This window comes from Xenorhabdus thailandensis (assembly GCF_037996785.1).
In the GTDB taxonomy this organism is placed as follows: domain Bacteria; phylum Pseudomonadota; class Gammaproteobacteria; order Enterobacterales; family Enterobacteriaceae; genus Xenorhabdus; species Xenorhabdus griffiniae.
In genome coordinates this window covers 802,506-1,146,418 of record NZ_JBBMXF010000007.1, presented here as the reverse complement: position 1 = coordinate 1,146,418, position 343,913 = coordinate 802,506, and the positions used below count along the sequence as shown (strand labels likewise).

270 protein-coding genes, 7 tRNA genes, 6 rRNA genes, 1 other RNA gene, 17 pseudogenes and 2 riboswitches (1 of these 303 only partly in view) are annotated in these 343,913 nt (G+C 44.0%); of the genes and pseudogenes, 133 read left to right on the top strand and 168 right to left on the bottom strand.

The annotated features are described in order from the left end of the window. The 10 genes and pseudogenes from aceK to gmhB form a co-directional block, all read right to left on the bottom strand. A pseudogene (gene aceK / locus AAC853_RS07755) lies at nucleotides 1-1,252 on the bottom strand (bifunctional isocitrate dehydrogenase kinase/phosphatase); the annotation flags it as partial. 86 nt (nucleotides 1,253-1,338) lie between these two features. Next, nucleotides 1,339-2,646 carry an isocitrate lyase gene (aceA, locus tag AAC853_RS07750; RefSeq protein WP_340614147.1) on the bottom strand — a complete coding sequence of 436 codons (1,308 nt, stop codon included), beginning with the start codon at nucleotides 2,644-2,646 and terminating at the stop codon, nucleotides 1,339-1,341. Nucleotides 2,647-2,703: 57 nt separating this feature from the next. Next, nucleotides 2,704-4,299 carry a malate synthase A gene (gene aceB, locus AAC853_RS07745; protein WP_340614146.1) on the bottom strand — a complete coding sequence of 532 codons (1,596 nt, stop codon included), beginning with the start codon at nucleotides 4,297-4,299 and terminating at the stop codon, nucleotides 2,704-2,706. A gap of 310 nt (nucleotides 4,300-4,609) precedes the next feature. Then, entirely contained in the window at nucleotides 4,610-5,539 is a 930-nt protein-coding gene (gene metA / locus AAC853_RS07740) for a homoserine O-acetyltransferase MetA (protein WP_338884480.1), read from the bottom strand. A gap of 442 nt (nucleotides 5,540-5,981) precedes the next feature. Next, a 5S ribosomal RNA gene (gene rrf, locus AAC853_RS07735) occupies nucleotides 5,982-6,097 on the bottom strand. Between the two features lie 87 nt (nucleotides 6,098-6,184). Continuing rightward, nucleotides 6,185-9,095 (bottom strand): 23S ribosomal RNA (locus tag AAC853_RS07730). A 171-nt stretch (nucleotides 9,096-9,266) separates the two neighbouring features. Beyond that, nucleotides 9,267-9,342, bottom strand: a tRNA-Ala gene (locus AAC853_RS07725). Nucleotides 9,343-9,362: 20 nt separating this feature from the next. Beyond that, nucleotides 9,363-9,439: transfer RNA gene (locus tag AAC853_RS07720), tRNA-Ile, on the bottom strand. A 67-nt stretch (nucleotides 9,440-9,506) separates the two neighbouring features. Beyond that, nucleotides 9,507-11,049: ribosomal RNA gene (locus AAC853_RS07715) — 16S ribosomal RNA — on the bottom strand. The 16S, 23S and 5S rRNA genes sit together here with 2 tRNA genes alongside, the layout of an rRNA operon. 366 nt (nucleotides 11,050-11,415) lie before the next feature. Then, the gene (gene gmhB / locus AAC853_RS07710) at nucleotides 11,416-11,982 is read right to left on the bottom strand and encodes a D-glycero-beta-D-manno-heptose 1,7-bisphosphate 7-phosphatase (protein ID WP_273558540.1); all 567 of its coding nucleotides are present in this window, start codon (nucleotides 11,980-11,982) and stop codon (nucleotides 11,416-11,418) included. 178 nt (nucleotides 11,983-12,160) lie between these two features. Here gmhB and metN point away from each other — a divergent pair, with 178 nt between their 5' ends. The 6 genes from metN (at nucleotide 12,161) to proS (ending at nucleotide 17,833) form a co-directional block, all read left to right on the top strand. Further along, the gene (gene metN, locus AAC853_RS07705) at nucleotides 12,161-13,192 is read left to right on the top strand and encodes a methionine ABC transporter ATP-binding protein MetN (RefSeq protein WP_273558542.1); all 1,032 of its coding nucleotides are present in this window, start codon (nucleotides 12,161-12,163) and stop codon (nucleotides 13,190-13,192) included. Beyond that, complete coding sequence (locus AAC853_RS07700) at nucleotides 13,185-13,838, top strand: methionine ABC transporter permease MetI (protein ID WP_273558544.1); 654 nt, start codon at nucleotides 13,185-13,187, stop codon at nucleotides 13,836-13,838. The genes metN and AAC853_RS07700 overlap by 8 nt, the downstream gene beginning before the upstream one ends. Nucleotides 13,839-14,004: 166 nt before the next feature. Continuing rightward, nucleotides 14,005-14,820, top strand: a complete 816-nt coding sequence (locus tag AAC853_RS07695) for a MetQ/NlpA family lipoprotein (protein ID WP_273558546.1) — start codon at nucleotides 14,005-14,007, stop codon at nucleotides 14,818-14,820. Nucleotides 14,821-14,908: 88 nt separating this feature from the next. Further along, nucleotides 14,909-15,304: an Rcs stress response system protein RcsF gene (gene rcsF / locus AAC853_RS07690; RefSeq protein ID WP_340614145.1), complete on the top strand. Its 396-nt coding sequence runs from the start codon at nucleotides 14,909-14,911 to the stop codon at nucleotides 15,302-15,304. 22 nt (nucleotides 15,305-15,326) lie between these two features. Further along, complete coding sequence (tsaA, locus tag AAC853_RS07685) at nucleotides 15,327-16,034, top strand: tRNA (N6-threonylcarbamoyladenosine(37)-N6)-methyltransferase TrmO (RefSeq protein ID WP_340614144.1); 708 nt, start codon at nucleotides 15,327-15,329, stop codon at nucleotides 16,032-16,034. A 77-nt stretch (nucleotides 16,035-16,111) separates the two neighbouring features. Continuing rightward, nucleotides 16,112-17,833, top strand: coding sequence for a proline--tRNA ligase (gene proS, locus AAC853_RS07680; RefSeq protein WP_340614143.1), 1,722 nt, complete (start codon nucleotides 16,112-16,114; stop codon nucleotides 17,831-17,833). A gap of 81 nt (nucleotides 17,834-17,914) precedes the next feature. On the opposite strand, the gene nlpE is transcribed toward proS, so the two are convergent. Beyond that, nucleotides 17,915-18,598, bottom strand: coding sequence for an envelope stress response activation lipoprotein NlpE (gene nlpE / locus AAC853_RS07675; RefSeq protein WP_340614142.1), 684 nt, complete (start codon nucleotides 18,596-18,598; stop codon nucleotides 17,915-17,917). 310 nt (nucleotides 18,599-18,908) lie between these two features. Between nlpE and rof the strand changes: the two genes are divergently transcribed. Next, nucleotides 18,909-19,172 carry a Rho-binding antiterminator gene (gene rof, locus AAC853_RS07670; RefSeq protein WP_189759685.1) on the top strand — a complete coding sequence of 88 codons (264 nt, stop codon included), beginning with the start codon at nucleotides 18,909-18,911 and terminating at the stop codon, nucleotides 19,170-19,172. A 129-nt stretch (nucleotides 19,173-19,301) separates the two neighbouring features. On the opposite strand, the gene tilS is transcribed toward rof, so the two are convergent. The 19 genes and pseudogenes from tilS to rpsB all read right to left on the bottom strand — a co-directional run bounded on the left by tilS (nucleotide 19,302) and on the right by rpsB (nucleotide 41,543). Next, complete coding sequence (gene tilS / locus AAC853_RS07665; protein ID WP_340614141.1) at nucleotides 19,302-20,648, bottom strand: tRNA lysidine(34) synthetase TilS; 1,347 nt, start codon at nucleotides 20,646-20,648, stop codon at nucleotides 19,302-19,304. Nucleotides 20,649-20,679: 31 nt separating this feature from the next. Further along, entirely contained in the window at nucleotides 20,680-21,597 is a 918-nt protein-coding gene (locus AAC853_RS07660) for a DMT family transporter (RefSeq protein WP_340614140.1), read from the bottom strand. Between the two features lie 215 nt (nucleotides 21,598-21,812). Next, entirely contained in the window at nucleotides 21,813-22,772 is a 960-nt protein-coding gene (gene accA, locus AAC853_RS07655; protein WP_273558560.1) for an acetyl-CoA carboxylase carboxyl transferase subunit alpha, read from the bottom strand. A 12-nt stretch (nucleotides 22,773-22,784) separates the two neighbouring features. Continuing rightward, entirely contained in the window at nucleotides 22,785-26,267 is a 3,483-nt protein-coding gene (gene dnaE, locus AAC853_RS07650; RefSeq protein WP_338884471.1) for a DNA polymerase III subunit alpha, read from the bottom strand. 14 nt (nucleotides 26,268-26,281) lie between these two features. After that, nucleotides 26,282-26,875: a ribonuclease HII gene (rnhB, locus tag AAC853_RS07645; protein ID WP_340614180.1), complete on the bottom strand. Its 594-nt coding sequence runs from the start codon at nucleotides 26,873-26,875 to the stop codon at nucleotides 26,282-26,284. Beyond that, nucleotides 26,872-28,056, bottom strand: coding sequence for a lipid-A-disaccharide synthase (lpxB, locus tag AAC853_RS07640; RefSeq protein ID WP_340614139.1), 1,185 nt, complete (start codon nucleotides 28,054-28,056; stop codon nucleotides 26,872-26,874). Before lpxB ends, rnhB begins: the two co-directional genes overlap by 4 nt. 7 nt (nucleotides 28,057-28,063) lie before the next feature. Continuing rightward, entirely contained in the window at nucleotides 28,064-28,861 is a 798-nt protein-coding gene (lpxA, locus tag AAC853_RS07635) for an acyl-ACP--UDP-N-acetylglucosamine O-acyltransferase (protein ID WP_189759679.1), read from the bottom strand. Nucleotides 28,862-28,864: 3 nt separating this feature from the next. Further along, nucleotides 28,865-29,317, bottom strand: a complete 453-nt coding sequence (fabZ, locus tag AAC853_RS07630) for a 3-hydroxyacyl-ACP dehydratase FabZ (RefSeq protein WP_273558566.1) — start codon at nucleotides 29,315-29,317, stop codon at nucleotides 28,865-28,867. Nucleotides 29,318-29,479: 162 nt separating this feature from the next. Further along, the gene (gene lpxD / locus AAC853_RS07625) at nucleotides 29,480-30,508 is read right to left on the bottom strand and encodes a UDP-3-O-(3-hydroxymyristoyl)glucosamine N-acyltransferase (protein WP_340614138.1); all 1,029 of its coding nucleotides are present in this window, start codon (nucleotides 30,506-30,508) and stop codon (nucleotides 29,480-29,482) included. A gap of 4 nt (nucleotides 30,509-30,512) precedes the next feature. Continuing rightward, the gene (gene skp / locus AAC853_RS07620) at nucleotides 30,513-31,010 is read right to left on the bottom strand and encodes a molecular chaperone Skp (RefSeq protein WP_273558570.1); all 498 of its coding nucleotides are present in this window, start codon (nucleotides 31,008-31,010) and stop codon (nucleotides 30,513-30,515) included. Between the two features lie 73 nt (nucleotides 31,011-31,083). Then, nucleotides 31,084-33,462, bottom strand: coding sequence for an outer membrane protein assembly factor BamA (gene bamA / locus AAC853_RS07615; RefSeq protein WP_340614137.1), 2,379 nt, complete (start codon nucleotides 33,460-33,462; stop codon nucleotides 31,084-31,086). A 34-nt stretch (nucleotides 33,463-33,496) separates the two neighbouring features. Further along, nucleotides 33,497-34,849 (bottom strand): sigma E protease regulator RseP, encoded by a 1,353-nt coding sequence (gene rseP / locus AAC853_RS07610; protein ID WP_340614136.1) that lies wholly within the window; start codon nucleotides 34,847-34,849, stop codon nucleotides 33,497-33,499. Between the two features lie 9 nt (nucleotides 34,850-34,858). After that, a complete protein-coding gene (gene cdsA / locus AAC853_RS07605; RefSeq protein WP_340614135.1) occupies nucleotides 34,859-35,722 on the bottom strand; it encodes a phosphatidate cytidylyltransferase in 864 nt (287 codons plus the stop codon). 9 nt (nucleotides 35,723-35,731) lie between these two features. Then, on the bottom strand, nucleotides 35,732-36,424 hold the full coding sequence (gene uppS, locus AAC853_RS07600) for a polyprenyl diphosphate synthase (RefSeq protein ID WP_338885520.1): 693 nt from the start codon (nucleotides 36,422-36,424) through the stop codon (nucleotides 35,732-35,734). A 335-nt stretch (nucleotides 36,425-36,759) separates the two neighbouring features. Further along, nucleotides 36,760-37,955, bottom strand: a pseudogene (ispC, locus tag AAC853_RS07595) (1-deoxy-D-xylulose-5-phosphate reductoisomerase). A gap of 184 nt (nucleotides 37,956-38,139) precedes the next feature. Then, a complete protein-coding gene (gene frr / locus AAC853_RS07590; RefSeq protein WP_189759672.1) occupies nucleotides 38,140-38,697 on the bottom strand; it encodes a ribosome recycling factor in 558 nt (185 codons plus the stop codon). A gap of 171 nt (nucleotides 38,698-38,868) precedes the next feature. After that, nucleotides 38,869-39,597, bottom strand: coding sequence for a UMP kinase (pyrH, locus tag AAC853_RS07585; RefSeq protein WP_338884458.1), 729 nt, complete (start codon nucleotides 39,595-39,597; stop codon nucleotides 38,869-38,871). Nucleotides 39,598-39,753: 156 nt separating this feature from the next. Then, nucleotides 39,754-40,611, bottom strand: a complete 858-nt coding sequence (tsf, locus tag AAC853_RS07580; RefSeq protein ID WP_189759670.1) for a translation elongation factor Ts — start codon at nucleotides 40,609-40,611, stop codon at nucleotides 39,754-39,756. Nucleotides 40,612-40,818: 207 nt separating this feature from the next. Continuing rightward, nucleotides 40,819-41,543, bottom strand: a pseudogene (rpsB, locus tag AAC853_RS07575) (30S ribosomal protein S2). A 401-nt stretch (nucleotides 41,544-41,944) separates the two neighbouring features. On the opposite strand from rpsB, the gene map reads away from it, so the two are divergent. Then, nucleotides 41,945-42,739, top strand: coding sequence for a type I methionyl aminopeptidase (gene map / locus AAC853_RS07570; protein WP_340614134.1), 795 nt, complete (start codon nucleotides 41,945-41,947; stop codon nucleotides 42,737-42,739). A 74-nt stretch (nucleotides 42,740-42,813) separates the two neighbouring features. Next, nucleotides 42,814-43,095 (top strand): annotated as a pseudogene (locus AAC853_RS07565) (transposase family protein); the annotation flags it as partial. A 97-nt stretch (nucleotides 43,096-43,192) separates the two neighbouring features. Here the strand turns inward: AAC853_RS07565 and AAC853_RS07560 are convergent. From AAC853_RS07560 to AAC853_RS07525, 8 genes and pseudogenes are all read right to left on the bottom strand, one after another. Then, nucleotides 43,193-43,705: a contact-dependent growth inhibition system immunity protein gene (locus AAC853_RS07560; protein WP_340614133.1), complete on the bottom strand. Its 513-nt coding sequence runs from the start codon at nucleotides 43,703-43,705 to the stop codon at nucleotides 43,193-43,195. After that, nucleotides 43,702-44,040, bottom strand: coding sequence for an endonuclease toxin domain-containing protein (locus AAC853_RS07555; RefSeq protein WP_340614132.1), 339 nt, complete (start codon nucleotides 44,038-44,040; stop codon nucleotides 43,702-43,704). The genes AAC853_RS07560 and AAC853_RS07555 overlap by 4 nt, the downstream gene beginning before the upstream one ends. Nucleotides 44,041-44,290: 250 nt before the next feature. Beyond that, a complete protein-coding gene (locus AAC853_RS07550; RefSeq protein ID WP_340614131.1) occupies nucleotides 44,291-44,809 on the bottom strand; it encodes a contact-dependent growth inhibition system immunity protein in 519 nt (172 codons plus the stop codon). Continuing rightward, on the bottom strand, nucleotides 44,806-45,252 hold the full coding sequence (locus AAC853_RS07545; RefSeq protein WP_340614130.1) for an endonuclease toxin domain-containing protein: 447 nt from the start codon (nucleotides 45,250-45,252) through the stop codon (nucleotides 44,806-44,808). Before AAC853_RS07545 ends, AAC853_RS07550 begins: the two co-directional genes overlap by 4 nt. A gap of 323 nt (nucleotides 45,253-45,575) precedes the next feature. Beyond that, nucleotides 45,576-46,491, bottom strand: a pseudogene (locus AAC853_RS07540) (IS110 family RNA-guided transposase). A 273-nt stretch (nucleotides 46,492-46,764) separates the two neighbouring features. After that, nucleotides 46,765-47,118, bottom strand: a complete 354-nt coding sequence (locus AAC853_RS07535) for a DUF596 domain-containing protein (RefSeq protein ID WP_340614129.1) — start codon at nucleotides 47,116-47,118, stop codon at nucleotides 46,765-46,767. A gap of 9 nt (nucleotides 47,119-47,127) precedes the next feature. Then, complete coding sequence (locus AAC853_RS07530; protein ID WP_340614128.1) at nucleotides 47,128-52,251, bottom strand: DUF637 domain-containing protein; 5,124 nt, start codon at nucleotides 52,249-52,251, stop codon at nucleotides 47,128-47,130. Between the two features lie 30 nt (nucleotides 52,252-52,281). Further along, nucleotides 52,282-53,979, bottom strand: coding sequence for a ShlB/FhaC/HecB family hemolysin secretion/activation protein (locus tag AAC853_RS07525; protein WP_340614127.1), 1,698 nt, complete (start codon nucleotides 53,977-53,979; stop codon nucleotides 52,282-52,284). 493 nt (nucleotides 53,980-54,472) lie between these two features. Between AAC853_RS07525 and glnD the strand changes: the two genes are divergently transcribed. Together glnD and dapD are read left to right on the top strand one after the other, a co-directional pair. Then, nucleotides 54,473-57,127: a bifunctional uridylyltransferase/uridylyl-removing protein GlnD gene (glnD, locus tag AAC853_RS07520; protein ID WP_340614126.1), complete on the top strand. Its 2,655-nt coding sequence runs from the start codon at nucleotides 54,473-54,475 to the stop codon at nucleotides 57,125-57,127. 37 nt (nucleotides 57,128-57,164) lie between these two features. Continuing rightward, nucleotides 57,165-57,989, top strand: a complete 825-nt coding sequence (dapD, locus tag AAC853_RS07515) for a 2,3,4,5-tetrahydropyridine-2,6-dicarboxylate N-succinyltransferase (protein WP_338884444.1) — start codon at nucleotides 57,165-57,167, stop codon at nucleotides 57,987-57,989. 145 nt (nucleotides 57,990-58,134) lie between these two features. Here the strand turns inward: dapD and AAC853_RS07510 are convergent, their stop codons facing one another. Continuing rightward, a complete protein-coding gene (locus AAC853_RS07510; RefSeq protein WP_340614125.1) occupies nucleotides 58,135-58,770 on the bottom strand; it encodes a hypothetical protein in 636 nt (211 codons plus the stop codon). Nucleotides 58,771-59,131: 361 nt separating this feature from the next. Here AAC853_RS07510 and AAC853_RS07505 point away from each other — a divergent pair, with 361 nt between their 5' ends. Continuing rightward, on the top strand, nucleotides 59,132-59,518 hold the full coding sequence (locus tag AAC853_RS07505; protein ID WP_340614124.1) for a DUF3461 family protein: 387 nt from the start codon (nucleotides 59,132-59,134) through the stop codon (nucleotides 59,516-59,518). Between the two features lie 84 nt (nucleotides 59,519-59,602). Here AAC853_RS07505 and AAC853_RS07500 read toward each other — a convergent pair whose 3' ends face one another. The 4 genes from AAC853_RS07500 to syd form a co-directional block, all read right to left on the bottom strand. After that, complete coding sequence (locus AAC853_RS07500; protein WP_338884440.1) at nucleotides 59,603-60,049, bottom strand: flavodoxin; 447 nt, start codon at nucleotides 60,047-60,049, stop codon at nucleotides 59,603-59,605. Nucleotides 60,050-60,084: 35 nt separating this feature from the next. After that, nucleotides 60,085-60,837, bottom strand: a complete 753-nt coding sequence (gene truC, locus AAC853_RS07495) for a tRNA pseudouridine(65) synthase TruC (RefSeq protein ID WP_340614123.1) — start codon at nucleotides 60,835-60,837, stop codon at nucleotides 60,085-60,087. A gap of 1 nt (nucleotide 60,838) precedes the next feature. Then, a complete protein-coding gene (locus AAC853_RS07490) occupies nucleotides 60,839-61,165 on the bottom strand; it encodes a YqcC family protein (protein ID WP_340614122.1) in 327 nt (108 codons plus the stop codon). A 597-nt stretch (nucleotides 61,166-61,762) separates the two neighbouring features. Further along, nucleotides 61,763-62,314, bottom strand: a complete 552-nt coding sequence (gene syd, locus AAC853_RS07485) for a SecY-interacting protein (protein ID WP_340614121.1) — start codon at nucleotides 62,312-62,314, stop codon at nucleotides 61,763-61,765. A 339-nt stretch (nucleotides 62,315-62,653) separates the two neighbouring features. Here syd and AAC853_RS07480 point away from each other — a divergent pair, with 339 nt between their 5' ends. The 4 genes from AAC853_RS07480 to xni all read left to right on the top strand — a co-directional run bounded on the left by AAC853_RS07480 (nucleotide 62,654) and on the right by xni (nucleotide 67,691). Continuing rightward, nucleotides 62,654-64,345, top strand: coding sequence for a cholesterol oxidase substrate-binding domain-containing protein (locus AAC853_RS07480; RefSeq protein WP_340614120.1), 1,692 nt, complete (start codon nucleotides 62,654-62,656; stop codon nucleotides 64,343-64,345). Nucleotides 64,346-64,587: 242 nt separating this feature from the next. Continuing rightward, nucleotides 64,588-65,433: an NADPH-dependent 7-cyano-7-deazaguanine reductase QueF gene (queF, locus tag AAC853_RS07475; protein ID WP_340614119.1), complete on the top strand. Its 846-nt coding sequence runs from the start codon at nucleotides 64,588-64,590 to the stop codon at nucleotides 65,431-65,433. 113 nt (nucleotides 65,434-65,546) lie between these two features. Further along, a complete protein-coding gene (gene ppnN / locus AAC853_RS07470) occupies nucleotides 65,547-66,914 on the top strand; it encodes a nucleotide 5'-monophosphate nucleosidase PpnN (RefSeq protein ID WP_338884427.1) in 1,368 nt (455 codons plus the stop codon). A 21-nt stretch (nucleotides 66,915-66,935) separates the two neighbouring features. Next, entirely contained in the window at nucleotides 66,936-67,691 is a 756-nt protein-coding gene (gene xni / locus AAC853_RS07465; RefSeq protein WP_340614118.1) for a flap endonuclease Xni, read from the top strand. Between the two features lie 95 nt (nucleotides 67,692-67,786). Here the strand turns inward: xni and AAC853_RS07460 are convergent, their stop codons facing one another. The 10 genes from AAC853_RS07460 to AAC853_RS07415 form a co-directional block, all read right to left on the bottom strand. Next, nucleotides 67,787-69,115 carry a TolC family outer membrane protein gene (locus AAC853_RS07460; protein WP_340614178.1) on the bottom strand — a complete coding sequence of 443 codons (1,329 nt, stop codon included), beginning with the start codon at nucleotides 69,113-69,115 and terminating at the stop codon, nucleotides 67,787-67,789. 93 nt (nucleotides 69,116-69,208) lie between these two features. Further along, complete coding sequence (locus AAC853_RS07455; RefSeq protein ID WP_340614117.1) at nucleotides 69,209-70,546, bottom strand: HlyD family type I secretion periplasmic adaptor subunit; 1,338 nt, start codon at nucleotides 70,544-70,546, stop codon at nucleotides 69,209-69,211. A 51-nt stretch (nucleotides 70,547-70,597) separates the two neighbouring features. After that, on the bottom strand, nucleotides 70,598-72,352 hold the full coding sequence (locus AAC853_RS07450; RefSeq protein WP_340614116.1) for a type I secretion system permease/ATPase: 1,755 nt from the start codon (nucleotides 72,350-72,352) through the stop codon (nucleotides 70,598-70,600). Nucleotides 72,353-72,659: 307 nt separating this feature from the next. Continuing rightward, on the bottom strand, nucleotides 72,660-73,244 hold the full coding sequence (locus AAC853_RS07445; RefSeq protein ID WP_338803809.1) for a tetratricopeptide repeat protein: 585 nt from the start codon (nucleotides 73,242-73,244) through the stop codon (nucleotides 72,660-72,662). Continuing rightward, nucleotides 73,241-74,206 carry a hypothetical protein gene (locus AAC853_RS07440; RefSeq protein WP_340614114.1) on the bottom strand — a complete coding sequence of 322 codons (966 nt, stop codon included), beginning with the start codon at nucleotides 74,204-74,206 and terminating at the stop codon, nucleotides 73,241-73,243. The genes AAC853_RS07445 and AAC853_RS07440 overlap by 4 nt, the downstream gene beginning before the upstream one ends. 198 nt (nucleotides 74,207-74,404) lie before the next feature. Then, entirely contained in the window at nucleotides 74,405-74,713 is a 309-nt protein-coding gene (locus tag AAC853_RS07435) for a protease inhibitor Inh/omp19 family protein (protein ID WP_340614113.1), read from the bottom strand. Nucleotides 74,714-74,869: 156 nt separating this feature from the next. Next, complete coding sequence (locus tag AAC853_RS07430; RefSeq protein ID WP_340614112.1) at nucleotides 74,870-76,303, bottom strand: serralysin family metalloprotease; 1,434 nt, start codon at nucleotides 76,301-76,303, stop codon at nucleotides 74,870-74,872. 829 nt (nucleotides 76,304-77,132) lie between these two features. Next, nucleotides 77,133-78,230 carry a 23S rRNA (cytidine(2498)-2'-O)-methyltransferase RlmM gene (rlmM, locus tag AAC853_RS07425; protein WP_338884413.1) on the bottom strand — a complete coding sequence of 366 codons (1,098 nt, stop codon included), beginning with the start codon at nucleotides 78,228-78,230 and terminating at the stop codon, nucleotides 77,133-77,135. Then, nucleotides 78,223-78,618 carry a DUF423 domain-containing protein gene (locus AAC853_RS07420; RefSeq protein WP_340614111.1) on the bottom strand — a complete coding sequence of 132 codons (396 nt, stop codon included), beginning with the start codon at nucleotides 78,616-78,618 and terminating at the stop codon, nucleotides 78,223-78,225. Before AAC853_RS07420 ends, rlmM begins: the two co-directional genes overlap by 8 nt. 29 nt (nucleotides 78,619-78,647) lie before the next feature. Beyond that, complete coding sequence (locus AAC853_RS07415; protein ID WP_340614110.1) at nucleotides 78,648-79,571, bottom strand: transcriptional regulator GcvA; 924 nt, start codon at nucleotides 79,569-79,571, stop codon at nucleotides 78,648-78,650. Nucleotides 79,572-79,992: 421 nt separating this feature from the next. Between AAC853_RS07415 and csdA the strand changes: the two genes are divergently transcribed. Continuing rightward, a complete protein-coding gene (csdA, locus tag AAC853_RS07410; RefSeq protein ID WP_340614109.1) occupies nucleotides 79,993-81,201 on the top strand; it encodes a cysteine desulfurase CsdA in 1,209 nt (402 codons plus the stop codon). 313 nt (nucleotides 81,202-81,514) lie between these two features. Here the strand turns inward: csdA and AAC853_RS07405 are convergent, their stop codons facing one another. Continuing rightward, the gene (locus AAC853_RS07405; RefSeq protein ID WP_340614108.1) at nucleotides 81,515-81,961 is read right to left on the bottom strand and encodes a VapA/VapB family virulence-associated protein; all 447 of its coding nucleotides are present in this window, start codon (nucleotides 81,959-81,961) and stop codon (nucleotides 81,515-81,517) included. 844 nt (nucleotides 81,962-82,805) lie between these two features. Between AAC853_RS07405 and csdE the strand changes: the two genes are divergently transcribed. Continuing rightward, the gene (gene csdE, locus AAC853_RS07400) at nucleotides 82,806-83,264 is read left to right on the top strand and encodes a cysteine desulfurase sulfur acceptor subunit CsdE (RefSeq protein ID WP_340614107.1); all 459 of its coding nucleotides are present in this window, start codon (nucleotides 82,806-82,808) and stop codon (nucleotides 83,262-83,264) included. 6 nt (nucleotides 83,265-83,270) lie between these two features. Here the strand turns inward: csdE and tcdA are convergent, their stop codons facing one another. Together tcdA and mltA are read right to left on the bottom strand one after the other, a co-directional pair. Beyond that, the gene (gene tcdA, locus AAC853_RS07395) at nucleotides 83,271-84,083 is read right to left on the bottom strand and encodes a tRNA cyclic N6-threonylcarbamoyladenosine(37) synthase TcdA (RefSeq protein WP_340614106.1); all 813 of its coding nucleotides are present in this window, start codon (nucleotides 84,081-84,083) and stop codon (nucleotides 83,271-83,273) included. Nucleotides 84,084-84,157: 74 nt separating this feature from the next. Further along, nucleotides 84,158-85,255, bottom strand: coding sequence for a murein transglycosylase A (mltA, locus tag AAC853_RS07390; RefSeq protein WP_340614105.1), 1,098 nt, complete (start codon nucleotides 85,253-85,255; stop codon nucleotides 84,158-84,160). Nucleotides 85,256-85,773: 518 nt separating this feature from the next. Between mltA and AAC853_RS07385 the strand changes: the two genes are divergently transcribed. From AAC853_RS07385 to AAC853_RS07375, 3 genes are all read left to right on the top strand, one after another. Continuing rightward, a tRNA-Met gene (locus tag AAC853_RS07385) sits at nucleotides 85,774-85,850 on the top strand. A gap of 132 nt (nucleotides 85,851-85,982) precedes the next feature. After that, a tRNA-Met gene (locus tag AAC853_RS07380) sits at nucleotides 85,983-86,059 on the top strand. Between the two features lie 68 nt (nucleotides 86,060-86,127). Further along, a tRNA-Met gene (locus AAC853_RS07375) sits at nucleotides 86,128-86,204 on the top strand. 257 nt (nucleotides 86,205-86,461) lie between these two features. Here AAC853_RS07375 and amiC read toward each other — a convergent pair. Then, a complete protein-coding gene (gene amiC / locus AAC853_RS07370) occupies nucleotides 86,462-87,709 on the bottom strand; it encodes an N-acetylmuramoyl-L-alanine amidase AmiC (RefSeq protein ID WP_340614104.1) in 1,248 nt (415 codons plus the stop codon). Between the two features lie 239 nt (nucleotides 87,710-87,948). Between amiC and argA the strand changes: the two genes are divergently transcribed. Further along, nucleotides 87,949-89,283: an amino-acid N-acetyltransferase gene (gene argA, locus AAC853_RS07365; protein ID WP_340614103.1), complete on the top strand. Its 1,335-nt coding sequence runs from the start codon at nucleotides 87,949-87,951 to the stop codon at nucleotides 89,281-89,283. Between the two features lie 38 nt (nucleotides 89,284-89,321). On the opposite strand, the gene recD is transcribed toward argA, so the two are convergent. The 5 genes and pseudogenes from recD to AAC853_RS07340 form a co-directional block, all read right to left on the bottom strand. Then, nucleotides 89,322-91,229, bottom strand: a complete 1,908-nt coding sequence (recD, locus tag AAC853_RS07360) for an exodeoxyribonuclease V subunit alpha (RefSeq protein WP_340614177.1) — start codon at nucleotides 91,227-91,229, stop codon at nucleotides 89,322-89,324. 5 nt (nucleotides 91,230-91,234) lie between these two features. After that, nucleotides 91,235-94,885 carry an exodeoxyribonuclease V subunit beta gene (recB, locus tag AAC853_RS07355; protein WP_340614102.1) on the bottom strand — a complete coding sequence of 1,217 codons (3,651 nt, stop codon included), beginning with the start codon at nucleotides 94,883-94,885 and terminating at the stop codon, nucleotides 91,235-91,237. Beyond that, nucleotides 94,882-97,767: a pitrilysin gene (ptrA, locus tag AAC853_RS07350; protein WP_340614101.1), complete on the bottom strand. Its 2,886-nt coding sequence runs from the start codon at nucleotides 97,765-97,767 to the stop codon at nucleotides 94,882-94,884. Before ptrA ends, recB begins: the two co-directional genes overlap by 4 nt. Before the next feature lie 19 nt (nucleotides 97,768-97,786). After that, on the bottom strand, nucleotides 97,787-101,209 hold the full coding sequence (recC, locus tag AAC853_RS07345) for an exodeoxyribonuclease V subunit gamma (RefSeq protein WP_340614100.1): 3,423 nt from the start codon (nucleotides 101,207-101,209) through the stop codon (nucleotides 97,787-97,789). Nucleotides 101,210-101,345: 136 nt separating this feature from the next. Beyond that, a pseudogene (locus tag AAC853_RS07340) lies at nucleotides 101,346-101,947 on the bottom strand (IS5 family transposase); the annotation flags it as partial. 124 nt (nucleotides 101,948-102,071) lie between these two features. Here AAC853_RS07340 and AAC853_RS07335 point away from each other — a divergent pair. After that, complete coding sequence (locus AAC853_RS07335; protein ID WP_340613462.1) at nucleotides 102,072-102,833, top strand: IS5 family transposase; 762 nt, start codon at nucleotides 102,072-102,074, stop codon at nucleotides 102,831-102,833. A gap of 130 nt (nucleotides 102,834-102,963) precedes the next feature. Here AAC853_RS07335 and AAC853_RS07330 read toward each other — a convergent pair whose 3' ends face one another. Further along, entirely contained in the window at nucleotides 102,964-108,297 is a 5,334-nt protein-coding gene (locus AAC853_RS07330) for an autotransporter outer membrane beta-barrel domain-containing protein (RefSeq protein ID WP_340614099.1), read from the bottom strand. Nucleotides 108,298-108,616: 319 nt separating this feature from the next. On the opposite strand from AAC853_RS07330, the pseudogene AAC853_RS07325 reads away from it, so the two are divergent. Beyond that, nucleotides 108,617-109,494: pseudogene (locus AAC853_RS07325) on the top strand (IS630 family transposase); the annotation flags it as partial. A gap of 5 nt (nucleotides 109,495-109,499) precedes the next feature. On the opposite strand, the pseudogene AAC853_RS07320 reads toward AAC853_RS07325, so the two are convergent. Then, nucleotides 109,500-110,303: pseudogene (locus tag AAC853_RS07320) on the bottom strand (IS5 family transposase). Nucleotides 110,304-110,361: 58 nt separating this feature from the next. Here AAC853_RS07320 and AAC853_RS07315 point away from each other — a divergent pair. From AAC853_RS07315 to AAC853_RS07295, 5 genes and pseudogenes are all read left to right on the top strand, one after another. After that, nucleotides 110,362-110,520: pseudogene (locus tag AAC853_RS07315) on the top strand (IS630 family transposase); the annotation flags it as partial. Between the two features lie 269 nt (nucleotides 110,521-110,789). Next, nucleotides 110,790-112,304, top strand: a complete 1,515-nt coding sequence (locus AAC853_RS07310) for a hypothetical protein (protein ID WP_340614098.1) — start codon at nucleotides 110,790-110,792, stop codon at nucleotides 112,302-112,304. A 164-nt stretch (nucleotides 112,305-112,468) separates the two neighbouring features. Further along, nucleotides 112,469-113,158, top strand: a complete 690-nt coding sequence (locus tag AAC853_RS07305) for a hypothetical protein (RefSeq protein ID WP_340614097.1) — start codon at nucleotides 112,469-112,471, stop codon at nucleotides 113,156-113,158. Between the two features lie 2 nt (nucleotides 113,159-113,160). Further along, entirely contained in the window at nucleotides 113,161-113,583 is a 423-nt protein-coding gene (locus AAC853_RS07300; RefSeq protein WP_340614096.1) for a hypothetical protein, read from the top strand. Between the two features lie 228 nt (nucleotides 113,584-113,811). Continuing rightward, nucleotides 113,812-114,573 carry an IS5 family transposase gene (locus tag AAC853_RS07295; protein ID WP_340614095.1) on the top strand — a complete coding sequence of 254 codons (762 nt, stop codon included), beginning with the start codon at nucleotides 113,812-113,814 and terminating at the stop codon, nucleotides 114,571-114,573. 328 nt (nucleotides 114,574-114,901) lie between these two features. On the opposite strand, the gene AAC853_RS07290 is transcribed toward AAC853_RS07295, so the two are convergent. The 3 genes from AAC853_RS07290 to AAC853_RS07280 form a co-directional block, all read right to left on the bottom strand. After that, nucleotides 114,902-115,255: an alcohol dehydrogenase catalytic domain-containing protein gene (locus AAC853_RS07290; RefSeq protein WP_340614094.1), complete on the bottom strand. Its 354-nt coding sequence runs from the start codon at nucleotides 115,253-115,255 to the stop codon at nucleotides 114,902-114,904. A 381-nt stretch (nucleotides 115,256-115,636) separates the two neighbouring features. Next, nucleotides 115,637-116,812: an MFS transporter gene (locus tag AAC853_RS07285; protein ID WP_340614093.1), complete on the bottom strand. Its 1,176-nt coding sequence runs from the start codon at nucleotides 116,810-116,812 to the stop codon at nucleotides 115,637-115,639. A gap of 402 nt (nucleotides 116,813-117,214) precedes the next feature. Then, nucleotides 117,215-117,607 (bottom strand): hypothetical protein, encoded by a 393-nt coding sequence (locus AAC853_RS07280; RefSeq protein WP_340614092.1) that lies wholly within the window; start codon nucleotides 117,605-117,607, stop codon nucleotides 117,215-117,217. A gap of 209 nt (nucleotides 117,608-117,816) precedes the next feature. Here AAC853_RS07280 and AAC853_RS07275 point away from each other — a divergent pair, with 209 nt between their 5' ends. Continuing rightward, entirely contained in the window at nucleotides 117,817-118,695 is an 879-nt protein-coding gene (locus AAC853_RS07275; protein WP_340614091.1) for a LysR family transcriptional regulator, read from the top strand. 493 nt (nucleotides 118,696-119,188) lie between these two features. Here AAC853_RS07275 and AAC853_RS07270 read toward each other — a convergent pair whose 3' ends face one another. The 12 genes from AAC853_RS07270 to rppH all read right to left on the bottom strand — a co-directional run bounded on the left by AAC853_RS07270 (nucleotide 119,189) and on the right by rppH (nucleotide 129,814). After that, a complete protein-coding gene (locus AAC853_RS07270) occupies nucleotides 119,189-119,563 on the bottom strand; it encodes a prepilin-type N-terminal cleavage/methylation domain-containing protein (protein ID WP_338884382.1) in 375 nt (124 codons plus the stop codon). Then, nucleotides 119,560-120,003 (bottom strand): YgdB family protein, encoded by a 444-nt coding sequence (locus AAC853_RS07265; RefSeq protein ID WP_340614090.1) that lies wholly within the window; start codon nucleotides 120,001-120,003, stop codon nucleotides 119,560-119,562. The genes AAC853_RS07270 and AAC853_RS07265 overlap by 4 nt, the downstream gene beginning before the upstream one ends. 22 nt (nucleotides 120,004-120,025) lie before the next feature. Then, a complete protein-coding gene (locus AAC853_RS07260) occupies nucleotides 120,026-120,637 on the bottom strand; it encodes a prepilin peptidase-dependent protein (protein WP_340614089.1) in 612 nt (203 codons plus the stop codon). After that, nucleotides 120,624-121,139, bottom strand: coding sequence for a prepilin peptidase-dependent protein (locus AAC853_RS07255; protein WP_338884378.1), 516 nt, complete (start codon nucleotides 121,137-121,139; stop codon nucleotides 120,624-120,626). The genes AAC853_RS07260 and AAC853_RS07255 overlap by 14 nt, the downstream gene beginning before the upstream one ends. A gap of 409 nt (nucleotides 121,140-121,548) precedes the next feature. After that, entirely contained in the window at nucleotides 121,549-123,150 is a 1,602-nt protein-coding gene (locus tag AAC853_RS07250; RefSeq protein ID WP_340614176.1) for a TauD/TfdA family dioxygenase, read from the bottom strand. A 188-nt stretch (nucleotides 123,151-123,338) separates the two neighbouring features. Continuing rightward, nucleotides 123,339-123,980, bottom strand: a complete 642-nt coding sequence (locus tag AAC853_RS07245; protein WP_338884374.1) for a LysE family translocator — start codon at nucleotides 123,978-123,980, stop codon at nucleotides 123,339-123,341. 6 nt (nucleotides 123,981-123,986) lie between these two features. Next, nucleotides 123,987-124,859, bottom strand: a complete 873-nt coding sequence (locus tag AAC853_RS07240; protein ID WP_338884371.1) for an alanyl-tRNA editing protein — start codon at nucleotides 124,857-124,859, stop codon at nucleotides 123,987-123,989. A gap of 169 nt (nucleotides 124,860-125,028) precedes the next feature. Continuing rightward, nucleotides 125,029-125,823: a thymidylate synthase gene (gene thyA / locus AAC853_RS07235; protein ID WP_338884369.1), complete on the bottom strand. Its 795-nt coding sequence runs from the start codon at nucleotides 125,821-125,823 to the stop codon at nucleotides 125,029-125,031. After that, complete coding sequence (gene lgt / locus AAC853_RS07230) at nucleotides 125,820-126,710, bottom strand: prolipoprotein diacylglyceryl transferase (RefSeq protein ID WP_340614088.1); 891 nt, start codon at nucleotides 126,708-126,710, stop codon at nucleotides 125,820-125,822. The genes thyA and lgt overlap by 4 nt, the downstream gene beginning before the upstream one ends. Before the next feature lie 69 nt (nucleotides 126,711-126,779). After that, a complete protein-coding gene (locus AAC853_RS17810) occupies nucleotides 126,780-126,965 on the bottom strand; it encodes a type II toxin-antitoxin system TacA family antitoxin (protein WP_422824195.1) in 186 nt (61 codons plus the stop codon). A gap of 62 nt (nucleotides 126,966-127,027) precedes the next feature. Next, complete coding sequence (gene ptsP / locus AAC853_RS07220) at nucleotides 127,028-129,274, bottom strand: phosphoenolpyruvate--protein phosphotransferase (protein WP_340614087.1); 2,247 nt, start codon at nucleotides 129,272-129,274, stop codon at nucleotides 127,028-127,030. A gap of 9 nt (nucleotides 129,275-129,283) precedes the next feature. Beyond that, nucleotides 129,284-129,814, bottom strand: coding sequence for an RNA pyrophosphohydrolase (gene rppH, locus AAC853_RS07215; protein ID WP_189761004.1), 531 nt, complete (start codon nucleotides 129,812-129,814; stop codon nucleotides 129,284-129,286). A 116-nt stretch (nucleotides 129,815-129,930) separates the two neighbouring features. Next, nucleotides 129,931-130,035: riboswitch (TPP riboswitch) on the top strand. Nucleotides 130,036-130,260: 225 nt separating this feature from the next. Between rppH and thiB the strand changes: the two genes are divergently transcribed. From thiB to thiQ, 3 genes are read left to right on the top strand one after another with little or no spacing between them, the layout of a single operon-like run. After that, nucleotides 130,261-131,247, top strand: a complete 987-nt coding sequence (gene thiB, locus AAC853_RS07210; RefSeq protein ID WP_422824194.1) for a thiamine ABC transporter substrate binding subunit — start codon at nucleotides 130,261-130,263, stop codon at nucleotides 131,245-131,247. Continuing rightward, the gene (gene thiP / locus AAC853_RS07205; protein WP_340614085.1) at nucleotides 131,223-132,827 is read left to right on the top strand and encodes a thiamine/thiamine pyrophosphate ABC transporter permease ThiP; all 1,605 of its coding nucleotides are present in this window, start codon (nucleotides 131,223-131,225) and stop codon (nucleotides 132,825-132,827) included. Before thiB ends, thiP begins: the two co-directional genes overlap by 25 nt. Then, a complete protein-coding gene (gene thiQ, locus AAC853_RS07200) occupies nucleotides 132,820-133,515 on the top strand; it encodes a thiamine ABC transporter ATP-binding protein ThiQ (protein WP_340614084.1) in 696 nt (231 codons plus the stop codon). The genes thiP and thiQ overlap by 8 nt, the downstream gene beginning before the upstream one ends. Before the next feature lie 191 nt (nucleotides 133,516-133,706). On the opposite strand, the gene AAC853_RS07195 is transcribed toward thiQ, so the two are convergent. Together AAC853_RS07195 and AAC853_RS07190 are read right to left on the bottom strand one after the other, a co-directional pair. Beyond that, complete coding sequence (locus tag AAC853_RS07195; RefSeq protein WP_340614083.1) at nucleotides 133,707-134,144, bottom strand: hypothetical protein; 438 nt, start codon at nucleotides 134,142-134,144, stop codon at nucleotides 133,707-133,709. A 301-nt stretch (nucleotides 134,145-134,445) separates the two neighbouring features. After that, a complete protein-coding gene (locus AAC853_RS07190) occupies nucleotides 134,446-134,922 on the bottom strand; it encodes a hypothetical protein (RefSeq protein ID WP_340614082.1) in 477 nt (158 codons plus the stop codon). A 248-nt stretch (nucleotides 134,923-135,170) separates the two neighbouring features. On the opposite strand from AAC853_RS07190, the gene AAC853_RS07185 reads away from it, so the two are divergent. Continuing rightward, on the top strand, nucleotides 135,171-135,368 hold the full coding sequence (locus AAC853_RS07185) for a DUF7706 family protein (RefSeq protein ID WP_340614081.1): 198 nt from the start codon (nucleotides 135,171-135,173) through the stop codon (nucleotides 135,366-135,368). 46 nt (nucleotides 135,369-135,414) lie between these two features. Here the strand turns inward: AAC853_RS07185 and AAC853_RS07180 are convergent, their stop codons facing one another. From AAC853_RS07180 to AAC853_RS07165, 4 genes are all read right to left on the bottom strand, one after another. Continuing rightward, nucleotides 135,415-135,765 (bottom strand): hypothetical protein, encoded by a 351-nt coding sequence (locus AAC853_RS07180; protein WP_340614080.1) that lies wholly within the window; start codon nucleotides 135,763-135,765, stop codon nucleotides 135,415-135,417. Nucleotides 135,766-135,895: 130 nt separating this feature from the next. Next, nucleotides 135,896-136,885 (bottom strand): YfdX family protein, encoded by a 990-nt coding sequence (locus tag AAC853_RS07175; protein WP_340614175.1) that lies wholly within the window; start codon nucleotides 136,883-136,885, stop codon nucleotides 135,896-135,898. A gap of 19 nt (nucleotides 136,886-136,904) precedes the next feature. Further along, nucleotides 136,905-137,306: a POTRA domain-containing protein gene (locus AAC853_RS07170; RefSeq protein WP_340614079.1), complete on the bottom strand. Its 402-nt coding sequence runs from the start codon at nucleotides 137,304-137,306 to the stop codon at nucleotides 136,905-136,907. Between the two features lie 341 nt (nucleotides 137,307-137,647). Continuing rightward, entirely contained in the window at nucleotides 137,648-139,351 is a 1,704-nt protein-coding gene (locus AAC853_RS07165; RefSeq protein WP_340614078.1) for an ArnT family glycosyltransferase, read from the bottom strand. A gap of 259 nt (nucleotides 139,352-139,610) precedes the next feature. Between AAC853_RS07165 and AAC853_RS17805 the strand changes: the two are divergent. After that, nucleotides 139,611-139,901 (top strand): annotated as a pseudogene (locus AAC853_RS17805) (IS30 family transposase); the annotation flags it as partial. Between the two features lie 237 nt (nucleotides 139,902-140,138). Here the strand turns inward: AAC853_RS17805 and AAC853_RS07155 are convergent. The 3 genes from AAC853_RS07155 to AAC853_RS07145 form a co-directional block, all read right to left on the bottom strand. Beyond that, on the bottom strand, nucleotides 140,139-141,341 hold the full coding sequence (locus AAC853_RS07155) for an MFS transporter (protein ID WP_340614077.1): 1,203 nt from the start codon (nucleotides 141,339-141,341) through the stop codon (nucleotides 140,139-140,141). Nucleotides 141,342-141,391: 50 nt separating this feature from the next. Beyond that, nucleotides 141,392-142,273: an NAD(P)-dependent oxidoreductase gene (locus tag AAC853_RS07150; RefSeq protein WP_340614076.1), complete on the bottom strand. Its 882-nt coding sequence runs from the start codon at nucleotides 142,271-142,273 to the stop codon at nucleotides 141,392-141,394. A 144-nt stretch (nucleotides 142,274-142,417) separates the two neighbouring features. Next, nucleotides 142,418-143,002 (bottom strand): TetR/AcrR family transcriptional regulator, encoded by a 585-nt coding sequence (locus AAC853_RS07145; protein WP_340614075.1) that lies wholly within the window; start codon nucleotides 143,000-143,002, stop codon nucleotides 142,418-142,420. Between the two features lie 376 nt (nucleotides 143,003-143,378). Between AAC853_RS07145 and AAC853_RS07140 the strand changes: the two genes are divergently transcribed. The 3 genes from AAC853_RS07140 (at nucleotide 143,379) to rluA (ending at nucleotide 149,601) form a co-directional block, all read left to right on the top strand. After that, nucleotides 143,379-145,727 carry a DNA polymerase II gene (locus tag AAC853_RS07140; protein ID WP_340614074.1) on the top strand — a complete coding sequence of 783 codons (2,349 nt, stop codon included), beginning with the start codon at nucleotides 143,379-143,381 and terminating at the stop codon, nucleotides 145,725-145,727. 217 nt (nucleotides 145,728-145,944) lie between these two features. Continuing rightward, nucleotides 145,945-148,854 carry an RNA polymerase-associated protein RapA gene (rapA, locus tag AAC853_RS07135; RefSeq protein ID WP_340614073.1) on the top strand — a complete coding sequence of 970 codons (2,910 nt, stop codon included), beginning with the start codon at nucleotides 145,945-145,947 and terminating at the stop codon, nucleotides 148,852-148,854. A gap of 93 nt (nucleotides 148,855-148,947) precedes the next feature. Beyond that, the gene (rluA, locus tag AAC853_RS07130; RefSeq protein WP_340614072.1) at nucleotides 148,948-149,601 is read left to right on the top strand and encodes a bifunctional tRNA pseudouridine(32) synthase/23S rRNA pseudouridine(746) synthase RluA; all 654 of its coding nucleotides are present in this window, start codon (nucleotides 148,948-148,950) and stop codon (nucleotides 149,599-149,601) included. Nucleotides 149,602-149,607: 6 nt separating this feature from the next. Here the strand turns inward: rluA and djlA are convergent, their stop codons facing one another. Next, a complete protein-coding gene (djlA, locus tag AAC853_RS07125) occupies nucleotides 149,608-150,417 on the bottom strand; it encodes a co-chaperone DjlA (protein WP_340614071.1) in 810 nt (269 codons plus the stop codon). 182 nt (nucleotides 150,418-150,599) lie between these two features. On the opposite strand from djlA, the gene lptD reads away from it, so the two are divergent. The 6 genes from lptD to apaH all read left to right on the top strand — a co-directional run bounded on the left by lptD (nucleotide 150,600) and on the right by apaH (nucleotide 157,351). After that, on the top strand, nucleotides 150,600-152,960 hold the full coding sequence (lptD, locus tag AAC853_RS07120; protein WP_338884329.1) for an LPS assembly protein LptD: 2,361 nt from the start codon (nucleotides 150,600-150,602) through the stop codon (nucleotides 152,958-152,960). A 64-nt stretch (nucleotides 152,961-153,024) separates the two neighbouring features. Continuing rightward, nucleotides 153,025-154,326, top strand: a complete 1,302-nt coding sequence (gene surA / locus AAC853_RS07115; RefSeq protein ID WP_340614070.1) for a peptidylprolyl isomerase SurA — start codon at nucleotides 153,025-153,027, stop codon at nucleotides 154,324-154,326. Then, a complete protein-coding gene (pdxA, locus tag AAC853_RS07110) occupies nucleotides 154,316-155,308 on the top strand; it encodes a 4-hydroxythreonine-4-phosphate dehydrogenase PdxA (RefSeq protein WP_340614069.1) in 993 nt (330 codons plus the stop codon). The genes surA and pdxA overlap by 11 nt, the downstream gene beginning before the upstream one ends. After that, nucleotides 155,301-156,116, top strand: a complete 816-nt coding sequence (rsmA, locus tag AAC853_RS07105; RefSeq protein ID WP_340614068.1) for a 16S rRNA (adenine(1518)-N(6)/adenine(1519)-N(6))-dimethyltransferase RsmA — start codon at nucleotides 155,301-155,303, stop codon at nucleotides 156,114-156,116. The genes pdxA and rsmA overlap by 8 nt, the downstream gene beginning before the upstream one ends. Before the next feature lie 36 nt (nucleotides 156,117-156,152). Next, complete coding sequence (gene apaG, locus AAC853_RS07100; protein WP_340614067.1) at nucleotides 156,153-156,530, top strand: Co2+/Mg2+ efflux protein ApaG; 378 nt, start codon at nucleotides 156,153-156,155, stop codon at nucleotides 156,528-156,530. A 2-nt stretch (nucleotides 156,531-156,532) separates the two neighbouring features. Continuing rightward, nucleotides 156,533-157,351, top strand: a complete 819-nt coding sequence (apaH, locus tag AAC853_RS07095) for a bis(5'-nucleosyl)-tetraphosphatase (symmetrical) ApaH (protein ID WP_338884321.1) — start codon at nucleotides 156,533-156,535, stop codon at nucleotides 157,349-157,351. A gap of 67 nt (nucleotides 157,352-157,418) precedes the next feature. Here the strand turns inward: apaH and folA are convergent, their stop codons facing one another. From folA to nudF, 8 genes are all read right to left on the bottom strand, one after another. Beyond that, the gene (gene folA / locus AAC853_RS07090; RefSeq protein ID WP_338884320.1) at nucleotides 157,419-157,904 is read right to left on the bottom strand and encodes a type 3 dihydrofolate reductase; all 486 of its coding nucleotides are present in this window, start codon (nucleotides 157,902-157,904) and stop codon (nucleotides 157,419-157,421) included. Between the two features lie 246 nt (nucleotides 157,905-158,150). Further along, nucleotides 158,151-159,572 (bottom strand): cell division protein FtsP, encoded by a 1,422-nt coding sequence (ftsP, locus tag AAC853_RS07085; protein WP_338884319.1) that lies wholly within the window; start codon nucleotides 159,570-159,572, stop codon nucleotides 158,151-158,153. A gap of 297 nt (nucleotides 159,573-159,869) precedes the next feature. Next, on the bottom strand, nucleotides 159,870-160,607 hold the full coding sequence (locus AAC853_RS07080) for a 1-acylglycerol-3-phosphate O-acyltransferase (protein ID WP_340614066.1): 738 nt from the start codon (nucleotides 160,605-160,607) through the stop codon (nucleotides 159,870-159,872). A gap of 83 nt (nucleotides 160,608-160,690) precedes the next feature. Beyond that, nucleotides 160,691-162,946, bottom strand: a complete 2,256-nt coding sequence (parC, locus tag AAC853_RS07075) for a DNA topoisomerase IV subunit A (protein WP_340614065.1) — start codon at nucleotides 162,944-162,946, stop codon at nucleotides 160,691-160,693. Between the two features lie 52 nt (nucleotides 162,947-162,998). After that, nucleotides 162,999-164,894: a DNA topoisomerase IV subunit B gene (gene parE, locus AAC853_RS07070; RefSeq protein ID WP_338884315.1), complete on the bottom strand. Its 1,896-nt coding sequence runs from the start codon at nucleotides 164,892-164,894 to the stop codon at nucleotides 162,999-163,001. A 73-nt stretch (nucleotides 164,895-164,967) separates the two neighbouring features. Next, nucleotides 164,968-165,576, bottom strand: a complete 609-nt coding sequence (yqiA, locus tag AAC853_RS07065; protein ID WP_340614064.1) for an esterase YqiA — start codon at nucleotides 165,574-165,576, stop codon at nucleotides 164,968-164,970. Continuing rightward, nucleotides 165,576-166,418, bottom strand: a complete 843-nt coding sequence (gene cpdA / locus AAC853_RS07060; RefSeq protein WP_340614063.1) for a 3',5'-cyclic-AMP phosphodiesterase — start codon at nucleotides 166,416-166,418, stop codon at nucleotides 165,576-165,578. The genes yqiA and cpdA overlap by 1 nt, the downstream gene beginning before the upstream one ends. A 97-nt stretch (nucleotides 166,419-166,515) precedes the next feature. Further along, complete coding sequence (gene nudF / locus AAC853_RS07055; RefSeq protein ID WP_338884310.1) at nucleotides 166,516-167,157, bottom strand: ADP-ribose diphosphatase; 642 nt, start codon at nucleotides 167,155-167,157, stop codon at nucleotides 166,516-166,518. Between the two features lie 218 nt (nucleotides 167,158-167,375). Between nudF and tolC the strand changes: the two genes are divergently transcribed. The 3 genes from tolC to AAC853_RS07040 all read left to right on the top strand — a co-directional run bounded on the left by tolC (nucleotide 167,376) and on the right by AAC853_RS07040 (nucleotide 170,768). Beyond that, nucleotides 167,376-168,740 carry an outer membrane channel protein TolC gene (gene tolC / locus AAC853_RS07050; protein ID WP_340614062.1) on the top strand — a complete coding sequence of 455 codons (1,365 nt, stop codon included), beginning with the start codon at nucleotides 167,376-167,378 and terminating at the stop codon, nucleotides 168,738-168,740. A 186-nt stretch (nucleotides 168,741-168,926) separates the two neighbouring features. Continuing rightward, entirely contained in the window at nucleotides 168,927-169,601 is a 675-nt protein-coding gene (locus tag AAC853_RS07045) for a DUF1190 family protein (protein WP_340614173.1), read from the top strand. Nucleotides 169,602-169,607: 6 nt separating this feature from the next. Further along, nucleotides 169,608-170,768, top strand: coding sequence for a glutathionylspermidine synthase family protein (locus tag AAC853_RS07040; RefSeq protein WP_338884308.1), 1,161 nt, complete (start codon nucleotides 169,608-169,610; stop codon nucleotides 170,766-170,768). A gap of 5 nt (nucleotides 170,769-170,773) precedes the next feature. Here AAC853_RS07040 and ygiD read toward each other — a convergent pair whose 3' ends face one another. Together ygiD and ribB are read right to left on the bottom strand one after the other, a co-directional pair. After that, nucleotides 170,774-171,550 carry a 4,5-DOPA-extradiol-dioxygenase gene (gene ygiD, locus AAC853_RS07035; RefSeq protein ID WP_340614061.1) on the bottom strand — a complete coding sequence of 259 codons (777 nt, stop codon included), beginning with the start codon at nucleotides 171,548-171,550 and terminating at the stop codon, nucleotides 170,774-170,776. Between the two features lie 315 nt (nucleotides 171,551-171,865). Further along, entirely contained in the window at nucleotides 171,866-172,519 is a 654-nt protein-coding gene (ribB, locus tag AAC853_RS07030; protein WP_340614060.1) for a 3,4-dihydroxy-2-butanone-4-phosphate synthase, read from the bottom strand. Nucleotides 172,520-172,637: 118 nt separating this feature from the next. Next, a riboswitch (FMN riboswitch) is annotated at nucleotides 172,638-172,823 on the bottom strand. A gap of 155 nt (nucleotides 172,824-172,978) precedes the next feature. On the opposite strand from ribB, the gene ubiK reads away from it, so the two are divergent. After that, entirely contained in the window at nucleotides 172,979-173,254 is a 276-nt protein-coding gene (gene ubiK / locus AAC853_RS07025) for a ubiquinone biosynthesis accessory factor UbiK (RefSeq protein WP_338884303.1), read from the top strand. An 87-nt stretch (nucleotides 173,255-173,341) separates the two neighbouring features. Here ubiK and hldE read toward each other — a convergent pair whose 3' ends face one another. The 3 genes from hldE to AAC853_RS07010 form a co-directional block, all read right to left on the bottom strand. Next, entirely contained in the window at nucleotides 173,342-174,766 is a 1,425-nt protein-coding gene (hldE, locus tag AAC853_RS07020) for a bifunctional D-glycero-beta-D-manno-heptose-7-phosphate kinase/D-glycero-beta-D-manno-heptose 1-phosphate adenylyltransferase HldE (RefSeq protein WP_340614059.1), read from the bottom strand. Nucleotides 174,767-174,892: 126 nt separating this feature from the next. Next, nucleotides 174,893-177,745 carry a bifunctional [glutamate--ammonia ligase]-adenylyl-L-tyrosine phosphorylase/[glutamate--ammonia-ligase] adenylyltransferase gene (gene glnE, locus AAC853_RS07015; RefSeq protein ID WP_340614058.1) on the bottom strand — a complete coding sequence of 951 codons (2,853 nt, stop codon included), beginning with the start codon at nucleotides 177,743-177,745 and terminating at the stop codon, nucleotides 174,893-174,895. A 43-nt stretch (nucleotides 177,746-177,788) separates the two neighbouring features. Beyond that, nucleotides 177,789-178,760, bottom strand: a complete 972-nt coding sequence (locus AAC853_RS07010; RefSeq protein ID WP_338884298.1) for a CYTH domain-containing protein — start codon at nucleotides 178,758-178,760, stop codon at nucleotides 177,789-177,791. 282 nt (nucleotides 178,761-179,042) lie between these two features. On the opposite strand from AAC853_RS07010, the gene AAC853_RS07005 reads away from it, so the two are divergent. Beyond that, a complete protein-coding gene (locus AAC853_RS07005) occupies nucleotides 179,043-179,663 on the top strand; it encodes a TIGR04211 family SH3 domain-containing protein (RefSeq protein ID WP_340614057.1) in 621 nt (206 codons plus the stop codon). A 15-nt stretch (nucleotides 179,664-179,678) separates the two neighbouring features. Then, nucleotides 179,679-180,845 carry a multifunctional CCA addition/repair protein gene (locus AAC853_RS07000; RefSeq protein WP_340614056.1) on the top strand — a complete coding sequence of 389 codons (1,167 nt, stop codon included), beginning with the start codon at nucleotides 179,679-179,681 and terminating at the stop codon, nucleotides 180,843-180,845. 41 nt (nucleotides 180,846-180,886) lie between these two features. Here AAC853_RS07000 and folB read toward each other — a convergent pair whose 3' ends face one another. Then, on the bottom strand, nucleotides 180,887-181,240 hold the full coding sequence (gene folB, locus AAC853_RS06995; RefSeq protein ID WP_338885511.1) for a bifunctional dihydroneopterin aldolase/7,8-dihydroneopterin epimerase: 354 nt from the start codon (nucleotides 181,238-181,240) through the stop codon (nucleotides 180,887-180,889). 109 nt (nucleotides 181,241-181,349) lie between these two features. Between folB and plsY the strand changes: the two genes are divergently transcribed. The 3 genes from plsY to AAC853_RS06980 all read left to right on the top strand — a co-directional run bounded on the left by plsY (nucleotide 181,350) and on the right by AAC853_RS06980 (nucleotide 183,530). Continuing rightward, nucleotides 181,350-182,009 carry a glycerol-3-phosphate 1-O-acyltransferase PlsY gene (gene plsY / locus AAC853_RS06990; RefSeq protein WP_338884295.1) on the top strand — a complete coding sequence of 220 codons (660 nt, stop codon included), beginning with the start codon at nucleotides 181,350-181,352 and terminating at the stop codon, nucleotides 182,007-182,009. A gap of 448 nt (nucleotides 182,010-182,457) precedes the next feature. Beyond that, nucleotides 182,458-182,973 carry a hypothetical protein gene (locus AAC853_RS06985; RefSeq protein ID WP_338884293.1) on the top strand — a complete coding sequence of 172 codons (516 nt, stop codon included), beginning with the start codon at nucleotides 182,458-182,460 and terminating at the stop codon, nucleotides 182,971-182,973. 14 nt (nucleotides 182,974-182,987) lie between these two features. Beyond that, complete coding sequence (locus AAC853_RS06980; protein ID WP_340614055.1) at nucleotides 182,988-183,530, top strand: DUF5384 family protein; 543 nt, start codon at nucleotides 182,988-182,990, stop codon at nucleotides 183,528-183,530. Between the two features lie 227 nt (nucleotides 183,531-183,757). On the opposite strand, the gene tsaD is transcribed toward AAC853_RS06980, so the two are convergent. Next, nucleotides 183,758-184,795, bottom strand: coding sequence for a tRNA (adenosine(37)-N6)-threonylcarbamoyltransferase complex transferase subunit TsaD (tsaD, locus tag AAC853_RS06975; RefSeq protein WP_338884291.1), 1,038 nt, complete (start codon nucleotides 184,793-184,795; stop codon nucleotides 183,758-183,760). Between the two features lie 405 nt (nucleotides 184,796-185,200). Between tsaD and rpsU the strand changes: the two genes are divergently transcribed. The 3 genes from rpsU to rpoD all read left to right on the top strand — a co-directional run bounded on the left by rpsU (nucleotide 185,201) and on the right by rpoD (nucleotide 189,466). After that, complete coding sequence (gene rpsU, locus AAC853_RS06970; protein ID WP_001144069.1) at nucleotides 185,201-185,416, top strand: 30S ribosomal protein S21; 216 nt, start codon at nucleotides 185,201-185,203, stop codon at nucleotides 185,414-185,416. A 114-nt stretch (nucleotides 185,417-185,530) separates the two neighbouring features. Then, a complete protein-coding gene (dnaG, locus tag AAC853_RS06965) occupies nucleotides 185,531-187,279 on the top strand; it encodes a DNA primase (protein WP_340614054.1) in 1,749 nt (582 codons plus the stop codon). A gap of 336 nt (nucleotides 187,280-187,615) precedes the next feature. Then, nucleotides 187,616-189,466: an RNA polymerase sigma factor RpoD gene (gene rpoD, locus AAC853_RS06960; protein ID WP_338884289.1), complete on the top strand. Its 1,851-nt coding sequence runs from the start codon at nucleotides 187,616-187,618 to the stop codon at nucleotides 189,464-189,466. Between the two features lie 55 nt (nucleotides 189,467-189,521). On the opposite strand, the gene AAC853_RS06955 is transcribed toward rpoD, so the two are convergent. Next, a complete protein-coding gene (locus tag AAC853_RS06955; RefSeq protein WP_338884288.1) occupies nucleotides 189,522-190,301 on the bottom strand; it encodes a GNAT family N-acetyltransferase in 780 nt (259 codons plus the stop codon). A gap of 283 nt (nucleotides 190,302-190,584) precedes the next feature. On the opposite strand from AAC853_RS06955, the gene AAC853_RS06950 reads away from it, so the two are divergent. Continuing rightward, a tRNA-Ile gene (locus tag AAC853_RS06950) sits at nucleotides 190,585-190,660 on the top strand. Nucleotides 190,661-190,913: 253 nt separating this feature from the next. On the opposite strand, the pseudogene AAC853_RS06945 reads toward AAC853_RS06950, so the two are convergent. Beyond that, nucleotides 190,914-191,164, bottom strand: a pseudogene (locus AAC853_RS06945) (helix-turn-helix domain-containing protein). A gap of 1,478 nt (nucleotides 191,165-192,642) precedes the next feature. On the opposite strand from AAC853_RS06945, the gene AAC853_RS06940 reads away from it, so the two are divergent. Further along, a complete protein-coding gene (locus AAC853_RS06940) occupies nucleotides 192,643-193,812 on the top strand; it encodes an MFS transporter (protein WP_338884286.1) in 1,170 nt (389 codons plus the stop codon). A gap of 269 nt (nucleotides 193,813-194,081) precedes the next feature. Here the strand turns inward: AAC853_RS06940 and AAC853_RS06935 are convergent, their stop codons facing one another. Next, nucleotides 194,082-194,558, bottom strand: a complete 477-nt coding sequence (locus AAC853_RS06935; protein WP_340614053.1) for an MFS transporter — start codon at nucleotides 194,556-194,558, stop codon at nucleotides 194,082-194,084. 243 nt (nucleotides 194,559-194,801) lie between these two features. Between AAC853_RS06935 and AAC853_RS06930 the strand changes: the two genes are divergently transcribed. The 4 genes from AAC853_RS06930 (at nucleotide 194,802) to AAC853_RS06915 (ending at nucleotide 197,448) form a co-directional block, all read left to right on the top strand. Beyond that, entirely contained in the window at nucleotides 194,802-195,125 is a 324-nt protein-coding gene (locus tag AAC853_RS06930) for a TetR/AcrR family transcriptional regulator (protein WP_340614052.1), read from the top strand. Then, nucleotides 195,122-195,451 (top strand): hypothetical protein, encoded by a 330-nt coding sequence (locus AAC853_RS06925; protein WP_340614051.1) that lies wholly within the window; start codon nucleotides 195,122-195,124, stop codon nucleotides 195,449-195,451. Before AAC853_RS06930 ends, AAC853_RS06925 begins: the two co-directional genes overlap by 4 nt. A 246-nt stretch (nucleotides 195,452-195,697) precedes the next feature. Next, nucleotides 195,698-196,132: an acetyltransferase gene (locus tag AAC853_RS06920; protein ID WP_338884281.1), complete on the top strand. Its 435-nt coding sequence runs from the start codon at nucleotides 195,698-195,700 to the stop codon at nucleotides 196,130-196,132. A gap of 377 nt (nucleotides 196,133-196,509) precedes the next feature. After that, nucleotides 196,510-197,448, top strand: coding sequence for a VirK/YbjX family protein (locus AAC853_RS06915; RefSeq protein ID WP_340614050.1), 939 nt, complete (start codon nucleotides 196,510-196,512; stop codon nucleotides 197,446-197,448). Nucleotides 197,449-197,476: 28 nt separating this feature from the next. Here AAC853_RS06915 and AAC853_RS06910 read toward each other — a convergent pair whose 3' ends face one another. Next, entirely contained in the window at nucleotides 197,477-198,073 is a 597-nt protein-coding gene (locus AAC853_RS06910; protein WP_340614049.1) for a GNAT family N-acetyltransferase, read from the bottom strand. A 157-nt stretch (nucleotides 198,074-198,230) separates the two neighbouring features. Then, nucleotides 198,231-199,439: an RNA-guided endonuclease InsQ/TnpB family protein gene (locus AAC853_RS06905; RefSeq protein ID WP_340614048.1), complete on the bottom strand. Its 1,209-nt coding sequence runs from the start codon at nucleotides 199,437-199,439 to the stop codon at nucleotides 198,231-198,233. 22 nt (nucleotides 199,440-199,461) lie between these two features. Between AAC853_RS06905 and tnpA (AAC853_RS06900) the strand changes: the two genes are divergently transcribed. Then, nucleotides 199,462-199,878, top strand: a complete 417-nt coding sequence (tnpA, locus tag AAC853_RS06900; protein WP_338885602.1) for an IS200/IS605 family transposase — start codon at nucleotides 199,462-199,464, stop codon at nucleotides 199,876-199,878. 232 nt (nucleotides 199,879-200,110) lie between these two features. Then, a complete protein-coding gene (locus AAC853_RS06895) occupies nucleotides 200,111-202,132 on the top strand; it encodes an oxidoreductase (RefSeq protein WP_340614047.1) in 2,022 nt (673 codons plus the stop codon). A gap of 77 nt (nucleotides 202,133-202,209) precedes the next feature. Here the strand turns inward: AAC853_RS06895 and sstT are convergent, their stop codons facing one another. Then, on the bottom strand, nucleotides 202,210-203,454 hold the full coding sequence (gene sstT, locus AAC853_RS06890) for a serine/threonine transporter SstT (RefSeq protein WP_340614046.1): 1,245 nt from the start codon (nucleotides 203,452-203,454) through the stop codon (nucleotides 202,210-202,212). 636 nt (nucleotides 203,455-204,090) lie between these two features. On the opposite strand from sstT, the gene AAC853_RS06885 reads away from it, so the two are divergent. The 5 genes from AAC853_RS06885 (at nucleotide 204,091) to AAC853_RS06865 (ending at nucleotide 206,522) form a co-directional block, all read left to right on the top strand. Next, nucleotides 204,091-204,759, top strand: coding sequence for a DedA family protein (locus AAC853_RS06885; RefSeq protein WP_340614045.1), 669 nt, complete (start codon nucleotides 204,091-204,093; stop codon nucleotides 204,757-204,759). A gap of 181 nt (nucleotides 204,760-204,940) precedes the next feature. Further along, nucleotides 204,941-205,246: an ElaB/YgaM/YqjD family protein gene (locus AAC853_RS06880; protein WP_338884270.1), complete on the top strand. Its 306-nt coding sequence runs from the start codon at nucleotides 204,941-204,943 to the stop codon at nucleotides 205,244-205,246. Nucleotide 205,247: 1 nt separating this feature from the next. Further along, nucleotides 205,248-205,649, top strand: coding sequence for a phage holin family protein (locus tag AAC853_RS06875; protein WP_338884268.1), 402 nt, complete (start codon nucleotides 205,248-205,250; stop codon nucleotides 205,647-205,649). After that, a complete protein-coding gene (locus AAC853_RS06870; protein ID WP_338884266.1) occupies nucleotides 205,642-205,935 on the top strand; it encodes a YqjK-like family protein in 294 nt (97 codons plus the stop codon). Before AAC853_RS06875 ends, AAC853_RS06870 begins: the two co-directional genes overlap by 8 nt. Nucleotides 205,936-206,126: 191 nt before the next feature. Beyond that, complete coding sequence (locus tag AAC853_RS06865) at nucleotides 206,127-206,522, top strand: DoxX family protein (RefSeq protein ID WP_338884265.1); 396 nt, start codon at nucleotides 206,127-206,129, stop codon at nucleotides 206,520-206,522. A gap of 89 nt (nucleotides 206,523-206,611) precedes the next feature. On the opposite strand, the gene AAC853_RS06860 is transcribed toward AAC853_RS06865, so the two are convergent. Further along, complete coding sequence (locus AAC853_RS06860) at nucleotides 206,612-207,508, bottom strand: LysR family transcriptional regulator (RefSeq protein ID WP_338884263.1); 897 nt, start codon at nucleotides 207,506-207,508, stop codon at nucleotides 206,612-206,614. A 112-nt stretch (nucleotides 207,509-207,620) separates the two neighbouring features. Here AAC853_RS06860 and AAC853_RS06855 point away from each other — a divergent pair. Then, nucleotides 207,621-208,317, top strand: a pseudogene (locus AAC853_RS06855) (pirin family protein). Nucleotides 208,318-208,374: 57 nt separating this feature from the next. On the opposite strand, the gene rnpB reads toward AAC853_RS06855, so the two are convergent. Next, an RNA gene (gene rnpB, locus AAC853_RS06850) (RNase P RNA component class A) lies at nucleotides 208,375-208,746 on the bottom strand. Between the two features lie 42 nt (nucleotides 208,747-208,788). Next, nucleotides 208,789-209,679 (bottom strand): 16S rRNA (cytidine(1402)-2'-O)-methyltransferase, encoded by an 891-nt coding sequence (rsmI, locus tag AAC853_RS06845; RefSeq protein WP_338884261.1) that lies wholly within the window; start codon nucleotides 209,677-209,679, stop codon nucleotides 208,789-208,791. Nucleotides 209,680-209,742: 63 nt separating this feature from the next. Between rsmI and AAC853_RS06840 the strand changes: the two genes are divergently transcribed. From AAC853_RS06840 to dolP, 4 genes are read left to right on the top strand one after another with little or no spacing between them, the layout of a single operon-like run. After that, on the top strand, nucleotides 209,743-211,536 hold the full coding sequence (locus tag AAC853_RS06840) for a penicillin-binding protein activator (RefSeq protein ID WP_340614043.1): 1,794 nt from the start codon (nucleotides 209,743-209,745) through the stop codon (nucleotides 211,534-211,536). Between the two features lie 35 nt (nucleotides 211,537-211,571). After that, a complete protein-coding gene (locus AAC853_RS06835; RefSeq protein WP_340614042.1) occupies nucleotides 211,572-211,955 on the top strand; it encodes a YraN family protein in 384 nt (127 codons plus the stop codon). Nucleotides 211,956-212,002: 47 nt separating this feature from the next. Then, a complete protein-coding gene (gene diaA / locus AAC853_RS06830; protein ID WP_340614041.1) occupies nucleotides 212,003-212,593 on the top strand; it encodes a DnaA initiator-associating protein DiaA in 591 nt (196 codons plus the stop codon). 11 nt (nucleotides 212,594-212,604) lie between these two features. Then, a complete protein-coding gene (gene dolP / locus AAC853_RS06825; RefSeq protein ID WP_340614040.1) occupies nucleotides 212,605-213,180 on the top strand; it encodes a division/outer membrane stress-associated lipid-binding lipoprotein in 576 nt (191 codons plus the stop codon). A 21-nt stretch (nucleotides 213,181-213,201) separates the two neighbouring features. On the opposite strand, the pseudogene mtgA reads toward dolP, so the two are convergent. The 3 pseudogenes from mtgA to arcB all read right to left on the bottom strand — a co-directional run bounded on the left by mtgA (nucleotide 213,202) and on the right by arcB (nucleotide 217,186). Continuing rightward, nucleotides 213,202-213,740 (bottom strand): annotated as a pseudogene (gene mtgA, locus AAC853_RS06820) (monofunctional biosynthetic peptidoglycan transglycosylase). A gap of 217 nt (nucleotides 213,741-213,957) precedes the next feature. Next, nucleotides 213,958-214,610, bottom strand: a pseudogene (elbB, locus tag AAC853_RS06815) (isoprenoid biosynthesis glyoxalase ElbB). Between the two features lie 145 nt (nucleotides 214,611-214,755). Next, nucleotides 214,756-217,186: pseudogene (arcB, locus tag AAC853_RS06810) on the bottom strand (aerobic respiration two-component sensor histidine kinase ArcB). Nucleotides 217,187-217,851: 665 nt separating this feature from the next. On the opposite strand from arcB, the gene gltB reads away from it, so the two are divergent. From gltB to AAC853_RS06795, 3 genes are all read left to right on the top strand, one after another. Further along, nucleotides 217,852-222,309: a glutamate synthase large subunit gene (gltB, locus tag AAC853_RS06805; protein ID WP_340614039.1), complete on the top strand. Its 4,458-nt coding sequence runs from the start codon at nucleotides 217,852-217,854 to the stop codon at nucleotides 222,307-222,309. A 10-nt stretch (nucleotides 222,310-222,319) separates the two neighbouring features. Beyond that, nucleotides 222,320-223,738, top strand: a complete 1,419-nt coding sequence (locus tag AAC853_RS06800; protein ID WP_340614038.1) for a glutamate synthase small subunit — start codon at nucleotides 222,320-222,322, stop codon at nucleotides 223,736-223,738. Between the two features lie 313 nt (nucleotides 223,739-224,051). Beyond that, complete coding sequence (locus AAC853_RS06795; RefSeq protein ID WP_340614037.1) at nucleotides 224,052-224,558, top strand: hypothetical protein; 507 nt, start codon at nucleotides 224,052-224,054, stop codon at nucleotides 224,556-224,558. A gap of 131 nt (nucleotides 224,559-224,689) precedes the next feature. Here the strand turns inward: AAC853_RS06795 and sspB are convergent, their stop codons facing one another. The 5 genes from sspB to zapE form a co-directional block, all read right to left on the bottom strand. Then, complete coding sequence (gene sspB, locus AAC853_RS06790; RefSeq protein ID WP_338884248.1) at nucleotides 224,690-225,187, bottom strand: ClpXP protease specificity-enhancing factor; 498 nt, start codon at nucleotides 225,185-225,187, stop codon at nucleotides 224,690-224,692. A 3-nt stretch (nucleotides 225,188-225,190) separates the two neighbouring features. Then, nucleotides 225,191-225,832 carry a stringent starvation protein SspA gene (gene sspA / locus AAC853_RS06785; protein ID WP_340614036.1) on the bottom strand — a complete coding sequence of 214 codons (642 nt, stop codon included), beginning with the start codon at nucleotides 225,830-225,832 and terminating at the stop codon, nucleotides 225,191-225,193. A 427-nt stretch (nucleotides 225,833-226,259) separates the two neighbouring features. Continuing rightward, nucleotides 226,260-226,652: a 30S ribosomal protein S9 gene (rpsI, locus tag AAC853_RS06780; protein ID WP_045959780.1), complete on the bottom strand. Its 393-nt coding sequence runs from the start codon at nucleotides 226,650-226,652 to the stop codon at nucleotides 226,260-226,262. Nucleotides 226,653-226,667: 15 nt separating this feature from the next. Then, nucleotides 226,668-227,096, bottom strand: coding sequence for a 50S ribosomal protein L13 (gene rplM / locus AAC853_RS06775; protein WP_011148147.1), 429 nt, complete (start codon nucleotides 227,094-227,096; stop codon nucleotides 226,668-226,670). A 237-nt stretch (nucleotides 227,097-227,333) separates the two neighbouring features. Then, the gene (gene zapE, locus AAC853_RS06770) at nucleotides 227,334-228,461 is read right to left on the bottom strand and encodes a cell division protein ZapE (RefSeq protein ID WP_338884246.1); all 1,128 of its coding nucleotides are present in this window, start codon (nucleotides 228,459-228,461) and stop codon (nucleotides 227,334-227,336) included. A gap of 541 nt (nucleotides 228,462-229,002) precedes the next feature. On the opposite strand from zapE, the gene zapG reads away from it, so the two are divergent. The 3 genes from zapG (at nucleotide 229,003) to degS (ending at nucleotide 232,230) form a co-directional block, all read left to right on the top strand. Next, nucleotides 229,003-229,401 (top strand): Z-ring associated protein ZapG, encoded by a 399-nt coding sequence (gene zapG, locus AAC853_RS06765; RefSeq protein WP_338884245.1) that lies wholly within the window; start codon nucleotides 229,003-229,005, stop codon nucleotides 229,399-229,401. A gap of 300 nt (nucleotides 229,402-229,701) precedes the next feature. Next, nucleotides 229,702-231,078 carry a Do family serine endopeptidase gene (locus tag AAC853_RS06760; protein ID WP_340614035.1) on the top strand — a complete coding sequence of 459 codons (1,377 nt, stop codon included), beginning with the start codon at nucleotides 229,702-229,704 and terminating at the stop codon, nucleotides 231,076-231,078. Nucleotides 231,079-231,168: 90 nt separating this feature from the next. Beyond that, on the top strand, nucleotides 231,169-232,230 hold the full coding sequence (gene degS / locus AAC853_RS06755; RefSeq protein WP_340614034.1) for an outer membrane-stress sensor serine endopeptidase DegS: 1,062 nt from the start codon (nucleotides 231,169-231,171) through the stop codon (nucleotides 232,228-232,230). Between the two features lie 68 nt (nucleotides 232,231-232,298). Here the strand turns inward: degS and murA are convergent, their stop codons facing one another. From murA to mlaF, 7 genes are all read right to left on the bottom strand, one after another. Then, nucleotides 232,299-233,561 carry a UDP-N-acetylglucosamine 1-carboxyvinyltransferase gene (gene murA, locus AAC853_RS06750; protein ID WP_338884242.1) on the bottom strand — a complete coding sequence of 421 codons (1,263 nt, stop codon included), beginning with the start codon at nucleotides 233,559-233,561 and terminating at the stop codon, nucleotides 232,299-232,301. A gap of 57 nt (nucleotides 233,562-233,618) precedes the next feature. Next, on the bottom strand, nucleotides 233,619-233,873 hold the full coding sequence (ibaG, locus tag AAC853_RS06745) for a BolA family iron metabolism protein IbaG (RefSeq protein ID WP_074020576.1): 255 nt from the start codon (nucleotides 233,871-233,873) through the stop codon (nucleotides 233,619-233,621). 133 nt (nucleotides 233,874-234,006) lie between these two features. Beyond that, on the bottom strand, nucleotides 234,007-234,360 hold the full coding sequence (gene mlaB, locus AAC853_RS06740) for a lipid asymmetry maintenance protein MlaB (RefSeq protein WP_340614033.1): 354 nt from the start codon (nucleotides 234,358-234,360) through the stop codon (nucleotides 234,007-234,009). 1 nt (nucleotide 234,361) lies between these two features. Continuing rightward, nucleotides 234,362-234,991 (bottom strand): phospholipid-binding protein MlaC, encoded by a 630-nt coding sequence (mlaC, locus tag AAC853_RS06735; RefSeq protein ID WP_340614032.1) that lies wholly within the window; start codon nucleotides 234,989-234,991, stop codon nucleotides 234,362-234,364. 34 nt (nucleotides 234,992-235,025) lie between these two features. Further along, nucleotides 235,026-235,538 carry an outer membrane lipid asymmetry maintenance protein MlaD gene (gene mlaD, locus AAC853_RS06730; RefSeq protein ID WP_340614031.1) on the bottom strand — a complete coding sequence of 171 codons (513 nt, stop codon included), beginning with the start codon at nucleotides 235,536-235,538 and terminating at the stop codon, nucleotides 235,026-235,028. 4 nt (nucleotides 235,539-235,542) lie between these two features. Continuing rightward, nucleotides 235,543-236,325 (bottom strand): lipid asymmetry maintenance ABC transporter permease subunit MlaE, encoded by a 783-nt coding sequence (gene mlaE, locus AAC853_RS06725; RefSeq protein WP_340614172.1) that lies wholly within the window; start codon nucleotides 236,323-236,325, stop codon nucleotides 235,543-235,545. 10 nt (nucleotides 236,326-236,335) lie between these two features. Further along, nucleotides 236,336-237,139 (bottom strand): phospholipid ABC transporter ATP-binding protein MlaF, encoded by an 804-nt coding sequence (mlaF, locus tag AAC853_RS06720; protein WP_340614030.1) that lies wholly within the window; start codon nucleotides 237,137-237,139, stop codon nucleotides 236,336-236,338. A 231-nt stretch (nucleotides 237,140-237,370) separates the two neighbouring features. On the opposite strand from mlaF, the gene AAC853_RS06715 reads away from it, so the two are divergent. The 15 genes from AAC853_RS06715 (at nucleotide 237,371) to rnk (ending at nucleotide 250,182) form a co-directional block, all read left to right on the top strand. Further along, nucleotides 237,371-238,348, top strand: a complete 978-nt coding sequence (locus AAC853_RS06715; protein ID WP_340614029.1) for a calcium/sodium antiporter — start codon at nucleotides 237,371-237,373, stop codon at nucleotides 238,346-238,348. Between the two features lie 35 nt (nucleotides 238,349-238,383). Continuing rightward, nucleotides 238,384-239,352 carry an arabinose-5-phosphate isomerase KdsD gene (gene kdsD / locus AAC853_RS06710; protein WP_340614028.1) on the top strand — a complete coding sequence of 323 codons (969 nt, stop codon included), beginning with the start codon at nucleotides 238,384-238,386 and terminating at the stop codon, nucleotides 239,350-239,352. A gap of 68 nt (nucleotides 239,353-239,420) precedes the next feature. After that, nucleotides 239,421-239,984 (top strand): 3-deoxy-manno-octulosonate-8-phosphatase KdsC, encoded by a 564-nt coding sequence (gene kdsC / locus AAC853_RS06705; protein WP_340614027.1) that lies wholly within the window; start codon nucleotides 239,421-239,423, stop codon nucleotides 239,982-239,984. Between the two features lie 18 nt (nucleotides 239,985-240,002). Continuing rightward, nucleotides 240,003-240,596, top strand: a complete 594-nt coding sequence (gene lptC / locus AAC853_RS06700; protein WP_338884233.1) for an LPS export ABC transporter periplasmic protein LptC — start codon at nucleotides 240,003-240,005, stop codon at nucleotides 240,594-240,596. Further along, complete coding sequence (gene lptA / locus AAC853_RS06695; RefSeq protein WP_338884232.1) at nucleotides 240,577-241,125, top strand: lipopolysaccharide ABC transporter substrate-binding protein LptA; 549 nt, start codon at nucleotides 240,577-240,579, stop codon at nucleotides 241,123-241,125. Before lptC ends, lptA begins: the two co-directional genes overlap by 20 nt. 6 nt (nucleotides 241,126-241,131) lie before the next feature. After that, complete coding sequence (gene lptB / locus AAC853_RS06690) at nucleotides 241,132-241,857, top strand: LPS export ABC transporter ATP-binding protein (protein ID WP_338884231.1); 726 nt, start codon at nucleotides 241,132-241,134, stop codon at nucleotides 241,855-241,857. Nucleotides 241,858-241,926: 69 nt separating this feature from the next. Then, on the top strand, nucleotides 241,927-243,366 hold the full coding sequence (gene rpoN, locus AAC853_RS06685; protein WP_340614026.1) for an RNA polymerase factor sigma-54: 1,440 nt from the start codon (nucleotides 241,927-241,929) through the stop codon (nucleotides 243,364-243,366). A gap of 24 nt (nucleotides 243,367-243,390) precedes the next feature. Continuing rightward, entirely contained in the window at nucleotides 243,391-243,693 is a 303-nt protein-coding gene (hpf, locus tag AAC853_RS06680; RefSeq protein ID WP_338884228.1) for a ribosome hibernation promoting factor, read from the top strand. A gap of 170 nt (nucleotides 243,694-243,863) precedes the next feature. Then, nucleotides 243,864-244,331 (top strand): PTS IIA-like nitrogen regulatory protein PtsN, encoded by a 468-nt coding sequence (ptsN, locus tag AAC853_RS06675; protein WP_338884227.1) that lies wholly within the window; start codon nucleotides 243,864-243,866, stop codon nucleotides 244,329-244,331. A 40-nt stretch (nucleotides 244,332-244,371) separates the two neighbouring features. Continuing rightward, nucleotides 244,372-245,223, top strand: coding sequence for an RNase adapter RapZ (gene rapZ, locus AAC853_RS06670; RefSeq protein ID WP_189758752.1), 852 nt, complete (start codon nucleotides 244,372-244,374; stop codon nucleotides 245,221-245,223). 17 nt (nucleotides 245,224-245,240) lie between these two features. Then, nucleotides 245,241-245,513, top strand: coding sequence for a PTS phosphocarrier protein NPr (npr, locus tag AAC853_RS06665; RefSeq protein WP_047768742.1), 273 nt, complete (start codon nucleotides 245,241-245,243; stop codon nucleotides 245,511-245,513). Between the two features lie 390 nt (nucleotides 245,514-245,903). Then, entirely contained in the window at nucleotides 245,904-246,722 is an 819-nt protein-coding gene (locus AAC853_RS06660) for a hypothetical protein (protein WP_340614025.1), read from the top strand. Between the two features lie 38 nt (nucleotides 246,723-246,760). Further along, complete coding sequence (locus tag AAC853_RS06655) at nucleotides 246,761-248,086, top strand: LLM class flavin-dependent oxidoreductase (protein ID WP_340614024.1); 1,326 nt, start codon at nucleotides 246,761-246,763, stop codon at nucleotides 248,084-248,086. 247 nt (nucleotides 248,087-248,333) lie between these two features. Next, nucleotides 248,334-249,566: an alanine racemase gene (gene alr / locus AAC853_RS06650; protein WP_340614023.1), complete on the top strand. Its 1,233-nt coding sequence runs from the start codon at nucleotides 248,334-248,336 to the stop codon at nucleotides 249,564-249,566. Between the two features lie 205 nt (nucleotides 249,567-249,771). Beyond that, nucleotides 249,772-250,182 carry a nucleoside diphosphate kinase regulator gene (rnk, locus tag AAC853_RS06645; RefSeq protein ID WP_273559620.1) on the top strand — a complete coding sequence of 137 codons (411 nt, stop codon included), beginning with the start codon at nucleotides 249,772-249,774 and terminating at the stop codon, nucleotides 250,180-250,182. A 50-nt stretch (nucleotides 250,183-250,232) separates the two neighbouring features. On the opposite strand, the gene pmbA is transcribed toward rnk, so the two are convergent. Next, nucleotides 250,233-251,576, bottom strand: coding sequence for a metalloprotease PmbA (pmbA, locus tag AAC853_RS06640; RefSeq protein WP_340614022.1), 1,344 nt, complete (start codon nucleotides 251,574-251,576; stop codon nucleotides 250,233-250,235). Between the two features lie 197 nt (nucleotides 251,577-251,773). On the opposite strand from pmbA, the gene yjgA reads away from it, so the two are divergent. Together yjgA and AAC853_RS06630 are read left to right on the top strand one after the other, a co-directional pair. Then, complete coding sequence (gene yjgA / locus AAC853_RS06635) at nucleotides 251,774-252,310, top strand: ribosome biogenesis factor YjgA (RefSeq protein ID WP_340614021.1); 537 nt, start codon at nucleotides 251,774-251,776, stop codon at nucleotides 252,308-252,310. A 171-nt stretch (nucleotides 252,311-252,481) separates the two neighbouring features. Further along, nucleotides 252,482-253,441, top strand: coding sequence for a D-2-hydroxyacid dehydrogenase family protein (locus AAC853_RS06630; RefSeq protein WP_340614020.1), 960 nt, complete (start codon nucleotides 252,482-252,484; stop codon nucleotides 253,439-253,441). Between the two features lie 61 nt (nucleotides 253,442-253,502). Here the strand turns inward: AAC853_RS06630 and AAC853_RS06625 are convergent, their stop codons facing one another. The 10 genes from AAC853_RS06625 to mreB all read right to left on the bottom strand — a co-directional run bounded on the left by AAC853_RS06625 (nucleotide 253,503) and on the right by mreB (nucleotide 265,216). Continuing rightward, a complete protein-coding gene (locus AAC853_RS06625) occupies nucleotides 253,503-253,772 on the bottom strand; it encodes a barstar family protein (RefSeq protein WP_340614019.1) in 270 nt (89 codons plus the stop codon). A gap of 4 nt (nucleotides 253,773-253,776) precedes the next feature. Beyond that, the gene (locus AAC853_RS06620; protein ID WP_422824187.1) at nucleotides 253,777-254,190 is read right to left on the bottom strand and encodes a ribonuclease domain-containing protein; all 414 of its coding nucleotides are present in this window, start codon (nucleotides 254,188-254,190) and stop codon (nucleotides 253,777-253,779) included. A 39-nt stretch (nucleotides 254,191-254,229) separates the two neighbouring features. After that, nucleotides 254,230-255,675 carry a metalloprotease TldD gene (tldD, locus tag AAC853_RS06615; protein ID WP_338884220.1) on the bottom strand — a complete coding sequence of 482 codons (1,446 nt, stop codon included), beginning with the start codon at nucleotides 255,673-255,675 and terminating at the stop codon, nucleotides 254,230-254,232. Between the two features lie 18 nt (nucleotides 255,676-255,693). Continuing rightward, nucleotides 255,694-256,542, bottom strand: coding sequence for a deaminated glutathione amidase (gene nit1 / locus AAC853_RS06610; RefSeq protein WP_340614018.1), 849 nt, complete (start codon nucleotides 256,540-256,542; stop codon nucleotides 255,694-255,696). After that, the gene (gene yhdP, locus AAC853_RS06605) at nucleotides 256,539-260,351 is read right to left on the bottom strand and encodes an AsmA2 domain-containing protein YhdP (RefSeq protein WP_340614017.1); all 3,813 of its coding nucleotides are present in this window, start codon (nucleotides 260,349-260,351) and stop codon (nucleotides 256,539-256,541) included. Before yhdP ends, nit1 begins: the two co-directional genes overlap by 4 nt. A 94-nt stretch (nucleotides 260,352-260,445) precedes the next feature. Then, the gene (gene rng, locus AAC853_RS06600) at nucleotides 260,446-261,915 is read right to left on the bottom strand and encodes a ribonuclease G (RefSeq protein WP_340614016.1); all 1,470 of its coding nucleotides are present in this window, start codon (nucleotides 261,913-261,915) and stop codon (nucleotides 260,446-260,448) included. Beyond that, the gene (locus AAC853_RS06595) at nucleotides 261,912-262,499 is read right to left on the bottom strand and encodes a Maf family protein (protein ID WP_340614015.1); all 588 of its coding nucleotides are present in this window, start codon (nucleotides 262,497-262,499) and stop codon (nucleotides 261,912-261,914) included. The genes rng and AAC853_RS06595 overlap by 4 nt, the downstream gene beginning before the upstream one ends. 78 nt (nucleotides 262,500-262,577) lie before the next feature. Then, nucleotides 262,578-263,066, bottom strand: coding sequence for a rod shape-determining protein MreD (gene mreD, locus AAC853_RS06590; protein ID WP_338884215.1), 489 nt, complete (start codon nucleotides 263,064-263,066; stop codon nucleotides 262,578-262,580). Beyond that, nucleotides 263,063-264,064: a rod shape-determining protein MreC gene (gene mreC, locus AAC853_RS06585; protein WP_338884214.1), complete on the bottom strand. Its 1,002-nt coding sequence runs from the start codon at nucleotides 264,062-264,064 to the stop codon at nucleotides 263,063-263,065. Before mreC ends, mreD begins: the two co-directional genes overlap by 4 nt. A 108-nt stretch (nucleotides 264,065-264,172) precedes the next feature. Next, on the bottom strand, nucleotides 264,173-265,216 hold the full coding sequence (mreB, locus tag AAC853_RS06580; protein WP_099142737.1) for a rod shape-determining protein MreB: 1,044 nt from the start codon (nucleotides 265,214-265,216) through the stop codon (nucleotides 264,173-264,175). Nucleotides 265,217-265,677: 461 nt separating this feature from the next. On the opposite strand from mreB, the gene acuI reads away from it, so the two are divergent. The 16 genes and pseudogenes from acuI to AAC853_RS06495 all read left to right on the top strand — a co-directional run bounded on the left by acuI (nucleotide 265,678) and on the right by AAC853_RS06495 (nucleotide 279,276). Continuing rightward, nucleotides 265,678-266,652 (top strand): acrylyl-CoA reductase (NADPH), encoded by a 975-nt coding sequence (acuI, locus tag AAC853_RS06575; RefSeq protein ID WP_340614014.1) that lies wholly within the window; start codon nucleotides 265,678-265,680, stop codon nucleotides 266,650-266,652. Between the two features lie 155 nt (nucleotides 266,653-266,807). Next, nucleotides 266,808-267,260 (top strand): type II 3-dehydroquinate dehydratase, encoded by a 453-nt coding sequence (gene aroQ / locus AAC853_RS06570; RefSeq protein WP_189759126.1) that lies wholly within the window; start codon nucleotides 266,808-266,810, stop codon nucleotides 267,258-267,260. Between the two features lie 27 nt (nucleotides 267,261-267,287). After that, nucleotides 267,288-267,743, top strand: a complete 456-nt coding sequence (accB, locus tag AAC853_RS06565) for an acetyl-CoA carboxylase biotin carboxyl carrier protein (protein WP_338884212.1) — start codon at nucleotides 267,288-267,290, stop codon at nucleotides 267,741-267,743. Nucleotides 267,744-267,756: 13 nt separating this feature from the next. Next, nucleotides 267,757-269,106, top strand: a complete 1,350-nt coding sequence (gene accC, locus AAC853_RS06560; protein WP_338884211.1) for an acetyl-CoA carboxylase biotin carboxylase subunit — start codon at nucleotides 267,757-267,759, stop codon at nucleotides 269,104-269,106. 112 nt (nucleotides 269,107-269,218) lie between these two features. Next, nucleotides 269,219-269,461 carry a YhdT family protein gene (locus AAC853_RS06555; RefSeq protein ID WP_074024973.1) on the top strand — a complete coding sequence of 81 codons (243 nt, stop codon included), beginning with the start codon at nucleotides 269,219-269,221 and terminating at the stop codon, nucleotides 269,459-269,461. Next, a complete protein-coding gene (gene panF / locus AAC853_RS06550; RefSeq protein WP_340614013.1) occupies nucleotides 269,451-270,896 on the top strand; it encodes a sodium/pantothenate symporter in 1,446 nt (481 codons plus the stop codon). Before AAC853_RS06555 ends, panF begins: the two co-directional genes overlap by 11 nt. A gap of 26 nt (nucleotides 270,897-270,922) precedes the next feature. Then, nucleotides 270,923-271,803: pseudogene (gene prmA / locus AAC853_RS06540) on the top strand (50S ribosomal protein L11 methyltransferase). Between the two features lie 284 nt (nucleotides 271,804-272,087). Then, nucleotides 272,088-273,071, top strand: a complete 984-nt coding sequence (dusB, locus tag AAC853_RS06535; protein WP_189759140.1) for a tRNA dihydrouridine synthase DusB — start codon at nucleotides 272,088-272,090, stop codon at nucleotides 273,069-273,071. A gap of 7 nt (nucleotides 273,072-273,078) precedes the next feature. Further along, the gene (gene fis / locus AAC853_RS06530) at nucleotides 273,079-273,375 is read left to right on the top strand and encodes a DNA-binding transcriptional regulator Fis (RefSeq protein WP_010847912.1); all 297 of its coding nucleotides are present in this window, start codon (nucleotides 273,079-273,081) and stop codon (nucleotides 273,373-273,375) included. 351 nt (nucleotides 273,376-273,726) lie between these two features. Beyond that, nucleotides 273,727-273,888, top strand: a complete 162-nt coding sequence (locus AAC853_RS06525) for a hypothetical protein (RefSeq protein WP_340614012.1) — start codon at nucleotides 273,727-273,729, stop codon at nucleotides 273,886-273,888. A 282-nt stretch (nucleotides 273,889-274,170) separates the two neighbouring features. Next, nucleotides 274,171-275,703, top strand: a complete 1,533-nt coding sequence (locus AAC853_RS06520) for an amino acid adenylation domain-containing protein (RefSeq protein WP_340614011.1) — start codon at nucleotides 274,171-274,173, stop codon at nucleotides 275,701-275,703. Between the two features lie 4 nt (nucleotides 275,704-275,707). After that, nucleotides 275,708-275,968 carry a phosphopantetheine-binding protein gene (locus AAC853_RS06515; RefSeq protein WP_338804345.1) on the top strand — a complete coding sequence of 87 codons (261 nt, stop codon included), beginning with the start codon at nucleotides 275,708-275,710 and terminating at the stop codon, nucleotides 275,966-275,968. Between the two features lie 24 nt (nucleotides 275,969-275,992). Then, complete coding sequence (locus AAC853_RS06510; protein WP_340614010.1) at nucleotides 275,993-276,934, top strand: chlorinating enzyme; 942 nt, start codon at nucleotides 275,993-275,995, stop codon at nucleotides 276,932-276,934. A 12-nt stretch (nucleotides 276,935-276,946) separates the two neighbouring features. Next, nucleotides 276,947-277,633, top strand: coding sequence for an alanyl-tRNA editing protein (locus tag AAC853_RS06505; RefSeq protein ID WP_340614009.1), 687 nt, complete (start codon nucleotides 276,947-276,949; stop codon nucleotides 277,631-277,633). After that, the gene (locus AAC853_RS06500) at nucleotides 277,623-278,534 is read left to right on the top strand and encodes a DMT family transporter (RefSeq protein WP_340614008.1); all 912 of its coding nucleotides are present in this window, start codon (nucleotides 277,623-277,625) and stop codon (nucleotides 278,532-278,534) included. Before AAC853_RS06505 ends, AAC853_RS06500 begins: the two co-directional genes overlap by 11 nt. Beyond that, nucleotides 278,527-279,276, top strand: coding sequence for a thioesterase II family protein (locus tag AAC853_RS06495; protein ID WP_338804341.1), 750 nt, complete (start codon nucleotides 278,527-278,529; stop codon nucleotides 279,274-279,276). Before AAC853_RS06500 ends, AAC853_RS06495 begins: the two co-directional genes overlap by 8 nt. A gap of 385 nt (nucleotides 279,277-279,661) precedes the next feature. On the opposite strand, the gene AAC853_RS06490 is transcribed toward AAC853_RS06495, so the two are convergent. Together AAC853_RS06490 and AAC853_RS06485 are read right to left on the bottom strand one after the other, a co-directional pair. Continuing rightward, a complete protein-coding gene (locus tag AAC853_RS06490; RefSeq protein ID WP_340614007.1) occupies nucleotides 279,662-279,952 on the bottom strand; it encodes a carboxymuconolactone decarboxylase family protein in 291 nt (96 codons plus the stop codon). A 116-nt stretch (nucleotides 279,953-280,068) separates the two neighbouring features. Beyond that, entirely contained in the window at nucleotides 280,069-281,277 is a 1,209-nt protein-coding gene (locus AAC853_RS06485) for an RNA-guided endonuclease InsQ/TnpB family protein (RefSeq protein ID WP_340614006.1), read from the bottom strand. A gap of 22 nt (nucleotides 281,278-281,299) precedes the next feature. Here AAC853_RS06485 and tnpA (AAC853_RS06480) point away from each other — a divergent pair, with 22 nt between their 5' ends. After that, nucleotides 281,300-281,716 carry an IS200/IS605 family transposase gene (gene tnpA / locus AAC853_RS06480; RefSeq protein WP_338885501.1) on the top strand — a complete coding sequence of 139 codons (417 nt, stop codon included), beginning with the start codon at nucleotides 281,300-281,302 and terminating at the stop codon, nucleotides 281,714-281,716. Nucleotides 281,717-281,773: 57 nt separating this feature from the next. Here tnpA (AAC853_RS06480) and AAC853_RS06475 read toward each other — a convergent pair whose 3' ends face one another. Both AAC853_RS06475 and AAC853_RS17800 read right to left on the bottom strand, forming a co-directional pair. Continuing rightward, nucleotides 281,774-282,736, bottom strand: a complete 963-nt coding sequence (locus AAC853_RS06475; protein WP_422824186.1) for an MFS transporter — start codon at nucleotides 282,734-282,736, stop codon at nucleotides 281,774-281,776. Next, nucleotides 282,730-282,984, bottom strand: coding sequence for a hypothetical protein (locus tag AAC853_RS17800; RefSeq protein ID WP_422824185.1), 255 nt, complete (start codon nucleotides 282,982-282,984; stop codon nucleotides 282,730-282,732). Before AAC853_RS17800 ends, AAC853_RS06475 begins: the two co-directional genes overlap by 7 nt. Before the next feature lie 462 nt (nucleotides 282,985-283,446). Between AAC853_RS17800 and AAC853_RS06470 the strand changes: the two genes are divergently transcribed. After that, on the top strand, nucleotides 283,447-284,358 hold the full coding sequence (locus tag AAC853_RS06470) for a LysR family transcriptional regulator (RefSeq protein ID WP_338804338.1): 912 nt from the start codon (nucleotides 283,447-283,449) through the stop codon (nucleotides 284,356-284,358). 141 nt (nucleotides 284,359-284,499) lie between these two features. Here AAC853_RS06470 and AAC853_RS06465 read toward each other — a convergent pair whose 3' ends face one another. After that, nucleotides 284,500-285,117, bottom strand: coding sequence for a substrate binding domain-containing protein (locus tag AAC853_RS06465; RefSeq protein ID WP_340614169.1), 618 nt, complete (start codon nucleotides 285,115-285,117; stop codon nucleotides 284,500-284,502). A 45-nt stretch (nucleotides 285,118-285,162) separates the two neighbouring features. Here AAC853_RS06465 and AAC853_RS06460 point away from each other — a divergent pair, with 45 nt between their 5' ends. After that, nucleotides 285,163-285,408 (top strand): hypothetical protein, encoded by a 246-nt coding sequence (locus AAC853_RS06460; protein WP_340614005.1) that lies wholly within the window; start codon nucleotides 285,163-285,165, stop codon nucleotides 285,406-285,408. Next, nucleotides 285,387-285,791 carry a hypothetical protein gene (locus tag AAC853_RS06455; protein WP_338804335.1) on the top strand — a complete coding sequence of 135 codons (405 nt, stop codon included), beginning with the start codon at nucleotides 285,387-285,389 and terminating at the stop codon, nucleotides 285,789-285,791. Before AAC853_RS06460 ends, AAC853_RS06455 begins: the two co-directional genes overlap by 22 nt. A 220-nt stretch (nucleotides 285,792-286,011) precedes the next feature. Here the strand turns inward: AAC853_RS06455 and AAC853_RS06450 are convergent, their stop codons facing one another. From AAC853_RS06450 to AAC853_RS17785, 4 genes are read right to left on the bottom strand one after another with little or no spacing between them, the layout of a single operon-like run. Next, a complete protein-coding gene (locus tag AAC853_RS06450) occupies nucleotides 286,012-297,348 on the bottom strand; it encodes a non-ribosomal peptide synthetase (protein ID WP_422824184.1) in 11,337 nt (3,778 codons plus the stop codon). Nucleotides 297,349-297,377: 29 nt separating this feature from the next. Then, nucleotides 297,378-299,123: an AMP-binding protein gene (locus tag AAC853_RS17795; protein WP_422824183.1), complete on the bottom strand. Its 1,746-nt coding sequence runs from the start codon at nucleotides 299,121-299,123 to the stop codon at nucleotides 297,378-297,380. Between the two features lie 56 nt (nucleotides 299,124-299,179). Continuing rightward, the gene (locus tag AAC853_RS17790) at nucleotides 299,180-299,833 is read right to left on the bottom strand and encodes a condensation domain-containing protein (protein WP_422824193.1); all 654 of its coding nucleotides are present in this window, start codon (nucleotides 299,831-299,833) and stop codon (nucleotides 299,180-299,182) included. 56 nt (nucleotides 299,834-299,889) lie between these two features. Then, nucleotides 299,890-301,506 carry a non-ribosomal peptide synthetase gene (locus AAC853_RS17785; protein ID WP_422824182.1) on the bottom strand — a complete coding sequence of 539 codons (1,617 nt, stop codon included), beginning with the start codon at nucleotides 301,504-301,506 and terminating at the stop codon, nucleotides 299,890-299,892. Nucleotides 301,507-302,993: 1,487 nt separating this feature from the next. Here AAC853_RS17785 and AAC853_RS06445 point away from each other — a divergent pair. Beyond that, complete coding sequence (locus tag AAC853_RS06445) at nucleotides 302,994-303,488, top strand: hypothetical protein (RefSeq protein ID WP_340614004.1); 495 nt, start codon at nucleotides 302,994-302,996, stop codon at nucleotides 303,486-303,488. 883 nt (nucleotides 303,489-304,371) lie between these two features. Then, nucleotides 304,372-304,674 (top strand): helix-turn-helix domain-containing protein, encoded by a 303-nt coding sequence (locus AAC853_RS06440; protein ID WP_338884194.1) that lies wholly within the window; start codon nucleotides 304,372-304,374, stop codon nucleotides 304,672-304,674. Nucleotides 304,675-304,763: 89 nt separating this feature from the next. Here the strand turns inward: AAC853_RS06440 and AAC853_RS06435 are convergent, their stop codons facing one another. After that, nucleotides 304,764-305,228 (bottom strand): MarR family transcriptional regulator, encoded by a 465-nt coding sequence (locus AAC853_RS06435; protein WP_338884193.1) that lies wholly within the window; start codon nucleotides 305,226-305,228, stop codon nucleotides 304,764-304,766. A gap of 138 nt (nucleotides 305,229-305,366) precedes the next feature. Between AAC853_RS06435 and AAC853_RS06430 the strand changes: the two genes are divergently transcribed. Further along, nucleotides 305,367-306,581 carry an MFS transporter gene (locus AAC853_RS06430; protein WP_340614003.1) on the top strand — a complete coding sequence of 405 codons (1,215 nt, stop codon included), beginning with the start codon at nucleotides 305,367-305,369 and terminating at the stop codon, nucleotides 306,579-306,581. A gap of 15 nt (nucleotides 306,582-306,596) precedes the next feature. On the opposite strand, the gene AAC853_RS06425 is transcribed toward AAC853_RS06430, so the two are convergent. From AAC853_RS06425 to ftsY, 5 genes are all read right to left on the bottom strand, one after another. Then, a complete protein-coding gene (locus AAC853_RS06425) occupies nucleotides 306,597-307,730 on the bottom strand; it encodes a glycerate kinase (protein WP_340614168.1) in 1,134 nt (377 codons plus the stop codon). 105 nt (nucleotides 307,731-307,835) lie between these two features. After that, nucleotides 307,836-308,693 carry an RNA polymerase sigma factor RpoH gene (gene rpoH / locus AAC853_RS06420; protein WP_340614002.1) on the bottom strand — a complete coding sequence of 286 codons (858 nt, stop codon included), beginning with the start codon at nucleotides 308,691-308,693 and terminating at the stop codon, nucleotides 307,836-307,838. A 210-nt stretch (nucleotides 308,694-308,903) separates the two neighbouring features. Continuing rightward, on the bottom strand, nucleotides 308,904-309,878 hold the full coding sequence (gene ftsX, locus AAC853_RS06415; RefSeq protein ID WP_340614001.1) for a permease-like cell division protein FtsX: 975 nt from the start codon (nucleotides 309,876-309,878) through the stop codon (nucleotides 308,904-308,906). Next, nucleotides 309,871-310,536, bottom strand: coding sequence for a cell division ATP-binding protein FtsE (gene ftsE / locus AAC853_RS06410; RefSeq protein WP_338884189.1), 666 nt, complete (start codon nucleotides 310,534-310,536; stop codon nucleotides 309,871-309,873). The genes ftsX and ftsE overlap by 8 nt, the downstream gene beginning before the upstream one ends. Nucleotides 310,537-310,542: 6 nt before the next feature. Further along, nucleotides 310,543-312,189 (bottom strand): signal recognition particle-docking protein FtsY, encoded by a 1,647-nt coding sequence (gene ftsY / locus AAC853_RS06405; RefSeq protein ID WP_340614000.1) that lies wholly within the window; start codon nucleotides 312,187-312,189, stop codon nucleotides 310,543-310,545. A gap of 227 nt (nucleotides 312,190-312,416) precedes the next feature. Between ftsY and rsmD the strand changes: the two genes are divergently transcribed. The 4 genes and pseudogenes from rsmD (at nucleotide 312,417) to AAC853_RS06385 (ending at nucleotide 316,779) form a co-directional block, all read left to right on the top strand. After that, a complete protein-coding gene (rsmD, locus tag AAC853_RS06400) occupies nucleotides 312,417-312,995 on the top strand; it encodes a 16S rRNA (guanine(966)-N(2))-methyltransferase (protein WP_340613999.1) in 579 nt (192 codons plus the stop codon). A 41-nt stretch (nucleotides 312,996-313,036) separates the two neighbouring features. Further along, nucleotides 313,037-313,361: pseudogene (locus AAC853_RS06395) on the top strand (DUF1145 family protein). Nucleotides 313,362-313,528: 167 nt separating this feature from the next. Further along, nucleotides 313,529-314,155, top strand: a complete 627-nt coding sequence (locus AAC853_RS06390; RefSeq protein ID WP_338884184.1) for a lysoplasmalogenase — start codon at nucleotides 313,529-313,531, stop codon at nucleotides 314,153-314,155. 263 nt (nucleotides 314,156-314,418) lie between these two features. Beyond that, on the top strand, nucleotides 314,419-316,779 hold the full coding sequence (locus tag AAC853_RS06385) for a zinc/cadmium/mercury/lead-transporting ATPase (protein ID WP_340613998.1): 2,361 nt from the start codon (nucleotides 314,419-314,421) through the stop codon (nucleotides 316,777-316,779). Nucleotides 316,780-317,035: 256 nt separating this feature from the next. Here the strand turns inward: AAC853_RS06385 and tusA are convergent, their stop codons facing one another. Then, nucleotides 317,036-317,290, bottom strand: coding sequence for a sulfurtransferase TusA (gene tusA, locus AAC853_RS06380; protein WP_340613997.1), 255 nt, complete (start codon nucleotides 317,288-317,290; stop codon nucleotides 317,036-317,038). A gap of 168 nt (nucleotides 317,291-317,458) precedes the next feature. On the opposite strand from tusA, the gene AAC853_RS06375 reads away from it, so the two are divergent. Then, nucleotides 317,459-318,127, top strand: coding sequence for a 7-cyano-7-deazaguanine/7-aminomethyl-7-deazaguanine transporter (locus AAC853_RS06375; protein ID WP_338884181.1), 669 nt, complete (start codon nucleotides 317,459-317,461; stop codon nucleotides 318,125-318,127). A 195-nt stretch (nucleotides 318,128-318,322) separates the two neighbouring features. Next, nucleotides 318,323-319,423 carry a glycerol dehydrogenase gene (locus AAC853_RS06370; RefSeq protein WP_340613996.1) on the top strand — a complete coding sequence of 367 codons (1,101 nt, stop codon included), beginning with the start codon at nucleotides 318,323-318,325 and terminating at the stop codon, nucleotides 319,421-319,423. 70 nt (nucleotides 319,424-319,493) lie between these two features. On the opposite strand, the gene AAC853_RS06365 is transcribed toward AAC853_RS06370, so the two are convergent. The 3 genes from AAC853_RS06365 to AAC853_RS06355 all read right to left on the bottom strand — a co-directional run bounded on the left by AAC853_RS06365 (nucleotide 319,494) and on the right by AAC853_RS06355 (nucleotide 321,249). Beyond that, the gene (locus AAC853_RS06365) at nucleotides 319,494-320,588 is read right to left on the bottom strand and encodes a Fic family protein (protein WP_340613995.1); all 1,095 of its coding nucleotides are present in this window, start codon (nucleotides 320,586-320,588) and stop codon (nucleotides 319,494-319,496) included. A gap of 185 nt (nucleotides 320,589-320,773) precedes the next feature. Continuing rightward, nucleotides 320,774-320,956, bottom strand: coding sequence for an MbtH family NRPS accessory protein (locus tag AAC853_RS06360; protein ID WP_273571095.1), 183 nt, complete (start codon nucleotides 320,954-320,956; stop codon nucleotides 320,774-320,776). Next, nucleotides 320,944-321,249: a hypothetical protein gene (locus AAC853_RS06355; RefSeq protein ID WP_340613994.1), complete on the bottom strand. Its 306-nt coding sequence runs from the start codon at nucleotides 321,247-321,249 to the stop codon at nucleotides 320,944-320,946. Before AAC853_RS06355 ends, AAC853_RS06360 begins: the two co-directional genes overlap by 13 nt. 979 nt (nucleotides 321,250-322,228) lie before the next feature. On the opposite strand from AAC853_RS06355, the gene glpT reads away from it, so the two are divergent. Together glpT and glpQ are read left to right on the top strand one after the other, a co-directional pair. After that, nucleotides 322,229-323,581, top strand: coding sequence for a glycerol-3-phosphate transporter (gene glpT, locus AAC853_RS06350; protein ID WP_340613993.1), 1,353 nt, complete (start codon nucleotides 322,229-322,231; stop codon nucleotides 323,579-323,581). Between the two features lie 610 nt (nucleotides 323,582-324,191). Further along, on the top strand, nucleotides 324,192-325,268 hold the full coding sequence (gene glpQ / locus AAC853_RS06345) for a glycerophosphodiester phosphodiesterase (protein ID WP_340613992.1): 1,077 nt from the start codon (nucleotides 324,192-324,194) through the stop codon (nucleotides 325,266-325,268). 73 nt (nucleotides 325,269-325,341) lie between these two features. Here glpQ and epmA read toward each other — a convergent pair whose 3' ends face one another. Then, the gene (epmA, locus tag AAC853_RS06340) at nucleotides 325,342-326,319 is read right to left on the bottom strand and encodes an elongation factor P--(R)-beta-lysine ligase (protein WP_189759582.1); all 978 of its coding nucleotides are present in this window, start codon (nucleotides 326,317-326,319) and stop codon (nucleotides 325,342-325,344) included. Between the two features lie 704 nt (nucleotides 326,320-327,023). On the opposite strand from epmA, the gene frdA reads away from it, so the two are divergent. The 4 genes from frdA to frdD are packed head-to-tail and all read left to right on the top strand — an operon-like array spanning nucleotide 327,024 to nucleotide 330,327. Next, entirely contained in the window at nucleotides 327,024-328,820 is a 1,797-nt protein-coding gene (gene frdA, locus AAC853_RS06335) for a fumarate reductase (quinol) flavoprotein subunit (RefSeq protein ID WP_340613991.1), read from the top strand. After that, nucleotides 328,813-329,547, top strand: coding sequence for a succinate dehydrogenase/fumarate reductase iron-sulfur subunit (locus AAC853_RS06330; protein WP_338884175.1), 735 nt, complete (start codon nucleotides 328,813-328,815; stop codon nucleotides 329,545-329,547). Before frdA ends, AAC853_RS06330 begins: the two co-directional genes overlap by 8 nt. 14 nt (nucleotides 329,548-329,561) lie before the next feature. After that, complete coding sequence (frdC, locus tag AAC853_RS06325) at nucleotides 329,562-329,957, top strand: fumarate reductase subunit FrdC (RefSeq protein WP_340613990.1); 396 nt, start codon at nucleotides 329,562-329,564, stop codon at nucleotides 329,955-329,957. Nucleotides 329,958-329,970: 13 nt separating this feature from the next. Next, nucleotides 329,971-330,327, top strand: coding sequence for a fumarate reductase subunit FrdD (frdD, locus tag AAC853_RS06320; protein ID WP_340614167.1), 357 nt, complete (start codon nucleotides 329,971-329,973; stop codon nucleotides 330,325-330,327). A gap of 91 nt (nucleotides 330,328-330,418) precedes the next feature. Here frdD and AAC853_RS06315 read toward each other — a convergent pair whose 3' ends face one another. The 5 genes from AAC853_RS06315 to AAC853_RS06295 form a co-directional block, all read right to left on the bottom strand. After that, a complete protein-coding gene (locus AAC853_RS06315) occupies nucleotides 330,419-332,512 on the bottom strand; it encodes a TonB-dependent receptor domain-containing protein (RefSeq protein WP_340613989.1) in 2,094 nt (697 codons plus the stop codon). Between the two features lie 95 nt (nucleotides 332,513-332,607). Continuing rightward, the gene (locus tag AAC853_RS06310; protein WP_340613988.1) at nucleotides 332,608-334,377 is read right to left on the bottom strand and encodes an acetyl/propionyl/methylcrotonyl-CoA carboxylase subunit alpha; all 1,770 of its coding nucleotides are present in this window, start codon (nucleotides 334,375-334,377) and stop codon (nucleotides 332,608-332,610) included. Then, nucleotides 334,374-336,002, bottom strand: a complete 1,629-nt coding sequence (locus AAC853_RS06305; RefSeq protein WP_340613987.1) for a 5-oxoprolinase subunit B/C family protein — start codon at nucleotides 336,000-336,002, stop codon at nucleotides 334,374-334,376. The genes AAC853_RS06310 and AAC853_RS06305 overlap by 4 nt, the downstream gene beginning before the upstream one ends. Nucleotides 336,003-336,045: 43 nt before the next feature. Next, on the bottom strand, nucleotides 336,046-336,813 hold the full coding sequence (locus AAC853_RS06300) for a LamB/YcsF family protein (protein ID WP_340613986.1): 768 nt from the start codon (nucleotides 336,811-336,813) through the stop codon (nucleotides 336,046-336,048). A 10-nt stretch (nucleotides 336,814-336,823) separates the two neighbouring features. Continuing rightward, nucleotides 336,824-338,074 carry an NRAMP family divalent metal transporter gene (locus AAC853_RS06295; RefSeq protein WP_340613985.1) on the bottom strand — a complete coding sequence of 417 codons (1,251 nt, stop codon included), beginning with the start codon at nucleotides 338,072-338,074 and terminating at the stop codon, nucleotides 336,824-336,826. Between the two features lie 370 nt (nucleotides 338,075-338,444). Here AAC853_RS06295 and AAC853_RS06290 point away from each other — a divergent pair, with 370 nt between their 5' ends. Then, the gene (locus tag AAC853_RS06290; RefSeq protein ID WP_340613984.1) at nucleotides 338,445-339,110 is read left to right on the top strand and encodes a GntR family transcriptional regulator; all 666 of its coding nucleotides are present in this window, start codon (nucleotides 338,445-338,447) and stop codon (nucleotides 339,108-339,110) included. A gap of 56 nt (nucleotides 339,111-339,166) precedes the next feature. On the opposite strand, the gene rrf (AAC853_RS06285) is transcribed toward AAC853_RS06290, so the two are convergent. The 4 genes from rrf (AAC853_RS06285) to AAC853_RS06270 form a co-directional block, all read right to left on the bottom strand. Further along, nucleotides 339,167-339,282: ribosomal RNA gene (gene rrf / locus AAC853_RS06285) — 5S ribosomal RNA — on the bottom strand. 87 nt (nucleotides 339,283-339,369) lie between these two features. Continuing rightward, nucleotides 339,370-342,280 (bottom strand): 23S ribosomal RNA (locus AAC853_RS06280). A 212-nt stretch (nucleotides 342,281-342,492) separates the two neighbouring features. Continuing rightward, a tRNA-Glu gene (locus tag AAC853_RS06275) sits at nucleotides 342,493-342,564 on the bottom strand. 96 nt (nucleotides 342,565-342,660) lie between these two features. Further along, nucleotides 342,661-343,913, bottom strand: a 16S ribosomal RNA gene (locus tag AAC853_RS06270) (it continues 289 nt past the right edge of the window).

Here is a 343,913-nt window from a genome sequence, read left to right as displayed (position 1 = left end):
TTTACGCTCCATATAGAGATGCTTTATTAAGATTTTATCTCCAAAATCTTCTAACTTTTCGGGTATCTCTTTTTGCAATTCTACCATTAACTCAGGACTAATATGGCGTTTATCAATCACAAAGTTTTCGAATTCCTGAGTATCTGCCATTCTTCCAACACGATCATGCTCTTTTACCAGTCGATAGCACTCCTGAACACGTTCTTGAGAAACCTCTTTCTGTGGTGCAAATTTGTCTTTAATCACTTTAAATACACGATCAAATGACGGGAAAGTGAAAACTAGCATGACCATGCCCTTCACACCTGGTGCAATTGTAAACTGTTCCTGAGTGGCATTAAGGAATGTCAAGTATTCACGGTAGTATTCTGTTTTACCGTGTTTCTGACAGCCTATCGCCATGTATAGCTCTGCCGTGGATTTCGTAGGAAGAATTTCACGCAACCACTCAACTAACGCTGCGGGTAAGGGCGCGTAAACCATAAAATAGGAACGGGCAAAACCAAAAACAATGCTGGCATCATCGTAATTGGTCAGGCAGGTATCGACAAAAATTCCCCCGATTCATTGTGATGAATCGGTAACAAAAAGGGATACACAATCGCCCCCATTCTAATTTTTCCTACTAACCAGGCTGCCTTATTACGGTAAAATAGTTCATTAGCAATTTGGAATGTGGAGTGTAATAAATCACATTGGGAGAATGTATTCTGTAAATATTGCGTGATATAACCAATATCTCGATCTAAATCCTCCCATTTAAGGCGTAATGGCAAATCATTTAAAATGGTTCGCAGCATTGATGCAGATCCCCATCAGGGAAAAAATCCCGTGATAATGGGCGAGAAATATGGCGAAAACGGGAAGAAGGTTGAGAAGAAAAGATATAGAGGTTTTCTGGTTTCAAGTTACGATGTTTGAAAAATCGACAGTAAACTGAATTAAAAAAACTTTCTGCAATTTCAAAACGCGGATAATCAGGCAGTAAACAGGTATAAACCGCTTTAACTTCGGCAATGTAATCTTCATCATATTGTAACGGAGTGTGAATGCGTTTCAATTGCTCCACCACCAATCCAACATGATGATCATACAAGTTAATCCGCTTTTTCATCGCCTGTTGTACAGCCGGCCAGTCAGCCTGTTCAAAACGTTGCTGCGCCCCAGAAGTGACTTCCAGAAACCGACCATATTGCGCATCAAATCCCTGTAAAATGGTTTGTGCAATTAAATGTGCGAGATCTATTTCCATATTTAGCCACCTCTACCCGACACGTAAAGGGGTATCCCTTTATTGGAATTCCCCCACAATTTACTACCTCAATCAGGATAATGAACTTAGAATTGCTGTTCTTCAGTTGATCCGGTTAATGCAGTAACAGAAGAACCCTCTCCCTGAATAATCGTGGTCACCTTATCAAAATATCCCGTACCCACTTCCTGCTGATGTGAGGAGAATGTATAACCACGGTCAAGGGCAGCAAATTCTTGTTCCTGAACTTTTTCAACATAATGTTTCATTCCTTCACCACGTGCGTAATCGTAGGCCAAATCAAACATGTTGAACCACATGCTATGTATGCCCGCGAGTGTGATGAACTGGAATTTATATCCCATCGCAAATAACTGATCCTGGAAACTGGAGATCGTTTTATCATCCAGATGCTTTTTCCAGTTGAAAGAAGGCGAACAGTTATAAGCTAACAACTTGCCAGGATATTTAGCATGGATGGCTTCAGCAAAACAACGAGCCGCTTCAATATCCGGTGTCGAGGTTTCGCACCAGACAACATCTGCGTAAGGCGCATAAGCCAATCCACGACTGATAGCTTGTTCAATACCAGCACGGGTGCAATAGAAACCTTCACAGGTTCGTTTGCCAGTAATGAACGTTTTGTCATAAGGATCACAATCTGAAGTCAGTAAATCTGCTGCATCTGCGTCAGTGCGAGCGATTAGCAAGGTGGGTACACCAGAGACATCAGCCGCTAATCGTGCAGCGACCAACTTCTGAATAGCCTCTTGAGTCGGAACCAAGACTTTCCCACCCATGTGTCCACATTTTTTCACTGCCGCCAGTTGATCTTCAAAATGCACTGCCGCGGCACCAGCCTCGATCATCGCTTTCATCAGTTCAAATGCGTTCAATACCCCACCAAACCCCGCTTCTGCATCAGCGACAATCGGCAGGAAATAGTCAATATACTCTTGACTATCTGGCTCGATACCACTTGACCATTGGATCTGATCTGCACGACGGAAGCTATTATTAATACGTTTGATTACATTAGGAACAGAATCAACAGGATACAATGATTGATCAGGATACATGCTCGCTGCGGTGTTCGCATCTGCCGCCACTTGCCAGCCGGAAAGATAAACCGCCTCAATACCTGCTTTAGCTTGTTGAAGTGCCTGGCCGCCTGTCAGCGCCCCAAGCGCATTCACATAGCCTTTTTTTGCTTTACCATTCAACAAGTTCCATAATTTTTTCGCCCCCATTTGCGCTAAAGTATGTTCAGGATTAATCGAACCACGCAATTTGACGACGTCTTCAGCACTATATGGTCGAGTGACACCTTTCCAACGCGGTTGTTGCCACTCTTGTTCCAACTGAGCGATTTGTTGTTTCCGGGATATGGTCATGATGTTCTACTTCCTATTTTTAATTAATCGGATATTTTTGCCATTATTGTCTTTAAGCTAGTCTAATAACTGATAACCAGGTAATGTTAGGAAATCAATTAAGTTGTCCTGAGTGGTAATTCTTTCCATTAAATCAGAAGCTTCCATAAACCGTCCTTGATTAAAACGCCGCTCCCCAACTTCCTGTTTAATAACATCGAGTTCTTCTTTTAACATTTCTCTGAACAGTTCCTTTGTCACTTTTTTACCGTTAGAGAGTGATTTTTCATGGCGGATCCATTGCCAAATCGAAGTTCGGGAAATCTCTGCTGTAGCAGCATCTTCCATTAAACCGTAAATCGGTACACAGCCATTCCCCGAAATCCAGGCTTCTATGTACTGAACGGCAACTCGAATATTTGCGCGCATTCCCTCTTCTGTTCTTTCTCCCAAACAAGGCGCAAGTAATTGTTCAGCCGTAATCGCCTCATCTTCTTCACGTAAAACGGTTAATTGGTTGTGACGTTCTCCCAGCTTTGCGTCAAAAACCTCCATGACAATATCTGCAAGCCCTGGATGCGCCACCCATGTACCATCATGGCCGTTATTGGCTTCCAGTGCTTTATCCGCTCTGACTTTGTGCAAAACTTGCTGATTTTGCGCAGGATCTTTACTAGGAATAAATGCCGACATCCCGCCCATTGCAAATGCGCCACGTTTATGACAGGTTTTAATCAGCAAGCGAGAGTAAGCACTCAAGAAAGGTTGTGTCATCGTCACGGATTGACGATCCGGCAAAACGCGGTCAGCATGATTTTTCAGTGTCTTGATATAACTGAAAATATAATCCCAGCGCCCACAATTTAGGCCAACGATGTGATGACGTAAGTGATACAAAATTTCATCCATCTGGAATACGGCTGGCAAGGTTTCAATCAAAACCGTTGCCTTAATCGTACCTATTGGCAAATTGAAACGTGATTCTGTAAAACTGAAAACATCACTCCACCATTGTGCTTCATGGTAGCTCTGTATTTTAGGTAGATAAAAATAAGGACCACTGCCTTTTTGCAGTAATTTCTTATGATTCAAGTAGAAATAGAGAGCAAAATCAAACAACCCGCCAGAAATCGGTTCGTTCTTGTAGAGGATATGTTTTTCTGATAGATGTAATCCCCTAACCCGGGCAATCAATACTGCAGGATCTGCTTTCAACTCATAACGCTTACCCTGCTCATTGGTATATGAGATAGTCCCATTGACAGCATCCCTTAAGTTAATCTGTCCATTGATAACCTTATCCCATTCAGGTGCTAATGAATCCTCAAAATCGGCCATAAATACTTTTACATTGGCATTTAAGGCATTGATGACCATCTTGCGCTCTACAGGACCGGTTATTTCAACTCGACGATCTTTGAGATCATCGGGTATTCCCTGAATTTTCCAATTCCCATTTCTAATGGAAGCTGTTTCCGAAATAAAGTCAGGTAATGAACCATTATCTATCTTTTCCTGCCAACGTACACGTTCATTCAATAATTTTGTACGTCTGTCAGAAAATTCGATAATTAATTCTTCTAAAAAGCGAATAGATTCAGGTGATAACACCTGTTTCTCCGCCTCTCCAAAAGGTTTAATAAAGGTTAATTTTGTTGCTAATGCCTGCTGCATAATTTCCCCACTTCTCACATTTAAGCACTCATCTGCTTAAGAATAATCAATTAAAAAAATAAATCAAAAACAGTTTCCATTATTTTTAATAATTAAAATTAATTAAATATAATCAATAAATTAAGACAAGTTAAAGATAAAAAAAGTAAGGAAATAAATTCCGAAAAATTCCACTCAACAATGTTAAGTTTTTGTTATGCATGAAAAATCACGGTTGATGATTGAACGACAGCAACGGAAGGAAAATTAACAAAATGAGAAGTGTCTCGCTTCAGCAACCCCTCATTTTTATTTAAAATTTAAATTGGGTTTAATCTAAGGTAGGGTTCATAAAAGCAAGATCGTATGGCGTAATTTGGTAGACATAGTAATTCAACCAATTTAAAAATAGTAAATGGCCGTGACTACGCCAAGATGCAACAGGTTTATTTGCAGGATCGTTATCCGGGAAGTAATTGACCGGCAACTTTGGTTCCAAACCTGCATTACGATCACGCCAATATTCCGCAGCTAATGTCCCTACATCATATTCAGGATGCCCTGTTACAAATACTAATCTCTTATCTTTACTGGCAAATAAATAGGCTCCAGCCTCTTCTGAACGGGCTAAAATATCTAAATCCGTATGTTCACGAATAAGAGATTCAGGAAAATCAGCAAAACGCGAGTGAGGAGCAAAAAATGTTTCGTCAAATCCACGGGTTAACAATGCCAGAGGATTTAAAGTTGAATGAGAATAAACACCAGAGAGTTTAGTTTTTCGGGTATGCTTGGGAAGTTGATAAAGAACTTTTAATGCAGCTTGAACCGCCCAACAAACAAAAAGTGTCGAAGTAACATGTTCTTTTGCCCAAGTCACTATTTTTTCAACTTCACTCCAATACACCACATCTTCAAATTCAATAAGTCCTAACGGGGCGCCTGTGACAATCAATCCATCAAAATTTTGATCTTTTATTGAATCAAAATCACAATAAAAAGTATCCAGGTGTTCAGCAGGGGTATTCTTACATTGACGACTATCAATGCGCAGCAATTGAATATCGATTTGAAGCGGTGTGTTAGACAATAAGCGAATAAACTGGTTTTCTGTTTCTATCTTCTTTGGCATTAAGTTGAGCAGCAATACCTTCAATGGACGAATATTCTGAATATTGGCCCGTGTTGACGTCATAACAAAGATGTTTTCATTGCGAAGAGCATTCACCGCAGGTAATTCATCTGGTACACGAATTGGCATTGCTTAAAACCTCGACTATTTAGTTTTTACCTTTAGACTTCTAGATAGCCAAATTTACCCCAAACGGAAGGAAAATGTCGAGTTATTGTACTCAAATTGAAATTATTTCATTTTATTATATGGAAAATAGTTATCAGAATAAGGGAGAAAAGTTAAGGTGATATTAGTCATAATACGATGTAACCAATATCAACCTTTCATTAATAAAATTAAAGATAGGCAGAGTTCATAACTTGGAGGTTCAAACAATCTTTAAACGCCTGATAACTCTGTTTGCTTAGCTGCTCAGGGTAGCTTAAGACAAACGGCCCTGATGACTTCTCTGCTCATGTAAAGGAAAAGCTGTGTTATAGAGTTCATTGATGAGGTCAAAATTGATTTTTCCAAACACCCAAACGCAAAAAAGCCATCCGATGACGGATGGCTTCTCTGGCTAATTGATGTCTGGCAGTGCCCTACTCTCACATGGGGAGACCCCACACTACCATCGGCGCTACGGCGTTTCACTGCTGAGTTCGGCATGGGGTCAGGTGGGACCACCGCGCTATTGCCGCCAGACAAATCCTGTTTTCAATCCCGAACAAGCTGCTTTTCTACGCTGAAACCCGTCTCTCTTTCCACTCCCGAAAACCCCTTCGGTGTTGTCAGGTTAAGCCGCACGGTTCATTAGTACCGGTTAGCTCAACGTCTCGCAACGCTTACACACCCGGCCTATCCACGTCCTCGTCTCGAACGTCCCTTCAGTACCCTCTAGGGGTAAGGGAAGACTCATCTTAAGGCAAGTTTCCCGCTTAGATGCTTTCAGCGGTTATCTCTTCCGCACTTAGCTACCGGGCAGTGCCATTGGCATGACAACCCGAACACCAGTGGTGCGTCCACTCCGGTCCTCTCGTACTAGGAGCAGCCCCTTGCAATCTTCCAACGCCCACGGCAGATAGGGACCGAACTGTCTCACGACGTTCTAAACCCAGCTCGCGTACCACTTTAAATGGCGAACAGCCATACCCTTGGGACCTACTTCAGCCCCAGGATGTGATGAGCCGACATCGAGGTGCCAAACACCGCCGTCGATATGAACTCTTGGGCGGTATCAGCCTGTTATCCCCGGAGTACCTTTTATCCGTTGAGCGATGGCCCTTCCATGCAGAACCACCGGATCACTAAGACCTACTTTCGTACCTGCTCGAGCCGTCACTCTCGCAGTCAAGCTAGCTTATGCCTTTGCACTAACCTCACGATGTCCGACCGTGATTAGCTAACCTTCGTGCTCCTCCGTTACACTTTGGGAGGAGACCGCCCCAGTCAAACTACCCACCAGACACTGTCCGCAACCCGGATAACGGGCCGGCGTTAGAACATCAAACATTCAAGGGTGGTATTTCAAGGATGGCTCCATGCAGACTGGCGTCCACACTTCCAAGCCTCCCACCTATCCTACACATCAAGGCTCCATGTTCAGTGTCAAGCTATAGTAAAGGTTCACGGGGTCTTTCCGTCTTGCCGCGGGTACACTGCATCTTCACAGCGAGTTCAATTTCACTGAGTCTCGGGTGGAGACAGCCTGGCCATCATTACGCCATTCGTGCAGGTCGGAACTTACCCGACAAGGAATTTCGCTACCTTAGGACCGTTATAGTTACGGCCGCCGTTTACTGGGGCTTCGATCAAGAGCTTCTCGCCGAGGCGATAACCCCATCAATTAACCTTCCAGCACCGGGCAGGCGTCACACCGTATACGTCCACTTTCGTGTTTGCACAGTGCTGTGTTTTTATTAAACAGTTGCAGCCAGCTGGTATCTGCGACTGGCCTCGGCTCCGGACGCACGTTCCTTCACCTAACGCCAGCGTGCCTTCTCCCGAAGTTACGGCACCATTTTGCCTAGTTCCTTCACCCGAGTTCTCTCAAGCGCCTGAGTATTCTCTACCTGACCACCTGTGTCGGTTTGGGGTACGATGGACCCGAATCTGGAGCTTAGGGGCTTTTCCTGGAAGCGGGGCATCAGCAACTTCAGCACCGTGGTGCCTCGTCATCGTGCCTCAGTGTCATGGCCAACCGGATTTGCCAAGTTAGCCCACCTACACACTTAAACCGGGACGACCGTCGCCCGGCTTGCCTAGCCTTCTCCGTCCCCCCATCGCAATTCGGGCCCGTACAGGAATATTAACCTGTTTCCCATCGACTACGCTTTTCAGCCTCGCCTTAGGGGTCGACTCACCCTGCCCCGATTAACGTTGGACAGGAACCCTTGGTCTTCCGGCGAGCGGGTTTTTCACCCGCTTTATCGTTACTTATGTCAGCATTCGCACTTCTGATACCTCCAGCCCACCTCACAGTGGACCTTCAACGGCTTACAGAACGCTCCCCTACCCAGCAACACTTAGTGTCGCTGCCGCAGCTTCGGTGCATGGTTTAGCCCCGTTACATCTTCCGCGCAGGCCGACTCGACCAGTGAGCTATTACGCTTTCTTTAAATGATGGCTGCTTCTAAGCCAACATCCTGGCTGTCTGAGCCTTCCCACTTCGTTTCCCACTTAACCATGACTTGGGGACCTTAGCTGGCGGTCTGGGTTGTTTCCCTCTTCACGACGGACGTTAGCACCCGCCGTGTGTCTCCCGTGATAACATTCTTCGGTATTCGCAGTTTGCATCGGGTTGGTAAGTCGGGATGACCCCCTAGCCGAAACAGTGCTCTACCCCCGAAGATGAGTTCACGAGGCGCTACCTAAATAGCTTTCGGGGAGAACCAGCTATCTCCCGGTTTGATTGGCCTTTCACCCCCAGCCACAAGTCATCCGCTAATTTTTCAACATTAGTCGGTTCGGTCCTCCAGTTAGTGTTACCCAACCTTCAACCTGCCCATGGCTAGATCACCGGGTTTCGGGTCTATACCCTGCAACTTAACGCCCAGTTAAGACTCGGTTTCCCTGCGGCTCCCCTATGCGGTTAACCTTGCTACAGAATATAAGTCGCTGACCCATTATACAAAAGGTACGCAGTCACCCTGATAAATCAAGGCTCCCACTGCTTGTACGTACACGGTTTCAGGTTCTTTTTCACTCCCCTCGCCGGGGTTCTTTTCGCCTTTCCCTCACGGTACTGGTTCACTATCGGTCAGTCAGGAGTATTTAGCCTTGGAGGATGGTCCCCCCACATTCAGACAGGATAACACGTGTCCCGCCCTACTCATCGAACCCACAGCCTGTGTCTCTTCGTGTACGGGACTATCACCCTTTACTGTGCGCCTTTCCAGGCGCTTCCACTGACACACACACTGATGCTGGTTCTGGGCTCCTCCCCGTTCGCTCGCCGCTACTGGGGGAATCTCGGTTGATTTCTTTTCCTCGGGGTACTGAGATGTTTCAGTTCCCCCGGTTCGCCTCATTAACCTATGGATTCAGTTAATGATGGTGCAACGGATTGCACCGGGTTTCCCCATTCGGACATCGCCGGCTGATAGCGCTTCATATCAGCTCACCGGCGCTTTTCGCAGATTAGCACGTCCTTCATCGCCTCTGACTGCCTAGGCATCCACCGTGTACGCTTAGTCGCTTAACCTCACAACCCGAAGAAGTCTTCCGGTCGGAGTGTTGAGAGTTTCACCAATGTTATCATTCCATAACATTGACGGTTTCAAATTTTCAGCTTGTTCCAGATTGTTAAAGAGCAATGATTTCACAACACACCGCGTTTGATGCGTTCTGAAATCATTAAAGTCAAGAAGAGTCATGGTGGAGCTAAGCGGGATCGAACCGCTGACCTCCTGCGTGCAAGGCAGGCGCTCTCCCAGCTGAGCTATAGCCCCATGTCACCGGACAGAAAAATTGGTAGGCCTGAGTGGACTTGAACCACCGACCTCACCCTTATCAGGGGTGCGCTCTAACCACCTGAGCTACAAGCCTATTTCGTTTCCGTCTCTTCTTTTATCAGACAATCTGTGTGGGCACTGCACAATCACTATCGTTTGGGTAAGGAGGTGATCCAACCGCAGGTTCCCCTACGGTTACCTTGTTACGACTTCACCCCAGTCATGAATCACAAAGTGGCAAGCGCCCTCCAAAAGGTTAAGCTACCTGCTTCTTTTGCAACCCACTCCCATGGTGTGACGGGCGGTGTGTACAAGGCCCGGGAACGTATTCACCGCAGCATGCTGATCTGCGATTACTAGCGATTCCGACTTCATGGAGTCGAGTTGCAGACTCCAATCCGGACTACGACAGACTTTATGAGGTCCGCTTGCTCTCGCGAGGTCGCTTCTCTTTGTATCTGCCATTGTAGCACGTGTGTAGCCCTACTCGTAAGGGCCATGATGACTTGACGTCATCCCCACCTTCCTCCGGTTTATCACCGGCAGTCTCCCTTGAGTTCCCACCCGAAGTGCTGGCAACAAAGGATAAGGGTTGCGCTCGTTGCGGGACTTAACCCAACATTTCACAACACGAGCTGACGACAGCCATGCAGCACCTGTCTCACGGTGCCCGAAGGCACTTCCGCATCTCTGCAGAATTCCGTGGATGTCAAGAGTAGGTAAGGTTCTTCGCGTTGCATCGAATTAAACCACATGCTCCACCGCTTGTGCGGGCCCCCGTCAATTCATTTGAGTTTTAATCTTGCGACCGTACTCCCCAGGCGGTCGATTTAACGCGTTAGCTCCGGAAGCCACAGCTCAAGGCCACAACCTCCAAATCGACATCGTTTACAGCGTGGACTACCAGGGTATCTAATCCTGTTTGCTCCCCACGCTTTCGCACCTGAGCGTCAGTCTTCGTCCAGGGGGCCGCCTTCGCCACCGGTATTCCTCCACATCTCTACGCATTTCACCGCTACACGTGGAATTCTACCCCCTCTACGAGACTCTAGCCAACCAGTCTTAGATGCCATTCCCAGGTTAAGCCCGGGGATTTCACATCTAACTTAATTGGCCGCCTGCGTGCGCTTTACGCCCAGTAATTCCGATTAACGCTTGCACCCTCCGTATTACCGCGGCTGCTGGCACGGAGTTAGCCGGTGCTTCTTCTGTGGGTAACGTCAATCACAGGGTGTATTCGACCCTTGTGCCTTCCTCCCCACTGAAAGTACTTTACAACCCGAAGGCCTTCTTCATACACGCGGCATGGCTGCATCAGGCTTGCGCCCATTGTGCAATATTCCCCACTGCTGCCTCCCGTAGGAGTCTGGGCCGTGTCTCAGTCCCAGTGTGGCTGGCCATCCTCTCAGACCAGCTAGGGATCGTCGCCTAGGTGGGCCATTACCCCACCTACTCAGCTAATCCCATCTGGGTTCATCCGAAGGCGTGAGGCCCGAAGGTCCCCCACTTTGCTCCTTAGAGATTATGCGGTATTAGCCACCGTTTCCAGTGGTTATTCCCCGCCCTCGGGCAGATCCCCAGACATTACTCACCCGTCCGCCGCTCGCCGGCAGGAAAGCACGCTTCCCCCCGCTGCCGCTCGACTTGCATGTGTTAGGCCTGCCGCCAGCGTTCAATCTGAGCCATGATCAAACTCTTCAATTAAAAGTTTGATGCTCAAAGAATTTCACTGTTAGTTCATAATGAATTAACTGCTTAGTCACTCTTTAAGACTTTAATCTTTTTTGCCTTGCGGCAATTCGATAGTCTCTTGCGAGTGCCCACACAGATTGTCTGATTAACTTGTTAAAGAGCGTTGGCAACCGGAAGCGTCTTCCGGGTTGCGAGGCTGCGTATCTTACGCTTTCCCCTTACCGTGTCAAGCCTTATTTTTCGCGGCTTTTCACGTTGTCATCCCGACCGGTTTGTGTGTTTGTCGTGACAACGGAAGCGCATTATAGGGAGCCTTCTAATTTAGGCAAGTCTTTTTTGTGATTTTTTATTTAAACGTTCACAATTTAGCCCAAAAGGTCATTTTTGCCTATTTTTTATTACATTTGGTAAATCTGACAAGCTATTAACGACCAAATCCGCAGTTTGTTCTGCTTCTTCTGTTATCGGTTTTCCTGTACGAACAAGAACTCTGGTTCCAACTTTTGCTGCCTTAGCTGCCAACATATCTTCTATTTTATCCCCTACCATATAAGAAGAGGACATATCGATATGTAATGTTTTCTGCGCATCTAACAACATACCTGGTTGTGGTTTACGACAGTCGCAGTGCTTCTTATATCCTTCATCTTCTGCTTCTGGATGATGCGGACAATAATAGATGCCATCAAGATCAACACCTCTATCCGCCAATGACCAATCCATCCATTCTGTTAATTGCATAAACTGATCTTCAGTAAAAATCTTACGTGCAATACCTGACTGATTGGTCACTAAAACCAGAGCATAGCCCATTTTTTTCAATTCAAGCATGGCTTCAATAGCACCATCAATAAATTGAAAATTATCTATCTCATGTACATAACCATGATCGATGTTAATTGTGCCGTCACGATCTAAAAATACGGCGGGAATACCTTGAGTCACCTGATTACTCCAAGAATGTATCAAGTGGACAGTATCGCATGATTTATTACTGATTGAGAATGCAGCATTTAATTTATTCCTAGTTGACTTAGACGTCTAGACGCCTTAACATCCACTTTAATTCATGACTTGTTGAAATGTTCTCAAGTCATTCATCTTTACATCTAATAAGAAAAAAATGATAAGACTGACTCAGATAAATAAGATATTTCAACAAGGAACGCGCACGATAAAAGCGCTTTCAGATATCAACCTACATGTCCCGCAGGGACAAATATATGGTGTTATTGGTTCTTCCGGTGCGGGCAAAAGTACCTTAATTCGCTGTGTGAATATGCTTGAACGGCCAACTTCTGGTCAGGTATTAGTGGCAGGGCAGGATCTTACTTCCCTTTCAGAACGTGAGCTAACACATGCGCGTCGCCATATTGGCATGATTTTCCAGCACTTTAATTTGTTGTCATCCAGAACCGTATTTGGCAATGTTGCGTTACCTTTGGAACTTAATAACACACCTAAAGCCGAAATAAAGGCTAAAGTTAACGAATTGCTAGAGTTAGTTGGCCTTGCTGAAAAACATGATGCTTATCCTGCCAATTTATCAGGTGGTCAAAAGCAGCGTGTTGCTATTGCACGGGCCCTGGCAAACTCGCCCAAAGTGCTTTTGTGCGACGAAGCCACCAGCGCTCTGGATCCAGCAACAACACGTTCTATTCTGGAATTATTAAAAGACATTAACCGTCGACTGGGTTTGACCATTCTTCTTATTACCCATGAAATGGATGTCGTTAAACGTATTTGTGATCAAGTTGCTGTCATCAGTGGTGGACAATTGATCGAACAAGATGTTGTGAGCGAGATATTTTCGCATCCCAAAACGCCGGTTGCTCAGGAATTTATCAAATCTACGTTGCATTTGGATATTCCAGAAGATTACTTGCAGAAATTGCAACCGGAATACGCGCCTGATCGCAGTCCATTATTGAAGCTGGAGTTCACAGGTAAATCCGTTGATGCACCTGTAATCTCGATAGCCGTGCGCCGCTTTAATATCGACATCAGCATATTAAGTTCCCAAATTGACTACGCCGGCGGTGTGAAATTTGGGGTCATGCTGGCTGAATTAGATGGGGAAAGCGATAGCATTAAATCAACAATTGCATTTTTAGAAGAGCATCATGTGAAAGTAGAGGTTCTCGGTTATGTCTGAAGGAATGATTTTATTATTAGCTAAAGGAGTCTGGGAAACCCTCGTTATGACTTTCGTCTCTGGTTTCTTTGGCTTTGTTATTGGATTGCCAGCGGGTGTACTTCTATATGTTACCCGTCCTGGGCAGATAATTGAAAATGGTACGCTTTATCGCATACTTTCTGCATTGGTAAATATTACGCGTTCAATACCTTTTATTATTTTATTGGTATGGATGATCCCATTTACCCGTCTGATTGTGGGAACATCAATCGGTTTGCAGGCAGCCATTGTTCCGCTGACTGTGGGTGCTGCACCGTTTATTGCCCGCATGGTGGAAAATGCATTGTTAGAAATTCCGACTGGCTTAATTGAAGCAGCACGTGCAATGGGAGCAACGCCGTTTCAGATTGTCAAAAAGATTTTATTGCCGGAAGCCTTACCAAGTTTGATTAATGCCGCAACCATAACTTTAATTACATTGGTTGGTTATTCCGCAATGGGTGGCGCTGTTGGTGCCGGTGGTTTAGGCCAGATTGGCTATCAATATGGTTATATCGGCTACGATGCAACAATAATGAATACCGTATTAGCATTATTAGTTGTTTTAGTGTTCTTGATTCAGATCAGCGGTGATCGTTTAGCAAAAACCGTCAATCGTAAATAAATTGTTTTCAACAAAGTGGCAAGGCTTATACCTATACCCAACAAATTTCAAGTTGCCGCAGGCAAAGCAGCAACTTGGAAGATGAAGGGAATAAGAGCCTCAATATAGTAGTACGCAGTAACTTGATAAGACAGGTTATAAATCAGTATTCAATAGGGGTGAAAATATGTCAGTAAAATTGAAATCTATTGCAGCAATCAGTGCATTATTAGGTACATTAATTCTTGCGGGTTGCGGACAGGAACAACGTGATCCAAACCATATCAAGGTTGGCGTTATTGCAGGACCTGAACTTAAAGTTGCTGAAGTTGCTAAACAAGTGGCTAAAGATAAATATGGCCTTGATGTCGAACTGACGACATTCAATGATTACGTTCTGCCAAATGAATCATTGAGCAAGGGCGATATTGATGTGAATGTTTTCCAGCATAAGCCTTTTTTAGATCAGCAAGTGAAAGAACGTAACTATAAATTAGCAATTGTTGGTAACTCTTTCATTTTCCCAATGGCGGCATACTCTAAAAAAATTAAGTCACTGGATGAATTGCAAGAGGGTTCTCAAATTGCCATCCCTAACGATCCGACGAACCAAGGCCGCGCTCTGCTGTTATTACAAAAACAAGGTCTTATCACTCTGAAAGAAGGTGTGGGGCTGCTGCCAACTATTTTGGACATCACCAGCAATCCTAAGCACCTGGATATTGTACAGTTGGAAGGTCCACAATTGCCACGCTCACTGGACGACCAAAAGATTGTTTTCGCTATTATCAATAACACTTATGCAGGGCAAATTGGTTTAACACCAGAGCAAGATGGCATCTTTGTTGAAGATAAAGATTCACCTTACGTAAATCTCATTGTCAGTCGCGAAGACAATAAGGACGCTGAGAACGTGCAAAAATTTGTAAAAGCGTACCAATCTCCAGAAGTAGCAAAAGAAGCCAATGAAGCCTTCAAGGGTGGAGCAATAAAAGGCTGGTAACCTTTCCTATTCAGTTAATCAAGATTAAAATCATTGGGTGGATATTTTTATATCCACCCATTTTTAATTTTAATGAGGATTCAACTCGATGCGTGTGTTACCTGTCTGTTTCATGGCGCTCTTTATCGCTGGGTGTACTTCACCGTCAACCCAGTTCAATAAATCTGGTATGTCAGATCCGAAGTTGAAACATCAGTCAGTCAAAAAAAGCAAGGCACCCTCTTATGTCCGTCTTTATACCAAGCCGGATGAGCTTTTAGGTGTTACATTTAAAGAGTTAGGTATTGTAGCCGGAGAATCCTGCCGTAATACGTTGCAAGACTCTCCCGCCAGTATTGCAACCGCACGACAAAATATGCTGACAAGGGCATCTTATCTAAACGCAAATGCAGTTTTACTTCATCAATGTGCAATTTTACCGGGTCAGGGTTGTTACCAAATTGCCATCTGTGAAGGCATTGCCTTACTGACAACCAATAAATAATTGTGATTAATAAAAAGTGCTTATGGCAGATTTTCAGTTTACACAAATAGGGACCATTCATTCTCCTTACAAAGAGAAATTTGCCATTCCCCGCCAGCCGGGTTTGGTCGAAGATGGTACAGGGCAGCTAGAGTTACTTGCGCCTTACAATCAGGTTGATGCAGTACGCGGGTTGGAGCAGTTCAGTCATTTGTGGATTATTTTTGTCTTCCATCAAACCTTGGCGAGTGGCTGGAATCCATTAGTGCGCCCACCCCGTTTAGGCGGAAATGCCAAAATGGGTGTTTTTGCCACCCGTTCCACCTTCCGCCCCAACCCAATTGGCATGTCACTGGTGGAATTGAGAGATATTCAGTGCAAGAACAACCGCGTCATCCTGGAACTGGGTAGTTTGGATTTGGTGGATGGGACACCAGTTATCGACATCAAGCCTTACCTGCCTTTTGCCGAATCGCGACCAGAAGCCAAGGCGGGTTTTGCCCAGGCAGCACCAGAGGCAGATATGGCAGTGAATTTCTCACCAGAGGCAGAATACCAACTTTTATCCCACAAAGCCCATTATCCTCATTTGAAGCGCTTTATCAGCCAAGTATTAGCGCAAGATCCTCGTCCTGCCTACCGTAAAAACGCGCAGGAAGACCGCATATACGCTGTTCATCTCTTGGATTTTAACGTCCGCTGGCGCGTTTTTAATGCCATAACAGAAGTGGTTTCTATCGAACACCGCTAAAACTCCTTTTGACATCGCAAGCTCACTGGTAGACTAGCGATTTGTCTTTATTTTTCGCTATCCAATGGAAACTTACTATGCGTACTAGCCAATATCTGCTCTCTACGTTAAAAGAGACACCTGCTGATGCAGAAGTCGTCAGTCATAAACTGATGCTTCGTGCTGGAATGATCCGTAAACTCGCTTCAGGGCTGTACAACTGGATGCCGACAGGTGTCCGCACGTTGAGAAAAGTTGAAAACATTGTTCGCGAAGAGATGAACAATGCAGGAGCGGTTGAAGTTTCCATGCCAGTAGTTCAGCCAGCAGATTTGTGGCAGGAAAGTGGCCGTTGGGAACAATATGGCCCAGAATTACTGCGTTTTGTTGATCGCGGTGAACGCCCTTTCGTTTTGGGACCAACCCATGAAGAAGTTATCACTGATCTGGTTCGTAACGAAGTCACTTCCTATAAGCAGCTTCCACTGAACCTGTTCCAGATCCAGACCAAATTCCGTGATGAAGTTCGTCCACGTTTTGGTGTTATGCGTTCACGTGAATTTATCATGAAAGATGCATACTCTTTCCACACCAGCCAGGAGTCCCTGCAAGAAACTTACGATAAGATGTACGATGCCTACAGCAAGATCTTTACCCGCATCGGCTTAGATTTCCGTGCAGTTCTGGCTGATACAGGTTCAATCGGTGGCAGTGCTTCCCATGAATTCCAGGTTCTGGCAGACAGTGGTGAAGATGATATCGTTTTCTCTACCGAGTCTAACTATGCAGCTAATATTGAATTGGCTGAAGCAGTGATGCCCTCTCAAGAGCGTGCGGCTCCGTCTGAAGAAATGCGCCTGGTTGATACACCAAACGCCAAAACGATTGCTGAACTGGTAGAACAATTTAATCTGCCAATTGAAAAAACCGTTAAGACACTGCTCGTTCATGCTACAGAAGAAAGCGAGCATAAATTAGTTGCCTTGCTGGTACGCGGTGATCATGAGCTGAATGAGATCAAGGCAGAAAAACTGTCTTTGGTCGCCAGCCCACTGACTTTCGCGACTGAAGAAGAAATCCGCGCCATCGTGAAAGCTGGCCCAGGCTCTTTAGGACCAGTCAACCTGCCGATGCCTGTCATTATTGACCGCAGCGTATCTGTCATGAGTGATTTTGGTGCTGGCGCCAATATTGATGACAAACACTATTTCGGCATTAACTGGGAGCGTGATTTAGCATTACCAGAAGTGGCTGATATCCGTAATGTCGTTGAAGGTGACACCAGCCCAGACGGTAAAGGAACGCTGTTAATCAAGCGTGGTATTGAAGTTGGTCATATCTTCCAATTAGGCACCAAATACTCTGACGCTTTGAAAGCCACTGTACAAAATGAAGATGGGCACAATCAAGTTATCACTATGGGATGCTATGGGATTGGTATCACCCGTATCGTTGCAGCAGCCATTGAACAGAACCACGATGATCGTGGCATTATCTGGCCAGATGCTATTGCCCCATTCCAGGTAGCCATCCTGCCAATGAACATGCACAAATCTTACCGCGTGAAAGAAGTCGCTGAAAAATTATATGCCGACTTACGTGCCAACGGCATTGATGTCATTTTCGATGATCGTAAAGAACGCCCTGGTGTTATGTTTGCGGATATGGAACTGATCGGTGTACCACATACTCTGGTTATCGGTGATCGTAATTTAGATAACGGTGAGATTGAATATAAATACCGCCGTACTGGTGATAAGCAGATGCTGAAACTGGAAAATATCGTTGATTACCTGAAAGGCCATATTCAACCAGCTTAATTTTGTTTGTCAGCTTTAATTAAGAGAACCTGCGTATTCATTACGCAGGTTTTTCAGAAGATTATGCGTCGCTGTTATACGTTATTTCTTAGTATGGCAGGAAGAAGCCTTATCAAAACGAATTTTACCTGTTTGAACCACGGCATTATCAAACAAACCATCTTCCATTGAAGGGCGAACCGTATAATAGCCCTCTATTTCTACATAAACAGGGGTTCCACCTTCGACTCCCGTCGCGCTATAGCCACGTTCTAAATCGATATTTTCCGCCGCATCATAACGCCTTCCTGTACCACATTCCGTAAAGAGCGCGGAATCAGCAAAATAGCTGTATTCTCCGGCCAGTTTTTTCGGTTTGACTTTATCTAATTCATAATTGAAATCTGATTGAATTGGCTCGCCGTCGATATCCAACATAACCAGGTTTTCGCCTTTCATCTGATAATAAGATTTTTGGCCATCTTGCTGACTTAAGACAATCTTTTTACCATCCATCACCCAATGACCGGTTTCAAAGAATGTATTTTCCCCGTGTTTAGCTTCCAGATAGGTTCGCCCCAATATATATGTCCCATCTTTAGCAAGTTGTAAGGTGGTTTCGATACCTGCACAATCCGCACAAGGTACAACACCACTAAACACGTTTTCGGTTGGCAGAGACTTTTCCTCAGATACAGGGCTATCCTGGGTTACGGAGGTATTCTGGCATCCTGTAGCGGTGAATACACCAGCAACCAACAATGCAAGCAATATTTTTTTATTCATCATTTGATCCAATAAATTCAAAAAGATAATTACTGACTTCCAAGCAAAGCATAAACTTTACCTAATAAAATTGACATTACTCTACTGGGTTCCAAAATGCACGGAGAGAGCAATCGAATAGCATGACTTTATTTTATTGCATAATGGTAAGATACCGGTTTTATCTGCTTTTTGTTTACACGAAAGTCTCACCGACTTATTCGTAATAACGGGAAGCTTACTGTGCTATAGTCGTAAGTAGCATTTTGCATTTGATTTTGGTCAATCACGGGCGGCACGATAACCGCCACTAACATAGTGGTGAGCAAATATGTCTATAGATAACGAAGAATATCAACCAATTAACTGTGATGATTACGATAATCTTGAGCTAGCATGCCAACGCCAGCTATATTTGCATCTCCAATTGCGAGATGGTGAAACACTTGAAGGAAAAGCTAATAAGCTGATTTTAAGAAAAAAAATTGAATATCTTCTCGTCGATTCAAATGAAGGAACCCGTGAATTAAGGTTAGATTACATTATTAGTTTCAGCAATCCAGAAATTGGAACGATTGTTATCGAGCATTCTTAAATCTGATCGCGAATAACGATTAGCACCTTTTGCCAAAAGTCCTTATCTTAATAAGGACTTTTTATGTAAAAAAATCTATAAATCAATGAGTAATCCGCTACAACCCACGCTATGTCACTCACCCTGCCATTAAATATGGTGGGTAATTTTCTTCCACTGAACTGAAATTCCTTCGTCATCAGGCAAATTCTGCCCTTCTTTAGTGATAAAAACCCCCAACGCGGCTATCAGTTTTTCGTTGTAATAGAGCAAAGGTGTTCTCTCTCTGAGCCAAGGCGCAACCCCAAATTCTTGCCACAGTTTTTTACTGTGGCGGGAATGTTGTCGTCCCACAATACTAATATTCCCCTGAACACCAAAACGAATTGTCACTTGCTCATTAGCGGTTGGCTTTCTCACTGTCATGCCATTTTCTTTAGCGCAGAGCAGCATTCCCAACCCATCTGGTAACGTCAATGCCTGCTGTAAATCCCACGCAAGAATAGTTCCCGCCAGATTTTGATATTGCGGAAGTAGCCAAAGTTGCTGCCGATAACGACGAATGTCATAGGATCCTAACCTAAAACGCGGTTCTGCATCTTGCCTGGCGAGTGCCACTTCTGACCAAATGCGTTGAAGCTGCTCTCGTGCCGGCATTTTTACCCCACACTGACTGAGCCATCGCCGCAACAATGCATTTCGTTTTGCTTCAGAACTGCTTTCCAAAGGAGGAATAGATATCGCACCTTCCGCAGTAATCAATGAATCCAAAGATTCTTGCAGCAATTCATCCAGTAATTGTTCTTGCTCACCACACAAACTGGCACTACGGGAAACTGCCTGGGGGAAATGAGGCCAACGCTGATTGAGTAATGGCATGATATTCAGACGCAGGAAATTACGGTCATAACGATCATCTTGATTACTGTCATCCTCTACCCATTGTAATTTTTGTGTCTGTGCATATTCTTCCAATTCTGCACGGCTTACATTTAGCAATGGACGAATTAATGTCGTTCCTGCAAATGGCATTCTGGCAGGCATGGAAGATAATCCTGCCGGACCACTGCCCCGTTTCAATGCTAATAAGAACGTTTCTGCCTGATCATCAAGATGTTGTGCTGTAATTAAAATTTCATCCTGCTGTAACTCACGTTGGAAAGCGTGATAACGCGCATTGCGAGCCGCAGCTTCAATCCCATTCAGGCGAGTATCAAGTTGGACTTTTTCGGTTCGGAAATCCACCTGCCAATCGGCACAAACTTGGCGACAATGTTCGACCCATAAATCCGCCTTTAAGTTTAAGCCATGGTGAATATGGATTGCCCTTAACGCCATTGGTTCGCTACTCCATTGATGAGATTGGGTTCGCAAACGAACAAGCAGATGCAACAATACGCTGGAGTCCAATCCACCGCTAAATCCAACCAAAATCTTTTTATGCTGGCCAATTTGGTCTGCCAACGTCATAAGCAAAAGATCATGCATATTTGCCATTATGGAACCAAACCTTTCTTCATTTTCCTGCTCAATCCTCAATCAGATCATCCATCAATTCATTTTGTTTGGCATTTTTTCTCTTAGCACTGATGCAGAGTAATCCAGAAATGATAACCAGAGCTAACCCAATCACATAGGCAGGGACAAACGCATCACCAAAAAACAAAATAATCCATATCATCGACAAGACAGGGGATAAAAATAAAATTGAGGCAACCTTATGGGAATCAGGGCCATTCATGGCCTTAAACCAAATAATATAAGAGATTCCATTCAGTATGATGCCGTTAAGTAATGTTGGCATCAGTGAATCACCGACAGGCAAGTTAATTCGGCTAAAAGCAAACATAAATACCGCGGAAACTAAGGTAGAACAGAGGAATACCCAGAATGTACTAATATAGGGATCAATAGCATACTGCCTCGATAATACTGACATTAATGCAAAACAGAACGATCCGCTAAATACCAGCAACAATGCCTGCGGATGTTCCACCGCAATCTCGGTGATATTTCCTTTCGTGAAAGTGATCACAACAGCCATAAAGCCCATTGCAATGCCAATCATCTGCTTGATCGTCAATGTTTCTTTAAACAAGAAAAATGACAATCCAATAATCATTAACGGCCAGCTATATTGGATCACCAAGACAGCAACACCATTTTCAATGGAATAACCATAGTAAAGCAGTAAATAAAAGAAACAATCCAAAGCACCTAAGATCAATACCTTAAGCATAACGGGCAAAGGGATAAATAAAAGCGTCTTCCAACTTCTGCCCATCATGAGGGCAACGATAAATACGGCCAAAACAGACAAAATATTTGACCAGAATAAGTATTGGAAGTGATCCATCTCTTTCTGACCAAAACGTGATATAGAAGGAATAAAACTCCAGATAAACACACAAGAAAACGCATAAATAATATATTTATATTTGGCCATAGAAAAACTCAACTTATTATTTTAAAGCCCAGCCTACGAGGCGCCTATTCCATCCCAATGCCATCAGGCATGATAATATTAGATTATATATGCGTTACCTTTTAAGTTGCTCATTATAAGACAACATAACTCATTGTTTCTCCCCGCGTAGCGGGGAGAAATCACACGCATCTTGAAGTTAGATTGGTATATTAGCGAGTAAAAAACTTTAGACCTTAGCAATAACCGTACTGCATTAAGTGCTCATAACGGCGGTTAACTAATTCTTCACTGTCCAGTTCGCTCAACTCAGAAAGATCAGCTAACAATTGGGCTTTCAATGTTTCAGCGATTTCTTCATAGTTACGGTGCGCACCACCCAATGGCTCAGGAATCACCGTATCAATCAGATTCAGTTCTTTCAGACGTGGAGCCGTATTCCCCATGGCTTCCGCCGCCAATGGTGCTTTTTCAGCGCTTTTCCACAAAATGGATGCACAACCTTCAGGAGAGATGGTAGAGAAGGTGCTGTATTGCAACATGTTGATTTTATCACCAACACTAAGCGCCAATGCGCCACCAGAGCCACCTTCGCCAATCACGGTACAGATAATAGGGACAGAAAGATGAGACATTTCACGCAGGTTACGGGCAATGGCTTCTGACTGACCACGCTCTTCTGCACCGACCCCAGGATAGGCACCAGGTGTATCAATGAAAGTAATAATTGGCAATTTGAAACGCTCTGCCATCTCCATTAATCTCAACGCCTTGCGATAACCTTCCGGTGATGGCATACCAAAATTACGGCGGATCTTCTCTTTGGTTTCACGCCCTTTCTGGTGGCCTATTACCATGACAGGACGGCCGTCAATACGCGCTAATCCGCCCACAATGGCCTTGTCATCCGCATAGGCACGATCGCCCGCCAGCTCTTCAAAATCAGTAAAGATGCGCTGAATATAATCCAGTGTATAAGGGCGCAGTGGATGACGTGACAGCTGGGAAATTTGCCATGCCCCTAAATCAGCGAAAATTTTGCGAGTCAGCTCCAGACTTTTTTCCCGCAAACGCTGGATTTCTTCATCCAGATTGATATCTAGCTTTTCATCTTGACGGCTAACTGCGGTAAGCGAATCAATTTTCGCTTCCAGCTCGGCAATCGGCTGTTCAAAATCCAGAAAATTCAGACTCATAATGTTCCTATTCTAGTCAAATTCTAATTCTACCTGCTCATTACCCAGCAGAGTTCGCAGATCTGTCAAAAGGGTGTCTGTTGGCGTTACCCGCCATGTCGCCCCGAATCGTAAACGGGCGCGGGCATCCACCCGCTGGTAATAAAGATGAACCGGTATCGTACCTGAACGGTGTGGTTCCAATACCCCACGAAGACGGCTCAATAATTGTTCATCAATTTGCCTGTCCGATAACGAGATAGCAAGCCCACGTGCAAATTTTTCACGTGCCTCACTGATATCCATTAATTCACGAACGGTCATTTTAAGCCCACCGCTGAAGTCATCAAAGCTGACTTGTCCGGTGGCAATCAAAATCTTGTCTTGCTCTAATAAATGCTGATACCTTTCCAATGCATCAGAAAATAGCATGATCTCCAGACGTCCTGAACGATCATCCAATGTACTGATACCAATCCGGTTTCCCCGTTTGGTCGTCACTATTTTGGAAACTAATACCAAACCTACCACAGTTGTTACTTGGCCACGGGGTGTCGGGTTCACATCTTTTAGACGTAATCCATTGGTATATCGTTCAATCTCTTTCAAATAACCTGTAATTGGGTGTCCCGTTAAGTACAGTCCCAGCGTTTCCCGCTCACCATCCAATACCACCTGATCTGGCCATTTTGGGGTACTGGCATAGGAACGCTCAACTTGTTCTGGTTCTTCAGCCAACACGCCAAACATATCGGTTTGCCCCGTGGCTTCGGCTTTGGCATGTTGATCCGCTGCTTTCAGTGCCCCTTCCAAGGAAGACATCAATGCCGCACGATGTGGTCCCAACCGATCAAACGCACCGGACATGATCAGTTTTTCCATCACCCGACGGTTTATTTTTTTGGTATCAACACGTGCGCACAGGTCAAATAGCTCTTTGAAATGTCCTTCTTTCTGTCGGGCTTCGAGCATCGCTTCAATCGGTCCTTCACCCACACCTTTAATCGCACCAATGCCGTAAACAATTTCTCCATCATCATTGACATGGAAATGATACAAACCGCTATTAATATCAGGAGGAAGAACTTTCAACCCCATACGCCAGCACTCGTCCACCAGCCCAACGACTTTTTCGGTGTTATCCATATCTGCTGTCATCACGGCAGCCATAAATTCTGCCGGATAGTGCGCTTTCAACCACAACGTTTGGTAAGAAACCAGTGCATAAGCTGCGGAGTGAGATTTGTTAAAGCCATAACCCGCGAATTTCTCCACCAAATCGAAGATTTTCATCGCGAGCGTACCATCAACGCCCTGTTTTACCGCTCCCTCTTCAAATACCGACCGCTGTTTAGCCATCTCCTCTGGTTTTTTCTTACCCATTGCACGGCGCAACATATCTGCGCCGCCCAAGGTATAACCGGCCAAAACCTGTGCAATCTGCATCACCTGTTCCTGATACAGAATGATACCGTAAGTTGGTTCCAGTACAGGTTTTAAGGATTCGTGCTGCCATTCAACATCAGGATAGGAGAGCTCTTCCCGTCCATGTTTACGGTCGATAAAGTTATCTACCATGCCTGATTGCAACGGCCCGGGACGGAACAGTGCCACCAATGCGATCATGTCTTCAAAACAGTCAGGGCGCAGGCGTTTGATTAAGTCCTTCATTCCGCGCGATTCAAGCTGGAACACGGCCGTGGTTTCAGAGCGTTGCAGCATATCGAAACTTTTCTGATCATCCAGCGGAATAGCTGCGATATCAATCGGTTCCAACCCTTTCCTGGCACGACGAGCATTCACCATCTCAAGTGCCCAGTTGATGATGGTCAGGGTTCTCAGGCCAAGGAAGTCAAACTTAACCAGGCCTGCGTATTCCACATCGTTTTTGTCAAACTGGGTAACCGGGTTTTGCCCTTCTGGATCACAGTAAATCGGCGCAAAATCAGTAATTTTAGTTGGTGCAATAACAACACCACCGGCATGTTTACCTGCGTTACGAGTGACACCTTCCAGTTTGCGCGCCATGTCTATCAGCGCTTTAACCTCTTCATCCGCTTCGTAAATTTCAGGTAGCTGTGGCTCGGCGGCAAACGCTTTTTCCAGCGTCATCCCCGGATCAGAAGGCACCAGTTTCGAGATTCGGTCCACAAATCCATAAGGGTGTCCAAGTACACGCCCAACATCGCGGATAACCGCTTTCGCCGCCATCGTACCAAAAGTGATGATCTGCGATACCGCATCTCGTCCGTACATATCTGCGACGTGATCGATAACCTGATCGCGTTTTTCCATACAGAAATCGATGTCAAAATCTGGCATGGAAATACGTTCAGGATTGAGGAAACGTTCAAACAGCAGATCGAATTCCAGCGGATCGAGGTCGGTAATTTTCAACGCATAAGCCACAAGGGAGCCGGCACCAGAACCTCGCCCTGGCCCAACGGGAACACCGTTGTCTTTCGACCACTGGATAAATTCCATTACGATCAGGAAGTAACCTGGGAATCCCATTTGGTTGATAACGTTCAGTTCAATAGCCAAACGTTCATCATATTCTGGCCGTTTTTGCGCCCTGACTTCCGGATCGGGGTAGAGAAATTCCAGACGCTCTTCCAACCCTTGCCTGGATTTTTCAATGAGGAAATCTTCAGTGCTCATTTCTCCCGTCGGAAATTGCGGCAGGAAATACTCACCAAGACGGATCGTGACATTACAGCGTTTAGCAATTTCTACGCTATTTTGTAGCGCTTCAGGAATGTCTGAGAAAAGCTCACACATCTCCTGTTCACTGCGTAGATATTGCTGAGGGCTGTAATTTTTAGGACGTTTCGGATCAGACAGCGTATACCCATCGTGGATAGCAACCCGAATCTCGTGGGCTTCAAAGTCTTCGCTTTCAAGAAAACAAACGTCATTGGTTGCCACAACAGGAAGATTTTTTTCTGACGCTAGTGCCACAGCCGCATGAAGATAGCTTTCTTCATCCTGACGTCCGGTACGGATCAACTCAAGGTAATAGCTGTCAGGAAAATGTTCCTGATAAAAATCGAGGCATTGCTCTGCCATCGCACGATTGCCACGTAGCAGGAATTTACCCACATCTCCCATGCGCCCACCCGATAGCAGAATCAACCCTGTTTTGTATTTCACCAGCCATTCCCGCTGGATAGTCGGGCCAATCGCGCCATAACCTTTTTGGTACGCTTGAGAGATCAGCAAAGTCAGATTTTTGTAACCTTCATTATCGCGGGCAAGGATCGTCAGGTGAGCATATTCATCTCCCAACAAATCACTTTCCACATAAAAATCTGCACCAATAATTGGCTTGATGCCGGCACCGTGGGCGCTGCCATAGAATTTCACCAATCCACATAAGTTGGTAAAATCCGTGATCGCAAAAGCTGGCATTCCCAATTTGGCGATTTTTTTCACCAATGGGCCGATCTTAGCCAAACCATCAATCATTGAATAATCACTGTGAACACGTAAGTGTATAAAACGTGGTTCTGTCATAATCTGCCCAGATTTTATCTAAGACCTAGCGCTCGTTTAACAGGCGCAAAACTCTTACGATGATGCTCCGTAGCGCCCAAAGAAGCCAATTTTTCCAGATGCAGGGCGGTTGGATAACCTTTATGTTTTGCAAAACCGTAACCAGGGAACTGCTTATCCAGCGCTGCCATTTCCCTGTCACGTGTTACTTTGGCAAGAATAGAGGCGGCGCTAATTTCTGCAACCAAGCTATCGCCCTTCACGATGGCTTGAGCTGGCATGGCTAATGCCGGACAGCGATTGCCATCAATCAGAACATAATCCGGTATGAGTACCAACCCCTCAACGGCTCTTTGCATAGCCAGCATGGTGGCGTGGAGGATATTAAGCTTATCGATCTCTTCCGGCTCTGCACGGCCAAGGCTCCAACATAAGGCCTTTTCTTTTATTTCCCAATACAGTGCTTCACGGCGTTTTTCCGTCAGTTTTTTCGAATCCATCAAGCCTGCAATGGGCTTAGCCGGATCAAGAATAACCGCCGCAGTTACTACAGCACCTACTAATGGGCCACGCCCAACTTCATCAACACCGGCAATCAAATTCGCCTGTGGATAAACAAAATCCATTATCTTCTCGCTAATTCCAGAACGGCTTGCGCAGCCTGTTCATCGGCATCACAGCGAATGCTTTCATGCAAATGCAAGAAGGTTTGTTTCAACGCTTCCACATCTGCACCACCTTGCACAAGAGGTAACAATGCCTCTGACAACGCGTGTGGTTCGCATTCATCCTGTAGTAATTCTTTGACTAATTGTTTGCCTGCCAACAGATTAGGCAAGGAAACATACGGCGTCTTCACTAGACGTTGTGCCAGCCAGAATGTAAAAGGTTTCATTCTATAGCCCACCACCATTGGGCATTTGGCTAGCATACATTCCAGTGCTGCCGTACCGGATGCAAGTAAAGTCGCGTCACTGGCAATCATGGCTTCACGCGCCTTACCATCCAATAAATGGAGCAGCAAATCCGGTGCTATCTCGTTTTTAATGCGCTGAAACTGCTCACGCCGTTTGGCATTAACTAAAGGAACCAATACATGCAAATCGGGAAATTTCTCCCGCAATAATTGCGCAGTTTTTAAGAAGTCAGCACTGAGCATCTCTACTTCAGCATGACGACTGCCAGGCAATATCGCCAAACAGTGCGCAGCCAATGGAATACCCAGAATTTCTCTGGCGGCGGCTTTATCAGGTTGCAAAGGCATCGCATCTGCCATTGTGTGCCCAATAAATCGACATGGAACGTTAAATCGATCGTAGAAGGCTTTTTCAAAAGGTAAAAACGCCAATACCAAATCCGTTGACCGACCAATTTTAAACACACGTTTCTGACGCCATGCCCATACCGATGGGCTAACGTAATGGATCGTTTTAATTCCCTGCTGTTTAAGCTTGCCTTCCAAAGTAAGGTTAAAGTCAGGCGCATCAATGCCAATAAACACATCAGGCCGCAACGCGGTAAAACGTGCGGTTAAGTCTTTACGTATTTTCAGCAACCGGGGTAAACGTCCCAGAACTTCAACGATCCCCATCACGGCCAGCTCTTCCATCTCATACCAGGCTTCACAACCTTCTGCCTGCATAAGAGGGCCAGCAACACCCACAAAGTGGGCGTGCGGAATTTTTGCTTTCAATGCACGAATCAGCCCTGCCCCAAGAATATCACCGGAAGTTTCTCCGGCGACCAAACCAATTATCAGTGGGCGCTGATTATCAACAGAAGAAAAGGTAGTCAAAGGAGTATCCTTCATCTACTTATTAACGAATGATGCCACGGCTGGATTTTGCGGAATGTTCCAGAAAATCACTGAATACTTTCACATGCGGATTGTTTTCCGCCTGGAGATCAATCTCTTGTCTGGCTTCTTCCAATGTTTTTCCGCTGCGATAAAGTGTCTTATAGGCATGACGAATTGCATGCAGAGATTCTTTGTCAAACCCACGGCGTTTCAGACCTTCGATATTCAACCCGAAAGGGGTTGCATGGTTTCCCTGTGCAATGATGTAAGGAGGAATATCCTGAGCAACGCCGGAACAACCACCAACCATCACGTGGGAACCAATTTGACAGAATTGATGCACGGCCGTCATTCCACCAATAATGACGTAATCGCCCAGAATAACATGTCCGCCCAATGTCCCATTGTTCGCGATGATACAACGATCACCAATGATACAGTCATGGGCGATATGGGCGTTGATCATCAACAGATTGTCACTGCCAACTTTAGTCACGCCCCCACCCTGCACAGTGCCTCTGTGGATAGAAACACTTTCACGGATGCGGTTACGGTCACCAATTTCAACACGGGTTGGTTCACCCTGATATTTGAGATCCTGATTGACTTCACCGATAGAAGCAAACTGATAAATCTGGTTATCACGACCAATCTTAGTTATCCCATTAACCACAACATGGGATTTCAATTCAGTCCCTTCACCAATCTCAACTTGGGCACCGATATAACAAAATGGGCCAATGCGAACATTGGCACCAATAACAGCACCCTCTTCAATAATGGAAGAGGGATGGATAACAGCGGTTTGATCAATCATGGATTAAGCCTCACGACGGCGAGCACACATCATTTCAGCTTCGCAAGCCACTTCTCCATCGACTTTCGCTACGCCCCTGAAACGCGCAACACCGCGACGTTCTTTAATAAATTCTACTTCCATGACCATTTGATCACCTGGCAGAACCGGACGCTTGAAACGCGCGCCATCAATCGCTGCAAAGTAATACAATTCTCCCGGTTCCAGTGATCCCATACTTTTGAACGCTAGAATGCCGGTAGCCTGGGCCATTGCTTCAAGGATCAAGACACCAGGAAAAATCGGTTTACCAGGGAAATGTCCCTGAAAGAATGGTTCATTAAATGATACATTCTTGACTGCGCGCAGAAATTTACCTTCCTCAAAATCTAAGACACGATCTACCAACAAAAATGGGTAGCGGTGAGGCAGTAAATCTAAAATTTCTTCAATTTGCAGAGTATGATTATCACTCATCTAAATACTCTTCCTGTCATATAAGAATCATAATATTAACGACACGGCCTGCGTTAACTCCAAATTCAGAGTTATCAGGCAGGCCGCAAAAATCAAAAGCACAACCAAAAATGCTAATTAAAAACGTTTAATCAAAAATGTCTATCCAAAATGCGGGTATGATTACTCGTTTTCACCTTCCAGTTGGCGTTCAACTGACTTCAAGCGCTTATTCATCTCATTAATGTTCATGATTAAGGCGGCAGTCTTACGCCAAACTTTGTTCGGTTGTAACGGGAATCCTGACGAGTATACGCCAGGTTCTGTAATTGGACGTATCACCATGCTCATGCCCGTCACGGTCACTTTATCACAGATTTCCATGTGCCCATTGATGACACTGGCTCCACCAATCATACAGTAACGGCCAATTTTCAAACTACCCGCCATAATGACGCCACCCGCTACAGCAGTGTTGTCTCCAATCGTCACGTTGTGGGCAATCTGACATTGATTGTCTATGATAACACCATTACCGATGACAGTGTTATCCAATGCACCGCGATCAATTGTCGTGCAAGCGCCAATTTCAACGCGATCTCCAATGATCACTGTACCTAACTGCGGAATTTTAACCCAATTTCCACGATCATTAGCATAGCCAAAACCATCAGAACCGATGACAGCTCCCGACTGGATCAAACACGACTCACCAATTTCAACATTATGGTATATCGATACATTGGCCCAAAGACGGGTTCCTGCGCCAATCCGCGCATTTTTTCCAATAAAACAACCTGCACCAACGATAACATTATCACCAAGCATAACGCCGGATTCGATAACCGCATTTGCACCAACCGCCACATTTTTACCCAGTACCGCCTCAGAGGAGATAACGGCTGATGAGTGGATATCCTGTGCAGGTTTCGGTGTCGTATCCATAACTTGCGCCATGCGTGCATAGGCAAGGTAAGGATCATTAACCACCAACGCGGCAACCTTACAGTGAGGGAGGTCTGCTTCACGTAGCACAACAGCCGCAGCCTGACAGGTAACAAGTTTGTCAGTATAACGACTGTCGGATAAAAATGTAATTTGCTCGTTATTTGCTGAATACATCGGCGCAATACCGGTGATGACGATGTCGCCATCACCGTGCAATTGCGCATTCAACTGCTGAGCAAGATCAGCCAATCGAATTGAAACCATCTACTTACTTAACCTGTTTCAGTACTTCTGCAGTGATATCTTTACCAGAGGTAGAATACACCACGGTATTCGCATCCAGAACCAGATCATAACCTTCTTTGCCTGCAACCACTTTAACTGCATCTTGAATACGGTTCAGAATCTTACCGCGTTCTTCCATATTACGACGGCGGTTGTCGTTTTCAAAACTTTGCGCTTTCTGAGCAAAGTCATCACGTTTCGCCATCACTTCTTTTTCTAATTTTTCGCGTTCACTGGCCTTCATGGTTGAGCCATCACGCTGTAATTTTTGGATTTTAGTTTGCAGCTCAGATTCCATATTCTGTAATTCGGTGGCTCGGCCTTTAAATTCGTTTTCCAGCTGTTTTGCCACCGCTTCACGGGCAGGTAACTGTTGAAAAACTTCAGCAATGTTCACTAAAGCAATTTTATCTGCCGCCTGCGCACCCGCAGAAAACGCTAATGCGATCCCCAAGCCTGCTGCACACAATATTTTCTTCACTATAAACTCCTTTGACCTACGCTATTTTCTACCTATTAATAATAGGGCGATTTTTACCAAAAATAATTAATAATTACCAAACCCCGCCAATATCGAACTGGAACTGTTCTGCTCTATCACCTGCGTACTTCTTAATTGGCTGCGCATAAGAGAAGCTCAATGGCCCTAATGGTGACATCCATTGCAGAGCAATACCGGCTGAAACGCGGATATTATTTGGCTTGCTGTAGTCTGGCATCCCAGCGTAAGTCTTATCCCAGTTGGTATCCCACACCGTTCCCGCATCTACAAATAGCGACGTTCGCAGAGAGTTGGCATATTTCGCATCCAGGAACGGTGTCGGGGTAATTAGTTCGAAACTCGCAACCGCAGTCGCATTACCACCCACCGCATCGCGGGATGGGCTATTTTGTTTACCACTTTCTTTATCTAAATAAACCGCTTTCGGACCAACAGTATTCGAGCGGAAACCACGAACATTTTTGGAACCACCGGCATAGAAGTTTTCATAGAATGGCATTTCCTTGCCACCAAAACCGCCGCCATATCCCAGACGTGTACGTCCCATCAGTATCCATGAACGATCATCATCCAGAGGGTAATAACCCGATAAGTTCCAAGTGACTTTATAGAACTGGTTATCTGAGCCAGGAGTTGTCACTTTCGTATCCAGAGAGGATTTCAGGCCAGATGTTGGGAAGAAACCACGATCAAGATTGTTGTAAACCCATCCCACTGTGACGGTGAAGTCATTGGTATCAAAGTTCGCCTTGTCTTTAAGATTTGGATGCTTACCCATTTTATTCCAATAACGCCACATCGCGAGCTGTGGTCGCATATTAGACAGAGAGTTATGAATATAACCCAATCTAAACGACAGGCCGTTATTTTCATTCAATGGGAAACCGAGCGTTCCCTCAGTACCGTATGCTTTATTGGTATAATTCGAAAGATCAGCATCATCAGCGCGGAAATCGTTATAGAACACACGCCCCCCCAAACTGACACCATCGACAGTGAAGTAAGGGTTAGTCATTGATAAATCAGCCGAAGTTGAATAATCATTTTTACTGGCGTTGATGCCCACAGCGTTCCCCGTTCCCAACCAGTTGGCTTGTTGGAGGCCAACCTGGAAACCCACGCCACTTTCTGTACCAAAACTCACACCAAAGTTCATAGAACCCGTATTGCGTTCTTTGACTTTGTAAACCACGTCAACCTGATCTGGGCTACCCGGCACCCGTTCCGTTTCTACATCAACAGAATCAAAATACCCTAATCGATTTAGGCGCTCTTTACCCTGTTCAACCAAATCGCTGCCCAACCATGAGCCTTCCATTTGACGCATTTCACGGCGTAATACGGAATCTTTACTTACATCGTTACCTGAAAAATGGATTTTACGCACATAGAAGCGATTGCCAGCATCAACATTCACATTCAACTTAACCGTCTTATCAGTGTCGTTGATTTCAGGTTGTGTCATTACGCGAGGATAGGCATAACCGTGACGACCAAGCAGGTTTTTGATGGCGGTTTCCATTTTGGTCACTTCTGCACCGTTATACAACGATCCTGGTTCAATTTTAGTCAGCTCTTCGATTTGGGACTGGTAACTAGCTAAATTACCATTCAAATCAACACCTGAAATTTTGTACTGATCGCCTTCGGTGATATTGACCGTGATATAAATACCTTTCTTATCTGGCGTCAGGTTAACTTGAGTCGAATCAATATTGAAACGCGCATAGCCTCGATCAAGATAAAAACTGCGCAAGGTTTCAAGGTCACCTGCCAATTTTTGTTTCTGGTATTTCTGATCAGCTGTCATGTTCCACCAGGGAACATCATCCCTCAGTTGAAACTGGTTAAGCAGCACATCGGTTGAGAAAGCCTTATTGCCAACAATATTAATTTGTTGGATCTTGGCAGAAACCCCTTCAGAGAAAATGAGCTTCAAATCAACACGGTTGCGGGGCAGTGGCGTGACAACGGCTTTTACTGTCGCGTTGTATTTACCCACACTGTAATAGAAATCCTCCAACCCCTTCTCAATATTGGACAGCATAGTGCGGTCGAGCGCTTCACCAACACGAACACGAGAGGCCTCAAGATTTTGCTTGAGCATATCATCTTTCACCGATTTGTTGCCGGTGAAAGTAATGCTGGCGATGGTTGGCCGTTCTTTTACCTGAACAACAAGTGAATTGCCATCACGTAAGACACGAACATCTTCAAAGTTTCCAGTTGCGAACAATGAATGAATCGTGCGGCTAATATCTTCATCACTAACCGAATCACCCACTCGAACTGGCATGTTCAGTAATGCTGCACCAACGGTGACGCGTTGAAGACCCTCAAAGTGAATGTCCCGAACCACGAATCCGTCTGAACCGTATGCAGTGGCGCTGCCGAACAGCAGCGACGCTATGAGCAACTTTTTCATCGCCATCGTTGTTATGCGTTTTCCTAACCGGTCTCCCACCTTAAAAGCGGGAGAAATCATTGAAAAGTGCAAGCCCCATTAATAACACCAGTAACATAGCACCAATGCGATAACTGAAGTCTTGTACACGCTCGGAAACTGGCCCTCCCTTAATCTTTTCGATAGCAAGGAAAAGCAAGTGTCCACCATCTAGTACAGGTAATGGGAACAAATTAATGATCCCAAGATTGACGCTAATCAGCGCCAAAAACATTAAATAATACACCAAGCCAGAATCAGCCGATACTCCGGCACCTTTGGCAATAGAAATCGGGCCACTCAGGTTATTCAATTTCAAGTCACCCACAATCAATTTGCCGATCATATTGACTGTCAGCTTCATTAATTGCCAAGTCTTGTCTCCTGCCTCATAAATGGCAGAAAAAGATCCATATTGCTGATTAACCTTATATTCATCTGCCAACGGAATGATTTTCAGTTCGGCGCCAGCAAACCCCTCCTCACGGCCGTTAGATAATTTTCTGGCTTCAGGAGTCAGGGACAAAGAGATCATTCCCCCAGCTCTCGCAACGTCCAATTTTAGAGGAATATTAGGATTCTTCCTGACAAAAGATGAAAAAGTGTGCCATACATCGACATCTTGATCGTTGACTTTAACGATCCTATCCCCACTTTGTAAACCCGCTTTTTCAGCGGCTGAATCAGGATAAACTTTTTCCACTTGCGAACTCACCCGTGGTACAACAGGCATAATACCCAAAGACAGCAAAACATCCTGCTTGGACGGATCAAAGGCCCATTTACTCAAATCCAGTGTTTTTTGCACACTATCAAGCGCATTCATAGGCAAAACATCCATAGTGACCGATGTCGCCCCTACTTTACCTATCATGGCAAGACGTACTGAATTCCAATCAGGAGTTTCGATACCATTAATGGCTTTTAGTTCCATTCCAGGCAAAATATTTGCCTGTGCAGCAATCGAGTTTGGCTTAACATCCAACACTACCGGGCGTACAGATGGTACGCCAATCACAAAGACCAGCCAATAAGCGATCACCGCCAGAATGAAGTTTGCGATTGGCCCAGCGCTGACAACTGCCGCACGCTGGCCAATAGTTTTGTTATTGAATGCCATATGACGACGTTCGGCAGCAACTTCTCCTACCCGCTCGTCGAGCATTTTGACATATCCACCAAGGGGGATAAGAGCGATAACGTATTCGGTTCCCTGTTTATCTGTACGACGCCAAAGCACCTTGCCAAATCCGATGGAAAAGCGTTCAACATAGATACCGCATCGTCTGGCAACCCAAAAATGACCAAACTCATGTACTGTGATGAGAATACCCAAAGCAACAATAAATGCAGCCAGATTCCAGAGAATATCCATTACGTACCTTCAGAGAGTAAATCCAGAAGAAATCAACATAACCAGCCCAGCAAACACTGGAACTGCCGCAGTTAGACTATCAACCCTATCCATGACACCGCCATGCCCCGGAATCAATTGACTACTGTCTTTGATCCCAGATTCCCGCTTGAACATACTTTCTGTCAAATCACCAAAGACCGAGGCAATGACCACCACCGCAGAAATCAGCAACAAATGTTCTGGCATCGCGGGGACAGGGGCAAATTTACCGAACAACCACGAAATCAGTGCAGCCGTTAATAACCCACCAACCAGCCCCTCAAGCGTTTTGCCTGGGGATACTTTTGGGGCCATTTTATGTTTACCCATTGTACGGCCAAAAATATAAGCGCCTGAATCGGCAGCCCATACCAATAGCATGACGTACAGCAACCACCATGCACCATCATAGGAGTTATTTTCATAGCCCTGAGTACGCAGTACCATCATCCCACAATAAAATGGCACGATAGTCATAACCCCAAATATCAGGCGCAAGGCAACCGACGATTTCCAGATGACAGCAGAAGCCGGATAACTCACCACCAATAAAATGGCGGCCACCCACCAAAGCATACCAGCCCACAATAGGTATTCAATTTGTGGTTTTTCAATGAGGCGAGAAAAATCCGACAAAGAGTACTGCAAGGCCAATAGCCCTATAGCAAATAACACAGCTAGCGTAATACGTTTAACTTGAGTGAAGAGACCTGCAAATTGCCCCCATTCCCATGCAGCAAGTGCTGAAACAGCAATGACAACCAGCCCAAATCCTGCCGGGGGGAGAAAAAACAGCGCTATAATAACAAGTGGAATCAATATTAACGTAGTTAAAAGACGGTACTTCAGCAAGTTCTCCTCCTATGATCCCACTTCGGCATCGTCTGTTGTTCCGCCAAATCGGCGTTCTCGTTTGGCAAAGGCATTAATCGCACCTTCAAAAACAGTTTCATCAAAATCAGGCCAAAGTATATCGGTAAAATACAATTCTGCATAAGCGATCTGCCATAGCAAGAAGTTACTGATACGATGTTCGCCTCCCGTCCTAATCACCAGATCGACTTCGGGCTGCTGACTTAGATTGATGAAGTTATTAACTGTAGTTTCAGTAATCTCTTCGGGAGATAATTCATTGGCTTTAATCTTTTCAGCAATTTGTTTAAAACTCTGAATCAGATCCCAACGACCGCCATAGTTAGCAGCAATATTCAGTTGCAATCCAGTATTGCCCGCTGTTAATTCAACAGAACGGCGGATACGTTCCTGCAACCGCGAGCTAAAACGGCTGATATCGCCAATCACAGACAATTTCACATTGTGTTTATGCAAGCTCTTTACTTCATTATCGAGAGCAAAGACAAACAACTCCATCAATGAACTGACTTCCTGCTGTGGGCGATTCCAGTTTTCGCTGCTAAAAGCATATAGCGTCAGTGAATTAATATTATGTTTCACTGAAAAACTCACGGCATTTCGTACGGCTTTAATTCCCGCACGATGGCCAAAGACTCTTAATTTACCCCGTTTTTTTGCCCAGCGACCATTACCATCCATAATGATGGCGACATGTCTGGGTAACGTTGGCAATGAGTCACTATCACTGGGAGATATCACTCAAAATAATCCTTAATTAAATAACTAAGCTGACTTTTTGGTAAACTCAATCAATTACAAACATAAAAAAGCCGTGTCACGTGTCAACAATTACCACGGATACCACGGCTATTTTTGGCACAATCTGAAAAAGCCTTTGGCTCTGATATACCTACGCTCAGCTATGATTAAAACGCAAGCATAAGATCATTGAACCCATTATTATAGCAACTGTAATTTACCCGCGAACTATATCATTTGCCAAAAAGCAAACCTATACTTATTAATAAAACTTGCTATTTGGCGAAGGTGCTTATCGCTTCTCTCGCTAAGACCCTGGCTATATTATCGATTTCTAAGACCTCTTCGATACTTTGGGGTTCAGATAAATTTACTTTTTCAACGACCAACCGATTGATTGTCGCAATATCGGTGAAACGGATCCCACCTTGCAAAAAAACATCAACGGTTTCTTCATTTGCAGCATTCAACGCTGTTGTTGCCGCCTGCCCTGATGACAAGCCTCAATCGCCAGTTTCAAACAAGGATAACGTTGATAATCCAGGGATTCAAAAGTGAGCATGCTCAATTCGGTAAAATCCAATGGCTTTGCCCCAGATGGAATACGATTAGGATAAGCCATCGCATAAGCAATAGGGGTACACATGTCCTGTGTTCCTAATTGTGCGATAATGCTGCCATCCTGATAACGAACCATCGAATGAATAACCGATTGGGGGTGCAATAATACTTCCATTTCATCTGCGGATGCATTGAACAGGTAACGCGCTTCGATATACTCCAAGCCCTTGTTCATCATGGTAGCAGAATCCACCGAAATTTTACGTCCCATTGACCAGATAGGATGAGCACACGCTTCATCAGGAGTCACGGTGGGCAGATTCCCCAAAGGCGTTTTACGGAACGGCCCGCCCGATCCCGTCAGGATAATGCTGGAAATACCGTACTCTTTTAGATTTGCCTTGCCAAGATTATGCTGAACCCCTTCCGGCAGACTTTGGAAAATAGCATTATGTTCGCTATCAATTGGCAGCAATTGCGCTTTGTATTGGACAACCGCATCCATAAACAGACGGCCACTGGTAATCAAAGATTCTTTGTTAGCCAGCAGAACTTGTTTTCCCTTGCGGATAGCGGCCAAAGTCGGCAATAAACCTGCAACGCCAACAATAGCTGACATGACTTGATCGACGTCTTCCAATGCCGCTAAATCACAAATCGCGTCTTTACCAAACAGCACTTCGGTTTGGCTTCCCTGCGCCTGTAATAACTGACGCAGAGCTTTTGCTGACGGCTCATCTGCCATTGCGGCATATTGAGGGTGGAATTCCAGACATTGCTGTGCCATGATTTCAATATTTTTCCCGGCAACCAGTGCAATGACACTGAATTTATCCGGGTTATTGCGGACAACAGAAAGCGTACTTTTCCCAATCGAACCCGTTGAGCCAAGAATAGTTAACCGTTTCATTTTAATACTCTAAGTATGCTACTGATATAAAATTGCAATGGAAAATCGCAACAGAAAATTGTCATAGTTTGAGCGGTGCAGATCGCTATGTCCATCGCTTGAGAAAGAAATGTGATATGAAGTGTAATATCCAGGATAAGAACAACGCCGCAAGAGCTGCGGCGTTGTATGCGTGAAACGGCAATTAGAAATCCATCAACTCAGTTTCTTTATTTGCCAGCGCTTCATCAATTTTCTTAATGAAGCTGTCAGTCAGTTTCTGAATTTCATCTTGTGAACGACGTTCTTCATCTTCACTAATTTCTTTGTCTTTCAGCAGCGTTTTGACCTTATCGTTCGCATCACGGCGAATGTTACGAATGGAGACACGGCCCTGTTCCGCTTCTCCACGAACAACTTTAATGAGATCCTTACGACGCTCTTCTGTCAGTGGTGGCAATGGAACACGAATAATGGTTCCGGCAGAAGAGGGGTTCAGGCCCAGATCAGAAGCCATAATGGCTTTTTCAACTGCCGCGGTCATAGAGCGATCAAATACCGTGATCGCCAAAGTGCGGGCATCTTCTGCAACAACGTTTGCAATCTGACGCAGTGGAGTCGCAGCGCCATAATATTCAACGCTGATGCCATCCAACAGGCTAGGAGAAGCACGGCCAGTACGAACCTTGCTAATTTGATTTTTCAGTGCTTCGACGCTTTTTTCCATGCGGTCTTGTGCGTCTTTCTTGATTTCATTAATCACGTTACAAACCCTTGGGAGATGGTTATTTTTTAGGCCACACTGCGTAAATTATAGATAAGTGAACCGAATACGCTACGATATATGTGACCCTGTGTCATTAAATTTGGCGCATCAGGACGCTGATCATACCGTCAAATTTCACCAATGTCTCTGAGCACGAACTGTGAAAAATCAGCCGTGAGAAATCAACGTACCTTCACTTTCTCCCATCACAACACGACGAAGTGCGCCTGGTTTGTTCATATTAAAAACACGAATTGGCAGGTTATGGTCACGAGCCAGCGTAAAGGCCGCCAGATCCATCACTTTCAATTCGCGCTCCAATACTTCCTGATAAGTGAGCTGATTGTAGAGAACGGCTTCAGGATCTTTTGCAGGATCAGCAGAATAAACGCCATCAACTTTGGTTGCTTTTAACACAACATCCGCTTCGATTTCAATGCCACGCAGACATGCAGCGGAATCTGTTGTAAAGAACGGGTTGCCAGTACCCGCAGAGAAAATAACAACACGACCGTGACGCAGTAAGCTTATCGCTTCAGCCCAGCTATAATTATCACATACGCCATTCAGTGGGACGGCAGACATCAGACGAGCGTTCACATAGGCGCGGTGCAAGGCATCACGCATTGCCAGACCATTCATCACAGTCGCCAACATGCCCATGTGGTCACCGACTACACGGTTCATTCCTGCCTCTGCCAAACCGGCACCACGAAACAGGTTACCGCCTCCAATAACGACACCGACCTGAATACCCAGCTCAACCAGTTCTTTGATTTCCTGAGCCATACGGTCTAAGACACTGGCGTCGATGCCAAAACCTTCTGCGCCTTGCAGGGCTTCTCCACTGAGCTTAAGCAGGATTTTCTGATATACGGGTTTTGCATTGGTTGCCATGGTGTTCAGTCCTAAGCAGATAAGGATATTGGGGATATTCAGTTAATACATATTAAGATTTACTCAACTACTACACATCCACGCGATAAAGCCCAGATGTAAAAATTCATCATAAGATAAAACAGAACCGCCAATCGGCGGCTCCGTTCAAGAAAATTAAGACTGTTTGCTCATTGCAGCAACTTCTGCTGCGAAATCAGCTTCAACTTTCTCAATACCTTCACCAACTTCGAAGCGGATGAAGTTGATAACCTTAGCATTGTTTTCTTTCAGCAGATCGCCAACAGATTTGCTTGGGTCCATCACGAAGTTCTGGCCAGTCAGAGAGATTTCGCCGGTGAATTTGTTCATACGGCCAGAAACCATTTTCTCTGCGATTTCGCGAGGCTTACCAGACTGCATTGCGATTTCCAACTGGATCTGGTGCTCACGCTCAACAACGTCAGCAGGAACATCAGTTGGGTTCACGTATTCTGGCTTGCTTGCCGCAACGTGCATTGCGATGTGTTTGATCAGCTCTTCGTTGGCGCCTTCCGCAGCCACCAGAACACCGATACGGGAACCGTGCAGGTAAGAACCTACCGCTTCACCTTCCAGAATAGCAACGCGACGAATGTTGATGTTTTCACCAATTTTCGCAACCAGGCCAGTACGCTGTTCTTCGAACTTCGCTTTCAGTGCATCGATGTCAGCGTTTTTGTCTGCCATAACAGAAGTGATAACTTCTTTACCGAATGCCAGGAAGCCAGAGTCTTTAGCAACGAAGTCAGTTTCACAGTTCAGTTCAACGATAGCTGCGAATTTAGCATCAGCCGCAACTTCAACCAGAATAACACCTTCAGCAGCAACACGGCCTGCTTTCTTAGCCGCTTTTGCCTGACCTGATTTACGCATGTTATCGATCGCCAGTTCGATATCACCATTTGCTTCAACCAGTGCTTTTTTACATTCCATCATGCCTGCGCCAGTACGCTCACGCAGTTCTTTTACCAGAGCAGCGGTAATGTCAGCCATTTGTTTTATTCCTCGATGTGTCTCGCGGGAAGATAATTCCGCGTGGAAAGTTATCAGATAATATCCTTCGTCTTTCATTCCGCGTGGAAAGTTCTATATCAGATAATAGTTCTATATCAGATAGGTAAAGGGGGCCATAACAGGCCCCCTAACCAATATATTTCAATACCTGGTCAATAAAGGCTCAAACAAAATGAGCAGGCCTTATTATTCAGCGTCTACAAGACCTTCTTCAGCCTGAACAGCCAGATCTTGAGAACGACCTTCACGAACAGCGGTAGCAGCCGCAGTCAGGTACAGTTTAACTGCACGGATTGCGTCGTCGTTACCAGGGATGATGAAGTCAACGCCATCTGGATCAGAGTTGGTATCAACGATAGCGAATACAGGGATACCCAGGTTGTTTGCTTCTTTGATAGCAATGTGTTCGTGTTCAGCGTCGATAACAAACAGCGCATCAGGCAGGCCGCCCATGTCTTTGATACCGCCCAGGCTGTTTTCCAGTTTGCCAAGCTCACGAGAACGCATCAGCGCTTCTTTTTTAGTCAGCTTGTCAAAAGTACCGTCCTGAGACTGAACTTCCAGATCTTTCAAACGCTTGATTGACTGACGAACAGTTTTCCAGTTAGTCAGCATACCACCCAACCAGCGGTGGTTAACGAAGTATTGGTCACAGCTCAGTGCTGCTTCTTTTACTGCTTCGCTGGCAGCACGCTTGGTGCCAACAAACAGAATTTTACCTTTACGGAAGCGATTTTGTTCAGCTCTGCCAAAGCATTGTTGAACATTGGAACAGTTTTTTCCAGGTTGATGATATGAACTTTGTTACGAGCACCAAAGATGAAAGGTTTCATTTTTGGGTTCCAGTAACGAGTCTGGTGACCGAAGTGAACGCCCGCTTGCAGCATATCGCGCATGGAAACAGTTGCCATTTTAGACCTCTATAAAGTTAATTGGGGTTATGCCTCCACAGATCCCATGACACCGACTCCTTAACTGCGGGTGATTCATATCAATGAGTTAACCGCATAAGAGCACCCCGGTGTATGTGCCGATCCATGTGTGTTATTTACACATAATGAGTTTATTTAGTATCCTCGACAAATTGCATCACATCAGAAACAATTACACTGAATACCGGCGCGCTTTATACCATAAACCACCACCAGACTCCAACATTTGTTACAAATACGTTTGTTACAGCTATGTTTATTACGGCGACTAATGCGGGTCATATTGGCATCCATTCGGTGGGCTGATACCATTACCGACAATACTTTCCTTAATTAATATCAAGTAGTCGGTAATTTTCCGACTTAAATGGATCCATTTCATGGCTATTTCTATCAAAACAGAAGAAGACATTCAGAAAATGCGGGTTGCCGGACGCCTGGCTGCCGAAGTTCTGGAAATGATTGAGCCTTACGTTAAGGCTGGCGTCACTACAGGTGAACTTGATCGTATCTGCCACCAGCACATTACCGAAAAACAACAGGCCATCTCGGCTTGTCTGGGTTACCACGGCTTTCCTAAATCCGTGTGCATCTCCGTCAATGACGTGGTTTGCCACGGCATTCCAAGCGATGATAAGACACTGAAAGAAGGTGATATCGTCAATATTGACGTGACAGTCATCAAAGATGAGTTCCACGGTGATACGTCTAAAATGTTTATTGTCGGCAAGCCCACCATTCAAGGTGAGCGCCTGTGTCGTGTAACGCAGGAAAGCTTGTACCTTGCCCTGAAAATGGTTAAACCCGGCATCCGTCTGCGTACCATCGGCAAGGCAATTCAGCAGTTTGTCGAAAGTCACGATTATTCTGTTGTCCGCGAATACTGCGGTCACGGTATCGGCAGAGGCTTCCACGAAGAACCGCATGTTCTGCATTATGATGCTGATGATGGCGGCGTGGTATTGCAAAAAGGCATGGCATTCACCATTGAGCCAATGGTCAACGCGGGTGATTTTCGTATTCGCTCCATGAAAGATGGCTGGACAGTTAAAACCAAAGATCGCGGTTGGTCTGCACAGTACGAACACACTATTGTCGTTACCGATAATGGTTGTGAAATCATGACATGGCGCCAAGAAGAAGCGCATATCTCAGCAGTATTAGTGAACGCATAATTGCTCGTTAACGCCATCAATACGCTCCCTTATCTCAACCCACAGGGAGCGTTAATCTCTTTCAATAATAACTAGATCATGGCGACTGGAAAAATACGCACCGTCGTTTTTGTCGCTGGAGAGATAAAGAGATACGGGAAAAGCTGATCGAACAATGAGTTAATGACCCCGATTTCGAGTGGTTAATGATTGATGCCAGCCATATTAAAATTCATCCCGATATGGCAGGCACAAAAGGCGACAATCAGGAGATGGGATTCACCAATGCTAAGATACATTTGGCCGTGGATGCGCATGGTATGTCGGTCAGAGTTATTATTACAAGCGGTATAACAGCAGATTGTTCACAGGCTAAGATGCAGAATTGTCTTCCCCATTGAGTGATATTCTAATTTTAGATAACAGATAGAAGCTGTGGTAAATTTTTGCACTACCTTATTAAATTTATATGTCTTATGGTAAATAAACAAAACTTTTACAAAGGGTAAATGCTTCTTTTATCGCTTTACCCAATTCTTCATCAGTGACTCTATCTGAAAGAGAAATCTTACAGTCGCGAGGCAGACCTTTTCCTCCCCATGTCTCCAATTTTTCATGTGACCAAGGTGAAATAGTAAGATTACCATCTAACAATTTCACACTACATTTATTCATTTTTTTGAATAACGCCCGTTTAGTTTTATATCCCCCTTTTTTCATCGCTTCTGCAATCCAGTTTTTATAACGAATGGAAACCATATCGCGATGGAAAAAATCATTATCTTCGGGATCAACGAGGCGACTTTTTGATAATGCCTGTCGAACAAAAAAACCTAATTCTTTATCAGTGGTATCTTTGGGTAGATAAAGTGTTTCCGTTGTATTATCTGCTACCAGTAAACGATAACCAGACATTGTTTCTATATAATAAAAATCTTCATTGAAACTAATAGTTGCATTTAATCCTTGACCAATATCATCATTCATGGCGCATTTCCTCTTACAACAGTCACTTTGACATCAATATTCCTGTCCGCAGCATAGCTGATAGATTTATTTATTTCGATCCATTGAGCTGGTGTGGTTTTTTCAGGTACAGCGAGATGCATAGTTTTTTGTTTAATCATATCAGATTTAAGAACAATCTTATTTTTTATGTCTTGATCAAATCTAACCATGTCATTGATATAACCGTTTAGTTGGTTACTGATCTGCTTAGGGTTTTCTATCCTTGATTTTGTCATGGTGTTTAACGTTTTGATGCTAATAGCCTGTCCTGTTGTTTGGTTAAAATAGTCGAATGTTTCAAAGCCATAAGGCAAGGCAAACGTACACTACCCGGCCATTTTAACAACTTTTTCCCCACAAAATCCTCAAACAGATAGCCTTGTTTATAATTTCCTTCTGTCCATGACATCTGGGTTTTACTGCCGTATTTTTCAATACGAACAATATTCTTGATACTGACCAGACTTTCCGTATTTTTCAGACTTTTTAATTAAATATTCATTCACATAAATAACAAATAAAAAAGTGGTGCATTTTTGCACCACCTTATTAAATTTATATGTCTTATGGTAAATAAACAAAACTTTTACAGCGGGTAAAGGCTTTTTTGATTGCTTTGCCCAGTTCTTCATCAGTGATACTGTCTGGGAGAACGATCTCAACATCACAATTATCAGGCATGCCTTTCCCTCCCCATGTCTCTAATTTTTCATGTGCCAATGGCAAGATAGTAATTTTGCCATTTAAGAGTTTCACAAGGCATCTATTCATTTTTTTTAATAGCGCCCGCTTAGTTTTATATCCTCCCTTTTTCATCGCTTCTGCAATCCAGTTTTTATAACGTATATTGGCCATATCACGATTAAAAAAATCATCATCTTCAGGATTAACCAATCGACTTTTAGATAATGCTTGTCGAACAGTAAAACCTAAGTCTTTATCAGAGACGTCTTTAGCCAAGTAAAGAGTACCAGCCTCGTGGTCTGCCACCAACAAGCGATAACCTGACAATGTTCTCACATAATAAAAATCCTCATTAAAACTGATAACTACATTTAAACCTTGTCCGAAGTCATCAATCATGGAACATCTCCTCTTACAACAGTGACTTTGATATCAATGTTTTTATCGACAGCATAACTAATGGATTTGTTGATTTCAGCCCATTGCGTAGATGTGGTTTTTTCAGGTATGGCAAGATACATTGTTTTTTGTTTGATCATATCGTTTGTCAAAATAAATTCACCTTTACCTTTAATAGTGTTTTTGAATCTATCCATGTCATTGATATAACCGTTTAATTGGTTACTGATCTGCTTAGGGTTTTCTATCCTTGATTTTGTCATGGTGTTTAACGTTTTGATGCTAATAGCCTGTCCTGTCGATGAGTTAAAATAATCAAATGTCTCAGAACCATAAGGTAATCGGGTACTTTCTGGCCATTTTAATAACTCTTTCCCCACAGAATCTTCATATGGGTAGCCTTGTTTATAATTTCCTTCTGTCCTATTATGAATGCTAAACATGAAACGCCGATAGATACGATTAATATTCTAATTGTTTGTTCGGCTGAAAATGCGCTAATAACAAAGTGGGTAACTGTCATATATGGATGTCCCATAATATTCAACTTTTTTAGTGACTCAGTGTATTGCTAATTTCGGTTCACGGTCATATATCCGGCGTCTGGCAATCATTTAAATTTGCTGCGCCATGGTGAAGTCCGAACCTTGCCTCCTCATCAGATCAACGGATTAAAAACCCTCGACAGTCTCAGGTTTTTGCAAGGCCGGATAACCGTTTAGCTCATCAACTGTAGTCAACTCTATTGAAAATGAAACCGGTTTATTTAAGCAAAGGCTTTGCTCATCTGGAACGCATCTTTATTAACCATAATTGACCAGCATATCCTGGCACATTTATTGGCATAAGCGACACACGTCTTATTAAATCCCCGTCGGTTAACCAAAGACTGCAATCACCGAGTGCATCATGCCGTAACGCTCTGCGTTGTATAGCAGCTCTGGCGCCATGAATTAAAATCCCGCGTAGGTACCGATTACCATTTTTAGTGATTTTGCCTAATTGTGTTTTCCCACCACTGCTGGCCTGTCGAGGAACGAGTCCTAACCAAGCGGCCATTTGCCTGCCGTTATTAAATTGTTTTCCATCACCAATTCCTCTGTCTGCTGGATCAGCTTCAGCCATTCTTCATAGAGTTGTTTCAGAACCCTGCGTGCAATCATCGTTAATCCATTATCGGCATCTTCAAGTGCCTCGTACAGTGACTCTCTAAGAGCCGCAGAGCGTTGCGGAAAAATAATGCCATATTCTGCTGCCAGTCCTCTGATTTGATTAGAGAGAGCAACGCGTTTTTGAACTAATGACTGCCGGATATTATGGAGAACACAGAGGTCTTGTTGATACAGATTTTTGACCGGAACAAAATGCATACCCGGCCGATTCACAGCTTCACATATTGCCAACGCATCATTGGCATCATTTTTATGGTGTTTAACGAAAGCTTTCACATGCTGAGGGGGAATAAGGCAAACTTTAAAACCTAGATTTTCAATCGTTCGTGCCCAATAGTGGGCGGTACTACAAGCCTCCATAGCAATCAAAGTCCCGGATTCCATTTGTCTAACAGCATCCAGTAATCGACTTCGGGTCATTTTTTTATTAAATATAATGTGATTATCGTTAAGCAAACAAAGCTGAAAAACAGATTTAGCGAGATCAATACCGAGAATTTTATGATACATGATGGACGCTCCCATAAAATGAATATGCTTATTTCATTTTGGTACAATTGACGCCATACGGGACGTCCATCTCATCAGATCAAGTCGCGACTAGTACAAATAAAGTGAGATCACCAGATAATTATAATTCTTTCACACAAAAAGAAAGCTGTGGGATATTTTCATCCACACAGCTTGATTTGAAAAACTGTCACTCATTCAATTCAATATATTATGGCTGGAATTGATAATCCAGCTGATACACAGACTATTTATAATCACTCAATGAAAAAATTACGTCCAATACAGCTCACCGCTCTCTAAAATCCACACGATCCCGCCCGGACACTCCTCAAAAACGAACCATAGCCCATCATATAATTCTTCTTCCGTTTCAGGGAAAGCTACCCGAAAGCGGGTTAACTGTTCATCAATAGTTCCCGCCAGAAATTCACCATGCTTGGCGAGCTTAATCCTGCCATTCTTTAAGAGTAACTCAAGAAACTCAAGAAAATAGTCTTGTTTATCCTTATAAGAAAAATCAGTCTTGCCAAAACTCTTTGCTTCCATTGCTGCCCATACAAGGCTGGGAGAGCATCCTTCTAATCCTTCCAGAAATAACTTATACTGGCTTTCACTAAATAGCATATTTCCCCCTTACCTAAACTTTATTTCCACGTTTCTTTTAGCATCATCACTAACTTGAAATTGTTTATCGCGTATAATTTCAACTGTCCAGCGTGCCTTGGTTTTATCTGCACTGGCTGAAACTGCACGCAAGTTTATGGTGCTGCCATCAGCAAGCTTAGCAAAATAAACACCAGTTTTATTAGGAACTTGCGTAAGAGGTACACCACCTGTTAAACTTTCAGCATAAGCGCGGATATTCTGTTCAGTCAATTTCTGAGTTTCAAACACTTTAACAGTACCTGCTGCGTTGCTTCCCCCATCACCATACACTTGTTTAAATCTCTGTCCAAAGACCGTCAACTCACTTTCAGTATTGTTCCTGTCAAAAATTTTAAACACGTTTTCTTTGTGTGTTCTCTTGATTGATTCCAGGGCATCAAGAGTCGGTTTTGACAGCGCATCATTCTTAATTTCAGCCTGAACGATCTGGGAGACCGATTTCCCTTCTAATTTACCCGTCTTTGAGAAAGTTTCTCCTGATTCATTCAGGGCTTTTGCCAGTGCACGCGTGCTCTCTTTGCTTTTGCCCAGAACCAAGATGGAGCTACTTGTCAAAACACCCGTACCTATAGCAGCTTCGGGTGCTGCTGCATCAAGAGCTGCAATTGATGCCTGGTTCAGGCATAACAAAGGATTGGCCTTACAGCTTTGAAGAGCGACACGCCCCGCAGCGAGCAATCTTGCAGAGCCGGCGACTAATATATGTCCACCAATAGCAGTAGTATAGCCACCTGCTGCCGTGATTGTCACAGCAATCGCTGCATCTCGCCGGGCAGCAACACGTTCAGCGGCGGCTTTATCCCCTTTCGCTGCCGCTAGCATGTCTTTTTGGTTTTCAAGCGCCAGCCAAGACCACATATGCTCAGTCCAGTTATTACGATAAACCAGTTCTGCGGTACTCGCTGCCTGATAAGCCCCTTCTGGGGTATGACTGATTAATGCCCCCGACAATGCGCCAATAAACTTAGCTAATTGAGCCTTGGCTTCATTTCCCCTCAGTGCATCCTGAATTTTATAAAGCTGGCGTATTGGTTCATTTTTATATGCAGGTTCAAATAACCTGTTTTCCATTGTGATTGCAGCAAATTCAGCCGCCAAAGCACCGACGACAGCCCCTTTAGCATCCCCGCCTGCAATTTCCGCACTGATCCCTGAGACAACAGCATGACTGAGCGTCTTGCCCGCATGCCCTAAAATTTCCCCGTTATCACCAACCAGTTTGGCCCCTTGCGCCTGAATTTGATCCCCAATATTGCTCAAAAATGCCGTCTTCAAATTGTCCGTAAAACTGCCGCCATTGATGGCCGTCCCCAGCGTTGAACCCACGACGGAATGCGCGGCAACACGCTGGGCTACCTTAATCCAGTCGCTATTCACCAAAGGAAGCTGGGCTTTGGCAGGATCAACAACCCCGGTCTCTCCTGCGATGTTTCCCCATCCCATTGAGTGATCCAGGCCAGCCAATGTCCCCCCCATTGCCATTTTTGTTACGAGAGATTTTACGGAATCACGCTTTGCCAGAGCGGTCAGTGTCCTGGAGAGATTGCCTTGGTTTTCAACTAAGGCAACCGCTGCCTGCGAAGTCAACCCTATCATGCCACTATAAGCCGCCCCATAAACTGCACTCGCCGTAACACCTGTTGCCCCGGTCGCTCCCACCGCAGCTTCTCCCGCCCAGGCAGCCATACCAGAGCCTGCGGTTACCGCCGCAACGGCAATCGCAATCACAGCCCCCACAACCGGATTCAGGCTCTGGCTTTTCTTGTCCCAACTACTGTAAGCATCCTTAACCAAACTCCACTGAACGTCATGACGATTGCGCAGATCTTTCAGCCATTCCGTCCCCGGGGTATTGCCGAGTCTCACCAACGCGTCTTCAAGTAACTGCCCCTCTTTGGCTTTTACATCCGCACTGACACCTTGCCCTGACTCCACCGTCAATGTCCCGCCAACACGCACTGACGGTATGGACCATACCTTCTCACTACTGCCTTTATCACGGTGTGTAACAAAAAAACCTTCTGACACGGAGACAGTTCGTTCAAACGCAGTATTTGGCATCGCCCTGAAGTTTACTTTTCCTGTTTGGCTGGTAATTTTCGCGTTTTCGTTGGTGTCGATCCGGCTCGCTTCCAATGTCACATCGTCTTTTGCCATCAGGGTAATATCACCCCCCGCAATAAACTCAGCCGGTTTGCTCGTTGAGTTATGTTTTATCCGGGTTGCTTCCTTACAGCTCCTGAAGATGAAAAAACCGCCACATTTCCTTTCATTATCTTCCCATTTATATGACTCTTCCATCGCTTGCGCATAGAGAACGCCCCCTTTGGCAGCAATATCCATGGCCCCTTTAGCCATCAACGCGGTTGCCTGAAATAAAATACTGCCCTGGGCATGCATCGTTAATGTACCGCCACTCTTAAGCTGGCTAACACGTTGTGTGAAGCGTTCACTGTTGCCGTCTTCGATATGTTCCTGTACCGACTCGAAGCGGATATTTCCGCCCGTGGAGAGCGTCATATCACGACCGGATGTCAGGCTTGAGCCATAGGTTAATAAATTCCCTGCCGCAGAGAGGGTAAGATTCTGGGCTGCATTAAGGGTGCTAATGCCAGCAGCGTAGGATTTATAATCTGCAGTGTGGTCAGGCGAATATTTTTGTGCCAGGAAGACCATGTCTTGCCCCGCATTAACGGAGATATCCCCTCTGCTCGAGGTTAATGTAGCAAACCGGCCAACGATATCCCGGCTTGCACTTAGTTTCAGGTGATCGCCGGCAGTAATACGGGCGCTACCCGCCAAAATTCTGGCGCTGGCTTCATTTAAAGGCACATCTTCGGCATCATGTGCATGCATATCAATATCACGCCCTGCGCCCAATGTGATGTGTTGTCCGGCGTCGATCTCTCTTCTGAGTAACTTAATATCATTGCCCGCAAACAAATTAATACTGCCCGTCGTCCTCAATGGACCCACATTCCAATTCTGAAGTGTGGGGCTAACATCCAAGTTATGGCCGGCGCTTAATGTCAGGTCATAGGACGCATTGGGCTGAGTTGCCGTGTAGAAGTACAAATCTTTACCCGCCGACACCCGTAAATTGTTAGTGGCTGAAATGGAGGAGCCATCACCGTTGCCTATTGTAATATCGCCTTCATGCACGACATATTCAACATTGTTCCCTTTCAATACCACGTTTTTAGTGTTGAGGTATTGACCGGTAATTAATGTCAGATCGTTCTTTGCTTCCCATTTGGTGTCTTGTGCCTCAATGGCTATTCCCGCATTTAACGTAATATTATTTGCCTGATTTGACCGAAGCCCAATGACCTCGATATTGTGACCCGCTGATATCTGTAAATTGTTATCAGCCACGGTCACACCATTTTTCACCGTGATGTTTCCAGCGCGCGCAACAAGTTCAACATCGTTCTTCCCTGTCAGTGTTGAGGAGTCCATCTTGATATTATCGCCGGCAACCAATACCAGATTATTATCCGCATGCATCATTCCCTGGGAAATAGCCATGTTACGGTCAGCGATGACTGACAGTTCATTGTCCGCTTTCACTTTAAGGTAACCGGGACCTGTTATTTCACCGGCATGAAGCAGGATATTTCTCCCGATGATTGATGTCATGCCCGATAACAAATCGAACCTGTTTTTAAAATCGGCAACAATATTATGGCCCTGGAGTGAGGTGAGTTGTTTGTATTCCGTCCAGTCACGATGGTTACCCGTGAAAAAGTTGTTACCCGTTAGAATAAGATTATTACGTGCACTTAACTGACTGGTGTTTTTGTTGGTGAGATTTGAGGCATTGATATAAGCATTCGCCCCTGAAGCGAGAAGGCCACCCTCAATATTACTGAATTCTTTTGTGCGCATGACGATATCGCCATATTGGGTTTGCAGTGTCCCTTTATTGTTGCGGACCCAACTCGCTGGATTGCCCACCCAGTCTTTTTGCAGCCACAGGTTGCGATTGGCCTGAATCAGAGTGGCCTCTTCTGCCTGATTATCAAAACGATCAACAAATAAACGCATATCACCGCCTGAGATCACCTTACCCACATTGTTCAGGGTATTGGCAGCCAATGTGATATCTTTCCCGGCCTTGACCTGACTGCCTTTCGCTATTTCAATGTCTTTACTACTCACATTAATATCGGTTTTGGCGTTGACATTCCCAAGGGTGATTTTGCCATCCACCGTCAAACGGATACCATCTTGCTGAGTGGTCAAATTGGCGAGATTAACGCCAACGCCGGTTTCCGTTCCCACCAGGCTGATTTTATTCGCATACATGCCTCCCATCGCCCGTGTATCAATGGCAAGTTTGGGGACTGTTCCTGTGCCTTTAACGGGAAAATTTCCATGTTCAAAGTCAAACAGGTTAGCCCCTTGTACCAACGACAAGTTTTTGGCTTTTATTACACCGTTAAGGGTCGTCGCACGGCTGATAATATCAACATAATCTGCTGACTGTGCATCCAATCCACGCCCGCCAATAGTAATGTGTCCTTCTCTCACGCCGATGGCTGCCAGTGCCCCATTTTTATCAACCATCGGCTCCCCGGTCGTTAATGTCACCCCGGCAGTATTGATAAAACGACAACCATCACAGGTAATACCATTCCAGTTAGCAATGACAACCCGGGCTTTTTGCCCCGCCACTTCCAAAGGGCCTGCCAGCTTAGAAGGGTCGGAACCCATCACCTCATTAATAATCAGGTCTGCGCCTTTACCGTTAATCAGGTTCGGATTTGCCCGAATTCTCCCGGCCAGTTCGGTTTGTGTGTCCGTGTTCGCGTTATTTAATATCACTCCCATGCCCCCAGGCACCCCAAAATTGCCGTAATAAATATGGCTCACACCTGCCGTATTCGGTTTGGGGATATTCATAACATGAGAATACATTTGGCTGCCGGTTACCGGATCCTCGTAATAGTACTTCTCAACATCCCCTTCCTGTAGCCTGCGAGCGTCAGGATTGGTTTGCCCTATCGCGGGATGCAGTGGATACACCGCTGTCAGATAAGTAATCAGATAAATCAGGCACTTCATTTTTGATGAGTTTTGTTGAGACATCATGGGTTACCTTTTCTTATCAGGGTTAACTTAAAATTCGAGTGAAACGCTGGCATAAAACGACCACGCATCAGGCTTTAGCGTGTGCGGGTAATACAGTGGCTTACCAATCATGAGCTGGGATGACATCACCTGTTGTGTCAGCGTGACACCAAGGGCACTGCCTAATAAATGGGCCTTTGCCACGCCATAGCGAGACTGTCCAACCCGATGGCCATAATCCAATGCCCCCATAAACGTCAGTACACCAATCTGACCGACGTCAAGTTGATGGGTGACCTCCTGTCTCCAGTAGACCCCCTGGTTACCACTCAGGTATTGGGTTTTATATCCCCGTATCGAGTACAATCCCCCCAGAGACAGCCGTTCAGGGGAGGGCAAATCATCGGGAGTCAATTGCCCATAAAATGAGGTTAAATACGCGGTATTGGGGGAGAAAGGGTAATAATAACTGCTGCTTAAGTTGAATTTACGGAAAGTATTTCGGGTTGCGAGAGGAGGAGATGTGACCGCGTTTCCATACTCAAAGGCGGGTCTGAAGGTAAAATAACCGCCTCCCAATAGGGTACTGTACTGGGCGCCGATATAGGCTGTTTTTATCACCGGACTGCTTAAAAAGAGTTTTTGATCGGCAATCGCATTTTTCACCGCCTTATAGCGCCCACCGGCTTGTAAACCTAATTTTTGCTTTCCATCCCGATAAAGTGTGCGGGTGATATCAAGCTGGTGTGTCTGGTTTTCACTGTCATAGGGATAATTTTTTCCCATGATCGCCAGTTCTTGCCGCGAGGTATGGTAAAAATAGTGGTAACGTGCGGTCCAATAGCCATAAGGAACACTCATTGACAGCGCCAGACTACGGCTATGTCCCGCCGGCCTAAAATCCGTATCCTGTAGCCAGGAGAACGACCACTGTTCACCCAATCCCAAAGGGGCATCCAATACCAATCCGGCACTTGCCTGATATTCGCCTATCCCTTTTTGACCGCTGTTATCGACGCTGATCAATCCCCTGCCCGGAAAGCGACGGGCTTGCTGCCGAATATGCACTGTAGAGTACCCGGGTTGTGTACCTGGTTTGATCTCAATGGTGAAACGGGACGAAGCCAGACGATTAAGGTGCTCCAGTCCCTGTTCAATATCGCGCAAATTTAGGATCTTTCCCACTATCCCCGGAAACAGCATCTTTGCCATACGGGGCGGTTTTCCGTCAATTTCAATGGCATCAACCCGGCCTTCTATTACCGTAATGTGGAGTTTGCCATCAGAGAGACTTTGTTCAGGCAGGTAGGCTTGCGAAGTGATATAGCCCTCTGTGATATAGGCGTTAGTGACTGCTCGCACCAATTGCTTAAGCTCAGTCAGTGTCACGCAACGATGCACATAAGGTTGGGTCACTGTGTACTGTATAGATGTAGATAAGGACTCTGCGCCTTGAAATAGGATTTCGTCAATGTTGACGCACTGTGTATCAATGGTCGGCTCACTCTCCATTATTTGTTCGGGAATAACCGTTTTTTTCCGCAAATCTTCCCGTTGTTGCTGGGCATCATCCAGCAATATTTTTTGCTGTTGACGCTGACTGTCCAGTATCGCTGGCGGGGATTCTAAACGCGGTTCTTGCGCTTGATGACTAAAGGGAAGCTCATCGGCTTGTGCGATGTGTATGACAAACATCGCCCAGCCCAGTAGCCCCACTTTTATTTGGTTGAATATTTTTATTGCCATAGTTAAATTAATTAATCAGTTAATAATTATTTATAAAAGGCGACACGGTCTATTTTTATATTTATTAGCTGATTTTCAATATGGCCTAAATCACAAAGAAATATTTATGGATTATAAAACCAAAAATATATTGGAAATAAAATATTCACCACCCTTTGAACTTATTAGTTCTAAAATAAAGCCAATTCCACTACCTCATAGATTAATATAGAATTAATGAAAATTATCTTTATATGCCAATCCAACTTCAAGTTGCAGCTTGCAAATCAATGTGATTGTTTATATCTCCCCGCGTAGCGGGGAGATATAAGACGCATCTTGAAAGACGATTGGTATAGGTTATTGTGGAAGGTATTATCGACGCTTTAGCAGAAACTGATTGGAAAACACTGTCTGAGGGAATGGGGACAAAACAGGACAATAACCCCTGTTCATCCTATTATTTTCTCAGTAATCTGATCATCATGAGTTTTCTCACGATAGGTTTCTGCATATGCCGGTTGATATCTCCTTAACGCAAGCCCCCGTTCCGCCTCTTTCTCCTGTGGAGTTTTCCTACGATGACCTGCAATTCCCCGCGCTTAAACAGCATATTGATGAATTCCAGCTCTGGCTTGAGCACGCATTCAAGGCAGGGATCTCAGCGGATGCACTGATTTACACCCGCAGTGACTATATTGATCAACTTTTAAAACGATTATGGCAGGAACAGGGATTTGATCAGATCAATTCCTTTTCCTTGATTGCGGTCGGTGGTTATGGTCGCCGCGAATTACATCCTCTCTCTGACATTGATCTATTGATTTTGAGCCAATCGCCATTGACTGAAACGCAATCAACTCGCCTTGGGCAGTTAATTGCCCTGCTTTGGGATATTCGTCTTGAAGTCGGCCACAGTGTCAGGACATTCGAAGAATGCCAGCAAAAAGGGCTTTCCGACCCCACTATCGCGACTAACCTCATTGAATCCCGTTTGATTTGTGGAGATTTATCTCTCTTTCTGCGCATGCAGAGATATATTTTCAGCGATGATTTCTGGCCATCCACTCAATTTTTTGCAGCTAAAATTACTGAACAAAGAAAACGTCACCGACGCTATCACAGCACCAGTTACAATCTGGAGCCTGATATCAAAAGCAGCCCAGGTGGACTACGCGATATTCACACATTACTTTGGGTCGCTCATCGCCATTTTGGTGCCACCTCCTTAGATGAAATGGTCAATTTTGGTTTCCTGACCCAGGAAGAACGCAATGAATTGAACGAGTGTCAGAATTTTCTCTGGCGTATCCGTTTTGCGCTCCATTTGGTTGTTACCCGTTACGATAACCGGTTGCTGTTCGAACACCAATTTAGTGTCGCCCAGCTGCTCGGCTATGAAGGGGAAAGAAATCAGCCGGTCGAGCAAATGATGAAAGATTTCTATCGCATGACTCGCCGTGTCAGTGAGCTAAATAACATGCTGCTGCAACTGTTTAATGAAGCCATTTTGGCCTTGCAGCCCAATGAAAAACCACGTTTCCTGAACACTGAGTTTCAATTGCGGGGAAACCTTATCGATCTCATTGATGAAACGCTATTTAGCCGTGATCCTACTTCAATCTTGAGAATGTTTTATCACATGGCTGAACATCGTGAAATTGAGGGGATCTATTCCACCACATTGCGCCAGCTGCGTTATGCCCGTAGAAATCTGACCGCTCCGTTGTGTGAATATCCTAAAGCACGAAAAATTTTCATGGATATTCTGCGCCATCCCCATGCAGTTACAGGGGCATTACTCCCAATGCACCTTCATAGTGTCTTAGGGGCTTATATGCCTTTTTGGAGCAATATTGTCGGCCAGATGCAATTTGACCTTTTTCATGCTTATACCGTTGACGAACACACCATCCGCGTACTGCAAAAACTGGAAAGTTTTGCTGATGAAAATAACCGTGTGATCCACCCTCTGTGTGTTGAACTTTACCCACATCTTCCTCAACCAGAGCTATTACGGCTGGCCGCTTTTTTCCATGATATTGCTAAAGGACGCAATGGCGATCATTCTGAGCTTGGCGCTAAAGATGCCTTCACATTTGCGCGACAGCATGGTTTGACAAACCACGAAGCTGGATTAGTGGAATGGCTGGTTCGCGATCACCTGCTGATGTCAGTGACTGCACAACGTCGGGATATTCAAGATCCAGAAATCATTCAGCAATTTGCCAGCCAGGTTAAAAACCAAAACCGCCTTAATTACTTAGTCTGCCTGACCGTTGCTGATATTTGTGCTACCAACGCTAAACTCTGGAACAGCTGGAAACAAAGCCTGATACGTGAACTCTATTTCGCCACTGCAACGCAATTGCGCCAGGGAATTCAAAATACCCCTGATTTACGGGAACGAATCCGTCACAATCGCTTACAAGCATTAGCCCTTCTACGCCAGGAAAATATCGACGAACAGCGCTTACACAATATCTGGAGCCGTTGCCATGCAGATTATTTCCTGCGCCATACTCCCGACCAATTAGCGTGGCATGCTAGCCATTTAATCCATCACTCCCCTTTGGAACCCATGGTTTTGATCAGTACCGCCTTTTCTCACGGTGGTACAGAAATTTTTATTTGGTGCCAGGACCGGCCTTCGCTTTTTGCGGCTGTTGTTGGGGAATTGGACAAACGTAATTTAAGTGTCCATGATGCTCAAATCTTCACTAATCGTGATGAAATGGCGATGGATACATTTGTTGTTTTAGATCCTAATGGTCATCCACTGGCGTTTGATCGTCACGAACCTATCCGCCGTGCCTTATTGAAAGTCATGAACGATCCACATCCTAAAGTCCCAAAGGCACGCAATTTGCCTGCCAAGTTACGCCATTTTAATGTCCCAACCAAAGTTAACTTTTTACCGACAAAAAATGCTCGCCGTACTTATATGGAATTAGTTGCATTGGATCAGCCTGGATTACTGGCACGGGTAGGCAATATTTTCGCCGAATTGGGTGTTTCCTTACATGGCGCCCGCATTACGACTATTGGTGAACGTGTGGAAGACTTTTTTGTATTAGCGGATAAAGATCAAAACGCATTACATAAAAAAATCAGGGATGAACTATCAGAAAGGTTGACAGAGGCTCTCAACACACGAGATAAACTATAACAAGATTCTCTTAACAGAAATTAGGAACCGCATACTTATGCAGCAATTACAAACGACTATCGAAAATGCATTTGAAGATCGCGTTAATATCACCCCAACTACCGTTGATGGCACAACCCGCGATGCCATTAATCAGGTTATTCAAATGCTGGACAGTGGCAAACTGCGTGTCGCTGAAAAAATCGACGGCGAGTGGGTAACTCATCAATGGCTGAAAAAAGCGGTATTGCTTTCCTTCCGCATTAATGACAATCAGGTGATGGAAGGTGCTGAAAGTCGCTATTTCGACAAAGTGCCGATGAAATTCGCTGACTATGATCAGGCTCGTTTCGAAAAAGAAGGATTCCGTGTCGTACCTCCTGCAGCTGTCCGCCAAGGGGCTTATATTGCACGCAATACCGTACTGATGCCATCTTACGTCAACCTCGGTGCTTACGTGGATGAAGGCACAATGGTAGATACCTGGGCAACAGTCGGTTCCTGTGCACAGATCGGTAAAAATGTTCACTTATCCGGCGGAGTGGGCATTGGCGGTGTCCTGGAGCCATTACAGGCCAATCCAACCATCATTGAAGACAACTGCTTTATCGGTGCACGTTCTGAGATTGTAGAAGGCGTTATCGTAGAAGAAGGCTCCGTGATCTCAATGGGTGTTTACATCGGCCAAAGCACCAAAATCTATGATCGCGAAACCGGCGAAATCCATTATGGCCGCGTACCAGCGGGTTCTGTCGTTGTATCCGGTAATCTTCCATCAAAAGATGGCAGTTACAGCCTGTATTGTGCTGTTATTGTGAAAAAGGTTGATGCCAAAACCCGTGGCAAAGTGGGTATTAATGAACTGCTGAGAAATATTGACTAACGATATAAACTTTCTATTTCATAAATAAGTTAATAAGTTCACAGAATTACCGAGCGGCTATATATTATATAAATGTATAGCCGCTTCACTATCGATCCGGAGAAAACAATTTTTCGTCTATAGAAGATAACTTACTGAAACAATTCTATTGAATAGGTAACTCGTTTTTAGAAATGATTGCCAATCTATTTTGGTAGTGCTCAGGATCTCCCCATAACCAAATTTCTTGACTGCTAACATCATTTTGGGTCAGAATTTTGTGCAACTCACCAGAAATCATGTCATAAGAATAAACATGCATATTATATGCTAGTGCGTCATACATCCGATCCTGCCAAAAAGCCATACCGTCAGTTGTCTGGTTCATATCTGATACAATGACATCATACCGTTCAATTAAATAATCAAAGAATACCTTACCGGCTAAGTCACGTAGGACAGCTCGATGTTGAGGTGTCCTAATTCGCCACACAAGAATTTGTGTTACAGGGCGGCAATTTAATACAACATCTGGCTGTATAACTACCCTGTTATAATAAACAACTTCTTTAGAGACATCATTAATTAAGGCTAGCTCAAAATGAGACTGACTAATCCACTCCCCCAATCGGCCGTCGACACGAACCATACGATAGCCAGGAGAAAATACTAACCCTCTTATCTGATTTGTAATATCTGTTCCGCCCATTAATGAAATATAGAGGGCATGATTATCTGAGCCTTCGTTCAAATGAGCAAAGACTGCATTAATCTTTTCAGGATCCACCAATTTTTTTGGCATGTCTTCCTCTCAGCTCTACTTATCTAAATGGACAATATAGACAATATATACCAATCTAACTTCAAGATGCGTGTGATTTCATATCATGTTGTAAATTGCAACTTGAAGTTTAATGCGTATAGTTACCAAATTGATAAATATCTCTTGACATGATATTAGTTTGATTAGATCTTAAGTTCAATAAGAAAACATGTTGCTTTATTGTCCTCTTGTTGTTCTACTTTTCTACTGAAAACTAACCTGTTTCGATTAGTATTTCCTCAATCCCCATTAACCATTTGACTTTTAACGATTACGAAATGGATAATAAATCCACTATTTTTAGCCTTTCCATTTCATTTAGATGACTAGGTGGCGCGTTATGTACGATAACTTGAAAAGTTTGGGGATCACACATCCTGAAGATATTGATCGCTATAGCCTCCGTCAGGAAGCGAATAACGACATTCTGAAGATTTATTTCCGCAAGGACAAAGGCGAATTTTTCGCCAAAAGCGTTAAATTTAAGTATCCACGCCAGTTAAAGACCATCTCTGATGCCCACTCTAGCCAGGGTTATAAAGAAGTCAAAGAGATCAACACCAACCTACGTTATGTCATTGAAGAGTTGGATCAGATCTGCAAACGTGATCAAATAGAAGTGGATTTGCAACGCAAAATCCTCGACGACTTACGCCATCTCGAACATGTCGTTGCGAATAAGATTGCAGAAATTGAAGCAGATTTAGAAAAGTTGACCCGTAAATAAATTATGTCAGCTTGCTTATACACCGCTTATTTTCCCAAATTCTCGAACCCAATAAAGGTATAAGCGGTGTAGTCGTTCATTTCCTTACAACAAAGCCCCCCACTCTTCAATCCAGTTCTGAGCAAAGACTTCAGGTTCAACAACCTCAATTGCATCAATCAACAGTACCTCGCCGATTCGTTTGGCTCCCTGTTCCTGTAACAGTTCATCAAAAGTACGGCCACCACCACAGAAAGTGTCGTAACTGCTGTCACCTAACGCAATCACGCCGTAACTCAGATCGGGCTGATAGCCCAACTTATCATTTAATTCTGTATAGAGCGGCTGGATATTATCAGGCAGATCACCTTGTCCTGTTGTCGAAGTCACCACTAAGACAACGTGTTGCAAATACTCTTGCCATTGTTCTAAGGTTGCATCTTCAAAAACCACAACCTTATGCCCCTGCTGCTCAAGTATCTGCTGTGCTTCTTCTGCAACCGCTAACGCATTGCCATAAACTGTACCAACGAAAATACCAATCTTTGCCATAGATATTGATCCCTTTAATCAGTTTGATACTGCGTTCATTCATGAATAGTGAAACATTCCAGATCAGGCACAATACCCCGCCAACCAAATTGTTCAAGCAAATATTGCCATGATTGATCCCAACGCGCAGTGAGGAGAAGGTTCTCTCCTGTCACGGGATGCTTGAGTTGAAGGTGGCTGGCATGCAGCATTAACCTGCCAGTCTGATAATATTTAGCAACTCCTCGATTTTGTCGCAAATCGCCGTGCGTGGTATCCCCAATGATCGGGTGTCGAATATGTGCCATATGCCGCCGCAATTGATGCTTACGTCCCGTTTTTGGCATCAGCTCCAACAGACTGAAACGAGATGTTGGATAACGCCCTATCTCAACCGGACACTCTACTTTTGCCAACGAACGATAATAAGTAACCGCGGGTTGTGCTGCTCTATCTGTATCAGCAAATTTATCCGCAATTTTATCCAACTCTTCCATTAGGGCATAGTCGATAATATCATCACCTTCAACATAACCCCGCACAACTGCGTGATATGTTTTTTGTAGAGTATGGAATTCAAATTGTTGTGCAAGTGTCCTGGCTACTTCGCTTGAAAGCGCCATCAATAAAACACCCGATGTTGGCCGATCCAGACGATGAACAGGGAAAACATGCTGTCCAATTTGATCGCGCAATGTTTGCATCACAAAAACAGTTTCATGGCGCGCCAACCAACTCCGGTGAACCAACCATCCGGCAGGCTTATTGACTGCAACAATATGTTTATCCTGATAAATAATCTCCAGCATATCAGGTATCCTGTGTAAACAGGTTGTCCAATGCCCGTAAGAGTTCAAGTAAAGGGAAAAAACGCTCTACTTCTTCTTTATACACTTCTTCAAAATACGGGGCGATGGTAAATGCCGTCGGCAAACTGGCTTCTTGTTCTATCAAGGCGCGCATCCTTGGAATTAATACCCACTGGAGCCACTCTTCTGCTGACATGGTATCAATGGAAAAAGGTTCGATACTTTCAAAGGCTTCTGGCTTAGGCGGATAATTTTGCCATATGCCTACCGTTTTCATGGTAGCTTCAATTAATTGCAATTTATGTAGAATTTGTTTCTCGATACTCATGATGTTTCGTCTGATGCTTGTCTATTGCTCAGATGACAAAAACTGCCACCGTGTCATTGGGACATAAGAGTATCATTGATACGATTTCAGCGGAAAAATTACGACAGGAAAAATGGCGGCAATAGTTAAAAGTAAATAGTTAGGGTAATACAAATGGAGTTAAGAGGAGAGATTTTCTCTCTCCTCTTGAGTGGCTGTCATAGCAATCCTGCTACATGGGGTGCTTCCTGCTAATTTCCCTGACAAAATACATCCTTGTCAGTTATCCTTTATTCAATCATTATACTAATGGTTTTTAGCGTTCCTGCTTGTACCTAATCATCCTTGCACCATCTTCCCGATGGATTTATTCCCTGGTTATTGTTTTACAATGGTTCCTTGCGGAACAGTGAAAGGATCTACGATCCAGCCTCTTGAAACAAGCCACTGAATCAGAATCGTAAGCAATATGAAAAATTCACATTGAGATAAAATTACACATGTTATTGATATAGAATAAAAATAATTTCAATGAATAATATTCACGTCATGATTAGAAGAGATATCTCACGTAAAATGTGAGATATCTCTTACAAAAAAGCCAATCAATATCTGCAATCAATCGCACACAACAGGATTGATAACCGAAAGGAAACTTGTCAAATCTGCGGATAAAACTTTCCGCTCCTGGCTGCCAAACCGTTCAAGAATCACTTGCCCTGTCAAATTACACAAAGAAATCAATCCCATATCGGAATCAGTCGTCCCAATAAAGACGGTAGGTGAGAGCTTTAACCGCTTCTGTGTCACAAGATGACCAATCAGATTTTCCTGCAAGCGAATGAAATCATCTTCACTCCATACCTGAATCAAACTGAAATTTTGCCCGGCAAAACTGGCTGTCATATCACCCGCAAACTGCATCACATAGTAATCATGGATAGCATCCTGCAAACGGATCTCCAGTGCAGTTTCTACCTTACTAAGTTTTTCTTGGGCAGAAAACGACCGTGGAAGCCAATACACCACACCATCTCCCGTACGCTCGATACAAGGTGAAGGTATGCCATACAACTCACTGCTGGCTGGCGGAAACCCTGTTTTCTCTTGCCATAATTCAACATAACGTCGGGTAAAGTCAGAGAGTGCCTCTGTCACATTAAAGGTCATATTATTATATCATCCCTATTTTCAGGCTTATAAAAGTGATGTTACCATCTTAATGAAAAAATGTTGATATAGCCTAATTCTTTTCAAGAGTCTTAAATATATTCCAATCAATTATTGGATTCATCATAGCTTTATATTCTATAACAAATAAGATCCATCTAAAAATAAAAACCATAATATATTAAATATCAGACATATTTTCACATCCACTGATACATAATAGCCACTAGCTATTAAAATGATAATTTTCTTTAAAAAAAAATTAATAACAAGTAGGTTGACCGTTGAATTCATATTCAAACATCATCTCCTAGAAATTGAAAAATAAGGAAATAGAATATGTCATCCAAAGAACCAATTAAACAAGAAGATATTGACTTACAAAAACCAATAATTAATGAAATAGAATTTAACTTATCCAACTTTCCCAAAGAGGTAACCTGGAAAACTATTAATTTTAAGAATTGGTCTGGAGAAATTAGTGCCAATAATATGCCATGCTGCATACCAAAAACGGTTGAAGAAGTCATTTCCGTTGCCAATTGGGCATGGAAAGAAAATTATAAATTAAGGCCTATTGGGCAATCACATAATTGGTCTCCACTCATATTGGGATCAGGAAAAAGTCCCAAAGATAATATTATGTTAATGGATCTTTCTGCTCATTTCACCCATGTCAATATCGAGCATCGCTCCCAATTTTGCCTAGTGACCGCACAAACGGGCATCCTGATGGAAACGTTGATGACCCAAATGGAAGAACAGGGCCTGGGCTTTACTGCCACACCTGCTCCTGGTGATTTAACACTCGGCGCGGTTCTCGCAATAAACGGGCATGGAACTGCCATTAAAGCTGTTGACGAAATCCCACTTCCTGGACACACATTTGGTTCTCTGAGTAACACGATATTATCCCTGTCTGCTGTTGTATGGGATAAAGAAAGTCAGCAATATACGGTTAAACGTTTTGAACGCAATGAACCTGATTGTGCACCGCTACTCACGCATATTGGCTGCGCCCTAATTTTAGAAGTGCAATTTCAGGCGGGTAAAAATCAACGCCTTCGGTGTCAAAGTTTTACCGATATCCCTGCAGATGAGTTATTTTCCCTGCCAGAAAACGCGAAAGAAAAACGGACGTTTAGTTATTTTCTGGATCAAAGTGGTCGGGCTGAAATCATTTTATTTCCCTTTACCAAGAAGCCGTGGCTAAAAGTCTGGAGTGTGGCACCAACCAAACCAGCCACCAGCATCGAGGTAACAACGCCTTATAACTATCCATTTTCCGACAATATTTCATTAACTTTATCAGATATCGTGGAGGATGCGGTTACTGCATTCCCGCTTATAACGCCTTTAATGAATCAAATACAATATCAGCATGTCCATGATTCTTTGCAAAATAGGGGAAAAGATATCTGGGGTTGGAGTAAGAACCTGTTGTTATATGTCAAGCCAACCACATTGCGTGTTACAGCAAATGGTTATGCGATATTGACACAACGTACTCACATCCAGCTTGTAATGAACAAATTTTATACCCAATGGGGGGCGCTCATACAACAATATGAAGAACAACTAAAATATCCCATCAATAGTCCTCTTGAAGTGAGGGTAACGGGATTAGATGATCCTGCTGAAGTCATGGTAACAGGAGCAACGGTTCCCAGTTTATCCGCCATTCGTCCCCGTTTAGATCATCCAGAATGGGATGTGGCTGTTTGGATTGACGTTTTGACTTTTCCAAAAACCCCCGATGCTATTGAATTTTTTCGTCAACTTGAACAATGGCTATTCAACGAATTTGACGGTTCTTATGCCTCTGCTCGTGTTGAATGGAGTAAAGGCTGGGCTTATGGTTCTAAAACTGCATGGGAAGATAAAGAGATATTAACCAAAACAATCCCAACTTCATTAACTGATGGCTTGCCTGCTGATAACAACTGGGCTTCGGCAGTTTCAGCATTACAAAAGTACGATCCACATCATTTATTTAGATCACCATTATTGGATACATTGCTGTCCGATTAATTGCTTTCTGGTTAATAGCCCCCTAATAAATAGTAGATATAGCAATATATCTACTATTTAATTCAGCTTGCCTAGCCATCACGCTAATCACATCAACAATAATGTTAGTTCGATAACTCTGGGGGAAAAAAATACGAACCATTTGGATTCCTTGATACACTACAGATGATTTTAGTCATCAAGACGCTCTTTGTCGTAAAGAGCATCTCGATCATAAAATTTTTCAGCCTTAAGGAATTCTAATGTCTTTATATCAAGATAATCATGCACTTTCCCAACTCACATTGGGTAAACCAACCCCTTACCGCGATAACTACGATCCGACTTTATTACAAGCGGTTCCCCGCAGTATGAACCGGGAGCCACTTGGGCTGTTTCCTGATAATCTCCCTTTTCATGGTGCAGATATCTGGACAATGTACGAACTCTCCTGGCTCAACGCACGTGGCGTTCCTCAAGTTGCCATCGGTCACGTCAGCTTGGATGCGGCCAGTGAAAACCTTATCGAATCAAAAAGCTTTAAACTTTATCTCAACAGCTTTAACCAAACCCGTTTTGCTGATTGGGAAACGGTACAAAAAACGTTGCAACAAGATTTATCTGCTTGCGCCAATGGCAATATTGAAGTGGTTCTGCATCCCCTGCACGATTTCAGCCAACAGCCAATTGCCGAATTTGCCGGAAAATGCATCGATAATCAGGACATTGAAATTGATGATTATCAATTCAGTCGCGATTATCTTAACAACGCAGCCACTGGCCCTGTCGTTGAAGAAACCCTGGTTAGCCATTTGCTAAAATCAAATTGCCTGATCACCAACCAACCCGATTGGGGATCGGTTATGATCCGCTATCAAGGCCCAAAAATCGATCAGGAAAAGTTATTGCGCTACTTAGTTTCTTTCCGGCATCACAATGAGTTTCACGAACAATGTGTTGAGCGTATTTTCAATGACTTAATGACATTATGTGCACCTGAAAAACTCACCGTTTATGCACGCTATACCCGTCGGGGAGGGTTGGATATCAATCCGTGGCGCAGTAACGAAGCGTTTATTCCTGCAAGAGAAAGGTTAGCCCGTCAGTAATCGAAATAACTTGGATGAGTGACCGCTAGCTAAACTGTGGATAAAGTCAGTTATACCCAATAGGGTATAAATCATTACTGAGGAATCCCCACAAGGGGTAAAAGGAGTCATTCTTGATTACACATGTCAATCCATTAGGATCAATGGATTTACTCTCTCAGCTTGAAGTAGATATGCTCAAGCGTACCGCAAGCAGTGATTTATACCGCCTTTTCCGTAATTGTTCACTGGCGGTTCTTAATTCAGGTAGTCAAACAGATAACAGTAAGGAATTACTCTCAAAATATCAAAATTTTGATATCAACGTACTGCGCAGAGAACGTGGCGTAAAACTGAAACTGATTAATCCCCCCGAAGAAGCCTTTGTCGATGGTAAAATCATCCGTTCCCTACAAGCCAATCTTTTTGCAGTGCTGCGCGATATTTTGTTTGTCCATGCGCAAATTACCGATGCACAAAAAAGACATCATTTGGACATGGGAAATGGTATGCACATTACCAATACCATTTTCTCCATCCTACGCAACGCCAAGGCACTGCATATCTCAGAAGATCCTAATATGATTGTGTGTTGGGGCGGCCATTCCATTAATGAGAAAGAGTACTTGTATGGACGCAAGGTGGGCAATGAGCTTGGATTACGTGAACTGAATATCTGTACGGGTTGTGGTCCTGGTGCAATGGAAGCACCGATGAAAGGCGCCGCAGTGGGACATGCCCAACAGAATTACAAAAAAAGTCGTTTTATCGGCATCACAGAACCTTCAATTATTGCGGCAGAACCCCCTAATCCGCTGGTGAATGAACTCATTATCATGCCTGATATTGAAAAACGTCTGGAGGCCTTTGTCCGTATTGCCCATGGCATCATTATCTTCCCTGGCGGAGTGGGAACGGCAGAAGAATTGCTGTATTTGTTGTCTATCCTGATGCATCCTGAAAACAAAGATCAAGTTCTGCCGCTGGTTCTGACTGGCCCCAAAGAGAGCGCCAATTACTTCCAGGTGCTGGATGAATTTATCGTTAATACCCTGGGGGAGCAGGCTCGCCATCACTATCGCATTATTGTCGATGCCCCTTCAGAAGTCGCACGTATAATGAAAAAAGCCATGCCGAAAGTCAAAGAAAAGCGCCGCGCAACCGGAGATGCCTATAGCTTCAACTGGTCACTGAAAATCAGCTCTGATCTACAATCGCCATTCATACCAACCCATGAAAACATGGCTGACTTGAATTTATACCCAAACCAACCAGCGGAAAAACTTGCCTCAGCGCTACGGCGCGCATTTTCTGGTATTGTGGCGGGTAATGTCAAAGAAGTGGGTATCCACGCTATAGAGAAACATGGGGTATTCAAGATCCACGGCGATGCAGATATCATGCATCGCATGGATAACCTCCTGCAAGATTTTGTCGAGCAAGATCGCATGAAACTTCCCGGAGGCGCTGCTTATGAACCCTGTTATGAGATAATCAAATAAATCACGGGTACTTTTTCTCAAATGATACATCTTTTAATTGTGGACGCCTTAAACCTGATTCGACGCATCCATGCAGTGCAAGGAAGCCCTTGCGTTCCTGCCTGTGAACATGCGTTAAAGCAGTTAATCGTCCACGCATCACCTACCCACGCGGTTGCGGTATTCGATGAAGATAGCCGCAACCATAGCTGGCGTCACCATCTTTTCCCTGATTACAAAGCAGGTCGCCCTGCCATGCCGGACAACTTGCAGCAAGAATTGCCCTTAATTAAGCAGGCATTCAATGCGCTAGGGGTAACTTGCTGGCACGCAGAAGGGCATGAAGCGGATGATTTAGCCGCAACACTGGCAACCAAAGTCGCCAATAGCGGGCATAATGTCACTATCGTTTCAACGGATAAAGGCTATTGCCAGCTCCTTTCACCCAATATCCAAATTCGTGATTATTTCCAAAAACGTTGGCTGGATCTGCCTTTTGTCTTGCACGAGTTTGGCGTTGAACCTGGCCAACTTCCCGATTACTGGGGGCTTGCAGGTATCAGTAGCAGTAAAATTCCTGGCATTCAGGGAATTGGCCCCAAAACGGCCGCCACACTGCTGCAACAAGCGGGTTCGCTGGATAATCTATTCCAAAATCTGGATGCCCTGCCGGATAAATGGCGAAAAAAGTTAGCGTCTCATAAAGAAATGGCTTATCTCTGCCGCCAAATTGCTTCGTTAAGAACGGATTTGTCTCTACAGGGGAATTTGCAGCAACTGCGGCTTATCAATAGATAAAATATAACGCTTTCTACAATGTATAACGCGTGATACCCGTTTTTATTATGCAGATCTTGAGGATAAAGAAAACGGGGTATCACACTGTAATCATCTCAACCAAAATAATCAGAAATTAACTGAATATGTTCACCCTGTAATTGGCCGGATTCATCTAATAACCCAATCCACGCTTTCATATAGTCATATTTTGCCTGAGAGAGTTCACGACGGGCGGTATAAAGCTGTTGCTCGGCATTCAATATATCGACATTTACCCGCTGCCCCAACGCCACACTTTTTTGCGTCGCTTTTACTTGTAATGCAGCCGCTTCCACCGCCGTTTCATAGGCGCGTATCCGTTTTCCACCATTCACACAAGCGTTATAGTTGCGCCGCAGTGCATTCAGGGTTTCCCCCGTCTGCGCATCCATTTCGAATTTAGTCTTGCCATAATTTGCGGCTGATTGGCGCACCGCTGCCGCAGTGCCTCCGCCATTATAGAGATTCATGGACAGTCGTAAGCCAATGGAATCCGTCCGGTATTTTTGGTCGATACTGTTATCGCTACTGGATTTATTTTCACTATGGGAAGCATAGAGTTCCAGTTTCGGCAGATATCCCGCCCGGTTACGCTCAATATCATGGTACGCCACATCTACTTTCTGGCGGGCAGCAGCCAGTTGTGGATTCTGACGTAATGCCCGTTGTTCCCAATCAGCGTAGTGTTCTAAATCCAATTTAATGGTTTTAAACCGTGGGGAATTAGATAAACGCTTAACCGGTACATCTGCGGGCAACGGTACACCAACTAATAACTGCAAGCCACGAATAGCAGCATCCAGTTCATCTTGCACCGCTAATTCATCAGCCAAGACCTGACTGTAACGCGCCTGGGTTTCCGCTACATCGGTACGGGTGCCTTCACCGGAAGCAAACAATTTCTGGTTGCGTTCCAGTTGCTCCTCATAAGCCGCCCGCTGTTGCACAACCTGTGCCAATCGATCCTGCGCATAAGCTACGGCCACATAACTGTTCACTACCCTGACCGCCAATTGCTGGCTATCCGCCCGAAAGCGACTATCACTCATCAAAGCATAAGCCTGACGAGTTCGATAACGCGCCCATACCTCGAAATCGATCACAGGTTGAGTCAAAATAATCGCACCACTATAGCTGTCATACTGTCGTTCACGGCTCTCCTTGATGCTTCTTCCCCGTTGGTCTAAAGATTTCGAATCCATCCTCTGCCAATTTTTGGGCGCATTCTGGTAACTGAAAGATAACTTGGGCAACAGTTCCGCCAGCCCAAGATTTTTCTCCTCCTGTCCTGCTTCCTGCTCTTTGATCGCAGCCTGAAACGTTGGATCATGCTGCAATGCCAACGCATAAGCCTCCGTTAAGGAAAGCGCGCTGGCGAAACGGGGAAATATCAATATCGACATCAGCAACACTGACGCTGGCAAGAATTTCCTGAAAAATAGGGGGGATAAAGAAGTCCGTCTATTGGTAAAACTGTGATACATCAACATTCCCTATTACTCCTCAATCAGTGAGGTAGACGCCCTGTCCATTAATGGTTTGAACAGATAACTCAACAACGAACGCGAACCTGTTTTGACGAATACCTCAACCGGCATCCCCGGTTTGATATTCAATCCTGCCAGTTTCTCCATGCCTTCAGGACTGACTTTCAATCGCATCTGATAGTAAGGCTCTCTTGTCCGCTCATCCACCAAACGGTCAGCCGAAACCACCATCACCTTGCCCGTGACTTTCGGTGTCCGGTTCTGGTTAAACGCAGTAAACATCAAATCAACATCTTGCCCCACGGTCACTTTATCAATCAGGTTCACCATCAAACGCGCCTCAACTTCCAGCGCACGCTGAGTTGGCAAGATCTCCATTAATTTCTCACCCGCCGCCACGACGCCACCTTGGGTAAACACGGTTAACCCAACCACTGAGCCATCCACTGGCGCAATAATAGAAGTATGTGACCGATCAAATTGTGCCGTTTCCAGCTTATTTCCCAGCTCATTCGCCAGAACCTGTACATCGGCCAATTGGCTGCGCACTTCACGTTGATAATCTGCCTGACGCTGGATAATCCGCTGCTGCGTTTCCTGCCGCTGCTTTTCAAGCTGACCAACTTTTCCTGTCATTTCCGCGATACTGCCACTTAATTCACTTTGGCTACGCAGTAATTCCAGATAACGGTTGCGGGGGAAATAACCCTCTTCCGTCAGGGGACGCAAATTCGTCACCTGTTCCTTAAGCGAAACTTGCTGCTGCTGTTTACTCACCAAAGCTTCCCGTAACCCCTTGATTTGAAAATTCAGTCCCTCTTCGGCTTGCTGCATTCCCGCCAAATCACTGCGCAACATTTCACGACGTGATAAAAAAAGCTGTCTTTGCAAGGCCAGAGTCTCGTTAATGCGTGGCTCCGACGACTGATCCAATAACATCGGCGGAAAAATAATAGCGTCCTGTCCTTGCTGCTCGGCCAAAAGTCGGGCTTCTGTTGCCAATGTGGTATAAAACTGCTGCTTCAGGGAGTCAATTTGTGCATTAACCTGCACCTGACTGAGCTGAACCAAAACCTGCCCAGCTTTTACGTGTTCCCCCTCTTTCACCTGAATTTGACTGATAATGCCATTAAGCGGAGACTGTATCGTTTTGCGATTACCATCAACGACGACAGTACCAGAAGAAGCCACCCCCTTATCGAGTGGCGCAAATGCTGACCAGATAAAAAATCCCACAATACCAAGCCCAATAATCAACCAACCTATTCGCAGGTAACGATTTGCATCCAGCGGCAATAATTCCGACACCTCATTTTGGGCATCCTTTGCGTTAGTCTGATAAGACATCTTTACTCCCAGATCGAAATATCCCAAGGATTAAAATATGGCTGAATCATGTTATGAGGCACGTTCGACCGCTTTTAACTGTGACGAAGATTGAGACAGCGCCGCCATCACTTGCTGGGAAGGGCCAAACATTTTCATTTTCCCCTGTACCAACAGCAAAATTTTGGTTGTTTGGGAGAGCAATGAAGGCCGGTGAGTGATAACGACCACCGTTTTCCCCTGTTCCCGTAATTGGGCGATCGCATGGCTTAAGGCTTTTTCGCCAATATCATCCAGATTCGAGTTAGGTTCATCCAACACCACCAGCGATGGGTTGCCATACAAGGCACGAGCCAAACCTATTCGTTGTTTCTGTCCACCGGATAACCCCATGCCACCCGCACCAATGACCGTGTCATAACCCTGTTCAAGATTGAGCACCAATTCATGGACACCAGCTTTTTTCGCCGCTTCGATGACTTTTTCCGGTTCAACATCATTAAAACGCGCGATATTCTCCGCAATTGTGCCGCCAAACAGTTCAATATCCTGCGGCAGATAACCAATGGATGCCCCTAACTCATCTTTATTCCATTGGTAGATATCCGCATCATCAAGCCGTACAACGCCTTCTTGCGCTGGCCATATCCCTACCAGCAAGCGGGCTAATGTCGATTTCCCTGACGCACTGGGGCCAATCACACCCAACACTTCACCGGCATTCAAGGCTAAATTGATATCCTGCAAAACATATTGGTTATTGGATGATGATCCGTTTTGCGAAGCCTGAAGTACCCGTGTTTTATTCGGTGGCATTGCTGATACTTTTTCCATCAGTAACACACTTTTAGGCTGCGGCAACGACATACCACTTTTGCGTTCTGGTTGGGCTTTCAGCAGCTTGTCCAGCCGTTGCCAGGACAAGCGGGCAGCGCTCCAGCTCTTCCAAGCCTGTATCAACTGTTCAATCGGCGACAACGCTCTTCCCATCAAAATGGAACCGGCAATCATCATTCCGGGTGTGATACTCCCTTCAATCGCCAACCAGCCACCTAAGCCAAGGATCAACGACTGCAAGGCCATACGTACTGTTTTGGTCAACGCCGTGATAGCGGCTGAACGTTCACTGGCAATACGCTGAAAATTGAGAAAACGCTGATGCAGGCTAAACCAACGACGGCGCAATGCGGGCAACATACCGAGCGCTTCGATCACTTCGGCATTACGCAGGTTGGTACTGGCTAAGTTGGCAGATCGTAAAGAAAGATGACTGGCTTCCGCCAATGGCGCTTGAGATAACCACTGGTTCAATACCGCCAGCATGATCAATATGATCGCCCCAAGTAGCGCCAACAATCCCAAATAGGGGCTGAACAAAAAGATGACGCCAAGATAGACCGGAAACCAAGGGGCATCAAAAAAGGCAAACAGGGCATTGCCGGTCAGAAACTGGCGGATGGTCGCCAGATCATTCAGCATTTGCCCTGCATCGGTGGAACCATTTTTCAGATTGGATTCATAGGAAGCGGTATAAACCCGCTGGTTCAGGCACATATCAAACTGACTGCCGATACGGATCACTACCTGGCTGCGGATATATTCCAGCCCGCCCATCATGGCGAACATCCCCAATGTGATCAACGTCAGCATCAGCAAGGTTATTTCATTACTGGATGGCAGTACGCGATCATAGACTTGCAGCATATAAATCGTGGGAACCAACATCAGCAAATTGATGAATGCCGTAAATAGTCCAATAGTCCAGAAGACCTTGCTGCGTGCACGGATAACCTCCGTGATTTCATCCTTCGGAAAACGTAATTTCAAAATAATCCCTTAACAATCAATAGATTGAGCCTTGCAATAATATCGATCAAATGAGTATAAGTTAATTCAGTCTGATGTCTTTTCCACTTTTTTTGACTCCGCATTCTCTTGCTACTTGAGGTTACTTACCCCTCTTCTTTTCCTGTTTAAAAACACAGCAGTTATAATTAACAACAAAAACAAAAAGAATGAATTTTTAACTCGGCTATTTATTCATCATACGGCGGCTATCATTTCCTTCTTTGGCCACCGTATTTTTAGATGATTTTCATGAAATCAAATTACGCTATTTATTTCATGTCGAAATTTATTTTCCTGATTTTTTTAATTTAACGACATCATTCCAATTGTTAATAAGATACGTGCATTCATTACACCCAATTTGACTTGCTTTCTTATAATACTTCTTCGCTTTATTAAAATTTTGTTTTACGCCTGTTCCATTCAAATAATTAGTCCCAATAGCGTTGTAACCTTCAAAATAGCCACTTTCTCCAGCTTGTTCAAAAAGAGAATGGGCTTCAGCGAATTTATTTTCTTTTTCAAGAATAAATCCTAAATTAACCATAGACTCTAGCTTATACTTATCATTTCTGGAAATAGATAAATGATATCTTTCACTGGCCTCCTGATGATGACCTACAGTCTGTTGTATTACGGCAAGCATCCAATTTGCTTCGGGATCTCCAGCGTCTGCTTTATTGACCAACTCAAAATATTCATTTTCATTTTTAGGCATTGGAATAGGTAATGCTGATAAAAAATTATCTGGATAATTAAATATAGCCGATGGAATGTTATGTTTGCTCATGTTTGAACTTTGCGCCATAAAAGATAAAAACAATATGGAATAAATTAAATTCTTTTTATTTTTAAAAAATAAACCAATCATAATATAGCCTCGCTAAAAGTATCATTTACGCCTACTATGTCAATGTGAGAGGTAACTGATTCAATTGTCTTATTTTTATTCACTGCAAAATACACATCTACTATCTTAGTCACATTTCCATTATCCCAGTTCACGGTGCTTTCCAGCCCATGAATGTTACCGTTAATATCTTTGAATCCGTTTTCCTTATGCGCAAGATTGATAGAAGAAATCCCTGATTCACTTAATTTATGTAGCTCTCCGCTGTCAGTTATCGCATCACGATTAGCATCAATCCATAACTCTAATGAGTTCCACAGGCTATCATTTTGGTCAAAAATACCATCATTATTATCATCCAGATCGGCTAATGCCGCGAACCCATTATCTGCTTTGGTGCCATTTTTTAATATCGAGTTATTCCCAAACAGTTCATTTCCATTATTTATTTTCCCATCTTTATTTTTATCCCATACTAAAAATGCACTGTTTGACTCTATCCATCCTGAGCTTTCAATAATTCCGTTATTATCGTGATCAAAAAAGAGGTTACCGTTTTCTGCTATAGTAGCAATACCATCACCAGATGCATCGTATGCCATAGAGTCTCTAAATGTTAGGTTATCAACTCCTCCGACGCTTTTGTCATCACCTAAACCCCATCCGATAGATTCTCCCTGAAATTCAACCCATGCATGTCCAAAACGAGATTCGCTAACTTTACCTGCTTCATTCGTATATTTCGTCCCTGATGGAGCTATTTTTATTGTTATACCACCATGGTATGGTAATAAGTCGGCGTCAGCTTTGTTAAAATATGTGCCTGGAGACTTTCCACGCATAACGTCGTAGGCTCCAATAAATCCATATGAGTGCCCAGATGGTATTGGCGACATAGGCCCAGATGGCAAAGGTGACCAAGGCTTAGTTGTTATCGGTGACATAGGCCCAGAGGATGTAAATGGAAATGGAAAAACTGGCATAACGGTTTCCTCATTGAAAATTAAAGAGATTTCACTTCACCTTGATGAAGGTTAATGATAATAGAAATCATTTTCAATAAAATATTAATAATCACCAACCAGCCACCTAAGCCAAGGATCAACGACTGCAAGGCCATACGTATAGTTTTGATCAACGCCGTGAGAGCGGATGATCGTTCACTGGCAATATGCTAAAAATTAAAGGAATGTCATGATCAGTTTCCTGCCATCAACAAAGTAAGCAATCCACTGTTCTGACTCAGGACTGAAAAAGGCCAAGCTATTGCCATCATTATCGGTCAATGTGATGCCATCTGGAGATGGATACCATCCTGCAACAGGCTGCCCAATCAACTCAGTGACACACGCATTCCCTTTCAAAGCCCAAAGCGAACCTTCGGGTAAACGGGTATCAGTCAGTTCAATACTGCACAGCTTATTTCCATCGGAGAGTTGCCATAATCCTTTTAACTCACCCGCGGTTGGAAGCCTCAAACTACTCGCCATACATCCTCCTGCCAAAAAGAGAGAGAAAATTATCGATAAGAGCAATTTCGATCTATAAAACCGACCGCCACAAAACAAGAAGTTCACCATTTCCACCTTTCCATCATGTCCATAATACTGCCGTATCCTGTGGGGAATACGGCAATATTTTATTAATTAGACGATGAAATCTGCTTCAGTTAACGGTTGACCGACAACTTTCACCAGAAAATCATTGCCAGCCAGATCACCACCCAGGCTGATTTCCAGATTAGTGACCTCATCCACTTCGTCATAAGTGAACAACACTTCGCCCGCCTTACCTGAGAACGAATCGACAAATTTGATATCGCCAGTACCTCCGAAATTGAATTCAGACAGATCGATTTTGTCTTCACCCGAGACGAAATCGTGGATCCAGTCTGGATTGTCTTTCAGAGATTCTTTGCCATCCAGGTAAACAAAGGTATCGTTACCTTCACCGCCCCACAGATGATCACCGCCCAGGCCGCCATAAATGATGTCATTGCCGGCACCACCTTTCAGGATGTTGTCTGCGCTGTTACCGACCAGAATATCGTCGCCGCTGCCACCAATCGCATTCTCAATAACGACACCACGGGCGATAGAAACGTTGCCTTTCAGGCCGCCAACATCAGAGAAAGCACCTTCATTCAGGTTGATACGCTGATTTTGAGTAAAACCCGAAAAATCAAAAGTATCTTCACCATCCGCATCCCAGACACTGAACACCAGTTTGCTGTTCGCATCAGTTGCGGTCAGGAAGTCGCGGTCAGTATTGGAATTGAAACCATATATGGTGTCTCCCGTCCGGGTTTCCATATTCGCACCATACAGCGCCTGAATGGCAGAGATATCATTCAACAGAGGCGCCGATGAATATTCATATTTAAAATCTTGGCCTGTATATTTTTCACTGAAATAACTCATGACCGTATAGGCACGAGAATCTTCGAAATATTCGGCTTTAGTGATATAACCTGGACGCACTTTATCAGAAGCATCGTAATCGGCAGGGTGCTCCAATCCTAGTGCATGGCCAATTTCATGGGTGAAAGTCTGGCGAGCATAACCATTCACATCAATATCATTGTCTGTAAAAGTATGGCTTGTAGCGTCATACCATGTAAAAGCGGTTCTTTGTCCTTGTGGCAGAGTGGCAAACGCATAATCATCGTTGTCACTATAATCAAAGAAACCAAAAGTGATATTCGCTTTTCTAGCACTACCTACTTCGGTAAATTTAATATTGGCAACATCAGACCAGGATTGTAAAGAAAGTTTCGCTGCTTCTTTTTGTTCTTCATTAAAAGCACTGAAACTAGAAATTTCAAACAACGGCATGATAGCCGGCGTCGATTCCATAAAATGGTACGATAATTCCAAAGTGCCAGAAGAATTAACATACTTATTGGACCACTTATAGTGGCCACGCAGAAGCTGATCAGGTGCATTGTCTCCTAATGGATCATGCGCAACCCGAATAGAGGCGTCGTAATTTGGAACATAGGCTTTAAGAAATGAATTAACTTCCTGGACGGAATTGGAATCAGATAACCCCGTATAGGTATACTTTTTCTTTGAGGCCATATCAATCTCCTGTAAAAAAAGACAAATATCCTAAAAACCCGAAATTTTGATAATAACGGAGGTAAGAGTTTTAAATTCTTTCTAAGCCCCACTTAGAAATAAAACTCTAGAATAAAATAGCGTTAGTTACTGTCTGTGTAAAAATAATTAATATACTTTTTTAGAATACATATTGAACAAATTTAGTTTATGTAATTAATTATTAATTTCTCACTGAAATTTTTTTGATAATAAAAAAACAACATAATTTAGTCATAAATTATGTTGTTTTTATCTGCTGAAAATTGATATTAAGAAAGAATTATCTCTTTATCTGTTTTTTCCCTGCCTTTTTAAGCGTTGGTTGTTTTTTATTCAACCTGAAATTAATTCTATACCAATCTAATTTCAAGATGCGTTTGATGTCTCCCCGCTTCGCAGGGGAGACATCAATTTTCATATCGTGTTGTAAATTGCAACTTGAAGTTTAATGTGTATATACCAATCTCACTTCAAGATGCGTCTTATATCTCCCCCGCTTCGCGGGGGAGATATAAACCACACATTGATTTATAAGCCGCAACTTGAAAAGTAACGCGTATATATCCCTGGGTTTCACACTTGTATTTGAGATAAGGGTAACTGAAATCGTTGAATTAAATAGCGTTTCAAAACGATAGGAGTATTCCTTACCCCGCGCTCCGCGCGGGGTAAGGAACGCCAACATCTGATACTCTCAGTATTATGAAAACCTATTTAAGTGGTATGACAACAAATAAATAGGATAATAAGACGATAGATAGAATAAGTGCTGCCAATAAGGCAGCATACTTAATAATAAAGAATTGTATTAATAATCTCGATTAGTGGCATACACAGACCAAATACGACGGATGTGTACAGTGATCTCTTCACGATCGTGATACAGGTGCTTCGCCTGAATCTGCGCATTCACACCATTTTCTTTCAATTGCTGTTCTATTTTTTGCAATAGATGAGCGACTTCCTCATAACGCTTTTTCATCGGCAACTTAAGATTGAATATCGCCTCGCGGCACCAGCTTTTTACCAGCCAATCCGTCATCAATTGGGCGACTTTGGCAGGTTTTTCAACCATGTCACAAACCAGCCAGTAAATGTTTTTCACTGATGGTTCAAATTTAAAACCATCCACACGATGATGCTTTACCTGGCCTGTTTCCATTAAGCTATCAGCCATCGACCCATTATCTACCGCGTGAACTATCATACTGCGTTTGACGAGTTGGTAAGTCCATCCTCCCGGACAAGCACCGAGATCAACGGCATGAAGGCCGCTACCCAGACGCTCTTCCCATTCGTCATAAGGAATGAATATATGAAAGGCTTCTTCCAGTTTCAGCGTTGAACGGCTTGGTGCATCCGAAGGGAATTTAAGACGAGGAATACCCATATAAAAACGGGAATTATTATTGCTATAGGAATACCCGACATAGCAGCAGCCCGAAGCGATGAAAAAGACATGAATAACAGGACGACTATAATTTTCCTTTACCAACAGAAGTTTTTCCTGGCGCATCGCATTACGCAACGGAACAGTAAACTTACGGCAAAACTTCATCAACTCTTTGCCTTCATTGGTATCCGGCACCTCAACACGCAGCTCGCCCGCCCTCTCAATGACACCGCTCAACATGCCAATAATCGGGGTAATGCGATCTTCCTGCGGTAAATCTTTCAGTAATTCGCCCACAACCAACATTTGACGAGCAAAAACCAACTCACCAAACGGTATTTCACGGATCAGGCGATCCGCATCATCGGGCTGATAACACTCAAACAGCACATATCCACTGTTCTCTTTCACACGGGCAAAACCGTAAATTTCTCTTTTACCCGCCTGATCGGTAATCTCTGCCGCACACTCTTTTTCAAAACCAGGGCGGCAATATAAAGCAACTTTATTCATGGCTAAGCGCCGATTTCCTTAGACGCAAAGCGCCAATTAATACACATAACCAACCAATGAGAAAACTGAACCCACCGATTGGTGTCAAATAAACCAGAAATTTTAGCGGTAAAAAGGCCAGACAATAAAGGCTGCCACTAAACAGCACAATTCCCGCCGTAAAAAAAATCCCACTCCAACCAAACAGCGCTATAGGCTGGCGCATCAACAAAGCAGCCAGAACCATCATGGCGAGTGTATGTAATCCTTGATATTGCAGGCCGGTATGGATCCATTCCATCTGACGTGGTGTCAGGATAGGCGCTAACATATGTGCGCCCATCGCGCCCAATGCCACGTAGAAAAAACCACTGATCCCAACAAAAATAAGCATCGTTCGACTGCTCATCACAGGCTCCTGTCTCTGTTTGTCAGTTATTAGGTGTATTGGGTAATAAATCCTAACCTTTCTTGCTCAGTTGCTGCCTGGGTTAGTATCCATTTGCGGAAAGCCGCAATCTTGCCCAATTCTGCCTGATTATCGTGGCAAACCAAATAAAATGCATTCTTACTGACCAAAACATCATTAAATGGGCAGACAAGGCGCCCTGCATCAATTTCATTTTGTGCCATCACATTATTGGCTAGCGCAACACCTTGACCATGCACCGCCGCCTGGATCACCATCGCACTATGGCTGAATATTGGCCCTTGCTGGACATTAATCTGTTGCTGCATATCAAGCTGGCGAATATAGGCTTGCCAATCCCGGCGGGATGAATCATGCAACAGCGTATGCTTGGCAAGATCGGCGGGCGTTTTCAATGGGCGATCCCCCGTCAGCAGCGCAGGAGAACAGACAGGCAGCAGATATTCGGGATAAAGGCGATCGGTGCGCAACCCTGGCCAGTTGCCTCTGCCATAAAAGATCGCGACATCAACATCATCAGCCAGTTTATCTTCTTCCCGATTCACTGCCTGAATGCGAACATCAATCCCCGGAAAACTCTGATTAAAACCGGAAAGCCGAGGTACTAACCACTGAATCGCAAAACTGGGGGATAAACTAACCGTTAACGCGCCCTTGGCACTGCGTGCCTGAAGTTTGCGAGTCGCGTCATTGATAGCAGTAAAAATCTCCTTGATATCGAGATAGTAACTCTGCCCCTCTTCCGTCAACAATAACGAACGATTGCGGCGACGAAAGAGCTTTAATCCCAGGAAATCTTCCAGACTTTTCATTTGATGGCTAACAGCGGCCTGAGTCACAAATAATTCTTCTGCCGCTTTAGTAAAACTTAAATGACGAGCCGCGGCATCAAAAACGCGTAACGCATTGAGTGGAGGTAAACGTTTAGACATGTTCGTTTCTTATATGTTCTTTTCCTGTATAGGGGTGACGATACCGGTAACTCTTTTCATTCAGTTATTAGTTTTTGTAATCCGAAGCATTATAATTTGTCCATTGATGATATACCAGCAAATCCCTATAGTGTGCGCACTTCCTAAGCCGGAACGAAAAGTCTCTTTGTCGCGATACATTGAAACTTTTGGCTTTGTGGTTGTGATGTTGTGTTTGCAAGTTGTCTGGGAAACCAGGCTTTGTAGCATAAGCTACTGTTTTTTTTCACTTCCTGTACATTTACCCTGTCTGTCCATAGTGATTTTTTATTGCACCGCAGTTGCGGTGCTTTTTTTCCCTGCTTTCTCCTGTAAAATTCCCTGTCCCTTGATTAAAGAAAAACTTATTCTTTATCACACAACGATTAAATTAGCAGCGTTTATGAAAGCCTTTGACTCAGAAAAATTCCGCCAGCAGTTCCCTGCCCTGCAACAATCCACCACATTTCTGGACAGTGCCGCCACGGCATTAAAACCGGCATGTATGATTGAGGCGACCGAGCACTATTACCAAAACCACAGTGCAACAGTACACCGCAGTCAACATGCCACTGCGCAGGCCATGACTGCCCGTTATGAGCAGGCTCGTTCACTGGTGGCGGAATTGATCAATGCGCCATTGCCTGAAAATATTATCTGGACAAAAGGGACTACTGAGTCCATCAATCTGGTTGCCCAAAGTTACTTTCGCCCTCGTCTGAATGTGGGTGATGAAATCATTGTCAGCGAGCAGGAACACCATGCTAACCTGTTACCGTGGCTGATTCTGGCAGAACAAACCGGTGCCAAAATCGTTAAATGGCCGATTGGCAATCGACGCCAACCAGAAATCGATACCCTGGCAGCACTCTTGAATGAAAAAAGCCGCTTAGTTGCCATCAGCCAGATGTCTAACGTTACCGGCGCCGCAGTAGATTTGGCACAAGTTACCGCACTCGCCCATCAATATGATTGCCGTGTTTTGGTCGATGGTGCTCAGGGTATCGTTCACGCACCGGTCAATGTACAACAACTGAATATCGACTTTTATGCCTTCTCTGCACATAAACTGTATGGCCCAAATGGATTGGGGGTGTTGTATGGCAAAAATGAATGGTTGAATGCGATGTCACCGTGGCATGGCGGCGGAAAAATGCTGACTCAAGTTTCGTTCGATGGTTTCACACCGGAAGCCGTGCCTTATCGTTTTGAAGCGGGGACACCCAATGTTGCCGGTGTGGTCGGGTTTGCAACGACGCTGGAATGGTTGAAAACGCTTGATATCCAGCTCGCAGAATCCCATGCGATTGCCCTGACGGATTACACCGAACAGCAACTTAGTATGCTGGCAGGATTTAACAGTTACCGTGCAGCGGGTTCCAGCTTACTGGCGTTCAATATCGCCGGAATACACCACAATGATTTAGCAACGCTGATTGCCGAACAAAATATCTCTCTGCGTTCAGGCCAACACTGTGCCCAACCCTTGCTGGATGCCTTTGGGATCAGCGGCTGTCTGCGCGCTTCGTTCATGCCTTATAATAACCAGCAAGATGCGGATAGATTGATAAGTGCCGTAAAATTTGCGCTAGCGTTGCTGATGGATGATTGATATTGTCTTGTTATTAGTTATACCTCGTATAAAAGCCTATCAAATATATTTTGGTAGGTTTTCAGCTTAATGGCGGATCACTATCAAACTTTAAACCCTCCTTTTTTCTGATCAATATTTAATTAAATTATTTTAATCTTATAAATCTGATTAATACAAATAAATACGCCATCATTAATCTAGAAATAAAGTAAAAATCTCTACTCCTTTAAATAATCCATAATAATAGTCCTTGCTGTATAAGGTATTACACAGCAAGGACATAACATTCCACTAATCATTAGACTTAACTGAAATTATGTATGGTAAAGAATTAACTCCATGAACCTGATCCACCACCAATACCTGATATAGTGGAAATAGCGGCGCTTTGGAAGTGACCAAGCAGATGACTGTGTGAGTCAAAGAAAAGTAAACTAAGGTATGCAAATGTTGAATTAAACTCGAAACTTACCGTATCAGAATAAAGTTTACCCAAATCGTCTGTATAAATATAGCCTTCCATCCAAGCAAAACCGGCAGAAGTCAGCCCACCAGCCTTCCCACTAAAAGACTTTTTATCAATATCTGTTTCCAGGCTAAACATGATGAAAAAGATGAAACTTTGTGCATCACCTGTAGCATAATATTTCTCGCTCTTTGGAGAAGCTATTTTTTTTACGGCTTCACCGATAATATCTGGCTCCAATTTACCCTTTGCATCTCGTTTAAAATCTTCAATGATTTTAAATTTTATTTCATTGTGTTCTATTTCGTTCATAACATTATCCTCTTTTATATTCCATGAAATGGAGAAAAAATAGATAAAATATATGATTTTATTATTTAATTTAATAACTCATCACAATAGACCTGCCTATATGTTAGCGTTATTTATACGCATTAAACTTCAAGTTGCAATTTACAATACGCTATGAAACCTGATTTCTCTCCGCTTCGCGGGGAGAAATCACATGCATCTTGAAGTTAGATTGGTATATATTGGTATATGATGAAATAATACATCTATGCAGTTAGATAATATGGGAATTATTTATAATAGACCAAATAATATTTTATTATATTTACAATATTCTTATACATAATGATAATAGACAAATATTTCCATTGGGAAATATTCATAAAGATCAATGAATAATATCTATATGCATTAAACTTCAAGTTGTAATTTACAACACGCTATGAAACCTGATTTCTCCCTGCTTCGCGGGGAGAAATCACATACATCTTGAAGTTAGATTGGTATATTAAAAATGTGATTGTCCCTCATCCTGTCAAGCTACTGTCTTAAGCGATATTTTTTATGAGGTAACGGGCTGCATATACCGTACCAAATTTAATCATTTCTTATAGTAAGTCGCATTTCAAGATACAAGAACTTACGGAGGATTTCGCTAAATAGAAGAAAGCATAAGGGCAGAATATTTACAAAATTTCTTAATCCAATTTATATCAAAACTTGCATATCCATCATCGGTTAGATATATAAAACTGTATCATCAGCCTATGAAAGGCTAAATGAAGGATAAAACGCTTCATATAATATTGATGTAATTTAATTTTATTCACATTTTTTCTTTCCCAAAAGTAAAGATAAATAACCCATGACACAACTCTCAGATACCATCTTGGCTCCGCATCCATTCGGAACAGAAATTACGCAACAGCAACTTATTGAAAACTTTCAGCAATGCAAATTGTGGGAAGATCGTTACCGGCAGCTCATCGGCCTGGCTAAAAAACTGCCTCCTTTAGCGGGTGAACTAAAACAGCAAAATATCGAAAGATCCGGCTGTGAAAATCGCGTCTGGTTGGGGTATCAACAACTTGCAGACGGCCGATTGCATTTTTATGGCGATAGCGAAGGCCGTATCGTCAAAGGGTTATTGGCAATCCTGCTGACTGCCGTGGAAGGCAAAACCCCAGAGCAGGTTGTACAAATCCCTTTGGCCGAGCTATTCCAACAACTCGGCCTGGAACAACAACTCAGTGGCTCAAGACTCAATGGCGTGAAATCCCTGATAAATACCGTTCAGGAAATAGCAAGCACTTACATTCATTAGGTTCGCTTAAAGCCTATTTTCCCGTTCAGCTTTCGCCACCATCTTTTTCAATGCGTGGGATACCGCAACAAAACCAAAAGTCGCCGTAACCATCGTTGCGGCACCAAAACCAGAAGCGCAATCCATTCGCTTGGAACCCTCCGCAGTGCTTTTGGCAGCGCAAACTGTACCGTCAGATTGCGGATAAACTAACTGTTCCGTTGAAAAAACGCAGTCAATACCTAATTTACCTTTGCCGTTTTTCACTACGCGGTAATCCGACTTCAAGCGCTCCTTCAATTTCGCCGCTAATGGATCTTGCACCGTTTTTGCTAAATCCACCACCTGGATCTGGGTAGGATCAAGTTGCCCACCCGCTCCACCCGTCGTCACAAGCGGGATCTTATAGCGGCGACAATAGGCCAGTAACGCCGCTTTCGGCCGTACGCTATCAATGGCATCAATAACATAACTAAACTCTGTGGATATCAATTCAGCCACATTATCAGGGGTGACAAAATCATCAATGCAAGTCACCCGACATTCAGGATTAATCGCTCGTATCCGCTGTGCAATGACTTCCGTTTTTGGTAAGCCCACATTCTGTACCAACGTGTGCAACTGACGGTTGGTATTAGTGATGCAGACGTCATCCATATCAATCAACGTAATTGCACCAATACCGGTACGCGCCAGCGCTTCTGCCGCCCATGAACCCACACCACCGATTCCGACAACACAGACATGGGAACGGGCAAATAATGAAAGCGCTTTCTGGCCATATAACCGCGCCGTACCAGCGAAACGCTGAAGATAAGCATCAGAGAGAGAAACTTGCATTGCTAAATAAATCCTGCATAAAACCCACCTCTATTGAGGTAGGTTGTCGATTGATCGTTTAAACTGGGGAGATCTTACTGGTTTGCCGCTAAAAAACCAGATGATGCTTTCTTCAATACCCAAACACGGCCATAGTGATTATAAAAACCCGCCATTTCACCCGCTTTTTCCCCAACACCGTGATAAATATCGAAATGATTTCCTTTGATGGCACCACCAACATCCAGTGCCACCATCAGGCGCATCCGATACTGGCCGGTAAATTTGCCCTTTTCATCCAGCACAGGCACTTCCGCCAGCAAAGCTGTTCCGGGAGGGATTAATGATTTATCAGATGCTACCGACGCTTTTGCAATAAGAGGCACGGCACTGGCTCCCCTCACAAGCGTATAAGATTCAGGCTTAAAGAAAACGAATGAAGGATTCTGCTCCAGCACTTCTCTCACTTCGGCTTCACTGTGCTGTTCTCCCCATTGCCGGATAGCTTTCATCGACATTTTTTCGCTCGGTACTTCTCCACGGTCGATCAGCACCTTGCCAATACTGCGATAGGGATGTCCATTCTTTCCCCCATAGCCAAAAAAGGTCAACGGACGCCCATCGCCAAAATCGACATAGCCACTCCCCTGAACTTCCATCATAAAATTATCCATCAGGGAGTTACTGTACCCGATAATAAATTTCTTGCTCAGTACCCCCCTGTATATCTCAGCGCGACTTGGCAAGCGGGAACGTGAGTAAGCAGGCATACGATATAGTGGATATTTAAACTCGCCTTGCTGAGTATGTCGTGCTTGTAAAACAGGTGTGTAATAGCCGGTAAACTTCACGTTGCCGTATTTATCTTCACCTTCCATCTGATAAGCCAGTAAACCAAATTCATTTAAATCACGAGTATCACCACCAGACAGCATCCAGTGCTCAATTGCATTAAATAATGCACGGTTATTGTCATACAGACGAGGAGAAGATTTGCTGATATATTCAACTTGGGTAACAAAATCCTTGGCATTAACCGGAGAACCTTCGGCATTAGGGATATTAACCAACTGAAGGTTTCGGGTAATTCGCCCATCTTTATACTGCTGCGCCTGATCAGTGGGTCGAAAATGGCATCCCGATAATAACGAAATGAAAAATCCAAATAAAAGATATTTGCCCCAAATTCTCATATTACTGCCTTATCTCTAGCCATCACTTATTCAGATCACGAACGATATCAAACAGTAATAAATAATGAAATGGAGTTAACCCAAATTCTGTTTAAACCATCACGGGAAGATTGTCTTCTTATATCCCCGCCCGCATTGGGCGAGGGTTTACGGCGGATTTTGCTAAATAGAAAACTTTCAATGATGGTTTTTTCCATTAAGGTGGCAAGCAATCAAACCGTCTAAAACGGTAGGACGAGATCGCGAATAGCTTGCCTCATTGTTTTGTCCTTGGTGGTACAGAAGGTTGGAACAAGATGGGAAAATCGTTGTGGTGATATTTCCAAAGGTGTTCCAGATAGAAACCTGTTCCAGAATTCGGGTTAGTTAGATAAAACAGCTTACCGTTTTAGCCAAATCAATCGAGCAAAAACAAAACAATTAGGCTGCTTTTAAAGCAAAAAACAAACAAATTTAATAAAAATCAATAAAAAAACTTGCAACCGTGTCGTTCCAGAGTATAGTGTGCCGACATCGGACGCGGGGTGGAGCAGCTTGGTAGCTCGTCGGGCTCATAACCCGAAGGTCGTCGGTTCAAATCCGGCCCCCGCAACCAATTCGATTGCATATCATATCGGTATGATGTTGCGTCGATTTGCTCTGGTAGCAAAGACAATTTGGCAGTAAAAAATGTCATCATTTAGTATTTGCATTCGTGGTTACTCATCAAGATTTGCAGATAGACGGACGCGGGGTGGAGCAGCCTGGTAGCTCGTCGGGCTCATAACCCGAAGGTCGTCGGTTCAAATCCGGCCCCCGCAACCAACGCTATATGATGTCATTACTCAGTGTTTGCATTCATGGTTACTCATCAAGATTTGCAGACAGACGGACGCGGGGTGGAGCAGCCTGGTAGCTCGTCGGGCTCATAACCCGAAGGTCGTCGGTTCAAATCCGGCCCCCGCAACCAAATATTCCTTTTCATTTTTTCCTCCAATTTTCATCTGATCCTTATTACGGTTCGATCACCTAATATCCACTAATTTTAAAATTAATATTTAAATCCGATTTAAATACGCATTAAACTTCAAGTTGCAATTTACAACACGCTATGAAACCTGATCTATCCCCGTTTAGCAGAGATAAATCAAAAGCATCTTGAAGTTAGATTGGTATAAACATAAAGTAAATAACCATCCTTGGCATCATAGGTTTTAAGCGGATATTTCACCGCCGTGCCAATTCAGCCCCATTCTTGAAATACGCCTTAATGCCAGCAAAAATAGATTCTGCCACTTGTTGTTGGAATTTTGCTGTCTTAAGTTTACGTTCTTCTTCCAGATTACTGATAAAGGCAGTTTCTACTAAAATGGAAGGGATATCTGGCGCTTTCAATACCGCAAATCCCGCCTGATCGACGCTATTTTTATGTAGCTTGTTGATTTTTCCCATCCGCTTGAGCACTTCATTACCAAATTTTAAACTATCATTGATAGTCGCGGTTTGCACCAAATCCAACATGGTATGATCCAAATATTTATCGCCACTTTTACTGACGCCACCAATTAAGTCTGCTTCGTTCTGAGTTTGGGCGAGAAAACGCGCCGTATTGCTGGTAGCGCCCTTAGTTGACAACGCAAACACGGATGATCCCCGTGCAGAGCGGCTTGTAAAGGCGTCTGCATGAATAGAAACAAAGAGATCAGCCCGCATCTTACGGGCTTTTGCCACCCTCACCGTCAAGGGAATAAACACATCTTCATTTCGCGTCATATAAACTTTCATGCCCGGCTCACGTTTGATGAGCGCCCGTAAACGACGGGCAATTTGCAACACGACATCTTTTTCACGGGTTTTATATTTCCCAATCGCCCCAGAGTCTTCACCACCATGACCAGGATCGAGCATAATCACAATCGGTCTGTCTTTGCCGGCCTTGCCAGGTTTGCGTGTCTGTGCAGGCAAATTCTGTTCCAGGTTCCCACTGTTGTACTCTTCAAGCAGGGCCAGTAAAGGATCATTAGCCACATCAACCGCCTTTTTGGGATACAGATCGAGCACCAGACGATGTTTAAACTTTGCAATTGGTGGCAATGTGAAAATATGCGGGGAGACGGGTTGTTTGATTTCAAAGACTAAACGCACCGTTTTAGGATTAAATTGCCCTGCTCGCACTAATTTTAAGTAAGGATCACGCCGCTGAACCTGTGCCCCCATGCTGCTCAAAATGCTATTAAGTTGAATACCCTGCAAATCAATAACAATACGATTAGGGTTTGTAAGCGAAAATTGGCGATACTTAAGTGGAATATTAGACTCCAGCGTTACTCTGGTATAACTTGATGCAGGCCAAATACGCACAGCAATAACTTTTGAAGTCGCTGCATAACCTATTGGGCTGATGCTTAATAACCATACAGCGGCTGCGCCTTTCAGCAGGCGACGACGTGAAGTATTATGGTCTGAATGACTCATTATTTATTCCGCTTAAAAACAACCAAACGCAGTAATCTTTACCAAACATAATAGTTAGGCAGGAACTCTAATTAATTAGCAAACGTCTGTCATCAAAAAACGTATTTTCTGATCCTCTCATTTATTTATACCAATATAAATAATAACGTTATTTTTATCCATATTTCCGCTTGCCATTTCCCTTCAAAAAGAATAAAAATACAAAAAATACGAATAAAAATTCAATCAGAGAGGGTTTCATGAACGAACGCAGTACCGAATTGGTTGAAGTCTTACGTCACTCGGTTCCGTATATCAATGCACATCGAGGTAAAACCTTTGTCATTATGCTGGGAGGTGAAGCCATCGCCCATGAGAATTTTTCTAATATCGTCAACGATATTGGATTACTGCATAATCTGGGCATTCGTTTAATCGTTGTTTATGGCGCCCGTCCACAAATCGAACAAAACATTGCCGAACACCATTGCCAATCGGTTTACCACAAACACACCAGAGTAACCGATGCCACGACACTGGATTTGGTCAAACAGGCAGCAGGCTTATTACAGCTAGAAATCACAGCACGTCTTTCCATGGGATTAAATAATACCCCATTACAAGGCGCTAATATTAGTGTCGTCAGCGGAAACTTCGTTATCGCCCAACCGCTAGGAATCGATGACGGCGTCGATTATTGCCATAGTGGTAGGGTTCGTCGTATTGATGAGAAAGCAATTAACCAGCAACTGGATAACGGTGCTATTGTGCTGATTGGGCCAGTTGCCGTTTCCGTTACAGGAGAAAGTTTTAACCTCACTTCCGAAGAAATTGCAACCCAACTGGCGATCAAATTAAAAGCAGAAAAATTAATTGGATTTTGCTCATCTCAGGGCGCACTTGACGCTAACGGCCACACTGTATCAGAAATGTTTCTTAATGAAGGAGAAACTCACCTGCACAAATTGGAAAACACTGGTGACTATCATTCAGGCACCGTGCGTTTCTTAAGGGGAGCGATTAAGGCTTGCCGCCGTGGTGTTCGCCGCAGCCATTTGATCAGTTACCAAGAAAATGGCTCATTGGTTCAGGAACTATTTTCCCGCGAAGGTATCGGCACTCAAATTGTTATGGAACGTTCCGAACAGATACGCCGCGCCAATATTAATGATATTGGTGGCATTCTTGAGCTTATTCGCCCATTGGAGCAACAAGGTATTTTGGTACGCCGTTCACGTGAACAACTGGAAATGGAAATTGATAACTTCACCTTAATTGAACTCGATAATATCACTATCGCCTGCGCTGCCTTATATTCTTATCCCAATGAAAAAATTGGGGAAATGGCCTGTGTTGCCGTACATCCAGACTATCGAAATTCTTCCAGAGGTGAAATTCTGCTAGACGCCATTTCCAGTCAGGCGAAACAAAAAGGGTTGGAAAAACTTTTCGTACTCACAACCCGCAGTATTCACTGGTTTCAGGAGAAAGGCTTTAAGCCCGCAGAAATAGATATGTTGCCTGTGGAAAAACAAGCGCTGTATAACTATCAGCGCCGTTCCAAAATTTTGCTGCTGGATTTACAGGCTTGCTGACGTCAGACTAACCCAATGATCCTTAACCATAGCGCTTTTTATTGCGGGTTGAACCAATCTACCAACCCGCTCCGCCGCTGTGTTGCTGTAGCTACCGCTCTATCCAAAACGGACTTATTGGCATAAATCGTCAATTTTTCCCTCGCCCGCGTCAGGGCGGTATACACTAATTCCCGACTGACTATGGGTGAATGTTGGGTCGGCAACACCAAAGCCGTATGCTCAAATTCAGATCCTTGAGATTTATGCACTGTCATCACATAAGCCGTTTCATGTTGGGGCAACCGGCTTGGCTGAAATCCTTTAATCTGTCCATCAGATAGCTGGAAATAGGCTTTCAGCTCATTATCCTGATTTTTGAGCATAATGCCGATATCTCCGTTAAACAGCCCAAGCGTGCTGTCATTACGCAATATCATGATAGGACGCCCGACATAACCACGGCTCTCCACATTTTTGGGGAGGGTAATGACGCCTTTCCTGTGCAGTAGTTGTTCCACTCGTTGGTTCAGCCCTGTCACACCAAAGGGACCTTCCCTTAACGCGCACAATAATCGAAAACGATTAAACGTCGCCAAAATAGCTTCTTCCGCCATCCGTTCATTTGCCATGGCTAAATATTGAGAATAACCCGCCGCGGTTTCCGTCAACAGACGCTGATAATCTTCATCCACTGCAAGCGGGTAAAAATCAACATCGGGAAAAGATTGATCCAGCACTGCCGCGACGCCTCTGCGATCCCCTTGATTCACAGCTGATGCCAATCGCCCAATGCCGGAAGCCGAGTTGAAGCGATAACTTTTGCGCAGCAAACACAGGCTATCCCGCACGGCGGGCATATTTTTATCGGAATGTAAGGTGGAATAAGAGGTTAACTGACATCCCGTCAAGCGCGCCAATTGCTCAGTACGTTTGGCGCTATAACCTTGTTCAGCAAAACGGCAAATATCTCCCAATACCGCTCCGGCTTCAACCGATGCAAGTTGGTCTTTATCCCCCAAGAAAATCACTTTCGCCCGCGGCGGCAAAGCATCGACCAAGTGAGCCATCATCGGTAAATCCACCATTGAAGCCTCATCAACGATCAAAATATCAAGAGACAGCGGATTATCACGCCCATAACGCAGTTTTTGGCTATCAGGTTGCGCCCCCAGTAAACGATGGAGAGTTTGCGCCTGTTCTGGAACGCTATGCCACTGTTCTGGCGTCAAATCGAGTTTCTTGATCGCTTCCCTCAGTGATTCAGTTAATCTGGCCGCTGCCTTGCCGGTTGGTGCAGCCAATTGGATGCTTAATTTTTTCCCTTCATGCAACTTGATCAAGGCGGCCAGCAACTTAGCCACTGTCGTGGTTTTGCCAGTTCCTGGCCCACCAGAGATCACCGAAATACGGCTCGTTACCGCCACGGCAGCGGCAACTTTTTGCCAATCAATGTCTCCTTCAGCAGTGACACCAAAAAGCGCATCCAAAATGCGACGTAACTGGAGTTCATCAAGCGCCGTTTGATCATGGGAAGGTTGAGCAAAAGTGTCGGTCAACTCCACAGCAGCAAAAAAATCCGCAACCCGCCGTTCACTTTGCCACATACGTTGTAAATACAGGCGGTAATCACGCTCTTTTTGACAGGAAAGGATCATCGGTGCCGGCGTTTCCCCCATACTGACCGCCGGACATGCCTGCAAAACAGCCAAAATTTGCTGTTGATCGGGTTCTCCGGCCAAAGACCAAAGCGATGCAGCTAACTCCGGCTGCCTGCCTTCAAAAAAATATTTTGGCGAAATCCGCTCCAGTGGCAAACAGACATGCCCCGCACCTGATTCGGCACTTAACAAGGCCGTAATCAACAGTAGTAGTGGATTTTCAGCCTCAATCACCGCATAAGCAAACTGCACATCCAAAGGACGCAGCAGCTTCTGGCTCACCGCCTGTTGCAAGAGTGACATCATGGAATTCATCCGCTTTTTTCCTCACCGACAGCACTAAAAAGCGTATCCAGTTCGTCAATAAATTCAAAGGGAGGCAGATAGGAGTAAATACCATGCCCTGGGTTATCCTTATCAATACCCCGCAAAAACAGATAAATCACGCCACCAAAATGGCGGCGATAATCATAATGAGCTAACCGATGACGCAAATAACGGTGCAGCGCTAAGGTATAAAGCTGATACTGAAAATCGTAACGGTGCTCTATCATGGCATTTGCCATTGCTTCTTGCGTATACGACGGGCTGTTCTCACCTAACCAGTTTGATTTGTAATCCACAACGTAAAACTTGTCTTGCCAGCAAAAAACCAAATCAATAAAACCTTTTAACATGCCTTTGACTTGATGAAAGGATAACGGAGCACATTGCGCAGACAGCGGATCATAACGACGAATCAATGCATTAATCTCCTTTGAATATAATAACTTATCCACTGGCAGGTAAAACTGCATTTCACTTTGTTGGTGATGACGAGGTACATCAGCAAGTTTCATTCCCTGCTCATTCAGTTCTGCGCCCAGAATATCCTCTATCCACTGTTGCAATACCGGTGCCCAGTTTTCATCAAATCCTGATGCTGTCAGTTTTTCCACCAACCACACCTGATCCGGAGGATTGCCGAAATCCAGATCTTCTAAAATACTGTGCAGGAATGTGCCCGCAGACGCTCCACGTGGAAAAGTATGCGGAGTCATCTGTAACGACTGTTCTCCCTGCTTTTCACCACTCGCTTCAATATCCAGCTTAGGCGAAATGGATTGCACAATCACATCAACTGATTCCCCAAGTGCCCCCGCATAAGTGGAAGAGATGGCATGGGAAGCAGAATATTGTAACCCCGAATAACTTGTTACCCGCCAATCGTCCCGAACGGCACGTTGCAATTTTTTGGCTTCCAGCAACAGAGTATTTTCACTTTGTGGATACCACGGCAAGTCAGTGGTATTTCCCACTTGCCTTATCTCAATGCCGTTATCACGAAGTTCATTCAAACTATTAATCAAGAGTTCTGCATCACCTTTTTGTCCCTTTTGCAGCAAGTACCCAAGGGCAGATAAATGCAGATCAGTATCGCCTGCTTTGCCTCTATTTCCTTTAATCAACGGGGCTACCCCGACGCTACAGTGATAAACCGAACGTGTTAATGCAACGTAGAGCAAGCGTAGATCCTCAGCCAGGCGTTCTTCATCAGCCAGCTCCAACGCTTCTTTCAACGCTTCATCATCATGAGAAATATTGAGATGAGTCTCAAAGTTATGGCGATCATGATAAACCGCCTGCTTCTGCTTTCTGTAACCACAAACAAAAGGCAAGCAAACCAACGGATATTCCAAGCCCTTAGATTTATGTATGGTACAGATCTGCACCAGATGCCGATCACTCTCCAATCTCAGTTGCTGGTTTTCTGATTGCGGATTAGGCCGTGAGATCTGTTGTGCCAGCCAGCGGGCAACGGCATGTTCGCTATCTAGCTGTTGAGATTCCTCCTGCAGCAGCTCACCAATGTGCATAATATCGGTAAGCCGGCGTTCACCGTCATCACCTGCCAGCAGATTTTCGGCTATCCGGTATTTCACCATTACTGCCCGCAACATGGGTAATACGCCACGAGTACGCCATAAACGGGCATAGCCATCAAATTCATCAACCAGACGATCCCACGCCCTTTCATCGTTATTTAACTGGTCAATTTGTTGTGCACTTAAGCCAAATAGACTGCTGGCTAATGCACTTCGTAATTCGCGCGCTTTTTCCGGTGCTAATACTGCCTGTAACAACCACAGCAAATCTTTCGCTTCTGGCGTATCAAACACACTTTCTCGGTTGGAAAGATAAACCGACGGTATCTTTAGCGCGTTCAATTCATTACGGATCAATGCTGCTTCTCGGCGATCACGCACCAACACCGTAATATCCGCTGCCATCACCGGACGGCTTGTTTCTGTTGGTTGATTTTTTGCCCGATATAAAAGCGCTTTCCCTTCTTGACCAGCCTGCAACCAATCCCGTATTTGGGCAGCACATTGTCGAGCCATGGTTTGCTCATATTCCCCTTTGGAAACACCATCACCCGACTGTAACCAAAAGCGCAAAGCGGTTTGATCTTCACCATACAAGGAAAACCTCAAACCCTGATTTTTCTCTGCGGCATTAACGTCAATAAAAGGGATTTGTGCAAACAAAAATGGGCGTTCTGGGCGGGAAAACAGTGTATTGACAGCCTGCACCATTGGTGTGGAAGAACGCCAGTTCGTTTCCAGCGTGTAATGGGCCTTAACGTGAGAACGCGCACGAATGTAGGTAAAAATATCTGCCCCACGAAACGCATAAATCGCTTGTTTAGGGTCGCCAATAAACAATAAACCCGTTTCGTTTTCAGCCCGTTCATTTTCTGATTGATGGCAATATATAGCCTGAAAAATGCGATATTGTTGTGGATCGGTATCCTGAAATTCATCAATCATTGCAACGGGATAACGCTGCCGAATGGTTGCTGCAAGTTGTTCTCCTCCTGCACGTTGCAAGGCACTGTCCAGACGGGTCAGCAAATCATCAAATCCCATGTAACCACGGTTAAGTTTCTCCTGATTAACCGATTGGCGAACTTCAACAATTGCTTTGGAGAGGAGAATATCTTTCAACGTCAATGGATGCTGATATAAACCATCAATTGCCGCAAACAACGCATGTTGCGGAGCTTCCCCTTTTTTCGTTTTTTCTAACAAGCGTGACTGACAAAATTTATCCAACTCTTTGGGCAACAGGTAATCTTCGGTAGGTGATTTAGCCCACTCAGAAACACTATTCAGCCAATTAGGTAAATATTTTTTGCTGTAACTGCGCTTATCAACACCTGAATGAGTAATCAGCTCCTCTAACCCAGAAGCGGCGCTATTCCACTGCTGCTTTATCGCCTCAATCTGCTCAATGATTTTCTGATGACGGCTAAACAGCGTTTCATCACCCTCAGGGGCATTGACGATATACGGCATATCTCCATGCAAGTAGTCTGAAATATCTTTCAATAATGCTTCCGGCCCATTCCATATCCGGCTGACTTCCGCAGCGATTGGCAATGGCAGGGGATAACAGTGACGGCGCCAAAAATCAGCGCAGCCTTGTTTACGTAGCTGGTTTTCATCCTGAATTAAGGTTTGATCAAACAGAACACCAGACTCAAACGCATTGTGGACCAACATACGCTGGCAAAAGCCGTGGATGGTATAAATCGCCGCCTCATCCATCTGGCGTTCAGCAGCCAATAACCAGCTGGCCGCACTTTCCCTATCAGGAATTTCAGCCAGTAATTGCTGATAGACTGGATCGCTGGCCGCTGTTTCTTGCCGTATACAAGCCAAACGGAGCTGATGGATATTTTCACGGATACGTCCACGCAATTCATCCGTCGCCGCTTGCGTAAAGGTCACAACCAGGATCTCTTCGACATTCAGCGGACGGGAAAAGGCGGCAGAGCCGCCTAATCCGAGTAACAGCCGGAGATACAACAAACCTATCGTGTAAGTCTTTCCCGTTCCTGCTGACGCTTCGATCAGCCGCTGACCATACAGCGGCAGTGTTAACGGGTTAAGCTTATGAGAGGGTATTTCTGTGCTCACTGAGCATTCACCTTAACCGGTAATTGTTTCTGGAAATCTGACACATAGTCGTAAGTTTTCCAGCCTTTCAGTTCGGCATATTGATGAGCTGTACCTTTTTTCCCAGTAATTTGGGAAACCAGTGCCAATCCCTGACGTTTAAGCACGGCTTTTTCATAAAACGCAATCACCTGCGTTTTGGTGGCTTTTTCCATCGCTGCAATGATTTTCTCACGGGTATCAAATTTGAAATTATTGCGCCCAAAATCTGCATCAAAGCGAGCCACTTCTAAATAGAAAGTCTGTGGCGGCTCACGCATTTCTGTTAGCAGCGATTTTTTATACTGTTCAAACTCAGCATCAGACATCGCTTTCAGTTTTTTATCAGCCTGTTGATAAAAGCTCTGATAGCGTTGATGCAGGTAATCCGGTTGCTTGCTGTTACTTTGCAGCAAGAAGCCCAATCCCCACTGTTTACCTATATTTCCGTTGAAAGCAAAAACGGCATAACCAAGCTGTTCTTTCGTCCTCAATTGATCATAGAACCACGGCGACAAAATGCTACTCAGCAAATTGGAATAAACCGATCCCTGGATATGGTCATACCCCGTTGGAATAAAGATCTCTTCCAGAGCATTATCCGTGCTATTTGCCGTTCCATTGAAATTAACCGCATAATTACGATCAATCACAATGCTCTTGCCAGTCCACCATACCGTTCCCTGGTTAGCGAGCTGCTTCTGTGCTGACTGAACGATGTTAATACTCTGCTGTTCAGTGAAATTACCGAAAACCAAAGCCTGTAATGCCGAGTGTTGGATCATGCTTCGACGGTAGTTGACAATATCGTCAACCGTGATGGTATCCAACACTTTCAATTTTTCAGCCTGTTCAAAATAAGGCACACCAGAGAGGCGGGAAATAGGTTGCTGCGCCATTTGAAAAGCCTTGCCATTATTGGCGACTTCCATTTGTTCCCGATACCACGATTTCGCCTGATCCAGTTCTTCTTGAGTCGGTGTAAACGAAATATATTGATCAATTACGGAAGTTAACAACGCTGGTAAATGCTGTGTATAACCATTGACGCTGATTTTCAAACCATCAACATAACCGGTATTAACGCCCATTCCCCCAACCGATGCCTGATAACTCAGTTGATCAAGTGCAAGCCCAGACAAATAGTTTAATAAGGTATCTGAAACCTGATCTTTGATGTTTTGTAATCCATTTGGATTACGCATCTCCAGTGCAATACTGCCTTTAGGTTCATCGGCAAAATATTGGCTCGGCATATACAGCAAGCGGACATTGGGTTTTTCCAAAATCATTTTAGGATGTTCTTGGCTACCCGATGTTTTTATCAAAGGCAAATCATCAGGAATATAAGGATTCAACTCAGGCAAAGAAAATAAGTCTTCTTGTTCGAGTTTTTTCCATTCCGCCAACTGGCTTGACGTCATTTTATTGACTTGATACGGGGCCTGCACAAAGTAGGCTTCTTTATTATGTGGCTCTGTTGGGCTGATAAACCAGATACGTGCATTTTCCGGCGTTAATTCGTCCAGACGGCTCGCTATTGCTTTTGGATTAAACTCATCTGTAACATAACTCGCATCCAGCACATGGGATATAGGCAATACCAGCATGGCATCGGACAGCCATTCAATGTAGTTCATATTGCGTACAATTGACGCATACTGGAACGACAAATTCAGGACCTTAGCCATTTCATCGAAATAACTCTTGTTGATCCCCTGCTGTTTTAGCAGATTAATGTAGGAAAAGATGGCTGCGATAACTTGATCACGCTGTTCAAGCCCCTTATCCGTGAGTGAAACATAAATATTAAACGTCCCGGAATTACCATCAGTTTTGGGATGTGCCCCGGCATCGATACTTTCGATTAACCCCTGCTTTTGTAACCAATCAGACAAGGTATTTTGGCTGCGATTACCAATCAAATACCCGACATAAGCGTCAGTCTTACTGCGAAAATCGGCACTGTTGTCAGCAATGCTGAACTCCAGTCTCAACGCTTTGTAAGGTTGTGCGGGCACATAATGGATAATGATGCCTTTTTCTTTATCTGTCATTGCCGGTACAGTAATGGCAGGCACCGAAGCATGTCGGTTCGGAATACGGCCAAAGGTTTCTGCCGCAATCTGAGCCAATTTATCGATGGATTGATTGCCATACATAACTCCTTTCATCAGATTAGCGGAGTAATAGCGTTGGTAAAAATCAATCAGGGCCGTCTGTAATTTGCTGTCAGGTTTATCTTTCAGTGTTTCTAGATTTCCACCCGCAAAGCGAGCGTTAGGGTGAGCTGGATTGAGGGTTTCGGAACGAATTTGCCATAAGCGATGCCCTTCACCCGCACGAGCGATGGTCATTTCATTATCAACGGCATGGCGTTCACGATCCGCATTGACTGGCTCCAGCAAAGGTTCAGCCAGCGCATCCGCCAGGCGATCAACCGCTCCTGTTAAGGCGCCATTTTCAACTTCCAGGTAGAATGCCGTACGGTTGGCATTGGTACTGGCGTTACGGCTTCCTCCATGTTTTTGCAAGAATTCAGCAAATCCGCCGGGTTGTGGGTAACGCTTGGAACCCATCAATACCATATGCTCAAGATAGTGAGCCAGACCAAGCTGATTATCTGGGTTTTCCATATGGCCAACCGGAAGAGAGACGGCAGCCAATGATTTAATCGCTTTCTCATCAGAAACCAGCAAAACGGTCATGCCATTTTGCAATTTAATCGCTTTATATTGACGAGGGTCGCGATCACTTTTGTGGATCGTATCTGGCAATGGCTGCCAGGGCGATTGTGCATATACAGTAACCCCAAAAAATAGCAGAAAGAGCACCGTCATGATGCGGATAAGACATTTAGGCATAACCTAATATTCTCCCTAATTATTTAAATAATGATCCATTGGAATAGCGTGCCATCGGCAGTAAATAGTGCTGAGTTTCACGCTTCATTCGCTCCAAAAGTGATTGATCAACTTGCCGGAAAGCCCGTTGTACGTAGTGATCAGCGCTTTCCCCTTTCCTGTCATGTGTTCCTAACCAGTGTTCCATTAATTTATTTTCAGCGCTTTGTTGAACTTCTTCGCGAAAATCAATTTCACCCGTTTCCTTATCAAAACAGTCAACTAACCATGCCCAGCCGCTTCGGCAAAACAAAGGAAGAGGTTCAGACATACCTTGAAAATACCCCTCTATCATCTGGTTCAAATAGTGCTTCGCCTCCTCCGGTTTTAACGGTAAGAATCGATATTCTGACACCTTCTTATCTCCCTTCTCTTTTTTGCCCTTTTTACCTGTTCCATATATGCGGCTTTCACTACTTCCACCTGAAAGACAATAGGCAAGGTGTTCAATCCATAATTGGATACCATCATTGGCCGTTAAGTTCGCTGGTCGCCAACGTAAAATTCCATCAGGCTGTACCTGACTGATGCAGCCAGTCAATACCACCATGTCTAATGGCTCATATAGGTCAATAGAAGAAGAGGTCGTTCTCTCTTCACGCACCCTGGCGGCCAAAGGCTGCATGGATTCCAGTTGCTCCATCCAATAAACTTCACCAAAGGAACCATAGGGCAACCCTCCCGACGCACGGAGGTGGTAAAACAGAGATTCAGGTGTCCCCTGTTCAATCAAGATGCTTAGCAGTAGTTGGTTAAATTGGTAACGTTGCAGGTTATCCAACACAAAAGGTTCTTCTTCGGGTAACTCCATCTCTTCAATGACAAAATGCACCTTCAGTCGTCGCTGAAAGAATGCCCGGACAGGGTGTCGATAAAAGCGGATCAACTCATCTAATGCAATTTCTTTTACCCCACTGCGATCAAAAGCAATCGGCTGGCAAAAATCAGTTGCTGAAACCCCCTGTTGTGTCGCAGCTGGCAACCATTCTGCAGCATAACTTTGTAAGTGATGGTCAGGTAAGAAATTCTCTTTCGCAAAAGGTACACGGGTATGCTGTGATAGCAGATGTTTTCTGACATTTCTGGCGCTGTCATCAACATTCAACATTTCATCGCCGGCTAAGCAAAAACTCTGACAAATATAATCCAATAATTCGTTGACCAATACAGAGGGGTTGCACTCAGTATCATCGCGAATCGATTTACCAATATAGCTAATGTAGAGAAATTGTTCCGCCGAAACCAACGCTTCCAGAAAGAGATAACGGTCATCATCGCGCCGTTTCCTATCTCCTCGCTGAGTCTTTTCTGCCATCAGATCAAACCCAAGTGGCGGGATAGTACGTGGATAAACGCCATCGTTCATTCCCAACAGGCAAACCACTTTAAAAGGAATGGAGCGCATAGGCATCAGAGTGCAAAAATTGAGTGCTCCGGCGAGGAAACGCTGGCTGATCTTTTCATCATCAAAACGAAGCGCCAACTCATCACGCAACAACACCAAAGGAATACGTCCTTCGTAATGGGCATTCAGGCCATCATCAATCACTTTTTGCCATTGCTGAGTAATAAGTGCCAGAACCAGTTCAATTTCATCATCCATCTCGAAAAAAGTTTCCAGCAGTTGCGGGCATATAACCAACCAATCCGTCAATCGCTGTGCTTCACTCAAAATTTTACGCCAGAGATTCAATGCCATTAAAAACTCAGCTAATTGCCCTGCCAGTTCAGCAGCAAGCCCACTGGATTCATCATAAGGCAAAACATCGTTCCACGGCCCGGCATGGCTATCCATCGCATAACCCAATAGCATACGCGTCAGGCCAAAGTGCCAGGTATTCTGCCCTGTGGCAGGCAACGATAATGCTTCAATATTGTCATCATCCAACCCCCAGCAAATTCCCGATTCTTTTACCCAGCGTCGCAATAAACGCAATCCTTCCTCCTGAATCGCGAATTTATTAGCTAAAGCAGGAACTTCCAATAATGCCAACACCTGTTCTGCCGTAAACCGACTCTGCGGCAGATCCAACAGAGTAATGAATGCCTGCAAGACAGGATGTGCCTGACGAGCTTTACGATCAGAGATGGCAAAAGGGATATAACGATCATCAGGCGCATTGCCAAAAACAGCTTGAATATAGGGAGTATAGCTATCGATATCCGCCATCATCACAATGATGTCCCTCGGTGTCAGTGAAGGGTCATCATCCAATAAATGCAGGATTTGATCCTGCAATACTTCGACTTCCCTCTGTGGGCTATGGCATGAATGAAAAGTCAATGAACGATCAGTACCATTAAATGGGCGCTTTTTCAGGCTGTTTTTGAAGGAATTTTCGGTAGAACCAATCTGGGCATGATCTTCAAGATTAAGGATATCTTGTTGAATTTGGTGCAAGACAGAATCTGGTTTTGATTCAACAAAGGCATGAATATCGGAATCTGGCTCCAATTGTGACAACAGGTAGAGGTTATCCCTTCCCAATTTTCCCCAAGATGCCAGCAATGGATTATTCAACTCCTGTTCCCCTTCAGCATTAAACAGCGATGGCGCCTCTTCGGGATTTTTGAATCTTTCCAGCAATTGCCTGCTCTTATAATGTCTTGGCTTACGGCTATTTAATCTGGCAAGAAAAGCATAACTCTGGATATCACCCCAATAATATTGGCATGGATTCGTGAACATAAGATGAATATCAATATGTTTACCCAATGCCTTCAATACTTGCAGGTAAGCGGGAGGTAATACAGATATACCGCAGATAAAAATACGCGAGGGAAGAGCCCCTAATGGAAAGCGCCCTTCCTCCAATGTCGATATAACTCGTTGATATAAATTGGCGCGGTGCCACAAAGGTTGTTGTAACTGGCGGGTATATGCTGTCAGTTCAAACCATAGCCTTTTTTGCCATAACTGGTTACTACCCAAGCCGTCAATTAATTGACCCTCTTCCCAGCTTTCTAACCAATGTGGACGATAAACCAAATATTGGTCAAAAAGATCGGCAATTCTGCCAGCCAACTGGTGAATTTTACGTTTATCAATATCTTGATCAAGATAATGCCTGAGCGCTGAAAATTCTGGCTCTGTCAACAAACCGGGCAGTAAGGTCATCAATTTCCACTTCATAGCATCCTTACTGAAATGACTGTCTTTGGGAATATCAGGCAACACTCGGGTAAACATCTGCCAGATAAAGGTTGCAGGCAGTGGGAACTCCATGTTCGCAGCAATACCCAGTTTTTCTGCCAGCTGAATTTGCAACCACTGTGACATTCCTGGGCTTTGAACCAAAATCACTTCTTTGCCAAATGGGTCAGAAAGGGGATCTTCCCCAATCAATATCGCCATCAATTCCTTGAGAATATCGAGCTGATTCGAATGATAAACGCTAAACATCAATGCTCCACCGGAATATAAAAATCACTTAACATATTGATATTAAATAATTTATTTAATATCATTATAAAATGTATACAGGATTCTATACAAATAAAATTGCTGCTAGGGCGTGTTAACGTTTATTGTTCATCATTCACTCAACCCACATCGGTAGCCATATAATGGCAAACGCATTTTCGACAAATGTCGATAACGGTATAAAAAACTATTAATATTCTTATCTGATTTTCGGCTATTTTTTCGATAAAGGAATAACCGTTTTCTCACCTTTTTTCAACGAAACTTCTAAAATCGCCGCTATCATAACCTTTATCAGCAATCACATAATCTGATTCCGGTGAATATTTAACCAAACCTTCCACATGCACAATATCATTCGTTTAACCGCCAGATAACTCAAAATATACAAGCAAACCGTAACTGTTGGTGGCTAAATGAAGTTTAGTCGAGCATCTGCCTCGGCTCTTACCGATAGATTCATCTTCTGTAGAAATCGCGCCTGAACTGTGTTGATGAGTACGGACAATACTGCTATCACTGAATAACCACTCAGCATCCGTATTTTCAGATAATAATTTGAATAATAATTTCAAAATACCTTTTCTTTGACCATTCATTAAAACGTTTAAAGAGGATATTCCATTTTTTAAATTCATCAGGTAAATCCCACAACGGGCATCCCGTTCTCATTCAATAAAGGTTCCCTTAGAAAGTTAGGTAATGCGCTTCTTTGTGGTCAATTCATTCACTTTGTTGCTTCAATACAACTAGGGCGTGTTGACGTTTTGAAAGGGGAATTTGAACAGCATGATGATCTGGTATCATTGTCTTCGCGAAAAAACCATTACTCCAGCTCATCATGCCAAGAACAATGTTATCAAAATCTTTATGGAATACGCTAGCTGTATTGATGCAACAACATGGATGCATTTACTACAAAGAAGAACATTACCTAACTTTCGAAGGGATACTTTATCGAATGAGAACGGGATGTCCGTGGCGGGATTTACCCGAGGAATTCGGAAAATGGAATACCCTTTTTAAGCGTTTCAATGCCTGGTCAAAAAAAGGGGTTTTTGCGCTATTATTCAAATTATTATCTGAGAATACGGATACCGAGTGGTTATTCATTGATGGCAGTATTGTGCGTGCTCATCAACACAGTTCAGGAGCCGTATCACCGGAAGATGAAGCCATTGGCAAGAGTCGGGGTGGGCGTTCTACAAAAATTCATTTGGCTGTAGACAGTTACGGGCTGCCCGTGCATTTTGAGCTGTCAGGGGGCCAAACACATGACATTGTCCATGCGGAAAGTTTAGTTGCACATTCACCCACATCCGATTTTGTGATTGCGGATAAAGGTTACGAGAGTAACGTGTTCAGAAGATTCGTTGAAAAACGAGGTTCGAAAACAGTGATTCCTTATCGAAAAAACAGCCGAAAATCAGATAAGAATATTGATGATGTTTTATACCGTTATCGGCATTTGGTCGAAAATGCGTTTGCCAGAATAAAACATTTTCGAGCTATTGCGACAAGATACGATAAATTAGCCCGAAATTATGCCAGCATGTTGGCGCTGGCATTTGTCATGATATGGCTACCCATGTGGGTTGAGTAAATGATAAACGGTAAACGTCAACACGCCCTAGCTATTACTAAAAAAACAATTGTACCAAAATGAAATAAGCATTCTCACCGTGGGGTATCATCCCCACGGTTTTAACTTGACACCAATAGCACTCTCTTAATCACCACGTCATTCTTAGCCCAATTTTCGCACTCAGTTCATAGCTGTCAAAATTATTCAGGCTGGTGTTGACGGAAGTCTGACCATAGATGAAAGAATTTCCATCATTCCAATTGTAGGAACCCCCGATACCTGTCTCAGCCCAAGTGCGGTCATTCCCCCCGTGAAAGGCAACATTTGCAACATCAACCGCATCATTACGCCCCAGCAGCTCTTGGCGAAGATTGAACAGGCCGTAAAGATTAGCGGCTTTTTCAGCCTTGCCCTGATCTTCGCTCCACTTTTGGCTGTAGTCTATCGTCGCACCTATGCGCAATTTCACATTCCTACTTTGATCAAAGCGGACTTTGGCTCCAAATGTATCATAGAAGTCATTCATATTGATGGCAGAATGCACAAGCTGTACTTGCGGAGTCAGCGACCATTTTGGGGTCAAATCAAACCGTTGCCCTGCTTCCAGACCCAATGCATATCCCAGAGCAGACTTATTATTCCCCAGTTGACGACTGGCCGTCTTTGAATCCAAGTCATTTTCAAAGTAGGTAAGCTGCGTTAAGCCATCCAGATAAAACCCATTATTGCCATACCATGTACCTGTCACACCTATCGTGTAACCATTCGCACGGATTTTACCTTCACCATGCACGGAGTCCACGTTTGCATTAATATTCGAATATTGCAGGAAACCACCACCAACCACTGAGCCGTGGTCATTTTCATACAAGCGGCCGTCTATGCCGATTTGAGCACGAGCCATGTTATAGGTGATATCGCCAGCTCCAGATGTGGTGATGCGGGGTGATAATCTGCCGTAAGAAGCTGCCATCCGTCCCCATGTGCCACTGGGCAATGATGGGTTTGTGCTATCGTCTGCGCTATCCTCGTCAGCAGTGGTTCTGAAGCTATTCACACCCCGCAGTTTGTCCTCACGCCCGCCAACTCGTCCATGCAAAGACTCAGGCATATTCAGGGTCTGTAAAACTCGTCCATAAGCCTCGTAAACGCTAACGCCAGCATGATAGAGTTGTTGTGGCTTTGGTAGAGGATCTGGGTTGGGTTTTTGACTGGTCAGCGACGAGCGCAGATACCAATTTCCATCCAAATTATCAATACCATTCTTATGAAGCCGGTAAGCATAGGCACCGATCACAACGGCTTGCTCTCCCTTATAACTATAATCACCAACCAAACTGAAAATGCCATCCGACGTGCCTTTCACATCAACAACCTTGATGCCTTCAGTCGTCGGTGCCCCCGCGCCGCCGACATTTTTGATAACGAGATGAGTTGTGCCAGATGTGCTGCCGTTCACCACCAGTCTGTCAGTCTTTGAGTTATCGCCTTCCAACACGGTCGATAAATTCACTATACCGTTATTACCGCTATAGTTACCTGCGATCACCAGTGTACGCCCTACGGCTTTGTCATCTCCACCAGCCAAGACTGTGCCACTGTTATTCAAAGCGGAAATAGTCGTATTAAATCCGCCCATATCAAGCTTACCATGTTGCCCGATTGTATAAGACGAATCTGCACTGAAAGCCCTTTCCGATCCTTGGTGAAGCGTCCCTTTCTGTACTTCCGTCGTGCCTGTATAGTTGTTAATGCCGGTCAGAAGGGTTGTACCGTTACCCGCCTGCACCATTTGCCCTTGCCCTTTTAGGGAACCGGAAAATGCCATTTGATCAGCACGGTTGAAAACCAGTTTCGTACCTTCCCCACTTTCGACCAATCCGGTAAGGGTTCCGCTGCTATGTCCATCACCGATTTGCAAAATGCCATGACGAATTACTATACCACCAGAATGGATATTCGTGCCGGTAAGCACCAGCGTCCCTTTACCCTTTTGAATAAGTTTGCCCTCGCCAGTAATATTGCCGCCAAATGTCACAGCATCTGCGCGGTCAAAAGCCAGCGTCCCTTTACTGCCTGTGACCACATCACCGGAAATACTGCCTTTAGTACCACCGTCACCTATCTGGAGGACACCCTGCGTCACTTTCGTGCCGCCCGAATGAGCATTCGTGCCGGTAAGCGCCAGCGTCCCTTTACCCTTTTGAATAAGTTTGCCTTCGCCGGTGATATTGCCGCCAAATGTCACAGCATCTGCGCGGTCAAAAGCCAGCGTCCCTTTACTGCCTGTGACCACATCATCGGAAATACTGCCCTGGGTGCCGCCGTCCCCTATCTGGAGGATACCCTGCGTCACTGTCGTGCCGCCCGAATGAGCATTCGTGCCGGTAAGCACCAGCGTCCCTTTACCCTTTTGAATAAGTTTGCCCTCGCCAGTAATATTGCCGCCAAATGTCACAGCATCTGCGCGGTCAAAAGCCAGCGTCCCTTTACTGCCTGTGACCACATCACCGGAAATACTGCCTTTAGTACCACCGTCACCTATCTGGAGGACACCCTGCGTCACTTTCGTGCCGCCGGTGTACTTATTCTCACCTTTCAAAACCAACGTCCCGTCATCCGTTGTCTCAAGTGTAGCCGACCCTGTCAGGGTTGATTCAATCGTGGCAACCCTACCAGCAGTTGACTTATTACCCGTTCCAACACGAATTTTGGCGCTGCCTGTTTTATCATTCTCTAAGACCAGAGAACCGCCAGTGATTTTATAGCCATCGGCGCTAAACTGCATACCATTTACAGTGATATTGCCGCCGCTATTATCTACCTGCACAGTCCCTGCGGTCCCTGAGAAAATGGCAAACTGGTCAGTGCCTTTCCAACTGGCATTGGAATTGCCTGTTTTTGACGTCCAGTTATCATTTCCACCTATCTGCCAAATACCATCACCACCATCAATGGCATTATTGTTGTGTTTACTGATGTCACCACCATCCCAATAGTTCAGAAGCATACCACCAGTATTGATGAGATAGACTTTATGGTTTTTATTTGTACCGAGAGAGAGTGAGTTCGGTTTTCCGCCAGTGAACGTCATTCCGTTATCGGTTAAGGTGCCACCATAATGGAATATATCGTATTCACCTGCTGCTAATCCGCCAAGATCCGTGACATTAAGTGTTCCTGCCAGTGTCAAATTACCACGAACATCAAATAATACCGGCGCGGATGTATCTTCTGCCCCAAGCGAAATATTCACATTTGCGCCGCTACTGAGAATAAGATCGTTGTTAAACGTCAGAGTATCGCCTTGTTTTCCTGTAAGGTAACCGCCGCTTTCAATCGTTGTTTTACCCCCAACTATGCCTGTGCCATTAACAGTCCCTCCATTTTTAACATTGAAAGCCGAAGTTGTTGTGCCTAGCTGTCCATCAACGATAAGAGTCCCCCTTTCAACATGCGTTGATCCTGTAAAAGCCGAGGAATCCGAACTTAGCCTCGTTACGCCAGCGCCAATTTTATCGATATGACCACTTCCAGAAATAACACCCTCAAAATTGGTTGTCCCACCCAGATTGAGCGCCAAGGTGCCTTTGTTTAAAATATCGCTTTTGGTCAGGTTTCCGGTCGTTCCACCATGACCGAGTTGTAACGTTGCGCCATTGCCAATGCTAGTCTGACCCGAGTAGGTACTGTCACTGGTTATGACAGCTTTGCCGCCGGCGATCTCCAGAGTACCTGTCCCACTCATCTCACCATCCAATGTAGCTACACTGTCCTTTGCACCATGAATAATCACTGTCCCTTGATTGTTAATCCCGGCAAGAAAAAGTTTACCAATTTTAGCTCCATCACCGAATCTTAGTGATCCTGATTTCACAGTGATTGGCTTGCCGGTTTTGATATTACCGGTCAACGTCAGAGCATTAGCGCCCATTTGAGAAATAGAGCCGTTTCCATCAATATCAATGGCAAAGTCAGTAATAGGATCGGTATGAGAAAAAGCCAGTATTCCGTTCCGCCCGAGCGTAACTTTGGATGTCTTATCAATGCTTCCTGTTGTTCCACTATCGCCTAGTTGCAACGTCCCAGATTCAACGCTTGTTTCACCAATAAAAGTATTTTCTGCTGTCAAAATGGTTGTGCCAATACCGATTTTGTGAATATTGCCTATTCCGCTGATAATATGGTTATATGTTTCTTTACCAGCTTGGTTGAAATGAAGTGTTCCATCATTTGTTATATCACCAGAAATACGTCCTCCATCACCTAGATAAAATTCGCTTCCCTTTAATAAGGTGATCTTACCCACTTTCATATGATGGGTATAATTTTTCAATTTAGTTCCATTGCCATCAATAGTTACAACGGAATCTTTTGTTCCAGTCACATCGCCATCCAGAATAGCTTTGGGACCGGAAAGATAAAGTTTGTCTTTACCAAGAGCCACATTACCCGTAATTGTACCTAAATTGTGGATACCGTTAGTAATCGCGCCTGAATTGTGAATACCGTTGGTAATCGCACCAGAATTGTAAATACCATCGGAAATGGTTCCCATATTATTTATAGCAAACTTATCCCCTTTTATTTCGCCACTATCCGTATTCGAGATACTACCAATTACTCCTTTATCATCAATAAATATTCCATTTTGTTTTCCATAGACTAAAGAGGCATTAGTAATCTTTGTAATATTAGATGCAGTTTTAGATTTTGATATTTTTTCTCCAGTGACACGAATAGCATCCTGTTCAGCAATAATACCTTTGCTTTCTAAATTATTAGATAAATTCTCTATAGTTCCCCCACCGGCAACATGAATGCCATCTTCGATACCAGTCACAGTTCCATCATTATTAATCGTTTTAATCTTAGATAAATAATCAACATGAATTCCATTTACATTTCCCTTATTTCGATTAATTATTTCTGTTACATTCCCATACATGCCATCTAAGTCTCCTATTCCTTGTGCAGCATCGACATATATGGAGTAATTGCTAGTTCCATTTTTAAACTTTATTGTTCCATTATTATCTAATGTATTTAGCTGGCCCGAAATCCACAGTGCAGCATAGGCTCCATCTATAATCCCATGTTCGCTATTAACTATTTTTTCAACAGAACCAGTATGGGTTACATTAACTCCAATATATCCATATAACATACCAAAGTTATTTACCTCATTGGCAGAGATAGGTTGAGAGAAATTATCATCATTACCAATATTAACAGCATTGTATTCGTAATGATAATTACTGGATGAGTCGGAACCTACAGGCACAACAATCGATTTTCCATCTTCGATTACCACAGTTTCATGGCTTACAAGGTTACAGGAGTCTTTTTTGATGAAATCAATTTTCGTGGTTCCATTCAGGGTTCCACATGATGAATCTGCGGTTGCGTTGGTATTTATTCCTGTAAAAAGACATGCTATTTTGATAGCTAGTGACAATACCGAGTAATTGTATTTTTTCATGAGTAGAATTACCAAATAATTTTCACATATGATTTAAGGTTAGAGGCTTTTTACCAAGATGTCGATTCTGGGGTCACGTATAGGCAGGGCAAACTGGTCTAAATTGACCACTAAATAGCTTTTCAAAATGATAGGAGTACTCCTTATCCCGCGTGACACGTGGGGTAAGGAACACAGCATGCTGATACTCTCACTATTATGAAAAGGTATATAGGATCAAATAAGCTTTCAAAATAGTAGGTCACTTGAAGGGAACTCAGTCCAATTTTTGCGATCTGATTAATCGCCAAATCAAAAAAATCCCAAAATGGACTGAGTGATGCGAATCATAGCACTAATACCCCGAAATGAACGACGTCAGATGAAAAAATTTATTCATAAAACCCGGGATAAAGATTATGCCCGCCGACTCATGGCACTCTTGATGTTACATGAAGGTCAGACCGTTTCTTACATCGCCAGAACCCTTCATTGTTCACGTTCTTCCGTCCATCGCTGGATAAATTGGTTAACGTTATATAGGCTGGAAGGATTAAAAAGCTTACCGAGAGGAAGGCCTGCTCGATGGAATTTAGCCTCGATTTTTAGCTTGTTGTCGTTCTTATTATCACACTCCCCGCAGGATTTTGACGTTTGCGTTCACGCTGGAGTATTGAACTTATCACTCAGATAATCAATGAATTATTAGGGTTATCACTGTCGAAAAGTACGCTTTATCGTTACTTTTGTCAGGTGGGTATTGTCTGGCGAAGAGCGGCGCCTACTGTCAAAAAGCCTGATCCGGAGTATGACGAAAAAATGGCAAAAATCACCGAAGCCTTAGCCAACGCATCAGAGCAACATCTTGTTTTTTATGAAGATGAAGTGGATATCGATCTGAATCCTAAAATCGGGGCAGACTGGTGTCTAAAAGGACAACAAAAACGCGTGATGACACCAGGGAAAAATCAAAAGCACTCCCTTGCAGGTTGCCTTGAGGTACGAACAGGTCAAGTGACTTATGTCTGTGGTATAAAGAAAAACGCTGATCTATTTATCAAAATGTTAGATAAAATTAATCGTCAGTATCGCCAAGCCAAAAGTATCACGTTAATTTTAGATAATTATGGTATTCACAAAAGCCATAAGGTCAGGGAATGGCTAAAACAAAATCCTCAATTTAACCTGTTATTTTTACCGGTCTATTCGCCATGGCTAAGAGCCTATCCCAATAGGACTTTATTCCAGACAATGATGCTACATGCAAAATGCAGTATCGCCTCATAGTTTTCGACCTTCTTTTCCCATCGGGTCAGGATCCGGCGAAAACGATTCATCCAGCTATGAGTCCTCTCGACGACTCAACGATGGGCCTTAAAATCCGTGGCCTTACTGGCTTCCGATTCCTCTTTACGGGACTGGATATGAGGTTCATAGCAACGGCTTTTCAGATATGACTCCAGCCATTCGGCTTCGTAACCTTTGTCCAGGCAGAGGTTGAGTCTTCTCCCGGGTCTGCCCGTCTGAAGCGCATCAAGGGTATCAGCGGCCATCTTTATGTCGTGAGTATTTGCTCCTGCGACCACCAATGAGAGCGGGAGTCCGTTCGCATCGGTCAGCAGGCTGCGCTTTACGCCCTGTTTTCCCCGGTCTGCGGGGTTATGACCTGTTTTTTGAACCCGCCAGCGGGGATTTTGTCATGCAGCCATCCATCGACAACCATGATCAGTCAATGCCATCCAGTTGTTCGCAAGCCAGCAACCCGTTCTGCCAGAAGCGTTCAAAAACCCCGGCATCACGCCACTCCTGAAAGCGGCGGTGTGCTGAGCTTGACGAGCATATTCCGGTGGCATTGAGGGCATTCCACTGACAACCGATTCTGAGAACAAAGAAAATAGCGTTCATTGCAGCGCGATTATCAACCCGCTTGCGATGTGTACCCAGCGGATGCTGAGTTTTATGTTCGGGGATGAGTGGGACATTTTCTCCCAAAGTTCATCGCTGATCTGCCACTTGTTGCCCGCCATACTTTGCCCTCAGAAATTGCCATTATTTATTAACTGACAGTTCCTTTTGGGATAGGTTCTAAATAAGATTGAACGCTTGTGGCAATCCTTGCATGAAACCGTCACCCGAAATCATTGTTGCCAATATATGTGGCAGCTCATCAAAAGAGTTAAGATTTTCTTGAATACCGCTTTAGCGACCTGTTGGAAAAGAATAGGAAATATGAAACTCTCATAATTATGAAAAGTTATATATTTAAAAATAACTTTATCCTAAAAACATTCACAACAATAAAGTTATTTTTTAATAAATCACCTATTATTTTTATTATCATCATTTCTGCCATTTAAATATTGATCGTTAATTTAATTAAGTGTAATGTGTAAGTGCAAAGCTCAAAAATCCTTTTCTAAAATAGACATTAATTTCCAATTTAAAATGTTGATTATATTTATACGGTATATATTTCATCTGAAATTAATCTAACACTTTTAAAAGGTGATGTAATGGCAACACTTACAATAACTCCTGTAAATAATACAAAGGTTATCAAAGGCCAACCATTTAGTGTTACTGCAAAGATAGTTGGTGAAACTGGTATGATTCCGGGTACTACAACAGTTAAAGTGACTAAATCAACGGGAGCGACATTATTAAGTACAATGCCCGGTCTGGTTTCTCAGGGAGTTTTTTCCCAAACTTTAATATTTATGGCTGACAAAAACGCTAAAACTTGTGACATCGATTTCACTACTAATACAGCAAACCATCCAAAATCAACAGCTACTTATGACATTGATGATAATCCAGACTTTATACTAGAGACATGTATACTGAGAGGTGCATCGGTTTATTTGTACGACCCAAATCCGATTGGATTAACAGGCATTGGACCTACTAGTAACAATCCATTTATTTCGGCATCTATCAATCCAACAGTAAGAAAAAGTGGCCCAATTTCAAACTATGAAATTCCGCTTAGAGTAACAGCGCCCCTGCGAATATATAGAGAGAGTAGCCATGAAGAAATATTCCCTTACCATATAGACAAAGAAAATAGTTATTATTATTATCTGATTAAGAAAACCTCAACCGAGGCCGTGAACCTAAAAATTTATGCAACTCAAGATGTACATAAATTTGTTGAACTTGATGTAGTATTAAATGATGAAGAAGGTGTTCAACAACAAGTCATATTTGTTACGACAGAGCTAACTCAAGAGTCCGACAATCTTCTACCACCAAAGATTGAAGAATCTATGTATTCTTCTACTTTAACTAGGCCGGCGCATACAGATAATTTTACGTTCATGATACCAGCCTACAAAGGTGCCAAAAGAGGTGATTTTGTTATTGGGTTTGTGACAGATGACAAAACAAATCTCTTTAAGCAAGAACTTTTCATCGCGCAGATAACAAATAATAACGATGAATTTTATAAATTTGAAGCTCCTTATAGCGACTTGTACTCGGGAGATAATCATATAAGTTATATTGCTCTTCCCGAAACAGGCTTTCCAGCAAGATCCAACCTTCATTTCATAACTTATGATAACGGTGGTATTAATGGCCCGAGTTCTAATGATGAAAACAGAACTCTAGTTGAACCCGAGGTATACGATCAAGATGGGCAATTTATTAGTCTATATGATCCAATTAATCTCTATAGCATCGGTCAGAAAAAAGGCCTTGAAATCAGATTGCCATCTGACCCTAACGATTACGACCATACTATAGCCGCCGGTGATAAGATAACAATTACCGCCTATATTTCACGTTGCATTGATACTCTACCGGAGAAAAATCGTCCTCTGCCGATTACGGTTCTTTCGAATCATATTGTTAATAATAGTGAAATATCTAATGGCTATTTTAATTTTCAACTAACTGCTGACAAGTTAATTGGGTATGCTGTTGCAGATGATTATGATGTAGGGTTAATCACAATTGTCTATAATCGCCTTGCTCCGCCCCAAAAATCGAAACTTTACACAAGAAGTTTTGGGACTGTTTCACTTTAACCAGAATAGATTACTATAAATAAATACTATAGAAATCTAACTTCAATATATATGTGATTTTTACCCGCGAAACGGGTAAAAATCAGGTTTCATATCGTGTTGTAAATTGCAATTTTAAGTTTAATGCGTAAATTCTTTAATTTAATAGCATGGGGATTTATAATATGTCAGCAAATAATATAATAATGGATGAAGTACTCATCCCTCCAAGTTTACCTCAAAGCCGTAATAATGTTATTGATGAATCAGAACTAGATCAAAAAATACTAGTAGTTATAATCAATAGACATGAAAAATTTCGTGTTGGATATAAAATAATCGTTTATCTGACTTCAGGTATATTTTCAATGCCATATTTCATTACAGACGAAAATATCGATGATTTGACATACCAAATAACTATTCCTTTTTCTGATATTCCTCTCGGAAGTTATAATGTTTTCTACACTGTTACTGATTTATTATATATGGTGACTAAATCTGGTAGTACTCCTGTCTCAATTAATTACTCAGCTTCTCCGCAGCCTCCACAAACATCTCTTGAAGCTGTTCTAGTGATAACTGGATATGAACCAGTCGGTTATGAATATGAAATTCTAACAATTCAGGTTTACGATAAACAAAAGAATGAATTAATTAAAAATACTGATTTTCAATATAAATTAATTCAACCCGTTAATATCATTGACGTTCCTGAAATTGGTTCAAATCCTGATACTAGATATTCAATGACTACAAACGAATATGGAGAGTTTAAAATAAATCTAAAAGGTCAAAAATTTGGGCATTGCATTATACAGGTAACAATTAACAATCTTGTTGGTAACGTAAATCATACTATGGGAGAGTTTTAACTATGGCAATGCAAACACTTTTATTTCCAGCTATAGGGCATGGTGCACGTGTGTCGTTTTTCTTTCAAAGAGTATCTCAATATTATTATTTCGTACAGTTAAAAGACAGTTCTACTGGAAGGCCTTTCGCCACTTGGAATTATCCGTCTCCTGACTATGGAGTTGCTGGTTCATTTGCTTATGATGGAGCACCTGGAAATCTAATATGTACAGTAGATTGCCAACAAAGCCCCCGTCTTGATAATACATGGGCTGAAAACATAATAACACCTAATCCGGAAAGTCCAACTTATGGAACAGTCTATAATGTTGCCTTTAATGATTATAGTGGTCCAATTCAATTCTCTAACTTTTTTATTTCTCTGGTAAGCTGGCCGCTAATCCTTCCTATGGTTCCCGTCCCACCCCCTCCCATGAATATCTGATGGTGATTACCGTGGAATAATTTCCACGGTTTCATTGTATACAGACCCCCCCCCCTCGATTGAATCGGTGAATTTGTTGAGGTTGAAAACCAGCATCACGGGCTATTCTATATTCCTGTGCGCTATTAACTTCAATTAGGGCGTGTTGACGTTTCGTGGAGGGAAGTTTGAACAGCATGATGATCTGGTCTCATTGTCTTCGCGAAAAAACCATTACTCCAGCCCATCATGCCAAGAACAATGTTATCAAAATCTTTATGGAATACGCTAGCTGTATTGATGCAACAACATGGATGCATTTACTACAAAGAAGAACATTACCTAACTTTCGAAGGGATACTTTATCGAATGAGAACGGGATGTCCGTGGCGGGATTTACCCGAGGAATTCGGAAAATGGAATACCCTTTTTAAGCGTTTCAATGCCTGGTCAAAAAAAGGGGTTTTTGCGCTATTATTCAAATTGTTATCTGAGAATACGGATACCGAGTGGTTATTCATTGATGGCAGTATTGTGCGTGCTCATCAACACAGTTCAGGAGCCGTATCACCGGAAGATGAAGCCATTGGCAAGAGTCGGGGTGGGCGTTCTACAAAAATTCATTTGGCTGTAGACAGTTACGGGCTGCCCGTGCATTTTGAGCTGTCAGGGGGCCAAACACATGACATTGTCCATGCGGAAAGTTTAGTTGCACATTCACCCACATCCGATTTTGTGATTGCGGATAAAGGTTACGAGAGTAACGTGTTCAGAAGATTCGTTGAGAAACGAGGTTCGAAAACAGTGATTCCTTATCGAAAAAACAGCCGAAAACCCGATAAAAGTATTGATGAAGTTTTATACTGTTATCGGCATTTGGTCGAAAATGCGTTTGCCAGAATAAAACATTTTCGAGCTATTGCGACAAGATACGATAAATTAGCCCGAAATTATGCCAGCATGTTGGCGCTGGCATTTGTCATGATATGGCTACCCATGTGGGTTGAGTAAATGGTGAACTCAAAACGTCAACAGCCCCTAGCATTACGATCTCAAAAATATTTCGATAATTTTCCACTTCAGTAAGAGCGCTAACTTCATATTCTTCCAATAACTTCCTGTCTAATACGAAATTACGCCGCATTTCACCACGGTTAAATATATGCACTTCTGCTAATAGATGTTTCGCATACATCGAGAACATAATACCTGAACAGACTGCACCAATAATTCCTACTTTTTTCCCTCCAAATTGGGTAATTCTGCAAGTTCCATTAACTTTTTCGTAGCATGAACAAGACAAGCCATTGGTTCTGGCATCCAAATTCTGTGCAGAATGTTATATTTCGGTTACTCGGATGATGGCTTGCTCTAGCACATCCTCCAACCCGTGAACGAAAACATACTCAACGAAACCAGCAGTTCGATTAGGAGTAATATTAGGATTAAAAGTTACTGGCTCACCCTCCTGATATCCAGTACTAATGCCTGCAAAAAACATAATTCCTACAAATTCATGGCCAAAAAGAGAACCACGATCTATTAGAATATCCCGGGAACCAATAATTTCTTTAATAGCGGTACGGCAAACTCCCATATAATCAAGCCTAATCACGAGAGTATCATCACTGAGAATTTGTCGAGGAAAATTTTTTGTGATGCATTTAACTGTACCATTTGAGAGCTCAACCATTTTATAAATATACCAATCCAACTTCAAATTGTAGCTTGCAAGTCAATGTGATTGTTTATATCTCCCCGCTACGCGGGGAGATATAAGACGCATCTTGAAAGGCGATTGGTATAGATGGCAAATACGATATACTAGTTCCTTAAATTTCAATTTATTGATTCATCCAGCCTAGGCCTATATGCTAGTCTTTTAAGTATAATGAATCTTACCTATAAACAAATGGTTAAAGCATAACCGGAGAGCCATAAGAGCCTATTCATAAAAGTTATTTTATTTATTAAATGCCCACCGAAACTGCATCAATCCCATATTGTTTCGATGGTTTAATAGTCACGGGAATAACGCTTACTGGAATAGACATCAATGAGGTATTTATCTTTTTTATTCCAAAACCTGAGCCGTTTTTTGACGACTGAGATACCAAGCCATAACGGTTATAACCAAACTGATAGCAGCCAGTACTGCTCCCGCCAATGGTACAGCACGTATTCCAAATCCTAGCCCAAGCACTGTACCTCCCATCCAAGCGCCTAGACCATTTCCTAGGTTAAATGCAGACACGTTAACTGACAGTGCCAGCGTAGGAGCGGCCATTGCTAACGATTGAATCCGGGCCTGAAGCGACGGAATGATTGAAAACCCAATGGCGCCAAATATAAACAACGTAATAGCTGAGAGAATAGGTACAGGGCTTGTCATCCAGAACACAATAAGTACAATGACTAAACTACTTAATACCGTAGTGACTCCACGCAAGACATGTTTATCCGCTAAGCGACCACCTACGAAGTTGCCAATGATAGCTCCAATGCCAAAAACTACTAGAAGAGCAGAAATTGCAGAGGGACCGAAGTGACTTATATCCATTAGCAGGGGTACTACATAGGTTGAAGCTGTAAATACCGCACCTTGTGCTAGCACCGTAGTGATTACCGCAAAAACAAGCGAGGGGTTATTTAAAGCACTTAATTCCCGACGCATAGCTCCGGGTTTTGATTGTTCAGCTTGAGGCAAATTTGAAGGCATAAATGCTGCCATCAACACTACAGAAATGATTGCAATGATGACAATCACCACAAATGTTGCTCGCCATCCAAAGTTCTGCCCAATAAACGTTCCAAGTGGACTACCTAATGCATTAGCTAAATTAAAACCTAAGGCGATTTTAGCCATTGCGGAACCTTGCTTGTTAACTGGAGATAAAGTTACTGCAAGACTGAATGCTACAGCAACGAATGTTCCATGGCTGATCGATGTTAAAATTCGCGCAACCATTAGCATTTGATAATCAGAGGATAATACAGCCCAAACATTGCCTAAAATGAACGGAAGCATCAGTCCCAGAACCAGAGTCTTGCGTGGTACGCGCGTGGTCAGCAGGGTAACGAACGGTCCAATAATTGTTACACCCAGAGCATATCCAGTAACCAATAGACCTGCATCTGGTAGCGAGACGGAGAGATCTGATGCTACAATCGGCAATAGTCCAGAAATGATAATTTCTGCTGTTCCCAGACAAAAAACACCTAACATTAGTGCGAACAGAATTATGGGCATAAGGAATTCCTTAATACAGTAAGTATGTTGAGTTGAATAAATTTATACACGTGATATATCAAATGTAATATTTTCTTCTACACTCCTGTAGTGTGAACCAGCAAATGCTGAACGGAACTGCTGGTAACTTAAAATTAATTAAGTATCACGTTATTTAACGAATTAAAACGATTACTGAACACTCAACAATTACCAGCTAAAATCAGTGGATTTATTCTTCATATATAAGAATAAAAACGGGTTTAGTAGATTTCGAAATCGCCAATTGGTAAAAACAACTTTCGCAATTAATCATCATTATTGAGTATATATACTTCCTTTATTTATTCTTGGTATAATAAAAATGTATATCCTCAAATATTTTACTAAAAAATATAACTTCTGATTTTATTTAATCGTCTGTCAAATAGGTATCATTTCTAGATTAGAAATATAGTTTCTTAGCCAATATATATCGTACTGAGCACGCTCTAATATACCATCGCGATAGTCGTTCTCTAGCACTAACGCATCAAGAGCAATATTTCTCCTACTTAATTCGGCAAGAGTATCCAAAACAGCAATCTCCCCACTACTGGTTAATAAACTCACGGTAGCCGCATTGGATATGTTAGTTCTCCTCGCAGATGTACATGTACGAGCCAAAGCCGGATTATTGGAGTTAAGTATATCTTTAACTACAGATACATGATAATCAATATCTTGAGTCGCATGCATATTCCAAGTTAGAACTGTGTTTTTAGCTAAAGGTGAACGATAATAAGGTAAGCTCGATAATGAATAAGAAAAACTCATACTTTTCCCTTTTATATGTATCTAACTATTGTTTATGTAATCCGTATAACTAGTGAGATAACTGATTAAATCTATTAGTTATATCCTTAGAAGTAACACTTTTTAGCACACCAATAACTTTACAACAATTTATGATATAGAATAACCCAGTATTCATTCCAGACTATGCTGCCAGATTCGGCAGCAATCCATAATCTGAAGGGTAAGACATGATAGATTCGCTCTCTGCAATTTCTGTATTTGTCAAGGTGGCGCAGGTAAGAAGCTTTGTTTCTGCAGGACGTGCTTTGGGACTTAGTGCATCTGCAGTCGGTAAACGTGTAACTAGCCTAGAAAACAGCGTAGGAGCACGACTCTTGCAGCGAAATACTCGTAGGATTTCTCTTACATATGAAGGGGAACTCTTTTTGAGTCATGCAGTATACATACTTGAAGAAGTAGATAACATTCAAAAAAAAATACTTTCGTCCACTGAAAATCCAGTTGGAAAACTAAAAATTAGTATAGCTCCAATCCCTAATCTTTTTAGTGAAAAATTCAATGATTTTTTGAAGGAACATAGAGAAATTGAAATTGAATTTGACTTCACAGAACAATTTGTTGATTTAGTTGGGGGAAATTATGATGCCGCGTTGCGAGTTGGTAATGATCCCGATGGTAATTTACGTTCTCACTACATAGGAGATATTGATAGTATTATTGTAGCAAGCCCTAACTATTTAAAGAGTTACGGTCATCCCAAAAAAGTAGAAGATCTTTTATCTCACTCATTAATTCATTACCGATCAAAAAATACAGGAATAATTCAGCAATGGCCTTTGCAAAACATAAAATCTTTACACCTACCTAAAACGATTATATGCAATGATATTGACACACGAATAAAATTAGTTCTAAGTGGAGTTGGGATAGCATACTTACCTCACGTGTCAATTAAAAATTATATTGACTCAGGAGAACTTTGTACTGTACTTGATGAATATATTATTGATGCAAGCACACCTATTTATGTGATATGGCCTTATGCTCATCGTTATTCCCTACGCCAACGACTATTAATAGATTATCTTAAGAAATTAAAGTTATAAATATAAGAGAGTAACACGTAGTACAATACTGATGAGTTACGCTTATCTTCTCCGCTTGATCGGGTTAATGTATTAGTCTGGTCAAGTGGAGAGCTTATGAGGATAGTACATTTTTATTTTTTTCTGTTGGTATTTACTATTGGACTTTATCAAAATCAATTTCTGACCATTCAACGTTACGCAATTCACTGGGGCTAACGCCAATTATCGTTTGTCTCACTTGATTGCCAAATCTGTCAGATTCATAAATCACTAACCTTGTATAGGTAAGTTATGTAGGGAAATTTTATACAATAAATTGCAGATATTCAGAAAGACAGCAGTAGACCACAATAAAATTAAAACAATATAATTAATTTTTATTTATACCAATCTAACTTCAAGATGCATGTGATTTCTCCCCGCAAAGCGGGGAGAAATCAGGTTTCATATCGTGTTGTAAATTGCAACTTGAAGTTTAATGCATATAAATAATTTACCTTAGTAGACCATATTAGATTTCAATCTTATGCCTCCCACTTGCACAAAACCAGCGTTCCAATTTACTTAGTTTATTGTAATGTACTGTCAGCTTAATCGTTACCTGATAGCACCCCCAAGAACGAAATTCTCGCTGAACTTCCACTTTCCATCCCCGCTGTATAGCTGTCTCCTCTTCTTTCTGCAAATCAATCTGGCCTGACAAACGTTCATACTGTTCCAATTGATTATGGGCATATCGTACTGCCTTAAGCTGCCCCCAATATTGCTGAAAGTTGGTTGACAGTACTTGATGGTAACGCACTAAACCCAATAAAGAGATTGCAAATACGGCTGACGCAATCATGACTTCCGGTAAACTCATCCCCTCTTGTCGTTTGGTTTTCATAAACAAAACTCAGCTTGAGCAACAGGGCAAAAATCCAACCAACCGCTTTCAATAGGAATAAGTATATCTTGATTTAACGGTTTCACCTGTTTCATCCATTGATAAAGTTCGAGCTTTTCTCCTGATGCAAATTGAGCAACCCCTTTTAATAAAAAAAGATTGTCTGAATAGTGTTTGAGACAACTTTGCAAATGAAATTCAGTATGTTGTAGACAAACCCAAGCGCTCGTTTCTGGCTGATTGATCTGCCATGATTGCGCTTTTCCCCATATTAATGATGATTCAGCACGCCAAAAAGCCTGCAAATAATTTTGTTCATCCATCATCATAAGCATCGCACTTTCCTGTTGGTAATGGAGCGCTTTCAGCACCATCAAACTCAGCGCCAAGAGCATCATTATCGATATCAGCAGAATATTTCCCTGTTGTTTATCTGCCATCTATTTTCTTTTCCCAATATCTTTATTTTCGGATATTACGCAGCCGAATTGTGGCTCGATGTCGGTAGACAATTGATGGGGATTGCAACCAATGGGCATCAATGGACAAAGTGACAAAAATTTCCCCACTTTTTGCTTGTGATTTCTCAAGATGAAAGGTATCAATGACAATCTCTTTTGGATCAAATAACCTTTCCCAACCACTTTCCTGACAATCGTCTACTCCTCTCTCCCACTCAAGAGCGCGATTATTTAAACGATAACCAAAAAATTCAGACTCTCTATGACCTGCTTTTTCCCATTGATTATTTAAATTGAGATCAAAAGCAACAATAAGACAGGAATTGGCGGTTTCCGTATTTTTACTGTTAATTATCAATGGATCACCTTTGCACTGTTCTCTATCCCGACAATACCCTGCCCGCCGAATATCTTTCTCAATCAAATAAGCTGTTCTGTTCACCAAATAATGTAATCTATATTTACGATAGAGATCGAAAATTTGGCTGGTTAAAACCGGATACGTTTTTGTCATGGCAACAAAAATTACGCTACTGATTAGCAGAGCTACCATTATTTCTAATAAAGAAAATCCTGCTTGTGTTTTTTTGTGGCAAAAGTTAGTCAGAATCATGGGGTTTTATTCCCTCACAATTGGGAAATGAGTTAATTGTATTGCTGCATGTTCTAATTCTCCCACGTCCAGAAACGATAACCCTAATTTTACCTGCTGAGTTTTCCAGAGTGAAACTGGCAGGCATTGCTGTATTTCTGATCCCATAAAAATCAATGCGATCAGTTGTGGAAAATGATAAAAACACATCTTCATGAGGAGAATCAACGCGCTCCCCATCACCTTCATCACAATCAGCTATTTTGGTGACAGACGATATCAAACACCAAGGCTGCCCTGTCACTAACCATAAGATACGATCTTTATTTGAATAATTGGCTAAAGCTTGCTGCCTTTCCATAAAAGACAACACATTATGCACTGCTGATTGCAAATTCTGGCGGCTTTGATATTTCCCCCAATGATATAATCCCCAGGACAAACTCATCGAAATGATGAGCATTGCTATCATTAACTCCAATAAAGTAAACCCATTATGATTGTTAATGTATTTATATTCCATTATTTTCTGACGTTGATCTTCGGTTCAATCTGGTCAAGAGAAATATCGACTATTAGAAGCTAAATGAACAGTACCACTGTTTAATTCTGCGAAGAGATTTGAAGAGAAAATGGAAATTTTATTTTTTTACATTTTTATTGCGTGATGGTTCACAAAGTTAAATCAATATCTTCACCGTGAAAATAAAAAAGAGCAGAATAAAATCCACTCTTTAATTATTCTATTTTAATTAATTCAATACCTTTATTTGTTCAATACCTTTATTTGTTCAATCCAATCCCCATTTTAATTCAAAATAAATTAATGTCATGCTATTTTTTCTGGTATATTTAACCAAAATCCAAATAGTAATAAATAAAAATAATTAAAATATTATTTTACAAATAGAAATTTATTATCAGAGAAGAACTTAAATAAAAAAACGTGTATTAATAATTCTGGATTCTTCAAGTACATCAGGAATTGCCTGTTTAATATTAGTTAATACGCAGGTACGCAATAACCATCTATCACAGCCATCATAACGCGGTATAAATTCAGAACGGCCATGCACGCATCGATTATTATCAATGATAAGTAAGTCTCCTGCTTCAAGAGCAACCCAATATTTATGTTTGTTAGCAATCTTTTTGAGTTTATCGAGAACGAATTCTGCCTCAGCATTAATTCCTTGCATTAAATCTAAATCGTAGATCATATAAGGGTCATTAGGATTTCCATAAAGAATTGAAGTTGTCGGGCCATTACCTTTTACACCATTAGGACTACCATAAGAGTAATCTATTCCGGTTATAAAAAGTGGCTCAAACAATATTCGAATTTCCCTAAAAGATAAGTCACGGAGCATCATCTTGGCGCTTGCTATAAAGGTCCTGGCACTTTTTTCATGATCTTGACGTAAACAATAAAGCAGAACGTAATCACACATTAATGGATGAAAAGCAATTTCCGTATGAAAATCAAGTTCATTTTTTGAACTTTCTGATGATAATAGAAACTCTTTTTTTACATCAGGAACCAGATTTTGGAATATATTACCATTTTTTTCCTGTGAATACCCAACAGCATAACCAAGAAATTCTGAAATCATGGCTAACCACAATTCACCATAAAAATTACTTCTATCGGGATAATGCAATGCATGTAATGGAGTGGGTGGCAAAACATCATCAAAGTTTAAACCCCTTAATAATAATACACCATAATCATTACCATAATTTTTAAAATTATATAAACTTTCTATGATTTCTTGGTTAAGGAAAATTATACGTTTAAAGCTTTCAGAAAGAAATTTATCTAAGTTGTTATAAGGGCTATGTAACTCATCACCATAGAATCCTTTTCTAAATAATTCATGATTATCTATATAAATAATATGGTCACCTCTAATTTCAGATAAATTACGAGTAGCATCTGGTTCTCTATATTCAATAATACTATTCGAAAAACTTATCCTCGATTGAAAATAAAACTCTTTTTGATCGTCATCGATAATGTCAAAAATCATTTTCTTTAAAAAAATCTCATTTTCACATCTTGCAAAATAGAAAGAAGAGTAAGTATCCAACAACCCCAAGCAATAGAACTTTTTGTTATTTATCTCTTTTTTCACTCCAATGACAAAATCGTTATAACTTATAAAATCTTGCCATCCATCATAATCAATAAAATGCCTGAAATAATTACCATGCAAATGAAATTCATCCCCTTCATAAATTATTTTCATTTCTCCATCGAGTTGACTTAAATAATTATGTTTTTTATGTTTAAACTCTATGACCTTGGTAACAACACCTTTATTAAAAGTATTATTTTCAGCATGATAGTATATATCTGACAAAGAAAATATAATGGATAATCTGGGTTGATTTTCTAAATTAGATTGCGAAACATCATAAGTTGTAAGCAAGATATCAACATTACTTAAACTATTTTCTTTTGATATATAATCATGCATGTTATAGACATCAAAATTATAATATTTAAAAAAAAACCACATTAAAAAATGCATTTTTTGCAATATTATTTACACCTAATTTATTATAAAAAGAATCATCATAAACAACACAAAGTCTTCTATCTTTCATTACCTAACCTCATATATTTAAAATAATAATGGCATCAATTCATCTTACATTGATGCACCTATGACGCTATAGATAAATTCGGACAAAATAACACTCTACGGTAATAAATCAATTACATAAAAATGGCACCGACTAACATAATAAACCCAAACAACAGCAAAAAAATATTAGTTACAGACTCTATAATAACCTGGGAATTTCCTTTCAAAAATACATTCTGAATATAAGAAAGTGCATGGACAAATATTACCCACCATAAGATCCCAATGACAATATCAATCATCCCAAGTATGATAACCTGCCTAAGAGGAGGTAGTGCCGGATTAATAAATTGAGGTAGAATACTGATAAAAAATATGGCTACTTTAGGGTTAAATACATTAGCCAATAACCCGATTAAAAAAGGATTTCTTTTCTGCCGAATGATTTCTTGTGAATCAGTCATCGACTGTTGTTGTTTTTTATTGCGATAAATTTCTCTTAATCCCGAACTTCCGAGATAAACAAGATAAACGGCACCGATTATTTGTAATATATTGAATGCCGTTTTCGATGTTGCCAGAATAACTGTAGCGCCTAATGATCCTAACACAAGATGAAAAAATAGCCCCGACTGTACACCAAATGCAGTGATCATTCCTTCTCTCTTCCCCTTAAATACCCCTTTACTGATAACAGCCCAATCAGGTCCAGGGGTCAAATAAGAGAGTAATGCCAATAGAATAAATATGGATAACAATTCAAAGCTGATCATATTTTATTATCTCAATTTACAGTGTGTCGTAATCACAATATATTCATCATTTTCTTCTGGCTTTATCTCTACCTTAACATCTTGTATTTCTTCTGTGTTTTTTATATGAGTTCCACCACATGGAATAACAACCGGACGATTTTCTACCGTACTTTTCCATAAGCGAAAATCTTCAATATTTTTTGATGTATATTCAACCTGTATTTCACTCCCTGTTGAAAGCCAATTTTTTAGGATTAAATTCATTTCTTCATTGATACTCACAATATTTGCCAAAAATGATGCTTTATCAAACCCCTTTTTCTTTAACGACTTACCAAACCGATATGTATCTACGGATTTTAATTCAGAAATTGATGACTTAAATATTGCTGCTTTATCTAAATTGTAGTTACCCAGACTATCCGTATCATAATCTTTATTCCAATATTTATTAGCCACCTTATTTAAGGCTAAAGACATAAAATGAGTCATGCTATGTGCTGCACTAATTTTATATCTGGCTTCAGCATCAACCGATAATTTAACTTTTTCACCTACCATAGATTGACATTCTAGGCCGTTTAGCGACTCTAAATAGTGTGCTGGAATAAGTTTATCTTCTGAATTTAATTTATCAGGGATATCATGACCAATACAAATCTTACCGTCAATGATAACCGCGGTATAAGTCTTTACAATATTTAATGTATGGTTATTAAAGGCGATAACCCCGATATCACTCTTTTGGTCACCCCACTTATAATTTTGAGGATAAAAAGGGCTATTATTTGTAATAACGATATATCCATCATCATATTTAAATACGTCTATGACAATTGCATTCAAACTTAATTGCCCAGTCATAAAGGATGATTCAATTACTTCATTATTTAACATATCAATTTCGCCTATTGTTGATGTTATAAACAATCAATCTACTAATTGATCAAAAAATGTCAAGGTTTCTATGATATGAATTCGCAGTTCGAAATATGATTAATCGAATGAATAATTGATGTTGGTAAATAAGTTTTCCATCCCCAGACTTGAGGATGGAAAAAGAGGATTAAATGGCAACGGGGGCTTTAATACCGGGATGCGGATCGTAATCTACAATTTCAAAGTCTTCGAATTGATAATCAAACAATGAGTCTGGCTTGCGCTTAATAACTAATTTGGGTAACGCACGTGGCTCACGGCTTAATTGCAGTTTGGTCTGTTCCAAATGGTTGCTGTAAAGGTGAGTATCTCCCCCCGTCCAAACAAAATCACCGACTTCAAGATCACATTGTTGAGCCATCATATGTACCAATAAAGCATAGCTGGCGATGTTGAATGGCAACCCTAAGAACACGTCACAAGAGCGCTGGTAAAGTTGGCAGGAAAGTTTACCGTCCGCCACGTAGAACTGGAAAAAAGCATGGCATGGCGCCAACGCCATTTTATCCAACTCCCCAACGTTCCATGCAGAAACGATGATCCGACGTGAATCAGGATCACTTTTCAACTGCTCAATAACCTGGGTTAATTGATCGATTTGACGACCATCCGCAGAACCCCAGGCTCGCCATTGTTTACCATAAACAGGCCCCAAATCACCATTTTCGTCAGCCCATTCATCCCAAATAGACACACCGTTATCATGCAGGTATTTAATATTGGTGTCGCCATTCAAGAACCATAGCAACTCATGGATAATAGAACGAATATGGCAACGCTTGGTTGTTACCAACGGAAAACCGTCTTGCAAATTGAAACGCATCTGATGACCAAAGATAGACAGGGTTCCCGTCCCCGTGCGGTCGTCTTTTGCCGTGCCCTCTTCCAGTACTTTTTTCATTAAATCCAGATACTGTTTCATTTTGCCTCTTGTACCTTGTTATTACGAGTTTTATTGCCAGGGCATTTATACGCCCATATCATCAAAAGTATTCCCGCGAAAATCATGGGGACAGAAAGGATTTGCCCCATACTTATCCCTTCAAACAGCCCAAGCTGTGCATCAGGCTGGCGGAAAAATTCGACTATTATGCGAAATGCACCGTAACCAATCAGGAATAAACCTGAAACACTCCCCATCGGGCGCGGTTTACGGATAAATAAATTGAGGATGATAAATAATACGATGCCTTCCAGCACCATTTCATAAAGCTGTGATGGATGGCGGGGCAAAACACCATATTTTTCCAGAATTGGCCATAGCGAAGGGTTGGTGGTAGCTATTGCGATATCTTCACTGCGAGAACCTGGGAATAACATCGCCCATGGTGTATCAAGCGTAACACGCCCCCACAATTCTCCATTGATAAAGTTACCGATACGCCCCATTCCCAAGCCAAAGGGAACTAATGGCGCAATGAAATCGGCGACTTGCAAGAAGTGACGCTTGGTGCGGCGCGCAAACCACCACATGGCGCAGATAACGCCTATCAATCCACCGTGGAAAGACATTCCACCATCCCAAACTTTAAACAGATAAAGCGGGTTATCAAGGAACATTGGGAGATTATAAAACAGGACATAACCGAGGCGCCCACCGACGAAAACCCCGACAAACCCTGCATACAATAGGTTCTCAACTTCGGTTTTGTTCCAGCCACTGTTTGGCTTTGCCGCACGGCGATTTGCCAGCCACATGGCAAAAACAAAGCCAACCAGATACATAAAACCGTACCAGTGGAGGGATACAGGCCCGATTGAAAATATGACTGGGTCAATATTAGGAAATGCCAGATAGCTAGTGCTCATCGTTCCCCACTAAAAATATGTTGTGTGAATGAATGATCTTGTGCGAATAAATTATATGACTTGAACGGGTTAAGACAAATAATCGCAGATAATAACACAGGCAAGTGATTTGCTCCCACCATTAGACCAAAAGTGATTGTCGTGGCACTTCTTATGAACCTTGGTAGAGACTACAAACCCGGTTAAGTTGATGTGTTGCAAGGCGGCCGCACGCATCAACAACAATTTGTCGTCTGAAGAAATTCGTAAAGACATACGATCATTAGTTTCTACTGGAATCTTAGGCATAATTAAGTCCCTTTTTTTGTATAACTTCTCTAAATCCCTCCTCGAATCAAGCCCCCCAAACCTCGTGATTCCATAAATTCGGCTGACAATGCTTTTACTTCATGGCTGGTTTCAACTTGCAATGCCAACTCAATAAAACGCTCAAGTTCTTTGGCATCCAAATGGCGCAATAAATACTTAATACGCGGAATACTGTGACCACTCATGCTCAGGCTACGGTAACCTAAGCCAAGCAATATGAGTGCCCCCATTGGTAAGCCTGCCATTTCTCCGCATATGCTAATCGGGAGATTAAGACGCTGACATTCATCAAAGGCGAGTTTCAAGGCCCTAATCACCGCAGGATGCAAATTATCATATAGCGAAGCAACGTGTGTATTATTGCGATCCACCGCAAGTAAATACTGGGTTAAATCATTCGTGCCAATGGAAACAAAATCAATCCGTTGCTTTAATTGGGGCAGCAAAAAAAGGGTAGAAGGAACTTCAAGCATAATACCAATCTGAGGCATTGTGATTGTCTCAGCTAACGTCAGCTCTACTTCAATTTTCGCTCTCTCAATCAGTTTTCGGGCTTCATCAATCTCTTCAATACTGGTTACCATCGGCAAGAGTATTTTTAAATTGCCCGTCTGTGCATTGGCTTTTAGCATCGCACGAAGCTGAATCAGGAATATTTCCGGTTGATCCAGCGTGATACGAATTCCCCGCCACCCCAGACAAGGGTTTTCTTCATTGATGGGCATATAGGGAAGTTGTTTATCAGCGCCAATATCCAGTGTTCTCAATACCACTGGCTTATCAGGAAAAAGTTCCAGTATCTCTTGATAGCGATTTTTCTGCTCATCTTCTGATGGAAAACCACTATGCAACATAAAAGGAATTTCTGTGCGATACAGCCCGATGCCATCAATATTGTCTTCTATCTGCCGTTCATGTTTCAAACTCAAGCCCGCGTTGAGCTGCACCAGAACCCGTTCTCCACTTTTTAACCGCGCTTGCTTCTGCTGTTCATATTCAGCCAGCTTGCTGAGAACCTGTTCCTCCTCGATGATTTGTTGGTATTCCTGGGTAATCAGAGGCTCTGGCTCAATAAAAATTTCTCCACGATAACCATCCAGGATGAGTGTCCGATTGTGTAATAACTCAGGCTGGATATCCGCCCCCATGATCGCGGGAATTCCCATCGCACGAACCAATATTGCAGAATGAGAATGAGTCGCGCCATCTCGTACAATCACACCAACCAATTGATCTTGTGGCAACTCAGCCAACAAATTGGCACTAAGCTCATCAGCAACCAGTATAAAGCGCTCCGGCCACTGCCTGCTCTCAGTGGAAGAACCAATCAGATGAAACAGCACCCGCTGACCGAGCGCGCGCAGATCAGACGCCCTCTCGCGCATATAAAGATCTTGCAAGCGGGCAAATTGTTCAGCATATTTTTCAATCACCGTTTTAATTGCCCATTCCGCCACAAAACCGTTATCAACGGCACAAAACAGATCCCGCTTGAGTTGAGGATCATTTAATAGATGGGAATAGAGATCAAAAATAGCGGCGCTTTCTTTCTGTGAACTGGCAGTAAAGCGTTTGCTGATACGACGACATTCAGCGGTTGTTTCTTCAAGAGCCAAAGTTAGCCTGGAACGTTCAGCCTGACAATCCAGCGTCAATGCTTCAGTCACTTGTTCCAACAGAGGTTGGGAGCGATCTTGCCATCCCTGCGCCATCACAATGCCGTTAGAAATGGCAAGCGCCTTAATACGAGTTTGTCGATATCGACCGAATAACCCTTTGGTTTGCGCCTGAGCGAGAACGGCAGCAAGCTGCATCGCCAGTGTCACCATGAAAGATTCTTCACTTTCATTAAATAACCGTCGTTCATATTGCTGGACAACGAGTATTCCCTGCAATTGGCGACGATAAATAATCGGTACACCTAAAAAAGCCCGCAAACTTTCTTCTCTTACTTGGGGAATATATTTAAAACTGGGATGTTCACGGACATCAGCGAGATTAATTAATTCGGACAGACGCCCAACTTGCCCCACAACGCCTTCATCAAAGGAGAGACTAATTGCTTGCCCCCTGGGTTTTCTCAACCCTTTGGTTGCCATAAGGTAATAACATTGCCGCTGATGATCCACCAAATAAATAGAACAAACATCCGTGTTCATTGCCAGGCACGTTTCATTAACCAATAACTCAAGCGCTTCAGATAAATTAACGGCCATTGCAACCTTTTCGACAATTTCCCGTAAGCGCATGAGCATGGCAATGACCTAACTTTTTCTACGACGATGTAAATAAGGTGAATGGAATAATGAAGCTGGCTCCTGCGTTGACATTACAATAGAAGAGAATTCTTTCATCACGCGTCGATAGACATCTCGTTTAAAAGAAACAACCTGCCGGACAGGATACCAATAACTCACCCAACGCCAACCATCAAACTCTGGAGTCTTACTGCGCTGCACATTAATATCCGCTTCATTACACAATAACTGCAATAAAAACCAACGTTGCTTTTGCCCAATACAAACAGGCTTTGTATCCCAACGCACCAAACGCTTGGGTAATTTGTAACGCAACCAACTCCGGGTTGAGGCAAGAACCCGTACATCTTTGCGACTTAAACCAACTTCTTCGAACAACTCGCGATACATCGCTTGCTCTGGTGATTCCCCTGGATTGATACCCCCTTGAGGAAACTGCCAGGAATGCTGCCCATAACGGCGGGCCCATAGAACCTGCCCTTGGCGATTACAAATTACAATTCCTACATTCGGGCGGTAGCCATCATCATCGATCACCAGACTACCTCTCGATATAACAAATTTAAAAAGATAGCTAATTGTTTCACACTCATCTCAAGCGGTAAACCTCTATGATCAGACTTTGCAGACGTAGCCGAAGTCTCTACAATACCGCTATCTCAACGGGGTGCAGCTGTCGCAAAACAGTGCTGCTGAGAACAAACCCGTCGAACCTGAACCGGTTAGTACCGTCGTAGGGATTTGAGACGCTACTCATTGATATAATAGATGTCATTTTCATTTAGCACCTTCTCAGATCCTTTGCTATCTGCTAATAAAAAACATTAACTAATTGATATATATACCAATAAAACGCCCAGTTGCAGCTTACAAATCAAAGACGCATCTTGAAAGGCGATTGGTATACAACTATCAATAATTTTAATTATTGATATATGTAACTACAGGAGAGCAAAGTGTTTACGAAACTATTTTCCCGCTTTATGGCTATCAGCCTGCTGTCTGTTTCTGCCTGTGTTTTTGCTCAGACAGACCAGGCAAAAGCTACCCTGACAATTTATACTTATGATTCATTTGCCTCTGAATGGGGACCAGGACCTGCTATCAAAAAAGCCTTTGAGGCAGAATGTGACTGTGAACTGAAACTGGTTGCGCTGGAAGATGGCGTCTCCTTACTGAACCGTTTGAGAATGGAAGGCAAAAAAACACCCGCAGATATTGTATTAGGGTTAGATAACAACCTGATTCAGGCCGCTCAGCAAACCGGATTATTCACACCAAGTCACGTCGATACCTCAAAACTAAAATTACCCATTGCATGGCACAACACGACGTTTATTCCTTACGATTACGGTTATTTTGCCTTTATTTACAACAAAAATACCCTGCCTCATCCCCCCAAAAGTATGGACGAATTAATCAATAGCCACCAGAATTGGAAGATTATTTACCAAGATCCACGTACCAGCACACCAGGTTTAGGGTTACTGCTCTGGATACAGGAACTCTATGACGACAACGCCGCTCAGGAGTGGCAAAAAGTGGCCCAAAAGACACTCACCGTCACTAAAGGCTGGAGTGAAGCCTATGGCCTGTTTCTGAAAGGTGAAGGTGATATGGTGCTGAGCTATACCACATCACCTGGCTATCACATTATGTCAGAGAAAAAAGATAACTACGCCGCCGCTATCTTCAAGGAAGGACACTACTTGCAAATTGAAGTGGCTGCTCAGTTGGCCTCAAGCAAACAACCAGAACTGGCACAGAAGTTTATGAATTTCATGCTCTCTCCGGCATTTCAACAAGTCATTCCAACAACCCAATGGATGTATCCTGTCATTGATATCCCTTTACCCGACGTTTTCAAACAACTTCCTGTTCCTGAGAAATCCCTGCTATTCAACGCAGATGATGTGGCAAAACACCGTACAAAATGGATACGTACATGGCAAAGCGCAGTCAGCCGTTAATCGCGGGTTGGTTATTGCCGGGGGTCATTGCCTCCGGCCTGTTAATTATAGTTGCCCTGTCAGCATTTGGGACGCTGTGGTTCAATGCACCTGAAAGCCATTGGCAAGCATTCTTGCATGACAGTTATCTCTGGCATGTCATTCGATTCACCTTCTGGCAGGCATTTCTCTCTGCCGTTTTATCGGTAATCCCCGCTATTTTTCTGGCTCGGGCACTTTATCGTCGCTCCTTTCCCGGAAAAACACTCTTTCTGCGCTTATGCGCCATGACATTGATTCTTCCTGTTTTGGTTGCTCTATTTGGTATTCTCACTGTTTATGGTCAGACCGGCTGGCTGGCGAATATTTCCCAATGGATAGGTGTTGAATATCGTTTTAGACCATATGGACTACAAGGGATTTTGCTGGCACATATTTTCTTTAATATGCCAATGGCAACACGGTTATTGCTGCAATCTCTGGAGAGTATTGCTATTGAACAGCGCCAGCTTGCCGCCCAGCTCGGTATGAATGAATGGCAACATTTTCGTTTTATTGAGTGGCCTTATTTGCGCCGCCAAATTTTACCGACGGGTGCGCTGATTTTCATGCTGTGCTTTGCCAGCTTCGCAACGGTTCTTGCCCTCGGCGGTGGCCCAGCCGCAACGACCATTGAACTTGCCATTTATCAGGCGCTTAGTTACGACTACGATCTTGGTCATGCCGCCCTGCTTGCCTTGATACAACTTTTTTGTTGCCTCGGTTTGGTGCTCCTTAGCCAAAAATTGAAAGGCGCACTTGCTATTGGTTATGGACATCAACAACAATGGCGTAATCCACAGGATTCATGGCTACAAAGATTATCTGATGGTTTACTGATTAGCATCGCATTACTGCTGTTACTTCCCCCTTTATTAGCAGTCATCGTGGATGGCCTGAACCGTGATATTTTTGCTGTCTTAAGCCAGCCCGCTTTATGGCAAGCCCTTAAGACATCCATCATTATTGCAGTAGGTGCAGGATTGCTGTGTGTTATTTTCACCATGATGTTGCTATGGAGCAGCCGCGAATTACGCTTACGCCATTCCCCGCGTTGGGGACAGGCAATGGAAACCAGCGGGTTGTTGATCCTTGCTATGCCGGGGATCGTCCTCGCCACGGGCTTTTTTCTCTTGCTGAACACAACCATAGGTATACCTCAATCACCTTACGGATTGGTTATCTTGACCAACGCATTGATGGCGATCCCCTACGCGCTAAAAGTATTGGAAAACCCAATGCGCGATCTGGCAGAGCGTTACAATCCCCTATGCCGCTCCCTCAATATTCAGGGAATGCACCGCCTGTATTGGATCGAGCTTAAGGCATTAAAAATTCCATTGGCACAAGCATTGGCTTTCGCCTGTGTATTATCCATTGGCGATTTTGGTGTGATTGCCTTATTCGGCAATGAAGATTTCCGTACTTTGCCTTATTACCTTTCCCAACAAATTGGGGCATATCGCAGTCAGGATGGTGCCGTGACCTCATTTCTGTTGCTCCTACTGTGTTTTGTTTTATTCACTGTGATTGAACGCTTACCGAGCCGACACCATGATTAAACTTGAAAATGTCATTTATACTTATGAACACCTTGCCATGCATTTTAATGTGAGCGTCAAAGCCGGAGAACGTATTGCAATCCTCGGCCCTAGTGGGGCAGGTAAAAGCACCTTGTTAAGTTTGATGGCGGGTTTCCAGTTTCCAGCACAAGGTAATATTTGGCTGGATGGTGAAAATCATACGCATACCTCACCTTCCAAGCGGCCGGTTTCGATGCTGTTTCAGGAAAATAACCTGTTTTCCCATTTAACCATCGCACAAAATATTGCTTTGGGATTACATCCTGGCTTGCGGTTAAATGCTGAACAAAAGAAAACGCTGCAACAAATTGCTTCCCAGGTGTCATTAGAAGCGTGTTTATCACGCCTGCCCGCTCAACTTTCTGGCGGACAACGCCAGCGGGCAGCGTTGGCACGTTGTTTAGTCCGCCATCAACCGATTTTATTACTGGATGAACCCTTTTCGGCACTTGATCCAGCTTTACGCAATGAAATGCTGGAATTACTGGATCAAATATGCAGTGAACAACAAATCACTTTACTTATGGTATCCCATAATCTTGATGATGCCGCCAAAATCGCCCCACGCTCTTTGCTGATTGTGGATGGAAAAATTTATTACGATGGCGCAACGGCGAAGTTGGTGAGTGGGGAAGCTGCTGAGGCGGTGGTTTTGGGAATAGGTTGATGTTGGGGGGTGAACTACCCTCTTCGAAAAATGATGAATTCGGCTTATGGTGAAAGAAAAGATCCCAGCACAGTGGCTGGGATCTTCTTTTAGTCAGTTTTCGTATTATCCTATTGATTAATAGTATAATATTATTTATTTAATGAATGCAGAAAGATCATGATAACCTGCCCACATTATTATAATAATGACTAATCAGTTAATTCAAAATACCATTCAATGAAGGAGTTAAAATCTTTCCATTGAGGTTTGAATTTTCCTTCGTAAAAATCGAGCATTTCTTGCCCTAACCCTATTTCTAGTACCTCTCCCGTTTTTCTGTTATAGAAAAATCCATATTCACCTTCGAAACTATCTAAAGGAATATATTCTTCTGGAAAACGAAGACCTTCATGCGTAAATTTTATATCCAACTCATAATTAGAATTAATTATAAACCAGCAGATTTGGTAAATTTCACGGTGTCTACTGTGAAATGTTGGATTACCCTCAGCATGTAGGTAAAACTGAGCAAAATCAGATTCTAAATCGACATTTAACCCAATTAAAGCATTCAGATATTCTGGATGGATAGAATCATCCCACCACCCTTTATCGTTAAGATATTTTTTAACTTTATCAGATAGCATAATTTATATCCTATTTGTGTTTTTTCTCTTTAGCTCAGTTTCTACTGAAACTGGCGGAAGAGCAAAAAAGCCGTATTGCTCTTCGCCAATAAATTACCCCGTTGTTATACCGAAGGCAGAAAGTCTGGCGTTAATGTGGGAACACCATGGAAGCGACTGTTTTGGTGGCCAGGAAAATGGCTATTTCGCAGGTGGTTGAAATTAGATAACACGCGTAATTGATTGATTATTTGGTTAGTTAAAGAAGAGCAAGTCGTTAAAGGAGGATCCCAGCCTATGGACTATAAGCTGGGATATTCTATTATCTTTCTACACGGATTATTGATTCATACTTACCAAATTCTGGGAATTTATCATAATTCCCAGTTACATCAGTAAAACTTTCTCTTTCTTGAAGAGAATGTTGTCCGATCTTTTTCTCTTGAATTGTTATATTGCCACTTTCTTTAAATACATACATTGTTGCATTAGATACTGTTTCACTATCATTTAAAAATTCTTGATGAACGGCCATTGATAAAAAAAGCTTATCGTCATTTAGCAATCTAAAATTGTACAAAAGATACTCTCTCAAACAGGAATCTAAAAAACTAATACTTACCCAACCTTTATTCTTCATGACATTGATAAAGCACGATGGCGTAGTTTTAGACCCTAGAAGGGCTGTATACGATTCACCTTTAATATGTAGGTTAAAAGCGACATCTTTATTATAGAGTTCAATAGGTTCTTTATATCCTACAGACCATGATTTACAGTAAAAAATATCATCACTCATTTATATATTTTTCCATTAAGTATCACGAATTATTACATTAGAATTCTTAGCTTCATTAAGCACTACTTAAGGAACTGGATTTCTTTGAGGGGGAACTTCCAAAATGTTCTTACTTTTTAATAACTCTCCACTTAATGATCGATTGCCCTGCAACACGTATACCAGCGGCAACAGGCTCAACTGCGGGAAATTAAGCAGCAGATGCGGGCGTTGATAACCGGTTTTGTGGGTTAAGGGGAGAGCATGAGATGACGATAGTGATTGAACATTTGCAGGACATTCAGTTAACCCACATTGAAACGCTGGCCTTAGCCAAACTGGTTAAACGGCTGAATTGTAAGGAGATATGCACCTGTGACGTGAATGACGAGAAGGCGTATCAGATTAAGGATGCGATCGCTAAGCTCCAATCCGCTCTGGCTTACCGTGGGTATGCGCCACGGTAGATCTCAGAAGGCCGGAAGATCTCGAAGATCTTTCAGCCTTACTTTTTTAATTAAAAATACCTTTATTCTCAGCTTTTTCTATAAATAAGTCTTGTAAACTTCCTTGTATTTCTTCGTCTTCATAAGTTAACGTAAAATCACCATCTATATTGGGTGGAAAGTGGGAACCATCAATGGTTCCAAATATAGTTGATGATGTGTCAGATATTACTACCTTGAGGAAGTCGAAAATAGCTGTTTTGTCTTGTTCATCTAATTTTGATAATGCTTTTCTGGCTTTAGCATACACATCATCATTATTATCCATTGGAGCGGTTAAACTATTCTGATAACGGGGTAAGTTGTCATCAAATAATTCACTAAAAATAGATTCTATTATTTTCTCATCATTTTTCATATAGTTACCTTTTAAATTCATTTAAATCCAACTTCTGGATACATATTTTTATTCATATTAATAAGCTCTTTAAGCTTACTATTTGGAATTTCTGGGTAAACTCTTCTTAGCTCTTTTATATCTCTGGCAATCACACTCTTGCATTAGTAAACTCTTTACCTGTTGCTGGATTTATTCGACTTCTAGATACAATTCCTAATCCATTTTTAGAAACTGTGTGTCCAACTTTAGGAACTAGTATTGATGGTCCCGTTTTAGGATCATAATTCTTCACTAGATCTTTCATTATTGCTTTTTGACCAACATGATGGGAATCAAGTGCTAAATTTTTGCCTTTAACTGAATCCCTTAAGTTCCCATAACTGTCAATATCCCATTTCTTAGGATCTGAACATCCAGTCAGTCCTAATGGGTTATTAGAGTTTACCCGGTAGTAACCAGCACCGTCTGGTTTATTTAAGCTGTTTACTGCCTTAGTACTGCTATTCGTGCTAGAGGTCGCTCCATTTTTTTGGAGCACAGCTAGTTCATTCCTAGTTTGCTGAATCAACTTGTTAGCAGTCTCAAGATCACCGTGCTTTAATGCAGTATTAGCTGATTTTATCATCTTACCAGCAGCAGGACCGGCTCCTGGAAGAAGACCAGCAGTTGCGGCCAGGTAATCGATAGCTGTTTCTGCTTCTTTAAAACTCTTAATAACGCCAAAAACCGGAAGAAAATCTGCGCCGAAACTCAGTGTATTTGCAACCATTTTACATACATTAGGAGACTGCGCACAGAGTCTTTTCCGACTCTCTTCATGGGCTTTTATCGTACCTGGTACTTCTTTCTCCATCATTGATAAAGCATGGGCTAAGTGGTTATATACAATCGTAATTTCCCCAGAATTAGCTCCACTATTAGCACCTTTCGCATTATTTGTAGCAAACGCACCAGCAATACCACCAATGATTTTACCACCAGCTTGAATTTTAGCTGAATCACTAAATGTTTCCTGTAAAACTGTAGCGGCAAGAGAAGCTGCTAAGGCTCCAGCCGCAGCACCTTCCGCATTAATTTGATTACCGGCATTGGCAAGCAATGCTGTAGCGAAATTATCTTTAAAGCTGCCACCGTTAATTGCGGTATTTAGACTGGAACTAATAACCTTTTTCTATATAGGCATTTGATACTTTACGAACTAATTCATTAATTTTACCGGCAGTCAGGCAACGGGATAGATAAGGTTTGGATAATGCCTGTTGCGCTGATGCTGAGAGATTTTCTGCGTCTTCAAACTGAATATGGTGAACGGGGTGGCAGAGCGATCCGTCATTGTCAGATGACGGTGCTTTAAGTGGTGATAATGTCACGCTATTACGGATGTCATCACGTTGCTGTTGCGCCTGTTGTAATAAGTCTTTCTGTTGTTGGGTGATGACATCTTGATCAACAGGGCTGATCAATGATGATGCTATTGATTTTCCTGAAATGACTAATAGGGTAAGTATTAGTAACCTGAAAAAATTGGCAGAAATCCTGCCCATAGAGCAAAGTGGCATGATAATTACATGTGTAAACTAATAATAAATTTTATTATATATACAAATGTAAATTAAATTCAATATTTTTATATTTTTGTATTTAATGTCACTATTTTAAACAAAATTTATGGGAATTAACTTGAATTGAGTAAATATTTATACAGATCATGTATAGAGAAATTACATTATTATTTATACCAATCTGACTTCAAGATGCGTGTGATTTCTCCCCGCTTAGCGGGGAGAAATCAGGTTTCATTTAATGTTATAAATTGCAACTTAAAGTTTAATGCGTATATATCGTTATGAGCTTACCAATAAGCTGAAGTGGCTGCTTAAACAGCCACTAATCTAATATGCTATTGATTATTTTTTATGTCATCTGACGCCACTTTCTTATAAACAACTAAATTCTCTCTATCACTATTTGGCCTATGACCATGCCAAAATAGCGCCATTCCCTTGGGAGCCGGTTCTATCTCTTCGGATAATACAATCAACCAATCACATTTTTCAGGAGTCTCAAATTTACGCTGTTGTTGATGCAAAACATGGGCAAAGTAATAAAGCATTGGCGCTTCAGATTCTCCAATATAATACGACGCCATACAATCATGATCTTTATACACTCCCGTCAACTTCTGTTTTAGGTCAAGAAACGCCTCTTTATATCCCTTAGTGTAATCAATCCAGCCAACAAATAATGTAAATACTAATCCCCAAACCGTAGCAATACCTAAAACCCAATTTTGGGCAGAACGCAAGTCTGGTGATTTAGAGAGGAACCTATTTTTAGCTATCCATATCGCAGTGATCAAAGCAGCGGCAACAACGATAAATCCCGAAAAATGCATTTGATAACTCATTGGCAGCCATCGGCTAAATGGCATTAACCAATGTTTGTAATCAGTGGAAAGGGATAAAAAATAACAAGACCATAAAAATATAATCAGGACAGACCAAAATAAGGAGGAAAATAGAGTTAAATATTTATAGATTATTTGCGGAATTTTAATAAAAATCCCTGTAGCCAGGATCGCCATGGGTGCAATAAAAGGCAGCAAATATAATGCTCGACCAGAAGCTGATATTTGTAATAGAACAACCCCTAATACAACAAAGGCAGCACACAAGAAATAATGTTTATCCGACAAAATCTTAATTGGATTGGTTAATATAAAGAGAAAAGCCAATATTCCTGATGGCAAGGCAAACAACAGCACCGCTTCAGGGATCATGGTCAAATTCCCTCTTGCACCAAGATCTTCAACAGAAAAACCTAAAAAGCGACCAATATTGTTATCCCAAATCCAGATCTTAAATAAATCAGGATGTTCAATAAGCAACATAATCGGCCACGGCAAGATTAAAACCAGTGCAATGATGCCTGACAAAAAAGCCCTTAGCCAATATTGTTTGGTTCGGCAATGTTTAAGGAACACGGGCGCTAAAACAAGGCAAATCCATAATAATCCCGGAATAAATACTCCTTTTGATAAAAGTGTTACAGCCGTACCGATAATCAACCATAAACAGGAGTAATTTGTTTTTTCATTTTTGATTAATCCCAGTAAGCCATATAATCCGATAGTTGTTCCTGTTACTAATGAAGTATCAGTAAACATATCGTGGCTGTGGCGAACTAATCCAGGTGCACTTGCATACAAAGCAAAAGCTATCCATATTCGACTGTCAGTGAAATTTTTGACATCAAATACACGACGCGCCAACAGAATAAAAAAGGAAAAATTGATCACTGAAAAGAATAAAGAGGCGGTTCTAGCTGCATCATGCATCGGAAGCCAATGGGAGAACAAATGAATAAATGAAGTGGCTGTCCAATAATATAAGGGAGGCTTTTCCATAAAAGGTTGTCCGGCATTTATGGTTACCAACCAATTTCCCGTTTCATACATGGTATGAATAATGCCAAAACTGTAATTTTCATCTTGTTTCCAGGGTGTATGTCCATAAACGCCCGGCAACAAATACAGCAGAGTAAAAGCAATAAATAATAGTAAGGCTTTGATATCTGTTTGAGTCAATTTATTGGGATTATTCATCAATATTTACCAGATTCAATTAATGTTTCATATTATCAGTAAAAAAGAATAGATTAGATATTACCCAATCAATAATAACAACAAAAGTGACTGACATATAAAAAACAATTTATCACTCTGATAATTTAAAATAGTTAATATTTCTCTGGTGAAAATTCATTTATTATATTTGGGTTAGACGAATAAGTGCAATTTCTAAGAAAGGCAGTCAATTGCTATAGTAAACATCTTTTTCGCCAACACTATGGCCTATACTTAACTGACCGAAATAGAAAGATATCGGATTTTCAGCTTAAAAAAAGCCGGTTTTACACAATGTCTTATTTCAACATCGCTCAACCGAAATCCATCAACGATTTCAGTTAAAACATCAAAGCACCACTGTTATTGCCGTCAACGTCATGCCAGAGGTAACAAAGTGGATTAATCAGTTAATTTGGAAAAACTTAAGCCTAGAACAAATAGTCGGTTATCTCAAAAGAAAATATCTTTACATTGTTAAACTATTTACTATCTGATTTATAAGGATAAAAATCATGGTAGTGATTTATAGCAGCATCTCAGGATCGCTAAAAAGGGAACAGCTGCGAATAAAGCTCTAGTTGCTTGAATTGCTTTGGCAGGTTCCCTTAATAGCTATTTATATATCGTGATAATTGAGTTTGCATCATTTGGAAAATCACGAACTGCTTTATCAAATATCTCCCTTGAAATAACATGTATGCTACCAACGCCGTTTACATTATGTAAACTATGATAAAATGCCTCTATATCATAAGGTTGTAACTTAAATTCGCCTTCCAAGTTTAAACCCATGAAATTTAGCCTGAAAAACAACAAAAATACTCAGTATGGCTAAAACAAACATCACTATTGTAAATGATGATGTACCTAGTTGTTGAAGTAACCCTCCACCGATTAAACCCCCGCTAGCCACAGCGAGATTAAACACTGTCACCAACATCGACTGTGCAACATCTGCACCATCACCAGCGGTATCAGCAATCGCTGTCTGTAATAATGTTGGCGCACCACCAAAAGTAATTCCCCAAAAAGCAATGCCAATAAGAGTTATCCAGAGATAAGTGTTTCCTGTACCGAGTAAAATAGCAGCAAAAGAGAATCCAGCCAGACTCAACATTGTCAATAAGCGCAGTGAGCGATCTACCCAAATACCAGTTATCCAGATCCCCAAGATTGATGAAACGCCAAACAGCAGTAGCACTAAATCAGTACGCTCTCCAAAGCCAACTGATACCAGATAAGGTGAAATAAAGGTATAGAGAATATTATGTGCGAGTATCCATAAAAAAATAACCCACAATACCGAACGAATACCGGGTAACAGGAAGATTTTCTTCACTGACTGACGCTTAGTGGCTTCTTGTCCCGAAAAATTAGGGATTACTGTTTTCACCCAAACGACCACTATTAGTGCGAGTACTGACATAATCCAAAACACGCCGCGCCAATCAAATAGGTTTCCTAACCATGTCCCCAGTGGTACTCCGAGACAGAGCGCAATAGGTTGTCCCACACCTACGATTGCCAATGCCCTTCCTTCAAGATGTTTTGGCACCATGCGTCTGGCATATCCGGCAAGCACGCCCCAAATAATTCCCGCAGACATACCTGCAACTAAACGTGATGCTAATATAACCACATAATTAGTAGATAGCGCTGTGAGAGAGTTGAATACCAGTAGCCCACCCATTGCTAGCAAAAACAAAGGCCTTCTCGACCAACTACGCGTGGCAGTGACAATCGGTATCGCAGCAATTACCGAACCTAATGCATAGACGGAAACCAGTTGCCCAGCGAGAGATTCAGAGACATTAAGATCATGGCTGATTTGTGGCAATAAACCCGCCGGAATTGTTTCAGTCATAATCGTTATAAAGCCTGCTAGAGTGAAAGCTAATAGCTTAAATACAGGAATACTTTCACCCAATGTTATTGTCGGTATATGATAGCCAAGTGAATTTTTCATTATTTCTTCTCAACCAACTTTTTATCGTTATTGATATGTCCTACACAGAATCATAATGACTTGGCAAAATAAGTGGCGGCCATATCCTTACTGCCATGACCCGCTTGTTGTGCTCGTTTCCAACGCTTAAGACCAGCTTCAACGCTATCCACTTTTACTCCGGCACTTTTAGAGGCTTCGACAATTAATTCAGCATCCTTAATCGCATTATCCAAAGAAAAACTGGGATCATAATTTCCAGCCATTATCGCCGCAGATTTAAGTTGGAAATATAAACTATCCATTGGTCCATCCTTAACCACATCAATGACAAGTGATGGTTCAATTCCCAAAGACTCTGCAATAGATAAGCTTTCAGCTATCCCATGTGTTAAAGCAAAAGCCCAGCTATTTAAAGCCAGTTTGAGCCTACTGCTCATACCGCTTTGCTCTGAAACCCACACAGTTCGCTGGCCAATTGCATCAAATACAGACTGAACGATATGACGACCAAACAGCGACCCTGAAGCAATAATGATTAATTTACCCAGCTCAGCCGGACCTTTAGTACCTTGAACTGGCGCGTCAAAATACGTAAGGTCATTCTCAGCAGCAATAGCTTCAAGCTGCTCATTCGCTGCAATACCCACCGTACTAGCTTGGATCCAGATAGTTCCTTTAGATAAGCCAAGCAATGCCGAGTCCATAACTTCAGATATGGCACTTCCATCTTTAAGCATCGTCAATATGATATCAGCACCGCTCACTGCTTCTTGTACTTGCTCATGTACAGTTATTCCAAACTCTGCTAAAGCTTTTGCTTTTTCATAAGTGCGATTCCATACGCTAACGATAAAGCCTTTTTTTCGTAAATTACGGGCAATTGCTGCGCCCATAGTACCCGTACCCAATACGGTAATTTTTTTAGCGCTTGTTTGTATGGCTTGAGACATAATTTCATCCTTATGTATATGAGATATAATCCCACCTGCTTAAATCAGGTGCATTTTCAAATCGATATAAATAAAAAATAAACATCAGTTATTGACTGATCATTCCAAAATATCGCAAAAATTTTTGGCTCTACAACATGATTATTACCCTATTGCATTCATTGCAACATCAACGATATCAGTGAGTCGCTCAGAACGGTTTGTTTGAGAAGTTCCCTTGCTTACAACTCTAATTCCCTGAATTGTATTCACAATAAAACGAGCCAAAGCGACAGGTTTTTGGGTTGGATCGATTTCATTAGCAGCCTGTCCACGCAGTATCAAAGTACTCAGTGCACGTTCCATTCGATTTAAATTCATCGCCACCAGCTCAGCAATAGCACTATCATGCCGAGCCATTTCCAAAGAGGCATTTGCAACCATACACCCCAAATTTGCCGCGTCATTGAGTTCTTCTAAAACTATCTTCATGAGTAATTGCCGAATCAATGCTTTAACTGAACCTTTTTCAGTAAGTAGTTCAACATTATCTGCTGTCATTTCATAATAGTGACGTAGGGCAAATTCATAGAGTCCATGCTTACTGCCAAATGCATTGTACAAACTTCCCCGTCCTAGCCCTGTACCTTCAACTAAGTCCTGAATGCTTGTACCCGCATATCCACGAAGCCAAAAAACGTGCATTGCCGCTTTAGCTATTACATCAAGATCGAATTCTTTTGGTCTCATAAGATTTTCTTTTTGGAATGAACGTTCAAAAACGTTATCACCAGCTATATTAAGCAGTCAATATTTTTCCTGAATTTTAAAAATAATCTTCTTTATGTAGCTGAGAAGAAAGTCAGGCAATAAATATATTAATTCGGTATGTAACTCTCTATACCAATCTAACTTCAAAATGCGTGTGATTTCATATCGTGTTGTTAATTGCAACTTGAAGTTTAATGCGTATATGTTCTATTAAAGCGAATTAATAAAATAATAAATCCGCCTAACTATAGAAAATAATCCAACACAAAATACTGTATAAATAACCATAACTGATGCTATGATTGAAATGCCCCTGTAAAGCTAAATATGGTTGGTTTCTCATAAGAGAAAAATTATGCAGATAAATCACGTTGAACAAGGCTTTATCCTGACCCGTCACTGGAAAGATACACCAACGGGTATCGAATTGGTGTATTGGCTGGCGACGGAAGCAGGCGCACGCCGCATAACTATTCCTCACCAAAACGCGGTTGCCTTTGTCCCTCAACATGATCTGCCTAAAGTAAAACCTTTACTCACACAAGAGCGAAACTGTGAATTAACAGCATTGCCATTGAAAGATTTCAATCGCCAACCTGTTGCTGCGCTGTATTGCCGGCATTACCGCCAATTGCAACACTTAGAGCACCTTTTCAAGGAACAGAATATTTCTCTCTACGAAACCGATATCCGCCCACCCGACAGGTTTATGATGGAGCGCTTTATTACCGCTCCCGTTTGGTTCAACCAGAAACCCGACGGCAGTTATCAGATGAAACCCAATCCCGCTTATCGGCCTAATTTGAAATGGGTGTCACTGGATATCGAAACCAGCCAACATGGAGAGCTATACTCCATTGGCCTGGCTGGATGCGGCGAGAAAACCGTATTTATGTTAGGGCCAAAAAAGGGTCACCAACAATATCTCGATTTCAAATTAGAGTATGTTGCCAGTCGTCCAATGATGCTGGAGAAACTCAATGCATGGCTGGCACATTATGATCCTGATGCCATTATTGGCTGGAATCTGGTTCAGTTTGATTTAAAGGTGTTACAGCAACATGCTGAGCGCTATAACGTGCCATTAAAATTTGGGCGCAATCAGACTTTGCTCGAATGGCGAGAACACGGTTTCAAACCAGGGCACTTTTTCGCCTCAGCAGAAGGCCGTTTGATTATTGACGGCATTGACGCACTAAAAACCGCAACCTGGAATTTTCCTTCTTTCAGCCTTGAATATGTTGCACAAGAACTTCTGGGAGAAGGAAAAGCTATCGATAATCCTTATGATCGCATGGATGAGATCAACCGCCGCTTTCAGCAAGATAAACCTGCCCTCGCCCACTATAATTTGCAAGATTGTATTCTGGTTAATCGTATCTTTGAGAAAGCAGATTTGATGGCCTTCTTATTGGAACGTGCCACGGTAACAGGGTTAGCGGTAGATCGCAGCGGTGGATCTGTAGCGGCATTCACGCATCTTTATTTGCCCAAAATGCATCGTATTGGCTATGTAGCCCCCGTTCAGCCAACGTATTTCGATGACAACAGCCCCGGCGGTTTTGTGATGGATTCATTTCCGGGGTTATACGATTCAGTGTTGGTACTGGATTACAAGAGTCTCTATCCATCGATTATTCGCACGTTTTTGATTGATCCGGTAGGCATGGTTGAAGGTCTTGCCAATCCTGATTGTGAACACGCTGTCCCCGGCTTTCGTCAGGCATTTTTTTCCCGTACACAACATTGCCTACCGGATATCGTCACACAAATCTGGCAGGCGCGCGATAAAGCCAAACAACAACATAATGCCCCCCTTTCCCAAGCCCTGAAAATTATTATGAATGCCTTTTATGGTGTGCTCGGTGCCTCTGGCTGTCATTTTTTTGATCCTCGCCTGACTTCATCAATTACAATGCGCGGCCACAAAATCATGCACCAAACCCGTAAGCTCATCGAATCACAAGGCTATCAGGTTATTTATGGCGATACGGATTCCACGTTTGTCTGGCTAAAGCACCCCCATTCAGAGAAAGAAGCCTGCCAAATCGGGCATTCTTTGGTGCAATTTGTCAACCAATGGTGGCGAGATCATCTCAAAACCGAATTCAATCTTGAAAGTACGCTGGAGCTGGAATTTGAGACACATTATCGACGTTTTCTGATGCCAACAGTACGCGGGGCAGAGCAAGGCAGTAAAAAACGTTATGCCGGATTAAGCGGTGATAAGGTAATTTTCAAAGGGCTGGAAACGGTAAGGAGTGACTGGACGCCGCTGGCACAAATATTCCAGAAAGAATTATATACTTTGATTTTTCAGCAACAACCGCATCAACATTATATTCGTGAGTATATTGCTAAAACGCTAGCGGGTGAATTTGATGATCGTCTGGTTTATCGTAAGCGGTTACGCCGTAAGTTGTCTGATTATCAGCGCAATGTCCCGCCCCACGTTCGGGCAGCACGTTTAGCAGATGAGTATAATCAATTGCATAATCGTCCACTACAATATCAAAATGGTGGCTGGATCAATTATATCATCACTCAAGCAGGCCCTGAGCCACTAGAGAACCAAACCTCTCCCCCCGATTATGAACACTATCTCAATAAGCAATTGAAGCCGATTGCTGACGCTATCTTGCCATTTGTTCAAGATGACTTTATGCCTCTGCTAACAGGGCAAATGAGCATCTCTTTCGAATAATGGATATTTTTGCAGGTGACGGCTTGCTCGGCTTCAATTAACATATCGCCCCTCTAATGGGCCATTGTACTTTTACGATCCTTTTATCAAAAAACAGGGTTGTAAAATGCAATTGAAAACTATCCCTATCGATAATCAATAATGATCGATATCCAACAAAAGCAGCCATCCTGCAACCATAAATAATATTGTCTAACAGAAAACTGAGCCAAAATTTATGCCATTTACTCTTGGTCAACGCTGGATAAGCGATACAGAAAGCGAACTTGGATTAGGAACAGTCGTGGCGCTTGATGCGCGCATGGTAACGTTACTCTTCCCTGCCAGCGGAGAAAACCGCCTTTACGCACGCAATGATTCCCCCATCACCCGCGTTATGTTTAATGTGGACGATACCGTAACCAGTCACGAAGGCTGGAAACTCAAGATTAATGATGTCCAACAAGATAATGGCCTGCTGATCTATGTTGGTACACGTCTGGATACGGAAGAAGAAAATATCTGCTTGCGGGAAGTTTTTCTGGATAGCAAGCTAACGTTTAACAAACCACAGGATCGCTTGTTTGCAGGTCAAATTGACCGCATGGATCGCTTTGCGTTGCGTTTTCGCGCCCGTAAGCACCAAAGCGAACAGTTCCGTTTGGCAGAAAGTGGGCTGCGTGGCATCCGTGCCAGTTTGATCCCTCACCAGTTACACATCGCCAATGAAGTAGGCAAACGCCACGCACCACGTGTGTTACTGGCGGATGAAGTCGGCCTGGGGAAAACCATTGAAGCCGGGATGATTATCCACCAGCAATTAATGGCTGGACGGGCTGAACGTGTGTTAGTTATTGTGCCAGATAGCCTGCAACACCAATGGTTGGTGGAAATGCTGCGCCGTTTCAATTTGCGTTTTTCGCTGTTTGATGATGACCGCTATAGCGAAGCACTGCATGACAGCGATAATCCATTCGAAACCGAACAGTTGATTATCTGTTCCTTAGATTTTGTTCGCCGCAATAAGCAACGTTTTGAGCTTCTGCTGGAAGCAAGCTGGGATTTGATGGTGGTGGATGAAGCTCACCATCTGGCGTGGAGTGAAAAATCGCCAAGCCGCGAATATCAAGTTATCGAACAATTGGCAGAACAAATCCCGTCCGTCCTATTGTTAACGGCGACACCAGAGCAGTTGGGGCAAGAAAGTCACTTTGCCCGCCTGCGCCTGCTGGATCCAAATCGTTTCCACGATTATCAGGCTTTTATTGATGAACAACAGCAATACCGTCCTGTCGCAGATGCTGTGACGTTGCTGTTATCCGGTAACACCCTGAACAATGACCAGCAAAATGCCATTGTCGAACTGATCAGCGAACAGGATATCGAACCTCTGCTGAAAGCCGCAAACAGCAATCAGGATGGGGAGAGCGAAGATGCGCGCCGCGAACTGATCACTATGTTGATGGATCGTCACGGCACCAGCCGCCTGCTTTTCCGTAACACCCGTGGTGGTGTGAAAGGCTTCCCGCATCGTGAATTGCACGAGATCAAGTTACCATTGCCGTCCCAATACCAGACGGCAATCAAGGTTTCTGAAATCATGGGTGCCAAAAAGACAGTGGAGTCTCGCGCCAAAGATATGCTCTATCCTGAACGGATTTATCAGGAATTCGAAGGGGAAAATGCCACATGGTGGAATTTCGATCCCCGCGTAGAATGGCTGATGGGGTTCTTGATGGCAAACCGCGATGAGAAAGTGCTGGTGATCTGTGCCAAAGCAGAAACGGCACTGCAACTGGAACAAGTTTTGCGTGAACGCGAAGGCATCCGCAGTGCTGTGTTCCACGAAGGTTTGTCTTTGCTGGAGCGTGACCGTGCTGCCGCTTACTTCGCTTCTGAGGAAGAAGGCGCACAAGTGCTGCTTTGTTCTGAAATTGGCTCAGAAGGACGTAACTTCCAGTTTGCCAACCAGCTTGTCATGTTTGATTTGCCATTCAACCCTGATTTGCTGGAACAGCGTATCGGTCGTCTGGATCGTATCGGACAAAACCGTAATATCAAAATCAGTGTGCCTTATCTGGAAAATACGGCGCAATCCATTCTCCTGCGCTGGTATCACGAGGGGCTGGATGCCTTTGAGCATACTTGTCCAACAGGCCGCGCCATCTATGACAAGTATTATGAAAACCTGCTCAATTTCCTGGCTAAACCTAATGAACAAACTGGCTTCAGTGAGTTTATTACCGAATGTCGCGGGCATCATGAGAAGCTTAAACAGCAATTGGAACAAGGACGTGACCGTCTGCTGGAGATGAATTCCAACGGTGGCGAGCAAGGCCAGAAGCTGGCAGAAAAGATTGCGACGCAAGATAACGACACGGATCTGGTGAATTTTGCCCTGAATTTGTTTGATATCATTGGGATCAATCAGGAAGATCGCTGCGACAATATTATTGCCCTGCATCCATCCGATCATATGCTGGTACCTGATTTCCCTGGATTACCCAAAGATGGCTGCTCGATTACGTTTGACCGTGAAAAAGCCCTCTCCCGCGAAGATACTCAGTTCCTGAGCTGGGAACACCCAATCATTCGCAATGGCCTGGATTTAGTCCTGTCGGGAGATACGGGAAGCTGTGCCGTTTCCATCCTGAAAAACAAAGCGTTGCCCGTTGGGACGCTGCTGGTTGAGTTAATTTACGTTGTTGAAGCCCAGGCGCCGAAGCACCTGCAATTGACCCGTTTCTTGCCACCAACGCCAGTGCGCCTTTTGTTGGATCTGAAAGGCACTAATCTGGCATCTCAGGTTGAATTTGAAAGTTTCAACCGCCAGCTAAATGCGATTAACCGCCATAACGCCAGCAAGCTGGTTAATGCGGTACAGAAAGAGGTTCATGCTATCTTGCAACAATCGGAGCCTCTGATCGAAGAGCAAGCGCGTGCGTTGATTGAGAAAGCGAAGAAAGAAGCGGATGAAGCGCTGTCGGCTGAATTATCACGCTTGGAAGCGCTGAAAGCGGTTAACCCGAATATCCGTGATGATGAGCTGGAAGCGATTAACTCCGAGCATAAGCATCTGCTGCTCAATCTTGATCAGGCCAACTGGCGTCTGGATGCGATTCGTTTGGTGGTTATTTCTCACCAATAAGCAGACATCAATAACTTGTCATTCGGTAAACTCAGGGGTGTTTTCGCAAGATGCCCCTGGGAAGCCAATTTTTTCCGACCCATTGGAGCCACTATGCTGGAGTCTTATAATCCCCCGACAGATCCTTGGTTATATGTGCTGTATCAGGACGAGCACATTATGGTTGTCAACAAACCCAGTGGATTGCTCTCTGTGCCGGGTAAAGCGGAAGAGCACAAGGACAGTATCATGACGCGGATACAAGCTGAATTTCCTACCGCCGAATCAGTCCATCGATTGGATATGGCCACCAGTGGTATTATGGTCGTGGCGCTGACGAAAGCCGCCGAGCGTGAGTTGAAACGCCAGTTTCGTGAGCGTGAACCGAAAAAAATCTATATCGCGCGGGTATGGGGAAAGCTGGAGCCGGAAAAAGGCTTGGTAGATCTGCCCCTAATCTGTGATTGGCCAAATCGCCCAAAACAAAAAGTCTGTTTTGAAACGGGCAAATCCGCACAAACTGAGTATCAGGTACTGGAATATGAGGGCCAGGCAACGCGCGTCAGACTCGCGCCAATCACTGGACGCTCTCATCAGCTTCGTGTGCATATGCTGGCACTGGGTAATCCCATTCTGGGAGATAAGTTCTATGCTCATACGCAGGCAAGGGAAATGGCACCTCGCCTACAATTACATGCCCAAGAACTCTTTATTACTCATCCGGCTTATGGCACCCCCATGCATTTTGAGTGTAAAGCCGAATTTTAACGAGCGCTATTTAAAGCCCCGCTCCTTTTTAATCAAATCGTAAGCCGACTGGATGGACTGCGTCTTTTGTTTCGCCAGTTCCATCATTTCTGGTGGTAAACCTTTTGCCACCAGTTTATCGGGATGATGCTCGCTCATCAGTTTTCGATAAGCCCGCTTAATGGTGGTCGCATCATCCTGTTTATTGACACCTAATACCTTACAAGCATCTTCCAATGTCGCGCGCTGCTGTCCATGACCTTGATAGCGCCCATAATGCTGGTGCTGTCCATTGAAATGGCGGCCACCTTCCATCATGGCAAGGAATCGTTCAAATTGAATATGGGAAATGCCTAACTCTTCAGCAATGACAAACAGAACTTTTCTTTCATTGGGATGCAGTTCGCCATCCGCAAATGCTGCTTGTAGTTGAATTTCCAGAAACATGCGGATCAGGTCAGAACGACCGAAGCAAGCACGGCGTAGTTGTCGCATTGTTTCACGCAAAAGAAATTGCGGCTGTTTGCCTTCACGAAACGCCTGCTGCGCGGAAAGCCGTGCCTCACCATGCAGTTGCATTCTGTTCATCAATTGGGTGGCGAGCTGGATATCCGTTTCTGTTACCCGACCTTTTGCTTTGGTTAAATGCCCTAATACTTGAAAGGTACTGCGGAAAAACAGTGCCTGTCGGGTTGGGCCTTTCGTCGTTTTCCCCAATTTTTGCATCCTGATTTTGTCAAGGATATGACCAAGCACTAGGCCAATCACAATCCCCCAAAAACCAGCACCAGATGCAATTCCAAATATCAATCCGAATAATTTTCCCCAATACTGCATATAGTCTTCAATTCCCCAATGCCCTGAGCGCAATTTTGCATTATCATACTATCCATTAAGCTCTGTGCCTAACAACAAGATTAGCAAAGTTAAACTTTACTCTGGTGCATATCTATCAACTACGTTAGTCTCTGAGCGTTTGCTGGCATGATGCCACTGATGACGGAACCGCATAAACATCTATGAATAAATGTTATCCTACTCTGCTGGCCACAATGGTATGGGCAGCACTTTATAGTCAGCAAGCTCATGCTGACCTTGCAGCACAATGTATGTTGGGTGTACCTGTCTACGATAAGCCAATTATCACAGGCGATCCTAATGAACTGCCAGTTTACATTCAATCCGATGATACTCGCGGTGAATATCCTAATATGGTCGAGTTCATTGGTAATGTTAGTATCCAACAAGGAAACAAGACACTGACAGCCGATAAAGTCCGGCTCGAACAGACACAAGATAAAGAACCTATACGCACGGTTACCGCTGTGGGTAATGTCAGCTATGATGACCCCCAGATCATTTTGAAGGGTCCACGCGCGTGGGCAAATCTGAACAATAAAGATACCGACGTGGAACAAGGCAAGTACCAGATGGTTGGCCGTCAAGGACGTGGCAGCGCAGACAAGATGATGATGCGTGGTAAAAACCGCTATACTATCATGAATAATGGCATATTCACTTCTTGTCTGCCCGGTAATGATAGCTGGAGTGTCGTGGGTTCTGAGGTCATCCTTGATCGCGAAGAAGAAGTCGCTGAAGTCTGGAATGCCCGTTTTCGCGTTGCCAATGTGCCGGTATTTTACACTCCCTATTTACAATTACCCATTGGGGATAAACGCCGGTCTGGCTTCTTAATCCCGAATGCCAGTTTTTCCAATAAAGAAGGCATCCAATTCCTGCTACCCTATTATTGGAACATTGCACCCAACTATGATGCCACGATTACCCCACATCTCATCACGATGCGTGGTTTAAAGCTGGATAATGAATTTCGTTACTTAACCAAGGCGGGTGCAGGTACAGTTGCGCTGGATTGGATTGGCCAGGATCGTCTGTATAGAGAGGATAAAAGACTCAATATCAGGCCTGAGAGAGATAGCAACAGCCGCTGGTTGTTCTACTGGAAACACAGTGGTGTCCTGAATCAAGCTTGGCGTTTCAGTGCTGATTATACCAAAGTCAGTGATCCTAAATATTTCAATGATTTCAGCTCACAATACGGTTCCAGTACCGATGGTTATGCCACCCAGAAATTCAGTATTGGCTATGCCCAGCAAAACTGGAATGCCACACTCACAACCAAACAGTTCCAAATATTTACCCCAAGTGATAGAGGAAAATCTTACCGAACGGAGCCTCAGTTGGATCTCAACTACTATAAAAATGATTTGGGACCATTTGATTTTCGAACTTATGCCCAGGTGGCCAAATTTACCAGTGTTGGTAACCAGTGGCCAGATGGAACGCGCTGGCACCTGGAGCCTTCCATTAACTTACCACTTTCCAATGGGTGGGCGAGCATCAATAATGAATTTAAGTTGATGGCAACCCATTATCAACAGGATCTTACTGAAACAACTAAATCTAACTCTGAGATACCTGCATTGGAAAGATCGGTCAACCGTATTATGCCGGTGTTTAAATCAGATGCGAAGATGGTGTTTGAACGCACCATGTATTTTAACCAAGACTACACCCAGACGCTGGAACCGCGCGTTCAATATCTCTATGTGCCTTATAAGAATCAAAACAACATCAATAACTTTGATTCTTCTTTGCTACAATCGGACTATACCGGATTGTTCCGAGATCGCTTCTACAGTGGCTTAGACCGTGTTTCATCTGCCAATCAATTTACCACTGGTGTGACTACCCGTATTTATGATGAAAATTTAGTTGAACGTTTTAGCCTGTCCGTAGGTCAAATTTATCATTTTGAGCGTCCACGTACCGAAGATACTGAGTCTGTCTCAAGTAGTAAGAATATCATAGGAAACAAAAAAGGAACGGGGGCGACAACTTGGGCTGGAGATGTACACTGGAGAATCAATGACTCCTGGGGCATCAAAGGCGGGCTGCAATATGACAATCGTCTGGACAGCTTCACTATGGGTAATGCCGTAATGGAGTACCGTCATGATGCTGACCGCATATTACAGCTCAGCTATCGTTTTGTTGACCGCGATTATATTCAAGCCACACTCAAGGGAGGCGCACCCGCTTACCAGCAAGGAATTTCTCAGATTGGTATGGTGGCAAGCTGGCCATTGTCAGATCATTGGGCGTTCGTCGGTGCTTACTACTACGATACCAAAGAGAAACAGCCTGCAAACCAAATGGTAGGTTTGCAATACAACACCTGCTGCTGGGCAGTCAGTGTGGGTTATGAACGTAAGATCACCGACTGGCGCTTCGACAGTAGTCAATATGACAATAAATGGTCATTTAATGTTGAACTTCGTGGCTTAAGTAACAATCATAGTTTAGGTAGTCAAAAAATGTTACAGCAAGGTATTCTTCCATACCAACGTGCATTCTGATACCGATAAACGCAATGTAAACAAAATAACCCCGCCAAGGCGGGATTGATATGATGGGAAATGTATGAAGAACTGGAGATCGCTCATTTTCGGATTGATGTTTTCAGTAAACTCCGTCGCAATGGCTGCTCCACAAGAGCTGAATAAGGTAGCTGCCGTTGTTAACAATGATGTCGTACTGGAAAGTGACGTTAACAGCCTTTTACAATCCGTTAAACTCAATGCAAAACATGCAGACCAGCAATTACCGGATGAGAAAACATTGCGTCACCAAATCCTTGAGCGCCTGATTATGGATGATATTGTTCTGCAAATGGCAAACCGGATGCAAATAACCATCCCTGATCAAGCCCTGGATTCTGCGATCACGAATATTGCGGCTCAAAACCACTTGAATATCGCCCAGTTAAAACAAAATCTGGCCGCAGATGGTATAAGTTTTGATACTTATCGTAACCAAATCCGCAAGGAAATGATGATTGCGGAAGTACGTAACAATGAAGTGCGCCGCCGTATCACTATCCTGCCACAGGAAGTTGATTCACTGGCTAACCAAATCAGCAACCAAAACAGTCAGGACTCTGAGGTAAACCTCAGCCAGATCTTGATCCCTCTGCCAGAGAACCCAAACCAGGAGCAAGTAGAAAAAGCGGAAACAACGATCAAAAAAATCTTATCTGAACTCCAGAATGGCGTAGATTTCGGCAAATTAGCCCTCTCCTATTCCGGCGATACCCAAGCCCTGAAAGGGGGAAATATGGGTTGGAGCAAACTGCAAGAATTGCCATCTTTATTCGCTGCACAGCTCCAGTCTGCCCATAAAGGACAGATTATTGGCCCAATTCGTTCCGGTGTTGGTTTCCACATTCTGAAAGTGAATGATATCCGTGGTGGCCAGATGCCAATTGCCGTCACTGAAGTGAATGCCCGCCATATTCTGCTAAAAACATCACCTATTATGAATGACGAGCAAGCACGCAATGAGTTGCTGAAACTCAGAGAAGAGATCTTAAGTGGCAAAACTTCATTCGAAGAAGCAGCAAAAGCGCATTCTGAAGATCCCGGTTCAGCCATGCATGGTGGAGAATTGGGTTGGAATTTGCCAAGTGCTTACGATCCCGCTTTCCGTGATGCGTTGATGAAGCTGCAAAAGGGTGAGATCAGCCAGCCTGTCCATTCCTCTTTCGGCTGGCACTTAATCCAATTGCTGGATAGCCGTAAAGTTGACAGAACAGATGCCGCGCAGAAAGATCGCGCTTACCGTTTACTGTTCAACCGTAAATTCAATGAAGAGGCACAAAGCTGGATACAGGAGTTACGCGCCTCTGCTTATGTGAAAATTTTAGATGGCAGCAATGTACAATAATAAACCCATCGTCATTACCCCCGGTGAACCTGCCGGGGTTGGCCCTGATTTAGTCATCGCTTTGGCGCAAAAAGAGTGGCCTATCCAACTGGTTGTCTGTGCCGATCCAGAGCTGTTGCTCTCCCGAGCTAAGCAACTGAATTTACCGCTGCAACTGCAAACTTATTATCCAGAACACATTGCTTCATCACAAGCAGCCGGAACCCTAACCATCCTGCCTGTTTATCTTCACTCCCCGGCGATTGCAGGGGAGTTAAACCGGAAAAATGGTACTTACGTCACGGAAACCTTAGCAAGAGCTTGTGATGGTTGCCTAAATGGGGAGTTCTCAGCATTAGTAACAGGACCTGTACATAAAGGTGTCATTAATGATGCCGGTATACCTTTTACCGGACATACTGAGTTTTTTGCTGACCACAGCCAATGTTCAAGGGTTGTTATGATGTTGGCAACAGAAGAGCTACGGGTCGCGTTGGCAACAACGCACCTGCCGATTCTGGATGTTCCCAAAGCGATTACGTTTGATTCCCTCCGGGAAGTGATTACTATCCTTAATCATGATTTAAAAACCAAATTCGGTATCCCTCGTCCCCATATCTATGTGTGTGGCCTAAATCCTCACGCCGGTGAAGGAGGGCATATGGGGCATGAGGAAATAGACGTTATCATTCCCGCCTTAGACAGTTTAAGAGCAGAAGGGATATGGCTGGAAGGTCCATTGCCTGCGGATACCCTGTTCCAACCCAAATATTTAGATCATGCTGATGCCGTACTTTCAATGTATCACGATCAAGGGTTACCCGTGTTAAAATACCAGGGTTTTGGCAGGGCCATGAATATTACGTTGGGTCTGCCATTTATCCGAACTTCTGTCGATCATGGCACAGCACTGGAGCTGGCGGGGACAGGTCAAGCTGATGTGGGTAGTTTTATCACCGCATTGAATCTAGCAATTAAAATGATACAAAACAGTAATGAATAACAAAGTCCATCAAGGGCACCATGCCCGTAAACGTTTCGGGCAAAACTTTTTAACCGATCAGTTTATCATTGATAGCATTGTCAATGCGATGAACCCACTGATCGGCCAAGCCATCGTGGAAATCGGCCCAGGTCTAGGAGCACTGACTGAACCCGTTGGTGAACGCATGGATAAAATGACTGTCGTCGAGCTTGACCGTGATTTAGCGGCTCGTTTGCACGTCCACCCCAAACTGAAAGATAAGCTGACAATCATCCAACAAGATGCAATGACCGTTGATTTTGGTCAGATTGCCAAAGAATATGGGCAATCTCTGCGTGTATTTGGTAACTTGCCTTATAACATCTCTACGCCGTTAATGTTCCATCTTTTCAGCTATACTAATGCCATTGCTGATATGAACTTTATGCTGCAGAAAGAAGTCGTGAATCGTCTTGTCGCGGGACCCGGCACTAAAGCCTACGGACGCTTAAGTGTGATGGCACAATATTACTGTCAGGTAATCCCTATTCTTGAAGTACCACCAACGGCATTTACACCAGCGCCAAAAGTGGATTCTGCTATTGTGCGTTTGATCCCACACAAGAACATACCTTATCCTGTTCAGGACATTCGCATATTAGCCCAGATCACAACCCAGGCATTTAACCAACGGAGAAAAACGCTCCGCAATAGCCTTGGGAACATTTTTTCTGTTGAACAGTTAACCGAATTGGGCGTTGATCCAAGTACCAGGGCTGAAAACATCTCTGTCGAGCAATACTGTAAGATGGCGAACTGGTTATCATCTCAACCGAAAACTGCCTAAACAAATAAACAGACGTTGCAGCAACAGGAGGCACCTATGCTCAATGAACCAAGAATTCATATCCAAGTACAAAGTACTTACGTAGAAAGTCAATCACAGCCGGAACAACAACGTTTTGTGTTTGCTTATACCGTATCAATTCGTAATCTTGGGCATTCCCCTGTGCAACTTATCAGCCGTTACTGGCGCATTACCAACAGTGATGGTCACCTAACCGAAGTTCAGGGTGAAGGGGTTGTGGGAAAACAACCTTTGATCCCACCGGGAACAGAATATCGCTATAGCAGCGGCGCTATTTTGGAAACACCTCTGGGGACAATGGAAGGCCATTATCAAATGATTGATCATGATGGCCGCCCGTTCCGTGTCACTATTCCCGTGTTCCGACTGGCTATTCCAACACTGATAAATTAATTATGTCTACATACCTTATTGGCGATATTCACGGTTGTTATCGTGAATTTCGTTCCTTGTTAGAACAAGTCAATTTTAATCCCAGTGACGACACCTTATGGTTAACAGGCGATTTAGTCGCCCGTGGTCCTGACTCATTGGCAGTACTTCGCTACATTAAGCAACTTGGCTCCGCGGTTAAACTGGTGTTGGGCAATCACGATCTGCATCTGTTGGCGGTTTACGCTAAAATCAGCCGCAATAAACCGAAAGACTTGTTAGATGAATTACTCACAGCACCAGATGTTGATGAATTAATAAATTGGTTGAGAAAACAGCCAATGCTGCAAGTTGATGAAGGGCTGAAACTCGTCATGGCACATGCAGGGATTACCCCACAATGGGATCTGGAAACAGCTAAAATATGTGCCCGTGAAGTGGAAGCCATTCTTCGCAGTGACAGTTATCCCTTGTTTCTCAATGAAATGTATGGGGATATGCCGAATAATTGGACACCAGAGTTAAGCGGACTTGCTCGATTACGTTACAGTACCAATGCGTTGACCCGGATGCGTTATTGTTTTCCACATGGTCAATTAGATATGAGTTGCAAAGCAAAACCGGAAAATGCGCCTGCCCCGCTAAGACCTTGGTTCGAATTACCACGCCGCATTCCTGAAGACTATTCCGTCGCCTTTGGTCACTGGGCAGCCCTGGAAGGCCAGGGGACACCTGCTGGTATCTATGCCTTAGATACGGGGTGTTGTTGGGGAGGTAAATTGACCCTGCTTCGTTGGGAAGATAAGCAATATTTCAGCCAAAAGTCATTACTCAAATCATAAGTCTGATAAATAATAAACCTGCCTATGACACTGGAGTGCCCCAAGGCACTCCACACGTAAGATTAACTCAATCTCGGCGTTCCAGAATTTCAAAACAATAACCATGGGAATTGTTTTCATCTGCATCGTGATATTCGGTAAACGTTGAATTCCATTCATCAGGCTCATAATCAGGGAAATGCGTGTCACCAATCACTTCTGCATCAATGTGAGTCAGATACATACGATGAGCCAGAGGAATAAATTGTTCATAAATTTTTCCTCCTCCCATCACCATCACTTCTTTAACATCGCCAGCGGCAGCTAAAGCAGCTTCAATAGAGTTAACCCAAGTAACCCGATCATCATTTGCAGGTTGACTGCTGATCACGATATTCAGGCGCCCTGGCAAAGGACGGCCAATCGACTCATAAGTCACTCGCCCCATTACAACCGGCTTTCCAAGTGTATTGCGTTTAAACCAGGCTAAATCACCCGGCAAAGTCCATGGCATGGCATTTTCCATACCGATAACTCGATCCATAGCCATCGCAGCAATCAAGCTGATAATCATTAAATCACCTTACAGCCAAGTAGTATGAAAATTTGGGACACTATACGGAAAGGGTTACTCTCAGTCGATATGATTAACAATTTATTACAAACAAATAGTTAGTTTACCCGCTAATTGTTAAACAAGCCGCTGTTTAACAGCTTATTACTTAACAATAAGGCAAAAAAATAACAATTTTATTCAATTTTACAGAACATCTATCTAAAACAGCGCCGAAAATGAGTAAAGCCAAAGCAAAAATTTCATTTAAAAACCAGCAGGATCAACAAGTAACTGGCCGGCAACCCCACTATCTGCCATCTCTAATATCTGGCTGTAATACATGAAAGGAAAATGTTCATAAGACGGCTGCATCATATTAACCAGCAACTCTGCCCGGTTATCAATCCAAACGGTATCTTTCCAACCATAATCCTGTGGCTCTGGACGGTTACCATTCAAGCTAATGACTTTAAACCTGACCCCTTCAATATGGAAAGGCTGGGGTACTGACGTTGTGACTATCCAACGTTCCCATGCTTCTTGTTGGCTTGTGATATCGATTCGATGCGCATTCAGCAGTGAACCATTAATCCCTTGAGAATAATCTCCCAAATCAATCTGACGACTTTGAATGGAAGAGTTAATTTGTGGATTATCAACAATAAGCTGAGTCGGTAGTTGATCTGTCACCAGAGGGAGCAATCCGCTGGCTTTCAGGGTTAATACTGTGGTCGACAGCAGTTTATTTGAAGACTCAAAAAAGCCTTTTAAACGATCGATTATGCCAGCGGATTCTCCCGCAGTAACGGTAATACTCTCCACTTTCGACATATCAACCAAAACTTCACGACGCTCTCCTGGTGCAAGAGACAATAGCTGAACTGCCACGGGAGCAGGCAGCAAGCCTTGATCAGTGGCAATCATGTAGAAAGGGCGACCATCACTGAGCTGCAATTGATATCGACGGGCATTAGATGCATTCAGGAAACGCAACCTAACCCAACCTCTGGCAACTTCCACAAAAGGATTTTCGACACCATTAACCATCAGAGTATCACCAAGGAACCCTTGATTAGCCGGCGGGTTATATTGCGGTACACCAAAATTATCCAATCGCTTATCTTGCAAGATAACGGGGAAATCATCGACACCATAATGTCTAGGTAAAGGCAGTCTGCGGCTGCTTTCGTCTTCCACCAACCACATACCAGCAAGGCCAGCATAAACATGCCGCGCCATTCGATTTGGGGTATTAGCATGATACCAACAGGTTGCTGCAACTTGATCTATAGGGATAACCGGCGACCAACTTTCCCCCGGTGCCATCAAACGCGCTGAGCCTCCCATCAAGGTTCCTGGCACCAGTAATCCCCCAACTGTCATTGAAACCGGTTCAGACAGCCGATTGCTATAGATCAGTTTGACATCATCCCCTCGGTGAACCCGAATAGTTGGCCCTAAATAATGTCCGTTGATGCCCCAGACTTGAGCCTTATTATGGCCGTTAAACGACCAGGTGGCTTTTTGTATAGCTAAAAACAGGGGTTGCCCTCTGCGAGACTCCAATAAAGGAGGGAGTGGCAATTTTGTTTGTTGATTTTTGTTGGCTCGAACGACAAAAGGAAGTGCCCCTAAACACATTGCCAAACCAGAAGCCTGAATAAATTGGCGCCGACTCAGTGACATACTTTCTCCACAGAAGATCTCCACAGAAGGAATAGTCTCTCTACGATAGAAATAATTTTCACAGCAAGAATAGCAATTCCCAATGATGGCTTAATTCAAATAATGACTGGGATGAATACACTGATATTCTGGCTATCAGGATTTATTATTCTATCGATTGCGTTTAATAAAAACGTTAATTTATTAAACGCAATCATATCGCGAATAGGAAAAAATTCCTAAAATTATCTAAAACTTATAGTGATAATCCGTCCAACATGTGGAAAAACATATTTGAGAATTCCGGCTAATTGATCATCATTTAGATCTACGCTGATTAAGCATCTCGACTTCTTTATCCAATTCTTCAATTTTTGTTTTCATCAATTGTCGGCAGTATTCTGCCAATTCACGAACCTGATCTTTAGTATATTTCGTGGTATCAATCGGGGGCAACATTTCAACAATGACGGTGCCATTATCCCAACGATTTAGTTTTATTTTATCGTGTGTTGTAGAAACACAAACCGGTACAATAGGTGCACCTGCTGCAATGGCGGCATGAAAAGCACCTGTTTTAAAGGGCATCAACCCACGACCACGACTGCGCGTTCCTTCTGGAAACATCCAAACCGAAACCCGATTTTTTCTGATCTGTTCGACAACCTGTGAAATCGTGCCATGTGCTTTTGTCCGATTATCTCTGTCAATCAAAATATTACCTGTCAGCCAATAAAGCTGGCCAAAGAAGGGAATAAAAACCAGGCTTTTTTTGCCCACGGTGACTGTACGTGGCTGCACCGCATTCGACATCGTAACCATGTCGTAATTATTCTGGTGATTGCCGATATAAATGCTAGGCCCATATTCCTGTGCTCCCTCTGGAATACGTTCTAGTAGCTTAATACCAAGCACTTTATGCAATTTGCCAAATGCATGTCCAAAAGTCATAACATGACGTGGGTTGCGTGGGCTGAATAAACAGTAGATACCCCCAAAAATAAAGAGCAGTATTCCAAACAGAATAACAATAATTCCCCGAATGATTGCTAGCATAGTGGCCTCTTGTTGAAAGGCCAGTGTATTCATTACACTGGCCTAAAATTACGATTTATACCTTTCACTCTGCAATTTGCAGCTTAATTGTTTGTATTACAAACCACTTCAACGCGCTCAACACGCTGTAACCCGCGAGGCAGAGGTGCTCCCTTGCGCCCTCTCTCTGCCCTGAATTTCTGTAAATCTTCAGAACGTAGCAGTAACTTGCGTTTGCCAAAGTAAAGCGTGATGGAAGATTGTGGTGGCAATACCAGTAACCAAGCCAACATATCTTCGCCTGATGCAGCCTGTGCCGCCGGAATAGAAACAATCTTATTGCCCTTGCCCTTTGAAAGCTGTGGCAAATCAGTCACTGGAAACATCAACATACGGCCCGCTTTGGTAATCGCCAGTAACATGTCTTCCTGTTCGTTGTTAATCTCCAACGGCGGCATCACCTTGGCATTTTCAGGCAAAGTAATCATCGCCTTGCCCGCTCGATTCTTGGCAATCAGGTCATTGAAAGTACAGATAAAACCATATCCTGCATCAGATGCCATCAAGAATTTCTGTTCTTCTTTCGCCATCAAAAGATGCTCAACCGATGCCCCAGCCGGCAACGCCAGTTTGCCCGTCAACGGTTCTCCCTGCCCTCTGGCTGAAGGTAAATCCAACGGATCAACCGAATAACTGCGCCCTGTAGTATCAATAAAGACCACGGGCTGGTTACTCTTGCCACGTACCGCACTGCGGAAGCTGTCACCAGATTTGTAATTTAAGCCAGCCGGATCAATCTCGTGCCCTTTCGCACTACGTACCCAGCCCATTTCTGACATAATGACGGTAATCGGCTCAGATGGCAGGATGTCATGATCACTCATGGCCTTCGCTTCCGTGCGCTCTTTCAGTGGCGAACGACGGTCATCACCGTAGCTTTCTGCATCAGCAATAATCTCTTTTTTCAGTAACGTATTTAACTTACGCTCAGAACCCAAAATCGCCTGAAGTTTATCACGTTCTTTCGCCAGCTCATCCTGCTCGCCACGGATTTTGACTTCTTCCAGTTTCGCCAAATGACGCAATTTCAGTTCAAGAATGGCTTCTGCCTGCGTTTCGGTTAAGTCAAAACGCTGCATCAATACTGATTTCGGCTCATCTTCATTGCGAATAATGTGGATGACTTCATCAATATTAAGATATGCCGCCAGTAAACCTTCCAGGATATGCAAACGCTTAAGCACTTTTTCCAGGCGATAATTCAAGCGATTACGCACGGTTTCACGACGGAAAATCAGCCATTCACTAAGGATCTCAACCAATCCCTTAACCGCAGGACGATTATCCAAACCGATCATGTTGAGATTGATGCGATAGCTTTTTTCCAGATCGGTGGTTGCAAACAGGTGGTTCATTACCTGCTCAACATCCACGCGGTTAGTACGTGGAACAATCACTAAACGGGTTGGATTTTCATGATCAGACTCGTCACGCAGATCATCCACCATCGGCAATTTTTTCGCCCGCATTTGGCTGGCAATTTGCTCTAATATCTTTGCGCCAGATACCTGGTGAGGCAAGGCGGTGATAACTACGTTACCTTCTTCTTTCGACCAAACCGCCCGCATCCGCACCGAACCTCGGCCATTTTTGTAGATCTTGCGGATATCTTCTTTTGACGTGATGATCTCAGCTTCTGTTGGATAGTCCGGCCCTTTGACATATTCCATCGCCTCATCAAGCGATAGATCTGGTTTATCCAACATGGCAATCAGTGCATTCGCAACCTCACGCGCATTGTGTGGCGGAATGTCTGTTGCCATACCCACGGCAATGCCGGTGGTGCCATTGAGTAAGATATTAGGCAGACGTGCAGGCAAACACTTAGGCTCCTGCAATGTACCATCAAAGTTTGGCACCCAATCTACGGTTCCTTGCCCCAACTCAGACAGTAACAATTCGGCATATTTAGACAAGCGAGATTCGGTATAACGCATCGCCGCAAAGGATTTTGGATCATCCGGTGCGCCCCAGTTTCCTTGCCCATCGACTAACGGATAGCGGTATGAGAAAGGTTGTGCCATCAAAACCATAGCTTCATAACAAGCTCCATCGCCATGCGGGTGATATTTGCCGAGAACATCACCGACGGTACGGGCAGATTTCTTAAATTTGGCACTGCTGCTCAGCCCAAGTTCTGACATCGCATAGACAATACGACGCTGAACGGGCTTTAAGCCATCACCGATAAAAGGCAACGCCCTGTCCATGATGACGTACATGGAGTAATTCAAATAGGCATTTTCAGTGAACGTGTGAAGCGGCTGACGCTCCACACCATCGTGAGTTATCTCACTCATGTATTAATTTCCTCAGGATCTATATTGACTACCTTTGCGCTCAATTCATGCGCTAAACTTCGATATCGATGGAATCGCCCTTCTCTTGCAGCCAATTACGGCGATCTTCTGAACGTTTCTTTGCCAGAAGCATATCCATGACAGAGAGAGTTTCTTGGTAATTTTCATCGTCGATAGTCAATTGCACCAGACGGCGAGTGTTAGGATCTAACGTGGTTTCGCGCAACTGTATTGGATTCATTTCTCCCAATCCTTTAAAGCGCTGAACGTTCGGCTTACCCCGCTTACGGCTCAGACGATCCAAAATAGCGTTTTTTTCCCCTTCATCCAGTGCATAATACACTTCTTTGCCGAGATCAACGCGATACAGCGGTGGCATTGCCATGTAGACATGCCCACGTTTCACCAATGTCGGGAAATGACGGACAAACAGGGCGCACAGCAATGTTGCAATGTGTAATCCATCAGAATCTGCGTCCGCCAGTATGCAAATTTTACCGTAGCGTAGTTGGCTTAGATCGTCACTATCCGGATCAATACCAATCGCAACAGAAATATCATGAACTTCCTGCGAAGCCAGAACTTCATCCGAGGAGACTTCCCATGTATTCAGGATTTTTCCGCGCAGTGGCATGATCGCTTGAAACTCACGATCACGAGCTTGTTTCGCAGAGCCTCCCGCGGAATCCCCTTCCACTAAAAACAGTTCAGTAACATTGAGATCTTGCGCAGTACAGTCTGCCAATTTACCCGGCAAGGCAGGGCCATTGGTCAGCTTTTTACGTACTACTTTCTTCGCTGCCCGCATTCTACGCTGCGCACTGGCAATCGCCATTTCAGCGAGTTGCTCCGCATCTTGAATATGCTGGTTCAGCCACAAGCTGAATGCATCTTTTACCACGCCAGAAACGAAAGCCGCAGACTGGCGAGAAGAGAGACGCTCTTTGGTTTGGCCGGCAAATTGCGGATCTTGCATTTTAAGCGATAGCACATAAGCACAGCGCTCCCAAATATCATCGGCAGAGAGTTTAACCCCACGTGGCAATATATTGCGGAATTCGCAGAATTCACGCATGGCATCCAATAACCCCTGACGCAAGCCATTAACATGGGTGCCGCCTTGTACCGTTGGGATCAAGTTGACGTAGCTTTCCGTCAATAATTCTCCACCTTCCGGTAGCCAGAGCACTGCCCAATCAACTGCTTCAGTATCTCCACTTAATGTGCCGACAAAAGGGGCTTGTGGCAATGTGACCAGCCCGTTGACGGCTTCCAGCAGGTAATCTGTCAACCCATCGGCATAACACCATTTCTGTTCGGTATCGTTCAGTTTGTCTTTAAAAACGATCTCAACACCCGGACACAGTACCGCCTTGGCTTTCAGCAAATGCGTCAAACGGGTGGCAGAAAAACGGGGTGTATCGAAATAGTTTTCATCTGGCCAGAAATGGACACTTGTTCCAGTATTGCGTTTGCCACAACTGCCAATAACTTCCAATTCTTGTACTTTTTCACCATTTTCAAAGGCGATTTGGTGTACCTGACTGTTACGACGAACAGTCACCTCCACACGTTTGGAGAGGGCGTTAACTACCGAGATCCCAACCCCATGCAAGCCACCAGAAAATTGGTAATTTTTATTAGAAAATTTTCCGCCCGCATGCAAGCGGGTCAAAATCAATTCAACAGCAGAAACTTTTTCTTCAGGATGGATATCAACCGGCATACCACGGCCATCATCTATCACTTCCAGAGACTGATCGCTGTGAAGGATTACTTCAATATGCTTCGCGTGACCAGCCAGAGCTTCGTCCACACTGTTATCGATCACTTCCTGTGCCAGATGATTCGGACGGGCTGTATCAGTATACATTCCGGGACGACGACGTACTGGCTCCAGGCCACTGAGGACTTCAATGGCCTCTGCGTTGTAACTAGATTGAGTCATGTTGTAATTCTGTCGGTTGCTTCGTTATTAGAGGGCCAATCAGTATTGATATACTGTTGATAATACCAGTCGCTTACCTATTTTTGGCAATTTTTTTACTATTGCCACTGGTTAGCCCTAAGAAGTCAATGATTTGAGGGAAATAATATTCGAAACCAATAAAAGCATGATTCCCACCAGATTCAACCGTCTGTCGGCACTGCATCAGATAAGTAACAGCCTGACGGTAATCGAGCACTTCATCCCCTGTTTGCTGCAATAACCAAATGAGATCCGGCGATTCCAGCGGGTCAATGTGCATCACTTTGAGATCATGTATGTGGCTTGGTTTGAGAGTATAACGCTCTTCGGTATAAGGATTCACGTTTTCCCCAAGATAATTCTGAAGCAAGTCGAAAGGACGTACAGCAGGATTGACAACCACGGCGGGCAAACCAAAGCACTGGGAAAGCCAGATAGCCAGATAACCGCCCAGAGAAGAGCCTACCAGCCCAATATTTTCACCGGCATGTGCCATCACCAGTTCTTCCAGTAAGATAGCCGCATCTTCGGGATAGGGGGGCAATTGTGGCACCAGCATGTCAATTTTAGGGTGCTGCTGGTGTAGCCACGCTTTCAGCGTATTCGCTTTCGCTGATTGAGGGGAACTATTGAAACCATGTAAGTAGAGTAATATCGACATTAATACCCGTCCGAATCTAAATCCGGGCAAAATTCGTTACTCTTAAGTCTGTGAACCTGTGTCTGCAATTTCGCTTCTTTATTATTGCCAGTCACAGACAGTTCGAGATAACGCCACCCCGGAGCCACTGTATCAAGCATAAAATTAGTACAATGTGGCTTAAATTGCACACAGGTTGATGGGGTTGCCATAACACGAATACCGTTCCAAGTTTCATCAACTTCTTGATGGATATGCCCACACAGTATGGCTTTCACTTGGGTTTTGCCTTTCAAACATTCTGATAATTCGGGAGCATTACGCAAACTGTGTTGATCCAACCATGTGCATCCAGACGGAATCGGGTGATGGTGAAGCATAATTATCGCATGGCGATCACTGTGTTCATCCAGACATTTTTTCATCCACTCAAGCTGATAATCCGTCAATTCGCCATGAGGAACACCTTGCACCTGACTGTCCAGCATTATCAACTGCCAATGCTGTCCGATAACTATCTGCTTGGAAGGTAAAATGCCTGCTGCTGCCAACGTGTCAACCATCGCGGGTTGATAATCATGATTACCGGGTAACCAAACACAAGGTGCAGGTAAACGCGCAATGCCATCAGCAAAATGCTGGTAAGCATTGATGGTCTGATCTTGTACCAAGTCACCTGTCGCAACGATCAAATCAATATCGAGATTTTGCTGCAAGATCATATCCAATACCGCATGATAACTGCGATAGGTATTGACTCCCAGCAATGAGTCTCCCTGATTAGCAAAAAGGTGCGTGTCGGTAATTTGCAGTATTCTGGCTGTGGCGCCTTCTGCCACAGGTACTTCAAGCAGGCTTTCCAAAAGGTTTCCTTTTCCTGTCGATCATAAGGATGATTTTAACGTGTCTTTATGCAAAAGATCTGCTGGCTGGGGCACACTTCCCGTTTTCCAACATAAATTAGGAATGATTACCCAACCACTTTTTCCTAAGTTTTTCATGGTGCAATGCCAGCCACTGTATTGCAATAACTGACGCCGCATTATCGATAATGCCCTCTTCTACCCACTGATAGGCTTGCTCGCGACTCACAACCAGAACGCGAATATCTTCATGCTCACCTTCCAAACCATGAACCCCTGAGGCAGTGGTGGCATCGACTTCACCGACAAAGATATGCATGCGCTCTGTCGTACCGCCAGGACTGGAAAGATAACTTAATGCCGGCTGGCAGCGTTTAACCTCAATTCCTGCCTCTTCTACGGCTTCGCGACGGACAACCTGTTCAGCATCTTCTCCCGCTTCGATCATGCCAGCAATCACTTCCAGCAGCCACGGCGTATGACTGGTCTCAATCGCCGGAATACGGATTTGTTCAATCAAAACAATTTCATCGCGCACTGGATCATAAGGCAACAAAACGCCGGCATGACCTCGCTCAAAAACTTCACGTTTAATGGTTTCACTCCAACCACCACGAAATAGACGATGCTGGAATTGATATTCTGTCATTTTAAAAAAACCGCGATAAAGCGTTTTTTGAGAAATAACTTCGACGTCTTGTTTAGTAAAAGTATATGGCGAGGCAAGATCTTTACTCATAAAATCTCCTGATTAGTTTTTAAAATTTCCTATTATTAAAAGGTATTTTTTTATATTGATCTAAATAAATTCATTTTGATGATACAAGCAAGCAGAAAAATGAGACAATATGGCACAAACAGCCACCCTACCCTGCTGGCATTCTCTGCTAGAATCTGTGGTATTAGTTTTTATGCAGAGGCAACTTAAGCAAAATAGCTGCACAACAAGGAACGCAAATGAAAAAATTGCTCTCTCTTTTTATCGCTATGAATCTGGTAGGTTTTAGTACTTCAAGTTATGCTGCGGATTTACTCCAGATTTATCAGCAGGCAAAAGAAACAAACCCTGAATTGCTTAAGGCACAGGCCGACCGTAATTCAGTAGTTGAAAAGATTAATCAAGCTCGTAGCTCTTTATTGCCCCAATTAGGTCTGAATGCGGGTGTCAATTATGGCAAAGGTTTTCGCGATGCCAGAAATTCAGAATCTCATGGCACAAATGCGAGTCTGCAACTGACGCAAACCATCTTTGATATGGCAAAATGGAATCAGCTGAATCAAGCAGAGAAAAATGCGGGTATTGAAGACATCAAATATCAAGCAGCTCAACAGCAATTAATCCTCAACACTGCACAAACCTATTTTGACGTTCTGAATAAAATTGATACATTGACATTTACCGAAGCGCAAAAAGCTTCACTGTACCGTCAACTGGATCAAACCACTCAACGTTTTAATGTCGGTCTGGTTGCCATTACTGACGTGCAGAATGCCCGCGCTCAATATGACTCGATTCTGGCAACCGAAGTTTCTGATCGCAACAACCTGGAGAATGCGCTGGAAAAACTGCGTATGATTACAGGCAATTACTACCCACAGTTGGCTGCACTAAATATTGATCTGTTCAAAACCAACCAACCAGAATCGGGTGATAAAGTGCTCAAAGAAGCAGAAATCCGTAACCTGAATCTGTTGTCAGCCCGCTTAATGCAAGATCTAAGACGCGAACAAATCAAAGAAATGCAGACAGGCTATATGCCAACGGTTAATTTAAGCGCAGATACAAGTATTACTAACGATCATACGCGCGGAAATAAACGAATAGACGAATATAGAGGCGGTAATAGCGTTAAGCTTTCTTTGAGCTTACCGCTGTTCAGTGGCGGAGCTACCTATTCTCAAGTAGAGCAAGCGAAATATAATTTTGTCAGCGCCAGTCAGGACTTGGAAAATACGTATCGTAAAGTCACACAAGAAGTGCATTCTTCTACCAATAACATTGCTGCTGCGATCAGTAGTGTTGACGCCAACAAACAGGCGGTACTCTCTGCACAAAGTTCATTGAATTCAATGGAAGCCGGTTATCAGGTAGGAACCCGCACAATCGTCGATGTGCTGGATTCGACAACTAAACTTTATCAAGCCAAGCAGAATCTGTCTAAAGCACGTTACGACTATTTGCTTTCCCTGTTACAAAATAAACAGGCACGCGGCGTTTTGAATGAAAATGATTTGCTAGAGTTGAATAAGATGCTAGGCGCACAGATCTCAACCTCTGCCAGCAATATCATTAAAGAGATGAAAACACCATCAGTTCGCTGAATTAATGCACTATCGTTCTCAATTGAAAAACGTTATATTAAAAACGCTATACTAATAGAAAGCAGCCGGCGATTTATCGGGCTGCTTTTTAGCACATCCCTGAGAGCCGTTCCCATTGAACACAATAAAATGGGGTAAGGCTCTTAATCTTAACCAGAGACCTTCAAGATGGATGCCCCTATGACAATGAAACGGACAAAAGAGATAAACCGCGATTCTTTCCGTAAAATTTGGCAAAGCTATCGTCTGACACCTGTAGCGCTTGCTGTCAGTGCCGTTTTCATGCTTTCCGCCTGTGAACAAAATGATGAAACGGTATCACTCTATACAAATGCCGATGAGTGCTCCCAGGCGAATCCTTCTCAAAGTGAACAATGCAAGACCGCCTACAACAACGCCCTGAAAGAAGCGGAAAAAACCGCACCGAAATATGCGACTCGCGAAGAGTGTGTGGCTGAATTCGGTGAACAACAATGTACGCAAACCCCAGCTCAGGCGGGTGTCGGTCAGCAGGCTCAGGCACAAAGTAGTAGCGGCAGTTTCTGGATGCCTTTGATGGCAGGTTATATGATGGGACGCTTAATGGGCGGTAGCTCTGCACCATCACAACCGTTGTTCACATCACAATCAGCTTCCAGCCCAGCAAATGGTAAGTTTGTTGATGCGACAGGTAAAAGCTATGGCCCAGCCACCGCAGGTGGTCGCAGTATGACCGTGCCAAAAACGGCGATGGCGCCAAAACCAGCAACCACAACCACGATTACCCGTGGTGGGTTCGGTGAATCCGTGGCGAAACAATCTGCCATGCAGCGTTCATCTGCCAGCTCAAGTTCCAGTTCTTCCCGCTCTATGGGTGGTTAATCAAAGATGAAACGCATTGGTATTACCGAACGCCCGGATTGGCGCGAAAAAGCAGCAGAGTTTGGTTTTAATTTTCACACCATGTATGGTCAGCCTTACTGGAGTGAAGACGCTTATTACCAGTTCACCCTGGATCAAATTGAAGAAATTGAAGATGTAACGGCAGAACTGCACCAAATGTGTTTGCAGGTCGTGGAAAAAGTGGTCGATAGTGAAGAGTTGCTGACTAAGTTCCAGATCCCAAAACACTGTTGGGAATTTATCCGCTCTTCATGGGTCACCAGTCAACCTTCGCTCTATTCCCGCCTGGATTTAGCTTATGATGGCAAAAATCCCCCCAAGTTACTGGAAAACAACGCCGATACCCCAACGTCACTGTATGAATCGGCTTTCTTTCAGTGGATCTGGCTGGAAGACCAAATAAATGCAGGCAACCTGCCGTCAAATGCTGATCAGTTCAACAGCCTGCAAGAAAAGCTGATTGAGCGTTTTGCACAGTTACGTGAAAAACATGGGTTTGGCCTGTTGCACATGGCCTGCTGTCAGGATACTGAAGAAGATCGTGGCACCATCCAATATTTGCAGGATTGTGCTGCGGAAGCCGGTATTCCTACCGAATTCCTGTTTATTGAGGATATCGGTTTAGGGGAGAAAGGACAGTTTACTGACTTACAGGATCAAGTGATCAGTAACCTGTTTAAGCTGTACCCGTGGGAATTTATGCTGCGTGAGATGTTTTCCACCAAATTGGCTGATGCGGGCGTCCGTTGGCTGGAACCCGCATGGAAAAGCATTATTTCCAACAAAGCACTGCTGCCAATGCTGTGGAAAATGTTCCCAAATCATCCAAACTTGTTGCCTGCCTATTTTGCGGATGAACGCCCTTCCGACATGAATAGCTATGTCATTAAGCCACTGTTCTCCCGTGAAGGTGCCAATATTCGCATCATTGAAAATGGCCATGAAATCGCCAGTGCGGATGGCCCTTATGGGGAAGAAGGCATGATTATCCAACAGTTCCACGCATTGCCAAAATTTGAGGGTAACTATGCGCTGGTCGGTAGCTGGTTAGTGGATGATCAATCTGCGGGTATCTGTATCCGTGAAGATCGTGAGCTGATTACTCAAGATTTGTCACGCTTCTACCCGCATATTATTTTGGATTGATTCAATCAGCCGACCTGAATCGATAACATACTTAAAGAGCCGTCTTCAATTCCTTCAACGGGTGTTGAAATTGGCTCTTTTTTATTCCATGTCCCCATCACATACAGCAATGGCAAAAAATGTTCTGGTGTTGGGTTAGATAATTGACCATCTTCCCTATCCAGGGCATTAAACAAAGGATGAGGCTCTTCCAGGCTGGTTAAACTTTCACGCACAAACTGCTCAAAAGAGAGTGCCCAAGGAAAAGGTTCTGCCCCCAGTTTTGCGGCCGGCAGGTTATGCACAATATTTCCACTCCCCAGGATTAAGACGCCTTCATCTCGCAGTAATACTAACTTTTTACCTATTTCATAATGAAAAGAAGCTGGTTGATTACAATCCATACTCAGTTGGACAACCGGAATATCAGCATCAGGATACATTTTTGCTAATATTCCCCAAGATCCATGATCCAATCCCCATTGTCCAAAATCAGTCTCGACCTCAATCGGTTCAAGAATATCCTGTACCAATACAGCAAGTTCAGGAAAACCTTTAGCCGGATACTGTTTTTCATGCAATTCTCTGGGAAAGTGACCAAAATCGTGGATAGTTCTGGGCTGTGCCATCGTTGTCACGGCTGTACCCTTCGTGTACCAGTGCGCAGAAATCACCAAAATCGCCCTTGGCCTGGGTAATTTATTCCCCAGTTTAAACCAGGCTCGTGAGTAACAGTTATCTTCAATGGCATTCATTGGGCTGCCATGACCAATGAATAGAGCAGGCATTCTCAGGAGACTCATTTTCGCCCCTTATACAACAAATTAAACATTCGAATAATGAATTCGGATTATGATAAAAAAATTATGACAGGATTAAGACATTCCTTCCTTGAATATCGTCAATCAAAAATGATGGAGTGCCTTAGAAATATTAAAAGGCTACAGGGTGTGGACTGTAGCCTTCCAAAGTACATGCGTATGTCTCCCCATCTTTCAAGTTACCCTATTACTGCATGGCAACTCAAAACCTGTTGAGTATAACCGATATTTCCTGCCCTAATCTGCTCTCTATTCAAATTAAAAAACAAGATTAATTAGGGATTCTTTTAAAACCCGTTAGCTGACTGCCTTTGCCATTTTTAAACGGTAATCTACCAAATCTTCAATAGTGACTACCGGCATATTATGCTGTTTTGCAAATTCAATCACTTCAGGGGCTCGAGCCATTGATCCATCGTCATTTGTCAATTCGCATAGCACACCTGCTGGTTTAAACCCCGCCATTTTGACCAAATCAATGGTCGCTTCGGTGTGACCGCGACGGGTCAAAACTCCTCCTGGTTGCGCACGCAAAGGAAAAACGTGTCCAGGTTGGTTCAGATCACTGGGTTGTGCATCATCGGCAATAGCGGCCTGGATCGTAGTGATGCGATCTGCCGCAGATACCCCTGTTGTCACGCCTTGCGCAGCTTCAATTGAGACCGTGAAAGCGGTTTGATATTGGCTCGAATTGTTTTCCACCATCATGGGTAATTTTAACTGCTGACGGCGTTCTTCGGTCAAACACAAGCAAACAATTCCACTGCCGTGACGGATAGTTAACGCCATTTGCTCTACCGTCATTGTTTCGGCGGCGAAAATCATGTCGCCTTCATTCTCACGGTTTTCGTCATCCAGTACCATCACCCCCTGACCCGCACGCAAAGCAGCAAGCGCACGTTCAACACGTTCAAATGGCGTCCCATATGAGGAAAGTAGCGTCTGATTCATGGTAAAGAACCTCTTTTTGATATATGAATTACCAGAATCAGGGCAATTTTGAGGAGTTCGTGCTGCACAAAAATACGGCAACAAAAACAACAGACAAGTGCAAGCACTCGATTGATGCTGTTATTCTCTCCCATCCGGACTATCACCGTCGGCTCCAGAATCACACTGGATCTGCTGACCTCTGTTTTATCCCCATAAAACAAAGGGATAATGACAAACAGAGCGCTCGCGGGCTGCATAAAATGATCATTCGATATTTTATGTTACCGCCGGTAGGGACTTTCACCCTGCCCTGAGATAAACGATTTCACTATAACGCTAATAATCGGCAGGAGCAATCAGCAAAATCAAATATGAAACCTGGCTCTCAATCATTTATGCTTTCGTCATAGGGTATTAAAATGTTGCCAATACCGTTACGTTATAAAACACTATTACAGTATATAAAGGATGATCACCATGCTCGATCCAAAGAAAATTGAACAAATTGCTCGCCAACTCCACAATTCCATGCCAAAAGGTGTCAAAGAATTTGGCGATGATATGGAAAAAAAATTTCGTGCGGTTCTGCAATCCCAGTTAAGTAAGTTAGATCTTGTTAATCGCGAAGAATTCGATGTTCAGACACAAGTTTTGTTGCGTACCCGTGAAAAATTAGCAGCAATGGAACAACGCCTGAATGAATTGGAAGCTCGTCTCGAAGAAACAGACAAAAAAACACAGCAAGCTGAATAATGTAGTGTAAAAAGAATGTTGTGAGGAAAATTGTGTAAGGAGGATGCCGCTATGCAGCAAAAAGCATAACGGCACATGATGCAAAACTTACTGGCTCTTAATGGTCTTGATGATATTGGTTGTGGAAATACCGTCTTCGAAGTTCAATACCTTAACTTCACCACCCGCCGCCCAAACTTCTTCGCTACCCGCGATCTCTTCAGGCTTATAATCACCACCTTTGACCAAAATATCTGGCAGGATATCCGCAATTAAGCGCTGCGGTGTATCTTCCTCAAATGCCACAACCCAGTCCACAGATTCCAGCGCTGATAACACTGTCATGCGTTGTTCCAGCGGATTCACCGGGCGGGTTTCCCCTTTCAGGCGCTGAGTGGATGCATCACTATTGACGGCTACGATCAAACGATCCCCCAATTTACGGGCGTTGGATAGGTAAGAAACGTGTCCCGCATGGAGGATATCAAAACAACCATTCGTCATGACAATCCGTTCACCACGCTGACGCGCCTGTGCGACGGCTTCTTTCAGTTTGGCTTCACTCATTACGCCAAATCCAGTTTCTGCACGTCCACGCACCGCATTTTCCAGTTCAACCGGCGATACAGTGGAGGTTCCCAATTTTCCAACTACCACACCGGCCGCTGCATTAGCAAGGTAACAGGCTTCGTTTAGCGGCTTGCCCGCAGCTAATGCCGTTGCCAATACACCTATCACCGTATCTCCTGCGCCGGTAACATCAAAAACTTCTTGTGCCTGAGTTGGCAAGTGCAGGGGCGGCTGCCCAACTTGCAATAAACTCATACCTCTTTCAGAACGTGTGATCAACAGCGCTTTTAGCTCCAAATCCTGCACCAGCTTCGTGCCTTTCTGTACTAAATCATCATCATCCTGGCAGTACCCTACAACAGCCTCAAACTCTGACATATTTGGCGTCAGCAATGTGGCGCCCCGATAGCGGCTAAAATCACTGCCTTTTGGATCGATAAGCACAGGAACATTCGCTTCATTGGCGAGCTTAATCATCGCCTGAATCTGGCTTAGCGCCCCTTTAGCGTAATCCGACAGTACCAAAGCGCCAATATGTGGCAAGGATTGCTGAATTTTTTCCAGCATCGGTTGGGCATCTATATTCTGGAAACCTTCTTCAAAATCCAGACGCAATAATTGTTGATTACGCGATAAGACGCGCAGTTTTGTAATTGTTGGATGAGTTGGGACAGAAACAAAATCACAACGGACTTTCACACTGCTTAGCTTCTCACTCAATGCCCGCGCTGCATCATCAATACCCGTCAAGCCGACCAAACGTGAATTCGCCCCCAAGGAAGCAATATTCATGGCAACGTTAGCCGCACCACCAGGGCGTTCTTCTATAGTTTCGACCTTAACCACCGGAACCGGTGCTTCCGGTGAAATGCGGCTAGTTGGGCCATACCAATAGCGATCTAACATCACATCGCCAACAACCAAAACACCTGCGCGGTGAAAATCCGGGGGGGTTACTTTCATCCCATGCTCCAAATATCAAAATAAACTGTTGCGGATATTACCATAACCAGACTTAGTGCCAGCAAACTCGATCAGGAAAAACGACTATGTCAGCGGCTATCCTAATCCCTTATGCGCTAAGATTATTTATTCAATCTTGTCGTTCTCTAACCATTTTTGCCAGCTATCATGTACCAATGCTTGCTGCTGGCTGAAATGTCCAACGGAAACTTGGCTGGATAACGCCTGCAACGCTAAATGATGCAATTCATCACGCATGGTAATGTAAGCTTGCGTCAACGCCATCGCTTCTTGCTCGTCCATAATATTATGCTGCGCCATTAATTCGAAAATTCGAACATTATCAGACCAACGGGTCAACCTGGCATTTTCTGGCGCATAACGCAGAACCTGATATTGAGCAATAAATTCAATATCCGTGATCCCCCCTGGATCAGCTTTGATATCAAATTGATCTTGTCGATGGCTGCCCAAGTGCCGATGCATTTTTTCTCGCATCTCACGAACCTGTTGACGCAAAAGATCGGGATCGCGAGGAAGGCATAAGGTTTCACGGCGAATACGTTCAAAATCACGCCGCATTTTCTCATCACCGAACACCATGCGTGCACGAACCAACGCCTGATGCTCCCAGGTCCATGCTTCATTTTTTTGGTAATCATCAAAGGCTTCAAGGGTACTGACCAACATTCCCGATTCACCGGATGGCCGCAAACGGGCATCAACGTCATACAATACCCCCGATACAGTTCGGGTACTAAACAGATGAAGGATACGTTGGGCAAGACGCAAATAAAACTGGCGAGCTTCAATGGAACGGGCACCGTCTGTCATCATCCCCATTGGGCAATCCAGCAAGAACACCAGATCCAAATCAGAACCATAACCCAGCTCCCAGCCGCCTAATTTGCCATAACCAATAATGGCAAAACCCAACCCTTGCCGCTGGGATAAATGAGCAGGTGCGCCATAGCGTTTTACCATTTGGTTCCACGCTAGCTGCACAACAGCCTCAATAATGGCTTCCGCAAGATAAGTCAGGTGATCACTGACTTTCATCACAGGCAAGACGCCCGCAATATCTTCTGCTGCAATCCGCAATAGTTGTGCCTGCTTAAATTGACGTAAAGCCTCCAGCAATTGCTCTTCGTCGTCTTCAGGAAGGCGCAATAAATATTGATAAAGCTCATCACGATAAGCATCCATCGGCAACGGTTGATACAGTGATTTGGGATCGAGTAGCTCATCCAGCAACAACGGATGTCGAGCAAGCTGGCTGGCGATCATCGGAGAAGCAGCACAGAGCCGGATAACATGGATCATGACCTGTTCTGATTCCAGTATCAGCTCCAGATACGTCGTGCGGCTGACGATACTGAGCAACAGAGAAGTAATCCGAGCCAAAACGGTATCAGCATCTTCCCTGACTGCAATTTTTGCCAACAAACGTGGCATTAACTGGTCAAGCACATCCCTTCCCCGTGGGCCAATGGTGCGCTTACTGACGTCCTGACGAAAAAGCGCCATAACATCAAGCATTTTCTGGGCTTTTTCTTTATCAAGATGAGGAATCAATGCGATAAGTTCATCTGTATTCAAAACTTCCTGCCATAAACTCTTGAACGGGATATGGCCAGACTCTTCACTATGCTCTTCTACTTCATCGCCAATCAATTGTCGGAAAATACTTCGCACCGCACTCATTTTACGTTCGGTTTCTGCCATCAAGTCATCCCAATTGGCAAAATTCATGCCCCAAGAGAGACGAGCACGATCCAACTCATTATCCGGTAAGGTCTGCGTTTGTTGGTCACGTATAGATTGCAGCAAGTTTTCAAGCCGCCGCAAAAACAGGTAACTTTCCTCAAGCTGCTTTAATTGTTTCGTTGGCAATAAAGCCAAATCGTCGATAGCCTGCAATGTCGGCAACAAAGAACGAGATTGTAAGCTCGGCTCCCTTCCTCCACGGATAAGCTGAAAAACTTGGGTGATAAACTCAATTTCACGAATTCCACCCGCACCTAATTTAATATTGTCTTTTAATCCCCGACGACGGACTTCCCGTTCAATCATGCCTTTCATATTGCGCAAAGATTGAATTGCACTGAAATCGATATAACGACGGAAAACGAATGGCCGCAACATCTGGCGCAACTCCTGGCAATAAACCTGCTCATCATTGCCCAAAATACGCGCTTTCACCAAAGCATAACGCTCCCAGTCACGCCCTTGTTCCTGATAATAATCTTCCAATGCCGGAAAACTGAACACTAAAGGGCCACTGTCACCAAATGGACGTAATCTCATATCGACACGATAAACAAATCCGTCTACGGTTTTTTGATCCAGTGCCTTAATTAATTTCTGCCCCAATCGAGTAAAAAACTGGGAATTATCCATTTCCCGACGCCCACCCTGCGTTACGCCATTTTCTGGATAAGCAAAAATAAGGTCAATGTCAGAGGAAAAATTAAGCTCTCCACCCCCCAATTTTCCCATGCCCAAAATCAGCAGTGGCTGTACTACTCCATCACGATTGGCAGGTGTTCCCCAATCCTGACAACAACGCAGATAAAGCCAATCACGGGCGGCTATAATCAAGGTTTCGGCCAACATACTTAATTGCTGCAATGTCTGTTCTGTCGTACTGCTTTGCAATGCCTGCGACCATGCAATCCTGACTAAGATCCGATGGCGGAAAAGTCGTAAACACCGCATTAAACCATGTTCATCATTTACCGCCAGCAGCACTCGTTCCAACCAATGGGAATAATGTTGCCACTCTTCCGGTTGGGGAGGATTTTGGCGAATATCCTCTAGCCATGCGGGATGTGATAACACGTTTTCTGCCACAAACTCACTCAATGACAGCACCGCCTGTTCATCAGGTGAAAAGGGTGTGATTGTCTCTCCTAATGGCGGAAGATTCGTAATGATATGCTGTAATTGTCGGGCTAAAGGCGATGAAAGTGGCCGCATAACTGGTTCTTCCTTATGACCGTTTTTTAAAAAGTAAAAGGGATTATCGGGACTGAGCCAGCAGCCACTGCATTAATGCCAGCTTACATTGCAACCAAGAAGCGCTATAACACAAGGTTTCAGAAGACAAGATTTCAGCCCTCGCATTGTTCATGGATAAAGCCGCCTTTAATTCCAGCAATAAGTCCAAGATCGGTAAACGTTCAGTTTTTCTTTCAACCAGCTTTATTACCCACTGCAAAACCTGCGCTAGTCCTGTTTTACCTTCTGGTAAACCCACCAGCCATCCTTCTTCTTGCTCCTGCCATTGCGCCAAAATTTCAGGTAGAAGCACAGACCATGGCTGCTGCCATTCCAACTCGTTTGGTAATTTTGGCAATGTCTTATGGGACAAACCATGGACAAGCGCATATCCCCGGGCAGCTTTACTTTTATTGGCTAAACGCAGGCCATTCTGTGATGCCAGTTTGTTTGCCAATGACAGGATATCGATAATATTGCCGTTTTTCAGTTCCAGCTCAAACTCACAAATAGGTGATGTCTGATCGCATGAATCTTTATTGCCAGAAAAAATCGTACCTTGATCCAATACCACTTCAATTTCGCTTTCTCCATAGGTCACGAGCCATTTTTCACGGCTAAAGTCGGTACTGAATAATTCCGTCAATTGTGCCTGTAAATGGGCGAGATCGGTATTTTCAGGCCAGATAAGTGCAGGAAACAGTGTCAGGTCTAATTTAGGCTGGGATAACGGGATGTTGAATTCAGGGCGTTGGTGTAACCCACCTATTACTTTACCCGCCGTTTTGATAGTCATCTCATATTGCCCATCAAAACCCCGGATACGCAACCCCATATCCCAACGTCGCAATTGATTATCTGGCGTCTCAAAATAAATATTAGTCAAGTGTTGTGGTGCAGTGTAATCATGAGGAAACTGAAATAATTGCTGGCGAACTGCCGGTATTGCATCAGGCTTCACGGACAGTTTCAATTCTATTTCTACAGAACTCATATTTTTTATTCCTCAATGGATATTACAGAATTCGTTCTTAATCCTGTTTACACTTTCTTTCACAGAAGAGAAAAATAAACCACAATAGGGTATTATCTCAACAAACATCACTTTCTCTTCGCCAAAAAAAACTTAAAAAGCGTGTATTCGGTCAGTTGATTCGCATTCATTCTGGTTTACTGATTGCGCCCACAAACTTAACTCTTTACTATCCCTTGGGTAGTTTAAATTACGATTGTCCATACTTGATTGATCCACACACAAAGAACAGTTGAGCACAGAATGCAAAAACTACATCGATTATTGATCTTGTTATTGAGTTTCTCTCTTCCATTATCCGTACACGCTGAAGAAAAACGTTATGTTTCCGAGGAATTATCAGCTTATATTCGTAGCGGCCCCAGCATTAAAAACCGTATCATTGGCTCATTGAATGCCGGCGAAGAAGTCATATTAGTCAGCCCTAAATCAGATAATGGTTTCCTGCAAATTCAGGATCGCAAAGGGCGTACAAGCTGGATACTCGCAAATGAACTCAGCGCCATTCCAAGCCTGCGTGAGCGCCTTCCTGCAATGGAACAAGAGATCAAAACACTGACTGAGAATCTGGCCACCATTGACGATAAGTGGAATAAGCGTACCGCTGAATTGCAGAACAAAGTGGCAAACAGCGATAAGATCATCAGTGATCTAAAAAAAGAGAATGCCCAGCTCCAGAGCAAATTAACCGTGGCTGAGAAAAAGGTAGAAGTGGCCAATTTGCAGTTGGATGATAAACAAAGAGAAATCATCTTGCAGTGGTTTGCCTATGGCGGTGGGGTTGCGGGAATTGGCCTGATTTTGGGGCTTATATTGCCACACATTATTCCTCGTCGGAAAAAGAAAGATCGTTGGATGAGCTGATTTAAGGAAATAAACGTGAAAGTCTATTTGGTTGGCGGCGCCGTTCGCGATCAATTATTAGGCCTGCCTGTCACCGAACGGGACTGGGTTGTCGTTGGCAGTCACCCAGAGGAACTACTATCTCAGGGCTATCAGCAAGTTGGTAAAGATTTTCCTGTCTTCTTGCATCCCAAAACTCATGAAGAATATGCTCTGGCACGCACTGAAAGAAAATCCGGTCAGGGATATACCGGTTTTAGCTGTTATGCCGCTCCCGACGTGACGCTGGAAGAAGATCTGCTGCGCCGTGATTTAACGATTAACGCTATTGCACAAACTCGTGAAGGTGAATTGATCGATCCTTATCATGGTGCCAATGATCTCAACAATCGTATCTTGCGCCATGTCTCCCCTGCATTTGCAGAAGATCCATTGCGAGTGCTGCGTTTGGCTCGTTTTGCGGCCCGTTTTGCCCATTTAGGCTTTTCAATTGCACCTGAGACCCAAGCGCTCATTACATACATGGTCGCAAGTGGTGAATTATCCTCATTAACTCCTGAGCGCGTTTGGAGAGAAACTGAAAAGGCGCTCACTTCACAATCACCACAAATCTATTTTCAGATTTTGCGTGATTGCAGAGCATTGGCTGTACTCTTTCCTGAAATAGATAACCTGTTCGGTGTTCCTCTGCTTGAACATGATGCTGGACTTCATTCATTAAGCGTTTTGCAGATATCCACCCAATTGAGCGAAGAGACAGACATTCGTTTCGCCTCACTATGTAGCCATATCGAAATAACGTCGCTGAAACAAATGTGCGAACGACTACGTATTCCCAACTCGGCACGCGACCTAGCCACGATTGTGACGCAATATCACAATTGGGTACATACCGTAGAACAATTACCGCCAGAAACCTTGCTGAGCTTGTTTAATGCCGTGGATGCCTGGCGTAAACCACAACGTATTGAACAACTCATTACCTGTAGCGAAGCAGACAACCGTGGATACCCAGAAGCAGAAACTTCACCTTACCCACAAGCTGAGTATTTACGCAACGTGTTCGCCATTGCCAGCCAAGTCAGCGTCCAGGAAGTGATTGCCCGTGGATTTCAGGGAGCCGAGATCCGCACAGAATTGGAACGTCAGCGACACATTGCCATCGCAGACTGGAAACAACAATCGATTCCCCCATCCATTTAGCGTCCCAAACCATTCATTAATAAATTGGGACGCTTTTTCAATTAGCCCGCACTTCGCTCAATCACTACGCCGACGCTTTTTGCCTGTGCAACCGCACCGGGTTTACTGACCTTAACCTTGACCCAAGGAGAATGAAATTGGTTTAGCAAAATACCTGCCACTTCTTCTGCGGCTCGTTCGACCAGAGCAAAACGTTGGCCTGCCACGTGATTAATAATCGCCTCGCTCACCTTGGCATAATCCAGACAGTGCTCAACATTATCACTGGAGGAGGCTCGTCTGTTGTCCCATCCCATTTCGATATCGAACACTAATTTCTGTTTAATTGTTTGTTCCCAGTCATAAACACCAATAGTGGTAATCACCGTTAATTCTTCAATAAATACGATATCCATCACGACCTTTTCCCCATTTTTCGGTTCGCCAGATACCACTTCCGACGAAATGTGCGTATTATCCATTGTTAGACTGAAGAAAACGACCCTTATTCATTGGAGATATCTTATGAGTGCAATCGCGCTTAGCATGATCATCTTCGCGTACTTATGTGGCTCTATATCTAGCGCGATATTGATCTGCCGTTTGGCAAGACTTCCCGATCCCCGCCAGCATGGCTCCGGTAACCCTGGGGCAACAAATGTACTGCGCATCGGTGGTAAATGGGCTGCATTAGCAGTACTGGTTTGTGATGTCCTAAAAGGGCTAATACCGGTTTGGCTGGCATACAAACTCAACGTTTCCCCATTTTATTTAGGTATTACCGCTATTGCTGCCTGTCTGGGACATATTTATCCCATCTTCTTCCACTTCAAGGGAGGAAAAGGCGTTGCAACCGCTTTCGGTGCCATTGCTGCCATCGGTTGGGATCTAATGGGTCTGATCACAGGAACATGGCTGCTAACAGTGCTGTTAAGTGGCTATTCCTCATTAGGTGCTATCGTCAGTGCACTAATTGCACCTTTCTACGTCTGGTGGTTCAAACCTGAGTTTACTTTTCCCGTTGCCATGTTGTCATGTCTGGTACTTATGCGTCATCACGATAATATTCAACGCCTCTGGCGAGGACAAGAAAGCCGTATCTGGCAGAAATTGAAAAAGAAACAGGAAATGACCGATAAAGAAAAAACCCAAGCAACTCAAGAACAAAAGCAACACGAGGACTGACCACTATCTGTAAAACAAAAGTGTAAACCCCTTCCCCCTTTTGGGATAACTGTAGTGATTGCAAATATCAGTTTTATGTGTAATGTAAAGATTGGTGGCTAACTTCTGGGGAATAAGATTTGTATTCCGTACATATTCCCCCATACAGATAACAGACTGCTTTATCTGCTTACCCAATGGTTAGGATCAAATCCTTCATCAGCCTAATACGTCAAAATTTCACAGCAATGAATATGCATATTTTCCCATCAGAAATATCCCCCCTAACTTTCATTAGATAAAAACCTTATTTTTCAATAAATTAATTACAATAAAATATTCTCAATACTCTTTCATAATTTAATTACAGCCAAGCCAAAAACAAGTATAGCGGGTGGATATGATCTTGTTTTCTATCACAAAAGAATGCACTATTATATCCTTTTTTTTATTGTGATAGGAAATAAGAATGAAAATTAAATCATTATGCATCTCAGTAATCGCCGCTTCTTCTATTATCATTAGCGGATGTCAATCCAATGCTGATTCATTTGCAGCAGATGTTTATGACACAACTCAATTAAATGCAAAACAGGAAACAAAGACAGTGAATATCATTTCTGTGCTTCCTGCCAAAGTTGCTGTAGAAAACAAATCCAATAAACAGGCAGCTCAAACATTTGGCGCCATTCTTGGTGCAGTAGCTGGTGGTATTGCAGGTTATAACGTAGGTTCTGGTTCCAATCTGGGTACCGCAGCGGGTGCAGTAGGTGGTGGGGCTGTTGGTGCAGCCGCGGGTTCATTAGTCAAGGATAAGGTATTGGTTGAAGGTGTTTCCCTGACATATAAAGAAAAAACTAAAATTTATACCTCCACTCAAGTTGGTCGTGTATGCCAATTCACGCCTGGGCTGGCTGTCATTATTTCAACTAAACAAAATGAAACCCGCATTCAGCCTAATGCCGCTTGTCCAGATAAAAAATAATAAATAGGTGAATCATGGTTAAAGAAATTTTCATTTCCTCTTTATTAGTCACTCTCTCTATGCCTGTTTTTTCTTCTCCTCTTCAAAGCCAGCTTTCTGCTATCGCTCAAGCTGAAAGTGAAGGTAAAGCGGAAGAACAAAAACAACGCGATGCTCAACAAGCTAAATTAGAAAGAGCAGCCAAAGCAGAAAGAGAAAGAAAACAAAAAGAAGCGGCAGCCAGAGCAGAAAAAATCAGAAAAAAAGAAGCTATTCAAGCAGCTGAAAAACAGAGAATACTTGCTGAAACGGCCGCAGATAAAAAACGAGATCAAGCCTATGAAGATGAGCTACGCAAACTCGAATTGGAGATGAAAAAACTCGAATTGGAGAAACGTTCAGCTAGAGTAAAACGAGAAAACGAATTCATTGATCAAGAACTAAAAGCTCAAGCAGCAGAAACAGATGTTATCCAGTCAGAAGCTGATGTTAATCGTAATTTGTCATCAGGTGGAAAATCTCTGTTAGAAAGTGAGGGGCGGGCTCGCGAGAAACAATCCAGCGGCTGGTTCAAATAATATATGATTTCAGACTTGCTTTAATATTTTACTTTGAAAACAAGATCTCAGTCGTTTTGAACTGCACCCCAAAAGTTAGGTACTAACTGATTAAGGTGCAATTTTTATAGTACCTTGGAGGCCTTGCTCGCGCCGTAATGTGAGTCAAGCACCAACGGTTAAATTTGGAGATAAAACAGACTATCTATTTTATCACTGAGGCGAAGACATCACCTCTATGTTGGTGATTACTTGTGCAAAGCAGGAAGATCCGCTAACGGCCAACGCGCTTTCACCGTTACGCCTAATTCACCGGCTGTACCGCCTTGCAAACGGATCATACCAGCCAGCGCGATCATTGCTCCATTATCAGTACAGAACTCAGGTCGAGCGTAGAAGACTTCTCCTCCCAGCTTTTCCATCACTTGCTGCATTTTGGTACGTAATGTTCGGTTTGCGCTCACTCCGCCTGCCATCACCAGACGTTTGAAACCAGTCTGTTCCAACGCGCGTTTACACTTAATTGCCAGTGTATCCACTACTGCATCTTCAAATGCACGGGCAATATCTGCCTTGGTTTGCTCATCCTCAGCCATATTATGGCCATGAATGTTATCGCGGATGGTATTCGCTGCGAACGTTTTCAGGCCAGAGAAACTGAAATCTAATCCCGGACGATCGGTCATCGGACGTGGGAAAATAAAACGTCCCGCCTTCCCCTGCTGCGCCATACGGGAAAGCACTGGCCCGCCTGGGTAATCTAAACCAAGCAGTTTTGCTGTTTTATCAAAAGCCTCGCCAGCGGCATCATCGATGGATTCACCCAACAGTTTGTATTCACCGATACCCGTTACACTAATAAGCTGGGTATGGCCACCTGAAACCAACAAAGCAACAAAAGGAAACTCAGGGCTGTTTTCTTCCAACATCGGAGCCAGCAAATGGCCTTCCATATGATGCACGGGTATAGCCGGTACATCCCAGGCAAATGCCAGTGAACGCCCAATGGTCGCCCCAACCAGCAACGCACCAACTAATCCCGGTCCCGCAGTATAAGCTACTGCATCAATGTCTTTACTCGTCAACCCTGCTTCCTTCAAAGCCGCCTGAATCAAAGGAACCGTTTTACGAATGTGATCACGGGACGCCAGTTCAGGCACAACACCACCATAATCAGCATGTAGCTTGACCTGGCTGTATAATTGATTGGCTAGCAGACCGGTTTCTTCGTCATAAATTGCGATTCCGGTTTCATCGCAGGACGTTTCTATACCTAAAACTCGCATTGCACTATTTGTCTCGTCGTCTCGTGTCTCGTTATCTGGTCATATACATTCGCATTCCTTTCAACGCGCAACAGTGTAACACTATCTATTGTTGAATTCTCTGCCGACACACCTTCCATATCAATATTCTCACCACTGAATCCATTACATGCTGGCTATTTTTTCTGTTTAGTCTATAATCAATGCCCTACTTGAATATCCTGTGTGGTTAATGTTAATAACGTCGGTATCAGGCTGCTCTTTTTATAGACAAAAAGGCACCCTATAACCCGTGGCGTTATCGGTTTCAATTGCCTCGGCACTTTACAAGGCCGTGTTCATTGAAGTAAAATTCCGCACCATTTTAAAGACGGCTGGCACTATCACGCCAGCGACAAACCCGATTTCTATTGAGGTGAGAGGCACATGCCAGTAATTAAAGTACGTGAAAACGAGCCATTTGACGTAGCACTGCGTCGCTTCAAGCGTTCTTGCGAGAAAGCAGGCGTATTAGCAGAAGTTCGTCGTCGTGAGTTCTATGAAAAACCAACGACTGAGCGTAAACGCGCTAAAGCTTCTGCCGTTAAGCGTCATGCTAAGAAGCTAGCTCGCGAAAACGCACGCCGCACTCGTTTGTACTAATCTACGCGGTCAGTCCGCTTAGTGGTTGTATTAACAAACTACTGCAGTTAAAGGCCGTGCTTTCCCAAAGGAAGCGCGGCTTATTCTCGTTCATCAACAGGCGAAAAAGGGCTTATGGCTGGACGAATTCCACGCGCATTTATCAATGACTTGTTAGCAAGAACCGATATCATTGATTTGATCGATGTTAGGGTGCCTTTGAAAAAGAAAGGCAAAAACCATCAAGCGTGCTGTCCTTTTCATAACGAAAAAACCCCTTCATTCACTGTGAATGGTGATAAGCAGTTTTACCATTGCTTCGGTTGCGGGGCACATGGTAATGCCATTGATTTTTTAATCAACTATGACAGGTTGGAATTTGTCGAATCCATTGAAGAACTGGCAGCAATGCATGGGCTGGAAATCCCCTACGAAACAGGTTCCGGCAGTAGTCAAATCGAACGTCACCAAAGGCAAAATCTTTACCAACTGATGGAGAAGCTCAATAGCTTCTATCAGCATTCACTGGAGACTCCCAGCGCCCAATCAGCCCGACAATATTTGGCTCAACGTGGGCTCAGTGAAGAGATCATCCAGCGTTTCGCCATTGGTTTTGCGCCTGCGGGATGGAATAACACCTTAAAACGGTTTGCCCATAATGCGGAAGAGCGTAAGCAGCTAAATAATGTAGGAATGCTGGTCACGAACGACAATGGCCGAACTTATGATCGTTTCCGCGAGCGGGTGATGTTCCCCATTCGCGATCGTCGTGGTCGCGTGATTGCATTCGGCGGCCGGGTGCTGGGAGATGAACTTCCCAAGTACCTGAACTCGCCGGAAACAGAAATTTTTCATAAAGGCCGCCAGCTATATGGCCTTTATGAGGCACAGCAAAGCCACAATACCCTGACAAGGCTATTGGTAGTTGAAGGCTATATGGATGTTGTTGCGCTAGCCCAATTTGGCATTGACTATGCCGTGGCGTCTCTGGGAACATCCACGACAGCTGAACACGTTCAGTTACTTTTCAGGACAACCGATAATGTCATCTGTTGTTACGATGGTGACCGTGCAGGTCGTGATGCCGCATGGCGTACATTAGAAACCGCACTGCCTTATCTGAATGATGGTCGGCAATTACGTTTTATGTTCTTGCCTGATGGTGAAGATCCTGATTCATTGGTTCGCAAAGAAGGACGGGAAGCATTCGAGCAGAGAATGGAAAAGGCATTGACCTTATCTACATTTTTGTTTGAATCACTCTTGCCGCAGGTTGATTTAAGTAACCCAGAAGGAGCGACTAAACTCAGTTCGCTAGCCATGCCACTGATAAGTCTTATCCCAGGGGAAACTCTGCGACTTTACCTGCTTCAAGAACTTGGAAACCTGTTAGGTACGCCTGATACAACACAATTGGAACGATTTTTGGCAAAACTTGTCAAAAAAGATACCAATACTTATCAGGCGCTAAAACTGAAACCAACAACAATGCGCATACTGATCGCATTACTGGTACAGAATCCGCATTTAGCGACATTGGTTCCCCCGTTACAGGGAATGTTTCCTACTCAGATAGCAGGACTGCCATTATTCATAGAGCTTGTCGACACATGCCTTGCGCAACCCGGTTTAACCACTGGGCAACTGTTGGAGCAATATCGCGATAATAAGTATGCTAAACAGCTTGAAAAACTCGCTGCATGGAACGATATACAGATAGAAGAGATTGCTGAAAAGACTTTCAGCGATGCATTGAACCATCTTTTTGCGTCAGCACTTGATGAACGTTTTAATTTTCTAATGGCTAAAGAGAGAACTGAAGGCCTGACACCAGAAGAGCGTGAAGAAGTCCGGTTAATTACACTATCTGGTGCGAGGAAATAAGAATCTGTTTCAGCAAGGCTATATTCCTTCAAGTTTACATTAACTTGCTGGTTATACTATTTGGCTTATTTATATAAGGTTTATATCCCTAATATGATTTGCTGAAACTATCGCTTGATAAAAATATAGCTTGGTGAAACAAATTCTAAACCAAAACCTAAAATCACAGATACAGAATTCACGGCTTAAATGCCGCATTAGGTAGGGCAGGTAACCCTACAATTGCCGCAATTGAGGGCAGCGGCAATACAATGAAAACGCCCCTAAATATTATTGTTGGCATATTTGTTTCGCCGACCGACCCCAACCAATACTCTGAAGTGTGGATACCGTCTTATGGAGCAAAACCCGCAGTCACAGCTAAAGCTACTTGTCACTCGAGGTAAGGAGCAAGGCTATCTGACCTATGCTGAGGTCAATGACCATCTGCCGGAAGATATCGTCGATTCTGATCAGATAGAAGATATCATCCAAATGATCAATGACATGGGCATCCAGGTAATGGAAGAAGCACCTGATGCCGATGACCTCATGTTGGCAGAAAACACAAATGACACAGATGAAGACGCAGTGGAAGCAGCTGCGCAAGTGCTATCTAGTGTTGAGTCAGAAATCGGTCGTACCACCGATCCGGTTCGTATGTACATGCGCGAAATGGGCACGGTTGAACTCTTGACTCGCGAAGGTGAGATTGACATTGCAAAGCGCATTGAAGATGGCATCAACCAAGTGCAGTGCTCCGTTGCTGAATACCCAGAAGCAATTACTTACCTGTTAGAACAATACGACCGTGTTGAATCCGGCGAGAGTCGTCTATCCGATTTGATCACGGGTTTCGTTGATCCTAATGCAGAAGAAGATCTTGCCCCAACTGCCACTCACGTTGGCTCAGAACTTCCGCAGGAAGAACTTGACGACGAAGATGACGAAGATGATGAAGATCGTGATGATGATACTGACAGCGAAGAGGATAACAGCATTGATCCAGAAGTCGCTCGCCAGAAATTTTCAGAATTGCGTGAACAATATGAGCTGACTCGTCAGGCGATTAAGGCTTATGGTCGTAATCATCCTAATACCGCAACAGAAATATTAACTTTATCTGAAGTATTTAAACAGTTCCGCTTGGTACCAAAGCAGTTTGATCACTTGGTCAACAACATGCGTTCCATGATGGATCGCGTACGTCTTCAAGAACGTCAGATCATGAAGATGTGTGTTGAACAATGCAAAATGCCGAAGAAAATCTTCATTACGCTGTTCTCTGGCAATGAAACCACTGATACATGGTTCACCGCTGCAAAAGCAATGAATAAGCCATGGTCTGACAAGTTGCTGGAAGTTGAAGAAGAAATTATGCGTAGCCTGCAAAAGTTACGCCAGATCGAAGAAGAAACCGGCCTGACCATTGAACAGGTCAAAGACATCAACCGTCGAATGTCAATCGGTGAAGCGAAAGCCCGCCGTGCGAAAAAAGAGATGGTTGAGGCTAACTTACGTCTGGTTATTTCGATTGCGAAGAAATATACCAACCGTGGCCTGCAATTCCTCGATTTGATCCAGGAAGGTAATATCGGTTTGATGAAAGCGGTTGATAAATTTGAATACCGTCGTGGTTACAAATTCTCAACTTACGCAACATGGTGGATCCGTCAGGCTATCACACGTTCTATTGCGGATCAGGCACGTACCATCCGTATCCCAGTACATATGATTGAGACCATCAACAAACTCAATCGTATTTCCCGCCAGATGTTGCAGGAAATGGGTCGTGAGCCTTCACCGGAAGAGCTGGCAGAACGTATGATGATGCCTGAAGATAAGATCCGTAAGGTACTGAAAATTGCCAAAGAGCCAATCTCCATGGAAACCCCAGTGGGTGATGATGAAGATTCACATCTGGGCGATTTTATTGAAGATACCACTCTCGAACTGCCGCTGGATTCAGCAACGTCAGAAAGCCTGCGCGCGGCGACTCATGATGTGCTGGCAGGTTTGACTGCACGTGAAGCGAAAGTGCTGCGTATGCGCTTTGGCATCGATATGAACACTGACCATACCTTGGAAGAAGTGGGTAAACAATTTGATGTAACCCGCGAACGTATTCGTCAGATCGAAGCAAAAGCACTACGTAAACTGCGCCATCCGAGCCGTTCCGAAGTACTGCGTAGTTTCCTTGATGACTAATCAACGGATTTAGTGATAAATCTGAAAAGCGTCTGTTTCGACAGACGCTTTTTTATTATTTGCGACTAAATCCCTGATATTCAAACAATGGCTTAAACCCAATACGCCGGTACAACCCATTACCATAGCGAGAAGCATCCAAATAACATACAGTTGCACCATCTTGTTTAGCTTTATTCAGTACATAATTGATCAAGGCAAAAGCATATCCCCTTCGCTGCTTTTCCACCACCGTACTAATATCATCAAGACGGACAAAATTATTTAATCTTGATAGAGTCAAAGAGCAAACCGGCATCTCATCAATATAAAAGGTATAATGTTGCAAATTTTTTCCTGCATCCAAGGCCGCCTGATGGCATTTTTGGTATTGCCCAGAAATAGCGTCATCTGTCACAAATGCACTCTCTATCGGGATTGCCCAATCATCTAAACAGTGGTCAACACACCGAATGTCATATTCCATAACCGAGACGTTGTTCATCTGCCAATCCATCAAATCAAGCTGCATAGCTGTAGTTATGCTATCAGCATCCAACACAAATCCAGCCTGCTGAATCACTGCTAAAATTTGACTATCTGGCTCTACAGCAACAATTGTAAAAGGGACATAAGTCTTCTCTTCCAGTAACCGAATTCCCCTTTGTAAATCTCCAGCAGTCTGTTCACTAACATTGATCACCAACAAAAAATTCAATGAATCCGTTTCAACACCTGTCACATAGACTCGAATCCTTTCACTGAAATGCTGGGACATTTGGCTGATAGACGAAAAAAAGTAATCTTCTATTTGGTGATGGCCCCAAATAGCAGTCGATAGCTGATCTTTTTTCATATTTATTTACCAAAAATTTTTATAAAAAGTAAAAGCATAAGAAGGGTGGAAAAACACAAAACTGGACTAACAAGATTTTCTTGACCAGATTATGATCAGAGACCAACGAATAATCAGAAATATTTATTATAAAAGCAACCAACATCACTAAAAAAGCGTTCAGATTACTTCCAATAGGCTGAAATACGTTAAAAGATACTGATTATTGTCTATAAAATACGCATACGAATTTTGGGGGCTAGACCTAACACCAAACTGTGCCGTATAATCTCCCCAATTCGACGGCCCCTTAGCTCAGTGGTTAGAGCAGGCGACTCATAATCGCTTGGTCGCTGGTTCAAGTCCAGCAGGGGCCACCAGATTTATCAAGGGGTTGCATCAAAAGTGCGACCCCTTAGTTTTTTCTAGGATACCTTCTGGCAGTACGCGAGGTATAATCGATTAACATCGCTACGGTAATAAGCCGTTATCATATTTCTCTCTGTGATATTTATCACATCCCCTGAATATTCGACGTTTACCTTGCTCCTTTTCTAATCACCACTTGAAATGCAAAACGCCATGATTTCTAACAATGGCTAAGTTCGGATCTCAAGAACTGATGAATAACTATTACAGTGGCTTATGGCAAGCGTGGTGTTCAATTAATCTGCCATACGAATCAAAATAGCAGCTAGACCAGATTTCTGAGGGATGTATTTCGAGAAGCTCCATTCACCTTTAGAACATGGACAGCTAAGAATATTTGCCAGTGTAGATGAACTAAGTTCTGCTTCACGAGAGACAGCCGCTAAGGTTGGTCCACACTTACGTAATGCAGCAATAATATCGGCTTGATGCCAGTCATTTTTAACGTTATTCATTCCTGCTACCTCTTCCATTAATTAATATTGATGATGGCGATAACAGGCACACTGGCAGAAATTTCCTACCAGTGGATGACTCTTTCAAGGCTGAGAAACCTTGACCACCAGATAATGAAATGGTTCTCCGTCTCCCAAGCAGCAGTATATTAACAGGGAGATTATTTTATTAAGAACCCAGCATCATTGAACAATATCGCGTTAGTATTGATCTCGGCAAACATTCTTTTCATCTCCACTGCCAGGATAAATCGGGAAGGGTCTTGCTACACAAAAAAGCGGTTTATCGACCTGATGAAAACCTGATTAGCAAAATGGCTCATTGAAATCGGTCGGATTTTTAGGTATATCAAGTGTGGAATTCATTGAGACACAGGCAATTTTGCCTACTTTGATACCGGATAGATTTGCCAATGGCGAGACCATTTTAACTAATTGGGATACAGATATTCAACAATAAAATGTTAACTACATCATTTAAAGATAAGGCTGTAATAGTTTTATTTAATGCAACTATTTTAACAGCCATATTCCTTATCACACTGAGGCTGGATGTTATTTTTCGTAAAGATGATTACCAGATTTACCGAGAAAACACGGCAGAAAATATCGCGCTATTGAATAAACAGCTCGCCTTAAATAGGCTAAAATAGGAAGACAGGCTTCATTACGGAGTAGTTTTTATTTATGTTTTGGCAACGATTATCAATTCACAAATGAAGCCTTTTCTATACGAGTTAAACTTCAAGTTGCAATTTACAATACCATATGAAACCTGATTTCTCCTCATTTCGCGGGGAGAAATCACACGCGTCTTGAAGTTAGATTGGTATAGTAATTAAGTCAGTTTTAATATAACAATAAACATTGTTTTTTCTTTTAATTAAGAAATCTTATAAACTTCCCCGATGCCAGTTCATTAATGCATTATAATTATTTATTAATCTATTTTTGACCAAGCCTTGTTTTAGAAAATAACGGCCGCATAAACACATTCAATATTCCTTAAGAGGAAAGTATCATTTTATTGCCTCCATACTAAAAACATGATGCAGAACTAGATATTTTCAACAAAAAATTAATTGAGTGAAATAACGCTATTTCATCGCACGTGGATGGAATATTTTTATATCCAACAGAACCTTAAGGAAACCAGCCATTTTATGGTACTTACAATTATTTTTGACTAATAACAGCTTCATATTTTTATGATGTTCACTTCTTACGTGCTTTGCCCTCGAATTTACATAACCATTTTCTCCATAAATCTTTTCATTCATAAGTATCAGTTTTTCTCGTTGTATCTCTTTGTGAGAAAGGGCTATAGTCCGCACCACTCACGGTTATTGAGTGACTTACCTACTGCTTAAATCATCAAGATATATTCCAGTCCTTGGCATATATCGTGACCGCTATTCGGAAAAAACGTGATGAGAAGCAGCGCCTTTGGCTGATTTTTTTATGTGGAGACGACAGTAGTGAAACTGCTGCGCAAGAATGACAGTGCATTTGTACCTGTCGCCGGCTTGACTGTTTTTGCCATTGCTTCTGGTTACCTAATGAGCTTAATTCCACTGTCGATGGCAAGTTTCAGCATTGATACAGTTTATGCCAGTTGGTTAGCCAGTGCTTATTATGCCGGTTTATTAATCGGCTCAATGATGATTGAGCCTGTTATCGCCAAGATAGGTCACCGCCTTTCATTTATTGCTTTTTTGTTGCTTTTATCAGCAACTGTTATCCTCTTGCCTTTTTTTCCAAATAAAGAAATTTGGTTAGTTGTGCGATGTATTGCCGGCGTGGCCGTTGCCGGTATCTTTGTCGTGGTCGAATCCTGGTTATTGATCGGTGACAACCCCAAAGAACGAGCCAGACGCCTGAGCTTTTATATGACGTCTCTTTACGGTGGAACAACTTTAGGACAATTATTGATCGGGCCTATTGGCACACAGGGAATGATCCCCTTTATGGTCATTTCGGCACTGCTGTTTGTCGCAATTTTGCCTCCATTATTCGTGCGTCATGGTCAACCTCCTGCGCTCCACCACCAAAGTCTATCGCTAAGAAAAATGACTGAATTCAGTAAACCTGCGATCGTTGGTTGCATGACATCGGGCATTATTATGGGCACTATCTATGGTCTGATGCCTTTATCACTCAGCCAAAGTCATTTCAGTGCCGATCAAGTCGGTGTATTAATGGCAGCCATTATTCTAGGCGGAATGGTCATACAACCCATTATCAGTAAACTGTCCGTCATCATGAGCAAAACTTTTTTATTGGCAATGGTTTCATTACTGGGTGTATTTGCCGTAGGAATGACCTATCTCTTTGAACATTATATTGTCATGATAGTGTCACTGGCTCTTTTGGGCATGTCATCTTTTGCGCTGTATCCCATTGCGATTACCCTTGCTTGTGACAAGCTGGATGCATCCTATATTGTAGCGGCAAGCCAGGTCATGTTGTTAAGTTACAGTGTCGGTTCCGCCGTTGGGCCACTGGTAGCAGGGCATTTTATGCTACAACACTACTTTAAGGTTCAACACAATGGATTGATGAGTTTCTTTTTCATTGTGTTATTGGCTACTGCGATTTATATGCTGCTGGCGAGCTTGTATCGCAAAGACCGTGTACTGGCAAGCTAAATAGTTTGTCAAAATGATAGGTACAACTTAATGCCTCGCACTACGAGGCATTAAACCCCCTACGATTCGTAGTGGTTCACTATTATAAAAACCTATTTAGAAATCACCGCTTTTAACTTTTACGCACCACTTTTTCACAGAACTTGTATGTGATGTAGCGAGATCAGTGCTGAAAAATAGTAAAAGACATGCCATTGACAGGCCAACCAAGCCAGCACACAGCATCGCCAACCCAAATCCACTTGCCATTGCAGCTCGGTAAATATCATTCAGCCAATCTTGATTTGCAGGCAGAACATGATTGACGACCGCACGACGGGCGAGATCACTTGCTGCCGAAGGGCATTCATTGTGGCTGAAGCAATACCAGCCCGTTCAGGAGGTGCATATCCCATAACCATCATACCAGTTGCCGGGATTGCCAGCCCCATTCCCACCCCCAATAACGCAAGATCAGCCCCAATAACAATGTACGGCGTGTATGGACCAAAAGCCAACATCATGCACATGGACAAACCAACCATGCTATAGCCCCCAACCATTAGGAGCTGGAGAGGAATGCGTGTCGTCAAACGCCCAAAGAGTAGCGATACAGCTGTTGTGGTAACAAACTGTGGCATGAGATGCCATCCAGCCAGCGCCGGTGAATCGGCCTGTGCTTGCTGTAAAAATAGTGACAAGAAAAACAGGCTGGCGTAGCCGGTAAATCCTAAGACAAACGAAGCCATATTTGCCAAGGCTAACAAAGTATATCCAGCGACTATAATAGTAGGTTGTCAACGTGACCGATTCGAGGCTCTCAAAGCGGACCTGACGTATTTACAGCAGCATCACTTTGCTGTTCGCATCAAAGCATGTAGTCTATGAACACACATGGCACTCATATGCCAGTGTAACTCCATTACGTAGCCAGGTATTTGTGGCACGATTCTGTGAATGCAGCCGAAACCTGGGGAGTTGTTTTCAGCACGTAAAATTGACATAGCACAATGAGACACAAGACAAACCAGCACGAATTGGAAATTCCAAAAACCCCACGCACCAAGCCAGCTGAAGTACGCCTTGATGAATTGATGGCGGCAGCTGAACACCTCTTCCTGGTACAGGGTGTTGATGCAACGACGATTAATGAAATAGTCAAACTGGCCCAGGTGGCTAAGGGGATCTTTTACCATTATTTTGCCTCCAAGAACGAGCTACTTGAGGCGTTGAAGGAGCGCTATACTACGCAGCTCTTAAACGGCTTGAGGAGGCTATCGATACCTGCAAACCCAACGACTGGCTTGGTCGGCTTTGTACGTGGATTCGAGTGAACATTGAAACTTACGCCGAAACGTACCGAACACACGATATTGTTTATGCCAACCATCACCATCACGATCGAAATAACCAAGAGAAGAACACCATTCTGAAACAGTTACAGGCCATTCTCGAAAATGGGACGCAAGCCAAGGTGTGGCAAGTAGATCATCCACACATTACTACATTGTTGATTTATGCAGGCGTACATGGCGCCACCGATGATATCATCGTGTCTTCACACTCCAATCGAGAAGTCTTTATCCATGCTGTCATCGCCAACTGTCTACGCATGGTTGATATTGTCGATGATGACACACTTCAAAATCATTCTTGCTAATGGGCTAGCGGGGGTCACTGTTGCTGCGTAAAAAGTTTAAAGAACCGTTGCTTATACAGGCGCATTTTGCTCGATAAAAGCACTGTTTAATCGTTATTTAACGCGTTAATAATCTTTAAAAGGCACAACAAATAGTGAGCTAACGCTCGGTATTAACTCAGTTGTATTTTCTTATTTTTACTTTAAGATAGCCGAAAAAACACCCATCCTGAAACCGAAAGCAACAGAAAAATTTAGGGATATCAAATGAAAATACAACAAGCCAGCAAAACTGATTTTTCGACACTAATTCAGATTTGGGAAGCCTCTGTACTTGCTACTCATGATTTCTTGCCCAGGGCTATGATAGAAGTTTTACGCCCACAAATTCTTAATGATTATTTACCCAATCTCACTGTTTATAAGGCGGTGGATGAACAAGATAATATCGTAGGATTTATTAGTACCGATCAACATCGAGTAGAAATGTTGTTTATTGCGCCACAAGCGCGAGGAACAGGGATCGGTAAGATGTTACTGCAATTTGCCATTAACAAATTACGGATCAACGAATTGGATGTAAACGAACAAAATACACAAGGCGTCGGTTTCTACCAATATATGGGATTTCAGGTATTTTCTCGCTCAGAGCTTGATGGACAAGGGAACCCATTTCCTCTATTACATATGAAACTAGTTTGAAAGCCTCGCAACGTTAAAGAAAAACAATACATAAATAAGATAAATATATAAAATATAAATATCATTTAAGGAATAATTTATCAAAAAATAAGTATTATTTTATTGAAATAATACTTATTACTATAAAAAATAAATAAAATTAAAATAATGGTATATTTTGTAAACATTCGAGCAGAATTTGATAAATCAATGATATAATAAGAACCGTCTATCCCCATCACCTTTCAAGTTACAGCTTTGCTGGCTACGTTTATCCCCCATAGTTACGTAGTTATAACCACAGAGTTCATTATGCTCTTGGGGATTTGTTTTCTTGCCACTATGCTGCAACTTGAAATTCAGTAAGTATAAATATTTTTTGTTGAGTTTAAGTATTGATGAGTTATTTACAACAACCTACGTCTTCAGGAATAAAGCTATTTGCTGATCTTGTCGGAAAACGTATTATCCCAGGGGAACTCTGGTATTCTTCCGGTACCCGTACCAAATTTGCACTACGCAGTCTTCTGACTCCCATTTCAACATTAAAACTGTTGAATGGCATTACCAGAACGCCTCATTATTTGGACATTCTGAAAAAACAACCCAGTTGGCCTTGTAAATTACATCGTCCATATTTAAGCATTAATTTTAAGCGCAACCAGATTGTCGGCGCTCTGAATGATCATTATCAAATATTATTCAAACAGTTAGAATCTACTGTTATTAATCGTATTTTTGCTGTTCATGCTTATTTACTGGCAACCATTCAAGGGAAAAATGAAACATTTCTAATATATATTGACGCACTGGACAACCTGAATAAAGAAGGTGAACTTTCTCTCTATATGACTACTGCGGAGAATGTCATTTTGGCCAAGTGTGCTTTCACTTTATTAACAATTGATGGCAAACAGACACTCTTTATTGGTGCACTACAAGGGCCAACTAAAGGGGATAATTCTCTGGAGATTATCCGCCATGCAACTAAAGAGTGTTATGGATTATTCCCCAAGCGCCTGTTGATTGAGGCTATTTGTCGTTTTGCCGATCATATGAATTGTGAGCAGATCCTGGCGGCCAGTAATGAGACTCATATCTACCGTAGCATCCGTTATTGGCATAAAAAGAAAAATAAAATGGTGGCCGATTACAATTCTTTCTGGGAATCGCTAAGTGGCATCAGAAATGAAAATAATGATTTCCATTTACCCTCCTATATAGAAAGAAAATCTTTGGATGAGATCCCCAGTAAAAAACGCGCCGAATATCGCCGGCGTTATCAATTACTGGATGATTTGGAAAACGATATCAAGGCATCCCTAAAAGTCACCTGATTTTCTGCCAAAAATATCAATTAGACACTCAACGTGGCTTCGTCATTAACCATGTAAGATGCGTTTTAATGGCGGGCCATTCATTGAACAGAATACTATAAACGCAAGTATCCCTTATTGAACCATCTTTGGCTCGCAGGTGATGACGCAAAATCCCGTCCAATTTTGCGCCCAATCGTTCAATCGCCTTACGGCTTTGATGGTTTAAAAAATGGGTACGGAGTTCCACTGCAACACATCCCAGTTCCTCAAATGCATACTGCAACAGTAAAAACTTTGCTTCCGTATTAATCGATGTGCGTTGGACAGAATGTGCATACCATGTAGAACCAATTTCCAATCTGGGAATATTCCCATCAATATTCATATAAGTTGTCATGCCAACTGCCATCCCCGTTGCGTTATTGATGACAGCAAAAGGTAACATACTACCCCTGCCATGCAGGGTTAAACGACGTTCAATTTCCGCCTGGACATTTGCAGGATCAGGCACACTGGCATACCACAGTTTATGTAACTGTCCATCCTCAATAGCACGAACAAATTCATCATGCCTGTCATGTGATAAAGGTATTAAAGTCACACTTTTTCCGGTTAACGTCACCCAATCTGTTATTTTTCCCATAACTCCATTTCTCCCCACTTATTTCTATTACTTCTGTTTCCTAGCAAGCCTTAATTATTCGTCATTCCGTAAGAATATATTCACAGTATGCACCGTTAAAAACATGTGACAATCTTTACATCCTCCCCGCCCTAAAGGACGGGGATTCCTACAGCGTTCAGACCGAAGCCTGACTCACCTCGGTGGGTTCCTGCTTCAACGGGCGGTCTGGCTGCACCATCCCTCCACAGGCAAGCACGGCATGTCCTGCCGCTAAAATATTACGTGCGGCGTTTACATCCGCGTTCGCGGTGTAGCCGCATACCTGACACACGAATTGACTTTGCGTCTGACGGTTTTCTTTCGCCGTATGACCACAGCAGGCACACCGCTGGCTGGTGTATGCCGGCGGTATCGCCACTACCTGACCACCGCGCCAGAGCTGCTTGTACTCAAGCTGACGGCGCATTTCATGCCAGCCTTGATCCCGTATCGAGCGGTTCAAGCCTGATTTGCCTCTGACGTTTCTTCCGTGCTTCTCTGCCGTGCCTTTTGCCGATGTCGACATGTTACTGACCTTCAAGTCTTCAATGACGATCATCGCGTGGTTTTTGCTGATTTCACGGGTGACTTTGTGAAGGTAGTCGCACCGGATATTGGCAATGTGTGAGTGCAAACACTGGATTTTCCGTTTTTGTTTCTGCCAGTTTGCGCTGAATTTTACTTTGCGACTCAACTGCCGCTGGAGTGTTGCCAGCTTACGTTGGTTTGCTTTGAAGCTGCTTACTGGCTGATATACCGTGCCATCTGAAAGCGTGGCAAGTTTTGTTACTCCGGCATCCAGTCCGACCATTGATTCTGCATTGTGAGCAGGGTCAGTCACTTCGTATTCAGTCTGGATACTGACGTACCATTTGCCGCATGACTGGCTGACCGTGACGTTTTTCACTTCGCCAATGACTTCACGGCTGTTGCGATAACGTATCCACCCTAACTTTGGCAACGAGATTCGACTGTTGGGCTGATCGAGCTTCACGCCCTGCGGGTAGCGGAATGAGTCATGTTGACCACGTTTTTTGAAGCGGGGGAATGCAGCCCGCTTCTGGAAGAAATTTTTGTAGCCGCGCTCCAGATCTTTCAGTGACTGCTGCAACGGTTGCGAGGGAGATTCTTTCAGCCATTGTGTTTCAGGTACGGATTCCCACTCAATCAGCCATGAAGCCATTTTGGTGTAGGGGAGATATTTATTCCCTGCTTCATGGTTCTCATTCTGGAGTGCCAGTGCACGGTTAAAAACGAAGCGACAAGCCCCTGCGAAGCGTCGCATATCGCGCTCCTGCTGACCATTTGGTCTTAACTGGAATTTGAAGGCTTGAAGTCGTTTCATGACTATCATTATACTTTGGTCTATGACAAAAGAAACTGATAGTCGACGCGGAAGACACGGTGTTTTCCTGATGCACGTCCACTTGGTATTCGTCGCCAAGTATCGACGAAAGATATTCGATCTTGATGCCATCGAAAAGCTACGCAGCTACTTTAGCAGCGTATGTGCTGATTTTGGTGTTGAACTGGTTGAAATGGACGGCGAATACGACCACGTGCATTTGCTGATCAACTCCCCGCCAAAGCTCGCAGTATCGAATCTGGTCAACAGTCTTAAAGGCGTTTCCAGCAGGCTGCTTCGGCGTGACCGTCCAGATATTGCTCTACGCTATTACTACAAAGGCGTTCTGTGGACACCGAGCTATTTTGCAAGTAGTTGCGGAGGTGCGCCGATCTCGATCATCCGGCAATACATCGAGCAGCAGAAAACACCAGGTTAGTCGGAAAACCGCGCCTGATAAATAAGAGGAATTTCTCGCCTCAATAGATTTTCATTAAGGGACGATTGAAGCTCTATTTCATGATATTTGTCACAATCAATTAACAAAGTGGTTCCAATAATGCCGGAACTGTCTACATTTAATCATCATCTCATCCGACCACTTAGCTGTTTAGCTTCATACAGAAAACAATAATATTTCTTGAGCTACCAAATATTTGATGGAGAATGCAATGAGCAATTACCCTCACCTGCTTACACCGCTGGATTTGGGCTTTACCACATTAAAAAACCGTGTGTTGATGGGTTCAATGCACACGGGGCTTGAAGAACATCCCAACGGTGCCCAACGTTTGGCCCAATTTTATGCAGAACGGGCAGCGGGAGGCGTCGCACTGATTGTAACCGGCGGTATCGCACCAAACCCACAGGGCGTTGTTGCGGCAGGCGCAAGTGTCCTGAATAGTGAAACTCACCTGCCTCACCACAAAATTATTACAGAAGCGGTACATCAGGCAGGAGGAAAAATTGCTTTACAAATCCTGCATGCCGGACGCTACAGCTATCAGAAAAATTCCGTTGCACCTTCCGCCATTCAAGCCCCGATTAACCCCTTTATGCCGAAAGAAATGTCTGAGAATGACATTTGGCAGACAATCAAGGATTTTGCCTACTGTGCCCAACTGGCACAACAAGCCGGCTATGATGGCGTGGAAATCATGGGTTCAGAAGGTTATCTCATCAATCAGTTTCTGGTCACACACACCAATCATCGACAGGATAAATGGGGTGGAACTTTCGAAAATCGCATGCGCTTTGCACTAGAAATTGTCAAAGCGGTTCGCGCTATCACGGGGGAGCGTTTTATCATCATCTATCGCCTTTCTATGCTGGATTTAGTCGAAGATGGCTCCAATTGGCAAGAGATCGAACAACTGGCACAGGAAATTGAAAAAGCAGGAGCATCCATTATCAATACCGGCATCGGCTGGCATGAAGCCCGTATCCCAACGATTGCCACAATGGTGCCCAGAGCCGGCTTTAGCTGGGTTACGCAAAAGTTGATGGGGAAAGTCAACATCCCTTTAATTACAACCAATCGCATCAACAATCCCCAAGTTGCCGAACAAGTTCTCAGTGAAGGCTGTGCCGATATGGTTTCGATGGCGCGTCCGTTTCTTGCTGATGCTGAATTTGTATTGAAAACCGAACAGGATCGTGCTGATGAAATCAATACCTGCATAGGCTGTAACCAAGCCTGTCTGGATAGGATCTTTGTCGGCAAGCTGACGTCTTGTCTGGTCAATCCGCGTGCCTGCCATGAAACGGAATTTATTGCCACTCCTGTCATAGCCCCCAAAACCATCGCTGTTATCGGTGCCGGACCGGCGGGATTATCCTTTGCTGTCACAGCGGCCAACCGAGGACACCATGTCACGCTGTTTGAACGAGAAAACCAAATCGGCGGGCAGTTTAATATCGCCAAACAGATCCCTGGCAAAGAAGAATTCCAGGAAACTTTACGCTATTTCGAGCGCCAATTAGCCTTGAACGGTGTCGAAGTACACCTTAACCATACTGCAACTACCGACCAACTTTCATCATTTGATGAAGTTATTATCGCGACAGGGATCATGCCACGCATCCCCAATATCGATGGTATTGAACATGAAAAGGTACTGACTTACCTTGATGTATTGAAACATAAACGGCCAGTCGGAAAACGTGTCGCCATTATCGGTGCGGGAGGCATTGGTTTTGATACCGCAGAGTATCTGAGTCAAAGCGGACAAAGCACTAGTTTGAGCAACTATGCTTTTAGCCATGAGTGGGGAATTGATCGGACAATTACGCATAGGGGAGGATTACGGCCAGAAGGTGCGCAGGTCGAACATTCCCCGCGTAAAATTTATCTGCTGCAACGCAAGGATACCAAGGTCGGGGATGGCTTAGGAAAAACCACAGGTTGGGTGCATAAAACCAGCCTGTTAATGCGGGGTGTAACCATGTTAAACAGTGTTCAATACTTGAAGATTGATGATCAAGGGCTGCATATCCGTCGTGGCGATGAACAACAATGCCTGGAAGTAGATAATGTGATTATTTGCGCAGGACAGGAACCTTTAAAAGCACTCCATCAACCATTACAAGCAATGGGAAAAAGTGTGCATATCATTGGTGGAGCAGATATTGCCGCCGAATTAGATGCGCGCAGGGCAATCGCTCAAGGAGTTCAATTGGCGCTTAAAGTATAACGTACGGCCTAAAAGCAATAACGGTGATAATTTATGCCAAACCCATTATCACCGTTTTATTCCCGCTATTCTTACAATTAACGCTGCGCCAGCCGATTCGCCGCAATACGAGACTCTTCAGCCTGGCAAGCGGCGGCGGTAAACAGCACATCGGTGGAAGAATTCAGGCCCGTCTCAGCGGAATCCTGCAATACCCCAATAATAAAGCCCACAGCAACAACCTGCATGGCTATTTCATTGGGAATACCAAACATACTACACGCCAGAGGGATCAATAATAATGAGCCACCAGCAACCCCTGATGATCCACATGCGGCAATGACAGAAACGACACTCAATAATATCGCGTTAGGAATGTCCACCACCATACCTAGTGTATTCGCCGCCGCCAGTGTCAATACAGTAATCGTGACTGCCGCGCCCGCCATATTAATGGTAGCCCCCAAGGGAATGGAAACGGAGTAAGTATCCTCATCAAGATTCATACGGCGGCACATTGCCATATTCACCGGAATATTGGCGGCTGAACTACGAGTAAAGAACGCCATTACGCCACTTTCACGCAAGCAAGCAAATACCAGGGGATAAGGGTTGCGGCGGATTTTCCAGAAAACAATCAATGGATTGACAACCAGTGCAACGACAATCATGCAACCAATCAACACGGTTAACAGATGAGCATAGCCGAACAAGGTTCCAAAACCTGTCGTCGCAATCGTTGAGGAAACCAAGCCGAAAATACCGATAGGTGCCAGACGGATAATAACACGCACAAGCTGTGTCACTGCGCCTGACAGGTCTTGAATCAATGCCTTAGTTGATTCGTTGGCATGACGTAAAGCAATCCCCAAACCGATTGACCACGCCAGGATCCCAACGTAGTTCCCTTTTAATATTGCATCAATCGGGTTAGCGACAATATTGAGCAGCAACCCCCTTAACACTTCAACGATATTTGAAGGAGGTGACACATGAGTATCATTCGTCACCAAAGCCAACGTTGACGGGAACAACAAACTGCCAATGACAGCCACAACAGCAGCGCAGAATGTCCCTATCAGATACAAGATCAAAATGGGGCGAATATTACTTTTCTGGCCTATTTTATGGTTGGCTATCGAAGACATAACCAATACCCACACCAGGACAGGAGCCACCGCTTTCAACGCCCCTACAAACAGCGTTCCTAGCAATCCAACTGACTTAGCCGCGGAAGGCACCAGCCATGCCAGTAATATTCCCAGTATTAACCCAACGAGGATTTGTTTTACCAAGCTTCCTTGTGCAATAAATTGCACAAAGTGTGTTTGTTGTTTTTTCATAGCCTATCCATTATCCATCAAGAACGACAAAGAATAACTCATTGCAATATACAGAGAACCCAATAATTGATAACAATTCAGTTACATTTGTGTGATCTAAACTGCAATTTTCTCATCCAATACATTCTGAATGTATTCATGATATAATAGATAACACGACAAGAAATAAAAAATTAATCTATAAATTCAACTAATTACTAAAAAACACTTTCAATAATAAGCGCAGATTATTTCTCGAAAATGAATAGCATGGAGAGATTACTTTCCACTATTAATCAAAGTGCAAGCGTGAAATTAACTGACAAGAGATATAAATTTAGCCTATCCACATGAAAAATGACTCGTTAATGATATTTAATAAAATTTCATCTATCGATTAATTAATTGAGATATCTAAATGAATTAATTTTCACATTTAGGTAAATGTTCAATTGAGCAACAAAATTTCCTGTCTCGATACTGTTGATTTTGTTAAAGTGTGCCAGTCGATCTTTATACCATCTTGAAGGGATTTCGAGATCATTTTATGACAACTGATATTAATTACTTTTGACTGCAAAGTATTTGATAGAAATTAACCATAAATGCACCATAAAAGTAAGATGTAATCCTTAATCCGTATTTTAGGAACATTTGATGGAAATTGTAACAGACCTTATTTATGCACTCTGGCACCAAGATTACGAAACATTGGCTAATCCGTCGTTGGTATGGACAATCTACATACTGCTATTTACCATCCTGTTTCTGGAAAATGGGATATTACCTGCGGCTTTTTTACCGGGTGATAGTCTGCTCATATTAGTCGGTGTTTTAATTGCAAAAGAGGCCATGAGTTTTCCTGTAACTTTAGTCATTCTCACCACCGGCGCCAGCCTCGGTTGCTGGCTCGGATATCTTCAGGGAAGGTGGCTTGGCAATACAAAATTAGTTCAGGGCTGGCTGTCACATCTTCCTGCACATTATCATCAACGCGCACATAACTTATTCCATCGTCATGGCTTATCTGCCTTATTGGTAGGTCGTTTTCTCGCTTTTATCAGGACATTACTGCCAACACTGGCAGGCCTTGCTGGGCTAAAAAGTGGACGATTTCAAATATTCAATTGGCTTAGCGGATTCTTGTGGGTCATTATTCTAACAACACTGGGTTATGCCCTTGGGAAAAGCCCTCTATTTCGCCAGTATGAAGAATATCTGATGAATTTTTTGGTACTGTTACCTGTAGGTCTATTGCTCATTGGCTTAATTGGCAGCCTAACTGTCATTTGGCGCAAAAAGCGCGCTAATAAATCTCTAACATAACTTTTTTCCTCTAGTGACCCTGTGGTATGACTGCGAAAATACCACAGGATATCGCCCTTTTCGTTCCTTTAAGGTTAATTTGCAATATATTGTGATAATTTTTCATCTATTCATACTTTCATCTCTTGATAAAAGCGTCTATGTTTGAAATTCATCCATCGTATATTTAAGGAGACAGGCAATGCCACAAAAGAAAAGCTCTGAAGATCTACGTGCTGAATTACAATCTCTTGCTGATACGCTAGAAGAAGTCCTCAATAGCTCCGGCGATAATTCAAAAGCGGAACTGGAAAAACTACGCAGCAAGGCAGAAAGAACGCTGAAAAACGCGCGTACTACGCTCAGTGAAGCGAGTGATAGACTGGTAGGTCAAACCAAAGAAATTGCAGGTCATGCGGATAGTTATGTCCGTGAGAATCCATGGGCCGGTGTCGGTATAGGTGCAGCAATTGGCGTTGTATTAGGAGTTCTGCTTTCAAGGCGCTGATATGACCCAATCCTCTCACCCAAAAGGCCCAGGAAAAGGGCTCTTTGATACTGTACGGCGAGTAGCAGCCATTGCTGTTCATATAATTGAAACTCGTATCCAACTCGTTGCTGTTGAGCTGGAAGAGGGAACGGCAACACTGGTACAACTGCTACTGCTGGTAGGATTGACATTACTATTTACGGGCTTTGGCCTGATGTGCCTATTGGCACTAATATTCTGGGCCATCGATCCAGCCTACCGAACAACGGCAATAGCTATCACTGCCGGAATATTACTGCTCCTCGCCGTAGTTAGTGCAATATGGACGCTAAAAAAGGCGCGAAAACTGACCTTTCTTAACGCAACTCGAACACAATTGCATGTTGATCGCAAAATGCTGGAGGATGATCCTCATGAATAAATCGAGGTATCGCCAACGGAGTTTGCGAAAACAGCAGCTACTAAAAGAGATCCAGCAACAACGACAGTTACTAGCGACTTATAGCCAAAACTGGCTTGAAGTGACACAACCCTATGATAAAGGCTGGCAAACTCTCATGGCTTTCAAGCCTTATATCGCCATTGGATCTGGCCTTGCCCTGCTTTATGGACTCCGCCATCCCAAGCAGCTTTATCACTGGTCACGTCGTATAATCAACATCTTCGGGATCATTAAAATCGTACGAAACACACTATACAAAAATTAATACCAACAAATTCTTTCAAAAAAACTGCATGAAATAGTTAGTATTCCTTACTATCAACCAATAATACCTCTCCGTAGAATACTTCCCATCAGATAATGACTAACAAATCGTACTATTCAGTCCGTTTTTTAACCATAAAAGCTAAACAGATAGTTCATTTATCGCGATCTGCGGTATTTGTGGAGACAATCATGAAAAAATTTGAAGATAGTGGCCTGTTGATTGCCCGTATTTTAATATCCATTCTTTTCATTATCGCAGGATATGGAAAACTAGGTAATGCCTATGCAGGAACGCAGGAATTTATGGAAGCCATGAAGGTGCCAGGCATTCTATTACCACTGACTATCTTACTTGAACTAGGGGGCGGGCTTGCTATGATGCTCGGCCTGTTGACCCGCACCACGGCGGTATTTACATTTATTTTCTGTATCCTGACCGCGCTCCTGTTCCATAGCGATTTTTCAAATGACCTGAACCTGACTATGTTCCTGAAAAACGTCTCCATCAGCGCAGGCTACCTGCTACTGGCTATGATGGGACCAGGAAGATTCAGTATTGACCATGTAATGAAGAAAAATTGGTAATCAAAGAAAAACAGATCATTTCCCGTTTTTTTATAGCCCCTTCCTGTGTACTCGCAGCAAGGGGTTCTATGATATTCGCTACATTCTTTTTATTTCTTTGCAAATAACTTAGGGATTTCACGCAAGCACCAGGATTTGGCTTCGCCCATACTATCACGCCGCCATGCCATGATAATGTTGGTTTCGTGGCTGTATTCCGAGCCAATAACCCGCAAACGACCTTCAGCAATATCTTGCTCTACCATAGGGTATGGCATGGTTGCCACACCTAATCCAGACAAAAGCGCCCGACGTTTATCTTCCAGTGAACTCACGGTCAAACGCGGCTGTTTATCCAATAATTTAACCGTCAACACCGGACGCTCTCTTGCCGTATCCGCGACAGCTATTCCACGATATTTCACCCGTGTAGCATCAGACAAGGGTTCGGGTTCATGATGAATAGGGTGATCTGCACTGGCAACATAGACATTGTTAACAGAATAAAGTGCCCGCGAATTCACTTCGGCTGACGCCCTGAAATGCAGATCAGGTGCAATCACAATATCAGCATATCCTGTTTCCAGACGTTCCCAAGCGCCTGCTAATACTTCTGTCATTAACGAAAGCTGCGTATTCGATTTAGCCGCCAATTTATCCACAAGAGGAAACAACGATGCCATTGGGAACAACGCTTCACACACAATAGTCAGATGGGTTTCCCAACCACGGGCGAGTGCTTCTGCATCTGCTGCCAATTTATCTGCCGCTTCAAGTAACAACCGCCCTCGTTCCAGTAGCATCCGGCCAACATTAGTAAATTTTGTGCGGTGGCCAGAGCGATCAAACAGCACAACGTCCAATTCCTCTTCCAATTTCTGCATGGTGTAACTCAGCGCAGAAGGGACCCGACCCAACTCATCCGCTGCCGCAGCAAAACTTCCCCTTCGGTCTATCGCATCCATTACCCGCAAGGATTCCAAAGTAAGCGCACGTTCTTTACCCATATTTTTCTCAATCAGGAATTTTGAATATAGCCACCAGATTAACTGGCTAACATTTCAACGTCCAGATAATTAAGATCGACGGTCATAGATCTATAGTTGAAGAGATAACAGCATGATAACAATGAGAACAGAAAATCAATGCGGAAAAGCCGATTATGGCTGGTTACAGGCTCGCTATACTTTTTCATTTGGTCACTATTTTGACCCAAAATTTTTGAACTATAGGACGTTGCGCGTTCTTAATCAGGAAGTTTTGGCACCGAAAGCCGAGTTCCAACCCAAATCTTACCCACATGTTGATGTCCTGAATATTATCCTGCAAGGAGAAGCCCAATATCGAGACAGTGAAGGGACTAACTTTCATGCACGCCAGGGAGATTGTCTGCTATTTTCTGCGCGTCGAGGGATCCGTTACAGTGAGCACAATACCAGTGACACGCGCCCATTAACACGGCTACAACTCTGGCTCAATGCCTGTCCTCAGCAAGAAGCACGGCCATTACAGCATATCACTCTGCCAAACCAACCGCTTACCTTACTGGCCTCTCCTACGTCGGAAAATCACAGTATGCATCTGCGCCAACAAGTATGGATAAGCTATCTCGTGCTTAAACCCCATGACAGCCAAATTTTGTCTTTACGCGGCAAACATGCTTACCTGCAATCTATCAGTGGCAATGCAATCATCATGGCAACCAAAGCAGGGATTTAAAGATTAACTGTGGGGATGGTGTATTATTCAGGAAGAGCAAAGTGCTGTTACAAGCGGAGACGCCATTTCGCGGCTGCTGATTGATTTGGCTGACTGATAATTTCTTATTTATAAAGAAAAAGCCCTATAAAGCATCTGCTTTATAGGGCAAAATCTGTGAAGTTGACCGATAAGCCGGGTTCTGTCTTGGACAGCCATTCATCTAGGCCAGCACTTGCGCACTGGCTCAAGCAACCTACCCGGGTTCGGTACGGGCCGTACCATGCGAACCCCTATTTGGTCTTGCTCCGGGTGGAGTTTACCGTGCCACGAACTGTTGCCAGTCGCGCGGTGCGCTCTTACCGCACCCTTTCACCCTTACCTGATCCCAAACAAAGCTGGCCATCGGCGGTTTGCTCTCTGTTGCACTGGTCGTAGGCTTTCACCTCCCAGACGTTATCTGGCACCCTGCCCTGTGGAGCCCGGACTTTCCTCCCCTTTACTTCTCCCGAAAGAGCGGTAAAGCAGCGACTGTCTGGTCAACTCCGGCGCGGATTATAAGAGGTTTAATACCCAATGTATAGGGTTTTCACGCGTCTTCTTCAATTTGTCCCAAGGCCGTGTTTTGATCGAGCGAATAACGATACAAGGCATTTTTCTTCACACCGTGGATCTCTGCCGTCAATGCCGCCGCCTTTTTCAATGGCAGCTCTTTTTGCAACAATGCCAGTGTCCGCAAGGCTTCCTGTGGTAGGCTATCCTCGGCGGGCTTCTGATACCCTTCCACAATTAGAACCATTTCTCCGCGGCGACGAGTTTCATCTTCCTTGACCCATGCCAGAAGCTCACCTGCGGGCATTCCTTGAATCGATTCCCACGTTTTGGTTAATTCTCGTGCCAACACGATATAGCGATCGGCTCCCCACACTTTCACAATATCTTCTAAACTGTCCAACAAACGATGTGTCGATTCGTAGAAAATCAGCGTACGCGGCTCTTGCGCTAATTCACGCAGAGTATCTTGGCGTCCCTTACTTTTAGCCGGCAAGAAGCCTTCATAACAAAAACGATCTGAAGGCAAGCCAGCAGCAGACAGTGCTGTAATAGCCGCACAAGGACCAGGTAGTGGAACCACATTGATACCAGCTTCACGACAACGGCGAACCAGGTGATAACCCGGATCGTTAATCAACGGCGTACCCGCATCAGATACCAATGCGATGCTCGCGCCTTGCTCGAGTTTCGTAAGCAATTGATCTGCTTTTTGCTGTTCATTATGATCGTGAAGTGCGAACATGCGCGCATTAATGGCAAAATGTTGAAGCAACAAGCCAGTGTGTCGCGTATCTTCGGCTGCAATCAGATCGACATGTTTAAGAACTTCAAGTGCACGCTGAGTAATATCCCCCAGATTTCCAATAGGGGTTGGCACAACATATAGCGTGGATGTCGTAACCACTGCTCGATTGGTTTGATTCATTGTTTCATCCGAATGACCGATTTAAAATTGAGCATCTTTGAAAAAAACATCGCTGGATACAGTATGCTTCCCTCAATTTTTGTGCGTTTAAAAACTGGATTAATTTATACAGTATTGCTGTCAACTATGATTATTGCAGGATGTACCATGCCCGAACGGCAAGGGCAACCAACTTCTAAGCCTCAAGATAAGATCAGCGCAGAGATCAATCGCTACCAGGCCATTATTGACGCAGCACACAATCAACCATCTTTAGACGTTATCCGTGCTTACATTGCATTGGGATCTTACGCAACAGATGAAGCTGCCCGCCAGAAAAATCTTGATGAGACCTGGCAATTATTGACTCAACTTTCCCCACAGCAAATGAGTGAATTGGTCATTAATGCCAATGAGTATACATTGCAGGGCTGGCTTGATTTACTCAGTACTTATCAGACCAACAAACAGGATCCTGATAAACTGCGGCTTGCTATTCACGATTGGCAAATCCGTTATCCAAACAACCCCGCTGCACACTGTTTACCCACACCCCTGCAACACATGTTGCAAGAAACTGAAAACAGCCATGCCACAATTGGGTTATTTCTGCCTTTGAGCGGCCAGGCCACAATATTTGGTGACGCCATCCGCCAGGGTTTCCTTGATGCTCAAAAAGGCTTGCCAAAGCCATCGTTGCCAGAATCACCATTGCCAACAAATGCTACCGATCCAAATGGTATTATTAACGCCGAAGAACCCTCTACCAACCTTGAAAATGCCAACACGGCAAATTCAGGGAATGCTGATACCACCACAATTGAATCAGAAATGGGGGCGATTAATGATATACCTACCAATGATCAGACCGTAAAAATCTATGATACCAACAGCCAGCCTCTTACCGAACTGCTGGAACAGGCTAAAAAAGATGGTGTCACTCTGGTGGTTGGGCCATTACTGAAGCCCAATGTGGAACAATTAGCTCAAATTGAAACGCCACTGAATATTCTGGCGCTCAATGAACTCGATATGCCACAAAAACGGCCGAATATTTGTTATTTCTCACTCTCTCCTGAAGATGAGGCGAAAAATGCCGCCATGCATATCTGGCAACAGCAAAAGCGCAGCCCTTTGGTGTTGATACCTCGTACTGACTTAGGCACGCGAGTTGCACAAGCCTTTGCACAAGAGTGGCAAAAACTGGGAGGTCAGACGGTATTACAACAATCTTTTGGTACGCCGGCAGAAATGAAGCAATCCATGAACCGTGGAATTGGCATTCGTTTGTCGGGTACGCCGGTTATTTCCACTAATCTGGCCACAGATCCTGTCGATGCCGTTTATATCGTTGCGACAGCAAACGAACTGACAATGATCAAGCCCATGCTCGATATGGCAATCAGCTCCCGTAAAAAACCAGCACTTTATGCCAGTTCACGTAGTAATAAAGCCGGTTCAGGCCCTGACTTCCGCCTGGAAATGGATGGCATGCAGTTTAGTGACATCCCACTGCTGACAGGTATAAATGTGCCGTTAATGCAGCAAGCAGCCAAGAAATTCACCAATGATTATTCCCTGATGCGCCTTTATGCAATGGGCATTGATGCATGGTCACTGGCTAACCAATTTACGCAAATGCAGCAAGAGGTGGGATTTCATCTGAGTGGTGCTTCAGGGGAACTTTCCGTGATGGATAACTGCACTATTTTGCGTCAATTACCTTGGATGCAATTCAATAATGGTCGCATAATCCTTGAAAATACCAACACTACCGAAAATACCAATAGCACGGAAGGTATCGATAATGCAGAAAATACCCATAACATAGAAAGCATCGATAGCACTGATCAGGGAGATCATCCCAGAATTGAATAATTTTCTGTGATTAAAGGTATCGTGGTCATTTCAGGATGAAAAAACCAACAGGCAATCACTACGCGCTGGGGCGCCATTATGAACATCAGGCTAAACTGTTTTTACAAAAACAAGGGCTTGTCTTTGTTGCTGAGAATGTAAAAATTCGCGGCGGGGAAATCGACCTCATCATGCGTGACAGGCATACATGGATATTCGTTGAAGTTCGTTTCCGCCGAAATGCACAATATGGTGGCGCCATTGCTACAATTACCCAAAGTAAGCGCAGAAAGCTCTTGTATACGGCTGCTGTCTGGCTGTCCCAACGCAATGAATGTCTGGAAACGGCATCATGCCGCTTCGATGTTTGTGCAATAACAGGACAGAAATTTGAATGGCTGAAAAATGCCTTTACCCTGAATGAGAGCCTATTTCAATAGATTCTCAATTTTCTCGCTAAATAATTCCAATATACATAGGTCATAACGTGCTGGATAGAATTAAAGTCTGTTTTACAGAAAGTATTCAAACTCAGATCGCAGCAGCAGAAGCATTACCCGACGCAATATCACGCGCTGCGATGATGATGGTTCAATCACTGCTGAGTGGCAACAAAATTCTTTGCTGTGGTAACGGTGGATCAGCCGCAACGGCACAGCGTTTTACTGCCAGCATGATCAATCGGTTTGAAACAGATCGACCAAGCCTGCCAGCCCTGTCGTTGAATACTGATAATGTGGTGATCACCGCTATCGCCAACAGCAAACAACCTGACGAAATTTACGCCAAACAAGTCAGGGCGCTAGGACAAGCAGGAGACGTCCTGCTTGCTATTTCTACACATGGAAACAGTCGGGATATTATCAAAGCGGTAGAAGCGGCTGTCACACGTGATATGACCATCGTTGCCCTGACGGGTTACGATGGCGGTGAAGTGGCGGGCTTACTGGGTCCCCAGGATGTTGAGATACGTATCCCCTCACATCACAGCGTCAGGATCCAAGAAGTTCATATGTTGACAATCAACTGTCTGTGCGACTTAATCGACAACACGTTATTCCCTCATCAGGATGAATAAGGAGCCAACTCATGCGGCTATTTTCTCTATTACTGGCCTGTTTCTGTGCAATGCTATTACAAGGATGTATTGGTGCCGCCGTCGTAGGTTCCGCTGCAATTGCCACAAAAGCCGGTTCAGATCCACGAACCATTGGGCAACAAGTTGACGATACCACGCTGGAAGCCCGTGTCAGCAATGCTATCAGCAAGGATCCACAAATTAAGGCACAAGCCCGTGTGTCCGTGACTGTGTATCAAGGCAAGGTTCTTTTAACCGGACAAAGCCCCAATATGGCCCTGGCTGAACGGGCAAAACAGATTGCGGCAAAGGTTGAAGGCACCAACGTGGTATATAACGAGCTCCGTCAAGCCAATCCCGTAACATTGGCGACGGCCTCCACTGATACCTGGTTGACGACCAAAGTGCGCTCCCAAATTTTAACCAGTGATACGGTGAAATCATCCAGCATCAAAGTAGTGACAGAGGATGGTGAAGTCTTTTTGTTTGGCATCGTTACGCAACAAGAGGGGACTGCTGCTGCGAAAATCGCCAGCGAAACTAGCGGCGTAAAACGTGTAACAACAGCATTTACCTACCTCAATTGAAAACCATCAAGGCGGCATTAATCAATGCCGCCTAGCCTCACAGCCGGTATTCAACTCCCACCCCAACTTATTTTGCTTTAGGTAATTCACTCCTCCCATTAACTGCATTTGCCGCAAAATCCATTGCTGGCGTTGCAATACGTATTTGGAAGGTGCATTCACTTTATAACGATGAGGATTTGGTAATACAGCAGCAAGCAATGCAGATTCAGTCGCTGTCAATCGGCAGGCAGGCTTGCCAAAGTAATGTTGAGCCGCTTCCTCGACACCAAAAATGCCATTGCCAAATTCAGCAATATTGAGATAGACCGTTAAAATACGTTTCTTTGACCAAAGTAATTCCAATACGGCAGTCATCCCCGCTTCTAATCCCTTTCTTACCCAACTACGCCCTTCCCATAAAAATAAATTTTTGGCTGTTTGCTGGGAAATTGTCGACGCTCCCGAATTCTCTTCTGATTTTTTTTGTTATATGCCATAGCAATTTCGATAGCATCAAAATCAAATCCCCAATGTTTTGGGAATTTTTGATCTTCCGCTGCAATCACGGCTAACGTCATATAAGGTGAAATTTGATTCTGATCCACCCATGAAGAATGAGAAACATAAGATAAATTAATTGATATTAAAGCAACAATTTGTCTCTCTATCATCATCATAGAAAACGGCACTGGTAAAAAGGAAAAGGCAATTACAGCAATAAACCATAAAACCGTGATCGACACGACAATTCTTTTCAGCCAGCGCCACAATATTGAAAAAGGATCCTTCATCTGATTACTCAATCATTTCCAATATTTTCCTAACCAATTTATCAATTCCTTTTTCTGCTTGCGCCAAAGATTCAGCCAGCATATAAGCTGGCGTTGTTACAATTTTATTTTCAAAATCAATGACAATGTCATCAACTGGGCACTCAACATGTACCCCTCCCATCCTCTCTATTTGAGCCGCAGTTTCTGGATCATTGCCAATGGTGACTTTTATCGGTTTGCCTAATATTTTAGGTACCATAACAGGGGCAATGCACATGAACCCCATCGGTTTACCTTGCTGGTGCATATTTTGCACTATTCTTAATAATTCTTTATTTATTTTGCAATCTGACCCTTCGAAGGCGAAATTACATAAATTCTTGGCTGCACCAAAACCACCAGGAATAATTAATGCATTCAACTCATCAATATTAACTTTGGATAAAGGCTGTATATTTCCCCGTGTTATGCGGGCGGACTCTTCCATTATATGGCGGCCTTCTTGTTTCTCCTCCCCGTTAAGATGATTAATAACATGATGTTGCATCTTATCTGGCGAAAAAAAGACACTTCAGCACCAAGACGGCTTAAAGAGAGCATAGTAAGAACTGATTCGTGAATTTCACTTCCATCGTACACCCCACATCCACTTAATATAACGGCAACAGATTTCATATTCCTCTCCATTTGTAGTAGATTAATGCTTAACCCCTTAGAGGGTTAAACACCAATCTTCATCACAGATTTTAATGAATCTTGTAACAAAAAATCTTATCTTTGCTATGTTGGTACTTGTATTCTGTGTGAAAGAATTCTTTAATTACTCGCATCGAAAATAAACCTTAGATAAGCGGGTAAACAAGTTTCCCTGGTGTTGGCGCAGTATTAGCGCACCCCAACTTAGGTTGGGGTTATTTTTTTGTAACGCTTGATAACCAATTTCTTAATATTTCTATATCTCGCTTCCATTCCACCTTTAACTCATCCACCCATTCCTGAACATTATCCCACCACGCAGGTAAATCCGGTGACTGGATCTGCTGAGCCAATTGCTGCAAATGGCGTAATCCGACTGAACCCGCCGCACCTTTGATTTTATGTGCCTCTTCTGTAATGCCTTTTTGATCTCTGGCGGTCATATTGGAGTCCAGCAAAGCAAGATAATTTGGCATCATGGTTTCAAAAATAACCAGGTTGTCAGTGATCATTTTTGGCCCAACCAATTCGATATATTGGTTAAGCATCTCCGTATCCAGTCGTTCTTCATCCAGATTCACACGATCAACTTCAACTAAGGTGTTGTCAGATTCAGACTGACCCCAATATTTTTCTATCACAGCAATCAACGCCTTGACAGACAACGGTTTATTGAGCACATCATCCATACCTGCATCCAGGTATTCTTTTTTATCCTTTAATACATTAGCTGTCAGCGCGATCAAAGGCGGCAAGGATTGGGAGGAGTAACGCTGGTGCAATTGACGGGCGATATCCAGCCCCGTCATGTCCGGTAATTGGATATCCAGTAACACCAAGTCATATTCATCAGGATCAAACATTGCTAGTGCATCATGACCATTCATAGCAACATCCACACTGTTCCCCAATTTCTCCAGAACAGAACGGGCTACAATGACGTTCAATTCAATATCTTCTACCAGTAAGATGTTAAGAGCCGGTAATGGCATAGTATCTTGTTCAGCCTTCCCTTCCGGGCATTCATCAATGGCTGGCGCAACAACAGACAAAGTAAAGCAAGAACCTTTGCCTGGCATACTTTTTACCACAATGTCCCCTCCCATACTTTGGGCAAGGCGCTTCGAAACAGCAAGACCAATCCCCGTGCCGGTTGCAGGCCGCCCACCAGCGCTGTCCCTGACTTGGTAATACATGGCGAAGATTTTTTCCAGTTCGTCCGAAGGAATACCAATGCCGGAATCTGTCACCTCAAAGAATAGGCGTTCCTCTTCTTCTTCACGCCAGATGCGAACTTTAATTTCCCCTTCAGGCGTAAATTTCACGGCATTACTAATCAGATTCCACAAAATTTGCCGCAAACGGGTTCCATCAGTCAGCACTTTTGCTGGTAGTGGCAACTCTGGCTCCAAAACAAATTTAATCCCCTTTGGTTGCGCCAATAAACCTGAAATGTTCTCTAAATCTGTCATGAAACCAGTGAAATCAATCTGTTGGTTATCAAGCTGAATTTTTCGGCGTTCCATTTTATCTAACTCGATAATATCATTGAAAATATTACCCAAAGTAATGGCGCTGACATGGATTGTTTCCAGGTACTTACATTGCTCCGGTGTTAAGTCGGTATCCATCAGGATGCGACTCAAGCCCACAATGCCATTTAAAGGCGTACGAAGCTCATGGCTAATTGTAGAGATAAAAGTCGTCTTATCCCTGCTGGCGTTCTCTAATGCGTCCTGATAGCGTTTACGCTCTGTGATATCGCGCCCAAATCCCATTAATCCGTGTCGCTTACCAACGCGATCATAAAAAGGCACTTTCCTGAGTTCAAAACAGGCTTTGCGTCCATCGGGGTAAACTAACCATTGCTCATAGGTCAGGGATACATTGTGGCGAAAGACTTTTTCATCGGTTTCCATCACTTTGCTGGCAATTTCTTTATCGTAAACATCTGTCGGCGTCAGGCCGATGAGCTGTTTTTCGCTTTTGCCCGTCAGTAATTCCATCGCTCGATTACAACCGGAAAATTCATTATCTTCATTGCGGTAATAAACCAGATCCGGGGAGGCATCCAGAAATGAACGCAATAGTACCGATTGCTGCTCAAGCTCAATCTGGGTTTTTTCACGCTGTTCCATTTCCAATTTGAGTTTATCCAATAAAACCAAATGGGCTTTTTCCGCCTTCTCCCTGTCGCTGATCTCTTGGTTTAATTGGTCGATGTTCGCTTTGAGTTGTAAGTTTAATTTCGCATCACGCTGACGCATTTCTTCAAGTTTTGCGACCAGACTTGATAAACGCTGGCGAGATTCTTCGAGTTGTTCTACTACGATGGAGAGAAAATAAACCGCCCAGGGGGTAATTAACAAACCAAAAAAAATAGAGCGAATTAAATCAATACCCTGTACTTCTCCATGCAGGACAAATGTCACTGCCATCTGCATTGCCATCGCAAGAACCACTAAAGCTGATGCAAGTAATATAGAAAAACGCACCAACCCCAGCTTCATCATCAAATCAACATAATATTGGGCAAGCCCTCGAATCAGCTTCATAACAACTCCCAGTAAAATCTTTTCCAGTAAGGTTACTAGATTGAATCATAACGTAAAAAAAACCAACTTCCTTACTGGATATTATCCAAAACCCCTACATGGAATAAAAATGAAAATAATTAGAATAATTATGCATTAAAATCTTATCACTCTCTTTTTGATTGAAAAGCAACCAATCAATTTCTCTTACAATTTAAAAAATACACAATATAAATCTTAACTATCTAAAAAAGTCAGAGAAATACACCAAAAAAAATGTATTTAAAAGCATATCCCAAATAGATAATGCGGTGATTTTAGTGATATAACTCACATCATTTAAGAGGAATGATCTTCGTCACAAAATACAAAAATCCGAACTTTACTCATAAAAATCAACAAAATAGATAAAAAATATCAACAAAAAACGTGATTTAACACGATTTGACCAACTCTGTTTTTACCGTTAAGTTGGGAATTCACCGAAAATCACCTGCCAGAGGCTCCTCTGGCTCATATTTATGCAGTGATAGATAACAGAACAACATTTTGATTCACCGCTTGTTAATTCCAATAAAACAAGTGGCGTTTTACCGAGGGCGCAAATTAGACGTCTGTAGAAAAATATATATCGACACCCTCTCGCGAGTAATGTGAGAGCCGGACAGAACTTGGGGAGCTTTACAATGTTGTATGACAAATTGCAGGAAAAAGATAACTGTGGCTTTGGATTAATCGCACATATTGAAGGAGAACCAAGCCACAAAGTGGTGCGCACGGCCATACACGCACTGGCTCGGATGCAACACAGGGGTGCAATTCTGGCAGATGGAAAAACGGGTGATGGCTGTGGTTTGTTAATGCAAAAACCTGACCGTTTCTTTCAAATGATCGCCAGTGAACAATCATGGCGGCTCGCTAAAAATTATGCAGTCGGCATGTTGTTTCTAAGCCAGGATGCCAAAATCGCCCAATTATGTCGTGATATTATCGAACAGGAATTACAACACGAAACCCTATCCATTGTGGGTTGGCGGGAAGTTCCTATCAATCGCGATATCTTAGGTGATATTGCCTTATCAAGCCTTCCTCGTATTGAGCAAGTTTTTATCAACGCACCCGCCGGATGGCGAGCGCAAGATCTGGAACGCCGCCTGTTCGTTTCCCGGCGCCGCATAGAAAAACGTATCACCGATAATGACTTTTATATTTGCAGCCTGTCCAATTTGGTCACGATTTATAAAGGATTGTGCATGGCTGCGGATTTACCACGTTTCTACCCTGATTTAGCTGACCTGCGCATGGAGTCTGCCATCTGTTTATTCCATCAGCGCTTTTCAACCAATACCATTCCCCGTTGGCCGTTGGCACAACCCTTTCGCTATCTGGCTCATAATGGGGAAATCAATACCATTACGGGAAACCGTGAATGGGCTAAAGCCAGGGCCTATAAATTCCGCACGCCTCTGATCCCAGATTTACATACTGCAGCTCCTTTTGTTAATGAAACCGGCTCCGATTCCAGTTCACTGGACAACATGCTGGAACTGTTTCTCAATGGCGGTATGGATTTAATCCGCGCAATGCGGTTGCTCGTTCCACCGGCATGGCAGAATAACCCTGATATGGATGATGATCTGCGTGCATTCTTCGATTTTAACTCCATGCACATGGAACCTTGGGATGGACCAGCCGGCATTGTGATTTCCGATGGACGTTATGCCGCCTGTAATTTGGATCGCAATGGCTTACGCCCTGCCCGTTATGTGATTACCAAAGATAAGCTGATTACCTGCGCTTCTGAAGTGGGTATTTGGGATTACCAACCCGATGAAGTCGTCGAGAAAGGCCGTGTCGGGCCAGGCGAGCTAATGGTTATCGATACCTATGAAGGGCGTATTCTTCACTCAGCGGAAACTGACAATGATCTAAAAAGCCGCCACCCTTATAAAGAATGGCTAGAAAAGAACGTCAAGCCTTTGATTCCGTTTGAAGAGCTGCCAGAAACACAAGTCGGGCAGCGCGGGTTAGATGACCGCCTGTTGGCAACTTATCACAAGCAGTTTGCCTACAGTAATGAGGAGTTGGATCAAGTTATCCGTACCCTCGGTGAAAATGCCCAAGAAGCAACGGGTTCAATGGGCGATGATACACCGTTTGCCGTGCTTTCCAGCCGCCCGCGCATTATCTATGACTATTTTCGCCAGCAATTTGCCCAGGTGACCAATCCTCCCATCGATCCATTACGTGAAGCCCATGTGATGTCTCTGGCTACCCGCATCGGGCGAGAAATGAATGTCTTTTGTGAAGCGGAAGGGCAGGCTCATCGGTTGTGCTTTCAATCGCCCGTCCTGCTCTATTCTGATTTCGTACAACTAACAACACGGCAGGAACCCTATTATCGCGCTGATACATTGGATTTGACCTTCAATCCACAGGAAATCTCCCTAAAACAAGCGGTCTTAACTTTATGTAAAAGAGCCGAGGAACTCGCCCGCAATGGTGCTGTATTATTGGTGCTATCCGATCGCAATATTGCACCAGAAAGAATTCCCATCCCCGCACCAATGGCTGTCGGTGCTATCCAACACTGCCTGGTTGAGAAAAACCTGCGCTGTGATACCAACTTGATTGTAGAAACCGCCAGTGCGCGTGATCCGCATCATTTTGCGGTATTGATGGGGTTTGGCGCTACCGCTGTTTACCCTTATCTGGCCTATGAATCACTGGGCAAAATGGTGGATGATGGCACAATCAATGCGCCATATGCCCGCGTGATGCTTAATTATCGCAATGGCATCAATAAAGGGCTGTATAAGATTATGTCCAAAATGGGCATCTCCACCATTTCCTCTTATCGCTGCTCTAAGTTGTTCGAAGCCGTTGGTTTGCACCAGGATGTAACAGCGATCTGCTTCAATGGTGTTGTCAGCCGGATTGGGGGAGCGGATTTCAGCGATTTTGAACAAGATCTGCGTAATCTTGCCAAACGGGCATGGTTGCATCGCCACCCCATCGATCAAGGGGGGCTACTGAAATATGTCCATAATGGGGAGTATCACGCTTATAACCCCGATGTTGTCAAAACATTGCAAGCCGCTGTTCACAGTGGCAATTACAGTGATTACCTGAAATATTCCGAACTGGTCAATAGGCGCCCCATCACCACTTTGCGGGATCTGCTCGCCCTTGCGCCTAAAGATGAACCTATCAGCATTGAAGAGGTTGAACCCGCAGAAGCACTGTTCAAACGTTTTGATACCGCAGCCATGTCAATTGGTGCACTCAGCCCAGAGGCCCATGAAGCGCTGGCAGAAGCAATGAATACGTTAGGCGGCTTTTCCAACTCTGGCGAAGGTGGCGAAGATCCCGCCCGTTATCGTACCAAGAAAGTTTCTCGCATCAAGCAAGTTGCTTCCGGCCGATTTGGCGTTACACCCGCGTACTTAGCCAGTGCCGATGTGATCCAGATAAAAGTCGCCCAAGGGGCAAAACCCGGGGAAGGAGGTCAACTGCCGGGAGATAAGGTCACGCCTTATATTGCCAAATTGCGCTACTCCGTTCCCGGCGTTACCCTGATTTCTCCGCCTCCACATCACGACATTTATTCAATCGAAGATCTGGCTCAATTGATTTTCGATCTTAAGCAGGTGAATCCTCAAGCGCTGATCTCCGTCAAACTGGTTTCAGAGCCTGGTGTAGGAACCATTGCCACCGGTGTCGCCAAGGCCTATGCCGACCTGATCACCATCGCCGGTTATGACGGCGGAACAGGTGCCAGCCCACTCTCTTCGGTCAAATACGCGGGTTGCCCGTGGGAATTGGGGCTGGTGGAAACCCAACAAGCGCTGGTCGCCAATGGATTACGCCATAAAATCCGCCTTCAAGTTGATGGGGGGTTAAAAACAGGAATGGATATCATCAAAGCGGCGATTTTAGGCGCAGAAAGTTTCGGTTTCGGCACTGGCCCAATGGTTGCTCTTGGCTGTAAGTATTTGCGCATCTGTCACTTAAATAACTGTGCGACGGGTGTCGCTACACAAGATGAAAAATTACGCCAATCGCATTATCACGGCTTGCCAGAAAGAGTCATTCACTATTTCCATTTTATTGCGCAAGAAACGCGTGAATTGATGGCGCAATTAGGGGTGAAAAGACTGACCGATTTGATTGGACGCACAGATTTACTGGAAATACTTGAGGGAATTTCTGCCAAGCAAAGCAAGCTCAATCTCGAACCATTGCTGGAAACGGTGGAACCTCATACCGGCAAAGCGCAGCATTGCACAGAAGGGAATCCACCTTTTGACCAAGGTACGCTGAATAAATTGATCGTCGCCCAGGCTATGCCTTATGTAGAAAACGCACAAAGCAAGACGTTCTATTTTGATATCCAAAATACCGACCGCTCTGTTGGTGCCGCTCTCTCCGGTGAGATTGCCGCTCGGTATGGCGATCAAGGGCGCGCTGCCGATCCGATCAAACTACATTTCAATGGAACAGCCGGGCAAAGTTTTGGCGTCTGGAATGCTGCCGGTGTCGAGCTGACGTTAATCGGTGATGCCAATGATTATGTTGGCAAGGGTATGGCTGGCGGCTGTATTACCATCCTTCCTCCTGCCGGCTCCGCATTTAAAAGTCACGAAGCCACTATTATCGGCAATACCTGCCTTTATGGGGCAACAGGTGGGAAACTTTTTGCTGCCGGACGCGCCGGTGAACGCTTCGCAGTACGTAATTCAGGTGCCATCACCGTTATTGAGGGGATCGGCGACAATGGCTGTGAATATATGACTGGCGGGATCGTCTGTGTCTTGGGCAGCACGGGCGTAAATTTTGGTGCAGGTATGACGGGTGGATTTGCTTACGTCCTTGATGAATTTGATGACTTCCGCAAACGCGTCAATCCAGAACTGGTAGAAGTTCTCTCAATGGATACGCTTGCCATTCATAAAGAACATCTGCGGGGATTAATCACCGAACATGTCCGTCTGACAAACTCTCAACACGGTGAAAGCCTATTGGAAAATTGGTCTCAATGGGTCAATAAGTTTGCTTTGGTTAAACCTAAATCCAGTGATGTCAGTGCGTTGTTGGGACACCGTAGCCGTTCTTCTGCCGAATTGCGAGTTCAGGCACAGTAAGGAGTTAAGAATGAGTCAGAATGTTTATCAATTTATCGACTTACAACGTGTCGATCCACCTAAGAAATTATTGAAAATCAGAAAAATAGAATTTGTTGAGATTTATGAACCCTTTTCTGAAATTCAGGCACAGGCACAAGCAGATCGTTGCCTCTCTTGTGGTAATCCATATTGTGAATGGAAATGTCCCGTACATAACTACATTCCAAATTGGCTGAAGCTTGCCAATGAAGGACGCATCATCGAAGCAGCGGAATTATCACACCAGACCAACAGCTTGCCAGAAGTCTGTGGTCGGGTCTGTCCGCAAGATCGCCTGTGTGAAGGCGCTTGTACCCTGAATGATGACTTCGGTGCTGTCACTATCGGCAACATTGAACGCTATATCAATGACACAGCTATCGCGATGGGTTGGAAACCGGATATGTCGCATGTCATCCCAACAGGTAAACGTGTTGCCGTGGTTGGGGCGGGGCCAGCAGGATTAGCTTGTGCAGATGTCCTGACACGTAATGGCGTACAAGTGGTGGTTTATGATCGCCATCCTGAAATTGGTGGTTTGCTCACATTTGGCATTCCCGCCTTTAAACTGGAAAAAGAGGTAATTATTCGCCGCCGTAAAATATTTTCCGAGATGGGGATTGAATTCCGTCTCAACACAGAAATAGGCCAAGATATCACTCTGTCTGAACTCACCAAAGAATTTGATGCCGTATTTCTTGGGGTGGGTACCTATCAATCCATCCGAGGTGGACTGGAGAACGAAAATGCTGACGGGGTCTATGACGCCTTACCCTTTTTAATTGCTAATACCCGTCATTTGATGGGTTACCCATCTCTGCCTGAGCAGCCTTATGTTGATATGAAGGGTAAACGTGTTCTGGTGCTGGGCGGCGGTGATACAGCAATGGACTGCGTCCGTACTTCGATTCGCCAGGGTGCGACCCATGTTATCTGCGCCTATCGGCGAGATGAGGAAAATATGCCTGGCTCCCGTCGTGAAGTAAAAAATGCGAAAGAAGAAGGTGCAGAATTTCGTTTTAACCTGCAACCCATTGGCATTGAGGTGAATGGTGCAGGACGGATTTGTGGTGTCAAGGTGGTGAAAACACAACTGAGTGCCCAGGATGAAAAAGGCCGTCGTCAGGCTGAGATTATTCAAGGCTCTGAGTTTTTGATAGAAGCCGATGCAGTGATCATGGCATTTGGTTTCAAGCCTCATGCTATGAACTGGCTGGATGAACATCAAGTCAAACTCGATCAAAAAGGCCGCATTATCGCGCCTGCATCCAGTGACCTACCTTTCCAAACCAGTCATCCTAAAATATTTGCAGGCGGGGACGCTGTACGAGGTTCTGACCTGGTAGTGACCGCTATTGATGAAGGCCGAAAAGCCGCTTTCGGTATCCTCGACTATCTTAAAGTCTAATATTCCATTCTTTTTTCTAATAATTTCTCCGATTTTTTAATCGGAGAAATTCCCTCACAATAAAAATGCCCTCATTTTTTTATTTTCTTTTACTACCAGATTACTTGTAATTTTGGGATTTATGCGACTATTCTTATATTCTAAAGTCAAATATATCGATTTAATCCCCTGCTCGTTATAGCAATGCAACAATCATGCAATACCTTAATACGGCAATGAGGTTGGCTTTTTACCAAAAAAAATTCATTAGAGTCATTAATTAAATGGAAATGAAATAAAAAATCATTAAAGTGATAATAACAGGTAGAAATGTATGCGCTTACTCACCCAGATACTCTGCTTCTCTTTTATATCCTTAGCAAGTTCACCCTCTCTTGCCAGGTTTTCTACACCTGCCGGAATTATGCAGCAAGTGCAAGAAAGGGGGATAAATTCTGTTGTAGCAGAGATAAACGCAGAAAATAAACAGGACAAAATTATCCAAAATATTACGACTGGTGATAAACAATGGTTGCAAGTTGCTTTTAAACTATCACCTAATATCCATCCAGAATTTTCCCGGCAAATCATTAATGCCTTATCAGTTGCTTTAATTGAAAATCCTGTGGAAGTATTATCACTGACAAACGCACATCGTATCCTCTCATTCACTAATATCTGCAACATGCCTCCAACGATCAGAGGAAGCAGCCAACAGAGATCATTCGTCAAGAAAATGATAGATAGCCTAAGAGCTGCGGAGAAATCTAGTAGGGGAGAAAACCAATACAATATCGAAAATTGTATATGGCAATTTGAGAAATCGCTCAATTACATGTAGCACTAACATTCTAAAAATAATAAAGGAGAACAATGTCTCCTTTATTTCCATCTCTCATGATCTCCTTCACTTTCCAAGTCGCGGCTTTGCTGATTGCAACTTGAAATCTATCAGGGATGAGCATTGGATAATTATTTTACGACGCGCAAAGTTGGACGGCCTTTTGGCGGTTGAGGAGGTTCATCATCTGGCGAATCATCATCATGAGAAGCTTTTCTATCATGCTTACTATTATGGATATGCACCAGATTATCCGCTACTGGCATATCCGTTTCTTCTGATTCAGTATTATCCGCATTATAGGCGAATTCTGGCTCAAACATCATTCCCGCACCATTTTCACGGGCATAAACCGCAATCACAGCCTCCATTGGAACAGTCACTTGACGAGCAGCACCACCAAATCGTGCATTAAATCTAACTTCATCATTCGTCAATTGCAGATTGCCAACCGCTCTCGGTGAGATATTCAAGATAATTTGCCCATTTTGTGCATATTCCATCGGGACGTTAACACCATAAAAGTTAACATCTACAACAATATGCGGGGTCATGTCATTATCCAACAGCCATTCATAATGTGCCCGCAATAAATAAGGGCGGCGTGGAGACATTTGAGTCATCTCCATACATTAACTCCGTGTTTGTAAGCGCATTTCACGTTCTGCTTCCGTCAATGAAGCCAAGAATGCGTCACGTTCAAACACACGTTGCATATAGATTTGAAGATCTTTGGCACCTGGTCCTGACAGCTCAACCCCCAAGACAGGCAAGCGCCACAACAGCGGAGATAAATAACAATCCACCAAGCTGAACTCTTCACTCATAAAGAAAGGCATTTCTCTGAAAATTGGCCCAATTGCCAGCAATTCTTCAGCAAGTTGCTTACGTGCAGCATTCGCTTCCTGCACACTTCCTTCCTGAATTTTGTACATCAGGGAATACCAATCTTTTTCAATTCTATGCATCATCAGACGGCTAGAGCCTCGTGCGACAGGATACACAGGCATGAGTGGTGGATGCGGGAAACGCTCATCCAGATATTCCATAATGATGCGAGAATCATACAGGGTCAGCTCACGATCAACGAGAGTAGGAACGGATTGGTAAGGATTTAAATCAATCAAATCCTGTGGCAAATTACCCGATTCAACGTGTTCAATCTCTACGCTGACCCCTTTTTCCGCCAATACAATTCTCACTTGATGGCTAAAAATGTCGGTCGGGCCGGAAAACAGAGTCATTACCGAACGTTTGTTGGCAGCGACAGCCATGAAAACCTCCAAGTTTATCTAAAAAAAGGAACGAACAGCCCTTCAATGAACAGCGGCTATTCTCGCTCATATTCTCATCCTGTTTCGCACTTATTATCCGAGGTTATCCCTCTTTATCTTCTGGCAACTGCTTTATTGGCTGTAACAAGAAAATATCTTGGGATATTTTTACCTCTGCCAAATCGGGCAAACTCATGGATAAGGCAAAAAATTGTTAATAGTCTACCAGATTTTGCACATTTTGTGGGGAAGTACATTGAGAATTAATGATGAAATATTAGAGTCTGGGAATTAATTTCCCAAAAATGCTATTTTTTTGCCAAAAATAGAGAATTATCGAAGAGTGAAAAATCTGAAGGAATAAAAAACCCGCCATAAAAATGGCGGGTTTTTAACTTTAACCCACTGCCACAGTTGTGGCAATAAATTAACGTTTGGAGAACTGTGGACGACGACGTGCTTTGCGCAGACCCACTTTTTTACGTTCAACTTCACGAGCATCGCGAGTCACGAAGCCAGCTTTGCGAAGTTCAGAACGCAGAGTCTCGTCATAAGCCATCAGTGCACGGGTGATACCGTGACGGATTGCGCCTGCCTGACCAGAAATACCACCACCTTTAACGGTGATGTACAGATCCAGTTTGTTCAGCATATCAACCAGCTCAAGTGGTTGACGAACAACCATGCGTGCAGTTTCACGACCGAAGTAAACTTCGAGGCTGCGTTGGTTGATTACGATGTTACCGCTACCTGGCTTAATGAAGACACGAGCGGAAGAGCTTTTGCGGCGACCAGTGCCGTAGTATTGATTTTCAGCCATTGCCTATAATCCCGATTAAATGTCCAGAACTTGTGGTTGCTGTGCCGCGTGGTTGTGCTCGCTGCCCGCGTAAACTTTCAGTTTACGGTACATTGCACGACCCAGTGGCCCTTTTGGCAGCATGCCTTTAACCGCGATTTCAATGACACGCTCAGGACGGCGGGCAATCATCTCTTCAAAGGTCGCTTGCTTGATACCACCGATGTGGCCAGTGTGGTGATAATAAATTTTGTCAGAACGTTTGTTGCCGGTTACAGCAACTTTTTCTGCGTTAACAATAATGATGTAATCACCAGTATCAACGTGCGGAGTGTATTCCGCTTTGTGCTTGCCGCGCAGGCGACGAGCTACTTCAGTTGCAAGACGGCCCAAAGTTTTGCCATCTGCGTCAACAACATACCAGTCGCGTTTTACGGTTTCTGGTTTAGCTGTAAAAGTTTTCATTAAAGCTTACCCAATTATAAGTTACACGTTGGTGAACACTCGATGTTCAGAAACTGTTTTTGAGGTTCACACGACTCATGTCCAGCAAACCTACCCCTTCGAATAGCCTATGCCGGCACTAATGCAAGTTTTTTGGGAAATAAAAAATCCTGCTGTAACGTGGGGTCGCAAGATTATAGAGAACTCATCATAAAAAATCGACCCCAAATTCAATAATTATCCCAAAGGATAAAAGAATCAGGGTAAATGTGGAAGTTTTAGGTATTCCTCACTTTGCATTTCCTGCAAGCGAGACAGGCAACGTTGATATTCAAACGCCAACAACTCACCCTGATAAATCTGTTCCATTGGCGCGTCGGCATTAATGATAAGTTTTACCTGGCGCTCATAGAATTCATCCACCAAGGCAATGAAACGTCGGGCGGCATTTTCATTTAATGCCGTCATGATCGGCATATCGTGCAACAAAACCGAATGATAAAGTTTTGACAAAGCAATATAGTCCAGTTGACTGCGCGGATCTTCACACAATGTTTTGAAATGGATTGCCAATACCCCATCAACACTACCGATGGCAGGCATATTACGATGATTGATCTCCAATATAGGATTCAGCTCTCCTTCTCGTCCAGCCAAACGCTGAAACATATGACGCATCTCCTGTCGATTCTCTTCTGACAACGGCGTCAGATAGAGATGAGCCTGTGTTAATGTCCGTAGGCGATAGTCGATACCGGCATCAACATTCATCACGTCACAATATTTTTTGATCAGTTCAATGGCGGGTAGAAATCGTGCGCGCTGCAATCCATTTCGGTATAACTCATCAGGCGGGATATTGGATGTCGCTACCAAGGCAATTCCTCGGGCAAATAAAGCCTCCAGCAAGGTGCCAAGGAGCATGGCATCCGTAATATCGGATACAAAAAATTCATCAAAACAGAGTATATCCGTCTGTGCCTTGAAACCATCAGCAATTATCTCCAAAGGATCTTCATGGCCTTGTAATGTTGTTAACTCTTCATGTACCCGTAACATAAAACGGTGGAAATGGAGACGCAGTTTTCGCTCAGTGGGTAAACTTTGGTAAAACATATCCATCAGCCACGTTTTGCCACGCCCGACCCCGCCCCACATATAAAGCCCCTGAACGGGACGGAATAGCACAGACGTTTGCCGACCAAATAACTTGCCCAATATACCTTTCAGTCCACTTGCTTTTGGATTATGGCGTAGTTGAGCATTGATAAGGTCGCGATGAATAAGATCAAGGCGTTCAACCGCCTTGCGCTGTACTTCGTCAGGTTGATACTGCCCCTCAGACAAGGCTGATTGATAGAGAGATGAAGGTGTAATCGGTGACATGAAAATAACAATCCTTAACGTTTTTTATTCTCAATACGTATATACGCATTAAACCTCAAGTTGCAATTTACAACATGATATGAAACCTGATTTCCCCCGCATCGCGGGGAGAAACCACACGCATCTTGAAGTTAGATTGGTATAATAATTTACCAATAAGAACTATACGCATTAAACTTCAAGCTGCAATTTACAACACGATATGAAACCTGATTTCTCCCCGCTTCGTGGGGAGAAATTACATTCATCTTGAAGTGAGATTGGTATATACCAATGCCCACTACTGTGAATTGAGGGATATGATTTTGCCTACCTGCTTTGGGAAATCTGTATAAAATTAATCTATTAGATTACAGATACGTGAATTAATTAATAATCAATATTCCACTCTGACTAAATTAACGGTTATAGTGGTCATTATGAACCAAGAGCCTATCCTAATAGTTGTATATCCTTGCAAACAAAACGGCCTAATGGGATAAAGCTCTAGAACATTGCAGAAACAATCTTGCGGAATAACGATGTTACTAAAGGAGTTGCCATGACTTGGGAATATGCCCTGATCGGATTAATCATCGGTTTTATCGGGGGCGCGCTGGCTGTCCGTTTTGGCAGCGCAAAGCTACGCCAACAAAATACCCTACAAGCTGAATTGGAGAAAAATCGGGCGGAATTGGAAGAGTACCGCAAAGAGCTGGTCAGCCATTTCGCCCGTAGTGCTGAATTACTTGACAATATGGCACACGATTACCGCCAGTTGTATCAACACATGGCGAAAAGTTCCAATGAACTGATGCCCAATATGCCTGTGCAGGATAATCCTTTCAATTATCGTCTAAGCGGCTCCGAAACTGAGAAAAACAAAGTGACTGCTGACACGCCACCACGGGATTATTCTGAGGGTGCATCTGGCCTATTCCGTCCAATTCAAGATAAGTAATTAATGCACTTTGCCGTGGTAATAATCGCTACCACGGCTCTCTTTCGTCCCCGCCATTCAATGGAAAAATGTTTGTTTTTTATTTTTTATTCACGTAAATACCTGTAAAGAAACGCATTGAAACGACTTTATTAGTGAACTTTGCTGAATAATTGAGAGTCATAACAGCATTGAAACAATGATGCTTAAGGCCTATATAACTCCCAGGAATAAGTGATTTCTAAGGCATCAACGCCTTGACAGGACAGGTCTCTTAAGCACAATTTCCTTTTCTAGCTTAGGTATTAAGAGAACGTATTCATGAAAAGAAAAAATACATTACTCAGCGCACTCGCTATTAGTATCGGATTATCTTTAGCTTCAGTTCCAATGGTAAGTAATGCAGCTCTACCTGCTGTATCCGCTCAAGAATTACCCAGTCTCGCTCCCATGCTGGAAAAAGTGCTGCCTTCTGTTGTCACTGTTCATGTTTCAGGTACAGAAGTACAAAGCCAACAACTCCAATTACCTGACGATTTCCAGTTCTTCTTCGGGCCAGCATTTCCCCCGCAAGAACCAAGAAAACGTCCATTCACGGGGTTAGGTTCAGGGGTAATTATTGATGCCAATAAAGGTTATGTATTGACCAATAGCCATGTCATTAATAACGCAAATAAAATACGCGTTCAATTAAATGATGGCCGTGAATACTCAGCAAAACTCCTTGGACGTGATCCACAAACCGACATCGCTCTTTTACAATTGAAAGATGCCAAAAATCTGACTGCCATCAAGTTCGCCGACTCCGACCAACTGCGTGTCGGAGATTATGCCATTGCCATCGGTAACCCATTTGGCTTGGGGCAAACCGTCACATCTGGGATCATTTCCGCTCTTGGCCGTAGCGGCCTGAATCTGGAAGGTTTGGAAAACTTTATCCAAACCGATGCCCCGATTAACCGTGGTAACTCTGGTGGTGCATTGATTAATCTGAAAGGGGAACTGATCGGTATTAACACTGCTATCCTCGCACCAAGCGGGGGTAACGTCGGTATCGGTTTTGCTATCCCAAGTAATATGGCTAAGGTCCTTTCCGCTCAGCTTATTTCCCACGGTGAAGTCAAACGCGGCATACTCGGTATAAAAGGAACCGAGATGACAGCAGACATCGCCAAAGCACTCAATGTTGAAGCACAGCAAGGGACATTTGTCAGCGAAGTTCTGCCTAAATCGGCGGCGGCTAAAGCAGGTATCAAACCAGGGGATGTCCTAATCTCCTTTGATGGCAAGAAAATTAATAGCTTTGCTGAGCTACGCGCGAAGGTTGGTACAACAGTTCCAGGTAAAGAAATCACAATTGGTCTGCTACGCAAAGGGAAGCCACTTGAAGTCACCGTTACACTGGATGACAGTGATGGAGAGCCAACGAAAGCAGAAAACTTGAGTATTGCCCTGCAAGGCGCAACCCTGAGTAATGCCGCCATCAAAAACACCCAAGGCATCAAAGTGGATTCGATTACGCCGAACTCACCTGCTGCAATATCAGGCTTGCAGAAGGATGACTTAATTGTTGGTGCCAACAATGTACGTGTACGAAATATCAGCGAATTACGTAAAATCACTGAAGAGAAGCCAGCCATTATCGCATTGAACGTCTTACGTGGTGACGATAATGTTTATCTCTTACTGCGTAATTAATCTATATCCACCACAGACGCAGTATGATTGCTGCGTCTGTCCACTTCTATGCTATTCTTCTTTCAATCAATTACTACGCTGAATAATGTCATGCTGATCAAGTTATTGCGTTCTATACTCATAGGCTTATTGATTGCCGCTATTTTGCTGGTCACTATACCGTCCCTGCGTCCCAGTGGCTTAAAAAATTTCCTGAGCGATAACAACAGCAACGATACAATATCCAGTTTCAGCAAAGCAGTCCGTCGGGCTGCGCCTGCGGTAGTCAATATTTACAGCAGCAGCATGGGCAGTTTTTCCCATGAAAGTCGGGAGCTCCTTCCCTTGGGTTCCGGCGTGATTATGAGTGAACAGGGCTACATTCTCACAAATCGGCATGTTATCAATAAGGCAGCTTCCATTATTGTCGCTTTACAAGATGGACACTTTTATGAAGCCCTGCTCGTCGGCTCAGATGGTCCAACCGATCTGGCCGTTTTAAAAATCAACGCCACAAACCTGCCTGTGATCCCAATTAATCCTAAACGTGTGGCCCACGTAGGCGATATCGTATTAGCTATCGGCAATCCGTACAATTTGGGACAAACCATTACACAAGGCATTGTCAGTGCAACCGGACGTGTCGGTCTCAGTCCAACGCGTCGTCAGAATTTCCTGCAAACAGATGCATCAATTAACCAAGGCAACTCCGGTGGTGCTTTGGTCAATACGCTGGGAGAATTAGTGGGTATCAATACGTTGACATTCGATAAGTCTGAGTTTGGTTCAACACCGGAAGGGTTGGGATTTGCCATTCCAACAAAACTGGCTACAACCATTATGCAGAAATTGATCCGCGATGGCCGGGTTATCAGGGGATATATAGGCATCACCGCCAGAGAATTACCCTATATTCGCTCATCAGGCAGTCATATCAATCAAATTCAGGGGTTACGCGTTTTCCAAATTGCTCCCAACGGCCCTGCTGAAAAAGCGGGGATCAGAGTGGGAGATATCATTACCCGCGTTAATCACCAACCAGCCATCTCACCAGTGGAAACAATGGATCAAGTCGCGGAAATTCGTCCGGGTAGTGTCGTTCCTGTCACTGTGCTACGCGACGGAACTTCCCTCACACTTAACGTCACAATTGATGAGTTTAATGGCTACTAATCTTTTCTTTCTCGCCCACTCTTTTTTCATCTACAACGTGGTGGACGAGAAAGAATATTTAATTCTGTTTAGCCAGTTGTCTTAATGCGTTCAATATTTGCCCCAAGACCACGCAGCTTATCTTCAATATGTTCGTAACCGCGGTCAATATGATAAATACGATCCACGACGGTCGTGCCTTCGGCAATACAACCCGCTAATACTAAACTCGCAGAAGCACGTAAATCCGTTGCCATTACCTGAGCGCCAGATAATTTGTCAACACCATGACACAGCACGGTATTGCTCTCAATTTCAGCCCGCGCACCCATACGAATCAGTTCAGGAATATGCATGAAGCGATTTTCAAAAATGGTTTCGGTGATCATACCTGCACCATCCGCAACCATATTCAACAGGCTGAATTGCGCCTGCATATCAGTTGGGAAACCTGGATGCGGTGCCGTGCGGAATGTCACTGATTTCGGCCGTTGGCCATGCATATCAAGGCTAACCCAATCCTCTCCCATGTTGATATCCGCCCCGGCTTCACGCAGTTTGGCTAAAACAGCATCCAAGGTATCAGGTTTCGCATGACGGCAAACCACCTTACCACGTGAAACCGCCGCAGCGACCAGGAAGGTGCCAGTTTCGATACGATCAGGCAATATACGGTGAACACCTCCACCCAAGCGCTCAACGCCTTCAATCACAATGCGATCAGTACCTGCACCTTTGATTTTTGCTCCCAGCATATTGAGAAAATTAGCCGTATCTTCAATTTCAGGTTCGCGTGCAGCGTTTTCAATGACAGTGGTGCCTTCTGCCAAGGTTGCCGCGGTCATAATCGTAACCGTTGCCCCAACACTGACTTTATCCATCACAATGCTGGCACCTTTCAAACGGCCATCCACAGTGGCTCTGACATACCCTTCATCCAGCACGATTTTCGCACCAAGTTGCTCCAGGCCAGAAATATGAAGATCAACAGGACGCGCTCCAATGGCACAGCCGCCTGGCAAAGAAACTTGCCCCTGACCGAAACGCGCCACCAACGGCCCCAATGCCCAAATGGACGCTCGCATGGTTTTAACCAGTTCATAAGGGGCGCAATATTCATTGACTCCACTCGCATCAATAAAGACAGAACCATTACGTTCCACTTTTGTCCCCAACCGATTAAGCAACTTGATCGTGGTATCAATATCTCTCAATTCAGGAACATTCTGTAACTCAACCGGCTCTTCTGCCAGTAACGCTGCGAACATAATTGGCAAGGCGGCATTTTTTGCCCCAGAAATGGTCACCTCTCCCGATAGGCAGGTAGGCCCTTTCACACGAAATTTATCCATCTGTCATGATTCTCTTATTTAATTCAAAGTGCGCTGTTCGCGGCGAGGCAAACAGCCTTAAAGTCCTTGAAGCTTACGGTCACGCTGCCACTGTGCCGGTGTATAGGCTTTGATTGACAACGCGTGAATGCGGTTATCAGCGATATATTCCATCAAAGGAGCATAAACAGCCTGCTGTTGTTTAACTCGGCTCAGGCCATCAAAAAATGCGCCAACAGCAATAACCTGAAAGTGGCTGCCATCACCGCTGACGATAACTTCATCAAGTGCCAATTTTTCCATCAGCACTTTTTTAATTTCATTCGTATCCATAGATCTGCTCACACTTGTCTTTAGAAAATAATAGTAGATGCCTATCCTAATGGAATACAGGCAACTCTTAAACCAAGAAAAACGCCCCTGTAAGTTGATGGCTTACAAGGGCGCTGATGATCAAAAAAGAGAATTACACCTTGGGCTGACTACCATCAAGAAGAGCTTGCAGGCCATACAACGTTACCAACGTGCTCAGCTGTTCCCCTACACCTGAAAAGGTCAGTACCTTGTCTCGTTTTTGGCATTCTCCCTTTAATTGGACAAACAGAGCCAACCCCGTAGAATCCACACGGCTTAGCTGGGAGACATCAATATTGTCAATGCCCTCCAGGGCCTGCTCTTTTTGTTGCCAAAGGGGTAGCAAACTATCGCGATCCAATGTGCCTTGCAGAAACAATGTATTACCGGCCTTTTCCCAGCTAACCGTTCCCTGATTGGCGTTTTCGTTAATCATCATACCGTTATCAACAGTCGTTTTTTCCATATCACTTTTTCTTTTCTAAAGTGATCGGTGCTTTCGCACTGCTAGCTAATTGTTCAGTCAAGCCATCGATACCTTTCTGGCGCAGGATATCCGCCCATTCGTTCTGCTTGGTCGTGATCATACTCACGCCTTCTGCAATCATGTCGTAAGCCTGCCAATAACCGGTCTTACTGTTTTTACGCCATTGGAAATCTAAACGAACTGGCGGCTGCCCGTTAGGATCGGTGATCGTGACACGAATAGCCACTATCGTCTTATCATCCAATGGCTGTTCTGGGGCAATCTGATAATCTTGCCCGTGATACATCGCCAAGGCCTGACCATATGCTTGTTCCAGATAGGATTCAAACGCCTTGAAATAAGCATCACGCTGCTCCGGTGTCGCTTGTTTGTAGTAAGGCCCCAGAACCAGTGCGCCTGCATATTTTATCTGCACATAAGGCAGCAATTCTTGACGCACGATCTGGCGCAAGACTTCTGGATTGGCTTGAATCTGTGGTTGATCGTTCTTCAAACGGCTAAACGTTTTTGCCGCGGCATCTTTCATCAATGCGTAAGGGTTGGTTTGATCTGTAGCGCTGGCTAAAGGTGCAACCACCAGCAACGCAATCATAAGTAATCGCTTAAACATAAGTGTTATTTCTCCTGAGCAGTAGGCTGCTAACTTAGTGTGCTTGTTCCGGTGCCGAAGCGGATTTTTCCTGACTTCCGCTACTACTCTTATACAGGAACTGACCAATCAAATCTTCAAGTACCATTGCCGGCTTAGTATCTTCAATACGATCGCCATCTTTCAACATGGCTGTACCTAAATCAGGATCATCAAACCCAATATTGAGGGCAACATATTGTTCCCCCAGTAATCCTGAAGTTCGGATAGAAAGCGAACTGGTATTGGGAATATTGTCGTATTGCGTGAAAATATCCAATTCAACTTGTGGCGTATAAGTTTTGTGATCCAACCAGATTTTCTCCACACGACCGACAACGACTCCGCCAACCTTCACCGGTGAACGTACTTTCAAGCCACCAATATTGTCAAATGCGGCATATACACGATAAGTTGGCTGGCTGCCGAAAGATTGAACATCTGCAACTTTGAGGCATAAAAATATGATTGCAGCCAGCGCAATCAAGACAAAAGCTCCCACCCAAATTTCATTTTTCTTGCTTTGCATCGACTTAGTTCCCAAACATCAGTGCCGTCAGCACAAAATCCAAACCTAATACCGCCAACGACGCATGAACCACCGTGCGCGTCGTCGCCCTGCTGATCCCTTCCGATGTTGGGATAGCGTCATAACCATTGAACAGTGCAACCCAGGTTACCGTAATAGCAAAAACAACACTCTTGAGAAAACAGTTGAGTAAATCTTTTTGCCATTCCACCGCAGATTGCATGGATGACCAGAAGAAGCCACCATCAATGCCTTTCCAATCCACACCCACTATTGCACCGCCCAAGATCCCCACAGCAGCAAAGATCAAGGAGAGCAAAGGCATACTGATAAAACCAGCCCAAAAACGCGGGGCAATAACGCGGCGCAGCGGGTCAACCGCCATCATTTCCAGACTAGAAATCTGTTCAGTCGCTTTCATCAAACCAATTTCTGCGGTCAACGCTGAGCCTGCTCGCCCTGCAAACAATAATGCCGTCACCACAGGCCCCAATTCACGCAGCAGTGATAACGCCACCATCATGCCAAGGCTGCCTTCCGCGCTAAATGTGGTCAACACCAGATAGCCCTGCAAGGCCAACACCATGCCAATAAACAGTCCTGAAACCACAATGATCAAAAGAGATTGAACACCGACGCTATACAGTTGCTGACGCAAAAGTGTCCATTGTTTGGCAGTTTCTGGCTTACCAATGATTGCATTAAACAGCATAAAGCCCGCACGACCGAATGAAGCCGTAACCTCAATCGTCCGTCGACCCATTGCTGCTAATGCCCGTGTTAACATTAACATTCCATCATCCTAATAACTCAGTTTTGTAATCCTCGGCCGGGAAACGGAAAGGTACAGGCCCATCAGCAATACCATCAAGAAACTGCCGTACCCGTTGATCCTGATTCATTCTCAGTTGATCTGGAGTACCTTCTGCGATCACTTTCTTCTCAGCCACAATATAAGCATAATCAGCAATACTCAGTACTTCAGGCACATCGTGGGAAACCACGACACACGTAACACCCAGCGCATGATTTAGCTCATCAATCAGCTTCACCAAAACACCCATTGTGATGGGGTCTTGACCGACAAAAGGTTCATCAAACATGATCAAGTCGGGATCGAGTGCAATCGCTCTTGCTAATGCTGCTCGCCTTGCCATACCGCCAGAGAGTTCCGATGGCATCAAGTGTGCAGCACCACGCAACCCTACCGCTTCCAGCTTCATCATCACGGTTGTATGAATCAACACTTCAGGCAGTTGGGTATGCTCACGCAGGGGAAAAGCCACATTGTCAAAAACATTCAGATCAGTGAACAAGGCACCCGACTGAAATAACATGCTCATTTTTTTGCGGGCAGCATACAAGCGTGGGCGGGACAACGCCGGAATATTATCACCATCAAACCAAATTTCACCGCGCTCAGGACGAATTTGCCCCCCGATCAGACGCAGCAACGTGGTTTTTCCGATACCAGAAGGTCCCATAATGGCGGTAATTTTTCCTTTCGGAACGGTCAGATTAATATCAGCAAAAATCGGGCGTTGGCCTCGGGTGAAATGCATTCCGCAGATCTCAATAAGATTTGCTGTTTGTTGACTCATTGTTGATAGCCCCTAACCGTTAATAGAACTGTCTTCATGACTGTATTTAAATAATTAATCATGCATACTACAAAAAATTGCCCAATTTTGCGTTAGCAAAGTTGTGACAGATTTTACTTTTTATTGCTTGATCGTCAGAATGTATAAGTCTAGCTGAATAAACATTCCATGTTTAAAAATCAACCATCATTAGCATTATGCTCGGAATAAAACTTATTTAAGGGACACTCCATGTTTCTGACAATTGTACTGCTCATTACCGGGTTGATTTTACTGGTGTATGGTTCCGATAGATTAGTTTATGGTGCGGCTGTTTTTGCCCGCGCCATGAAAATTCCCCCTTTTATTATCGGCCTGGTTATTATGGGAATAGGAACCTCGCTGCCAGAATTGATGGTCTCTGTCACAGCAATTTTAGACGGACAGCCAGACATGGCCATAGGCAATGCCATTGGCTCCAATATTACTAACCTGCTGCTCATTACAGGAGCAGCAGCGTTTATTCGGCCAATCAGGGTAAAATCAGAAATTCTGCGACGAGAAGTCCCCCTAATGTTGGCGATCACGGCATTTGCAGGGTATTTGCTATCCAATGGCTACCTGAGCCGGCTGGATGGTATTTTTTTAGTGCTTTCAGCCCTCTTCTTTATCTCCCTAATGATAAAGATGACCGCTTTCTCCAAACACAATAGGGTTGATAGCTATACCCAGGAACGAAATGCCGAATTGCCGCTTGAAGGCAACAAAGGAATTGCACTGCTTTGGGTGGTTCTGGGACTAATGATTCTTCCCATTTCTACCCGCATGGTGATTGATAATGCAACCGTTATTGCACGTATTTATGGTGTCAGCGAACTGGTGATTGGCCTGACAATGCTTGCCGTGGGAACCAGTTTGCCTGAGCTTGCTACCGCTATTGCGGCGGCCATAAAAGGTGAGAACGACATGGCAATGGGCAATATTGTTGGCTCGAACGTATTCAATGCCACTCTTGTCTTGGGTATCCCCGCCATACTTTCCCCTAGTGTCTTTTCACACCAAGCATTTTCCCGGGATTTTTGGGTCATGATGGCAGCGAGTATACTATTCACGGTATTTTGTCTGGGAAGAAAGCATCGATTGAACCGATTGAACGGCATCTTGCTACTGGGCTGTTTTATCGCTTATTTTGTCGTACTTTTTGTTTCTAATTATTACGGTACTGAGTAATTGCCGATTGAATGGGAAAAGAGTGGGAAGTAAAAATGCCTAAAATCGATTTTCAGCAAGCAGGTAAGCAAGTATTACATATTGAACTTGAAGGGCTGGTTGGCCTGGAACAATACATTAATGACGATTTCAGCCAAGCCTGTGAGCTCATGTTTAGTTGTGAAGGAAAAGTCATTGTGATGGGGATGGGCAAATCCGGTCATATTGGACGAAAAATCGCTGCGACATTTGCCAGCACCGGCACACCTTCGTTCTTTGTCCATCCTGGCGAAGCCAGCCATGGCGATCTCGGCATGGTAACCGCAAAAGATATCGTGCTGGCAATTTCCAATTCTGGTGAATCAAATGAAATTCTGGCATTAATTCCCGTACTCAAGCGACAAAAAGTCCCGCTCATCTGCATGACAAATAATCGCAACAGCAACATGGGCAAAGCCGCGGATATCCATTTGTGCATCAAAGTTCCACAAGAAGCCTGTCCATTGGGATTAGCCCCTACCACCAGCACTACCGCCACACTCGTCATGGGCGACGCATTAGCCCTTGCGCTCTTACAAGCCCGTGGCTTTACCGCTGAAGATTTCGCCCTTTCCCATCCTGGTGGAGCACTCGGGCGCAAACTTCTGTTGCTGGCCGATGACTTAATGACCACCGGTGATGACATCCCCCGTGTTCCCCGTACAGCGACTCTGCGTGAGGCTTTAGTGGAAATCACCCGCAAAAAATTGGGCATGACGGTTATTTGTGATGATGACATGCAGATCAATGGTATTTTCACCGATGGCGATTTACGCCGTGTTTTCGATATGGGCATTGATTTAAACAATGCAAAAATTTCTGATGTCATGACTGCCGGTGGCATTCGTATTAAACCCAATGCCCTAGCGGTTGATGCTTTAAACCTAATGCAATCACGCCATATCACCTCACTATTGGTCACAGAAGGTGACAAATTACTTGGTGTACTACACATGCACGATCTTTTGCAGGCCGGTGTTGTGTAGGCTGGTCTTCTATAAAACAAGTAAACTGTTACAAACAAGCATGATATAAATCTTAAGAGAATTTCTTAATGAGTCAAAAAGCGTACCTGGACACCTGTTATGGCCCAGTTAATAAAGCAATTATCGAAAAAGCCCATCAAATCCGTTTACTGATTTGTGATGTTGATGGCGTGCTGTCCGATGGGCTTATCTACATGGGCAATGAAGGTGAAGAACTGAAAACTTTTAACGTTCGTGATGGTTATGGCATCCGTTGTTTAATCACCTCCGGTATTGAAGTTGCCATCATTACTGGCCGCAAAGCAAAACTACTGGAAAATCGGGCAGAAACATTAGGCATTACATATCTTTACCAAGGACAAAATGATAAGGTTTTGGCGTATAAGGAACTGTTGGATAAACTAGCGTTGCAGCCAGAACAAGTCGCCTATATTGGTGATGACCTTATTGACTGGCCTGTCATGGCACAAGTTGGATTATCTGTTGCAGTTGCTGATGCCCATCCTTTACTGTTGCCAAAAGCAGATTATGTGACTCAGATTGCCGGCGGACGCGGTGCAGTCAGGGAACTTTGTGATTTGGTTCTCTTCGCTCAGAATAAGCTCGAAGATGCCAAAGGGTTATCCATATAAATTAAAATTGAAAAAAGAATGAGCAAAATTCAATCCTGGCTGATCGCAATACTGGCACTGATCGCGCTTGCGCTGATTGGCTGGAATTTCTCGAATGTAAATGATGATACCTCATCAGCCATTGTGGATGATGGTTATCCGACTTATCAAACACAGGAAGCCATTACTTTTGTCTATGATCCGGAAGGTAAGCTGACTTACAAGCTGGTCGCTGACGATGTTAAAAACTATACGGAAGCCAAACTGACCTGGTTTACCAACCCTGTATTGACAACATTTGACCCCAATGGCTCCCCTGGCACCCCGATAGCGACATGGACAGTACGCGCCAACAAGGCCAAACTGACCCAAGATAAGATGCTCTATCTATACGGGGATGTCCAAGTGGATAGCCTAAACGATGCGTCACAATTGCAGCGGATCACAACAGACAATGCGATCGTCAATCTGACAACCCAAGATGTCGCATCCGATGACCGAGTCACGCTTATTGGTGTCGGTCTGAAATCTGTTGGCATGAAAATGCGCGGCAATCTGCGAAACAAAACTGCTGAACTGATTGAAAAGGTGACCACTCAATATGAGATTCCACATGAACAACCTAATCCGTAATTCCGTTATTGCTAGTACGCTTTTTGCCGTCAGCCTGCCCGTACTGGCCTTAAAAGATGATACAAAAAAACCCATTACCATCGACTCAGCAAGGCAGTCATTAGATTTAACGGGAAACATTGCCACATTTACGGATAATGTTATCGTAAAACAAGGCTCAATCGATATTCATGCTGATAAGGTCGTTGTTACCCGCCCGGAAGGGGATTCTGACAAGACAGTGATTGAAGCATTTGGTAATCCTGCTACTTTTTACCAATTGCAAGATGATGGTAAGCCCATCAAAGGTCATGCATTAAAGATGCGCTATGAGATGGATAAGGAGCTTATCACCCTGACGGGGGACGCCTATCTTGAACAGCTAGACAGCAATATCAAAGGCGATAAAATCACTTATCTGGTACCAACACAGCTAATGGAAGCATTTAGTGATAAAGGTAAACATGTCACCACCGTCCTGTTACCTGCCCAGCTACAAGAAAAAGGCCCTGGTGTTAACGGTGCTGACGCTCAGAAAAAGGGTAAATAACGACTGATGGCAATATTAAACGCAGAAAATCTGGCTAAAGCCTATAAAGGCCGTAAGGTCGTTGAGAATGTCAGCCTAAACGTGAAATCAGGGGAGATTGTTGGCTTGCTTGGCCCCAATGGGGCGGGCAAAACCACAACGTTCTATATGGTCGTTGGCATTGTTCCACGCGATGCTGGCTCTATCACCATTGATGAAGAAGATATCAGCCTGCTGCCCCTGCATGAGCGTGCACGCCGTGGGATAGGTTACTTGCCTCAGGAAGCCTCTATCTTCCGTCGTTTGAGTGTATTCGACAATTTGATGGCGGTACTGGAGATCCGTAAGGACCTGACCCAAGAGCAAAGAAAAGCGCGTGCAGAAGAGTTGATGGAAGAATTTCACATCTCTCACCTGCGTGATAACCTTGGCCAATCACTTTCCGGTGGTGAACGCCGTCGGGTGGAGATTGCCCGTGCACTGGCCGCCAATCCCAAATTCATTCTGTTGGATGAACCTTTTGCTGGCGTTGACCCCATTTCGGTACTGGATATTAAAAAGATCATTCAACATCTGCGGGATTACGGGTTGGGTGTACTGATTACTGACCACAATGTGCGTGAAACACTGGATGTCTGTGAACGTGCCTATATCGTCAGCCAGGGTCATTTGATTGCTCACGGAACGCCGAATGACATCCTGAATAACGAGCAGGTTAAGCGCGTTTATTTGGGTGAAGGTTTCCGCCTTTAACTTTTATCCTTCTATCAAGCGCGATTCAAGGAACTCTTCAAGCTAGGTTAAGGAGAAAGTGGTAACCCTATGAAGCAAAGTTTGCAACTCAGGCTCAGCCAGCAATTGACGATGACGCCACAACTCCAGCAAGCCATCCGTTTGTTGCAACTATCTACGCTTGAGCTTCAGCAAGAGATTCAGCAAGCGTTGGAAACCAACCCGCTGCTTGAACAGGATGATCCGCATCAGGAAGTAGAGAATCAGGCACTTTCTGATGCCGACACTGAAGTCATGGATACCCGTGACGCACTTGAACAGAGGGAGATGCCTGAAGAGCTACCACTGGATGCCAGTTGGGATGAAATTTACACCGCTGGCACGCCTTCAGGAACTCACAGTGATTATAGCGCTGATGATTTCCCCGTATATCAGGGAGAAACCACCCAAACCTTGCAAGATTACCTCATGTGGCAGGCAGGATTAACGCCATTTACCGAAACGGACGCTGCTATTGCCACTTCAATCATTGATGCCATTGATGACACCGGATATCTGACCATTTCTATCGAAGAGATCCTTGCCAGTATTGGTGATGATGAACTGACTTTGGCAGAGGTCGAAACCGTTCTCAAACGCATACAACATTTTGATCCGATTGGCGTTGCTGCCCGTGACTTACGCGAATGCTTGCTTATCCAGCTTGCAATGCTGCCGCCAAAGACGCCCTATCTGAATGATGCCAAACTTATTGTCAGCAACTATCTGGCACTACTGGGTCACCGAGACTTCCGTAATTTATTACGTCAGAGCAAATTAAAAGAGAGTACCCTGAAGGGGGCAATTGATATCATTCAATCACTGGAGCCAAAACCTGGACTGGTAGTCAATACCGGTGAATCCGAGTATGTTATTCCAGATGTATTGGCACAGAGAGAAAATGGCAGCTGGCAAGTCAGGCTAAATACCGATAGCATCCCCCGTCTGCGCATTAACCAACACTACGCAGCACTGGGACAACGGGCCAACAATGAGAGTGACAGCCTGTTCATACGCAATAACTTGCAAGAGGCCAAATGGCTGCTCAAGAGCCTTGAAAGCCGTAATGAAACATTGCTGAAAGTCGCCCGCTGTATTGTTGAACGGCAACAAGACTTTTTTGAATATGGTGAGGAACACATGAAACCACTGGTATTGGCTGATATCGCCTATCAGATTGACATGCATGAGTCCACCATTTCCCGCGTGACAACCCAGAAATACCTGTATAGCCCACGAGGGATTTTTGAACTTAAGTATTTTTTCTCCAGCCACGTCAACACCGACAGTGGTGGTGAAGCTTCTTCTACCGCGATACGTGCACTGGTGAAAAAACTGGTCGCGGCAGAGAATCCGGCTAAGCCACTGAGTGACAGTAAATTGACCAGCATACTCGCTGAGCAAGGTATTCAAGTGGCTCGCCGGACTGTCGCAAAATATAGAGAGTCGTTATCCATCCCGCCTTCAAACCAACGTAAAAAATTGGTTTGAACAACATAGAGAAGGAAAACACCTATGCAACTCAAAACCACGCAACTCAATGTTACAGGCCACAATATTGAAATTACCGATGCACTTCGCAACATTGTGAACACCAAATGCGGCAAATTGAATCAATACTTCGATAAAATTAACCTCATTCAGGTCATCCTCCGGGTGGAAAAGGTGCAACGGATCGCCGAAGCTACAGTGTATGTTAATGGAGGTGAGTTGCATGCAAGCTCAGAACATGAAGACATGTATGCGGCAATTGATGTACTGGTAGATAAGCTAGCGCGTCAATTGACCAAACACAAAAGTAAATTGAGACAACATTAATCGCTTTTAGGCAACGGGGCTGTCATAAAATTATCACTGTTCTATCTATAACACCGTCTATAACGCCCTGTACTTAGTGCGATCTGTAGATCGGTTTTAGAGCGGCAGTGCATTAATACCGGATGCCTTATCAGGCATCTGGTATAACAAGGCCCTAAGTGAATAAAGAAATGAACAACGAAACAGATTTACCACTAAGCTCTGTGCTTTCACCCGCATGTACACGCAACAACGTACCTTGTTCGAGTAAAAAGCGCGCCTTAGAGATTATCAGTGAGCTAGCATCAAAACAGCTTGAAGTGCCGGAAAATGCCGTATTCGAGGCTATTCTTTCGCGCGAAAAAGTCGGCACAACAGGAATTGGCAACGGGATTGCGATCCCTCACGGCAAATTGGATAAAGAGCGTTCGGATAATGCCGTTGGGGTATTTTTACACCTGGAACAACCCATTACCTTTGACGCCATTGATAATCAACCTGTTGACTTGCTGTTTGCTTTATTGGTGCCGTCAGACCAATGTCAGATCCATTTACACTCACTATCATTGATTGCAAAGCGCCTTGCAGATAAAAATCTCTGCCGTCGCCTGCGCTCAGCGCAGAGCGATGAAGAACTGTATAAAATTATTACTGAATAAATAGCGATTATAATTATAAACATTTAGGGGGAGTCACCTCATGGTGCTGATGATAGTCAGTGGTCGTTCAGGTTCTGGGAAATCCGTTGCTTTACGGGCACTGGAAGATATGGGCTTCTATTGCGTGGATAACCTGCCCGTTGTGTTGCTGCCAGAATTGGCAAGCACACTGGCCGAACGTGATATCTCGGCGGCGGTTAGCATTGATGTCAGAAACATGCCGGAATCGCCAGAAATTTTTGAAGAAGCCCTGACGCAATTGCCTGACAGTTTTTCACCACAATTACTGTTTCTTGATGCGGATCGTAATACCCTGATCCGCCGCTATAGTGACACACGCCGTCTGCACCCACTCTCCAGCAAGAACCTGTCACTGGAAAGTGCCATTGACCAAGAAAGCGATTTACTTGAACCCCTGCGCTCACGTGCTGACTTGATCATCGATACCTCTGAAATGTCCGTTCATGAACTGGCGGAAATGCTCAGGACACGTCTATTAGGCAAACGGGAACGAGAATTGACGATGGTGTTTGAATCCTTTGGGTTCAAACATGGTATCCCTATCGACGCAGACTATGTTTTTGATGTGCGTTTCCTGCCAAACCCTCACTGGGATCCGAAACTGCGCCCAATGACGGGTTTGGATCGTCCTGTGGCCGCGTTTTTGGATCGCCACACGGAAGTTCATAATTTTATTTATCAGACCCGTAGCTATCTTGAACTTTGGCTACCTATGCTGGAAACCAATAATCGCAGTTATCTGACCGTCGCTATTGGCTGCACAGGCGGTAAACACCGTTCAGTCTATGTGGCAGAACAGTTGGCTGATTATTTTCGTTCCCGTGGAAAAAACGTGCAATCACGCCACCGCACACTGGAAAAACGCAAATAATATGAATAACACAAGCCATGACAGTCAAGCAAAGACTTGAAATTAAAAATCGGCTCGGAATGCACGCTCGGCCTGCGATGAAACTGCATGATCTGGTACAACAGTTTCAATCAGAAGTGATTCTGCGTAACAGCAGTAACTTACAGGCCGAGGCCCGCAGCGTCATTGCCATGCTGATGCTCGATTCTGAACAAGGCAGCCATATTGACGTTGAAGTCAATGGGCCGGATGAACAACAAGCACTGGCGGCCATTATCGAACTCTTCAATGCCGGGTTTGACGAAGAGTAACACCTCCCTTCTATATACATTACATATTGTCTCTAATGGCTTCTTATTCAAGACATACTCCCACCAGTCCCCAAATCTAACGATATGGCAGACGGATTTAACTTGAATATTGATTTATTCCTTGATATATACGCATTAAACTTCAAGTTGCAATTTACAACACGATATGAAACCTGATTTCTCTCCGCTTCGCGGGGAGAAATCACATGCATCTTGAAGTTAGATTGGTATATAGCAGGTAATAGTTATTACTCTTATTACAAACAACTTTTTATTCAATATCTTAAGTCAACCATTAGTGACAGCATACGCAATCAATGCCAGGACTTAGTTGAAATAAATTAATATTAATTCAACCCACCCAGGAAAATATAAAATAAGTTAAAGACAATGAAAGAAAAGGAAAAAACAATACAACATCATTTCGATAATGATTTGATAAAGTTAATTAATTTTAATCTCGATTGTGCTGAAAAAGAATGGCAACAAGTTCGACATAAATTAAATAAAAATGAAACTAATATATCAACGGATTGGATTAATAATAATTTCCATCAGCATATTGATAGCAATAATAACGTTATCACCACTGAATTAAATCCTGCATACAGTCACAAAGATAGCTTTAAACAAGTACCGGAAAAAGAAATGGTACAAACGTTCATACCCGGCTATCCAGTTTTAGAGAATAATAAACCTGAAGTTGATGAATTTGTTGTATTTATGATGGATATGAGAAACTCCAGCTCTAGCTTTAAACAACGTCCCACCGCCACTATAGAATGTGGTTTACAAAGGATTTTCTATGAAACGTCCGCATTAATTCCAGCAGTAGTTTATACAGCCGCACAAGAAAGTGGGAAAGTGACAGAGCTACTTGGCGATGGGGCATTAATTCTTTTTCACATTAAGCCTAACAACCGCATAAATATAATAAATAAAGCTTATATGGCTGGCAAACAATGCATTAATAATACAATTAATCATGTTAATGCTATCTTATGGGATAGATACAATTTACCCCCTTTAAAAATTGGTATAGGCCTTGCTTATGGAACTGCCATCGTTAAGGTCATAAATATAAACGGACATCATCCTAAAGTGATAGGCCAGTGTGTTTGGGAAGCAACAAAATTAAGCCACGGAGAAAATACGATAGGATTGTCAGAAGAAATTCAAAAAATATTAAATTTAAATAAATCATGTTGATATTATAAAAATATTTAGCCAAATAATGGAAATTCATTATGCCTAATAATAAAAGAGAAATGCATCTTAACTGCCATATAGTGGGTGTGGGTCAACACCCAGCAGGATGGAGAACCCAAAACGATACCCGTGCATTTATAAATCCACTTTTTTATCAAGAAATTGCAAAGTTGGCAGAATTAGGTAAATTTGACGCGCTGTTCTTTTCTGATTCGTTATCATTGCATGGCCATTCCCATGCTCCTTCACAGATGTTAGATCCATTAATAGTTTCGTCATCAATCCTGTCGGTAACAAAATATCTTGGATTTATTTGTACTGCATCCACCACCTTTAGCGATCCATTTATTTTAGCGCGACAGTTTTTAACGCTGGATCATCTTAGCCACGGTAGAATAGGCTGGAATGCCGTTACTACCTATAATCCAGCCGCCGCAAAAAACTTTGGAAAAATGCTGTTACCAAGCACATTAGAGCGCTATACACGGGCAAAAGAATTTATTCAGGTTGTCATGCAGTTATGGGAAAGCTGGGGAGAAGATGCACTCATTGCTGATGCAAGAAGTGGGATATTTGCTGATCCTGCCCAAGTGAATAGCATTGATCATAATGGACAATATTATACCGTTACCGGGCCATTAACTCTTCCTCGCAGCCCGCAAGGTATGCCACTGCTGGTACAGTCTGGTTCGTCTGAAGCAGGACTGGAGCTGGCAGCAAAATTTGCCGATATCGTCTTTACCTCACAGACTTCTTTTGAAAGAGCAAAACATTTTTATCAATACCTGAAAGCAAAAGTGAAAGCCCAAAAACGCAGCGAAGACTCGTTAAAAATCTTGCCTGGTTTATTCCCCATCATTGGTTCAACACTCGCTGAGGCACAAGAAAGAAAGGCAAAGATGGATGAACTCAGGAATGTAGATGAAGATATTATTATGTTAGCCCGGCAATTGGGGATAGAACCTGACGATCTGAAGCTACACCACCCTCTACCTTATCAACTCATCGAAAAATCATCTAAAGATATTGTTTCCAAAGGCTTCTTATCAGAGATAATCAATTTTGCTCGAACCAAAAACCTAACCGTTTATCAGTTGATTTTACAAAATATGGGCATGCACCGCATGTTGTTGGGAACCCCTGAAATGATCGCTGATGATCTGGAAAAATGGTTTTTGGAGAGTGCCGCTGATGGGTTCAACCTGAATTTTGATTCATTTCCTGACGCACTCCAAGTCATGGTCGATCAAGTTATTCCTATATTGCAAAAAAGAAACCTCTTTCGGACTGACTATACAGAGCAAACCATTAGAGAGCGCTTCGGTGTGGGCTATTGCCAAGGTAAAGACAAAATTAGTTATTAAAACTGACCAAAGGTAAAAAATCATTAATATAAACTATTCATTAAATTCTCACAAAGAGTAAAAACAAGACGTTTTTATTATTAACTTAGTTAATTAATCTAATTATTTATAAATAGTGTAATATAGATAATAAATGTTAGCTTTCAATAAGTTAACCATGTGAAATTAAATTAGAAAAAACTTATTATTAAAACGCAATTACACGAAGAACATTATGCATACAGTTCCTAAAATGGAGATTTACTTCATGCGTTTTAATAAAACCACACTGGCAATTCTTCTTGGTTTGAGTCTGTCTCAAGGTATTGTCCAAGCAGCGCCTGTGCTCTCTTTAGATAACACCCATGCAGAAAGTATCGCAGCAACCAATAACGCTTGGGTTGAAATCAATACCACGACTTTCGAAAATAATATTCACACGCTGCAAAAGAAACTGAATAAAGGCACCAAAATGTGCGCAGTTTTGAAAGGTGATGCTTATGGTCATGGCATTGACCTGCTGATGCCCTCCATCATCAAAACTGGCGTGCCTTGTGTAGGGATCACCAGTAATGAAGAAGCCCGCATCGTGCGTGAAAGCGGCTTTAAAGGGCAACTGATACGTGTCCGTACGGCTGACATCGCTGAAATCGAAAGCACATTGGGCTATGACATGGAAGAGATGATCGGCGATTTGGAACACGCCCAAGCGATTGATGCTCTGGCACAAAAACATGGCAAAGCTATTCACGTTCACCTGATGCTGAACACAGGTCTTATGAGCCGCAACGGTTTGGAAATGAAAACTGAGCAGGGCAAACAAGACGCTTTGAAAATCGCTCAGTTATCTAACCTGAAACTGGTTGGTATGATGAGCCACCATGCATTCACCGATCTGGATGCAATCCGTGACAGCATTAAAAACTTCAAAGAACAAACTTCCTGGCTGATCAAAACAGCAAATCTGAACAGGGACGAAATCACACTGCACGCATCAAGCTCTTTTGCATCACTCAGCATTCCTGAAGCGCAGTTCGATATGGCACGCGTTGGCAGTGCGCTGTACGGCATTCTGACCACCAGCCACCCAGAATTCAAGCCACTGATTCAAATGAAAACCCGCGTTGCTTCTGTTAAAACATATCCTAAAGGTAATGGTGTCGGTTACGACAACACTTTCATCCTGAAACGCGATTCCAAACTCGCTAACTTGCCGGTTGGTTTCTCTGATGGCTTTAGTTCTGCCCTGTCAAACAAAGCTTACGTTCTGATCAATGGTCACCGTGCCCCTGTTGTCGGTAGCGTGTCCATGAACACCGTGATGGTCGATGTGACTGACTTGCCAGAAGTGAAGAGCGGCGATGAAGTGGTCATTTTTGGTAAACAAGGTAACGACGAAATCACTCAGTCTGATATCCAAAAATGGGGAGGAATGCATGTTGTTGAGCTTTCTTCCATTTGGGGTGAAACCAACCCACGTATCGTAACCACCGGCTTATAATCTGTGGTTCAAAATGGTGGCAGACTGTTCTTTTTTCCATTACGAATAGGCTCTGTTTCATTAGCAATGCAAAACAGTTCGTGATCATGATCTCTTTATTTTCGCGGCAGAACAGCCTAATATCATTTTAATGACTTTGAAAATAACACCCCCCTCCTTGCGATGTGGGGTGTTATTTTGTATTGAGCCTAATTTGGAGTGTGGTATGAAAAAACCTAAAATCATTATCAATGAATTGGATGCCGAACGTTTAGATTCCCTGTTGGAACAACCTGCTTTTGCCAATACCCGCATCGCAGATGCCTTGAATGAAGAGTTGGATAGAGCAGAAATAGTGGCACCGGTAGATATCCCAGCAGATGTTGTCACCATGAACAGTGAAGTTCGCTTTATTGATCAGGGTAGCAATGAAGAGCGTGTTCGTACGCTGGTCTACCCTGCTTCCCTGCAAGACAGCACCAAACATCTGTCCGTTATGGCGCCTTTGGGTGCTGCTCTTCTGGGCTTGCGGGTGAATGATGAAATCACATGGACATTGCCAAACGGTGAAAAAACCCGCATAAAAGTACTAGAAATACTTTATCAGCCAGAAGCCGCAGGCGAATATCACCGCTAATTTCCAGCCAGCTCAGTGATGCCGAACTGGCTGCTGTTAATTGAGTATCCCTATTGACCGGCGATACTCATTTCCGGCAGCAACACCGAACCACACTGAATATTGCTACGTGTTTCGATATCATTACCAATTGTCACCATATTTGCCCACATATCTTTCAAATTGCCTGCAATGGTGATCTCACTGACAGGATATTGAATCTCACCATTCTCAACCCAAAAGCCGGATGCGCCGCGAGAATAATCCCCCGTCACCGCGCTAACGCCCTGTCCCATCAGCTCAGTGACGATCAGGCCAGTGCCCATTTCACGCAGCAAGCCAGCAAAGTCCAGCCCCTGGCCTGCAATACGCCAGTTATGAATTCCTCCTGCATGGCCCGTGTTCACCATTCCCAATTTACGGGCAGAATAGGAAGTCAGTAACCAAGTCTGCAAAACCCCCTCTTTGACAATATCACGTGGTATCGTACGCACACCTTCGCTGTCAAATGGCGTTGAAGCTAACCCACGCAATAAATGCGGTTGTTCTTCAATCGTCAGCCATGAAGGCAAAATAGGTTTACCCAGGCTATCCAACAAGAAAGAAGATTTACGATAAATGCTGCTACCGCTGATTGCGCCAACCAAATGACCGAACAACCCTGTAGCCACCTCCGCAGCAAAGATCACTGGCGCTTTCATGGTTGGTAACTTACGCGCCCCCAGACGAGAAAGCGTACGACGCGCGCACTCTTGCCCCACCCATTCAGGCGATTCCAACTCGTCAAAATGGCGACTCACGGTATAAGCATAATCGCGTTCCATATTGCCATCTTGCTCGGCAATCACACAGCTTGACATAGAATGACGACTTGAGCAGTAGCTTTGCAGCATACCGTGGCTATTACCAAATACCCGAATACCATAATGGCTGTTGAAACTTCCGCCTTCCGTATTAGTAATGCGCCCATCTGCCTGCAATGACGCTTGTTCAGCGCGGGCTGCCAACTCAATGGCTTTATCTGCATCTAAATCTGCGGGATGGAAAAGATCTAATTCAGGCGCTTCAAATGCCAATAACGCTTTATCGGCCGGGCCAGCATAAGGATCAGGCGAGGTATAACGCGCAATATCAATGGCGGCCTGCACAGTACGAGCAATCGCTTCTGGGCTGAGATCTGTTGATGAAGCGCTACCTTTGCGTTGCTGGTGATAAACCGTGATCCCCAATGCGCCGTCACTGTTAAACTCAACATTTTCGACTTCACTAAAACGGGTACTGACGCTAATTCCCGTCGTTTTATTGACCGCGACTTCCGCAGCATCACAACCGGATTTAGCCAATTCCAGCGCATGGGCAACCGCTTCTTCCAGCAGTTTACGCTGCTCCGCGATTTGTTGATTGGTGACTATCATTAATTAACGTAATCCATTGAATTAAAGAGAGAATTCGTCAGAAAAAATGCCTGCTTCCGGTTCATGACACGAATGTCGAGTGGTAATCAGGCAATTTTCCCAGTTACAATACACAATATTAGGATGTTAACACCCACCGGACGATAGGTCATGCTCCAAAACGTACCTTATCCGGCCTTTTTAGAAGGAAAACAATTATGGCAAAGCAGCCTGAAGATTGGCTCGACAATTATCCTGCTGAAGAGGAAGAAGAAGAGATAATCTGGGTCAGTAAAAGTGAAATTAAGCGAGATGCAGAAATTCTGAAAAAGTTGGGCGCAGAACTGGTTGAACTGAGTAAAAGCCAACTGGAGCGCATTCCACTGGATGAAGATTTGCGGGCAGCCATTGAGTTGGCACAGAAAATCAAGCGTGAAGGACGTCGCCGTCAATTGCAGCTCATTGGCAAACTGTTGCGTGCCCGTGATCCTGAGCCAATTACCACGGCGTTGGATAAACTGAAAAACCGTCACAACCAGCAAGTCATTGTTTTACATAAACTGGAAGAACTACGTGACAAATTGCTTGAAAATGATGATGCCTTTGAAGAAGTCATCACACTGTATCCACATACTGATCGCCAGCAACTGCGCGCATTGGTTCGTAATGCGAAAAAGGAGAAGGCAGCTAACAAGCCACCTAAATCCTACCGTCAAATTTTCCAATATTTGAAAGAGTTATCGGAATCCGCTTAATCCATCTTCACCGCCATTTCATTAAGAATTGGCGGTCATTTCCTTCCATCCTTTCCTCTTCGTTACAGCAGCTGTATCAAGTTAACAAAATTAATAAAATGTTATTGTTTGGTGAACAAAATAAGGTAACCTTCCCTACATTATTAATAATTTAGCCAAAGGATATCTCAAATGCCATTAGTTGTTATTCCTGATGATTATCAACATGCTACAAAACAAATCCAGGCTTTATACCAACACAGTGACTTTGAAGTCGTTTGCCTCGGTGCCCTCGACCGTGATCCCAAAGCAGAAGAACTATTATCCAAAGCTGATGCCCTCATCCTGATCCGTGAAAGAACTTTAATTGACGAAAAATTCTTGTCTAAAGCACCCAATCTAAAACTCATCAGTCAGACCGGAAAAGTTGCTTACAATATCGATCTTGAATTGTGCAAACAACGGGGTATTGCTGTTGTTGAAGGTAGTGGTTCACCTGTTGCCGCAGCAGAATTAACCTGGTTGTTAATTCAAAGTGCGATACGCCAATTTGTGCCGTCTGTAGAAATGATGAAGAAAGGTCACTGGCAAACTGAATTTGGCGACACCGTCGCAGGAAAAACGCTTGGGATAGTCGGTTATGGTAAGATAAGCCAACTTGTTGCTAAGTACGCACAAGCGTTTGATATGAAAGTACAAGTTTGGGGTTCAAATCGTGCCCAAGATCATGCCCGCCAAGAAGGATTAATTGTTCCAGGCTCCCGTGAAGCATTTTTCCAGACTTCAGATGTTGTCACCCTGCATCAACGATTAGTTAAAGAAACTACAGGAAATATCACACTTTCTGATTTAACCAAAATGAAACCTACCGCAGTCTTGGTAAATACAGCCCGCTCAGGGTTGATAGAAACAGGGGCGCTGGAAAAAGCCCTTGATTTAGGCACCCCTGGTTTTGCCGCCTTGGACGTTTTTGATATTGAGCCGATCTGGGATACCAATCACTCTTTATTAAAACGAAACAACGTACTTTGCAGCCCACATATCGGTTATGTTACTAAAAGCTGTTATGACATTTATTTCGAAAGTGCATTTAACAATATTGAGAGATATTTTTCTGGCGATAAAAGCCATGTGATTAACGCATGTGTTTAATAAGCAAAAAGCCGCCTGCATCATCGCAAGCGGCTCAAGAAATACCAACGGAAGAGACAATTCAACTTATCACATTAAACCGCAATTCCCCTTCCAACTCTTCTTCGGCTTCTTCAAACAACAATATTAGCGCCGCAAAACGTGTTCTTTTTTGCCCAGTCACGCGGATAAAATTAATCTCAACAGGTAACTGAATATAGCCAGTCACGGCATCCCACACTGCATCTAGGTTGGCACCAAAATCATCCCCAAGATCGAAGCGCTGTTTGAATTCATCATAGAAAGCGTTTAAGTCAGGGATCTTATTAAAGTCGAATTCCACCTTTTTCATACCATTACTCCAGTCGGGTAAAACTGTTGTAGTGATCAACCGTTAGAAAAATAAAGCCATCATTAGAATAAAGTAACCTGTCACTTCCTCTGTGCCCACACCGATAATTGACATCTGCTTCAAACCAATGGCGGCCGGATTTTGTCGGTAATTTATTCTCACGGTTGGAAAATTTATCACCACCAATTGCCCTGCCCGGCAATACTTCACATAAATTACCTGCACGAGCGTTCCAGCCAAGACGACGAGCTTGTTTCTTCGTAATGTAATAATCTGGCAATGTGTGATGCTGGCGCAGATAGTCCGCTACACGGCTTTGTTCAGTCAGAACATCAATCTGTTCTTCCTCTGAGTTAGCAAAGGCGGTATACATGACCGCCAGAGCCAATAGTACCGCCGCCAGAATGCTCTTTTTCATGATGACCTCAAGCCACTCGTCCTAATACTCAAGAAATTATCAGGCTGTTCCACCTACAGTCAGGTTATCCAGTTTCAACGTTGGTTGCCCAACACCCACTGGGACACTTTGGCCTTCCTTACCGCAGACACCCACACCTTTATCGAGAGCCAAATCATTGCCAACCATTGAAATTTGCTGCATGGCTTCAATCCCCGAACCAATCAAGGTCGCCCCTTTTACTGGCTTAGTGATTTTGCCGTTTTCAATCAAATAAGCTTCAGAAGTTGAGAAAACAAATTTACCCGATGTGATATCCACCTGACCACCACCGAAATTCGGTGCATACAGCCCACGATCTACACTGGCGATGATTTCTTCTGGTGTGGAATTCCCCGCCAGCATGTAGGTATTAGTCATACGTGGCATCGGCAAATGGGCATAAGATTCACGGCGACCATTACCCGTCGGAGCCACTCCCATCAAGCGAGCGTTGAGCTTATCCTGCATGTAGCCTTTCAAAATGCCATTTTCGATCAAGACATTGTATTGCCCTGGAACGCCTTCATCATCAATAGCCAGTGAACCACGGCGCCCTTCAAGTGTCCCGTCATCCACTACGGTACAGAGTTCTGAGGCCACTTTTTGCCCAACCTGACCAGAGAAAACAGAAGTTCCGCGGCGGTTAAAATCCCCTTCCAGACCATGCCCTACCGCTTCATGCAGCAGAACTCCCGGCCATCCAGCACCCAATACAACTGGCATGGTGCCCGCAGGGGCTGCAACTGCTGACAAGTTTATCAACGCCATGCGAACCGCTTCACGAGCAAATTGCTCTGCCAAAATCTGACCATCTTCGGTACGCAGGAAATATTCGTAACCATAACGGGCACCACCACCACTGCCGCCACGCTCACGCTTACCGTCTTCTTCCACCAAGACACTGACAGAAAGGCGTACCAATGGGCGAATATCTGCTGCCAATGTACCGTCTGTCGCCGCCACCAGCACTTGTTCATAAACGCCGCTCAAGCTGGCATTGACTTCTTGTACACGGGGATCTTCCGCGCGGGCAATTTGATCAACGCGGTGCAACAAAGCAATTTTCTCTTCCCGACTCATGCTCTGCAAAGGATCAATTGTTGGATAAAGTGCCTTATGCGTCACTGCACCTAACGTGTGAGAAATACCCTTACCCGCTTCCTGCACGATGCTACGCGCAGCCTGAGCGCTTTGCTGTAACGCATTCAATGTGATTTGATCTGCGTAAGCAAAACCCGTTTTTTCTCCACTGATCGCACGAACACCCACGCCTTGATCGATATTGTAGGAACCTTCTTTGATGATGCGATCTTCCAATACCCATGTTTCATGATAACTGGATTGGAAATAGAGATCGGCATAGTCCAAGCGACGCTCCGCCAATTGACCCAGTACAGAAAATAAGTCTTGATGATTCAAATTATTAGCCGCCAGTAAATGTTCACTGACATAAGTTAAACTCATATTGATTACTCTTTTATCTTAATTTGTATTCTTTTTTATCAAAGAAGTCAGTTGTGGACGGAATCGATTGTGTTTCACCACTTTTATCTGATCACGCATGTGATTCAAACTATCCCGACGAATATTAAGCTGTAATGCGCTGACAGCCAGAGAATTTTTCTTGATAATTTCTCCCCAGCCACTGACCGCCATGGTATGTCCCCATGTCCTGCGAGTGCCATGTACACCAACCTGCGCCGGTGCCAAAATAATACATTGATTTTCGATAGCACGGGCCCTCAGCAAAGGTTCCCAATGTGCCTTACCCGTCAATCGAGTGAAAGCAGCAGGGACGGAAATCAGCTCGGCACCCTGTTCACGCAATGCCTGAAAAAGCCCAGGAAAACGCAGATCATAACAGATAGTCATCCCCAGGCGACCAACGGGTGTATCAACAACGGTAATATGTTCCCCACGCTGATAAACAGTGGATTCATTATAGGCACCGTGTTCATCGTTGATATTGACATCAAACATATGGATTTTGTCGTAACGTGCCCGGATTTCCCCCTGATCATCAAACAGTAAACTACTGCTGGTGATACGCGAGGGATCTTCCCGACTGACCAATGGCATAGAGCCAATCAGCAGCCAAATACCGTAACGTTGTGCTATTTCGCTCACGGCCTGTTGCAATGGCCCACTGCCCTGTGTTTCTGCATGTGCGCGGTAGGTATCAGCATCAGCGAATAACAGGGCATTTTCTGGCGTCAGAACCAGTTTTACTGTCTCTGGTAATTGCTTAATCTGCTGTTCAATTTGCGCTAAATTGTGTTTGACATTCGCACCACTACATAATTGTAAAAGTGCAACATTGACATTTCTCATGGCCCTTTATTCTCCTTAAGCTGACGTAAAACTTCATCAATTTTAGGCTGTTCGAAGCTGCCCGTTAACCGATAGCGAATCACCGATATCTTGTTCCAAAGAGGCCTCAGTGCTTTTGTCGCGGCAAAAATTGCCGCACCAGCCACAGGATTGATGGCAAAGGCCGTCGCGACGCCCACTGTTGTCGAAATTTCTGGCGTAATGACCAATGCCATATCGATCTGGCGCTGAACTAGATCTGTTCGCCCTGTTGCATTAATATCTGCTGCCAATCCATCGATGAAAAAGTTATCGGTATACAAAACACCATTTTTTACCGTTGCATCACCACGAATGGAATCAAAGTTGAAATCATTACTGAATGTGTCACTGAAATCCAATTGTAATTTACGCAACAACGCATCAAAACTAATAAGCCTGAATAATTGCCCAGCCCTACCACCGCCTAATTTGGCAATAGCCCCTTTTTTCATGTTTCCAGTCAACGTGCCATTCAATGTCTTGAGATCCAGCTGCCACGGGACATTTTGCCATTTCAAATTGAAATCAAATTTGAAAGGTGCACCCACAATCGGCACGATAAAGCCCAAATAAGCAGCCATATCATCGAATTTTTCTCCTGATAAATACCCTTTGATATGGCTATAACTTCCGGTATGGTTTTCATACCAACGCCCAGATAATGTCAGGTTTCCAGCACTGTTCTCCATTTTCCCATTGGTCAAAACCAGAGAATCACCTTCTGGCCTGATCGAACCAGATACTTTGCCGAGTTTTAATCCACCCACCCAGCATTCTGCGCATTTAACATCCAATGCAGGCCAACTGTTCAAAGCATAATGGGGCATTGGCTCCTTATCTGGCATTAACTTTTTGTCATCACTCAACGAATCTGTCGCAAATAGAGGATCATAATAAAGGTAATTGATTGATGCCTGCATCGGCTTATGTTTTGCAATCAAAAGGCGGCCACCAATCTCTTTCCCCTTTGCATTCACGGTTACTTCACCATTTTGTTGCATGACATCGAATGCGAGCTGATTCCAACGCTGTCCAGCAAGATCCAGTGCAGGCAATGAAATTTCAAATACATTTGGCCACTGAAAACCCTCTTCTTCCGATGGTTTCCACTGCAAAAGAGCAAGCAACGCCAATAATTTTTCACCATCAATGGAAGGCAAATTTAATGCCAGTAATGATTTTTTCGGCAGTTCAGGAATCCCCTCATTATCGGTTCGAAAAATACCTCGCTGCAATTTGGCAGGGGCTTCTTCCAGATCCCACTGCGTATTGAATGCATATTTCTTGCCCATTAATCCTGTGATCTGAAGCTGGTTCATATCACCTTCAGCATGGAGATTAACTTTATCCCATTCCCGCAGAGATTCTGTGTCCAGTATTGGTAACTGACTGTTCAAATGTGACAAATCTGCATTAACTGCAACACGATATTTCACGTCACTTTTTGACTCACCTGAAGGTAGAGTAACATTGACATCCCCCTGCCAATTTAGCGCTCCAGATAACTTGTTGCGGATCTCTGCCGGAAGTTCCGGTAATGCCTTCGCCGCCCAATGTGAATCCAGTTTTACATCAACCTGATAACGCTTTGGCAAATCTTGGGTAGAAAACTTCAGGGACAAAGGGTTTCCTAGCCAATGAGCAGATAATGTCTCACTTTTTAAGTTACCATTGTCAAAACGAAATTTGCCATTGAGATGCGCCATCTCACTATTCAATGGCTTAATGAACAAATGGGTATCTTTCAACGCCACTTCTCCACTCGCCACAACTTTCCCATGCCGTAAAGGAATATCCATATGGAGTTTTCCATCCACCCGACCGTTAAGCTGTAAATTCTCTAGTGCGCTGCCAATTGTGTCTGCCATCGGGCTGTGGTTGAAATAATCATGAATACTCTTCCCATCCCCAGAAAGTGCCGCATCAATAAACAGCTTATGCTTACCGTAATCGGGGATCACTGCCGAAACGTGAGTCGCCCCCACTTTTCCCAACTGTGCTTTCTGTGCCAGCATCCACAATCCATTGTTCTGGAAGTTAAGATCAATATTCAAATCAAACAGTGCCGGCCAATCGGGTTGGTATTGAAAAGTGGCATGGCGCAGCGGCACAAATACCTGAAATTGACCGTTGTTCTGTTTAAACGGAAAGTCATGAGGATCACCATGAAAAATCAGGGTCGCATTATCGACCTTTCCCTTAATCAAGGAAGCAGTCAAATAGTCTGTCAGAGATTCCCCCATCAGTGGCTTGGGAAAATAGCGCCAAGCCTCACCTAGGTCATTAACTCGAATTCCCGCTAACATGGATAAAACAGGTGGTTTACTGTGAGGTTTTAGGTAATGGAAATTTCCATTAAGCCACAGCGATTTGGCCTGCAAATCCAGCCCCTGGCTCCATACTTCCATGCCATTTTGACCATTTTTCCAGGATACCTGCCCTTCGCTGCGGGTAATCTCAAGTGGAGCCTGAAACATATTACCATAATCAATAGTGCTGTTTTTCAGTGCAAGATTGAGCTTTCCCCAATGCTTATTTCCCTCTAAGCTGCCACTAAAATGGTTAACTGAAGGCAGTTCTTTCCAACGTAACCAGCTTACATCCTGCCATTTCAGGCGAATGCCCATATCATCGGGAAGGGCTGGTGTGATATCGAGGGCAAAATTGTCAATCACCCCTTTTGGCTGTCGGTATTGCCAATCCTTGACGATATCCGGTGTCACAAAAGAGAGTATCGGTAATATTCCGTTTAAATATTCAAGTTGGATATTTTCAGCACGAATACGCCAATGATCATTGTCCTGATATTGCCGAGACTGTTTAACATACAGTGCCGCAATCTTCCCTTCAGGCCATCGTTGCTCGTCAGTTTTCAGGCTTGCCAGATTTGGTACTTCGAACAACCACCCTTCCCCCTGACGACGCATCTGCACAAGGAAGTCACGCACTTCAAGTCGGTGTTTTTCATTTCCGACATCCCAATTGGCGCCACCGTGCCTAAGCTGCAAGCGTCCACTATCAATCCGCCCATTCTGCAAGGTAATCCAACTGGCTAAGCTGAAATGGGCCTTATCCAACCCCGTGTTATCCCTTAACCAACGGCTTAACCACAATCGCATGTCAATATCATCGGCCTGCAAATAAACGGTGCCATTATCCAAGATCCCATCGCTATCTTTCAGGTCAAGTTTCACCTGGACAATACCTTCTTGCCCATTAAGCGAAGAGAGGCTTACGCTGCCTTGTGCCCGATGGCGGTTATCTTGATTCAACCAGGTTAGTTGCGGTAATAGCAAATCGCCTTTTTCACCTGATGGCGTCAAAAAGGTCAATCGGCTGTCATGCAAATCAAAATGATTGAATTGTTCAAGAAACAAGGTAGAGAGGCTATCCGGCTGAGAAAACCTGTTTTCGCCCTCTGTGTCAAACAGCGCCTTATTGTAATTTACCTGAAGCTGGTAAAAAGACAGATCACGAAAATGCCAGCGCCGTTGTAGAAGTGAGCGCCAGATATCCAAAGAAAGCATGACCTTTTTGGCATGGATATCGACATCTGCCGTTTTTGCCCTGATATCACGGATTTCCAGACTAGGACCAAAAGGTTCCCAGTGTCCTTTTATGTAGCCAATATTGACAGGAATGTTTGTTACGTCAGCAATTTTTTCGACTAATTGCTGACGATATTCATTGATGTGTGGCAGGAAGAAACGCAACCCGCTGACAAGCAAAGCCACAATGATAATAACTATTGCGGCTGTCGCTAATAGTATCCCCGGCAGTCGCTTCACGCATTTCTCCTTGGTTGCCAGCGCTATTTCTCTGCAAGCTAATTTCTACAAATCTTCTTCTACAGACTCGCTCTTACATAATGAACGGATCGTGTTACATCATGATAACGTCGAATTGCTCCTGGCTGTAACGCTGTTCTGTCTGCACTTTGACCTGCTTACCCACAAAAATTTCCACCTCGGCCAATGCGTGAGACTCATCCCCTTTTAAGGCTTCACTGACGGCTGGCGAGGCATAAACCAGAAAACGATCCGCATCAATTGCACGATTGACGCGTACAATTTCACGCAAGATTTCATAACAGACAGTTTCGACGGATTTTACCGTGCCACGTCCCTGACACGTTGGGCAATTATCACATAAGATATGTTCGATACTTTCCCGCGTACGCTTGCGTGTCATCTCGACCAAACCCAATTGTGAAAAACCATTGATGGTGGTTTTTACCCTATCTTTACTTAATGCCTGTTCCAGGGAAGCTAATACACGGCGACGATGTTCTTCATTACCCATGTCAATAAAATCAATGATAATGATACCGCCCAAATTACGGAGCCTTAATTGCCGGGCGATTGCCTGTGTTGCTTCAATATTAGTATTAAAGATAGTCTCATCTAAGTTGCGATGCCCAACAAAAGCACCCGTATTAATATCAATTGTCGTCATGGCTTCTGTCTGATCAATGATCAGATACCCGCCTGACTTTAATTCCACCTTACGTTCCAGCGCCCGTTGAATTTCATTTTCCACGTCGTACAGATCAAATATCGGCTGGTTTCCCTGATAATGTTCCAGTTTAGCGTTCATTTCAGGGATATATTCATCAATAAATTCCTGCAATTGGATAAATGTTTGGCGGGAATCAACCCGAATACGATCGAGGGAAGCACCAACAAAATCACGTAAGACACGCTGTGCCAGAGCTAATTCACCATAGACCTTGTTTTTAGTGATATTGCGTTTCTTACGTTCAATCACTTTACTCCACAGGCGCTTCAAAAATGCGGCATCCTGCCCCAGTTCTTCTTTTCCCACACCTTCAGCAGCCGTGCGAATAATAAAACCCCCATGCTCATCACAATACTCCATCACGATGCTTTTTAGGCGCTCACGCTCTGCTTCGCTCTCTATGCGCTGTGAAACACCAACATGCGATGCACCTGGCATAAACACCAAGTAACGTGATGGTAAGGTGATATCCGTTGTTAAACGGGCACCTTTTGTTCCCAGAGGATCTTTCACTACCTGAACAAGTAAATCCTGCCCTTGACGCACCAATTCAGCAATGTCCCTGACATGGAAGTTTTTCCGCTCTTCTCCGGCAATACACTCAGTATGGGGCACAATATCCGAAGCATGCAAAAAAGCCGCTTTCTCCAGCCCAATATCGACAAAAGCCGCCTGCATACCCGGTAAAACCCGGCTCACACGCCCTTTGTAAATGTTTCCGACAATGCCCCTTTTGGCTTCCCGCTCAATATGAATTTCTTGTAAGATACCGCCATCAATATAAGCAACCCGCGTTTCGGATGGTGTTACATTGACTAATAACTCTGCTGTCATGAATAGTCCTTCCCATCAGCTAACGCTAAAAATCGTGTGATTAATTCATTCGTTTCCACCAGTGGCAAGCCGACAACAGCGTGGTAACTGCCGTTAATTTTTCTGACAAAACAACCGCCTTTACCTTGGATCCCATAAGCGCCGGCTTTATCCATCGGCTCCCCAGTAGCAATATATTCCTGTATTTCCGATTGGGACAACTGGCGGAATATCACATCTGTAATGACTATCTCACTCAAGGTGTGTTGATTGTTCGATAAAGCAACAGCCGTCATTACTTGGTGGCACTGACCAGACAAGGCGTTAAGCATTTGCGCAGCGTGTTGCTGATTTTGTGGTTTTTCCAAGATGCAGTTATTCAATAAAACAATGGTATCCGCTCCCAGAACGGGGTGATCGTGAGGTGCAATGGCTACGCCAGCCTGTGCTTTCTCTCTGGCTAATCGAGTAACATATTGCTGTGGAGACTCCCCTTCATGCCATTTTTCTTCGACCTGAGGTGTCAGGATTTCAAAGTTAAAATCCAATAATTCCACCAATTCACGCCGTCTTGGGGAGCCAGAAGCTAAGTAAATGGTTTTCATTGCGAATAATCCTTAGGAGTCTATCCCATCAGCTATTTTTTGTTATATGCCTTTGCCTTTTAAATACAGGAACCCACTTTAACGAACTGAAAATTGACGACGGATTTTCCGCATTAATAAGAATAGCCAAGGCCAGAGAATACCATTGACCACCCCATTCCAGAACACTTCTGGATGAAAGAGGGTCTTTAGTAATAGGGTATGGACCAGGAAAACACAGAGGTTCATCAATGTCGAAAGCCCGACCACAACCAGGGCTTGCTGCCAAAGCGCCATATTGCGGATAAGCTGGAATTTGAATGCGACCAGGAAACTGATAATGCTAAATGCCAAAGCATGTGCTCCCAAGATACTTCCGTGCAACAGATCAGTAATAATCCCCAAGACAAAGCCAGTACCAACGCTGACACGATGGGGAAGCGCAAGCAACCAATAAACTAAGCACAGCATCAATAAGGCAGGCCGGAACATAAAAAACTGCTCCGGCCACGGCATAATCTGTAGCACTATCGCAATCAGGAAAGACAACCAAATGATCCAAAGTCCTTGGCTATAGTATTGGCTCATTGATGATTTCCTGTCGCTGATAATGTCGGTTTTTCCGCTGACGTTTCTGTTGATTCTGGTGCCAGCAACTGCGATGTCTCATTTGGTGGGTTTGGCAACACCTGTGGTAACACCTGCATCAAACGCTCATTGGCAGCGCGGTATACTTCCGAAGGGGGTAATGGTTCAGAGGGATCATTATCCCCCCCCCATAATAGGAGTAAATAGCGCAAGCGCCGCAATTCAGCCAATGGACGGGCACGAATTACCGAATGAGCCCGCTGGTTATCAATTTTGACAGAAGAAACGACAGCCACAGGATAACCTTCAGGAAAACGCCCTCCCAGCCCCGATGTCACCAATACATCACCGACACGGATGTCTGTATCACTGGGTAAAGGTTCTAGCAGGAGATCATCCGTACACCCTGCTCCACCAGCAATAACACGAATGTCATTACGCAGTACCTGCACAGGAATTGCGTGGGAGGGATCGCAAATCAACAATATCCGGCTGCTCAACTGACTTACGGCAGTCACTTGACCCACGACACCGCGATCACTGATAACCGGCTGCCCTTCATACACACCATCCTTCGCCCCCTTATCAATGACCATTTGATCTCGATATGGATCCATCCCGCCAGAAATCACCTGTGATACCATCATGTGCTCATCATGACGCAACGGCGACCCTAACAATTCACGTAAACGAGAATTTTCTTGTTTCAGTTGCCCCAACAGTAACAATTTACTGTCTTGCAACCGCAGTTCATTACGCAGGGTTCTATTTTCCAGCTCCAGATGATTACGGCTAGTGAGAGATTCTGAAATACCGTCCAAAAACTGACGCGGTCCATTGGCAAGAAAGTAAAAAGGACTGACAGCCGTATCCATGTAGCTACGGACTTTATTGAAAACACCAAGGCGACTGTCTACCACCATCAAAATGATGGCAACAATGATAGCAAAAAAGAGTCGTAGTTGCAGAGAAGACCCTCTGCTAAAAATCGGCTTCATAAATGGCGTATTGTCGGGCTGTATTGTCTCATAAATGATAAAACTCTGGAACAATCGGCAAGGAGGTTCCAATAAAACATATCCACCTCCCAGCTCACAGAGTTACTTTCAGTCTTCGCTGAACAGATCGCCACCATGCATGTCGATCATCTCCAGTGCCTTGCCACCACCACGGGCAACACAGGTCAGGGGATCTTCAGCAACAATGACAGGAATGCCTGTTTCTTCCATCAGTAACCGATCAAGATTACGCAGCAACGCACCACCGCCAGTCAGCACCATGCCTCGTTCAGAAATATCAGAGGCCAATTCTGGTGGGCACTGTTCCAGAGCAACCATAACAGCGCTCACAATACCTGTTAATGGTTCTTGCAAGGCTTCTAGAATTTCATTGGAATTCAGGGTAAAACTGCGAGGCACACCTTCCGCAAGGTTACGGCCACGCACTTCGATTTCTCGTACTTCATCCGTTGGATAAGCAGACCCAATTCCGTGTTTAATGCGCTCTGCCGTTGCTTCCCCAATCAGGGAGCCATAATTACGACGAACGTAGTTGATGATAGCTTCATCAAAACGGTCACCACCAATACGCACAGAAGAAGAATAAACCACCCCATTAAGGGAAATAACAGCAACCTCAGTGGTTCCCCCACCGATATCAACAACCATTGAACCCGTTGCCTCGGAAACTGGCAAACCAGCACCAATAGCAGCTGCCATAGGTTCTTCAATTAAAAATACTTCTCGTGCTCCTGCACTTTGGGCGGATTCACGGATAGCGCGACGCTCAACTTGAGTCGCACCGACAGGCACACAGACCAACACGCGCGGACTTGGGCGCATGAAACTGTTATTGTGAACCTGCTTGATAAAATGCTGTAGCATCTTTTCGGTAACATAGAAATCAGCAATAACCCCATCCTTCATGGGACGGATAGCAGCAATATTACCCGGAGTACGTCCCAGCATCTGTTTTGCTTCCAGCCCCACCGCTGCAACACTTTTTGGTGAACCGGCTCTGTCCTGACGAATAGCCACGACAGAGGGTTGATCCAATACTATTCCTTGGCCTTTGACATAAATAAGGGTATTGGCAGTACCCAAGTCAATGGACAAATCGTTGGAAAACATGCCACGAAATTTCTTTAACATAACGAAAGGATAATCCTGCAAGCTGGGGACGGAGATTGTCCGTCTACTCTATCAACCACATGAAGCAGCGACAAGGCGCATAATTAACTACTTTTACTACTTCAATAAAAGTGGCCACGTTATTCACATCAGAAATACGATATTCTACGTTACTTTTCTCTAACGGAGCAGAAAAAAACTACATAAAAATGGGTTAATTCAGCTAATACACCAAAAAACAACATGACAAAGAAAGTCCCAAGGCGAAATAGTTCATTAATTATAAAAACAATAGATGAATTTAGTGAGATATCACAACATTGTTGTCTGCCCATTTCAGTACATCAGGTTTTATCTATATTGTAGTAACGTAAAGTTGTAATGGTACAAATTGCCGTGATGCAAAATGATAGTAATACCGAACCGTAGTCATGCTAAAAAAGTAATAACGTTAGATAGATACCTATCAAGAGAGGATGATCATGAAAGCCTTATTACTGGAACAACACGAAATATTATCAGCATCCATTCAAGATATTGATGTGTCTCAACTGCCATCGGGTAATGTGGTCGTTGATATCCATTGGTCAACACTCAATTACAAAGATGCCCTTGCCATCACCGGCAAGGGAAAGATTATCCGCCAATTTCCGATGGTGCCAGGGATTGATTTTTCTGGTGTTGTCCATCATTCCGAAGATCCCCGTTTTCACGTTGGACAGCATGTTTTGCTAACTGGCTGGGGTGTGGGAGAAACACATTGGGGCGGGCTGGCAGAACAAGCAAGGGTATCTGGTGAATGGCTGACCCCCTTGCCGCCCGAATTAAGTACCCGACAAGCGATGATCATCGGCACGGCAGGTTTTACTGCCATGTTATGTGTCATGGCGTTGGAACAAGGAGGCGTCACACCGGAAAGCGGAGAAATCGCCGTGACAGGAGCCAGTGGTGGGGTTGGCAGTACGGCAATCACCTTACTATCACAACTGGGCTATTCCGTCACTGCAATTAGCAGCAAACCCGACAGCCAAGATTACCTGATCTCGCTGGGGGCGAAAACGGTTTTACCCGCCAGTGATTTCAACCAGCCATCACGCCCATTAGAAAAACAACGTTGGGCTGGTGTGATAGATACCGTTGGTGGCACGATATTGGCTACCCTGCTAGCACAAGTGCGTTACAACGGTACAGTAGCCGCTTGTGGCATGGCAAGTGACAGTCAACTCCCCACGAGCGTAATGCCGTTTATTCTACGTAATGTTCGTTTACAGGGTGTAGAATCTGTCACTGTCCCTGCGGTGAAACGCCCTGCCGTTTGGCAACGTTTGCAAGCGCTATTGCCAGATCCCTTTTATCAGCAAGCAGCGAATGAAATTACATTAGAACAGGTGATCGAACACGCCAATAAGTTGATAAACAATCAAATTACGGGCAGAACAGTGGTGAAAGTGCGCTGATAAGACCAGTATTTAGCTGCCAAATGCCACGATATATTTATAATGTCTGGCTTTATCGCCAAATTTACAATTCTAAATATCAGAAAGAGATGACAAACCGTTGACATCGAGTTATCTTGGTCGATTGTTGACAGATTGCCGGAGATACCCGCACAATGGCAGACAAGTTTCGCATTTTACTCTTGAATGGCCCTAACCTGAACCTGTTGGGAACACGAGAGCCAGAGACCTACGGCAAGTTAACGCTGGATGACATCGTTAACAGACTGTCAAAAGAAGCTCAACAATCGGGGGCTGAATTATCCCATCTGCAATCCAACGCAGAATCTGAACTGATTGAAAGAATTCATTCTGCGCGGGGCAATACGGATTTTATTTTAATCAACCCTGCGGCATACACGCATACCAGCGTGGCATTGCGCGACGCACTTCTGGCGGTAGATATCCCATTTATTGAGATTCACCTTTCCAATGTGCATGCCCGCGAGCCATTCCGCCACCACTCATATCTTTCCGATATTGCAGTCGGTGTTATCTGTGGATTGGGGGCGGATGGTTACAGTTTCGCATTACAGGCAGCGGTCAACCGCTTGTCAACATCCAACTAATTGACTTAAAAGTACGGAACCACACTCATGGATATTCGTAAGATAAAAAAACTGATCGAGCTGGTTGAAGAATCTGGCATTTCTGAACTGGAAATTTCTGAAGGTGAAGAGTCAGTACGCATCAGCCGGGCAACGACAGCCACGGCAATACCTGTGACCCAGCAATATATTTCTGCACCTGCTCAGCAGCCAGTGCAGGCCGCTGTACCCGCAGCGCCAGTCGCCGCTGACAAACCCGCTGAAATCAATGGTCACACCGTTCGCTCGCCGATGGTTGGTACGTTCTATCGTTCACCAAGCCCAGATGCGAAACCTTTCATTGAGGTCGGCCAGCACGTTAATCAGGGCGAAACCCTGTGCATCGTTGAAGCGATGAAAATGATGAATCAGATCGAAGCTGACAAAACTGGCGTAGTAAAAGCAATTCTGGTCCAAGACGGTCAACCTGTTGAATTCGACGAGCCATTGGTCGTCATCGAATAACGAGGCGCACCCCATGCTTGAAAAAATTGTCATTGCTAACCGCGGTGAAATTGCACTGCGTATCCTGAGAGCCTGTAAGGAACTTGGGATCAAAACCGTGGCTGTACACTCTGCGGCAGACCGTGATCTGAAGCACGTCCTGCTGGCGGATGAAACCGTCTGCATTGGCCCGGCTGCCTCAGCTAAAAGTTATCTAAATATTCCTGCCATTATCTCTGCGGCGGAAATCACTTGCGCACAGGCAATCCACCCGGGTTATGGCTTCCTGTCTGAAAATGCTGACTTTGCCGAGCAGGTCGAGCGTTCTGGCTTTATTTTCATTGGCCCGAAAGCGGACACTATCCGTTTGATGGGGGATAAAGTTTCCGCTATCAATGCAATGAAAAAAGCAGGTGTCCCTTGCGTTCCTGGCTCTGATGGCCCATTGGGTGACGATACCGAGAAAAACAAGACCATTGCAAACCGCATTGGCTACCCGGTGATCATCAAAGCATCGGGCGGCGGCGGCGGCCGTGGTATGCGCGTCGTACGCAGCGATAAAGATCTGGCACAATCCATCGCTATGACTCGCGCAGAAGCCAAAGCCGCTTTCAACAACGACATGGTATACATGGAGAAATTCCTTGAAAACCCACGTCACGTTGAAATCCAGGTCTTAGCTGATGGTCAGGGCAATGCACTCTATCTGGCTGAACGTGACTGCTCCATGCAGCGCCGCCACCAGAAAGTGGTGGAAGAAGCGCCAGCACCAGGTATCTCACCAGAACTGCGCCGCAGTATCGGTGAACGTTGTGCCAATGCTTGTATCGAAATCGGCTATCGCGGAGCAGGTACATTTGAGTTCCTGTACGAAAACGGCGAATTCTACTTTATTGAGATGAATACCCGTATTCAAGTTGAACATCCCGTGACTGAAATGATCACTGGCGTTGACTTGATCAAGGAACAGTTGCGTATCGCTTCTGGTATGCCACTGTCCATCAAACAGGAAGATGTCGAAATCAAAGGTCATGCGATTGAATGCCGTATCAATGCCGAAGATCCGAAAACCTTCCTGCCAAGTCCGGGCAAGATCACCCATTTCCACTCACCCGGTGGGTTTGGTGTGCGTTGGGAATCCCACATCTATGCGGGATATACCGTACCGCCTTACTATGATTCCATGATTGGTAAGCTCATCACTTACGGCGAAACCCGTGAAGTGGCCATTGCGCGTATGAAGAACGCACTGGCCGAGTTGATCATTGATGGCATTAAAACCAATATCGATCTGCAACTGGCAATCATGAATGACGAAAACTTCCAGAAAGGTGGAACCAATATCCACTATCTGGAGAAGAAATTAGGCTTACATGATAAGTAAGGTTTCTTTGACGCTTATTTAGCGTTTGTTGCTTTGAATAAAATCCCATCTTTTATCGGTGGGATTTTTTATATTCCCCCCTATTGTTTCATGTAAATTACCCGGAGAACGAATGGACGGACGATTTGTTCAATCCAATAAAGAAGCACGCTGGGCGATATTCCTGACATTGGCCTATCTTGTTGGTTGGCTGCTGTGTGCTTATTTACCCAGTGATGCCATCGGCTTAACTGGGCTGCCTCGCTGGTTTGAACTGGCTTGCCTGCTGCTACCTGCCTTATTTATCATCCTTTGCTATTTGATGGTGAAGTTTATATTCAAGGACATTCCACTGGAGGATAGTGATGCAAAGTGAAGTCATTCTGCCTCTCGTGGGATATCTGGCATTAGTGTTCATGCTCTCAATCTATGCTTATCGCCGCCGACAAACAGGCGAATTCCTCAGTGAGTATTTTCTCGGCAACCGCTCAATGGGGGGTTTTGTACTGGCAATGACCATTACCGCAACCTATATCAGTGCCAGTTCCTTTATTGGTGGCCCTGGTGCCGCTTATAAGTATGGTATCGGTTGGGTGTTATTATCATTGATCCAATTGCCGGCGATATGGCTCTCACTTAGTGTATTGGGAAAAAAATTTGCGATCCTCGCCCGCCGTTATAATGCGGTCACCCTCAACGATATGCTATATGCACGCTACCAAAGCCGCTTTCTGGTCTGGTTTGCCAGTATAAGCCTGCTGGTGGCCTTTATCGGTGCTATGACAGTGCAATTCATTGGCGGTGCTCGTTTACTGGAAACCGCCGCCGGTATCCCTTACGACACAGGGTTATTGATTTTTGGCGTTTCCATCGCCCTCTATACGGCTTTTGGCGGTTTTAGAGCCAGCGTCCTTAATGATGCCTTACAAGGGCTGGTAATGCTGCTGGGAACGGCGTTATTACTGGCAGGCATTATCTATAAAGCTGGTGGATTATCAGCAGCAGTGACGACACTGCGCACTATTGACCCTAATCTGGTTTCTCCTTATGGCGTCGATAATATCCTCACAGGGCCATTTATGGCGTCTTTCTGGGTACTGGTTTGCTTTGGTGTTGTTGGGCTGCCACACACCGCAGTGCGCTGTATCTCTTATAAAGACAGTAAAGCCGTTCACCGTGGTATTGTGCTTGGCACACTCGTAATGGCATTCCTGATGTTCGGTATGCACCTTGCTGGTGCCCTTGGCCGAGCCATCATTCCTGATCTGACGATCCCCGATCAAGTGATCCCAACGTTAATGATCACGGTACTGCCTCCTGTGGCTGCCGGTATTTTTCTGGCTGCACCAATGGCGGCGATTATGTCCACCATTAACGCCCAATTACTGCAATCTTCGGCCACTATCGTCAAAGATCTCTATTTAAACCTGTTTCCACACCAGATCAGCCAGGAGAAAAAACTGTCACGCATCTCCAGTTATTCCACCCTATTTTTAGGGGCATTACTGCTACTGGCAGCCTGGCGCCCACCTGAGATGATTATCTGGCTGAACTTGCTGGCATTTGGTGGACTGCAAGCCGTTTTCCTCTGGCCACTGGTGTTGGGCCTGTATTGGGAAAAAGCCAATGCACATGGGAGCGATCAGCTCAATGCTGACAGGGGCAGCAAGCTATACTTTGCTGCAACTTTCAATATCCAGCTACTTGGTTTCCACCCTATCGTGCCATCGCTATTGCTGAGTTTACTGGCATTTTGGCTAGGAAATAAATTTGGTGCGGCTTGCTCTAAACGGTTACATTTCACACAATAACGTGATCCACAAAACGAGAATTTTTTATGCCTTGGATACAATTAAGATTAAACACCACGGGACAACAAGCGGAAGCATTAGGCGATGAGCTGATGGAAAGTGGCGCAGTATCCGTCACCTTTCAGGACAGCCACGATACCCCTATTTTTGAGCCTCTGCCGGGCGAAACCCGTTTATGGGGAGATACCGATGTTATCGGCCTGTATGACGCTGAAATGGATATGAAAGCGGTTGTCAGCCAATTGGACAACTTCCACAACTGGGTAAAGGTTTTATCCACAAAATTGAACAACTGGAAGATAAAGATTGGGAACGAGAGTGGATGGATAACTTCCACCCTATGCGCTTCGGGAAGCGTCTGTGGATCTGCCCTAGCTGGCGCGAAGTGCCTGAACCAGAGGCCGTCAATGTCATGCTTGACCCTGGTCTGGCCTTCGGCACGGGTACTCATCCAACCACCTCCCTTTGCCTACAATGGCTGGATGGCCTTGACCTGGCAGGTAAAACCGTGATCGACTTTGGTTGCGGCTCAGGTATATTGGCTATCGCAGCGCTGAAACTGGGCGCAAAACACGCCATCGGTATTGATATCGACCCACAAGCCATTCAAGCCAGCCGAGATAACGCCGAACGCAATGGGGTATCTGACCAATTAACCCTCTACCTGTCCAAAGATCAACCTAAAGACCTTGAATGCGATATCGTGATTGCCAATATTCTGGCAGGTCCTCTGCGTGAACTTGCTCCTGTCATTGGCTCCCTGCCTAAATCTGGTGGATTATTAGGCTTATCCGGTGTTCTGGCCAGTCAGGCTGACGGAGTAGCTCAGGCCTATGACAATGAATTCATTATTGATCCAATAGCTGAACAAGAAGAATGGTGTCGTATCACGGGGATTAAAAAATAATCAACTGATACCTATTGAAAAGCGTGATTATCCACTAAAATGATCCCCCAGGAGGTCAATTAGTGGTAATCCGCTCTGTTTATGATTAGAAATATAAGTAATAACAAATTTCAGCAATAAAATGTAACTATTTGTTATTTAACAGTAATCAACCAATTTTAAAAAAATCAACTGGAAAAAATCCGTTATAAATGTCAATTCGCTCAAAGTTTGGCCTTTCATATCTTGTGAAAAATGCGTAATATACGCGCCCTTAGTCACAGTTGACCACTCTTTCTTCGTCTATGCGTATCGGACAATACCAGTTGAAAAACTGTCTTATTGCGGCTCCTATGGCAGGCATAACAGATCGCCCGTTTCGATCTCTTTGCTACCAGATGGGAGCAGGAATGACAGTCTCAGAAATGCTTTCTTCCAATCCCCAGGTTTGGAAGACGGATAAATCACGGCTGCGTATGGTTCATAGCGACGAACCCGGAGTGCGTTCTGTACAAATAGCCGGTAGTGATCCCGATGAAATGGCGGCGGCAGCGAAAATTAACGTCGCTAATGGTGCCCAGATCATCGATATCAATATGGGGTGCCCAGCTAAGAAGGTGAATCGTAAGCTGGCAGGCTCTGCATTACTACGCTATCCAGAACTGGTTGAAAAAATCCTTTCTGCGGTAGTCAATGCAGTTGATGTGCCTGTCACTTTGAAGATCCGCACAGGTTGGTCACCGGAAGAACGTAACTGTGTAGAAATTGCCCAATTGGCCGAACGTTGTGGTATTCAGGCTCTTACGATACATGGCAGGACGCGATCTTGCCTGTTTAATGGTGAAGCCGAGTACGACAATATTCGGACAGTTAAGCAGACTGTTGCCATTCCAATTATTGCCAATGGCGACATTACTGACCCGCTAAAAGCCAGAGCAGTGCTTGAATACACTGGGGCTGATGCCCTGATGATAGGCCGTGCTGCTCAGGGAAGACCCTGGATCTTTCGGGAAATCCAGCATTATCTGGAAACAGGAGAATTGCTGCCACCGATGCCCCTTGGCGAAGTGCAGCGTTTAATGAGCGAGCATGTACGAGAACTGCATGACTTTTACGGTCAAGGCAAAGGAGTTCGTATTGCACGCAAGCATGTATCTTGGTATCTCAAGGAACATGCCCCTGATGACCAGTTTCGGCGCACATTCAACGCCATAGAGGATGCCAGCGAACAGCTGGAGGTGTTGAAGGCATACTTCGAAAATTTTTGCGTAAATAAAGAAAAGAGCTGACAGAACTATGTTCGAACAACGCGTAAATTCTGATGTACTAACCGTTGCTACTGTAAATTCACAAGATCAGGTAACTCAAAAACCTCTGCGTGATTCGGTTAAACAAGCACTGAAGAACTATTTTGCTCAACTGAACGGTCAAGACGTTAATGACCTGTATGAGCTGGTACTGGCTGAAGTAGAACAGCCACTGTTGGACATGGTGATGCAATACACCCGTGGCAACCAGACTCGCGCAGCACTGATGATGGGAATCAACCGTGGCACTCTGCGTAAGAAACTGAAAAAATATGGCATGAACTGATCCTAGTCAGTCAACATGTTGTTGAAGAAGCACTTTCTCTTTTGAGAAAGTGCTTTTTTTGTTTCTGAGTACCCCACATAAAAGTCCTCAGCATAAAAAATTCATTGGAAAACATAGGGACAAGCAAGAAGTGAAATTTGCGTTCAATGAGATGACCTATAACCTCAGCTTGGTCAAAGGCTAGTGAAAGGGATGACAGAGCAGTTATAGGGTGGTGTCGCAAGCCCTATGTCATGATTTGGAAACAAAAGCGTTATCACTCAGGGATAGGCATTCGGACATTGGGTGCCCATCCTCCCTTCGCAATATGTTATAAAACCTACCGACGTAAGTAAAACAATGACTATAACGATGCTCAGACAATTTCTGAGGCCTGCCAACATGGCACAATCCTCCAGTAAGAGTAAAAGCCTTGAACAGCGAGATGAGCAAACTTTTTTGAAAATGCGGCGACTTGTGGTGGAAGAAAAAACGCAACTGATCAACCATATCCGTAAATTGTTGGCTGAATAGGCTCTTATTAGACCCACTGACGTTGAAAGGTTTCGCGATATTTTATATTTTAATTGAAGACCAGCATTATTAAAGACATAAACTCCCAAAAACAGAAGAATTATGTTACTGGAATTTTTGCTTCTTATGTTTACAGCAAAAGTTAAAATTATAGTGTTCTTGAACTGGTTTATTAATTGTTTAAGAGCAATCTTTTAATGTTGTGGTGTTAAATGAAACAATAATGAATGAGTGAGAATTACACGTCTTTGTTAAAGCGGTTTTTACTATAGGAGGTTTTCTGTGACCGAGTCTTTATCAATGGAATGTAATAAAAAAACAATGCTAAGCCGATTTTTTATTGCTGCTAAAAAATATCCAGAAAGAATAGCAATTAAAGAGAATAAAAGGGAACTGAGTTACCACGGATTACAAAATTTTATTATAAACATATCTAATGAATTACAAAAGAAAGGAGTTAAGCCAGGTGATAAAGTCGCTGTAGAACTTTCTCATTCTGTAGAATTGATAGCTACTTTATTAGCAGTGCAATATGTTGGAGCAGCATATATTCCAATTGATAAAAAAGCACCTAAAGAAAGAAATAATTTAATTATTAATGATGCTTGTCCAGTTTTAATCATCAATGATGACAGTTCAATTTTACATCATAGATGTGAAACAGAAAATACTAATTTCATGATTAATACTACACCAATGTCTATAGTATATGACGAATCATTATTACAAGAAACTGCATATATAATATATACATCTGGAACTACTGGCACCCCAAAGGGAGTTCCAATTACTCACGAAAATTTACTCTCATTATTTAATGCAACAGAATGTTTTTATCGTTTCAATGAGACTGATATTACACTTTTATATCATTCTTATGCATTTGATTTTTCAGTATGGGAAATTTGGTCTGTTTTAGCCTATGGTGGCAGGTTAGTGATACCAGATGAAGAGACACGAATAACGCCATATAAGTTGGCTAAATTAGTTAAAGATGAAAAAGTTACTCTACTAAACCAAACACCGACGGCATTTTCTATTAATTCCCGTGCCCTTGCTGAATTCGGAATGGAAGAATTATCATTGCGTTTTATTATCTTTGGAGGAGAGAGATTAAACTTTCAAGCATTGAGAAATTGGTATAAACAGTTTGGTTTTAACTCACCTCAATTAGTTAATATGTATGGTATTACTGAAACTACCATTCACGCAAGTTGGCATGTTGTTAATGAAAATGATTTAGAAAATTTTGAATCCACTATAGGATATCTATTACCTGGATTCGATTATGCTATTCGCCCAATAAGTGATGATAACGTAACTAACAAAAAAAGTGGTGAGCTTTTATTATCAGGTCATCAAGTAACTAAAGGATATTTAAACGATGAAACTAAGAACAAGGATAAGTTTATTTGGTTAGAAAACAATGGCATTTGGCATCGATATTACTGCTCTGGTGATTTAGTTTCTTATAACAAGAAAGGTGAATTAGTTTATTGTGGTCGATGTGATCAGCAAGTGAAAATAAATGGTTATAGAATCGAAATTGGAGAGATTGAATCAGTTCTAGCTAGATATGAAAAAATAAATGACATTTCAGTAATAGCTTCATATTCTGAAGTTAGTCGTGACTATTTGATTTGTTTTTTTACCTCTTCCACATCAGAAAAAGAATCCATTGGAGCTTTAACTAATTTAGCAAAAGAAAATTTACCAATATATATGAGACCATTGCGTTATAGAAAAATAGAAACCATACCTAAAACAATTAATGGGAAAATTGACAAAAAACTAATTTTAAATTACTTGGAGTAAATAAATGATAGATAACAATATATTAACTAATGAAAGCGATATAAAATTAAAAGCATTAGATAGATATCTTTCCTTATTGGGAAGTATGTTAGAAAAAACAGTTAAATCTAATGATGATTTTATTGATGTTGGCGGTCATTCCATGATAGCAGTCTTATTAAATGAGAAAATAAAGAATGAATTCAATTTAATTTTGTCTATGGAGAAGCTTTTTAACGCTACGCTGTATGAAACATTTATTGAATCTACTTATATAAATAAATAATCAATTTTAAATAGGAAGTTTGTTATGTATCTTAAACTTAATAAAGAGCAATTAAATAATTTTCATAAAAATGGATTTATTGGTCCATTGACCATTTATTCCAAAGAAGAAGTGAATAAAGTGTGGAATGATGTTCGCCGCCAACTTCCTGATCGTAGTTATGCAGCATATCCTACTGATTCATATGGAGCAGCAACTAATATTTCGAACTACGATCGTCACTTAGATCTTGACTTACTTAGTCGACATATTATCCACCCTAAAATAATTGCTCCTGTTTCAAGCATTTTAGGAGATGACGTTTTATGCTGGAGAACTGAGTTTTTCCCAAAATATCCAGGAGATGAGGGGACAGATTGGCATCAAGCTGACACTTTCGCGAATGCCAGTGGTAAACCTCAAATTTTATGGCCAGGAGAAACAGAAGAGCAATTCGGTAAAGGAACATTAACGGTTTGGACTGCATTTACAGACGCCACAATTGAAAATGGTTGTTTACAAATCATTCCTGGTACTCATGTCAAAATGAATTATGATGAAACTAAATCAATGGAATATCAAAGCGATATTGTCAATAGTTTAACTAAGGATGGTATTCATCGTGGTTTTTTTGGTTACGATTATCGGCAATTGCAAATTGATCCAGACTGGAAGCCCGATGAAACTCAAGCCGTTTCTCTAGAAATGAAAGCAGGTCAGTGTGTGATCTTTTGGTCCACATTGATGCATGCCTCTCATCCAAATATGACTAAAGATAATTTCCGTATGGGGTTTGTAGCCCGTTATGCTCCCAGTTATGTGGATATCTATCCCAATACTGACCATGTTTACGAATATGGCGGGAATATACCTCTTGATAAATTTGGTTGTGTGATCGTATCAGGAAAAAATCGTAATAATAACAATCGCGTCATTTCTCATAACTTACGTGGACAACCGTTTACTCCGTTATTTACACAATTATAAAAGGCATTTTTTATGACACAAATTCAGCGCTATCTGGACGATACGTATTGTTTTTTCTGCACGAGCGAAATTATTGCGAGTGGTTCTGATGATTGGGGGAATTGGTTTATTCTAAAAGAGAATATTTTTCATCCGCAAGGTGGCGGTCAGCCGTCTGATATTGGGTGGGTGAATGATATATCTGTTAAAATCAGAAAACAGCCTACTAGCAGCCAGGTAGCTATCTATCCTGAATTACCTCTTCGCCATTCGCTGGGAGATAAAGTGATATCCAAAGTCTCGGTGGCAGACCGTATTTCTCACGCAGCATTACATACTACGGGTCATTTGCTGAACTGGGAATTGCGCCAATATGGTTGGATCGCTACTAAAGGCCATCATTTTCCTGGAGAATCACGAGTAGAATTTTCTCCAACAGGAGACCAAACCATACCGTTACATCAATTACCACTACAGGATATTGAAGCAGCTATTAGAATTAAATTATCTGATGGGAAGCAGGTAAAGACTTGGTATGAAGGCGACATCCGTTTGTGTTTAATTGAAGGCACTGAACCTGCCCCTTGCGCTGGTACACATGTTGATAATCTTAAAAAAATCAATGAATTTTCTATTAAATCAACCAAAGTCAAAAAGGGGATTCTGCGTATCAGCTATGACGCCAGCCATATTTTTTTGAGGTCAGACCATGCCTCGTAAGCAATTATCGAACACAGAGCTGTATCTTTTAGATTTAGGATTACTGGTTATTGCCTTGTCTTGGGGGGCGAGTTATTCCCTGATGCAGCTCATCATTCAAGCTGGTGTCACTGTACCGCTGTTTCTCATGCTTCGCTTTGCGTTAGCTGTACCGTTTATATTTATTGGTGCTCAAATACGCTTGCGTAAGATTACCCAAGGAGAATTAGTTAACGGCATACTATTTGGTGGTTTATTGTACGCTATTTTGACATTAGAAACGCTGGGCGTGAAATATACGACGGCGGCTAATGCTGGGTTTCTTATTGCATTATCGGTAGTAATAGTGCCGTTCTTTGAGCGTGTATTTGGAAAACGTAAGCAAAGTAAATTGATTTACTGTACTTGCCTCTTATCTTTAGTTGGTGGAGGAATATTAAGTTTCGCCAATACGGGTAATTTCGGGGTTAATAAGGGAGACTTGCTCATCCTACTGGCTGCTTTGATTCGTGGTTTCCAAATTTTCATGTTTGGTAAACAAACAGCAAGTAAACCCTATTCATTGATTAATATCACTCTGATTGAGTTGGTCACCGTTTCTCTATTAGGGTTCATTTTTGTTTTAACCATTGAACCTGTTTCATTACGCTTTATCCCTGCGATCTCTCTTAATGCCTGGGGATACATTTTATTTTTAAGTGTGATGGCAACTGCCTTTGCATTCCTCATGCAACTTTATGCTGCCAAAACAACGAGTCCGACACGAGTAGGATTAATTTTGTCTCTGGAACCCGCTTTTGCGGCTCTATTTGCCATCATACTGATGGGGGAATCTATTGGTATTTTAAAAGGTATAGGAGGAGCGATTATAGTCTTTTCAGCTTTATTAGGGCGTATTGCCGAAGGGAGACGTTATGAATAATCAACGCCTTCAATTATTGATGTTTCATCATGCTGGCGGTAATTCATCCATATTTTCGGATTTTGCCAAACGTTGTTTTGATGATTTCAACGTCATTCAACTTGAAATGCCCGGGCGGGGGCGTCGTCGTCATGAACCATTAATGTATTGTGTTGATCATGTTATTAAAGATTTTGCATCACAAGTCCCACCTCAAGGTGATATTGTATTATTTGGATATAGCTTAGGGGCATATATTGCCTATGTAATGGCCTCATATTGCCGTAAGCTATCACCTAAAAGAAAGATTATCTTAGTCGTGATTTCTAATGAACCTATACATTGTCGTCGTAAATTCTCCTTAGGAGCTGGGGAATTCACTCATCAACAATTACTAAAATTTACAACAAAATTAGGTCAACTTCCTAAATGGTTACGGGAAGAATCTACAATGTTGCAAAGTTTTTTAAATGTATTGGAAGCAGACTTATGTGTTGCTAATTCGATTAGTGCAGAATTGTCTTCTCCATTGAACGATATTCCAATTTTAGTGGTTTATGGAAATAATGATCCACTATTGCCAACGCCTCCTTTACGTTGGCGGGAATGTACTCAAAAAACATTTAATATTATTGAGGTATCTGGGGATCATTTTATCTTGTCTGAACAAGAAACTCAGATATACAAAATAATGAAGGATTTTCTTAATAAAGTGGCATTTGACCGTCAACCATCAAGGAAAAATGATAGCGACCAAAAATAGTTTCGTACTGTCTTTTCATAACGGTGTTGCACTTATTATGTGAATGCAAGGTTAATTATCATTCATCAACTATAAATATAACTAATGTAAATATTACTTTGAAGATATCGTCTATTACCATTAACGGTAATTTTGAAAATAACATATACTCACCTTTTATAATATCTTTTTTCAGAAGCTAATCTGATGATTAAAAAGGTAATAGATCCAACCAGATGGTAATACCAAAATCATTGTATTTTTGACTAAAAAAGGTGTCACAAATACCAATGTAAAAAATTAAAATAATACTGACGCACTGTTCTTTCCTTCTCTGGTTTGTCTGCTAAAAAACACTATGTCAATCAAGAAAGCTATTTTTATCTAACTGAATCCTTGTATGTAATTAACCCCTTAATGCAGTTGGAAAATTATTTTCTGTAGCAGCAATAGCAGAACGGTATGCCGTTAATCCATTCATACATGCCGGTATTCCCGCATAAACTGCCATCTGTATAACAACCTCAAGTAACTCTTCAGGTGTTACCCCAATATTAAGCGCCCCTCGCATGTGTAACTCCAACTGTTGCGGAGCATTACCAAGACTCACTAAAGCAGCAACAGTGAGCATTTCACGGGTCTTAAGATCAAGACCTGGGCGACCGACCACTGAACCAAATGCATAATCAGTAACCAAGTAGGGTAAGTTTTCATCTAATTCTTTAAGGCGATTGATTACTTTATTGGCTAGGCCTTTTTCTAACTGATTCTTGACATCCTCCCCGCCCTAAAGGACGGGGATTCCTACAGCGTTCAGACCGAAGCCTGACTCACCTCGGTGGGTTCCTGCTTCAACGGGCGGTCTGACTGCACCCTCCCTCCACAGGCAAGCACGGCATGTCCTGCCGCTAAAATATTACGTGCGGCGTTTACATCCGCGTTCGCGGTGTAGCCGCATACCTGACACACGAATTGACTTTGCCTCTGACGGTTTTCTTTCGCCGTATGACCACAGCAGGCACACCGCTGGCTGGTGTATGCCGGAGGTATCGCCACTACCTGACCACCGCGCCAGAGCTGCTTGTACTCAAGCTGACGGCGCATTTCATGCCAGCCTTGATCCCGTATCGAGCGGTTCAAGCCTGATTTGCCTTTGACGTTTCTTCCGTGCTTCTCTGCCGTGCCTTTTGCCGATTTCGACATGTTACTGACCTTCAAGTCTTCAATGACGATCATCGCGTGGTTTTTGCTGATTTCACGGGTGACTTTGTGAAGGTAGTCGCGCCGGATATTGGCAATGTGTGAGTGCAAGCACTGGATTTTCCGTTTTTGTTTCTGCCAGTTTGCGCTGAATTTTACTTTGCGACTCAACTGCCGCTGGAGTGTTGCCAGCTTACGTTGGTTTGCTTTGAAGCTGCTTACTGGCTGATATACCGTGCCATCTGAAAGCGTGGCAAGTTTTGTTACTCCGGCATCCAGTCCGACCATTGATTCTGCATTGTGAGCAGGGTCAGTCACTTCGTATTCAGTCTGGATACTGACGTACCATTTGCCGCATGACTGGCTGACCGTGACGTTTTTCACTTCGCCAATGACTTCACGGCTGTTGCGATAGCCTATCCACCCTAACTTTGGCAACGAGATTCGACTGTTGGGCTGATCGAGCTTCACGCCCTGCGGGTAGCGGAATGAGTCATGTTGACCACGTTTTTTGAAGCGGGGGAATGCAGCCCGCTTCTGGAAGAAATTTTTGTAGCCGCGCTCCAGATCTTTCAGTGACTGCTGCAACGGTTGCGAGGGAGATTCTTTCAGCCATTGTGTTTCAGGTAAGGATTTCCACTCAATCAGCCATGAAGCCATTTTGGTGTAAGGGAGATATTTATTCCCTGCTGCATGGTTCTCATTCTGGAGTGCCAGTGCACGGTTAAAAACGAAGCGACAAGCCCCTGCGAAGCGTCGCATATCGCGCTCCTGCTGACCATTTGGTCTTAACTGGAATTTGAAGGCTTGAAATCGTATCATGACTATCATTATACTTTGGTCTATGACAAAAGAAACTGATATTCGACGCGGAAGACACTGTGTTTTCCTGATGCACGTCCACTTGGTATTCGTCGCCAAGTATCGACGAAAGATATTCGATCTTGATGCCATCGAAAAGCTACGCAGCTACTTTAGTAGCGTATGTGCTGATTTTGGTGTTGAACTGGTTGAAATGGACGGCGAATACGACCACGTGCATTTGCTGATCAACTACCCGCCAAAGCTCGCAGTATCGAATCTGGTCAACAGTCTTAAAGGCGTTTCCAGCAGGCTGCTTCGGCGTGACCGTCCAGATATTGCTCTACGCTATTACTACAAAGGCGTTTTGTGGACACCGAGCTATTTTGCAAGTAGTTGCGGAGGTGCGCCGATCTCGATCATCCGGCAATACATCGAGCAGCAGAAAACACCAGGTTAGTCGGAAAACCGCGCCTGATAATGTCCCGACCATGATTTGTCAATTCAGTACCTTGTTTCATATAGCTTTCTCCGTAAGAGTGTTACTGGTGGAAATGTTGGAAGGGATCGTAGAGATAATAAGTATGGACAGAGCGATTACAGCACCTGCGATCACAAAGAGTGCATGAAATGACAACACTGAGACCATCCAAGCTCCCACTAAAGCCCCCATTCCGATTGCTCCGTTAAAAAACGAAACATAAACCGCAGATGCTGGAAACGTTTTATCGCCGGCCAGACGGAGAACCCAGGTTTGGAAGCCCACGAAAATCCCAGAAATTGCGACGCCCCATAAAACTATCGCTATCAGGATATCTGTGCGGGATAGTGATTCTGCTCTGATACCTAAGATCAGAAGAACAATCCCGATAAGCAAAGCAGACAGTGTGACCGTAGTTTTAAGGTGTTTATCAATGACAATGCCCGTCAGGAAATTACCGCCTAAACCTGCAATACCATAAATGAATAAGATTGTAGGGATGAAATCCTTCGAAAATATTGGTTGCGCATTGAGCCAGGGTTCGATGAAAGTAAACGCAGCAAAGTGTGCTGTAATAGCAAGTAATGTGGCCGCATAAATTTTCCACTGTATGGCTGAACTCAACACACTTTTTAAGGCGTTAATACCAATTGTACTTTTAGTTGTAACTTTAGGAACAAGAAGCATGATGCCAAAGAATGCAACCACACTCAGTAGTGCCATCAACCAAAACGCTTGGCGCCAACCAAAGTGCAAACCGATATAGTTAGACAAAGGGACACCCAATACGCTGGCGGCTGAAACTCCACCAAAGACAATTGATGTTGCTGTACCCAGATACTTTATCGGAACCATTGCTACCGTTGTCGCACCTATCATCGCCCAAAAAGCACCATGGGCTACAGATCCAATAACACGGGCAACCAAGAGCACTTCAAATGAATCAATGGTTGCAGACAAGATATTTGATACAGCCAAGATGATTGTCAGCGTTAACAACAGGATCTTTTTGGGGAAATTTCCCAAAAAACAGACGCAAAAAGCGCACTTAATGCCCCACCCCATGCGTACAGTGATACCGTCATCCCAATGCTGGACTCTGAAGTATTAAGGCCATCTGCTATCGGTGTCAGCAGGCCAACAGGAGCCAGTTCAGTCGTCACAATAGTAAACGTTGATATTGAAAGAATAAACAAAGCTAACCATGTCCTAAACGACATTTCAGGATCTTTAATTTTTGATGTCATGAATTACAACCTTTGAATAGATGTTAAATGTTGCCCCATTCTTCCATCTTCACATAATCAAAGAAATTTTCATTGGAGCTTACATATACTGGTTTTATGAGCGTAATTCGAGAAGTTCATGAACTGTACGCCACAAAAGTATTATTTTTTAGAACTCTTATTTAGCCCTTCAAATATCAAAATACTACGATGAATTTTCATGAGAATTGTTAATTTTGTAATTCATTTTTGATATCACTAAATAGGTTTTCATCATACTGATGAGTATCAGATGTTGGAGTTCCTTACCTCGCACGGGGTAGGAAATACGCCTATCATTTTGAAACGCTATTTAGCCTTATTATTCGCACTCAATAATTTACAAATTATTTGCATAAAATTTAAATTGATATAATGTGAAAAAATGAGCGGATAATGTGTTTGTCATTCAATATGCCACTCAATTAATGGAATGGAGAATTTGTGGACAACATTAATAATAAGCTACCCAGCATAAAACAGTTACAATGTTTTTTAGCCGTTGCTCAAGAGCTTAATTTTAGAAGGGCAGCAGAAAGGCTACATATGACACAGCCTCCCCTGACTCGTCATATCAAATGCCTCGAAGAAACTCTCGGTTGTGATCTTTTTACCCGGAATACTCATGAAGTTCATCTGACAAACAACGGGTTGATGCTGGTTGAAAAAGCAACACACCTCATCAATGAATTCACTCTGTTCATGCGTGAAATTAAAAATGAGGAAGTTTATTTACGTATTGGACTTACTTGTACGCTAAATTTTAACAATATATCGGAGCTCCATAATAAGATTAAAGCTCTTATGACAGGAGATGAAATTGACACACCGCATCTGGTTTCTAGCCAGCTCTTACATTTTCTTGCAAAAGGTAAAATGGATATTGTTATTATAGGAGAGAAGAGTCTACATAATGAACATGATCTTAAATTTTACTGGCTCTACCGTGAACCCCTTTTGCTTGCAATGCCGTCTTCTCATCCCGCTAGTCTGAAAGAAAAAGTTTCTCTTACAGAGGTTTCAGATCTCCCCCTTTTTTGGTTTTCAAGAAATGCAAATCCTATTTTTTATGACAAATGTGAAAATTATTTTCAACAATTACCGTTCTTATTAAAGAGATGCAAGGAACCTGATGATTCACTGGTCATGCTTTCTGATATTTCAAGAGGAAAAGGAATGGCGCTCATGCCCCGTTCTATATGTATTTCTAATCAAAAAGGACTTTGTTACAGAGAATTAGATGACGTTGCTGCTCAATCTTTGAATATTGATGTCTATGCAGTCATACGTAAGAGTGAAACCAGAGAAATAGTCATTAATAGTTTAAACAGTTTACTTAATAATAAAGAGAACTAAAACAGTATTATTGAAGTGATCAATAAAAATTGGTTACTTCAAATTGAGCGATATACTCCCTTGAATTGAGAATGAAGACTGTTTATTTTTAGTCCATTTTCTCACTCTCCTTGATCCCAAAATTATCACTATTTTTATTGCTCACATAACCAGGTTTTCTAATAGATAATCTATAAAAAGACGATTCTTACGTTGAAGTTGCACATTATTTGGAAATACAATCGATATTTCCTGCTTTGGTAGATGATATTCAGGGAAAAGCTCGACCAAAGTACCAGATGCTATATCCCCATTGATAAACCATTCTGGTAGTATGGATACGCCTAAACCAGACAAGGTTAGGGAGCGAATTGCAGAAATATTATTTGAGGCATATTTCACTTTCCCACGGACATTGATCTTGGGATAAATAGGATGATTTAATTCCCATTGAGTTGGGTTTTGTAAGTTAGTGTTGGCAATCCAGTTAACTTTATTCAGATCTATTGGTTCAATAACGGAGTTTTGTTCGATCCAATCTGGGGCAGCCACTAGTTTAATTTTATAAGTAGCCAGATGCCTGCTTTTCAGTGTTGAATCATTTAATATCCCCAGTCGAATCGCAAGATCAATTCTCTCTGTAATTAAATCATTTAAAGTTGAGTCAGCAAAATAACCAACTTCTAATTGAGGATAAATTTTACAGAATTGACTGATTAAAGGAAGAAGAAATTTTTCACCAAACTCAACGGTGGAAGTAATACGTAATTTCCCAGCCAGAGAATGATGTCGTTCCGCAACATTATCAAAAGCATCCTTGCGCTAATGGATTTTACCAATGAAAAATTATCTCGTGCCAGTGTGATTTGGAATATCAATCGTCAAATGTCATTTAGTATTGGCACGGCGTTATTCACCATGATTTTTAATTTATTACAGCAAGGATCTATTTCTACTAATGCGTATCACTTAACTTTTATCCTTGCAGCGATAATCGGTTTATTACCTTTAACCATTCTGCATAATTTAAAAAAATATTCGGAGAAAATATGCGAAAACAAAAAGAGTTAATTGCCTGCCAAAGTGTTATTGATATTCATCAATGGATTGAAAATGTTTTTACCAATAAACAGGAAGATAATTCTGACTCATTGAATAAACTACTAAATAGTTTTACCCCTGATTTTACTATGATCACTTTGGCTGGTCAGCATGTCTCATTAAATCAAGTAAAAGAAATGTTTGTTAACAGTATGGGTTCCAGACCAAATTTTAAAATTGAAGTTGATAACTGTACTGTGATCGCATTCAGTAAAGAATATGTTGCCGTGCGTTATCGTGAAAAACAGACCAAAGATGGCAATACGAATTACCGTTGGTCATTGGCAGTTATCTCATTCCATAATGATCATCCTCAATGGCATTATTTACATGAAACAGCAATTTCAGAATAAATTTTTATTCAGGCATGGCTAAATATCCAATTATTCAAGTAAATAGGTTTTCATAATACTGAGAGTATCAGATGTTGTACCCCGCGCGGAGCGCGGGGTAAGAAATACGCCTATCATTTTGAAACGATATTTATATTAATCCCAAAAAAATAGGCGAGACCAACCATGCTGGTCTCGCGCACAATAATCAGACTAATTTATATTGATATTATCACTGACATCACACCGCCTCCGCTTCACACGTCGTTGCCAACGCCATACTTAAGGTTTTAGCCAAAATGACTTTATTTTTACTCTCCTCCATCAGGCTAAAGTGGTCACCTGGTACAGAGATTAGCTGGAGCAAATAATCAGGCATGATCTGCTTCCAGCCTAACGACGGTTCCATACTCAAAGAGGGTAATGCGGATCCCGTAACGAAAGGAAGTTGCGGATAAGGTTCTGTCGCATAGAACTGGTGGAGCGTTATCGCCAATGTTTGTGGTTCATACTCTTTGACCATTTGCACATAATTTCCCATCTGTTCCCAACGTCTTGCGATCAAGTCAGGATGCAGGTTTGCCGGGTATAGTCCCAATTCCTGCGCTGCGGCAATAAATTGCACCAAATTCAGTTTATCAATTCTCTGATGCAATACCGCAATCTCCTCTTCATATTCCCCGCCCAACTGTTTTGCCAGTTCAACAAGAAAGTGGAGTTTTGGTTGAATAACTTGCTGCTTGAAGCAGTGAGGAGCAGGCGTATCAATCAAACCCAGAAAATCGACGGTCTCACCGGCATTTAAAAGTTGCTGGGCAATGGCATAGGCCAGTACGCCACCAGAAGAGTAACCGTAGATCCGGTATCGGCCTTCCGGTTGAACAGCCTTCATAAAGGTGATCATTTTGGCAGCCAACTCCTCAAGATCCGATATTGCCTCGTCATTGATGGACGGACAGGGCAGGGCATAAATCGGATAGTCAGACTGAATATGTTTTGCTAATCCAAAGACATAGGAGTAATCGTACATACCACTAGGCACAAAGAATAACGGCGGTTCCGTTCCGAAGGGTCGCACAGGTATCGCGCTGCTTTGCGGCTGGGACAGTGGATCTAATGTGATTTTTGATACCAGTTCAGCCAGCACAGGGAATTGGAATAGGTTATTCAATGTACACATCAAACCACGACCTGCGGCAAGGTTTATCATCCGCATAGCAAGCAGCGAGTGTCCCCCCAACGCAAAGAAATTGTCATATCGGCCTATTTGCTCAACCTCCAACAATTCACGCCAGATAGCAGCCATTGCGATCTCAACCTCCCCCTGCGGCGCTTCATAGGCTTGATGAACAAAGGCATTCTGATCAGGCTCCGGCAGTGCCTGACGATCCAACTTACCGTTAGGACTTAACGGAAATGCATCCAGACGGACAAAAGCAGCCGGCACCATGTAGTCAGGCAACAGTGCCCTCAAATGGCTATACAAACAGGTTGTCAGGCCATCATCCGCCGGTGCCACCACATAAGCTACCAGACGTTTATCCTGCCCCTCACCCAAAGCCAGGACGATAGCTTCACGCACGGTCGGGTACTCCATCAGCCGAGCTTCGATCTCACCCGGCTCAATACGGAATCCCCGAATTTTCACTTGCTGGTCATTACGGCCAATAAATACTAAGTTACCATCCGGCAAGTAACGGGCCAAATCACCGGTGCGGTACATCCGTGCATCCGGTATCTGACTAAAAGGATCCGTCAGGAAACGTTCAGCCGTCAGATCAGGGCGATTGAGATAGCCACGTGCTACACCATCACCACCAATATACAACTCGCCGACCGCTCCCAGTGGAACCGGCTGGCCGCAATCATCCAGCAGATAAACACAAGTGTTGGCTGTCGGACGTCCGATAGGCGTTAATGTATCGATATAATCTGCCGGACAACGCCAGGTGGTGGCACATACCGTGATTTCTGTCGGACCGTAGGCATTGAACAGCGTGGCTCGGCCACACAGTGACTGAAGTAGCGCAGCACCAGGAGCTTCTCCGCCCAGTATCAATGTTGGCCTTATGTTTATCTCTGGTAAATCTGCGCCATCCCTGAGCAAAGCCGGGGGCAGGCAGGCATGAGTCACCACCTGTTCTTCCAGATAATGCCAAAGGCGGAGTGGATCCTGACGAACCGCGTCGACAGGAATATCCAAGGTGGCACCACCACACAATGCCATCATGATTTCCCAGACGCTGGCATCGAAACTAAATGAGGCGAATTGCAACATCCGGCTATGAGAATGAATGTCAAACTGGCTGATTTTATCTCGGATAAGGTTGACCAACCCACGATGTTCAACCATCACTCCTTTCGGCATACCGGTCGAGCCAGAAGTATAAATCACATAGGCCAGATGCCGTGGAGTTAACGCTGGGATCTGCGGATTGTTATCCGGTTGGTCAGACAGAGTATTCGGGTCAAGTACGGTTAATTTCGCCAGTGCTTCGTCACCCAATGCAGCACGCCCGATATTATCCGCCAGTACTACCAACGGAGCAGCATCATTCAGCATATACGCCAGACGATCACCCGGATAGGCGGGATCCAGTGGTACGTAGGCGCCACCCGCTTTCAGTACTGCCAATAGCGCCACCACCATCGCTGGCGAACGGGTCACACAAATCACCACCCGCTGATCCGGTACTACCCCCAGAGAGATAAGCTGATGAGCGAGTCGGTTGGCCTGAACATTCAGTTCCGCATAGCTGAAGATATGCTCCCGATGTCTCATCGCTGTAGCATTTGGGGTTTTCTCCACCTGTTGCTCAACCCACTGATGGATACACATTTGCTCGGAATAGGCTATTTCCGTCGCATTCCGCGTTTCCAGCAACAACTTACGTTCCGCCGGCGACAAAATATCAATTTCCCTGACGGGTTGTTGTGGATTAGCCACCATGACTTGCAATACGGTGTGCAGATAACCCACATACCGCTCGATTGTCTGTTGATCAAACAAGGCCGTTGCATAATTCAGAGTACCTGCAATTCTGCCTTCTTCCTCAAACAGGTTAAGTTCAAGATCAAACTTAACCACATCAAAACCCTGATCAACCGGCAAGACTTCCAGCTCTGGCAATTTCCACTCTATTCTCTCATTGTTCTGCCAGGCAAACATCACCTGGAACAGCGGGGTATGCGCCAGTCTGCGCGGTGGTTGCACAATTTCCAGCACCTGTTCAAACGGCAGATCCTGATTATCCTGTGCTGCCAACGCAGTTTGCCGTACACGCGCCAGTAATTCCGCCACATCCGGCGTGCCCGATAAGTCTATACGTAAAGCCAATACATTGACAAAGAAGCCCACCAAGGATTCAATTTCCTGACGACCACGGCCAGCAAAAGGTGTGCCGATAACGAGATCACTCTGGCCTGACAGACGTGACAGAACCATCGCCCAAGCTGACAGGATGGTTATGAATAACGTTGTCCCTTGCTGTTCACTCAGGCGCTTGAGGGATTTCGTTAACACTTCATCCAGATTGATAGGCAATGAACTCCCTATAAACGATTGCTGGGGGGGACGTGGCCGATCGGTTGGTAAATCAAGCAGTACCGGTGTACCAGCCAACATGGTACGCCAACAGTCAGATTGGGACTGTAAGCGCTCACCCGAAAGCCACTGACGCTGCCATGCCGCATAATCAGGATACTGAATCATCAACGGCGGTAGTGGATCAGGTTGACCGGTCACAAAAGCTGTATAGAGGGCACTTAGCTCTGTGTTCAGTATTCCCAAAGACCAGCCATCAAAAATAATATGATGTAAGATCAACAAAAATACATAATCATTGTCCGCCAGCTGTATCAAACTGGAGCGGATTAATGGCCCCTGTGCAAGATCAAACGATCGCCCAAACTCCTCCATACACAAACGTTTAAGTTGTCCATCCGCATCAGGTACGCCGCGCAGATCATATTGCTTCATGGATAGACCGGGTTCAGGCGGTAATAGCTTGACTTGGGGTTGGCCATCAACCGTCACAATGACAGAACGCAAAGCTTCGTGGCGGGCAAACAGCGCATTCAGCGCCTGCTGCCAGGCAGCGATATCAAACTGACCACGCACACGCTGTATTACAGGAATATGGTAAGTATCACTCACCCTTTCAAACTGCGAAATGAACCACAAATGATGTTGGCTAAACGACAGTGGCAGAACACTCTCGCGAGATACCGGAGTAATCTCAGGCAACCTGTCACTATCCTCATTACATTGTGCGTAAATTCTCTCCGCAAAAGCAGCCAGAGTAGGTGCCATAAACAAGGTAACAAGCGGAAGCTCAGCACCGAAAGCGGCTACACGGTTCATCACTCGCGCAGCCATCAATGAATGTCCCCCCAACGCGAAGAAATTATCATGTCGACTAATCTGCTCAACCCCTAACACCTCACGCCAGATAGCCGCTAATGCCGTTTCTACTTCCCCTTGTGGCGCTTCATACACCTGACGGGCAAAGTCTTCCTCTCCCGGAGCTGGCAATGCCCGACGATCCAACTTGCCGTTAGAAGTTAGCGGGAAAGCGCTCAAACAGACGAAAGCCGCCGGCACCATATAATCAGGTAACAGGGCACTCAAATGCTCACGCAGGCTCGCAGCCAATCCGTCATGCGATTCTGCTAACACATAAGCGACCAAACGTTTATCCTGCCCATCACCCAGCGCTAATACCTGCGCTTCACGTACCGCAAAATGTTCTGTCAGCCGAGCTTCAATTTCCCCCGGCTCAATTCGAAAACCACGGATTTTAATTTGCTGGTCATTACGCCCCACAAATTCCAGATTGCCATCCGGCAGATAGCGGGCTAAATCGCCGGTTCGATACATGCGCGCCGCCGGTTTATCACTAAAAGGATCCGCCAGGAAGCGTTCAGCTGTGAGTTCAGGCCGATTCAAATAACCACAGGCAACACCGTCTCCACCAATATAAATTTCACCGATCGCCCCCAGTGGCACTGGTTGGCCATAAGCGTTCAATAAATAGAGGCGTGTATTAGCGATGGGTCGGCCAATAGGAAGTTTTGTCATCCCTTCCGGCAATTCAGTGATACGGTATGTCGTGGTAAACGTTGTTCCCTCACTCGGCCCATAGCCATTCAATAACTGCTGAGGTGGGCTATTACGCAGGACTTGAGCGATCACATGCGGATTTAGAACATCCCCTCCGACAATCAAGATATTGATCTGTGGGAGAACCGCAGACAACTCTGCTGCCAGTCGGTTAAACAATCCAACCGTCAGCCATAGGACAGTGATCCGGTGAACTTGTAAACTCTGAACAAACGCCTGTGGCGTCAATAAAGTCGCGTGGTCGATGACCACCAGCGTGCCGCCATTGAGCAAAGGCGTCCAGACTTCGAAGGTACTGGCGTCGAAAGCCGGGTTAGCGGTAAAGGCCACTCGGTCAGCCTGTCCGGTTTCAGCATAACCATTATTGATAACTAACCGAACCACCGCCCGATGAGGCACTACCACGCCTTTGGGTGTACCAGTAGAGCCAGAGGTATACATGATATACGCCGCTCCCGTGCTGGAAGCAGGTAAATCAAGATTGGGGCGATCTTCTTCCCTGATGGTGCTCATCTCACCAGAGAAACGAAATATCGGCACAGTCAGGAGGTCAGCCGAAATATCAGCCCACATATCGGTGAGCAGCAATTTGGCTGAACAATCTTTTATCAACCAGTTCTTCCGCTCGTCCGGTACACCCGGATCAATCGGGACATACACCGCACCCGCCTTGAGAATAGCTAACTGAGCCACGACCAGCTCAATAGATCGCTCTAACAAGAGCGCAACATGTTCCCGCGGATAAACTCCTTGCTCAATTAACTGACGAGCCAGTTGGTTAGCACGGATATTTAATTCCGCATAGCTAATGGCTTGGTTTTCATAGACCAATGCCGTGGCGTCCGGGGCATTCTCCACCTGTTGTTCAAACAATTGATGAATGCACAGTTGATCAGGATAGGGTGTTTCGGTCGTATTCCAGGTTTTCAGCAATAATGTGCGCTCTGTTTCCGGCAAAATTTCCAACATCTGTACCGGCGTTTCTGGCGTCTGTTCAAGTGCGTCTACCAGACTCTCCAGAGCCTGCTGCATGTAACCGCATATCCTTTCTGGATCAAAAGGTTGCACTACCTGAGTCGTCAGCCCCAAATCGGAACCACCATCTTCTACCGACAACACAAACGGGTAGTTAGTCCGTTCCTGTGCCCCAAGGAATTCAATTCCGCTGATGATCTCATCTGATGTGATTGGCTGGGTATTATGCCGATAATTTAACAGCGCATTGAACAGCGGTGTCCCACTCGCTACCCCACTGCAACGTTGAGCCAGCGCCAGTGATGCATGTTCATGCGCTAATAGCCCTGCCAATCGGTTATGGGCAGCCTGTACGCTCTCTCGCACCGGAGTTTCATCGATATCCAACCGTAACGGCAAGGTATTAATAAACAGCCCCATGCCATTGTCGGCACCTTCGCCAGCCTGCATACGCCCAAACAGCACTGTGCCAAATACCACTTGCCTCTGACCACTGGTACGCGACAATACCTGCGCCCAGGCCAAATGGCACAGCGCCGCCACACTGACGCCCAAACGCCGAGCCAAATTACGCAGGCGGTTATTCAGTGCAGGCGGCAGCATTCTGTGCGATTCTGTCACCTGTGAGCCGTCATGGTGTACTTCCGTCAATCCGAATGGCAGCGTAGGCTCATCCACCGCCGCCAGCATATTGGTAAAGAAGCGGGTATGTTCTTCCTGACTGATCCCCAATCGCGACTGAGCGACCAAAGTACGAAAAGGTACTGGCGCAGGCAAACTGTCTCCCCGTCCGGTAAGATACGCCTGCACTTCGGTGTTCATCACTTCCAGCGTGGTATGGTCACCAATGAGGTGATGTAACAGTTGCAACAAGATCCAGCGGCCATCAATATCCTGTGCAATAACAAAGCGCAACAACGGTGCCTGACTCAGATCAATACGATACTGGCACGGATCAAAGCGTTGGAATAGTTGGTCACTGATCGCGCCGTCAGCCGGATTGAGTGTCAATTCTGTGATGAATAAGGGAACTTGACGACAAACCACCTGAGCCGGAGCGGATAATCCCTCCCAAATAAAAGCGGTTCGCAGGATATCATGGCGATCAACCACCTGTTGAACGGCGGCCAGATAACGATCCAGCAAAGACCGATCGGCAAACATCTGTTGGGTTAACAGAAGATAAGGATCGCCTTCATTTGCCAGCAAATGGTGGAATAAAATGCCATCCTGTAGCGGAGACAAGGCATAGATATCTTGAATGTTAGCCATCCCACCCGATATCTGATCAACAATACAGTCAATTTCACCCTGACTGAGGTTAATCAGCGGCAACATCTCCGGTGTTAACACGGACGTATCCGGTGTAATACGGTTCTCAGGCACCTTGATCTCACAATGCTGAGACAAAGACTGAGCCAGCACACTCAATGTCGGATGCTGGAATAACGCTTGTACCGAGATACCCAACCCCATACACCGCAAACGCTCAATCATCCACACTGCCAACAGGGAGTGCCCCCCCAGAGCAAAGAAGCTGTCGTGCCGGCTGATCTTCTCAACTTCCAGCAATTCACACCAAATGGCCGCTAATGCTATTTCTATCTCCCCTTGCGGGGCTTCATAGACCTGACGGGCAAAGGCTTTCTCGCCTGGTGCGGGTAGCGCCTGGCGATCCAGCTTGCCGTTTGGCGTCAGCGGAAACGCATCCAGACGTACAAAAGCCGTCGGCACCATATAATCCGGCAACCGCGCACTCAAATGTTCACGCAGACTGGCGGCCAATCCATCATCGGTTTGCGCCACCACATAAGCCACCAAGCGTTTATTCTGTCCATCACCCAACGCCACGACCAATGCTTCACTCACCAACGGGTGTTCAGTCAACCGAGTTTCAATCTCTCCCAATTCAATTCGGAAGCCACGGATTTTAACTTGTTGGTCATTACGGCCAACAAATACCAAATTGCCATCCGGCAGGTAACGAGCCAAATCTCCGGTGCGGTACATCCGTGCATCCGGTATCTGACTAAAAGGATCCATCAGGAAACGTTCAGCCGTCAGATCAGGGCGATTGAGATAGCCTCGGGCTATACCCACACCGCCAATATGTAACTCGCCTACGGCACCCAGCGGCACCGGCTGACCATGTTTGTCCAATAGATAGACGCGTTTGTTCACTGTCGGTCTACCGATGGGAATTAATCCCCCTGTATAGTCTGACGGGCAATTCCAGGTGGTAGCGCAAACGGTGATTTCCGTCGGGCCATAGGCATTAAATAGCGTGGCCTGGCGGTTTAATGTCTGGATTAGCGTCGGACTAGGTGCTTCACCGCCCAGTATCACGGTTGGCTTTATCGTCAGCATGGGTAAATTCGCACCATCCCGCAGCAGCGCAGGTGTCAAACAAGCGTGCGTCACCGATTGCTCTTCCAGATAATGCCAGAGAAGGTGCGGGTCTTGCCGGATTGTTTCCGTCGGAATAACCAGCATAGCCCCACTGCCCAACGTCATCATGATTTCCCAGACGCTGGCATCGAAGCCAAATGAGGCAAACTGCAACATCCGGCTGGTGACACCAATATCAAACTGAGCAATGTGTTCCAGCGTCAGGTTAACCAGACTCTGATGTTCAATCATCACCCCTTTCGGTCTGCCAGTGGAGCCGGATGTGTAGATCACATACGCCAGATGCCGTGAGGTGAGATTAGGGATCTGTGGGTTATTGTCTGACTGATCCGGCAGAGTATTTGGATCGAGTACAGTTAACGTCGTCAGTGCTTCTTCACCCAATGCAGCCCGTCCAATATGATCCGCCAGCAAAACTGTTGGCGCAGCATCAGTCAGCAGGTAAGCCAGACGTTCGCCCGGATAAGCCGGATCTAATGGCACATATGCCCCGCCCGCTTTCAACACCGCCAGCAATCCCACGATCCTCTCCAGTGATCGGGTCACACAAATGGCTACGGGTTGATCGGGGATGACACCTAATGCCATCAGTTGATGTGCTAATCGGTTGGCACGGGCATTCAATTCAGCATAGCTGAGCGTCTGGTTTTCATACCTTACCGCTATCGCATTTGGGGTTCGCTCTACCTGTTGTTCAATCAACTGATGAATACACAATTGTTCAGGATATGGCGCTACGGTTGCATTCCAGGTTTCCAGCAACAACTGGCGCTCTACGGGTGCCAGAATATTCATTTCCCCGACTGGCTGCTGAATATCCGCGACCATCGCTTGCAGTATTGTGTGCAAATATTCAACGTGTCGTTCGATTGTCGATTGATCAAACAAAGCGGTTGAGTAACCAAGATAACCGACAATCCGGTCTTCCTCTTCAAACAAGTTAAGTTCAAGATCAAATTTAACGACATCAAGGGCCTGCTCGAACGGTGAAATTGTCAGCCCCGGCAATCGCCATTCCACAATCTCATTGCTCTGCCAGGCAAACATCACCTGAAACAACGGGGTATGTGCCAGCCTACGCGGTGGTTGTACGATTTCTACCACTTGTTCAAACGGCAAATCTTGATGCTCCTGTGCCGCCAGCGCGGTTTTCCGCACACGCGCCAGTAACTCCGTCACATTAGGCTCACCCGATAAGTCGATACGCAAGGCCAAGGTATTAACAAAGAAACCAATCAAGGATTCCACTTCCCGACGACTGCGACCGGCACAAGGTGTACCAATAACCACATCATCCTGACCTGACAGACGCGACAGAACTATTGACCAGGCTGATAGCAAGGTCATAAATAACGTGGCTCCCTGTTGTTCACTCAGACGCTTAAGAGATGCTGTTAACTCTGCGTCCAGATTGATAGGCCACAGGTTCCCGGCAAACAACTGTTCAGGCGGACGTGGTCGATCAGTTGGCAAATCCAGCAAAACTGGCGCGTCAGCCAATACCCTGCGCCAATAATCGGATTGAACCTGAATCCTTTCTGCAGAAAGCCACTGACGCTGCCATGCCGCATAATCAGGGTATTGGATCATCAACGGCGGCAATGGATTAGGTTGTTGGTTTAAACAGGCTGAATAAAGTGCATTTAGTTCTGATTTCAATATTCCTAAAGACCAGCCATCAGACACAATATGGTGTTGGGTCAGCAGGAAGACATACTCATCGTCAGCCAGTTGTATCAGAACAGAACGAATTAAGGGATCACAGGCAAGATTAAACGGCATTTTAGCTTCCTGCTCACACAAACGTTTAAGCTGTTCATCCACCTCAAGCACTTTACGTAAATCGTATTTTTTCATCGGCAAACCAAAGTCCGCCGGCAGGAGTTCAACCTGTGGCTGCTCATTTACCGTGATAAAAATGGAACGTAATGCTTCATGGCGCGCAAACAGGTGATTCAGCGCCTGCTGCCAGGCATGAATATCAAGCTGGCCCCGTAAACGCAGTGCTAGCGGAATATGGTAGGTATCACTCATCCCCTCAAACTGTGCCAAGAACCACAGACGCTGTTGTGCGAACGACAGGGGCAGCGCTCTATCATGGGGGGTCGGAGTGATGGCAGGCAATGCCCCACTTTGTTCATAAAGATGCTCATCAACCACCTTAGCAAAAGCCAGCAAGACAGGCGATTTAAACAATGTAGTCAGCGGCAGTTCGGCACCTAAAGCCGCGACACGGTTCATCACCCGCATCGCCAACAGCGAATGGCCCCCCAGAGCAAAGAAATTGTCATGCCGACTAATCTGTTCAACCCCTAACACCTCACGCCAGATAGCCGCTAATGCCGTTTCTACTTCCCCTTGTGGCGCTTCATAAACCTGACGGGCAAAGTCTTCCTCCCCCGGCATCGGCAATGCCCGACGATCCAACTTACCATTTGGCGTCAACGGGAATTCATCCAGACGGACAAAAGCCGCCGGCACCATATAATCAGGTAAGATTGCGCTTAAGTGGGTACGCAGGTTGTTGATTAATCCATCATCTGCTTGCGCTATGATATAGGCGACCAGCCGTTTGTCCTGCCCGTCACCTAACACCAGCACCGCAGCCTCACGCACCGCAGTGTACTCCTTCAAGCGCGCTTCAATTTCCCCCGGCTCAATCCGAAAACCACGGATTTTGACCTGCTGATCATTACGGCCAAAAAATTCCAGATTGCCATCCGGCAGATAGCGGGCTAAATCGCCGGTTCGATACATGCGTGCCGCCGGTTTATCACTAAAAGGATCAACCAGGAAGCGTTCAGCTGTGAGTTCAGGCCGATTAAGATAACCACAGGCAACACCGTCTCCACCAATATAAATCTCACCGATCGCCCCCAGTGGTACTGGTTGGCCATAAGCGTTCAATAAATAGAGGCGTGTGTTAGCGATGGGTCGGCCAATGGGAAGTTTTGTCATCCCTTCCGGCAATTCAGTGATACGGTATGTCGTGGTAAACGTCGTTCCCTCACTCGGACCATAGCCATTCAATAACTGCTGAGGTGGGCTATTACGCAGGACCTGAGCGATCACATGCGGATTTAGAACATCCCCTCCGACAATCAAGATATTGATCTGTGGGGAACCGCAGACAACTCTGCTGCCAGTCGGTTAAACAATCCAACCGTCAGCCATAGGACAGTGATCCGGTGAACTTGTAAACTCTGAACAAACACCTGTGGCGTCAATAAGGTCGCGTGATCGATGACCACCAGCGCGCCACCATTGAGCAAAGGCGTCCAGACTTCGAAGGTACTGGCGTCGAAAGCCGGGTTAGCGGTAAAGGCCACTCGGTCAGCCTGTCCGGTTTCAGCATAACCATTATTGATAACCAACCGAACCACCGCCCGATGAGGCACTACCACGCCTTTGGGTGTACCAGTAGAGCCAGAGGTATACATGATATACGCCGCTCTCGTGCTGGAAGCGGGTAAATTAAGATTGAGGCGATCTTCTTCCCTGATGGTGCTCATCTCACCAGCGAAACGAAATATCGGCACAGTCAGGAGATCAGCCGAAATATCAGCCCTCATATCGGTGAGCAGCAATTTGGCTGAACAATCTTTTATCAACCAACTCTTCCGCTCGTCCGGTACACCCGGATCTATCGGGACATACACCGCACCCGCTTTCAGAATAGCTAACTGAGCCACGACCAGCTCAATAGATCGCTCTAACAAGAGCGCAACATGTTCCCCCGGATAAATCCCTTGCTCAATTAACTGACGAGCCAGCCGGTTAGCACGGATATTCAGTTCCATATAACTGAGGGTTTGATCTCCCGCTATCAGCGCTGTAGCAACCGGCGTTTTCTCTGCTTGTTGTTCAAACAACTGATGAATGCATAACTGCCCAGGATACGGTGTTTCAGTTGCGTTCCAGGTTTCCAGCAATAACGTACGTTCCGTTGCAGGCAAAATGTTCAGTTCCCGTACCGGTGTTTCTGGTGCTTGCTCCAGCGCTTCTGCCAGACTTTCCAGCGCCTGTTGCATATAACCACATACCCGATCCGGCTCAAATGGCTGTACTACCTGAGCAGTCAGCCCCAGAGTAGAACCGCCATCCTCCACCGACAGCACTAACGGATAGTTGGTTCGCTCCTGTTCACCCAGAAATTCGATACCCGGTACAACCTCATGTGGTATCAGCGGCTGCTCATTATGTCGGTAGTTCAACAGGGCGCTAAATAGTGGCGTGCCACCCGCTACACCACTGCAACGTTGGGCCTGCGCCAGTGAAGCATGCTCATAATCCAGCAATCCGGCCAACCGAGACTGTGCCAGCCGTACACTGTCGTGCACCGGTGTATCATCCATATCCAGTCGCAACGGCAAGGTATTGATAAACAGCCCCATGCCGCTATCAACCCCTTCCCCCGCCGCCATACGCCCAAACAGCACCGTGCCAAACACCACTTTTTCCTGACCACTGGTCTGCGACAACACCTGCGCCCAAGCTAAATGACACAATGTTGCTACACTGACGCCCAGACGTTTTGCCTGTTGACGAAGACGGTTGTTTAATTCCGGCGATAACATCCGGTGTGATTGTGTAACTTGCGAACCATCACGATGCACTTCGGTGAGACCAAACGGCAGCGTCGGCTCATCCACGTCAGCCAACATATCAGTAAAGAAACGGGTATGTTCTGCTTGATTGGCATTCAATCGAGCCTGCGCCACCAGATTGCGGAAAGGCACCGGTACTGGCAAGTTGTCATCCAGCCCGGCAAGACAAACTTGCACTTCGCGGTGCATCACTTCCATTGTCGTATGATCGCCAATCAGATGATGCTGCAATTGCAGCACATGCCAGCGGCCATCCGTTTCTTGTGCTGCTGTTTCTTGTGCTACTGTTTCTTGTGCTACACAAAGCGCAACAATGGAGCCTGGCTCAGATCAAAACGGTACTGACGTGGGTCAAAACGGTGAGCCAATTGCTCACCCACTGGCCCATCAGCCGGATCCAGAGTCAGTTCAGTGACCGATAAAGGCGCTTGACGCCAAACCACCTGCGCCGGTGCAGATAATCCCTGCCAGATAAATGCGGTTCGCAAGATATCATGGCGATCAACCACCTGTTGCACGGCTGCCAGATAGCGATCCAGCAGCGCCCGGTCAGAAAAAATCATCGGGTAGGCCAACAGATAAGGGTCACCTTCCTTCGCCAGCAGATGGTGAAACAAGATACCGTCCTGCAACGGCGACAGGGCATAAATATCCTGAATATTAGCGATCCCACCCGGCACCTGTTCAACAATGTTGTCAATCTCAGACTGGGACAGATCAATCAGTGGCAACATTGCGGGGGTCAGCACGGTGGTCGCTGGGGTAATGACATTCTGCGGTACGACTACAGCCTGATGTTGTTCCAATGCCTGGGCCAGTTCTGACAACACCGGACATTGAAACAGGTTACGGGCGGCCAGTGTCAATCCCAGGTTATGCAGGCGTTCAATCATCCGGATACCGAGCAAAGAGTGACCGCCCAGCGCAAAGAAACTATCATGTCGGCTTATTCGCTCAATACCCAGTAATTCGCGCCAAAGGGTCGCCAGAATAATTTCCTTTTCTCCTAACGGTGCGGCATAAACCTGACGGGCGAAGGCATCCTCCCCGGTGCTGGCAACGCTCGGCGATCCAATTTACCATTCGGCGTCAATGGGAACTCATCCAGACGCACAAAGGCCGCCGGTAGCATATAATCCGGCAACCGCGCACTCAGGTGTTCACGCAGGCGAGCAGCCAACCCGTCACTCTCTTGGGTCAGCACATAGGCAACCAACTGTTTGTCTTGCCCCTCCCCTAACGCCAGCACCACCGCTTCACGTATTGCCGGATATTCCACCAGTCGAGCTTCAATTTCTCCCGGTTCAATCCTGAAACCGCGGATTTTCACCTGTTGGTCGTTACGGCCCAGAAATTCCAGATTGCCGTCCGGCAGATAGCGGGCTAAATCGCCGGTGCGATACATACGTGCATTCGGTTTCTCGCTAAATGGATCGGGGAGAAAGCGTTCAGCAGTCAGTTCAGGGCGATTGAGATAACCGCAGGCCACTCCGTCACCCCCGATATAAATCTCACCGGTCATCCCCAATGGCACCGGCTGGCCGTCAGTATCCAGCAAATAAATTCGGGTGTTGGCAATAGGCCGACCAATAGGAATTGAAGTTGTACCCGATGTTAAGCCGTGAATAGGGTAAGTCGTGGTAAACGTGGTTCCCTCACTCGGACCGTAGGCATTCAATAACTTTTGTGGCGGGTTTTTACGCAGCACTTGAGCAATGATATGCGGATCGAGGACATCCCCTCCCACCAGCAGTATTTTAAGCTGAGGCCACACTGGGGATAGTTCCTCCGCCAGCCGGTTAAACAGCCCGACACTCATCCACAGAACCGTAATGCGATGCGCCTGTAACGCCTGAACAAAATCCCGCGGTGTCAGCAATGTAGTATGATCAATAACCACCAGCGCAGCACCATTAAGCAACGGCGCCCAAACTTCAAAGGTACTGGCATCGAAAGCGGGATTAGCGGCGAAAGCAATCCGGTCATTAGGTTCGATATCAGCATAGCCATTATTGATAACCAACCGGACCACAGCCCGATGAGGCACGATGACGCCTTTTGGTGTCCCCGTCGAACCAGAGGTGTACATGATATACGCAGGTTCGGCACTGGTTCCCGATAAATCAAGATTGCAGTGATCTTCTGCCTGAATCAGCTCTATCTCGCCGGTAAGACGGAGCCGCGGGACAAGCAATTCAGCGGGGATCGCCGTCTGCATATCCGTTAGCAGTAATTTGGCGGCACAATCGTTTATCAGCCAATTTTTCCGTTCATCCGGGACATTGGGATCGACAGGGACATAAACCGCCCCCGCCTTAAGGATAGCTAACTGAGCCACCACCAGTTCAATTGAGCGTTCTAACAAGATCGCTACATGGTCACCCAGGCAAACCCCTTGTTCAATCAGTTGGCAAGCCAACCTGTTGGCTCTGGCATTCAGGTCCGCATAGCTCAGAGTCTGATCGCCAGCGATTAATGCGGTGGCAATCGGGGTTTTCTCTGCTTGTTGTTCAAACAACTGATGAATGCATACATGGTCAGGATAGGGAGTTTCCGTGGCGTTCCAAGTTTCCAGCAACCCCGCTTTAAGGGTATTTTCCGTGCTGGTAATACTGTCTTTCATTTACTTACTACCTCAACGAATCTATCGGATATTTGAAAACTGTTATTCCCAGCCGCCGTCACAAATATTTTTCTTTTACTTTTAGGAGAAATAACAACGGGCATGCCAAGCATCGAAAGATACTCAGACAATATTTTTCTCAGGCGCTGGATGTCATAGTCCGGTTAATAACCGCACAGCAAAAAATGATGTGGCAATAATTTCCCAGACAACGGAATAAATGATCCATTTGATGAACCATAAGAAGGGGTTCCATTTTTCCCTGTTTTTTTAGATAAGCGTTTTCGATCTACATCAATTTTTTATTACGCTGAATTCCATAACAAAATAAATATGAAAGGTTGACTGAAACTTAGAGAATAAATAATATTTTTCAGCCGCTACGCAAATCAAGACAATCTGATATAGACTTTCGTTTAAAAAATTTATCGAAATATCCACTTACTGCTCATCTAATGTATTCCGTTCGCAAGTGATTTTTAATTCATATTGGAAATATTAACAACCTTCTTCTGTCAGTAGGATTTTCTCTTCATATATAGATAATTATTCTTGCTATCTATGCTATTCAATCTTAATTTCCATGTAATTTTAAAATTTCATCGTTCCACCAATAACCATTTTTAGTTACTAATTGTTTCGTTATCACATTATTTTTCTATTATAATATTGATATTCATTTGTATTTAAGTCTATATTATTTTTTATTATACATAGGTAAGTTTTTTAATTGTTTTCGCCAAAAACATGTTGTCGGATGCTTTTTGGAATAAGCAACTTTTATTCACGATACGATAAATTAGTACAAAATTATGCCTGTATACTGTCACTGGCATTTATTATGATATGGTTACCGATGTAGATGGATTAAGAGTCGTTATTTAGATCCTCGTAGAAATAGGCATTACTAATATATCTTTTTTATCCTTATCCAGTTATTGCCTTGAAATTTTTTCATTAAAGCATTGTTCAATGTCTCATTTGCGTGAAAATGAAGTGTTTCATGATCTTAAACAAGGCTCTTCTAATGATTACCTTTTTATTCTAACCATTGCATAAAATCTTCAATAAATATTTTAGTTTTTAGTGGTAATCATGTTTTTGGAAGAGTAATTATGTAGGCCATTTCTTGGAAATGGATTATCTATTTTCTATTCAGGAAGTGATTTTTGTAGTAACCCGTGAGAGGATAAGTAGCAGTAATCTCTCTTTATGGTGGTATCAATTCTATTTTAGTTATTGCAGGGGGATTTTTTCTATTTCAACGATTAATTATCTATTTCTGAAATAACGTAATGTCAGTGTTAAAGATAAAATCAGTTTCAAGTCATTGAGTGATTCTAATAAACAGGAAGGAATAGTTCTTTGGAAGAATAAAGTGCTTCTGCACTTGTGTGGCTTAACATGGAAGGAACAATTTCTTTTTGTGCAATGATTTTGTCTGGCAATGCTAATGATGTTTTCTATCTATTATATGATGTACCTTTTTGGCTTACATGCGATTGATAGCTTTTGATGGTGTTTTCAGTGTCTATTTACGTACCACCAGAAGTCAGATAATACCTCAAGAACCTCCCGGAAAAACAACAGGCTTAATCAGATTAATAAATATGTCTTCTGTCCCTGCAAGTCGGGTTTCTGTAACATTTTTAGACAATTATTTTAATCCATTGAAAACCATTGGGATTATTCTCCCATTTGCTTTTATCGCAGGGATTGTTTTAATTACTCTAGGATGTCGTTCTTTTGTTGTTTTTTCCCATTTTCATGCTATATCTCGAAAAAATACTTCAATACCTTCATTTTCCATAGACAAGCCATCAAAGAGAAACGGAATACAACCTGGTAAAACATCCCCTTACCAAGAAAAATACATATCCTACTGTTTTTATTATGTAAATAACAAATATCACTTAATATTTCGTGAGGATATTCCAACTATCTTCAAAAAATTCAAATGTGCGAGTGAACACCATTTTTAGGTTAATTTAAAGTCTATTTAGTGAAAAAGGTAATAGTAAATAATATTTCTGATAAAAAAAGAGCAGATTTACCGAAACAATCTAAAAAAACATTAAAATAATTTTACATAAATCAAATTTATAAGATTTTATTAAAAAACAAAACAATTTATACCAAACTGTCTACTTTAGATTTATAATCCATATAGATAGAGAAAGGTGGGATTAAATTTCGGATATGTAATGATTTTAAAACATTAATTCTGGATAACCTATCAATACTTGACTGGCATCAAGTAACGTTTTTTAATTATCAATATTATTGCAATGTAACAAAACATGTGAATCACAAAAAAAATTCATATATTATAATTACTTAAGTATAATAATTTGTAGTATGTAATGAAATTTGACTTAGGTTAAATTATGTAGGATTATGTTTACAGTTTGGTATATTTTGTCCAGTTTGTAACCTCTAGAAAATCGTCAACTAGTACTAGATATGCCAACAAATATAAGGTTAGATAAAAATTTAATGTTTTTTTTGCAAATTTACGTTAATAAACAAAAAAATCATTAAAAATCAATATAATGAATTTTTAAAAAATTAAAAAATATTGGTTATCTTACATGCAAGGGGGAGTAGAAACTCTGTTTAAGCCGTACAGATAACTCAACCGAAAAATATGCAGGGATAACCATAAGACAGGGATTACAAAACAAGACGCATGTCAAAACAAAAACGGCGAATCAGGTGGTAACAATAGGCATACCGTGAACGGCAGCAAATCCGTCAAGGCAAGCTTTATTTTACGAGCAACTCGTGGGGCAAAAATCGAATTCATTTTAAGCTCCAGCAATTCTCCTTGATGACGCCATAACTTACTAATTAAAAGGATAAGATATGGAAGATGCAAACCTATTAGTCGGAAACCGTATTCAGGTCAAAAGGAAAGAACAAGGTGTCACCGCTACTGCGTTAGCAAAGCAAATTGGCCTCAGTCAACAACAACTTTCACGTTACGAAAGAGGAACAAACCGGATTAACCTCACTCATCTGGTTGAAATTGCCGGGTTATTAAATACGCCAATTGCGTGGTTTTTCGAAGATTGCCAACCAAAAAAAAAAGAAGTTGGTGCAGTTAATAAAATGACGGATCAATATATTCCCATTGCCGAGACAATTATAGGTAAGAATGGTTTTTAAATGAGGCAAGATAAATTCATCAGAAGCCTGTTGTGTTACTTACCCCATTCAGGCTTCTGATTTTTGTCATGCCACTGTATTACTGCATTTCAGTATCGAGTTTGACTGACTATATCTGTCATAAATCGCTTAATGGTTATCAACTCTTCCGGTGAATAGTTTTCCAATATTTGTAACCATCTTGATTCTACTTGCTGATGCAGTTTTTTATGAGCAGAAAATATTTGCTTCCCTTTGTCAGTGAGACTGAAATAGGTCTCTTTCTGGTTATCTACCATTTTCAGTTTTTCAACGATAGAGCGTTGAAGAAGTTTTGCACAGATCTTCGAGATAGCACCCTTAGTCATTCCCAGCTCTTGGCTGATACTTGTGATATTTAATAATACCGATCCTCCAATACACTGAACCACATGTAATTCAGACAATGAATAACCACTAAGCCCATATTTGCGAAGTGTCTCTTCACTGTGCCCTCTCTTCATACCCTCTCTTAGATGCATCAAGTGATTAACGGCAGCAAGGATCTCACGTTGGTAAACTATACTGTTATTCATTTACTACTTTTCCAAAATAATATTTCCAAGGAAAATATTTTTGGCATCATAACAAAAAAAGAAGAAAAAGATCTTTACTAAATCTCCTCATTTATTAATCTCAATATTGTTTCCCTGGAAACAAAATGGAGAAAAAAGATGAATCAATATAACTCAGCTCATAATGTCAAAGTGATCTTCTACCTCGTATGTTTCAGTGCCCTATTAGGCGCTCTTACACAAAATATCTATGTTCCCGTTATTCCTACCATACAGGCGCTATTCAATGCACCTCTACCTTTAGTAAACCTGACTGTATCAGCATTCACGTTTGTTTTAGCGATTATGCAAATCGTGTATGGTCCATTAGCGGACAGTAAAGGCCGTAAAGCCATTTTACTTCCTGCCCTGACTATTTCCGTCATTGGCTCTGTTGGTTGTGCGATGGCTTCCGATATTTATTGGCTGATTGCCTTTCGAATAGTTCAAGCTATTGGGATTGCAGCTATTCCTGTTATTGCAGCAACAATTATTGGTGATCTGTATGAAGAGCAACATCGTGCCAAAGCTATCAGTACTTATCAGATGTTGTTAACGCTGACCCCGGCTTTGGGACCACTGCTCGGTGGCTATTTAGCCGAATTAAACGGATATGTTGCGATTTTCCAATTTATTGCTGTTATCGGTGGGCTAATACTGATCAGCAATTTGCTTTGGTTACCAGAAACTAAACCTGAAACCATACCCGAAAATAAGCCAAAACCGTCAGCAAGTGCCAAAAGGGTGTTTTGGCAGTTCGGCCAGATTTTGTCAGCTCGCATCCCACAATCCGTTTTCTGTATTGGCTTTATGCTGTCCTATTGTTATTTCTGTTTTTTGACTTTTTTACCCATCATCTTAAACCATGAATATGGTTTCAGTCCTGCCGATATCGGTTGGATGTACATTCCCATATCACTGGCAATGATTGGTGGCAACTATAGCTATCGTTTACTCCATCATCGGTTTTCTGAGATAAATGGCCTGATTATCAGCAGCTTGCTAAATCTGGCTTTAATCCTGTTGTTTTCCATCACATTTCGGTTCGGCATTCCCACATTAATTACTGTCACCGCTTTATACGGTTTCACGCTGGGGTTATCGATACCTACACATACCACTTTACTACTAACAACATTTGTGGAAGAACGAGCAACTGTGATTGGGCTTTATAATTTTATTCGATATATGGGAATGGCTGTTGGCCCAATGGTTGGCAGTGTCTTGTTATTCAATAACCACTATGAATGGGTATTTTTAATGGGAGCGTTGTTATTTGCTGCATCTATCGGTTTCACTGCCATCATGACTCAACGGCACAATAAACGGCAATAGCGCTCATAAGACAATTTAGTGGGAAATAGCCCAAATCGCGGCAATATTCCGTGCCGTTACCTGCAAATTATCGGCACCATTGGCAAGGGCATCAGCAAGGGAACAGGCCTCCGGTATGATGGAAAAGACCGCATCCAACCCGTGCTGATGCACAACATGATAGTCTCGGCTCATTCCCCCAACTAACGCAATGGTGGGAATACCAAACTTTTTCGCAACACGGGCAACACCAATGGGTGTTTTACCGTATATGGTCTGGCTATCCAGACGACCTTCCCCCGTAATGACCAAATCCGCACCCTGAATCGCTTCTTCCAGTTGCAAGGTTTCGATAACCAGCTCAATACCTGGCTGTAATCTTGCGCCCAAGCACCCCAATAAGGCTGCGCCCATCCCTCCAGCCGCACCTGCACCAGCAGCATCAATCACGCTTTTTCCCGTTAGGGATTCTATTTTCATGCCATAATGACGCAATGCAGAGTCTAACAATTTCACCATCTCCGGTGTCGCACCTTTTTGTGAACCAAATACTGCTGATGCTCCCTGTTCACCACATAATGGGTTATTCACATCACAAGCCACGGTAAGTTCAATTTGCCTGAGACGTGGATCAAGGTTCGTTAAGTCAATCCCTTCCAGCCGAGTTAATGCCGCGCCGCCGAATGGCAGAATACGACTGTCACCATCCAATAAATTCGCACCAAGTGCCTGCATCATGCCTGCACCACCATCGTTGGTCGCACTGCCGCCAATGCCTAAAATCAGTTTGTGTACCCCCTGATTCAATGCAGCCAGAATCAATTCTCCCGTTCCATAACTCGTCGTTATCAGAGGGTTACGCTGCTTCATCGGCACCAAGTGCAAACCAGAAGCGGCAGCCATTTCAATCACTGCGGTTTTTCCATCGCCAAGCAGACCAAAAAATGCCTCAACAGGTTGCCCCAAAGGATCAGTAACAGTACACACGATACGTTTTCCCCCAGTTGCAGCCACCAGTGATTCGACTGTCCCTTCGCCGCCATCCGCCATAGGTAACTTGATATAGTCTGCTTGCGGATAAATCTCCTTAAATCCCCGCTCTATTGCCTGTGCCACCTGCAAGGCACTCAAACTTTCCTTAAATGAATCAGGGGCAATCACAATTTTCATCATGGAATTTCCTCAGTTCTTTGGTGCTGTTTGTTTTACACGCATAAAAAAAGCGATAAACAAATTATCGCTTTTTAATCCAGAAAATTTTGCTCAGTTAAGAGATTACGCTTCAATAGCCAGTCGCAATTTCTTCATGGCATTTTTTTCCAGCTGCCGAACACGTTCAGCAGATACACCATACTTATCCGCTAATTCTTGCAAGGTGGTTTTATTGTCATCATCCAACCAACGAGAACGAATGATGTCCTGGCTACGTTCGTCCAGCCCTTCCATCGCCACAGAAAGCTTATCCGCAGCGTGAGTTTCCCAGTTATCTTCTTCAATGCCATCGGCAAAGTCAGAAGCCTTATCTTGCAAATACAGCACTGGAGCCACTGGATGGCTATCGTGATTGTCATCATCAGAAGACATATCAAATGCCATATCCTGCGCTGACATGCGGGATTCCATCTCTCGGACATCTTTGCTGGTCACGCCCAATTCTTTGGCAACCAGTTCAATTTCATCCTGATTGAACCACCCCAGACGCTGTTTAGCCTTGCGCAAATTAAAGAACAGCTTACGCTGAGCTTTTGTTGTTGCGACCTTCACAATACGCCAATTACGCAATACATATTCATGGATTTCTGCCTTAATCCAGTGAACAGCAAAAGAAACCAGACGTACGCCCACTTCTGGATTAAAACGACGAACCGCTTTCATCAGGCCAATATTACCTTCCTGAATCAAATCCGCTTGCGGCAGACCATAACCGGCATAACTGCGGGCAATATGAACAACGAAGCGCAGGTGAGAAAGGATCAGCTTTTTCGCTGCATCCAGATCGCCCTGGTAATGCAGCCTTTCTGCCAGTTCCTTCTCTTCCTCGGCAGAAAGCATAGGATAAGCATTGGAGGCACGCATGTACCCTTCCAAACTACCTTGTGGAACTAACGCCAAAGTTTGCATTTCTTTTGTCATTCAAATTCTCTCAAAATTAGATCCAAATTGATGGCCTTTAAGCTCACCTGAATTAACCCATAAGGTTTATTCAAGCTAAAGAGATGTCTATTTTACCACCGTAAAGATCATATTCAACTCGTCTCAGTTGCGTGAATACCAATACAAAACATAACTGTGACTTGGGCAACAATTAAACCCAAAAGTTCGCTGGCAAGCCCTGAAATGCCTTTATTCCGGCCTAAAACGACGTAAATGCTGAATTGTCGCAAACCACGCAGCAATCCAACCAATCATACCCGAAATAAGCACTAATAAGAGTGATTCATCCCACTCCAAACCATGCAATATAAAACTTGTACCGAAAACACTCGCCACTTCTGTGACCACGTTAGAAAGTTTCCACACCAGCAGAGAAGAGAGGATCAAGGAGAATATTGCCCCCAAAATCCCCAATAAGGTTCCACCATTAAGGAAAGGACGTAAAATAAAACCATCCGTTGCCCCAATCAGCTTCATGACGTTAATCGTCTCACGGCGGCTAAAGATACTCAGCCGGACACTATTACCAATGACCAAGAGCAGAGCAACCACCATCAAGATACCTATCACCGCAGCAATTCTACCAACAAGGTCAGCCAACGCGGTCAAGCGGGCAAACCAGCTATCATCCATTCTGACTTCTTCAATGCCTTTAATCTGTGCAACTTGATCTCGTAATGTTGTTAGCGCCTGAGAATCTTGGAAATTTAATTTAGGAGAGACGATAGCAACTGCCGGCAGAGGGTTTTCCTCCAGCAGATCTAGTGCACTGGCGAAACCGGACCAAGCCCGAAATTCGTTTACGGCTTCTTCACGGGAAAGGTAATTTACCGATTTCACGCCATCCATGCCTTTCAACTGATCAATCACCTGCTTGACACTATTATCATTTAGAGACTTATCCAAATAGACCGTGAGTTGTGGAATGGGATACCACTGCATCACCGCTTGATTGACGTTTTTCCAAACAATATAGAACACACTCGGCAAGGTCAGGGAAATCGCTATCACCATAACAGTCAGCAACGTTGCCAACGGTTGGCGAAACATATCGGACAGCGTACTCTTCCACGCATAACGCCACTGTACACGCCATCCCCCTTTTAATGATTTAGATTTTGGGGGCTGGGTTTTTTTCGCTGAATGACGGACATGCTTAGCCATGATGTCCTCCTTGTATACGTCCCTGATTCAGGGTCAAGATACGATATTTCCTTCGTTCAATGAGAGCTGTATCATGGGTAGCCATCAGAACCGTCACACCAACTCGGTTAAATTCTTCAAACAGACGCATGATCCCCTCTGATAATTCCCCATCCAAATTTCCCGTCGGTTCATCTGCCAGCAAGACGGTTGGCTTATTCACCACCGCACGGGCGATACCAACACGTTGTTGTTCTCCACCGGAAAGCTGAATAGGGAAGTTTTTCGCTTTGTCCAGTAAGCCGACCTTATCCAACGCCGCAGATACCCGTCGACGAATGTCTTCAGCACTGGCCCCTGAGATGATCAGCGGCATAGCGACATTCTCGTATACGGTGCGATCCAACAGCAGGTGATGATCCTGAAAAATCATGCCGATCTGACGGCGTAAAAAAGGGATCTCACGGGATTTTAGTCGGCTAATGTCATGACCAGAAAACAAAATATGGCCTGCGCTAGGGCGTTCGATGCCACAGATAAGTTTCAAAAGTGTACTTTTACCGGCCCCTGAGTGACCGGTTAAAAATGCCATTTCTCCTGGAAGTAGATGAAAATCCACCCCTTGCAGCGCCTGCCGCCCTCCCAGATAGGCTTTACTGACCTGTTCAAAGCGAATCATTGATAGTTAATCCTCTCGGGCAAAAAGAGCCTCAATAAAATCGTCTGCCTTAAATGGACGGAGATCTTCAATGCCTTCACCCACACCAATGTAACGGATTGGGATCTCAAATTGGTCGGCAATAGCGAAGATAACTCCCCCTTTCGCAGTACCATCCAGTTTGGTCAGTGAAATACCCGTCAACCCCACAGCTTCATGAAATAGTTTAGCCTGACTTACTGCATTTTGACCGGTGCTGGCATCCAGAGTCAGCATAATTTCATGAGGTGCGTCTTCGTCCAGTTTTTTCATCACGCGAACGATTTTTTTCAGTTCTTCCATCAAATGGGATTTGTTCTGCAAGCGCCCAGCGGTATCTGCAATCAGGACATCAATACCCTTAGCCTTGGCTGACTGGATGGCGTCAAAAATCACCGAGGCGGAATCTGCTCCTGTATGTTGGGAAATCACTGGGATTTTGTTGCGTTCCCCCCAAACTTGTAACTGTTCTACCGCAGCCGCACGGAAGGTATCTCCAGCCGCCAGCATGACAGATTTGCCTTGTGAATGATATTGACGCGCCAACTTTCCAATCGTGGTCGTTTTACCAACACCATTTACTCCCACCATCAAAATGACATAAGGTGATTTGCTTTCTATCTCCAGCGGCTTATCAACTTTCGCCAGAATGGTTGACATCTCTTCTTTCAGTTTAGAGTAAAGCGCTTCTGCATCTTTCAACTCCTTGCGGCTAGCATGAGCTGTCAGATTAGCAATGATCTTACGGGTAGTTTCAACGCCCACATCGGCAATCAATAATTGCTCTTCCAGCTCTTCAAACAGATCATCATCAATTTTCTTGCCACGAAATAGTCCCAAGAAACCAGAGCCAAGATTTTGACGAGTTTTAACCAGGCTGCGTTTCAGACGAGCAAAAAATCCTTCTTTAGTCGGCCGTTCTTGTTCCTTAGGTAAGGGCGCCTGTTCTTCTGCCTGACGAGCTGATTCTTCTGCTAAACGCTGCTGTTCTGCTTCTTCTGCGGCGCGACGGGCGGCTTCTTCCGCCAAACGCTGCTGTTCTGCCTCTTCTGCGGCGCGGCGGGCGGCTTCTTCCGCCAAACGTTGCTGTTCTGCCTCTTCTGCGGCGCGACGGGCGGCTTCTTCCGCCAAACGCTGCTGTTCTGCCTCTTCTGCGGCGCGACGGGCGGCTTCTTCCGCCAAACGCTGCTGTTCTGCCTCTTCTGCGGCGCGACGGGCGGCTTCTTCCGCCAAACGCTGCTGTTCTGCCTCTTCTGCGGCGCGGCGGGCGGCTTCTTCCGCCAAACGTTGCTGTTCTGCCTCTTCTGCGGCGCGACGGGCGGCTTCTTCCGCCAAACGTTGCTGTTCTGCCTCTTCTGCGGCGCGACAGGCGGCTTCTTCCTCCAAACGCTGCTGTTCTGCCTCTTCTGCGGCGCGACGGGCGGCTTCTTCCGCCAAGCGTTGCTGTTCTGCCTCTTCTGCGGCGCGACGGGCGGCTTCTTCCGCCAAACGCTGCTGCTCCGCTTCTTCTGCCGCATGACGAGCCGCTTCCTCCGCAGCTACTCTTTCTTGTTCAGCTTGTTCTTCTTGCTGTTTGTTATCTTGACGACCAAGTCCAAACCAAGAGAAGAAACCTCTTTTTTTCTCTTTTGCCATCGGCCACTACACTCCTCGCAGTTAAGTTAGATATATGCTTTTATATCCACTGAGATAGGTTCTAACAGTAATGAATCCAGTCTAACATTTTCATCACACCACAACACATATCTATAGAGGATTTCGTGGTAAATTAATCAATGGATATCTTCGTTTTCACTCACTTTTTGTCTCCGCCAGATATTATTGAGTCACGTCGGATGGCAAATATTTAAGTTATGTAAATTATGACTAAAAAACCACAGCGCACGTCTTTGGGACAAATCCGCATTATTGGCGGAAAATGGCGCGGAAGAAAATTGCCGGTCCCTGATAGTGACGGCCTGCGTCCAACAACAGATCGCGTCCGTGAGACACTTTTTAACTGGCTTATGCCAGTGATTCAAGGTGCTCGTTGCCTGGATTGTTTTTCAGGTAGCGGAGCGCTTGGATTTGAAGCGTTGTCTCGTTATGCAAGCCACACGACCTTAATTGAATATGATCGTAATGTGGCGAAACAACTATCGGCTAACTTGGCCTTACTGAAAGCTGAAAATGCCGATGTGGTGCAAGGTAATACACTACAATACCTTAACAACACCGGAACACCGTTTGATGTGGTTTTCCTCGATCCACCATTCCGTAAGGGAATGCTGGCTGAAACAATCAATTTATTGGAAGCCAATAACTGGCTAGCAGAAGAAAGCTGGATTTATGTTGAGGCAGAAGCAGAATCTGCTGCGACAGAAGTTCCCCCAAACTGGCAACTGCATCGGGAAAAAACGGCCGGACAAGTTGCTTATCGTTTATATATTCGCCACCCGTAATCGGGAGTCTGGACGGTTTAAACACGCTTTTGGAGTCGATGATGTTTATTCAATTAGGAAGAGGGATCATGATCTTAGTTTGGGGGATCATGATCTTCAATTTGTTTCACCCATTCCCTAAGCCATTGAGATATTTTATGGATATTGCAATGGTATTTACGGTACTCATGCATGCTTTTCAGTTACTACTGCTGAAAAACTCCCAGCCTAAAGATCAAAAGCTGTCTGGTTTTCTCCAGACTAAGATCTTCTTTTTTGGCGTCTTTGAATTATTCGGCCTGGCAAAAGAAACAACAAAAAGAAAAACAACGGAGAAAAGTAACTTCCCATACCCAGTGGTTCATCTTATTTTTCCTTCGTCAATGAGTGATCCGCGTAATTACTCATTGACGTTCTTTGCTTTTGATAATAAAACGTTATTTTCTCGTTAATAATGAATTAATATTAATAGATCAAGATACTCTCCGTACCAAATCCATCATAAATAAAATTGCCTGACAAAACAGGCGCTGAACTTTGAGGAAAGGAAAAATATGAGTTGGCCATTTCTTGCTGTGTTTTTCTCTGGGTGGTTATATATTGACGCTGCCTATCGTGGCACCAACTGGCAGCAATGGGTTTTCCGCCCCGTCACTATGTTACTTTTACTATTATGGGCTTGCCAAGCGCCCAACCTTGAGGTTTCAGGTTACCTTATCATTGCGGGCCTTCTGACTGCTTTGCTCTCTGATACGCTCCGCATGCTCCCTGGTAAGTATTTACTATTCTCATTCATCACTCTGTTCTTGAGTTACCTGTTATACACTATCAGCTTTGCCTTACATATGGGCTTTAGTTTTTTCTTCCCGCTACCTTTGATCTTGCTGGTCGTTGGCATTGTGATCATACTGACAGTCTGGAGTCGTCTAGATAATATGCGTTGGCGGGTAGTTGATAGCTTCATTATGGCGCTACTGATGGTTTGGGTTGCCGGAGAACAATATTTTTCGCTCAGCAACGACAGCTACTTCTCTGTTATCTCCGGCGCTATCCTGTTACTCCTCGCACACAGTATCAATATCATTGCTCAGTATCGTTTCCCTTTTAAACTGTCAAAAGCGATGGTTGCTACCTGTGGTTTTATCGGGCATTTTTTGATTATTCGTTCACTATTCCTATGATAGCTTAACTCTTAGTGACCGCTCCCCGTCCTATCGGGGGGCTTCCCACTTCCCAGGCCGTAACCGCCTGTGCGATGGATTTACGGCGAATTTTGATAACCAAAGAATTGGAGAGCAGGTAACATCAAAAGGAAGGGCATTGATGGTTGCAAATAGCACAAATCATCAAAAGAATTTCTCTTATTGGATTTGACTCTGGAGTTTACTCCAACGTGTAGAGTTAATGTTAATGATTAAGATTAACTCTATTTAAGAGGTCGCCTATGTTATCCACGTCCAAAAAACATAAGCAATCACAGCACAATTCTCTATCTTTGCAAAAAGATGGACATCAGGCTATCGCCAATAATGTAAGTGAACATTCACATCAACATCACGATCACAGCCACGAACATTTGCATCATTCTCACACACAAGACCATAACTCTTCTTGTTGTTCTACTGGCACAGCACACTCCCATGAACATAATGGTGCACACTGTTCACACGATCATGCACATACTATGCAGGATAACGTTCTCACCGAATTAACCGCGAGACAACGTTTTAATTGGACTATCCAAGGCATGGATTGCCCAAGCTGTGCAGGAAAGATCGAAAATGCTGTCAAAAAACTGCCAGAAGCCAGACAGGTCAAGGTTCTGTTTACAACCGAGAAATTGGTGGTCGATGCTGATATTGATATCCGTGCTGCCGTTGAACAAGCGGTAAAACAGGCCGGCTTTGCCATCAAAGAGGCAAGTTCGGCATCTAAATTGCCTCCGGCAGTCAGTCACTGGAAGACTTTCTCCCCTATTTTGATTCTGGCCGCCTTGATGTTCGTCAGTTGGGGAATAGCAAAAGCGAATGCCCCCGCAGGGCAGATTGCTTTCATCATCACTACACTCATTGGGTTATATCCGGTAGCGACCAAGGCCATCAAACTGATCCGTTCTGGCACACCTTTCGCCATTGAAACGTTGATGAGTGTTGCAGCCATCGGTGCCTTGTTTATTGATGCTACCGCAGAAGCGGCAATGGTTATTCTCCTGTTCAAGTTGGGGGAAATAATGGAATCCTATGCCGCCGGACGCGCACGTCGCGGCGTCAGTGCCTTGATGGCATTAGTTCCTGAACAAGCCCTACTTATTAAGGATGGAAAAAAGAAAACCGTGCCAGCGGCGGATCTGCGTCCAGGGGATATCATCGAAATCGCCCCCGGTGCACGCTTACCTACCGATGCCGAACTGCTCAGTCCCTTTGCCAGTTTCGATGAAAGTGCCCTAACCGGTGAATCGGTTCCGGTTGAACGGCAGCAAGGAGAAAAAGTCGCCGCCGGTTGCCTTTCTGTTGATAGTGCCGTACAGATGAAAGTGATCTCTGAACCGGGTCACAACTCCATTGACCGCATTCTGCAACTGATTGAAGAAGCGGAAGAGCGCCGCGCACCGATTGAACGCTTTATCGACCGTTTCAGTCGTATCTATACTCCGCTGATTATCTTGTTCTCAGCATTGGTGGTAGTGATCCCACCCCTGTTTTTTGCTGGCTCATGGGAAACCTGGATCTACCGTGGCCTAACGCTGCTGTTAATTGGTTGCCCTTGCGCATTAGTCATCTCGACGCCCGCCGCCATTACTTCCGCGCTGGCCGCAGCAACCCGTCGTGGTTCCCTCATCAAAGGTGGAGCAGCCTTGGAACAACTTGGTTCAGTGCGCACCATTGCACTGGATAAAACCGGAACCTTGACCGAAGGCAAACCCCAGGTTACTGAAATTGAACCGGTGGAAAACGTCAGTACAGAAACCTTACTGGCACTAGCGGGTGCTGTAGAGAGTGGCTCCCATCACCCACTGGCAAAAGCTATCCTGAATGCCGCAGAAAACAGCGGTGTGACAATTGTTGAAGCAGAACAGCGCAAGGCGCTGGCTGGCATAGGAGTTGAAGGGCAATTATCGGGGCAAAAAATTCTCGTCGCAGCCCCTGGAAGATTGCCGGAAAATACTTTGTCCGAACAATGGAAAAAGAGAGTCACTGAGCTGGAAGACAATGGAAAAACAGCCGTTGCTGTCATACAAAATGGGCAACTTATGGGGCTGATAGCAATGCAAGATACCTTGCGTCAGGATGCCATAGAGACTATCCGTATCCTGAAAAAACAAGGTGTCGATGCAGTCATGCTGACTGGAGATAATCCCCGTGCCGCGGCAGCTATTGCGAATCGACTGGGCATTGATTATCGCGCCGGGTTGTTGCCTGAAGATAAAGTGAAAGCGGTCATTGAGTTGAACCAAAAACACCGCACCATGATGGTTGGTGATGGTATCAACGATGCGCCAGCCATGAAAGCGGCCACGATAGGTGTTGCTATGGGCAGCGGTACTGATGTTGCACTGGAAACAGCTGACGCCGCCCTGACGCATAACCGGCTGACGGGTTTACCTGAAATTATCGCCTTGTCCCGAACAACCCATTATAACATCCGTCAAAATATCACCATTGCGTTAGGATTAAAGGCGATATTTCTTATCACGAGTCTATTGGGTATTACCGGACTATGGATGGCCGTTCTGGCCGATTCAGGAGCCACGGCTTTGGTAACAGCAAACGCAGTTCGGCTACTTAGGAGCAAACCACAGAAATAATACACGGAATATTCAACCTACATTGCCACAAGCAGATGGATGGAAAAGTGGCAAAGGTAAATAACAAACTGAAAAGGTGCATATTAATACTATTATTATGCACCTTTTCAAAATCATAATTAATTACAAAAAGTTGCTATTAAAGGAAAAAGAAAATATGGCATCCAGCGAGGTGATAGATAAGTAACCAAATGCCATGTTTAAATCCTAGCACGGCTCTTTTTTTTCGCCAGTTAATTATATAGTCCTTTCTCAATTAAACAGAATTTTCGCTTTTTTTGAGCAGGTATCGATACGGAGTTTGCTCTGTCTCTTGGGCGATCAACGCATGATCCATAAAGCGACAGAACCCCGGAATATCGCGGGTTGTTGCCGGATCATCCGCAATGACCAACAACGTCTGACCGACAGTCATATGGCGGACAGCTTTGCGCACCATCATTACTGGCTCCGGGCAACGTAATCCCAGCGTATCAAGTGTTTTGTCAGGGTTGGCAAAAACATCGGACATAACAATCTCTGTAGGTTCAAACAATCTATGGCAATGGATTATATTACAAAATATCGCCAACTGCCGTACTTTACTTTTATTGCATAACACACGTATGATCCCACCGCCTGATCGTCAGGTAAATGGATTTATTGGGTTCCCTCACCCCAGCCACCAAAAAGGTACAATATGCTGCAATTAACTACGCAACAGCGGGCTACGGCCTTGATCTGGCTGTCGCTTTTTCACATTTTGATCATTACTTCCAGTAACTATCTGGTGCAATTACCCATCTCAATTTTGGGTTTTCATACCACTTGGGGAGCATTTACATTTCCCTTTATCTTTTTGGCAACTGATCTGACCGTGCGTATTTATGGTGCGCCATTGGCGCGCCGGATCATTATTTCCGTTATGCTGCCGGCATTGCTGATCTCCTATCTGATTTCGGCTCTGTTTTTCCAGGGGATCTGGCAAGGATTCGAGACGTTGGGAACCTTTAATGTGTTTGTCGCTCGCATTGCCGCCGCTAGCTTTATGGCCTATGTGCTCGGCCAGATATTAGATGTTGGTGTTTTCAATCGTCTTCGCCAAAAAAGCCGCTGGTGGATAGCGCCGGCTGCCGCCATGTTTTTCGGTAATATGCTTGATACACTGGCCTTTTTCTTTATCGCGTTTTACCGCAGCACGGATGCATTTATGGCAACCCACTGGGTAGAAATTGCGTTAGTGGATTATGCTTTCAAGCTGTTTATCTGCATGCTGTTCTTCCTGCCTGCTTATGGCATTCTGTTGAACTTAATCCTGAAATACTTTTTCGCCCAAACAGAAGAAAAAATCCTGGCCAAAGCCAACTAAAAACATCCTCCCTGAGTCAATCAGGGGGGAACAAACGTTCCGCCAGCGTTTCCCCTCACATCACTCATTTCCTGCTTTTGCTCATAACTTCTCTGCATATTTTGCCGTATAGTGTGGAGGGGCAATGCGTAACTTGCCCTACGCCAGTATTGTGACACTCTATGCCTAGTTTCCGGTAAAGAAGGAATATTTCTTATGCTGAAAGTGATCCAGTCTCCATCCAAATATATCCAAGGGCCAGGTGCGTTATCTCACATTGGTCGATATACCAAAATACTTGCTGACCATGTTTTCGTAATTGCTGATAATTTCGTGATGAGCCTTATTGGGGATACCGTCAGCCAGAGTCTCGAAGAACACGAAGTGACTAGCCATTTCGAACTTTTCAATGGTGAGTGCAGCCGTAATGAGATCTATCGCTTGTCTGCCATTTTGTTGAAACAACAATGTCAGGCTGTTATCGGGATCGGGGGAGGAAAGACGATTGATACTGCCAAGGCGGTTGCATACGAAGCCAAAATACCCGTCATTATTTCTCCTACCCTTGCTTCAACCGATGCACCGACCAGTGCCCTTTCCGTTCTTTATACTGAACTCGGTGAATTCGACAGCTACCTGTTCTATCCACAAAATCCAAACATCGTGCTAATGGATACCAATATCATTGCTAAGGCACCGGTTCGCCTGCTTGTCGCAGGTATGGGAGATGCACTCGCCACCTATTTTGAGGCACGAGCCAGCAGTACAGCCCACAAACCAACCATGGCTGGCGGTGCAACATCCACCACAGGTTTGGCATTGGCAAAACTGTGTTATGAAACCTTGCTGGCGGAAGGTTATAAAGCAAAACTGGCGGTAGAAGCCGGTGTCAGTACACCAGCCGTTGAAAATATTGTGGAAGCAAATACCTACTTGAGTGGCATTGGTTTTGAAAGTGCAGGATTAGCAGCAGCTCACGCCATCCACAATGGCTTTACCGTGCTGGAAGAGTGTCATCATCTCTATCATGGCGAAAAAGTTGCGTTTGGAACTCTGACACAATTGATCTTAGAAAATAGCCCAAGTGAAGAATTGGAAACTGTGCTCGATTTCTGTGTACAGGTCGGGTTACCCGTCACACTGGAGCAATTGGGCTTACGTGATAATGAGAAACTGCATGAAAAAATCATGCAAGTCGCTATCGCAAGTTGTGCCGAAGGTGAAACCATTCACAATATGCCATTTGTTGTGACACCAGAACAAGTTTACGCCGCAATTTTGGCCGCAGACCAAGTGGGTAAAGATTGGTTGTATTAAGTGATTGCGAAATTAATTCGATTGCTCTTAGTGCGGGAATTCCCGCCCTAAGAGTTTGACCAAAATAGATTCAAATATGATGAATAATATAACGTGTGCTACGGCCCCCAGCCTCAGTTTTTTCCAAACAACCGAGTTCTGTTAGATGATTTAAATGTCGGGTCGCAGTTGCACGACTCACTTTAGCCACTTTTTGATATTGGCTGCTATTAATACCTTGTTGAAAATCAGCATCTAACATTCTGTTCAATACTTTTATTTGTTCCTGATTGAGCTGGCTTTGATCAACACGACGCCAGAATCGAGTCTTTTTCACTAGGTCATCAATTTGCTTCAATTTAGCAATAAGGGTGCTATTGAGTGTTTGCAGAAACCACACCATCCAATCGGTAATATCCAGATCACCACGCTGAGTCTGTTCCAGTATTTCGTAATATTGCTTACGGCGTTCACAAATACTTACTGACATGGCATAAAATCGAATCGAACGGCTTTCACCTTGCGCCAATACTAAATCAGTCAAAAAACGGATAATGCGCCCATTACCATCTTCCATTGGATGCAACATGACAAACCATAAATGTACGATTGCTGCCCGCAAAATCGGATCAAGATAGAGTTCATGACGAGATTGATTAAACCAGGTAATAAACTGTGTCATTTCTCCCTGCAATTTTTCGGCAGGTGGCGCTTCAAAATGAACAATAGGATTATCTATTCTACCAGAGATGACTTGCATCCCCCCGTGCCGCAGTTGACCACCTTTAATGGGACTAAACAAAGTATAATCCGCGGGAAACATCAATTCGTGCCATTTCAAAAGGCGATTTAGCGTCAGAGATTCGTTATATCTCACCACCACATCAAAGGCAATTTCTGCCATACCATCGGTCTGCTCACTGGTTGGATAGGGCTTAGCTTCACTGATCCCGAATCGATTTGCCAATGAAGAGCGTACTGATGCTGCATTCAACTCTTCACCTTCTATTTCACAGGAATAGAGGATACTGGCAAGAAGATTATCCAGTGTTGCTTGCTCTGTACTTTCAACGTCAGATTTTCCTAATAGCACCCCCTGATTAAAGTGAATTTCCCGCAAAATAGGATTCAGCACATGCTCATCCCATTGGAAATTAGGCCAATTTTTTTGTTCCCAGATCCACATTGAATTCCACCTTATGACGCCAATAGTCTAATCATTCTACTCATAGAATGAGGCAAATAACAACGCTATTCGCCTCACAAAATGAGGCGAATAGCATAATTAATTGACTCACTGACCGAAACTTACTGGCGAAATAAAACGGGCATGAACCCGAAGGAACATGCCCATAATTTAGTTAACAATGTCTATCTTGTTGGCTCCTGCCAAATTTTAGTAATATAACTCAAACATTCTTCTTTCGTCCCTGTTCTGCCTATGACCATCCATCCCTGCGGGATCTCATACTCAATAGGCCAGACTGAATAATGCTGTTTACCATTGGTAACGATCATCCAATTCATGATTTCTTTTCTGATTAATCGTTCCATGATACAGCCTCCATATTGCAACTTTTTGAAAGCGCTGCCGGTAAGAATCCAATACCAATCAGATAGTGTAATATTTGGTGGACATATCCGGTCACCCCCGTCAGTGATACTGTAGCAAGCGCTCGAATTCGGGAAAAATCACGACTCCCCGAAGGAACGTTCTTAAAGCACGGTTCAAGTTCTGCTGTCATATGACTGATATTACGATGAAATTCAGCTTCAACAACGGAAGATTTTTTTTGCCCAGTAGTAAATGCTGTGTGTAATATTGCCTTGTGTGTGTCAGTATTCATAATGATGCTCTCATTCTGAACCCCATTGGTTTCATCATTTTTCATGATGAGTAGGGGCATTAATGCTGGTAGTCGTTATCTTCCAATTTTTGTCCACATTCAGTATTTTCAAATACCTTATGTTGACGCTAACTGGATTAAAAAAATAAATTGAAAAAATTTATTGCGAATTTAATAAATATATTAATTAGTATTAATTTGTAATCTTTTATTAATTAAACAATCAACTTATATAAAAACCATGATTATTTGGAAGACAGGAGGTATTACGCCTATATAACCTGCAACCAAAACCAATCAACCAACTGATATCATTGAAATTTATATCGTAAAACAGTTATCCAACCCTGCATGAAAACTGCTGTCAGCAGCATGAATAACTATTTGTAGTAATATCTATTATTTTGACTTTTAATTTCAAACATTTTATTTATAACCACGTTATAAAAAACGCAAAGCATGTAAATAAAAACAAATCACATATACAAATGAGAATGTTATTTAAATAACACCATCAGGAAAACAGCACCACTTGTTAAAAAAAGCAGACAGAAAACGCCAACAGTTATTTATTAAATAATTTTTATAATAGAAACGTTTGTGTGAATTATATTTATCTGACTTTTCAATGGTTACTACATCAGACAAATTCCCCTAATAATAATGAGCTTTTATTTGGTCGAGAATATATACAAACTTTAAACGGGCAAAAATAAAAAATAGCCCAAAAGCCGTTTATTGTGACTGCTATCACACTAATATAAATAATTTGTATTCAAAAAAAGCGCTAAATCACTCAAAATTATCGACTTTTCGAAATTATATCTATATGTTAGCGATACCTCACAGTCAGATAAGGTTGTTTTCAGCTAATATTAGCTTCGATATAGAAAATAAATAGTTAAAATTTTTCGTTTAACGCCATCATTGCTTGATGGTGGTGATTCGCTCATACAAAAGTCATGTGGAGACAAAAAATATGTTAAGTATTTTCAAGCCGGCGCCTCATAAGGCTCGGGTGCCTGCGCAGGAAATAGATCCACTCTATCGTCGCTTGCGCTGGCAAATTTTTATGGGGATCTTCTTCGGATATGCAGCTTACTATCTGGTAAGAAAAAACTTTGCTCTCGCCATACCTTCCTTGATCGAACAAGGCTTTTCTAAGGGAGATCTTGGTTTTGCATTATCAGGGATTTCAATTGCATACGGCTTCTCAAAATTCATCATGGGTTCCGTTTCCGACCGCTCGAATCCACGTGTTTTCTTGCCCGCGGGTTTGATACTGGCAGCGGTAGTGATGCTGATTATGGGCTTTGTACCATGGGCGACCTCCAGCATTGCTATCATGTTTTCTCTGCTGTTCCTTTGCGGCTGGTTCCAGGGTATGGGGTGGCCTCCTTGCGGGCGTACCATGGTTCATTGGTGGTCACAGAAAGAGCGTGGTGGAATTGTTTCTGTCTGGAACTGTGCACATAACGTTGGCGGCGGCGTGCCACCATTACTGTTCATGTTGGGAATGGCCTGGTTCAATGACTGGAAAGCCGCGTTCTACATGCCAGCCTTTGCGGCTATCATCGTGGCACTCATTGTTTTTGCTTTAATGCGCGATACACCACAATCTTGTGGCTTACCCCCTATTGAAGAGTATAAAAACGATTATCCACCTGACTATACGGAAAAAAACGAAAAAGAACTGACAGCAAAAGAAATTTTCATGCAGTACGTTTTACCGAATAAATTGCTATGGATGATTGCAGTTGCCAACGTATTCGTATACTTACTGCGCTACGGTATTCTTGACTGGTCACCAACTTACTTGAAGGAAGTGAAAGACTTTACCATGGATAAGTCTTCCTGGGCTTACTTCCTGTATGAATACGCAGGTATTCCGGGTACGCTGCTGTGTGGCTGGATGTCGGACAAAGTATTTAAAGGCAACCGTGGTGCCACGGGCGTATTCTTCATGATCCTTGTCACCATCGCCACTATCGTATTCTGGCTAAACCCAGAAGGTAATCCTGATATCGATATGATCTGTATGCTGGTTATCGGCTTCCTGATTTACGGTCCGGTGATGCTAATCGGCCTACATGCCCTGGAATTAGCACCGAAAAAAGCAGCAGGCACAGCCGCAGGCTTTACCGGTTTGTTTGGCTACCTGGGCGGTTCGGTTGCGGCCAGTATCATCGTCGGCTATACCGTTGACTACTTCGGTTGGGACGGCGGCTTTATGGTCATGATCGGCGGTTGTATCCTCTCGGTTATTCTGCTGCTGCTTGTTATGTTGAGTGAAAATAAGCATAAGCAGGAAATTGCCCGTCAAGGTCAGTAATATCATTGCAATACACTGATTAATAATCACATCAATCGCAGTACAACGCTCTTGTACTGCGATTTCATGGGTTATCATGTTATACAGCGTTAAATATATTGCTTACTTTTACTTATGGATATCGTCTTTATATCCATACGGTATTAACAGTCTTTTGATTTAACACTTTCAAGATGCTCTATTTTAATCGGAACTCTATATTTTACATGCTCTATTCTCATATTATATAAGCCAATGCTTTTCTATACGCATTAAACTTCAAGTTGCAATTTACAACACGATATGAAATCACACGCATCTTGAAGTGAGATGGGTATATTACATCTTTCATTGGTAATAAAAAAACCATCTTATATGGTGATTTTGTTAATTTAATGACAGCCAAAATAAAACGGGATATAAACAGAACATGGAGAAAATTTTTTATGTCATAAAACTGTGACATACCGCTGATAAAAATAATATTCAGGATTGTGTTATGTCATTATTTTCTATAAAAATCGACTCGAATGATCACCCTATTTTTCTGGCGACTGACGAAAAATCAGTAAGACAGTAAGTAACCTAATTTTTTGTTTAAGACTTTTATTAGAATAAATGGAGAATCTCAATGCAGACCCCGATTAAGGCTATTATGGCTGGTATTCTGTTAGCATCATCCATGTCAGGTATTGCACATGCAGCAGATAAGATTGTTATCGCCCATCGTGGCGCTAGCGGTTATTTACCTGAACACACATTACCCGCCAAAGCAATGGCCTATGCACAAGGCGCAGATTATCTTGAGCAAGATCTGGTTATGACCAAAGATGACCAGCTCATTGTACTGCACGATCACTATCTTGATCGCGTAACAGATGTCGCAGAACGTTTCCCAAACCGCGCCCGTGCTGACGGTCGCTATTATGCGATAGACTTTACCCTGCCAGAAATTAAATCACTGAAATTTACGGAAGGTTTTGATATCAAAGATGGCAAAAAAGTCCAAAGCTATCCCGGACGTTTCCCGATGGGTAAGTCTGATTTTCACATTCATACCTTCCAGGAAGAACTGGAGTTTATTCAAGGCCTGAATAAATCCACGGGTAAAGATATTGGCATCTACCCTGAAATCAAGGCGCCGTGGTTCCATCGCCAGGAAGGCAAAGATATCACCAGCAAAGTGCTGGAAGTCCTGAAACAATATGGTTACACCAAAAAGAGCGATAAAGTTTATCTGCAATGTTTTGATGCCAATGAACTCAAACGCATCAAAAATGAACTGGAGCCGAAATTGGGGATGGATCTGAAACTGATTCAGCTTATCGCTTACACTGACTGGAACGAAACCTACGAACAAAAGTCAGATGGTACATGGCAGAATTATAGTTATGACTGGATGTTTAAACCTGGCGCGATGAAAGAAGTCGCAAAATATGCTGATGGAATTGGTCCTGATTACCATATGCTTATCGCCAGTGACTCTACGCCAAACCACATTAAATTAACTGGCATGGTAAAAGAAGCTCACGCCAGCCATCTGGCGGTACACCCATATACCATCCGTATCGATCAATTGCCAAAATATGCCACCAGCGGCAACCAATTGTTTGATATCGTTTTCGACAAAGTCAATGTCGATGGGGCATTCACAGATTTCCCTGATTTGGCAGTGAAGTTCCTGAGAAAACACCACGAGCATAAATAATCAGTGCAAATAATGTAGAAAAACCAAGGGGTAGTCTAGGACTGCCCCTTGGCTGATGGCATAAATGATTTTGCTACGAGATCCCCACAGGAAAAGCGATAACTTCACTAATCCGTTCAGCACCCAATGCCAGCATAATCAAACGATCAACCCCTAATGCTACACCTGCACATTCAGGCATTCCGTGAGCAAGGGCAGCAAGCAGGTATTCATCAATTGGCTGAATCGGCAAGCCCATTTCTTCACGCTTACGGTTATCCTGTTCAAAACGAAGACGTTGTTCATTGCTATCGGTTAGTTCGCGAAAACCATTCGCCAACTCCATACCTTTAAAATAGACCTCAAAACGCTCCGCAACACGGTGATCTTCCTTGCTAATTTCTGCCAATGCCGCTTGAGAGGCTGGGAAGTGATAAATAAACGTCGGTTTTTCAATGCCGATCTGAGTTTCTACCCCCATGACAAAAAGTAACTGCAATAAGGTATCCCGATCTTCTTCCTGATCAGCGATATTGCTGAGATCGAGCTTAGCCGCAACTTCACGCAATTTTTCTTTGCTTGCGGTAAGGGGATCAATATCCAGATATCGCATAAAGGCCTGTTGGTAAGACAGCGATTCAGCGCTTTCACAATCCAGGATCTGCTGTAACAGATCATCTACTTCGTTCATCAAGCGATACATGTCGTAGTGCGGACGATACCACTCCAGCATAGTGAACTCTGGATTATGATGACGACCCGCTTCCTCATTGCGGAAACTTCTTCCCATCTGATAAATGGAACCACTGCCAGCTGCCAGCAGGCGCTTCATATGGTATTCAGGACTAGTCATCAGGTACAGAGTCAAGCCATCTGCCGCTCCCGGTCCAACGAACTGTGTCTGGAAAGGGACCAGATGAACGTCGGTGACAGTCGCCTGACTCATGGCAGGTGTTTCAACTTCCAACACCCCACGATCTGCGAAAAAGCGCCGTATTTCTGCTAAAATCTCTGCCCTTTTCAATAAATTGGCGATAGGGGCACTTGGCTGCCAATTCGCGTTTTCGTTCATATTTCTATGACTCCAAAATAAAACAAAACGCGCAGTTTACCTTCATCAAGCCTACCAGACAATTCATTGTCCTCAATTTCTTTATATACCAATCTAACTTCAATATGCATGTGATTTCTCCCCGCTTTGCGGGGAGAAATCAGGCTTCATATCGTGTTGTAAATTGCGACTTTAAGTTTAATGCGTATATTCTTATTCTTTATACACTTAATTTTAAGAGCTATTCACTCTATTTGTTATCCATTTATTTATAAATAAAAAAATTTAATTAAAATTATTTTTGTTCTATTAATATCTAAATTAAATCCGCATTCTAATATAGACCAATCGCCTTTCAAGATACGCCTTATATCTCCCCGCTACGCGAGGAGATATAAATAATCACATTGACTTGCAAGCTGAAAATTGAAGTTAATTTGGTATAAGCCGTTAATAAAAAAGACGGTAATGGTATAAATTTATAATAACAACCTGTTTGTTATCCAAATTAATCTTATAGTTACTTTTATATAAATCCTCTTGATGTAGTTAGGCATTTATTAACTGCAACATTTGGATCAGTAAAAATATGCGTTAGATCACGTTTTACCGGCAAAATCCAGCAAAACCCACATTCATATCAAATTTACCCCCGACACTCTTCGCTATAATTAAACCATAAAAAAATAGTAGATTGACTCTCACTTGAACAATGGAGAAGAGCAGTGCAAACCTTCAATGTCGACCTCGCGATTATCGGAGCCGGTGGTGCAGGGCTACGAGCCGCCATCGCTGCTGCTGAAACCCATCCCCAACTCAAAATCGCCTTGCTCTCAAAAGTTTATCCTATGCGTAGCCATACAGTGGCCGCAGAAGGTGGATCCGCCGCTGTCACTCAGGCGCACGATTCCTATGATTTTCACTTCAATGACACGGTATCCGGTGGTGACTGGCTATGTGAGCAAGATGTGGTTGAGTATTTCGTCAAGCATTGCCCGACAGAAATGATCCAACTGGAACAATGGGGCTGCCCGTGGAGTCGCAAGGATGATGGCTCTGTAAACGTACGTCGTTTCGGAGGCATGAAAATTGAGCGCACATGGTTTGCTGCCGATAAGACGGGTTTTCATATGCTCCATACACTGTTCCAGACTTCGCTCAAATATCCACAAATCCAGCGCTTTGATGAACATTTTGTCCTCGATATTTTGGTGGATGAAGGGCAGGCACGCGGATTGGTTGCGCTGAATATGGTGGAAGGGACGAAAGTTCAGCTCCGCGCTAATGCAGTCATTATGGCAACTGGCGGTGCCGGGCGTGTATACCGTTATAACACGAATGGGGGCATTGTGACGGGTGATGGTATGGGAATTGCGTTCCGTCACGGTATCCCATTACGCGATATGGAATTTGTGCAATATCACCCAACCGGCCTGCCTGGCTCCGGTATTTTGATGACCGAAGGCTGCCGTGGTGAAGGCGGGATTCTGGTGAACAAGGAGGGTTATCGTTATCTACAGGATTATGGTCTGGGGCCAGAAACGCCTCTTGGACACCCTGAAAACAAATATATGGAATTAGGCCCGCGTGACAAAGTGTCTCAGGCGTTCTGGCATGAATGGCAGGCAGGCCGCACTATCGCAACACCGCGTGGCGATGTAGTGCATCTGGATCTGCGTCATTTAGGTGAGAAAAAGCTGCTCGAACGCCTGCCTTTTATCTGTGAACTGGCAAAAGCCTATGTCGGCGTTGATCCGGTCAAAGAACCAATCCCTGTTCGTCCAACGGCACATTACACGATGGGCGGAATCGAAACCAATCAACAGTGTGAAACTCGCATCAAGGGATTGTTCGCTATTGGTGAATGCTCTTCTGTTGGTTTGCATGGTGCAAACCGCCTCGGCTCTAACTCGCTGTCTGAATTAGTTGTCTTTGGCCGCCTGGCCGGTGAAGAAGCAGTCAAACATATCCAGGAAGTGAAACCCGCCAATAATAGCGTATTGGATGCTCAATCTCGTGATGTTGAAGATAAACTCAATCAATTGCTGAACCAGAAGGGTGGTGAAAACTGGGCGAAAATCCGCGATGAACTGGGAACCTCCATGGAAGAAGGCTGCGGAATTTATCGTACACCAGAACTCATGCAGAAAACCATTGATAAAATTGCCGAATTGAAAGAGCGGTTCAAACATATCGGAATTAGCGACCGTTCCAGTGTATTCAATACCGATCTGCTTTACACCATTGAATTAGGATTTGGTTTGGACGTTGCTGAATGTATGGCGCATTCTGCCATGAATCGCAAAGAGTCCCGCGGCGCCCACCAGCGTCTTGATGAAGGCTGTACCGAACGTGATGATATGAATTTCCTGAAACATACACTGGCTTTCTATAACCCAGAAGGTGCCCCACGTCTGGAATACAGTGATGTGAAGATAACCAAATCTCAACCTGCAAAACGTGTCTATGGGGGGGAGGCAGCTGCACAAGAGAAAAAACAGAAGGAGCAAGCGAATGGCTGAGATGAACAATTTGAAAATGGAAGTCATGCGCTATAACCCGGAAATTGACAATGAACCCCATTTCGTCACTTATGAAGTGCCTTATGATGAACAAACTTCACTACTGGATGCATTGGGTTATATCAAGGACAATCTGGCGCCTGACCTCTCCTACCGCTGGTCCTGCCGCATGGCAATCTGTGGCTCCTGCGGCATGATGGTAAACCGTGTGCCAAAACTGGCCTGTAAAACATTCCTGCGCGATTATGCTCAAGGAATGAAAGTCGAAGCACTAGGTAATTTCCCCATTGAGCGGGATCTGGTTGTGGATATGACTCACTTTATTGAGAGCCTGGAAGCTATCAAGCCTTATATCATTGGCAATGATCGCAAACCCGCCGATGGCCCAAATGTGCAAACACCTGCCCAAATGGCAAAATATCATCAATTTTCTGGTTGTATCAATTGCGGCCTGTGCTATGCCGCCTGTCCTCAATTTGGCCTGAATCCTGAATTCATTGGGCCTGCCGCAGTCACTCTGGCACATCGCTATAACCTTGATAGCCGCGATCACGGCAAGAAAGAACGTATGCCGCAAATCAACAGCGATAATGGCGTCTGGTCTTGCACTTTTGTCGGTTACTGCTCTGAAGTGTGCCCGAAACATGTTGATCCAGCCGGTGCGATCCAACAGAGCAAAGCAGAAAGCGCCAAAGATTTTCTTATCTCCATGCTGAAACCACAATAAGGGAGGAGAGAGTAATGACAACAAAACGTAAGCCTTATGTGCGTGGTATGGAAGCTAACTGGTGGCGTAAACTCGGTTTTTATCGCTTTTATATGTTGCGTGAAGGAACGTCCATCCCCACCATTTGGTTCAGTGTCCTGGTACTTTACGGCTTGTTTGCCCTGAAAGGTGGCCCTGAAAGCTGGTCGGGATTTGTCTCTTTTCTGCAAAATCCACTGGTATTGCTGATTAATATCATTACCCTGCTGGCTACTTTGCTGCATACCAAAACCTGGTTTGAGCTGGCGCCCAAGGCTCTCAATATTATCGTTAACAATGAGAAAATGCCGCCAGAGCCGATTATCAAGCTGCTATGGACAATCACGATTATTGCTACTGTCGTGATCCTCGGCGTAGCCCTGTTTTTCTAATCCCAAGGAGGAGCTGATGAATCAAGTACCTAAACGTTCCGATGAACCGATTTTCTGGGGGCTATTTGGTGCCGGCGGTATGTGGAGCGCGATTGTTGGGCCAGCAATCATTCTGCTGCTGGGTATTTTTCTGCCACTGGGATTGGCGCCAGAAGCACTTTCTTATGAACGCATCCTGACATTTTGCCAAAGTTTTATTGGTCGCATCTTTTTACTGTTGATGATTAGCTTGCCTTTATGGTGCGGTTTGCACCGCCTGCATCATGGTATGCACGATCTGCAAATCCCTATTCCTGCCAGTAAGTGGGTATTTTATGGTGCAGCCGCGATTTTGACTGTGATCGCCCTGATTGGGATTTTTACGCTGTAATTGTGAATTGAAAATAATGTCAGAAAAAAGTCTGCGGTTTATCCGCAGACTTGTTACGAAAGGTATTTTTGAAACTTTTAAGGTCTGTTCATTAGAACTTATAAGAAATTGTCGCTTTATATGTGCGGCCTTTTTCTTCTTGTCCTCGTGTAGTATTCAAATAGTAAGAGTGTTCGTTGTAACGCTTGTCGAAGATATTATCGATACCAAACAAGAGTTCGGTATTTTTAAATACCCCTAATTTTGGTGCCCAAGAGATATACATATTACTTACGCCATATCCTGGTTTATTGACATCGACAATAATGTCTTCTTTGTTCTCATTTTTTTCTTTACCCTTTGAATTTTTTGACATCACAAAGCGGGTATTCCAGCCGAGTTCAATGTCAGTTTTTTCAAATAGATAACTACCACCCACAGTGATAGAGTCACCGATTGATGGCTCAAACTCTAATCCTTTGGTAAACGCTTTATTAATCAGCTCATTACCTTGAATAATCTTGTTGTCGACTTTAGCATAAGTAGCTTTTAAGGACAGATTACCCAGTTTATAGCCTGTCGCTAATTCAAACCCTTCTAATCTGGATTTCGGGATATTGTGTAATTCCCTCTTAGCTAAAGTTGTAGACAGGTTTTTTAAATTCGTTTGGAATACCTTACCTGAAACCATCAATGTGTCATTTTCAGCAAAAACGTCAGGATAAGAACCTACCAATCCAGTTTCTAAGTTGTAACCGGTTGTGGCCTTTAAGTTATCATTATGGCCAGTTCGTCCCAAACCAATTTCTTTGCCCAATGGACCCCTAAAGAGTTCGGTATAATTGGCAAATAATGTTGTAGATGCCCCAAGCTCGTATTTCACCCCGAGTGCTTTTGAGACGTGGGAATAGGTTCTATCAAATAATTCATTCTGTTTATTAATCGTATGATATTTATAGTGATCCCATCTGATACCCGGTATGATATGGAAATCAGCAAATTGAATATCATCCTCTAAATAAATGGAGGATGCATTTCCTCTTTCTGTTTCTTTTTTGTATGCATTTTCTGTTACATCAGTGTATGCCATTCTGGTATCAAAATATTCATACCCATAGATTAAAGCATGAGCTAACTTCTGAGTATCAAAACTAGAAGTATTACGAACCTTAATACCTTGGGTTTCAACAATACTATCAAATCCTTTCCCATTTCCGGTGATTTCTCTCATATGGGTAAAGGCCTGTTCAGTGTGATAGGCAGATATTTTTAAATCAATGAGATCATTATCGACTGGGGTATATCCATAAGTGATATTATGGGTTTTACGGTCAATAGCATACTTCCCTTTTTTCCCTTCATTAATATCATCACCAAAATTCAACCTAAAGTTAGTATCAGCATCATTCTTATAATGTTCCGTTGATACATTAATATATTGCTCATCTGTCAGATTGAATTTTGCTTTTAATAAATAATTAATCAGTTTCCCGTCCGTCGGAATTGAATCTCGCCCATAACTATCTCTACCAGATTCAGCATCATGCATATTGCGATGGGTAAAGTAACCTAATAAATCAACAGCACCCAATCGACCATAGGTCGCTAAGGATTGTTGGAATTCAGAACCATTGCTTGAATAGTTTAATTTTCCTTTGGCACCAAACAATTGCCCTGGCTCTAACAGATCACCCGCATCAACAGTTTCAAATTTTAATGCACCACCAATAGCACCGGTATCGTAGGTAATACTGTTACTACCAACTTTGATATCAACTTGCTTCAACATTTCAGGATCAATGCCATAATTTCCTGCGTGGTGGAAGTGATATCCTTCTTGCCTTGCGCCATCAATCGTCACGTTGATGAATTGATCATCCATGCCACGAATTTTAAAACGTTGTCCTATCGCGCTAGGGTGACCGGCTTGTACACCCGGTACATTCTTTAAAATTTCACCAACACTTTGTGCTTGTTTAACTCTGATTTCATTACGGCTGACTTTTCTATCTTCTGGTGTATCTTGGGCATTGTTATCCGCAATAACAACCAGTATATCGCTAGTTTTAGTCGATTTTTTAGTCGCCTCTTCAACATTTGCAAATGCGTTGGTAGAGATAGCCACTGTCAGCATAGATGCAGACATCAAAGGAACACACAGGCCATTTTTAGCCAGGCTAGCGTAAATTTTGGTAATTTTGGACATTTATTTTCAAGTGGTAATACTATTGAGAAGGGTTATTATTTACATTTCTATTAGAAATGTAAATAACTTTAAGAACGAATAAGATACATTAATCACTAATCTATGTTAGCCAGCACACTTCCTGCATCCTGATAATCCCCTGCCTGAGAACAGAATGTGACTTTTCCCGAACGATGAGCATTGATTTGTACTTCCATTTTCATCGCTTCCATCACTGCAATCACGTCGCCTTCACTAACTTTCTCACCTTCTTTAACCATCCAAGAATGCAAGATGCCGGAAATAGGCGCTTTTACCTGACAGGGATCTTCCAGCAATTTTTCCTTGATCACTGACGACGAAAACGGTTGTTCACCTACAGGGGCTAAATGTGCCAATAAATCCAATGGCAATCCCAATTCATGCCTGCGGCCATCAATCTCAATAACAGTACGGGTAATATTTTTATCTTCAAGTGGAAACTGACGTAATGAAGCCTCTAGTTCATTCACAAAATCTGTTTCAATCCAGCGGGTATGGACATTGAATTTATCACTAGAAACAAAATCAGAATGCTCCATTACTGCTTGGTGGAAAGGTAAAACAGAAGCTACACCACGGAGTTTAAACTCTTTCAACGCCCGACGTGCCCGAACAATGGCCTGTTCTCTACTTGCCCCTGTAACAATTAATTTTGCCATTAGTGAATCAAAAGTTGCCGGAATTGTGGAGCCATTAATCACACCAGAGTCCAAACGAATGCCAGGGCCAGCAGGCGGGATAAATTCGGTAATTGTGCCAGACATCGGCAGAAAGCCTTTAGCCGCATCTTCCGCATTAATACGAAATTCAAATGAATGTCCTCTTGGGATCGGTGTTTCCTGAATACTTAATGGATAACCTTCCGCTACCCGCAACTGCTCGATAACCAGATCAATACCTGTTGTCTCTTCTGTTACTGGGTGCTCTACTTGTAAGCGAGTATTGACTTCTAAGAAAGAAAGTGTGCCATCTGCGCTCAGTAAAAATTCTACTGTACCCGCTCCCACATAATTGGCTTCCTCACAAATGGCTTTTGCCGACTGATGAATACGTTCTCGTTGTTCTTGAGTTAAAAATGGCGCAGGCGCTTCTTCCACTAACTTTTGGTTACGACGTTGTAAAGAGCAGTCACGGGTGCCAAGTACCACAACATTACCCTGCTTATCCGCAATAACCTGTGCTTCTATATGGCGGGGTTTATCCAAAAATTGCTCAATAAAACATTCACCACGGCCAAATGCCGCTGTCGCCTCACGTACCGCTGAGTGATAAAGTTCTGCCACTTCATCCATGCGCCAGGCAACTTTCAAGCCTCGTCCACCGCCACCAAAAGCCGCTTTGATGGCAATCGGCAAGCCATGTTGCTCCGCAAAAGCAACAACCTCCTGTACATTTTTAACTGGCTCAGATGTCCCAACGACCAGCGGCGCTCCCACTTTCTGGGCTATCTTACGCGCCTTAACTTTGTCCCCCAGCTCATCAATCGTTTCAGGGTTAGGGCCAATCCAAGTTAAGCCAGCTTCAATCACTGCCTGAGCAAATTCCGCTCGCTCAGACAGAAAACCGTAACCTGGATGCACCAGGATTGCACCAGCTCTCTTCGCTATTTCCAGCAAACGAGGAATATTGAGGTAAGTGTCTGTAGGGCTATTTCCTCCTAAAGAATAAGCCTCATCAGCCAGTTGGACGTGTTGTGCGTTGATATCGGCATCCGCATAGACAGCGACTGTCTGTACTCCATAATCGCGGCAAGCTCGAATGATCCGAACAGCAATTTCACCACGGTTGGCAATCAGCACTTTCTTATTAATTTTGTTATTTAAAGGGTTCACAGTGGTGTTCATGGCAAATCATTACTCCCTTGAATTTCATGGAATTGGCTAATGGGGTTGAACCGAATTTTGGCATTAACGGGGATCTGGCCAGCAAGATCGAGGTGATAATCAGCAACTGAAGCGATAACTGGATATCCTCCGGTCAATGGATGGTCAGCCAAAAATAGTACCGGCTGCCCACTGGCAGGAATTTGTATCGCCCCCATACATGTTCCTTCGCTGGGTAATTCTTGTAACTTAATTCGCGATAGTGAGCATTCACCATTTAGCCTCAAACCAATCCGATTGGATTGAGGTGTTACCTGCCAAATCTGCTTGCTCAATAAGTCAATGGATTCTTGCGTAAACCAATCTGTACGAGGACCAAATAAGATATCCAATACGACGATTTCATCTCTATTTGGCATGTCAAAAGCCGGAGTCTCAGAGATGGATATCGCTGCACAGCGAGATGTTTCTCCGACAACTAATTTGTCATTCATTTTTAATGGAGCCGGCCCAATATTGGACAACGTATCAAATGAACGACTGGATAAGATGGCTGGAACCGTAAAGCCTCCGCGTACCGATAAATAAGAACGTATGCCAGCGACAGGAACACCCAACGAAATTTCGTCACCATCGTTTAAATCAATGGGTTGGTAAGTATTCACATGGAATATTTCACCCGATGGCGTTTTGATCTCTATTGGACATGAAGCTCCCGTAATTGCAACCAGCATCTGTCCATATGCGATTGCCTTAAACCCACCCGAAACGATTTCCAGACAAGCCTGGTCAGAGGAATTGCCAACAATACGGTTTGCACTGCGCAAGGCGCTTTTATCCATTGCACCCGATGCTGAGATCCCCGATTTTGCCTGACCAACCCGCCCCAGATCTTGCAATAAGGTTAGTAATCCCACCGACAAAATTTCCAAATGACAGGAATCCCCTGGAGTAAGAACCATGTTATGGTCTGATGTTTCAGGCAGGCTAATTTCTGTCTCACCAGTTTCAGGTAAACTGATTATTGCAGGGTGACGCCCAACATCTCGAAAGTTAACACGATAACCCGGTTGCAATAAGGCCGGAGATGGGCGGGAAAGATCCCACATACGTTCGGCCGTAATACCGATAAGCTGCCATCCTCCGGGGCTTGCCTGCGGATAAATGCTGCTGAATTCACCTGCCAATGCAACAGCACCTGCCGGAATGCGCGTTCTGGGGGTGTTGCGACGAGGTATATTCCATTGTGAGGTATTCGATACCATATAGGCAAACCCAGGGGCAAAGCCAGTGAAGGCGACGGTATATTCATTTTCGGTATGTTGCTGGATAACCTCCTGAACAGTACATCCCAATATTTCCGCAACCAGTGCAAGATCATCACCGTTGTAATGCACAGGAATTTCTATGCTTTTTCCCGTTGTATGACTGCGTTCTTGCAAATCCCGGCTACTGATTGCTGCCGCCAATTGTTGGATTGATATTTTTGCCGGATGAAAACGAACCATCAGCGTTCTCGCTGCCGGAATAATTTCTTCAATCCCCAAAATAGGTGCCATGTTCAGTGAATCAAGCAGAGCCAATGTTTCTGCCAATCCATTCAATTCAACCATGATGGTATTGCTATTAACAGGTAAAAAACGCAAGGCTATCTCCTCAAATGATTAACCATATTAATGCGATCCATTCTTATGAATGAATAAATGGCTGAATAGTTATTCCTGCCCGCTGCAAAACGGCCTTAATCTGTTTTGCCATCGCTACCGCGCCAGGAGTATCACCATGTACGCAAATTGAATCCGCCCGAATAGGGGTAAATTTGCCATCAATTGACTCAATTCCCCCTTCTGCCACCAATTGCAACATACGTTGAGCAACGAGATCTGCATCATGCAAAACAGATCCTGTTTCACGACGAGAGACTAATTCCCCTTGTGAGGTATACGCACGATCAGCAAACGCTTCTGCTATGGTTCTTAATCCCTTTTCCTGAGCTAATTTGAGAATGTTTGATCCTGCCAAACCAACCAACACAAGGTTAGGATCTATCGCCAGAATTCCTTCAATAACAGCAATTGCCTGATATTCGTCATTTGCGATCGTGTTATAAAGCGCGCCATGCGGTTTGACATAACTCACTTTAGTACCTGCCGCCGTGGCCAATCCTTGCAAAGCGCCAATCTGGTAAATAACGTCAGCGGTAAGTTCATGACTGGCTATATCCATTTTACGCCGCCCAAAGCCAACTAAATCGGGATAAGAAACATGGGCACCTACCGCTACATCATTTTTCTGCGCAGATTTCAATGTTTGCAAAATCCCAACCGGATCACCCGCATGAAAACCACAAGCAACGTTAGCACTACTGACGATCCCCAGTATTTCTTCATCATGTCCCATGCGCCATTGACCAAAGCTTTCACCAAGATCACTATTTAAATCGATCGTTTTTATCATGATGATTTCCCTAAGCTGATTTCAAAAACTCAAAGATTGAACCGACGGACATGGCACCCATATACCATGTCAACACACAAGTCATCGCACCAGACCACAGCAACCAACGAGGGTAGACATACCCAGCCATCAAATCAGCACGTTTCCAGCCAACGTAAACAAAGATAGTTAAACCAAGAGGAAGAATAAGCCCATTGAAACCACCGGCGAAAACCAGCAAAGCGACTGGCGGAGTTCCCATGAATAAATAAATAGCTAACGATATGGCTATAAATAACAAAGTCGCAATATTGCGCTGGCGCTCAGTAAATTGTTTTCGAAAGACACTGCAAAAAGAAATAGAAGTATAAGCAGCACCAATAATGCTAGTAATTGCCGCAGCCCAGACAATTAAGCCAAAGATGCGCAATCCGGATTCACCAACAGCTATTTGAAAAGCTTGTGAGGCAGGATTTGCTGTTTTACTGGCAACATCAAGTGTCACACCACTGGCTACTACACCCAAAATGGCAAGGAATAACAGGTATCGCATCAGACCAACAACCAAGATCCCTTTCGTTGCTGCACTGGAAACAACTTTGATGTTTTCAACGCCAACCGCCCCTTTATCCAATAAACGATGGGCGCCAGCATAACAAATGTAACCACCAACAGTTCCACCAACGATGGTTGTTATTGTCGCAAAATTGATTTCATCAGGTAGTACTGTTTGGCATAAGGCTTCTCCCACTGGTGGATTAGAAACTATCGCAACAAACAATGTCATTCCTATCATTATTAGACCCAATATCACTATAATACGATCAATAGCGACACCAGCTTTACGAGAAGTAAAAATGCCAATAGCCATCAACGCACTGAGTAATCCGCCCCACTTCGGCTCCAACCCTATCAAAGCATTAAGCCCTAATCCCGCTCCCGCAATATTACCGACGTTAAATACTAATCCGCCCAAAATCACTAACATAGCCAATAAATAGCCACTTCCTGGAACAGCTGCATTGGCAATATCCGCTGATTGCATTCTGGTTAATGTAACAATTCGCCAAATATTTTGTTGTACCACAAAATCGATCAATATAGAGGCTAAAATACCAAAGGCAAAAGCGGCCCCCATCGTCGCAGTAAATGTGGCCGTTTGAGTGATAAATCCTGGTCCAATCGCTGATGTTGCCATCAAAAAAACCGCAGCAATTAAAGACGAACGTCGATTTAATACAAAATTTGCTGTGTCTTTTTTCACTATTTCCTGCGTCGCCATAGTCTATTTCCCCCCAGCCATCGTTATTGCATTTATTGTTTTCTAAGCAACATCTGTACCATTGTGGAACTAAAGAAGAGAATTGTTTGATAAAAGTTAATACATTGTTGAACAATAAATAAGATCTGCTGAGTAAATAAGCAAATAAAATTGTATTATCGATCTTCAAAATCCAATGGAGATCACTTTATTAACATTCCTCATTGGATTTATCGTCAAAATGCACAATTTAGGTGCAATAAATACAACAACATTGCCCTATATTGGCTCAGTGGTTGTAACTTGCTGGTTATCGGGGAATATGTGAAGATCTGCTTTCGTATATGCTTTGAAGGTGTTTGTTATCAGCCATTAAATCTAACGGATAACTATGAAAAAAAACCATTCTCCCCAAATTTTGAGCAAAAGAATCGCTGAAACCATCAGAAATAAACTGGTTGTTGGGGAGTTATTACCTGGACAACGACTATCGGAAGCTGCGTTGAGTGAACAGCTTGAAATTTCACGAAATACATTACGTGAAGTGTTCCGCCTTCTCACGCAAGAAGGGCTGCTGAAACATGAACCTAATCGTGGCGTGTTTGTTGCAACGCCCGATATCGCATCTATTATTGATATCTATCGAGTACGGCAGTTAATTGAATGTCAGGCGCTTGCTCAGGCTTATCCAATGCATCCCAGTGTTGCCAAAATGAAACAAGCTGTTGAAGCCGCTCAACAATGTCGCGAGCAACAAGATTGGATTAGTGCCGGAACAGAAAATATGCACTTTCATGCCGCAATCGTAGAATTAACTGATAGTGATAGGGTGATCGCTTTCTATCACAATATTTCCGCAGAATTGCGTCTGGCTTTTGGTATTTTGAATGATCCTGAGCTTTTGTATGCACCTTATATCGATAAAAATGCACATATTCTGGAATTACTCAATTCAGGGAAAAATGATCAAGCAGCCAAGGCAATGAAAGATTATCTGGAATTATCAGAAAGGGCGATATTGGCCGCTTATACACGTAAAAATAACCAAATATGCTAAGAAAATTAAACGCAAAAAAGCCATCCGGTGACGGATGGCTTCTCTGGCTAATTGATGTCTGGCAGTGCCCTACTCTCACATGGGGAGACCCCACACTACCATCGGCGCTACGGCGTTTCACTGCTGAGTTCGGCATGGGGTCAGGTGGGACCACCGCGCTATTGCCGCCAGACAAATCCTGTTTTCAATCCCGAACAAGCTGCTTTTCTACGCTGAAACCCGTCTCTCTTTCCACTCCCGAAAACCCCTTCGGTGTTGTCAGGTTAAGCCGCACGGTTCATTAGTACCGGTTAGCTCAACGTCTCGCAACGCTTACACACCCGGCCTATCCACGTCCTCGTCTCGAACGTTCCTTCAGTACCCTCCAGGGGTAAGGGAAGACTCATCTTAAGGCAAGTTTCCCGCTTAGATGCTTTCAGCGGTTATCTCTTCCGCACTTAGCTACCGGGCAGTGCCATTGGCATGACAACCCGAACACCAGTGGTGCGTCCACTCCGGTCCTCTCGTACTAGGAGCAGCCCCTTGCAATCTTCCAACGCCCACGGCAGATAGGGACCGAACTGTCTCACGACGTTCTAAACCCAGCTCGCGTACCACTTTAAATGGCGAACAGCCATACCCTTGGGACCTACTTCAGCCCCAGGATGTGATGAGCCGACATCGAGGTGCCAAACACCGCCGTCGATATGAACTCTTGGGCGGTATCAGCCTGTTATCCCCGGAGTACCTTTTATCCGTTGAGCGATGGCCCTTCCATGCAGAACCACCGGATCACTAAGACCTACTTTCGTACCTGCTCGAGCCGTCACTCTCGCAGTCAAGCTAGCTTATGCCTTTGCACTAACCTCACGATGTCCGACCGTGATTAGCTAACCTTCGTGCTCCTCCGTTACACTTTGGGAGGAGACCGCCCCAGTCAAACTACCCACCAGACACTGTCCGCAACCCGGATAACGGGCCGGCGTTAGAACATCAAACATTCAAGGGTGGTATTTCAAGGATGGCTCCATGCAGACTGGCGTCCACACTTCCAAGCCTCCCACCTATCCTACACATCAAGGCTCCATGTTCAGTGTCAAGCTATAGTAAAGGTTCACGGGGTCTTTCCGTCTTGCCGCGGGTACACTGCATCTTCACAGCGAGTTCAATTTCACTGAGTCTCGGGTGGAGACAGCCTGGCCATCATTACGCCATTCGTGCAGGTCGGAACTTACCCGACAAGGAATTTCGCTACCTTAGGACCGTTATAGTTACGGCCGCCGTTTACTGGGGCTTCGATCAAGAGCTTCTCGCCGAGGCGATAACCCCATCAATTAACCTTCCAGCACCGGGCAGGCGTCACACCGTATACGTCCACTTTCGTGTTTGCACAGTGCTGTGTTTTTATTAAACAGTTGCAGCCAGCTGGTATCTGCGACTGGCCTCGGCTCCGGACGCACGTTCCTTCACCTAACGCCAGCGTGCCTTCTCCCGAAGTTACGGCACCATTTTGCCTAGTTCCTTCACCCGAGTTCTCTCAAGCGCCTGAGTATTCTCTACCTGACCACCTGTGTCGGTTTGGGGTACGATGGACCCGAATCTGGAGCTTAGGGGCTTTTCCTGGAAGCGGGGCATCAGCAACTTCAGCACCGTGGTGCCTCGTCATCGTGCCTCAGTGTTGTGGCTCACCGGATTTGCCAAGTTAGCCCACCTACACACTTAAACCGGGACGACCGTCGCCCGGCTTGCCTAGCCTTCTCCGTCCCCCCATCGCAATTCGGGCCCGTACAGGAATATTAACCTGTTTCCCATCGACTACGCTTTTCAGCCTCGCCTTAGGGGTCGACTCACCCTGCCCCGATTAACGTTGGACAGGAACCCTTGGTCTTCCGGCGAGCGGGTTTTTCACCCGCTTTATCGTTACTTATGTCAGCATTCGCACTTCTGATACCTCCAGCCCACCTCACAGTGGACCTTCAACGGCTTACAGAACGCTCCCCTACCCAACAACACTTACATGTCGCTGCCGCAGCTTCGGTGCATGGTTTAGCCCCGTTACATCTTCCGCGCAGGCCGACTCGACCAGTGAGCTATTACGCTTTCTTTAAATGATGGCTGCTTCTAAGCCAACATCCTGGCTGTCTGAGCCTTCCCACTTCGTTTCCCACTTAACCATGACTTGGGGACCTTAGCTGGCGGTCTGGGTTGTTTCCCTCTTCACGACGGACGTTAGCACCCGCCGTGTGTCTCCCGTGATAACATTCTTCGGTATTCGCAGTTTGCATCGGGTTGGTAAGTCGGGATGACCCCCTAGCCGAAACAGTGCTCTACCCCCGAAGATGAGTTCACGAGGCGCTACCTAAATAGCTTTCGGGGAGAACCAGCTATCTCCCGGTTTGATTGGCCTTTCACCCCCAGCCACAAGTCATCCGCTAATTTTTCAACATTAGTCGGTTCGGTCCTCCAGTTAGTGTTACCCAACCTTCAACCTGCCCATGGCTAATCACCGGGTTTCGGGTCTATACCCTGCAACTTAACGCCCAGTTAAGACTCGGTTTCCCTGCGGCTCCCCTATGCGGTTAACCTTGCTACAGAATATAAGTCGCTGACCCATTATACAAAAGGTACGCAGTCACCCTGATAAATCAAGGCTCCCACTGCTTGTACGTACACGGTTTCAGGTTCTTTTTCACTCCCCTCGCCGGGGTTCTTTTCGCCTTTCCCTCACGGTACTGGTTCACTATCGGTCAGTCAGGAGTATTTAGCCTTGGAGGATGGTCCCCCCATATTCAGACAGGATAACACGTGTCCCGCCCTACTCATCGAACTCACAGCCTGTGTCTCTTCGTGTACGGGACTATCACCCTTTACTGTGCGCCTTTCCAGGCGCTTCCACTGACACACACACTGATGCTGGTTCTGGGCTCCTCCCCGTTCGCTCGCCGCTACTGGGGGAATCTCGGTTGATTTCTTTTCCTCGGGGTACTGAGATGTTTCAGTTCCCCCGGTTCGCCTCATTAACCTATGGATTCAGTTAATGATGGTGCAACGGATTGCACCGGGTTTCCCCATTCGGACATCGCCGGCTGATAGCGCTTCATATCAGCTCACCGGCGCTTTTCGCAGATTAGCACGTCCTTCATCGCCTCTGACTGCCTAGGCATCCACCGTGTACGCTTAGTCGCTTAACCTCACAACCCGAAGAAGTCTTCCGGTCGGAGTGTTGAGAGTTTCACCAATGTTATCATTCCATAACATTGACGGTTTCAAATTTTCAGCTTGTTCCAGATTGTTAAAGAGCAATGATTTCACAACACACCGCGTTTGATGCGTTCTGAAATCATTAAAGTCAAGATCGGTGGAGCAAGCGGGATTCACCCGCTGACCTCCTGCGCAAGGCAGGCGTCCCCAGGGGATTCGAACCCCTGTTACCGCCGTGAAAGGGCGGTGTCCTAGGCCTCTAGACGAAGGGGACCCTTATCAGGGGTCGCTTCGCAGACTACAAGCCTTGCTCTCCGTCTTTCTTTTATCAGACAATCTGTGTGGGCACTGCACAATCACTATCGTTTGGTAAGGAGGTGATCCAACCGCAGGTTCCCCTACGGTTACCTTGTTACGACTTCACCCCAGTCATGAATCACAAAGTGGCAAGCGCCCTCCAAAAGGTTAAGCTACCTGCTTCTTTTGCAACCCACTCCCATGGTGTGACGGGCGGTGTGTACAAGGCCCGGGAACGTATTCACCGCAGCATGCTGATCTGCGATTACTAGCGATTCCGACTTCATGGAGTCGAGTTGCAGACTCCAATCCGGACTACGACAGACTTTATGAGGTCCGCTTGCTCTCGCGAGGTCGCTTCTCTTTGTATCTGCCATTGTAGCACGTGTGTAGCCCTACTCGTAAGGGCCATGATGACTTGACGTCATCCCCACCTTCCTCCGGTTTATCACCGGCAGTCTCCCTTGAGTTCCCACCCGAAGTGCTGGCAACAAAGGATAAGGGTTGCGCTCGTTGCGGGACTTAACCCAACATTTCACAACACGAGCTGACGACAGCCATGCAGCACCTGTCTCACGGTGCCCGAAGGCACTTCCGCATCTCTGCAGAATTCCGTGGATGTCAAGAGTAGGTAAGGTTCTTCGCGTTGCATCGAATTAAACCACATGCTCCACCGCTTGTGCGGGCCCCCGTCAATTCATTTGAGTTTTAATCTTGCGACCGTACTCCCCAGGCGGTCGATTTAACGCGTTAGCTCCGGAAGCCACAGCTCAAGGCCACAACCTCCAAATCGACATCGTTTACAGCGTGGACTACCAGGGTATCTAATCCTGTTTGCTCCCCACGCTTTCGCACCTGAGCGTCAGTCTTCGTCCAGGGGGCCGCCTTCGCCACCGGTATTCCTCCACATCTCTACGCATTTCACCGCTACACGTGGAATTCTACCCCCCTCTACGAGACTCTAGCCAACCAGTCTTAGATGCCATTCCCAGGTTAAGCCCGGGGATTTCACATCTAACTTAATTGGCCGCCTGCGTGCGCTTTACGCCCAGTAATTCCGATTAACGCTTGCACCCTCCGTATTACCGCGGCTGCTGGCACGGAGTTAGCCGGTGCTTCTTCTGTGGGTAACGTCAATCACAAGGTGTATTCGACCTTGTGCCTTCCTCCCCACTGAAAGTACTTTACAACCCGAAGGCCTTCTTCATACACGCGGCATGGCTGCATCAGGCTTGCGCCCATTGTGCAATATTCCCCACTGCTGCCTCCCGTAGGAGTCTGGGCCGTGTCTCAGTCCCAGTGTGGCTGGTCATCCTCTCAGACCAG

Excerpts from the sequence above, each read along its gene's own strand:
- aceA (WP_340614147.1), bottom strand. The coding sequence starts at position 2,646 with ATGACCATATCCCGGAAACAACAAATCGCTCAGTTGGAACAAGAGTGG.
- aceB (WP_340614146.1), bottom strand. The coding sequence starts at position 4,299 with ATGCAGCAGGCATTAGCAACAAAATTAACCTTTATTAAACCTTTTGGA.
- metA (WP_338884480.1), bottom strand. The coding sequence starts at position 5,539 with ATGCCAATTCGTGTACCAGATGAATTACCTGCGGTGAATGCTCTTCGC.
- metN (WP_273558542.1), top strand. The coding sequence starts at position 12,161 with ATGATAAGACTGACTCAGATAAATAAGATATTTCAACAAGGAACGCGC.
- AAC853_RS07700 (WP_273558544.1), top strand. The coding sequence starts at position 13,185 with ATGTCTGAAGGAATGATTTTATTATTAGCTAAAGGAGTCTGGGAAACC.
- AAC853_RS07695 (WP_273558546.1), top strand. The coding sequence starts at position 14,005 with ATGTCAGTAAAATTGAAATCTATTGCAGCAATCAGTGCATTATTAGGT.
- rcsF (WP_340614145.1), top strand. The coding sequence starts at position 14,909 with ATGCGTGTGTTACCTGTCTGTTTCATGGCGCTCTTTATCGCTGGGTGT.
- tsaA (WP_340614144.1), top strand. The coding sequence starts at position 15,327 with ATGGCAGATTTTCAGTTTACACAAATAGGGACCATTCATTCTCCTTAC.
- proS (WP_340614143.1), top strand. The coding sequence starts at position 16,112 with ATGCGTACTAGCCAATATCTGCTCTCTACGTTAAAAGAGACACCTGCT.
- nlpE (WP_340614142.1), bottom strand. The coding sequence starts at position 18,598 with ATGAATAAAAAAATATTGCTTGCATTGTTGGTTGCTGGTGTATTCACC.
- rof (WP_189759685.1), top strand. The coding sequence starts at position 18,909 with ATGTCTATAGATAACGAAGAATATCAACCAATTAACTGTGATGATTAC.
- tilS (WP_340614141.1), bottom strand. The coding sequence starts at position 20,648 with ATGGCAAATATGCATGATCTTTTGCTTATGACGTTGGCAGACCAAATT.
- AAC853_RS07660 (WP_340614140.1), bottom strand. The coding sequence starts at position 21,597 with ATGGCCAAATATAAATATATTATTTATGCGTTTTCTTGTGTGTTTATC.
- accA (WP_273558560.1), bottom strand. The coding sequence starts at position 22,772 with ATGAGTCTGAATTTTCTGGATTTTGAACAGCCGATTGCCGAGCTGGAA.
- dnaE (WP_338884471.1), bottom strand. The coding sequence starts at position 26,267 with ATGACAGAACCACGTTTTATACACTTACGTGTTCACAGTGATTATTCA.
- lpxB (WP_340614139.1), bottom strand. The coding sequence starts at position 28,056 with ATGAAGGATACTCCTTTGACTACCTTTTCTTCTGTTGATAATCAGCGC.
- lpxA (WP_189759679.1), bottom strand. The coding sequence starts at position 28,861 with ATGATTGATCAAACCGCTGTTATCCATCCCTCTTCCATTATTGAAGAG.
- fabZ (WP_273558566.1), bottom strand. The coding sequence starts at position 29,317 with ATGAGTGATAATCATACTCTGCAAATTGAAGAAATTTTAGATTTACTG.
- lpxD (WP_340614138.1), bottom strand. The coding sequence starts at position 30,508 with ATGGTTTCAATTCGATTGGCTGATCTTGCTCAGCAGTTGAATGCGCAA.
- bamA (WP_340614137.1), bottom strand. The coding sequence starts at position 33,462 with ATGGCGATGAAAAAGTTGCTCATAGCGTCGCTGCTGTTCGGCAGCGCC.
- rseP (WP_340614136.1), bottom strand. The coding sequence starts at position 34,849 with ATGGATATTCTCTGGAATCTGGCTGCATTTATTGTTGCTTTGGGTATT.
- uppS (WP_338885520.1), bottom strand. The coding sequence starts at position 36,424 with ATGGATGGTAATGGTCGCTGGGCAAAAAAACGGGGTAAATTAAGAGTC.
- pyrH (WP_338884458.1), bottom strand. The coding sequence starts at position 39,597 with ATGGCAACCAATGCAAAACCCGTATATCAGAAAATCCTGCTTAAGCTC.
- tsf (WP_189759670.1), bottom strand. The coding sequence starts at position 40,611 with ATGGCTGACATTACCGCTGCTCTGGTAAAAGAACTGCGTGAGCGTACT.
- map (WP_340614134.1), top strand. The coding sequence starts at position 41,945 with ATGGCTATTTCTATCAAAACAGAAGAAGACATTCAGAAAATGCGGGTT.
- AAC853_RS07560 (WP_340614133.1), bottom strand. The coding sequence starts at position 43,705 with ATGAATGATGATATTGGTCAAGGATTAAATGCAACTATTAGTTTCAAT.
- AAC853_RS07550 (WP_340614131.1), bottom strand. The coding sequence starts at position 44,809 with ATGATTGATGACTTCGGACAAGGTTTAAATGTAGTTATCAGTTTTAAT.
- AAC853_RS07545 (WP_340614130.1), bottom strand. The coding sequence starts at position 45,252 with ATGTTTAGCATTCATAATAGGACAGAAGGAAATTATAAACAAGGCTAC.
- AAC853_RS07535 (WP_340614129.1), bottom strand. The coding sequence starts at position 47,118 with ATGCTATTTAGTGAAAGCCAGTATAAGTTATTTCTGGAAGGATTAGAA.
- AAC853_RS07530 (WP_340614128.1), bottom strand. The coding sequence starts at position 52,251 with ATGTCTCAACAAAACTCATCAAAAATGAAGTGCCTGATTTATCTGATT.
- AAC853_RS07525 (WP_340614127.1), bottom strand. The coding sequence starts at position 53,979 with ATGGCAATAAAAATATTCAACCAAATAAAAGTGGGGCTACTGGGCTGG.
- glnD (WP_340614126.1), top strand. The coding sequence starts at position 54,473 with ATGCCGGTTGATATCTCCTTAACGCAAGCCCCCGTTCCGCCTCTTTCT.
- dapD (WP_338884444.1), top strand. The coding sequence starts at position 57,165 with ATGCAGCAATTACAAACGACTATCGAAAATGCATTTGAAGATCGCGTT.
- AAC853_RS07510 (WP_340614125.1), bottom strand. The coding sequence starts at position 58,770 with ATGCCAAAAAAATTGGTGGATCCTGAAAAGATTAATGCAGTCTTTGCT.
- AAC853_RS07505 (WP_340614124.1), top strand. The coding sequence starts at position 59,132 with ATGTACGATAACTTGAAAAGTTTGGGGATCACACATCCTGAAGATATT.
- AAC853_RS07500 (WP_338884440.1), bottom strand. The coding sequence starts at position 60,049 with ATGGCAAAGATTGGTATTTTCGTTGGTACAGTTTATGGCAATGCGTTA.
- truC (WP_340614123.1), bottom strand. The coding sequence starts at position 60,837 with ATGCTGGAGATTATTTATCAGGATAAACATATTGTTGCAGTCAATAAG.
- AAC853_RS07490 (WP_340614122.1), bottom strand. The coding sequence starts at position 61,165 with ATGAGTATCGAGAAACAAATTCTACATAAATTGCAATTAATTGAAGCT.
- syd (WP_340614121.1), bottom strand. The coding sequence starts at position 62,314 with ATGACCTTTAATGTGACAGAGGCACTCTCTGACTTTACCCGACGTTAT.
- AAC853_RS07480 (WP_340614120.1), top strand. The coding sequence starts at position 62,654 with ATGTCATCCAAAGAACCAATTAAACAAGAAGATATTGACTTACAAAAA.
- queF (WP_340614119.1), top strand. The coding sequence starts at position 64,588 with ATGTCTTTATATCAAGATAATCATGCACTTTCCCAACTCACATTGGGT.
- xni (WP_340614118.1), top strand. The coding sequence starts at position 66,936 with ATGATACATCTTTTAATTGTGGACGCCTTAAACCTGATTCGACGCATC.
- AAC853_RS07460 (WP_340614178.1), bottom strand. The coding sequence starts at position 69,115 with ATGTCGATATTGATATTTCCCCGTTTCGCCAGCGCGCTTTCCTTAACG.
- AAC853_RS07455 (WP_340614117.1), bottom strand. The coding sequence starts at position 70,546 with ATGTCTTATCAGACTAACGCAAAGGATGCCCAAAATGAGGTGTCGGAA.
- AAC853_RS07445 (WP_338803809.1), bottom strand. The coding sequence starts at position 73,244 with ATGATTGGTTTATTTTTTAAAAATAAAAAGAATTTAATTTATTCCATA.
- AAC853_RS07440 (WP_340614114.1), bottom strand. The coding sequence starts at position 74,206 with ATGCCAGTTTTTCCATTTCCATTTACATCCTCTGGGCCTATGTCACCG.
- AAC853_RS07435 (WP_340614113.1), bottom strand. The coding sequence starts at position 74,713 with ATGGCGAGTAGTTTGAGGCTTCCAACCGCGGGTGAGTTAAAAGGATTA.
- AAC853_RS07430 (WP_340614112.1), bottom strand. The coding sequence starts at position 76,303 with ATGGCCTCAAAGAAAAAGTATACCTATACGGGGTTATCTGATTCCAAT.
- rlmM (WP_338884413.1), bottom strand. The coding sequence starts at position 78,230 with ATGAATAAAGTTGCTTTATATTGCCGCCCTGGTTTTGAAAAAGAGTGT.
- AAC853_RS07420 (WP_340614111.1), bottom strand. The coding sequence starts at position 78,618 with ATGAGCAGTCGAACGATGCTTATTTTTGTTGGGATCAGTGGTTTTTTC.
- AAC853_RS07415 (WP_340614110.1), bottom strand. The coding sequence starts at position 79,571 with ATGTCTAAACGTTTACCTCCACTCAATGCGTTACGCGTTTTTGATGCC.
- csdA (WP_340614109.1), top strand. The coding sequence starts at position 79,993 with ATGAAAGCCTTTGACTCAGAAAAATTCCGCCAGCAGTTCCCTGCCCTG.
- AAC853_RS07405 (WP_340614108.1), bottom strand. The coding sequence starts at position 81,961 with ATGAACGAAATAGAACACAATGAAATAAAATTTAAAATCATTGAAGAT.
- csdE (WP_340614107.1), top strand. The coding sequence starts at position 82,806 with ATGACACAACTCTCAGATACCATCTTGGCTCCGCATCCATTCGGAACA.
- tcdA (WP_340614106.1), bottom strand. The coding sequence starts at position 84,083 with ATGCAAGTTTCTCTCTCTGATGCTTATCTTCAGCGTTTCGCTGGTACG.
- mltA (WP_340614105.1), bottom strand. The coding sequence starts at position 85,255 with ATGAGAATTTGGGGCAAATATCTTTTATTTGGATTTTTCATTTCGTTA.
- amiC (WP_340614104.1), bottom strand. The coding sequence starts at position 87,709 with ATGAGTCATTCAGACCATAATACTTCACGTCGTCGCCTGCTGAAAGGC.
- argA (WP_340614103.1), top strand. The coding sequence starts at position 87,949 with ATGAACGAACGCAGTACCGAATTGGTTGAAGTCTTACGTCACTCGGTT.
- recD (WP_340614177.1), bottom strand. The coding sequence starts at position 91,229 with ATGATGTCACTCTTGCAACAGGCGGTGAGCCAGAAGCTGCTGCGTCCT.
- ptrA (WP_340614101.1), bottom strand. The coding sequence starts at position 97,767 with ATGCCTAAATGTCTTATCCGCATCATGACGGTGCTCTTTCTGCTATTT.
- recC (WP_340614100.1), bottom strand. The coding sequence starts at position 101,209 with ATGTTTAGCGTTTATCATTCGAATCAGCTCGATATTCTCAAGGAATTG.
- AAC853_RS07335 (WP_340613462.1), top strand. The coding sequence starts at position 102,072 with ATGCCAAGAACAATGTTATCAAAATCTTTATGGAATACGCTAGCTGTA.
- AAC853_RS07330 (WP_340614099.1), bottom strand. The coding sequence starts at position 108,297 with ATGAAAAAATACAATTACTCGGTATTGTCACTAGCTATCAAAATAGCA.
- AAC853_RS07310 (WP_340614098.1), top strand. The coding sequence starts at position 110,790 with ATGGCAACACTTACAATAACTCCTGTAAATAATACAAAGGTTATCAAA.
- AAC853_RS07305 (WP_340614097.1), top strand. The coding sequence starts at position 112,469 with ATGTCAGCAAATAATATAATAATGGATGAAGTACTCATCCCTCCAAGT.
- AAC853_RS07300 (WP_340614096.1), top strand. The coding sequence starts at position 113,161 with ATGGCAATGCAAACACTTTTATTTCCAGCTATAGGGCATGGTGCACGT.
- AAC853_RS07295 (WP_340614095.1), top strand. The coding sequence starts at position 113,812 with ATGCCAAGAACAATGTTATCAAAATCTTTATGGAATACGCTAGCTGTA.
- AAC853_RS07290 (WP_340614094.1), bottom strand. The coding sequence starts at position 115,255 with ATGGTTGAGCTCTCAAATGGTACAGTTAAATGCATCACAAAAAATTTT.
- AAC853_RS07285 (WP_340614093.1), bottom strand. The coding sequence starts at position 116,812 with ATGCCCATAATTCTGTTCGCACTAATGTTAGGTGTTTTTTGTCTGGGA.
- AAC853_RS07280 (WP_340614092.1), bottom strand. The coding sequence starts at position 117,607 with ATGAGTTTTTCTTATTCATTATCGAGCTTACCTTATTATCGTTCACCT.
- AAC853_RS07275 (WP_340614091.1), top strand. The coding sequence starts at position 117,817 with ATGATAGATTCGCTCTCTGCAATTTCTGTATTTGTCAAGGTGGCGCAG.
- AAC853_RS07270 (WP_338884382.1), bottom strand. The coding sequence starts at position 119,563 with ATGAAAACCAAACGACAAGAGGGGATGAGTTTACCGGAAGTCATGATT.
- AAC853_RS07265 (WP_340614090.1), bottom strand. The coding sequence starts at position 120,003 with ATGGCAGATAAACAACAGGGAAATATTCTGCTGATATCGATAATGATG.
- AAC853_RS07260 (WP_340614089.1), bottom strand. The coding sequence starts at position 120,637 with ATGATTCTGACTAACTTTTGCCACAAAAAAACACAAGCAGGATTTTCT.
- AAC853_RS07255 (WP_338884378.1), bottom strand. The coding sequence starts at position 121,139 with ATGGAATATAAATACATTAACAATCATAATGGGTTTACTTTATTGGAG.
- AAC853_RS07250 (WP_340614176.1), bottom strand. The coding sequence starts at position 123,150 with ATGCATTTTTTAATGTGGTTTTTTTTTAAATATTATAATTTTGATGTC.
- AAC853_RS07245 (WP_338884374.1), bottom strand. The coding sequence starts at position 123,980 with ATGATCAGCTTTGAATTGTTATCCATATTTATTCTATTGGCATTACTC.
- AAC853_RS07240 (WP_338884371.1), bottom strand. The coding sequence starts at position 124,859 with ATGTTAAATAATGAAGTAATTGAATCATCCTTTATGACTGGGCAATTA.
- thyA (WP_338884369.1), bottom strand. The coding sequence starts at position 125,823 with ATGAAACAGTATCTGGATTTAATGAAAAAAGTACTGGAAGAGGGCACG.
- lgt (WP_340614088.1), bottom strand. The coding sequence starts at position 126,710 with ATGAGCACTAGCTATCTGGCATTTCCTAATATTGACCCAGTCATATTT.
- AAC853_RS17810 (WP_422824195.1), bottom strand. The coding sequence starts at position 126,965 with ATGTCTTTACGAATTTCTTCAGACGACAAATTGTTGTTGATGCGTGCG.
- ptsP (WP_340614087.1), bottom strand. The coding sequence starts at position 129,274 with ATGCTCATGCGCTTACGGGAAATTGTCGAAAAGGTTGCAATGGCCGTT.
- thiB (WP_422824194.1), top strand. The coding sequence starts at position 130,261 with ATGGCTATCAGCCTGCTGTCTGTTTCTGCCTGTGTTTTTGCTCAGACA.
- thiP (WP_340614085.1), top strand. The coding sequence starts at position 131,223 with ATGGCAAAGCGCAGTCAGCCGTTAATCGCGGGTTGGTTATTGCCGGGG.
- thiQ (WP_340614084.1), top strand. The coding sequence starts at position 132,820 with ATGATTAAACTTGAAAATGTCATTTATACTTATGAACACCTTGCCATG.
- AAC853_RS07195 (WP_340614083.1), bottom strand. The coding sequence starts at position 134,144 with ATGCTATCTGATAAAGTTAAAAAATATCTTAACGATAAAGGGTGGTGG.
- AAC853_RS07190 (WP_340614082.1), bottom strand. The coding sequence starts at position 134,922 with ATGAGTGATGATATTTTTTACTGTAAATCATGGTCTGTAGGATATAAA.
- AAC853_RS07185 (WP_340614081.1), top strand. The coding sequence starts at position 135,171 with ATGACGATAGTGATTGAACATTTGCAGGACATTCAGTTAACCCACATT.
- AAC853_RS07180 (WP_340614080.1), bottom strand. The coding sequence starts at position 135,765 with ATGAAAAATGATGAGAAAATAATAGAATCTATTTTTAGTGAATTATTT.
- AAC853_RS07170 (WP_340614079.1), bottom strand. The coding sequence starts at position 137,306 with ATGCCACTTTGCTCTATGGGCAGGATTTCTGCCAATTTTTTCAGGTTA.
- AAC853_RS07165 (WP_340614078.1), bottom strand. The coding sequence starts at position 139,351 with ATGAATAATCCCAATAAATTGACTCAAACAGATATCAAAGCCTTACTA.
- AAC853_RS07155 (WP_340614077.1), bottom strand. The coding sequence starts at position 141,341 with ATGAAAAATTCACTTGGCTATCATATACCGACAATAACATTGGGTGAA.
- AAC853_RS07150 (WP_340614076.1), bottom strand. The coding sequence starts at position 142,273 with ATGTCTCAAGCCATACAAACAAGCGCTAAAAAAATTACCGTATTGGGT.
- AAC853_RS07145 (WP_340614075.1), bottom strand. The coding sequence starts at position 143,002 with ATGAGACCAAAAGAATTCGATCTTGATGTAATAGCTAAAGCGGCAATG.
- AAC853_RS07140 (WP_340614074.1), top strand. The coding sequence starts at position 143,379 with ATGCAGATAAATCACGTTGAACAAGGCTTTATCCTGACCCGTCACTGG.
- rapA (WP_340614073.1), top strand. The coding sequence starts at position 145,945 with ATGCCATTTACTCTTGGTCAACGCTGGATAAGCGATACAGAAAGCGAA.
- rluA (WP_340614072.1), top strand. The coding sequence starts at position 148,948 with ATGCTGGAGTCTTATAATCCCCCGACAGATCCTTGGTTATATGTGCTG.
- djlA (WP_340614071.1), bottom strand. The coding sequence starts at position 150,417 with ATGCAGTATTGGGGAAAATTATTCGGATTGATATTTGGAATTGCATCT.
- lptD (WP_338884329.1), top strand. The coding sequence starts at position 150,600 with ATGAATAAATGTTATCCTACTCTGCTGGCCACAATGGTATGGGCAGCA.
- surA (WP_340614070.1), top strand. The coding sequence starts at position 153,025 with ATGAAGAACTGGAGATCGCTCATTTTCGGATTGATGTTTTCAGTAAAC.
- pdxA (WP_340614069.1), top strand. The coding sequence starts at position 154,316 with ATGTACAATAATAAACCCATCGTCATTACCCCCGGTGAACCTGCCGGG.
- rsmA (WP_340614068.1), top strand. The coding sequence starts at position 155,301 with ATGAATAACAAAGTCCATCAAGGGCACCATGCCCGTAAACGTTTCGGG.
- apaG (WP_340614067.1), top strand. The coding sequence starts at position 156,153 with ATGCTCAATGAACCAAGAATTCATATCCAAGTACAAAGTACTTACGTA.
- apaH (WP_338884321.1), top strand. The coding sequence starts at position 156,533 with ATGTCTACATACCTTATTGGCGATATTCACGGTTGTTATCGTGAATTT.
- folA (WP_338884320.1), bottom strand. The coding sequence starts at position 157,904 with ATGATTATCAGCTTGATTGCTGCGATGGCTATGGATCGAGTTATCGGT.
- ftsP (WP_338884319.1), bottom strand. The coding sequence starts at position 159,572 with ATGTCACTGAGTCGGCGCCAATTTATTCAGGCTTCTGGTTTGGCAATG.
- AAC853_RS07080 (WP_340614066.1), bottom strand. The coding sequence starts at position 160,607 with ATGCTAGCAATCATTCGGGGAATTATTGTTATTCTGTTTGGAATACTG.
- parC (WP_340614065.1), bottom strand. The coding sequence starts at position 162,946 with ATGAGTGAGATAACTCACGATGGTGTGGAGCGTCAGCCGCTTCACACG.
- parE (WP_338884315.1), bottom strand. The coding sequence starts at position 164,894 with ATGACTCAATCTAGTTACAACGCAGAGGCCATTGAAGTCCTCAGTGGC.
- yqiA (WP_340614064.1), bottom strand. The coding sequence starts at position 165,576 with ATGTCGATATTACTCTACTTACATGGTTTCAATAGTTCCCCTCAATCA.
- nudF (WP_338884310.1), bottom strand. The coding sequence starts at position 167,157 with ATGAGTAAAGATCTTGCCTCGCCATATACTTTTACTAAACAAGACGTC.
- tolC (WP_340614062.1), top strand. The coding sequence starts at position 167,376 with ATGAAAAAATTGCTCTCTCTTTTTATCGCTATGAATCTGGTAGGTTTT.
- AAC853_RS07045 (WP_340614173.1), top strand. The coding sequence starts at position 168,927 with ATGAAACGGACAAAAGAGATAAACCGCGATTCTTTCCGTAAAATTTGG.
- AAC853_RS07040 (WP_338884308.1), top strand. The coding sequence starts at position 169,608 with ATGAAACGCATTGGTATTACCGAACGCCCGGATTGGCGCGAAAAAGCA.
- ygiD (WP_340614061.1), bottom strand. The coding sequence starts at position 171,550 with ATGAGTCTCCTGAGAATGCCTGCTCTATTCATTGGTCATGGCAGCCCA.
- ribB (WP_340614060.1), bottom strand. The coding sequence starts at position 172,519 with ATGAATCAGACGCTACTTTCCTCATATGGGACGCCATTTGAACGTGTT.
- ubiK (WP_338884303.1), top strand. The coding sequence starts at position 172,979 with ATGCTCGATCCAAAGAAAATTGAACAAATTGCTCGCCAACTCCACAAT.
- hldE (WP_340614059.1), bottom strand. The coding sequence starts at position 174,766 with ATGAAAGTAACCCCCCCGGATTTTCACCGCGCAGGTGTTTTGGTTGTT.
- glnE (WP_340614058.1), bottom strand. The coding sequence starts at position 177,745 with ATGCGGCCACTTTCATCGCCTTTAGCCCGACAATTACAGCATATCATT.
- AAC853_RS07010 (WP_338884298.1), bottom strand. The coding sequence starts at position 178,760 with ATGAGTTCTGTAGAAATAGAATTGAAACTGTCCGTGAAGCCTGATGCA.
- AAC853_RS07005 (WP_340614057.1), top strand. The coding sequence starts at position 179,043 with ATGCAAAAACTACATCGATTATTGATCTTGTTATTGAGTTTCTCTCTT.
- folB (WP_338885511.1), bottom strand. The coding sequence starts at position 181,240 with ATGGATATCGTATTTATTGAAGAATTAACGGTGATTACCACTATTGGT.
- plsY (WP_338884295.1), top strand. The coding sequence starts at position 181,350 with ATGAGTGCAATCGCGCTTAGCATGATCATCTTCGCGTACTTATGTGGC.
- AAC853_RS06985 (WP_338884293.1), top strand. The coding sequence starts at position 182,458 with ATGAAAATTAAATCATTATGCATCTCAGTAATCGCCGCTTCTTCTATT.
- AAC853_RS06980 (WP_340614055.1), top strand. The coding sequence starts at position 182,988 with ATGGTTAAAGAAATTTTCATTTCCTCTTTATTAGTCACTCTCTCTATG.
- tsaD (WP_338884291.1), bottom strand. The coding sequence starts at position 184,795 with ATGCGAGTTTTAGGTATAGAAACGTCCTGCGATGAAACCGGAATCGCA.
- rpsU (WP_001144069.1), top strand. The coding sequence starts at position 185,201 with ATGCCAGTAATTAAAGTACGTGAAAACGAGCCATTTGACGTAGCACTG.
- dnaG (WP_340614054.1), top strand. The coding sequence starts at position 185,531 with ATGGCTGGACGAATTCCACGCGCATTTATCAATGACTTGTTAGCAAGA.
- rpoD (WP_338884289.1), top strand. The coding sequence starts at position 187,616 with ATGGAGCAAAACCCGCAGTCACAGCTAAAGCTACTTGTCACTCGAGGT.
- AAC853_RS06955 (WP_338884288.1), bottom strand. The coding sequence starts at position 190,301 with ATGAAAAAAGATCAGCTATCGACTGCTATTTGGGGCCATCACCAAATA.
- AAC853_RS06930 (WP_340614052.1), top strand. The coding sequence starts at position 194,802 with ATGAGACACAAGACAAACCAGCACGAATTGGAAATTCCAAAAACCCCA.
- AAC853_RS06920 (WP_338884281.1), top strand. The coding sequence starts at position 195,698 with ATGAAAATACAACAAGCCAGCAAAACTGATTTTTCGACACTAATTCAG.
- AAC853_RS06915 (WP_340614050.1), top strand. The coding sequence starts at position 196,510 with ATGAGTTATTTACAACAACCTACGTCTTCAGGAATAAAGCTATTTGCT.
- AAC853_RS06910 (WP_340614049.1), bottom strand. The coding sequence starts at position 198,073 with ATGGGAAAAATAACAGATTGGGTGACGTTAACCGGAAAAAGTGTGACT.
- AAC853_RS06905 (WP_340614048.1), bottom strand. The coding sequence starts at position 199,439 with ATGAAACGACTTCAAGCCTTCAAATTCCAGTTAAGACCAAATGGTCAG.
- tnpA (WP_338885602.1), top strand. The coding sequence starts at position 199,462 with ATGACAAAAGAAACTGATAGTCGACGCGGAAGACACGGTGTTTTCCTG.
- AAC853_RS06895 (WP_340614047.1), top strand. The coding sequence starts at position 200,111 with ATGAGCAATTACCCTCACCTGCTTACACCGCTGGATTTGGGCTTTACC.
- sstT (WP_340614046.1), bottom strand. The coding sequence starts at position 203,454 with ATGAAAAAACAACAAACACACTTTGTGCAATTTATTGCACAAGGAAGC.
- AAC853_RS06885 (WP_340614045.1), top strand. The coding sequence starts at position 204,091 with ATGGAAATTGTAACAGACCTTATTTATGCACTCTGGCACCAAGATTAC.
- AAC853_RS06880 (WP_338884270.1), top strand. The coding sequence starts at position 204,941 with ATGCCACAAAAGAAAAGCTCTGAAGATCTACGTGCTGAATTACAATCT.
- AAC853_RS06875 (WP_338884268.1), top strand. The coding sequence starts at position 205,248 with ATGACCCAATCCTCTCACCCAAAAGGCCCAGGAAAAGGGCTCTTTGAT.
- AAC853_RS06870 (WP_338884266.1), top strand. The coding sequence starts at position 205,642 with ATGAATAAATCGAGGTATCGCCAACGGAGTTTGCGAAAACAGCAGCTA.
- AAC853_RS06865 (WP_338884265.1), top strand. The coding sequence starts at position 206,127 with ATGAAAAAATTTGAAGATAGTGGCCTGTTGATTGCCCGTATTTTAATA.
- AAC853_RS06860 (WP_338884263.1), bottom strand. The coding sequence starts at position 207,508 with ATGGGTAAAGAACGTGCGCTTACTTTGGAATCCTTGCGGGTAATGGAT.
- rsmI (WP_338884261.1), bottom strand. The coding sequence starts at position 209,679 with ATGAATCAAACCAATCGAGCAGTGGTTACGACATCCACGCTATATGTT.
- AAC853_RS06840 (WP_340614043.1), top strand. The coding sequence starts at position 209,743 with ATGCTTCCCTCAATTTTTGTGCGTTTAAAAACTGGATTAATTTATACA.
- AAC853_RS06835 (WP_340614042.1), top strand. The coding sequence starts at position 211,572 with ATGAAAAAACCAACAGGCAATCACTACGCGCTGGGGCGCCATTATGAA.
- dolP (WP_340614040.1), top strand. The coding sequence starts at position 212,605 with ATGCGGCTATTTTCTCTATTACTGGCCTGTTTCTGTGCAATGCTATTA.
- gltB (WP_340614039.1), top strand. The coding sequence starts at position 217,852 with ATGTTGTATGACAAATTGCAGGAAAAAGATAACTGTGGCTTTGGATTA.
- AAC853_RS06800 (WP_340614038.1), top strand. The coding sequence starts at position 222,320 with ATGAGTCAGAATGTTTATCAATTTATCGACTTACAACGTGTCGATCCA.
- AAC853_RS06795 (WP_340614037.1), top strand. The coding sequence starts at position 224,052 with ATGCGCTTACTCACCCAGATACTCTGCTTCTCTTTTATATCCTTAGCA.
- sspB (WP_338884248.1), bottom strand. The coding sequence starts at position 225,187 with ATGGAGATGACTCAAATGTCTCCACGCCGCCCTTATTTATTGCGGGCA.
- sspA (WP_340614036.1), bottom strand. The coding sequence starts at position 225,832 with ATGGCTGTCGCTGCCAACAAACGTTCGGTAATGACTCTGTTTTCCGGC.
- rpsI (WP_045959780.1), bottom strand. The coding sequence starts at position 226,652 with ATGGCTGAAAATCAATACTACGGCACTGGTCGCCGCAAAAGCTCTTCC.
- rplM (WP_011148147.1), bottom strand. The coding sequence starts at position 227,096 with ATGAAAACTTTTACAGCTAAACCAGAAACCGTAAAACGCGACTGGTAT.
- zapE (WP_338884246.1), bottom strand. The coding sequence starts at position 228,461 with ATGTCACCGATTACACCTTCATCTCTCTATCAATCAGCCTTGTCTGAG.
- zapG (WP_338884245.1), top strand. The coding sequence starts at position 229,003 with ATGACTTGGGAATATGCCCTGATCGGATTAATCATCGGTTTTATCGGG.
- AAC853_RS06760 (WP_340614035.1), top strand. The coding sequence starts at position 229,702 with ATGAAAAGAAAAAATACATTACTCAGCGCACTCGCTATTAGTATCGGA.
- degS (WP_340614034.1), top strand. The coding sequence starts at position 231,169 with ATGCTGATCAAGTTATTGCGTTCTATACTCATAGGCTTATTGATTGCC.
- murA (WP_338884242.1), bottom strand. The coding sequence starts at position 233,561 with ATGGATAAATTTCGTGTGAAAGGGCCTACCTGCCTATCGGGAGAGGTG.
- ibaG (WP_074020576.1), bottom strand. The coding sequence starts at position 233,873 with ATGGATACGAATGAAATTAAAAAAGTGCTGATGGAAAAATTGGCACTT.
- mlaB (WP_340614033.1), bottom strand. The coding sequence starts at position 234,360 with ATGGAAAAAACGACTGTTGATAACGGTATGATGATTAACGAAAACGCC.
- mlaC (WP_340614032.1), bottom strand. The coding sequence starts at position 234,991 with ATGTTTAAGCGATTACTTATGATTGCGTTGCTGGTGGTTGCACCTTTA.
- mlaD (WP_340614031.1), bottom strand. The coding sequence starts at position 235,538 with ATGCAAAGCAAGAAAAATGAAATTTGGGTGGGAGCTTTTGTCTTGATT.
- mlaE (WP_340614172.1), bottom strand. The coding sequence starts at position 236,325 with ATGTTAACACGGGCATTAGCAGCAATGGGTCGACGGACGATTGAGGTT.
- mlaF (WP_340614030.1), bottom strand. The coding sequence starts at position 237,139 with ATGAGTCAACAAACAGCAAATCTTATTGAGATCTGCGGAATGCATTTC.
- AAC853_RS06715 (WP_340614029.1), top strand. The coding sequence starts at position 237,371 with ATGTTTCTGACAATTGTACTGCTCATTACCGGGTTGATTTTACTGGTG.
- kdsD (WP_340614028.1), top strand. The coding sequence starts at position 238,384 with ATGCCTAAAATCGATTTTCAGCAAGCAGGTAAGCAAGTATTACATATT.
- kdsC (WP_340614027.1), top strand. The coding sequence starts at position 239,421 with ATGAGTCAAAAAGCGTACCTGGACACCTGTTATGGCCCAGTTAATAAA.
- lptC (WP_338884233.1), top strand. The coding sequence starts at position 240,003 with ATGAGCAAAATTCAATCCTGGCTGATCGCAATACTGGCACTGATCGCG.
- lptA (WP_338884232.1), top strand. The coding sequence starts at position 240,577 with ATGAACAACCTAATCCGTAATTCCGTTATTGCTAGTACGCTTTTTGCC.
- lptB (WP_338884231.1), top strand. The coding sequence starts at position 241,132 with ATGGCAATATTAAACGCAGAAAATCTGGCTAAAGCCTATAAAGGCCGT.
- rpoN (WP_340614026.1), top strand. The coding sequence starts at position 241,927 with ATGAAGCAAAGTTTGCAACTCAGGCTCAGCCAGCAATTGACGATGACG.
- hpf (WP_338884228.1), top strand. The coding sequence starts at position 243,391 with ATGCAACTCAAAACCACGCAACTCAATGTTACAGGCCACAATATTGAA.
- ptsN (WP_338884227.1), top strand. The coding sequence starts at position 243,864 with ATGAACAACGAAACAGATTTACCACTAAGCTCTGTGCTTTCACCCGCA.
- rapZ (WP_189758752.1), top strand. The coding sequence starts at position 244,372 with ATGGTGCTGATGATAGTCAGTGGTCGTTCAGGTTCTGGGAAATCCGTT.
- npr (WP_047768742.1), top strand. The coding sequence starts at position 245,241 with ATGACAGTCAAGCAAAGACTTGAAATTAAAAATCGGCTCGGAATGCAC.
- AAC853_RS06660 (WP_340614025.1), top strand. The coding sequence starts at position 245,904 with ATGAAAGAAAAGGAAAAAACAATACAACATCATTTCGATAATGATTTG.
- AAC853_RS06655 (WP_340614024.1), top strand. The coding sequence starts at position 246,761 with ATGCCTAATAATAAAAGAGAAATGCATCTTAACTGCCATATAGTGGGT.
- alr (WP_340614023.1), top strand. The coding sequence starts at position 248,334 with ATGCGTTTTAATAAAACCACACTGGCAATTCTTCTTGGTTTGAGTCTG.
- rnk (WP_273559620.1), top strand. The coding sequence starts at position 249,772 with ATGAAAAAACCTAAAATCATTATCAATGAATTGGATGCCGAACGTTTA.
- pmbA (WP_340614022.1), bottom strand. The coding sequence starts at position 251,576 with ATGATAGTCACCAATCAACAAATCGCGGAGCAGCGTAAACTGCTGGAA.
- yjgA (WP_340614021.1), top strand. The coding sequence starts at position 251,774 with ATGGCAAAGCAGCCTGAAGATTGGCTCGACAATTATCCTGCTGAAGAG.
- AAC853_RS06630 (WP_340614020.1), top strand. The coding sequence starts at position 252,482 with ATGCCATTAGTTGTTATTCCTGATGATTATCAACATGCTACAAAACAA.
- AAC853_RS06625 (WP_340614019.1), bottom strand. The coding sequence starts at position 253,772 with ATGAAAAAGGTGGAATTCGACTTTAATAAGATCCCTGACTTAAACGCT.
- AAC853_RS06620 (WP_422824187.1), bottom strand. The coding sequence starts at position 254,190 with ATGAAAAAGAGCATTCTGGCGGCGGTACTATTGGCTCTGGCGGTCATG.
- tldD (WP_338884220.1), bottom strand. The coding sequence starts at position 255,675 with ATGAGTTTAACTTATGTCAGTGAACATTTACTGGCGGCTAATAATTTG.
- nit1 (WP_340614018.1), bottom strand. The coding sequence starts at position 256,542 with ATGAGAAATGTCAATGTTGCACTTTTACAATTATGTAGTGGTGCGAAT.
- rng (WP_340614016.1), bottom strand. The coding sequence starts at position 261,915 with ATGACAGCAGAGTTATTAGTCAATGTAACACCATCCGAAACGCGGGTT.
- AAC853_RS06595 (WP_340614015.1), bottom strand. The coding sequence starts at position 262,499 with ATGAAAACCATTTACTTAGCTTCTGGCTCCCCAAGACGGCGTGAATTG.
- mreD (WP_338884215.1), bottom strand. The coding sequence starts at position 263,066 with ATGAGCCAATACTATAGCCAAGGACTTTGGATCATTTGGTTGTCTTTC.
- mreC (WP_338884214.1), bottom strand. The coding sequence starts at position 264,064 with ATGAAGCCGATTTTTAGCAGAGGGTCTTCTCTGCAACTACGACTCTTT.
- mreB (WP_099142737.1), bottom strand. The coding sequence starts at position 265,216 with ATGTTAAAGAAATTTCGTGGCATGTTTTCCAACGATTTGTCCATTGAC.
- acuI (WP_340614014.1), top strand. The coding sequence starts at position 265,678 with ATGAAAGCCTTATTACTGGAACAACACGAAATATTATCAGCATCCATT.
- aroQ (WP_189759126.1), top strand. The coding sequence starts at position 266,808 with ATGGCAGACAAGTTTCGCATTTTACTCTTGAATGGCCCTAACCTGAAC.
- accB (WP_338884212.1), top strand. The coding sequence starts at position 267,288 with ATGGATATTCGTAAGATAAAAAAACTGATCGAGCTGGTTGAAGAATCT.
- accC (WP_338884211.1), top strand. The coding sequence starts at position 267,757 with ATGCTTGAAAAAATTGTCATTGCTAACCGCGGTGAAATTGCACTGCGT.
- AAC853_RS06555 (WP_074024973.1), top strand. The coding sequence starts at position 269,219 with ATGGACGGACGATTTGTTCAATCCAATAAAGAAGCACGCTGGGCGATA.
- panF (WP_340614013.1), top strand. The coding sequence starts at position 269,451 with ATGCAAAGTGAAGTCATTCTGCCTCTCGTGGGATATCTGGCATTAGTG.
- dusB (WP_189759140.1), top strand. The coding sequence starts at position 272,088 with ATGCGTATCGGACAATACCAGTTGAAAAACTGTCTTATTGCGGCTCCT.
- fis (WP_010847912.1), top strand. The coding sequence starts at position 273,079 with ATGTTCGAACAACGCGTAAATTCTGATGTACTAACCGTTGCTACTGTA.
- AAC853_RS06525 (WP_340614012.1), top strand. The coding sequence starts at position 273,727 with ATGCTCAGACAATTTCTGAGGCCTGCCAACATGGCACAATCCTCCAGT.
- AAC853_RS06515 (WP_338804345.1), top strand. The coding sequence starts at position 275,708 with ATGATAGATAACAATATATTAACTAATGAAAGCGATATAAAATTAAAA.
- AAC853_RS06510 (WP_340614010.1), top strand. The coding sequence starts at position 275,993 with ATGTATCTTAAACTTAATAAAGAGCAATTAAATAATTTTCATAAAAAT.
- AAC853_RS06505 (WP_340614009.1), top strand. The coding sequence starts at position 276,947 with ATGACACAAATTCAGCGCTATCTGGACGATACGTATTGTTTTTTCTGC.
- AAC853_RS06500 (WP_340614008.1), top strand. The coding sequence starts at position 277,623 with ATGCCTCGTAAGCAATTATCGAACACAGAGCTGTATCTTTTAGATTTA.
- AAC853_RS06495 (WP_338804341.1), top strand. The coding sequence starts at position 278,527 with ATGAATAATCAACGCCTTCAATTATTGATGTTTCATCATGCTGGCGGT.
- AAC853_RS06485 (WP_340614006.1), bottom strand. The coding sequence starts at position 281,277 with ATGATACGATTTCAAGCCTTCAAATTCCAGTTAAGACCAAATGGTCAG.
- tnpA (WP_338885501.1), top strand. The coding sequence starts at position 281,300 with ATGACAAAAGAAACTGATATTCGACGCGGAAGACACTGTGTTTTCCTG.
- AAC853_RS17800 (WP_422824185.1), bottom strand. The coding sequence starts at position 282,984 with ATGACATCAAAAATTAAAGATCCTGAAATGTCGTTTAGGACATGGTTA.
- AAC853_RS06460 (WP_340614005.1), top strand. The coding sequence starts at position 285,163 with ATGGATTTTACCAATGAAAAATTATCTCGTGCCAGTGTGATTTGGAAT.
- AAC853_RS06455 (WP_338804335.1), top strand. The coding sequence starts at position 285,387 with ATGCGAAAACAAAAAGAGTTAATTGCCTGCCAAAGTGTTATTGATATT.
- AAC853_RS17785 (WP_422824182.1), bottom strand. The coding sequence starts at position 301,506 with ATGAAAGACAGTATTACCAGCACGGAAAATACCCTTAAAGCGGGGTTG.
- AAC853_RS06440 (WP_338884194.1), top strand. The coding sequence starts at position 304,372 with ATGGAAGATGCAAACCTATTAGTCGGAAACCGTATTCAGGTCAAAAGG.
- AAC853_RS06435 (WP_338884193.1), bottom strand. The coding sequence starts at position 305,228 with ATGAATAACAGTATAGTTTACCAACGTGAGATCCTTGCTGCCGTTAAT.
- AAC853_RS06430 (WP_340614003.1), top strand. The coding sequence starts at position 305,367 with ATGAATCAATATAACTCAGCTCATAATGTCAAAGTGATCTTCTACCTC.
- AAC853_RS06425 (WP_340614168.1), bottom strand. The coding sequence starts at position 307,730 with ATGAAAATTGTGATTGCCCCTGATTCATTTAAGGAAAGTTTGAGTGCC.
- rpoH (WP_340614002.1), bottom strand. The coding sequence starts at position 308,693 with ATGACAAAAGAAATGCAAACTTTGGCGTTAGTTCCACAAGGTAGTTTG.
- ftsX (WP_340614001.1), bottom strand. The coding sequence starts at position 309,878 with ATGGCTAAGCATGTCCGTCATTCAGCGAAAAAAACCCAGCCCCCAAAA.
- ftsE (WP_338884189.1), bottom strand. The coding sequence starts at position 310,536 with ATGATTCGCTTTGAACAGGTCAGTAAAGCCTATCTGGGAGGGCGGCAG.
- ftsY (WP_340614000.1), bottom strand. The coding sequence starts at position 312,189 with ATGGCAAAAGAGAAAAAAAGAGGTTTCTTCTCTTGGTTTGGACTTGGT.
- rsmD (WP_340613999.1), top strand. The coding sequence starts at position 312,417 with ATGACTAAAAAACCACAGCGCACGTCTTTGGGACAAATCCGCATTATT.
- AAC853_RS06390 (WP_338884184.1), top strand. The coding sequence starts at position 313,529 with ATGAGTTGGCCATTTCTTGCTGTGTTTTTCTCTGGGTGGTTATATATT.
- AAC853_RS06385 (WP_340613998.1), top strand. The coding sequence starts at position 314,419 with ATGTTATCCACGTCCAAAAAACATAAGCAATCACAGCACAATTCTCTA.
- tusA (WP_340613997.1), bottom strand. The coding sequence starts at position 317,290 with ATGTCCGATGTTTTTGCCAACCCTGACAAAACACTTGATACGCTGGGA.
- AAC853_RS06375 (WP_338884181.1), top strand. The coding sequence starts at position 317,459 with ATGCTGCAATTAACTACGCAACAGCGGGCTACGGCCTTGATCTGGCTG.
- AAC853_RS06370 (WP_340613996.1), top strand. The coding sequence starts at position 318,323 with ATGCTGAAAGTGATCCAGTCTCCATCCAAATATATCCAAGGGCCAGGT.
- AAC853_RS06365 (WP_340613995.1), bottom strand. The coding sequence starts at position 320,588 with ATGTGGATCTGGGAACAAAAAAATTGGCCTAATTTCCAATGGGATGAG.
- AAC853_RS06360 (WP_273571095.1), bottom strand. The coding sequence starts at position 320,956 with ATGGAACGATTAATCAGAAAAGAAATCATGAATTGGATGATCGTTACC.
- AAC853_RS06355 (WP_340613994.1), bottom strand. The coding sequence starts at position 321,249 with ATGAATACTGACACACACAAGGCAATATTACACACAGCATTTACTACT.
- glpT (WP_340613993.1), top strand. The coding sequence starts at position 322,229 with ATGTTAAGTATTTTCAAGCCGGCGCCTCATAAGGCTCGGGTGCCTGCG.
- glpQ (WP_340613992.1), top strand. The coding sequence starts at position 324,192 with ATGCAGACCCCGATTAAGGCTATTATGGCTGGTATTCTGTTAGCATCA.
- epmA (WP_189759582.1), bottom strand. The coding sequence starts at position 326,319 with ATGAACGAAAACGCGAATTGGCAGCCAAGTGCCCCTATCGCCAATTTA.
- AAC853_RS06330 (WP_338884175.1), top strand. The coding sequence starts at position 328,813 with ATGGCTGAGATGAACAATTTGAAAATGGAAGTCATGCGCTATAACCCG.
- frdC (WP_340613990.1), top strand. The coding sequence starts at position 329,562 with ATGACAACAAAACGTAAGCCTTATGTGCGTGGTATGGAAGCTAACTGG.
- AAC853_RS06315 (WP_340613989.1), bottom strand. The coding sequence starts at position 332,512 with ATGTCCAAAATTACCAAAATTTACGCTAGCCTGGCTAAAAATGGCCTG.
- AAC853_RS06310 (WP_340613988.1), bottom strand. The coding sequence starts at position 334,377 with ATGAACACCACTGTGAACCCTTTAAATAACAAAATTAATAAGAAAGTG.
- AAC853_RS06300 (WP_340613986.1), bottom strand. The coding sequence starts at position 336,813 with ATGATAAAAACGATCGATTTAAATAGTGATCTTGGTGAAAGCTTTGGT.
- AAC853_RS06295 (WP_340613985.1), bottom strand. The coding sequence starts at position 338,074 with ATGGCGACGCAGGAAATAGTGAAAAAAGACACAGCAAATTTTGTATTA.
- AAC853_RS06290 (WP_340613984.1), top strand. The coding sequence starts at position 338,445 with ATGAAAAAAAACCATTCTCCCCAAATTTTGAGCAAAAGAATCGCTGAA.